The sequence below is a fragment of the Staphylococcus shinii genome (assembly GCF_017583065.1).
Classification (GTDB): domain Bacteria; phylum Bacillota; class Bacilli; order Staphylococcales; family Staphylococcaceae; genus Staphylococcus; species Staphylococcus shinii.
Genome location: NZ_JAGEVL010000003.1, coordinates 230,687 through 586,280 on the forward strand (window position 1 = coordinate 230,687; position 355,594 = coordinate 586,280).

Consider the following 355,594-nt stretch of genomic DNA (forward strand, 5'->3'; position numbering starts at 1 on the left):
TATTCCTATGCGCTGCAGCCGCCAAACTATAACCTTCACCTAAATGCGCTTCATGAGTCATATAAATATTTCCATCTGTGTCGGCATATGTACCTCTTAATAGTGCTATATCAATATCAGGAAAATGATATTGTAAATACTGTTGCTTATTAATTTCTATCAATGATACTAAATCCTCTGTCGTACGAGTATTGACTTTACCGCCTGAATAACGAGGATCAACATTGGTATTTAGGCCAATTTTAGATATTATGCCTGGTGAAGCTTGCGTTTTACTTCTATAGTGTGTTGTAATCACGCCTTGTGGTAAATAATATGCTTCAATGTCATTATTACGCATTGCATTGATGGTTTCTGGTGAACCAGTAATGATGCTTGTAATTAATCGCTTAATCATACCTCTTGTTGTAAAAGAATCTAAATCATAACTATCACCACGATAATCACTAATGTCATTCGCTAGCATAAAGGTAAAATTCTTAAAAGATTGATTTTCATCATTATGTTCGACTAACGTTTTCAGTATCTCAGCTGGTAAATTAGCCGTGGATAAGGCTGCCAGAGCTATAACATCACCTTTTTTAATGATGCTTGTTAAATCTGAAAATGGAATTACTTTCATATAGGTATCTCCTATCTTTATTTAATCCAAACTGTTATACATAATTTCCCTTTTAAAATCTCTCCTTTTCCATAAATGTAAGCCCTTACATGTAATATACCATTATTTTTAAAAATTATGCAAAAATTTCAAATTTTACAAATAAATATCTTCCTTACAACTAAAAATTAGCTTTCTTGCAAACTAACCAGCTCTTTTATACTGTTTCAGTTAAAATACGTAATTTTAGCTGCAGTTAGATATATACGATAATATTTGAAAATGTATACACTTATTAGTTAAAAGTCCCTTTCATTTAGCTAATACAACTCATAAAATCTTTGTATTGTGAAGAAAATCAATACTTTAAGTTAAGGTTTTTTACGCAAAAGTGTTTTCTATATCAAGACACCTATAAATATTAACAATTACACATAAGTAGAGCATCATATAATTAGGTTAACCTAAACATATTGTTTCAGCTCCCAAAATATGTCATAATTGCACACATGCTTTTTAAGTGAGCATGTAGTGAATACGAAATACACTATATAACTGTATTAGCACGCGTCATAATGGGTGAGAAATCTAAAAAATATTATAAAACCTATTTGTATGGGACTAAGCATGAGCTTCAACTAATATTTTTGCGTAGCACTCCGTTTGACGATGAAACAACTAACATTTTCAGAAAATAAAATGATACCGAGTTCACTTAACAAGAAAACCTCTATGATTGGAGATGATAAAATGATAGGAAACAATAATATCCTAGAAAGAAATAACGCGTTATTTAATAAATATGAAGCGTTATTGAAAATGATTCAACAAGGAGAAGATAGCCAATTTGTATATAGTTTTTCTTGTTTACATCCATATGAAAAAAGTGAATTTTTCTTTTTAGTGGATGAAGAAGAAAGATTATATATGTATCACTTTCTAAACTCAGAAGAGATGGCGCAAATTTTAAGTAATGCCGAAAATCTAAGATATGATATTTCAATTGTCTTTAAAGAAATACCTAGTGATTTTTCTAAAGAAGCAATCTTAAAAATGTCAGATGACGATGCAACGTATGTATTAAATCTATTAAATAGTGACCAAAAATCAGAAATTTTTAACGCCTTACCAGAACAGAAAGCGGATGAGCTTAAACATTTAATGAGTTACCATCATGAAACTGCTGGTAGTATCATGACCACCGAATATATATCAATTTCATCTACAATAACAACTGGAGATGCATTAAATCAGATTAAAATGCGTTCAGGAAAAGTACAATCAATTTATGTAGTCTATGTAGTGAATAATGATAATAAACTCATTGGCGTACTTTCTCTTAGAAATATTATTAATTCAGATCCTAATCAACTCATTAGTGATGTAATGAATTCAGATGTCATTAAAATTGAGAGTTTTATAGATCAAGAAGAAATTGCACATGTAATGCGTAAATATGATTTCTTAGCTATTCCGGTAGTTGACGAACGTAATCACCTATTAGGGATGATTACAGTAGATGACATCATTGATGTAATCGATAAAGAAGCAAATGAAGATTATTTAAAAATGGCTGCCTTGGACCGTGTGAGTGATGCAGAAGGCACAATTATTAATAGAGCGACTAAACGCTTACCTTGGTTAATATTGCTTACTTTTTTAGGGATGATCACCGCCACGATACTGAGCTCTTTTGAAGATACTTTAGCAAAAGTGTCGCTACTCGCAGCGTTTATCCCCATTATTAGTGGTATGTCTGGTAATACAGGTACACAATCATTAGCAGTATCAGTAAGAGGTATATCTACAGGAGAAATGAAAAAGAAAAATAAATTTAAACATGCTCTAAAAGAATCAACGAGTGGATTAATTACTGGTAGTGTATGTGGATTCATTCTCTTTTTAGTTATAGTAATTATTTATAGCCAACCTTTATTAGGTTTGATTGTAGCTATCAGTTTAACAATCGCTATGACAGTAGGTACTACAATTGGTTCATTAATACCCTTCTTTATGACTAAGATAGGTATTGACCCAGCTGTGGCTAGTGGACCATTCATCACAACAATCAACGACATTGTAAGTATGTTAGTATACTTTAGTCTTGCTACAACATTTATAAGTTCTCTTACTTAAAATATGCTCTTTATAAAGCGTCACTACTCACTTATTTGAGTAAGTGGCGCTTTTTGGTTAACTTTATTTCATTTAACCTATCCAAATTATGTATTAATTTATATATCATCTAGACATAGCAATATATGGCGTTAAACATGCGCTAAACATTGAAAATAATACATTGTATACGTGATTACGTATATTCAAATAAACATAAAAAACGGTAAGGCTAGACAAGAATCTAATTTTACTAATTAGATATCGCTTGTCTTGACCTCACCGCTTTTTAATTATTGAAGTTTTTACTTTTTACGTAAAGTGTAAATATCCCTCTAGAGCTATTAATTCTCTTTATTTTTTCAATCCGTCTTTAAGCACATCTAAATTATATTCAAGGTATTTTAAATAAGTGTCTGCTTGCTCGCCTTTTTTACCTATTTCATCTGAATAGATTGGCTTTTTATAAATAGGCACGCCAGTTTCGTTAGATACTGTTTTCATTGGACGCGTGTCCACGTTAGATTCTACAAATAAAGTAGCAGGTTTATTACTTTTTATAAATTTAGTTAAATCTTTGATTTGTTTCGGAGTGCCATTTTCATCCGTATCAATTGGCCAAATATAACCTTCTTTTAGATCATAACGGTCAGTCAGATATTGAAAGGCTTGTTCACTAGCTACAAATACACGGTCTTTTTTAGGAATACTACCGAGTTGTTGTTTATAGTTATCCTCGATGTTATTTAATTTCTTTAAATATTCTTTTTCATTAGCTTCATAATAATTTTTATGTTTAGGGTTTCTTTCTGATAATGATCTTGTAATGTTTTTAATCATTTTTTCCCCAACATTTGGGTCGATGAAAGCATGAGGATTTACTTCTTTGTTACCATCTTCGTCTTTAATGTATTTAGGCGAAACCCCTTCTGATGCTTTAATAGCGTTCTTTTTAGAAAAATCAGTAGAACTTAAAGCTTTAGAGAGCCAACCTTGATCTCCACCTTCTAAATTCAATCCGTTATAAAAAACTAAATCGGCTTGAGATAAATGTTTAATGTCGCTTGGTTGCGGCTCGTAATCATGTGGATCTGTACCAGTAGGAACAAGATTCGTTACTTCAACGTGTTTCCCACCTATTTCTTTGGTCATGTCTTCAATCATTGAAAAACTTGTAACGACTTTGACTTTATCTTTATCAACAGCTTCCAACTTACCGTCAGAATCGGCGTCTTTTTGGTTATTGCCACATGCTGATAATATTATCGTTAATAAAGCTGTAGCTAAAATTAATATTATCTTTTTCATTGTGAGACCTCCTGTCTATGATTTAATCATTTTCCATAGCAATCCATTTTTCGGTGCTAAGATGAATGTAATGATGAATATTATTGTAATTACTAACACGATGACTACGCCTGATGGTAAATTGAAGGTCACGCTAAAGAACAGTCCAATCACAGATGACACCATGCCTATCAATGCAGAAGTTAAGATCATCGTTGATAACCTTTTGGTCAATAAATATGCCGTAGATGCTGGCGTAATTAATAATGAAACAACTAAAATTACACCTACTGTTTGTAGTGAAGCTACTGTTACTAGTGTTAATAAAACCATAAGCGTATAATGAATAAACTTAACTGGTAAACCAGACGCAGCTGCCATTGTCGGATCAAAACTGGATAGTAAAAATTCTTTATAAAACACAATAATGACTATCAATACAACCGCTACTACAATAAATGTGATGGTTCTATCTTCTGGTTTCACGGTCAACACGTTACCAAATAAAATTTCAGTCAAATCGATAGCTGACTGTGCTTTAGTAATCAGTAATACACCCAGCGCTAAAAATGAAGAAAACACAATACCTATTGAAGAATCGCTCTTAATCTTACTGTTTTGATTAACAAAACCAATGCCTAATGCCGCTAATACTCCAAATACAACGGCTCCATAAAAGAAATTAATCCCTATCATATAAGAGATCGCCACGCCAGGTAGGACAGCATGTGAAATCGCGTCTCCCATTAAAGCAAGACTTCTAAGTACTATAAAGCACCCTATCACACCACAAATCATACCTATTACAATTGAAGTAATCAGCGCTCGTTGTAGAAAACTAAATTCAAATACATCGTGTATAAACTGACTAACCATGATGCGCCCCACTTTCTGAAGCGATTAAAATATCAGTACCGTAGGCAGCTTTTAAATTACTGCTATTAAATACAGTCGCTACTGAACCAAAGTCAATTAATCGTTTATTTAAAATAATTAAACTATCAAAATATTTCTCCACTTTAGACAAATCATGATGAACAATTAAAATTGTTTTACCTTTTTGAGATAACTCTTTCAACAATTCGACAATAATTTCTTCACTGGTAATATCGATACCTACAAAAGGTTCATCTAATAAAATAAGGTCTGTTTGTTGAACCAGTGTTCGCGCAATAAGTATGCGTTGAAATTGTCCACCTGATAGCTCTCCAATTTGATTATCCTTATACTCAAGCATATTTACTTTTTTAAGTGCCGCTTCAGCCTCTTGCTTTTGTTGTTTACGCGGTAATTGCCATGGTTTTAATACCGGATAAAACCCTAACATCACACAGTCTAAAACTTTCATTGGAAATGTTGAATCAATATTACTTTTTTGTTCGACATACGAAATATTTTTAGGTTGCTTAGCTATTGGCAAATCGTTAAAACGGGCGATGCCTTTATGAGGCATTAAATTAACTATAGACTTAATTAATGTTGTTTTGCCCGCGCCATTAGGGCCGACAATTCCTACAATTTGCCCTTTTATAAGTTGGAAAGAAACATCTTGTAACGCTTCTGTTTTATTTTCGTACGTTACAGATAAATTTTTTATATCTAGCATGAAATTACTCCTTTCCTTCTTTTCTGATATAAAAACAATAATGTTAGGCTAACCTAATTTTAATGTTTAGTCAATAAAATGATTTTATTCAAAAGCATTATTATGCTCTAGCGTATATATTTAACTTTATATTTATTTCCAAATTAAAAATTATTAATAAATCGAGTATAGTTGTACAGCATATAGGTTATTAGAATTAAGAACTTAATGTAGGTAAGAAGGATTGTGAAGTTGGTGCTTGCTAAGAGGGTGCTACTGAATAAAACACTCTTGAAACCTAAGCTTGAAATATGTAGAATAGAAATCTTGCTTTTTTAGTTAAAATAATTAAAGTTCTCTATTTTTAGAAGGAGGGACGAATATGACACAAGGATATAGAATACTATTTATCATATTTATGTTGGGCACTTTTACGATAGGTATGACAGAATATGTTGTTACAGGGCTTTTAACACAAATAGCAAAAGACATGAACACCTCCGTATCGAGCGCTGGTTTATTAATCAGTGTTTATGCTATCAGTGTTGCTGTGTTAGGTCCCATAGTTAGAGCTTTCACTTTAAATGTATCTCCTAAAAAATTATTGCCGATTCTTGCCTTGATTTTTATATTTAGTAATGTGATAGCTATGTTAGCACCGACATTTAATATATTATTATTATCAAGATTTTTATCTGCGAGTATGCACGCACCGTTTTTTGGTGTATGTATGAGTGTAGGTGCTGCCGTTGTTCCTAAAGGAAGAGAAACTGGAGCTATAGCCTTAGTTCAAGCTGGGCTAACAATAGCAGTAATGCTAGGTGTACCTTTCGGCACTTTCATAGGCGGAGTGGCAAGTTGGCGTATCGTATTTGGTATTATTGTTGCTATAGGTGTAATAGTTTTAATTGGACTGCTTAAAGTAATACCTAATGTAAGTTTAAGTTCTGAAATGAATTTAAAACAAGAATTAAAAGTATTTAAAAATCCGTATTTTCTGTTGGTTATTTCAATTGTAATTTTTGGTTACTCTGGTGTTTTTACAACTTATACCTTTATGGAACCAATGATTCAGCAGTTTTCACCATTTAATGTATCTGGTCTAACATTATGCTTATTAGCTTTTGGCACTGGAGCTGTTATTGGGAATATCATATCAGGTAAAGCTTCTCAAGAGAACTTAACCAAATATTTATCTTATGTATTTGTCTTTTTAATAATAACATTAATGTTATTAACATACGCTCTAGGATTCGCTGTAACAGCAATAGTGGTCTGTTTTATGTTTGGTTTTGCAAACTTCGGTTCTGTGCCATTGCTTAATAGTAAAATTATATTAAGCGCAAAAGAAGCGCCGTTACTTTCTAGTACCCTTGCAGCATCAGTATTTAATGTAGCTAATTTCCTAGGAGCAATCATTGGGACATTGCTATTAAATGCAGGTGTAGAATATGTAATAATAACTTTTATTTCTAGTGGTATAATTTTAATTGGCATTATTTTGAACTTATTTGTTAAAAAATTTGAAACTAAAAACTACAATGTTTAGTTAAACGTGTTGAAAAGAGCCTGACTTGCTATGAGATTGAGATTTTTAATTTCAAAAAATTTATATAAGTTGCTTGGTTATAACATTAACGTCAGTGTTTGTACCCTAGAATACATGTGGTGTGTTTATAACTTCATCACTAGACGTATTAGCAATGGAATACGCATCGCTTGTTAACTATATGATACCAATTATTTCAGTTATCTTTCTTTGCCTCATTCTTTAAAACAATTAAATTAAAAGAATCAGATAAAGAAGGCTCAGATAAGCTTGGCTTAAAACTTAACATGATAAACTAAGAGGCTATTATAAATAAATACCATATCATCAATACTATATTATATCTGAGAAAGGTACTTAGTACTTCCTCTCTTTTTGTATGTAAAAATCTTACAAATAAAGCTCTTTTACTGATTATTTATAAGTTTCGTTTGTACTTGTCCTATAAATCGCCTAGAAATCGAATCACTTCTATCCTTAACAAACTTTGTCTAAATAATAAAAAGACACTTCCTTTAAAAAGAAGTGTCTTTATTATTATAAAATTAAATATTATGTTAACTACAATTACTTTATAACTAATTTATTGGAGGACTTATAAACTTCCATTTAAGAACTGGGCTTCTCCTCCAAAAAAGCTCCAATCTTCATCTGTATTTTCAACTAAATTAATCATAATATCTTCTTTACGTACTCCCAATCTTGTATTTAAAGAATTTGCTAAATTTCTATAGAAATTTACTTTCTGTGACTTTGTTCTTGGGCGCGTGATTAAAGTAAAAACAATGATATTTTTAGTTCTTGAAATACCTAGACCTGTATCTAATATCTCCATCTCAAAATTTTCATGTTGAGTAACAATTTGATACTTATCGCCTACTGGCGCTTGAAAAGAGTCTAGCATAACCTCATAAGATATATCGAGAATTTGCTTTATTTCTTCTTCGGTTCTTCCTTTGAAAATATCTATTTTAATTATAGGCATACGACACCTCTTTATTTAATATTTTTAGGAAAAATTTGATTGATTGTATTGATTTCAGAGTTAGTTAATTTAACATCTAGCGTTTTTAAATTTGCTATTACTTGTTCTGGTTTTTTCGCCCCTGGTATAATAACGTCTAGCGAAGGTCTTGTAAGATAAAAAGCTAATACAACATGAGCGACTTCTACATTGTGGTTATCTGCAATACTTCTTAATTTGTTTACTTTTTCTAAATTTTCTTTGAATTTTTCGCCTTGAAAATCTGGGTTTTCAGCACGTAAGTCATCAAACTTAGTATTTTCTGTATATTTACCTGCTAACAAACCAGAGACTAATGGGAAATATGGAATAAAAGTAATATTATTTTCTGAAGTATATTCAAAAATATGTTCGTTTTCACGATTTAATAAATTATATTCTAATTGTACTACATCTACATAACCATCTTTATTTGCTTCTTTTAATTGTTCTAAACTAAAGTTAGAAACACCGATAGCCTTAATTTTACCTTGATCTTTTAATTCTTTTAATGCTGCAACTGCTTCATTTTTAGGTGTCTCGTCATCTGGAAAATGGATATAGTATAAATCAATGTAATCCACTTGCAAGCGCTTTAAACTCTGTTCTACTTGTTCTTTTAGGAATTCTGGCTTATTAGAATACGTTCTTCATTATTTTCATCAAAATAATGAGCGCCTTTTGTAGCAATTTTATATGCGTCTCTTGAAAATTCTTTTATTGTTTCTCCGATTAGTTCTTCAGAACGTCCTAGACCATAAATATAGGCTGTATCCAATAAAGATACTCCACTTTTAATCGCTGTCCTCACAACTTCTTTGCCTTGTTCTTCATCTAAATTATTGTATAAATTATGGCCTCCTACCGCATTTGTTCCGAGGGCAATAGGAAATACATCTATATCAGATTTACCTAATTTTACATTTTTCATTATACATCAACCTCCAGTATAAAAATTTATTCCAATAAAAACTATTTTTGTATGTTTTTTCTTTAATTAATAGTAATTAATACTATTGTCAGGATTTTTCATGGCTATTGGCATTTATACAAGTGTTTGTTTCAATGCATCAATCGACACATTAACGCCATCTTCAGGAGACATTGTTAAATCTTCCATTTCTAAAGAAACGAAATCGTCATACCCTACCATACGGATTACAGAGAAAAATGTTTTCCACCACTGTAAGTCTTGACCAAATCCAACTGCAACATAATTCCATGACCTATTTTTAATGTCTTCGATTTCTTTTGTTTCGATTAATGTACTTAAATCTGCAACTCCCTTTTCAATTCTTACATCTTTTCCGTGAACATGATGAATAGCACCCTCTAAAGCTCTAGCACATTGAATAGGGTCTGCTCCCATCCATAATAAATGACTAGGATCTAAATTCATCCCAATAATCGGATCTACTGCGTTCCTTAACTTTAATAATGTTTCAGGATTATAAACTAACTGTGCACTGAAGTTTTCCAAAGCAATTTTTTCAACGCCATGTTTTTTAGCTATTTCAACCAAGTCTTTCCAATAAGGTATTGCGACATCATTCCATTGATATTCAAGCGCATCCTTCAAATGTGGTGGCCAACTTACCGTAGTAGTAATCCAATTGGGCATTTCATCTTTTGGTGACGCTGGAGGTAAGCCACTCATCATAACAATCTTTTTCACATCTAATTTTTCTGCTAATTGTAATGTTTTTTCTGTTATATCTCTATGTTCTTTTCCTAACTCTCCTGGATCTAGAGGATTTCCAGAACAGTTTAATGCTACAATTTCTACACTATATTTTGATAGTAGTGCTTTTAAATCACTTAATGAAGATTCATTATTTAATAAATCATTTAATTTCACGTGAGGCGCCGGAGACCAACCCCCTGTAGCCAACTCTATATGGTAAATATCCTTCTCCGTAATTTTCTTAAGCACTTCTTCTAATGATAAATGCGCTAAACTATCTGTAACATATGATAACTTCATATTGTTTCTCTCAGTTTTTGATTATAAAGGCCAGGTTTAGGTTCAAATTTAATATCTTTTCTCTCTCCTGTATCTCTAGCCTCAGAACAAGCGCTTGTGGTTACTGAAGCCATATAGCCATCCCATGCAGATGGGCCAGTTATATTATCATTTTTCACACCATCTACCCAAATTTGTAATTCTCGATCATATGCCGCTATAAATCTTTCTTTCCAATCGCTTGGCACTCGTGTAGAATCTTTTCTTTCTGTTTTAATACTATAGTAAGTTGGGTTTGTTAATCCAATTTCTCCTTGTTCACATACAACTTTACAGTTAATATCATAACCAAATTGACAATTAACAAATACTTCTAAATCAATAATTACACCTGATTCTGTTTCTAATAAAATTAATTGTGGATCATGCAATTTAGCATGTGTTTTGGTAGTTTGTTTTTTAGGAAGACGTACTTCAGCTGTGACAAAATCTTCTTCCAGTAGCCATCTTAAAGCGTCAACTTCATGAACAGCCGTATTTTCAACCGCCATTGGAGTGTCATAACCTTCATCAACCATTTCATTCCTATGTGTACAATGTATAAGTAATGTTTCCCCTAGTGTTCCTGTCTGCAATTCATGTTTTATCTCTTCGTATCCTCTATCATAACGACGCATAAAACCAACTTGTACAAATTTCTTATTTTTTTCTGTTTCTGCGTGTACTATGTTTAGACAACCAGACGCCTCGATAGCTAAAGGTTTTTCGCAAAAGACATATTTATTATTTTTAATACATTCTAATACATAGTCTTCGTGCGTTGGGTCCCATGAAGTAACTACTACTGCGTCAATATCTTCTGATGAGATTAAATCTTCTGCATTTTCAAAAAATGTTGCACCAATTTCTTCTGCATAAGCAATTGCAGTATCTTTATTAATATCACTAATAGCTGCAACAACTGCTCCATTCACACGTTCATTAATACGTTCAACATGATCTCTGCCCATAGCGCCGATACCGATTATACCAATTTTTAATTCCATACCTTTTCATCTCCATTTATTAATTTTGAATAAATACTTCGTTTTGATTGTTTGAACCGCACATTTTTATAATTTTTTCTGCTGTTTGTTCAATTGCTTGAATACTTGGTTTTAAAATTTTTTGAGGATTAAATAAATCTTTATCGTCTTCTAACGTATCTCTTAACTTTTTTGTCCAAGACATATTAATTTCTGTATTAAAATTAATTTTCGCATGTCCTAATTTTATAGCACGTTGTAAATCATAGTTCGAAATACCCGAGGCCCCATGAAGCACTAGTGGTACATCTACTTTATTTCTAATTATTTTCATTTCTTCGAAACCTAAATTAGGCTCTCCTTGATACTTTCCGTGTACAGAGCCTAATGCAGGAGCTAATGTATCTAATTGGGTTTCTTTTACTAGCGCAACACATTCATTAATATCTGCATATCTCACTTGTCCAATTAAACCATCTTCTTCTCCACCCACTGCTCCTACTTCACCTTCTACTAGCACACCTTTTTGGTGCCCATATTCTACGACTTTTTTTGTTTGCTTAATATTTTCTTCTATTGATAATTGGGACCCATCAAACATTACAGAATCATATCCCACATCTATAGCACGTTTACAATTTTCTACTGAGAGACCATGGTCTAAGTGAATTAACACAGGGACTGTAATTTCCATAGCTTGAATTTTATTTTTAATCGTATTTAGAATAAATTGGTATCCGCCAAGATATTCAATATTTTTATCTGTAGTCCCTATAATAATTGGAGACTGTTGATTTTCTGCTGCCTTTAATACACCTTCAATCCAAATGAGACCATTTATGTTCATTTGTGGAATAGCAAAACCTGATAATTTTGCAAATTGAATTATATTATTTTCCAAACCATCCCTCCTCTCAAGAAATGTATTCCTTTTCTCTATCTTGCTTAAGTCTATTCAAGTATTTTTTGGCTTTCATCGCGTAGCGAAATGGATTTGCTTTATCAGGGTCTTGTTCAGCTTCGACAATAATCCAACCTTGATACCCAAAGTTCCCAATTGCCTTCATAATTGGAGCAAAGTCTATGTAACCATCTCCTGGAACTGTAAATATCCCCTTTTTTATGCTCATCAGAAAACTATCATTTTCCAATCGCGCTATTTGTGCAGTACTTTGACGAATATCTTTAAAATGAATATGTTTAATTCTATGTTTATATTTTTCAAATATTTCTATAGGGTTCTCACCAGAAAGTGCTAAATGACCAGTATCATATAACAAAGAAACTTTATCTTGATCTGTTTCTTCCATTAGTCTTTGAATTTCTGAATCAGTTTGTATACCAGTACCCATATGTGGGTGATACACGATTTCCATTCCTTTTTCTTTGGCTAATACTCCTAATCTATTTAGTCCTTCAATTAAAAGAGACCATTCTTTTTCGGAAAATTCTGGTTTTTTAGTGAATACGGACTTATTAACGTCTCTTTGAATGCTCTTTCCTTGTTCACAAACCACAATCACTTTAGCTCCTACTTCATATAAAAAATCTCTATGTTTAATAAATAATTCTGCTGTTTTTTCAAAAGGTTCTGTAGTTAAAAATAGACTAATCCAAGCACTAGCGACTCTTAAATTTCTAGGATCTAAATATTCAAGTAATTCTGATGGTTCTTTAGGATACTTATTACCGATTTCAGTTCCTTCATATCCAGCTAACGCCATTTCACTAATGCATTGCTCAAAAGTGTTTTTCTTTCCTAATTCTGGCAAGTCATCATTCGTCCATGCAATAGGTGCGCATCCAAAATATATATTTTCAGTCATAACATCACCTTCCTCTTAAGAAACCGCTTACTCAAACAATCAAATTTTCTGGTTTTCTTGTTCTTCAATAAAGTTCTCTAACATTTCACTCGTAGGCATTGCTTCCGACGAACTATGGCTACTCACAACAATTGCTGCAGAAGCAGCACCATATTTTAAGGCCTCGTCGACTGATTTGCCTTTAATCAGAGCATATAAAAATGCAGCAGCGTAGGAATCACCGGCGCCAAACGTCTTGATTACTTTTGCCTTAAATGCCTTTCCTTCATAATAATCTCCAGCTTTTGTATAAGCTTTAGAACCTTGTATACCATGTTTAATGATGACTAGCTCCGGCTGATAACTAAACAAGGTTTGACTGATTTCTTCATCTGTCTGCTCTGCAAATCGATGAATCATATCATATTCATCTCTTGTACCAATTACTATATCTGCTTGCTGTGCAACTAATTCATAATAGATGGAAGTTTCTTCTCCAGTTTTCCAAGTATATGGGCGATAGTCTATTTCAAAGACAACTTTCACTTCGTTTGCTTTAGCAATAGATAACGCCTTTAGCACAGCTTCTCTTGAAGGTGATTGTGCTAACGCTGTTCCTGAAATCAATAAATATTCACTATCTTTAATATATTCTTCAGATACATGTTCCGGCGCTAAGTATAAATCAGCTACTTCCTCACGATACATTACTATATTAGATTCATTAGGGCTTTTAATTTCTGTAAAAGTAAGACCAATCTTGTGACCATTTTCATCTATATGAACTTCCGATGTATCAACACCTAATTGATTTAAGTAATCTGTAATATAATTTCCATGTTGATCATCTGAAACGTTAGCGATAAGCCCAACATTTAATCCTAATTTAGATGCACCAATGCTAATATTTACAGGAGAACCGCCTACATATTTACGAAAAGTTTCTGTCTCTTCCATCGGTCTATTAATTTCAACTGCGTTTAAATCAATTGCCGCCCTACCAATAGCTACGATATCTTTTTTATTTTCCATGCTTCCTCCTACTTTCTATCTATAATCCACTCATGTTCTTTTTGATTATGAAACTTCCATACCTTTTGTGGTCCAGCCATTACATTTAAATAATAACTATTGTATCCATCTGGTACCGCCACTGGGTGGTAACCTTTAGGCACTATAACGACATCACTATCTTCCACAGCCATTGTCTCGTCTAAAGATTTGTCATCTGTATAAACACGTTGAAAGACAAATCCTTGCGGTGGATTCATTTCGTGGTAATAAATTTCTTCAAGAAATGACTCATTTGGTAAATTATTTACATCATGTTTATGAGGCGGATAACTAGACCAATTTCCTTGATCTGTATAGACTTCAACGACTAGTAACTTTTCACTAGCAGTATGTGAATCCGGTAAAATATTATGCACATGTCGTTTATTTGAATATTTACCTCTATCCTCCACAGAATTTTCATCTGCTGGAATCAGTTGCGTTTCTCTCTCTTTGTCGCATGGGGAATAACAAATGACAACTCGTGCATCTCTTTGCGCCGTAATTTCTATCATATGCGATTTTGATATATAGACACTATCAGTTGGAATTTTTTCAAATACTGAATCTCTGGTACCTACACCTTCATATTTATCATCGCCGTCTGAAACATCAATTTGTCCAGTTAAAGCTACGACACAAGCTTCAAAATCATTTGTTTCTTCGCCATATACTTGTTTAGCTTTAATATCAATCACCTTGATACCGGTATATTCTAAATCTACATCTGACGGTTTGAAATCTTGTATTATTTTCACACCATCATTAAGTGGTTGATGTATTGGTTTTTTTAATAGTTCAGCCATTTCTTATCCGCTCCTTAATATCGAGGTTCTCCGTGACGTGCAGTTACTACTTTTCGATGTGTATAGAAGTCAATGCTATCTTTGCCATTTGCGTGTAATGAACCAAAGAACGATGATTTCCACCCTGAGAATGGGAATACTGCCATCGGTGCTGGTACTCCCAGATTAATACCTAACATTCCAGCATCGATAAATTCTCTAAAGTATCTAATTGATGAAGCACTGTCTGTGAATAAGCAAGCACCATTCGCAAATTCTGATTTATTAGCTAATGCGATACCTTCTTTTAAATCTTTTACTTTACTTAAAGATAATACTGGGGCAAAAATTTCATCTTGCCACAACTTCATATCAGTAGTTACATTTTCAAAAATCGTAGGTTTAACGAAATATCCTTCATCATTATTATCTTCACGGCCATCTAATACAAGAGTTGCACCCTCTTCAACACCTTGATTTACATAATTCAATGTACGTTCCTTATTCTCTTCTCTAATTACCGGCCCCAAGAATACGTTATCTTCTAAGCCATTACCGATAACAATATCTTTAGCTTCTTGAACCAATTTTTCTTTAAATTCATCATATACGCCTTCTTGAACAGCAATCACTGCGGCTGCCATACAACGTTCTCCAGCTGAACCAAATGCAGCGCCGATTACGTCTTTTACAGCAGTATCAATATCAGCATCATTCAGAATAATTGTGTGGTTTTTGGCCCCTGTTAAACATTGTGCTCTTTTTAAATTTTCAGTAGCTTTTTTATAAACGTATTCACCTACAGGTTTAGAACCAACAAATGAAACTGCTTTTATTTTTTCGTTTTCACAAATACCATTTACAATGTCATGTGCACCGTGAACTACATTGAAAACTCCTTTAGGGAATCCAGCTTGTTCAATAAACTCTGCAAGCTTATTAACAAGTAATGGCGTTTTCTCAGAAGGTTTAATAATAAACGTATTACCTAACGCTATAGCCATTGGGAACATCCAACAAGGCACCATCATAGGAAAGTTGAACGGAGTAATACCACCGACAACGCCTACAGGATATTTATAGCTTGTCCCTTCAATATTTGTCGCAATGCTTGATAGAGAGTCCCCCATCATAAGTGATGGCGCTCCAGCCGCAAACTCAACATTTTCAATACCGCGTTGTACTTCTCCTAAAGCTTCACCAACACTTTTACCATTTTCTTTGGTGATAATTTCTGCCAACTCTTGTTTGTTTTCTTGTAAAATTTGTTGTAAGTTGAACAATAAGCGTGCTCTTTTTGGGACTGCAACTTGACTCCATTCTTCAAAAGCATGTTGAGCAATTTCTGCTACTTCGTCTAATTCTGATCTTGTTGAAACAGGAACCTTAGCTATAACTTCTTTAGTTGCCGGATTATAGACATCAATTGTTTCCTTAGTTTCTGATTCAACCCATTCACCATTTATATAATTCTTCAAAATTTTTACCATTATAAATCCTCCTTTTAGTAAACGCTTTCAAAAAACGTGTTTAAACTTTTAAATATTGGTTATATATTGATTACTTGTTGGTAATTTTATATAATTATCAGATTTTTGTCAAATTTTTATCAATTATTAATCAACTATTGAGTAATTTCGAAATATTGTATATGATATAAATATCGGAGGTATAAATATGAAATCAAAGAGAATACATGAAATTGAAAACTATATCAATGAGAAAAAAGCTGCATCTATCGATGAATTAAGTGAATTTTTTAATGTATCCATTAACACTATACGCAGAGACATAACTATTTTAGCCAATATGAACAAAGTTAAAAAAGTATACGGTGGCATTGAAACCATCGAAAATACTATTTCACAAGCAGTTGATTATTCTAAAAGAAACATATCTCATTTTGAAGAAAAAAAACATATCGCTAGCGTTGCTGCAAAACATATCAAAGCAAATGATGTTATTTATATCGATACTGGGACAACAACCGTACACATTTTAGACTATGTTAATACTGAGATACCTTTAACTATTATTTCTAATAGCCTTGATATTATTAATAAAGCTTCTTTATTTAAAAATGTCTCTTTATTTATCATAGGTGAAAAATTCAAATATAGAACACGTTCATTTATTGGTATTGATTCTAATACTTTAATCGAAAAATTTAATATTGATAAAGCTTTTATGGCAGCAACAGGTATAGATATTAAAAATGGATTATCTAACGCTGAATTAGAAGAAAACATAATTAAAAAGTTAATCGTTTCCCGTTCTAAATATACTTGTGCGCTTGTTGATCACACGAAAATTGGCGAATCAACGTTATTAACATTCATGGAATGCGAAGAACTTGATTCATTAATTACTAATAAACTACCAAACCAAGCGTTTATTGATTTTTTCAAAGAACATAATATTAATATAGAAATATAAAAACTTCAGTAGTTTGATACTACTGAAGTTTTATTTTATGCTTTTACAGGAAAAAAGGGGCGTATTTTATCGACCATTGTATTTTTCGATTTTACAATGACATCTTCTGCTTTCATTTTATAATACTCAGGTCGAAATAACTCTATAGAGATAAATTCTCCTTTAAAATCAGCTTCTTTTAAAGTTGATAAAATACCTTCAATATCTATAACCCCATAGCCTGGAAAACATCTATCTTCATCGGTTAAAACGCCTATTGGATAGTCATCTACATCATTAATGTGTAGTAAAAACAAATTATTTATTGTTGATTTTTTTAAATCAGTAATATTTGATCCCATTGCATGAAAATGAAAGAAATCTAAAACTAATCCTATGTTTTTCTCATTAACTTCTTCCACAATCGCATCTGCTTGCTTTAATGTATTAACTGTAGCGTTGGGAGCACCCAAAAATTCCAAAGCAACATTTATATTATATTGAGTTGCTTTATTTGAAAACTCTTTTAATACATGTACACAACTTTCATGAATTTCCTTGTTTAATATTTTTTGATTTGTTACTAAAGGGACTACTACAATATATTGTGCCCCTATATAATCCGCAATACTTAACCATTCTTCAAACGTTTCTAACACTAATTTGTAATCTTTGGGAGTTCTATTATTGAAAAACTGCAAGGCATTCAAACTTAATGGCTTAATGTGATGTTTATCAAAAAAGTCTTTCATTTCCTCAAGGGAATGTGATTTTAAATATTCAGGAAGTTTATCCATTTGAATTTCTATAAAATCATACCCATGTTTTTCACATAATTCCATTTCTTCTTGCAATGTTGCATTTTCTTTTGTCGTCGCTACATTATATCCTATTTTCATAAAACACCTCGTTTATTGTTTGTTACATTAAAATAATTCTTTCTTTAATTTTTCTAACATAAATGCTGCAGACTCATCTGCTTTATCTACCCATGCAAAAACTGAATTTGTAGCGATGCCGTCAAATTTCATTTCTTTCAATTTTCTAAATATCGTCTCAAAATCTACTTCTCCTTCTCCGATATTAAGATGTTGATGAACTGTCACTTCAGCTCCTGGAGGGTTTACAATATAACGTAAACCGTTAGCAGCAGTATGATTAAATGTATCTGAAAACAACACATGTTGCAGCTTATCTCCTGCATCATCAAACATCGTCTCTATGTCTCCTATTCCGTTATCGTGGAAAAAAGTATGAGAAGTTGAATAAACCAAATTTATCCATTCTTTATTTAAACCTCTTATCATTCTTAATGCCTCATCATTTCGCTCAATAAAATCATAAGGATGTGCTTGTAAATTCAATTTAATGCTTTCTTTTTCAAATATTGGCAATAATTCATCCATTGATTTAATAAACTTTTCTTCACATATTTGAGGTTCATATTTATTTCCGTTAAATTCTGTATTCATCACTTGTACGTCTAATTCAGTTGCGATTTCTATAGCTCGTTTCCAGTTTCTAACAGCGCCTTGGCGTCTCTCTTCATCTGGTCCTGACCATGCCATCACAGGTAAAATAGATGATAATTCAACTCCGGCGTCACTACACCATTTTTTTACATTTTTAATCATACTTTTATCAACTTTTGGGTACTTATAAAAAGGTATAAAATCTTCTCTTGGTGAAAGTTCGATATAGTCATAACCTAATCTTGCCGTTTTATCTATTACTTCCTTCATTGATAAGTCTGTATACATTGCTGGATCTAGTGCTAATTTCATAATATTGTCTCCTTTGTCATTAATATTGTTTAGCTTTCTTTAATTTTTTCGTCTTTAAATCAAAAGCATCTTGAATCTTTTTTGAAGATGAGACCTCAGGCACTCCAACGTGCCACCAACTTTCATACCCATCCGTCATTGTTTTAGGCAACACTTTAATTTCAATCAACGTGCTAACTTCTTGCTGTTCTGCGTCTTTGATTGCTTCCTCTAATTCTTCTAGTGAATAAACTTTATATACCTTTGCTCCATACCCTTCAGCAACTTTGGCATAATCTATATTTAATATTTCATTTTCTGAAGTTCTAAACTCTGTATGATAACTATTAACTCCATTTTCCATTTGTAAATTATTAATGCAACCATACCCAGAATTATCAAATAGTAATAAATTAATTTTTTTCTTATATTGTAGTGATGTAATAAATTCAGAATGTAACATTAAAAAACTTCCATCCCCTACAAATGAATATACCTCATTTTCTGGTTCAGCTAATTTGACCCCTAAAGCCCCAGAAATTTCATACCCCATACACGAATAGCCGTATTCTACATGATAAGTATTAGGAACTGTTGCATTCCATAGACGTTGCATATCGCCAGGAAGAGAACCTGCAGACGTTATGACATTACTTTTCGGTGAAATAATTTCATTAATCTTCAATACAACAGTACTTTGTATTAATTCGGTATTTAAAGAATCCGCGTATTCATTTAAGATATTTTGGTTAAATTGATTTTTTATTTCTGGATCAAAATTATCTCTATCATATTGAATAGTTCTTAAACGTTTTCTTTCATTTCTCCACTCTTCTTTTAACTTATTAATATTATTTTCATAATTTGTTCTATAATCTCCTAAGTTATCTAAAAGTTTTTTAAGCGTCACTTTAGCATCGGCGATAACTTGTATGGCATCCATTTTATATGCTTGCATTCTGTTAATATTAATATTTAAAAATGAAGTTTTTTCAAAATTAAATGCTGTTTTTGATGATGTTGCGAAATCTGTATACCTTGTACCAACACCAATAATTAAGTCAGAATCGTAAGCAACTTTATTTGCAGCCAATGTGCCTGTTATGCCCATACCTCCTAAATTATTCTTAAAGTTCGCTTCTACGGTCGATTTACCAGCCTGTGTTTCAACCAGAGGAATGTTATATTTTTCTGAAATTTCAATTAATTCATCGCGTGAATTGGAATATTTTGCTCCTCCACCAACGAGTATAATTGGATTTTTACTATTTTTAATTTTATCAACCATTAAATTAATTTCACGTTCAACAGGTTCCGGTCTATCGATATAATGAACTCTTTTAACAAAAAATGATTCATCAAAATCATAAGCTTCTCCTTGAACGTCTTGAGATATACAAATAGTCGCTGGCCCAGCTTGAGCTGGATTTGTCATAATCTCAAACGCTCTGATTAAACTAGACATTAATTGTTCTGGACGTGTAATTCGATCCCAATACCTTGAAACAGCTTTCAAAGCGTCATTTGTAGTTGTAGTTTGATTCGTTTCGTGTTCAACTTGTTGTAAGACTGGATCTGGTTGTCTTGTCGCAAATGTGTCACTTGGTAAAAATAAAACAGGAATATTATTAGCAAGGGCTGTGCCAGCTGCTGCAGTTAAGTTAGCAGATCCAGGACCAATAGACGTCGTCACTGCATAAATGTTACGTCTTAATCTTTGTTTACTAAATGCTGTAGCCGCATGAGCCATACCTTGTTCATTTTTACCTTGTATAACCTTGAGATTGCCAGGATTTTCTTCAATAGCTTGGCCAATGCCTACAACATTACCATGTCCAAAAATATCAAATATTCCTTCTACGAATTGTATTTCTTCTCCATCAACATATATATATTGTTGTTTTAAAAACTCTATTACAGCTTGCCCTGTAGTCATTTTTAATTTTTTTCCCATAAAATCACCCTTTTCTATAAAATAAAAAACCAAAACTTAATCAACTTATTATCATAATATAATTGTTAACGCTTTCCGTCAACAATTACATTTTTAAATCAAAACTTTTATTGCTCCTTCACTACGTTATTATTCAACCTTTTATTTTCGTCTGCGCTACCTTTAAAATATGATTCTATTTCTTCTAATGATTTACCTTTAGTTTCAGGCAAGAATTTTTTTACAAAAGTAAATGCTATAAGATTTAATACTACAAACAAAACAAATGTCAGTGATAGCCCTATGTGTCCAAGTAAAACAGGGAAAATCAAACTAACTAAAAAATTAGTCATCCAACAAAAAAATACACTAGCCCCCATCCCAATACCTCTAATCTTTAAAGGAAATATCTCAGAAAGCATAAGCCAGGTCACTGGAGCAATACTACCTTGCATGAAGCCTAGAAATGTTACAGTCAATAATAATATAACAAATGGCAAAATAAACGTTCCCTCTAGAATCACGGGCATTATACTTAATAAAATCAATGTGAATATAATACCTAATTGCCCTGTAAGAAGCATAGGACGTCTGCCTACTCTCCCTAATAACCAAATTCCTACAAAAGTAGCTAGTACGGAAATAACACCGTTTGCTATATTACCAATTAATGCTGCTTTTGTAGCAAAACCAGCATTTCTTAAAATTTCTGTACCATAATACATTATTGAATTCACGCCAGTAATTTGCTGAACAATGCCAATACCGATGCCGATAAATAATATTTTGCGAACCCATGGTTTGGAAAATTCATTGCTTGATTCATTTTTTATTAATTTTTCCTTATCTATAATAGTCTTAATTTCTTTTACTTCTTCAGCTGCAGTTTTTTCATCTCTAATCGTTCTTAAAATAGTATAAGCTGGCCAATATTTACTTCTACTTCCGTACCATCTAGGACTTTCTGGCACTTTTAACATGCCAAACCATAATATTATTGCTGGTATTGTTGCTACTAAAAGCATTACTCTCCATACCCCTGGGTTATCCACTAAGTTTCCTAAAACACCATTAATAACATAAGCCATTAATTGTCCTGAAACTATCATTAATTCATTTTGTGTAACCATACGGCCTCTTTTTTCCTTAGAAGACATTTCTGAAAGAAATGTTGGCACAATAACAGAAGCGCCACCAACAGCTAAACCAAGTATTACACGAAAAGTAACCATATAATATATGTTAGGAGAAAGCCCACACCCGAGCGTTGCAATAAAGAAGATAATTGCTAACACTAATATCATTTTACGCCGTCCAAAAGAGTCTGATAATCTTCCACCAGTAATTGCCCCAAATGCTGCTCCAAAAACTAAAGAACTTGATACTAAACCTTCAGTTGCTGGCGTTAAATCCAATTGATTCGCCATTGACATATATGGTAAAGCTCCGTTAATCACACCAGTGTCAAAACCAAATAAGAGCCCACCAAATGTTGCAATAAGAGTGATTTTTTTCATTTTATTATTTTTCTTATCAACTTCTGAAATATCCATACGCACTCTCCTCATTTAAAACCAAAATTAAACCAATACATAACCAATACTTATTAATATACTAATATTGTTAACGCTTTCAGTCAATTGTTTATATATCTTATGAAAAAAACAATGTGCTTTATAAATATTAAAAAAGAAATACAAAACAGCACTTCAAACAATAACGAACCCAGTTATGGAAAGGCATCGCAAAAAAATTGGACATATCAGTGAATATATAATTAATATTTTTCCAAATGACTCAATATTATGGATAAAAAAAATTAAATATTTTAAATAAGACAGAAAAGAGAGTAAGAAGAAATTGATTAATTAATCCATTTTACTAAAGTGAATATATTATATAACCTTATAATACTATTAACATAGATAATCTTAGTTCGATGTAAATGAGGGTTCTGAAACAGCGTCTAAAAACTCATAATATTTGTCTGTTATGAGTTTTTAATAATAACACAAGAAAAGCGTACGAATTCGTACGCTTTTTCTATATAATAATTGTTTCTCTAATGGAGGATATTAAAAAAATCTAAGTAAAATAATACCTATAATGATTAAAACAATGCCTATAGTTTTACGAAAAGTTATTTATATTTTTTGATAAAATAATTAATAGCTTCTACTAACTCATCTAATGCAGGTTGTTCTACAGGATAGTGACCTCCATTTTCTAAATCTACAATTTCGTGTTCTACATTTTTTAATGCGGCTAAAAATGGGATACTTAAATATTTGGGCGTCCAACGGTCTAAGGCTGGTTGTGTTAATAATACAGGACAAGTATCGAATATTTCAGGCTCCATTTCTGGCTTGTAATTACCATATGAGTCTAAGAAAGTCATTGTTGCTAAATTACCGGCTGATGTCTTATCATGTAACATTATTTTTAGTACAGTATCATTATTAGCTAAAGTGTACATTTTAGAAGCTATTTTCATAGGTATTTTTAGAAAACCAAGACCGATTTTACGCATTAACCCTGCTGCTGGGATACCTATTCTACTCATAAAAATATCGTGAGAAGTCTCATCTCGAACCATTTGTTTACGCTGATCTAAAAATGTCATACCAATAATACCCTTAACTTTTTTGTTTTTGGCAGCAACATGGAATGTTTCCATGCCACCAGCACTTAACCCATATAAAAAGATAGGACGTCCATCTTTTTTACTTTCTTCATCTATATAATCAGAAGCTAAATTCACCCAATCATCATAAGTAACAATTTCCCCCTTTTTAACCTGGGTCATGCCATATGTTGGCATATCAATTGCTATGGTCTCATAATTTTTATTTGCTAAAGGCCCTCCTACAATTAATGACAATTGTCTACCATTGGTGCCAACACCATGTAATAATATTATTTTGGCATCTGCGTTTTCGTTTCTAAATGTGTCTAGATGTACACGATGTCCTTTCCAATCCCACCACTCTTCATTCGGCTTATATTCTTCTGTAAAATGAAATTTTTCAGGCAAGTTAGATTCGAGTTTTTTCCATGCTATTTGCTGTTTATAAACCATATTTAATTCCTCGCTTTTTATTATTTTTAGATACAGAGGTCAACGTCTTCTAGTAAATGAGGTTATACCGTTTTTCTTAAAGCTTATCCATAAAGCTCTCCATATATTCAATTTAAGATTAGGTGATTTTCCATGTGCCATTAAATAAAATTGGGCTTCATACCAACTAAGTTCTAACATTGATCCTAACTTTTTATCTATAAATTTGATGTTAGTTGTAAGCTTAGGTAAATCTGACGTTTTATATATCCCGTTATTTATTTGTTTAGGTAAATCAGGATTAATAGCTAAAGGCTTTGCAATACCTACCATATCAATAGAACCGTTATTAATTGCATCCTCCATAGCTTCAGCCGTACGAAAACCACCAGTTACAACAATTGGAGCTTTTACTAATTGCCTTGCTTTATCTGCATAATCTAGGAAGTATGCTTCACGTTTTTTGGTACTTTCACGAATGTTACTTCCTTCAAACATAACAGGATTTTCATAATTACCTCCTGAAATTTCGATTAAATCAATCCCAGCAATATCAACAGCTTCTAGAACTTTCATTGATTCTTCTTCTGTAAAACCACCACGTTGAAAATCCGCGGAGTTTAACTTAACTGCAATAGGAAAATTTTCGCCTATTCGACGTCTTATCTCATGATAAACTTCCATCAAAAAGCGCATTCGATTTTTAAGGCTACCTCCCCATTCATCATTTCGTTGGTTGTGATGTGGCGATAGAAATTGATTAATAAGATAGCCATGTGCTGCATGGATTTGTATACCAGTAAAACCTGCTTTTTTCGCGATATATGCAGTATTTCCGAAACGTTTTATAATATCTAAAATTTCAGTTTGATTTAAAGAACGTGGGGGGCTGAAAGCATTAGCCATTGTCCCACCAATTGGGATGGCACTGGGTGCTAAAGGTTCTTTAGATAAATGTTTAGGTGATTGCTTACCTGGATGATTAATCTGCATCCACAAATGATTATTGTTTTGGGTTCCTGCTTTAGCCCAATGTTCCAATATTGTTATATCTCTTTCATCTTCTATCACAATATTTCCTGGTTCACCTAATGCATTGCGATCAACCATAACATTACCTGTCATCAATATACCAGCACCCCCAGTAGACCAACGGCTATATAAGTTCACTATACCTTTTGTTGGGCTATTATAGCGATCGCCTAATGTTTCACTCATAGATGCTTTGAAAAAACGATTTTTAGAAGTGAAATTTTTCATTACTAATTTTGTTTCTACTTTTTTCGTCATATTAAAACTCTCTTTCCTCTTCTGGAATGTTATATTTCTCAATATAATTATTCATATGGTTAATCATTTTTTGTAAAGCTTTAATACTAGTATTTTCTGGATTAATATAATAAAAATTTTTTGTACCAATTTTTTCTAGAGTCACAATATTAGATTCTTTCAAAATCTTTAAATGATAAGATACTGATGGACGAGATAAGTGGGTCTTCCTAGTAATCTCTCCGACACGCATTCCTTCGTTACATCCTACTTCAATAAGAGCTAGCATAATTGATTGACGTGTTTCATCGCCGATTGCTATCAATATGTTTTGGCATTCTTGAAACTCATTTGCTAATTTTTTTAATTCGTCAGTATTCTTCAATATTTTCCTCCCATCTGTTTAATTAATTAAACGATTGAACGATTACACTGTAACATAATAATATTATTGGTATTCATTGAGAAAGAAAATGTAGATGGTTTTCCACTTTTATTCACAAAGTATTAAAGAAGATTGATTCAACAAATGATAGTGCCTGATCATTTTTTATAATATGTAGTCTTAATAATTTAATTTTGATTATCTTATAAAAAATGTACAGTAATTGAATATGTATATAGGAGGTTTGTATTTTGAAAATAAGTTATGCAAGAGTTTCAACTGGATTACAAATTTGGATTTGCAGGAGCATCGATAAAATGAATATGCCTGTGAAAAGATATTTTATACTGCCCCAGCTGAAAAAAACAAGGTTAAATAGTGAGCTATATAGTATTACTGCAAGTATTAATTTGGGACAAAAATTACGTGTTGAAAATAAGTATGGGTATGAGCATAGCAAACATTAAATTAATTTCTTTAATTATATTAATTTAATTATAATAGATAAGATTGATCGTCTTAAGTACAACATTTAGAACAAGGAAGAGCTATTTATGATGAATGGGATTTATATTATTGGAAAAGAGGAGTAAAACGAACGTACAAAAAGGTACAGCTTCGCTAACAAGAATTAACCTCATTGACGTTATACGTGGTATAGCTATTATAGGTGTTCTATTAATTAATATTCACTTTTTTGAACCCTCTGATACAAAAAGTATAGAGATGAACACATTTGAAAGTAAAGTTATTAATTATATAGAAATGTTCAGTTTAAATAAATTTCATTTTATATTCGCTTTTTTTAGTGTCAGTACTTCTATTTTTATAAATAATTTACAAAAAAAGGTTAACCATTTGGGTGCATATACGTCGAATGGTTCTTTTATTTATTGTTGGCGCATCAAGTTCCTTATTATGGGATGGTGATATTCTTAAACTATATGCAGTCATGGGGGCACTTTTACTACTTTTCCAAAAGATACGAAATAAATTAAAACTAATTTTTGGTGTTTTATTAACTATTTTGGGGAATTTTTTACCTATATTAACGAAATTTTTAGAAATTAAAGGGATTCATATTCCTAATTTGATCAGTTCATTTGTTTTATTAATGGCCATGTTCTCAACATTAGGACATATGTTATTAGGGCAAGCACTTTACTATCTCGGTATTTTCACGAATAAAAGTTTATTGCCTAAATTAAAAAATTATTGGTTCTTTTTTTAATACTTACATTTCCTATTTGGATACTTGCATTATTCATTCAAAATGATGAATTACTGCATAGCTTTAATCAAAACAGTGGTCCTATTATTGGTATGTTTTATATTTTCAATTTTATTACTATATCAAATTAAACCGGTACAAAAATGCCTTTCTATATTGATTTCGTATGGGAAAACGGCATTCACGAATTACCTAGGCCAAACAATCATAGACGTTGTTATTTTAACACCGATTCTTTCAAATTATACCGTCCATACTTATGGCATGCTTTTATTATATGTGGCAGTTATTGCATTTCAGGTTGTTTTTTCATCCATATGGATACATTATTTTTTATTTGGTCCATTGGAATGGTTATGGCCTTGTGGTACATATTTAAAAATTCAACCCATTAGAAAATCAAACAGCTTCTTATAAAACAATTAATCGTTTTAGAGTAAATCCTAAAGAAGATGCCCTATTAGAATCTTTATTTATTCAATTTCCCAGTCAATGTCTGAAACAAAAACTTATAGATGATAGGACTATTTTATTGATGGTACAAAACTGAAAGCTAATACCAATAGATATAAATTTGTGTGGAAAAAGAGTATTCAAAACTATGAATCAAAAATGAATGAAGATTCTAAAGCGTTAGATAATGAATTAGTGAAAGGCAAAATCATACCTAAGATTAAAGAAGTTAATGATTATGAATTAACACAAGAAGAAATAGATTTAATTTGTATTCATTTGGATAAAGAAATTAAAGATTTAAATAATCATATTAAACACGAAAAATGTACTCGGTTAAGAAAGCAAGCACGTCAAAAGCGAACTAAAATCAAAAGATATAAAAGGCATGCCTATCGCCATGATAAATATGTATTTAGGAGAGATTTTAAATTATATGAATGCGATGATTGTTCAGAATGTCCTCTAAAGAACCATTGTATGAAACCAAATTCAAAATCGAATAAAAAATAATGAGAAATGATAACTCGGAATATTTCAAAGCCCATATCAATCAAAAGCTTTTGGAACCAGAAACAAAAGAAATCTACAATCAAAGAAAAATTGATGTAGAACCTGTTTTGGATTTATGAAGGCTATTTTGGGTTTCACTCGAATGTCGGTTAGAGGTATAAATAAAGTCAAAAGAGAACTTGGCTTTGTATTAATGGCACTTAATATAAGAAAAAGGCAATTCCTATATTATTTCAATAGAAATTGCCTTTTTTCACTTGTCCAAGAACTTTATGTCCCTTGATCTTAATCGTTTCGAATTTCAAACCAGTAATAACAAAACTTAATTTGTGAACAATTATCTACGACACTTTGCTTTTTCCTTCTCCACTTTGTTTAAGTCTATTGGTAATTATCACTAAGTTTAAGCAAATGCCGTGCGTTTTTATAATTAATTTTGGCTTGGTCTTCTTCCGATAACCCTAATTCCTCTAAAAATGTACCCAGCCCCTCAGGTTTAATATATGGATAGTCAGCAGCGTAAAGTATTCTATCTATGCCAAATGCATTTTTAACCATTTCAAATTGTGGCTGCGTCAGCATACCGCTCGGTGTAATATAAAAATGATTTTTAAAGTATTCACTTATAGGGTGTAAGAGATGGTCTGAAAGAAGTGCTTCATCCATTCTCTCTAAGAAAAATGGTATAAACTCTCCCCAATGTCCAATAATCATTTGCAAATTAGGATGTTTATCGAAAACACCACCTAAAACAAGGTGGATGGCGTGGATACCGACATCAACGTGCCATCCATAGCCAAAGGAGGCAAATGAAGCGGCAGTAGCGTCTGTATATGCATCGCTTTTGTAATATGCTTGATAAACATCCGCATTCACTGGAGCAGGATGTAAATATATAGGCACGCCCAATGCTTCAGCTTTAGCAAAAATAACATCATATTTCTCTTGCTCTAAAAAGCCATCATGAGGTCGTCCAGGTATTAATACACCTTTAAAACCTAGCTGCGTAACTGCCCTTTCTAATTCTTCAGCCGCTGCTTGAGGTTCATTAATTGGTATACAGGCAAACCCAAGAAAACGTTCTGGATACATTTCAATATAATCATACAATTTATCGTTAGCATACCGACAGAGCTCAATTGCTTTTTCTCCTGTCAGGTTAGATGGCGCCCCATTACCATAAGATAATATTTGGACTGCTACGTTATGTTCTTCCATAAATTTGATTCGTTGTTCGTGATTCTGTATCTCATCATCATCCGTGAACCCTGTTTTACTTTCTAAAGCCTCTAACATAGTCTTTAAAGGCACACCTTCTGGGTCAGGTTGTACAAGTTTTGCCATTTCGTCTTTAACTTCTGGTAATATAAAATGTTCTTCAAGGGTAATACTCTTCATATAAACACAACTTTCTTTTCATATATTTTCCAAGTAAAAATATTATTTTGAACTAAGTGAAATCCTTCCATTCTGATTGTTGGAGCCAAGCATCAAAATTAAGTAGTTGAGGATTTACCTTACGTAATTCAGCTATATTAGCCTCATAGCCTTCATATTCAAACCATTCGAACATTTTCATCATTTGTTGGAACTTTTTACGTGCATCTACTATTTCACAAGATACTTCAAATTTCTCACTTAACTTTTTAGCTATTTCATTTAAAGTAATTTCTTCACCCGCTAATTCCATAGCTTTGCCTATATATTGTTTGGGTTGGCTAAAAGTAATAGCGGTAAAAGTACCGATGTCTTGTACGGCAAGCATCTGTAATGGTATTTCAGAATCCATAAAGCCTTGCATCACTATTTTGTCATCTTGCACTTTCGCAAAACCAGTGAAATTATCCATGAAAAATGTGTGGCGTAAGATTGTATACGGTAAATCTAATGCACGAATATATTCTTCAATTTGCCATTTACTTGCAAAGTTATCAGCTCCACTATACTTTTCAGCGCCAGCTGCTGACCCGTATACAAAGTGAGTAGTACCTACTTGCTTAGCTACATCTGCCACCATTTTTCCTTGTTGTACTTCTTTATCAGGGTCTTTAGGATCAAATGATTGTACGCTGTAAACACCATAAACATTTTCCATTGCTTCGACAAGAGACTGTTTATCATTCATATCTGCTTGTACAATAACAGCTCCATCTTGTTCTAATTCTTTTATCGCAGATTGGTTAGGATTCCGCGTCATAGCATGCACAATCCAACCATTGGATAGTAAACTTTTTGCAACTGCATTGCCTTGGTTTCCGGAAGCACCCATTACTAAAATGTTTTTATTATTTTCCATCGTAATCACCTTTCATCTCATTTTTTAATCAAAATATTATGTCCATATCGATAATATTGTTTCTGAAAATCCTTCAGGCTTCTGAATATATCCTAAATGTCCGCCAGGTATGTCGACGATTTTGATACCCGTTTGTTCAGCGATATAAAAATTGACATCTTGAGGAAACGATCCTTTAGAGTCATTCCCATTTAATAACGTTATGATGTCTTTATATTGTGATAAATCTTCTAATTTAATATCAGAATGTGTGTACTGTCTAATTTCATATTCTGCCCAAAACATCATGCGTTCATATTGTGTTTTTTCATCCTCGGAAACAGGTTGAGCCATGCTTTTTTCATCGATTGCTGAAATATTCAATGTTTCTCCAAAAGTTTTCATACCTACTTGCAAACCTTCAGTTAAGACTTGTTCTACAATTTCATCATTTTTATCTTTCCAGTATTTACTATCTGGTAAAAAAGTATTAATTGGCGGCTCATGAAAAGCAATTTGTTGAATTACTTCTGGGTAATCTTTTAAAACATGCATGGTAACGATAGCGCCAGAACTAGACCCAAGTAGATATACTGGTTCATCGCTTAAGTGTTTCGCCAGTTCTGCAATATCCTTGGCATCACGTTTAACACGATAATCGTCATCAGGTTTTTGCGCCCGTTCAGGAAGAGGTACGGTTAACTCACTATAACCATAGTCACGACGGTCTACAGCTACGACGGTAAAGTTATCTTTCAAGTGCTCTGCTAAAGGTAAAAATATATCACCTGTACCATTGGCTCCTGGCACTAAAATAAGTATAGGACCTTGACCTACTTTATAATAATTTAATGTCGCGCCTTCTAATTCTAATTTATTCATTTTGCTTCCTCCATTTATAAAAATTCGATTTGCACTACTTAATAAGTTACCTATATGATATTTCCCTTTCATATACTTAATACTCTTTTCCCACTGTCTAAAATTGCATTTAACTTTCATAATATAACCGATGTACTGTATATTATTAGCAACCCTGTGAATTAACCCACATTTGAAGCGATAAATAGTACTTAACAACATTGTTAAGTTTTTGCAGTATTTTAACTTTATTTATCAGTATCAAATATAGTTATAAATATTAGTTATTATCTATCACTGGCACGAGTATGTGTGAATCATAGACCCCGCCTGTGTAAATGTTGTGTATACCTTTATTTACTGTTTCATTATGTTCATAACGTGTTTTGAGGCCAGGTGTACTATTGCCTTTAACAACTTCGCTTGCTTTAACAACGACTTGAATACTTTCACCTTGTTTGAATAATGTACCAGATGGTAAAATTTCAACTTCTACAGGTACAATTTCTTCTTTATTAAGTTTATCTTCGCTTTCATGTGTATGCCATGGTTGTAGTGGTTTAGATTTATCTTGATCTAATTCACGGTGAGATACGCGTAACCAACCTGTCGCAACTTGCCCATCTTCAATATGATTAAAATCAGGGAAATTCACTTCTTCGCCTTGGCGATTTAATTTTTTAATACCTACAAATAAATCCATGTCGTCTGCTTCATCTGCTGATACCCATAGTTTCAATTTCATATTACCAGTAAGCTCTGTGTCTTGGTCAAATACTGTGCTAAATCTTACTTCGTCTTTGTCTTCGACTTCACTATCATATGAAACTTTAGCTGTATCTTGAGGTTTTTCAGTATTGAGTGACATTGTTTGACCATCTAAATATAAAGCTGTTGCAGTTGTATTTGGAATTGGGAAATCAGTCGCATATTTTGTATAACCTTGATAAAATTTATCTCTGACTTCGTAGCTCACTTTAGGTGTATCTTGCCAATCGTTGTCGATACCTTTGAGGTAATAATCAAAGAAATCTTTTTGTTGTTCAAGAGATTCGCGTGCATAATATGTTTCCCATTCTTTACGTCCGTGTATTTTAAGCCATTTATCCTTGGAAGAAGCTTGTTTAAATCCTTCAAATGTTCCGCGATTATGCAAGCCTTGTGTTGACCAACTTGCACATACGAACATCGGCACTTTAATAGCTGAAAGGTTTGCTTGTTTGCCTTTCCAATAATCATCGAAAAGAGGATGATTTTTTTGAGCACCTTTTAAATCTTCAATATCTGAATCTGGCCATCTATTGATAAGACCATCGTGCCAAAATCTATAAAATCCTGTATCAGGAATCCCACCATGAAAAGCTACTTCACGATACATATCGTTTAAACCTTCCCAAGGGATAATGGCTTTAAGATGAGTAGGATTTAATGAAGCTACCCACCATTGTGTAACTGCTAAATAAGAAACACCATTTGTACCAACGTTACCGTTACTCCATGGTTGTTGGCCAGCCCATTCAATTACTTCGGCGTAGTCTTTTGCTTCTGAAAGACCCCAAGGGTATAAAGATCCTTTTGATTTAGAGCTACCGCGAAGCGCAACTTTAACAACGACATAGTCATTAGGTACCCAGAAACCAGGGTCTGGAGATTCTTCAGGTGTTAAGCTTGAAGTTGGAATTGCGCCAAGTGTTGGCCAAAGTGGACCCATGTTATTAATATTTGGTTTATTATCTTTACCGTATGTGTCTGCGGACATCACGACTGGGAATGTACCTTCTTTATTTGGACGAATGACGTTAACATATAATTCTGCACCATCTGACATGGGCACAGCAATATCTTTTTCCATAATCATTTCTTGGTTACCGTATTGAATACTATCAACAACGATATGATTTGTCCCTTCTTTAATATCTTCTATTGGAGTCGCAGTTAATTTGGAATTACCTAGCATTTGTTTAGTCATTTAAATCATTCCTTCCGTTTAGAATAATTACTTGTTTTCTAATACACTTTTACCTTATATTCATAACAAGTAATAAACAACAAGCAAGTATATGATAACTGTTTGAAAAACAACAGTCTGGATAATATTGTTGTCTAAAAGAGCATATTAAAGGAGGAACACACTTATGGCTCAAGACCGTAGAATACGTAAGTCTCAACAAACAATTAAAATAAATTTTTTAGAACTGTTAAAAACAGTTTCCTTTGAAAATATCACTGTACAGCAGCTTGCTGATTTGGCAGATATAAATCGTGGTACTTTTTATGCTTATTATGTAGATAAATATGATTTATTAGACACTATGGAAAATGAAAAAATTGATGAGCTTCAAACATTTATAAATCAACAACATAAAGTTATTGGAGAAAACAGTCCAGCTCATATGGTTAAAAGTATTATGACTTATTTGATTGAACACATTGATGCAAATATAGGGTTCTACAAAACAATGTTTAGTATTGGAAAGGCTTCAATGTTGCAAGAGAAGTTACATATGCTTATTCAAAATCATCTCAGCACATATAAAAGTAAAGACAATAAAATAGGAGACATGCCTTTCGACTATTTTATGAGTTATGTTTCTGGAGCAGGAATTGCACTATTGAAACATTGGGTTCAAGATAAGAAAAGAATTAAAAAAGAGGATTTTATTCATCATTTTTATAATATTGTGACGGAGGGAACAATAGGCGTTGTTAAAAAATCAGTTTAAAAGTGTCTATGTTTTAAATTTCTAATATTTTTAATTTATCACTATTACTTTACCAATCGAATAACATTAAAATGGTCACATCCATAGCATAACTATGAATGTGACCATTAAGTTGTTTTAATTATTTAGTTGTCTAGTTGACTGAGGCAGTTTAATATTTCTCTCAGTCTTTTTTATTAACAATTGCCCTTTTAGATGGAATAGGAACAATGAAACTGGAAAAAGGTAATTTACTTATTAAATAAATCGATAATACTGAAACACATAATACAATAATATATGAAACCACAAATGTAGATGGATTATTCACGATATCAACAAATGGAGTTTGTCTGTATACCATGATTATAAAAACGTGAATTAAATAAATTCCCATTGAATAATTACCTATAACCGTTAGAGTTTGAGTTAGCAATGTATGATTTTTAACATGATTATAAAATATGATTAATAAAGCAAGAAAAATTGGTATATATACGACATTAGCAACATTTGTCGAACCATATAAATTTGTAATATCAATTTTAATAATTAAATCGATAAATAGTAGTATTCCAATGATTTTAAAATATATTTTATATTTCAAAACAATATCATTAATTTCCTTATAATACTTAGCATAGCCGATACCGAGGAAAAAGAAGGATATCCAATTTAAGATAAATGCTTTACTATTAACAAACGTATTCAACATCTCACTATGCAAAGTAACTGTGTCACTACCATAGTTTAACCAAAGCACATTAATAAGCGTTCCTATTATATATGCAATAATAAGTGGCGCTCCTTTTTTCAGTTTATGTACAAAAGGAAATAATACATAAAATTGAATCACTACTAAAATAAAGTACAAATGAATTTCTGCCGTCCCTAAAAGATAATACTTAATTATTGGTGTTCCTGCTGGATAATATGTATTTGATAAAACCATTCTCAATATGATATATAAAGTAGTCCAAAGTATATAGGGTATTAAAATTTTTGTGAATCTAGATTTAATAAAATAAGGTAATTCAAACTCACGCTTTAGTGTTGAGCTTGTAAGTAAAAACGCACTAATTACTGCAAAAATAGGCGTCCCTAGTCTTGCTATTTGGTTAAAATAAGATAAAATTGGATCAACGATAACTCCATTGGAATTATATAATTGTGCAGTTAAATGTATACAAAGCACTAACATCGTTGCTATAGCTCTTATGACAGGGATTTCTCCATAGTATTTCATAAATTGCACCTCTAAATTTGTTATAAGCATTTTGTAAATTTAATATAATCACAATTAATTGATGATAACATGTATTATAAATTTAAAATACAACTAATGTATAATTATAATTCAAAATCTATATAATTTGTCTGAAAGTAATCAAGATATGTTTATGTTCATAACATTGTCCATCTATATAAGTAACTCTTTTATAATTTTCAAACTATAGGGTGCACTTTATCTTATTTACTGTTAATATAATTGAATAATTTTAATAACAAGAGGGCGGGATAGAAACCAAAATTTTTAAATCGATTTCTTAACCCGCCCTCATAGTATTGGCTAGATAATTACTATATATTTAATTTTTCGTGATGCATTATGCTTTTATATTTTTGGGAATAATGATTTGCGCTACAATGATGCCTATAATCATCAGAGATATACCTGTAATCATTGACCAAGCCGCTGCTACACTAGCACTATTTGATACTTGTAAAGCTGCGAAAATAGTCGTGTACATCGCTATACCAAAGGCGCCGCCTAAAGTAGCGCTCATTTTATAAAGGCCTGAAGCAAGACCTACCTTTTCATCAGGAATAGTTAATATTGCAACAGTTAAACCAGGTGTCGCACATAAACCATTACCGATTGCGCAAATGACAAAACCAAACGTGACTGCTGCAATATACCATTCAGACGGTAAAGTCGTTAAACTAATGAATATAATACCAATAGCAGGAAAAGCTGGCCCTAATAGTAACATTGGTTTTCCACCATGCTTCATCGAAATTTTCTCACCTAAACGAACCATTAAAATTGCCATAATTACGTAAGGCACCGTTACTAATCCAGACTGGAACGAACTTAACCCTAGTTCAGTTTGGGCGTACATATTAAATACAGTTGTAATACCTACAGCTGAGTTTAAAACAAAATTAACTACAGATGAACCCATTAAACCGCGATTTCGAAATAACTCAAAATCTATAAAAGGTAAGTGTTTACGACGCTCAAAGAAATAAAATATAATTGTTGAAATAACAAAAATACTTAAGCAAATCATTGAAAAAGCACTTGTCCAGCCTTGTTCAAAGCCTTGTGTTGCAAATAAAGTAATACTGCCTATAAGCACCGCAAATATTAACATACCTACATAATCGAAAGGCCGTTTGTCTATAACTTCCTTAGCTTCTTCTTTCGTGCCAAATAATAATACAAATGCAATAATTGCAATAATGATAGACAGTAAAAAGTTAGATTGCCAATTAATATATGTAGCGATCAATCCTCCAACCATGGAGGCCAAACCTATGCCACCCACACTAGCAATCATTAAGTAACTGAACGCTCTACGTAATGCTTTACCATTAAATTGGTCATTGAACACGCCAACCGTTGAAGGTAATAATATAGCCGCAGAGACCCCTTGCAAAATTCTACCAATAAGTAGTAATGCTGTAATATCAGAAATAATAATCAATAGTGACCCTATAATACTTAAAATAATGCCAATATAAGTCATTTTTAAGCGGCCAATTTTATCTGATATATCACCCGCACCTACCATAAAAATACCCGTTGCAAAAGAAGTGATACTCACAGATAAATTTAAAATTCCTGGAGTAGTATGATAAGTCTGTTGAACCGGTGTTGATATATTTATAAACGATTGGGCAAATAGCCAATACGTTAATACACTTAATACAATTGCTAAAATCAATTTATTGCCAGAGCGTGAATGTTCGCTTGTGCTCATGATGTAAATGCCTCCTAATATCAATAATAAAGCTAGAACAACGAAAGTTTCTTAAAAACCTCTCCTCATTCTGCTCCTAACTGATAATATCACATAAACAACGAATTATCGTGAGCATTATAAAGTTTTCAGTTAATTTTTAACAGTATTTTTATATTTTCAATTTATTTAAAGCCTAATAATAAATTAAGTGTTTGCACTACACCATCTTCATCATTATTTTTTGCTATTAAGTTAGCTTCTTCCTTCAATTCTGGATATGCATTGTCCATCGCTACTTTATATTTAGCCGCTTTAAACAAATCAATGTCATTTAAACCATCTCCAAATGCTATTGTTTCTGCAGGACTAATTTGAAGTAACCGTTGTATTCGACGAATTGTTGTACCTTTGTTGACGCCTAAATCTGCAATATCAATCCACTCATCATCAGAAGCTATAATATATACTTCTGATTCATAATGTTTTATTTGGCTAGCAGTAGTCTTACAATTTCCCGTAGCATCATGAACTGAAATTTTCAAGAAATCATCTTCAACTTCAGAGAAATCATTGATATATGTTACGTTTTGAAATGATCCATGCACAATTTTCTTTTCAATTTCTGGAATATGATTTAATACATAAGCGCCCTTTTCAGTACAACCTAATACGGTTTGTGTTTGGTCAATATCTTGTATTGTTTGTATAATTTCTTTCCCTTTTTTATTTTCAATTTTAGCATTATAAATAAAGTCCCCATTATATTTAATCCTCGTTGCACTATCTCCAACAATAAATGTATCTTTGGACAACTCCCCGATAATACTTTCAACACGCTCACATTGTTTTCCAGTACAAAATACAAAGCGAATTTGATGTTCTTCACAATTTTCTTTTAATAATTGAAAAGATTCACTATTAAATTGGCTATCACTATTTAAAAAAGTACCATCCATATCTGCAACAATAAGCTTAATATTCACTCTAACATCCCCCTATGCTTGATATTTATACTAATTGTATCTATTAATTAGCAAAAAAAACAATATTTACATTCTATAAAACAAGCATTCTATTATTAAGTGAAAAAATAGACAACTTTTACCATACTAATAGTTGATATATAATAAATATATAAATTTATTATGAAAAAATCATACAAATAACGCTTTTATTTAAGGGGAGCAAATATTATGGAGCTCAGACATATGAAATACTTCGTGGAAGTGGTTAATTTAAAAAGCATGACTAAGGCAGCGTCAAAACTGTTTATTACGCAGCCCACTATTAGCAATACAATCAAATTATTAGAAGATGAATTAAATGTTACATTATTTCATAGATTTAAAAACCAAATTTACCTAACAGACGCCGGCGAAGCATTTTTCTTTCAATGTAAAGAGATGCTAAAAATGTATGACAATATTCCTAACGATTTAAGTAATTTACTTGAAATGAAATCCGGCCATTTAAAAATAGGTATACCTACTATTATTAATATACGAAAATTAATTAATTTAATTTCTCGCTTTCATGAATCATATCCAAATGTAACTTTTCAACTTTTTGAAAACGGAAGTAAAAAAATTGAAAATGATATTTATTATGGGGATTTGGACATGGGCATCACCGTTTTACCTACTGACACTAAAATTTTTAGTACTTTTTCATTTTTAGAGGAATCTTTAAAACTCGTGGTTCATAAAAACCACAAACTTGCTGATAAGAATTTGATAGATATAGAAGATTTAGTAAACGAAGAGTTTATTTTATTTAATTCTGACTTTTACCTAAACGATAAAATTATTAATATTTGTAGAAATCATGGATTTAATCCAAACGTTATTTTTGAAACAACGCAATGGAGTTTTATTGGAGAAATGCTTTTAAATAATATGGGCATTTGTGTACTGCCAGAAGGAATTTTAGAATTATTAGACTCTGATTTAACAGCTATAAATATCAATGAAGCATCGATGAAATGGGAATTGGCACTTATTTGGAGAAAAGATACTATAGTCGATTCGCTTACTAAAAATTGGATTAAATTTATACAAGAAAACTTTTTATTGAATGATTAAACATTAAGGCATTTGTAGATTTTATACCTTTATAAATTATAGATATTTTATAGTTATAACTGCTCCTCCTATAATTTAATTTGTAATAAATAATAGAAATGGGAGATAAGTTATGGAAAATTATAAGTATCCGAACGACAGTAAAATCATTAGTACTGATCAAGTATTAATTAATGATTTAAATAATTATAATACTTTATTTGGTGGCGTATTAATGAAGAAAATTGATAATAACGCTACTTTATCAGCACGAAGACATGCTCGGGTTAAAGAATGTGTGACGGCATCTACAGATTCTATTGAATTTTTACATCCAATTACTCAATTAGACTCTGTTTGCATTGAATCTTACGTGGCTTACACAGGTGAAAAATCAATGGAAATATTTTGTAAAGTAATTGCAGAAGATATGATAACCGCTGAACGAAAAATAGCTGCAGTCGCCTTTTTAACATTTGTTGCCTTAGATGAACATAAAAAACCAATCAAAGTAGCAAATATCACGCCTCAAACACATGAAGAAAAATTATTGTATATGCATGGAGAAGATAGAGCAAACATGCGAAAGAATAGACGTCAACAAAGTAAACATCTTATTCAGTCACTTAATACAGTTAAGCCGTGGGCATTGGAGGTTGTAAATAAATGATAAGCGAAATGGAAAAACTACAACAAATTAAAACGAATCTGTCTCAATTACAAGTTCATTCACCTGATCTCTACTTAAAATTAGAATATATTGCCAGTTTAACTAGACAACTGAGTATACATTATAAATATTTAGGATTACTTATGTTTTCAGAAGACTCATATGTTATTCAAGAAAATAGACCCACTTTAATTAGGGATTCTGTTTTGAGTTTATATGAACAAGAAGTTGAAAAAGTAAAAAGTAATGAAGCATTTAATGATTTCTATGGTATGATACAAAAATTTCAAGATATAGCTTATTCACAAGTATTTCTTATTATTTTAGGCGCTGAACCTAGCTTCGTATTCCACAATACGATTATTAAATAATTAGAACAAGCTGTTAAAAATGAGGTGTACTTTAATGAGCATATCCGAGTGTAGATATGTATGTGTCAAAAATAATAAATCCTTTATAGCAGGTAAACTATATTGGTTATTTCCAACAGAAGTTGCAACATTAGACGAAAATTATTCTTATGTTTCCAATGATGGTCAACTATTAACAGAATCATATAAAACAAATTACTTTATAAAAGCCAAAAATTTAGTAAGTCATAGTTGTTAGTATAAATCATGGGTAATACAATTATTCTGATAATACAACATCACTTCCTGCCCCGTAAATCATCAATAGTAATTAAAACTCAGAATCAAAACGCTGTATCCCTTATACTAGCATTTTGATTCTTGATTCCAATATGATGAATCATTGGATAATGTAAGAATTGACATAGATTAAAACGGCCGAGACGTAATTTTTAATGTCTCGGCCACAATTATTATATTGTCAGTATTTATTATTACCAGAAATTTTATATATCATTTAAGTTTACTTCTTTATTTTCTTCCTTGTTTTCAATAATATATTTTAATTTTTCGGCCAGTACATTGCCGAAAGACTCCGAATAAGTATTTGTCATATGATCCATATCTCTATAAATGTTAATATTTCCAATTACTGGTGTATATTGATTGTCTACTTTAAAAAATTCAGTAGGGTCAAATTTGTATAGTCTCTCATCATTTTTAGCAAAATCTTTCCAATATGATGTGTCTTTTTGGCTTTCAAAGTCATTCATTTTTTTGATTGTCTTCTCTTCACCAAATTTTTCAAATTCTTCAGGAACACTAAAATCATAAGTTGGAATATCTCTTATAGCAAGAACATCCATACCATACTCATCTTTTACAATATTCAGTTGATTGATCATTTGATTTTGAACCCATTTACTATCACTAGCAGCAGAAGTTGCGTGTGAAACAACTAAATCTATATCTTTATGATGTTGTAAATAGTCGTTAACATTTTTAACCCATTTTCCTTTAGGGCTATTATCTTCATAGCCAGTAGAAAAACGTGTCCCAGAACGTGTAATATTTAGTATTCTATAACCATTTTTATCTGCGGCTTTAATAAATCCACCAAGCCAATGCTCAGAGTGAGAACTTCCAACTAAAGCAATTGTAGCTTTATAATTCTCTGTTTTACCATATTCACCTACTTTTACATCTGTTTTTTTAAGGTTCTGGTTACTATTATCGAGATGAGATTGAGGTAAATCATCAAACACTTTTGCAAAATTTGGCATAGGCGTTTGCTCTTCAATTTCTTCACTTTTGGCCACTGCATCTACACCCGGATAGTCTTTATGACTTATTTTCTTATCAGTGTCACTGTTTTTCACTACACCCATCACAAATAATGACACAATTAAGATTAAATTGGCTGATAATACTTTACCTAATTTTGAAAAAGCTTTTTTATTATTTTGATCATTTCTAATAGGCGTTTCAATAAACCTCGTCATAAAGAAAGATAATCCAATGGATAATAAAATAATTATAACACCAGATATTAGACCCGGTTCTTCTGCAATTTTAAATTTATAGAAAGAAAGTAATACCCAATGCCATAAATAAATACCAAAGGAGATCCCACCAAGTTTAATCATAATAGGTAATGCTAAAAACTTTTTCACACCATATTTTGTGTCCACATTACCTGAAAGAACTATAAGTAATGCGCATGTCATTGGCCATAAAGCAATATAGCCAGGGAATAGTTTAGACACGTCGAATAACGCGCCTGTTAAAATCAATCCTACTAAGCCAACCCATCCAATAATAGCAGCTACTAAACGATTGATTTTGATTCGTCCTAAATTAACACATAATAAACCACCTAAAGCGAATTCCCATACCCTTGTAAACGTAATAAAATATGCAAAAGGTTGATTTACTTGAGTAAGATATATGGAATAAATAAATGACACTATAAATATAATCATTAGTAAAAAGTTAACAAGTTTTTTGCCATTCGATAACGCATATTTTCGCACTAAGTATAAAACAAATGTAAATAATACAAACCAAATAAGATAAAATTGACCTTGGATAGACATCGCCCAAAAATGTTCAAGTGGACTCTTCATTTGATTAGCATCTAAGTAATCTGTACTACTAAAAGCAAGTTGCCAATTTTGATAATAAAATATAGAAGCTATTGCTTCTTTAATTGTTTTCGTTAAAATCGTAAGCGGTAAGAAGAAGAAGCTTAACACCAATGTCACTAAAACTATAAATAGTGCCGATGGTAATAGACGCTTCAACAATTTAGATATGTATGGCCAAAACTTATATTCTCCAGTTTTATTTATGGTTGAAATTATAGATGTTGTAATTAAAAAACCTGATATAACAAAGAAGACGTCCACGCCTCCCGACACTCTTCCAAACCATATATGATAAATAGCGACAAGTAGTGCTGCTACTATTCTTAGTCCCTCAATTTCAGGACGAAATTTCCGTTCAATATCAATTAAATTTTTATTCTGATTCATTTTAATCCCCTTAATAAAATATAACTCATTACTTCTCGCGACTTATTTAATGATAGAAAATACATAAGCGCGTGACAGAAGTTTGACAACAGTGTTCTGTCTCCCCTCTGTCTACGCTTCAATCATATGATATGACACAAATATTTAAATAATGAAGTAGCAAACATTAAAAATCATATAACTTTTTCAATAATAATACGAATATACATAGTTACTTCGCATCATTCATTATATTTAACCTTAAGTGCTAAATTACCATTGATAGTCGGGTAAATAGTAGCTATTGTTGATGAGTTTTCTATTTTCTTAGTAAATCCGTACTTAACATTTAATACTTTATATTTATCATAAATAATAATAATGTTATAAATACCTAAAGCTAATGACTCTAAAAGCTGTTGATTTAACACTATTGTTAAAAAGCCATCTTTTACTATTATGTCTTTGTAAGTTATGTTTTGTTTATAATCCGTTCGACTTTCTAACTGGACGCCTTTTATTCTGTTATCTTTTAAATTATTAACTTCTATTTGAAGGTACATAGCTTTTTCCATTACTTGTAAATTTTTTAGATTTGCAAATGGGATAGTTATTCTAAAATCCAATCCCTCAGTATCTTTAAATTCATAATGGTTATCAGCTTGTTTTTCTAATAATTTGTAACCCCTTTTCAACCATTCAAAATATGCTTCAAATTTATTAAAATCATTGTCATAAATGGCTGTTATAGCTGAATCAAACTTAGCATCAATTTGTGGCACAATGTATTTTTGAATATATACATTTTCAAATGTTGTTTGAATCATCTCAAAAATATTTATCTTAGTCTCTTTTGGTGAATCTAAAAAGACATGTGAATTACAGCTTGTTAATAAATCATATTCCAAATTTCGCAGCAAAAACTTATCTCTACGCTTTTTGTCTTTCATATTCAATACATACTCAAATATAGCTAAATCACTTTCTCTCTTTTTAATAAAACTAGTTCTTCTAACAATCGAAACATTATCTGAGTAGCGATTGATATGTGCTCCAATACATGTTGTAGTTGTCACTTTTTGAGCTTTTTCAAATACTTTTACAAAAAACATTTTATCTTCGCCAAAATGTAAATTTGTTGGGAATTGTATATCATGGTCTTTAATTAATTTACGCTTTATAAACTTTCCACTAGGCCCTAAATAATAATATAAATAGGGAATTTTATAACTTTGCTCATTAACGTGTGTCTTGACTGTCATAAATCTGGCATGAACGGATTGATTTTTCTCTGTATGTTTAATGACTTTTGAAATAATTAAATCGCTCTTATGCCATTTTTTATTTTCTGAAATCGTTTCCAAAATATTTTGTTCTAACCAATCATCACCATCCAAAAAGTATAAATACTCACCGATACTGTGTTTAACCCCAGTATTTCTAGGTATAGATGGCCCGCCACTATTTTGAGCTAATCTATACATTTTAATATTAAAATTATTGTATCGTTGCAATATTTCCCATGTACCATCGTTTGAACAATCATCAACAATAACTATTTCATATAAATCTGCGTCTAAACTTTGTTCCATTACTGAGTCCAAAGTTTTTTCTATTGTATTTTTATTATTAAAAGTAGTAATAACAATAGAAAAAATAATCTTTTTAGTTTTGATTATAATCACCTTTTCATATTTATATTAATACATTATGTTAATTTAAATATTATTATAACAATATATGCGTTATAATTGTTACAACTTATTAAATTTATTGGAGGCCAGTAACTTGCGACATATTAATCAAGAAGGTTCTATGCTCTATATTTCTTTCAATCAACAAAATAATAGTATTGGGAAATTATATGTAAAAAATGAATTTCATTCTATTTCATATAGTCCAGTAGATGAATTTTGTAATTTTGAAATTGATTTAAACGAAATTTTGAAAGCGTTTAAATCTTATAATAGAAGTAAAATTTTTTTAATTATGGAAGAATCCGATGCAATTATTACGACTCAAAAAAATATTAAGGTAACAGATGAGCAATCTTCTGTTTTTAATTTATCAGAGATTTCGGACGGCTCGGATGTTATTCATCCTTATGTCACCAAAAATGGTTTTTTACATCTTTCTATGGAAAGTTATGTTCCACAAAAAGTATTCTTTTCAAGACGTCATATTGATGCCCTCAAATTTAACAATAGTGAAGCTTATATTACAGGAGAATTTTCAACATTAAATGCCGTTGTACAAAAATCAAACCTCGTAATACGCACACGCTTTACAGAACGCGAAAAGGAAATACCTTTGTCAATAACTTTGAAAGGCGAGAATAAACGGGCTCATACTACTAATTTTAAATTTTCAGTAGAGATTTATAATCAATTAATCGACTTTATGAAATATCCTTTTGACACAGAAGATATTATAGACATTTATTTAAAAGTTGATGTACAAGAATCTGCCGAACCGATTCTAACCAAACTTGGTAATCCTAGAATTTTTACAGAACGATTCCTTAAAGGGGAAATTATTACAGATTATAAAGAGGAAATCGTTTCTATTACACCTTATTTCACGATGAAAGGTCGTAACTTATCTTTTCGTATAAATCGCTATAGCATTGAAAGTTACTTGACTTATCTTCAGAGTCTAAAAGTGCCTTCATTAAAAAATCTATCACTAAAATCCAAAAATAAAGTTTGGGTTATTGGTGAAAAATCCTATAAAGCCCAAGATAATGGATATCATTTCTTTAAATATATGAGAACGTATCATCCAGACTTACCTGTTTATTACATTATTGATGAACACTCAAACGAAGCAAAAAATGTACTACCATTTGGCAATGTCATTTATTATCAGTCGCCTGAACATTTTAAAATAATGTTACAAGCAGATTATATTTGTTCAACACATCATCCAGAATTATTATTCCCAACTAATAGTGCAGCCTATACAAGAAAAATCACTGCCACTAGAGTGTTTTTACAACATGGTGTTTTAGGGACTAAAAATTTAACTCAGATTAATGGTAATCAATTAAAAGACTTCAATGTAGATGTCTTTATAACAAGTTCAGATCGTGAAAAAGAAATTGTGGTTAGGGATTTAAATTTTGATGAAACACAAGTTAAGGTTACAGGATTAGCTAGATTTGATGAACTCTTTAATAATGACGTTAAAACAAAAAACCAAATTTTAATTATGCCAACTTGGAGAGATTGGCTAACTAACTATGAACAGTTAGAGTTCTCCGAATACCTAGAAAGAATGAATACTTTAATTAACAGTGACAAATTCATAGATATTGCGGAACAAGGTACAAAAGTCATTTTTTGTTTACACCCTAACATGCAACCATTTATTGATTTATTTGATGTACCACAGCATGTTACAAGTATTAAACAAGGTGATGTGGACGTTCAACAACTCATTCAAGAAAGTAAACTGATGATTACAGATTATTCTAGTGTCGCTTTTGATTTTAGCTTTTTAGGTAAACCTGTGATTTATTACCAATTTGATAAAGATCAATTTTTAGGAAAGGAACCATCTCACATCAATATTGAGGAAGAATTACCTGGATTAATCGTAAATAATCAAAACGATTTAGAGACACAACTCACTAGAATAATAGCAAATAATTATACAATAGATGAAAGCGCTAACATAAAGGCGCAACGTTTCAATAACTTTAATGACCGTCATAATAGCGCACGAATCTACACAGAAGTTAGTAAATTTAAAACAAAAAATCAATTTAAAAGTAAGTTGAAATACGATATTTTATCTCAACATTTATTTAAACGTTTTAGAAGAGACAAGCGTTATTTTAAAGTTATGGATAAGTATAATAGTGCAGTATCTAAAATCGTTCCTGTTAAGAAAGATTTAGTAGTATTCGAAAGTAATGTTGGTAAATCAGTTAGCGATAGCCCAAAAGTGATTTATGATGCTTTGAAACAATACAGCAACCAATACCAAATTGTGTGGGTTAGCAACACACAATACCCATTTAATGATGCGAATGTTAAGTCAATAAAACGTTTATCACCAGAATATTATCACTATTTATCACGAGCGAAGTATTGGATCAACAACCAAAATTTCCCATACTACATTAATAAACCCAAAGATACACTTTATATTCAAACTTGGCATGGGACTCCACTCAAAAAAATGTTGAATGATATAGAAACTTTTGCAGGCCGTGATGATGGTTATAAAAATCGCATTAATCATGCAATAAAATATTGGGATTACCTTGTATCACCAAGTCCTTACGCGACAGAATGCTTTAAATCTGCTTTTGATTTTCATAAAGAGATACTAGAGGTTGGTTACCCAAGAAATGACATATTTTATCAAGACGAAGCTATTTTAGAACAAGAAAGCATACACATTAAGCAAAAATTAGGTATTCATGATGACCGTAAAGTGATTTTATACGCTCCGACATTCCGTGACGACGAACTTACAAAAGCCAAAAAACACATCATTAATCTGCAAATAGATTTATATGAAATGCAAAAACGCTTAAGTGACGATTATATCTTAATTTTACGTCCACATATTATTATCAGTAATGCTTTACAGTTAGACAGTAGTCTAAATGATTTTGTGATTAATGGCAGTAACTATAATGAAATTAGTGATTTATACCTCATTGCTGATATCTGTATTACTGACTATTCGTCAGTTATGTTTGATTACGCTAATACGAAAAAACCATTATTGTTCTTCACTTATGATCTTGAACACTATAAAAACAGTCTTAGAGGATTCTATTTTGATTTTGAAAATCAAGCGCCTGGACCTCTTTTAAAAACAAATGAAGACTTAATTCAATCAATAGAAAACATAAATAAAGTTCAAGAAACTTATAAAGATAAATATGATGCATTTTATAATCGTTTCTGTACTTTTGAAACTGGCACTGCTGCTAAAAGTATAGTTCAACGCTTCTTTTAAAAAACATATAAGGGAGTAGAACAGAAAACGCATTCTATAAACAGTGTTTCTGTCCTACTCCCTCTAATATATTTTATAAAACAGCATGACGGAGGTTTACATATGTATAATCAGCTTACAATCATCTTACCTTTTTATAACAACGAAGCACACCTCAAACAATGCCTAGAAAGTCTTATTAATCAGACAAACCAACACTTTGAATTAATATTAGTTAATGATGGTGCACAAGATTTATCTGAAAAGTATTTATTTGAAAAACTAGAAAATTATTCAAAGCAGCCTAAATATATTAAATTAGATAAAAATCATGGTCATGCCTATGCACGAAATAAAGGAATCGCTCATGTTGAAACACCCTATTTTATGTTTTTAGATGCTGATGATAACATCACGACTTATACCATTGAAGTATACTTAAAGTATCTCAAACAGCAAGATGCAGTTATTTCGAAAATACAAAACTTTTCTTTAAATATACCTAATTCTTATCTTGATGAAGATCTAACTGTTCATTACAAACAGATTGATAAACATCCAGACTTCTTACTAAAACAAGATTCAATCAGTAATATTATATTCAAAACGAGCATTGTACAAAATCATCATATAAAGCTTAATGAAAAGCTAAATATTTACGCTGATTGGTCATTCATTTTAGAATATAACAATTATGCAGAAACATTTGTTTATATTGAAGGCATACCCTTTTACTTTTGTGGAGAGATTTACGATCCTTTTAAAACTGAAAAGTTGAGAGCCCAACCGTTTGAATCTGTATTTCCAGACTATATAAATGCTTTTAAAGATGCTATTCAACGCGTTAATAGGCTCAATAATAAAAAATCATTAAAAAAATTCATAATACAGCACATGGTAGACAAACTGCATTTTTGGTTTGAACCAAATAATCAAAATAATGCTGCTCAATATCAGTTCGCTAGCAAAATGTTAGCTGATATCATACCGATGATCAAACCAGCATTAAAATCAGAATCACCTTTATTTAATTTAGAATTACGATTTATTCAATTTGGCTTTACGCAACTTGCCATCAAACTTAATTATAAAAGGTATCGTTTACGCTTTTATAAAGCAATTTTGCTGAATAAACCGAATAAACATTATGCTAAGTATGTCTTATTTAATAAAGACTCTGATGTGTCACATCGAACTATAGTGTTCGAGTCGTTTGGTGGTAGTAGTTATAATGACAGCCCTAAATATATTTATGAATATATGAAAGCACACTATCCAAACTTTCATTATTATTGGGTGTTTAGAGATATTGAAAACATAGATGTACCAGAGGGGGTTAAGCCTATACAAAAACAAAGTGCTGCATATTATGATATTTATAAAAAGGCACACATTTGGGTTTCTAATGCGCGAATACCGCTATTTATTAAAAAGAAAAGTAACCAGCTTTATATTCAAGTTTGGCATGGTACGCCCTTAAAATTTCTAGCAAATGATATGACAGTAGTTCGCATGCCTAATACAACAACTGCCACATATAAGAAGTATTTTTATGAGTCTACACGCCGTTGGGATTATTTAGTATCACCGAATGCTTATTCTACTACTATATTTCAATCAGCTTTTTGGATGGCACGTAACCAAATTTTGGAAATTGGTTATCCTAGAAACGATTTACTCATCAACCATCAGCGTAATCAAGAACTACATCGTAAAATTAAAGATAATTTGGGAATCCCTTCCGATAAAAAAGTGATTTTATATGCACCAACTTGGAGAGATGATGAATACAGTACAGAAAACAAATATACATCTAATTTAAAAATGGATATCAATCAACTTCAAGACCGCTTAGGCGACAAATATGTAGTTTTATTCCGAATGCATTATCTAATTTCAAATAGGCTAGACCTTAGCCAATATACAAATTTTGCGATTGATGTTTCAAAGTATGACGATATTTCGGAATTATATTTGATTTCCGATTGCTTAATTACAGATTATTCTTCGGTCATGTTTGATTTTGGTATATTAAAGCGTCCTCAGATGTTTTATGCCTATGATATGGAGAAATACAGTACTGATTTGAGAGGTTTTTACTTTGATTATCGGAATGACTTACCTGGTCCTATTTATACAAATACAGAAGATTTAATTGTAGGATTGGAAAACATTGAACAAATTGAACAACAGTATCAGTCGAAAATCAATCAGTTTTATAATCGTTTTTGTTCGATTGAAAACGGTAAAGCGTCGCAATATATCGGAGATTTGATTGCAAATCGAATACAAAATAAAGAGGATTAAATTTTTATTCTTCATAAGAACAGAAATATGCAAAGTAGCATTATTTAATAGATTAGGCAACGCCACTTTACCTTTTAATCCAAAAGCTATTACCTACATAGTTGAAAGTTCCGAGACATCGACAAATGCCTCGGAACTTTATTTTTATTATTGGAATGTCAGTACGTTAATATAAATAGTTAGTCAAACTTCTGTAGCTAACTACTCATCAATGATTTTATGCTTAAGGTTGGCGTCATCCTAAATATGGTTTTCTAACTTTTCAGATTAGCCCTATTCATTGTTGTTGATTTGTGCTTGTAGCGATTGTGAATTAGATTGTGAAATATTAAGTAAATATTTGGACCTTGCCAATGATCGCTTGCTATTATTATAGGAAACTCCAATTCGCTTGGAAAGTAAAACTGTAACAAGTGACCCTAATAACGCTAACACTGTAATTGTAATAAATAATGACACATTCGCAGTTGGATTAACAAAGAAGATAATCACAGCAATAAATATAGATATTATAGCAATACTTATTAATATTAAAGTAGCATACATATATTGTGTTGCTTGTTTCAAATCTTTTTGAAATTGTTCTTTGGAGCGCCTATAGTGAAGATTATTTTTATATAATTTCAAATCTTTGTTAGCATCCATCGTTTGCGCAAACTCTGAAACTTCTTTATTATCATCATTTTTTAGTGCTTCGATGATTGGCTGATAACCAAATGTAAGTGCAATTTTTTTCTCTTTTACTGTGCCCTTTGCCAGCCGGTTCAATTCTTCTAACTTTTGTTGGTTCATTGTTTCCACTCCCGTATTGTTTAATATTAATCCGTGTTACTAAGTTAGCATTCACTTATCCATTGAGTCTGCTATTTGTTAACAATAGGTGCTTCTAAACATTATTATTTATTTTGTGATAATTCTGTTTTTTGTGAATTTTGAACTTTAGTTTGAGTCTCTTTGTTATTATCTTGTTTTTCTTGGCTATTGGCTACATGACTACCAAATAAAGTACCTGAACCTAACACCGCACATAAAAAGAGACCACTTAACCAAGTGAAGAACGTTGGTTTTTTCCTACGTTCATAGCGTTTTGCTTTTTCAGCATCATCATCTAATAAGTTACCTACATCAATATTCTCTGGCCCAGCAACTTTATTAAAATTTGCTTGATTTGAATCATTGTTTGAAAAACTTAGAGCTTGTTGTTTAATTTCCATAGCACGTGCCGAGATACTTAAACTTGTTTGATTACTTTGTTCAAGTTGTTGATTTAAGCGATCTAGATGACTTCTATTATTTTGAAGTTCCATTTCTTTAGAACGGATTGATTCATCTTTATCCGCACTTTCTCTTTTTGATTTTTCTAATTCTACCCTTAACCAATTAATTTCATCTGTCATTTGTGAGTCTTTTAATTCATAATCAGTTACTTTTTGATTCACTGCTAAATCTAAACGTTCATTAAATGTTGCTTCATTATGAATTAAATCTTGCTCTAACTTACTAATTTCACCTCTAAGCTTGTCAACATCCTCACTTCTTTTTTGTACTAATGTCTCCACATCTTTTTCCATAACATCTTGAAGTTCCGACTTTTTAGTAGCTATTGTTTCTTGATGATTTTGAACGATGTCATCGACAATTTTAGTAATATGCAAATCATAATCGTTTTTGACATTGGCATCTAATACTTTAATTTGATTATTATAAGCATTTTTTGCTTTGTCTGATAATGTCTTCTCATATTCACGGATACGATTTGTTAAAATCGGTCTTTCTTCTCTTTCAATTTTTTCTTCCATGTCTCGGCGTGCTTTTTCGCTACGCTCATTTTTACTTGTTTCAAAATCTTTTTCTAATTTTTTAGTTTGTTCTTCAACTTTTTTTGGAATAACTCCTAAATCTTCTTGTAATTTACTTTCAATTTGTGTATATGTTTTATGATATTGAGAATCATTTGATTTATAATTACGCATTTTATCCGCTTCAATACTTTTGCTCCACAAATCATTAACAAGTTGATTAAAGATGCTGTTTATAATATCTTCTCTCTTTTTTTCTAAAACTGCTAATTTATCATTTTTGGCTTTGTTAAAGTCATCTTCAGTTAATTGTTCAAGCTTTCGATAAGTAGGTAATATTTCTTCATTATAACCCTTGTCATCAACAATACTTCTAAACACTAAATTTTCATCATCTAAATACACTTTATCTATAAGTGAATCAAGTGTGTTATATAGGTTGCTTTTTAAAAATTGTATATCTGAAGAATCTTCGTTTTTATTAATAGATATAACTTGTTTTTTCTTATTCTCATTAAACAATTTTTTCTTAGCTCCATTTTTATTTTGAATTTGTTCTATAATCGCGTCTTTCAGTGGGTGTAATGTTTCAAATTTTAAACCTTTACTTAAATCTGAAACATCAAAATTAGCAATATTGATTTCTTTTAAAATGTCATTGTTTATAACTTTTAGTTTGGATTTATTTTCATGAGGTATATAAAGTCTTAAACCAAAATTACAGTCAGGGTGTTTAACCTCTTTTATATTATGTAAGGAAGTTAAATCTGTGATACAGTATTCTCGATCTTCGAATATTTTGAATGGCTCATTTTCATCATTATGGTCTATCGTCACATCAAAAGATTGCACAATTTTAGAAGAACCTAAAATTTGTTTGAAAGAGTCAACAGCATTCCCTTTAGAATCTCCCTTTCTCAATACCGGGGCAACGATTGGAACAATATATATTTCGGTTTCTCCTGCAAGTACATGGTCTATTTCTAAAGAACTAATATCTAAAACGTTATTGCTCATTACATGTCATCCTTCCATTCGAGTTATTGTTTAAAAATGTTTTGAATAATACTTAATCGATAGTAAAGAAATCATAAAATGATTGAATTATTACATTCACAAGATTATATTTAATAATAATTTAGTCAGCTGATAAAATGATATTCCATTCTGAACAACCAAAACATACCAAAAAACGAACTTATATATTTTTTAATATTTTCTCTAATAAATTATTACTAACTATCATATTTAGATGATAACATATTAATTAAAGTTGTAATATTAATATTTTGAATAAAAACATGTATTTTAATTATTGATTTACGATATTTGTAATTATTTTTATACAATACTCGAAACATAAAACGACAAAAGTCCGAGACATTAATTTATGTCCCGGACTTTTGTCGTTTTAACATCAATTTTAACTTACTTTAAAAATTGATATAAAACACAATTCTAATGTGTTCTATTTTAGTTAATCTTTTACTCTATTTCACTTATTTTTTGTTCTGGGTATTTTATAACGCTATCTAATATATTTATAAACTTTTCCAACATCCGTTGGATCGTTGATGAAGAAAATAACTCACTTGCATATTTTAAAGACACTTTGTAAACTTCATCACCTTCGATGGTCATGTGTAAATCAAATTTAACGTTTGTATCGAAAGTTTCTTTACGTTCAATTTCCCAACCATCTATGTGCAATAACTGATTATTTATATTTTGAAATGAAAATGTTACATCATGCAATGTGTTACGAGTTAACTTATATTTTTTAATAATTTCTTCTTTCAATTGTTCCATAGGATAATCTTGATTATCTAAAGCTTTTAAAGATAAATCAGTAATTTCTGTTAGTAATTGATTAAATGATTTATTTTCTTTTGGATAACCGCGTAAAGCAAGCTTATTAAAAAGCGGACCTACTATTTCTTCCGTATCCTTAAATGTACGTCCTGAACAAGGGCTACCGATTACTATATCTTCTTGATTAGTATACTTACTCATCAATATCATTAGCGATGTTAATAATATTGTATAGTCAGTACTACCAGTTGTTTGTGCAAGTTTCTCCATTGCTTTTTTCGTTTCATTAGCCAAGTTTACAGTAATTGTTTTGCCCTCAAAAGTTTGTTGTTTGGGTCTAGGATAGTCTAAGGGTAAATCTAAAACAGGTAATTTATCTTCAAACTGTGATAACCAAAATTTGCGTTGCTCGGTTAAATCATAATTTTTAATCCACTCGCTATAATCCTTATACTGTAACTTCATGTTTCCTAAGTTATGACCTCGGTATAATTTTGAAAATTCATTAATTATATGAGAGATAGTGACTCCATCTGAAATGATATGATGGATATCAAATAATAATATATAACGCTGTTCATCATATTTCACTATTTTAACTCTTAACAACGGCGCCATTTTTAAATTGAATGGTTTTACAAAGTCTTGTAAAAGTCTATCATAATCAATTGTTGATTTTTCTTCATAGTCTACACTAATTTGTGTATTATCTTCAATTATCTGAACAGTTTCTCCATCAATTGTTTCAAAACGTGTTCTTAATACCTCATGTCGATTAACTAAAGTTTGAAAAGCATACTGTATGCGTTTAATATCTAAATTACCTTTTATTTCAAATATTCCAGGCATATTATATGTTGTTGTTTGTTTACCAGCAATTTTATTCAATGTATATATATCCTGTTGTATCGGAGATATAGAATAAAATAGTTTATCTTCAGCTTTTGGTATGTTTCGTATATTCCTGTATGCATTACTTTTGTTTATAATTTTAGCCAATTGTACAACCGTTGGGTTTTCAAAAATTACTGTGACTGGTATACGAACACCGCTTTTATTCTCTATTTCATTTATAATTCTCAAAGCATTAAGTGAATGACCACCAATTTCAAAGAAATTATCATTTGCCCCAACACTTTCAATACTCAATATGTTCTCAAATATTTGGGTAAGCATTACTTCTGTATCATCTTTAGGTGCAACATATACTTTGCTTTCAACCTTAATTTCAGGTAGCTGCCTTTTATTTAATTTACCATTATCTGTGACAGGTATTTTTTCAATTTGAGTTATATATGTTGGGACCATATAATTTGGTAACCTTTCGCTTAAATCTCTTTTAATATTTTCAAAGTTTAGTTGTTCTTCTGAGACTAAGTAAGCACAAAGCGCTATATCCCCATCTCCCATTGATTTGGCAATGACAGCAACATCTGTGTGCTTTTCATTTTTGCGTAAAACACTTTCAATTTCACCAAGTTCAATGCGATAACCACGTATTTTCACTTGATCATCGATACGCCCTAAACATATAATATTTCCATCTTCCTGCCATTTCGCTAAATCACCGGTACGATATAATTTCCCTTTACCAAAGGGGTTATCAATAAACCTTTCTTTTGTTAATTGAGGGCGGTTTAAATAACCCTCAGTCACACCTGTTCCTCCGATACATAGCTCTCCTTGAGTACCAATACCCATGAGGTTATTACCTTCGTCCATAATATATGCTTGTGTATTCGCAATAGGTTTACCAATAGATATAGTTTCATAAATAACGTTATTTTCAAAACTAAAGTTTGTCACATCAATAGTAGTTTCGGTGGGACCATAAACATTGATTAATTGAGTATTATTCACTTTACCAATCCATTTATTAAATTGATTAACTAACTCTGGCTTCACTGCTTCGCCTCCAACTAAGACATACCTTAAGCTAGAAAGTAAGTCCGTTTGTTTAGTTAACTGAATATAATGAATAAACGGGTTAAACATAGAAGGTACAAAGACAACTATCGACACTTTTGATGTCTGAATTAATGATGTAATCACTTCTGAGTCACCTTCTTTACCCGAAGGTAACAATGTGGCTTGTGCACCAACTAAAGCCCATCCAAATAATTCCCAAATTGACGGGTCAAATGTAAATGGCATTTTAAATAATATGTTATCTTTACTATTAATACCAAATCTCTTAATCCTTCTATTGAGATTATTCATAACATTTTTATGTGTTATCTTAACACCCTTGGGTTTACCTGTAGTGCCAGAAGTATAAATAATACACATCACGTCAGATATACTAGTGACATGCGATAAATTCTTTGTGGGTTGTATTGATGTACTATTGTCTTCCTTTAAATTTATAACCGATTGATTAAACTCAATAGAAGTGTCTAAAGCTCTATCTGTTAATAGCGTATTGGGCTTACTGTCACTTAAAATATAATTGATACGCTCACTCGGGTATTCTGGATCAATTGGCACATAAGCGCCACCAGCTTTTAAAACACCATATATCCCAACTATCATTTCCAAATTACGATTCGTCATTACACCTACTAAGCTATTCGGTTTAACGCCATTGCGTCGTAATTGATGCGCGACTTGGTTTGCTTTAGCGTTTAATGTTTGATAAGTAAGGCTTTCACCTTCGTAAGTAACTGCTTTATTATTTGGTGTTTTTTTCACTTGGCTTTCAAAAACGTCCACAAAGGGTTTCGTGTTATCCATACTTACTTGTGTATCATTAAAGTCATGTAAAATGAGTGTTTTTTCTTCATCTGTAATAGTCTCAATTTCACTAATTTTTTGTTGTGGATTCTCTAGAATTACATTTAAAATTTTTATAATATTTGAGTGTAAATTCATGACTGTCTTTTCACTCACCAGATCTAGCTGATAATTATAATCTATTTCGAGGGTGTCTTCTCCATCTCTATTACTTATATTTAGACCTAATGGGACATTTGTTGTGCCAGGGTCTAACCATTTTTCTGAGTACCCCTTTTTAATAAAATCTGGATTATGCTGAGTGTTTTGAAATGATACTACAAAGTCTAATAAACCTTTTGCATTTTTACTATGTTCCACTATATAACTATTGGGATATTTTCTATGTTTCAACACCTTGAACGTTTCATTTTTCATAAACTTTAAAAATTCATTAATAGATAAGTTCTTATTCATTTCCACTATTATGGGTAGCACTCTTGAATAGACTCCTGTCACTTGCTTTTCAAATTGCGTATTTCTATTGTGTAATATTAATCCAATCGAATTCTTATTTACTGAATTTTTTTTATACTTTAAAATCAACATAGCAGCAGAAAACAAATTGCTAATACTTAATTGGTTACTTTTACAAAAGTCCATAATTTTATGTGTGTATATATCTGAAAGACTATAATTTAGCCTGCCCCCTCGAGCACTATTATTTATATTATTTTCAAACAACTCATTATTTTCTAAATTTTCCACTTTTTTAATCCAAAATTGTTTGTCTTTTTCGAATCTAGATGAATTTTTATAATTTATTTCTTCTTCCACGTGGTCTAAATACGTAAATTCAAAACTCTCTTCTTTTTTTCCGTAAATTAATGATTCACATAACGTATTCCCAGCTATGGTCATACTCCACCCATCTGAAATAATATGATGTTGTAATAGTAATATTCCAATATCTCCACTAGGTTGAGTTAAAATTACAAACTTAAATAATTCGCTATTGAAGGCAAATATATTTGATTCTATCTGTGTAGTAATCCATTCATCATAACCCTTTTTATTATTATAAAAATCAATATACTCAAAGTCTTTTCTTTTATATTCATCAATATATTGTTTATATTCAGAATTCAATTTTTTAACTTTAATTCTATAACTCTCATGTTTTTTTATTAAATTGTTTAGTGATTTATCAATTTCTTCTATTCTAACATTATCTTTAATAGTAACCATTGCTGCTATATTATTAATACTAGTATTTTCATAATATTCTTCTAACTGAATAATCTCATGTTGCGCTTCAGATAATATATACTCTCTCACTAATTTTACCTCCATAATTTTAATCAATGTATATAACATGTAATTACATACATTTGCACATTATTTTATGATGATATTCTTTATAATCCTTACTACAATCATATATTCAAATAAGTATAGTTAAATAGAACAAAAGTATTTACATAAGTGGATTTTGCAACATAAATACCTTTCGGTAACTAAAGAACGGCAAGTTTTATTTTACTTTGGGATTACTACATCCCAAACTGTGTTACTTTTTTCTTTTCAGGCCAAGTATTTGTGTAATTTTTTCTTCAAAAATAATGGCGATATTTGATATAATTTTAAAAGATAATGAACAAGTTGAGGCTTGTTTATCTCCTCTTTTTGCTTTTGAATACCTTTTACTATAGTTTTTGCTAATTTATCAGCATTTAATATAAACGTTTTATTCATATTTTTATATAATCCATGCAAATCTGCTTTCTTTAAAAAAGGAGTATCTATTGGCCCTGGATTTACTACAAGAACATGGTACTTTGGTTCCTCCATTCTTAAAGTATTTAATATTTGAGAAAATGCCGCTTTAGAAGCTCCGTAATGACCAGTACCTTTATCTGTTATTACTGAAGCAAAGCTGGAAATCCCTACAATTGTTGGTTCTTCAACAAAAAATTTTCGTAAAACATTCAATAAAATAGAAAAATTAATTGTATTAATTTTATAAATTTCATCCATTTGCTCTATAGAAATGGAAGACATATTTACTATATAACTCAAGCCTGCACAATGAATAAAACCGTCTATATCATGGCTTAATTTACGCTCCAATATTTTTAAATCTTCAATATTTAATAAGTCACATTCTATAGCCTGAACATTCTTGTTATTTTTAAATAATTCAATTTGATTAAATTTATATAAATCTCGCGATAGAATAGTAACTTTACATCCTTTATTAAGCAATGCTTTTACGATAGAGTAACCTAAACCACTGGTTCCCCCAGTAATAATGTAATGCTTATTATCCACACTAACACTCCTTTTAATTATATTTTAAAAACGAAATATCAATGACAATCACGATAATAACATAAAAATCAGTTATAAATCATTTTTTATATATTTACCAATCAATAAAAAATATATTTTTATATACTATTAAAATCATCAAAAACAATAGGAAACTATTCAAAGTGTAATAAAATCAAATTTTGTATATAGTACTATTACAAAGAGAATGTTTATAAAAGAAAATAATAGTCACCAACAAAATATTTAAAGAGCTAACCCACATGAAAATGAATTAGCCCTTTTAAAGAATGAAATTTATAATCAACCTCATATTTACTTATCATAAAAATTTTATTGCTTTGATTTTTTAGGATACTTATTAAATAGGAACTACGACGACATAAACGTTCCAATGAAGTGAATAAAAACAATGCTTACATATTATTAGTATAAATACTTATGGGAAAGATGCGATGTATAAAATATTTTACTATGATCCATACATTCGCGGAACTTGAAATTAACTTATTAAGTGAACGAACTAAAAAAGATAAAATCTGCAAGAACAAGAGGAAGAAAAGGCGGTTGACCTTCATTACACTACCATAATAAAAGGTTAAACTCTTCCAACTATAAATAAGGCAATTTTCTTAGCTAATACTTCCTTCTCTATCATACTATTACTATCAGCTAACTGTAATGCGGCTTCATGAACCATTTGTGCAAAAATAGGCACAAATATTTCTTTTTCATTATCTTCATAAACACCTTTCAAACTTTTTGTTAAAACAATGTTCAACTCGGTTAGTATTTTTTTTCTCATTTGAGGTAATGCTAATCCAGCATAGCTACTTCTGCATTCAATATTAGGTTCTTGATAAAAATCATGAACTGCTAAAATAAGCTGAGCTATATTTTCTTGGTTAAAAACCATATTTTCCGGAACGTAATTATTAATAGAAACTGTAGCAAAACTTTCCATAACATAATCTATTAAGTCATATTTATCTTCAAAGTGCGCATAAAACGTTGCTCTATTTACTTTGGCCCCTTTTGTGATATCTGCTATTGTTATTTTCTCAAAATCTTTTTTATCTACTAAACTAAAAAAGGCGTTAATCAATGATTGTTTCGTATGTGTCACTCTTAAATTTTTTACTTTTTCTGCCATTTGAATCATCTCCTCAACAATTTAAAGTTCTTGTTGCTATAGCAACATTTAAGCATGGTTTGTTGATTGTTATATCACTTTATAAATTGTATATTTTACTTAAAGCAACACTTTGTTGTTTTAATATATCATAGATAAGGAGCTCCTTAAATTGAAAACATTAGTCATTGTAGGCGCAGGTACTGGATTAGGACTATCTCTAGCTAAAAAATTTGGTGCTGAAGGATTTAGAGTAGCAGCTATTTCTAGGAATGCCGAGAAATTAAAAGTTATTCAAGAAGAGCTAAGTAATTTAAACATTGAGGCAAAAACTTTTATAGCAGATATCACAAACTTGGAATCATTAAAACAATCTATCCACAGAATTAAAGGAGAGTTTGGTTCGATTGATGTCATAGAGTTTAGCCCTTACGCAAAAGAAGATAAATTTACAAATATATTAGAAACTACGCCAGAGAGTGTATCAGAAATGTTAAAAACTTATCTATTTCCATCAATTCAGTTAGTTAACGAAGTTTTACCAGATATGATAAATAAAGGAAGAGGGGCAATTCTATTTACTACTGGTGCATCTACAATATTCCCTTTACCTTTTGCTGGAAATGCTGGAATTATAGGCGCTAGCTTGCGTAATTATGCTGAAAATCTCTACACTCAACTGGAAGATAAAGGCATATTTATCAGACATATTGCGATTGGGACAGTAATAGAATCTGGAACAGTAGGCGATCCCAATTTTATTGCGGAAGCTTGGTATAATTTATACAACAAAAAAGGAAAGTTTGAAGAAACATTTCCAAAGAACCTTAAACAATCTGATATTTCCTAATTAGTATATCGCACTTAAATGCTAATACTATACTCTTATATTAATTAAGTACTTTTGCAGTTTACTGTATTAGAATGTTTTAACGCATTTATCAAGGTACTTATATAGATGCACTAACCCCCTCACTACTTTTATAGTAAGGGGGATTTTTATACAAAAAACTGCCATACAAGTCAATAACTTGAAGGCAGTTGAGAGTATACATTTTAGTATTATATTTTAACATTTATATCTAACTATTTTTGTTGTCCATTGGTCTTAATAATATAAAACAGGTAGTATACTATACCGATGACAAACCAAATCAATGTATAGAATTTAGCTTGTCCACTTAATCCCCAAAATACTGCAAATACACAAATAAAGACAAGTATTGGCATAACAGGATACAACGGTAATTTAAATGCTGGTAATGGCAAATCTCTACCTTCTCGTTTACGTAAAGCGAAAATACCCGCCGTTACAAACATAAAGGCTACTAATGTTCCTGCTGTAATTAATTGTGCCAAGAACCCAAATGGGAATACAGATCCAACAATTACTGCAACGATAGATAATACGACTAGAGCGCGATTTGGTAAGTTTTTATTGTTCAATTTACCTAACCAAGACGGAAGGATACCATCTCTACCAAATGAGTAAAGTAAACGTGAACCAGCGAGCATCATACCAATTAATGCAGTAAACATACCAATGACAGAAATGGCTTGTACAATAATTGCAATAGTACCATGACCGCTTGTACGTAATGCCCATCCAACTGGTTCCGCATTGTTTTTATATTCACTGTAATCAAACATACCAACTAGCACTAATGCTACAATGACGAACAATGTCACAGCAATTAGTAATGATCCTAAAATCCCTCTAGGCATTGTCTTTTGTGGATTAATAGCTTCACCAGAATTGGCAGCAATAGAATCAAAACCAATGTAAGCAACAAATATAACAGAGCTACCTGCATAAATACCTTGCCAACCACCAAAAGCACCTGCTGCAGTTTCTTTATATTCAGGAATAAACGGTACATAATGTCCAATATCTATCACAGATAAACCTACTATTATAAATAGGAAAATTGCGAGCACTTTTAACACGACTAATATATTCTGTACGCGTGCTGTTTCTGAAGTACCCCTAGACAATAATAAAGCAGTGATAACAACGACAATTGCTGCTATCAAATCTATTACCCCGCCGTCAGTACCTAATGAATTTGAAAGTGAATTAGGTAGCGAAATATGAAAGGGGTCTAATAGCCCTCTTAAATTAGCAGAAAAACCAGAGGCTACAAAGGATACTGCAATTAAATATTCAGCGATTAACGCCCAACCAACAATCCAACCAAAAAATTCTCCAAATAATATACTAATCCAAGTATATGCAGAGCCTGCAAACGGCATTACAGTTGCCATTTCGGCGTATACAAATGCAACCATCGCAGCTACAATTGCCGCAACTAAAAAGGATAGACTGACGGAAGGTCCCGTATGATCCGCAGCCACAACTCCTGGCAATGTAAAAATAGCAGTTGAAACAATCGTTCCAACACCTAATGCTAAAAAGTCCTTAACGCGAAGTGTACGTTCTAAATGCGCGTCTTTATTTTGATAGCGCGATACATCTTCTTTACGTAGTATTCTATGTAACAAATTCATTTTTATATCTCCTAGCTTTTTTTAAAACAAACATGTTTTTAAGTATAATGATTTTTGAAACTATTGTACATGCCATTTTAAAAAGAATCATTATTTTTAAGTAATTTTACCTAGGTTACTTTAAAGTGCGTACTTACATATTCCTAATAAGAGGTTTAAAATGGCGTTCATAGGTAATATTTTACTAAAATTCATTTAATGAAAAGGAGCATAATGATGCAAAATATAACTTTTAATAATGGCAACACAATGCCACAACTCGGATTAGGCGTCTTTAGAGTAGAAAATGATGACACAGCAAAAAATGCGGTAAAGCATGCAATTATCAACGGATATCGTAGTATTGACGCAGCATTAGTTTATGCTAATGAAGAAATGGTTGGACAAGGCATACAAGAAGGTATAGCAGCGGCAGGTATTCAAAGAGAAGACCTATTTATCACATCTAAATTATGGTTAAATCACTATGGTAAAGATAACGTGCAAGAAGGCTATGAAACGTCATTGAGCAATCTTGGTTTAGATTACTTAGACCTATATCTCATCCACTGGCCCGGTACAAATGAATCACTCATGTTAGAAACTTGGGAAGGTATGGAAGTATTATACAACGAAGGTAAAGTTAAAAATATTGGTGTTAGTAATTTCACGATTGAACAATTAGAATTGTTAGAAGCAAAAACTACTATTAAACCAGTTATTAACCAAGTAGAATTCCATCCATACTTTACACAAGAGTCATTAAGAAACTATTTAGCTTCAGCATCTATTCAAATGGAATCTTGGTCACCTTTAATGAATGCTGAAATTCTTACAGATGAAACGATTAATGCCATAGCTGATGAAACTGGAAAATCACCTGCGCAAATCGTAATCAGATGGAACATTGAACATGGTGTTGTTACAATTCCTAAGTCTGTGACGCCACATAGAATTGAAGAGAATATAAATGTTTTTGATTTTTCATTAACCGAAGCACAAATTAATCGTATTGATGCTTTAAATCAAGATAAAAGAATTGGTCCAAACCCTACAGAGTTTAACGGATAAAGGTTTAACTATATTTATATAGAGTGGAATGACAATCATCTTTACAATATATGATTGCTGTTCCACTCTTTCTTTATTTGTTATTTCATTAAATTATTTTTAAGTTCTTTTCTTTGAAATTCTAATGAATACGGGTCATTGTACCAATAAGTTTCGGCTTTTACATTAATAATATGGTTATTTTTAACAGCCGGAATTTGTTGCCACATATTTGTTTTCTCAAATTCTGGTTGAGCTTTACCTTCACTCATCGTGACAACATAGTCGCCAGCATACTTCGGTAATTGTTCTTGTGATAACTCTTTCCAACCATCTTTTTTAATTACTTTTTCTAACGATCTCGGCATATCCAAATCAAATGCTTGATATAACACTTCTCCACCACGTCCCCATTCCGGGCCAAATGCATAGATGGTTTTGCTAAAATCATCAAAAATTGAAACTGTTGCGTTTTCTCCTATATGTCCTTTGATTTCTTTAGAATCTTTAGCAGTTTGAGCTTTCCATTTTTCCACCCAAGTTTTAGCTTGTTTCTCCTTACCAAGTATCTTTCCTAATTCAATTTGTGTATCTAAATAATCCTTATTGCCGTATTCGATTGGTATAGTTGCCGCAATTTTTTGGTATTTTTTAATATTTTTGTCAGTAGTATCAACAATAATTAAATCCGGTTTAAGTTTTGCAACTTTTTCCACATCATTTTCATTTAATTTTTCAGTATTTTTAAATTTCTCTTTTAAAACATTACTCTTTTCTATGTCTTTAGTAACACCGATAATATTACCGCCTAAATATTTTATGCCACCTGCATATGTATTAGCTACCACCGCAATGCGCTTTGGATTCTTTGGTATATCAACTTTCTTACCACTGTCTAACGTATAACTTTTCGTACTTTCTTCTCCATTTGATTTTGACTCATTACTACATGCTGTGAGTAGCAATACTGCTAAAATAATAAAAGTTACTAATTGCTTCATTAAATCCCTCCTATTGATAATGATTATCACTATTAACTATATTTTATGCTTACCATTAATAATTAGCAATATATTTATTTTGATTTTAAAATTAATAGTGAATTTTAATAGTTTGTGGTTTTATATTTTTTGTTAATCCAACTGTTAAATAGATTGCTTTAAATATACTGAAGTAACAAGCTTATTAACTCATGAACACAAAAAATAAGTGGCTGGGGTGTAACTCCCAACCACTTTTGCGATAAGCTTATTCCATACGTTTTAATATCTCTAATTTAATTACTTTTAATGCTTCGCTATATTCTCTGTTGGTACTTTCTTGGGCGTTAATAATCAATAATTCAACAAGTTCTATATCACTTTTTTCGCTAACTTCATGTTCAAATTGATGTAAGTGTTCTTCAGAGGTTTTAGCATTTTGCTTTTCTATTTGATAATATTGATCAGCGCCTAAGCCACCTTCCTCAATCATGACAGATATCCCACTTGACCGTGTTTCATTCAGTCTTTTCACTTTAATGCATTTGTTTTCACGAATAATCATTTGAATCCCTCCTAATTTAATGCGTATTTAAAAGTATTTTACTGCTCATATAAACATCACATTGCTTCTAGAATTAGATTGACTTCAAATACACTTAGTTGACTTTAATTATTATGTATCGCGTTATATTTACAAATCTCATATAGTTAACTATTAAAATTGGTGTTTACCTTAGTGTATTATTACACTAAGGTAAATACAACATCTTTGCTCACTATACTATACCCATTTACATAAATAATTATGGATTACGAAATAATCTCTTTTTTACTATTTCAGTTTATATATGTCTTATTCAAAAATGTTTAACAAAGTTTTCATAAATACAATATGTTAACGACTTCTATTGCTTCAAATATAAATGTATAATTGATAATGATTATTATTATGAAAGAGTAATGTAGATATTAACGAAAGCTTTTTGCATGCAATCGGTAGCTTCTTTGCCATTTTCATAGCACCATTAGGTTTCGGTACTTGGCAAGCTGGGGCAACTTTAATTCCTGGATTCCTTGCTAAAGAAGTTATTGTCAGTTCAATGGCGATTATTTATGCTTCCGATGAGTCAGGATTAGTCCATATTATTCAAGAACAATTCACACCATTATCTGCATATGCATTTATGATATTTATATTATTGTATATACCCTGTTTATCAACCGTAGCTACTATTCGAAAAGAAACGTATTCACTTAAATGGACTATACTAGCAGTTGCATATCCTCTAATTGCTGCCTATATATTATCGTTCGTTTTCTATCAGATTAGTCATATATTTATTTGAGGAAGTGAGCTTATGACAATTTTAATAAATATTATTGTATTTTCGGCAATATTCAGCTATACCGTATATACACTCACTAGATTTATTAAAAAATCTAAATCTGGAAAGTGTAACTCATGTGATTCAAAAGAAGGCTGCATAACTGACCACAAAATCAACTAAAATAAACGCCGTCCACTCTAAATATTAAAAATTATCTAGTGCGCGGCGTTTTAATAATTTATGCTCATTAACTTTTTGGTATACTCATGCTTTGCCAACGAATACTAAAATGGCCTCTTTGAGGAATTGTGTACCGCCTTCTACATATTTATCATAGTAATCAGTAAAAGCAGCATCGTTAACATACATTTCTGCTAGTCCAGCATGAGCCTCTTTAGAATATTCAGGCCATGTATACATGAGCCAAGCTTTGTGTTTTGCTGCTAATGCTTGTGCAAGTTCGGAAGATGGGTCACCTGTTTGATACGCTTCAGATAGCAAATCGATAATTTCTTTTTCCAAATTTTTCCAAGCATCGTAATCTGCCTGTGTCATATTCTTAAATTTTTTATTACTTTGATCTATGAGGTCATCTCCATATTGCATTCTGATTTCTCTTCCATGTTTTGTTTCATTTTCTTTAATAACTTTTTCTTTGAATCCTTCAAATTTTTCTTTATCTTTCATGATAATTTCTCCTTTATTATTAGCAATCGTTTTTTCAACTGTCTGAATAATTTTATCGAGGCGTTCACGTTGTTGTTTTAAGTTATAATAATGGTTTTCTAAAGCTTTCATCCTATTAAATGTTGGTTGTTGGATAATCTCTTTAATTTCATCTAAACTGACCTCTAACTCACGGTAAAATACGATTAGTTGCAGTATATCGACTTCTTCTTGTTCATATATACGATATCCAGATTCATTAATTCTAGCTGGCTTAAGTAAACCTATTTGATCATAGTAACGTAAAGTCCTATTGCTTACGCCAGATATTTTAGCTAATTGACTGACTGTATATGACATCCTTTACCTCCTTTCAAAATTCACTTTACACCCTTACGTAACGTAAACCTCAATAGGTAATTTTATTTTTATATACTTTACCTGTTATTCATGATATTGATTCAATTTTAGCCTGTTTCTAATATATTTACGTAAACTTATATAGCTAATTATTTCCTAGAAAATAATATTAATTTTTAAAATCTGATTAACATTTACGTGAGTGGGAAAATATTAAAAGAGCACTATTAAGCCTTTTATTTTTATGCCTATACGAACGCAAATACGAATTCAAAATTATAATCGCTACAAAATTTTTCAAAATAAATTCAAAAGTAAAGGGTGAGATAAAATGAAAAAATTATTAACTCTTATTAGTATTATTACATTGATAATCATTGGTTTTATAATATGTAAAAAATACTTTGCTCATATTAATACTCTAGAAGAGCATAACAGACTTCATTTAGACTAATCATCTTATACATTAATAAAGGTAGAGGGGAAAATCAGCACTGATTTTCCCCTCTACCTTTATATTTCTAGTTATGAAGTCATATATCCTCCACCGTTCACGTGAATGACTTGACCAGTGACATAAGAGCTATCTGCTAATGTAGCTAAGAATACATAAGCAGGTGCTAATTCAGCTGGTTGTCCACGTCTGCCCATTGGCGTATCACCACCATGAACTTCTACTTTACTTTTACTGAAAGAAGCGGGTATTAATGGTGTATATATTGGCCCAGGAGCGACGCCATTAACACGAATACCTTTCTCCATTAAAGTTGTAGCTAGAGAACGTGTAAAAGCAACAATCGCCCCCTTAGTTGCGGAATAATCGATTAATTCAGCTGATCCATTATACGCTGTTACGCTTGTTGTATTAATGATCGTGTCTCCCGAAGTTAAATGTGGCAATGCTGCTTGAGAAAGGAATATCATACCAAAGATATTAGTTTCAAATGTTTCTTTAACTTGCTCAGCAGTTATATCTTGAAATTCATCTTTTGGATATTGTACTCCGCCATTATTCACTAAAATATTTAGGCCGTCAAAATCATTAACTACATCTTCAACTAACTTTTTAGAATCCTCAACATTTTTTAAATCATGGCTATAAACTTTAGCAGATCTTCCTAATGATCTTATTATTCCTATAACTTCCTCAGCATCTTTTTCTTCATCATAGTAGCCAATTGCTACATCTGCACCCTCTCTAGCAAATAGAATAGCAACAGAACGCCCTATGCCTGAATCGCCCCCGGTAATCAGTGCTACTTTTCCATTTAATTTACCACCAGCTCTATATTCTTTAAATTCGCTAATCGGTCTGGGATCCATTTGGCTCTCAATGCCCGGTTGTCTATCTTGCGTATAGCCTCTAATTTCATTATGAAATTCAGTTAAATTCATTCGATAAACCTCCACTTTATTTTGACTTGTAACTACTATTTTTAATGTCACCGCCTGAAACAATAACGTCTTTTTCGTCAAAAGCTTTATCATTAAAAAAGTTAGTTAAGATGTTTTTCACACCATTTTCAATACGTTTTTGTGCTTCTAATGTCATACCGGAATAGTGGATTGTCATAGCGTTACGTGGCATAGTTCTCCAAGGGTGGTCTTGAGGTGCAGGCTGCGGGTACCAAACATCTCCAGCATATCCTTGGATATGTTTAGCATTAACCAATTCAACTAAATCTTCTTTATTAACAATCTTACCTCGTGCAGTATTAACTAAATAGCTACCTTTTTTCATTCTACTCAATACATCATAATTAAATAAGTCATCGGTTTCTGTAGTTAATGGAGATAAAATTACTAACGCATCACTTGTAGATACTAATTCGTCAAAGTTCACATACTTCGAATATGCTGTATCTTCTTGACTAGAACGTCTAAAATGCTGTACTTGTACGTCAAAAGGTTGCAAGCGTTGAGCAACCAATTCTCCAATTTGTCCGTAACCAAAAATACCTATTTTCTTATGTTGAATATCATGCGCATGCTCACCCACTTTTGATAAATGCCATTCTCCATCATAAGATTGACGATGTCCCTCCATAAAATTACGCATCAATATTAAAAGATCCATTACCGTATGTTCAGCGACACTTACAGTATTACATCCAGTCACTTCTATTACTGTTAATTCATTTTCACCTGCCGCTTCTAAATCAACGTGATCTGAACCTACGCCAGCAGTTATAGCTAGCTTGAGGTTTTCAGCCTTATTAATTCTTTCTTTATTTATATACGCAGGTAAAAATGGAGAACTAATAACAACGTCCATATCTTCAATATGCTCTTCTATTTCTTCATCACTATTAACAACTACAAATTCGTGTTTTTTATTATCTATAAATGATTTAATACCTAATGCATATTTATCATTTAAAAGTTGATTCTCACTTTCCGCATTAGGATCTGAAGGGAATAAGCCAACTATTTTCATAACTATCTACCTCTTTTTATTTGTCTTTGTATCATGGAAATGTCTCTATTGGCCTACTCAAACTATTTTTAATATATTCACATAGTTCAAGAACGATTCAACAAAACTTATTCAGGTTTTAAAACTACTTTAATATTGTTATCTCTTTTTTCATCGAATATTTCATAAGCTTGAGGTGCGTCATCTAATGACATTGTATGTGTGATGATTTCAGTGGGGTTAAATGTGCCTTCTTGAATCATGTCATATAATTTTGGCATGAGGTGTATAACCGGAGCTTGTCCTGTCTTAATTTGGACATCACGATTGAAGATAAGATCAAGTGGAAAATCATCTACTGGAGTTGCATAAACGCCTGTTAATTGAATTGTACCGAATTTACTTACCGCTTCGGCAGCAGTATGAATTGGACTAATAGTTCCGCGTTGGGAAGAATTTGAACTTAATTTACGTTCAGAAGCTTGGACTTGACCATCCATCCCTACACAATCAATAACTATATCAGCGCCGCCATGTGTAGTTTCACGAAGTAGTTTGCCAATTTCTTTTTCATTATCGAAATTGTAAACTTCTACTTGGTTATATTGTTTAGCATGTTGTAGTCTATGTTCTACATTATCCACGCCGATAACACGCTTTGCGCCTTTAAGCTTGGCAAATTTTTGAGCCATAAGTCCTATAGGACCACAACCAAGAACTACCACAGTGTCACCTGACTTGACGCCAGAATGCTCTACGCTCCAATAAGCAGTAGGTACTACATCAGATAAAAATAATACTTGCTCGTCTTTCATATTACTGTCAGGAACAACAAAAGAAGAAAAATCTGCGTATGGTACCCTTAAATATTCTGCTTGGCCGCCCCAATGGTTACCGTGCATTTGACCAAAGCCAAATAATCCGCCGTTATCCAATTTCCAACTTGCTGGTTCTTTATTTGAATTATCACATTGCGACTCCATTTCATGAGTGCAATAGTAACATTCACCACACCCTATATTAAAAGGAATCACAACACGATCACCTTTTTTAAGTTTTTTTACGTCTTTACCGACTTCTTCGACAATACCCATAGGTTCATGACCAATAACAAAGTCTGAATCCAACATTAAATCACCTTGGTGATATAAATGAAGATCAGAGCCACAAATACCTGAAGCCGTAATTTTAATAATTGCGTCTGTCGTTTCTTCAATTTTAGGATCGTCTACTTGCTTAACTTCCATGGATTTATTGCCTTGAAAAGTTACTGCTTTCATATAAACACTCCTTCATTATTTTCAGAATATTTAAATATTACCCTTTAGGAGAAATAAGTAAACTGACGATTATTTTAAAAAAGTGACAAGCCTCCACTTATATTAAATGAATTATTTTTTATTCTAAATATTTACCATGTTTTGGAAGAGCGATATCATCAAAATTATTAACTAAATAATTTAGGTTCTTTGTAAGTTCTTTACCTTTCATAGGTAAGCCGTGACCTGTTATAGCTATCTTAGGTTGTATGCTTTCTAACTTTTTTATAGAGTCAAAAGCTGACTCCCAATCTGTAGTGAAATATCTGGGTGGTCCATAAATTTTCTTTTGCTGCGTTAACACTTGATACAAATAATCTTGTTTTACAGTTATAAAAGCGTCTCCAGCAATCAGTGCACCGTCCTTTTCTCTAAAAAGAGAAACATGACCTGGAGAATGTCCAGGTGTGTGTATCCATTGAAAATCCGACATATGTGGCACACTATAATCTTCAGGAAGCGCTTTGATACGATTACCTAAATCAATTGCTGTATTCGGCAATATAAATGATGTTTTTGCAAGCAAGCCACCTTCTACAGTGATATCAGGTTTTAAATAATTAACTTTACCAGTTAAAAATGGTATTTCTAAAGGGTGTGCGTATACTACGACATCCCAATAGTTAATCAACTCAATAATTGCACCAACATGGTCAAAATGACCATGTGTTAAAACAATTGCTTGTGGATGACTACCTGGACCAAACCTTTTTTCTACTTCTTCGATAATTGATTGAGCTGAGTTTGGCATTCCTGCATCTATAAGCACGAAATCATTTTTAGAATGACCATACATCACTATATTTACAATTTGCGTTGTATATTGATACAAATCATTAGTAACTTCAATACCTTGCTTATTTTCTATTGAAGTTATTGGAATAAATTTATAATCTTTACCATAGCTCATATTTCCAACCATAATATCACACCTTCTTTATTTAAATGCTATTTCCATATTTGCAGAGAATTTTAAAGTTAGATTAAGAAATTGACCGCTAATTCAATCAATTATATTAATAATTTACCCTTCACAATCAAAATAAATACTTGAATTTATTTATTTTAATCTAAGTATAGAATTATTCTATTTTAATAATAGGTACTTTATCCCCTTACAGCCTTCTGTTTATTCACTTTACAAAAGGTTATATAACTAATATATTTACAAATTCAATTAACTAAACTATTTATATTACCTATATTTTAATTATTAAAAAAGGAGGGAGTAGATTGAAACATATAAAAGTTGGATTAACCGTTGCTCCTAATATGCCAGAAAAATTGACAAATAAATTTATAAATATACTACCAGAACTCTTAGAGAAAAGAATTTCAGGAGTTAGCTTCGAATTTAAAGTAGAGTCAAATACAGTGGTAGGTAGCGCTGAATATGTAGATAGATGCATTGATTACGCATATAAACGTAAAGAAAAAAGTGAATTAGACTATTCTATATGTGTTACTGATTTACCAAGCTTTTCTAATAATAAAAGCGTTATATCAGATGTTAATTTTGAGAAATAAACCGCACTTATTTCTTTACCTGCGTTAGGGATCTATAGATTAAAACGTAAACTACGCTCCACAATTATGGATGTCATAATAGACATGTATATGAATTCTGAACATAAAACTTCTCCTTTAAAAAAATTGTCTTCTTTAAAAGTTAATGAAGTAACTCCTCAAGAGAAAACTACAACTAACCACAGATATGTTTATAGTTCTACCATTCTAGGTGTTTTGAAAATAATTTTAGGTATGACATATGCAAATGAGCCATGGAAAGCAATTATTTCTTTCAAAAAGATAATTGCTCTCGGGGTAGCAACGGGCACTTATATTTCTATATTTTCTACGCCTTGGCAATTAAGCCTAGTCTATGAATGGCAAAGATTTATACTGCTTATGACGCTTTCGCTAATAGGAATGATTGGCTGGTTAGTTTACGCTCACAATTTTTGGGAATTCCCTTCTTCAGCAACAGAAAAAAAATACCGGTATCTTTATAACATTACTACATTGTTAACTATGTTTTGTTTATTCCTTTTAAGTTATATTATTCTTTTTCTGTTATTACTAACTAGCATAATTTTCTTTGTACCTGACGATTTATTTAAAAATTGGGGAAACGCAACAGAAAGTTATTCAGTAAGCAATTATTTACGTTTAAGTTGGTTCATATCCTCTGCTGGTCTTTTAGCAGGTGCATTAGGCTCCGTTATGGAAGGAGAAAATACGATGAAAGAGATTACTTATACAAGCCGACAAAGAGGGCGTAAGCAAAGAATTCAACGCCAATTAGAAAAAGAGGAAACATCATTAAAAACTGAAAAACAAAAAAAAACGCATAAAATCAAAACATAAAATCTGAAGGAGTAATTACAATGAAGAAAAAAGTCGGTATACTGACAGCCCCTGATTTAGCAAAAAAGCTAGCAGATAAGTATTATGAAACGCTTCCTAGTTTGCTCTCTTCACAATTTGATTCATCAATAGAATGGGAAGTAGAAGTGATAAAAGATTCTATAACAGGCGCAGCAAAAAATTTTATTGATTTATATACAAACACTGAAAGTTATGCAAAAGAAAATAACTGGTCATATGTAATCAACTTAACTGATTTACCTATACTTGATGAAAAAAAAGTTATAGCTGCTGATATTAACAAGAAAAGTAAAACAATTTTGCTCTCTGTTTCTGCTTTTGGGTGGGGATCTATACGTAAAAGAGTAGAGCGTGCTATATTATACGCTATGAAAGAAGTTTACTATCTCAGTAATGATAATAATCAACAGGGTAACGAATACAATAACAAATATTATAGTCAAAACGCTTTTCCATCTAAACGACTACAAAGAAAAACTGTCTATATAGAGGACACTGATTCTTATCATATTCGTTATTTAATATTCCCTTCTTTTATCGGTAAATTACAATTAGTTTCTGGCATGGTCTCAGTTAACAAACCTTTAAACATGATGAAAACTCTTACGAGTTCACTTGCTTTATCTTTTACCACAGGTGCTTTTGGCTTAATTTTCACAACACTGTGGCAATTAAGTTATATTTTTTCAGAATTACGTTTATTATCTCTTTCTTTTGCATCTATATTTGCAATGTTGATATGGATTATTTTAGCTCATCAATTATGGGACATCCCTGCTGGAAAAGGAGAAAAACACATTTCTAAACTATATAATTTTACGACGCTAATTACACTTTTCATATCAGTATCGATTTACTATATAACTTTATTTATTTTATTTTTAATAACTTGTTTAACCATTTTGCCTGCTGATTTTGTAGGAAAAACAATAGGAACTTCAGGACCTGCAGATTTTATACAATATATAGAAATTGCTTGGCTTGCTGCTTCTATTGCTACAGTAGCTGGCGCAGTAGGAGTAGGTTTAACAAATGAGAAGTTAGTAAAAGAGAGTACCTTTAGTTACAGACAACAATCTAGATACGAAAATATCGTTAACAAAAAGTCTGAAAAATAAAATCCTATAAAATTAAGCATAAATTCTTACTATTACTTTAATTAACCAATAAGCTAGCTAAAACAATTATATTTTATCGTTAAACTCATTTCTCTGCTTTCTAATATTATTGAAACTTGTGATGCCCAAAAAGTAATGCGCTATCTTGTTTTATACCATTCATAATTTTCTATATTATTAAATTTTGAATATAAATATACTGTAAGTTATTTCACCCTTAACTTTAAATGTTTAATAAAATAATTGTTGGGAATATTAATAAAGTAGTGAAATATTATTTTTTTAAAAACCTCAAAGGAGGGAATTTAAAATGATTAATACTTCTTATAAAACGAGTAATAAAACACCTATATAGCGTATGATAAATTAAACAATTTAATCATTGATATAATTAATAAACAAAATTTTACGTTCTTTATAGTAAAAACTACCTAGAATCCCCTTTTTTCAGCATTGACTGTCCCCATTAAATTTAAGCACACCTACTACCTAGCCTAACGACTAAGTATTTGTAAGAAAATTTCCAGACTATTTTCATACAAATACTTTTTATTTACCTATCTACTTTTAAGATTGGAGTGAAACTATTAATGGTGCAATTAAAAGATTGTTTAACACGTGAAATCGTTACTTCTGACGTAGAGGAAAATTTAACATCTATAGCGGAAAAAATGGCCGAAACAGCAGTCGGTTTTTTACCAATACTTCAACACACTAATTATGTCGGCGTCATAACAGATAGAGATATAGTTGTGAAAGGACTAGCAAACAATCAAACAAAAGCTGGAGACATCATGACGACAAATATTGTAACTGCTAATTCTGAGATGACTATTAAAGAAGCAGTATCATTAATGAAAGAGCATCGTATATACCGTTTACTAGTAGTAGACGATTATAAAATACAAGGCATAGTAACTTTAGGTGACTTAGGTGTAGAAAATGCTACACAATGGATTGGACAAACAGTAAGCGAAATATCTAAGGAACAAGATAATAATTAGCTATTAATTTATTAATCCTTAAGAGTCGCAAACATTTTGTGACTCTTTTTTAAAATTACTTATACTTGCCTACAATCGCGTAATCCAAATAATTTTTGAGAGTTAAACTATTAAATATTTAGAGGTGATTCTATGAAAATAGAAGATTGCATAGAAAATTTTATTCTCAGTATTAACGAAAAAAATTCCCAATTGTTTTGCAATTTATTAGGACCTAAAGAGCTCTCCAAATTAAGAAAAAAATTATATATAAACAGAAATTATATAAGTATTAATAGATATGTAAAAGAAAGATATTTGGAAAAACTGTCTCGTTTAGTTTCTCCACTTTATTCCTATGAGTATTTTAAGAGAGGAAACAAGTATATTGTGAAATATAAATTTGCCAGAAATAAATCTTATTTCATAACTGAATTCAATGTTTCAGAAAGTGAAAATGATTCCTTGATCAGTTTAAATATTACTAAAATACAGGCTAAAATATAAAGCTTTAGCCCCTCTTCAAGTGGTCCCAAAATCACCTACGTTTTTTACAATTTGAATCGAAATGAGGTTAGTGTTATGAGTTTTGAAAATGAAACAAGTTACGATATAAACAACTTACCTAGTATTGGTCAACAAGCGCCCCATTTTAAAGGACTGTCTACTCAAGGAGACATAACTTTAGACGACTATAAAGGGCAATGGATGCTATTATTTGCATACCCTTCTGACTTTTCTCCGGTATCCACTTCTGAGTTTATAACATTACAAGAAAATTATGAGGAACTTAAAGATTTACAAATATCTGTTGTAGGTTTAAGTGTGGATAGTATTGCTTCACATATAGCTTGGTTAACAAGTATAGAATCATCTTTTAATACAAATATAGAGTTTCCACTTATTGCTGACTCAAGTAAACAGATTTCAAAAAATTATGGGATATTATCTAAAGAAGATGACAACCAATCAGCTACTCGTGCAGTATTGATTATTGATGATAATTTAGTTGTACGTTCAATTATGTATTACCCTGCAGCTATAGGACGCAATGTAAAGGAAATCATACGTATGGTAAAAGCAATAAAAACATCCGATGAAAATGATGCAATCACCCCTGAAAATTGGCAACCAGGAGACAAAGTGTTAGCCTTACCTCCTTCTAATGTTAAAGATGCCAAAGGACGTGTGAAGGGCGATAACTATAAATGTAAAACTTGGTATTACTGCGAAAAAGATATTGAACATAAAACCAAAAAAATTTATAATGCTTTTTTACAAGACGAATAGTAGCCTAATACACTGCCCTCACAGAAATTAAATAATAAAATCATACTAAGATTAGCTATGAAAAAATCTCTGACTATGGTATAAACATCAATTTCTATTGAGCTTATATATGAACTGATCCCAATTAGTGAGACTAAAATTAAAACGCCTCCGTATTATACATTTTAAATGAATAATACGGAGGTATTTTTTTATGCGCAGAGTTGCTCATTCAATAGAAATTAAAAGCAAAGCTATCGATTAACTTGAGATTTGAAGTATTTCCAATTATAATTCTTCATTCATTTTTTGTTTGTTTTCGGATAAAATTTCAAGCATTGATTTCCCAATGAACAATTTAAATAATCATTGAAATCATATAACTCAAAATTTCTTTTGAGTCCTTATCTTTTATTTCGCTAAGCATATCTTTTAAAACCTAGTCGTGAACGATTTTGTAACGCGCTGATACCCGGGGGATATTATGAGTGAAAGAATACGAATCGAACCACATCGCAAGCAAGCATGTACGGTCAAAAACATAAGATTTTTATATAAAAAGGACTAATCCATTTTTAATACACATTAGTTTTTATTTTGAAAATGAGGACTTATGTCTTAAGCTTTTCTTTTTATTAAGCATGAATAAAGATAAGTTGTATGAACAGATAAATAGATTATTTTAATTGGGTATCGCTTTTATTTATATGAATACTTTTTCTTCCAGCTTTTAACCGCAATAAATGATAATAGCGTCGTACAAATAATTAATACTATAGTAAATGGCCAAAACCATACAGATACAATACTGTCTTCTACAGCTAAACCAATTTTAGAAAATAGACCAAATGTAAAAACAATACTTCCTAATAAACAAATTGAAACTGGCAACGCGTATTTCCATGGTGTTAAATTAACAACAGCTTTGTCTTGGAAAGTAAAAGGAATCTTTAACGGTCTTATTTTGCCTAAAATCAATAAAAATAGTACTTCTATTAAGAAAAGTAGACCTTGAATATGAATAAAGTTAATAGGTATCATTACATTAAAAATTGTTGGTAAGCCCCACATTAACATATAATAAATCACCACATGCGAGATAATAACGATTTTAGCTCCAACTGCTGGAACAGTTTTTGAAAATATACCCACTAACACAATTACTATAATTGGTATATTAAAAAAGCCTGTAAATTCTCTAATAATCGTCCACAAACCATCTGGAGCATACAGTAATAATGGAGAAATAAAGAAGGTCAATAAAGACAATATAACGCCAAACCATTGGCTCACTCTTATCATTTCTTGGTCATTTGCTTTTTTATTCAGCACAACTTTATAAATATCGTAACAGAACATTGTTGCAGCACTGTTTAACAATGAATTGAAACTAGAAAAAACTGCTCCTAATAATACAGCTAAAAAGAACCCATTTAAAAACGTAGGGAAAACATCATTGATTAGTGCTGGATAAGCTAAATCCATAGTTTTTAACTTAGGGCCATAGAGATGATAGGCTATTATACCAGGAATCATCATTAAAAATGGGACTAGTATTTTTAAAAAACCTGTAAACAAGGCGCCTTTTTGACCTTCAGCAAGACTTTTAGCACCTAACGTTCGTTGAATAACATATTGATTAGTGCCCCAATAAAACAAATTAGCGAATAGCATGCCAGTAAATATCGTTCCAAAAGGTACACCATCTTTGCTAGATCCAATAGAATTTAGTTTTTCTGGATGTTCTGTCACTACTGTTTTTATACCTATAAAAAAATCACCATTTCCTAATGCTATAAAACCTAATATAGGTACAATTAGGCCAACAATCAATAAACCAATGCCATTGATGGTATCTGAAATAGCGACCGCGCGTAAGCCTCCAAATATAGCATAAATAGAACCTATAATGCCTATCGTCCAAACTGACAACCACATAGCTTGCTCAAATGTAATACCTAACATATTAGGTATATCAAACACCTGTAATACGGCTATAGCTCCTGAATATAGAACTGATGGAATCGTAATAAGTCCATAGCCAAGCATAAATAATAACACAACAAGCAATCTTGTCCCTTGATCAAATCTGTCATTTAAAAACTCTGGTAATGTTGTAAACGCGCCTTTTAAATAACGTGGTAAAAGTACAAGCGCTAAAATAATAACAGAAAAACCTGCTGTGACTTCCCAAGCCATATTAGTTAAATTAGCACTATACGCTTGACCATTTAAACCAATTAATTGTTCTGCAGATAAGTTTGTCAATACTAAAGAGCCTGCTATAAAGCTACCTGTTAATCCTCGTCCTGCTAAAAAATATCCCGTTGAGTCATTTACTTTATTTTTAGTTTTATGATAAGCATACCAAGCAACAAACGCCATAAAACCAGCACAAGAAAAAAGCGTAAAAAAAGTTTCTCCCATAATTGTCCCCCCCATATTAGAAAATTTCAGCTATTAAAATTTATTAATTAAATAATTCTTCGAGTAACAAATTCTCTATTTTCCTACGTCTTTTCCCTTTTTAAGTAAATTTAACTTCAAAATATAAAGAAAATTTATTTTTTTGGTATCGAATATAATTAGAATTTAATAAAACAATACGTGATGTTTATTAACATAAAAACAGGGGAGTTGATAATTATTGAAAATAAATAATATTTAGAAAGGCGTGTTAAAATATGAAACAGTTAATTGCTCATCCACAGCGTAACTTATGGTCCGGTATTCTATTTGGCCTAGGCGTTGCAGCTTTTATTGATGAAGTAGTGTTTCATCAGCTTTTAGCTTGGCATCATTTTTATGACAAATCATCTATGGCTATAGGCTTGGTATCAGATGGGTTGTTTCATGCGTTTAGTTGGTTTGCAACGGTTGCCAGTCTATTTTTATTAGCAGATATTAAAAGAAGAAATTCATTTTGGGTAAAAAGATGGGTGAGCGGTATGTTGTTAGGTCTTGGATTCTTCCAATTATATGACGGCCTTATCCAACATAAAATATTTCAAATACATCAGATTCGTTACGAAGTTAATGTACTCCCTTACGATATAGTTTGGAATGCCATTGCTGTTATTATTCTAATTGTTGGGTTTATTGTCTTTATACAAACTCAAAAATATATAAGAAGAAAAAGAGGATAAAATATGCATAATCACCTACAACCAGAAATTATTTATTTTGAAGTGCTTACCGTGTGTTTTTTAGTTTTATTTTTTCTTCTCTATTTCTTTGCTGCAATAATAACTAATAAAAAATTTAGCAAATGGCCATGGCATCGTTATGTCTTTTGGAGTTTAGGTATTTTTTGTATAGGTACTGCTTTGGCAGGACCGTTAGCATCTTATGCTCACATGAGCTTTATTGGTCATATGATTGGACACCTATTACTCGGTATGCTCAGTCCGCTTCTCTTAGCACTTGCTAAGCCTATGACACTGTTACTACGATCACTGAACGTGCCAACTGCCAGAAGCCTTACATCTATATTAAAAAGCCGCTTATTAAAATTTTTAACTCATCCTATTACAGCTACTACACTCAATATTGGTGGGTTATGGTTACTTTATACCACACCGCTTTTTCATTTAATGCATCAATCTATATTTCTCTATGCATTTGTGCACTTGCATGTATTTTTGGCAGGTTATCTATTCACTATTTCTATTATTTATTTAGATATAACGCCTCATCAATATAGTCACTTATATCGTTCTTTGATATTGATTATAGCTCTAGCAGCCCATAAAATTTTATCTAAATATATTTATGCTTTCCCAACATCCGGCGTACCTAGACCAGAAGCAGAAGCGGGAAGCATATGGATGTATTATGGTGGTGATATTGTTGATTTAGTATTAATTATTATTCTTTGTTATCAATGGTATAAAGCAACAACGCCACGTGCTACAACGTCTTGAAAACCTTTTTAATTATGTAATTATATTAAAGAAATGAAATTATTAATTTATAACTTTTACATTTTTAAAACCAATATTATTTTATTACTTATCATTTAAAAATATAGATACTTATTAGTAAAATTATTAAAAATACACCTACAAATAATATAAAGCTATACAAAAATGTGGCTATATTTCTTAGTTTAGTAGTCTTGATTTCATTTGGGTCGTTACCTTTCATAAATGCGACGATACGGTCATAAGTTTGTATATTGTAAGATTTCTTCATAATATCTAATTTAATAGAAGAAAACATACCGATACCTAATAATATAACTTCAATTATAATTCCTATTGATTCCCAATAATAAAGAGCTGGGCCAATTAAAATTGAAGCCATTAGCATTGGCCATATCATTAAATGTGTCCACAAGTTAAACCGGGCTTTTTTCAATTTTTGTTCCATAATCTCTACATCTCCTTTAACTAAAGCATCTAAAGAAACATCGAACAATGAACTAAGCATTAATAAATTATGCACGTCAGGATAACTCTTATCATTTTCCCAGTTTGATATTGTTTGTCGTGAAACATATAATTTATTAGCTAAATCTTCTTGAGAGAGTTGGTCACGGCGACGGAAATATTTGATTTGATAACCTAAGTTCATTGCTTTTGCTCCTTCTATTAGAGATTAAGATAAAACACATTATTAGACTATCAAAGTTCTTTAATATCTGCATAATTTTCTTTGTCTAAATACTTTTACATCCTACTATAACAACTTTTTTAAACCTACCTCTAGACGGAACGACAAAAAAGGACGAGATTGAAACTAGTATAGTTTCATATCTCCGTCCTCATGATAATCATATATTTTCATATTAAGTAATCGTTTAACTTTTAAATTTTGATAACTGCATTCATTAATTTAAAATCCATTCACATCTATACAATTAAATTATTGATATAGCTAACTCAATTAATGTAGTTCTTCTTGACCACGTTTATTCCAAGTAAGTAAGAAACTGAGCATTGCTAATATACTAATCACTGTCAATAATACAAAACCAATATCCCAACCAAAATGTTGCACTACAAAACCTAATACGATATTAGCCATCACAGCTCCAAATAAATAACCAAACAAGCCTGTTAAACCTGCTGCAGTTCCTGCTGCTTTCTTAGGAACATAATCCAAAGCTTGTAAGCCAATTAACATCACAGGTCCATATATAAGGAATCCAATGGCAACAAGTGAGACATTATCTAACCAAGCATTGCCTGGAGGATTTAACCAATATATAAGTACAAATATTGTTACACCTAACATAAAGAAGAACCCTGCTGGGCCACGGCGTCCCTTAAATAATTTATCAGATAAATAACCACATAATAATGTGCCTGGGATACCCGCCCATTCATATAGGAAGTAAGCCCAACCGGACTCACTTAGGTTAAACTGTTTCTCTTCACTTAAATATGTAGGCGCCCAATCTAACACACCATAACGTACAAAATAGACAAATATATTAGCAAAAGCAATTGCCCAAACCCATTTATTATTCAGAACATATTTGAATAAAATTTCTTTCGTAGTTAATTCTGTTTCGAATGTTTGCTTAGATGATGTGGAATAATCATTATTATAATGTTCAATTGGTGGCAAACCTTGTGATTGAGGTGTATCTCTAATTAAACAGTATGAAATAATCGCAATAATGATAGCTAATATTGCTGGATAAATAAATACGCCTTCAAAACCTTTTAAGTAACCAAAATTATATAGTGCTGTCATGGAAATACCCCATGTCGCTATAGGAGCCATTAACCCGCCACCAACATTATGAGCTACATTCCATATTGAAGTCTTACTACCACGTTCACTGACACTATACCAATGGACAAGAACACGACCTGAAGGTGGCCATCCCATACCTTGGAACCATCCATTTAAAAATAGTAATACAAACATAATTGTAATACTAGATGTAAAGAAAGGCACAAAACCAAGTAATAAATTCACAATCGCCGTTAGTATTAAACCTAAAGTTAAAAATATTCGAGCATTACTACGATCACTAATGGTGCCCATTACAAACTTACTAAAACCATAAGCAATCGAAATGGCTGAAAGTGCAATACCAAGTTCACCTTTACTGAAGCCGTCCTCGATTAATGATGGCATTGCTAATGAAAAGTTTTTCCGTAATAAATAATAACCTGCATAGCCTATGAAGATACCTAAAAACACTTGAAAACGTAGTTTCTTATAAGTATTATCAACTTGATTCTTTGGCAATGGTTCTATGTGTTTTGCCGGTTTCAAAAATTGAAGCATTGAATCACTCCTGACTTTATATAATTTTGATATATGAATTATAAAATATCATCATTATATTATATTCAAAAATGAAATATAGCAAGGCGTTTTGCAAATCTTTTATAAAATAGATAATTGTTTATAAATAGTTGGATATTAGAAAAAGCGAGAATGCAAAATTAAAAATTTATATGCTCGCTTTTTCTATAAATAATTATAATGCTTTGGTATTAACTTTTTAATAAAGTGTTAGCTTTATTAAATACATTTTATTGATTTATATTACGTTACTTGTTGTTGTTGATATGGGATAGGATGATCTAATTCAAATTGAGCGCCGGCAGTAATTTTCTTATATTGATAACTAAAGTAAGCAACCCATAATATGGTCAACACTAACGCGATTATATAACTTAAATTAAGGTCTAAACCTAAACCAATTTTCTGACTTAAAATATAGGTGAATATATTCCAAGTCATAAATACAGCTGGTATCGCTGCAACCCAAAAATTCTTTTTCGCTATTAATAAATACATGGCGCCCACCCATAATGCCACTACAGCAGTGGTTTGGTTAGCCCAAGAGAAATATCGCCATAAAACTGTGAAGTCAACTTGTGTTAACCCGAAACTTATAACAAATAATGGTGCAGCAACTATAATTCTTTTTACAATACTGCGCTGTCCATAATTCAAATAATCTGCAATAATCATTCTTGCACTACGGAAAGATGTATCACCACTTGTTATCGGTAATATGATAACACCTAATACAGCAATTGTACCGAAGACAGAACCTAATAATAGATGCGAAGCTTGACTAACTACCAATGCTGCTTCACCACGCGCTAACACATCATTTAAGCCATTATAGCCATTAAATAGACTCATTCCAGCTGCTGCCCATATCATTGCAATAATACCTTCTGCAATCATCATACCGTAAAAAATGAAACGACCATTCTTTTCTTTATTAGTTGTTCTTGAAATAATCGGTGTTTGAGTCGCATGAAAACCAGATAATGCCCCACAAGTAATGGTAAAGAATAATAATGGAAAAATAGATGCGCCATCAGGGTGCATATTCTTTAAACTTAACTCTGGAATAGGAGCACCTGTTTGAATAAGACGGAATCCAATGCCTACTGCGCTTACTAAGAGTAAAGCACCGAATATTGGATATATACGACCAATTATTTTATCTATTGGTAAGATTGTGGATAGTACATAATATATAAAAATAACAAATATAATAATACCTAGAGCAATGCGGCCGTCCAATAAATTATGTAGGAGTAGGGCTGGACTTGTTACAAAAACTGTACCTGTTAACAACAATAATAAAATTGAAAATATATTAACAAAATGTTTCATAACTTGTCCTAAAAATTTACCTGCAAGCTCGGGTAAATGCGCCCCTTTGTTTCTTATAGAAATCATTCCAGTTAAATAATCATGCACAGCGCCTGCAAATATACAACCAAACACAATCCAAATAAATGCTACTGGACCATATAACGCTCCCATAATTGGACCAAATATAGGACCAACTCCTGCAATATTCAATAATTGGATGAGTGAATTAGACGATGTCTTCATAGGTAAATAATCTACGTTATCCCTTTGATGATAAGCTGGCGTAGGTCGTTCTTCTTTTGTTCCGAACATTTTATCGATATATTTCCCATAAGTGAAATACCCAATAATAAGTATAATAATAGAAACTATAAATGTAATCATGTTACCATTCCCCCTTAAGATAACGTGAAAGCGTTTTCTTAATTTAATCATAAATAGTAATTTTCCACAATATTCTGCTGTTTTTTTATTCTAATTTAATTCATAGGAATTGGTAATATTATTATATTAAGTACAATAAACGTTCACTTAATTCCCTCTAATTTTTAGAGCATTCAGCGAAGGTAACAGGGCTTCTAGTTTTTGATTATACTAAAATGCTATTGTTGTTAAATTAAAGCTACTCAATAAATAGTTAAAGGCCGAGACATCCATTGTCTCGGCCTTTTCAACTCTAATATTTATATAATTTAATTTTAATTTCATAGTAATCATCGTGATCTTTAGCTTGATGTTCAAATTTAATACCACTTTTTTCAATGGATTCTAAACTTTGACCAACTGCTTCTCGCGCATCAGTTAAATCTTTTTCGAACTCAAACCTACGAGCTTTCACCTTTTCAGGGCCAAGCTTTTGCTTAACTCGTGTTTCTGTTTGTTTAACATTTAGTTTTTGGCTAATAACTGTTTCAACCAAGTCAACTTGATCTTCTTCTGATAAACTTAACATTGCACGTGCATGACGCTCTGTAATCTTACCTTCACGTAGACGCTCTATTACTTTAGGCGCTAGTTTTAATAGTCTTAATTTATTTGCTATAAAACTTTGGCTTTTACCAACACTTTTAGCTAATTCACTTTGTGTAGTATCACCAATATCTAAAAGCTTTTTATATGCTTCCGCTTCTTCTATGACAGATAGATTTTCACGTTGAATATTTTCAATTAATGCTACTACAGCTGTTTCTTCATCATCTAAATATCTGATAATCACATCGGCATGTGTTTTATTGAGTGTTTGTAGGGCTCTGAATCTACGCTCACCAGCGATAATTTCAAACATATCTTCTTCAATTGGGCGTACTACAATCGGTTGTAGCAAACCATGTTCTTCTATAGATTCTGCAAGTTCTTTAATCTTATTTGGCTCAAATACTTGTCTTGGTTGATAACGGTTTGGCACAATGCGTTCGGTATGAATAGATTCAACGTTATTATGATCCTCTTCAATATAACCAACAATGTCATCTTTGTTCTTTAAACCAAATAATTTAGAAAAAGGTTTCTTCATTTATTATGCGCTCCCTCTAAACTAATTGTATTGAATTGAATTCTTTCTATTTTTCAAGTAACGGTGACTTATTCGGTGTTCCTGGTTTTCTTGGATATTTCTTAGGTGTTTGGCTTCTTTTATCAATGATAATCATCTGTCTTTCACCTGCGTTTTCAGGTAATTCGTATGAAATGGTATCCAAAACTTTACCACCTAGGACACCTATACCAAAACGTGCTTCTTCCAATTCTTCTTCACCTTTAGAAGATTTTAAAGCAATAAATTGCCCACCTTTTTTAACTAATGGAATACACAATTCACTTAATACTGAGAGTCTCGCAACGGCACGAGCAGTCACAATATCATAAGACTCCCTGTAGTCTCCCTTGCCATACGTTTCAGCACGGTCATGTACAAAACTAACATTCTCTAAATCTAAAGCATCTGCCAATTGATTTAAAAAATGTATTCGCTTATTCAATGAATCTACAATCGTAACTTTTAAATTTGGAAAAATAATTTTTAAAGGAATGCTAGGAAAACCAGCACCAGCACCTATGTCACATATTGTTAATTCTTTAGTTAAATCCGTATAAAAACTTGCCGCAATTGAATCATAAAAATGTTTCAAATATACTTCATGTTCCTCTGTAATGCTTGTTAGATTCATTTTTTCGTTCCACTCTACAAGCATTTGATAATACGTTTGAAACTGTTGTTGTTGTTTGTCTGAAAGTTCAATTCCATGTGTACTGAGTTGCTTAGTTAACCATGTTTCACTCATTTTAATTATTCACCCTTTGAATTTTACCTTGTTCAAGAAATACAAGTAAGATTGAAATATCAGCTGGATTCACACCTGAAATACGAGAAGCTTGTGCAATATTTAAAGGCTTAACTTCTGCTAATTTTTCTCTTGCTTCCGTAGCTAAACTATCTACTTTGCTATAATCTAAATCCTCTGGAATTTTCTTCTCTTCCATACGTTTAACTTTTTCAACTTGTTGTAATGACTTATTGATATAACCTTCATATTTTGTTTGAATTTCAACTTGTTCTTCAACATCTGACGGTAATTGATGTGCTTCATCCAAGATTTCAAGGATTAAATCATAAGTCATTTCTGGACGGCGTAGTAATTCTAAAGCTAATATGCCATCTTTTAGACGTGAACCGCCTTGTGCTTCAATAATTGCTTGTACACGTTCATTTGGTTTAACACGAATGCCCTGTAGACGTTCTTGTTCTGCTTTAATCATGTCGCGTTTTTCATTGAAGCGTGCATAACGTTCTTCAGAAACCATACCTAATTCATAACCTAAATCTGTTAAACGTAAATCAGCATTGTCATGTCTTAATAGTAAGCGATATTCTGCACGAGAAGTTAATAAACGATAAGGTTCGTTCGTACCTTTAGTAATAAGATCGTCTATAAGTACACCGATATAAGCATCAGAACGACTTAAGATGACTTCTTCTTTACCTTGGACTCTAGCTGCTGCATTAATACCTGCCATAATACCTTGGCCGGCCGCTTCTTCATAACCAGAAGTCCCATTAATTTGACCAGCTGTATATAAGTTTTTTATTTTTTTAGTTTCAAGTGTTGGCCATAATTGTGTAGGTACTAACGCATCATATTCAATTGCGTAACCAGCACGCATCATGTCCGCTTTTTCTAAGCCAGGAATAGTTTCTAACATTTGACGTTGTACATGTTCTGGTAAACTTGTTGATAAACCTTGAACATAAACTTCATTTGTATTTCTACCTTCTGGTTCTAAGAATAACTGATGACGTGGTTTATCATTGAAACGAACAAACTTATCTTCAATTGAAGGACAGTATCTTGGTCCAGTACCTTTAATCATACCAGAGTACATAGCTGATAAATGTAGGTTGTCATCAATCACTTGATGTGTATCACCATTTGTATATGTTAACCAACATGGTAATTGATCTAAAATATACTCTGTTGTCTCAAAACTAAATGCTCTACCAACATCATCGCCTGGTTGAATTTCTGTTTTAGAGTAATCAATTGTTTTTGCATTAACACGTGGAGGTGTTCCTGTTTTGAATCTAACTACATCAAATCCCAGACCTCTTAAGTTATCAGCAAGTGAAATAGATGGTAATTGGTGGTTTGGACCACTAGAATACTTCATGTTTCCTAGTATAATTTCGCCACGTAAGAACGTACCTGTTGTAATGATTACTGCCTCTGACCAGTATTCTGTTCCAATATTAGTACGTACACCTTTAATCACATCGTCTTCAATAATTAAGTCGTCTACCATGCCTTGCATAATATCAAGGTTGTCTTCATCTTCAATTACTTTCTTCATTTCTTGTTGATATAAGACTTTATCAGCTTGAGCACGTAACGCTCTAACCGCTGGACCTTTACCAGTGTTTAACATACGCATTTGAATGTGTGTTTTATCAATTGTCTTGGCCATTTGACCGCCTAATGCGTCAATTTCACGTACAACAATACCTTTTGCTGGGCCACCAACTGATGGGTTACATGGCATAAACGCGATGTTATCTAGGTTAATTGTTAACATTAACGTTTTAGCACCACGTCTCGCTGAAGCAAGCCCTGCTTCAATACCAGCATGCCCGGCTCCTATTACTATTACATCATATTCTTGAGCCATAATTATTTCCTCCTTATTATTTTCCTAAGCAGAATTGACTAAATAACTGGTCAATCAATTCGTCACTTGCGGATTCTCCGATAATTTCGCCTAAAATTTCCCAAGTTCTCGTTAAGTCTATTTGTATCATATCCATTGGTATACCTGCTTCTGCTGCGTCTATAGCATCTTGAATTGTATTTCTTGCCTGTTTTAGTAACGAGATATGCCTTGAATTCGATACATATGTCATATCTTGATTTTGAACATCGCCACCAAAGAATAAATCTCTGATTTGAATTTCTAATTGATCGATACCTTCTTGTTTTAACATAGACGTTTGTATCAATGGCATATCGCCAATCATTTCTTTAACTTCATCTAAATTCAATTGTTTGTCTAAGTCCATCTTATTTACGATGACAATGGCATCTTCATTTTTAATAACTTCGTATAATTTGCGGTCTTCTTCAGTTAATCGCTCATTATAATTAAGTACAAATAAGATTAAATCTGCTTCACCAAGCGCTTTTCTAGAACGCTCTACACCGATACGCTCTACAATATCTTCTGTCTCACGTATACCTGCTGTATCTACAAGCCTTAATGGTACGCCTCTTACATTAACGTATTCTTCTAATGTATCTCTTGTTGTTCCAGGTACTTCGGTCACTATAGCTTTGTTATCTTGAATAAGATTATTGAGCATAGATGATTTACCGACATTGGGTTTACCAACTATTACTGTAGCTAAGCCCTCTCTCATAATCTTACCTTGGGTACCTGTATCAAGTAATTTATTAATTTCAGTTTTGATTTTATTAGATTTATCTAATAACACTTCAGTTGTCGCATCTTCAACATCATCATATTCAGGATAATCTATGTTAACTTCGACTTGTGCAAGGATTTCGAGAATGGATTGTCGCTGTCGTTTAATCATATCACTTAAACGACCTTCTATTTGATTCATTGCAACTTTAGATGCACGATCGGTCTTAGAACGAATAAAATCCATAACTGCTTCAGCTTGAGATAAATCAATACGACCATTTAAAAATGCGCGTTTCGTATATTCACCAGGTTCTGCCATACGAGCACCATAAGTCATTGTTAATTCTAATATCCTATTTATTGTCAAAATACCACCATGACAATTTATTTCAACAATATCTTCTCTTGTAAAAGTTTTTGGTGCTCTTAATACACTGACCATAACTTCTTCTACTACTTCATTTGATTCAGGATCAATTATATGACCATAATTAATGGTATGAGATGCCACATCTTCAAGCTTTACTTTACCCTTAAATAACTTATCTGCAATTTCTACTGAATCAACACCGGATAAACGCACGATACCTATCGCACCTTCGCCCATTGGCGTGGATATACTCGTTATCGTATCTAAATCCATCATCCATCTCGCCTCCTTTTTGAACTCATTTTTTATCATTATAATATTTTAAAGATTTTCCTATTAAAAAGCGAACATATTGTTTTGAAAATTTAAAAACACACCCAAAGGTAAGGCTTAGGTTTGTCTGAGGTTAGACTAACTTACGTCTTATTTCTAGCCTCCCCTGCCCTACTCAAATGCGTTTATTAAAAACTTTCGCTATTTTCAAAACATGTTCTAGGCTTGCTTGTATTTGTAAAGTATCCATGTGTTTTGCTGGTTGCCTTGCAATTACAATAATTTCCATTGGTATGATATCTTCTTTATGAACTTTAAAATTTTCTCTAATCGCTCGTTTAATTCGATTTCTAACAACCGCATTACCCAATTTTTTAGAAACACTAATACCTAGTCGAAAATGTTCTAAATTTTTATTAGCTTTTGTATATACCACAAACTGCTTATTAGCTACTGATTTCCCTTTTTTATAAATAAATTGAAAATCACTATTCTTTTTAATTCGGTACGCTTTCTCCACCAAACATCACTCACTTATCTATTCATTACATATATTGATAGTTTTATATGTTATATCTATATCCATCATTGTCCTAAAATAGCAATTAAAACTAACATAACCTTTAGCCATTTTGCTAAATTAAAACCAAAAAAAAGACCACTGATGAGTCAGTGATCTTATGCTGATAATACTTTACGGCCTTTACGACGACGACGCGCCAAGACTTTACGACCATTTTTTGTGCTCATGCGTTTTCTGAAACCATGAACTTTACTATGTTTACGTTTATTTGGTTGATAAGTACGTTTTACCATGCAAAAACACCTCCATCTTTATTCGGTTCTATACTATTATAATAGATAAATTAATATACGTTTCTGCCTTAAGTCTTGATTTAACTGTTATTAATTTCTAGTCATAATTCAAGCAACTACTACAATATAACAAAATATATTTTATAAAGCAAGTATCAATTTAAGTCTCTCTTGTAAAATGACCGCAGAGCAATAATACTATTTCTTTAACTATTTATATTGAAGAAACATAATAACTAACACTCTATATTGTCGTTAAATTGTATCATAGCCCTCTTCTGAACATAACCACCTGTACATAATTTCCGTTATACATTTTTCATACATGTTTTATAAATTATTTCCCAAGCCCACAAAGTGCTCAAAATTTGATATACTGTTTATTCCTTAAAGTTATCCACTTATACACAGTATAACATTACATATTTGTGGATAAATTATATGTTATTCACAGGATTCCACATGATTTAGCAACATATTCACACCCATTTGACAGAGGTTAATGTTAAAAAGTATAATTGTGTGGATAAGTCATGTAGATATTGATAGATACAGGGTTTAGTTTATTAAATTATATTGTAAAAGTCTGTGTATAAATCATAGAACTAAATTAGTTATCCACTGATTGTGTGTAACTTGTGGATAATTATCAACAGGCTGTGATTCTTTTTAATTACACTTGTTACTTTTGTGTATAACTTTTAAAATTTACGAAAGTTGGAGTTAGTTATTATGTCGGAAAAAGAAATTTGGGAAAGAGTTCTAACCTTAGCTCAAGAAAAAGTTAGTTATCCTAGCTATCAAACTTTTCTTAAAGATACAAAACTTTATCAACTACAGAACAATGAAGCCATTGTAGTTATAGATGATCCTTTTGTTGCTAATTGGTTAAAATCGAATTACGTTGAAATTGTTCAAAGTGCCTTATACGAGGCAATTGGTCATGAGATCATGCCTGTTTTCTATACAGAAGATGAATTAGAAAATTTAAATCCAAGTAAAAGCCAAGAAACTAATAAGACGGAGCAATTCAAAAAAGAATATACACCTGGCGTAGATGAAGCCGCTATTGGCGGAGAACAGTTCAATACGCATAATACATTTGAAACATTTGTTATTGGTCCTGGAAACAGATTTCCTCACGCAGCAAGTCTTGCAGTTGCTGAAGCACCTGCCCAAGCATACAATCCATTATTTATCTATGGTGGCGTTGGTTTAGGTAAAACTCATTTGATGCATGCAATTGGACATTATGTATTAGCAAATAATCCTGATGCTAAAGTTATTTATACTTCAAGTGAAAAATTTACCAATGAATTTATTAAATCTATTAGAGACAATAAAACTGAACGCTTTAGAGAAAAATACCGTAATATTGATGTACTTCTTATTGATGATATCCAATTTATTCAAAATAAAGAGCAAACACAAGAAGAATTCTTCCATACGTTTAACGAATTACATCAAGCAAATAAACAAATTGTTATTTCTAGTGATAGACCACCTAAAGAAATTGCTAAACTTGAAGATAGATTACGTTCGCGTTTTGAATGGGGCTTAATCGTTGATATCACGCCACCTGATTATGAAACAAGAATGGCAATTTTACAGAAAAAAATCGGTGAAGAAAACTTAGATATCCCGACTGAAGCGCTTACCTATATAGCAAATCAGATTCAGTCAAATATCCGTGAACTTGAAGGCGCATTAACTCGTGTATTAGCATTTTCGAAATTACAAGGACAACCTATTACTACTGAATTAACAGCCGCAGCGTTGAAAGATATTATTCAAGCGCCTAAATCCAAAAAGATCACTATACAAGACATTCAAAAAATTGTCGGTCAATATTATAGTGTAAAAATTGAAGACTTTAGTGCTAAAAAACGTACAAAATCAATTGCCTATCCTAGACAAATTGCAATGTATCTTTCTCGTGAACTAACAGATTTTTCACTTCCTAAAATTGGAGAAGAATTTGGCGGACGTGACCATACTACTGTTATTCATGCACACGAAAAAATTGTAAAAGATATACAAAATGATCCAACTTTTAAACAAGAAGTTGAAAACTTAGAAAAAGAAATAAGAAATCAGTAAAAAAATCTGTACTATAACAGTTTTATTGTAGTTTATTTGAGGAATAACGTGAGGGAACAATTTTTGAGAATTGTGGATAATGTGCAAAAGTAATACACAGTGTGCACAAGTTATCCACAGTCTTTAAACGACGACATTATTACTTAATTTTGAGTTATCCCCTAATCCACAAGCCCTACTACTATTACTACTGTTTTAAAACCTATATAATTTAATATATAAACGACTGGAAGGAGTTTAATATGATGGAATTCACAATTAGAAGAGATTATTTTATTAATCAATTAAATGACACATTAAAAGCCATCTCACCAAGAACAACATTACCAATCTTAACTGGTATAAAAATTGAAGTTAAAAACAATGAAGTAATACTTACTGGATCTGATTCAGAGATATCAATAGAAATCACTATCCCTAAACAAGTTGACGGTGAAACTATAATTGAAATCGCAGAAACTGGCTCAGTGGTACTTCCTGGTCGTTTCTTTGTAGATATTATTAAAAAATTACCAGGTAAAGAAGTTAAATTATCTACCAATGAACAATTCCAAACATTAATTACGTCGGGTCATTCTGAATTTAATTTAAGTGGCTTAGATCCTGATCAATATCCTTTATTACCACAAGTTTCTCGTGATGATGCAATTCAACTATCAGTTAAAGTACTTAAAAACGTGATAGCACAAACGAATTTTGCAGTGTCCACCTCAGAAACACGCCCAGTACTAACTGGTGTTAACTGGCTTATACAAGATAATGAATTAATATGCACAGCTACAGATTCACACCGCTTAGCAGTAAGAAAAGTAGCTTTAGAAGACGACTCTGAAAATAAAAATGTCATCATTCCAGGTAAGGCATTATCTGAATTGAATAAAATTATGTCTGACAATGAAGATGATATCGACATTTTCTTTGCATCTAATCAAGTGCTTTTCAAAGTGGGTAATGTAAACTTTATCTCTCGTTTATTAGAAGGTCATTATCCTGATACATCTCGTTTATTCCCAGAAAATTACGAAATTAAGTTAGGTATTGATAACGGTGAATTCTATCACGCAATTGATCGTGCATCATTATTAGCACGTGAAGGCGGAAATAACGTAATAAAATTAAGTACAGGTAATGAATTAGTAGAACTATCTTCAACATCTCCAGAAATTGGTACTGTGAATGAAGAAGTTAAAGCTAGTAATGTAGACGGCGGTAACTTAAAAATTTCTTTCAACTCTAAATATATGATGGATGCACTCAAAGCCATTGATAACGATGAAGTGGAAATAGAATTTTTCGGTACAATGAAACCATTTATTCTAAAACCGAAAGATGATGACTCAGTTACACAGCTTATTTTACCAATTAGAACATACTAAGATACTGAGTTAGAATAAGTGAAAAATAACAGCTAGATTTATCAGGATAAAATAATATATGCGTAGTATGAGAAAGTTATCTAAGTATATGTTCAACTAATTTTATTAGCTGATTAAGTAGCTTTACAGGAGCGAGACTATGAAATCAATTTGCACATTGGTTTCTGTCCGTTCCTTTTTTTATGGAATTTCAAAATAGCAAAAGTAATTTAAGACATTCAAACGTGTATACAAGTAAGGAAATAACACTGAAAAAGTAAATTGATAAGAGAAGGCGAAATAAATATTAATGACTAGAAGCATTTAAAGAGGCAATATAAGCAAAAATAAACGTTATTGGACCGAAATATCGTAATTTAAAAAAATGCGCTAAAAAAAGCTTAAAATGCAAAATTCAGTTTAAAACTTAAAAGCTATGAATTTTATACCAACGTTTTTAATTTATTTTTAAATAATGATTTGTGAATAGATTGATATTAATTTTCAGTAAATGGATTATTAATCATTAATTTTTGATATAATATTATTAGTAAAGAGCTACTATAAATGACTTTGAAACTAAATGTAGAAAAATAGTTAAAATAAGTTGAAAGAAATCGCTTACTCACTGTATTTTACATGAAATTTTTCGTAAAAAAAGGTATAATATATAAGTGAGCTTAAAAGAAATGGAGTGATTGATTTGGTTGAAGAAGTAATCGTTGATGGGGATATTACTTTAGGACAATTTCTAAAGACAGAAGGTATTATCGAATCTGGCGGACAAGCAAAATGGTTCTTACAAGATTTTGACGTCATGATTAATGACGAACGTGAAACGCGCCGTGGTAAAAAATTAAATCATCGAGATAGTATTGTTATACCAGAAGTCGGTTCATTTTTGATTTTACATCAAGGTGAAGAATGAAATTAAAGAAACTCCAACTAGAGCATTATCGAAATTATGAGTCAATCAGTTTAAATTGTCACCCTGACGTAAATATTTTGATTGGTGAAAATGCTCAAGGGAAGACAAACTTACTTGAATCAATCTATACCTTAGCATTAGCAAAAAGCCATAGAACATCTAATGACAAAGAACTGATACGTTTTAATAGCGATTATGCTAAAATAGAAGGTGAACTTAGCTATAGATATGGCGAAATGCCTTTAACGATGTACATCACCAAAAAAGGCAAGCAAGTTAAAATCAATCACTTAGAGCAAAGTAGACTGACACAATATATAGGTCATTTAAATGTCGTATTGTTTGCGCCTGAAGATTTAAACATTGTCAAAGGATCGCCACAAGTTAGACGAAGATTTATAGACATGGAACTTGGTCAAATATCTGCGGTATATTTAAATGATTTATCACAATATCAGAGGATTTTAAAACAAAAAAATAATTACTTGAAGCAACTGCAATATGGTCAAAAGACGGACAGTACAATGCTAGAAGTCTTAAATCAACAATTTGCAGAGTACGCTCTCAAAATTACACAAAGACGTGAACATTTTATTAAAGAACTTGAATCACTAGCTAAACCTATCCATTCTGGTATTACCAATGAACGTGAAACATTGTCACTAGAGTACTTGCCAAGTATTAAATTGGCAGGTGGGGAACAAAGTGAGACGGAACGCTTAGAGGAAGTCTTAACTTTACTTAATGACAATATGGAACGCGAGAAAGACCGAGGTGTATGTTTATATGGGCCTCACAGAGATGATTTAGGTTTTAATGTAAATGGTATGGATGCTCAAACTTACGGTTCGCAAGGCCAACAACGAACGACTGCACTATCAATAAAACTCGCAGAAATTGAGTTGATGAACATTGAAGTCGGTGAGTACCCAATATTATTGCTAGATGATGTATTAAGTGAATTAGATGATTCGCGTCAATCTCATTTATTGAGCACTATTCAACATAAAGTGCAGACTTTTGTAACGACGACATCCGTAGATGGTATAGAACATGAAATTATGAAAAACGCTAAACTTTATCGCATTAATCAAGGCGAAATTATAAAGTAACAGAAAGTGAAGGTGGAAGCATTGTCAGATGTGAACAACACGGAAGATTATGGTGCTGGACAGATACAAGTATTAGAAGGTCTAGAAGCGGTACGTAAAAGACCTGGTATGTATATAGGGTCAACTTCAGAAAAAGGTTTACACCATCTTGTATGGGAAATTGTCGATAATAGTATTGATGAAGCACTAGCAGGGTATGCTAACCAAATCGAAGTTGTTATTGAAAAAGATAATTGGATTAAAGTAACAGATAATGGGCGTGGTATCCCAGTTGGTATACAAGAAAAAATGGGGCGTCCAGCAGTTGAAGTTATTTTAACAGTACTTCATGCCGGTGGTAAGTTCGGCGGCGGCGGATATAAAGTTTCTGGTGGTCTACATGGTGTTGGTTCTTCTGTGGTTAATGCCTTATCTGAAGACCTGGAAGTTTATGTGTATAAAGATCGTCAAGTTTATCATCAAGCTTACAAAAAGGGTGTTCCGCAATTTGACTTGAAAGTAGTTGAAGAAACAGATGATGATAACACTGGTACAGTGATTCGTTTTAAAGCGGACCCTGAAATTTTTACAGAAACAACTGAATATCATTATGAAACATTACAACAACGTACAAGAGAACTAGCTTTCTTAAATAAAGGTATTTCAATCACTTTAAGAGATGAGCGTGGTGAAGAAGTGAGAGAAGACACTTATCACTACGAAGGCGGTATCAAGTCTTACGTTGAGATGTTAAATGAAAACAAAGAACCATTACATGAAGAGCCTATATATGTCCATCAAACAAAAGATGATATTGAAGTTGAAATTGCATTACAATACAACAAAGGCTTTGCAACTAATTTATTGACTTATGCGAATAACATACACACTTATGAAGGTGGTACACATGAAGAAGGTTTTAAACGAGCACTTTCTCGCGTATTAAATAGCTATGGTATAAGCAGTAAAATTATTAAAGATGATAAAGAGAGACTTTCAGGTGAAGATACACGTGAAGGTTTAACAGCAATCGTCTCAATCAAGCACGGCGATCCACAATTTGAGGGACAAACAAAAACGAAATTAGGTAACTCTGAGGTACGTCAAGTTGTTGATAAATTATTCTCTGAGTTGTTCGAGCGTTTCTTATTAGAAAATCCACAGGTAGGACGCATAGTCGTTGAAAAAGGTATAATGGCTTCTCACGCACGTCTTGCTGCGAAAAAAGCACGTGAAGTGACACGTCGTAAATCTGCTTTAGAAATTTCAAGCTTACCTGGTAAATTAGCAGATTGCTCTAGTAAAGATCCTTCTAGAAGTGAAATCTTTATCGTAGAGGGTGACTCTGCCGGGGGGTCTACAAAATCAGGCAGAGATTCAGAAACGCAAGCAATTTTACCGTTGCGTGGTAAGATATTAAACGTTGAAAAAGCCCGATTAGATAGAATATTAAATAATAATGAAATCCGTTCTATGATTACAGCATTTGGTACAGGTATTGGTGGAGAATTTGATTTAAGTAAAGCACGTTACCATAAAATTGTATTGATGACTGATGCTGACGTCGACGGTGCGCATATTAGAACATTGCTATTAACCTTCTTCTATCGCTTTATGAGACCATTAATAGAAGCAGGCTATGTATATATTGCTCAACCGCCTTTATTTAAACTAACACAAGGTAAACAGAAGTATTATGTGTTTAATGAACGTGAATTGGAAAAACTTAAAGCCGAGTTAGATCCTACACCAAAATGGTCAATCGCACGTTATAAAGGTCTTGGTGAAATGAACGCAGACCAATTATGGGAAACAACAATGAACCCAGAAAATAGAGCTATGTTGCAAGTATCATTAGATGACGCGATAGAGGCAGATCAGGTTTTTGAAATGCTTATGGGAGACGTTGTTGAGAATCGTAGACAGTTTATTGAAGATAACGCAGTCTATGCCAACCTAGATTTCTAATACAATGAACTGAATTTTTGAAGGAGGATATCTTGATGGCTGAATTACCTGAATCAAGAATTAATGAACGAAATATAACGAGTGAGATGCGCGAATCGTTTTTAGATTATGCGATGAGCGTTATTGTATCACGTGCTTTACCAGATGTTAGAGATGGTTTGAAACCAGTACATCGACGTATATTATATGGTTTGCACGAACAAGGTATGACACCAGATAAGTCGTACAAGAAGTCTGCCCGTATTGTTGGGGACGTAATGGGTAAATATCATCCACATGGTGACTCATCTATTTATGAAGCAATGGTTAGAATGGCACAAGACTTCAGCTATCGATATCCTTTAATTGATGGACAAGGTAACTTTGGTTCAATGGATGGCGATGGTGCAGCGGCGATGCGTTATACTGAAGCACGTATGTCTAAGATCACATTAGAAATGCTTAGAGATATAAACAAAGATACGATTGATTTTATAGATAACTACGATGGTAATGAGAGAGAGCCGGCAGTCTTACCTTCAAGGTTCCCAAACTTACTAGTTAACGGTGCTTCAGGGATTGCAGTAGGTATGGCTACCAATATTCCGCCGCACAATTTAACAGAAGTTATTAATGGTGTGTTGAGTTTAAGTTATAATCCTGATATTACTGTTGCAGAATTAATGGAAGATGTTCAAGGTCCTGATTTTCCGACGGCAGGTATTATACTTGGAAAGAGTGGTATTCGTCGTGCGTTTGAAACAGGTCGAGGGTCTATCCAAATGCGTTCACGTGCAGAAATAGAAGAACGTGGTGGCGGACGCCAACGCATTGTCGTTACAGAAGTTCCGTACCAAGTAAATAAAGCACGTATGATTGAAAAAATTGCAGAATTAGCACGTGATAAAAAAATTGATGGTATTACAGATTTACGTGACGAAACAAGTTTACGTACAGGTGTGCGTGTTGTTATTGATATCCGTAAAGATGCAAACGCAAGCGTCGTATTAAATAATTTATATAAACAAACGCCATTACAAACATCATTTGGTGTAAATATGATTGCTTTAGTTAATGGTAGACCTAAATTAATTTCACTTAAAGAAGCTTTAGAAGAGTATTTAGAGCATCAAAAAGTGGTTGTACGTAGACGTACAGAATATAACTTGAAGAAAGCATTAGATCGTGCACATATTTTAGAAGGACTAAGAATTGCATTAGACCATATCGATGAAATTATTCGAGTAATTCGTGAATCAGAAACTGATAAAGTAGCGATGGCTAGCTTACAAGAACAATTTAAATTATCTGAACGTCAAGCTCAAGCTATTTTAGACATGCGTTTAAGACGACTAACAGGTTTAGAACGCGATAAGATTGAAGCTGAATATAATGAATTAATTGCATATATTGAAGAATTAAAAGAGATTCTTGCCGATGAAGAAAAATTATTACAAATTGTCCGTAATGAATTAATTGATATACGTGAACGCTATGGTGATGAACGTAAATCTGAAATTCAACTTGGTGGACTAGACGATATTGAAGATGAAGATTTAATACCTGAAGAACAAATCGTGATTACATTAAGTCACAATAACTATATTAAACGTTTACCAGTTTCTACATATAGAGCACAACATCGTGGTGGACGTGGCGTACAAGGTATGAATACACTTGAAGAAGACTTTGTTAGTCAGCTCGTAACGTTAAGTACGCACGACAACGTATTATTCTTTACTAATAAAGGACGTGTGTACAAACTTAAAGGTTATGAAGTGCCTGAGCTATCACGTCAGTCTAAAGGCATCCCAGTAGTCAATGCTATTGAACTTGATAACGATGAATCAATCAGTACTATGATCGCGGTTAAAGACTTAGAAAGTGAAGATGATTACTTAGTATTTGCAACACGCAAAGGTAGAGTGAAGCGTTCTGCATTGAGTAACTTCTCTCATATCAATAAAAACGGTAAGATTGCCATTAGCTTCAAAAATGATGATGAACTGATTGCTGTTCGTCTCACTGATGGAGAACAAGACATTCTGATTGGCACATCTCATGCATCACTAATACGCTTTAATGAAACAACCTTGCGCCCGCTTGGTCGTACAGCAGCAGGTGTTAAAGGTATTACATTAAGAGAAGACGATAAAGTTGTCGGTTTAGATGTTACTAATGCTGATAGCGATGAAGAGATTCTAGTCGTTACTGAAAATGGGTACGGTAAACGTACGCCAGTTGGTGATTACAGATTATCAAATCGTGGCGGTAAAGGTATAAAAACAGCTACAATTACTGAACGTAACGGTAACATTGTGTGTATTACTTCAGTAACTGGAGAAGAAGATCTGATGGTTGTAACAAACTCAGGCGTCATTATCCGTATTGATGTAGAAGATATTTCGCAAAATGGCCGTGCTGCTCAAGGTGTAAGATTGATTAAATTAGGTGAAAATCAAATTGTATCAACAGTAGCCAAAGTAAACGATGAAGATGACATTAATAAAGATGGGGAATCAACTGAAGCTATAGCATCTGATGTAGACAATAACAATGCATCACAAACTGATTTGCAAGATTCACAAAACAGTGAAGTCATCGTAGAAGGTGATGCCCCTGGAAATGCAATTCACACAGAAGTCGATGAAGAAGATAACACGTCAGGCAATGATGAACGACAAGAAGTAAGACAAGACTTTATGGATCGTGTTAATGAAGATATAGACAACGCAGACCAAACAGCAGATGAAGACAACTAAGAAGAATAACTCGAACTAAAAGACCCACCTCAAATGAGGTGGGTCTTTTTATATTAATTATTTTCCAATGATTTCATAGCAATTGGAATTTCGCTGATAAGTCTGGAAGGTGGAACAACATACATTTTCTCAGCTAATTGTTCTCCAATAAAACTGTGTGTATATGTCGCACTTGTAACAGCTTCTTCGATGTCATTAAATTGGCCTACAAAGCTAGTTATCATACCAGATAAAGTATCACCCATACCACCAGTGGCCATCGCTGGTGTACCAATAGGTAGTTTGTAATCTTTATCTTTAAAGTAGAGTTCTGTACCATGCATCTTCAATACAATTGTTGCCCCGATACGGTCTACCGCTTCACGGTTACGCTCATAAGTTTGTTCTTCTATCGGGATACCACTTAAACGTTCCCACTCTTTTTGATGTGGCGTGAAAATAACTTTGCAAGTTGGAATTTCAGGTTTCAATTTACTGAAAATCGTAATAGCATCACCATCAACTATAAGTGTTTGATGTGGTTGTATATTTTGAAGTAAGAAAGTAATAGCGTTATTACCTTTAAAATCACAGCCTAACCCTGGGCCGATTAAGATACAATCGGTGTTTTCAATCATTTTTGTTAACATTTTTGTATCATTAATATCGATTACCATTGCCTCAGGACAACGTGAATGCAAAGCAGCATGATTTGTTGGATGTGTTGCTACTGTTATTAAACCACTACCACTATATACACATGCGCGTGCTGCAAGCATGATTGCACCACCTAAGTTTGCATTACCGCCAATTAAAAGAATTCTACCATAATCGCCTTTATGTGTTTCATCTTTACGTTTTGGAATGCTTACTGATGATAAAGTTTCCATTTTGAAACCTCCTTCTTAAATTATTGAATGTGTGTAAATTTCTATATTTTAATAAAGAAAATTAACTGACTAACATATTGAAATGATTCTACTTTTAATAGCGATTATAACAAGTGCAGAATTATTTGTATTGCAATTAATTTTCCTTAGTTTTCGTCATAGGAATTATAAATACAATAAGAAATATTATACCTGGTTGTCCTATTAGTCAACAGTTAAAAGAGTTAAGAATTTATTAATTTCAATAAACTTATTTTTATTACAACTTTATCCCATTAAAACAGTAATTTAATACCATGTTACGGATATTGTCTAAGCTATTGTCCAGTAAAAAATGTAAGCGTATACTCAAAATAATCAGAGAAAAATATTAAGCAAGGAGATGGGAAAATGACATTACAACTTAATGGGGAAACATTAACGATTAATGATATTAAACAGTTTTTAAATAAAGAAGAGACGGTAGAAATTACGGAAAATGCATTTGAACGTGTGAAAAAGAGTCGTCAAACGGTCGAAGATATTATAAAGAATAAAGAAACAGTTTACGGAATCACAACTGGTTTTGGTCTGTTTAGTGATGTACGTATAGACGAAGGAGAATACAATCAATTACAAGTCAATTTAATTCGTTCCCATGCATGTGGCATCGGTGAACCATTTTCAGAAGAAGTAGCGTTAGTGATGATGGTATTAAGATTAAACACCTTATTAAAAGGACATTCTGGCGCAACAGTAGATTTAGTAGAGCAACTAGTGTATTACATCAATCAAAGAATTATACCTGTTATCCCGCAACAAGGCTCATTAGGTGCTTCTGGAGATTTAGCGCCGCTATCACACTTGGCTTTAGCGCTAATAGGAGAAGGGAACGTTTTTTATAAAGGAGAAGAAGTAGACAGCCGGTATGTCTTAAACCAGTTAAATCACAAAGCATTGGAGTTACAAGCTAAAGAAGGTTTAGCGTTGATTAATGGTACACAAGCAATGACTGCACAAGGTGTTATCAATTATATAGAAGCGGAAGATTTAGGTTATCAGGCGGAATGGATAGCTTCACTTACACATCAAGCCCTAAATGGTATTACAGATGCATATAATGAAAATGTACATAAAGCTCGTAACTTCCAAGAACAAATAGATGTTGCCGCGAGAATGTTAGACTGGTTGGAAGGTTCAGGATTGACGACAAACCAAGGAGAAGTGCGTGTACAAGACGCTTATACTTTACGTTGTATCCCTCAAATTCATGGTGCTAGCTTCCAAGTATTCAATTATGTGAAGGAAAAATTAGAGTTTGAAATGAATGCTGCAAATGATAACCCACTTATATTTGATGAAGATGATGAAACACTTGTTATCTCAGGAGGAAATTTCCATGGTCAACCTATAGCGTTTGCTTTAGACTTTTTAAAACTTGGTGTAAGTGAATTAGCAAACGTTTCAGAGCGACGTCTAGAACGCTTGGTAAACCCTCAATTGAATAATGGATTACCAGCCTTTTTAAGCCCACAACCAGGGTTACAAAGTGGTGCGATGATTATGCAGTATGCTGCAGCAAGTCTTGTTTCAGAAAATAAAACACTTGCACATCCAGCAAGTGTTGATTCTATACCATCTTCTGCTAACCAAGAAGATCATGTTTCAATGGGAACAATTGCTTCAAGACATGGTTATCAAATGATTGAAAATGCACGTCGTGTATTGGCCATTGAAGCAATCATTGCTCTGCAAGCTGTTGAATATAAAGATATTGATAAGTTGTCACCTAAGACTTATGAAAAATATCAAGAATTACGCCATATTGTGCCATCTATCACAGAAGATAGACAATTTCATAAAGATATTGAAGCAGTATCACAATATTTACGCGATGTTGCTTATATGGATGAAATATAATTGACATAAATACTATCACTCTTGAAAAAAATGATGTTATTTGCTATATTTAATTTAACTTAATAAGTCATTGTTCGTAGGATAAGTAGTATTAATTTTCTGGTTTCAGAGAGCCTGTGTTGAGTGTGAACAGGTAGCCAAGGTTAATGTGAATCTACCTACTATAAGAGAACAATCGGATTTAACCGTTATTTTTGTGAGAGTGCAGTCTAATTTTAGATTGTTAAATAGGGTGGCAACACGTAGACCACGTCCCTTGTAGAGGGATGTGGTCTTTTTTGCGTGTTTATCCCAAATTTTTTAAAAATTGAAAGGATGGATGAAGTTATGTTAGATATTAAGTTATTTCGTAATGACCCTGATTTCGTTAAAGAAAAAGTAGCTAAGCGTGGGATGGAAGCTACTGTAGTAGACGAAGTACTAGAATTAGATGAGCAGCGCCGTCAGTTAATTAGTAAAGCTGAAGAAATGAAAGCCGAACGTAATAAAGTGAGTGGCGAGATTGCTCAAAAGAAACGTAATAAAGAAGACGCAGATGATGCCATCGCAGCAATGCGTAAACTTGGTGATGAAATTAAAACTTTAGATGACACACTAAATCAAGTTGATGTGGACCTTAACGATAAATTATCACGTATTCCAAATATTATTCATGATGATGTGCCTGAAGGTGCCACTGACGAAGACAATGTAGAAGTTAAACGTTGGGGTACACCAAGAACATTTGATTTTGAAGAAAAAGCACATTGGGACTTAGTAGAAGAATTAAAAATGGTCAATTTTGAACGTGCAGCTAAAGTATCTGGCGCTAGATTCATTTTCTTAACAGGTGAAGGTGCACAATTAGAAAGAGCATTGATGAACTATATGATTACGAAACATACAACACAACATGGTTATACAGAAATGATGGTACCGCAATTAGTTAATGCTGATTCAATGTATGGTACAGGTCAATTACCTAAGTTTGAAGAAGACTTATTTAAAGTTGAAAAAGAGGGTCTATACACAATACCAACTGCAGAAGTACCTCTGACAAATTATTACCGTAATGAAATTATCGGGCCGGAGGAATTACCAGCTAAATTCACTGCCCAATCAGCATGTTATCGTAGTGAAGCGGGATCAGCTGGTCGTGATACAAGAGGTCTTATCCGTTTACATCAATTCGATAAAGTTGAAATGGTTCGTTTTGAAAAACCAGAAGATTCTTGGAAGGCACTAGATGAGATGACTGAACACGCAGAAGCGATTTTAGAAGAATTAGGCTTACCATACCGCCGTGTTATTTTATGTACAGGCGATATCGGTTTCGGTTCAAGTAAAACTTATGATTTAGAAGTTTGGTTACCAAGCTATAATGAATATAAAGAAATAAGTTCTTGTTCAAATATTACTGATTTCCAAGCACGTCGTTCAAATATTCGTTTTAAACGCGATAAAAATGCTAAACCAGAATTAGCACATACACTTAATGGTAGTGGCTTAGCAGTAGGACGTACATTTGCTGCAATAGTTGAAAATTATCAAAATGAAGATGGTTCTGTAACAATTCCCGAAGCGTTAGTACCATATATGGGTGGAAAAACAGTCATCAGTCCTATTAAATAAATTATTAAAAGTGTGTAGTTAAAGTATTAGCTACGCACTTTTTTATATGTACTGAGAGGGTAGGGGAGGTGTAAAAGTTGAGTATGAGAAATACATAAAAAAATGTCGCTAAAGTTATTAAATCGATTTAAAAAGTGATGACACAACAGGGCAGTCTAAAATAAAACATAAAATTCTGAATTATTTTCAAAACTTGTAAAACAATGTTATAAGACGATCGTTAGTCTAACCTCACACAAGCGAACGTCTAAAAGTATTGATTGTTTTTATGCTATTGTAATAGAATGAATTTACTGTTTTTAGAGTTGAAGGGAAGAGGGTGGAAAAATGGGGAATGAGGCGCATATGACTTTTAAACAAGGTGTAAAAGCGTGTATTCCTACTTTGTTAGGTTACGCTGGTGTTGGTCTATCTTTTGGAATTGTTGCAGTGGCCTCGGGTTTTAGTATGTTGGAAATTATTTTACTTTGTTTGCTAGTATATGCGGGCGCGGCACAGTTTATTATTTGTGCGCTTGTTATTTCTGGTACCCCTATATCTGCAATTATATTGACGACGTTCATTGTGAACTCAAGAATGTTTTTATTAAGTATGACACTTGCGCCAAGTTATAAAAACTATAGTTTATTAAATAGAATCGGTCTTTCTACATTAGTAACAGATGAAACATTTGGCGTAGCAATTACGCCACACTTAAAAGGTGAGAAAATCAATGACCGTTGGTTACATGGGCTAAATGTCACGGCATATGTGTTTTGGACATTTGCGTGTATTATTGGCGCGGTCTTTGGAAAATACATACATCAACCAGAATCGCTAGGATTAGATTTCGCAATTACGGCTATGTTTATTTTCTTAGCTGTTTCACAATTTGAAGGGATTAGACGTTCAAAAATAAATATATATTTTGTATTGATTATATGCGTGATTGTAATGATGTTTGCCTTAAGTTTATTTATGCCTTCATATTTAGCTATTATATTAGCTTCGACAATTGCAGCGCTAATTGGGGTGGTGATGGAACGTTGACAACGACAATACATATGTTAACAATTATCGTGTTATGCGGCGTGGTAACGTGGATCACGCGTATTATTCCGTTCATTTTGATAACTAAGATAAAGCTATCTGAAGGCGTGATTAAATGGCTTTCATTTATTCCAATTACATTATTCACCGCTTTAATTATCGACGGACTTATCGAGCAACAAGATGGCGTGGTGGGTTATAGTATTAACGTGCCATTCTTAATAACTATGCTACCGACGATTGTCATTGCTGTGATATCACGCAGTTTAACAATTACTATACTTAGTGGCATTGTCATTATGGCAGTATTACGTTGGGTATTTTAAACAATCCTATTGAAGTAAGTTATATTATCCGTTAAACTAAAAATAATTAGAAAATTGAGATATTTCAGATTATACTAATACATTAACTTTATCTGAATTTATAAGCATAGTTTTATACAATTAAAATCAAATCTTATTTCGAGAAGCTGAGGGACTTGGCCCGTGGACGCTTCAGCAACCGGCTTATAAAGTACGGTGCTAATACCAACGATAGACTCGAATGATAAGTATTTTTAACTTCTTACTTATTTTATGAGTGGGGAGTTTTTTTACTAAGTAGGAGGTAAAACATGACGAATTATACGGTTGATACATTAGAATTAGGACCATTCACAACAGAGTCAGGTGAATTCATCTCAAACTTAAAACTGCGTTATGAACATGTAGGATTAAAAGGACAACCACTTGTTGTGGTTTGTCACGCTTTAACAGGCAATCATTTAACGTATGGGACAAATGAAAATCCTGGTTGGTGGAGAGGTATTATTGACGGTGGTTATATGCCTATTAATGATTACCAGTTTTTGACATTTAATGTTATTGGTAGCCCTTATGGTTCAAGTTCTGCGTTAACAGACCCAAACTTCCCTGAAACACTTACGTTAAGAGATATCGTACGTGCGATAGAATTCGGTATTGAAACATTAGGCTTTGAAAAGATTAATATATTAATTGGTGGTTCATTAGGTGGCATGCAAGCAATAGAGTTATTATATAATCGTAAATTTCATGTTGAAAAAGCAGTGATTCTTGCTGCTACAGACAAAACATCATCTTATAGTCGTGCGTTTAATGAGATAGCGAGACAAGCGATTCATTTAGATAATAAAGAAGGTATGAGTATTGCAAGACAGTTAGGATTTTTAACATATCGTTCGTCTAAGAGTTATGATAAGCGCTTTTCACCAGATCAAGTTGTAACTTATCAAAAACATCAAGGTAATAAATTTATGAATCATTTTGATTCTCTATGCTATTTAACACTCCTGGACGTCTTAGACAGCCATGACGTAGATAGAGGACGCAACGATGTAGATGAAGTGTTTAGTAATTTAGATACTAAAGTAATGACGATGGGCTTCACAGATGATTTGTTATATCCAGATGACTTGGTAAGTGCCGTGGGAAAACGTTTTAAATATCATAAACATTTCTTTGTTCCAGATAACGTAGGTCATGATGGCTTTTTACTGAATTTTAATGACTGGGCTCCTAATTTATATCACTTCTTAAAAGTATATAAAATTAAAAGAAAATGATTTAATAACACTAATATATATTCAATTTTAGGATGGGACTGTATGACTACTTTCGATAGGGGAGGGTAGACTAACGTATATAGTACATCCTTTTTTGTGTAAGCATTTAAGATGAGTGACATAAAGTGAAATTTTAATGTAGCAATATTTGGAAGGTAGCATCGTAAAATGTTGGTTAGTCTATTCGTTTAATAAATTCGTAACTATATAAAGTGTAGTATATCGTTATCTTCTGTATTTGGATTGCCAATAATTGTATAAAAGTTTTAAAGAGGTTAAAATAATAGTTATAGTCAAAAATAGTATGGGAGTGGCGAAATTGTTTTCAAAAATATACCCTAAAGTAACTGTGCTTAGTATCTTAACGCTAATCGTAGTAGCTTTAGCTTTACATATATTACCTCCGTTAGGCCTGGTGTTAAGTATCTTTGCTACGATTCCAGGTATTATCTTATGGCATAAGTCTATTGAATCATTCGGTTTAACAGCAGTCATTACAGTAGTGTTAACAACATTATTAGGTAATATATTTGTGTTAAGCACCATGGTCATCATACTCTTAGTGAGTTTTGTGATTGGCCAATTATTGAAAGAACGTACATCTAAAGAACGCATACTCTATATAACAACTACATATATTAGTATGTTCTCGTTAATTGCGTTTATGGGACTACAAACGTTTGATAAAATACCGAGTTCTACAATTTTGGTAAAACCAGTGAAAGATTACATGCATAACGTCGTTTCTGGAATTGCGGGAAGCGCTGAATACAAGCAAATGCTTGAAGAAGGTTTTCGCCAAATGTCAGTTCAATTACCAAGTTATGTAATTATCGCAGTATTTCTACTTATTTTAATCAATTTAATTATTACTTTTCCAATTTTACGTAAGTTCAAAATCGCTACACCAATATTTAAACCATTATACGCTTGGCAAATGAAACGCTCGCTATTATGGATGTATATTATTGTCTTGATTTGTGTTATGTTTGCGAGCCAAGCAGGGACTTTCCAAAGTATCGTTTTAAACTTTGAAATTGTGTTATCATTATGTATGTATATTCAGGGCTTAAGTGTTATTCACTTTTTCGGAAAGGCAAAATCAATGCCAACCGCGCTTTCTGTGTTATTCATGGTTATAGGGACAGCTTTAATGCCATTAACACATATTGTAAGTCTCCTGGGTGTTATAGATTTGTGTATTAACTTAAAAAGTATCATTAAAAAATGATTTGAGGTGGAAAAATGAACCGTCAATCCACTAAAAAAGCGTTAGTTTTACCATTTATTATTATGGCGCTCACAGCAATTGCACTTGTAGTAGTTTGGTTTGTTTTTAACCAGCTCATTGCAGGCATAGCGACAGTTGTATTAGTGATTATTATTGTAGTAACAGCAATAATGGTAAGACAAGCTTTGCAGAAATTAGATAGCTATGTTGATAATCTAAGCGGTCATATCTCCGAAGGCAATAATATCGCAATTAAAAGTTTGCCAATCGGTATGATTATCTTAGATGAAAATGAAAACATAGAGTGGATGAACAAATTTATGTCGGAACGCTTAACGCGTAATGTAATTTCCGATCCAGTTAATGAAGTATATCCTAATATCTTAAAACAATTAGAAAAAACACAAGAAGTTGAGATTTCTGAAAACGAGTACCACTACCGCGTACGTTATTCTGAGAAAGAACATGTATTATATTTCTTCGACATTACTGAAGAAGTACAAACAAATAAGTTATATGAAGATTCTAAACCAATTATTGCTACATTGTTCTTAGACAATTATGACGAGATTACGCAAAATATGAATGACACACAAAAATCAGAGATTAACTCAATGGTTACGCGTGTGATTAGTAGATGGGCTAGCGAGCATAACATTTATTTCAAACGTTATAGCTCTGATCAATTTGTTGCTTATTTAAATCAAGATATATTAAACAACATAGAAGCAACAAACTTTAGTATTTTAAGCCAGTTGCGTGAAAAAAGCGTTGGTTATCGTGCACAATTAACATTGAGCATTGGTGTCGGAGAAGGGTCGGAAGATTTAATAGATTTAGGAGAACTATCGCAATCAGGCTTAGATTTAGCCCTAGGACGCGGTGGTGATCAGGTTGCTATCAAGAATATGAACGGAAATGTACGTTTCTATGGTGGTAAGACTGACCCAATGGAAAAACGTACACGAGTTAGAGCACGCGTTATATCACATGCGCTTAAAGATATTCTGATGGAAGGTGACAAAGTTATTATCATGGGGCATAAACGTCCTGACTTAGATGCAATCGGTGGTGCAATTGGTGTTTCACGTTTTGCAATGATGAATAACTTAGACGCGTATATCGTCTTAAATGATTCTGACATTGATCCAACATTACGACGTGTTATGGACGCAGTAAATGAAAAACCAGAATTAAAAGATCGTTTTATCACATCGGATGAAGCATGGGATATTATGACTTCTAAGACAACGTTAGTCATTGTAGATACGCATAAACCTGAAATGGTCATTGATGAAAATATTTTAAATAAAGCTAACCGTAAAGTGGTCATTGATCATCATAGACGTGGTGAAAGCTTTATTTCAAGTCCATTACTTGTTTATATGGAACCATATGCAAGTTCAACTGCAGAGCTTGTGACAGAGTTACTTGAGTATCAACCGACAGAACAACGTTTAACACGTTTAGAATCAACAGTAATGTTTGCTGGTATTATTGTAGATACACGTAACTTTACGTTACGTACAGGTTCTAGAACCTTTGATGCAGCAAGTTACTTACGTGCGCACGGCGCAGATACAATATTGACACAACATTTCTTGAAAGATGATCTTGATACGTATATCAATCGTACTGAATTGATTCAAACAGTGAAACTACAAGAAAACGGCGTGGCTATTGCACACGGTTCGAACGATAAAATTTATCATCCTGTTACAGTTGCACAAGCTGCCGATGAACTGTTAAGTTTAGATGGTGTAGAGGCTTCGTACGTAATTGCAAGAAGAGAAGAAAATGTAATAGGTATGTCTGCCCGCTCACTTGGTGCTGTCAATGTGCAGTTAACAATGGAAGCGCTTGGTGGTGGTGGCCATTTAACTAATGCAGCCACACAGTTAAAAGACGTAACAGTGGATGAAGCGATAGAAAAATTACAACAAGCTATAACAGAACAAATGAGTAGGAGTGAAAATGCATGAAAGTAATATTCACACAAGATGTAAAAGGTAAAGGTAAAAAAGGCGAAGTTAAAGACGTACCAGTAGGCTATGCAAACAACTTCTTATTAAAGAAAAATTATGCAGTAGAAGCAACACCTGGTAATTTAAAACAATTAGAACAAAAAAATAAAGCTGCAGAAGCAGAGCGTCAACAAGAAATTGAGGATGCTAAGCAATTAAAAGCACAATTAAGTGAAATTGAAGTCGAAGTGTCTGCTAAAACAGGCGAAGGCGGTAAATTATTTGGTTCAGTAAGTACGAAACAAATCACGCAAGCATTACAAGAACAACACAACATTAAAATTGATAAACGTAAAATGGATCTCCCAAACGGTATTCATGCATTAGGTTACACTAACGTACCAGTTAAATTAGATAAAGAAGTTGAAGGTACAATCCGTGTACACACAGTTGAACAATAATAGTGGATTGAGATATGAGGTGTAATCACAATGGATGGAATGTATGAACAAAATCAAATGCCACACAGTAATGAGGCTGAACAGTCTGTCTTAGGTGCCATTATCATAGATCCAGAATTAATCAACACAACTCAGGAAGTATTACTTCCTGAGTCATTTTATAGAGGCGCACATCAACACATCTTTAGAGCAATGATGAACCTCAATGAAGATAACAGAGATATTGATGTGGTAACCATTATGGATCAATTGACACAAGACGGTCGATTGAATGAAGCGGGTGGTCCTCAATATCTTGCAGAATTATCAAGTAATGTGCCGACAACACGTAATATCCAATACTATACCGAGATTGTATTTAAGCACGCAACTAAACGTAAATTAATACAAACTGCAGATAGTATTGCGAATGATGGTTATAATGATGAGCTGGAACTAGATACGATACTTAACGACGCTGAACGTCGTATATTAGAATTATCATCCTCACGTGAAAGTGATGGATTTAAGGATATTCGAGATGTACTTGGTGAAGTATATGAGAATGCGGAATTATTAGATCAAAACAGTGGTCAAACGCCAGGTATTCCAACGGGATATCGAGATTTAGACCAGATGACAGCAGGATTCAACCGCAATGATTTAATCATTTTGGCAGCACGTCCCTCAGTAGGTAAGACTGCCTTCGCGCTTAATATTGCGCAAAAAGTTGCAACACACGAAGATCATTTTTCAGTAGGTATATTCTCACTAGAGATGGGTGCAGATCAACTTGCAACACGTATGATTTGTAGTTCAGGGAATGTAGACTCTAACCGCCTGAGAACAGGTATGATGACTGAAGAGGACTGGAATCGGTTTACTATAGCGGTTGGTAAATTATCACGTACGAAGATATTTATCGATGATACGCCAGGTATCCGTATTACAGATATTCGTTCTAAGTGTCGTCGTTTAAAACAAGAACACGGTTTAGATATGGTCGTTATTGATTACCTACAATTAATTTCTGGTAGTGGTTCGCGCTTTTCAGATAACAGACAACAAGAAGTTTCTGAAATTTCACGTACATTAAAGGCAATTGCCAGAGAGTTAGAATGTCCTGTTATTGCACTAAGTCAGTTATCACGTGGCGTTGAGCAACGTCAGGATAAACGACCGATGATGAGTGATATTCGTGAGTCAGGTTCTATCGAGCAAGATGCCGATATCATCGCTTTCTTATATCGTGATGATTATTATAATCGTGGCGAAGACGAAGAAGACGATGATGATACGAACTTCGAACCTCAAACAAATGATGAAAATGGGGAAATTGAAATTATCATCGCTAAGCAACGTAATGGTCCTACAGGTACAGTAAAGCTACACTTTATGAAACAATACAACAAGTTTACAGATATAGACTATGCACATGCCGAAATGGGATAAAAAATAATAAAAATATTTTCCGTACGATAAATCATTTTTGAGTTTTATCGTACGGTTTTTGTTTCTTTTTGGTTCTTGAATTTCTTAGTAAGTATGTGTCTGGATTTGATGTATTTGTTCGATAAGACATTGGTATCACTAGCTTAAAGGTGCATATGAATTAGCTGATACTTTTTAAAAAAGAGAGTGAATTATAGAAAATCAATGTTCGATTTTTGGTTTGCAATCTATCCACTGTATTGGTAAAATACGTAATGGTTAATCGAGAAAACTTGGAGGTGCTCATATGTCATCAATAGTAGTAGTTGGGACACAATGGGGAGACGAAGGTAAAGGTAAAATTACAGATTTCTTAGCAGAACAAGCAAACGTTATTGCACGTTTTTCAGGCGGTAATAATGCAGGTCATACTATTAAATTTGGTGGAGAAACATATAAATTACACTTAGTACCATCTGGTATTTTTTATAAAGAAAAATTAGCAGTTATTGGTAACGGTGTCGTTGTAGATCCAGTGGCACTATTAAAAGAATTAGATGCTTTAAATGAAAGAGGTATTTCAACAGATAACTTACGTATTTCAAACCGAGCACAAGTTATTTTACCTTATCATATTAAGCAAGATGAATATGAAGAAGAACGTCGTGGAGATAATAAAATTGGCACAACGAAAAAAGGCATTGGCCCTGCTTATGTAGATAAAGCACAACGTATTGGTATTCGTGTAGCAGATTTATTAGATAAAGAAACATTCGAAAGATTATTAACAGATAACATTGAATACAAAGGCGCATATTTCGAAGGCATGTTTGGTAAACCATGTCCATCATTCGACGAAATCTTTGAAACATACTATGCAGCCGGCCAACGTTTAGCTCCATTCGTTACTGACACTGCAAAAGTTTTAGACGATGCATTTGTAGCAGAAGAAAAAGTATTATTCGAAGGCGCACAAGGTGTAATGTTAGATATCGATCATGGTACTTACCCATTTGTTACTTCAAGTAACCCTGTTGCAGGTAATGTTACTGTCGGTGGCGGTGTAGGTCCAACATTCGTGTCTAAAGTTATTGGTGTATGTAAAGCATATACATCACGCGTAGGCGATGGTCCTTTCCCAACTGAACTATTTGATGATGACGGACACCATATTCGTGAAGTAGGCCGTGAATACGGTACAACTACAGGTCGTCCACGTCGTGTAGGTTGGTTCGATTCAGTTGTATTACGTCACTCTCGCCGTGCGAGCGGTATTACAGACTTATCAATCAACTCTATTGATGTGTTAACAGGTCTAAAAGAAGTTAAAATCTGTACTGCCTATGAATTAGACGGTGAGGAAATCACTGAATATCCAGCAAACTTGAAAGACTTACAACGTTGTAAGCCAATCTTTGAAACATTGCCTGGTTGGACAGAAGATGTAACAGGTTGTCGTTCATTAGATGAATTACCTGATAACGCACGTAGATATTTAGAGCGCATCTCTGAATTAAGTGATGTTAAGATTTCTATCTTCTCAGTAGGTCCAGACCGTAATCAAACAAACTTATTAAGTTCTTTATGGTAAGTAATTAGTGCCAGTGAACTTCCATTAAAAGAAAACCTTGTAGTCATTCATTTAAAAAAATGATTTGGCTACAAGGTTTTTTGTATATATTTATTTTTGCATCATGCAATGCGCGTCACGAAACTCTAAAATTTTATTAACAGCTAATTCATAACCGTATTGTTCATTATGCGAAGGGTCTTTAATCATATCTATATTGTTTTGATATGCATCTAAATTATTAAGCATAGATAATACAGTTTGTTTCAATTGTTCTACAGTAAAGGTTTCTGAATTTAACTGCTGTCCGATATTTAAGTTTTCGATTTGTTGTGCTACAACTGGTTGGTCTGCACTTTGTGGAAAAGCTAGCATAGGGACACCCATCATAATTGCTTCATTTGCGCTATTCATACCGGCATGTGTTAAGAATAATGAAGTGTATTGCAGTAATTCAGTTTGGGGCACAAACGTCTTTATAACAAAGTTGGAAGGTAGCTCATCAAAGTCTTCTATACGATTAGTTTCTCCAATAGAAACTACAACTGTGACATCAATATCAGCCAATGCCTTAAAACACTTATTGAAAAATGGTACGTTTTCATTAAAAACAGTACCTAAAGAAATGTAGATAATTGGTTTAGACTGATCAATTTCTGCCATGAAATCTGAAGGCTGTGGCATGATGACAGACGGTCCAGCAAAGAAATAACGATTACTGTCAAATGTATCAGAGTGGATTTGGAAATTTTGCATGACATACGAAATATTTAAGTCACCTGGATTATTCATTACTTCAAATCTTGAAGGAATTGAAATATCATAAGTTTGTTCTAAACGTGACTTTAAAATACTGAATTTTTTGTCCGCATCATCTTTTGCTTCAGCACTCAAATTTGTACTTAATTGATTTGTGAATTGATCAAATGAATCTTTAGTATGTGCAAATGTTGTGACAGAAGAAATAGCAGGGATACCTAATTTTTGTGCCAACATATAGCCGCACCCAAACATAGAATCATAAATTATGTAGTCATAATGTTCATTTTCGATGTCTTTTAAAATTTTTGGTAAGAACAAATCTGTAGTATTTAACAAGCCATTCATGACGTTAAAGAGATTATCACGTCCATAAGTTGAAAAATGTGCCATCATGTCATCTGAATTAAATGTGCGTATTTCTACACCGATATCTTGAAGTCTATCTGTGAATTTATCGGTTGCGTAATATACGATTTCCTCACCTTTTTCTACTAATGTTTTACACACGGCTACTGTTGGATTTACATGTCCGGCAGAACCTGGGTTAATAAATAGTACTTTTGCCAATTAAGTGCCTCCTCATATGTATTATTTAATTATTTTATCAAAATACATAGAAAACATAAAATATTTGAAATTTAATAAATGGTTTTGATATTAAAGTTTAATACATTGTTATTGGTTTTTTAGTAGTAATACTTAAAGTTTAAGTACGATTTTGCCGGGGTTTTACCACGTTTTTATAGTTTTTTGTAAGTATAGGTAAAAAACATAGACATTATACAATTAAGTTAGAAAATTATACTAATTTAATTTAAAAAAGAGCTTGTCATCTTGTTAAAGAGTTGGTATAATTTATTTTGTGCTTAAGAGAGGCTCCTTGGTCAAGCGGTTAAGACACCGCCCTTTCACGGCGGTAACACGGGTTCGAGTCCCGTAGGAGTCACCATTTATTTTAGGTCTCGTAGTGTAGCGGTTAACACGCCTGCCTGTCACGCAGGAGATCGCGGGTTCGATTCCCGTCGAGACCGTATAATGCCCATCCAATAGGATGGGCATTTTTTTGTGTATATATAAAGGGTCGTATTTGAATCCTTTGTCTACATAACTTAATATAATGATACGATAAGATTTATAAAGGTGTATAGTAAATAACAACGTGAATCAAAGGGGATGTAATAACGAAAATGAATAAAGATAGAGAAGAAACAGATTTGATTAATCTTATCAGTGATCGTCACAATGATTTAAGACAAAAAGTAGAATATATGACTTCACAGCAATCACCACAAGTACATTTTAGTAGCTCAGAGTGGTATCTAATTACCATCATAAAATATGATAACCCATCATTAGCTGAACTCACACGTATTGTTAATCTTACAAGACAAGCAATCCATAAAGCAATCAAACAATTAGAACAAAAATCCGTAGTTCAAATTGAATCAGTTCCAAATAATAAGAAAGAAAAACGAGTGAAGTTAACTAGATATGGTATTTCCTGTTATGAGAGATATGCAGAAAATAAACGATTGCTAATTGACCATATTAGTAAAGTGCTAGGTTTTTCAGAAATTGAACATTTACAGTATTTATTAGAACAGAACTGGCAATTAGAAGATCTAAATATAGAATAATTATTTGAGTATTTAACAGGTTTCAACTATGTTGTAATACTCAAGTTTTTTCGCGGTATTTTTAGTAAACTTAGTTGACAATTATTTGGAAATTTTGCTACAGTAAGGTAGTCAATTTCTTGTATTTATTGCGCAATAAAGAGATTAGAATGACGAATTAGTTAAAAATATAATTTTCTATACGTATTAAATGTGAAAATAAAAATAGAATGGAAATATAGAATAAGTCATAATATATGCAGATGAATTAAGTAAAATAAACCTAAAAATATGAATTATTAAATTCATCATTTCTTTAGTATAAAAGCACTTTAATTACTCTACTTTATACTTATACTTCGTTTACCATAAAAAAGGAGTATATCAAATGGCAACACAAGTAAATGTGAAAAATCCTAATATATACGCGCTCGTCTTAATGATTGGTGGTTTTATGGGATTATTTAGTGAGACAGCACTCAATATGGCGTTAACAGATATCATGGCTGATTTTCAAGTTTCAGCAGCAACTGTACAGTGGCTAACAACAGGTTATTTGCTTGTTATGGCGTGTATAGTACCAGCATCTTCCTATTTAATTAAATGGTTTAATACGAAATCACTTATAATGACAGGGATTATATTATCCTTTATCGGCGTCATGGTCGGCGCACTTGCACCTAATTTTATAATGTTGCTAATAGGTCGTATAATACAGGCATTAGGCACAGGTGTATTGTTGCCGATTATGGTCACTGTACTTATGTTAATCTTTCCAATACAAAAACGTGGTGCTGTCATGGGTATTATGGGGCTTGTAATCACAGCTGGACCAGCGCTTGGACCGACGCTGTCCGGTGTTATCATTTCAGCTTCTAGTTGGCATTTTATCTTTTGGATTAGCGCATTGATGTATCTTGTCGTGCTGTTAATGGCTATTTCAAAGACAGAAGATGTAGGAGATATTACAAAACCTAAAATTGACATTTTATCAATTTTATTATCGACAATTACTTTTGCAGGGCTAATTTTTGCGCTAAGTTCAATGGCAGAAGCCTCATTCAGTAATATAATAGTATGGTTGCCATTAATTTTTGGCGTAGTCTCATTATCGATTTTTATCGTACGTCAATTCAAAATTGATTCGCCTATGCTTGATTTAAGGGTTTTTAAATATCCTATGTTCGTTGTTGGAGCTGCAATGGTGTTTATTACGATCTTATGTATCTTATCCACAGGCATCTTATTACCGTTATATTTAAAAGGCGCATTATTATATAGCTCAGTCATTGCAGGTTTAATACTATTACCAGGGAATGCAGTTAATCTAATATTATCGCCAGTAATTGGTTCTTTATTTGACCGTTTTGGAGCAAGATACTTTGGCATCGTGGGATTCTTGTTAATGTTTATCGCAGCGATTACGTTCACATTAACTATTTCAGCATCTACACCAGTTTGGGTGATTATTATAGCATTTATTATTTTCTTTATAGGTATCTCAATGGTTATGATGCCAGCCCAAACAAACGCTTTAAACCAACTCCCACATCATTTATACGCAGATGGGTCAGCGACAATTACGACTTTGATACAAATAGGTGGATCAGCGGGTACAGCAATCGCGATTACAATTTATACAACAGCAATGAAGTCATTCAGTAAAGCTTATCCAAGTGTGGGCGAAGAAGCGGTGCTGTCACATGGAGTACAGTTTACTTTTATCTTTATTACTTTATTAACAATAATTGGTATTATTTTATCTTTATGTGTTAAAAGAACACGGTATAATAAATAAGGTAACTTTAGGATAAATTAAAGAGTAGTTCAGCTTAAAATACAGTAACGCTATCTTATAAAAAGCCTGTAGAAATTTATGCATAAAATAGTTTACTAAGTGCTGCAAGAAATTTTATTTATAGTATTAATTATATAATCAATATGCGGAGAGCGAGCGTAATAAGTCTAAATTGTAATTTTGGACTTATGCTTGCTCTCTTTTAAATTTTTATTAATTAGTGCATTGTGTGATTGCTATTTAAAATTTAAGTATTGATTTATTTATACAATATGAGTATAAATAAGTTTTTAATTCGAAAAATACATTGTGTAAGCAATTAATTCGAACGCAAACGTAATTTTGTTTAGACTGGATATATCTATTCATGACTCGAAAAGTACCCATTTTATAGCAACAATGTTATAATTTTACAATACACAATTTTAATTTTCTATTTAGAAAAATAGAATTGAAGTGCCATAAATGGTAAATTATATTATAGAGATATGCGTAGAATTTAATGTAAATGTACTACAATATAGAAATGAGGTTTATAAAATATGGCTAGAAAAGTTGTTGTAGTCGATGATGAAAAACCAATTGCTGACATTCTAGAATTTAATTTAAAAAAAGAAGGGTACGAAGTATTTTGTGCCTACGATGGAAATGATGCAGTAGATTTAATATATGATGAAGAACCAGACATTGTGTTGTTAGACATCATGTTACCTGGTCGTGATGGCATGGAAGTCTGCCGTGAAGTACGCAAAAAATACGAAATGCCAATCATTATGCTGACTGCAAAAGATTCAGAAATAGATAAAGTATTAGGCCTTGAACTGGGTGCCGATGACTACGTGACGAAACCATTTAGCACACGTGAATTAATCGCACGTGTGAAAGCAAATTTACGTCGTCATTATTCACAACCAGCACAAGAAACTAACGATGAATCTAATGAAATTACTATTAAAGATATCGTTATCTACCCGGATGCTTATTCTATTAAAAAACGTGGCGGTGACATCGAATTAACACACCGTGAATTCGAATTATTCCATTATTTATCTAAACATATGGGACAAGTCATGACACGCGAACATTTATTACAAACCGTTTGGGGCTATGACTATTTTGGTGATGTGCGTACTGTAGACGTTACAATTCGACGCTTACGTGAAAAAATTGAGGATGACCCTTCTCATCCAGAGTATATTGTGACACGTCGTGGTGTTGGATACTTCCTCCAACAACATGATTAGAGGCCCTGTTAAATGAAATGGCTTAAACATTTTCAATCCTTACACACGAAACTTGTTATCGTCTATGTATTGCTGATTATAATCGGTATGCAAATTATCGGTTTATATTTTACGAATAGTCTAGAAAAAGAATTAACACAAACATTTAAAAATAATATTTCGCAATATGCGAAACAAATAGAAATTAATATAGAAAAGGTTTATGACGAAGATAATTCAGTAAATGCTCAAAAAGAGGTTCAAAACTTATTGAATGAGTATGCCAATAGACAAGAAATAGAAGAAATTCGCTTTATTGATAAAGATCAAATAATCATGGCTACTTCAAAGCAGTCTACGCGTAGTCTAATAAATCAAAAAGCCAATGATAATTCTATTCAAAAGGCGCTGTCACTAGGCGAAATCAATAGCCATACCGTATTAAAAGATTACGGAAATGGTAAACAACGTGTTTGGGTATATAACTTACCTGTTAAAACATCTAACGATGGTACGATTGGCGATGTGTACATTGAAGCCGATATCAATGATGTATATAACCAGCTAAGTAATATCAACCAAATCTTTATCGTTGGGACAGGGATTTCATTGTTAATTACGATAATCCTTGGGTTCTTTATTGCACGTACAATTACGAAACCAATTACAGACATGCGGAACCAGACCGTAGAAATGTCTAAAGGTAACTATACGCAACGCGTGAAAATTTATGGTAACGATGAAATTGGCGAGCTCGCACTCGCCTTCAATAACCTATCTAAACGTGTACAAGAAGCGCAGGCAAATACCGAAAGTGAAAAACGGCGTCTCGATTCCGTTATTACACATATGAGTGACGGTATTATCGCTACAGATCGACGCGGCCGCATACGTATTGTTAATGACATGGCGTTAACGATGATGGGTACCATGAAAGAAGATATTATCGGTGACTATATGCTTAACGTATTGAATCTTGAAGAAGATTTCTCATTAGATGAAATTCAAGAGAATAACGATAGCTTCTTATTAGACATCAATGAGACGGAAGGCATTATCGTTCGAGTTAACTTTAGTACGATTGTTCAAGAAACTGGCTTTGTAACAGGTTATATTGCGGTACTACATGATGTAACTGAACAACAACAAGTTGAACGAGAACGTCGTGAATTCGTTGCAAACGTTTCTCACGAATTACGTACACCACTGACTTCAATGAACAGTTATATAGAAGCATTAGAAGGTGGCGCGTGGAAAGATGACGACTTAGCACCACAATTCCTGTCTGTTACACGTGAAGAAACAGAACGTATGATTCGCCTTGTAAACGATTTACTACAATTATCTAAAATGGATAACGAATCTGACCAAATTACTAAAGAAATCGTCGACTTTAATATGTTTATCAATAAAATCATTAATCGTCATGAGATGTCCGCAAAAGATACGACATTTATTCGTGAAATTCCAAAACAAACCATCTTTACTGAAATTGATCCAGACAAGATGACACAAGTATTTGATAACGTTATTACCAATGCGATGAAATATTCACGTGGCGATAAACGCGTTGAGTTTCACGTGAAACAGAATGCGTTATATAATCGTATGACCATTCGTGTGAAAGATAATGGTATTGGTATCCCGATCAATAAAGTAGATAAAATCTTTGACCGCTTCTATCGTGTAGATAAAGCACGTACACGTAAAATGGGTGGTACAGGTCTAGGATTAGCTATCTCTAAAGAAATAGTAGAAGCTCATAATGGTCGTATATGGGCTAACAGTGTAGAAGGACAAGGTACGTCAATCTTTATTACACTTCCATGTGAAGTCTTAGAAGATGGTGATTGGGATGCGGAGTAAAGAGTTAATCAAATCCATAATCCTTATTCTCCTTGTATTAATGAGTGCAGTTTTAACATATATGACATGGAATTTTTCACCTGATTTAGCCAATGTGGATAAGCAAGATAATAATAAAGAAACAGAAGCTAAAACGATAGGTAAACCACTAGATCAAGGAATGGATAAAGTGGTAACACCCTATCAGATAATTCATTCTAAAGGTGAAGATTCCGAAGGTATGGAAGCCACAAAAAGCAATGTAGAAGCAACACTGGAACCACTAAAAAATCATCGTGTATTACGTTCAGAACAAATGCACAGCAATCATAATTTAATTATTCCAGACCTTAGTGATGAATTTTTAGTATTAGATTTTACCTATGATATGCCACTAGCAACTTATTTAGGCCAAGCCTTGAATATTAATGCCAAAGTGCCAAACAATTTTAAATTCGATCGCTTAATCGTCGACAATAATAAAGATGGTACAGTGAAACTCTATGCGATTAGTAAAGATCGTCATAACGTTGTGCGTATGACAACGTCTGCTAAACTAAGCCAATTTGAAAAAGTGATGAAGCAACAACAAAAAAGTATGCAGCCTTATACAGAAATTATTACAAACAAAGATACGATTGATAAAGCTACACACATTTTTGCACCAAAAGCCCCTAAAGGCTTGAAATCATACCACACCATTTACAATCGCATTAGTGTAGATACGATGAATGCAATCTTATTTAATGATTCTGTCGTTGTACGTAGTTCGAAAAGTGGTAACGCAACTTATAATAATAACACGGGCGTTGCCAATTATAGCGATGACAGTGAAAAGTATCGTTATACTAATCTCTCAGAAGATGAAAATCGTTCTACTAATATGCAAGAAAGCATACCAAGTACCTTTGATTATATAAATAATCACGGCGGCTTTACGGATGATTTCAGATTATTCAATGTGGATAACAAGACAGGTGAACTCACATATCAAATGTTCTTAAACGGTCGTCCAACATTTAATAATGATGATCTTAATAACATTAAAGTATCATGGGGCGATAAAGGCGTCTTTAGTTATGCAAGAGCACTATTGAAAGCAAATGTAACAATTGATAGTGGTGAAGATGAGGTTAAATTGCCTGGTGCTGAGACTGTACGCGCAGAATTAGCAAACAACCCAGAGATTAACTTTGAAGAAGTAACAAACATGACTATCGGCTACAATATGGATAACAAATCAGACAATGCGGATATTGAAATCCAACGCAATAGTGAATTCAAACCACAATGGTATGTACAATATGATGGCGAATGGCGTGCATACAGCGATGGGGGGCTAGAATAAATGAACTGGAAACTTACAAAAACTTTATTTATTTTCGTCTTTATTCTAGTGAACATTAGCTTGGTCCTTATCTATATAGATAAGGTGAATAAGTCCCATATCAATGATAGTGAAGCTGAAAATGCTGTCGATTTTAAACAAGAAGAAATTAAAATTCCAGATAATCTCCCAAGTGTTAAAAATTTAAAAATGCAGTTATTAACCGCGCGTTCATTTGATTTTTCATCTTATGCTAAAGCGCATTCTGATATATCAAGTGAAGACTCAGGCGCTATGGCTAAAGGTGATATCAGTAACCCTATCGATGTCAGCAATGATCAATACACCGATTTAAAGTCATACGTTAAAGATAAAGTGTATAAAGGTAAAGATTATGAAATGAGTAACATAGATAACAAAAACGTAACGTTTGAACAAACGTACGATGATTATCCAATTATGAATAACAACAAAGCGAGATTAGAATTTAATATTAATGACGATGGTAAAGCTTCAAGCTATAAACAGACAGCAATGAAGTCCATCACACCCTCAGAAGGTGCTAACAATGAGGAAAAACAAGTAAATACAGCGAGAAGCGCAATAGAAGCCCTTTACTTTAACCGTTATCTTAAACGCAACGATGAAGTCACGAACGCAAGACTTGGTTACTATACGGTTGTGAAAGAACCCAATGTGCAAGTACTCGAAGCCAATTGGGAGATTAAAGTAAAACACGGAGAAAAGATTAAAACTTACTATGTTGAAGCCGTATCTGATAGCCCGAAAGTAATTGAAGAATAATATAACTGATCGAACGCACGTCTCTTAAAGAGATGTGCGTTTTTTATACCTAAAAACAATAAGGAATGGCTTAACTCTTGAAGTAAGACATAAAACATTAATGAGAAAGCGTTTACAAAATCAAAGGGTAATGGTAATATTTCACTTAAGCTAGTTAGTTAATTTAAAAAACAAACCAACTAGCAAAGGGGGAATTCAATGGATAAAATTTCGGGTACGCATGATAGTTCTTATGCTGACGAAAGCCAAGTTAATGGTTCAACTAAGTTACGCACTTCTGAAAAAATTGCATTTGGGGTAGGGGATTTTGGTGCTAATTACAGTTGGACTTTTATTGCATCATTTATCATTATTTATATGACAGACATAGTAGGCATAGCAGGCTCAGTTATTGGGACTATTATACTTTTTTGTCGTTTTGCAGATGGTTTTTCAGACATTTTTATGGGAAGTATTATAGATAATACAAACACTAAAATGAGGAAAGCCAAGCCTTGGGTCTTTTGGACAGCACCTGTATTGGGCGTTTTAACATTTATGTTATTTAATGTGCCAACATCGTTTAGTTATACAGGTCAAATTGCATATATTTTTATCGTATATTTTTTGATTTCAGTTATTTTTTATACAGCAAATAATGTTGCTTATTCATCACTAGTATCATTTATGACTAAAAATGAAAAAGATAGAGTTTCACTAGGAAGTATACGCTTCATATTTTCTAATATCAGTGTGTTATGTATAACAACTTTCACAGTCTATTTTGTAACAAGTTTTGGCGATAATCAGCAAGGTTGGACATATACCTCAGCTATATACGCGTTGTTATGTGCAATCCCATTAATGATTACAGGTTATTTTGTAAAAGAGAGAAATGTGGCCGAAAAGCAATATCATGAAGTTAAAAAAACAAAGCGTATTCCATTTAGTTTAATTATTAAATCTTTAATAACTGAAAAATATTTTTTGATTACAATCGTCTTATATTTATTGTGGTATTTGAGACAGACAGATAATAGTATGAGAATCTACTACGCAACGTACATTTTTAATGACGCCAATGTAATGGCAATTATGAGTATAGCGACACTATTGCCTACCATTTTAGGATTATTAGTAGCACCTCAATTTGCTGAAAAAGTAGGTATCAAAAATAGTATTATCATCGGATTAATTATATCTATTATTTCATATATTATGATGGGCATATTCTCAGAGAACTTAATACTTTTAGTCGTTGGATTAATTATTCATGGAATAGGATTAGTACCTTTTACAGCAGCATTAAGCGGTATTGTCGCAGATGTTGGAGATATTATTTATTGGAAGACGGGCGTACCAGTACAAGGATCAATATTTAGTTTAGCAAGTGCTGGCATGAAGATTGGTTCAGGATTGCAATCTGCAATTGTTGGATGGTCACTGTCCGTAGGTGGCTATGTTGCCGGAGCCTCAGTTCAATCACAAAGTACCATTTTTGCTATAAAATCCATGCAGATTTATTTTCCATTATTAGCAGTCGCTATCGTAACCATATTCGCATTATTTTTGAATTATGAAAAATTTATTAAACACATAAAAGAACAAATTAGAACAAATAACGTAGGTGAAATGAGAGACAAACAAATATATAAATAAAATGAGGGATTACTATGACAAATTGTATTCATGTAGATAAAAAAGGTTCAGATTGTGGATTAGGTAATGTTGAATCACCGTTCTTAACAATAGATAAAGCTGCTTCTGTTGCACAACCTGGGGACAGTATCATTGTGCATGAAGGGATATATCACGAAGAAATAACACATATAAACACAGGATTAAGTGAATCTAGAAGAATTTCATTTGAAGCAGCTAAAGACGAACAGGTAATGATTAAAGGCTCTGAAGAAATAACAGGATGGCAACAAATCGATGGCAGTATATGGAAAGTAGAAATAGATAACACGATATTTAAAGATTTTAACCCATTTGCTACAAAATTATTTGGCGATTGGTTAGCGGTCGATAACGATAAGAGTTTAGGACAAGTATATTTAAACAATCAATCACTTTTTGAAGTAAGTGAATATGAACAATTGGCTGATCCGAAATTGGTTGAAGAAACACTAGATCATTGGACAAATAAACAAGTTACTTATGACTATAAAGACCAATCAATCTATGTCTGGTACGCAAAAGTAGAAAAAGATATAACAACGATATATGTGAATTTTCATGACTATAACCCCAATAATGAAGTAACGGAAATAAATGTTAGAAAAAGCGCATTTCGTCCCTTCAAAATGCATACAAATTATATTACAATTAGAAATTTTGAAATTGCGAATGTGGCAACGCAATGGTCGCCTCCAACTGCAGCACAGACAGGCATGATTGATACACATTGGAGTAAAGGGTGGATTATCGAAAATAACATACTTTATAACGCCGTGTGTAGTGCGATTGCTATAGGTAAAGAAATTTCAACAGGTGACAATTTAAATACTTATAGAAAAGACAAACCAGGTTATCAATATCAAATAGAAACCGTCTTTAAGGCAGCCAATAGTGATTGGAATAAAGAAACCATAGGGTCACATATCATTAGAAATAATGTGATACATGATTGTGGACAAAATGCAGTAGTAGGACATCTAGGAAGTGCCTTTAGTAAAATATATAATAACCATATTTATAATATAGGTAATAAGAGAGAATTTTTTGGTTATGAAATTGCAGGTATCAAGTTGCATGCTGCGATAGATACACAAGTGTACAACAATTATGTTCATAATTGCTCACTAGGTATGTGGTTTGATTGGCAGACACAAGGCACAAGAATAAGTAAGAACATATTTAACAATAATACTAGAGACTTGTTCGTAGAAGTAAGTAACGGTCCGTATATTGTAGATAACAATATACTAACTGCGGATTATGCTTTAGACAACCATGCCCAAGGTGGGGCTTACGTTAATAATATTATTAATGGCGAAATAGTACATAGGTTAATGTTGGATAGAGCCACGCCATACCATGTGCCACACAGTACATTAATAGCAGGATTTGCGCCAGTTTATGGTGGAGATGATAGATTTTATAACAACATATTTATTGGACAAGAAGGTATACCTAATGTCGGAACTGAAATTTATAATGGTTATACCACGTCACTATCAGAATTTAAAGAAGCGGTTGCTAAAGAAGAAGGCGACCATGAGTCATTCCATAAGATAAAACAACCAGTATATATTGAAGATAATGCATATTTTAATAAAGCAAATCAATTTAATAGAGAAAATCGTAATTTTATAAATGAAAGTGTTGACCCTGATTTATCAATAGTTGAAGAAGGTAATGATGTGTATTTAAATATCTCTGTACCAGAATCATTTATTGAATTTAAAGGAAAAGTATATGATACCGAGACATTACCTAAAGTACGTATTGTTGATGCAGACTTTGAAGATGAAAATGGCAATTCATTAACACTCAACACAGATTTAAATGATGATCTGAGAGAACATGAGTCTATGATAGGTCCTCTTCAAACGCTCACTACTGGAAATAATAAAGTGAAAATTTGGACTAAAAACAATACAAAATAATAGCGTTTATTCCAAGAAATAAGAAATTTATATCACTATATAGCATGAAATAAAAGATTTGTTTTCTACATTGCGTAGGAGATGAATCTTTTATTTTTATGAATTGAAAAATGATTAACAAACCTTTCCAATTTTATTCAGATGAAATATCCATAAAGTATGTTAAAATTAAATACTGTTGATGAGCGTTATACAAAAGCAAAAAATAAAGCGCTGTAGTATAATAAAAGCGTAAAATTCGCGAGAAGTTGAAGCGGAAAAGAGAAAATAATTTTATGCGACAGGATTTTTTAAATTCTGTGATTGCAGTCGTATGCATGAGGTTACATTAGCTATGCGCAGTGCTCCTAACAGCACGAGCAATGAAAATTTTAGACAGAGGGTATATTGACGGCACATAAACCGAAGTCTGCCCTATAACAATATATTACTAAACAGTGTTTACAGATTAGAAAGGGTGAATCGCTTGATACGTATGAGTGTATTAGCGAGTGGTAGTACAGGAAACGCCACTTATGTGGAAAATGATAAAGGCAGTATCTTAGTCGACGCAGGATTGACTGGGAAGAAAATGGAAGAACTTTTTGGACAAATTGATAAACAGATTAAAGACTTAAACGGCATCTTAGTTACTCACGAACATTCAGACCATATTAAAGGATTAGGCGTATTAGCACGTAAATACAACCTACCTATTTATGCGAATGAAAAAACATGGTCAGCCATCGAAAAGAAAGACAGTAAAATTCCAATGGATCAAAAATTCATCTTTAATCCATACGAAACGAAATCATTAGCTGGCTTCGATATCGAATCGTTTAACGTTTCACATGACGCTATCGATCCACAATTTTATATATTCCATAACAACTATAAGAAGTTTACGATTTTAACAGATACAGGTTACGTTTCAGATCGTATGAAAGGTATGATTCAAGGCAGTGACGCCTTCGTCTTTGAAAGTAATCACGATGTAGATATGCTACGCATGTGCGGTTATCCATGGAAGACAAAACAACGTATCTTGAGTGACATGGGACACGTTTCCAATGAAGATGCAGCACACGCAATGACAGACGTCATCACAGGTAGCACTAAACGCATTTACCTATCTCACTTATCTCAAGATAACAACATGAAAGATTTAGCTCGCATGAGCGTCGGACAAGTTCTCAATGGACACGACATCGACACAGAAAAAGAAGTATTGTTGTGCGATACTGACAAAGCCAATGCAACTCCAATATATACGTTATAGAAGCCCTTGCCCCTTGATTGAAGGGGTTAGGGCTTCTATATGCATTAGCTAATGTAATACAAAAGAGGAAGCGAGTATAACTGAAAAATTTAGCGGATTGTAAAGCATTGGAAATAAGCCAACGTTAACTTACTTTTATAGCGGCATTAAATTGAAAAATTCAGAGACTTTTCATAAATAAGCCGAGATTTAATATGATGTTTGAGACTGAGCTGAGCGCTTTTTAATGAAGTATTACGTAGGAATGATGCAATCTATAAATAAACTCACAAATTAATTGAGGAAGACTAGCGATTATTGATAAATCATTAGTCTGATTTGTATTGTCATAACCTAACCAATATCACAATTTGAGATATTGGTTTTTATTATGTGTAAGAAGAGTATTGCTAAATTCGTTGGTCATACATCCCTGTGTCTTAATTGAAACCTCATATACAATTAGAGCATAATTATAAGCAGTGGATAACTTGGCTAATAAAAGGTTTTTAAAGGTAAAAATCATGAAGAAAACGTAAAATTTGTGAATAAGTATGTAAGACACCCATCAACTTATCCACTTTTTTATCCATAGATGTGCACAATTAACATGGAAATACCCACATTATACACAGGGTTATCCACAAATTAACATGTTATTAACGTTTTTTTGTTTAGAAAACGTAAACATTATTAAATAATGATATACATTCCTGTTATAATAAGAGGGAATAGTGTGAATAAGTGTACAACTTGTGGATAACTCTAACAACTATTGTTTATTATGAATTTGGAGGACAATTATGAAGATTACGATACTAACAGTAGGTAAATTAAAAGAAAAATACTGGAAACAAGCAATCGCAGAATATGAAAAACGTTTAGGAGCATACTCCAAAATTGAAGTTATAGAAGTGCCTGACGAAAAAGCACCTGAAAATATGAGCGATAAAGAAGTTGAACAGGTTAAAGAAAAAGAAGGTCAACGCTTACTAGCAAAAGTAAAACCTCAGTCAACTGTCATAACGCTTGAAATCAAAGGCAATATGTTGACGTCTGAAGGATTAGCTAAAGAAATAGAAGGACGAATGACTAGAGGACAAAGTGACTTCACCTTTATTATTGGTGGATCCAACGGCTTACATAAAGACGTGCTAAACCGCAGCGATTATGCATTATCATTCAGTAAAATGACCTTCCCACACCAAATGATGCGCGTCATATTGATAGAGCAAATATATCGTGCATTTAAAATTATGCGAGGAGAAGCATATCATAAATGATGCGGTTTTTTCAGCCGCTTCATAAAGGTATTTTAAACGTATCAGAACGTGTGAGGTTTATGAGAATTGCTGTTATGTTTTTGTGAAGCATATCATAAATGATGCGGTTTTTTCAGCCGCTTCATAAAGGGATTTTGAACGTATCGGAACGTATGCGGTTTATGAGAATTGCTGTTATGTTTTTGTGAAGCGTATCATAAATGATGCGGTTTTTATAAGGTTCTTCTTATTGGTGAAATTGTTAAAAAAACAAAATGCAATGAATTGACAAATTAAAATCGCTTTAAGTCGTATTCTCAAAGAATCTATAAATCACTCGTATGTACACAGCCCCTTACTATCAGTTAAAGTGTCACTTTTCGGTTCTAATATTTATTATTCATAAGATATGCAATATATGATACAATTCATTCAAATGTATATTTGAATGAGGTGCTCTATGGTTCAGACTATTATAACTGCGGCAATACTTTATATTGCAACTGCGGTAGATTTATTAGTGATTTTATTAATATTTTTTGCTAGAGCAAAGACTAGAAAAGAATATAGGGATATTTATATAGGTCAATATTTAGGATCGATTATCCTCATATTAGTCAGTTTATTTTTAGCTTTTGTGTTAAATTATGTTCCAGAGAAATGGATATTAGGTTTATTAGGTTTGATCCCCATCTACTTAGGTATAAAAGTTGCTATTTATGATGATTGTGAAGGTGAAAAAAGAGCAAAAAAAGAATTAAACGAAAAAGGTTTGTCCAAATTAGTAGGGACTGTTTCTTTAGTGACAATTGCAAGTTGTGGTGCAGATAATATTGGTTTATTTGTCCCTTATTTTGTAGCATTGGATATTATTGAATTACTGACTACCTTAATTGTATTTTTAGTTTTAATTTTCTTTTTAGTATTCACAGCACAAAAACTAGCTAGAATTCCTGGTGTGGGTGAAATTGTTGAGAAATTCAGTCGTTGGATTATGGCTGTTATTTACATAGCATTGGGCTTATTTATTATTATTGAAAATGAAACCATACAAACGATATTAGGATTTATATTATAAATTAAGGTGTGACTTAATATGAGTAACAATAAAATTTGTGACGTCATTTGTGTTCATGAGGAAAAAGTGAATTATGCTTTAAGATTTTTAAAAGAAGAAAAAACTCAACGGCTTATCAATACATTATTAAAGATAAGTGATGAGAATAAGCTGAAAATTATATTAGCTCTAATTAAAGAGAAAGAATTATGTGTTTGTGACTTATCTATAACATTAGGTTTGAGTATAGCTTCAACATCACATCATTTGAGAGCTCTGTATAAAAGAGACGTGCTGGATTTTTACAAGGATGGGAAAATGGCATACTATTATATCAAAGATATAGAAATGAAATCATTATTAATAAAATGTATGACTTAAATATAAAGAAACGCTCACATTAAACGAGCGTTTCTTTGAATTCTTGTATTCTTTTTCCAATTTCATCTCTAACACGTTGAAATTCTGGCCATTCTTTTCCTGCTGGATCATCAAAGCCCCAGTGTTCTTTTTTAACATTAGGTGGTAATATAGGGCAATTATCGTCTGCATCACTACATAATGTTACGACCAAAGCTGACTGTTCTAAGATATCACTATCAATCAAATCTGATGTATGGTTTGAGATATCAATATCCACTTCTTTCATAGCTTCTATTGCTTTAGGATTAACACCATGTGTTTCAATACCAGCAGAATAGACATTCCAATCTTCACCCAATATTTCTTTTCCCCAACCTTCAGCCATTTGGCTACGACAAGAGTTTCCTGTACATATAAAATAAATTGTTTTCTTATCCATAATTAAAGCCTCTTTTCTTAAAATATGATTAGTGTAAGGTATAAACCTAAGAGTGTTACAAATAGGACCGGAATAGTAATGATAATTCCAGTTTTAAAGTATGTTCCCCACGAAATTTTCACACCTTTTTGTGTTAAGACATGTAGCCACAATAATGTTGCTAAAGAACCAATCGGTGTTATTTTAGGTCCTAAATCAGAACCTATGACATTCGCATAAACCATACCTTCTTTAATTGTTCCAACTACATTCGATTGTCCGATAGCAATTGCATCTATTAAAACTGTAGGCATATTATTCATAATTGATGATAACAAAGCAGATATAAAGCCCATGCCCATAACACTACTGAATAGTCCATAACTTGAAATATTGGATAATGCATCAGCTAAAATTGTGGTGATGCCTACGTTTTTCAAGCCGAATACGACTAAATACATACCAATTGAAAATAGGACAATATTCCATGGTGCACCTTTAATTACTTGTTTCGTATGCACAGCTTCGGAATTGCGAGCTAACAGTACAAAGATAATAGCAATAATACCAGCAATGATTGATACAGGGATTTGAATAAACTCACTAACAAGATAACCCACAAGTAGTATTGCTAATACAATCCATGAAATCTTAAATAATTTAGAATCTTTAATTGCATTTTTAGGATGTGAAAGATTTTCTGTATCGAACGTTTTAGGTATAGATTTTCTGAAATATAACCATAAAACGAGAATACTAGCAATCAGAGAGAATATATTAGGAATAATCATTCGACTAAAATATTCAATAAATCCAATATCGAAGTAATCTGCAGAAACGATATTAACTAAGTTACTTACAATTAAGGGTAGTGATGTAGTATCAGCGATAAAGCCACTGGCAATGATGAATGGGAAAATAACTTTTTTATTAAACCCTAGATTTCTTACCATCGCTAATACAATAGGAGTTAAGATTAAAGCCGCACCATCATTTGCGAAAAATGCTGCTACAATTGCCCCAAGTAACATAATAAAAACAAACATTTTTAAGCCATTACCGTTTGAAGCCTTGACCATATGTATTGCAGACCATTCAAAAAAACCAATTTCATCTAATATTAATGAAATTAGAATAACAGCTACAAAAGTTAAAGTTGCATTCCAAACAATACCGGTTACTTCTAATACATCGGAAAAACTTACGACTCCTGTAAAGATAGCAACAACAGCTCCAATTAAAGCTGTAATACCAATATCTAAACCTTTTGGTTGCCATATCACAAAGATTAAAGTTAACAAGAAGATTATAATTGCTAAAATGGTCATCAACAGTCACCTGATTTCACATTTTTACATACACATCTTTGATTAGATGTATTAATGATGTTTAAGTTTTGAATAATATCATCTAAAATAGCATGATTATGTTGATACCAATGTTTGTTGCCGTCTTTTCGTGTTGTAACTAATTCGTTATCTACTAATGACTTCATATGATGACTTAGTGTAGGTTGTGAGAATTGAAAGTGTTCTAATAAGTCACAAGCGCATAGCTCACCACAAGAAAGTAAATCTAATATTTCTAACCTGCTTGGATCTGATAAAACTTTTAATATTGCTGATAATTCTTTATAAGACATAAATAATACCTCCTTTTCATTACATAGATTAACATCTATATAGTTTTATGTCTATGTAGTTTTTTGACTAATTTTAGTATTAGATTAGAATGCGTCCTAAATAACTAGTTTTATTATCTTGCAAAAGTTGAAATAATAATTTATATTTAATACATCAAAAAAAATTGATGTATCATTTTAGTATTTTATAAAGGAGTTCGATTTTATGAGAATAAATCATGCAAGTACATTATCTGTTGATTATTTTGTTAGCTACTTAAATCTAATTATGATATCAAGAGAAGTTTCTTTAAAAGAAGCTATATCATATATGAAAAATGAATTCTTTAAAGGAGAACCTGACATGTATGGTAAAATAACAGAAACTCATTTTAATCAAGCAATACAAGAACTCAAACAAAAATAGAAATATCTATATATAAGAGAGGTGATTATTTAATGGAAATTATTAAGTCCAGTCCTAATAGAAGTGAGGAAGAAAAATTAGACTTTTATGAACAGATGTTTAATGCGCTAGCTGATAAAATCAGGCTTAAAATTCTACAATCAATACGTCAAAGCGATTCAAAATCTTTATGTGTTTGTGATCTAGAAGAATTATTAGCGTTAAAACAATCTAAACTTTCCTATCATTTAAAAAAATTAGTAGATGCAAATATTCTTATTGCTGAAAAGCATGGCACATGGAATTATTATAAAATTAATGAGCAACAAATACAGGTGGTTTTAAATGAAGATACTTGCTGTAAGATACTTTAAGTATCTTCTTTATAACATAGAATTAATCAAATTTTTTTGATTAATACATCAAGAAAAGTTGATTAAATGAATTCGGAGGCGTTATACTAATGATAGATTCAATTATGGAATTCATAAAAACATTTCTGATGTTATTTTTTGAATTATTATTACTATTTATAGTAGTGAGTTTTATAGTAAGTCTGATTCAACAAGTTGTATCAGAAGAAAAAATTAAAAAGCTTTTGAGCAAACCTAATAAAGCTGTCAATTACATATTAGGTATGGTGTTTGGTGCTGTTACACCATTTTGTTCTTGTTCAACTATTCCAATACTTGCAGGTCTATTAAATTCCAAAGTTCCTTTTGGTCCGGCTATGAGTTTTTTGATTGCTTCACCATTAATGAACCTATTAATGATATTTATGTTATGGGCTTTATTAGGATGGAAAGTAGCCATTGTTTATTTTGTAGTACTAGCAATTTTCAGTATTTTAACAGGTTTAGTATTTTCAAAAATGAATTTAGCTGAAAGTTATAAAGGGGTCAATGTTAAAGGTGATGGCTTTTTTGCTAATAAAACAGGATCTCGTTTTAAACAAGCATTAAACGATGCGTGGGCATTTTTATACCCAATGTTACCTTATCTATTTATTGGTGTATTTATTGGTGCCTTTATATATGGATTCATACCTGAAGAATTTATAACTAAGTATGCAAGTGGTGATGGTTTTATATCGGTGTTTATTGCTTCTGTTATCGGTATCCCTATGTATATCAGACCAGAAACAATGTTACCTATAGCCGAAGCATTAGTATCAAAAGGTATGTCGCTAGGAACAGTAGTTGCATTAATAATTGGTGGTGCTGGCGCAAGTATTCCAGAGGTCGTATTGCTATCTAAGCTATTCAAGAAAAAATTTGTAATATCATTCATTATTGCAATTTTAATTGTAGCCATTGCTACAGGTTTGATTGTGAATATCATTATTTAAAGGAGGTGAAATAATGGGTATTAAAGACGCATTAAAAAAAATAAAACCTCAAGAACAGTCATGTTGTTCGGTAGAAATTGAGGAAAAGAACGAAAAAAAAGAAAAAGATGAAAAAGAGCAAGAAGATAATAACAATTGCTGTAACAAGTAATATAAGGGCCTGGAATTTATATCCAGGCCCTTATATTAATCTATTTTGCTACGCTTTTCTATATTTATTCTACAATAATTAAAAAAGGACATATTTTGAAATCAATGTGTCTTTGAAAATGGTTACCTCTATATTATGCTTTGATTTCTACAGGTTCACTAAAGTGATTTTCTATAATTCTTGTTATTTCTTTACCTAGTGGTCCTTTTATTGTGAAAGTTCTTTTGAAATAAGAACCTAAAATACCTAGACCTGCTGCTGCACCGACACCTTTTCCAATGCCTTTGCCTATCGTTTTTATGATGTTACTCATGATTATCATTCCTTTCATTATAATTAATATTATTTGTAAAACATTGTCTGCTTGGTTTACTTTTGAACTTGTTGTTTTAAATATGTTAATTGTAGTAAAAGTAATTCATCAATCACTTGTTCTCTTAAATCAGGGGGTGAAATGATACGTATATTGGATTGATATATAAAACGGAGTTGAATAGCTTCGACTCTTGTCATCTTGAAAGTGACAATAAGATAATGTGCATCATATTTTTCTATTACATGAATTTGATAAAATCGATGCATTTTTGACCACACATCTTTACCGATTTAAAACGTGATATAGGTTTGTAACTTTGATTTTTCTTGTATATCCACGGATTTTTCAGACAAACTCAGATTCATTTGATTAATATCATCTATATAAATTTCATTCATTGCGCGAACAACTAATGATGCTGGCAAAATACCTGTTTGATTTTTATCAATTTCAAAGCGGTCAAGATATTTTAGTAATGTAGTTCGATGACCTGAATGATGTTTGATGATTAATAATTTAAGATATTGATAAAAGTAATGACTTAATTTGGGTGTCGTCAGGTATAAAGCAGTCAAAATATCATACATAAAATGCATATTTTCATGCTTATCTTGTTCGAGCTTATAACTTTCTGATTTATAATCGTACGTGATTGCTTTAGGTGTACTGATCCACGATTTACTTTCATATAAGAAGTTTCTGGTATCGTCGATATCTCTTTGTATCGTCCTAGGACTCGTATTGAGTTCTAATGTAAGTGATTGTTTGTTGACGGATTTATTCTGTAGTAAACGATGGTATATTGTTAATATTCGAAATGCACGATCCAATATGTCACCTCCTTTAAGTTATACATTACAAAATAGGTTTGTCACAATAAGTCAATCCTCCGTATATTTAATAAAAGTTGTGAAAAATATTTTTTAGATAAATACATTGATATAAAGAGATTTTATAAATATTGATAAGTGAAGAAATAGCGGTAATGACAAAATACGGCTATACCTCTACTTTTAAATTATGTTTTCTAATGGAATAGGCGTTACTATTTGAGAAAATAACATGGTCATAAAATAAAATGCCCATCATTTCACTGATGAGCATTAATCGTTCGGTCACATTGATATCTTCATGAGAGGGTGTTACATCTCCACTTGGATGGTTATGTCCTAGCATAATACTGTTGGCGTTACTGAGCATCGCTGTTTTGAATGTTTCTCTGGGGTGAATCACTGTTTGGTTAATAGAACCTATCGATAGTGTTTGAATATGTGTAGTTTCGTTTTTACTATTCATACATATAAGTATGAGATGTTCTCGATCACTGTTTCCAATGAATGAACGCATAATTTCTGTCGCATCCCCAGGGTTTGAAATACGATTTTTTAGATAATTTAATGTATCTGTTTTTATCATTTGTAGTGAAACAATATTGATTTCTTTCATCGTTTACCTCCATATATGGGTTATGCTTTCAAAGTCCATTTCTGTCTTGCTTTTGGATTAAGGGGGTGCATAATTTCATTGGTTACTGGGTTCATGAGTTGTTTCACTTTCGTCTTATGTGGTTTCAACATCTCTAATACTTCATTGACACGTGCTTCAACAACGGGCTTTTTAGCGTAAGCACCCCAGGCTAATATTACTTCATCCGATTCTTTCACTGCCTTCATAATTTGAATATCGGTATGATTATCATAGGCGTTTTCTAGATGTTTGAGATTGAGGGGTGTTGTAATATTGGAATATAGATTCACAAAATTGATTGAGCCAAATGCATCCATTTCTGAAACTTTGTTCATAATGAGCTGAGTTGTTAAGTCTATACGAAGAAGGCCCATAAAATTTGGATACATTGTAATGATTGTAAGTGTTTGTTTTTCACTGTCCCATGTTTTCTTAAGTAGATAGCGATGTTGTTGGTCATCACTGAATATGGCTTCAGTTTCTAATGTATTTTTTATTGTTTTCATGTAATATTCACTCCTCTAGTATTCTTCTGGTAATAACATGACGTAATAAGAAAGGTCTACATCATCTTCTCGGATAATGTAGACCTTATTGATATCGATAGACTGTTTGACATTTGCCTTATGCGTTTTGACATACTCAGGACGTTCTTGTTTGTGTTTGATATATAGTTGGTTATTTTGCATATTGAATTGGAATATATGAAAATAATCCAATGATTCCTTGCCTTTTGATTGTGTTTGTTCTCGTCGTGCTACAAGTTGCCATAATTGTTTTTGTAAGATGATAGGTAAGCTATTGGCAATACCACGAGTGATATATCTATTCATAAGAGATCTCCTTTCGTTCTGATTCTTTCATCCATGTAATGATTTCGCTTAGGATAGTGATTGCTAATTGTGTTAGTTTGATATATTTATGCATATTATTGTCCTCCTGTTAGTAAGTATCGTTGATCTAAAAGGGGCATGATAGTGTTGTGTAGATATAAGAAATCCATATCATGGTTTTCATCAATATAGCCAATGGCTATGAGCTGTTTCTGATAGTAGAGAATGAAAGGGTAGATATTACTTTCGTGAAGTGTATCAGAGTAGTAGGTGTAGGTTTGAAGTATTTTATTACTGAGTGGCCCAAGCCTTACATATTGGTCAGGTAAGATATGATCAGCGATTTCCTCGATAGATTCACATTCCCACTTTTCATCTTTTGGCAGTTTGAATAAGTTGGTTATATAGTGCTTGAGTTGTTGTTCCAATGTCATTGTTATGACCTCCTAATGTGTTTGATGGATGTATGCATGTGATACATCATTTTGATAATATAAGTTTTAAATACCATTTGTTTCGCCTAGAAATCCCACTGAAATACAGAAAAGATCCCAATAGAAAGTCGTCACAATTGTTGATATAACAAGGAAATCCCGTTATCCCGCTCATTTCTCGGGAAATATAGCTATATATTTATATATCATTTGGATTTGGTGGTGTTATTACGACTTATTTTTCTTTTTATATTATTTATTTATAAATAATAACGGGATTTTGGGATTACGCTTGCGTAATCCTTCTCCTACATGAAGTTAGCCAATCCCGTTACTATCCCACTTATATTTTGTTTTGGGATGTTCTTTCGTCATATCAATATAAGCTTCACATTGAGTTATGACTTGTTAGTATGTTGAAAAGATTCGTTAGATGGGTGTTATTGAATGACGAAAGGACAGTACATAGATATTAAATTTGAAAGTAGAGTGTTTGAGGCAAAAATAAAGACGAAGTGCTGAGGAGCACTTCGTCTAGATTATTATTATTGAAAAGTTGTTTAATAATTTCATTATTAAGTTTTAGTGTAACGTAGAATTGCTTTTTATGATTCTCATCTTTACGAATGTCAATACGGTCAATAACCGTTAGGTACAAAGCTTTGAGCTGTGATTTATCCATGGATTCTATATTTTGAAATATTCGTTGTAATAAAGCAACGATTTGTTTAGTATCATAAGATGGTTTCTCTTGATTTTGTTGCTGCTTGAGTTGATTCATTTGGTTTGTGATATCATTCAGTTGTGTTTCATATTGATGAATGGTTGGTTTGAGTGCAGATGTTAAGTCTGGATTGTCTTCGATGGTTTGAATTAGATTTTTAAGTTTAGTGTTAATTTCATCAAATTGTTGTTGTTTATAAGCAATATCATGGTTAAGTGCAACTACATCGACTTGATTCTCTTGATTGACACGTTCGACAACTTGTTTGAGAACTTTATCACTTTTGACAATTTCAAGTATTTGGTCCATAACATATTTTTCAATGACATCGGCTCTAACACTATTCGCAGAACATACCTTTGAGCCTTTATTTCGAAAATTACTACACGAATAGTAGCGGATGCGTTTCTTTGTCCCATCTTTGAGTGTATTAGTAGTATTACTCGCGGCCATAGGTGCTCCGCATTGGGGACAATGAACGATACCTGTTAATAGATTAGTTCCTTTACCGTGAACTTGGGGTTTTTGACTGACTTGCTTTTTACGTGCTTGCACTTTATCCCATAATGCTTGGCTAATAATAGGGGCGTGCTTACCCTCAGCTATGATCGGTTTATCATTCAGTCCTTTACGACGTTTTTCATTCCAATCTTTGTACTTCGCAAATTGAATTTTACCCATATAGAAAGGATTGGATAGAATATAAGTAATAGAACTTATACTGAAAGGCTTCCCTTTTTTAGTGACATAGCCTTTATGATTTAGTGTATTGGCAATTTTACGATAGCCATGCCCTTTGGCATAAGATTCGAAAATATATTTTACAATATTAGCTTCATGTTGATTAATCATCAATTCGTGTTTACTGTCGGGTATTTTGTCATAGCCTAGCGGTAAATTTCCTTGATAATAGCCTTCTTGGGCACGTCTGGTTTGGCCCATGAATACGTTCTCGACAATGTTATTACGTTCGAATTCTGAGAAACTCGCAAGTATTTGTAACATGAGTTTACCAGAAGAAGTATTGACTTCCATACGTTCAGACAAACTGAAAAATTCGACATTTTGCTTATGCAAATCTTCGACAATTTTGAGTAAGTCTGATGTATTACGTGCCAGTCGGTTTGTTTTGTACACCATGACACAATCGATATGACCTTCATTCGCATCCTTCAACATACGTTGGAGCTCAGGACGGTTCATAGATTTTCCTGAGATACCACGATCAGCGTAAATATCTGTGACTTCAAAATGGTGAAATTGACAGTAGTCTCTAATCTGATTGATTTGGCCATTAATACTATAACCTTCTGTATTTTGGATTTCAGTCGATACACGGACATAGATACCGACACGTTTTTGTTTGAGTTGTTGCATGATTTTTTCATCCTTTCTTGTTAGACATTCAATGATTGCGAGGTTTGGTTCACAATGTTCAATGGTTCATTTTTGAAATAGATCCCAACAAGGGTTTTGTTTTTAGTAATGCGAATTTCATCAATATAGGGATGCAGCATGTTTAACGTGAAATTTTTCTGTATAACCTTTTGTAGTGATGCTTTTATCCGAATATCACTTATTGCTTGTATAGGTTTATGCTGCAGGTTTATCGATTGAGATTGTTCTCTGAATGTTTCTACATCAATTGTTCCTTGTGCTAATTTTTCAATGAGCTTTTCATGAGTTAATGTGTTATTAGTATTATGCATTTTTTGTTTTTTGAGCTGTTTCTCAATAGCATGTTTGATTTTCGAATAGAGCTGTTGGTCTCGAAAGAATTTTTGGCAAGATTCTAAGACCTGTTTTTCTAGGTTTTCAGCGTTTATGCCTTTAAAGTCACATATGAAACGTGATGCATTCATGTTTTTAGGACAGACATAATAACGTAATGAATGATTGGTTTTTTTAATGGTCATGTTGGTAAGGTTTGAACCACAACAAGGACATTTTATTTTTTGTTTCAGCTGATTCTCTGAAGGTATACAGTGAAGTTGCTTCTTAATACGGATTGCTTGAGCATTTTTATACATTGCTTTACTGATAATAGATGGGAACATATTATCAAAAGTACCGTATTTGTTATTCACACGTCCACAGTAATTAGGGTTCATAATAATGTTACGTACTTGATAGGGTTTTCGGTTGATTAGCTTAGTATCTTCTTCTAGGTATTGCGCAATTTTCTTATAACCATAGCCTTGTAGGTAGTAATGGAATATTGCCTTCACCGTTGGTGCTTCATCTTGATTAATTGTGAATGTACCATTGCGATAGGTATAACCAAATGGTGCATGTGTTGTAATCAGTTTACCTTGTTTCGCTTTTTCTTTGATTCCATTTTTGACTTGTTCGCCTATATTATCAGATTCTAGCTCGGCCAAGCTGATGAAAATATTGAGTTTGAGCCGATCGAACGCTTTATCCATATCAAAATAGCCATCATGAACGCTTAAGATATGAACATGGTATTTTTGACACAATTTCATGAGTTTTAATGCATTTTTCAAATTACGATGAAGTCGATTTAGACGATAGCAACATAATACGTCACATTGTCCCTGTTGAATCAGTTCAGTAATTTGTTGATAACCATTCCGCTTATCAGTACGTCCTGATTGTTTATCGCTATAAAAGGTAATGTGTTGAATATTATGTTTTTCGGCTAATGCCTTGATGGTTTGTTTTTGTGCTGCTAAGGATTGTTGCTTTGTAGTGCTCTGTCGTAAGTAACCAATTGCTTGTTTCATCGTGTTTCCTCCTTTCGAAGTGATAATATATATTTATGAACGAATTTATAGATGAGCCCAACACCTGCCTGGTGTTGGGCGTTATTATTAGTCATCAGCATGATTAATTTCTTCAATCACTAAATCAGCGAGTAATGTGATTAATTCGTCCATATGGTTCAACCTCCAAATATCAAATTATATTGAATTGATAACATGTTGCATTGTTATTCGTTCACTCCGTATACTTGGAACAATATGTTCAGTTATCTCTTTTTCATTTATGAATTCAGGGTACAAGTGATAAAATTTTAGTAGCTTCTGTTCCGTTTCAGTTAATACATATTGTTGCATATGGTAGTATCTGTCGATATAATTAACGACAATAGGTTTTTGATGATCATCGACTTCCACTGAAGTAATTGTGTAATTTAATAAGTTGACGTTTGTTTTCATTTTTATGCCTCCGATTAATTTAATGAGCTACAACGCATAGCGCGTTGTAGCGGTATAATATTCAAATTTATAGGTCTAAATCATCATTTGCTTCTTTTTCTTTCGCTTGTTTCATAAAGTTATTAAGCAAATCTGGATTTGTATTACCATCAAATTGCGGTGGTGTGTATGGTTCAGAATTTGAGCTTAAACCGAGAACAGATGCAAACTCACTAGGCAATATAAGATGGTAGAACAAGATCGTTTTTGTTTTGCCTTGAGTATCTTTGACATTACGTTTGATAGCTATCCGATCGGAATCCATCTGGATATATCCTTCTGCTCTTAAACTATCTATTACATTTTTTACATCTTGGTATTGGTTTTCTTCCAACATATGTTTAAAAACATCTTTAAGCATCTTGACTTGAATGTGATCGTCTTTCAGCTCAATAAGGCCATAATTTTCAGTCATTATGGAGAGTTTTTCATTTTCCGCAAACTTACTACGATTGCGTGCCACGAACTGAACTACACTATCAATCGCCTTGGCTCCCAAACTGCGCTCACTTATTGAATCTACATGATAACTAACTAGGTACTCTCTAACTGCGACCAAATCGATAGGGGTTGCAATTACACGTTCTAATATTCGTGCTGATGTCGTTATTGTTGCATAGCGTTTGAACATTCGAATACCTACATTGTTTGTTTCATTGTTAAGCTGTGCTTTGAACCAATCGTGTTCTTTATGAAACCACTTGATTACTTCAGATTCACGATTTAGAAGATATTCAGCTACTAACGGCATTACGTGTCCATAATTTTTTGATGTTCCTTTTTTAATAGCATCTGCATTGTCAGCGCTTGTTGTAAAGACATCAGAAATTTCTATGCATCTTGCTCTCAAACCATCATTTGCACTAGCATCTTTGAATATTGTGTGTTCTGCTGTACTAATCACACTAGATCCAAAGTGGTGAGGATTTTTTACATTTCCTTCTCGATTAGCACGTAGACGACCTTGCCCCTCTGCTAGGGAATAAAGTAAACCATTTGTATCTTTAAAGGTAGCTGCTGATAATTCATCTAAGGCAATAGGAACACCAAAGTTGTTACTTAAATATCCTTCAATTGCATTACGGGTGCCGTTCCAACCTCTGAATAATGTTTGGTCACCTTTAGATGGATTACCTGCTATTGAAACTGCTAATGCCGCTGCAGTCGATTTACCCGTACTAGAGTTCCCCATAAATGAAAATATCGTGCCAAAATATTCGACTTCATGCTTTGTTTTTAAGAACGCAGTCACTAATGAAGAAACACCAAATATCACAGCAAGCTCCAGTAACAAGTTTCCTTTTACTTCATCAAGATACATTTGCCACCAGCCTTCAAATGTACCTTTAGGTTGTAAGTCATACTTTGTTTCACAAATGATTTCATCAGCCTGAGACTGCTCGATGTCTTTTGAAAGATATGGTTCATCTAATGAAATGACAGTACCTTCATCAGTACGTAAGACACCTACACCTGTATACAATGTAGAAATGGGCAGTGATTGACGCATTAATTGTAGTGCATTACCTAGCGATTTAATGTACTTTTCATTGATGCTGAACCCAAACATAACCAGTCTAGGTAACTTTTGTGTCGTTAGAATATCTGACGTTTCAATACGTTCAATATTTTTGCCATCCGTGATAGTCAATTTCTCAACCCCTGTAGTAGGGTCGAGAAATTTGTTTTCTATGATGATTGGACTAGATAAACGAATTATCTTATCTTCGTCATTTTTGTTTTTTGCTCGAATAAGTTCATACCATGCAGTTGAATCTAACCAGTATGGATATTGCTTGAATATGTTGTTAGTCATTAGTTGTTACCGCCTTTCCAGTTACTTTTGTGACGCATTGGATTTGGTCCTGTTTTACGATACACTAAGTTCCCGTTGCTATTCTTACCAATAATGACAAATGGAACACTTGGCGTGTTCTTTACAAAGTATGCAAACCAACGACCAACATCTTGTTGTACGTCAGTTGAACATGTAACGTTGGACGCCAAATTTAAATCGTTAAACGTAAAATCTTTACCAATTGCTAAATTAAAAGCAACACCACAAGCGCGTCTTTTTAACAAAAGAAAGCAATAACTTTTTTTGCTCATATAAAATTCCTCCTAATAATTAAAATCATCAAATTTGATGTAATTACATACTAATCCCTCACAAGTAGGCTTAGTTTCAAATTTTCCAGGGGAATTTTAGGACACTGATATAAAGGGGTTTAAAAGAAAAAATACCTATCGAATACATGTATTCGATAGGCAATTAATTTATTAAAAATAAATATTTCTATGCTTTTTACTGTTTTTAAAACGTGATTCATAAAATTTACTAATAAGTTGAGTCATTAATGTATCACGAAAATCGTTAGGATTAGAGGTCAAACCATATCTATTATAAAATGTGCTTATGTCATAGTCAGCAAGTGTTGAAAGTAGTTCACTTTCAATAGTTGAAGTTAGTTTGCGATTCATTTGAATAGTTTCAGCAATTACCGCTTTTAGATTTGAATTTCTAGCATAGCCATTAATTAAATTTTCTATATGTTGTGATTTTTGATCGTATTTTTCAATCCAACTTTTTAAGTCCTGTTTAAGATTACTTATTATATGTAAAGATACTAGTATGTCTTGCTCTGTTGCTTTTTGCATTATGGTACTCACAGTTTGAACTAGTTCGTCTAATAAATCTGAAATAGCAGTAAATAGGGTGAAATGAAACGTATCTTCAATAGTTGTCTTATAATAGAGTTTATTATAACTGATTAGATGTTCCTTCTTCATGAATTCATCAATTTTTTCTTTTGACTGTATAATGTCATCAACAGTTATTGTTTTTCTGCGCAAGCTTTCATTTGCAATACTGCGAATAAATTTAAAGTAAGGGTCATTTTTATCGTATAGATAAAGCGAAACACCAATAGCAGCTTGTCTGAATTGATCGATATTGTCAGATTGTTCTAAAGAATCATTTTTATGAGTTGACGGTTTAATACTATTTGCAATGTCAAAATATTGGGAGTCACTTTTTCGTTGTTTAATTAAGTTTTTATTAATTAATTTTATAAAGTAATTTGACTTATTTTGACTTAATATGTCTTTTTCCAGATGGGAGTCCTGCTTTTCTTTATATACAAAATATTTAGTTAAGAAATCACTTATTAAAATGTCATTATATGATTCTGCAGTTAAGTCTTGATGGTTCTTTATAATTTCATTTTTAAGTTTGTTGAATTCTGAAGATGAATTTAATTTATCTTTGTTTTTATTCATTTTAAATTGAATATCCCATTTTTTAAGATTTATCTTACCCATTATTTGTCTTTTTACATTTTCTGCAGTTTGTTTAGCAAATTCTGTTTTGTCTGAAATGGCAAGTAAGAATTCATCAAAGTATGATTCTATTGTTTTTAAATCTAAGAATAGGAGAACGGAAGAGCCTTCTTCAACGATTTCTTGTGATATATCATCAATATCGATTTTACTTTGACTATCTATAAAAAATGATAATTTATCATTTTTAAAAATTTCCGATTGATATATATTTGGGACATTGTCAGTAAATATACCGTTTGAATCTGATTTTACTGTATGTTGTTCAATAATTTGATCTGGTTGATTTACGAAGTAACTAATATAAACTGTTTCATTAGGTAATGATTGTCCTTTAATTAAGTTATATTCATTAAATGTGATTCTTTCTGGTACAAATTCATTGCTGATTTTATGTATAAAATAGTTGAATTTCTGAAACCATAATTCTATTTTCCATTTGTTCTTTATCATACTAATCATCCATTTCTATAAAATATTAATATTTTTGGGTGAATTTTGAATGGTATAACTATTATAAGATGGTAAGTGCTGTTTTAATATGTTTAGCCTTTTTTTGCAGTTTTTCTAAATCAGACTCTATGTCTTTTATAGCTTCCTCAATATCATTAATCATTGGTTTATTAGCTTTAAAAAAAGCAATTCCATGCTCATCTTTCTCGGGATGGCTATTTAATCGGTATGGAGTTATGTTATGAGTATATTCATCTCTATACTTTACGGTACGAATAGGACTGTTTTTATTAAGTATATTTCCTAATTTTTTAAAAGTTTCATTGTCAGAAGCCTTTAATTTGCCTACTAATTCTCTTTTAAAACCTAATTCTAATTTAACTTCATAAGAATGGGTTAATTCTCTTATCAAGATATACATTAAATCGTGTATAGTATGTAAAAAATGAAGAGTTATGTTGTGATAATAAAATACCCAATAATAATTTTTCTCTAGGTTATTTGTATATGGTAAATTTTTATGTGCATACTTCAAACATACAAAAGAATTGCAAAAATATTCACAAGTATCATGTATTGAATTGATAGCGGAGGGGACATTCGAACCTATTTGCTCAAATCCACTTACTAAAGTATTAACCTTTGAAAAATCAAATATATTGATCTCAGTAAGTAATTTGTTATATTCAATGTCAAAACAGTTTTCGTCGATAACAAAAGGTTTCATAACATTAGATCCTTTCAAATTAGTGATTAACTTTTGTTAATCTTGTTTTTAGTGCATTTAGTTAAGATTTTACTTATATTTATTATACTATAAGATAAATTTATCTTTAACTTAATTTACTTTATTTAAAAAAAGAGAGTAGAATTGAGATGACAATATATGTCATCTTTACTCAGAACATGATAAATGGGGCTTTTCAAACAAAGAAATTACGTTCTATACACATACAAAACAAATGAAAATAAAAGGGGTTTCTAAAGAAAATCATCTTTTAGTTAGTATACCAAGTGAATTTAGTTATGCTACAAATTTCTATCTATTTGGCTATATTGTTAACCCACCAAAATTACTTGTAAAGATACGAGGTGAGACTCTTTCAGGAAATGAGTTTACCGATGAAATTGAAATCCAACTCCAACTCCAAAGATTTAAACTGAGCTATAACCCTTTCAAAGCGGAGATTACATTATTTGCTTAAAATAAAGAAATATTCATCAAAAAACCGCATCACCAAGCGATAAGCAGAAAGTTATCATAAATAGGTGAGGGGAATTTTGATACCATCATAAACATTAATATTTGTCTGAATATTTTTGAAATATAATAAAATAATGAGTAAAGAAAGGTGAAAAATGAAAATAAGTGATGTTTATATCGAAAATTTTAGAAGTATCAGTGAAGCCAAATTAAATTTATCTAATTATAGTGTAGTATTTGGAAAAAACAATGAAGGTAAATCAAACATTATGAAAGCTATCTATAGAGCGTGGAATATTATTGGAGATTTTTCTACATATTCTTATACTTCCATAAGGTTAAGACACAAGAAAAATGGTTTTAGAATTAAATATAACGGTACTGCTTTTTCAAATACAAATAAAGAAATTGAAGATGATATAACTATAGATTCAAAGAATAAAAGTAAAATTATCACAATTGGTTTATATTTTAATTTAACATCTGAAGAAAAAGTGAAACTTAATAGATTAATGAAGAGTAAGACTAAAATAACTGATAAAATTTACGTGGAAGTAAAGTATGATGAGTCTTTATTTTATAATTGTAAAATAAAATTAAACATAAATGGTAGGTTTTTAATGTCACCTGAAAACATCCATGCTAGTGTTGCATTTATAATAGAAAACTTTGGTATTGATTATATTCCCTCAATTAGAACAGAAGAAACTGCTACTGAAATCGTTCAAAATGCTGTGAAAGAAAGGTTAAAAGACTTGAGGCTTAGAGAGGAATATAATGAAGCAATTAGTTTGGTAAATGAACTACAAGATCAAGAGTTGAAAAAGTTATCTTCACAAATTGAACCAGATTTAAAAAGATATTTAAAAAATATTACTTCTATAGAGGTTGTATCTTTAAGAAATGATAGACCTGTAATAAATTATGGATACTCAAGAGATATTGATATACATATTGATGATGGTAGATTAACGAGCATAAAAAATAAGGGCGATGGAATAAAGAGTTTAATTGCTCTATCTATATTACAAACAAGTGAGTCGAGCAATAGATTATTAATGATAGATGAACCTGAAGCACATTTACATTCAGGAGCAATTAGAGAACTTAAAAGTAAAATTAAGAATGATACTTTGAATCATCAAACATTAATATGCTCTCATCATCAGATTTTTGTGGATCGAAACCAAATTACCAATAACAAAATTTTAAATAAAGGAAGAATACAAGAAAATACTAATATTCGCAAGATTAGAAGTGAGTTAGGTGTGTCTCTTAGTGAAAACTTGCTTAGCTCAGAACTAGTATTATTAGTAGAAGGAGATACGGATAAGTATATAGTAGAGGAATTTATATCAAAAAATAACCCGAAATTAAAATCTTATATTGATGATGGAAGGTTTTTTATAGATTCGATTCAAGGCGTTCGTAATTTATCAACGAGAGTTTCAATTTATGAAGCAGGACTTTGTAAAATAATATGCTTATTAGATAATGATGATGCAACTAAAGACATAAATAAAGAAGAATCAGGTAGTGAGACAGAATATTTCTATATACCTAGACTAGATAAAAAGGAAGCAGAAATAGAAGATATATTTGAAGAAGATTTTATATTTAAAGTAGTAGAAAAGGTATTTGGAATTAAAGAGGCAATTAAAAGAAAAGGAATAATAGGAGATTTTAAATTTACAAAAGGATTAAAAAAATTAATTGATAGTTACCGAGGAAAAACATTAGAAAAAGCTGACGAAAATATGTTTAAATGGGCAGTAGTTAAAGAATTACAAGATCAGGAAACTCTACCTATTAAAAAGGAATATAAAATATTTTTAAAAGATATATTTGAAGAAATAGAAAAACTTATAGAAGGATAGAAAGTGACAATGCAATGTAAAAAAACAGCAATTTTATTTTAGTTACCTAATAATTATTAAAGAGACTGCATCCTTTAAATGGAAATACTATAAACTAGCTGTTTTTCTATATTGCAACTTTTAAGGATTACTAAGAGGGTTAAGATAAGGTGTGTATGTAATAATAAAACCTAATTAATACTCGATAAGCAGAAGCGTATCATAAGTGATGTGGTTTTTGATAAGGTTCCCCTTATTAGTGATATTACTAATAAGCACTCAACGATTTATTCGTTAAGTGCTTTCGAGCATTTCAAATGATATTATTTTTAATGCTCTTCATTTTTTCATTGTTACTTATATATTCAGGGCATTACATCCATATTCATTGATACTTGCGTCAAATCATATACTAATATTACGTTTTCCAACACTTTTTTAAATTTCTCCATAGGCGGCATCTCCTTCAAAAATCTAAATCTTAAAATTGTAGTCAATAATATTATGAATATAAAATACCCGGATTTTAATCCCCTAAATATATAAAATTCTAAAAGTTACTTTTCAACTTTTCATTATTAGTATACCATTTATTGTTGCGATGAGACTAATTGAAGATGATAATCTAATATTGAATACTTCATAAGTTCGTTCTTTTCAAAGTATATAAAATTTACTTCCATCACTTCTTATACTTATAACTAAAATACACTCTCTACTATAATAAACTAATTAAAATCTAACTTTTAATTCTCGCCAATTTACTATGACACATTAAATTAGAAATAAGAGTTACATATTCAACAATATCTGAAAAAATTGCGACTGTACTTCATTTTTTATGATATATTCAAACTATACATAAGTAATCTAACAATACTACCCAGAATTATTTAATTATATTCATCAATATTTATACATATAAAGTCACACATATAGTAGGAGTACAAATGACAAAGGAACTTAAAATTGAAAATCAATTTATACAAATATTAAGTGAAAAAGAAAATCAATGGCGTTATAGAGAAGATATTAAAACAGAATCTGATTTATGGAATAATTTCAAATTACATTTGAATCGTATAAATCTATCTATATTAAAAGATAAACCTATCACAGATAATGAATTTAAAAATATTAAAGTAGAATTTCGTAGATTAACTGCGTCTCCATTTTTAGCTTCACAATGGTTACGTGGTGAAAATGGCACTGCTCAAATTACTTTAGAACGAGACAGTGGTAAAAAAATAACATTAGAAGTTTTTAGAAATAAAGATATTGCTGGCGGAAATTCGTCATATGAAGTAGTTAACCAAATTGTTCCGGATACAGAACGTAAATCACGCGGAGACGTTACACTATTAATTAATGGTCTCCCAGTCATTCACATAGAATTAAAAAGTGAAACAGCTAAAGATGGTTTTATACAAGCTTTTCACCAAATCCAACGATATGACGAAAATGGTTTTTTTAATGGGATTTATGCTGCAATTCAATTATTCGTGGTTTCAAACAAAGTGGATACTCGCTATTTTGCTCGTCCTAGTCACAATACACCTGAAGCTTATAAACGCACAGAAAAGTTCTTGTTTAATTGGCGTACAGAAGATAATGTTCCTGTTCCAAATTTATTTGATTTCACGCGTTTAGTATTGCGTATTCCTAATGCTCACGAACTCATTAGCCAATTTTCTATTTTAGTAGATGACAATAAGAGTCAAAAATTTCTAATGGTGTTACGTCCATATCAAATACATGCAATACGTAAAATTCGCGAAAATGCTGCGAAGCATGAAGGTGGGTTTATTTGGCATGCAACTGGTTCAGGTAAGACTATAACAAGTTTCATTGCGACTAAATTGTTAGCTCAAAATTTAATCGGTGTAGATCGTACTGTTATGATAGTGGACAGAACTGATTTAGATGAACAAACGACAGGAGAATTTACAAAATTCGCTTCTGAATTCCATACGGGTCAAAGCATTGGAGATGCACCTAATAACACGCTTATTGTAGGTATTAAAAATCAAAGACAACTCACGAAAAGTTTACTTTCGAAAAAAAGTAATAATACTATCTTAGTTTCAACAATACAAAAACTATCAGCAGCGATGCGATCAGCTCAAGAAGAAAGTAATTTAAAAGGTATAAATCGTTTTGAAAAATTACGTGGTGAACATATTGTTTTTATCGTTGATGAAGCACATCGTGCGGTGAGTGATGAAGAAATGCGCCGTATTAAAAAGATACTACCTAATTCAACTTGGTTTGGTTTAACAGGTACACCTATTTTTGAAGAAAATCAAAAACAAGAAAATGGGACATACGCACGAACAACAGACCAACAATATGGTCCTTTATTACATGCTTATACCACTAAAAATGCAATAGATGACAAAGCAGTTCTCGGTTTTCAAGTAGAATATCATTCATTACTAACAAATGATGAGCAAGTTGAAATGGTCTCTCGACTTAATAATAAAAATGTCCCTGAAGATTTATTGCAACAGGAAAAATTATTGAAGACGGAAATATATGAAAATGACGACCATATTCGTGCTATGTTACATAAAATCTTCAATCGTCGTAGCATAATCAAAAAATTTAATGTCCAAAATGGTTACCCCACTATGGCAGCTATTTTGACAACCCATTCAATCAAACAGGCAAAGCGCATTTACTATATGTTACAAGAAATGAAAGAAAACGGCACACTCTTTACAGGACGACCATATGATGAACGCCATCAATTAATTGATTCCGGATTCCCGAGAGTAGCTATTACATTTTCTACAAATCCAGATCAACAAGACATCAATACTTCAAATGATGAGCTATCAAAAATTATGGAGGAGTATAGTCAATTATTTAATAGTACTCCCTATAAAGATGAAAAACTCTATAATAAAAATATTAATAAACGATTAGAACGTAAAGAAAGACAATATCAAAAGAATGGAGAGTGGCTTGATTTAGTCATTGTAGTAGATCGATTACTAACAGGCTTTGACTCTCCTACTATTCAAACACTGTATATTGATCGTGAAATGAAATATCAGAAGCTTCTACAAGCTTTTTCTCGTACGAATCGTATTTACCCTGGAAAAGATTACGGTATGATTGTAACATTTCGAAAGCCTACTTTAATGAAAGAAAATGTAGCAAAGACATTTGAGTTATTCTCAAATGAAAAGCAAAGTTTCAAAGATTTAATCCCAAAAGAATATACAGAAGTACGTTCAGAATTTGATGAATTAGTAAACAACTATCAACAAGCAGAGACTGAATTAGAAGAAAACCCTAATGATTTAAAGGCTATGATAAATCAAGTTAGGGCCTTTCAACAATTAGAAAAGAATTTTAAAGCACTCAAAAGTTACGATGATTTTGAAGAAGACGCAGAATCATTAGAACACATAACGGACGAAATACCCACATATAAAGGCAAAGTAGAAAATTTACGTGCAGCTATTAAATCACAAGCTGTTGAAGATGGTAACAAAGAAATAGAACAATTATTAGAAGACATCGAATTTTCATCAAACTTAAATGCAAGTCATGAAGATACTGTAGATAGTTTTTATATCAATCAATTATTGAAAGATATTCAAAACAATAATCCAGATGCGATAGATAAATTTGATAAAGAAATTAAACGTAAAGATCCTCAAGTCCAATCTATGTATTATGATTTAAGAAAAGAACTACTAGAGAAAAGCGACGATATTGACGCTGTTGACCTTAAAATTCGAAAAATACAAAGTAAAATTCATGAATTAACACAAGAAAAGTCTAGTGAATATGGCTTGTCTTATGAGACTTTAATATCTGCTCTAAATGAATATCAAAGTGATAAAAAAGATATTCCTTATTTACCACAACTGTTAGATACAATGGAGATAACTAAAGAAGATTTTGAATATAAAACAGGCGAAAAATATCGCCGTCGTACAAAGGTAATAGAACAATTATTAACTGATTTATTTGATACTATTCAAACATGGAAAGAGGAATTATAATGGCAACAACACTTAAACAACAACTATGGGCATCTGCGGATATTTTACGCGGTAAAATGGATGCTAGTGAATATAAGAACTATTTACTTGGACTGATTTTCTATAAATATCTTTCAGATGCTGAACTTCGTGAAGTATATGAACAAGAAAACGGACAAACAATTACTTATCCAGATCGAGATGAGCAGTATAGGATATTATCTGAATGGTATGAAGAAGATAGAGAAGACATAAAAGAAATCATTCAATTACAAAAAGGATATTTTATTGAACCTGATAAATTATTTTATAATTTACGTAAAAAATCAGACACTTATGAATTTGAATTGAGACATTTACAAGCAGGTTTTACCGCATTAGAACAGCAAGGAGAACTTTTTAAGGGTTTATTTGCGGATATTGACCTTGATTCCACAAAGCTTGGTTCAACAATACAACAACGTAATGTAACCATTACGGAAGTTTTACGTGCCCTAGATGAAATTGATTTATTTGAACATGGTGGCGACGTCATTGGTGATGCTTATGAATACTTGATTGGATTATTTGCGGCTAGTGCAGGTAAGAAAGCTGGAGAATTCTATACACCACAAGCTGTTTCGCATATTATTTCACAAATCACAGCTATTGATCAAGAAGATTGCGTACCCTTCCACATTTACGATCCGACAATGGGGTCGGGTTCATTAATGTTAAATATTCGTCGATTTATAAAAAATCCGAAACAAATAAACTATCACGGTCAAGAATTGAATACGACAACGTATAATCTAGGACGAATGAACTTGATTCTACATGGTGTAGATAAAGACCGTATGCGTCTTAAAAATAGCGATACTTTAGACTCTGATTGGCCAACAGAAGAACCCCATCAATTTGATTCTGTCGTGATGAATCCTCCTTATTCAGCAAAATGGTCAGCATCAGACAAGTTTTTATCAGATGCTCGCTTTGAACGCTTTGGTCGATTAGCACCTAAATCAAAAGCTGATTTCGCCTTTCTTTTACATGGTTTTTACCATTTAAAAGATACAGGCACAATGGGAATTGTTTTACCTCATGGGGTACTTTTCAGAGGTGGTGCTGAAGGCGTTATCCGTCAAACCTTATTAGAATTAGGATCGATAGATGCTGTTATTGGATTACCTGCGAATATATTTTATGGTACACCTATTCCAACAACAATTATTATACTTAAGAAGAACAGAAGTAATCGTGATGTATTATTTATAGATGCATCTCAAGACTTCGAAAAAAGAAAAAATCAAAACTTCTTGTTAGAAGAACATATCGAAAAAATCATATCAACATATAAGCAACGTCAAGCTATTGAAAAATATGCATATATAGCAAGTTTAGAAGAAATTGAAGAAAATGACTATAACCTTAACATTCCAAGGTATGTAGATACATTTGAAGAAGAAGAAGCAATTGATTTAGCACAAGTTCAAATGGACCTGGATCAAATAAATAGTGAAATCGTAGATATTGAAAAAGAAATTAATAGTTACCTAAATGAATTAGGAGTGTTAAAACATGACTAATGAAACTAAGAATGTACCTGAGTTAAGATTCCCAGAGTTTAGTGAGAAATGGAGTATAAATATATTTGGTGATGTTGTAACAAATAAAAGTTCTAAATATACTCCGAAAAAAACTGAAGCTCTTATTGATATAGAATTGGATAGTATTGAATCTAATACAGGTAGATTAATAAAAAATTACACCTCAAACGACTTTAGTAGCCAAAAGAACGTATTTACGCAAAACCAAGTATTATATAGTAAACTTCGACCATATTTAAATAAGTATTATTTTCCTAACTTTGATGGTGTATGCACTTCAGAAATTTGGGTTTTGGATTCTAAATACAGTTCCACATTATCTAACGAATTTTTATATTACTTTATTCAAACCAATAAATTTAAAGAAGTAACTAATAAATCATCTGGTTCTAAAATGCCTAGAGCTGACTGGAATTTAGTTGGAAACATGAGGTTTAATATCACTAGTTTAAAAGAACAACAAAAGATTGGTAACTTCTTCAGCAAACTCGATTGCCAAATCGACTTGGAAGAACAAAAATTAGAGAAGTTAGAGGAACAGAAAAGGGGATATATGCAAAAAATTTTCTCACAAGAATTCCGATTCAAAGATGAAAATGGTAATAATTATTCAGAATGGGAAGGAACTAATTTAGGTAATTTACTGCTGGAAATAAATCAAAAATCAACTTTAAATGACCAATATCTGTTACTGTCTTCAACAAAAAATGGTTTGGTAAATCAATCTGATTATTTTAAGAAGCAAATTGGGAGTAAGGATAATACAGGATATAAAATTTTAAGGTTAAATCAAATGGTTATAAGCCCACAGAATTTATGGCTAGGTAATATAAATTTCAATGATCAATTTGAAATCGGAATTGTCTCGCCATCATATAGAATATATGAATTCAATTCAAAAGTGACTTTCCAGTTTCTAAAATATTTATTAAAGACTTCTAGATATATTTATGAATATGGTCAGGCTTCAGAACAAGGAGCTAGCGTTGTTAGGAGGAATTTGAATTTAGATTTGTTTTATGAAATAAAAGTGAATTTGCCTAAATTAGTTGAACAAGAAAAAATCGGTAACTTTTTTAAAAAAATTGATAAGTCTATTGATAAGCAATTCAATAAAGTTGAATTATTAAAAGAACGTAAGAAAGGATTTTTACAGAAGATGTTTGTGTAGTTCTGATAAAGCCCTATTATGTAAACAAAAATTTAAATATTCAAGTGAACTTTTATAATTTTTGGGATGAACTGTACAGTTAAATTAGCATATACAATGGTGATGAATTTTTAAATTAAGGTGGTTTTTCTTTTGGGAGATGTAAAACTTTTTAATATTGAAGTGAACAATACTTATGAACTTGTAGGGGAGTCTGTTGCGATTGAAAAATCATTACAAAATATTATTGAATGTAATACAGAGCAACTATTAGGCATTAACTTTTTAGCAAGTGAATATTCTACAGGGAAAAACCACTCAGGTAGAATTGATACTTTGGGTATTGATGAAAATTATTCTCCTGTAATTATTGAGTATAAACGCACGACAAACGAGAATGTTATTAATCAAGGTTTGTTTTATTTGGACTGGCTAATGGACCATAAAGCAGAGTTTGAGTTGCTTGTAATGAATCAATTGAGTAAGGAGGTTTCTGATAAAATTGAGTGGGCATCGCCGAGATTGTTATGTATTGCTGGTGGATTTACAAAATATGATGAGCATGCTGTGAAACAAATTAATCGTAATATAGAGTTATATCGATATAAATATTTTGAAAATAAGTTTTTATTATTGGACTTAGTAAATGCAACATTTACAACGAGTCATAAAGAAAAAAATGTCAAAAGTGCTTCTCAAATAATAGATACAGAAAACAGTTCTTATACTTCAAAAAATCTTGAATCGGCTAATGAAAAATTAACAGATTTATACTATGAATTATATGAATATATGATGAGCAAAGGTGATGATGTTCAATTTAAAGAATTGAAACATTATTTCGCGTTCAAAAGAATCAAAAATTTTGCTTGTCTTGAAGTACATCCAAGTCAACAAAGAATTATTGTATTTGTAAAAGTAAACATAGAACAGACGGTTATTGAAAAAGGATTTATGCGTGATATGACAAATATCAATCATTGGGGGACTGGGAACTTATCTCTTTTAATAAGAAATAAAGAAGATGTTGAAAAAGCAAAAGTGTATATTGATGAAAGCTACGAAAAAAATTAAACTATAATATTTTTTATGGCTCTATACTAAACAGGACTGACATAAAAAGTCAGCCCTGTTTTTAATTACTCTTTCTCCGTTTGGATTGAGGCGCTTCTATAGTGCGGTTAACTATTTTTAAATAAAAAGCAATAGCTTTTGGGTTATTGTCAGGCACTTCAGGAATTACGTTTGCTTCTTCTCCCATGATTGGAGGTATTTTAAGTGATACATTGGCTTGTGCAAAACGTGTTTTTTATTAACATACCTTTTACTATTATCTTTTGGAATTATTAATGGTATATACATATTAAGCGTAATGCTTATTACATTGATCAGTGGGATTACTGTAATTTCTAAAAAAGTCAAAGGTGTTAACTCAAAGTGATCATAATTTATTCAGGTTTCTTCATTATTTACTTTGAATAAATATGTTTATCGTTGCAAGTAAATGAATATTCACCTCCATAATATTTAAAATTTTGTAATAACAAGCATAATCAAAGTTATTAAATGACTAATAAGAAAATAAATATAATTTTAATTGAAGAGCGATATTATTATTTTTGAGCTATATATTATGTTTTTCTACCAGATTTAATTTCGACTAATATATAATTGAATTTTAAAGAGTCTAAGAGAAAATATAGAGGGAAGTCATGTATTAAATCTTTAAAATGTGGAGGATAAAATGAAAGAGGATAAAGTAGTGATTGCATCAGTTACCAAAGAAAACCAACTTGAAAAGGTACTGAAATACAAAGATAACTTGAAAGCAGTATTTATTTTAACTGGTAATTTTATAAATATTAAAGAGTATGTGAAGCTATATCAGTCAAATGGAATTGATGTTTATATTCATGTGGAGAAGATTAAAGGATTAAAATTAGATGATTTTGGTTTTAAATATATAAAACAAATGATTCAACCGGAAGGTATCATAACGACAAAAATGAGCCATGTAAAATTAGCGAAAAAGAATGATATTTTCGTAATTCAACGTTTCTTTTTAGCCGATCACGATATGAAAGAAAATATTATAAATACTGCTAAAGTAAGTCAGCCTGATATGTTAGAAATGATGCCAACGATTACTTCATTTTTAATTGAATCTATTCAATCAAAAGTAAAAATACCTATTATTATGGGTGGATTAGTAGATAGTGAAACTTATTTAACTCAAGCGCTTGAAGATGGCGCTTTAGGTGTATCGACTGCAAATAAAGCAATGTGGAAGAGAGAATTTACTGATTTTTTACATGAGCATCAATAAATATTAATATACATTTGTTACATTAAACATAACAAGTGAAGTGATAGGCAATTGGAGAGCCAAATAAGCGTGTATTGACACGTTTATTTGGCTATTTTTTTTGGAGGGATTAAGGCGAATGAAGCAATTTAGTTTTCTCTTGTGTATAACATTACTGTTTTTAGCAGGTTGTAGCGCTGAAGGGAGTAAGGAAGAGACAAAAGATGGCAAAGTGAAAATTGAGTACTGGCATGTCAACGCTGAAACTCAAGGTGGAAAAACAGTAAAAGAACTTGTAAATGATTTTAATAAACAAAGTGATGACGTCTATGTGCAAGCTAAATATAATCCAGATATGTATAAAGGGTTGATACAGAATATGATGTCTGAAGCAGCAGGGGGTAGAACCCCAGATGTTGTACAAATAGGCTGGTCCTTTAAAAATTATTACAAAGACAACTTTGAATATACATCACCCGAAGAGATTATCAATCAATCATTTCCAGAAGATAAAAAGTTTATAAAAGAAAAGTTTGATGACAAGGTTTTAAAAATTGCCCAGGATGAAAACGGAGAGCAACTAGGACTACCATATTCTGTTAGTAGTCCAGTTATGTTTATAAATAAAGATATTTTACGTAAAGCGCATCTTGATGAAAATGGGCCGAAGACTTGGGAAGAAGTTCAAAACTATGCAAAAAAAATTAAAGAAACCACAAATCAATATGGCATCTTTATACAAGAGCCTGCTGATAGTTGGGCGCAACAAGCAATCGTTGATAGTAATGGGGGCAATATCGTAAAAGATGGCAAAGCATCATTTGCAAACCAGGAAGGTGTAGAAGCGTATCAAATGATGCAAGATATGGTGAACAATAAGTCCGCATTACATACTAATGACGAACAAGGTCAACAAAGTTTTATCAATGGTGAAGTCGGTATGCTATTTACAACAAATGCGAAACAAAAACACATTAAAGATAATGCAACATTTGATGTTGAAGCGATTGAAATACCAAGTTGGAAAGGTAAAGAGAAAGCAGTCCCCGCAGGTGGTGCAATGCTAGGCATTACGTCAGATAGTAAAGAAGAGCAAGAAGCATCGTGGAAGTTTATGAAATATCTATACAAAGTTGAAAATGTGGCGAAATGGACGAAAGGGACGGGATACGTGCCGCCACGTAATGATGTTGTAGATAACCCGAAAGGTTTAAAAGCTTATGTTGAAGAAAATAAGATGATGCGACCAGCAATCAATCAAATGAGTGATGTTGTGCCTTGGGCGGCATTTCCTGGTAATAGCGGTTTAGAAGCTGAGCAACAACTTATTGATATGCGAGATAAAATACTCGGGGAAGATGCAGATGTAAAGGAAACCATGGAAGCAACACAAAATAGAATTAATCAGGAATTAGATTAACCAATTAAGGAGGTACAAGTAATGAATAAAAAATGGTTGCCTTATGCATTATTACTACCATCTGTAATCATTATTTTAATTTTTAATATTATACCTTTGATTTATACCGTATATTTAAGCTTTTTTGATTGGAACATGGTTAAAACAAACAAAGAATTTGTAGGTTTAGATAATTATATTGAGCTTTTTACAAACACTAAGTTTTATATGATTATCGGTCAGACATTTGCCTATATTGCCTTACTAGTTGTATTTAATACAGTGATGACTTATATTTTTGCTTTTATTGTAGATTACTTTATTGGCAAAGGAAAACGTATTTATCAAACTGTATTGTTTATACCCTCTGTAATTTCACTTGTTGTAGGTGCGATGGTGTTTCTGTGGATACTTAACCCAGTGTCGGGACCTGTTGCACAAGTGCTAGGGATATTTGGCGTATCGATACCAAATTGGACGACAACGAATGGTTGGGTCATCTTTGTCATTAGTTTGATTGTAGCGTGGAAAGTCTTTGGGTATAATTTCTTGGTTTTATATTCCAGTATTATTGGCATACCAAGAGAGATGATTGAAGCAGCAAAAATAGATAACGTGAAGCCTTCACGTATTTTTATAGATATTATTCTACCTATGAGCTCGGCGACCGGTTTTTACATTTTAATTATGACTATAGTACAAGGTTTGCAGTACGTTTTTACGCCTATCAGTGTAATTACAAAAGGCGGCCCCAATTATCAAAGTAGTAATTTAATTTATCACGCTTATCACGAAGGGTTCACCTTATATAAAACAGGTGTTTCTGCTGCTGTCTCGACAATTACATTGATTATTTTCTTTTCACTATTACTGATTCAGTTTTTAGTGGTTGAGAGGAGAGTAAAGTATGAAAACTAAATCTTCTATCGCACATATCGTACTCATCACATGTATATTATTAGCGATTTATCCAATTATTTTTGCAGTAAGTAATTCGTTCAAAAAACTAAGCCACGCGTATGATTCTATGATTAATTTAATACCATTACCATTTACAATGGAGAATTTCGACAAATTAATTAACGATATTCCATTGTTGCAAATTACAACAAACACGTTCGTAATTGCCAGTGTGATCACGATAGTGAAAGTAATCATTTCATTTTTAGCAGCGTTCGCTATTGTTTTCTATCAATTCAAATTTAAAAAAGTGACTTATATGGTACTCGTAGCAACGATATTTGTTCCATTTACTGTCACGATGGTCCCGAATTATATTATTATGGCGCGTTTAGGTTTTGTAGATTCATGGTGGGGAGTTATTTTACCCCAGCTTGCAGATGCGATTGGCATATTTATGTTAACGCAATCTATGCGTAATATACCAAAAGTATTGTTAGACTCTTTGCAAGTGGATAATATTTCAGTTTGGCATACGATGAAGGACGTGATTGTGCCAATTACTAAGCCTGCACTGACATCAACAAGTATTTGGTTTTTTATCTTGTCATGGAATGAATATATATGGCCAAACTTAATGTTGAAAAGTGAAGCAAATTATACATTACCTTTAGCATTACAATTGTTTGTAAGCTCAGAAGGTGGCACTAATTTTACAGTAGCGATGGCCTTGAGTGTCTTAACGATGGCCATTCCACTCATCGTATACTTATTGTTCCAACGTATGATTATAGACACATTCACTGCAAGTGGGATTAAATAGGAGGTTTACAATGGGTACTTTAGAATTGAAAAATTTATGCAAATCATTTGGTGACACTAAAGTGATTGAGAATTTAACTTTGAAAATAAATGATGGGGAACGCGTAGTGTTTTTAGGCCCCTCTGGTTGCGGGAAGTCTACAATACTTAGAATGATCTCTGGCATAGAAAGTGTTTCAGACGGCCAAATACTATTTGATGATAAGGATGTAACAAATTATGCTCCGGGAGAAAGAGATATTGCAATGGTGTTCCAAAACTACGCGTTATATCCACATATGAGCGTAGAGAAGAATATTACCTATGCATTAAAACGTAATAAAATACCCAAAGAAGATATTGAGCAACGCCTTAATCAAGCACTCTCTATATTGGATTTAAATCACTTAAAAGAACGTAAACCAAGTGAACTTTCAGGTGGTCAACGTCAAAGAGTTGCTTTAGGCAGAGCAGTCGTTAAGAATGCTTCTTATTTCTTATTAGACGAACCTCTGTCTAACCTAGATGCGTTATTGCGTGTATCTGCTAGGAGAGAGTTATTACATTTACATGATATGTATCAGCATACTTTTATTTTTGTGACACATGATCAATTAGAGGCAATGGCATTAGCTGATCGTATTGCATTATTTGATAAGGGTGAAATACAAATGTTCGATACACCGGAAAATGTTTATAATCATCCGAGTAATGTGTTTACAGCACGTTTTATCGGTACGCCACCGATGAATATCCTCGATGCAAAGTATGAGAAAAACCAACTCATATTTGATTCTAAACTATATATAGATGCGAAGACTTTAAATCAACAAAATTTAGAGCTCTATGAAGGTCTTTCGCTACTAGTAGGTATTCGTCCTGAAGCAATTTATATAACGGAAGAACCAACAGGAATAAGATTTGAAATTGAAGATATTGAAAATTTAGGAGAAAGTTACAGTCTTATTGGAAAAATCAATCAACAAATGCTGACTGTAAAAAGTTATAAAAGACCAGAACAAAGTATAGTAAATATTAAGTTTGATATGAGTAAAGTAACATTGTTTGATCCAAATACAGAAATGAATATAGAGGAGAGGTAATTATGGCACTCATTTTAAGTACCAATGCATATATAAGAAGTGGATTAACGCCTATTTATGGTCTCTTAGAGGACAACCCAGATTTAGGAATAGAACTTTTTGCGAATAACCAAGATAAAGCTTATATGAAAGAATTACTTGCTTTAGGTAAAGATACAAATCGATACTTAACCTATCATGAACAAATATTTGATGTAGAACACTCACGACCAAGGGAAGAAGATTTATATAGCTTAGAACAAATTCGATTAGCCATTGAACATTGTGTAGACTTAGGAATAAAAGATATCGTCTATCATGTAAATAACATAGCGATTGACGATAAGCAACAAATGATTGCCCAAACAAAATTTAATTTAGATCATATTACACAAGAAGCTAAAACCAAAGGTGTTAATATTTTAGTGGAAAATGTGGGCGTAGATACCAAGCAAAACAAATTATTAACAGAATCAGAGTTTATCAATTTCTGTAAAGAACGCGCGAACAACGTATTGATTGATATTGGACACGCAAATGCAAATGGGTGGAATTTAGATTATGTGATACAGCAACTTCAAGACAAAATTAAATTCTATCATTTACACAATAATGACGGTAAGCATGACGATCATAATTTATTACACGATGGCACATTAAATATGGAACACTTCTTTGAGACATACCATAAGTATACACCCAATGCCCATCTAACATTGGAATACAATTATGATATCGGAGGACAACCACAGCAAATTCAACATGATATAGACTATGTATTAAGAAAAATGAAAACAGAATAACAAGGATAAAGTTGAAAACTGTCCATCATAGTGAGAAGTCGGATTGTAGTAATTTAAGCTACACTCCGACTTATATTATTATTGCGATACTATATTAATCATTTTAAATGGCTGAAGACATCATTTGTTTAAAAATAGCTAATAATAATTACTAACTTAAGATTTTTTGTAATGATATAAATAGAAATTAATCTTTTTAACATAAACAATACATACCTAATCAATTTGATGATTTTAAATAAAAATATATTTTGTTTTAAAATGTGTTTTTAATTCAATTACAAACAAAGGTTAAAAGTTGAGGAAAATGAAATAATATTAAATAAATGTGTTTTGTCTATGTCCTACAATAAAGTATGTGAATATTAGTTTTGTTGCAAAGTGATAAAAGACATATCCCTGAATGATAAATTATCGGAGGGCGCATATGTATATCATATTTTTATATTCCAAATAGAGCATTATAACTTAATATATAACTAATAGCCGACAGTATAGTAATAACAGCTTTATTAAATTCTATAATCTAAAATGTTTCATGAGAAACGTTTTTTAAGCAATACTATTAACAAGCAGAAGCATATCATAAGTGATGCGGTTTTTAAGTTTACATTGTGCAAGTGATGATGTTAATTAATTGAAAACAATATTTAAAGTAAACAGAATGTGGAATGAAATTACGATAATTTATAGTATAACACTGGACAATCCTATTTAAGTTTATTAAGGTCACTCGTTTTATAATTTTTGTGTAGTATTAAGAGAACAAAATATAAATCAATTAAAATATCATTATATTAAAGGTAGATTATATCTCGTGCTAAGGATATAACATAAATCAATAGCAGTGAGAAGCTTATATTTGGGATTGAAAGAGTTGGTTAATGAAATCGGCCACTAATATTGTGACACAAGTGAAATTATAGAAAGATATATATAGTGAATGTAGCAGAACAACATGAGTGTGGTATATGTATACCAGCTAAATGTAAAGCATATAGATATAAAGTAAAGAGATTGCGAGCACGGTGTTTATACAGGTTGAAGTAACAGAAAAATAAATTGAGAAGTTTGAAATAGAAGTTTTAATAAATGTAATTTTATTATAAACAGAGAAAATGGGTTTATCACAATACAATTTTTGAACTCGCCTTAAAAATACATCAAACTCCTAAAACAGTATATTTGTAACCATCTTTACATTTATATTTATTGTAGTAACTAACTATTTTCTTTTTGAAAATCATAATTTAATGGCGGTATTTTTCACTAAAATGTATAAGTCCTAATTCATCGTATAAACGACAAATTAGACTGATATAATCTTAGACGAACGCGCCCTTTTGTTGAATAGGAACTTGTTTTAATTTATCAATGAATTTATGAGAACATGACATTCTCGCTGTTTGGTCCGAGTGTTTGACCAGTATAAGCATTTCCATCTGGGTCAGCAGCTAAAAATACTGCAGATGCAGCAACTTCTTCTACTTTTGCGAAGTGTGGAAGGGCTAAATCTGCCTTTTTATTATTTTTGAAGTTTCCCGATACTGAATCAAACAGCTCTGCTTCAGTTGGACTAGGGGCAACACAGTTAGCCGTAATACCATATTGTCCGAGTTCAAGCGCTATAGACTTTGCAAACCCAATAACAACTGCTTTGGCTGCGGCATAATGACTCATATTAAGCGTACCTATCTGTGCGGTTTGGTATGTGATATTAATAATTCTTCCTGATTTTCGGGAAATCATATGTGGCGCAACGCTTCTTGTTGTTAAGAAGGCGCTGCTCAAATCAATATTTATCATCTTATTCCACATTTCCGAAGTCATATCTTGGACTGGGCTTTCGCATACCATTCCAGCATTGTTAACTAGAATAACGATTTTGCCAAATGTAGCTATAGTTTTACAATAAGTTCTTTTTCTGTATTTTCATCTGTGGTATCGCCTTTTGTAACAATAACTTTTGTATTATTAATATTTTTAAGTTCATTGATGAGTGAATCAATTTCTTCTGAATCCATTCTATAAATATTAAGAGATAGCTTAGCACCTTCTTTAGCATAAGATTTTGTAATTCCTAATCCAATTCTTTTTAGTTTTACTCTAATTTCCTTGTTATATATTTTGGGTTATTGTAAATAACAGCACATCACTTGACTGTGTAATATCAGTTAAAAACAAAAGCGTTTATACCTAGGCGGGGTATGTGTTATATTATAACCATAATTACTATAATATTTTCGTAAATAGGGGGACTTAATTTGAGAAATAATGGAGAAGAACATAATCTTAATCATGAAAATCACATGAATCATTCTAATCAAATGCATCATGAAGCACATGAACATCATGATCACCATGAAGCGTATAGTCATCATAATGGGCACGAACATCACCATCATGGCAATTTTAAAGTTAAATTTTTTGTCTCACTCATTTTTGCAATACCTATAATTATTTTATCACCAATGATGGGGGTTAAATTACCCTTTCAATTCACATTTCCGGGCTCTGAATGGGTCGTCTTAATACTTGGTACAATTTTATTCTTTTATGGTGGTAAACCATTCTTATCTGGTGGAAAAGATGAAATTGTTGCGAAAAAACCGGGTATGATGACCTTAGTTGCTTTAGGTATTTCGGTAGCTTACATTTATAGCTTGTATGCTTTTTACATGAATAACATTAGTAGTACGCCAGGCCATACAATGGACTTTTTCTGGGAATTAGCTACATTAATTTTAATCATGTTATTAGGTCATTGGATAGAAATGAATGCTGTAGGAAATGCTGGGGATGCTTTGAAGAAAATGGCAGAACTCTTACCTAATAGTGCCATTTAAGTCATGGACAATAACGAACGTGAAGAAGTTAAAATATCAGATATCATGATCGATGATATCGTAGAAGTGAAAGCTGGAGAAAGCATTCCAACAGATGGTATGATTGTTCACGGTCAAACATCAATAGATGAATCATTAGTCACAGGGGAATCTAAAAAAATACAAAAAAATCAAAATGACATCGTCATCGGCGGTTCTATTAATGGGTCCGGAACGATACAAATGAAGGTTACAGCTGTAGGAGAAGACGGCTATCTTTCTCAAGTTATGGGGCTAGTTCATCAAGCGCAAAATGATAAATCTAGAGCTGAATTGTTATCAGATAAAGTAGCGGGTTATTTATTCTACTTTGCCATAAGTGTGGGCGTAATTTCTTTTATCGTATGGATGCTTATTCAAAATGATGTTGACTTTGCACTAGAACGACTCGTAACTGTATTAGTCATTGCTTGTCCACATGCTTTAGGCTTGGCGATACCTTTAGTTACTGCACGTTCTACTTCAATCGGTGCACATAATGGTTTAATTATTAAAAATAGAGAGTCTGTAGAAACAGCTCAATATATTGATTATGTAATGATGGATAAAACAGGCACTTTAACTGAAGGTAATTTTTCAGTTAATTATTATGAAAGCTTTAAAGATGACTTAAGCAATGATACAATATTAAGTCTTTTTGCGTCATTAGAAAGCCAATCTAATCATCCATTAGCCACAGGTATTGTGGATTTTGCGAAAAGTAAAAATATTTCATATGCTAGCCCGCAAGAAGTTAATAACATTTCAGGTATAGGATTAGAAGGTAGCATTGATAGTAAAAAATATAAAATAACCAATATCTCTTATCTAGATAAATATAAATTTGAATATGATAACGACTTGTTTGTTGAATTAGCTCAACAAGGTAATTCAATCAGTTATTTAATTGACGAGCAACAAGTCATTGGCATTATCGCTCAAGGAGACCAAATTAAAGAAAGTTCAAAACAAATGGTAGCTGATTTATTATCAAGAAATATTACACCAGTTATGCTTACTGGTGACAATAATGAAGTAGCGAATGCTGTTGCAAAAGAATTAGGTATTAGTGATGTACATGCACAACTAATGCCAGAAGATAAAGAAAGTATTATACAAGATTATCAAAGTAACGGTAAAAAAGTAATGATGGTTGGTGACGGTATCAACGACGCGCCGAGTCTTATAAGAGCCGACATTGGTATAGCAATTGGTGCAGGCACAGATGTTGCAGTCGATTCAGGTGATATAATTCTTGTTAAAAGTAATCCATCAGATATTATCCATTTCTTGACCCTTTCAAATAATACCATGAGAAAAATGGTTCAAAACTTATGGTGGGGAGCAGGATACAATATTGTTGCTGTACCTTTAGCTGCTGGTGTTTTGGCATTTATCGGCTTGATTTTATCACCTGCAGTAGGTGCCATTTTAATGTCACTAAGTACGATTATCGTTGCAATTAATGCCTTTACACTGAAATTAAAATAAAAGATAGGAGCGTTACTATGATTAAAAAATTAATTTTTATTATATTAGGCTCAATGTTAGCGTTATCTGCATGTTCAAATAGTGATGGAAAAAATGAAGACACTAAAGACCAAAAGAGTGAGAGCCATATGAAACATAATGATGAAAGTAAGGCTCCTGAAGATATGACATCAACTGACCAAGGTAAGTTTAAACCAGGTGATAAAGTGACTATTACAGCTGGGCATATGCCTGGAATGAAGGATGCAGAAGCCACAGTAAAAGACGCTTATAAAACATATGCCTATGTTGTAACTTATAAACCTACAAATGAAGATAAAAAAGTAAACAATCATAAATGGGTTGTAAATGAAGAAATTAAAGATGCCCCAAAAAATGGGTTTAACAAGGATGATACTGTTAAATTAGAAGCAGATCATATGCCTGGCATGAAAGGTGCGACAGCGGATATAGATGATGTGAAAGAGACCCCTGTTTATATGGTTGATTACAAATCTAAAGATAATGGAAAAACTGTCAAAAATCATAAATGGCTGACCGAAAATGAATTGAAAGCACGTTAATAGTTTAATTCTTGAAGGTGAAATGGTTAGAGATAAAATATTAGTAGGGATTACTGTTATTTTAAAACTAACCCAATATTCTTTATATAAAAATTATATATTCTCCTTAATCAATAGTTTAAATAACTTAATATTGTAAAGGAGAATATTTTTTATGAATATTTAAATTATAGGAAGTCTTAACAGAATAACAATTTTATTGAAAAACTGATTATAACTTTAATAGCTTGAGTTACATATCTAGAAAAACCGCAGCATCAACTGATAAGCAGAAGCGTATCATAAATAAAACTAAAGCTAGTGTATATTAGGAGGATTTATGGTAACTAAGAAGTAACATTATCTCCAAAGGTGTTTATTAAAACATTTTTTAGAAAATCAAGGTATAAGGTGAATGTCTATATTCATCAAGCTAACAAACTATTTAAAATGAACTATGAGAATACTTCTGCTGCAAAATACGCATATGAAAACAGAAATACTAATGATAATATTTTAAAACGTAAATTAAAAATTTATGAGTCAAAAGCTTGTTTAATAGTTAATTATATATTAAAAAATACGAATTCTGTCGAACTATTAGCGCTCAATTATTTAAAGCAACAAAAAATAGATGATTTTTTATTGAATTAGATAAGTTGGTTGAGAAACAATTAACTAAATTTAATTGATTAAAAATGCGTAAACAAGGCTTTTTACAAAAAATGTTCATTTAGGTTCTTGTAACAACCTATTATGCTAATCATTAAGTATATCTTTAATTAAAAAATATAAATTTTATAATTTTTAAAAAAATATTATAGGTGATATGCTTGTTTCATACTTTAAAGAAAAGGTGATTTAGATGACAGTTGCTTTAATTACGGGCGCAAGTAGTGGAATTGGTTTTGAAACAGCTAAAATGTTAGCAAAAAAAGACTATCGCGTTTATGCTGTTTCAAGAAATATAAAAAACATGCAAGCTTTATTAGCGTATAATGTTAACATAATTCAATTAGATATAACAGATTATAATGCAATTCATGAAGTTGTTAATCATATCTTAATCCGAGAGGGACATATAGATATTTTAATAAATAATGCTGGGTATGGATCCTATGGTGCTGTTGAAGATGTTTCTATTGAAGAGGCAAAAAGACAATTTGAAGTGAATTTGTTTGGTTTATCAGAATTAACAAGAGCTGTTATACCTTCTATGCGTGAACAAAAAGCAGGAAAAATTATTAATATCTCGTCTATTGGGGGACGTATACCTAACTATTTTGGAACTTGGTATCATGCATCTAAATATGCATTAGAAGGATATAGTGAAAGTTTACGGCTAGAGCTTTCTGATTTCGGTATAGACGTTATTATTATTGAACCAGGTGGTATAAAAACGGAGTGGGGAACGATTGCAGCTCAAAATCTTAAATCAGTTGCAAAAGGGGGCCACTATGAAGAAAAAGCTTTAAAAATGGCACAATCAATGATTAAACAGCAATCTCTCAACATACTCTCACATCCATCTGTAGTAGCAAAAGTTATTATTAAGTCCATTGAAAAGCGTCATGTACAAGCGAAATATGTCACAGGATTCATTGCTAAACCACTTATCATTTTACATGCGATATTACCAATCAAATTATTTAATTGGACTTTAAAAAAACAAATATCTAAATAAATTTAGTGAAAAAAATGATGAAATAAGGTAGCAAAATATATTTGCTACCTTATTTTTTAGAAATTATTTTTAGTGTGGCTAACCATTTTAGTTAATAAGTTTGAGGTTATTGGTCTCCATTGAAAATCTAATTTTTCGAGTATAAAGTTAGTTTTGTAGTCTAGTGTTTCAAAATGTGATTTGTTAAATAATGTATTGTCTAAAATACCTGTGTGTAGTAAAAAAGTGTTGACCTCATCATTTAACATATCTAATTCAATACATTCTATTAAGTAATCCATAAAATCATTCCAATGAACATCTTCAATATAATTACCATTTTCGTTATAAATTGACATTAACTTTTTAAATGGTAAGAAATGTGTATTATAAACATGATAAATTTCATTTTGTAACTGATTATTCAATATCAATTTATTACATGCTTGTGCGGCTTTGTTTACTGGCGTAAAGTCTAAATTATCCAATTTCGGATATTTTTGTAATTTCTTGAATGATTTGATGACATTGTAAAAAGCATTGTTTTCTTCATTCTTCTGGAAAATACCTGTTTCAGAATCGCATTGTAGATTACCTAATCTATAAATATTTGTTTGAATACCTTCATCACGGTAAGCAACGAGCAATTTTTCAGCTTCTATTTTACCATCCATATAAACATTGTTTGGTTTCTGACCAATATCAATATCATCTTCTGAGAAAATAACAAACTTCTTATTTTCGATGTTACCTGAAGCAACACTTTTCGTTGACATATGATGAATTTCTTTAGGCTTATTTTCTTTAGCAAATTTGGCTAAATTATTAATTGCGTTAACGTTTGTTTTATATGATGAATTTTCGGTTGCAAAATGATTTACGTTTGCAGCAGCATTAATAATAATATCTACATTATTCGTTAGGTGTTCATAAGTATCATTGTCAAAACCTAAACGTTCCATTTCAATATTTCCTTCCACAAAATGAATGCGCTTTTCATATTTTGGTTTTAGTGGAGAATCAAAATAATATAACCAATTTTCCTTTAGTTTCATTTCGCCACTTAATTCTTCACTATTTCTTACCATGATATAAATAGTGAAATCTGTACGGGCAAGTAAATCTTTTAATACATGGATACCAAAGTAACCTGTCGCACCTGTTAGTAGCACTTGCTTATCTAATTTAATTGTATTTTTATCGATGTTTTTATAATTTTCAGTACTTTTCTCTTTATAATCGTTGATAGCATTCATAAACTCGCTATGAAAATGAGTTTTTTGTTCCCTATTAATGTGTTTAAGTGTATTCAATTTTTCTATGGTATTCGTATCTCCACGTTCAAGTAATGCTTTACTAATACATCTAACTGTTTTTAATTCAAATATATCTTTAATAGATATATTGTATGATCTTGATAACAATGATGTTAATTTGATGGCTTTAATCGAATCTCCACCAATTTCAAAAAAATTGTCCTGTACACTTACACGATTCATATTTAATATTGATTCAAATGCCTCCGCAACTATGTTTTCCATTTTATTACTTGGCTCAATATAAGTTTTACTTTCAACTTTTATTTCAGGTAATTGCTTTTTATCCAATTTACCATTGGGCGTTACGGGTAATTTGTCTATTTGTGTCATGTAAGACGGAATCATATAGGTCGGTAATTTTTCACTTAACTTCGTTTTGATATCATCAAACGCTATTTTTTCGTCTGAGAGTAAATACGCACAAATAGCTAATTCTTCGCCTCCCATTGGTTTAGCAACAACTGTAACGTCTGAAACTTGGTCAATTCGACGTAAAGTATTTTCAATTTCTCCTAGTTCAATACGATAACCACGGATTTTAACTTGCTCATCTATACGACCTAAGTAGCTAATATTGCCGTCGACATTCCACTTCGCTAAGTCACCTGTACGATATAATTTCCCTTTACCAAAGGGATTATCAATAAACCTTTCTTTTGTTAATTGAGGGCGGTTTAAATAACCATCAGTTACACCTACGCCACCAATACAAAGTTCTCCTGGCACACCAATACCCATGAGATTATTATCTTCGTTCATAATATAAGCTTGCGTATTTGCAATAGGTTGTCCAATTGGCACAGCGTCATAAATAATATTATTTTCAAAATCAAAATTTGTGACATCAATCGTAGTTTCAGTGGGGCCATAGACATTGGTTAATTGTGTGTTGTTTTTTTTACCAATCCATTCATTAAATTGATTCACTAATTTTGGTGTCACTGCTTCACCGCCAACTAAAACGTGATTTAAGCTAGAAAGCAAGTGCGCTTGCTTCGTCGACTTGATGTAATCGATAAAAGGAATAAACATCGAGGGTACAAAGACAGCCATTGTTACCTTAGACATTTGGATTAACGAAGTAATTATTTCTGGGTTGCCTTCTTCACCGGAAGGTAAAAGTGTTGCTTGTGCACCCACTATGGCCCATCCAAATAATTCCCATATTGATGGATCAAATGTAAATGGCATTTTGAATAAAATGTTATCATTACTACTTATATCAAATCGATTAATTCTCCTATTAAGGTTATTCATTACACTTTTATAGGGTATCTTAACACCTTTGGGCTTGCCTGTTGTACCAGAAGTATAAATAATACACATTAAATCAGACATATTTGTAGTATATGATAAATTGTCGGTAGGTTGTATAGATGTATTTATATCCTCTTTTAAATTTATAACCGTTTGATTAAATTCAATGGAAGTATCTAAAACACTATCCGTTAATAATGTATAGGCGTTACTATCCGTTAAAATATAGTTGATACGTTCACTTGGATAATTTGGGTCAATTGGTACATAGGCCCCGCCTGCTTTTAAAATGCCGTAAATACCAATTATCATTTCTAAATGTCGATTTGTCATTATACCTACAAGATGGTTCGCTTTTACGCCTTTATGTCGTAATTGATGCGCGAGTTGGTTCGCTTTAACATTTAACTCACTATAACTGAGACTATCACCTTCGTAAGTAACCGCCGTTTGATTAGGTGTTTGCGCTACTTGATTTTCAAAGCGTTCCACAAAGGTTTGTGTGTTGTTTAAATTCATCTCTGTGTTGTTAAATTCGTTTAATATAGTTCTTTTCTCATCTTCACTAATTATCTCTATGTCTTTAATTTGCTTATTTGGATTTTCTATTGCTGTTTCTATAATTTTCAACATAAAATTATGTAAATCTGCAATTTCTTTCTCATTCACAACAGCAACTTGATAATCATAATCTATAGCTAAAGAGTTATCCCTATTTCTATTACTTATACTTATAGCTAACGAAGTATTGTTTGAGCCATTATCTAGCCATTCGTCTGAATAACCATTTTCTATAATTTTCGAATCATATTGCTTGTTTTGAAAAGAGACCATACAGTCTAATATTCCAGATTTACTCCCGTTATCTTCTATAATCTTTCTATAAGGATATTTTCTATGCTTTAGTAAATTAAAACTTTCGTATTTTGTTTTGGTTAGTAAATCAGAAATAGAATTATTACTAGAAACATCTACTATAATAGGCAAGGTTCTTGAGAAAGCGCCAGTGAGTTCTTTTTCCATTTTTTTATTTCTGTTATGCATTATTGAGCCAACTGAAATTTTTTCTGCTAAAGTCTTTTTATATTTTAAAATAATCATGGCAGTAGTAAATAAGTTGCTAATACTTATATTATTTTTTTCACAAAATGTCAGTAATTTAACTGTATATGCATCAGTTAAATTAAAACTTTGCCTGTCTCCTTGAGCACAGTTTGTTGCGTTTTTTTTAAATAATTCGTTATCTTCTAAATTTTCTAATTTTTCTATCCAAAATTGTTTATCTTTTTTAAATCTTTCCGAATTTTTATATTTTAATTCTTCTCTAACATGATCAAAATATGAAGGTTCCAATGTTTCTGTTTTAGTGCCATCAATTAAGTAGTTACAAATTGTATTCACTGCTATCGTCATACTCCATCCATCTGAGATAACATGATGTTGTAATAATAATATCCCAGTTTTTCCTTCTGGTAACTTTATTATTGTAAATTCAAACAAGTCATTATTTATGGAAAATATGTTTTTGCTCACTTGTTCATCTATCCAATGACGATATTCTACTTGATCATTGGTAAAATCAACAACATTAAAATTTTTATCTTTATGTTCACTAATATATTGTTCATATTCTGAATTTTCTTTTTTAATTTTAATTCTATAACTATCGTGATTTTTTATTAAATTATTTAATGCTTTTTCAATTTCCGATATCGTCACTTTATTTTTAATGTTAACAATTCCCGCTATATTATTGATACTAGTATTTTCGTAATATTCTTGTAACTGAATAATTTCGATTTGTGCATCTGATAAAGGAACTTTTTCCATAATTAAACCTCCAACAATTTATATTCTAAGGTTAACATATTTCCAAAGAAATTTAATGTTTAACATTTTGTTTTGATTAGTAATAAAGAAATAATAAATGAAAATATATAAACATAATAAATTTTTTGCAAAATGGTGGTTAAACAACTCAAAATAAAATTATCTATGTTCGAAATCTCTAAATGATAATATAAGTTAGAAGGTCATCAAAAGGATTAAACCTTTGATAAAACCAGATTATAAGCTCATTTATACAAGCAAAATTGGTTTGAAAAGTGTATGGGTGATTGGTATTAATGCTATTTGCGCAAGATTTCCTTAAGGGATTAATATAGCAAATGAACTTCTTGCTTCTGGGTAAAATAAAAAAGTATTAGTTACAAAAGCAAAAACATTATCAAAACGACTTATTACATTGATGGAAGCATATGTATATTATGCGGGGAGGTTACCAGTACTTTTTAATAGATATAGCGAAGATGAAATGAATTTTATAGTAAGTAGTGTTAGGTTTAGATGCGAATTAAATATTATTCTTTATATTATTGTATATGAAAAACAATAAATGTTTAATTAAAACAAAAAAAATAAAGTTTATATTTTTAAAGAAATATTATGGGTGATATGATAGTCTTATATTTATAATAGGAGGGATATTATTAGGAAAAGCTTAAATAATCTGCACAAGGAAGACACTATGAAGTAAGGGCTTTAAATGATTATCTGTTTTTATTCAATATTACCATTTAAATTATATACTTAGATTTTAAAAAGACTAATATCAAAATAATTTATGATAGGAGCGACATTGAATGTTTACTAAAAACCTAACATCTGCACAAATGAATTATGTAATGGGTGAATTAACTTATCGTAATACAAGCCGTTACAGTCTTTCCTTTTTATTACATGCTGACAATTTTTACTCTTATGATGCTATAAATAATGCGTTAAATAATCTTGTTGAAAATTTTGATGCATATAGAATTCATATAACTACTGAGCAGGAAAGCCCAAAACAATATATAGAAAAATTTGAATTCCAATACTTCCCATTAGTAGAATTTCAAGACGCTAAGCAATTTGAAAATTGGATTAATGGACAAAAAAATAAATGCATATTTGGTTTTAATCAAGATTTATACGAGTTTAAAATCGTGAAAAAACCTGATGGGAACCATTCTATTTTCTTCTTACATCATCACACCATTACGGATGTTTGGAGCATAACTCATACAGTTAATTATATAGCTAAAACACTTATTGGTCAGAATATGGAGGATAATTCATATTCTTATATAAGTGCAGTGGAAAATGAACAACAGTATGTAGCATCGAAACGTTTTGAAATTGATAAAAACTATTGGACTAATAAATTATACAATTATGAAATTGTTAGTTATTTACCGATATTAAAAAGTGCAGGTTATACGTCATTAAGAAATTCATATCATCTCAATGAATATGAATTTAATCTACTTCATAAAATATGTAGTGATTTTTCAATTAGTATTAGTACATTGTTTATGTCTTTAGTACACTTATACATCAGTAAATTATCGAGTAGAAATAAAAACTCAGTAGGTTTAATGTTACATAATAGAAGTAGTGAAATTGAAAAATCAATTTGTGGTTTGTTTACCAACGCTTTACCATTAATTGTTGAAATAAATCCAGAACAATCTGTTGAAACGTTTATAAATTTAGTTAAAAAAGAGAATTTCAGTCTACTAAAGCACAGAAAATTTCCTAGTCATTTATTAGTAGAAGAAATGAAAGATAACAATCCATTAGCCTTAGTTGATTGGATAATTTCGTATCAAAGTGTGAAGTATGATAGTGAAATCACAAAAGCAGGTTTTAATGATGAATGGTTAATAAATAAAGAAACTGTTTTCAATACATTAAATATACATCTTAGTGATAGAAATAATAAAAACACATTGCATATCGATTATGATTTTAACACGCGGTATTTAAGTGCTTCAGCCGTTGAACACATACACCATAGCTTAATGAAAATTTTAAGTCAATTTCATAATAATCACGACGCATGCTTAAAAGACATAGAGGTTGATGTCATTTAAGAAATACATTAAGTAAAATTATATTTAATGGTTAATCATTCTTAAGATTTATTATTTCATTTCTTGAAAACGTATATTGTTGGATGTAATCCTTTAAGACTTAAACTGTATTTTTTCTGCAAAGAAAAATCTAAAGTATTTGCTAATGATACAATATTATTCCATCCTTCTGATAAAATAACTACAGTGCCTTCGTATGATAAAACTCTATATATTTCAGTCAGTATTTCTGAATTTATTTTATTTGTTTCAGAACCAAAGGAGATTTGTCTCCCGAAAGGGATGTTTGTTACAACCTTCGGAATAGATGTATTAGCAAAGGTTAATTTACAAGTATCCCACTGGTTCACTTCTGCAGGGGAATCTATAAGATTATCTTGAGCTACGTCAATAGCTTCCGAATCAATATCTCCTCCACCTATATAAGTAAAGGGATAAGCTAGTCTTTCTGCTAATATTGTTCCAGCCCCACAACATGGGTCGAGAAAGACATTTTCAGCTTGCGGGTCTGAAAGTCATACCATAGCGTGTGCTACTGTTGGTAATAGCGCAGCTTTATTAAAACTTCGCTGCTTTTGTCTGAAACGATAGATTGCATCTGTTAATCTTATTGAAAAAAGCGCATTATCGTCAATTATGTCTAATCTAAACTCTATATCATGATTTTTAGATGTGCCTATCTTTCTATGTGGATACCTTTTCTTTATTCCTTCCATGGTTTTGTTAGCAACCTCAAATCGAGTATAGTTATGTGAACCGGATCGACTAACATTCACATAAAAAGCCCCTTTTCTTAAAAAAGGTTTTAAGTATCAATCATACACATATTTTTGTAAGCGTTGTAGGCTAGATCTTTGTTTACTAACTTTGAAATGTGTAATAACTTGATATAAATTATCAGCTAATTTTAGAGTCTTTAAATAATCTATATTTAAATTAGAACTAAAAAATACTTTCCCTTTCTCTAGCTTTTTTATCTGAGTAGCTGATAGCTTTGTATTTATCTCTTCAAGAAGTACTTATTCTAAACCTGTTAATACAGTTGCAAAATAATTGTTCATATATTTGGAGTTTAACTTGTTAAAATAGTAAGTTAGAAATCCGTCCCTTCTTTTAATGTAAAATTAGCAAAATAGGGGTTAGATTACTCGACAATCTGTATATAATATTTTCTGATATGAAAGTAATAAAAATCGACTATTCCATAGCACCTTTAGCGCAATCTGCAATTCGCCCAACTGCAGAACTTTTTAAAATTATATTATGGTTAAAGTTTGAAAATGCTCCAAACAAATGAAGTGAAATATTGTAAGGCTATAAATCTAAAAAATAGCAAGAAAGTATAAAATTTTAGAACAACAAAGCCACTTACGAGTACTGTAAGTGGCTCAGAACATAAATAAACCTTAGGTGATAGTTCGCCTAAGGTTTATTTATATATAATGGTAGATATTTTACAACCTTCTAAAATTAATAAGTCATAGTGAGTTAGTTAGAAAAATTAAAACAACCAAATAATAAATATTTAATATATTATAACAATTTATTCATATGCTAAGTAAGGAAAAAAGCCTTTTAAAAATTGTTCTGTAGCTGGCATGAAATATGAGCCAAAATGATAATCCGGATCTAGCGTTGTAATAATCCAATGACCATATTGCTCGGAGTTTTGTTCGTACATTACAGCACCGCCATTTTTTGAGGCAATTAATATTTCAGCATCTTCTGGTGGCCAAAACACGCCATGTTGATGCCATGTGCAATCATTTAGCGTAAGGTAACGTGCGAATAATGAATGATTCGGTGCTGATAAAAGCAAACCACTATCAGCATTCTCTTCTAACCACCACCAAAAGTTTGTAGGTCTAAATTCCCAATTTTGATTTGGCAGCCAATCGTTGGGTTGTGGTCCAAATGCGACAACAGTACCTCCAGATTGTGCGAAATCATGAATTTTATCGACACTTTTTAATAATAAAGGCTGGTTTAACTGTGAAGGCACGATTAATATATCTAGCATACTAATGTCTGCTTCTAAAAAATCTGGATGGTAAATTAATTGGTCTATAAATTGATGAAACTTAGGTTCGTGGAATGTACGATAATGTGACTCATTTCCAGAATATATAACCCCTATTTTATTCATTAACTTTGCCTCCTTGTAATGATATGATTTCTTGTTTTAACCAAGTTGTAAATTGATTAGAAATATAATCAGTTGTTTTATTTTGCGCTGTGTATCCTAAAAGTGAACGCCCCGCGTGTATAAAGAGTGTACCTTTTGTTGAAGTTCTATCTACATAGGTCACAACATGTCCGTTACGAAATGTTAAGTGTATTTCATGTTCAGGTTGCGTTTGGTAATGGCCTCTTGCAAAGAAACCAGCTACACCTTTATTAAATGTCATGTCGTTAGTATCGACATTGGCATAGATAGAGGAATCACTGTTTGGATATAGCGAATAATCACTGAAATGATTAATATGTTCCGGCATAAATAAAGCAATTTTCGGCAAAAATGGTCTAAATAAGTGCCCAAAAAAGACAATGACTTTTTTAGCGTTCAAATAGTCATCAATCAAACGCTTATGACAATATAAATATTCTTGATCTACGAAATTTGGAATAATAATTGCATCAAATTTAAAAATATCTAATTTGTGAAATTCATATTGAGGTATATACTCTACAGTTATTTCTTTGTCTATATCATTTTCTTTATTAATACCAAATGCATGCTCAGGGTCGATGTGACCAATTAAATAAGTCATTAAAAACATCCTTTTATAATTAGTTTCTTTTTTGAAATAACATTTTTGATGATGATTAATTTTTTAAATTGAAATTGATAATCATTATCGTTAAAATAGTTTATATATTATAAAATACGCATAAATATAAAATTTAGCAAGGGAAGTAGAAAAATGAATAAAATCGCATATTTAGCAATAGACATCCAATTTTCGAGACTTACAGAATTAGATCGTCTAAGAGGGCTCGTGTTTTTAAATGTATACGACTTGCCAAACACCAATTTAAATATATTTGATGGCGTGATTATTTCAAACCATATCGATGAGCCTTATTTATTGGCACAAGACGACATATTACATGACTATATAAACCAAGGCGGAGTGATTTTCACATTAGTGGAAAAATCTTTACCTTGGTTGAATTGTGTATCGAATTGGAAAAGGTCTTCCATCTCGTTAAAAGATCGAGCTTTAGAAGTGAAAGCAACGGATAATGGGCTTTTTGAGAATATTAAAGTAAAAGATTTGGAATATAGACGAGGCGTGCGGGGTTTCTTTTCAAGAGGTTATTTTGAAACAGTTCCTGAGCAAGCAAAAGTGTTAATAACGGATCAAGAACAACAACCTATTGTTTATGTAGACCGAACACATAAAGGAACGATATATGCAGGTGCTGGCACCGATATGTATCGTATCTATACATACGAAGACAACACTTCAAATCAAGTGGGGCTACAGATGTTAAATGCCATACGTACAGAAGCATCGAGAATTAGGGAGGATTATCAACATTGAATATAGCTTTGATTATTAATGGGACACCATACCAAAATAGATTTTTAGAAGAACAGGAATTTAAGTATTTATATAATGACGTAATACATATTAGAACATTAAGATCACACGATTTAAGTTGCTATGACACAATTTTATTATCGTGTCGGCTAGATATTCAATTACTGAAACAACATAGACAATTATTTTTAAATTTTTTAAAACAAGGTAAGCGGCTAGTGATTTTTGGAGAAGTATTGGATCAATGGTTTCCTCACATACATTGGGAAGATTCTGAAGTGAATTTCAGTTGGTGGGTTCGACCCAACGGCGACCTCCCGTTAAACCCTGATTATCAAACGCATAGTTTATATGAATATTTGAAAGTGGATGATATGAAGTGGCATTATCACGGCACGTTCGCTCCACCAAATGGCGCGAAATCATTATTAAATACACCAGAAGGACGGTCTATTTTTTATATTGATGATGTCAATTTCAATGGCGAGTTAATCGTAACGTCTTTGGATCCAATGTTTCATATTGGACTTGGATTTATTAATCAAGCTAAGCCATTTTTACATGGTTTAGGACAATGGCTAAGAAGAGGAGATAATCAATGAAGAAAAAATATAGTATCCTAACTGGGATTGTATTATCAGCTACATTACTTACAGCATGTAATTCAAATACGACAGCTACGAATTCAGAAGATAAAGAATTAACAAAAGAAGAAAAAATAGTGAAAGACCAAACAAATAGAGAAGTGAAAATTAAAAAAGATCCAGACAGTATTGTAGTAGGAGGTATCTTGCCATACTTTTCTACTTGGTTTGTAGGGACGAACTCTACAAAAGAAATTAAAGGCATACATCCTAATGCGTATAACGCTGCAGAAAATTCTATACTTTCTAAAATATCGCCAGATATAAAAAAAGCGTCTACAGAGTTTGTGAAAAATGGCGATGTGAATATAGAAGAACTGTCTAAAATAAACCCAGATGTCTACTTTGAAAATGCTACGGAACAGAAAACCTTAGATAAAGTTGCGGAGAGTGGCATACCAACAATGGGGTTGCAGACAATCAAGGTAGAAGACGCTGATCCTTTAGCTACGTTTAACAGCTGGTTAAAAGTCACTTCAGATATTAAAGGTGGTAAGACGAGTGATAGAACTGAGAAATTTATGAAAGAGGGAGAAAAATCTCAAAAAATGATTGATGATGGGCTACAAGACACGAAAAAATCAGACAAACCCAAAGTTCTATTCTTACATCAACACACAGACAATTCTATCGTCGTTGGTGGCGGTAATTTCTTTAGTGAAAAATGGATAGAAGCAACTGGTGGTATCGATGTTGTCGGTGATGATGGGGTTGATGGTCAAAAAGAAGTTAATATGGAACAAATTTATAAATGGGATCCAGATAAAATCTATATTACGAATTTCACTGAGACCCAGCCTAACGATTTATTGAAAAACAAAGTGTCTGGTCAAGATTGGAGTCAAGTCAAAGCAGTTAAAGACAAAGCGGTCTATAAGGTGCCTTTAGGTATCTATCGTTGGTTCCCACCAAACGGGGATGCGCCGTTAATGCTTAAATGGATGGCACAACATAATCACCCAGATAAATTCAAATATGATATGAAAGATGAAATAAAATCATATTACCAAGATTTTTACGACTATAAATTATCAGACAGAGATGTTGAGTCTATTTTACATCCTTCTTCTGATGCTGCGAAGTATTAAGGAGTTAACTAATGAAGAAATCAAAAATATTATTATTAATTTTTTTACCACTTGTGGTAGCCATTATTTCACTCGGAGTAGGAAGAGTTTTTATAGACCCTATTACCATTATTAAAATTTTAACATCACAAATTATTCCTATAGAAGAAACATGGGCACCAGTACAAGAAACGGTAGTGATGAATGTTCGTTTTCCAAGAATATTATTAGCTTTATTAATAGGGGGTGGATTGTCTATATCTGGTGCGAGTTTTCAAGGCATGTTTGGTAATCCTTTAGTTTCACCAGACATATTGGGTGTTTCAGCAGGAGCTGGATTTGGAGCATCTCTAGGTATATTGTTTTTTGGTAACACTTTTGGGGCACAAATATTAGCTTTAGCATTTGGATTATTGGCGATACTGTTTACGTTTTTTGTAGCAGGAAATCAAAAAAATTCTCCAATCTTTATGTTTGTGCTCGCAGGTGTCATTACATCAGCATTGTTTAACGCGCTTATTTCATTAATGAAGTTTGTAGCTGATCCAGAAGAGAAATTGCCCGCAATCACATATTGGTTAATGGGAAGTTTAGGGACAGCAACTTATAAAGATTTATATATTGCCGCGCCAATTATTATCGTAGGAGTACTCATACTGTATACACTACGATGGAGGCTAAATTTACTCACGTTACCAGAAGATGAAGCTAAATCTATGGGTATTCCTGTTATAGCTTTAAAATGGGCAATCATTGCAGGTGCAACGATAATCACAGCAGCTACGGTAGCAGTAGCGGGTATCGTAGGATGGGTTGGTTTAATCATCCCACATATTGCACGTATGTTTGTAGGTAACAATAATCAATATGTGTTACCTGTGTCACTTGCTATTGGTAGTACATATCTATTAATTATTGATAACTTAGCTAGAAGTTTAACAGCTACTGAAATTCCATTATCTATATTAACTGCAATTATTGGCGCTCCATTTTTTGCATACTTATTACGCCGTATGGGAGGTTCGTGGTAATGCACTTAGAAGTAAAAAAAGGCAACTTTCATTATAAAAACAAACCTTATTTATATAAAGAAGATGTGAATTTTAAATTGGCTCCTGGCGAGGTCTTATCAATTTTAGGGCCGAATGGTGCAGGAAAAACAACATTGTTAAAATGTGTTATTGGACTGCTAGATTGGACGGATGGCGAGACGTTTATTGATAATGTTCCGTTAAATGACCTGAAGAAAAAAGAATTGTGGAAGAAGATTGGTTATGTACCTCAAGCTCAAAAAATGACTTTTGGTTATACGCTCTTAGAACTTGTGATTATGGGAAGAGCGCCATTTATAAGTGCTTTGGCACAACCTTCGAAAAAAGATGAAACAGCCGCTATAGAAGCACTAGAGACTGTTGGTATTCAACATTTAGCCAATCAATCATGTAACGAAGTTAGCGGTGGAGAATTACAGTTAGCACTTATTGCAAGAACACTTGTATCGAATCCAGAATTATTAATACTAGATGAGCCTGAATCCCATTTGGATATTCAAAAACAGATTACAATTTTACAAACGATACGTAAACTATCCAAAGAACAAGGTATATCATGTATTATTAATACACATTATCCTAACCATGCATTTTATCTTTCAGATAACGTGATTATTACTGGAAAAGAAAAAGGTATTATCTTTGGAAAAACAGCTGATGTCATGACAGAAAAAAGAATGAAACAATTCTTCGATGTCGATTTAAAGAAACTATATTATGAAGATCAAGACGTACGACTTGAGACATTGGCACCTATGGATTTAGGTATCCAGAAACGCGAAATTTAACATGAATAATCATAATAATATTTAATATGTGAAACTGGGTTGTTAACAGTTAAACAAACGGTATTAGAAAGGTATTAAAGTTCTGATTTAGAAAATACGTTACTTTGGCTAAAAGAACTCACAACTTCCTTTAAAAATAATATAAAAACAAAGAAACTGTATAAATTTTTAAGTATATATGTTTATATATTTAAACATATGGGTAGTGTAATAATATTATTCTTTTATAAATTGAAAATTTTTAATATTGAAGGAGAATGTTAATTATGGTCAAAAAAGTAGTTTTGGAACAAGCTGCTCAAGAATTTAGTGAGGCTAATAAACCACATCCTCGTATTTATGAATTAGAGCCTAAAGATGGTAGAGCCTTATTAGAAGAAGTGCAATCATCCCCAGTCGAAAAATACAATGTAGATATTGAAGATACAACATTTAAAACTGAAAAATTTGGCGATGTACCAGTGCGTTTTATACGCCCAGAAGGAAATAAAGATACACTACCCGTTATTTTCTATATACACGGTGCAGGTTGGGTATTCGGTAATGCTAAAACACACGATAAGTTAGTTAGAGAGTTAGCCGTAAGAACGAATTCGGTTGTAGTCTTTCCAGAATATACACTTTCACCTGAGGCAAAGTACCCAACAGCAATTGAACAAAATTACGATGTTTTACAACAATTAAAAGAAGTTGCTGATGAGAAAAAACTTGATATTAATAAACTTACAGTTGCCGGGGACTCAGTGGGCGGTAATATGGCTACGGTTATGACAATTATGACCAAACAACGCAAAGGTCTAACAATCAATCAACAGTTACTATACTATCCAGTAACAAACGCTGAATTTGATACTGAGTCATATAATCAATTTGCAGAAAATTATTATTTAACTAAAGAAGGCATGAAATGGTTTTGGGATCAATATACTACAGATTCTAATGAAAGAGCAGAAATAACAGCTTCTCCTCTTCGAGCGTCAATAGAAGATTTAAAAGGCTTACCAAGTGCCATGATTTTAAATGCTGAAGCTGATGTATTACGTGATGAAGGTGAAGCGTATGCGAACAAACTAAGAGAAGCTGGCGTAGAGGTAACACAAACGAGATTGCAAGGTATTATTCATGATTTTGTTATGGTAAATTCCATGGACCAAATGAATGCAACACGCGCTGCTATGGACTTATCGACAAAATGGATTAATAAAAAGAATAATCAATAATAAAATCGTTAATTTATTATACGTAAATTGATGTTATATAAAGTGAATCAATGAAAGGAATTGGTTCACTTTTTTTAATTTAAAAGGGGATGTCAACATGCAAACGGTGTTAGGAAGTAATGGACAAATTGGACAAGAAATAGCAAAAGAAATTTATAATAACTATACTAAACATATTCGATTGGTTAGCAGAAATCCTAAAAAAATTCATGATACTGATGAATTAGTAGCAGCAGATTTAATGAACTACGAGGATACTTATAAAGCCGTTAAAGGAAGTGAAATTGTATATTTTGCTGTGGGCTTACCTGCTAATTCAGAGTTGTGGGAAAACCGATTCCCAATTATTATGGAAAATGTAGTTAAAGCATGCCAAGAAACAAATACTAAGTTAGCATTTTTTGATAATACATATATGTACGAGAAAAATGATAACGTTCAAGTAGAAACTAGCCCGTTTGTTCCAGTAGGTCGAAAATCACAAGTTCGCGCTAATATTGCTGAAATGTTGTTGTCAGCTATGAAAGATAAATCTATTGATGCAGTTATTGGTCGATCACCAGAATTTTATGGGTCTGGATTGACTCAAAGTATAACGAATTCTTTAGTATTTAATCGAGTGAAGGAAGGTAAACGAGCATTTGTACCTATAAATGATTCTGTATTACGTACGCTTATTTGGACTCCGGATGCAAGTCGCGCTTTAGTACTGTTAGGTAATACGCCTGATGCGTATGGTGAAACTTGGCATTTACCGACCGATGACAGTATCACTTATAAAGAAATAATTAGTAAAGCAGAAAATGTATTAGGTAGAAAAATTAATTATACTATTGTACCGATGTGGCTATTTAAAATAGGTAGTTTATTTAATCAACAAGTTAAAGAACTTATAGAATTATTACCAAGATATAAGTATGACAATGTCTTTAAATCTAACAAGTTCAAGGAAAGTTTTCCTGACTTTAAAGTTACAACATATGAAGAAGGTATTAGAAATATTTTAAAAGGGGAATAAAGTAATGAGAAAAATTATGATAGTTAATACAAGTACAGATTATTTTGAAGGCAGCAGTAAAGCGACAGGACTATGGCTTGGGGAACTTGTTCATTTCTATGATTATTTTAACTCTAAAAATTATCAAATTGATTTATTTAATACTGACGGTGGGAGCACACCAATTGATCCGGTTAGTTTAAAACCCTTAATGTTGGATAATATAACTAAAAAGTATTACAATAATCAATCTTTTATGGATATTTTAAGTAACTCTCAGTCTATAAATGAAGCAAAACCTACTGAATATGATGTGATTTACTTTACTGGTGGGCACGGGGTAATGTTTGATTTTCCTAATAATGAAGCCGTACAACATGCAATAAATGAAGTTTATAATCATGGAGGTATTGTTGCTGCAGTGTGCCATGGTATAGCTGCGTTACTGAATGTAAAAGACGAAAATGGCAGGTACTTTATTGATAATAAAGAAATAACTGGTTTTTCTAATACTGAAGAAATCTTAGCTAATCGTAAAAAAATCGTACCATTTATGTTAGAGAGAGAAATAAAAAAACGTGAAGCGTATTATAGTAAAGCCAAAGTACCATTTATTCCCTATGTTAAAGTCGACAATAGACTGGTTACCGGACAAAATCCCCAATCACCAAAACAAGTTGCACAAGCTGTTGATAATATACTTAATAAAAATTAAGCTGAGCAAATTTTGCTCAGCTTTTTAAAAGCCGTATCTTAACGGTAAATTATTAAACGCAGATCGTGCCTTTGATGAAAGGGACAAAATATATCTACATCGTCAATCTGGCGTTAGAAGTTCTATCGCTGTGGGAATACTAGAATACAGAGGATTTACAAATATTGTTAACATGAGAGAAGGCTATCAAGCATTCTCAGCATTATTTCAATAATCATGACAATAATGGGTTATTTTTAAATTTAGTCATTATTTCTATGTAAATGTATGATGAAATAAAATTGGCCTTACTACTTTTAATGGAGTTGAAGATTACAAAGAATTTTCAGTAACAATAAAATTCATCTAAAATTATGTAATGAGACTTAATTACTTTATTAGTATACAAACTATAAATATTAGCAAGTAGGAGAGAACAGTATAATTTCTGCTCTCTCCTATTAATTTATTATATCTATTATTTATCATCATCAAAGTAATAGATAAAGTAACATAATATAAATGATGTGAAAAATAACTTCCAAAATACAAAAGTTTGTTTATGAAACGAGTAAGAAAATCATTAATTATTAGGATGTTTTTTAGTTTCATTTTTGGATAATTGTCTTTATCTAATTTACTAATAATAGTGGGAACGGTTAATAAAAACTTTTAGAAAGTAATGATAACCTACATTTTAAAGTTAAATTATATATATTTCATTGATTAATTTCTCTTTATCATTTTCATTTAATTCGTTATCGCAGATTAATATATCAAGTTCGTTAAAATCACATATTTTTATAGTAACAGTTTTATTTAATTTACTACTGTCTGCTGTAAGATAATTAATTTTAGACATTTGTAATATTCTGCGACGTGTTTCAACTTCTTCTAAACTATAATCAGTCACTCCATTATTTGATGAAAAACCACTACAACAAATAAATGATTTTTCAATATTTAACCGATCAAAATTAAATAAAAAATCAAAACTTGTAATAGATTGTTCTGATTTACGCACTTTTCCTCCTATGCTAATTACTGTGTGACCTTGATTTAATGTTTGTAACATTACGGGGATAGAATTAGTAATGATAGTTAGGTTCTCATGATAAGTTAAGTTTTTAGCAATTTGTAAAGTAGTAGAGCCACTATCTAAAAAGATACAATCCCCATTTTTAATTTCATTGGTTGCTTTTTTAGCAATCTCTTCTTTTTTAGCTAAGTTTAAAGATAAGCGTTGTTCAATCATTGATTCTCCATTTTGATCTTTTTTGATACGGATGCCTCCATATTCTTTAGTAATCAAATCTTCTTTAGCTAATTTTTGAACATCTCTTCTTAACGTTTCCATAGAAATATCTAAATTTTCTTGTAATGATTTCAATTTCATAAAATCGTTTTCTTCAAGTACTTTAATTATTTTACGTCTTCTCTCAGTAGGTAACATAGTGGAATCCTCCTAAATTATATAGTAATATATTAAACAGTTGGTAATTAAATAGTCAACACTTAATCAATTTTTACATTTGTTTAACATGAGGTTAATAAACAATTTGTATACTTTTAGTATAGCAAATTGGAGGTGCTACATTGTTAGAATTAAAAAATGTTTCGAAAAAATATAAAAATAATGAAGTTCTAAATAATATTAACTTAGCTATCAACAATGGAGAAATCGTTAGTTTACTTGGCCCGAGTGGTTGTGGAAAAACAACATTATTAAATATGATTTTAGGTTTGACAGAAGTAAGTGCGGGAGAAATTATTTATAATAATGAAGTTATCCAAAATAAGCCAATGCACAAACGTGATTTTAATATTGTATTTCAAGATTATTGTTTGTTTCCACATTTAAATGCTTACGAAAATATTATTTACGGTTTAAAAAACTTGAAGAAAAATCCATATGATAAAAAGGTGACTGATTTAATAGAATTGCTCGAGCTTAGACCACATTTGTATAAAAAGATACATGAATTGTCAGGAGGACAAAAGCAACGTGTATCTATTGCAAGAACAATTGCTATGGAACCTAAAATTTTATTGATGGATGAGCCGTTGAGCGCATTAGATGGTGTAATTAAAGAATCTATTAAAGATATGATTCAAAAAATAGCAAAAACACTAAATTTAACGACAATCATTGTAACCCATGACCCAGAGGAAGCCTTAACTATGGCTGATAAGGTGGTTGTAATAGAAAATGGAAAGGTAGCACAATTTGGTACGCCAGATAATATTATTAATGAACCGAAAAATAAATTTGTCGAACAATTTATTTTAGACCAGCTTAAAGTGAAAAGAAATCATATTTATCAATTATTTGGAGCATCCTATGGTGCCTAAAATTTATAGTCAGCGTATATTATTTACACTTATTATTTTATTTTTTCTTATATTTCTTGTTTTACCTATTATTTTCTTATTAGGACGTTCAATTATCAGTGATGGTCAATTTAGCTTACATTATTATGATGATATTTTAAATAATAAAACTATAGTGACTTCATTATTTAATAGTATAAAAATATCGTTGTTAGCGTCTACTGTGACAACTATATTAGCTTTTTTTGCAGCTTATACAATTCATATGACACACGGAGCGAGTTGGATTAAAACCTATAATAAAACAATGGTTTTATTGCCAATGCTTGTACCGACAATTACATATGGTTTTATACTTATGTATCTATTTGGTAACGAGGGGATATTAGCTCGTATATTAGGTGACGCACCATTTACGATTTATGGTAAAAATGGTCTTTTTATTGGCTATGTAATCTACACATTACCAGCAGCCTATTTCATTATCTCAAATGCATTTAATTATGTAGACCATAGATTTTATTACATTTCGCTAATTATGAAAGATAATAGGTGGAGACGTTTCTATCATACATTATTAAGACCATTATTAATTCCGATTGCAAATGCTTTTGTATTGTCATTTATATTAAGTTTTACTGATTTTGGGATTCCAGCATCGATAGGTGCGGATTATAACGTTATAGCAACCTCATTGTATCAAATGATTTTAGGATCTATACCTAAATTTGCAGAAGGTGCAGTAATTGCGGTATTAATGCTTATTCCAGCAGTCTCCGGCTTTATATTCTTGTCAGTGATAGAAAAATGGAATGTGAGACAACAAGGAGATAACCATACGAGTGTCAAAAAACGACCTATTCATGACAATATTATGAATGCTGCGAATTTTATACTGAGCACTGTTATTTTATTAATATTTATAGTTATGTTTATCGTACCGTTTACAGAACGTTATCCGTATCAATTGAACTTTACATTAACGCATGTAATCAAATTATTTCAAGATGATATTTTGATTCATATTTATATTCAAGCATTATTTGTAGCTGTAGCAACAGCAGTCTTTGGGACTATTGTTAGTTTCTGTGGTGCGCTCATTACTGTGCGTACTCAATTATATGGAAAACAAGTGTTGAAAATGATATCGATGGTTACGAATACCGTTCCAGGAATGATTTTAGGTCTTTCATATTTATTGTTTTTCCAAAATAGTAGTATTAAAGGCACATTTCTTATCATTATTTTGAGTATTGTAGTGCATTATTATACGACACCATTCTTAATGGCTAAGTCTGCGTTAGATAAGCTGAATCCCTCGTGGGATACAACAAGTACATTAATGCAAGATACTTGGATGGAGACAATATTCAAAATTATAATTCCTAACATGAAAACAACTATCGTAGAAATGGTTAATTATTATTTTATCAATGCAATGGTAACTATTAGTGGTGTGATCTTTTTAGTGTCGACATCTACACAAATCGTATCTACACAAATTAATCAGTTACAACACTTTAATCGCTTTGTGGATATTTTTATCCTCTCAATTCTAATTTTTCTTACGAATGTCATTGCGCGACTGTTAACGAGTTGGTGGCTAAAGTCACAAAGTAGAAAAGGGGAGAGCTAAATGAAATTGAAACTGTTTGTTGGTGTATTACTATGCCTAATACTGTTATATTTTTCTTATTTTGGTCTTGGCTCATCTACCGATAAAGTCGTCATTGCAACGAATTCTGATGAAGAAGCCATTACTGTTATGGAAAAAACTTTAGATCAACATGGCTTTAAAGGAGAATATATTATTCAACCACATTCTACTGCCGAATTAGGAGGGAAAATGATTGCAGAAGGTAAAAATATTGAAGCAGATGTTGTTACACAATCTACCTATTACTTAGAAAGTGCACAAGATAAAAATAATATGTTTGCGTCAATGGAAGCAGAAAAACAGAAAAAGACAATTGATTCCTTTCCTAATTATATAATTCCATTATTAGGAAACATGGGCTCTTTATTTGTGAATACTAAAGCGTTAGAAAAACAAGGCTTACCTATTCCTAAAACAGTAAAAGATTTGACCCAACCTGAATACAAAAATCAAATTGCAATGCCAAATATTATGGAATCCTCAACCGGGTGGTTAGTCATTCAAAGTATTTTAGGACAATATGGTAATGACGAAGGTAGCAAAATTTTAGAAAAACTAATTGATAATACAGGGCCTCATTTAGAAAGTTCAGGTTCAGGACCACTTAAAAAAGTAGAGTCTGGGGAAGTAGCTGTTGGTATTGGATTAAGAGCCCAAGCCGTTAAATCTGAACAGAATGGAAATCCGATACACTTTATTGACCCTAAAGAAGGTAATTATTCACTAGTGGAAGCTGCAGCTGTAGTGAATAAGGGCGGTAAGAAACAACAGAAAGCACAGAAAATGGTTCAAACAATTCAACAACATGGCCGTGAAGATTTACTGAAAACATATCCAGTGCCTTTATATCAGGGGGAAGAATTAGAGAAAACGCAGGAGCCTAAATATCCTAAAAAATGGGATGAACGCTTAACGGTAGAATTATTAGAAAAACATCAAGATATTTTTAACGATGCTAAAAAACTAGTAGAAAATAACTAAGGAGGCGTTTATTATGTCACAATATAAACTTTTAACACCAGGACCATTGACAACAACGGAAACAGTAAAAGCGCAAATGTTAGAAGATCGATGTACTTGGGACGATGACTATAAAAGTCTAACACAGTCAATACGTCAAAAATTGTTAACAATAGGAATGACAGATCCTAGTAAGTATACGACAGTGTTACAACAAGGGAGCGGCAGTTTCGTAGTAGAGAGCGTACTACAGACAGCATTATCCGATGACGATCATATACTTATTATTAGCAATGGTGCGTATGGTGAAAGAATGGTTAAGATGGCGCAAGTAATGAAAAAAAACGTTACTCCAGTCTATTTAGCATATAATGAAATACCTAATATCAATGAACTGAAGGAAATAATAGATAGTGACACCTCAATTACGCATATCGCATTTGTTCATTGCGAAACAACGACAGGTATCTTAAATCCAATCGAAGAAATATGCGAAATAGCTACTCAAAAAAACTTGCAAGTAATAGTAGATGCTATGAGTAGCTTTGGCGGTGTCCCAATTAATGTAGAAGAATTAAATATTGATTACTTGATTAGTAGTGCTAATAAATGTATTCAAGGTGTGCCAGGATTTGGATTTGTTATCGCCAAACGAACATCATTAGAACAATGTGAAGGGAACGCGTCGAGTGTCTCCTTAGACCTTTATGATCAATGGAAAAATATGGATATAGACGGAAAATGGCGTTTTACTTCACCCACACACGTAGTTGGGGCTTTCAGACAAGCCATTAGCGAATTAGAAGAAGAAGGCGGTGTAGAACAACGATATCAACGATACCAAAGTAATAATACGTATATTATCAATGAAATGAAGAAAATTGGATTTGAGCCTTATGTTAAAAGTACAGTACAATCACCAATTATTACTACATTTTTATATCCTAATGAATCGTTTGAGTTTAAAGCTTTTTATGAATATATGAAACAGAGGGATTTTGTATTATATCCTGGTAAATTAATGGATACACCTTCATTTAGAATTGGTAATATTGGTGATTTACATCGAAGTGACTTTGAATTATTAATTAAAGTAATAAAAGAATATCAAGTTAAGGAAGGGGAATAAATATGACTAAAATCAAAGGAATTATATTCGATTGGGCTGGTACTACAGTTGACTTTGGTTGTTTTGCACCTGTAAATGTATTTATAGATATTTTTAAATCAGCCGAAGTAACAGTGACAATAGACGAAGCTCGTGAACCAATGGGTATGTTAAAAAGAGATCATATTCAAACTATGTTAGAAATGCCAAGAATACAACAATTGTGGCAAAAACAATACGGAAAATCACATAGCGAACAAGACATAGATAATTTATATAATCAATTTGAAAAGCTATTAATGAAGAATCTAAAATCATTTACTGATCCAATAATTAATGTGACTGAAGTCATAGACGATCTTCGAGAAAAAGGATATGTTATTGGTTCTACAACGGGATATACAAGAGAAATGATGAAAATAGTGAGTTCAGCTGCGAAAGAAAAGGGATATGCACCTGACCATATTGTAACAGCTGATGATGTGGGGGGATACGGTAGACCGTATCCATATATGATTTTTGAAAATATGCGCCAACTCGAATTACAATCGGTTCATGAAGTAATAAAAGTAGGAGATACTGTATCCGATATCAAAGAAGCAGTTAATAGTGGTATTACAGCAGTAGGTATTATTAAAGGCAGTTCGATTGTTGGATTAAGAGAAAATGAGTGGAATAATTTGAATAAAGAGGAAAAAAATAAAATTATAGAAGAAACAAAACAAAAATTTATAGCTAATGGGGCAGATTACGTATTACAAGATATAACAGAATTACCGCTAATAATAGAAGAATTAAATAAAAAAGAATAAAACATTAAAGATATTCCTTATTTGCTAAAATGATTTCAAATATAGGATGTAAAATAGAGACACTTTCGTTGAATTCATTTTCAGGAGGAATTTATTCGGAGGTGTTTTTCTATGAAAATTATCGAATTATTGAATTCACTAACATCTGGAGATAAATTTCTCCCTCTCGAAGTATTAAACATTTTTAAACAACCACCAACTAAATGTCCTTGGACCTTACTGTTACCAATTATTGCTTCTTAATCACCTTTATTTAAACATTTTCTTGTATTAAAATGTTTTCCCCTTTCTAATCAAATGACTTATCTCCAATATATTTAAAATTTATTATACTTCTATAAAAATGGTTATTAAACTAAGTATTTTTATGAGTTTAATAACAGCCTTTATTAAAAAATATAATTATGAAAGATTTAAGAGAATTACTTTAATATGTATATTTTTCTATTAATCATCGATTATGTTAATAAAAAGTGACTATTAAATGATTCAAGAATATATGAACTTGTTGTTATGCATAATGTTGTCATTATACGCTCTAGGGTATGTGATGTTTTGATAATTAAAAGTATGAAGATTTGCCAAACCATGAACATCATGATCACTATGGAAACCATGACCATAGCAGTGATTACGAACATCACTATCATGGTGAGTTTAAAGTTAAATTATTTGTCTCATTAATTTTTGCAATACCTATCATTATTTTATCGTCAATGATGGGAGCTGAATTACCATTTCAATTCACATTTTCAGGCTCTGAATGAGTAGGTTAATACTTGCTAAAATTTTATTCTTTTATGGAGGTAAGCCGTTTTTAATTGGCGAAAAAGATGAACTTGGAGTTGAAAAAACAAGCACGATGATATTAGTTGCTTTAGGTATTTCGGTAGCTTATATTTATAGCTTGTATGCTTTTTATATTAATAATATTAGTAGTACGACAGATTATACGATGGCTCTTTTTTGGGGTTAGCTACATTAACTTTAATTATGTTTTTAGGTCATTGGATTGAAATGAAAGTGGCAAGAAATGTTGGAGACGCATTTAGGATGTTATAAAACATTTATCAAGAAACTAACATAGACGCACTAACCCCTCACTATTACTGGTAATGAAGGGGTTTTGTAGATATGACTAATCGTCTATTTTGTTTAATCAATACGTAAATGACGCAATAATATAATCACTGATGAATGGAGTGTCAGGTGAACAAGGGTTTTCAATGTAGATAATGTCCTCCTCTCTGGGTTAAGTTGGCCCCCTGAGAAAAAGGCAACTACAGTATTATACAATTTGTGAATGTTATAAGTATCATACTTTCCTTAAATAAATATATTAAATAGAGTATATAACTTCACTGTTGCATATAGTCATTTCAATTAAATCATCATTCAATATTACTTTATCATTAAGTGGGTTTTGATTTAAAATTACAAAATCAGCTACATTGCCTTCTTGGATAGACCCTTCACAGGCATGAGTATTATTCAACTTAGCAGCATCTATAGTCATTTTTTTATATGCTTCGCTTCGTGTTAAACGTTGGTTTTCACCTAAAACTTTCCCATTTTTTGTGATTCTATTAACTGCAATTTGAATTGATTCTAAAGGAGAAATCGGTGTAACAGGTGCATCTGTATGAATTGTGAATGTCATATGCGCATCTTCAGCCCATCTTAATGGGTCTAAATTTTGTGCTTTATCTTCACCTAAAAATACATCACGATGTAAATCTCCAAAATAATATACATGATTGATAAAGAAAGAACCACCAATGTTGTGTTCAGCCATTTCTTTAATATCATCCTGTGTGACTGTTTGTAGATGTTCAATACGATTTAATAAAGGTGTTTTTTTATAATCAGCTGTAGCTTTATAAGCGTTAATGACTGACTTAGCAGCAAAATCACCATTAGCATGCGTCACGATATTAAATCCTAATTTTTGAAAATGTTTAAATATATCAATTAATTTGTTGTTACTCATTAATGGTGCAGGCGCTTCACTGCCATCCAAGTATTTATTACGAATTGATGCAGTTTGTAATTGTATAGAGCCATCGCTAAAACATTTAACTCCACCTAAATGTCCCATACCATTACTTATATTATTTAACTTTTCTTCAATTTCGTTAGCATGAATATTTTTTAAATTGTGATTTTGCTCTAATAACTCATGACTTAACATCCAACGTGTGCGAATTCTCTGAGGAGACTCCAAAAATTTAAGTACTCCCTCATAATCTATATATCCTCTACTACCAATTAATAAATCAGATGTACTAGTTATACCACTTTTAACATAGTCATCTACAGCTAAATTCATTGTATAGATAGTATCTTCTGGTTTAGCCTCAGGTAAAACACGTTGTAATTTTGCAGTTGCTGGAATTTCAATTAATACACCATTAACTTTGCCATGTTGGTCACGCTCATAGTAGCCACCCTCAGGATCTGGGTCATCCAAACTAACCCCCATATATTCTAAAGCTTTTGTATTAACAGTAGCCATATGCCCTGAATAGTGCATAACGCATATAGCAATATCTTCTGAAATTTTATCTAAATCAAAGCGATTAGGATGTCTTTGTTCTTCTAATGATTTTTCATTATAACCGAAGCCCATAACCCAACCCTTTTTGTATAAATTTTCTTTTTGTACTTTGAATTGCTGAATTAATTCATCTATATTAGAAATTTTATTTGCAGAACAATCTACCATTGTTTTTGTAGTACCATATGCTGTGGGATGACTATGAGTGTCAATAAAACCAGGTGTAATCCATTTTTCTTCTAAATCAAGTGCCTCATTATCTTTTATAATTGAATCTTGGGAGATAATTTGATCAATATACCCATCTTTTAAATACAATGTAGCAAGATAAGGCTTGTTATCTATCATATCTAAAATATTTGCATTAATTATCTTTGAAATTTTCATTTAAAAACCACCTATTTTTTATTAATAGAAACTCATTGAATACCTTATTCTTAAAGTAATAATTTTTCAACAATTTATAATTTACTATTTACACTAATGTGTATAAGTTATGATAAACAAGAATTTATAAAAACAAAAGGAGCTAAAGGAGCAATATTTATGTTTGTCTTTTATGACTTAGTGATTTTAGCTATCTCTTGCCAGGATATAAAGCTATGCCGGGAGATATTAATAAACTCCCAATTGCTATAGTTAATGATGTTAATGGAAATTATGGATATCAAATCTCAAAGCAATTAAACAAAAGTTTACCTTTTGATAATATTAATAAAAATATTACATACGTAGAAGCAAATAAAGAACTAAAACACAATAAGGTGAACGTTTTCCTGTTTCAGAAGGAGCTTTTACTTTTAGTTTTTTAGATTTTGAGCGATATGTAAGTTTCCTTTCTTCTTGGTTTCTAACTTTTGAGTATATTTGTGTAGTCGCGCTAAATGCCATGACTTTTAGTTTATTATTTAAATTTTTAATGCCGAAGATTTTAAATATAGATAAGTTGTATACCATTGGGGATGTGGGGGGATAGGATGTATATATTACTGATATTTTAGTAGCATCTATATTATTAATTATTTTTATGCTCATTACCATTAAAGAAGCTAGTGTTTCAGAATCATTACAATACTATTTTTGTATAGCTATTATTTCAATTATTTTATTATTATTTTTCAGTGCATTCTCTAGTTATAGTTTTTCATTTGAAAGTTTAAAAACATTAACAAAAGAATCTCAAGGTTTGTTTAGTTCTATAATTATGATGGTAGCTGTAGCTCCATGGGCATATATTGGATTTGATAATATACCTCAAACAACAGAAGAGTTCAATTTCCCTCCAAATTAATCGTTTATAGCATACTTGCAACAGCATTAACTTATGTCACTATGCTACTGGTTACGGGATGGATAAGTTTGAATCCCAATCATTTAAATAGTGATTTATGGCTAACAGGGCAGTAATTCAAAATGCATTTGGGAATATAGTTTAGCATTATTAGCAATTGCTATAATTATAGCAATATTTACTGGTTTAAATAGGTTTTTGATGAGTTCAAATCGCTTACTATTTTCAATGGAGCGTTCAGGTATTATGACAGAAATATTTGGTAAATTACATTCTAAATATAAAACACCACATATAGATATCATATTCTGATTTACTATTACTTTAATCGCCCTTGGTTAGGTAGAACAGCATTAAATTGGATTGTAGATATGTCCTTTACAGGAATATCTATTGCCTATTTTATTACTTGCTTATAAGCAACGAAACTATTTAGTTATAAAAAAGCAAGTAATTCATATGCATCTTTTTATAAAACATTTGCTATTTTGAGGGTCAATTGTATATTTCGTTTTTTTTATTATTATTATTAATTCCTGGTCCTCCTGCCTCTTTATCTATACCTGCATATATTGCATTAGGTATATGAACAATTATCGGATTAGTATTCTTTGTAGTAAGGCACCCTAAATTAAAGCTATATTACTAGTAATTATTTAAGGCGTATAGTCTTAAACCGTAGTGAGGAAGAGATTAATAAAAAAGGTTAATAAAATATTGCCTAATAATAATAATAGCCTCTATAGCGATAATAAATATAGGAATGATTTTTTATATTTCAAAATATAAAAAAGAGCTTACAGAAAACAATAATCTGCTGTAAGCTCTTTTCTATTTTACCTAAGGGCTGTTAACATGCAGTGCCAAGACATTCTAGGTAATAAATATTTCTTAAATATATGCATACTTCTACGTTCATTAGCTTGATTAAAAGGCAATGTTTCTTGTGATTTTTTTATTATAACCAAATTCACCGTAAGTAAAGATGATTTAAAGGGATGTAAAATATCTAGAAATCAATTAATACAATTTGCTGGTTTAATGAGGTTAAGAATTATTGATTAAAACAGTGTCAAAAAATTTTTGATCTCAGTGATAAATCAATTGGTGAAGCTAAAAAAGAATCAAAACCTATTTTTTCGCGTATACCATCTATTGTCGCTTCTATTTGCTGATAAGATAATAAGCGCAATCTAATCGATAATAACTGGTACTATGATCTTACTAACAACCTTAAACATAATTACGTTGACAAATTTATTCATGTAGAATAACTAAAAATAAAATCTTATTCTGCAGTTTCCCCGCCATCGACGGGAAGGTTAATGCCTGTAATAAAAGAAGACTGGTCAGAACATAACCAAACCGCAGCGCTTGCTTGTTCATTTGGTATGCCCATACGGCCCATCGGAATACCAGATTCAAAAGCTTTCGCTTGTTCTTCTGCTTCTTGACTCCAATTTTCTACAGCTGCTGTTTTTGTCATACCAGGACAAATTGAGTTAATGCGTATGTTTTGTTTGCCAAATTCTAATGCCGCACTTTTAGTTAACCCATTAACGCCGTGTTTAGCAGAAATATAAGGAGTTAAACCAGGTGTTCCAACTAAACCACCTGTAGATGCTGTATTAACAATTGCGCCTCCACCAGATTCAAGCATAGCTGGTATCTCATATTTCAAACATAAAAATGTACCAGTTAAAGTAATATCTATTACACGCTGCCAACGGTCTGTATCAATCTCTGTTAATGGAGCTGTTGGAGCGCCGATGCCTGCGTTATTATGTGCCCAATCCAATCGACCAAATTGTTTAACAGTTTGGTCAATTAAATTTTTAACGTCTTTTTCTTCGGCTACATTACACTTAATAAATTGTGCTTCTCCACCTTCGTCTTGAATGAGTCTTACAGTTTCATATCCCGCCTTTTCAGAAATATCTGATACGACAACTTTTGCGCCTGCTTTTGCAAAGGCGATAGCACTTGCTCTACCAATGCCATTACCTGCTGCGGTTACAATACCAACTTTATTTTTCATTATTTATCACGCTTTCTTTATATGATTAATATAATTTAATACTACCACCGTCTACCATTACGGTTTGTCCAGTAATATATTGAGCATCTTTACTTCCTAGAAATACAGCGACCGGCCCAATGTCTTTTTCAACGTCTCCAAATTTTTGTAGAGGAATGCCTTGGACAACTTGATTATAATATTCTGGGTTATCTTTTCTCCATTGATCAACACCTTCAGAATAAGCAATAGGCGAAATCACATTAGCATTGATACCAAACGCTCCGAATTCATTTGCGATAACGCGAGTTATACCACGAATAGCCTCTTTAGCCACAACATAAGACCCTTGATTTTTATCTCCCTTAACAGCTGCGCCAGAACCAAAGTTTATAATGTTTCCTTGTGTTTCTTTTAAATAAGGAATTACCATTTGGCATAAATAAAACGTCGCATAAAACCCCGTATTAAATGACAAATTCAAATCATCTTCCGTAATGTTTAAAAAACTATTCATACGAGATGCATGAGCGTTATTAACTAATATGTCAATTTGTCCATAAGTCTGTATAGTACGGTCCACACAAGCTTGTAATGATGCTTTATTACTTAAATCTGTTTTGATAAAGAAAGTATCATAACCTTGGTTGTTTAATTCTTGGCTCAATGCCTGTCCTTTTTCTTCAGCAATGTCAGCAATAACAACTTTCGCATTTTCTTTAACGTAGGCTCTTACAATCCCTGAACCAATGCCTCCTGCGCCACCTGTTACGATAGCAATTTTATTATCTAGTCTAGCCATTTAAATCACCTTTCTTTTTAGAATTCCAATATCCTTCTTTAACAAGTTTTTCTTTATTTTTAAAAGCCAAAATAATCGCAATGATATTAACCACAAATAGTAAAATAATAATAATAAGGCCCGCGGTATAGCTTCCTGAAATATCATATATAAAACCATAAGCTGGTAAAGCGACAATAGATGCAAGGGCTAAGCCAATTGATGAGGTGGAATAAATTTGACTATAGTCTTTACTTCCAAATAATGACGAAGCCATCGCTGGTGCTATTGTTCCAATCGATGAAGTAAACACTCCAAATAAGAATAAAGCGACAGCTACTACCACAATAAAATCAGGCATAGCAATCAATAAAATAGTAGCGATTAGCCCTAGTATCATAGCCAATAAACCCACTTTTTTTGCGCCAATCTTGTCTGTTAGATAACCAAATACGAGTGAACCGACAAAAACACCTACCATCAGTGCAGACATCATTGCGCCAGCAATACTAACTTTTTGTCCATGATTAACAAGATAAGTGGGAACGTGCATTGTAAAGCTTGATATGGCGGTAATAATGAAGAAAAATAGGGCTAATAAGAAAAAAGCTGGTGTTTTTTTGGCCGTAGTATACGAAATACCTTCGATGTTTTGTATTTGTTTATGGGGATCTATATCAGTGCTTGTATCTCCATAAGCTTTTGTATTTTTATCCTTAGGAGAATTACGAATTAATAATAAAATGATAGGTGCAACAATAATAAGCACACCTAATCCTGTAATAAAGTATGCATTTCTCCAACCAAACTGACTAATTAAAGCGCCTATAATAGGTTGCGCAAATACACCCAGTAACCCTCCAATTGCTGATAAAATACCAAGGGCCAGCCCTTTCCCTTTACTAAACCATCTTTCGATTAAAACAGGACCACCTATTACAGTAATGAAAACCCCGCCGATAGCGAGCGGTATAGCTAAGAGGTACCATCCCCAAATTGAATTCATTAAACCAAATAAAGCGAACGCCCCTGCTTGGAAAACAATGGCAAAAAATAATACTAACCGTGCACTATATTTAGATAATAGTTTTCCTCCAAACGGAAGAAACAGCAGGGTAACAATCGAAGAAACACTTAAATAAATCGTTAAACTCCCTACGCCTACATTTAAATCTTGGGACACAGGGGATAAAAATAAACCTGCTGAATTATTTAACGCTGCTTTCCCTAATCCTACAGAAACACAGAGCCCTATTAATATTAACCACGCAAAATGTAACCTTTCTTTATGCATTTAAGCCACCTCTAAAATTTAAAATATTTATCTGCTTTCTGTATTTAGATATTTTACACGTTCAAATAATTTCTTTTGTATGCTTAGTAGTTGCTCAACTTCTTGGGTGTTTAAAACAGAATAAACTTCATTTCTCATGTTTCGCCCTTGCTTTTGAGCTTCTTCTAAAACATCTAATCCTCGATCAGTAATTGTAATTAAAATAACACGTCGGTCATTTTCTTGTTGCTCTCTTACTATATAGTCTTCTTTTATAAGGTTGTTCGTTAATTTAGTAATAGCGCCAGAAGTATAGCCTAAGGAAAGCGCAAGAGACGAGGTTTTTTGTGGCCCCTCCTCTTTTAATTTGGATAAAGCCAAAATCTGTGAAATATTGACGTTCATATTAAATTTTTTCATAAAAAGTGTCATTGTAGCATCATTAAACAGTTCGGCATTATGAATAAGTTCAAAAAAATTGTTGTTTTCCATGTTATCTCCTTCCTAAAAATAAGTTGTAATGTTAATATACCAGTAATTATCTTTCCGGTAAAATATTTAACGGTATAATAAACGCCTGATTTTTATAAATTGAAAATAAGCAAAAAGATAATAATTTTAGGGAGAAGACGAGGAGGAATTATGGGTATTTATATAGAAAGTATTAATTCATTTAATATAAATGAAGTTAAAAATTTAAAAATAGCCAAGAAACAATTTCATTTCATAGAAACAATAACGGATTGTTTAAACGAAGCCGAGAAATCTTCACAGTGGCATCCAGTAGCAATTTATAAAGATAATATTGTCGTTGGCTTTGCGATGTATGGTTGCTTTGGAGAAAACAAAGAAACTTGGATTGATCGAATTCTTATTGATGAACAACATCAACGTAAAGGCTATGGACGAGAAGCTATGAAATTGCTGATAAATTTAGTTTTAAATAATTATGATATAAACACAATCTATTTAAGTATTGTTAGAAACAATGATATTGCAAGAGCGTTATATGAAAAGTTAGGTTTTCGTTATACATCAATAGATGATTTAAATGGTGAATTAATATTTAAGTATGATAAACATTAATTGTCGCTGTAGTGCTTAATAGCTAACGTTAAAAACATAAATTGAACCAAATAAGGAGTGTATAGAAAAATGAAAAGATTAAAAGATAAAGTTGTAATTATTACTGGAGCTGCACAAGGTATGGGCAAAATGCATGCTGAAAAAGCATTAAGTGAAGGTGCAAAAGTTGTGATTACTGATATAAATAAAGATCTAGGGTTACAAACTTCTCAAATACTCGGAGAAAACGCTATATTTATTCAACATGATGTGGCGAATGAAGAACATTGGAGCAATGTAATAAGCACAGTTAATGAGAAGTGGGGGCGTATTGATGTATTAGTTAATAATGCAGGAATTACTTACAGTACACCTTTAGAAGAATTGAGTTTAGCAAGTTATATGAAGATTGTGAATATTAACCAGGTTTCTGTATTTTTAGGTATGAAGACTGTAGCAGAAACTATGAAATCTCAAAATGCCGGTGCAATCATTAACATATCATCTATGAACGGTTTAGTAGGGGGAGCTATTGGATATACTGATACAAAATTTGCTGTTAGAGGTATGACTAAAGCAGCATCTAGAGAATTATCTCCCTTTAATATTCGTGTGAATTCCGTACACCCAGGGGTTATCCAAACCCCTATGTTAGAGCAAGAAGATGTTAAAGAACAAGTAGAACAATTCAAAAAAACGATTCCTATGAGACGTGTAGCACAAGTAGAAGAAGTATCAAATATGGTTATCTTTTTAGCTTCAGATGAAGCTAGTTATTCTACAGGCGCTGAATTTGTTATTGATGGCGGTCTAACAGCATTATAATATAGGAGTTTTAAGAATTTCATACTATGTTGAACTGTTATTTTATAATTTTTTGATAATATTTTTGTTTTGACGCACCAAAATTTTTATGGCTCTATAGTTACTTATCCTTCTTATATTCAATACAATAAGAAAAACAAGTTCTTATTTAACAACGTTATCGAAAAGTAGAAATATATTCTATATAAACAAGGAACATTATTACGTACGTTAATTTGACCAAAGCATCACATAATAAACTTCCCTTTATTATTAGCAAATCAACAATAAAGGGAAGTTTATTATAAATGATGTGTTTTTTATAGAAGCATGGAGATATGGTCTCTATTAAATAATAAATGTCAATTTCTATTTAAATAATATAGAAATTGACATTTGTTTTTATTCAGATATATTTTTGACATAGGTTGTTGCTGTGTTTGTTGAAATTATAGTTATAAAATTTGTGACTTTGCTTTATTAAAATCTTCTAACATCTCATGCCATGATTCTTCAATACTTTCGTTCAATCCAAAGAGGCCGCTCCGTCCCAATATATAAATATCTGGTCCAGCTTTTTGAATTTTTTCAAAAGTATTTTTATTTGAAGATCCATCCATCTCTATAAGATACCCAAAGTTATTGATATCTCTTAAAACACGTAACTCTCGTATTTTTTCTAGTGTATTATCTATAAATTTTTCACCTGCAAAACCAGGGTCAACAGTCATAATAGTTATTTTATCGACTAAATCGATATATGGTGTTATTACATCAATTTTAGTTTCGGGGTTTAAAACAACTCCAAACTTTAAATCTGCATTGTGTACTTGATTGATTAAACGATAAGCAATTCCGTTCATAACTTCTGCGTGTACGCAAATATAGTCACTTCCAATTTTTATTAATTGATCTATCCATTGAGTTGGATTAGTTACCATCAAATGTGTAGAAATTGGTACAGAAGAAATTTTTTTAACTTGTTCAATAAACCAAGGTGACAAAGTAATGTTTGGTACAAAGTGTCCATCCATAATATCTATATGGTACGAATCCACATGTTTATTTAAAAAAGTGATTTGGTCTTTAAACTTATCTAAGTCCATCGTCATAAGTGATGGAGAAAATTTTGCATTCACCATAAATTTTCCTCCTTAAGTAATCTTTAGTTCATTTAAATCTATTTCATCTTCTTCTGTCTCGTCTTTTATGTCGTTTGATTCATCAATTGGCTTTTTTAAAATGGTAAGAACTAGAGCAGTAACAATTACATTAGCTAATACAGCTAGTACAAAAGTAAATGGTTGAGACATGGTAGGTAGTACTAATAAACCTCCAAATGGCACCTGTGCATCTCCACCGAGTACCATAGAAATCGCACCACCAACAGCGCCGCCTATCCCAGTTGCAACAACACTGCGTATGATATCATTTAATGCCAGTGGTAAAACCCCTTCAACAATCTCAATGAGCCCCATTGGAAAAGCAGTTTTTAACGTTTCGACTTCAACTTGTTTATAAATATTTTTTTTGAAAATTTTAGCAACCCAGTATGCTAAAGCAAACCCTAAAGGTGTGGCAGTATTAACAACAATCAATGCAGTTATAGGTTCGTGAATACCTTGTGCTTGTAATGTCAAAACGAAAGCAAATACTGTTTTGTTAATCGGTCCGCCAAAGTCAATACTAGCTAGTACTCCAATCAATAGGCCATAGAATAATTTAGAAGTGCCATTTAACGATTGTAAGTATTCCGTTAACCAATGTGTAAAAGCACCAATAGGAACTCCAATGATATGAACCATAATCAATCCTCCGACGAGTGAAGCGATAAATGGAATAACAAGCATTGGCATAAGACCTTTAGCCCAATTTGGTAATTTTACGAATTGAATAATTAGTAATACAAGGTATCCTGTAAGAAACCCTCCAATGATGCCACCTATAAAATCTGCGCCAACAGCTGATGAGGTTAAACCTATAATTACACCAGGAGCAATACCTGGTTTGTCTGCAATAGAATAAGAAATACCAGTAGCAATTATTACAGGTAATAATTTTAATCCAAGCCCTCCTATTACAGCGAGAACATCCCAAAATGAATAACCTGTTTTAGTTAAATCGGCAGAGCTATCTCCACCGAATGCCATTCCTATAGCTATCATAAACCCAGCACCACAAACCACAGGGATAAGATAGGAAATGGCAGTTAATAAATGTGTTTTAAAATTTAAACTATTAAAAAATGATTTCATAAACCTCATCCCCTTTAAGATGTAAGTATCTGTATGATTTCTTCTTTTCTTTTAGCATCAAGTAATTTAGTGTTTATTTCATCATTACCTAACTTTCTAGCTATTTGCGATAGTAATTTTAAGTGGTCTTTTGAGTTTTCGATGCCTATGGCAATTAAAAATACAATTTGAGCGCCGTCATTATCTAATGACTCCCATTCCACTTTATTATTTAATGTTGCAATTGCGACACCTGGCTTCTGAACACTTTTACTTTTGCCATGTGGAATTGCTAGTAAATTACCAATTCCAGTAACGCCTTCATTTTCTCGGTTATATACATCATTTAAAAAAACATCTATATCATCGATGTAATGTTCTTTTTTAAATGATGCTGCTAAATTCTTTAAAGTTTCATCTTTGTTAGTATAATCTGATTTAGGAAAAATAATATTTTTGTCTAAGATATTTGTAAGTTCCAAATTTTCACCTCTTAACTTTTGCTTGCTGCAATTTCTTCTATTTTTTCAATTAACTTATTTGGTGATTTAATTGCTAAATCTGTAGGTATTTCAACTATTTTTTTTCCATCGAAACGCTCTTTATTTGATATTTTTACGTCGACTGCGAGTAACACAATATCTGCATTGTTTATTGATTCTTCAGTTAACTCATTTTCGGAACCAATAGTTCCTTGCGTTTCAATTTGAATTAAATGCCCTTTCTTTTTAGCTGCTTGTTCCAATTTCTCTGCTGCTATATATGTGTGTGCAATACCTACTGTACACGCGCAAACACTTACGATATTCATATACACATTACTCCTTTGTAATCAATTTTTTTATATAATCTTCATTTGCTAAGTTCTTCATAAAACTTCCTATTAAATTTTTCTCTCTGTCTTCAGCTTTCATAGGCATTAGTATTAAAATAATTAAATCTATTAGTCTGTTTTGCCATATTATAGGTGAGGAATTGTTTTTGACTAAGATAATACGAGTTTTATGAATGTAAGATTCTTTAATATGTGGCAATATTACTTTTGGATATATTTCTAAGTTTCCTTTTGATTCTCTAAAAGCAATGTCCTTTGACATGGTGTTCTTTTTATCAATAATGTCCTCTTCAATAAGTAAGTTTTCAATATCGTCTAAAATTTTGTACTCATTATTTGATTTTGTAGTTATTTCAAATAAAATTTCATTCATAATTAACACCTAACTTTGGAATAAAAGATTTTAATTTTGCTTGGTCATTTTTATTAAACATTGCACTTACAACAACGACAGGCCTAATGTCAAAATTCTTTATTGAAATAGTGGAAATTATTAAATCAATATCATTAATAATTTCACTGTTGATAATATCTGATGATATTACATCTATTACTTCAATCTCGGGAATGTTTTTTTCAATTTTGACCCGTAATAGTTCCGAGGTCCCTATACCAGTTGTACATGTAATAAGTGTTCTGATTTTTCTAGGGTTACGTTCTATTTCACGAGCAAAATATAGCGTTAAGAATCCAATCTCATCTTCTGAAATGGTTGGTAATAGTTTTTTAGAAATATAAGATGTTTGAAAATATATTTCAGAATATTCGAACTTTATTTGCTCTAGTAAAGTATTTTTAATAAGAATATTGTTCTCTAGTCTATTTATCATAGGCTTTATATGTTTCATTAAATCAATACGAAACTTAGCGTTAGAAAAATCACTATTCAATCTTTTTTCCATAGGTGTTATTAAATTGTTAGCAAAATTTTTAATGTCATCTGTAAAGTCACATTCTTTTCCATTGTTTGAAGGTTCATCATGCTCTATTCGATACGATGTTAGGTACTTATACAAATAGTCTTTTTCTATGCCAGGTAGCTTGGAAGATAAGTATGTCTCGAAATTTTTGATAATGATATCACAAATTCTGAAATACCTTGAATCCATAGTGTTTTCATCAGTTTCTATATTTTTATGATTTCTAAAATCACGCTTCCCATGTTTTCTAAAACGTAATATTAAAATATATAGGTGTGAAAATATATTAATATTATATGGATATGGGATGTTAACATTAAGTGTTTTTTCAATAGTGCTTATTTGGTTATAAACAAAATTTTTATCTTTCTCTTCCATGCTTTTCGGAATACTAGATAATTTTTCAACGTTTAAATATAACGTATCCATACTTTGCATTAACGCACTTCTAATATTGGATTCATCCCCTGAAATTACCAGGGTACGATCTTTACGAATGAGTTTTAGATTAAACTGTTCGATAGTTTCTATAATGACTTTTTCATCTACTGATAACATACTTTCACTAATATAAAATTTATTTACGATCTGGTTGACGTTAATTGGTTTTGGGGAGCTTATTAAAAGGTCCTTTATAATTTCGTTTCTTCTTTCAATAGGTGACATTGTTAACTTTACTCTTTTAGAAATAATATCTTGTGTAATTTCCAAACTATTAAAATCGGGATTGATATAAAATCCTTTTCCTTTTGCTGAATAAATTTTTTTACTAGTGGTAGAATTATTAATTTCATTTATTAAACGATAAATACTTTTAGAAGAGATTGATAATAAATCAGCTAATTCAGTTGCCTTGGTGTACCCTGAGGTATTTAGTAAAAAATTTATAACTGTATTCTTTTTTTCCTCCTTATTCAAAATTATTCCCTCCTCATATATTGAGTATATATTAATATTTTGTAAGCGCTTAATTTAAAATTGTCCAATACAGTGGACAATTTATTGTAATCTTATTAAGCAATATATAATTTTCTAGTATAAACCTTTGAAAATATATTTAAATAACGTGTTACATATATAATAGTAAAATAAAATGTTAATTATTGACATTTAAAAAATAATATGATTATATTCTTATGCTTTCACATACATATATGAGTTTCACATATATGAAATTAGGAGGGTTAGTATGGTTAAATCTGCAAAACGTGTGTTTGAGGTTTTAGAGTTATTGAAAGATGCTGTAGTTCCATTGAGTGAAAAAGAAATAGGAGATAAGTTGAATATCCCACCAAGTAGTTTATTTAACTTACTTAAAACAATGTTGGATTCTAAATATATAAGGAGAGATTATCAAAATAAATACTTATTAGGACATAAATTGATTAATTTAGGTAACAGAGCTCGGGAAGATTTAGATTTATATAATGAGAGTTTGACGTACGTTAAGCATTTAAATGAAAAAATTAACGAAACAATTTTTTTAGCTTATCCTCAAAACAATGAAATGATTTATTTAACTAAATTTGATAGTGATAGATCTATCAGGACGGCAGCCCAACCAGGGGTTAACAAACCAATTTATTCTACTGGATTAGGCAAGGCATGCTTATCAATGTATAACGTAAAGACGTTGGAAAATATTTTTGAAAACATTGACTTTGAAAAGATAACACCTAAAACTGTTGATAATTTTACAGAACTTAGAAAGCAATTATTAATATTTAAAGAACAAGGTTACGCTTTAGATGATGAAGAAAATGAAATAGGGTTATATTGCGTCGCAGCACCAATATTGAATGATGAAAAACAAGTTGTTGGTGCAATAAGTTGCGCAGGACCAAAAGAACGAATTATTAAAAATAAAGATATCCCAATTCTTATAAAGAAAAACGCTTATTTTATTTCAAGAGCAATGGGTTTAACGAGAAATGGAGTTGATATAAATTGACTGTAATTTCATACGGAGAAGTCATGGGTGTATTCTCAGTTAATGATGGTAAGTTTATGCATAGAGACAGCGCACAGTTTCATATTGCAGGTGCTGAAGCGAATACTATGATTGGGCTATCTAAATTAGGGGTTGCTTCACAATTTATCTCTGCTATAGGTAATGATGGAGTTGGAGATGCTATTCAATATCAATTAAGAGGAGAAGGGATAGGTACTCAATTTTTAACTAGCTTAAATAATTATTCTACTGGAATCATGACTAAAGAAAGAAGCGTTTCGAATACAATTCGTGTAGATTACTTTAGAAAGTTTAGTGCGATAAATCATTATGAAATCAGTTATTTTTTTAAAACTATTTTTGAAAGCGCAACCATGTTATATATTACTGGTATTACTCCATCTTTAAGTCAACTTACTTATGAAACAACAATATCATTAATAAAAGAGGCTAAAGAAAGAGGAATAACAGTAATATTTGACCCTAATTATCGAAAAAAACTTTGGAACCAAAATGAATTCAAAAAATTTTATAAAAAAATAGCTAAAGACATTGATATTTTATTAACTGGTAGTAGCGAAGCAAACATTTTATTTGGAAGTAAAACAAATGAAGAAATTGTGAAAGAAACAGATGCTAAGTTATTAGTTATTAAAGACGGTTCTAATGGTGCATTTTTTGCAAATCACGAAGAAAGTTTCTTTAAAGAAGCATATAAAGTTAAAGAAATAGATTCAATAGGTGCGGGTGACGCATTTGCGGCAGGTTTAATTTATGGAATTCAAAAATATAATATTGATGATTTATCACAATTGTCTAAATATGCTTTAGCTATGGGAGCTTTAGCTACAACATCTTATGGAGACTTTTATGGATTACCAACGTTAAATGAATTAAACCAATTTTTAAATCATCAACTAAGTGATGTGGAAAGGTAGTATTTTAAATGAACATTGATGCTATTAAGAAATATAAAATCATATCAATAATTAGAGGATATGATACTAAAGATACCTTAGAAATAGTGGAACAGTTATATAAGGCAGGTATTAGATTAGTAGAAGTAACACTTAATTCTCCAAACGCTCTGGAGTCTATAAAGAGTTTAAACGAAATTTACAATGGAGAAATGTTTATTGGAGCAGGCACAGTTCTAAATGCTGATTGTTGTCAGAAAGCTATAAATATAGGTGCGAAATTTATTGTTTCGCCAGATACAAATTTAGAAGTAATATCTTGTACGAAAAAAAACAATATAATTTCAATTCCAGGTGCTCTCACGCCTTCTGAAATTACATACGCTGTTAATGCAGGAGCAGATATAGTAAAAGTATTTCCAATATCTGAAATGGGACCAGCATATATTAAAGATATTCGAGCGCCACTAGATAAAATAGATTTGTTACCAACTGGAGGTATTGATGAAACAAATATTAAGCAATACATCGATATGAATTCAATTGGCGTGGGCGTTAGTAGTGCTATTGTAAAAAGTGGTCTAGAAATTAATGAAGAATCTTTAAATGAAATTAAAGTAAAAGCTGAAAATTTGATAAAAAAGATAAAATAGGAGGATATTAACATGAAAATTACAAGTTATGAATTATATCAAGTGCCGCCTAGATGGTTGTTTTTAAAAATAACAACAGATAGTGGACTTACTGGTTGGGGGGAACCAGTAATTGAAGGAAAAGCAGCCACTGTGAAAGCAGCAGTAGCTGAGTTGATGGATCAAATTATTGGCGAGGATCCATGTAATATTGAGGGTTTATGGAACCAAATGTATCGCTCTTCGTTTTATAGAGGGGGACCAATATTGATGAGCGCTATTGCTGGAATTGACCAAGCACTTTGGGATATTAAAGGAAAACACCTTAATGCTCCCGTTCATCAATTATTAGGTGGGAAAGCGAGAGAAAAAATAAAAGTTTATTCATGGATAGGTGGAGATAGACCGACTGATGTTGCTTTAGAAGCCCAAAAGGTTTCAGATAAAGGCTTTACAGCGATTAAAATGAATGCAACCGAAGAATTACAATATATTGATGACTTTAAAAAAGTTCAGGATGTAGTTGAACGTGTCAGTGCGATTAGAGAAAAAATGGGGGACGGTTTTGGTATAGGTATTGATTTTCATGGTCGAGTACACAAACCTATGGCTAAAATTTTATTTAAAGAATTGGAATCTTTACATCCGTTATTTATTGAAGAACCTGTATTGCCAGAACATAACGGTACTTTAAAGAGTTTATCAAACTTTTCTATTCCTATTGCTACTGGAGAAAGAATGTACTCACGTTATGATTATAAATCAGTGTTAGCTGATGGGTATGTAGACATTATCCAACCTGATTTATCTCATGCTGGCGGAATTACAGAATGTAAAAAAATAATATCCATGGCAGAAGCGTATGATGTAGCAGTAGCACCACATTGTCCTTTAGGCCCTATAGCATTAGCTGCGTGTTTACAAGTAGATGCGACTTGTCACAATGCAATCATACAAGAGCAAAGTTTAGGAATTCATTATAACAAAGATAATGATTTATTAGATTATGTAAAAAATAGAAGTATTTTTGAATATGATAATGGCTTCGTAAAAATACCTGACGCCCCCGGTTTAGGTATTGAAATTGATGAAGATTATGTTAAGGAACGAGCAAAAGAAAGTCATAACTGGAAAAACCCAATTTGGAAACACAAGGATGGTTCTATTGCCGAATGGTAAATAGCATTAAGGGGGATAAATATGAGCTTAGTTGGAGTTATATTTAGTGTCGTTGTTAGCGTGGCGATACTTTTAGTGTTAATAATTGTTTTAAAACTAAATACTTTTATTTCACTAATAATTACATCAGTAATTGCCGGCCTTTTTTTAAACATACCTATGGAAGAAATAATGGGAAGTATTGAAAATGGGATAGGAAGCACGCTTGGCCATATAGCTTTAATATTTGGACTTGGTGCTATGTTAGGTAAACTACTATCTGATGGTGGCGGTGCAAGCAGAATTGCAGAAACATTAATTTCAAAATTTGGTGAAAGATATACACAATGGGCAATTATAATTGCTTCATTTATTATAGGTATCGCTCTATTTTTAGAAGTTGGTTTAGTTTTACTTATACCATTAGTATTTACTATTGCCAAAAAACTTAATGTATCACAATTGAAAATTGGTATTCCAATGATGGCAGCTTTATCAGTAACACATGGGTTCTTGCCGCCACATCCAGGGCCAACAGTTATAGCTAAAGAGCTACATGCTAATATTGGTGAAGTACTTATGTATGGAATAATAATAGCGATACCTGTAGCTGTTATATCTGGACCTTTATTCTTGAAAGTTGCAGAAAAAATTGTGCCTTCTGCATTTAGAAAAGAAGGAGATATTTCAGAGTTAGGAACTCAAAAGCAATTTTCTGAAAGTGAAATGCCGAGCTTTGGATTAAGTGTACTTACGGCATTGTTACCTGTTTTATTAATGTTATTATCTACTGTTTTACAATTAATAACGGGACATGAGGATGGCAAAGGTATAAACTATTTAGAAAACTTTGTATATTTCATAGGCACTGCTGGGACAGCGATGATGATTTCAGTTATGTTCGCTATTTTTTCTATGGGATTATGGAGAGGAAAACGGATTGAAAAAACAATGGCTTCAGTAACTAATTCAATATATCCTATTGGAATGATGTTACTTATAATAGGTGGTGGTGGCGCCTTTAAACAAATCCTTATTGATGGTGGTGTAGGAGATACAATTAAAGAGAGCTTTACGAATACATCAATGTCTCCGTTACTTTTTGCTTGGATTATAGCAGCAGTGTTGAGGATTGCATTAGGGTCTGCGACAGTTGCAGGAATATCTACCACAGCAATTATATTACCAATTGTACAAAATTCAGATACTAATGTGGCGCTAGCAGTTTTAGCGATAGGTGCTGGTAGTTTAATCTTTTCTCATGTAAATGATGCAGCATTTTGGATGTTTAAAGAATATTTTGGACTTACGATTAAAGAAACATTTTTAACATGGTCACTTTTAGAAACTGTCCTTTCAGTTTCAGGTATTATATTCATTTTATTTTTAAGTTTATTTTTATAAATATTAGCAATATAGGATGTCTCGCTGAAATATTTTAGCTATTATTTTAAACCCATTTTTACAATAGTATAGTTTTTATGTAGTACACCACAACTTTCACAATAATCATGCGTATACAAAAATTTTACGTATTCGCATAATAGCACTTAAATCTTTGTTCTTTATATTCAATTTCTTCCTGTTTATTGTCGGAAATAAGATTAGAGACTTCAATTTCAAGTGTTCTTGATATAAAATAATTGATAGGCGCATAATCTCTTCTTAGTTTATTTGGTAGGACATTTAAATTATAGAGATTTTTGTGCTTTTTTGTATCAAAAAACAAGACTGAATAGAAAAAGGACCTTTGACAAAGAGCCTAAAAAATCAGCCTACTTAATCTATAAAGTAAAATTAAGTAGGCAATTTTATTGTTATTAATGTAATTTATAAAAATTAATGTGATTTGTTATCAAAATTTCTGCCTTCTAAACCAGCCAATTCCTCTTTTGATGCAGATGGAGCTTTCATTTCAAAAATTTGGTCGATAACTGTATAGTCATAATATCCTAAACGTGCAATTGGTCTAATAGATTGTATATCAAGTTTCCCATTATCTAGAATAACTTCGTCATCAATATGAACTTGTGCTACACGACCTATTACCATATCTACAGTTGATACTGAATCGCCAGTAGGTATACGTACTGTTTGTACATATTCACATTCAAAATGTACGGGAGATGCTTTTACTCTATGACCAGGCGCTTCAACGCATTTTTCTTTTTCTACACCTGCAAATTCAAATTCATCTTCTTCTGGTGGTAAAGCTTTAGCGGATAAGTTTACTGCTTCTCTTAAATCATAAGTTGCCATGTTCCATACAAACCAGCCTGTTTCTTCTGCATTTTTAACTGTGTCTTTACGCTCGTGATCACCTAAAACAGATTGATTAGCTGCAAACATTACCATAGGTGGATCCCATGTTAAATTTTGGTATTGGCTATAAGGTGCTAAATTATCTTTACCATCCTTTGATATTGTTGAAATCCATCCAATTGGTCTAGGGACAGTACTGCTTTTAAAAGGGTCATGTGGTAAACCATGACTACGTGTGCCTTGTTTTGGTGAATAATTCATAATATCATCACTCCTCAAAAATTTTGAAACCACTCCAAGAATAATTGTAATTAATAAGCACGTCTAATACTAAATTTGAATTGATTTATTAGTTCAAACTATAGAACGCTAAAATGTAAATCAGTATGTTGTTTGTTTATCGTTTGGCAATAATTAATGAAGCAATGAATCCTACGAATACATATAGATAATATAATTACAAACATACTTTGCTGTGGTCTGTTTTATTAAGAGTAGTAATAAAAATTTTGTAGGATTAAAAATACGTTTATTTCAGGTGCTTTTGGAATTGTTATCCTAGAAACTTTAAACCCATTTTTACAATAGTGTAGTTTTTATTTAATACAACACAACTTTCACAACAATTAGGAGTATGTAAAAATTTCGCATAATAACACTTAAACCTTTGTCCTTGATATTCAATTTCTCTCAGTTTATTGTCGAAAATAATATTAGGGTCTTCAATTCTAAGTGTTTTTGATATAAAATAATTCATAAGCGCATAATCTCTCCTTAGTTTATTTGGTAGGACATTTAAATTATAGAGATTTTTGCGCTTTTTTTGTATCAAAAAACAGGACTGATTTTTATACCAGTCCTGTTTACAATAGAGCCAGGGTATCATTTTATAAAGAAAAACAAAAAGATATACTATAAATTAAAGTTTTTCTTTATATAGTCTTATTTTATTTAAATGAATCTGCAAGCTAACTTTATTGTTGTTGAATAAAGTTTTCTGTTGTATAAATATCAGCATATAATAAGTCTAACGCGCTGATAAATGCGTAGTGAGCATCTTCTGCTTTAACCACATGCTCGTTATAAGTTAATTCACGTGAAGCACATGCATCTTCAACGACGGATACTTTATAACCTAAATCAGCTGCAGCTCTTGCAGTAGCATCAATACACATATGTGTCATCATACCAACAATTACAACATGTTCTATATTTTGAGCTTGTAATTTATCATGTAAGTCCGTATTAACGAAACTGTTAGGGAATTGTTTAATAATAAGTGTTTCATCATCTTTTGGTTGTACTACTTCTCGAATTTCTGCACCTTCGGTATCAGGAGCGAAAAATCCTAATGATTCATCAGGCGCAATATGTTGAACATGGAAAATATTTTCACTAAGATTTTCTCTAAACCACGTTAATAATTTTTGAGCATTTTCGGCTGCATTTTCAGGATTACTTAATGGGTATTTACCACCTGGGAAATAATCATTTTGAATATCGACAATAATTAAAGCTGTATTCATATTTATCCATCCTTTACTGAATTTAGTATACAATTATAATGATATATTAAAAACGATTCGTTATCGATAGGTCTATGAAATGAATTAGATGAAAAAACTTGCTTGATGAAAGGAAATCCAACAATGAAAATAGATAGTACTGATATACAAATATTGAAAATACTAGCAAATCATTCACGTACTCAATGGAAAGATATAGGAGAGCAGATACACATGACAGGTCAAGCAGTAGGTAACCGTATTCGTAAAATGGAAGATGAAGGTATTATAAAGTCATATACCATAAATATTAGCGAAGAAACTATCAAAAATGGAATGCTGGGTTTCTTAATAATATATATGGAGACGACACAACATGGTCATTTTATTGATTTCGTAACGACTTGTAATGACATAATAGAAGCACATAGAATTTCAGGGGACGGTTGTTATCATTTGAAGTTTAAAGTATCTTCGAATGAACAGTTGAATACGTTACTACAGAAACTGTTAGAATATGGAAATTATTCTTTATATTTATCAGTAAATCAACTCAAAAAGGATGACCAATTTAACGAGCAATATTACTTAAATTATTTTGAAAAATAATATGGACGCTAACATTTATTACAGTGTTAGCGTCCATTTGTATATGCAAAATTAATCATAATATTAATATTTATTTTGTTCACCCCAACTACACATATTTTCAATAATTGGCCATAGGGATTTGCCTTTTTCAGTTAGGCTGTATTCCACTTTAGGAGGTATTTGGGGGAAAGCTCTTCTGTTTACGAGACCGTCTTGTTCTAATTCTTTTAAAGAGTCACTAAGCGTCTTGTATGTGATTTTGCCTAAATAGCGTTTGAGTTGATTGAAGCGTACCACTTCATACGTAGATAAATAGTAAATAATGGTTAATTTCCATTTTCCGTTGATAATTGAGAGCGTGTAATCAAAATACGTATCGTTCAAATGACTATGATGATTAATGTTTGCTATGCTTACACTTCCTTTTGTGTCGATATTATAAAGGGCGCCTTACAATAGCTTTAAAATTCATTGTTTATGTCACTTAATTATTCAATAGACATAACATAGAATATATAGGCGAATAGGATGGTAGTCCCCAAAGTGATATATAAGATAAGGCATCATCAGTAACCATTTCTCTCTGTAGATATGGCACTGAATGATGCCTTGTTTTTAACATAGCTATCATTGTGAACTGATTAAATTTTTGAATATATTATTTCAATAGAAATTGACTTTTATTTATTAACCAAATATTTTATACCCTGAATCTTGATTAGATTTATTTCAATGATAATGGAAAGTCTTTATAACCTTCGCTAACGTTTACAATATTAGTAAAACCTCTATATTCTAGTATACCGATTGCAATCGAACTTCTAACTCCTGATTGACAATGAACGTATATTTTATCATTTTTATCAAAAGGTATACTCTCATTTAATAATTTTCCGTGAGGGATATTCACCGCTTGTTCTAAATGACCTTGGTTCCATTCTTCATTGTTACGCACATCTAGCACATTGGTTTCTTTGCCGGTCATATCCGCGCTATGAATAGAAGATGTCATGATTGTTGTTTGTGGTAAACGATAACCTGCTACATTTTCAAAACCAATTAACTGTAAAGTATGCACTGCTTCTTCAACCGTAGCTTTATCACCGATTAAGTCTATATCTTTATTATAGTCTAAATACCAACCAATTTGATTAATGAAGTTGTGATTATAAGGAATATTGATAGTTCCTTGCGCATGACCGCCATGGAAAGCTTCTTTACTACGAAGATCAAATGCGATTCTTTCATTGTTTAAGCTAGGGTAAACATTATATGGTTGATACATGTTCATACCAAATTGGTTAATTTGTTTCATTTGGGCAAAATGATGCGGTGGAGCTGGTTGATTTGATGTTAATGTTTCAATAAACGTTGCTTCCTCAGTTACATTAAAGGCCCAGTTGTTTATTTTTTCGTAACCTAACGTAGAAATCGGTACTGCCCCTAAAGCTTTACCGCATGGACTACCTGCACCGTGGCCTGGCCAAATTTGAATATAATCTGGTAAATCTTTAACACTATTTACAGATTGATACATTTGTTTGGCACCGACTTCTGTTGAGCCTTTCATTTGTACTGCTTTTTCTAATAAATCAGGTCTACCTATATCACCAACGAAGATAAAGTCGCCACTAAATAGCCCCATCGGTATATTAGAACCTCCGCCTTCGTCAGTGAGTAAGAAACTGATACTCTCTGGGGTATGACCTGGTGTATGCAAGACTTCTAATTTAATATTTCCTACATAAATAGTGTCTTGATGTCTAACAAAATGGGTTTGTTGTGGCATGTTTTTATAATTCAAGTCATCGTCACCTTCACCAGATACATATATACTTGCGTTTAATTTTTCCGCAACGTCTCTAATACCTGAAGCAAAGTCAGCATGAATATGCGTTTCAGCAGCTTGTGTAATTGTAAAACCTTCTTCATCTGCAACTTCCATATATTTTGTTAAGTCTCGTATTGGATCAATAATCATCGCTTCTCCTGTACGTTGACATCCAATTAAATAAGATGCTTGAGATAAATTATTATCATAGAATTGTTTGAAAAACATAAAAATCTCCCTTTTTAAAAATATAGTTTAGTTTATTAAATAAATAAATTGTGACTGGCTTGTTCTGTTTCACCAATATAAGTCCCTACGCCACCATATTCGACTTCATCTCTAAGTTCTTCTTTTGTAATGCCCATAACGTCCATACTCATAGTACATGCGATTAACTTGATGTTTTGATCAATTGCTTGGTCTATAAGTGACGGTAAGGAATCAACATTTTTCTTTTTCATAACATAACGCATCATGATATTACCTAAACCGAACATGTTCATTTTTGATAATGGCATGCGTACTGGTGTCTTAGGCAACATAAAATCAAACATTTTTGCAATACCTTTCTTCTTAACATGAGTTGCTTGTGTTTTTTTCAATGCATTAAGTCCCCAAAAAGTGAAAAAGATAGTTACATATCTGCCGGCAGCTTTAGCACCGTTTGCAATAATCATTGCTGCCACCGCTTTATCTAATTCACCACTAAATAAAACGATAGTCGTACCTTTATCGGTATGATTTACTTCCAGTTCTTTTGGTTTTTCTTTTTGAATAACGGCGTTAATTTCATTGTTATTTTCATTCAGCTTTACAAGTGAGTGTCCTGTCTGTTTCGACCAGCTTTTAATATCACTAAGAAAACCAGGATCAGTGACGGTCACTTCGATTTGGTCACCAATTTCAATATTTTTAATTTCTTTACTAATATTAACTATTGGGCCCGGGCACTGAAGACCATTAAAATTAAATTGTTTGCGGTTCGGTTTGAGTGATTTATTATTCTCTTCTACCACATCATCATAATCAATATTTTGTTTTTCATAAGCTGTATAACCACCGTCTAAATTCACAACGTCATAACCTTGTTTAGCTAAATATTCGCTTGCTTTAGCGCTTCTGTTACCACTTTTACAGTAGATATAATAAGTTTTATCCTTGTTCTTAGCGAATGTGTCAATATTTTCTACAGAATGTAATATTGCACCATCAATACGGCCTAATTTGTATTCTTCTGGTGTTCTAACATCAATCAATTGTCCTTTTTTCGCCAATTGCTCTAACTCCACTTTACTTAATTCGTTAATATGTTGCTCTTGATATTGTTTCATATTATCCTCCTCTAGATACCTATAGGGGTATAATAACAGTTGAAAACAACTTAAGTCAAATACCCCTCTAGGTATTTGACAATTTACTGTAAATTTATTACTATAAATATATTCAATTTAAAATCGGAGGAAACTAATATGGATTATAATAAACAAATGGTAAATCGCATCAATAGAATACAAGGCCAATTAAATGGTGTTATTAAAATGATGGAAGAAGAAAAAGATTGTAAAGACGTCATTACGCAACTCAGTGCATCAAAGAGCTCAATCCAACGTTTGATGGGCGTTATTATAAGTGAAAATTTAATAGAATGTGTAAAAGCAGCCGATGATAAGGGAGAAAGTTCTCAAGAAATGATTAATGAAGCTGTGAATTTATTAGTAAAAAGTAAATAATGGACATGCTCAATATAATAGCGATGTTGTTGATTGGCGTATTCGGAGGTTTTATATCTGGCTTGGTAGGCATAGGAGGAGCCATTATTATTTATCCAGCTATTTTGTTGTTACCATCATTATTAGGTGCTCCTGTCTATAGCGCATATATTGCTTCGGGTCTCACTTCTAGTCAAGTGTTTTTTAGTACACTCAGCGGTTCATTTAAAGCGAGAAAGAAAGCCGAATTCTCACCTAAACTTGTAATGAATATGGGTGGGGGTATGGTTATTGGAAGCATATTCGGAGCAATGCTAGCTAATTTATTTAACGCTACTTTTATCAACACTATATATATAATCATCGCTTTAGTTGCATTACTATTAATGTTTATTAAAGTTAAATCTGTTTCCCAAGAGGTTAGATTCAAACCTGTTTTACTTATCTTAGTAGGGTTTGTGATTGGTGTAGTGTCAGGCATTGTAGGTGCAGGCGGTGCATTTATTATTATTCCCGTATTATTAGTTTTATTCAAATTGCCAATGAACACAGTAGTGACTAACAGTATCGTCATTGCTTTCATCTCATCGATAGGGGCTTTTATTATTAAATTCATACAAGGCTATATCCCTATCGAAAGTGCAATATTTTTAATAATTGGAAGCATGCTCTTTGCGCCTATAGGACTAAAAGTAGGTTCCAGGGTACCTGACATTGTTCAAAAAAGCATTGTTAGTATCTTGATCGCGATTGCAATTATACAACTTGTATTTTAATTAATTTAAAAAGGGGGCTTTAAAGTGAATCACTGGGATGAAAAATTTGATTCAGAAGAATATATTTATGGCAAAGAAGCGAATTCATTTGTCAAAGATATTTTTAAAAAGCAAACAGACAATAATGAGAAAATTTTATTACTTGCAGAAGGTGAAGGCCGTAACGCGATATATCTAGCAAAACTTGGGTATGATATAACGACTTATGATATGTCGCAAGTGGGGATTAATAAACAATACCAATTAGCGAGCGAAGCACATGTTGTCATAGATGCAAATTATGGAGACATCACAAAACCTAATTTAGCGCCTCAGTCATCATTTGACTATAGTATTAATATCTTTGGTCATGTGCCTAATGAAGGCAAACAAGAGATGTTCAATAACCTCATTCAATCATTAGTCGTAGGGGGTTATAGTTACTTTGAGTTTTATTCAAAAGAACAATTAGCATATGGCACTGGCGGTCCTAAAGACGAATCCATGTTATATACTATTGATGAAATCGAAGCTTATTTAAAACACTTACCTGTTAAAATTCATCAATTAGAACAGCATGAGGTTTATCGTAATGAAGGTATTAAACATACTGGGACAGGTTCTATAATCCAAGGCTATATAGAAAAAATATAATATTTGAGTATAAGATGATAACAGAGTCCATGAAATAAATGACTTTGATTAAAAATAAGCGTCAATTTCTATCGAGTTAGTATAGAAATTGACTTTTTTATATAGTCAAAAGCGCCATGTAATAAATCACTGCAATAAATGATTTGTTACATGGCGCTTTATAATGTTTGAAATCCATCGCTAAAAATAAACAGCTATGTTATGTTTTTGGCAAAAATCATTGATGTCTTTTGGAGGAATTTTATCGGTAAACATTTTGTTAATATCGCTTAAATCGCAATACGTGAGTAAAGTGGATTTCCCCATTTTACTATGGTCGGCTAAGATAAATGTTTCTGTGGCTTTGCTAGTAATATATTGCTTTATTAAATTTTCTTCCATCTCAGAATTAGATAATCCATTTTGAATATCAACACCTGTTGCTGACATAAAAGATTTATTAATATTGAATTTTTCTAGCAACATATTAGAATCAATACCTATAAATGATCATCGTTTCTTACAAAAAAAGGCTATCTAGCTTTTAATTTAACAATAATTTGACTTATTGGAGGTATCTATTTAATCGTCATTAATCTTACATCAAATTAATAGCTTATTAAGGATTGGATTTAGGATTTGAAGAAATGAAATCCATACAAAATGCCATTGATATCCCACTAGTGCTACATGGGGCATCAGGTATTTCAAATGAAGACTTATTAAAAGCAATACACTTAGGTCATGCCAAAATTAATTTTAATTCAGAAATCAATATCGCCTGGAGTAATCAACTAAGACAAACACTTAACCAAGATAAGTCGTTATTTAATCCACAACAAATTCTAAAACCAAGTAAAATAGCGATGGTAGAAACGATTAAATCTATTATTTACAAATGTACGTCTCATAACCGGGTATAACTAAATATATAGGGAGGTCGATTCAAAATGCCATTAATGAAAATTGATTTAATAAAAGGAAGAGAAAGAGAAGAAATAAAGAAAATATTAAATATCTCTTATGAAGTTATGCTAGATACATTTAAGGCACCCAAAGGCGACAGGTATCAAATAGTTAATCAACATGAAGATTATGAAATGCAAATTTTGGATACAGGTTTAGGTGTAGAACGAACAAAGAATGTAATTGTGTTTACAATTATTACAAGACCAAGGACGCAGCAACAAAAACAAAGTTTCTATAGTGAGTTAACAAATAAGCTTCATGACGACATGGGCATACGTAAAGAAGACATCATGTTTAGTTTGATTGAAAATACAGATGAAGATTGGAGTTTCTTTAATGGAGAAGCTCAATTTCTAAATGGTACGCTTTGAGAAAGCAATTATTTAGAATTTTAATAACATTTTCTATCTTCGTCGGAAAACTGAAATTTGAAATGGAAAATTCATAAAAACTACTTACTAGGATACTCGTTTCCCTTAATTCTATCGGGGAGTGAGTATCCTAGTTTATGTTGAATATAAACTGCTGATTAAGGCAATTTTAAATATATGTGTTAAATCAATTATACGATTGGTATCAATTGCCTTTATTTATAGTTGAAAACAACTTAGGTACAAAAGATGTCCTTGTTCAAACTGACAGCGATGATTATACGATTTAAGATGATTATCATATTGACTATTTAAACTCGCATTTTGTGCAAGCGGGGGAGCTGTTAGAGGCGGAGTTGATTATCTGGGCCCTATATATAGTTATTGTCATAATAAATATGATATAATTGACTGAATTTTCAAAAAGAGGTGTGTATATTGACTAAAGTTTTAATTATTGGCGGGGGCGTTAGTGGCCTTCGCTTAGGATCTTTACTTGCAAAAGAAGATATATCTTTTAAAATATTAGAATCGAGAGAAAGAGTAGGTGGGAGAGTTTTAACGCATAATCAAGATAACAATTATTTTGATTTAGGCCCAACTTGGTTTTGGCCCGATACGGAAAAAACGATTACAAACTTAATAACTGAGTTAAATATTCCTACTATCGAGCAATATAATGAAGGATTTAGTTTATTAGAATTATCAAAACATCAAACACCGAAATATGTTGAGGCTAATGAACTTAATAATAAAAGTAGGAGAATTGTTGGGGGTATTAGTGCATTAGTTAATGTATTAAAAGATAGTATATCACCTAGTAATATTGAATTAAATAAGAAAGTGACATCAGTTATTAAAAATAAACACGGCACAATTACAGTGGATACATATGATGAACTTAAAAATAATCGTATAAATTATAATGCAGATATCCTTGTTTTAACACTACCTCCTAGGTTACTTTTAGAAACTATAAATTTTAAACCATCTTTACCTGAAAATATACAAATAGATTTACTTAGTAAACCTACGTGGATGGGGGCTCAAGCTAAAATCGTAGTAACTTTTGATAAGGCATTTTGGAGAGATGAAAATTTATCTGGAAATGTGGTGAGTTGGGCAGGACCACTACGAGAGATATATGATGCCTCTACCGAACGTGATGAAAGTGCATTATTTGGCTTTTTCAGTTTACCTCCATCAATTCGAAATCAATATGATAAGGAATCTATTCATAATAAAGTAATTGACCAACTCGTTAGGTTATTCGGTCCTAAAGCAAAATATTATAATAATATTTTTTACAAAGATTGGTCTCAGGATAAGCACACAGTAACTGAAGGCGATAAACTCAATATTGAAAGCTTCCCGAGTTATGGACAACCTCCAAAATATGCTGAAAATATGATTTTTTCTGGTACTGAATATGATGAACAACATGGAGGTCACTTAGAAGGTGCACTATCATCTTCAGAAAAAGCATACTATAAGATAAAAAAATTAATGTCTTATAAATAGTTACTTACATATAAACATTTCTTATTAATACAAAACGTGATTTTGAAAATGATTTTCTGTTAATAAGTCTTTTGTAATGTATTCTTATGTCAACTTCATAAAGTTATATTTATTATAAATTTAAAACAGTTTATTTTACTAATTAATATAATTAAGAATATACTAAATTTTATTAGTATAAGGAGGTAATATAATGAATAATGTAAAAGACAAAGTAGTAGTTATAACTGGGGCGTCTAGTGGTATCGGTGAAGAAACAGCAAGTCTCCTAGCTGAAAATGGAGCTAAACTTGTTTTAGGTGCAAGACGTATCGATAAATTAGAAGAAATCCAACAGAAAATTGGTAATAATGTAAGTATACAAAAAACAGATGTGACGAATGCCGACGATGTTAATACATTAATTGAAACAGCGTATAATGATTTTGGTCGTGTAGATGTTTTAATCAATAATGCTGGCCTTATGCCACAATCTTTCTTAGACAAAAACAAACAAGATGAATGGAATCAAATGATAGATGTTAATATCAAAGGTGTATTATATGGAATTGGAGCAGCATTACCATACATGAGAAAACAAAATTCAGGTCATATTATTAACTTAGCTTCTGTAGCAGGTCATGCTGTTTTCCCAGGTAGTGCAGTTTATAGCGGTACAAAATATGCAGTAAGAGCTATAACTGAAGGTTTAAGACAAGAAGAATCAACAGTAGGTTCAAATATTAGAACTACCATACTTTCACCAGGAGCTATCGATACTGAATTAACAGATCACATTAGTGATCAAGAAATTAAAAAAGGCGTAGATAAATTATATGAAGATGCAATTAAACCAGATGCTATTGCAAGAGCAATTAACTATGCAATTAATGAACCTGAGGATGCGTCTGTTAACGAATTTATCATTCGTCCAAGTAGTCAAATTCTATAATTCAAAAATAGCACTTTAGTATTGTAATTAAATATATAAACTGCATCCGATTTAAAATTTCGGAATCAGTAAGTAGGCTATTAGATTTCATAGTGAAATTTAATAGCCTATTTTATAGCTATACACTTTTAAAGGGGAACAGTAAAAACGACATTTAAGACATACCGTATAGCAGTCACTCTAAAATGGTCTTCTTATATTAAAAATAATCTTTTAAAAGACTTGCGGAACTTTGCCCATGCATCTTCATCAAGGTAATATTTATCTGCTATTTGGATGATGACCTCTTTTTTCAATAAATTATTGAAGGTTCTTTTGTGCTTAATATTTAAATCGTCATAAGTTTTAGCATTTTCGGGTGAAGTAGCTTCTGATTTAATCATTTGCTTAGCAACTCTATTTTGTTTCCATACAATCGCTTCTGAACCATTAGCCATAGGGCACACTCCTTTTTATATAATTATAACATTATATAAATTAATTATCTTGATGTGTGAAGCGTATTTGGTGTGAATATAAGAATATACATTTCATTAATAATTATTATCAATTATATAACGAAATATACTTTTAATAGGAAGATTATTGTAATCAATAATAAGAAGGAAAATATCTGTTTGATACGTCAGCCACTATTATATTGATATTTCCAGTACCCATATGGCAGAATGTATTTACTACCATAAGGGGTGTTATATGAAGATAAATAAAATCATAAATAACAATGTGATTAGTGTTATGCAAAATAACCAAGAGAGTGTTGTGATGGGAAAAGGCATTGGTTTCCAAAAACAAGAAGGAGATATCGTTGAAGAATCAAAGATTGATAAGGTTTTTGATTTAAATAACCAAGAAATATCCGAACGTTTCAAAACGTTATTAATTGAAGTGCCTATTGAGGTTGTACAAGCAGTTGAGAAGATTATTGAAGTTGCTAAAGTTGAATATCATAAAGATTTGAGTGATACAATTTATGTTGCGCTTACAGATCATATTAATTTTGCAATTGAACGGCAACAAGAAGGTATGACGATAAAGAATGGCTTATTATGGGAAATTAAAAAATTCTATCCTACTGAGTATGAGATTGGGATACGTGCTTTGGACTGGATTGATGAAAGTGCAGAGGTCAAATTACCAGTTGATGAAGCGGCATTCATCGCGATTCATTTACTCAATGCAGAACACAATAACTTAGCAGACTACAATCAAGTAACTGAAATGGTACGAAATATCTTAAGCTTAGTGAAATATCATTTTAGAATAGACTTCGACGAAGAAAGTTTGACTTACTTTAGATTTGTGACACATTTGAAATTTCTAGCCCAACGTATTTATGCTAAAAATTCACTTAATACAAGTGAAATGGAACTTTATGAAATTGTGAAAGAAAAGTACAAAGAGGCTTTTAAATGTGTGAAGAAGATTGAATCATTTTTAATGAAAAAATACCAGTATGAAATGACACATGACGAAGCATTATACTTAACGATTCATATACAAAGATTAATTTCTAGAAATGAAAGCGTTGACAATTAACGATTGTGTGGTAGATTAATATTAAGAAAACAAAATAAACAATTAATTGTTTAGGATTGTAACTGTTCGGCAGGCGAGACCTAAGCCATTAATAGATGACTTCATCTGAGGATAAGTATGTCTATTTATGGTTTAGGTCTCTTTTTTATTGTTCTAAATAAGATAGGAGTGACTAAAATGGGAAATGATTACAGAATGGCTGATGAAATTTTAAGGAATATCGGTGGTAGTGATAATGTAAAAAACTTAACGCATTGCATGACACGTTTAAGGTTTGTACTAAAGGACGAAAGTAAGGCTAATGATGAAGCTATAAAAAATCTTGATGGCGTTATGGGGTTACGCAAACAAGGAGGACAATATCAAGTTATTGTTGGCAATGATGTTTCACAAACATATGCTGATTTAATGAAATTGGGAGTGAGCGGAGGCGCTAAAAGTAATGAACCTGTTGAAAAGAAAAAATTAACGCCTAAACAAATAGGTATTAATATTTTAGATGCCATTATTGGTACAATGTCACCTTTAATACCTGCTATTATCGGTGGTTCAATGATTAAATTGTTAGTAATGATTTTAAATATGACTGGGATATTATCATCTGAAAGTTCAACATTTAATATTCTAAATACCATTGGAGACGCGCCATTCTTCTTCTTACCTATGCTTGTTGCAGTATCAGCAGCTAGGAAATTTAACAGTAATGTATTCTTGGCATTAGCAGTAGCTGGGGTTATGGTTCATCCAGTATTTATGGAAATTATGGAGAAAGCCGCTGAAGGTAAAGCAGCAACGTTTGCATACGTACCAGTAATGTCCGTGAAATATACGTATACAATTATTCCTGCTATTGTTATGACTTGGCTGTTGAAATATATTGAAGATATAATCGATCACATTACGCCAATTGTTATGAAAAACTTTTTAAAACCTATGTTGATTTTGTTAGTTGCAGCGCCAATTGCGATTATTATTGTTGGACCTGCTGGAATTTTAATAGGTACAGGGTTATCGCAATTTGTATTCTTCGTGCATGGCCAATTAGGTTTCTTAGCAGTAGCCATTGTAGGTGCATTATGGCCTTTATTGGTTATGACTGGTATGCATCGTGTGTTCACACCAACAATTGTACAAACTATTGCAGAGACTGGTAAAGAAGGTATGGTTATGCCATCTGAAATTGGTGCGAATTTATCACTTGGCGGGGTCTCACTTGCAGTAGCGTTTAAAACTAAAAATAGAGAATTACGTCAAACTTCATTAGCAGCGGCATCATCAGCAATTATTGCAGGCATAACTGAACCCGCACTATATGGGGTAGCCATTAGATTAAAACGTCCTATGATTGCGTCAATGATTACCGGATTTGTTGCAGGTGGGGTTGCAGGTCTAGCAGGGCTTGCGAGTCGGTCTATGGCAGCGCCTGGTTTATTTACAAGTGTACAATTTATAGATCAAGACAATCCTATGAGTATCGTATGGATTATTGTCGTTATGGTTTTATCTATTGTACTATCATTTATTTTAACGTTGGTACTTGGGTTTGAAGATATACTAGAATCAGAAGATGAGTTATTAGATGCAGAGACAAAAGGCAATATGATTGTTGAAGCACCTGTTGAAGGAAAAGTGAAACCCATAGATAGCGTTGAAGATGATGTATTTAGTAGAGAAGTGATTGGTAAGAGTGTTGCGATTGAACCAACAGGAAATAAAATATATGCGCCAATAACTGGAACAGTGACCTCAGTATTCCCTACCAAGCATGCTGTTGGAATTACAGGTGACGATGGTGTTGAAGTACTAATTCATGTAGGTATTGATACTGTTAAGCTAGAAGGCAAACCGTTTACATCGGCAGTTGAACAAGGTGACCATGTGAATAGTGGGGAGATTATCGGGTCCTTCGATTTAACTGAAATTATTGAAGCAGGTTATGATCCGACAACGATTGTAGTAATTACAAATACAGATGATTATGACTCTATTACGTCTTTCGATACTGTTGACGTTAGTGCTAATACATCAATATTAGGAGTGGTTAAAAAATGACGATAAAAACTTTTCCAGAAAATTTTCTTTGGGGTGGCGCTATTGCAGCAAATCAAACAGAGGGCGCATGGAATATTGGAGGGAGAGGTCTAAGTAATATAGATTTAATCCCACATGGACCAAACAGACAAGATATTAAATTAGGTTATAAAGCATCGCAATTAAGTGATACAGAATACTATCCAAGCCATACAGGTATTGATTTTTATCATCATTATAAAGAAGATATTGCTATGCTTGCTGAAATGGGATTGAAAGTCTTTAGAACATCTATTTCATGGAGTAGAATTTATCCGAATGGAGATGAAGCAACTCCTAACCAAGCCGGTATTGATTATTACACAAACTTATTTAAAACATGTAAAGAACATAATATCTCTTTGCTCGTAACATTGGCGCATTTTGATATTCCTATGGGGATCGTTGAGCAATACAATGGTTGGAAAAATAGAGAAACAATTGATTTATATATTAAATTTGCAGAAACATGTTTTGAAAATTTTGGTTCATATGTTGATTATTGGATTCCATTTAATGAAATTAATGTTGTGTTACACAGCCCATTTTCGGGTGGTGGATTATATTTTGATGAAAATGAGGATAGGGAAACATTGTTATATCAAGCAGCACATTATATGTTAGTTGCAAGTGCTAAAGCTGTGGAAAGATGTCACCGTATCACGCCCGATGCTCATATAGGTTGCATGATTGCAGGCGGTAGTTTTTATCCGTACAGCTGTAACCCGGAAGACGTCTGGCAGTCTATGATTGATGAAAGAACGAATACATTCTTTGTAGATGTCCAGGCTAAAGGGAAATACCCTTACTATATGGAATCATTATTTAAGTCTAAAGGAATCCAAATTGATATTACTGACCATGATAAAGAAGTTTTGAAACAAACCGTAGATTTTGTAGCGTTTAGCTATTATGCGTCTAGAACATCTATTGCTGATATTACAAGAGTAGAGAAAAATGAAGGTAATGTAATAGTATCGGCTAAAAATCCATACTTAAAGATGAGTGATTGGGGATGGGTTGTCGATCCACTTGGTTTAAGGATTACGATGAATCAAATATATGAACGCTTTGAGAAACCACTATTTGTTGTTGAAAATGGGTTAGGAGCAAAAGATGTCATAGAAGCAGACGGCAGTATCCAAGATGACTATCGCATTGATTATATGCAACAGCATATTCAAGCGATGCATGATGGCATTCAAGACGGTGTACCATTGCTTGGTTACATTAGTTGGGGAATTATAGATTTAGTATCAGCATCCACAGGTGAAATGAGTAAACGTTATGGTATGATATTTGTTGATAAAGACGATGCTGGTAATGGCACCTTAGAACGTAAAAAGAAGAAATCATTTGATTGGTATAAAAAAGTCATACAACAAAATGGTATAAAAATTTAAATAGCTAGAGAACCAAGTATTTATATTTGGTTCTTTTTATTTTTCTATGCGTAATTTAGCTATTTTCATTTTAGAAAACAAAGGCATTATGGGTTTTCGATTTCCGAATCATATAAAAAATAACTAAAATCAATTGTTATTTGTATATTTATAAGAATATATAGTTTTAATGTCATATTTACAAATAACATATGTAATTAATATCGGCTTAAAATAGTAATGTTAAAGTAGTGAGGAAAGAGTAATATGAATCGTCAGAGGAGGAGTAATATGAATCAGAAGAAACATCAATCGATTGCTTTCCGTACTGCAGCGAGTTTTGTCTTATTATTTAGTCTTATTGCTACACCAGAAGCAGCACACGCAAGTGGATCAGGGGAAGCTACCGATAATGCCAATCCAACAGCCCAACAAGAGAATAATAACAAAATAAAACTTTTAGATAAAAAGCCTAAAGTTGAAGATATCAAAAAGCAAAATAAACCGAACCGAATTATTACAAATATAAATGGTAATCCACAGTCAGAAATGGGTTTTAGCTGGTATACATCAGATAAATTTGATGATTCTAAAGTATGGGTATCAGAGTCTAAAAACTTTAAGAATGCCAAAACATTTGATGCAAATGCTCAAAAAGTAGATTCAAAGTACCTTGAAAGAGATAAACATGGAAATATTATTTTTAAAGATATTGCTAAAAATGATGAAGGTGAGCCAGTAAAAGGTAAAGATGGTAAAGAAAAAGTGAATGGTTATTATACAGATAAACATGCTGGTGGCCCAGAATGGATGAGTGGTGACAAGCATGGTAAAACAAACTTAATAACTGAAGATGAGTATACATACAAAGCACAAGCAAAAGACTTAAAACCAAATACAAAGTACTACTATAAAGTAGGAAGTGATAATGGTAAGAAGAGCCAAGTTGGACAGTTTAAAACAGCTGGTAAAAAAGGCGATCCATTTAATTTCGTACAATATACAGATACGCAAAATGCTTTTTGGAATGAAAATGTAAGAAATGAAGCTGCATTTGGTGCAGATACGTTGAAAAATGCTATTCAAACGGCTGGAGATCCTAGCTTTGCATTACACACAGGAGACTTTATTGAAACAGCAGAAGTTGAAGATGAATGGAAAGATTTATATAAACAATCGCGTCCATCATTCATGTCATTACCAGTTGTAGCCACAGCAGGAAATCATGATGAATATGCACTAAATGAAGAAGATGAAAAACTATTAACTAAATTTAATGAACATGTGAACGTACCAAAAGAAAATGACGCTGTAAATGGCGGTTCTTACTATTCATTTGATTACAACGGCGCACACATGGTTGTTGCAAATACAAATGACAACAAAAAATCTAAAGACAATCCAGACGAAAAAGCGATAGGCAAAAAACAAATGGAATGGATTAAGAAAGATATCAAAAAAGCACGTGATAATGGTTCGAACTGGGTAGTGTTAAACTTACACAAACCAATGTATTCTAAGTCTTATCATGCTTTATCAGATAAAGATGTGAAGAAAATTAGAGAAGAGTTAACAAAAGAAATCGATGATTTAGATGTAGATTTAGTCTTACAAGGTCATGATCATGTATTATCACGTACACATCCACTAGAATATACTTCGACGAAAAACAGTTTCGTAAATGCTAAAAAAGAAGACACTAAACAATTTGTTGGCCAAGACAATGTAACATATTATGATAATCCAAAAGGTTCTGTATATGTATTGCCAAATACAGGTGGTACAAAAGAATACGACAGTATCTACGACCGTTCTTTAGAACATATTAAAAAAGTGAGACCAGAATTAAGTTGGTTAACTGAAAAAGATTTAGAACACTATAACAGTCTATTTAAATTAGGTAAACAGCCTCAAGAAACAGATGCCTTTAAAGACAGTCACTCAAATAACCGTGACTCTTCTTCACAAAACTTCTCAGTCTATGAAGTTGAGGGCAATACATTGAAAGTTAAAATTTATCAATTAAACGGTGACATTAGTAAAGGTGAACAGCGTAATGTTGAACTAGTTGATGAGTTTGGCATTCAAAAAGACAATAAATAATTAAATCAACGCCTAAGTTAGAGGATAATAATCTAGCTTAGGCCTCTTGATTTCCCAGGAAATTGAGGATTGATAAATAATGAAACAAGTACTAAGATGCCTAACAATAATCTTTTTATCTTGTCTGGTATTATCTGCCTGTAATAATGAAAAAGAAGCAACTCAACAGTCAGGTAAAAATGATAAAGCTACTAAAAGTGCTAACCAAGAAACATCATCCGAAGCATCTATATCAGACCAAGATAAAAAAGAAATTAAAGAAGAGGTTTTGTCGTGGCTTGCTAAACATGAGAAAAGTAATAATAAGGCAGTATCAAATCGCTATTTCGGTAGTGGAAGCATGTCTGATGGAGATTGGTATGCAGGTACTGAGGATGGGGAAATTCAAGTAAGTGATAGGGGGAAACCAGGGCCGAAAGCTTTTGATTTACATACTGTAACGGGTGCGGTAACTTACACATCAAATGAAGGGGTAACTGGTATAGATAAAGCTGCCAAGAACTTATCAAATATTGAAGGGTATAGTGCTGTTGCTGACATTAATAAACCCGTAACTAAATACCTATTTGCAGATAATGGCAAAGTGTATGAATATGCGTTTACTGATTCAAAAGATATTACACTATCATCTGGTTTTGCACCTAAAGATTATAATGGAAAAGATCCAAATTTAAACCCAAATCAAATGTTCAAAGTTAGTGATAATAAAGCACTTAACGATTTTTATAATAAATTATTGAAGAAATATGAGTAAATTATTATAACTTTATTGAAATAGCTTATATCTCTGGCGATAGTAAAAAAGGTATTGAAGTCTAGGCCAAAGATAATAAAAATCATTACTAATACTGGCAAAGAAACAAATACTCCATTATTAATAAACTTATATGCATGAGCCGGGTCTTTGATGCTAGTTAGTCATAATAAAAACAAATAATAACGACTAATAAGTATTATAGTAATAGATTTTATAATTGATAAAAAAGAAATCGCAAAATAAATAAAACTATACTCTTGAAATTGGAAATTATGATACGCCCCCAAATGTTGGACTGAAAATCTAACTTTTAGGGGTGTGTTATTTTGATACTAGCTAAATTAAAGCGAAACATAAAATTTAAGCAACTAAAAGAAGAAGCAAAAGATTAAATCACTACGAATAATTATAAAATTAATGAAAACCCCACTCATAGTATAAAAAATAATTTTAGTCCAAGAAGTTATATAAAAGTTATATTTAAAATAAAAATTGCTTTAATTAAAAACACAAGATAAACTTAAATTTCGTAAACTAATTTATTTTTATAAGGAGATATCGATGTGTTTAATAATAACGAACAATATATTTTAGGTTTTACGATCATCATTTATTTTATTTTCTTATTACTTATGTCTTTTTATATAAAAGGGAAAATCAAAACTTATGATGACTATAATATGGCAAGTAGAACAGTTTCAGTGTTTCCGCTTATACTAACATTCGTTAGCACAGGGGTTGGTGGGGCGACACTTTTAGGATATATGGAAAATGGTTACACGTTAGGTATGGGGCAACAATGGATTCACATTACAATGATGGTTGCTGTAATTATCCTTGCACTATTTTTCTTAAAACGTATTAGATTATTAGGAGAAAAATATAATATGGTAACGATTGGTGATTATACTGCACTTCGCTATGGTGAATCAGCACGTATTCCTACGGTTATCAGTTTTCTTTTTGCTTATTGTGCAATGACAGGCATGCAGTTTGTAGCAATTGCTTCTATTTTAAATTTAACAACTGGTTTAAATATGACAATTGGCATTGTGATAGGATGGATTTTGCTATCGATAAAGACTTATTTTGGTGGTTTGAAAGCGGTCATATGGCAAGATGTTGTACAAGGAGTCATCCTTACAATAGGAGTGATAGTACTATTTTTTGTAGTTATTTATTATTCAGGCGGTTGGAGCGATATTCAAACTAATGCTCAGAATATTAATCAACTTGAAATGCTGAGTTTAATTAATATCACACCGAATGAGATTTTAATTTATCTTTTAACATTAGCTTTTTATCAATTTATCAGGCAAGACGTTTGGCAACGTATTTGGGCAGCAAAAGATTTGAAAACTGCAAGAAATGGTTATTGGATTTCTATGATTATAGCAGTATTATTAGGCGCGATAACAGTATTCATAGGTGTGTTGAGTAGGTTTGGATTGAATATGAATATAACTGAAACACCGCTAGTTTATTATCACGTGATTCAAGAAGTATTCCCGTTTCCAATTGTGGTAGTAATGGTTATTGTCTTATTAGCGGCCGTTATTTCTAGTGCCGATTCCTTTTTTATTGCAGGATCCTCGTCTATTGCTAATGATATTATCAAGCCTAATATTAAAAGTTTTAGCCAAAAGAAAATGCTGTTGTATAGCAAGCTATCTGTATTGATAGTATCTGTAATTTCGTTAATATTAGCAATTATGATTCCAGGATTAGTAGATTTAATGGTGACAGGAACCGCGATGTCTGTTTCTGGTTTGCTAGCGCCTGTAGTTTTTGGGTTGTTTTGGCAAAAACCTTCGAAGCTTGCTGGTAATTTAGCCATGTGGAGTGGATTGATTTCTGCGATAGTTTGGCAAATTCTTGGTCATCCCTTTGGTCTCCATCCAATATTAATTGGCTTACCACTTTCAACTATAATATTATTACTTGTAACATTATTTGGAAAGAAAGATGATGTTCGTGTTTAAGGTACCCTTTATATTATAGATTTGAACGGAAATTCATTATATAAAATCTAAAAATTAAATAGCAAATATGCATTCATATACTTAAAGCGTTCAATATTGTTAGATAGACATAATTGAACGCTTTTTCCTATTCAATTTTAAAAAAGCGAATAACTCAAAATGGGTCTACTATCATTTAAGATAGTAGGTGGCATAAAAGTGCATACTTACATCAAATTATATGAGTAATATAATAAAGGTAGGTTAAGATAATAAATAACGAAATATGAAAAGGGGAGAAAGAACAATGGCTAATAGTACTTTACGTATGTTGATGCCACAGTGGCAAGGTGGAAATAATGAGGCAGGATATGCTTTAGGAGCAGAACTCTTATCGTGGTTAGCACCAAAAAGCGATGACCCTTTAGTAGAGGTTCCTATAGAATCAGACCCTGAATTATTAAAAACTGAGGAAGGTGTAGTTGCACGTCAGGCACTATTAAAACAATTGCAATCAGCAGAACATTTAATAGAGCAACATCAACCAGATAATATTGTAATATTTGGTGGTGACTGTTTAGTTGGACAAGCACCTTATGCTTATCTTAATGAACGTTATGGTGGGGATGTCGGTGTGTTATGGATAGACTCGCATGGGGATATTTCATCCCCGAAAGAAATGGAAAATGCCAATACAATGGTATTAGGTAATTTATTAGGAGAAGGAGATCAAGCATTTGCTGACAAAGTGAAAATGCCATTGAAACCTCAAAATGTTATGTTAGCTGGTATTAAGCCAAAAGATTATGAGGCTGAACGGATTGAAGCATTAGGCATCCAAGTAGCATATCCTGAAGATTTTGAAGGAGATAGTGATATTGTTATAAAATGGATAAATGATAACAGTATTAGACATTTAATCGTTCACTTTGATGTCGATATATTGGATCCAAACCGATTCCGTTCCCAGATTTTTGCCAGTCCAGAACCAATTTCTATCAACTGGGCTGAAGGTGAAATGAATTTGGGGCAAATTGGCAGGCTCATTGATGATGTTTCTAAGCATACCAGTGTCGTTGGTTTAGGTATTACAGAACATATGCCTTGGGATGCTAACGCGTTACGTAATCTATTGAATAAATTACCGTTGTTAAAAAATGAGTAACTAAAGGGGAAGGGATAGAAATCATATTTTTATAAAATGATTTCTTCACTCCAATCCATCAAGTATGTGTAGGAAAAAAGAATACAAAAGCTGAAGTTATTGTATAAATGTCTATTTAAAAGTTGGATCTAAGTATATTTGCATTTTTATTATTTACTGCTAATACGATATTTAAGGTTGAAACATTATTTATGTTTCAACCTTCTTTAGTGTTAAAATGATGTATACGGGTGGTGATTTAATGAGTATGCAAGAATTTCATGGGAAAGTAAAAAATATTGACGATACGCCTTTTGGTTATACAATGTCTATTATCGGTGGTAAATGGAAAATGGTGATTCTCTATTTAATAGCTGAAAATGAAAAGGTTCGATTTAACGCGCTGAAAAGAATGATAGGTACTATAACTTATAAAACATTAAGTACACAGTTAAAAGAATTGGAAGCAAACGACATTATAATTAGAACAGAATACCCACAAATACCACCTAAAGTAGAATATTCACTTTCAGAAAAAGGCAAATCTTTAATCCCAATTTTAGAAACTATATGTGAGTGGGGCCTAGATCATTAAATAGGATAAAAAATGTATTAAAATTTAACTATGTATCGTTTTAATTTATATCAATTTTTTTGACACTTAAATTATAAAAGCCAGAGATAAAAAGAACTAATATATCTCTGGCTTTATATTGTAATTGATTAAATATATAGTTGTTTTACTAATAACGTGAGTTCACTGTCTTTGCCGTATAATATAGCTTATTATCACGAGTTAAAATGTGGTCGGCACACTGAACGCTTTCTGTCGATAACGCTTCATAAAACACGCTTTATTAAACTTATATGACAATAATTGTTACCAATGAAAAATGCCATATTAAAACTGAAATATTTAAAATAATTAATAAATTATTTTAATTCAAAATCTTTAAGCGTTGCGTCAGGGTTTAAAACTTTATCTGGATTGAATTCATTTAAAGATTGATTTGCATGTATTTTTTGAGGTAAAGTATGATTGGCTAAAGCAGCTTTACCAAGCGCAATTAAATCCGCTTCTTTATTTTTGAGCATACTTATCGCCGTTTCAATATCCTCTAAATGCCCATTTGCAATAATGGGAACATCAGTATGACGTTTAGCGAGAGCAGCTAACGAAAGCGTATTATCATTGAAAGCAGGTTGCCAAGCTTTATACTCTGTTGTATGGATATAATCAACGCCGGAGTCAGCTAGATTTTCAAAAATAAATTGAGCATCCTTTTCGCCACCTTCCCATTTGTAGTCAAAGTCATTTACCTTACTTTGAGAAATACGGATACCCACGATAAAATCCGATGAGACTTCTGACTTAATAGCTGTAATTACTTCTAATATAATTCTGATTCTATTTTCTAACGAACCGCCATAATCATCATTTCTTTGATTGGTATACGTAGTTAAAAACTGGTCTAATAAATATCCGTTTGCAGCGTGGATTTCAATACCATCAAATCCTGCATATTGAGCATTTTTAGCAGTTTTCACAAAACTTTGTACAACACTCTTTATACCTTCAATAGATAAAGCTTCAGGCGTTGGATATTTACCTTCGCCATTATACATTGCGCTTTTTTCTCCTTTAGGAACAATTGAAGAAGGTGCGACAGACGTATAACCAAATGCGTTGCCATGTACGAGTGCGCCTGCATGCATAAGTTGAGCAATCATTTTAGAGCTGTTTTCATGCGCTGCATCAACGACACTTTTCCAAGCATCGATTTGATTTTGAGTTACAAGACCAGGTTGATGTTGGTACCCAGGGCTATGTGTTTCATCTATAAAAAGACCTTCAGTAATTATTAAGCCAAAGCCACCTTCAGCAAAAGAACGATAATAATTCAGCATCTCAGATGTAGGGATAGCTTTTAATGTAGCACTAATACGCGTCATAGGTGCGAGAGTTATTCTATTTTTAACATTTAAAGTATCTAATGGTTGAAAAAACATTAGGTTCTTGACCTCCTCTAATAAATTCAGTAAATTCATTTTAACTTTAGTCGCGAGTTTAGTAAAATTGAAATCATTGAATCATCTGTTCAATATTTTTGAAGGAGAGATACAAATGGAATTTCGTCAATTAATTACTTTTAAAAGTATTATAGAACATGGAGGTTTTAAAGAAGCGGCGGATCAGCTAGATTATGCCCAATCTACTATAACCACACATATAAAAAATTTAGAAGAAGAACTTGAACACGAATTATTTAATCGTTTAGGTAATCATGTCACGCTCACTAATTATGGTGAGAAATTATTACCTTATGTGAAACAATTACTACAAATCTACTATCAAATTGAGGATTTAGATGATGAACCCAAAGGCCGACTAACTATAGGTATATCGGAATCTTTAATGATATGTAGAATACCAGAAATTTTAGAAATGTATAAAAAAAATTACCCTAAAGTCCAAATTTCTTTGAAATCCGTAGCACCTAACGATATTAAAGCACATCTTCAAAAAGGTGTTATAGATTTAGCGCTTATATTAGAAAATGAAAATTGGCAAAATAAACTTTTTTATATTGAAAAATTAAATACTGAAGGAATGATTTTAGCTTATAGTAATACCAAGCAAAATTTAAATACAGCGCTATATTCAGACCAATTTTGTAGTTATCAACCAATGCTGAAAGAATACTTTAAAATTAATTCTTGGGAAGTACAAGATAGCTTTGAATTTCAAAGCATTGAAGCAATTAAACAATGTGTAGAACATGGGTTAGGTATTTCAATTTTCCCATATTTTTCAATAAAAAAAGAGTTGGAACGTAAACAATTTACTGGAGAAGAAGTAGATGTAAATAACAAAGGTATTGCGACATTTTTGGTCTATCATCAATCTAAGACATTGTCTTCATCAGAAATAGCAATGATTGAAACAATTAAAGATTGTGCTAAAAGATGGTATTAGTAGTAAAAGTATGAACCAGCGAACAAAAAAGTATCTAAATAAAATATATTTTATGAAATTGTTGTGATCAAACGCACAATTCATCACATAAAAACTAGTAAAATATCTTTGAGGTACAAGAATGTTTTCCTAGTTAATAAGCTGCTTACCTAAGTGTAATACTATTATGAAGGGCAAGAAACGCCATGTGCTTGATAAACTCATTTAACAACTGTTAATGTATTTAACACTTTTGGGAAGCCAACATATGTTAAGAGATTTTTAGATGTTATATACAAAACTCCGACTTCAGTAATGTCAGAGTTAAAAAACGTAAATCTTCAGTGCCAGTAAGTGGATTTGAAGGGCTCTATGATGGAGACTTTATTTTTGCTTATGTTTATATTTTACTTTTTATACCAATCTAAAGCATTTTGATAAAATATTTTATGACAAGCTTCGTCGTCGAATATTTCTGTAACTAGATCAATATCTGCACTAGAAAATCGTTGTGCTGCACGCGTAGAAGGTAAATCTGTGCCAAACATGACCGCGTGAGGATTCGTTTGATAAATTAGTTTTAGTGCATTTTTAATATTTAAATCTACACAACTAAACCCTGTAGCTTTAACGTGAACGCCTTTATCTACTAAATTCAATAAATTAGGAAGACCTTCCTTAGACAGACCAAGGTGATCAATTGAAATAGCAGGAAGTTCTAAAAGTGTTTTTTCAAGTTCAGGTAAATTTTTTGAATCAATATATAATTCGCTGTGCCATCCTACTAAATCATAAACCCGTTTTGCAAAATACTTTAAATGCGCTAAATCTTCTGAACCACCACGTTTAACGTTGAATCTCAACGCTTTTACACCACTATTATTTAAAGATATGATTGTTTCATCAGATACTGTGTAAGGTAACTGGGTAACCCCGTAAAAATCAGGTCCCAAATCATTAAGTGCTTTCAAAATATATTTTTGATCAAAGCCTTGAAAAGATCCAGACACTATAGCCCCGCCTTGAATGTTGATATCTTTAGTTTCACGCTTGTAATCTTCAACCATATAACTTGGTGGCAAATAGCCATTGTTTTCTTTTATATCAAAATTAAAATCAATAATGTGAAAATGTGAGTCAAAAATTTTCATTTTTAAACCCTCCGTTTTTATCAACAATATACTACTTCTGAAAAGGTTGAAATAATATTTATTAATTATCATAAGTCATTTGTATAAATTATAGGAGCTTTTCAGGTTCAATTTTAATTTTTGAAAATTGTAAGTTGACTCTATAAATATAGAATGATTGATCTAAGCCACCAAGTTGTGAGTAGTAAACGTTCAGATGCATTAACGCATGCGGAGGAATTTAACGAAAACAATTGAACAGCCAAAGCTTTTAGAACAAGCAAAATTTGATTTTCTATTTATGTTAGATAGTTTATATCTTGATGAGAAAACTCACCTAGGTATGTTTACATTTTTGAGCCAATTTCTTGAATGTTGATTATTGATAACTATTTGTTATTAATCAGTATTTTTTAAATTTCTAGTAGTTCTTATATGGTTTAGCTTTCATGATTAAGCGTTGAAATCACTGAAACCATATCTTCGTTGATGACTAAATCTGCATTATGATCATAAGGTGTGGCATCTCTATTAATAATAATAAGATTTTGTCCTTTGAAGTTTGAAATTAGACCTGCCGCTGGTTGAACTACGAGTGATGAGCCTAAAACAATTAATGTATCAGCCGTTTCAATTTTATTAATAGCATTAAAAATAGTGTTTTGATTTAACATTTCTCCATAAAGTACGATATCAGGTCTAATGATACTGCCACATGATTCACAATGGCGTAGGTGATGTTGCATGACATAAGATTTAGAATATTTATTAAAGCAATTAACACAATAGAACTGATTTAAAGTACCGTGAAGTTCATCTACATTCGAACTACCCGCATCAGAATGAAGGCCATCGATATTTTGGGTGATAACGCCTAAAGATTGTTGGTCTTTTTCGAGTTGTGCAATCCAATGATGAATGGTATTTGGTTGTTTATCGGCAAGAAGTAAACGTTTATGATAAAAATCGACAAATCCTTCTGGATCATCTTGTAGATAATTAGTACTTAACAAGTATTCAGGTGAGTAACCTTCTTTTGAAATTTCATCGAACAGACCACCCATAGACCGAAAGTCAGGCACACCACTTGCTACAGATACGCCAGCACCTGTAAAAAATGTAATTCTACTGGAATTGTTAATGATATCTTTCAATTGTTCAATATTACGATTCACACTTATCACTCCATTAAAAATATACTCTGTTGTTATGAATATTTTATTATACTTAATATAATTTTAAATATTAGGCACTATTTTAGCAAATATGGAAAAGTATAATTGAGAGCAAATAAGTTTATGGCTATTTTAAGGCATCTAATTCACTAAGAATATTATAACTAACAAACAAAACCTATAAAGTCTCGTCATTTACAGTATTTTTTATGTATTAGTGAATGATTGGGGCTTTATTTTTTATATAAAAATTTAAAAAATTCCCACATGTACTTTTTACAATAAATACCCAATTCAAGTTTTTTTAATAATTATTAATTGAAAAATATTATCATTTGTATTGACAACCATAAAAGACCAATATATGATATAAATCAAATCGTAACTATTACGATTTGATAAGGCTGCGCAATGAGCCAAAGTTTTTTAATCAATGTTAGCAGGCTTATATAAAAATTTTAAATAGAAGGAGAGTCGTATGAATCGAAAGGTTATAGAATTTTCTAAGTATAATCCATCGGGGAATATGACGATACTAGTGCATTCGCAACATTATTCAAGAGATTACGCATCCATAGCTAACCAATTAATGACAACGAGTCATGTTTGTTGTGAGCAAGTTGGGTTTATAGAGTCCACTGATACGGACTTTAATAAAAGTTGTCATTTAGTTATGAGCGGAAATGAATTTTGTGGTAATGCCACAATGTCATACATACATTATTTACAAGAAAGTAATATACTGCAAAAACGGCAATGTGCAGTTAAAGTTTCGGGATGTTCAGGGTTGGTTCAGTGTGAAGTACATAGCAATCAACATTATGAAGTCAGTATGCCCCAAGCACAACGCGTGTCCGCAAAAAAGCTTAATATTGATCAGCAACAACGGCATGCAATAGAAATTATATATGAGTCATATGTACATTTTGTTGTTCCAGTCACTGAAGTGACTACCAAATTGCAACATCAGGTTGAACAATTTGTCCGTCAGCAAACATGGAGTAATAAGTATAAAACGATAGGTATCATGTTATTTGATGAACAACGTCAGTTTCTTAAGCCGCTTATTTTTATACCAGAAATTCAAAGCTTAGTTTGGGAAAATAGCTGTGGTTCTGGTACTGCATCGGTCGGCGTTTTTAAAAATTATAACGCTGAAAGTGCATGCGAGGATTTTATAGTTTATCAGCCAGGTGGCAACATTCTAGTGACATCTAGGAAATGTCCAAAGTCTGGGTTTCAAACTTCCATTAAAGGGCAAGTCTCAACAGTCGCAACAGGAAAAGCATTTATAGAATAGGAGACTAAAATGAATAATTTAGAGAAAGAGATTAGTGCTATATTACATAAATATTTATTAAATTTTGAAACACTATATGAAAATGTCTTAGAAAATAGTGACTACATTGATGCATTAGAAACATTAGTGGATGAGTATAGTCAGTTTATATTAAATCCAGTTTTTAGAAGATTGTATGAAGATTGGGAAGATGAAGCGGTTAAAGAACATCTTACAACGAGACTTCAATTCATATCAGCCCAATGTGTTAAACAAGTAGAAGTTATTCGAGCACAACGTTTATTAGACGGTAAGGCTTCTACTTCAGGATACTTTGATAACATCGAGCACTGTATTAATGAGGAATTTGGGCAATGTCATATAACTGAAAAAGACAAATTATTGTTAGTTGGATCTGGTGCATATCCTATGACACTCATTCAAGTGGCAAAGGAGACTGGTGCTTCTGTTATTGGCATTGATATTGATCCAACGGCAGTTGATTTAGGTCAAAGGATTGTTAAAGTATTAGCACCAAATGAAGATATAGAGATTACAGAGCAGACAGTAGACCAATTAGTAGATATCAAAGAAGTGACACATATTATATTTAGTTCAACAATTCCAATTAAATATGACATATTGGAGCAACTTTATGATTTAACGAATGAAAATGTTGTTGTTGCAATGCGATTTGGTGATGGAATCAAATCATTATTTAACTATCCCTCTGAGAAAACTAGCGTAGATAAATGGCAATGTGTAGATAAACGTATACAATCTGATCAAATTTTTGATATTGCTTTATATCGAAAGGCATCAATAAAGGTTGGTGTAGCGGATGTCTAAAATATTAATTATCGGTACTGGGCCAGTTGCAATTCAATTAGCCCAGCTGTGCCGTCTGACAACAGAGAAGGAAATAGATATGGTAGGCCGTGCCTCTACCTCGTTGAAATCACAAAAGTTATATCAAGCATATCAAAACGATAATTACTTTGAAGTAACAACCCAAAATGATGCTCATAAACACATGGAAGGCCGCTTCCAAATTAGTCATTTGTATAAAGATATAGAAGTTGTTAATGGTCACTATGACACAATTATTATGGCGTGTACGGCAGATGCATATCATAGTACATTATCACAACTATCGACAGTAACATTAGAAAAAGTAAAGCGTATCTTGTTAGTATCGCCTACGTTTGGTTCGCAAATGATTGTCGAGCAGTATGTGACTAACTTCAATAAGGACCTCGAAGTTATATCATTTTCTACATATCTGGGTGACACGCGTTTGTATGATACTGAGCAACCTAACCAGGTTGTAACCACTGGGTTGAAGACGAAATTATACGTAGGTTCTAATCGTGAGCATTCAGCAACAATCAATTATTTAACAAGTGTGTTCAAGCAATTTCACATAAATTTGGTAGATATGCCAACAGCTTTACATGCAGAAACACGCAATAGTTCTTTGTATGTGCACCCACCATTATTTATGAATGATTTTTCATTAAAAATTATTTTTGAAGGGACAGAAGTACCTGTTTATGTGTATAAGTTATTTCCAGAAGGTCCAATTACGATGACACTCATTCATGAAATGCGTTTGATGTGGACAGAGATGATGACGATTTTAGCAGAATTTAGTGTGCCGTCAGTCAACCTTTTGGAATTCATGGTGAAAGAAAACTATCCTGTGCGTCCTGAGACATTAGCGGATGATGATGTCTACAGTTTTGAAAAGTTACCGGCAATTCATCAAGAATATTTACTGTATGTGAGATATACAGCAATATTAATAGATCCGTTTTCAGAGCCTGATCAACACGGCCGCTATTTTGATTTTTCCGCGGTACCGATTAAGCAGCTTTATGAAAATGAACAAGGCGTCGTTCATATACCACGTATGCCAAGTGAGGATTATTACCGTACTTCAATTATTCAACATATTGGCAAACTATTAGGTATTAAGACACCAATGATTGATACATTTATGAAGCGTTATGAACAATATTGTCAGGACTATAAAAAGCATAACCAACAATTATCATCACAATTCAACGTGAACTTATATAAAGATGATAAATCTTTGGTAGAGGTGTACTTAGATACCAAAGGTAAGATTTAGTGACAATGATTTGTAATATAAAAATATTAAATGGTTTTTGATTTTACATAAGTATGATCCACACGATTAAAAATGATATTACAATTTTTAAATGAGAAAGAGGAAAAATAATGAACAAACTTACTAAGATGAGTGCAGTATTAATTGCATCAGGTGTTATTTTAGCGGGATGTGGAAACGGCAAAGGCATAGAAGAGAAGAAAGAGAACAAGCAGTTAACGTATACAACAGTGAAAGATATTGGAGATATGAATCCACATGTTTATGGAGGGTCTATGTCTGCAGAAAGTATGATTTATGAGCCACTTGTACGTAATACTAAAGACGGTATCAAGCCATTATTAGCTAAAAATTGGGATGTATCTGATGATGGTAAAACGTATACTTTCCATTTGCGTGATGATGTTAAATTCCATGATGGTACAGGGTTTGACGCTGAGGCAGTTAAGAAAAATATTGATGCAGTTCAACAAAATAAAAAATTACATTCATGGTTAAAGATTTCAACATTAATTGATAATGTTAGTGTTAAAGACAAATATACCGTCGAACTTCAGTTAACAGAACCATATCAGCCAGCTTTAGCAGAATTAGCAATGCCGCGACCATATGTATTTGTATCACCTAAAGATTTTAAGGATGATGGAACTAAGAATGGCGTGAAATCATTTGATGGCACAGGTCCATTTAAACTGGGTGAACATAAAAAAGACGAGTCAGCAGATTTTAATAAAAATAATGATTATTGGGGCGAAAAAGCTAAGTTAAATAAAATACAAGCAAAAGTAATGCCAGCAGGTGAGACTGCCTTTTTATCAATGAAAAAGGGTGAGACGAACTTTGCTTTTACAGACGATAGAGGCACAGTTAGCTTAGACAAAGACGCTTTAAAGCAATTGAAAGATTCTGGCGATTACCAAGTTAAACGTAGCCAGCCTATGAATACAAAAATGTTAGTCGCAAATTCTGGTAAGAAAGATAGTCCAGTGAGTGATAAAAATGTAAGACAAGCGATTGGTCATATGGTAAATAGAGATAAAATAACTAAAGAGATCTTAGATGGCGAAGAAAAGCCGGCAACACAACTATTCGCGAAGAATGTTACAGATATTAATTTTGACATGCCTACGCGTAAATATGATGTTAAAAAGGCGGAAACGCTGTTAGATGAAACGGGTTGGAAACAAGAAAAAGATAGTAATGTCCGTAACAAAGATGGTAAAGAATTAACAATGACTATGTATTATGACAAAGGATCTTCTAGTCAAAAAGAACAAGCAGAATTTTTACAAGCAGAATTTAAGAAAATGGGTGTTCAATTACAAATTAGTGGTGATACATCAGACAAAGTTGCAGAACGTCGTACATCTGGTGACTATGACTTAATGTTTAATCAAACTTGGGGATTATTATATGACCCACAAAGTACAATAAGCGCATTTAAAGCAAGTAACGGTTATGAAAGTGCGACAGCAGGTATCGCCAACAAAAAAGAGCTATACAACAATATTGATGAATCATTTAAAATCCAAGATGATAAACAGCGTTCTGATGCATATAAACAAATTTTACAACAAATAGATGATGAAGGTATTTTCATTCCTATATCACACGGCAGAATGACAGTGGTTGCACCTAATGATTTAGAGAAATTATCATTTACACAGTCGCAATATGAATTGCCTTTTAATGAAATGCAATTTAAATAAAGGAGTGCATTTATAATGTTCAAATTTATTTTAAAGCGCATGATGATTATGGTTCCACTGATGATTGTAGTGAGCTTTATGATATTTTTACTAACTTATATAACGGATGAAAACCCGGCGGTTACAATTTTGCATGCACAAGGTACACCGGATGTATCGCCGCAACTAATTGAAGAAACAAATGAGAAATACGGTTTAAATGACCCATTATTGATTCAATATAAGAATTGGCTATTTCAAGCATTACAGTTAGACTTCGGTACGAGTTATATTACAGGCGACCCTGTTGCAGAACGTATTGGTCCAGCGTTTTTTAACACATTAAAATTAACTGTCATTTCTAGCATTTTCGTAATGATTACATCAATTATTTTAGGGGTTGTCAGTGCCTTAACAAGAGGGGGATTTGCAGATCGTGCGATACGTTCTGTGGCTTTCTTTCTAACAGGCTTACCATCTTATTGGATTGCTTCGATGTTAATCATTTACATTTCTGTAAATTTAAATTTATTGCCAACTTCTGGACTGACAGGTCCTGAAAGTTACATATTGCCAGTTGTTGTTATCACAATTGCATATGCTGGTATTTACTTTAGAAATATTAGGCGTTCAATTGTTGAGCAGTTGAATGAAGATTATGTACTGTATTTGAAAGCATGTGGTGTGAAGACTACAACTTTAATGTTGCACGTATTGCGTAATGCATTACAAGTTGCCGTCTCAATCTTCTGCATGTCTATACCAATGATTATGGGTGGTTTAGTAGTAATAGAGTATATATTTGCTTGGCCAGGATTAGGGCAATTAAGCTTGAAAGCCATATTAGAACATGATTTTCCTGTCATACAAGCGTATGTATTAATTGTGGCTATACTATTTGTTGTATTTAATACATTAGCAGATATAATCAATGCACTCTTGAATCCAAGATTAAGGGAGGCATCGTGATGATTATTTTAAAACGTTTATTACAAGACAGGGGCGCTGTTATCGCTCTAGCCATTATTGTCATATATGTTGTGTTAGGTTTTGCAGCCCCCTTGGTGACAACACACGACCCTAATCATATTGACACAGCTAACAAATATAGTGGACCAAGTTTACAACATTTCTTAGGAACTGATCATTTAGGACGAGATATTTTAACGAGGTTGATTTATGCGATTAGACCTAGCTTATTATATGTTTTTGTAGCGCTTTTTATTTCTGTTTTGGTTGGTGCCATATTAGGATTTGTTTCTGGTTATTTCCGGGGTTATATTGATGCGTTTATCATGCGTATGTGTGATGTGATGCTAGCATTTCCTAGTTATGTTGTTACACTCGCACTGATTGCGTTATTTGGTATGGGCGCTGAAAATATTATTATGGCATTTATTTTAACGCGCTGGGCGTGGTTTTGTCGTGTGATTCGCACAAGTGTTATGCAATATACTGCTTCAGATCACGTTAAATTTGCCAAGACAATTGGCATGAGTGATTTGAAAATTATTCGCAGACATATTATGCCGTTGACACTTGGTGATATTGCAATAATCTCAAGTAGTTCTATGTGTTCTATGATTTTACAAATATCTGGATTTTCATTTTTAGGGTTAGGTGTTAAAGCGCCGACTGCTGAGTGGGGCATGATGCTCAATGAAGCTAGAAAAGTAATGTTTACTCATCCAGAAATGATGTTTGCTCCAGGTATTGCAATCGTTATTATCGTTATGGCATTTAACTTTTTATCAGATGCATTACAAATTGCGATTGATCCAAGGATATCTTCAAAGGAAAAACTACGTTCTGTGAAGAAAGGGTTGGTGCAATCATGACGTTATTAACAGTACAACATCTGTTTATCAAAGATAGCTGGACAAATCAGACCATTGTTAACGACGTAAATTTTACAGTGTCTAAAGGTGAAGTGTTAGGTATTATTGGTGAAAGTGGTAGTGGTAAGTCAGTTACATGTAAAGCTTTAGTAGGTTTAAATCCTAAGCGTTTAAGTGTTGAAGGAAAAGTGACATTTAATAATGTACAAATGCTTACTTTGTCAGAGATGCAGTTAAAGAAGCATAGAGGTAAAGATATTGCGATGGTTATGCAACAAGGTAGCCGTGCATTCGATCCTTCATCTACTGTGGGCAAGCAATTAATTGAAACTATGAAGGTTCATACACAACTATCTATTCAAGAAATCGAAGTAACATTGACAGAATATATGGATTATATGGGGTTAAACAATCCCAAACAGATATTAAAGTCGTATCCCTATATGTTATCGGGTGGTATGTTACAGCGTTTGATGATTGCTTTAGCTTTGGCATTAAAACCTAGATTAATTATTGCAGATGAACCAACGACAGCTTTAGATACTATTACGCAATATGATGTGTTACAGGCGTTTAAAGATATTAAGCAACATTTCGATTGTGCCATGATTTTTATTTCCCATGACTTAACAGTGATTAATCATATCGCAGATCGAGTAGTTGTGATGAGGAATGGACAACTTATTGAAGAAGGAACTAGAGAAGCGGTGCTATACCAACCACAACAAACGTATACTCAATATTTATTATCTACACGAAAAAAAGTTAATGATTATTTTAAATCTGTGCTAAGGGGGGAATCAAATGCTTAAGATTATGAATGTTGAAAAGTCGTATTCGCGTTCACAAATGTTTCAGCGTAGCATGACCCCTATTGTTAAAGATGTATCTTTTGAATGTCCAGTTGGTAAAGCAATTGCAATTATCGGCGAGAGTGGTAGCGGAAAATCAACATTGAGTAGGATGGTACTAGGTATTGAGAAGCCTAACAAAGGTTCAGTAACGTTGAATGATCAACCCATTTATAAGAAAAAGGTGAGAAATCATCAAATAAGTGCGGTTTTTCAAGATTACACATCTTCATTACATCCTTTCCAATCAGTGAAAGAAATATTATTAGAAGTGATGTGCCAGTGTGACAATCAACCTAAGGCAGTCATGGAGGCACGAGCGATTGAATTATTAGAAGAAGTTGGATTATCGAAAGTATATATGGACAAATATCCAAATATGTTATCCGGCGGTGAAGCGCAACGTGTGGCGATTGCACGCGCCATATGTATGAACCCTAAATATATATTGTTCGATGAAGCAATCAGTTCTTTAGATATGTCGATTCAAACCCAAATTTTAGATTTGTTAGTAAATTTACGCTCGAAAAGGCAGTTAAGTTATATTTTTATTACACATGATATTCAAGCTGCCACCTATTTATGTGAGCAGTTAATTATTTTTAAAAACGGCAAAATTGAAGAACAAATTGCAACCAAAGATCTACATCTAAGTGATAATGCTTATACAAAAGCATTGATTGAAAAACAACTATCATTCTAAGGAGTGAGACAATGAAAGGTGCTATGGCATGGCCTTTTTTGAGATTATATATACTAACATTAATGTTTTTTAGTGCTAACGCTATTTTGAATGTCTTTATACCATTACGAGGACATGATATAGGAGCTACAAATACGGTTATCGGTATTGTAATGGGTGCTTATATGCTAACTGCTATGGTATTTAGACCGTGGGCAGGACAAATTATTGCACGTGTTGGCCCGATTAAAGTATTACGCATCATTTTAATTATTAATGCAATTGCTTTAATTCTATATGGTTTTACTGGATTAGAAGGATATTTCTTGGCACGTGTGATGCAAGGTGTATGTACAGCATTCTTCTCGATGTCATTACAACTAGGAATTATTGATGCTTTACCAGAAGAGCACCGTTCAGAAGGGGTCTCGTTGTATTCGCTATTTTCGACAATCCCCAATTTGATTGGCCCAATTATAGCCATAGGTATTTGGCACGCTGATAATATTTCCATTTTTGCGATTGTTATTATTTTTATTGCGTTATCCACCACGTTCTTTGGTTATCGTGTCACAATTGCTGAACAAGAACCGGATACGTCCCATAAAATTGAAAAAATGTCATTTAATGCAGTTACGGTATTTGCTCAGTTTTTCAAAAACAAAGAGTTGTTCAATAGTGGTTTAATCATGATTGTAGCATCGATTGTATTTGGTGCGGTAAGTACTTTTGTTCCGTTGTACACTGTGAATTATGGCTTTGCGAGTGCGGGCATATTCCTGACTATTCAAGCTGTAGCTGTGGTTGTAGCAAGATTTTATTTAAGGAAATATATCCCATCGGATGGATTATGGCATCCAAAATTTATGGTGACTGTCTTATCGTCACTAATGATTGCATCTTTTGCTGTGGCGTTTGGTCCACAAGTAGGTATCGTGATTTTCTATGCGAGCGCAATCTTAATCGGTATCACACAAGCATTGGTATACCCAACATTAACATCTTATCTAAGTTTTGTCTTACCTAAAGTAGGCCGTAACATGTTATTAGGATTGTTTATTGCATGTGCAGATTTAGGTATTTCTTTGGGAAGTGTCATAATGGGACCGATATCTGATTCACTAGGGTTTAAATGGATGTACATTATTTGTGGTCTGCTTGTGATTTGCGTCATGGTTTTAAGTGTGATAAAACGTCCTATATCCTATAAGTCGAGTTAGCGTAGATTATCAAAAGCTTTAGTACATGATGATTGAAAAGTGAAGTAATTACAATCATGAAAATAGTAGTGTATGTATTATTTTACTTGGCGAGGGTTCTAAAGTGATTTACTGAGTCAGTTTAAAATGATAGAGATATTACATATAAAACATATAATAAACGCTATAAATTGCTTAAGTAAGGCATTTTATAGCGTTTTTTTATTTGGGTATTCAAATAAATAATAAGGAAATACTTGTTAGCTTACTTTATACTTAAAACAAAATGACAGAATAGAGGTTATTGTAGTGAGGAAGTTATGGATTTGGGGCATATGTATCGTCGTTATTGTTACTATTGTGGCATTTATTACTATAAAGGTGTTTACTCAAAACCAATCTACGGTGGAAAAACCTGCACAAGCAAATTTTATGAATAGCTCAACGCCTACACTATTTTTACATGGTTATGGTGGGAGCGCAAATTCAGAAAAATTTATGGTTAAACAAGCCAAACAAAATGGGGTTACTAAAGATGTGATTACAGCGAATGTTTCTAAAGGTGGAGAGGTTGAATTAAAAGGGAAACTTGAAAAAGATACAACTAATCCTATCGTACAAATTGAACTTGCCAATAATAAGCAAGGTGATCTTGATAAAAATGCGAAATGGTTTAAAAATGTATTAACGAAATTGCAAAGTGAATACGACATTAATAAGTTTAATTTTGTAGGTCATTCTATGGGTAATTTATCATTTGCTCAATATATGCTGACGTATGGGAATGACCCGTCGTTACCTCAATTGAATAAACAAGTGAATATTGCTGGGACATATAATGGCGTATTAAATATGAATGAACAAGTGAATGAAATTAGTGTGGATGCTAATGGCAAACCTAGCCGCATGAATCAGCCATATCAAGAATTACAACAACTTAAAGAGATATATAAAGGTAAAAATATCGACGTATTAAATATATTTGGTGATTTGAAAGATGGAACTAGCTCTGATGGACGTATATCTAATAGTTCATCTAAGTCGTTAAAATATTTACTTGGTGATAGTCCGAAAAGCTATAGAGAATCCAAGTATGAGGGTAAATCAGCACAACACAGCCAGTTACATGAAAACAAAGAAGTTGCTAAAGAATTTATAGCATTTTTATGGACGAAATAAGATGACATAGTTTTTTAAATTAGTATAAAAAAGCGAAATGCAAATTAGCATCTCGCTTTTTTATTTTTGATATTTATTCGGGTTCACCGTCTTCATCATATTTCGTTACATTTCCATCTTGGTCAATTATATAAGAACCTGCTAAATCTCCATTTTTATCAGTGAATGAGAATCCCCAGTCTCCATCATCACTTTGCTCGGGCTCTTTATAAGTATATTGAGAAGTGTTTAAACTGTGTCCTTCGTATTCTTCTACTATATCAATTACATTTTTTCGCGTCACACTAGTATCCTTATCGCTATCACTTTCGCTACTATCTTGTGCTTGTGATTCGTTAGATTCAGAGATAACAGGTACCCAATTATCTAGTTCACTTTGTGAGAAGTCTTTTAATTTTACAGTTTTTGGATTATTAAGTATGTTGTTAGATTGGTTTTTTGAATATTCATCCTCATCCCAACGTTTGTCTTGAAAATGGCTAGGCACATCATAGATATTTACTGTCCCATCATTGTTATCTTTGTATATAACTTGCCCAGCAGCAGTAGGTGTGCCGTATAATGCTTGAGTTCCGTTTGGGAATGTGGCTGAAGCGCTCTCGTTATAAGGGTTTAACGCCTTGCCAGACACGTCTGCATGTGTGATTTCAGTATTGGATGGGTCTACATTACCACCATTATTTTCAATGACGGAAATCCATACTTTAGCATAGTGTTCTGGTGAATTTATATTTTCACTATTGCTATTTGAATTATCTGAGGAAGTTTCGTTGTTAGACTTTGTTTGGTCATCATTGCTACTTCGATTGTTATTATGTTGGTCTTGATTGCTTGTGTCTTTGGAATCTTCTCCTGAACCTGTATTAATGTTGATGTCACATGCAGATAGAATCATAGTGGTTATTATAGCCCCAAATGCTAAGTATTTAAATTTCAAAAAAATCCCCCTTTAAAATAAAGAATATTGTTATAATTCATTATACATAATTAGTTGTCAGAAATCTTATTTTTCAATATTTTATTGTTTGCAAAAAAATTCAGTCCATCATTGAGAGTATTTGATGTTTAAAATATGTTTCATACATAAGTAAAAAATGTAGTTTGCTATGTACAACTTTATTTTAGTACACTGTAATTATCAAACTTATAGGGGAGTTTAAATGGACAGTTCACAGAATCAAGTTATCGAAAGTTACAAAGCATTTTGGACACGTTTTATTGATGTTAATGGAAGGTCAACACGTCCTGAATTTTGGCATCCTTTTTGGATTAATTTTTTAATATCTTCGGTTTTGGGTGTTGTATCGAGTGGTTTACTTAGTGGCTTATTTGCGATAGCTATTATTATTCCTACTTTCACTGTGATGGTAAGACGTTTACATGATACAAATCGTACTATGATTCTTGCCATCGTTTCATATATTAGTGGTTTTATTACGTTAATTGCTGCAACTTTATTTATTATAGGTGTTATTGTCGTTGTTGCTAATACAGAAAGCAACGGTTTGCTCGGTGCTACAGTAATGGCTGGCATTTTCGGTACGGTAATCGCAGGATTGGTCACGCTTTATACTTGGTTTGTACTAATTCTTGCAGGTAATAAAGAACCTAATAAGTACGGTACGGGAGGAAGTTGCGACACTGATATCGAAGTATATACACAATAATGAAAATAGAAGTAACCATATAGAGCTGGGAGCATATTCAAATTAATTGCGCCCAGCTTTTTGTTTATTAAAAAGTGTGTAAAATTAACGCTTACTTTAAAGTTTAGTTTTGGAGAACTTAGTTGAATAAATTAGGCAATTACATTTTTCGATAACAAAAAGTTTATTGTTGTAGTTCACAAGAAAACAATCATTAATTAAAAATGTATAAAATATTTTGAAACTTGACTATTTAAGTAATATAAATTTTTGATTATTTATTGAAAATAAAGGTCTAATATAATTCTGATTATGTTAGTATGTTTATATGAAATAAAATAAAATGAATAGGGGACTATGTAAATGAATTTAGACGAAAAATCTTATATTGAACAACAAGTTGCAAATCGTTCAAAATCAACTGGAATAGCTTATCTTTTATGGTTTTTTCTAGGTAGTTTTGGAGGTCATAGGTTTTATTTTGGAAAAACAGGATCTGCTATAGGTTTAATTGCATTAACATTATTAGTTTCTTGGTGGACTTTAGGAATTCCGACTTTTATTTGGATTATTATAGATGCATTTCTTATACCAAGTTGGAAACATAAAGAAGAACAGTCCATAAGAGAGCAAGCCACTGCTGAAGTAAAATTCATGCAAAATAAGTAAGTACAATTTAAAACATTATTAAGCAGTGAAGAATTTATATTCAATAGATTTCTTCACTGCTTTTTTTAATATATTTAATGAAAATAGAAGTAGAGGTATCAATTGTCTAGAATTGGGGAAATAAAGTATTAGTATAATATTTTACAACATTGATGTATTTGAGCTCCTTAATTGATTGATATTTATTGTTAATCAGAAATGTTAGTTAAAGAATTGGATTAAATGCTTTTTGAATTTCTTGACGTTTCAAATGATATAATTTTTTCAATTTAGCGATATTTTAAATAGTTGTTGATAAAGCTTAATGCCAGTTACTTATCATATATTTATAACCAATAAAAATGATACAATCTATTAAATTAAAGATAGGAGGCTTATTAATGAATAATCAAAGAAAATGGGTAATTTTATATTTTATTGCTTTTTTGATCATGATTGCAGTTAATTATTTAAGTGGTAGTAATATAGGAAGTATCGCCAAAAATAAACAAGCAATTATTCAACCTGCTGGTTTCGCATTTGCAATTTGGGGTTTAATCTATGTGCTTATTTTAATATGGCTAATCAAATTGTGGCTAATGCGCTCGCGTGATAAAGAAGTAGTAAGTCGATTAAAATATCTTCCTATTATTAATTTTATATTAAATAGTGTTTGGATTATTGTTTATACACAACAATGGTTCTTAATTTCAGTAATCGTTATTATAGCGTTACTTTATAATATCGCTCAAATGTATGTAATATTATCCAGCTATCGAGGTTTTAATCGTTTCCCAATTTCAATTTATTTCGGTTGGACGACTGTCGCAACTATCGTTAATATTTTCTCGTTAGCGATAAATTATCATGTTAAAACAATATTCGGTTTAACAGAATTAAGTTGGACGATTATAGCGTTAATTTTAGCTACAATGATTGGAGTTTTTATAGCTATCTCTTTTAAAGATTGGCTATATCCATTGGTCTTAATATGGCCTTTTTATGGTATTTATATAGAAAATAGTAATCATTATTTAAGCGTAGATATTATTTTAATCACGACCAGTTTTATATTATTTGTTAATGCGGTCATTATAGTCTGGAAAAATTTCATTAGGGATAGGCTTTAGATTTTCAAAAGCGTGGTTATTAGAATATTAAATCTAACTAAATTTAATTATACAGGCATACATTAATAATATAAGGGTATTATATTATACAAGAGACTTAGAACTCTTATCATAATTAAATTAAATTAATTTAATTGTAATGAGCAAACAGGCTTATTATGCAAAGGATGAGCTGAGGAAGATTTTCCTGCTCATCTTTTTTATTGGAGGCTAAATTTATGAAAAAAATTCTGTTAACTGGCGCTTCGGGTTATATCGGCGGTCATTTAATGAATAGATTAAAAGAAAACTATGAAATTATAGCTGTTTCTAGACATATAGAGAATAAAAAGGACGAACAAAATGTAACTTGGAAATCCGCTGACTTATTTGATTTGAACGAGATAACAGAAGTGATGAAGGATATTGATATCGCTATATATTTAGTGCATTCTATGATGCCTTCAGCTAAATTAACACAAGCAAGTTTTGAAGATATGGATGCATTACTAGCAGACAATTTTGCAAAAGCAGCGAGTTTTAATAAAGTGGATCATATCGTATTTATGAGTGGATTAATACCTAAAACTAATGAATTATCACCACACTTAAGAAGTCGTTTAGAGTGTGAGCGTATTTTAGGGGCTTATGGCGTACCGGTAAGTACTTTAAGGGCTGGTTTGATTATAGGTTCTAAAGGAAGCTCTTACCCAATTCTAAAAAAATTGGTGGAACGTCTACCAGGGTTACTGTTGCCACAATGGGCATATAATACAACGTTGCCAGTAGCTATTGAAGACGTCATTAATGGGCTTTATAAGATCGTAGAACGTAGTCCACATAGTAACGAATCAATTGATATTGGTGGACCAACTCATATGACATATAAAGACTTATTTAAGCAAACTGCTGAAGTGTTAGATAAACGTTTACCTACCTTAGACTTACCAATTATTCCAATTTGGCTAAGTAAATATTGGGTTAAATTGATTTCTGGTGTTCCAAAAGAGATGGTTTATCCATTAATGGATAGTTTGATTCACGATATGGTAAGAAATGAAGAAAATACAGTGGAAGGTATCTCTGTTGGCAAAATAGATTTTAGAGAGAGTGTACGTAAGGCTTTAGCGGAAGAAACTACAAAACAAAAAAAACATAAGAAATCAGGTAAGTCTGCAGTTAAGGATGTTCGCGCAATTTCAAGAGCAATCTTACCTAAAGACATGAATATAAGCCAAGTAACAGAATTGTATGCTGATTTTTTAAATAAGATTACACTAAACGTCGTTAATAGCGATTTTGATGAAGATAACTTTTCAATAACTGTACCATGTTTGAATAAAGATTTACTTTTATTAAAAAAAGATGAAACTGCATCTAATGATGAAAGAATTTTGTACCGTATTGTAGGCGGTGACTTTGCTCTTGATTCAAACGGGGGCAATGCGAGATTAGAGTTTAGAAGATTGCCTAATAGCAATGAATGTATTATAGCGTTACAAGAATATGAACCTACATTACCATGGTGGGTGTATAAGTATACTCAAGCAAAAGTTCATAAAAGTGTAATGAATCTTTTTAAATTGAAGTTGGAAACTACGAAAAGTATTAAAAAAGGAGGCGTAAATATGAAAAAATTTATTTTACCTGTCGTTATTGTAGGCGCAGTGGTTTTAAAATTATATGGATTGAAAAAGTGTTTAGCTAAAAGAAACAATATGTCTAATGCCGAACTATAGTGGTTAGTTGTATAGTTAGTTATAAAGAAGAGGAGATTAACAATGAAAGCAAGCGAGATAATTAAATCAATCATAAAAGTTATAACGCCAGTTATCGGTGGCAAATTTATAGGGAAATTTGCAGTGAAAAATGCTCGAAAAGACTATAAAAAGAATGTTAAACCACCCTTTTCACCGCCTGGATATGTCTTTCCTATCGTGTGGCCAATACTTTATACAACGATGGGTGTCGCTTATGCACTAGTGACTAATAAATCAGAACATAAGACTTTAAGAGGCGTTTACTATACACAATTAGGGCTTAATTACTTATGGTCAGTCTTGTACTTTAAATATAAGTTACGCTTCAGTGCATTAGTAGAGAGCGTTGTATTGCTTGGTGCAGTAATAACTACAACTGTAAAATTTTTCAATGTGAAGAAGATTGCGGGTATCTTGCTAGTCCCATACATGCTTTGGAGTGCATTTGCAACGTATTTAACGGCTGGCAATTGGTTTTTAAATAAAGAGAATCCAAGCTACACAGGAAAAACTGAGAATTAAATTGATGAAAAAAATAATATATAATGCGCTATATTGGTTTATAGTTCAAATGGTCATTGCCCAATTTGGCACGCGTATTAATTATAAATATTTAGAGAAGGATAATATATATTTTAAAAGTTGGAATTTTGAACAAGAAGGTCGATTATGGCAACAATTAGTTAAAGTACAATATTGGAAACATCGTTTACCAGATGGCCAAAATATTAATCCCAATATTGTGAGTAAAACGACATTTGATATATCTAATAATATGTATGAAATACGTCAATTTATATTAGAAACTAGACGTGCTGAACTTGTACATTTATTGTCTATAATCCCTATTATTGTATTTTTTAAATCATCTAAAAGCGTTAAAATCATTAATCTGTTCTATGTCATTATAGCCAATGTGCCTTGTATGGTTGTACAGCGCTATAATCGCCCTAAATTAATACGTATTTATTTAAAATTGCAAAAAAGAAAAGGTGATTAAATGGGAAATAAGAAAGTTGTTGTCATCGGAGGCGGTTTGGGCGGTGTTTCCAGTGCAATTTGTATGGCTCAAGCAGGCTATAAAGTGGATTTATATGAACAAAATAAACATATTGGTGGAAAGGTAAATAGGCTAGAAATAGGTGACTATGGATTTGACCTCGGTCCATCTATTTTGACTATGCCTAAAGTATTCCAACATTTATTCCAAAAATGCGGCAAAAAGCTAGAAGATTACGTTAGTATTCGCAAGTTAGCATTACAGATTAGAAATGTTTATCCGGATGGTCAAATTATAGATTTATATGAATCTATGGAAGATATATTAATAAATAACGAAACATTATCAAATAAAGATATAAAGCAACTTACTGCATTTTTTAATTATGCTCAAAAGATACATGAAGTTGCTAAAAGAAGTTATTTTGATAAAGGATTAGATACGATGTCCGCAATTATCCGTTACCATGGTCCATTTTCAGCCTTAAAACAATTCGACTATTTTCATACAATGCAACAAGCAATTAACAAAAGAGTCGAGAACCCTTATTTGAGAGAAATGCTAGGATATTTTATCAAATATGTAGGATCCTCGTCTTATGATGCTCCAGCTGTATTGAGCTTACTGCCTCAAATGCAACATGTTGAAGGATTGTGGTACGTAGATGGTGGGATCCATAAATTAGCAGAAGCGATGGAACAATTAGCGAGAGAATTAGGGGTGGATATACATTTTAATGCCTCTGTCAAACATATAAATTATAATAACCAAAGCGAAGTGACAGGGATAACGTTAGAAAATAACGAAGAAATATATGCAGATTACATTATATCTAATATGGAAGTAATCCCTGTTTATAAATATTTATTAAATTTTGATGAGCATAAAATAAACAAATTGGAACGTAAATTTGAACCAGCTAGTTCGGGTTATGTCATGCATTTGGGCGTGGATAAAAGTTATCCAGAGCTTAGACATCATAATTTTTTCTTTTCGAATAATTCTAAAGTTAATTATGATGAAGTTTTTCATCAATATGTTTTGCCTGAAGATCCAACAATTTACGTTGTTAATACAAATAAAACAGATGAGCTACAAGCACCAGAAGGACATGAAAATATAAAAATATTGCCACATATACCGTATATTCAAAACAAACCATTTAGTGAAGCGGAATATCATCAATTCCGAGAACGTATATTGGACAAATTGGAGTCTATGGGCTTACAGGATTTAAGACAGCACATAGTATACGAAGATGTATGGACGCCGCATGATATAGAAAATAAATATAATTCTAATAAAGGCGCCATATACGGTGTAGTATCTAGTAAGAAGAAGAATAAAGGTTTTAAATTTCCTAAAAAAAGTCAATATTATAAAAATTTGTATTTTGTAGGTGGGTCCGTAAATCCAGGAGCGGGTATGCCCATGGTAACCTTAAGTGGTATGCAAGTTGCAGAAGCTATTATTATTGGAGAAAGTAGTTGAGGTTGAATGGTACTTTATATGATAGCAATGGTATTAACGATATTATCTTTAATATGTGGAATGTGCATGTATACGCGTCGAGCGGTGATAAGTAACTCCGAAAAAGACAGCGGTCAGACAGCGGTCAGTGTTATTATACCTGCTAGAAATGAAGTTGAGAACTTACCTAAATTACTTAACAGTATAGGTGAAGAGCAAGAAATAGAAGTTATCATTATGGATGATGGTTCAACAGATGACACCCCAGACGTTGCCCGATATCACGGTGCAAGCGTATATACTGTTAAAAATAATGATACATGGCAAGGTAAATCGCATGCTTGTTGGCAAGGTAGTCAATTTGCATCTCATAACTTATTAATGTTTGTTGATGCGGATGTTCAATTTACAAATGGTTACAGTATCCAACGTATAGTCAATCAATATTACTTACAGGGCGCTAAAGGTCTACTTTCTATACAGCCTTATCATAAGATAAAGAAATTATATGAAAATATATCGGCTATTTTTAATTTGATGACAATCGTCGGTATGAATAAATTTTCAATAATTAAATCATCAAATAAAGAACAAAGCGCATTTGGGCCTGTGATTTTGACGAATAAGCGAGATTATGAATTGACACAAGGTCATTTGAAAGCTAAAGACCAAATTATCGAAGGATTTGCCATAAGTAAAGCTTATCATGATTACGATTTGCCAGTTAAATTATATGAAGGTCAAGGGGTAGTCAATTTTAGAATGTATCCCCAAGGATATAAAGCATTATTAGAGGGATGGAGTAAACACTTTGCACTTGGATCTCAAGTAACTAAAAAATCTACACTTACTTTTGTATTTTTATGGCTATTTGGGTCACTTGTAACTATCTTAGCTGTAATCTTTTCTATTAATTTAGACCCATTATATATGATATTAGCCATTATTTTTTATTTTATATATGCTTTACAATTTCACTTGTTTATTAGAAGAACAGGCAATTTTAGTCTTATTACAAGTATTTGTCATCCAGTACTTTTCATATGCTTTGTAGTGATATTTATTAAATCGTGGTTAGATATCAATGTGTTTAAACGTATACATTGGAAAGGCCGTAAAATAGATTTATAATTTAGTTTTTTATAAATGTCGAGTAATTAAAGGCATTTTGAGGAGGGCAACAAATGAATGAGTTAGAGAGAGATTATAACTACTGTCATAATATAATGAAAACACATTCAAAAACGTTTTCTTATGCCTTTGATTTTTTGGATATAAGAAGAAAAAAAGCAGTATGGGCTATTTATGCAGCTTGCAGAATTATTGATGATAGTGTCGATAGATATAAAAACCTTGAGAAATTAGATGAGATAGCGAGTGATTTAGATACTATTTACGGTAATCATATCCGAAGTTATCAAAGTGATGCATCCATTATGAATGCTTTAAATGACACTTTGAATACATATGCAATACCTCAAAACCCATTTAAATCTTTAATTCAATATGTAAAGGGAGATTTAGATTTAAAAGTAATTCAAACAGATTCCGATTTATATGATTATTGCTATGGTGTGGCAGGCACTGTGGGGGAATTGTTAACTCCTATATTAGCTGCATCAAATGAAAATAATTTCGAGCAAGCTAAAGATGCTGCTATTGCTTTAGGTAAAGCAATGCAAATAACTAATATTTTAAGAGATGTTGGTGAAGATTTTCAAAATGGACGGATTTATCTCAGTGAAGAAAAATTAGCTCAATATCAAGTTGAACTACATTCTACATATTATGAAGGAGTTAACTCAGATTATATAGAGCTATGGGAAAGTTATGCTACAGAGGCAGTTGAACTATACAACATTGCACTGAACGGTATTAACTACTTTGATGAAGAGGTACGTTATATCATTGAATTAGCGACAACTACCTATCGTGAAATACTTGAGGAAGTAAGAAAGTCAAACTATACATTGCGTAAAAAAGTATTTGTAAGCAAATTGAAAAAAATAAAAATTCATCGTGATATTAGCGCGAAATATAAAAGGAGTGAAACATTATGAAGCTTGCAGTTATAGGCGGCGGTGTTTCAGGTTTAGCTGCAGCTTCAAGGTTAGCGGCAAATGGACACAAAGTGGATTTATATGAAAAGAATCAACAAATAGGTGGAAGGATGAATCAAATTAAGCAAGATGGGTTTACATTTGATATGGGGCCAACTATTGTAATGATGCCTGAAATTTATCGTGACGTTTTTAATTATGCACATAAAAATATGAATGATTACTTGGAGATTAAACAATTATCACATATTTATGATGTTTATTTTAGTGAAACAGATCAAATTCGTGTACCTACTGACCTTGCACAATTAAGAGATATGCTTGAAGCTATTGAACCTAACTCTACACATGGCTTTATGTCATTTTTAACAGATATATACGAAAGATACGAAATCGCACGCAAACATTTTTTAGAACGTACTTTTAGAAAACCTACAGATTTTTATAACCCTTTTACTTTATACCAAGGAATGAAATTAAAAACGTTTGATAAAGCAGATAACTTAATTGAAAAATATGTAGATAATGAAAAAATTCAAAAAATCTTAGCGTTTCAGACTTTATATATAGGCATTGATCCTAAACGAAGTCCTTCATTATATTCAATTATACCAATGATAGAATTAATGTTTGGTGTTCATTTTATTAAAGGCGGCATGTATAGCTTTGTCAAAGCACTTCAAACATTAAATGAGGAGTTAGGCGTTCAAATTTATACAAATGCAAACGTTGAGGAAATTATCATTGATAGTCGATTTAAGCGTGCAGAAGGTTTGAAAGTAAATGGAAATATAAAAAAGTATGACAAAATAATCTGTACTGCTGATTTTCCATACGCAACCTCGACTCTAATTAAAAATGAACACCACCCCCAAAAATATACGACGCAAAAAATTGATAATATGGACTATTCTTGTTCTGCCTTTTTAATGTATATAGGGGTTGATAAAGATTTATCTGAAGAAATTTTGTTACATAATGTTATATTTTCAAAAGATTTTGATAATAATATTAATGAGATATTTTCCGGAGAAATATCTCGAGATCCTTCAATATATGTATATGCGCCTAGTGTAGAAGATCAGTCGTTAGCGCCAAAAGGTCATACAGGTATTTATATACTCATGCCAGTTTCAGAATTGAAAACAGGCGATGCGGATTGGTCTGATGAAGCAACAATCACAAAGGTAAAGGATATTATTTATAACAAGCTTTCTACAATTAAAGCTTTAGAAAATTTGAAAACACGGGTTGTTACAGAGATTATTTACACACCTAAAGATTTTGAAGGAGATTATAATGCGAAATTTGGAGCTGCTTTTGGTTTAATGCCTACGTTAGCACAAAGTAACTACTATAGACCACCTAATGTTAGCAGAGAATACAAAAATTTGTATTTTGCTGGAGCAAGTGTTCACCCAGGAGCAGGAGTGCCAATTGTATTGACAAGCGCCAAGATTACGGTTGATGCTATGTTAGAAGACATTAATAAGGGTAAATAAAAGAGCGCTTAAATCACTTGTGAATGGGGTGATTTTAAGCGCTTTTTGTATTAATCGAACGTGATGGTTTGGGGTGTATCTAAATTATTATCATTCATAACTTTTATTGAATTTGGAATCACTTTAATTACACATAAGTTCGGATCGTCTTTAGAATCAAAGAAAGTCTTATCTTGTTTTTCCCAAATCCAATCAATAGTTTTCTGATCTTTTAGAATTTCAACATTAGCTTCAATTTCTAAAAAACTACGGTTTGTCGTTTCGTCATAACCTATAAGTACGTGTGCTTTTGGGTTATCTTGAAATTCAGTAATTTTTTTAGACTCAATGCTTGTCTTTGTATAAAGCGTAAGCCCGTCATTATAAAACACCATGTATCTACTGTTAGGTGTATTGTTATGCGCGGTAGATAAGACACCTATTTTTGATGTATTTAATATATTTTCAATTTCATTTTGCAATTGTTCATTATTCATATTTTAATCACCTCTAATAATTCTATACCCTAAAATCCTCTGTAATATGTAAATTTTTAAAAGTGACATTATTTTTTACTGAATTATACATAAGTTATAACGGGTATATGATTGATAAAGTAATTATAAGTTAGAGAATAATTATAAAGTTTAATGTTATCATTTCATTAGTTTATCTAGAGCATTTATCGATTTTATAAAGTTGTATTTTAGGCCAATATGGGAGGCAATAGAATGTATTTAGGAGTCATACTCAACAGAGTTTTTAGAATAAAAGATAATCCACTATTTGATTATGTAGCGGAACATCAAGACGAGATAAATAAAGTGTATTTTATCTTACCTATAGAAGATTTAGCTGATGCAGCAGCAGTAAAGCGTGATTATTACCATAAAGTAGTAAAAGGGTTTGTAAGTGCTTTAGATAAATATAATCTTCACCCTTATATTGTGACGTACGAAAAGTTAGGCGAATTAGTTGATACATTGGCGTTATCTCATGTATTAGTAGCAAAAGATATTATGAGCTACCACAAAGAAACATATGACTATCCTCATGTAAAAAAAGCTTTTGAAAAGCATAATATCACAGTGATTGGACAGCGAGTGAATCATTATTTTCAACCCACAAAGACATTTAATAAACAACAACAGCCTTATAAAGTATTTACTAGTTTTTATAAAGCAAATCGCCAAGATTTAGTACATACCCCTAAGAAAAGTTATCAATATAAGCAGTTGGCTAAAAATGCGGAAAAGGGCTCAAATCAAAGTGACTTAAAACTTAAAAATAATAAAGATATAGAAAAGTTAGCCCGTAAAGCGTGGAATGATTTTTTAAATGATTACATAGCTCATTATAATAAATTGACTGACGATGTAACGCAGGATTTTGTAAGTGGATTAGGAAAATATTTAGCATATGGGCTACTCGATATTCGTGAAATTATAAATGATTTGCTTGAAGGTTACGATAGCGATGAAACAAATTACGAAGGCTTTATTAGAGAAATTATGTTCCGTGAATTTTATTATGTATTAATGTCACAATATCCAGAAACTGCAACTAAATCCTTTTCTAAAAAGTATCGTGATATGCAATGGTCTTATAATAAATTGCATTTTGAAGCTTGGAAAAATGGACAAACTGGCTATCCAATCGTTGATGCTGCAATGAAGAAACTAAACCGTACAGGATATATGCACAATCGCTTAAGAATGGTTGTATCTCAATTTTTAACTAAAAATTTATTCATTGATTGGACATGGGGAGAAGCATATTTCAAACAATATTTGCTAGATTATGATAATGCGTCCAATGTACATGGTTGGCAATGGTCCGCATCAACTGGAACAGATGCAGTGCCTTATTTCAGAATGTTTAATCCTATACGTCAAAGTGAACGTTTCGATGCTCAGGGCTATTTTATTAAGACACAGCTAGAAATTTTCAGTGAGGTTTCTAGCAAAATTATCCACGATCCAACAAAACATAAGACAAAATTTAAAGAAAACTATCATATTGAAATTGGAAAAGATTATCCAGAAGCTATCGTAGATCATAAAAATAGTAGAGACTACGTTATGCATAAATTTAAACAATTTTAATGGATAAATAGATAGGGGAGGCGATGTTCCATATGTTAAAAAATTCAACACATCATATTTACTTAGAACAAAACGATGATAAAGTAATAATAGAAAAATTTAATGAGAAACAGCAATATATCATATTAGAACAAATTAATGATTTACCGCAAAGTGGATTTACAGTTTTTAATCATTTATATGTAAACCCTAGTTTTGAAGAAGACTTTGAGCGCTTGTTTTTAAACAGAAATAGACATTTAAAAAGCTCAGAAGGCTTTGAAAGTTTATTGTTTTTGAAACCTCAAACTAAACATGCGCATTATGTTATTGTAACAGTTTGGACAGACGAAACCGCTTATCAACAGTGGCAAAACTCTAAAGAATATAAAGCATCGCATCACAAAAGAGGGACTGACAGTGGTTCAGACAAAAACATCGTAAATAGAAAGCTATCATTTAATATTAGTCTAGATTTAACTGATAGTTAAGAGCAGTTAAAAAGGTAGAAAAATTTGAAACATAAAGAAACCGATTTATATTAATACATAATAAATGGCTTATATGACCCAGCTTTCAAGCACACTACATCTAGTCACTTACGTATAATACTTAATCTGGAGTTTAGGTAACGGTAAATATAAAGTTTCCCGTGAAACATACAAATAACAGAAAGCTATCGATTAACTATTTTTATGAGACTTTTTAACTCAAGCAAATTGTTATTTATTATTAATTTTATGTTGCTATTATAACGAATATGGGTAATTACAATAAGATACAAAAATAAATTAATGGAGTGGTTGATATATGTTATTGAATGAGTGGAAGCAAGAAAAAGAAACAATGCATTTATTATCACAAATATTAGGAAAATATAAATTAGTAGCAGCTTATCAGCAACCACAATGGGCTCATGTGTCTTTAGATATTACAGTTCAAGGATTCACGACAGGTATGTTGCATGCAGATAATAAAGATTTTTATATTACCGTTAATTTACTTGATGATGAAATTGAGTTGAGAATTGATAACAATAAAGAAATTATAGCGTTGAAAGATGGTCTTACAATCCAATATTATTATCAAGAGATTCAACGTATATTAGCAGAAAACAAAGTGTTCATAGATATCAATACGACACCACAAGAATTCCCAGATACGACGCCATTTGAAGAAGACTTGCACCATCATCACTATGATTCTCAAATTAGTAATAATATGTTGCAGCTAATGAAATTTGCCTATCATGCAGAATCAAAATTCATCGCTCCACTGCGTACTAGAAAATTTACGCCGGGATTATTTTGGGGAACATTTGATATATCATGTGCAATTATCCAAGATATCCATCAACCGTTTGAAAACGATGACATGGTGATTGAACGTGCAGCATTTGATGAGGAAATGATTGAATTTGGATTTTGGTTTGGAGATGATAATTTTAAAGGACCAACATTCTTTGTTTTACCATATCCATTTGCTAATAGAAAATTTGAATGTCATGATGATTTTCCACAAGATAGCTATTTCAGTGAAACTTTAGGAGAGTTTATTATAGAAGTAACAGAATACAGTGAAGAGAGTAAGGAAGAAATCGAAAAATTCTTCTATGAATCTTATAATATTTTAAAAGATTATTTAGAATGGCAAGGATGTATCCATTTTCACTTACCACTTAAAATGGCTAATAATCATTTGACTTAGTCTACCTAAGTTATTCTAAGTTCTTTAGCGTAAAAGGTTAGAGCCATGTAATATGAAAAGATAGGTAAGCTTTGTTTATCAAATCCCGGTCTATATAAAATAAAAACCATTCCTTTTGTTTGTTAAGTACAAGAGAGAATGGTTTTATCATTTTATTCATCAAGTTAGCCTTAGGTTTGTGTGCAGGCATAGTGAAGGTTGTCTAGTGTGAGGTGCGACAGAATAGCCTTTTGCTATTGCTATCTGTACATATAATAAAGTTACGATATGATGGATATAAATAGATGTGGAACCCTTGAAACCAAAGTTTGTTATTTCATTTCAATTTATAGTTTCACTCCATGTCCGTAGCACATCTTACTTCTTATAAGGTAGATTATTAATTTGAAAATAATGTTTTATCTTTAGGTTGATTCTCTAAATAAATTATTTTTCCTTCATTATCTAATCTTGCAATGTCTATACTCTCTTGCGTGTAAACACCTGTTTCAAATCTATTTCCACAAATAGCCCAATGTGTTTTGAAAGTCCCATCTTCTTGTTCTATCCAACCATTATGCATGTGTTTTAAATCTTTATTTGTTTGGTACACACCTTTAACAAATTGTTTCCATGCGTCTTTGCCTTTAAAATTTTTTTGATTCAACACAAATTCAATATCATCGTTAAATAAATCATTTAACTTATCAAAGCTTTCTTCACTATATCTAGCTTCATCGAACAAGATAAAGTATGCATCTAATGTTTTCATTTTATATACCCTCTTTATAAGTTGATTTCTACATAAGCATCCCAATTAACAAGTGTCTTATTAAAATCTTATTTTATATATAATTAAAGGTATCGTATAGATATCTGCTTATGAACAGTCAATTTTATAGTAACCTTTGATAATAAACACTTAGCCATAAATATAGTTGGCAATGATAAACGTGATAGTTGATAATATCATAGATACAATGATGACACCGATTAAAGGCTTAAACGCTCGGTTTTGCAAATCTTTAAATGATACATTTAACCCTAGTGCCACCATTGCCATCAATAAGCAAATTGTTGTTAACGGCTCAATTATTTGCATTATAAACTGAGGTATAGGTACATAAGTATGAAATATTGCCATTAATACAAATCCAATTAAAAAGTATGGCATTTCGATACGTTGGTTTGTATTCCTAGCCTGTGATTTCAAGTTCATCACAAATATAAGTATGATACTTAAAGGTATGAGCAAGAATACGCGACCTAGTTTACCTAATAAGCCAATTCGTAAAGCTGTCTCACCTGAGAAATCTGCAGCAAGAATGACATGAGCAATTTCATGTAGACTCACGCCAGACCATACGCCAAAAACTTTTGGTGGTATTGTGAATAGTGTATAAATTACCGTATAGCCTAGTGAAAAAAGTGTACCAATTAATGCAACGATACCTATACTAATGGCTGTGTCTTTTTCGCGTGCTTTTAAAATTGGAGATACAGCAGCTATCGCGGCAGCCCCACAGACGCCAGTACCAATACCTAGCAATAATGTGATAATTTTATCTCCTTTAATATAGTGATTTAGTAATAACATTAATCCAATACTTACAATGATGACACCACCATCAATAAGTAATAATGCACTACCTTCTCCTATAACATCAAAAATATTAAGCTTTAGACCATACAATATAATGGCGAATTTTAATAGATGTTTAGATGCGAAAGTAATACCTGGACGATAACTTTCAGGATAACCATTAAAATGTCTAAATAGTATTGCGATAACAATTGCAATTGTCAAAGCACCGATCTTATCTAAAAGTGGCAGCTTTGAACTAATTAAACTTATTGCAGCAATAATAAACGTGAATAATATGCCAATGATAAATGGTTTATTGTTAAATTTAGTCATGTAACGTCTCCTCCTTTTATCAAAAGCATAGCACCACAAATTCATAACGTTAAATAAATATTTAGTATATAGGTCATAACAATTTTGGTATGATAAGAATAAACAATGAAAGGTGATAAGACATGGACCCACTGAAAGTGTTAACTGAGGTTGTCAAAGCGCAGAGTTTTACAAAAGCTGCAGAAAATTTGTATACATCACAACCATCAATAAGTAGAGATATAAAGAGACTCGAAATTGACTATGACGTAAAAATATTTGAGTTTAAACATTCGAAAATGGCATTAACAAGTGATGGAGAGAAACTATACCAATATGCGCTGCAAAGAGATCATTTAGAACAAGCACTACGACAAGATCTAAAGAGGCAAACAAATGCAATCGCTGGAGATTTAAAATTGGGTAGCAGTTACACATTTGGCGAATATCGTTTGTCACGACAACTTACTAAATTAGCCCAAATGTATCCAGAATTACATATTCATGTACACTTAGATAATTCAGAAACGATTGCTGAACAAATTAAAAATAACATCGTTGACGTTGGTGTGGTAGAAAAAAAGATACAAAACAATGCGATTATAAGTACGCCAATTGCTCAAGACGAAATAGTATTAATTAAAAAGAAATCTAGCCCGTCTAATTTAGAGACATGTTTTATTCGAGAACAAGGTTCCGGTACGCGTGTATATCAAGAAAACGGTTTGAATCAATTATCATTAAACCCTTATTTAGTAATTATTAATAATACAAGTTTAATTAAAAGTATGGTTCATGCAGGAAACGGTTTTTCGATTGTATCTAAATCAACATTAACACCTGAAGATTTGGAGCAACTTGAAGTTATTAATTTAGATATTGAGAGGTTTTTTTATTTAATTTTACATAAAAATAAATACATTGATGAAAAAATGAAACGAGTTATATCCGTATTAAAGCAAGATCTGGAATGACTTATAAAATGATGTGATTCATATATGGAATATTTTGGTCTAGGAGTAAAGAAGTGGAGTAGAAGTTATTGTCGTTAATTAAAAATTAGTAATAAACAATTAGCAATTAGCATAAGGCAGAAATCAAATGATAGTCATTAATTTCGTGTACCTATGCTATTGAGTGAGTGCTCATTGCTTATTACTAATTGAAAAATGATGCCGATATTCAGAAGCACTGATTTCAAAATGCTTTGTAAAATTTTTAGAAAATAGTAGTGGGTCTTTGTAACCAACGCGTCTTGATATGTCACTTATACGTGTACTCGTATGTATTAATAATTGTGAAGCGTGATACATCCTTATATAGGTTAAATATTCTTTAGGGGAACAACTTAAATTCTTTTTGAATAATTTATATAAATGACTTCGTGTAATATTAACGCTTTTAGCAACATCCTCAACAGTTATATGTTTTTGATAATTTGTGTTTATAAAATCAACGGCATGTTGGATATCTTCATTTACAATATCAACTTGGACAGAAAAATTTTTAGGAAACTTTTCTTGTAAGGTATAAACTAATTGATACAAATATTGCATAATTAGAATATCATTGGAGTTATTTGATTCAATACGCTGAGATAGCTTACAAATGAGTTGAATTATATTTTTAATATCTGTCGTATCTTGTCCTAATATGACATGGCTATCAACAATACTACATCGAGATAAATAATTTAATATTTGTTTACCATTCATACCTACCCAATAATAAGTCCAAGGATTTGAAAATGAAGGCTTATATTCAACTTCCATGCCACGTTCAAGCAAAAAAATATCTCCAGCAGTTAAATGATAAGTTTTACCAGCATAACTAAAAGTACCTTCTCCTTGAGTTACGATATGTAATACAGATTTTTGGAAAACAGTATAATTATAACCAACATTTGGTACGCCGATTTCAATACCACATTCGGCTAAATTTGCATCGATTAGTTTCTTTTGAAATTTCTTCCACAATACTTGCATGTTATCCCTCTTAATTAAAAAACATATTTGAACTTATATTTATATTAGTTGAAAATGAAACATTTTGCCATATATCGTCATCATTATGCTATTCATAACTATAACTTACTACTGATAGAATAAAATCAACATATATGTAAGCGTTTCAATAAGAACTAACTTAGAGGTGAATGTAATGAATAGGCATTTAACAGGAAAACAAAAATTTGCATTTGGCTTCGGTGCCGTCGGTAAGGATGCCATATTTAATATCGTCAGTGTATTTCTAATGTTTTATATTACAGACATAGTAGGGCTATCTCCTGCATTTGTGGGCGTTATGTTATTTGTTGCACGTATATGGGATGCAATTAACGATCCAATTATGGGAATGGTTGTTGATAATACACGAAACAACTTTGGTAAATTTAAGACGTGGCTTGTTATCGGCACATTAATTAATGCTGTAGTAACAGTATTATTATTTACTAATTTTGATTTACCACAAACAGCAATGTACATTTATATTTCTATTATATATATTTCCTGGGGAATGACATATACGATGATGGATATACCTTATTGGTCATGGCTTCCTAACTTAACGCATAACCCAAGAGAACGTGAAGAAGTATCAGTTATTCCAAGATTTTTCGCTAGCTTAGCCGCATTTACTGTCGGCACTTTTGGTTTATTCTTTATACATAAACTTGGTGATATTTTTGGCGGAGGCAGTGATTCTACAGGTATTTTTGTATTCGCAATAATTTGTAGTTTGATTTTTATATTTACCATTGGTGTAACGGTCTTTAAAGTACCGGAAGACCAAGAAATGGAAAAGCAAATAGGTATTAAAGTTAAATTTAAAGATATCGGTCGAATTTTATTTAAAAACAAAGAATTATTAGCAATTATGGGCGTACTCTTAACTTTTAACTTGTGTTTACAAACGTTAAATGGCTCTATTATTTATTATTTTAAATATGTAGTTAATGCAGAACATTTATTTTCAATTTTTAATTCTATGATTTTATGCGAAATGGTTGGTTTACTGTTATTACCACGCTTTATTAAATGGGTTGGCAGAACCGCTGCATTTAATACTTCTATAACATGCATTATCTCTGGATTGTTAATTATTTTGATATCCGGCTACATTGCACCGCAAAGTATGACTTTAGTTATTATAGGAGCGGGAATACTACGAATTGGTTCAGGTTTTATGGTAGGTATCACAACTGTTTCATTAGCAGATGTGATTGATTACGGAGAAGTTAAATTTGGTCAGCGTAATGAAAGTATTATTACATCAACAAATACCTTCTTAACTAAGACTTCTCAAGCGGTGGCGGCTTTAATCGTCGGCGTAGGTTTATCTATTTTAGGTTATACGCCAAACGAAGCACAATCAGTAGTGACAATTAACGGTTTAAGAATCATGATCTTAGTTTCGCCACTTGTTTTCGTTTGCTTAGCTGCATTTTTATACCATAAAGCCTTTAATTTAAAAGGCGACTTTTTAACGGATATTGAAAAGACATTACAGTATAAAAGGCAAAGGGAATTTAGAGAAAGAATCAAATAAAGGGGTTGTTATCCATGTTAGAGCAACAGTTTCATGAAAATTTAGAGATTCAACATGTTAATTTATTACCAAGACGTGCATTTTATATACCATATCAACAAGGGGAAGCGGCTTATCATTTTGGAACAAGATATAATACTCGAAATGTGACATTGTTAAATGGCGAATGGTACTTTCAATACTTTGAGTCAATCGAAGCATATCTAAATCATTCAAATGAACAGGGAATCAAAACACTAACAGTACCATCAGTTTGGAATTTATATGGCTATGATCAAATACAATATTTAAATACTCAGTATCCAATACCTTTTGATCCACCATATGTACCTAAAGATAATCCATGTGGACACTACACGCGAAAATTTACTATCGATGAATATGATCAACAATACGATTATCATTTGAACTTTGAAGGTGTAGATAGTGCATTTTATGTATGGATTAATAATGAATTTATAGGATATAGTCAAATTGCACATGCTATTTCTGAGTTTGATATTTCCAATTTTGTTCAACAAGGTGAGAATCATATCGACGTGCTTGTATTGAAATATTCTGATGGCACTTATTTTGAAGATCAGGACATGTTTCGACACTCGGGCATTTTTAGAGACGTTTATATTTTAAAACGCGCAACTGAACGTGTTGATGATTTTAAAGTGCAAACGAAGCTAAGTGACGATTTAAATTCTGCGAAGATAGATGTAAAAATAGAACGGGCGCACAATCTAAAATCAGTAGAATTTCAATTATATAACCCTGAGGGTGAAGAAATAGCAACCATATTTGGAGCACAGGAATATCAATTTAATGTCTATAAACCTCAATTGTGGTCTACAGAAAGTCCGACTTTATATACATTATACATTGTGACAGATCAAGAAGTGATTGCACAAAAAGTTGGAATTCGTGAAGTGGCTATCCAAAATAATCAATTTTATATTAATGGTCAATCCATCAAACTGCGTGGGACAAATTACCATGATAGTCATCCAGAAACTGGTTATGTAATGACAGAATCCCATTTTAAAAAAGACTTAGAATTGATGAAACAAGGAAACTTTAACGCCATTCGTACGGCACATTACCCAAAATCTCCACTATTTTACGAAATGACGGACCAATATGGTTTTTATGTAATGAGCGAGGCTGATATTGAGACGCATGGTGTCGTTAGGTTATATGGTGAAGACAATAATGAAGATTTTAATATTATAGCTGACGATAGTAAATTTGAAACAGCTATTATAGAGCGTATTGAAGCTTCTATTATGCCACTGAAAAATTACAGCTCTATCGTATCTTGGTCATTAGGAAATGAGTCGGGATTTGGTAAGAATATGGTCAAAGGTGCAGCACGTGCCAAATCACTAGACAATACAAGGCCAATTCATTACGAAGGTACATTATATCGAGATAAGCAACAACACTATGATCTATCTAATATAGATATGATTAGTAGAATGTATCCTTCTCCTGAAGAAATTGAGGAGACTTATTTGAAGAAACCGGATTTGGATAAACCGTTTATCTTATGTGAATATGCACATGCAATGGGCAATTCTCCAGGAGATTTACACGCTTACCAAACTCTAGTTGAGCAATACGATAGCTTTATCGGAGGATTTGTTTGGGAATGGTGCGATCACGCTATTCAGATTGGAATGAAAGAAGGCCAACCTATTTTTAGATATGGTGGCGACTTTGGAGAAAAACTACATGACGGTAATTTCTGTGTCGATGGCATTGTTTTTCCAAATAGGGTGCCCCATGAAGGTTATTATGAATTCAAACAAGAACATAGGCCATTAAAACTTGTGTCACAAGATAATTTTAAAATTGTGCTACGTAACCAATTGGATTTTACGTCTGCAGAGCAATATATGTTTGTAGAGGCTACAGTGACAAATTTGAATGGGGGAAAAACGATCAGTGAAATACCTCTTTCAAATTTCTTGCCACATACTACGCAAACAATTGATTTGAGCGATTATATCAATATAGAACATATCAGTGATGTCATATTACGGTATAAATTAAAAGATGATGATCAATTTCGTCATGAAAATTTTGAATTAGGACATGATCAAATCGTATATCAACGTCGAATAATGAAAGAGCAGGATGAGCAATCTAGTGAAAATGATATTTTAGTAAATGAAACTTATAAATTAATCAAAGTTGCATTAGGTAAAAGTGAAACGTATGTTTTTAATAAAGGTAATGCAAGTCTTGAGTCAGTTCTCAAGCATAATCATATAGTAATTAACCAAAGCACAACAAATAATATTTGGAGAGCTCCCACTGATAATGATACGAATATAAAATGTGATTGGGATTACTCTGGTTATAAAGATATCACTACACGCGTGCACGATTATCAAATTTTAGAAAGCGAGACAGAGGTCAGTCTTATTTTTAATATAGCGATGGTTAATGACGCGGTGCCACCGGTACTATTTGGCACAGTGACTTGGCGTGTTCAACATGATGGAATACTTAATGTAACTTATGAGTTAGAAAGAGATGTGAAAGCGCCTTACTTACCACGATTTGGTTTAGGTTTGACCTTACCTAAAGTATTTGAACAAGTGAAATATTATGGCAAAGGTCCTTTCAGTAGTTATCAAGATAAAGGTGTAGCCAATTATTTAGATGAGTTTGAGACGACTGTTACAGGTAATGGTGAAGTCCATATCAGACCCCAAGAAACGGGAAGTCATAATGAAACTACATTTGTTGAAATTAGTGATGGGTGTAAAAGGGTTATCGTGACAAGTGATAATACATTTAGTTTTAATACAACACATTATTCATTAAAACAGCTGACCGAAATAATCCATAAAGATGCACTAGAACTTGAAGATCAAACCTATTTATATATCGATTATGCACAAAGCGGTATAGGTTCAAATAGTTGTGGACCAGAATTAAATGAAGCATATCGATTAAATGATCGACACATCGAGTTTAGCTTTAATTTGAAATTTGTCTAAGTAAGTTTTCGAATAATATGTAAATAAAAACAACCCTAGTTAACTAATGTTAGTCAATTAGGGCTGTTTTTTATATTGCTGAAATCCAACTTAATGATTAGTGATTTCTATATTAAAATTTTCTCATTATAATTCTTGATTCTTAAATACTTTTAATGAAGTAACATAAGATAGAACAAAAGCTATTATGCCAACTAATGCATATACGCCGACAACCAATATGCTGTTTCCTAAATTTGTAGCGTCTGAACCTGATACTGCAACTTCTGATAAATTCATGCCAAAAAAGACGATGAAAAATAAGAAAAGTACAATGAACGACGTTGAAATTAAAATAACATTAGAATTTTCGGGCCCAAATTTAAATGTTAATGGGAACATCATGGCATAAGTACCTGCGCCTCCAATACCTACTAGTATAGACATGAGTATTACATTGAAATCTTGCGTAATTAATGAAACAGATATGACGCCAAATATAAAACCAATTAAAGTGAGTATCCCATAAAAGCTAAAGTAACTATTAACATAAGCGCTTCTGCCACTTGGGAGTGTTGAGATATAGTACATCCATTTTGAATCTTTTTCATGTTTAATGTTATCCGTAACTGGCGTTATGAGGAACAACATTGGTAAAAAACATGCCATAATTGGATTGATAAATGCAAAAATAACGGCCGCTACTATCGCTACTATGAGATATGTATAAAGAGATTTTTTTGATGAATAATAACTACTTAATATTAAGCCTTTCATTAGCTATCACCTCGCATAATTAATTTTATTGCATCATCAATGGTTTCTAATGGGCGAGCATCTGTAACCGCCGTGCGATCATTGATTAATGAGATTCTAGAACCTTTACGTACTCTGGATGCGATGAGTATATCGTTTGGGATATTGAATTCCTCTTCGCTTTGTTCTAAAATACCGTAATGATTAAATAAATTGTCTTTTTTCTCCTCTAAAATGATTTCTCCATTTTTCATAAATACGAGTTTTGTTGCAAGCTGTTCTATGTCTTCTGAAATATGGGATGAAATTAGAATACCGTTACCTTTAGCAACGTAATCTTCTAAAATTTCAATGACTTCTTCACGACTAGAAACATCCATACCTGCAGTTGCTTCGTCTAAGATAAGAACCTTACTATCGTGACTTAATGCGATTGTTAAAGCAGCTTTCATGCGCATACCTCGAGAAAAAGAAGCTATTTCATTTGTAGTAGGTAATTCAAAATTTTTAATAATAGCGAAGAATTTCTCCGAGTCCCATGTTTTGTAAATTCTAGAAAAGACTTTATCTATATCTTGAATAGTTAATTTGTTTGGAACGCGTAAATCATCAAAGACGACACCAATATGCTCTTTATGTTGGTTATCATTTGCTGCTATAGGTTTATCAAAATAACGTATTTCTCCTGAATCTTTAAAACGGTTACCGACCAAGGTATTAATTAATGTAGATTTACCAGATCCGTTTTTACCAATTATGCCAATCACTTCATTAGGTTCAAGCGTTAATGAGATATCAGAAAGTTGAAAATCTGATTTTTTATATGATTTATTAAGATTCTGAATTTCTAATAAATTTTCCATAATATCCTCGCTTCCAAAATTTATTTTTATTTATAAAATTTACTGACTTTTAACAAATATCCAAAGGCATTGTAGATAAATAAGACAATCAGTATAACCAGGCCAACAAATTGATTGATTCCTGAAACCATAGAAAATATGCCTAAAATAATAGCTCCTATTATAATTAAAGTAAGGTTTACGTGATAAGTTTTGTACATAGAAATTAATGTAATGTGACGTTCACCTTCATCCATTATTTGTAAAGTTTTTTCAGTATATTGTGCTTCGCCTTGTTTAGGATAACGAGAATCATATTCTCTAACAAAGAAGCCAATCATTAGAGAAGGGAATATCGTAATTAAATAAGGAATAATAGCATAAAATGTCACTGTACTATCGGCGTCGACAGATACAATAACAAGCAGTGTAACTAAACTAATTAATACTTGAATATAATAAATAAAGCTAGAACGCATAAATTTTAAATTTGCTTTTTCTTCCAATTCGTCTGTTTGATAACCACCTAAATTTTCTTTCATTTTAGTCTTATATTTAAGCGCATCCTTGTGAATCTTATGAAGAAAAATGGTTAGTATTATATTTAGAATTGAAGCAATAATTGATGTGATAATGGCGATGTTATAACTTGGTAATTCAAAATTTAAGAAGGTTCTTGTACTGTCATATAAACCAATGAAAATACCTATAACACCTCCAACAATACCCCCTAATAAAGTTAATAGTAAATATCGTCCTACTTTCATAAATCCCTCTCCTCTATAATGAAAATATTTTCGACAGGTTCATCAAATATTCTTGCAATTTTAACTGCAGTTAAAATAGATGGCATAAAATCATTTCTCTCAATTAGGGAAATGGTCTGTCGTGAAACGCCTGCCTTTTTAGCAAGTTGTGTTTGATTATAGCCATCACGAGCACGCAATTCTTTAACACGATTTCGCAAATATTATCAACTCCTTGCGTACAATATATAATACTTTGATATATTTGACAACCATATTTGTCAAAATGACGTATATAGATGTCTTTTTCGAACAGTGAAAAAGCTACTAAAAGCACGTAGTATAGCCTTTAGCAGCTTATTAAAAAAATAAATTTAATCTTAGCAAGTTTGCTTATATTTTTCTTTTAATAATATAGTACATATAAATCCAATGATTAATAATCCAGCAGCGAGATAAAAACCAGTTGCCATAGCACCAGTTAAATCCGTTAAATAGCCAGTCACGTATGGAGCAAGTATAGATGCCGTCATCCCTATGAAATTATAAACACTAAAAGATGTACTTAGTGCATTTTTAGGAGCGTTATCTGCAACTACAGCTATTAAGACGGGGTTTGTACTTATCTTCCCAACAATTCCATAGCCAATTAAAGCAATATATAAAATCCATAAATGATCAAACATAACGATGGAAATTGTAAATATAAATGCTAAAGGTATCATTACTAATAATACTGGACGACGACGACCTAATCGATCAGAAAGCCAACTAAAGAATAGTGAGCCAGGTATAGCAGCCCAAGGAACTAATGAGGCTATAAAGGCTACTTGGGCGCCATTGATACCACGTTCGGTTTCTAAGTAATATGGTAACCACGTAATAATCATAAAGAAACCATAAATTGAGCAGAATATAATAATGTACGCCAATATCAAATTTCGATTTTTGAATAAACTAATGAATTTAAAAGGTACTTGTTGCTCAGTATGTGTTTGGATAAACCTAGGGCGTTCTGTAATTACTTTATACATTAACAAAGCTAGCAGAAGTATAGGTATTGCCATGATGAAAAAAGGTATATGCCAATTCATACCATATTCCTGAACGGTATAACTTGAAATAAAATAACCAATTGAAGTACCAAATGCCATACCACTATTGATTAATGCACTACCGAGTGTGATATGTTTTTCAGGAATGGCTTCTGAGGATAATGCGTATTGAGGACCGTAAAACATTCCTTGTGCTAACCCAACAATAAGCCAAGATAGCATAAATAGGAAAAATGTCGGCATTATACCAGTAATAACCATAAATACCCCAAAAACTATCATACTCGGGACAAGCATTTTCTTTCGGCCAATTTTATCTCCTAATATACCTGAAGGGATTTGAGTTAAAGTATAGCCAATAAAGAATACACTCATGATAATACCGAGTTGTGCATTGTTTAAAGAGAAAGTGCTTTTAATATCGCCCATAATTGGGTTCAATATAGTACGTGCAGCATAGATCACTAACCATCCTAATGTAAAGATAGTAACTAATTTAATCCAGTAATGTTTACTAAGTTGTATTGATTCTTGTTGCATATCTCATTACTCCTTCCAAATACATAAATTCACAATTATAATAGCCCGAAATTCAGTAAAATACCTTGTTAAAAATGCCAAAAATAGACAGATGTTTTGATGAAAATGCTGAGACTAAAAAAGTGTGAAAATGATGCTTAACAACTTAGATTATATAGCTTAAATGTATCGGATTTTCCAAAAATGGTGGAGTATCAGTGTTGTTGAAATTAGAATAGTTAATGTGACGATTAGTATTCTGGCAGAAGAATTAATATAGATATAAATTTTAAGTAGATATATTTATAACTATATTGTTTTATTCTTTCTATTTTTTCTTCCTAGAATAAAAAGTGCAAATATAAATTATAAAATATAGATAATGTTTGTTATAATTATAACATGATAAATAAATTTAATAATAAAAAATGTGTAATTATAGTATTTGTCCTTTGAAATAGAATAAATAAGCCATACATGAGCAATTTAAATAAGCATCAAGATCTATTGGATTACATATCGAGAAACGGACAACATCTAATTGCAATTTAGGAGGAATAAAATTGACAACATCTAACAAACTTATATTCAATCGTACATACATGCTCATGTTAGCAGCAGGTATTTTTGCCATGATTGGATTTAGTACAATTTTAACAACGATTACATGGTATGCAGTTAAAGAATTACAATCGTCCATGGCATTAGGTTACATATTAGTATCGGCTACGGTGCCTAGATTACTAATGATGACATTTAGTGGTATGGTAGCTGATAAATTTAAGAAAACAACGATTATGTATTATTCAAATATTGCAGAAGCTGCTGTTTTGGTGATCCTCTATTTTCTTATTATTAATAATCAACTTTCATTAATTCCTTTAATGATTTTAGCTGCTTTTTTCGGTATGTTAGACGCATTTTTTGGTCCTGCATGTACCTCATTGATTCCTAAAGTAGTTAAACAAGCGCAACTCCAAAGAGCTAATTCTCTTTTCCAAGGGGGTACTCAAATATCATTTATACTTGGACCAATTGTTGCAGGTATGATTATGGAAAACTTTTCAATCGCAACAAGTTTTTACGTCGCGCTAATCTTTGTATTTTTATCAGCGATATTCGTTTTCCCGTCCTTTATCAAGGAAACGGAAGTACCAGAACGTTCCAATGAAACGCCGATTAAAGATATTATTGAAGGGTTCCGTTATGTAAAATCATCCCGTTTTTTAATTACAGGAATTATTATTCTTGTTACTGCTAACTTTTTTGGTCTGGGAGCTTTAAGTGTAGGTATACCTATATTAGTAGAAGCTTCGGGAGGTACGCCTATCAATTTAACTTACTTACAATCGAGCTTAGGTGTAGGTATGCTTTCAGGAACAGTATTACTAAGTATCGTCACTTTAACTAAAGTTAGAGGGAAAATAACATTATTTACATTATTAGCTATGCTTTTAATATTCTTAGCATTTACACAAGTAACAGATTTAATTTGGCAAATAGTATTATTATTCTTAATAGGGTTTTCATATACAATTGTTTATATTCCGTTTATTACCATGGCTCAAGAATTTTCAGATGAAAAGGTGACAGGCAGAGTCATGAGTTTAATCTTCCTTGCAATGACTGGTTTCGATCCAATTTCATATGTTGTTATTTCAGGATTAAATACAATGGATATTTCAATTTTTAATGTTTTAGCAATTTCAGCCACAGCCAGTATCGTCGTATGGTTGTTTATTCTAATGAACTCTAAAGTATATAGAACAATTGATTAATAAAGATTTGATTATCATAAAATTTTATATATAAGCGAGAGCCTCTCACTAATTATAATAGTGGGAGGTTTATTTTATGTTAAAAGTATTGTTAAAACAGTTGATTGTTCGAAATAGGTTTATTGAAAATATATGAATGTGTATTTGATAAAGATGATAAAAAATTTTAATTCTTATTAGGTTTCATTTAACAATAATTAATTTATTCGTTATAATACATTTTCGCTTTATTTATGTATAAATTTATACTATATTGAGTATTGTGTGTATTTCGAGGTGTATAAATACACAATAAAATGTGACATAAAACTTCAAAACTTACTGACGAGTACTTTTAAATTTAGAGGAGGAAAAGCAATAAGAACATTGACTTCTTAATTGATGTACTGCGAAAAATTAAAACCAACGACTTAATAATAGAAAAGTAACTATGGCATATATGATTTAAATAGTGAAAATAAAGAGAATAAAGAACAACAGACAAGGAGCTTGATTATGCTTAAATCTACAATTGAAAATGTAGAAAATGAAAAATATAAATTACAACCAATGAACACACATTACTTGAAAAGAATAGAAAAAATAAATCTAGAAGAGGTTTACTTTTGTATTGAGAAAAGTGATGTTGTAACAATAGAAGCTTTAGAAACACATATACAGCAGTCCAAAAAAGCAATCGCATTGATTGGTGAAGACAATGTGAGAACGACACTTCAAGATTGTGGCAACGGTTTATATCAAGCTACAATAATTTACTTTGAAAAATCACTTGATTCGCTCATGGATGCAACGAAACATTTAACGCTTTTAGAAACACAAGAGGCGAACAAATATATACTAGTAGATTAAAATAAAAACACTTTCGCATGATTTCATTTTAAAGATGAAATAAGCGAAAGTGTTTTTATTGTGGTTGGATAGCTACTAACATATGTGATTTTATTTTTTAATTATGCAGAAAATAGCGTTGTGATATGATGAAAAGTCTTTATATATGTAAAGTAATATATGGTGATAGATTCATATAACATAAAAAATAAAAAGCCACTTTTAAGATGACTTAAAGTAATTGTTCTTCTATCGGATCGCTGTAAATTGCATCTTTTCTTTCAACAATACTTTTTAAAAACAAAATATTGTGAATAGCAGAATAGGTTTGAACGTAATTGCAAATAGTTTTAGCATAAGATTAATTTTATTGTACACATCAATTTCATTGTCTTATACTTATCTTAAAATTATTTTGGAAATAAAAAATTCGTCTAACCACTTTAGGAGGTTTTCTAGTGAAAAATGCAACGGAGTTAGCGCAAATATTGAAATCCTTAGATGGACAGAAATATGGTGCTTATAAAAGACTTAAAGGTATATATCAATTCAAACAGTTTCGACTTGCGATAGACCATACCCAAGTGGATCCATACGCGCCTCCATCTAAAATGAGGGTAGTGATGAGTAGAGACACAGCGAATATCCCTAACAACTTATTGGACACCAAAGATAAAGTTATCGCCGTAGCAGACTTTTTAACGCGAACTTTTAATGAAAGTATAAGTTCATTTAAGCGAAACAGCCAAAATGCAAAAGCTGCATCAAACATTGCTATAGATCAATGTGGCCAAGAAATTTTAGAACGCACAGCTGTAGTAATCAATGAACATAATATCGAAGTAAGACTTGAAATTAGTTTGCCAGCGGCAGGAAGAAAAATTTTAGGGAAAGCTGCGGCAAATACATTAGTAGAAATACTGCCCAACATTGTACATGAAGCGTTGCTCTATAAAAATATTGATCATGCGAAATTAGATACACAGGTTACGTTAATGCTAGATCAAGCTTTTATTCGTGAGGAACTTGAACGTCGAGGTCTTGTTGCATTTATTGCGAATGGTTCGATATTACCGCGCAAAAGTGGCGTTTCAGATAAGCATTTAGCTAATGCAGTTGCGTTTACAAGTCCTAAAAATGTGGAAGTACAAATGGCTATGCCAAGTGGAAAGACAGTCACTGGAATGGGGCTACCTAAAGGTATTACATTAATTGTTGGTGGAGGCTTTCATGGCAAATCTACTGTACTTGAAGCGCTCGAGCGTGGTATCTATAACCATATTGATGGAGATGGTAGAGAATATGTTATTACATGTCATGATGCCATGAAGATTCGAGCTGAAGATGGTCGCCATATTGAGAAGGTAAATATTAGTCCATTTATAAATAATTTACCGGGAAATAAAGATACGCATCAGTTTTCCACTGAAAATGCGAGTGGCAGTACATCTCAAGCAACGAATGTTATGGAAGCATTAGAAGCGAGGACCTCACTATTATTGATTGATGAAGATACTTCAGCTACTAACTTTATGATTAGGGATAGCCGTATGCAACGCTTAATTGCGCCCGAAAAAGAACCTATCACACCATTTGCAAGTAAAGTAAAACCGCTGTATGAAGATCATGATGTTTCTACTATTTTAATTGTAGGCGGCTCAGGTGATTATTTTGAGGTTGCTGACCAGGTATTAATGATGGATGAATATGTCTTAAAAGATGTCACTGAAAACGCTAAAGCGATTGCCCAAACAACAGATAATACAACAAAGGCTACAAATAATAGCGAATTTGGCAATCTTCCTGCTAGAGTGCCGTTAAAATCTAGTTTTAATAAAAAAGGAAAAGACAACCGTTTCAAAGTAAAAGGACGTTATTCCATTTTATATGGCAAAGAGCTTATCGATATTTCCGGTTTGGAACAGTTGGTGGATACAAGTCAAACTCAATGTTTAGCAGCAATGATTAATTATTATCAAAGTCACTTGTTAAATGAGCAAGATACGTTATCTCAAGCTGCAGATAAATTATATACAGTTATTCAAGACCAAGGTTTAGATGTAATATCGTCATTTGAAGGGCACCCGGGTAACTTAGCGCTACCAAGAAAACAAGAGTTTTGTGCAGCACTTAATCGTTACCGTGGACTAAAAGTGAAAAATTAATAATTATAAAAAGGGTTGCCATTGTTAAATATTACGATGGCAACCCTTTAAAATTATAATAACTAGAGTAATAAAACGTGCAGCACATAAAAAATATAACTCTAACTATGTATTTTTTATTTAAATTAAAAGGCTCAAAAATTAAGCGTTTTAAAATATTATAATTAAAATAAAAAAGTTATGCTATATTTAAAATGAGTTATATTGATAGTTTTTTACTTAGAGGTGATAGTATAAATAACAAATAATTTTGTGGAATTTGGAGAACCGACAGCAAATGATAACCAATTAAAAATGAAACGGCAGTTATACTTTACAGCGAATAGCAAATAAGGTTTGAAAATTTATTTGAGTCCTAGAGATGTAAAATATGAATTTTCTTATATCTCTGAAGTAATAACTTGATTTTGGAAGTTTGCAATTATGAAAATAAATATTCTTATTATTTTGTTATGCATAATTATTAACTTTTCGTATTCAACATATATTTTTAGGACAAAGAATATTAACATTATTGCCTCAATTGAAGCAGATAGAGTTCCAAAACATAAAGTTAATCGTTTAGTTAAAATTTTTGTTTGTTGCCTGACTTGTGCCACGCTTATTATTATATGCTCAATACTTGTAATTGAGCAAAATTTTATATTATCGATGTTCTTGGTTTTTCTAAGTTTTATAGTACTTAGTTTTATTTATATATATTATTTAATGATTAAAAAGTAATAATGGTTGAAAATAGGAGTATTACTTAACCATTTTACGCATTTTATAAACTTTAGCATTACTATTTCCAGATTGACCGATAATTTTAAAGCCTTGTTTAGCATATAAGTGTTGGGCAGTAATGTTTTCAACTTCAACAGTTAACGAAATTTTTGTATAACCTTTATGTAACGCAAGTTGTTCAGCGTATTCAAGTAAAGCACGTCCCACACCCATACCTCTGAATTGAGGAAGTGTTGCTAACATACTCACATGATACTCATCTGTATTGCCTTCATCTAATCTTATAAGGGAGATTATATCTTTAAATGCATGTAAGAACTGAGGGACTAACTGCAACTTTTGAATTTTTGCAATTTGCCATACAGTAGTAAATGTTTGTTGCTGAAGATCACTGTAAGGCAAGCATGATATAGCTCCTGCCACTTGCCCATCAATCATTGCAAGCATTGTATTCTCATAACTAAAACGGTTCCCAGGTTGTTCCCATAACTGCTGCATCTTTTGAATAAGTATTTTAGTGTCTTGTGTATAAAATAAAACTTTTGCCATATCATCTATGGCTAGTAGGTGAAAATAGCCACCATCTTGTAATTGTGGATAAGCTGGTATAATTTTTGAATTGTTCATTATTTATGCTCCTTAAAATATAATTGTAATAAACTTATACCCATCTAATTAAAAAAATTTAGTGTAATTAATTAAGTTAGTATACTAATTTAAGAAGTGATTCATGTTGAGTTGATGCGAGGTAGTCATCGGGATGTGTGAAGGCACTCTTCTATACCCTGTAAAATAGAGTAGTGTCATTCATATTAGTTGTTTTATTTATTGGCGCTTATTAAATAAAATTAAGTAAGGTATACTGTCATAAAATTTAATTAATAAATATTGTTTTTAAAAAGACGTTTACAATACAAAGTACGTTAGTTAAACTTGGAATGTAGACGAATTAAGTGGCACAATATATATTAATTAAGGAGCTTATGCTAAATGAAGGGTAAATGGATTTTATCAACAGTTTTAACTGGTGCATTGATAATCACGGGTTGTTCCAATAACGATACGAAAAATGAAGACAACGAAGCGAATAAAGAAAATAAGAAGAGCCAATCTGCTAAAAGCAGTAATGATGTGAAATATCCGAAAGATGGAGTGAGAGGGATATATGTAAGTGCCGATGCGACCAATGGTGAAAAATTTAAAGAGCTTACAAAGTTTATTGATGAAAGTGATTTAAATGCAATGGTGATAGATGTTAAAGATGATTCGGGTAACGTTACTATAAACTTTAACACTGGTAATAAAGAAATTGATAAACATACATTAGATATCGTAGATGCGAAGCCGTTACTTAATAAAATGAAAGAAAAAGATATTTATCCTATTGCCAGAATTGTTACTTTTAAAGATAAAAATTTAGCAGAAAGTCATCCTGAGTGGTCATTTAAGCAAACAGATGGTTCAGTATGGGAAAGTGATGGTGGCGATAAATTTGTTAATCCATTCGTGAAAGATGTATGGAAATATAACATTAATGTCTCTAAGGAAGCAGCAAAAGCAGGTTTTAGAGACATTCAATATGACTATGTAAGGTTCCCAGAAGCGTTTGAAAATGTAGAAAGCAACTTGACATATGATAAAGGCGACTATAAAAATAGTGAATTAAGTGATGTTGATCAACGTGTAGATACTATTACACAATTCCTAAAAACTGCTCGTAAAGAATTAAAACCTTATGGTGCTGAGATATCAGCTGACGTATTTGGTTATGCAGCAATGGTTGAAGAAGCACCAGGTATAGGCCAAAGTTTTCCTAAAATAGCCGAAAATACAGATGCTATTTCATCTATGATTTATCCATCACATTGGAGCTCAGGTGATTTTGGTTTAGAAGCGCCAGATAAGGAACCTTATGAAGCAGTTGATCATTATTTAGATAAAGAAACGTCTGTTTTAAATAAATTAGGTGATAAAAAACCGAAGTCTCGCCCGTGGTTACAAGACTTTACAGCACGATATTTAGGTGAAGGTAAATATATAGAATATGACAGTAAAGCTGTTGAAGCACAAATACAAGCGCTTAAAGATCATGGAATTAAAGAGTACCTATTGTGGAATGCGGCCAATGATTATACTCAAGGTGTAGATTATACTCCTGAAGCAAATAAAGAAAAACTAGAACAGAATAAAGAAGAGTTAAAGAAAGAGGACAAAGACGAAGAAAGCAATAAAGATAATAAAGACAATAAAAATGAAAAGTAATTTAGTCAGATAAAAATCTAGCTAGAACAATCATCTCACATTAAATTAAATACACATTAATAAAAAGGCGCAGCACGTTCAAATTTATTTCAACGTGTTACGTCTTTATTTTATACATTTAATTTTTTGTTTTGAATTAAGAAGAAGTACAGTATTCCAGTAATTATTATGATTATACCCATGATAGCATACATATTTCCATAGCCAGTTAAAGGCGTTACATAACCTAATAAGTATGGAGAGAGGCCTAAACCAGCATCAAAAAAGATGAAATAGGTTGATGTGGCAATACTTATACGAGAAATTGGTGCAGATTTAACTGCTAGAACTTGTGTTGCAGATTGTAAGTTACCGAAACCTAATCCCATAATGGCGCTAATTAATAGTAATATAATTCCGCTTGTAACTTGACTTAACATAAAACATACTAATCGCGTAGAAAATGATTGCTGGATATACAACGATGTGGTTTCCTCTATTATCCATGAGTTTACCGGCAGCTGGGCGTGTTAGTAAAACAACAATGGCATAAACAACAAAGAATAAACTTGCTATACTTGTTAAATTTAATTGACTCGCATATAAATTCAGGTAAGTTAATACCCCAGAATATGCAAAACTTAATAATAAAATGATTAAACCAACAGGTATGACTCTTGGCTCAATGATATTTTTAAGAAACGATGTACCTTTTTCTAAATTAACGGAAGCCGTTTTGAATTCAGAACTTTTTGGTGCTTTAATAAAAATGCTCATGATTAAAGCGATACACATTATGATAAAACAAAAGCTGAATAGTATAGAAAATGAAATATAATGAATCATTAATATACCAAGAAAAGGGCCGAATGCAGTTGCTAAAGTCGTACTCATACTATAGTAGCTAATACCTTCAGATTTTCGAGATTCTGGGATGATTTGTGTAGCAATTGAGCTAATGATTGTTAATGCCATTCCATGAGGAATTCCATGTAGTAAACGTATTAAAATCAGGAATTGAACGTTGGTATTAATAAAATAAATACTGATGATAGCTAAGCAGATTATGATGGTGATTAGTAACAAGCGCTTAAGCCCGAACCTATTAATAAAATATCCAGCAAACAGCCGACCAATAACACCACCGATAATAAATATACCGCTGACGAGTCCTGATTGACTTATCGAAGATTGATAATGATTAATTGCAAAAGTTGCAATGGTAACCATAAGTAAGTAAAAGACTAAAGTTAGTAGAAAGTTAATCAACGATACACTGATAAATTGTTTAGTCCAAAGTTTATTGGTTTGCATAATGAATGCCTCGTTTCTATAAGTTTAAATTTAAAATTTATCAAAATTAACACAAAAAAGACACTTTGGTAACCAAAGTGTCTTTATATAATATATTGTTAAAATATACAAATCCAAGCAGGCATTGATAAAGATTTCAATAATAAAAATTGGTCACTGTCTTTGTATATATTGAATTAAAAAATGATAGACTACTCCCGAAACCACAGGTTTTTCATGTCTTAAATAATTTTTTAATCTAATAGGTTTTAAATATACAGTTACCATTGTTAAGTTGTCCTTTTAATAAAAATTTAATAACTAAATGATACATTCCCAAAACTCAAATAACAATACAATATATGATCAATTTAGAGAACTATTACATAAATCTAACTTCCCCCCGTTTGAATATTATTTTTCGAAGCGTCAAAAATTAAATGCAATATAATGTAAATAAAACTACATTACTGTATAAACGTATTGTATAATATAAAATAAGTTAATTTTAATATAAGTAAATATAAATGAGGAGCACGTTATTTTATGATTAGAATTTTAGTTCCGTGTTTTAATGAAGCAAGCGTTATTGAAAAAACATACGCTGAATTAACAGAAATTATGCAACAAGACAGTCGCAACAATAATTATAAATATGAATTGCTTTTTGTAGACGATGGGAGCAAAGATAACACTTTATCTATTATTCGACAATTGGCACAACAAGATTATGCAGTAAAATACATATCATTTTCAAGAAACTTCGGTAAAGAGTCTGCAATGTATGCTGGATTGAAGGCCAGTGTAGAAGCTGAAGCTTTAATTATTTTAGATGGCGATTTACAACATCCACCAACACTAATTCCACAAATGATTAAGTACTTTAGAGAAGGTGAAGATCAAATTGTGGCCAAAAGAGATAGAGCAGGTGAAAATTTAATTCGTAAACGCGTGTCACAATTATATTATACAATCATCAATAAAATGGTTGATGTTACATTAGAAGATGGTGTTGGTGATTTTAGATTATTAAGTCAGCGGGCAGTTAAAGAAATTGTGAATATGGGAGAGTATAATAGGTTTTCTAAAGGCTTATTTGCGTGGATTGGTTTTGAACCGAAAATCATTGAATACCAAAATGTAAATCGCGTAGATGGAGAGTCTAAATGGTCATTTAGCTCATTATTAAATTATGGTATAGATGGTTTGATTTCATTTAATAATAAGCCATTGCGTGCCATTATTTATTTAGGTCTTTTTATTTGTGGGATGAGTTTTCTCTATATTTTATTTAACTTTATTTACACGATAAATTATGGTGTTTCTACACCAGGATATTTTACAACAATTTTCTCTGTATTATTTTTAGGCGGGATACAGTTAACTTCATTAGGAGTGATTGGAGAGTATATCGGAAGAATTTATTATGAAGTGAAACAACGACCACTCTATATTGTTCGTCAAACAAATTTGAATGAACAAGAGGTGGAATAATATGAAACCGATTAAGATAAAAAAATCGTATCTTACAGTAACAGTTCTATTTATATTTTATATTTTTATGGCAATATTTACGCCATTAACACATGACGATTGGGATTGGTATAGTCATTATGGGGTTCAAATGCTTCAAGAACACTTTGCAAATTTGAACGGGCGTTATTTAGGTAACATGTTAGAAATTATTGCTGTTCGGTTTGATTGGTTTAGATGGCTGACTTATGCCATTTTTAGCGCTTCGATTATATGGATAATTGGACGTTTTGTGAATGATAACAAGCGTGTTTATTATTATTTGTATGCATTTATCCTAATGGTTACGATACCAAGTGAAATATATAAACAAACTTATGGTTGGTTCGCCGGATTTTATAATTATGTTCCTGCAACTTTTTGTGTGCTGTTTATTATATGGTATATCTCAACAATTTTATTTAAGCAGAAAAGTTTAGATCCTGTAACTAATATTTTGTTTTATTGTGTCTGTTTTGTTGGACAATTTTTTATGGAAAATACAACATTATTCAATACGATGATTTTATTTTTAGCAATCATATTAAACGTATTACTTTATAGAAAGTTGAACCCTAAATTCCTATTAGGTTTGGCAATTTCATCACTAGGGATGATTTTGATGTTTATAAATCCTAATTACCGCAAAATATTTTTTGAGGGCAGTGATTATCAAAAAGTATCTAGTGACACCGGCATCGTTGATAAAGTGACAAACACAGTAACAACCGTACTGCCAGATTGGGTGGTTTTTAACCAAATAATGATAATCTTAATGATTATTGGTGTTGTTATTACACTATTATTCAGAAGTGGTACGTTATTTACACGCTCTAAATTATTGCAAGTATTTGTTATAACTGGATTATTATTTTTGCCAATATACTACTTCTTTATTTATGAACAATTTGAGTTACAAAATTTTCATATACTTGTTATTGCTAATTTAGTTAATACATTAGTTTGTATATGGTTTTTATGTGCGTTAATTTTAGCAATTCATCTAGTGGTTGAGCTGAAGGAAATAAAATATACATTATATTTATTACTGGCAGCTATTTTGTTAGTATGTGCGCCATTAATTATTGTATCTCCTTTAGGACCAAGAAATTTTTATACAGTTTCTGCATTGTATGTCATTATCTTATTGCTACTATTTTCACAACTAAATATTACTAATCAACTTTGGAAACAGATTGCGGTTGTGTTAGCAGTTGGTTGCGGAACCTTATATCTAGGAACGTTTTTCTATATTTATCAAAAAAATGAAACGCGTATTATACAGTTAAAAGAAGAGATAAAAGCACACCCTAAAAAAGAAGTTTATACGATGGAAAAATTACCTTTCGAACATTATTTGCATCATGCTACGCCTACAAGTGCAAGATACCAAGCATTATTTAACCAATATGAAGGTATACCAAAAGACACCAAAATAAAATATGTGCCTTTTGGTGGTAAACATAAATAGGATACTTAAGCGGAAAAGATATAAATACCAATCATAAATACAAAAAGGGAGTGGGTAGAAATCATATGTTATTGAAATGATTTCGTCATGCCACTCCCTTTTGTATTTCTATAACTTTTTAGTTATCAAAATATAAGTCAGACGAGAAATTTAGCTCGAGACAAAATAGTCATATTTTATAATTCTTTTTCCAATATAATTGCTTTATAGTCACGAATATCTATACGGCCCAAAATTTCACGCTTTAACTTTTTGATATGTTCTAGTTTAGCTATGTTACTCATCATGTTATTAGGTACATGATTTTCCCAACGTTCAAGTTCTATGAATAATTCGTGCAATGATTTCATAAAATTACCACCTTTTATTTTTTTACAAATAAAATAGCCCTTCTTAGATAAGAAGAGCTTCCGCACATCTTCTCATCTGTCAGTTCGTAAATTAAAAACTGTTGGATTTAGCACATCGCTCGTTTGAGCTGTTGCTGGAGTTTCATAGGGCCAAGTCCCTCCACTCACTCTTAATAAGAGAACTATTCTATTTTAAAACATTGTAACGAATGTTCACTCAATTAGCAAATAAATATATCGTAGAAAAAATTTTTATGACGGTATATTTATTTTAAATAGTCAAAAAACGCACTTTTTAATTAATAAAAGATTAAGCCGATCAATAAACCTAAAATTACAATTAACCAAGATGGTGCTTTGCAATATGCCAATAATACAAACAATGTAGCAGCAAATGCAAAGTCCATATTTGATTTTATTGAGGATGTGAATATTGGATCATAAAAAGCTACAATTAAAATACCTACTACGCCAGCACTGACCGCTTTTAACATTGATTTTGCATAGCGGTTTGATTGTACGTGTTCCCAAAAAGGTAAAACGCCAACTAATAATAAAAAGGCAGGTAAGAAAATAGCTATTGTTGCAACTATTCCCCCTAAAACACCAGACATAACAGTTCCAATATATGCAGCAAAAGTAAATAACGGTCCTGGAACTGCTTGTGTTAATGCGTAACCTGATAAAAAGTCATTAGCACTAATCATATCAGTTGCTACAAATGATTGTTCTAACAAAGGTAAGACAACATGTCCGCCACCGAATACAAGTGCGCCAGAACGATAAAAGTTATCAATCATGTTAATCCATGAATTGTTAGTGACAAAATTCAATATAGGTAAGATTACTAAAAGACTAAAAAATAGTATAAGAGAGATGGCACCTACTATTCGTGGAATATTAAATATTTTTATCGATACTTTATCTTCATCTGTTTGTTTGAAAATCGCTAATCCAACTATAGCCACTGCAATCAACGCACCTAATTGCGATAGTGGATGAATAACCGTTATAGCTACTACTAATGTGAACAAGGCTAAAATTTTTGTTTTTAAATCGGGTAATAATTTTTGTCCCATGCCAATAATAGCATTTAGTACAATTGCAACGGCTACTAATTTTAGGCCGTGCGTCCAACCTAAATCATTGCTGTAAGCTAAGAGAAAAGTTGCGCAAAGCATTAGTACAATCACTGAGGGAAGTGTAAATCCAATAAATGAAATTATACCGCCGACCAAACCTGCTTTAGTTATACCAATACCGAATCCAACTTGGCTGCTAGCAGGTCCGGGTAAAAATTGGCATAATGCTACTAAATTGGTGTATTGTTGTTCTGTAAGCCATTGCCTTCGTTTTACGTATTCATCATAGAAGTAACCAAGGTGTGCTGTTGGACCACCAAATGAAGTGCAGCCTAACCTTAGAGCTACGAGAAATACTTCAAGATATTTCATAACAAATCCCCTCCTAGATTAAATTTCTCCGACGATTTCTTTTAATTTCTGATGACTTTTTTCTAACATTTGCTTACCAAATGGAGTGATTTTATAGTTTTTACGTTGCTTACCGGCAACAACAGTTTTTTCACTAACAAGTAATGACTCATCTTCCATTCGGTGTAAGAGAGGATATAGTGTTCCAGCACTTATTGTATAACCATGTGTTATTAACTCTTCCATCATCCAGCTACCATAAATAGGATGTTCATTAGCATGATGCAAAATATGGATATAAATGAAACCAAGAAACATACGTCTTTCTAATTTAGAGTCGATATCAACCAGCCCCTTTAATAATTAATAACATAATCCGATATCGGTTTTCGATATCAAGGACAATATATCATGTATCACGATGCTTTTGGCTAAATTTACATAAATTTTAAAAACTTATAATAATTATCAATTTATATATTTTTATAAGTGAAATTAACAACAATTAAGATGATTTACTAATGATAGATAAGTAAGGTACAATTATGTGTAAACGCTTACTTTAGAAATTTGACGTGTTGGTTTAAATCAGTTTTTAAAAGGAGAATGCACATGAAAGACAAAGTGATAATTGTGACAGGCGGTAGCAGTGGGATGGGAAAAGCAATGGCGACAAGATTTGCGGATGAAGGGGCAAATGTAGTCATTACTGGTCGTTCTTTAGAGCGGTTGGAAGCGGCCAAAGCTGAAATGGAAAAGTTTGAAGGACAAGTGTTATGTATAGATATGGATGTGAGAGACCCTGAAAGGGTTCAATACACAGTAGATAAAACAATAGCAACATTTGGAAAAATCGATGGTTTGGTGAATAATGCGGCAGGTAATTTTCTATGTCCGGCAGAAGATTTATCACTCAATGGTTGGAATTCTGTTATAGATATTGTCCTTAATGGGACTTGGTACTGTACACAAGCTGTAGGTAAAGAATGGATAAAAAATGGCCAACAAGGGCGCATTATCAATATGGTGGCGACCTATGCATGGAGAGCTGGCGTTGGAGTAGTGCACTCAGCAAGTGCTAAAGCTGGTGTATTATCCATGACTAGAACGCTCGCAGTAGAGTGGGGAAGTAAATATGGCATTACAGTCAATGCAATTGCGCCAGGTCCGATTGATAATACAGGTGGATCAGGAAAACTAAGTTTATCAGAAGAAGCTAAGCAACAAACGCTTGATAGTGTTCCGTTAGGTAGAATGGGACAACCAGAAGAAATAGCAGGTTTGGCTAAGTTCCTATTATCAGAGGAAGCCAGCTATATAAATGGTGCCTGTATGGCTATGGATGGCGGCCAATGGCTGAATCAAAACCCATTTTAATTAAGGTATGACAAGAATAACTAATTAATATATACCATAAAACTAATTGTGAATATCGTTCTTACAGTATTTTAGTTAGCACATAGAACTAAAATATAAATTAGTTAACCGATACAATTTTAATTTAACCTCATTCAATTGAAATTACTGACCTTTTCTACTATGATATAGACTTGTGTTAAAAATTAATATAGAGCTTTAATTTACGAAACTTTTTGGTTCAATAACTAGAAAGTTTCTTTTTATATCGTCTAATTTTTTTAGAAAAAATGTAATACTGATAGATGTATGTGTGTTTTTAAATAATTGAGAAAAGAGGTGTTTAAGGGATGTGGTATAAAATCCATTTTAAAAATATATGTTTTTGTATTTTAGGTACGTTTCTTATTAGTATAGGTATCAATGCGTTTGTCATTGCTTCTAATTTAGGGGAAGGGGGGACAGTTGGTATTTCATTAAACTTAAAATATACATTAGGTTTATCGCCGGCACTTACTTCCTTGATTATAAATATGATATTGATTGCGATAGGTTGGAAATATTTAAGTAAAACTACTGCTATTTATACTTTAATCACTGTTATTTCGAGTTCAGCATTTTTAGGATTGACTGAATCATTTAATATGAATCTGGAATCTGATTTTATCAATACAGTATTTTCTGGTGTGTTAATTGGGATTGGAAGCGGACTAGTGATTTCCGCACGAAGTACATTAGGTGGTACTTCTGTCATCGCTAAAATTATTAACAAATATAGCGAGATAAAGACATCACAGGCATTGTTTATTTTAGATTCAATCATTGTATTATCTTTCTTAATTGTACTTCCGGTCCAAAACGTATTGTATACGATTGTAATGCTTTTTATTGTTGAAAAGAGTATGACATTTATTATAGAAGGGTTTAATCCGAAAAAAGCGATTACGATTATTTCAGATTATAATAAAGATATCAGTTTAGATATTAATAATGAAACAGGTAGAGGGTCCACACTATTAAATGGTGTGGGCGGCTATGAACGTAAAGAAACGAATGTACTTTACGTTGTCGTACCGCAAAACCAATTAGCTAGAATTAAAAAAATTGTTAACGCACATGATGAAAATGCATTTCTAGTTATCCATGATGTGCGCGACGTCTTAGGTAATGGATTTATGAAACTACAATAAATTTGGCATTGTAAAGCGTAAATCAACTTTTTATAAAACGATTGCGTTGTTTCAACTAGTTATTTATTGCTTATATGGTTAATATTTAGAAGACCCGTGGTTTATGTCGAAGCCTCGGGTCTTTTAAAGTTAAAAACAGCTGTAAATAAATCTATTGGTATAGATCTCATTACAGCTAAAGTTAATGTATTAATTATGGATGGAAAATCACCTTGTTAAAATGTTTCTTGTTATTTACTATTGCATCAAATATTGCAGGGCCTTGCGCCAAATCTAGATAATCTGAAATCATAGCATGTACTTTGATTTTCCCAGTAGACATATAATGTAGTGATGCATGCCATTCTTGGCCTGGAAATGGCGCAGATAAGCCATTCCAAGAACCAATCACATTGAGCTCATTACGTAATATTTTTTCAAAGTGTTCACGGTTTATTTCAATATCTGAATAAGGTATACCAAGTAGTAAGACTTCACCACCTTTAGATGGTAATGTTAAGACTTGTCCTATAGTAAATGGTGAGCCAGCTGATTCCACAGCTACATCTATGTTATAAGGGAGTGTTTTAATAACGTCATTTAAATTTTCCTCTTTAGAGTTAATTATATAATCAACACCAAGTGTTTTAGCAATTTCTAATTTGTTGGGGTCTATATCTATAGCAATAGTCTTAGCAGCACCAAATATTTTAGCCCATTGTAAGGCCAGTAATCCAATACTTCCGCAACCGATGACAGCCACAGTCGCACCGGGCTTCATTGTTGTTCTATAAAACCCATGTGCTACCACTGCAGACGGTTCAACCATAGCGGCCGTATCAAAATCTACATTATTAGGTAACTTTAAGACGTTATGAGCTGGGAGTTTAACGTATTCTGCAAAACATCCGGGTTCATAAGAACCTATGACATATAAATTTTCACATCTAGAATACGCACCTTTTTCACATTGTTCACACTTGTGGCATACAATCGCAGGGCATCCTGTCACGGCATCACCAATAGATAAATGTTTTACATCATTCCCTACACTATGAACAGTACCTGAGAACTCATGGCCAAATGGTGTACCTGCTCGGTAAGGTCCTAATTTTTTATAACGCGAATTGTCGGAACCGCAAATGCCCGTTGCTACTACTTTGATAATAACATCATTGCTGTTGTCAATTTCAGGTGGTGTTGTTTCTTCATATCTTAAATCTTCAATGCCATATAAGTTTAAAGCTTTCAAATGTTGTCACCTCTTAACTTGTAAATATGAAATGAATTAACCTTGCTCAGAAGTTGTTTTTCTCTTTTTAAAAAATTTAACGACAAAGTAACTGAGAATGACGATGGTATTCGCGTATAGTAAGTTGTTCATATATAAATCTGTAATATTTCTCAAGGGTCCAAGCATGAAATCCAACATTAGTTCTACCATATTTTTACGCTCCTTTTATCGTTTGTATATTAACGATGACTATTTTGAGAATTATTCGATAGGGCGAAGTAATACTTTGATACCTTCACCACTCTTTATATGGTCGTATCCTTCTGTCCATTGTGTAATATCAAGTTCGTTTGTAATAAGAGATTCTGCGTCGACTTCTCCACAGCTTAGTAGTTGTAAAGAAGGCTCCCAATCTGCTGGTTTTTGGCTTCTAGTACCTACAACACGTAATTCTTTTTGAACTATTTGCTCTAAATTGAATGGGATTTCGCTATCTTTAAAGATACCAACTTGAACATATTGTCCTTTTTTACGTAAAATATCTAATCCTTGTTTGGCGGCAGGTATTGCGCCAGAACATTCTAATACGACATTTGCACCATAACCATTAGTGACTTTATTTACATATGATTTCAAATCAGTATTTTGAATATTAACTACATGGTCTAAGTTAAGCTCATTTGCTTTATTTAATCTTGCTTGATCATTATTCAATCCAGTGATTATAACTTTAGCGCCTTTACTTTTAACAACTTGAGCGACTAACAATCCAATAGGACCAGGGCCAATAACAACGACAACATCTTCAGGTTGGATGTCAATTTTAGAGACGGCATGGTGCGCGCAGGCTAAAGGTTCAGTCATCGCAGCAGCTTTGTAAGAAACATTGTCGGGTATGTGATGGGCGCTAGTTGCTGGAGTAATTAAGTATTGCGTGAAACCACCATTTTGTTGAGTACCCAAGCCTTTACGATGATTACATAAGTTATAATCACCGTTTTGGCAATAGTCACATTCCCCACAAATGTAATATGTTGTTTCTGAAGTAACACGGTCTCCGATTTTAAAATTTGTAGTATTTGTACCGACTTCTACAACTTCTCCTGAGAATTCGTGGCCTAGTATAACAGGAAAATTCACTTTATAATGTCCTTCGTATGTGTGAATGTCTGTACCACAAATACCTGCATAATGGACTTTTATTTTTATTTCATCTTCATTCGGGGAAGGCGTTTCTGTATCTAATAATTCTAGGTTTCCAAAACCTTCTTTAGTTTTAACGAGTGCTTTCATGTTTAGTCAGCTCCTATAAGTTAATTAAATAAGCCAAAGAATTTGAATATAATATAGTTTAAGATGTTACCGCCTTGGTCTATACTTGAAATTTGTGATGAACCGGATGGCATTTTCACATTTGTACCTTCTGCCATACTTGTGAATATCGGTGCGACATCAGTTGCGATATATAAGGAAATTGCAATCATGATTGTGCCAACAATAACTGAGTGTATAATGTTTCCTCGAGCAGCACCTACAATAAAAGCGACAACAAACGGAATGGTTGCTAAGTCACCAAAAGGTAGCACTTGGTTACCAGGCAAAATAACAGCTAACAATACGGTGATAGGTACTAGAATTAAAGCGGTTGCGATAACTGCTGGATGGCCTAATGCAACAGCTGCATCTAAGCCAATGTAGATTTCGCGATCACCAAAACGTTTGTTTAGCCATGTACGTGCGGATTCTGAAACAGGCATTAAACCTTCCATCAAAATCTTAACCATGCGAGGCATCAGCACCATAACTGCAGCCATTGACATACCAAGATTTATCACGTCGCCAGCGTTGTAGCCTGCTAATAAGCCAATTGCTAAACCTAGTACTAAACCAACGAATATAGATTCACCAAATGCACCGAATCTTTTTTGAATCGTTTCAGGATCTGCATTTAAGTTTTTAATTACAGGTACTTTTTGCAATCCTTTTACTAAGAAAATACCTGGAGCATATGAAATGGTACTACCTGTTGCAATAGACACGCCAGGTAAGTCATAAAACTTACTCATCATTGGCGCAGTCCAATCAGCCACTTTTAGACAAACAATTTGGAATACTGCAGCGGCTATTAAAGATTGCCAAATACTGCCAGATATTGCATAAACCATGGCACCCATAAAGGTATAGTGCCAGAAATTCCAGATATCTACGTTCATAGTACGTGTTGTTTTTGTTAATAACATTGCGATGTTAACGACAATGCCTAAAGGAATAATAAATGCAGCAATTGTAGAGGCCCATGCAATAGAAGACGTTGCTGGCCAACCTACATCAATGACATTTAAACTAACCCCTAAGTTTTTAACCATGGCTTGAGCAGCAGGGCCAAGGTTGTTAACTAGTAAGTCAATAACTAAGAAAATCCCAACAAATGCAACACCAATTGTCAGACCTGACCTAAATGCTGCGCCCACTTTTTGCCTAAAGAATAATCCTAATAGGAATATAACGATAGGAAGTATAACTGTTGCCCCTAAATCTAAAAAAGCTTGAATAAAATCTACAAATCCACTCATCCCTTACACCATCCTCTTTATATAAAGTACTATTGGTATAAATTAAGATGTCACTTTGTTATAACTATAAAAAAAATTGTTACGGTATTTATCCCAACAGTTCGTATGATTATTTTAATAAATGGTTCATTAGCTTTGTAATGCATCTAAAATTTCTTTTTTAGTGTCTTCAACCCCAATACCAGTTAAAAAGTTACGTGCATTAATAACAGGGAAATCGTATTCTTTTTGCGTCATAGCAGTTGTAACTAATAAGTCTGCTGTATCAACATACGAACCTACCTCAGAAATCTTTATTTGTTTTAAATCTACTTTGATGTTGTGTTCTTTCGCCATTTCTTCAATTGCACTGTTCACTACCGTTGATGTTGCAATACCTGCACCACATGCTACTAATACTTGTTTCATAATAAATTCCTCCTAATTTTTGATCTTAACTTTTTAAATATATCCTTAAAATGTTTCATTTTTTTAAAGGGTACTTATACTTCTTTGATTTCATGTTCAATAATATTTATGATTTCATTGCCATCTGCTGAATTTGCAATGGCTTCAAGTATTTTATTGTTTTGAAAAATTCCCATTAACTTTTGGAGTAATGATAGTTGTGCATCTTCTTTATCCATTGCGAGCATAAAAATTAATTTTACATCTGTTGTTGCTTCAAGTTCCCCCATAATGACAAAAGGTACGGTTTCTTTAAGTACAGCCACGCCGATAGACTTTGAATTAACGTGTTGAATGTCCGTGTGTGGAATTGCTACCGAACAATACACTGTAGGTAAGCCTGTAGCAAAGGATGCTTCTCTTTCAATAACTGCATTTTCATAAGACGCTTTTACGTACCCATTGTTGTACATACGTTTTGCTAGTTGACTTAATGCATCTTCTTTTGTCGCAGCCTCTAATCCAATAATGATGTTAGATGTATCTAATTTTAAACTTTCCATATGGCCCAACCCCTTTGATTTACTCTATAATTGAAAAGTGTTTAATGACTTCGAAAACTTGTGATTTTGAATCAGTTTTTATAATTTTTTGTACCATTTCAGTGTCTTGAGCCAAGTCTCGTAATTGTAATAGAGGTCTTAAATGTTTAAATTTATCTGTTGCTGCAATAATTACAAATATATTTACATTATGTCCTGTTTTTAGTGTTAATGGTTCATCTAATACCAACATACTCATAGAGGTGCGATTCACATTTTGTTCGTTTTCTGCATGTGGTATTGCGATATTTTGATTAATAACCATGTACGTTTCATCGAAATATTGAATCATAGAATCAATGTAATTAGCATCTATATAATGCTGACTATAAAGTGGTTTAGCAGCAACTTGTATGGCTTCCTCTATACTTTCAACGTGCGAGATTAGTTGAATATGATTTATAGGTAACAAATCCTGCAAATTTAAGTGATAATCTAACGATATTGAAGACGATTCGATTGATGTATAAGCATGAATCGAATCGAACTGTTGTTTAATTTCATTCAATAAGCTGTCCTCATTATGAATATCAGCGTGTTCACGTATCATTGCTACCATTTTTTGAGCGTATATATCAGTGTCGAACGTATTATTAAGTTGACCAAATACGTGTTGACGTAGATGATGTTTTTCTTTAGCGGTTAATATCGTTTTAGTAATATATAATCTCTTATTCGTCATGATGTGCATTGGAGAAAAGACTACATCAAAATCGAGAGTATAGTGGTTAAACTCGCGTAGTGATAACGCATCTAAAAATATAAATTCAGGAAATACACTTCGTAGTTCTTGTAACATTAATTGAGAAATTGAGGTTCCTTGTGTACAGACAACAACTGCTTTCACTTTTTTATCAATGTCTTCATCTTGCCTTCTTAAAATGCCCCCGATAATAATGGTTAAGTATGCAATTTCATTATCGGGCAGAGGTTGTCGTAATATTTTTTCCATTGGTTTAGAAGAGAGTTTTACAAGGTGAAACAATTCTTTATAATCATCTTTCAGAGTATTCTGTAAACTTTCGACGTCAGATAATTGATATCTAATTCTGTAAAAAGCTGGCTTCATATGAAACATTAATTGATTAAGTAATGTTTCACGTTCTTTAAAGGTGATAAAAGTGATTTTTTCAAATTGATCAAGCATAGACTGAAGTGCTACTTTTAATTCTGGTAAAAACGTTGAATCATCTAGTTCTGACCATTGCACACTTGTTGATAAAAGTTGTAATGCTATAAACAGTTTTTCTTGTCGAGGTATATCAGAGTAATTTGAAGTAAGTATTTCTGTTGCTCGATATTCCTCAGTGTCAGAGAGATCATCATAGCCAATTGAGAAGGGTGAAACAATTTTATTATGTTGGATTCTTCTAATAATAAAATAGAGTTTATAACGTAACGTTTGTGTACTTTGATCTATAAAATTGCTCTCTAAATACTGTTCGATTTTATTAATTTGTGTATCGATTATTTGAAGTTTGTCTTTGTGTAAGCCTAAAACATCCAAAATATCATCATTTAAAATGTTTAGTGTATATGCTTTATCAATTAAATTAGTTAAAAGTTTTCTTATTTCAAATTCATTACCTTTTAAATGATAGCCCTTTTGTCGTGAGTATTTCAGCGTAATATTATATGGTTCTAGTAGTGACTTTAATTGTTTTAAATCGTTTAATACAGTGTTCTTACTAATTTTTAAATCGATAGAAAAGTGATTTAACGATAACATTTCATCTTCTTTAAACAACATCAGTAAAATGAGGTGCGCGCGCTGCCAAGCAGTATATACTTGCTCATTTTCCTGTGGTAAAGGCTCAATATATACATTAAGAAAATGCTTTATTGCGTCATCAACGATGAAGAAGCCTTGGCTAGTACGCTCTATCGTAGGTAAATTTTGTTCAGTTAACCATGTATTGATTTTTTGGATTCTATAGCCAAGTTGTCTACGAGATATATTGAATATTAATTCGAGATCTTTGCCTTTAAGCCTAGGGTTTTTAATCAATTCTGTAATGACGCTAAAGTTTTCTGTCTGTATATTGAATCCCTCCCTTGTTGTTGATTCTAATTTAGCACATAGCATCAAAGAGTTGTACATTCATCAGACACAAATCCAATTTCATTTTATGTACATCATTGTGATAAACGTTGCAATATTCAATGAACATCATTGGTCTAAGATTTTCATTAGATTGTGAAATTAATAAACATATAAAGAGTTTTTTGTATTTATGAGCAGTGGGAGAGGTGTTTTAATGATTGCAAGGATGACATATTCATCGCCTAGTGTGAAATTACTATAAAATTTTGAATTATTGCGTTTTGAATTGACATATTTTTGACAAAATTTCATAATAGTATATGAATATAAAAAACAAAATATTCACATAAATATGTTTGGAATGATGCATATCGATGAAGTAAGCATAAGATGTAAAGCAAGGACAATGTTGTCAGAGGCAGCAATAAATAAGATTTCAGAGGTATCAGAACAATTACAAATGATTGCCAACTTGAATCAGGCAAACGTTTTTATTGATTGTCCAATAGAAAAGCATGGTGAAGTTATTGTTGTTGCAGAAGCAGTTCCGGTGAATTGTAAAAGCTTGTATCAAGGGTCTGTAGTAGAAGCTAATGTTTATGAAAAGTTTGAGCCAGCTGTATTTGAAGTACTTTCAGGTAGTGAATTTGCACAACATCGCGCTATTTCGCAAGAGGGTAAAGTAGTAGAACAGAGCGCTACGCCAATTAAATTAGCTAATGAAATTATTGGTATTCTAATAATGGAAATAGATGTCAGTAATAAAATTATGGAAGAAAAAAGATTGAAAGCATTAACACAAGCAACCAGTACTTTAAGTGATTTGGTGTCGAATTCAGAGAGTGATCCAATTTTTGTACCAGACATGATTGAGGAAAGCTTGTTTGATTTAGATAATGAGTTGAACATACGTTACTTTAATTTAGCAGGAGAAGCAATGGTAAGTGAACTTTTACATTTGGACTGTGAAGCAGGATTGAATTTCATAGAATTGTTTCCATCTATCGAAAATATGTTAACAGATGGACGAATTATCACAATTGAAGAGCGTGCTCTAAAAGGACATTATTTTCAAATTAAATGTATACAGTTGCTTGAAGATGGTGTGATGACCGGTCATTTAATTTTGTTAAAAGATATTACAGATTTAAAAGAAAAAGAACGTGCATTAATATCTAAATCAGTCGCTATCGGTGAGATACACCATCGTGTGAAAAATAATTTACAGACTGTTGCTAGTTTATTGCGTTTACAGATGAGACGAGGATTACCCAATGGAAGTGAAAAGTATTTCCAAGAAAGCCTTAATAGAATTTTAAGTATCGCATCTGTTTATGAAGTGATACTAGATGAATCATCCACAGACTCTGTAAATATTGATAAATTAATTAAAAAAATTGGAAATATGATAGTTTATAACGAAACTCCTAATAAAAGGATACATATTGATTATAAAACAGATGAAAACATCCACTTAGTTTCAAATATTGCAGTGTCTATCGCATTAATTGCAAATGAACTTATAACGAATTGCTTAACACATGCATTTAATGGACAAACAAAAGGGGTAATCACAGTTTGTCTATCATACAATGCTCAATATGAATTAATTAATTTAAATGTACAAGACACGGGCAAGACTGCGTGTGAATTCAAACAATCATTTGGTTTGAAAATTGTAAACACAATTACGGAAAATGACTTAGACGGGGCATTTATAATTGAACGTAACAGTGTTGGAACGAATGCGAGAGTGGAGTTTCAATACAAAGGGGAGAATTAAAATGACATCTATTATAGTTGTTGAAGACGAGTCAATCGTTAGGATGGATATCGTAGAAATGTTGGCAGCTGCGAATTATAATGTAGTTGCTGAAGTTGGTAATGGAGAAAAAGCATTAGAAGCTACTGATAAGTTTCGGCCAGATTTAATCATTATGGACATTAAAATGCCGAAAATGGATGGTTTAAAAGCAAGCAAAATCATTTCGAAAAAATATAATATTCCAATATTGCTACTGACGGCATATAGTCATTGTGAATATGTAGAAGAGGCGAAACAAGCTAATATAGTAGGCTATATTGTGAAACCTATTTCCGAAGCGCAATTATTACCAGCTGTTGAGATTGCAATGAGGCAAGCTCAAAATATTGCTGAATTAAGATTTGAAGTGGATCATACTAAAAAACAAATGGACGATAGGAAACTTGTTGAAAAAGCAAAAGGCATATTGATGAAGCAATTAAATTTAACAGAAGAAGCAGCTTATCAGAAACTCAGGCGAAAGAGTATGGATAAGCAAGTGGGTATTGAAATTGAAGCTTCTAAAATCATAGAAAAATTGAGATAACAAAACAAGTGAATATAAAAAGCAAAGGTGCTTATTTGAATTAATCAAATAGGTACTTTTTTGTTTTTTTATAGCCTTTAACAATGGGGGAATCATCATGGAGCATATTGGAACGGTAATTATTTATATTATTATGGCATGCGCAGTGTTAGGTGCATTTGGTGCGATTCGTAATGCAGATAAAGGTATAGGTAAAGAGTTTATGGAAGGAATTTATACTATTGGGCCTATTTTTGCTAATTCAGCAGGTATCATGGCATCAATTCCTTTTATTTCAAAATTCATAGAACAAGTTTTTGGACCACTATTTGACAAGATTGGTGCTGATCCAGCAATTGCAGCGACCTCTATACTTGCAACAGATATGGGAGGATATCAACTTGCAGATGTTTTAAAGCAAAGTTATGAAGGATGGATAATGGCGATGATTGTTGGCTTTATGGCAGGGGCAACGATTGTGTTTACAATACCGCTAGGGTTGCCAATGCTAGATAAACGAGATCATAAGTATATGGCGTTAGGAATATTGTCAGGGCTATTGGCTATACCATTTGGTGTTTTTATTTCCACGGTAATAATTCTATTAAGCCATACAAAAATTAGAACAGTTATTGATACAACAAGTGCAGCAACACATATATTTCAAATTAGCATGTCTACGGTATTTATTAATCTGTTACCATTAATTCTATTTGTATTAATCACAGCAATAGGGTTGTATTTCTTTTCTGACATTATGATTAAAATATTTATTGTCTTTGGTAAAGTTCTAGATACATGTATTAAATTAGTATTTGTCTTTTCTGTAGTAGAAATATTTACAGGTTTGTTTACCACTATATTTGGTAGTTGGGGATTTGATCCCATTATGGCTGATAAGCAAGACAATTTTAGAGCATTAGAAAATGCAGGTAATATCGCTATTATGTTATCAGGCGCTTTTCCGATGGTATATTTAATTCGTAAATATTTTTCTAAAGGACTGCACAAAGTTGGAAGTAAAGTAGGGTTAAGTGAGGTAGGAAGCGCAGGTTTTATTGCAACAATTGCGAACATTTTAGCAATGCTAAAACTTGTAAGAGATATGCCACCAAAAGATAAGGTGCTCAATATTGCATTTGGTGTATGCTCGGCATTCTTGTTAGGAGATCATCTTTCTTATACAGCAAATTTTCAACCTACACTGATACCTGCTGTAATGATTGGTAAGTTGAGTGCAGGTATTATTGCGATTATATTTGCATATATATTATGTATTCCAAAAGCTAAAAAACTAGAGGAAATTGATAGACGTGCCGGCATTATTGGTGAAAATGAATACCTAAAAAATAAGTAATAGTAATAGCTCGAGTCTATAAATCCAGAATTTTCATTATTCAGGATGATTGTTTCGAATATAATTCTTACAAAGTTGATAAAAAAATAAGAATGTCACAGTTATTGTATATAAAATTAAAAATCCCGAGACTTATAATGTCTCGGGGTTAATTTATGTCTTATTAAGCAAATTTGATTGAAAATACTTTAAGTTAATAGTTAACTTAAAGTATTAGTGTATGTCTATTTCTAAATGTGTACTAAAAGGCCATGAAGTACATGGTTTTTTACGTAAGCATTCTAAAGTATTTATATCAATGTGTAATTATTTAAAAGTAGTTTGCAGTGATACCACCATCTACGTTAATATTTGCGCCGTTCGTCCAGTCTGATTCATCTGACGCCAAGTATAACGCACAGTTTACAATATCTTCTGGTTTCCCGAAGCGGCCAGTTGGTTGTCTGTTTAATCTAGTGTTTTTAGCTTCTTCATCTGAGACTAACCACTCCATTAGTAATGGTGTTTCGATTGGTCCGGGACTTATTGCGTTAGTTCTAATACCTTTAGGCCTAAATTGTATAGCTAAGGATTTAGTTAAAGAAACAACAGCGCCTTTTGATGCGGTATAAGCATCTTGTGGTACAGAACAACCCATTTCGGCGACAAATGATGCAATATTAATAATAGAACCAGAATTACGTTTCTCCATTTCAGGAATTACATACTTTGTCATAAAGAAAATGCCTTTAACATTGATATTCATGACTAAGTCCCAAACATCTTCACTTGTATTTACTACAGAATTATCTGCTTCAGGCATAACACCTGCATTATTGTATAGTACATCAATTTTTCCATAAGATTGAACAGTGTCTGCAACTGCATTTTTAACATTCTCTTCGTTTGCAATATCTACTTTGAACAATGTAGCTTCGCCACCATTGTCTTTAATTATTTGCACAGTTTCAAGACCAGCTTGCTCATCTCTTTCAAAGACTGCAACTTTAGCACCTTCTTTGGCAAAGGTTTGTGCTGCAATTTTCCCCATACCGCCACCTGCACCGGTAATAATACATACTTTATCTTTTAGTCTCATAAATTGTTCCTCCTTATAATAATAGTTTTGCATGGTATTAGCTCTGTTCAAAATAACGTGAACGTTCCCAAGTAGTGACGTAAGAATCGAAATCATTTTGCTCTGATTGTGCAGCTTCTAAATAGTGATTTGCGACATCTTCACCTAATACTTCTGTGACAACTTCACTATTTTTCCATTGCAAGATAGCTTCATGTAATGATGATGGAATTCGAGTGATACTGTCTTGTTCATAGGCATTACCAAGCAATTCTTCGCTTAAAGGAATCTTGTTATCAATACCATATAGTCCTGCTCCTATAAGTGCGGAATATGCTAAGTAAGGATTCATATCTGCACCTGAAATACGTGATTCAAAGCGTAATGAATTGCCATCACCAACTACACGGTAACCTGCTGAACGATTGTCTCTGCTCCATGCGATGCTAACAGGCGCCCAAGAGTTAGGGGCGAAACGTTTATATGAATTGACGTAAGGTGCAAACATTAAAGCAAAATCTTTAGTATATTTTAAAATGCCAGCTAAGAAATGTTGCATGATTTCAGATTTAGGTTCGTCGGCATCATCACCAGCGTAGAAGGCATTTGTTTTTGTTCCTTTTTCCATCATGCTGAGATGTATATGACCACTCGATCCAGTCCACTCTTCGTAAGGTTTGGCCATAAAGGTTACGGATTTATCATTTTGTATACAAATTTCTTTCATTCCATGTTTGAACATGATGTGTTGATCAGCTGCATTTAAAGCATCAGAATATTTTAAATTGATTTCATGCTGTCCTTTGTATGCTTCACCTTTTGAAGATTCGACAGTGATTCCCATGAGGTGCATTTGGTGTCTTATTTCTTGATAAATAGGCTCGTTTTTACTGCCTTGTAGTAAATTGTAATCTTCATTTAAATGTCCAGCAGCTTCCAAATTGTTGTAACCTTGTTTTGAAATTTCTTCGAAAGAATTATTGAATAAGTAGAATTCTAATTCACTAGCCATATGTGGTGATAAACCATGTGATTCAGCCTTTTGGATTTGATGTTTTAATATATTTCTTGGTGCAATACAAATAGGTTCACTACCATCTACGGAGTAGACATCACAAAAGACCATGGCAGTTTTTTCTAACCATGGCACAACTTTTAACGTATCTAAATCAGGTACTGCTAAATAGTCGCCATAGCCTTTATTCCAATTCATAAATTCAAAGTTTTCATTTGTATCCATTTCGAAATTTGTACCTAGTAAGTAGTTACAAAAGTGTGTGCCATCTGAAATATCATTTTCTAAAATAAAGTCTCCTGTAATTCGCTTACCCATGAGCCTTCCTTGCATATCACAAAATCCCATGATTATAGTGTCAATTTCATCTGATTTGACTAATTCAATTAATTTATCTTTTGTTATATTTCCAGTTACTCTATTTTTGTTTTGCATGTGTGACATCCCCTTAGCTATTTTATTTAAGTAAAGATAGTGAAATATATTTTAATTCTAGGAAGCCATCTAGACCGAAGTGACTACCTTCGCGTCCCATCCCGCTTTCTTTAATACCGCCAAATGGTGCTTGAGGTACACTTAATTGAGTTCCGTTAACGCCAATCATTCCAAATTCTAATTGCTCACTAATTTGATATACTGTATTAATGTTATTAGAGAAAAAGTAAGCTGCTAGTCCATAAGGTGAGGCATTTGCTATTTCTATTGCTTCTTTAGTAGATTCAAAAGTAATAATTGGCGCTACTGGTCCAAAAATTTCTTCTTGAGCGATCGACATATTTGGCGTGACATCGGTTATAACAGTAGGTTGATAAAAAAGTTTAGATCCTGCTATATCAGCTTTGTGGCCACCTGTTTGAATAGTTGCACCATTTTTCTGAGATTCTGCTACTAATTTTTCAACTTTTTCAATAGCCTGTTGGTTAATTAATGGACCAACTTGTGCATCGGATTCATTACCAGGAGCTACTTTTAATTTATTGACTCTACTAATAATTTTTTTGGTCATTTCTGATTTGATATCTCTGTGTACGAGTATGACGTTAATTCCATTACACATTTGACCACTATTTTCAAATTTATTATCGACTATAGCGTCGGCTGCGTTATCTAAATCGGCGTCGGGTAATACGATTGCAGGCGCGTTACCACCAAGTTCTAGAGATATACGTTTTATTTGTTTGGAAGCTTCGCTCATTAAGGTTTTTCCAATTTCGGTAGAACCAGTGAAGGACATTTTTTTAACACGTTTATCGCTAAATAGTTTGTCAGATATTAATGAAGAGCTACCTGTAACAATATTAGCAACGCCCTTATCGATGCCAGTAGCTATTAGTTCTTCAAAAATAGCAATAGCAATTCTAGGTGTTTCACTAGACGGTTTCACAATAACTGTACATCCTGCAGCTAGTGCTGGCGCAACTTTACGTGCCACCATTGCACCTGGGAAGTTCCAAGGTGTAATTAGGCCACAAACACCTACGGGTTGTTTAATTACTGAAATACGTTGGTTTTCAGATGATGGTGGAATAATTTCCCCATATATACGTTTACCTTCTTCGGCAAACCAGCGAATGAATTTAGCACATACACCAATTTCACCAAATGCTTCGTTATATGGTTTGCCTTGTTCTTCACTCATAATAGCTGCAAGTTCTTCCTGTTTGTTAAGCAAGTTCACTGCCCACTTTTCTAAAAATGATTGTCTAGTTTCAGCAGTATAATTAGACCAACTTTCAAAAGCATTAGCAGCGCTATCAATTGCTTTTTGAACGGTTGAACCATCTACACTAGGAACTTCTCCAATAGTTTTACCACTTGCAGGATTGACAACTGATAAAGTTTTTTCAGTTTGAATTTGCTTCCCATTTATCCAATTGTAATTTAAATTTCGTGTCATAAAATCGCCCCTTAACGTGTAAAAAGGCGCTTATATACACAATCAACGAGATTGAGATATAAGCGCCTTTGCTTAATTTATATTTACTTGTGAAAATTCAAAATAATATTACCTGTTACTTTTATATATTGATATAAATAAAGATTACTAAAATTTTTAAATCTTGTCAATATTCAGATAATATATTATACTTTTTCACAATTAAAGGCAGGGGGTATGGTCAATGCAAGATATATTAGATTTACTAGAACATTTGATTCAATTTGATAGCTCTAGTCAACATACTGCAAATGAAACGATAGACTACTGTGCGGAATGGTTACAAAAAGAAGGTTTGGGATCAGAAATAATAATAAATAATGGTTATAAGATGCTTGTTTGTAACGTAGGAGAAGGTAATAAAAAACTTGTTTTAAATGGTCATGTTGATGTTGTTAGTGGTAAAAAGAACCAATTTACACCACAAATTGAAGAGGGCAAGATTTATGGGCGGGGCTCAGCAGATATGAAAGCAGGTGTCGCTTCATTTATGGTAGCGATGCGTGATTTGAAGAATATTGACTTAGGGGATGTCTGTGTTCAGCTTCAATTAGTAACGGATGAAGAAATCGGAGGATATAATTGCGCTTCATATTTAACGGATCAAGGTTATTTAGGTGATTTTGTAATTTGTGCTGAACCAACACAAATAGGGATCGGTTTTCAAGCTAAAGGTATTTTGCAATTTGATATTCAATTTAAAGGGAAATCAGCTCATGGTAGCAGACCTTGGGAAGGGGAAAATGCAATTGCTAAAGCAATGGAAGTTTATTATAAGATACTCGATTTGCCCTTTGCTAAAGAGTCTACTGATATATTTGACGCGCCTTCAATTAACCTCGCAAAAATTAAAGGTGGTGAAGTATATAATAAAGTTCCAGACGAGTGTTTGATTTCATTTGATATACGTTATTTACCGAATCAAGATAAAGAAGATATTTTAGCACAAATTAATGATGTTACTGATGGTGAAATTTTCTTGAACTTGACTGGTTCAAGTGTTAAAAACGAAATAAGCAATCCTTATATTCAAAAACTGATACAACATATAAAAACTGTTGGAGATAAAAATCAAGTTGAGGTGTTTGGCCAACATGGTTTTGCAGACACAAGGTATTATTCAAGGTATGATGTTCCCGCTATTGAATTCGGCCCATCCGGTGGAGAGTGGCATGGAGATGGTGAATATGCAATTATTGAATCATTAGAGACATATAAAGACATTATTATTTCATTTAGTAAGAATTTTGCTCATTAAAAAAAGAATAACTTATTGATTGCGAGGGTAAAGTCTTACTGTAACGAAAATTAATTATAACCTTGGAAATAATATGCAATTCAATTGCAATAATAAATGAGGAGATCTAATGAATAGAATCAATTTAATCACGCTAGGTGTTAAAGATTTGAAGACATCACTTCAGTTTTATAAAAATATTGGTTTTAAAACAACTGCCGAGGTAACAGATGACAATTTAGCAATCGTGTTTTTTAATAATGACGGTACAAAATTAGAAATTTTCCCTATTGAAGAATTAGCAAAAGATATTAATGCAGATAATCCTCCTACAATAACCACGGGTGGCTTTATAGGTATTACTTTAGCTTATAACGCCAAATCTAAAGAGGAAGTCGATTCAATTTTAGAACAAGTCGAGACATTTGGCGCAATAGTTGTTAAAACAGCTCAAGATTTAGATTGGGGCGGTTACGGTGGTTATTTTACAGATATCAATGGTTACTATTGGGAAGTTGCATATGGAGATATGTGGGAATTTGATGAACAAAATATGTTGATTATACCGGATTAAATTTATGAGATTTGGTAATACAACTATTGAGGATAGAATTTATATAGTAGTCATAAGTAGAATCAAAAATAACTAATAATTAGGTGATTTAATATGGATGTAAAATTTCCGATAGGTGAATTAGATGTGCCAGAAAATGTAACGCTAGATGATGTTCAAAAATGGCTAGTAGAAATCGACAATTATACACAACGTTTAAGAGATGTAGTTGGAAATATCACCGAAGAAGAATTAAATAAAACATATCGCGAAGGAAGTTGGAATGTACGACAATTGGTCCACCACATTGCAGACTCACAACTCAATATGTATCAAAGATTGAAATTAGCATTGACGGATAATAATCCAATAGTTCCGCCGTTTGATCAAGAAAAATGGGTGAAGTTGGAAGACAATTCAGTATCCATCGATTATTCTATTCAAATGTTAGAGGGTATTAATGCTCGTATTGTGGTCTTGGGTAAGCATATTGATAAAGATCAATTAGAACGTAAATTCACGCTTAAAGGTAGTGACGAAATCACAGTTGCTACAAAATTAGCTAAATTGTCATGGCATGAAAACCATCATTTAGCGCACATAAAAATTGCATTATCTAAATAACTGCTAATATAGTCATTGGTAAATGAAAGAGACATCAGCTAACTTTATAAATTATCACATTTATCATGAAAAAAGAAGCGCTATGGAATCAATTAAATCAGTTGATTTCATAGCTTTTTTATATGCGCTTATTTAGAAAACGGCTAGACAACTATAAGTTTAATTGCCTAGTAATTTAAATATTTATATTAAAGTCTTAACTGAAACTTTCATTATATTTAAGAAAGAGTTAAGAAAGGTTAATAATCAGTTAATGTTAAATGATTTATATGCTCCGTATTATTAAACTATGAAAAAAATAAATTGAGAGTAGGTATATATTATGAACATAAAAACATTATTTATTTCGGGAACGGTAGCGACATCATTATTACTAGGAGCATGTAATAATATGGACACTAAGAAAGAAGATATGGAAGAAGAAACAAAATCTGAGACAAAAATGGATAATAAAGATATGGGTGAAAGTAAAAGCATGAAAGAAGGTATGTTTAAAGGCGAAAATAAAGAAAAAGTGGAAGGTAAGGCGATGATTCATGATAATAAATTGATGTTAAAAGATTTCCAATCATCTAAAGGCCCAGATTTACATGTATATCTCACTAATGATGGCGATATTAAAAAAGGGAAGAAAATCGACAAAGTTGATTATGATAAATCAGAGCAAACATTTGATTTAAAAGGTATTAATACTGATGAATACAATACCGTAACAATTTATTGCGATAAAGCCCATGTAACCTTTGGCTCAGCAGAACTAAAATAATAATTGATTAGTATGTGGATTGGCTTCTAGACTAGATGACGAGTCAATCCACGTAATATTTTAAAGGAGTGGATTAATGAGATGATATCGAAAATTATATTGCTTATCATTCGATTAGGATCAGGCTTTTATATGCTATTCCAAGGCTATGAAAAATTGACAGGCGGTTTTGCAATAGATGGATTAGTATCAGTAATTAAAGAAAACCAAGATTCTCCGAGGTGGTTTAAATTTTTCTTTGAGGCTGTTGTGGCGAATCATTTAGAAATATTTAAATGGATGGTGCAACTTGGAGAGATTGCTATAGGCCTTAGTCTGATTCTTGGTGTACTTTCATATACAGCAAGCTTTTTTGGTGTTTTTATAATGTTAAATTATATTCTTGCAGATATGATTTTCACATACCCAATTCAATTGTTTTTCTTTATAATTATATTAATGAATAAAGAGATAATAAATTCAATAAGCTTAAATCATTTTATAAAAAGAAAACAATTAAGGAATGATGAAAATGACTCACATACTTATAGCGGATGATGAAAAAGATATTAGAGAAATCTGTAAAACTTATTTTGAATTTGAGGGGTATCAAGTGACGCTTGCAGAAAATGGTAAAGAAGCACTTGAATTCTTAGATGAAGCTATAGACTTATTAGTGTTAGATATTATGATGCCTGAAGCGGATGGCTATGACGTAGTTAAAGAAATGAAAGCTCAACAGCTAGACATTCCATACATTTATTTAACGGCTAAAACAAGCGAGTCAGATACAATTTTTGGGCTAATGTTAGGCGCAGATGATTATGTAAAAAAACCATTTAGTCCACGAGAACTTGTGATACGAGCGAAAAATTTATTGAATAGAGTAACAACTAAACCTACAAGACATGAAGTTATCAATTGTGGAAATCTTAAATTAAATAATATGACTAAAATTGTAGAAATTAATAGTAAAGTTATACCGTTTCGTATTAAAGAGTTTGAGTTACTTTGGTACTTTGTGACGCATGAAGATGAAGCTATTTCAAAAACTTCATTAATTGAAGAAGTTTGGGGTTATGAATTTTACGAAGATGTCAATTCACTTAATGTCCATGTTCATCGTATTAGAGAGAAATTGGAAAGTAATCATTTTAATGAGTATACTATTTCGACAGTTTGGGGACTTGGTTATAAGTTTCAAAGGAGTGTTTAAATGACGATTCGAAAACAATTAATTTATTCATTTATGGGGTCATTATTTATAACGACACTTCTAGTTTTTATATTATACAAATTAATGTGGTTTGACGTTCATCAAACTATATTACTCACACTTTGTTCCTTTGTATCGAGCTTGATGACTATGGCTATCGCGATATTCTTCTCTGTTCCAACGATTCACAAAATTGAAAGATTAAATGATCGTACTGATCAAATTGCCAAAGGAAATTATAAAGTAGAAGATTTAAACATTCAATCACCGAAAGAATTAAAAGAATTAAGTGATGCTTTTAACCAAATGACCATAAGAATCGACAAACAAATGAATCAAATTAAAGCAGAACAAGATGAAAAGTTATGTATGGTTCAGAATTTAGCGCATGATTTAAAAACGCCGTTAGCTAGTATTAAGTCATATTCAGAAGGACTTAATGATGGCATGATTTATACTGAATTAGCTAAGCAAGATGCTTATCAAGTGCTTATTAGACAAGCAGACCGTTTAAATCAAATGTTTGATGACTTAACAGATGTCATGTCTGTAAATAATAAACGTTCCGATACGCGAATAAATATTGATCAATTGTTAATGCCCATTTTAGAATCATATCAACAGTGTTTGAAAAAGAATAAGCGACACATAGAAATTAATATTTCTCCTAATATAAAACCTTTTTATCAAGATAAAATTGCATTAGAACGGATTATTACGAATTTTATAGATAACGCATTGAAATTTTCAGATACTGATAAAGTAGTGACAATTACTGTATTTGAACATGAACGTAATATGCTAGGAATTTCAATAAAAGATGAAGGTATAGGTATAAAGCAAGCACATTTAAAATATATTTTTGATAGAACTTATAGAGTAGATAACTCGAGAAATAAAGAAACTGGTGGTTCGGGATTAGGTCTTTACATTGCGTCGACATTAGCTAAACAAATCGGAGGAGAAATTTCTGTTGATAGTAAGTTTGAAGAAGGTACGACGATGACAGTCTATTTTCCGAAAAATTAAAGCATTTAATTTATATTGTCATTCGACAAAAGGTACGGTGTTTAGATAACTAAAGCAACGTACCTTTTGCTATGTTTATTCAAATATAAATCGATATTCTAGTCTAAAAAAGACCCGAATTTTCGCACTAATTACATTAATATTACAAAGGTATAAATTGGTAGATAAAGTATATGAACTTTCATGACAGTTTTTTAAAAGGATTTTATAATAAAAATAACTTTATTGTATGTAATTAGGATGTAAAAAAGACGTCGTTTATTTTAATTTCATTGTAACCTACAAGAGTTTTATGGATGTTATAGTACTATTTGTGAATTCATTGAAGCAGTAAATTATCTTTGTTTAGATAATTGAAATTCAATAACAATTTTAAAAATAAAAGCGAAAATTATCTTCTGGGAGGATTATTAATAATGAAAAAAACAGTAGTAGCATCAACATTAGCAGTAGGATTAGGTGTAACAGGATTAGCAGCAGGAAATTCAGCAGACGCTTCAGAGCAAGGTGTAGATAAAGCACAATTAGCTCAACAAGCACAAACTAATCCAGAGTCATTAAACGCAGCGCCAGTACAAGAAGGTGCTTATAACATTGACTTTAATCATAATAATTTAAACTATAGCTTCCAATCAGACGGCCAATATTGGACTTGGAGCTATGGACAAGGTAATGCTTCAGCAGAGCAACCAGCACAAGCTGAACAACCAGCACAATCACAACAAACAGAACAAGCTCAACCACAACAAACAGAGCAAGCATCAACTGAGCAACCAGCTCAACAAGCTGCTCCACAAACTGAACAAACTCAACAACCAAAACAAGAAACAACTACACAAGCTTCAACTTCTTCAAATGAGTCAAGCTCAAGTGAAGCTTCAGAAGGTTCATCAGGTGTGAATGCACACTTACAACAAATCGCGCAACGTGAATCAGGTGGCGATATTCATGCTACAAACCCATCATCAGGTGCTTCAGGTAAGTTCCAATTCTTACAAAGTACATGGGATTCAGTAGCACCATCTGAATATCAAGGTCAACCAGCTGCTAATGCACCAGAAGCAGTACAAGACGCTGCAGCACAAAAATTATATGATGAAGTTGGCGCTTCACAATGGGTTACTGCATAATATAATTGAAATTCAAATTTTAACTATATAAATTTTAAGAGGTTAGACATTAATAAATGTTCTAACCTCTTATTTTTTATGTTTAGTTAATGGGTTTATTGAGATAAATTTTATTTAAATATTAATGAATGGTTTAGTTTTTCAATATATAGAAGGAGATTATTTTATGATTTGGTATTTTTAAATATCATAAAAATGTTTTGTGAAAAATTAATGTTTAAATAGTTTTATAGTTAGACAGAATGAAACATTCTATCTATCAGTATATTCTAAAATGATTTATCTTAAATTTGTGAAAAATAAAAGTTATATACGTTTAATTTTCACACTAATTACAAGCATATTACACAACGCAAAAGTGTATTTATACACCTTTGTACCTCCATGAAAGTTTTCCACCGCTAATCTACATATGTTTATCATGCTTTTTAACGTAATGACGATGTAAAAAATCGATTGCTTTTTTAATTTGGCTGTAACCTACGCGCTTTTTATGGGTGTTATAGTAGTAATTACAAATTAGTTGTAAAAAGTAAACAACTTCAATTGTTGAAATTGCGATCTAATTTTTAAATTTAAAATATGGAAATTATCTCTTAGGAGGATTATTAATAATGAAAAAAACAGTAATTGCATCAACATTAGCAGTAGGATTAGGTGTTACAGGATTAGCAGCAGGAAATTCAGCGGATGCATCAGAACAAAATATTAATCAAGCAAATTTAGCGCAACAAGCTCAAAATAATCCAGAACAATTAAATGAATCAGCATTACATGATGGTTCATATAACTATAATTTTAATCAAGACGGATTAAATTACAATTTTAATTCAGATGGTGAAAACTTTACTTGGAGCTATGGTGAAGGATCAGGAGAAGGTTCAACTAGTTCATCAGCACAAAGTGCAGACAATAGTGGACAACAAAACGGACAAGCGTCACAAACTGAACAAGCTTCAAGTGAACAGTCTGCTCAAGCACAACAATCAACTCAACAAAGTGCACCACAACAAGAGTCAACAAAACAACAACAACCACAACAATCACAACAACAAGAAGCAACTACACAATCTTCAGCTAGCTCAAACGAATCAAGCTCAAATGAAGCTTCAGAAGGTTCATCAGGTGTGAATTCACACTTACAACAAATCGCGCAACGTGAATCAGGTGGCGATATTCATGCTACAAACCCATCATCAGGTGCTTCAGGTAAGTTCCAATTCTTACAAAGTACATGGGATTCAGTAGCACCATCTGAATATCAAGGCCAACCAGCTGGTAATGCACCAGAAGCAGTACAAGACGCTGCAGCACAAAAATTATATGATGAAGTTGGCCCTTCACAATGGGTTACTGCATAATATAGATATTCAGTAACAAAAATAGTATGAATTTTAATAATGAAGATAGCGGTTGGGGCATTTAAATGTCTCAGCCGTTATTTTTTATTTTGATAAATTCTTTAAATATCGATAAATCATTGATGTAAATATGGGTATACATAAAATAATAAAGATTGTAGTTTTTAATGAAAATTTCAAGCAACATAAATATTTGGGAATTTAGTTAGGGGCAATTAATATGAGAAAACTTGTTGTGTTTTTACACAGTTCTTTGGATGGATTTGTTGAAGGTTCTCAAGGTGCTATGGATATTGATTGGATTGCTTATAATAACGAATTAGAAAATTTTGCTGATGAAGTGTTGCAAACTGCTGACACAATTGTTTGGGGGCGCAAAACCTATGAAATGATGTATGATTACTGGCCGACAGTTCCATCAGATAAACATGCTTCTGAACATGAACTGAAACACGCTAAATGGATTGAAAATGTTGAAAAAGTCATATTTTCAAAAGCTTTGAATAGTGTCGATTGGCATAATTCACGTTTAGTTAAAAAGAATGTTAAAGATGAAATTATCCAGATGAAGCAACAAGAAGGTAAAGATATTGTAGTATTGGGAAGCCCTCGATTCGCACATTATTTGATGCAATTAGATATAGTGGATGAATATAAAATTACCATTTCGCCTACATTGATTGGTAAAGGATTGCCATTATTTCAAAATATACATGAACGAGTAGAATTGAAATTACTTGATAGTAAAACATTTAAATCGGGTGCTTTAGGCCTTATTTATCAAAAAAATAAAGAATAAACAAAAGGTAGAAGTTGGCTAAGTTGCTGACCTCTATTTTGAAAAATAACTATACAAATATAAATAAACCTTAGGTGAACTATCGCCTAAGGTTTGTTTCAGCTTCAAATAACGATATTAAAAAAGTCGATTAAGTTGAAAACATACTTATAGTTAGTCTGTCAGTTCAATCGATTTTTTAGTACGTGTATGTGCTTAATGAGATTTATTGATTTACTAGTTCTTTAAAATTATCTAAGCGATTCGCTTTTTCTTCGTCACTAATATCATGTTTTTTTACGTAACGATTATTTTCATGAGCTGCACATTCATGAGAGCAAGCACCTAAGTAACGTGCTTCATTTTCTTCTGATACTAGTATTTGTTTATTACATTCAGGATTGCTACAGTTTATATAACGTTCACATGGCGTGCCGTCAAACCATTCTTTACCTACAACTGTTTTATCTACATGGTTTACTTCTACACTGATACGTTCATCGAAAACGTACATTTTACCATCCCAGAATTCACCTTTTGTTTCTGGGTCTTTTCCATAAGTAGCGATACCGCCTTCAAGTTGACTCACATTTTCGAAACCTTCTTTTAATAAATAACCTGAGAATTTTTCGCAACGAATACCACCAGTACAGTAAGTTACAATTTTTTTATCCATAAATTGGTCTTTGTTTTCTTTAATCCAGTCAGGTAAATCTCTAAATCTTGTAATATCAGGACGAACTGCACCACGGAAATGGCCAAGGTCATATTCATAATCATTTCGTGCATCAATGACGATTGTATCGTCGTCTAATAACGCTTCCCTAAATTCTTTTGGAGATAAATAATCACCTGTTAGCTCTCTTGGATTTACGTCATCTTCAAGATCTAAAGCTACAATTTCTTGTCTTGGGCGTACATGCATTTTCTTGAAAGCATGTCCTTCAGCTTCATCGATTTTAAAAGTAATGTCTTTAAATCTTTCGTCAGATTTTAATGCAGCCATATATTTATCGGTAGCTTCAATCGTACCAGAAACTGTACCATTAATGCCTTCTGTCGATACTAAAATACGGCCCTTAAGTTCTAACTCTTTACAAAAATCTAAATGTTCTGTGGCAAAAGTTTCGGGGTCTTCAATAGTTGTATAATTATAATACAATAATACTCTGTAATCCATAATACTATTCTCCTCTAATTGATTTTTTCTCTTATAGTTTTTATATAAAATTATTAGTTTGACGATATTCGTGCGACAGTAGTTCATAATAAATATGGTTAAATTAACATCGATTAATTATTTTTATAAAATGACGAAATTATCCTCACTATATTGTAACAAAAAAAGGACAATATTCAATTTAAAAATTTCGCAAAATCAAATATTTATATAACCGTTTTAAAACTATATTTATGTAACCAATATGAAAAAATGCTCTGTTCAAGCATAGCATCTTCAAAAGATGATAGTTGAAAAGAGCATAAAAATGAATATGAATTATTTATTTTTATTAGTAAATATAAGTGACACGATTAAACTAATTGTACTGACTGCAAAAACGATATTCATAATTGCTAATATCTCTATAATAACAACATCTTTACCTAATCTTTCAAAAGCATTTTCTTGCAGTTCTTTCTCAGAATTAAAGTTACTATCAGTTCGAGAAGGTTTTTCCTCGATATCCTCTAATAATCTTTCTTTAACCTTAGGCATATAATACCTCCTTATCGTCTATTTAATTTTCCCATTTTAAATTAAAATCAATCATCTAAAAATATGAAACATTGAATTGTGTAACTATGGTTACTATACTTTCATTAACTGACGGAAAAAATAAAATTTAAACAGGAGAGATGAGTATGGAAACAGTATATTTAGCAGGTGGATGTCTATGGGGTGTGCAAGCCTTCGTCAAAACACTTCCTGGTGTTGTTAATACTGAGGCGGGTAGAGCTAACGGTATTTCGAATACGTTAGATGGCGAATATGACGGTTATGTTGAAGTTGTTAAGACGGATTTTGACACCGAAAAAGTAACAATAGCAAAGTTAATGGAGTACTTATTTGAAATTATTGATCCATACAGCGTAAATCAACAAGGGGAAGATATTGGTTTAAAATATAGAACGGGATTATACAGTGAAGATGCTAAACATTTAAAGGAAGCGCAAGCTTATATAGACACGATTGAAGACCATCACCTTATTGCAACAGAGGTATTACCACTAACAAATTACGTGAGAAGTGCAGAAGAAAACCAAGATAGATTATCAAGATTCCCAAACGATTATTGTCATTTACCAAAAGAACTTGTTAATAAATACAAATAGTAACAAACGATTTCAATGAATCTTAAATACATTAGGGAGGTGTGCATGCTACACCTCCTTTTTATCTTTTTGAATATTGGTGAATAATTGATACTTAAATAATATCATTAAGGCACTTTAACTATTGTGGATAGGAGGAGAAGCTGTTAAATGAAGTGCCATCTTATTATATAGAATGTTTTATAGTATGATATAAAATAGAAAAGTGAAAATGAAAAGCAATGATTATGAATTTAAATTTAGATATTATAAGTAAATGTTAAAGATAATGAAGCAGGTTATTGATTTAATTCAATGATTTTTGTAGAAGGGAAGATGAATTTGGAAAAGAAAAAAATTTCAGCAGAAGATGTAGCTAGACTTGCTAAAGTATCACAATCTACGGTTTCTAGAGTTTTTTCGCCAGGTAAAAGTGTTTCAGAAAACACAAGAAAAAGAGTAATGAAGGTAGCAGATGAATTGAATTATAAACCGAATGCTTTAGCTAGAGGTTTAATTACAAATAAATCAAAATTGATTGGGATAGCAATGAAAAATAAACAAAATCCGTTTTATCATGAGGTGCTATCATTATTTACACAAAAATTGAAAAACTTTGGTTATTCTGTGCTTTTTGTATATACAGAAAATGAAGAAATTCAGCAGGAAGAAATTAACCAATTTATAGAATATAACGTTGAATCTATTATAATCACTGATGCTGTATTATCTTCAGAATTAGTAAAAAAATTAAAAAGTTCAAATATACCCGTAATTTTATTTAATAGATATGATGAAACTTTGAATTGTAATTCTGTATCAAGTGATAATTACTTTGCTGCAAAATCAATAGCTAAATATTTTTTTGATAAAGGTTATACAAATAATTTATATGTATCTGGACCAAGCAACACTTCTACTAATAGAGATAGGTTATACGGGTTCAAAGAGTATTTTAAAGAAAAAGGCCAAGATATAGACATTATTGAAGGAGATTTCAGTTTTGAAACAGCCTATCAAAAAGCTCTGAGTTATTTTAAGAAAGGCAAGAAGCCGGAAGGTGTGTTTGGAGCAAATGATATAACAGCTTTAGGGATTCTCGAAGCAGCAAAAAAGATGAATTTTGACATACCTAAAGATATGGAAGTAATAGGGTTTGATGATATAAAAATGGCAGCATGGCCCAATAATCAATTAACTACTTGGGCACAACCTTTAGATCAAATGATAAACAAGACGATTAATATTTTAATTAATGGCGATTTTAAAAAAGTAGAACAAATAAAGTTGAAAGGGAAAATAAAGTTTAGAAATACAACAAAGTGATTGACAATTGAAAGCGCTTACTATAAGGTTGAATGAAATATTGCATACGTATGCAGTAGGTTTTTATTACTTTTTGCATACGTATGCAAAAAGTGGAAGGGGACTTTAATATGACTTATATATTAAAAAAAGGTAAAAATCAGGAAGATATAAAACAGTCTGACGAAAAGGTAAGTGAAATTGTAAGTAATACAATAAAAACAATTGAAAATGAAGGTGATAAAGCATTACGTGATTTGTCTATTAAATTTGATAATTGGAACCCGGAATCATTTAAATTAAATGAAGAGCAGATTCAAAAAATTATAAATAACATACCACAACAGGTTAAAGATGATATCGCTTTTGCCCAACAAAACATTGAAAATTTTGCAAAAGCTCAAAAAGAGTCATTGAAAGATTTTGAAATAGAAAATTTACCAGGCGTTATTTTAGGTCAAAAAAATATACCAGTCGAAAGTGTGGGATGTTATATACCAGGGGGGCGATACCCAATGATTGCTTCTTCCCATATGAGTATATTAACAGCTAAGGTTGCTGGAGTTAAACGAGTAATTGCATGTACACCACCTATAAATGGAAAGATTCCAGAAACAACTGTATATGCCATGTATAAAGCTGGTGCTGATGAAATATATATTTTAGGTGGAATTCAAGCAATGGGAGGCATGGCAATAGGTACAGAGAGTATTGAGGCTGTTGATATGATTGTAGGTCCAGGCAACGCTTTTGTTGCAGAAGCAAAACGTCAACTTTTTGGAAGAGTAGGAATTGATTTGTTAGCAGGCCCTACTGAAACTTTAGTAATTGCGGATGAATCTTCTGAACCAGAAATGATTGCAACTGATATTTTAGGACAAGGTGAACATGGTCCTACTTCACCTGGTGCAATTATTTCTACGTCTGAAGAAGTTGCTAAAATTGCTATTGAAGAAATTGATAAACAATTACTAACCTTGCCCACTGCAGATGTAGCTAGAGAATCTTGGGATAACTATGGTCAGGTGATAATTGTAGAAAATGAACAAGAAGCAATAAATGAAGCAAATAAATTAGCATATGAACATGTTGAAGTTTTAACGAAAAACCCAAATTATTTTTTAGATAATTTAACGAATTATGGAGCATTATTCCTTGGGCCAGAAACAAACGTAGCATATGGAGATAAAGTGATAGGCACAAATCATACATTACCAACTAAAAAAGCAGCGCGATATACAGGTGGTTTATGGGTAGGTAAATTCATCAAGACAGTAACTTATCAAAAAGTAACATCTGAAAAGCAAAGCGCTTATATAGGTGAATACGCAGCGCGTTTATGTGAATATGAAAATTTTGCTGGACATGCAGAGCAAGCTTTACTACGAGTGAGAAAGTATGGAGATAAAGGAAATAATTAATTTCCTAAAGGGGGACATACTTATATGTGGGGTATATTAGGATTAATTGGTGGATTAGCTATATTGACTATTTTAGTTATGAGAGGGATGAATTTACTTATTGCAGCGCCTTTGTCTGCGTTAATTGTAGGAGTGTTTAATGGACTTCCTTTATTTTCTCAACTTGCAGTTGGTAAACAGACGGACTTCGTGACAAGTTATATGGATGGATTTTCTGGTTTTGTCACTTCTTGGTATCTTATGTTTCTAACAGGCGCGATATTTGGAAAAGTTATGGAAGATAGTGGCGCAGCAGAAAGTGTTTCTCATTGGATAATAAAAAAAATAGGGATGAAACGAGCAGTTTTAGCTATTGTATTAGCATGTGGCGTATTAACGTATGGTGGCGTTAGTTTATTTGTTGTAGCATTTGCGGTATATCCGATGGCAGTAAATTTGTTTAAAGAATCTGATTTTCCAAGAAGATTTATTCCTGCAACACTAGCGTTGGGGTCAACAACTTTTACGATGACTTCAGCAGGTTCTCCAGAGATACAAAACTGGATTCCTATACCGTATTTACATACTAGCCCCTATGCTGGTTGGGGTGTTAGTTTAGTTACTGCATTATTTATGCTGATTGCTGGTTATTTATGGTTAATGCATATGATAAAAAAAGCTAAAAGAAAAGGCGAGTATTTTATTAGTAGGGAAAATGATGAGGTTGAATCTAGAAAAGGGTTACCTAATCCATTTTTAAGTATTATTCCTTTGTTAATAGTATTGATTGTAGCTTTTGTTTTGCATGATGTACTTGAGCAATCTGCCTTAATAATTGCCCTTACAAGTGGTGTTATTGCTACTTGGATATTAAATAGATCTTATTTCAGAGATTTTTGGAAAGCTGTTGGTAATGGGACTGAAGGAGCATTAATTGCACTTGGTAATACTTCTGCTGTTGTTGGATTTGGTAGTGTTGCTCAAGTAACCCCTGCCTTTAAAAGCGCAATTGATTACGTGACCAGTTTACCTGGCTCCCCTTTAATAACTGGGGCATTTGCAGTAATGGTGATTGCTGGTCTAACAGGGTCATCTTCTGGTGGTCAATCGATAGCGCTTCCTATTTTAGGTCCGCATTATTTAGATATGGGGGTTAATGCAGATGCCTTACACAGAACAGTTTCTATGTCATCTGGAACTTTAGACTCCTTACCACATGGCGGATATGCTGTTACTACTATTAGATCAATTGCGGGCGAATCTCATAAAGATGCCTATCCTGCCTTTGGAGCCATGACTGTTATAATTCCGCTTCTTGCAGTTATTATAGCAGTAACCTTATTTATGATAGGATTTTAAACATTATTAATAAAAAGAAGGGTGCTTATGGAAAATATAACAATTATCGGTAGCGGGACCATGGGACATTCAATCGCGTTATCCACAGCATGGGCTGGTTATAAAACTCAAGTGTATAGTTTGAATAATAGTGATTTGGATTTAGCTAAAAAAGAAATAGAAAATAAATTAGATGACTTGTATAGTAACGAATTAATTACTGAAAAACAATTAAGAGAAATTAAAAAAAATATAATATTTTCTACAAATTTAGAAAAAACCGTAGAATATGCAACATTTGTAATTGAAGCTATTCCTGAAGATTTAGAAATAAAGAAAGAGTTATATACACGTTTGAATGGTTTATTAGATGAAGATATCATATTGGCAAGTAATACCTCTGGATTTACATTAAATCAATTATCACAGTTTTATAATTTTCCAGAAAATTTTATAATAACGCATTTTTGGAATCCCGCACATTTAATACCGCTAGTAGAAATTGTAAAAAATGATGTAACGCGTCAAAGTGTCGTCAACCGTACTACAAACTTAATTGAAACCATCGGTAAAAAACCTATATTAATTCAAAAAGAAATACCAGGTTTTATTGGGAATAGATTACAATACGCACTTTTTAGAGAAGCCCAGTCCTTATTAGATAAAGGCGTTGCATCAAAAGAAGATATTGACGCAGCAGTTACTTATAGTGTTGGAAGAAGATATCCAATAATAGGACCATTAATGACAGCAGATTTAGGTGGATTAGATACTTTTAGTTCGATTTCCAATTATTTATTTGAAGATTTGAACACCGATAAATTTTCTGGAGAAACATTAGCACGACATGTTCAAAGTGGCGAATTGGGTTATAAAACAGGCAAAGGTTTCTACAATTGGGATGGCCCTCTCCCTCAAGAAATAATAAATAAAAGAGATGAAATATTAATGTATTTTTTGAAAAGAGATTTAGAAGAGAAATAAGGTGATTATTTTGTCAAAAAGTTTTATCGATTTAAAAAATAAAAATGTAGTTATTACTGGTGGTAATAAAGGAATCGGCCAAAAGGTTGCAATAGATTTTGCTGAATTAGGAGCAAATGTAATTATAATAGGTAGAGATAATAATGCATTAAATCAAACATTAGATATACTGAATCGTTACGATGGAAATCATAATGCTTTTTCACTTGATATAACAAAACTTAATAAGGTTTCTGAGACTGTTGAGCAAATAATTGCAATTTATAAAAGCATAGATATATTGGTGAACAATGCTGGTATAAATATTAGTAAACCTGCATTTGAAATTGAAGAGGAAGATTGGGATAAAGTATTAGAATTAAATTTAAAATCCTTATTCTTTATTTCTAAATTTTTCGGACGCTATATGGCAGAAGAAGAAGGTGGAAAGATTATTAATGTAGCTTCTCAAGTTGGTTTTGTAGGGTACCATAATAGAGCACCTTATTCTTCAAGTAAAGGGGGAGTAATACAATTAACTAAATCACTAGCTATAGAATGGGCAAAATATAATATAAATGTTAATGCGATCGCTCCAACGTTTGTTGAAACTAAATTGACAGAAGAAATGTTTAAAGATAAAAAATTTAAAGAAGACGTTTTAAATCGCGTATTATTTCATAAGTTGCCTAAATTAGATGATATTACTGGAGCAATATTATACTTAAGTTCTAATTTGTCCAACTTTATTACTGGTGAAACAATAAAAATTGATGGTGGGTGGACTGCAATTTAAAGAAACTAAGTTTTTTAAATTGATAAAGTAAGAGAAATTAATATATAACGAGGGCGTATTACTATATAAACGTTCTCGTTATTTTTGTCAATTTGTATACATTTTATAAGTAGAAGCGATTTTTCAAAAAATTCATAAACAAAGTTGAAATTCAATAAAGGATTATTATAAACTAATTAAGTTATGTAATTAGTTTATATTTTTTAATAGCGTAATTTTAATTATATATTGTTTTGTATAAACTACAGAAAGAGTGCATAAAACCTTGATGACAATGGCGGAGAGGTTTATTAATTCAACATTTTTCATGTTTTTATGCTAGTTCCAGTAAGAAAATATGACGTATGCTATAATATACGTTATTACTAAATATTGGTGCGATTAGGAGATTTTTAATTATGAATAAGCCCAAATATCAAATTGTAGCGAATGAAATAAAGGAAAAAATAATAAATAAAACGTATCAAGTCGGAATGTTGTTACCGACAGAAAAACAATTTCAGGATAGATATAATGTAAGTCGCTATACGATAAGACAGGCGATGGATCTACTTGTTAAAGAAGGATTTATAAGAAAGAAAAAGGGTTCAGGGTCTTATGTAAGCTATAGTTATTTAAATACACGCCAAGCGAATGAAACTAAAAAAATAGGTGTCATCGTGACGTATTTATCGGACTATATTTTTCCGAGTATTATTAGAGGGATAGAAAATGTATTTAGAAAAAATGGCTATTCCTTGATACTAGCAAGTACGAATAATAACCACGAAGAAGAACGTAAATGCTTAGAAATGATGTTGAATCAAGGTGTGACTGGACTAATTGTAGAACCTACTAAAAGTAACGTTTATAATCCAAACCTATCTTATTATTCACTATTTAAACAACGTGATATTCCAATTTTAATGATAAATGCAAAATATGATGAATTGAATTTACCTTATACAGCAATTGATGATGTGAAGTCTGGTTATTTAGCGACTAAATATTTGATAGATCATGGGCATGAGCACATTGCATTGATTACGAAAATTGATGACAATCAAGGTAAACTAAGAATGAAAGGGTATTTTAACGCTTTTGAAAGTAATCATATTTTATTTAAAGGTGAACATATCTATACATTTGATACTGAAAGTAAACCACAGGTAATTGAACAAATTGTGGAACATATTTGCAATAAAAAAATTAACATAACTGGTTTAGTTTGCTATAACGACGCTATCGCATATGAGGTCATGCAGGAATTGAAAAAACGAAATATGCGAATACCGAATGACTTATCTGTTGTAGGACAAGATAATTCAGTGTTAAGTAAATTGAATGAAATGGATTTAACAACAACGTCTCATCCGCAGGAATTGCTAGGTAGTAGAGCAGCTGAATGGATGATTAGTACGATAGATAAAGATAAACAACAAACCTCGCAACTCATAGATACATATATTATAGAACGTAATTCAGTGAAAAAAATTTAAATACTGGCTCAAATCAATAATTACATTGGTTTGAGCCCTTTTTATGCCCTTTAATATGTGCGGACATAATATAATTTTTGTTGACATGTACGGACAAATAATATAAGGTGTATTTGAAAACGGTTTCAAAGGGGCGATAAAACATGGATGATTTGAATCGAAATTTAAAAAGTGAAGATATTTCAATAGGTATTGAATTAGGCTCTACTAGGATTAAAACCGTAGCTATAGATCAGAATTTGAGCACAGTTGCATCTGGCCATTTTGAGTGGGAGAACCAATTCATCGATGGATATTGGACATATTCGATTAATGATATTTGGGTAGGATTGCAGAAGAGTTATAGTGCAATGACGACGGAAATAAAAGAAAAGTATGATTTAACCCTAAGAAAAGTGAAGTCTATTGGGGTGAGTGGTATGATGCACGGTTATCTGGCTTTTGATCAAAACGAAGACTTGCTTGTGCCATTTAGAACTTGGAGGAATGGAAATACAGCTAAAGCGGCAACATTACTTAGCGAAGCATTTCAATTTAATATACCTGAACGCTGGAGTATTGCACATTTGTATCAGGCTATATTAGATAATGAGTCACATATAAATCGAATAACTTATTTAACTACATTAGCTGGATATGTACATTGGTACCTAACTGGTGAAAAAGTTTTAGGTATTGGTGATGCTTCAGGCATGTTTCCGATAAATATTGATACAAAGGACTATAGGATAGACTTGTTAAATGAGACAAATAACATATTTAAAGCAAAGGGGTTTGGACAGTCAGTTGAAAAGTTATTACCTGAGGTTAAATTAGCAGGGGAAAGTGGAGGGCTACTTACAAAAGATGGTGCAACGTTATTAGATCCTTCTGGTAACCTTGAAGCTGGCATTTTGATGTGCCCACCAGAAGGAGACGCTGGTACAGGTATGGTTGCAACAAATACGGTTGCTCAGAATACAGGTAATATATCTGCTGGCACAAGTGCGTTTGCCATGATTGTATTATCAAATACTTTGAAAGATATGTATCCGGAAATTGATGTTGTGACGACTCCTGATGGCAGCGAAGTAGCTATGATTCATACTAATAATTGTACTTCAGATATTAATGATTGGATGAATTTGTTTGGTGAAGTATTAAACGTCATGGGTGTTGATTTTTCATCAGATGAGTTGTACGGACATATTTTCGAGCGTTCATTAAGTAGTGATGATAACATAGGCGGTCTGCTTTCATATAATTATGTATCTGGAGAGAATATTACAAATGTACACACAGGCTATCCATTATTTATCCGCGAACCTAATTATCAGTTCAATTTAGCAAACTTTATGAAAATGCATTTATTTAGTGCATTTAGTACTTTGAAAATTGGCATGGATTTACTTAAGGAAAATGAATATATCAACATAGATAAATTGATTGCTCATGGTGGAATATTTAAAACGAAAGACGTTGCTCAACAGATACTAGCTTCTGCACTTGAACAGCCCATAACGGTTATGGAAACTGCAAGTGAAGGAGGGGCATGGGGCATTAGTGTTTTAGCGTTTTATGCCGCATTAGATACTGAAGTACCGCTAGATGAATTCCTTAATGAATCCGTATTTATAAATACGAGAGCTAGCACATTACACCCAGTAGAACAAGAAGTTATTAATTTTAATAATTATGTAGAAAAAATGAAAAAAGGATTATCGATTGAACAATCCATAACTAAATATTTAGGAGGCGATATGAATGCTCGAAGCGTTAAAAGCTGAAGTATATCAAGCGAATTTAGAATTGCCTAGTAGAGGCCTAATTAAGTATACCTGGGGTAATGTTAGTGCGTTCGATCCAGAATCACAGTTATTTGTTATTAAACCAAGTGGTGTAGATTATGATGAAATGAAGCCTGAGGATATGGTTGTTTGTAACTTAGAATGTGAAGTTATTGAAGGGGATTTGAAGCCATCTTCAGATATGCCAACACATGCAGTGCTGTATAAAAAATTTGATGGCATTGGTAGTGTGGTCCATACACATTCACCTTGGGCTACTACTTGGGCACAATCTGGGCTGCCTGTGCCTGCAATGGGTACTACACATGCGGATACATTTTATGGTGATATTCCTTGCGCAAGATTTTTAACAACAGCAGAAATAAATAAGGATTATGAGTATGAAACAGGTAATGTCATCGTTGAAACATTTGATGAAAAAGGGATAAATCCACATGAAGTACCTGCTGTTTTGTTACATGGACATGCACCATTTATATGGGGAGAGAATTGTGACAAGGCTGTTATGAATGCAGTTGTTTTAGAAGAAGTATGTAAAATGAATATATTTACGCGACAGTTAAATCCTTTTGCAGAAACATTGCCTAAAGCAATACTTGATAAGCATTTTGAAAGGAAACACGGAAAAAACGCCTATTATGGTCAAAATTAAGGGGGAAGTAAAATGACAAATGTTAAAAAATTCTGGTTTGTAGTTGGATCACAAGCACTATATGGTGAAGAGGCTTTAAATCAAGTTAAGCAAAATGCCCAAAATATCGCTGATGGGTTGAATGAAAGTGGGCAATTACCTTTTGAAATTGAATTACAACCGAAATTGGCAGTTTCAGCAGATGTGATAACTGAAATTATGAAAGAAGCTAATTATCGTGACGATATTTTAGGTGTTCTTACTTGGATGCACACATTTTCGCCAGCAAAAATGTGGATAAGAGGTACTAAATTACTACAAAAACCGTTATTACATTTAGCGACACAATATAATGAAGATATTTCCTGGGAAAACATCGACATGGATTATATGAACCTACATCAATCGGCACATGGTGATAGAGAATACGGTTATATTAACCGTCGCTTGAATAAAAATAATGAAGTTATATTTGGGCACTGGAAAGACACAAACGTTCAACAGCAATTAAGAGATTGGATGCTTATAGCCAATGCTTATAGCGAAAGTTTTAATTTAAAAGTCGCTAGATTTGGTGACAATATGCGCAATGTGGCAGTAACAGAAGGAGATAAAATAGAAGCGCAAATTCAATATGGTTGGACTGTTGATTACTACGGTATCGGTGATTTAGTTGAATATATTAATCAAGTTACTGATGAAGATGTAGCTGCATTATTTAAAACATACGAAAACTTATACGAATTTGATTATAGAGATTATAGTAAAGCGGCATTTAACAGTTCTGTAAAAGAACAAATTAAGTACGAAATAGCGATTAAGCAATTCTTAGATGAAGGTGGCTATACTGCTTTCACTTCAAACTTTGAAGATTTACATGGTATGCAGCAATTACCAGGTTTAGCAGTACAAAGGTTAAATGGACAAGGTTATGGATTTGCTGGTGAAGGTGACTGGAAGACAGCAGCTTTAGATCGTTTATTGAAAATTGCTGCAGAAAATGAAGCAACAGGATTTATGGAAGATTATACGTATGATTTAAGAAGCGGCCATTCACATATTCTAGGCTCACATATGTTAGAAGTTGATCCGACACTTGCTGAAACGAAACCTAAACTTGTTGTGAATCCACTTGGTATAGGGGATAAAAATGACCCGGCAAGATTAGTATTTGATGGTAAATCTGGTGAAGGCGTTGTTGTAACGATGCTCGATTTAGGGACACGCTATAAATTTATTATTAATGAAATAGAAGCTAAAAGTCTCGATGAACCAGCTCCTCATTTGCCTGTAGCTAGAGTGCTTTGGGAAGTGAAACCATCATTAGAAAAAGGTGTAAAACGTTGGATAGAAGAAGGCGGCGGACATCATACTATACTTTCTCTAAAATTAACACGTTCAAAAATAGAAATACTATTGAAAATGTTTGATGCCGAATACACACTAATTAACTAATTTTCAAAAAACGTTTGTCGTAAATCTATGCATAGGTGATTAAGTTTTTCATTAAAAAGAGGGTGAATGGGATGAAAGTTAATAGTAAGGTTTCAAATCGTTTTATCTATTTCTTCGGAGCTTTTGGTGGTATATTATTTGGTTATGATATTGGGGTTATGACAGGAGCGCTACCGTTTTTAAGAGAAGACTGGGGTATTGAAAGTGGATTTATTATAGGTTTAATTACATCTTCAGTGATGTTAGGTGCGATATTTGGTGGTATTTTAGCTGGCAAACTGTCGGATAAACTAGGTAGAAGAAAAATGATATTAATTTCAGCGATTATTTTCGTTATTGGTTCAATCTTGTCAGGTATTGCACCACATGATGGTAATTACTTTTTGATTATATCTAGAGTTATACTTGGTTTAGCAGTGGGTGCAGCATCAGCTTTAGTTCCTGCTTATATGTCTGAAATGGCACCAGCAAAATATCGTGGTCAATTATCAGGAATGAATCAAACTATGATTGTATCTGGAATGTTATTATCTTATATTGTTGATTATTATTTAAGAGGATTACCTATGGAAATTGGTTGGAGACTAATGTTGAGTATCGCAGCAATTCCGGCACTGATTTTGTTTTTAGGTGTCTTAAAACTACCAGAATCTCCAAGGTTCTTAATTAAAAATAATAGATTTGAAGAAGCTAAACTTGTATTAAGTAATCTTAGAAATAATTATAAAGTCGATGAAGAATTTGAAGAAATTAAAAAAACAATTCAAAAAGAGAATAATGTGAAAAATAATCAGTCATTAGCCACATTATTTAATGGTAAATATAAATATTTAGTAGTTGCAGGATTAGGTGTAGCAGCATTTCAACAGTTTCAAGGGGCGAATGCAATATTTTATTATATTCCATTAATTGTAGAACAAGCCACTGGAAATTCTGCGAGTGATGCACTTATGTGGCCTATTATTCAAGGTGTCATACTTGTATTAGGATCATTACTCTTTATTTGGATAGCGGATAAATTTAATAGAAGAACATTGCTTATGCTAGGTGGTACCGTAATGGGATTATCGTTTATATTGCCTGCTATTATTCATATATTTTTACCCAATGCGAATCCGATATTGATAGTAATCTTTTTAAGTATTTATGTTGCCTTCTATTCCTTTACATGGGCACCACTTACATGGGTTATTGTCGGTGAAATATTCCCGTTAGCAATTAGAGGTTTTGCTTCGGGTAGCGCATCATCATTAAATTGGATTGGTTCTTTCTTAGTTGGGCTTCTATTCCCAATTATGACAGCTTACTTTTCACAACAAATTGTTTTTGCAATCTTTGGTGTTATCTGTATTCTCGGTGTATTATTTGTGAAAAAATTTGTTCCGGAATCAAGAGGGCGTACGCTTGAAGAGATTGAAGCAATTGGAGAGTCACGCGATTCGAATAAGGTTAATGCGCAAGTGAAAAATATATAATAATTTAAATGGAAAACAATCTGGTAAATAATAAAAGACCTTTTCTATGAAACTCCTCAATTAAGAAGGGGTTTCTAGAAAAGGCCTTTTTTCATGCATATGTTTATTTAAAGAAACCTAAAATGAAGTCTACACCTTTACCTAAAACCTCTGCGATGCTTACGCCCATTGTAGCCCAGTCATGTGCTAAACCTGCATTTACTGCGTTGCCAATTGCTTCTACGATTCCTGCCATGTGAAACACTCCTTTTTTTAGAAATTTAAAATTAAAACATTTGCTTTAATTTGTTAAATACAATATAACTTTTTTTATTAATTAATTGCATAAAAATGCCTAACTAAACGTTTTTTATGCCTAAGTGTAATAATAGTTTTTTTATAGGAATTGTAAGTATAGTATACAAATTTTAATTATTTGTAAAATTTTTAATATTGCGTAGCACTTTTATAGAGACTGTGGCATAATGGTAAGTTATGCAGCTGAGTTTATAGTGAATAAGGTTGAAGTTAATGTAGTGAAGTATAAAAAATAGGAGTAGGGCAATGGAATCATATTTTCAAAAATCGGTTCCGTTACCTCTTTTGTTTTTGTGAAAAGTGGTGGGAGAATTTTTAACATTGTTGTTAGTGAACATATGATTAGTATTAAATGTGCGTGGTTGGAGACGATGATTTTATTAAATAAAGGTCTAGATAGCAATAAGAAAGGAGGGCAGAAAAATTTCAGCCCAACAACGAAGCGGGGATAATCTTATTAATAATAATTGATAGTTCCTCTATAGTTTCTGGTTTTCCGTTATCTACCCAGTCTTGAATAATACCAAAAATCGCATTGCTCAAAAAAATCACAAAATAATGTTGTTCTCTTTCACTTAAATTAATCGTTTTTACTGAAGGTAGAATATTTTTTTCTGCATTTTTTTGCAACATTGATTTTACTTGATTTTGAATTTCCGTAGAGCCATTTTTAGATATGAGCAATAATAAAAGTTCGGCTTCATTATTCCAAAAATTAAGCATGTGATAAAAAAATAAACGACGGTCTGAGTTTAAAAATTCATGAATTTTCTTACTGCCACTTTTTATAATTTCTGTCTGATATTGATGGACTAAATCATATTTATCTTTGTAATGTAAATAAAAAGTTCCTCTACTTACATTAGCTTCATTACAGATATCTTTTACCGAGATATCATCGAATCTTTTAGTTTTTAAGAGCGTTATTAAAGCTTCGCGAGTATTTTTCTTCGTCTTCAATATGCGGGCATCGGTAAATAATTCTTTAGTCATTCGTTTCACTCCTAATATTATTAGACATATTTTTTAAATGTGTTCAGTAACGATAACCTTTTTATTGTTTTTATATTTTATAGGTATATAATCGCATTATGAATGATAATTGACACTTTGTCTAATAAGGGGGCTAAACATGTCTGAAGTTGCAGCTAAACTAATAAGTGCGACAAAATGTTATGGCAAAAAGAAAGTTTTAGACCATATTGATATTGAATTACCATTTGGAAAAATTTTAGGGTTAATAGGCCCAAGTGGTTCGGGTAAAACGACGACGATTAAGTGCCTTATGGGTATGGAGAAATTGGATAAAGGTCATGCTCAAATATTCGATACTAGTATACCTAACCGTAAAATTCTTCATGAAATTGGTTATATGGGGCAAAGTGATGCGCTATATGAATCGTTAACTGCTCGAGAAAATTTAGTGTTCTTCGGTAATTTGATGGGTTTAGGTGGCGCTAAGCTAAAACAAGCAATTGATAAGAATATGAAGCTAGTTAATTTAGAGAATGAATTACATCAAATTGTGAATACATTTTCAGGTGGTATGAAGCGCAGATTGTCTTTAGCGATTACGTTACTGTCAAATCCTAATTTAATTATATTAGATGAGCCAACAGTGGGTATTGATCCGAGCCTTAGAAAAGATATATGGAAACAACTTAACATACTCACAGAGGAAAATAAGTCAGTAATTGTGACAACGCACGTCATGGGAGAAGCGGAACGCTGTGATTACATTGGATTGATTATGGAAGGCCGTTTATTCACTATGGGAACGCCAAAAGAACTGAAAGAAAAATTCGGTGTAAATTCTATAGAAGAAGTGTTTATAAAGGCTGAAGCGGAGATGAAATCATGAGATTTAAAGCCGTTTTTATAAGAGTTGTTAATGAATTGTTAAGAGATAAAAGAACATTGGCTTTAATGTTGTTCGCACCGATTTTAGTATTAACATTGCTGTATTTCGTTTTTGATACAAATTCAGAAACAAATTTGAAAATAGGTGTTACTGACAATGTGCCTAACAAAATTGTAAATGAATTACCTTCAGATAAAGTGGATATAGAGAAGGTTGATTCATTAGATTCTGTAAAAGATACGATGGTAGATTCAGAGCTGGATAGTTATATTACGAAAGATGGGTCTAAAATAGAAGTAACATATGCTAATGAAGACCCTAGTAAAACTGATGCTACGAAACAGTTACTTGCTAGTGCACTTCAGAAAAATAAAATGCAAGGTATGATGAAAATTGTAGAAAAAATTCCAGATAATATGCAACAAGGAAATAATCAAGCCTCAGAGAATGTAGAGTTGGATAATCATTATCTATATGGTGATGCGGATAGTACGTACTTTGATAAAATATTCCCAATTTTAATTGGTTTCTTTGTTTTCCTTTTCGTATTTTTAATATCTGGTATTGGATTACTTAGAGAGCGTACTAAAGGTACACTTGAACGTTTATTAGCAACGCCGATTAAAAGAAGAGATATTGTGTTTGGCTATTTAGCAGGTTATGGTTTGTTTGCTATATTACAAACGTTACTCATCGTGTTTTATGCGATTATTATCTTGAATATAGAACTTGCAGGTAGTATATGGTGGGTATTATTGGTTAATATTTTAATCGCATTGGCCGCATTGGCTATGGGAATATTCGTTTCAACTTTTGCTAATTCTGAGTTTCAAATGATTCAGTTTATACCAATTGTAGCAATCCCTCAAATCTTTTTCTCAGGTATTATTCCTTTAGAAAATATTGCTAATTGGGTAAGTTTCATAGGTTATCTATTTCCTTTAAGATATGCAGGTGATGCATTGACGCACATTATGATAAAAGGACAAGGATTGGAATATATTTGGTTTGATATTTGTATATTATTCGTCTTTATTATTGTGTTTACCATTTTAAATATTATTGGGCTTAAACGTTATAGAAAAGTTTAATTTTATGTTAACTTGAAAAATCAAAAGCTCCTTTCTTAACAGTGTTACTGTTTGGAAAGGAGCTTTTTTTAATGCTTAAAATTTTGGTGACAAGCTTTCAACCAATTGATATTATGTGTTTCTCTTTCAATAGCATAATCTAATACAAGGTAATGCCCGTAATGTTGTTCTTGAGATGCTTCATTGCTAAATAATGCTACACGTCTTTCTTTTAAATGTTCTAACTTTGCTTCATGTAAATGAATTTGCTCGTCGAACATTACTGGTAATATAGGGTCATTTTTGTCATTGATAAAATACAATTTTAAATTGAATTCATTTTTATGAACTGACAACTCAGGTGTTGGGGAAACTAGCCAATCATTTAGTAATTGTCGTCCTGCATCTGTAATAGCATATATCTTTTTTTCTAACTTTTCTCCTGTTATTTCAATCGTTTTATCAATTAAACTACGCCCGTATAATTTTTTTAATTCAGGATAAATTTGACTGTGATTTGCTTGCCAAAATTCACCAATATCACGTTCAAAAGCTTTCTTTATGTCATAACCAGACATGTGCTCATTTTTCAAAAGGCCTAACAGTACATATTGTAATATGTTTTTTTGTGCCATAACATCCTCCTTGACGTTTTATCGAATAAAGTATAGCATTTATATGTAATCAAAAACATGTAATTAATTACATGTTTGAAAGGAGCTTTTTTATGACTAATAATTTTGAAACATTAGAAGATTTTTTAGGTACACATCTTATATATACTTATGATAATGGTTGGGAATACGAGATGTATGTGAAAAATGAAAATACGATTGATTATCGTATACATGGTGGTATGGTAGCTGGTAGATGGGTTAGAGACCAAGAAGCTAATATCGTGAAATTAACTGAGGGTGTCTTTAAAATCACTTGGACTGAACCAACAGGTACAGATGTAGCATTAGATTTTTTACCTAATAAACAGATTATGCACGGTACAATTTTCTTCCCTAAATGGGTTGAAGAACATCCAGAAATTACAGTGACTTACCAAAATGATCACATTGATTTAATGGAAGCATCCCGTGAAAAATACGATACTTATCCTAAATTAGTCGTACCTGAATTTGCGAAGATTTCATATGTTGGTAACGCAGGGCAAAATAATGAAACTGTTGTTAATGTCGCGCCATATGAAGGCATTTTAGAAGATATTAGAAGCGGTAAGTTTTTTGATGAAAATTATCAACATTCAAAATAGTAATTACATTAATTAAATACGAAACATTAAATACTGATTCTGTCTTTTTAAAGAGAAGAATCAGTGTTTTTTATTAAATTCAATCATTATAACGTTATAATGATTGCGCTTACAAACATTATAATGTTATGATGTTTTTCGAGAGGTGAAATACATTGAAAAGCACAGGTATTATTAAAAACATTGAAACTTTAAATAAAAAAAGAATTGATATATTGCTTGAAAAAGGGGTTATTAAAGAAATTTCAGATGGAAATACATTACAAGGAAAAGTAATTTTCAATGGTTCAAATTCTTTTGTTTCAACTGGTTGGATTGATTTACATGTTCATGCTTTCTCTGATTTTAGTCCTTATGGAGATGAAATAGATGAAATAGGCGTTAAACAAGGGGTTACTACAATCGTAGATGCAGGGAGTTGCGGTGCTGATAGAGTTAGTGAGTTACACGAAAGAGCGCAACAAAGTTTAACTAATGTATATTCATTTTTAAATATATCTAAAATAGGACTTGAAAGAATAGATGAATTATCAAATTTGAGTTGGATAAATCAACAAGCGTGTATTAAAGCTGCTCAACAATTTGAAGATATGATTATCGGATTAAAGGCACGTATTAGCAGTAGTGTAGTTAAAGATAATGGTGTAGTGCCTTTGGAGAGAGCTATAAAAATTAGTGAGCAATTAAAATTACCAATTATGACACATATTGGATCCGCACCTCCTAAAATACAAGATGTAATTCCGCTACTTAGAAAAGGCGACATTATTACACATTTTTTAAATGGTAAGTCTAATAATCTATTTGATCAAAATGGAGAGCCTTTAACAGTTTTAAGAGAAGCCATAAGTCGAGGAGTGAAGTTAGATGTTGGTCATGGTAATGCAAGTTTCTCATTTAAAGTAGCACAACAGGCGCAACGCAACCATATTCAATTTAATAGTATAAGTTCAGATATTTATAAAAAAAATAGAATAGAAGGTCCAGTATTCAGCTTATCTAATGTACTTACTAAATTCTTGTACCTCGGTTATACATTAGAAGAAATTATTAAAGGTGTCACAGAAAATCCAGCCCAAATTATAAATAAACCTGATTTAGCAAAACTTAAAGAGGGAATGACAGCTAACTTAACCTTATTTGACGTTATAGATTCGCAGCAAAATATTATAGATTCACATGGACACGAAATTACAATTACAAAAGTAATTAAAGAAAGAGGCGTGGTAACAAATGGAAAATTCATTGAATTATAAATACGACTTAAAACAAGTTATAAATGCAAGTGGGAGAATGAGTATTCTGGGTGTGTCTTCTCCAACAAACTCTGTAATGGATGCTATGAAATTTGGAGGACAAAACTATGTAGAAATTGCAGATTTAGTTGATAAATCTGGCGCTTATATTGCTAATAGAATTAATGCTGAAGATGCTGTAGTCGTAAATTCAGCGTCTAGCGGAATCGCATTATCTATTGCAGGTGTTGTTACTGAAGGAAATGAACGTAAAAGTCAAAAGCTTCACAACGAAAGCATAGATAAAAATGAAATCATATTATTTAAAGGACACAATGTTCAATATGGTGCACCTATTGAGACAATGATTTACTTAGGTGGCGGTCGCGTAGTTGAAGTAGGGTATGCAAACGAAGGCAAAGAAAATCATGTACAAGAAGCAATAAATGAAAATACAGCAGCCATTCTTTATGTGAAATCGCATCATGCGGTGCAAAAAAATATGGCCTCTGTTGAAGAAATATATCAAGTAGCTCAAAACTATAATATCCCGTTAATTGTGGATGCTGCTGCAGAAGAGGAGCTGACGAAATACATCCAGTGTTCAGATTTAGCCATTTATAGCGGTTCAAAAGCAATTCAAGGTCCAACCACTGGTATAGTCGCTGGTAAAAAACAATTGATTGAATCTGTGAAAACTCAATTACATTTTATAGGACGAAGTATGAAAGTAGGAAAAGAATCAACTTTTGGGTTATTACAAGCATTAGATGAATACTTCGATAAAGTTGATAATTCAGAAGCAGAAAAAAGTGAATTAGAGAAATTGTCACCCATTAACAACTATGAAGGTATTCGATTAGAAATTGTTCAAGATGAAGCAGGAAGAGAAATTTATAGAACACGCGTACATGTAGATTCATCTATTTTAAATATGTCTGCAGAAAAATTTGTTGGAAAATTGAAAAATGCTGATGTTGCAATTTATACACGCGATTATGGAGTGAAACAAGGGTTCTTTGATATTGATCCAAGGCCATTAAAACAAGGTGAAATTGAAATTATTTATGAAACAATTGTTCAAATTATACAGGGGGAAATTTAATGAAAATACATGATAGATTTTATAAAGATAGAGTTGCTTTGAATGTCTTAGCTAAAGGGGAAGAGAATATCAAAGCAGTATATCAAGCAGCTGATGAAAATATCGTCATAGGTGTGTTATCGAAAGATTATGATGGTGTAAATAGTGCGGTTACAGCGATGACACAATTTGGAAAGGAGGTTGACGACGCTATTTCGATTGGCTTAGGTGCTGGAGACAACCGACAAGCTAAAGTAGTAGCTGAAATCGCAAGATACTATCAAGCTGCACATATTAACCAAGTATTTACCGATGTAGGACAAACAACTGCCAAAAATAATGAACAATCTTGGGTCAATGCATTAGTCTCTCCCACAGGTAAACCAGGCTTCGTAAATATTTCTACTGGTCCTATTAGTAGTGAAGGAGAAGAGAAAGCAATTATACCTATTGAAGCAGCAATTAATTTAATTAAAGATATGGGGGGCTCTTCAATCAAGTTTTTCCCTATGAAGGGCTTAGAAACAGTTGAAGAATATAAAGCAGTAGCCGAAGCTTGTGGAAGAGCAGAATTTGGGTTAGAGCCAACGGGTGGCATCACTAAAGATAATTTTGAAGATATCGTGAAAATTGCTTTAGATTGTAAAGTTCCGAGAATTATACCGCATGTTTATTCATCTATTATTGATAAAGAAACAGGTCTTACAAATATAAATGATGTAGAATGGCTTACTTCTAAAATTAAGCAATTAGTGGATTTATATGAATAAGCACATTGCAGCTTATGGGGAAATTATGATGCGGTTAGAAGTCCCCGATAATCTGTTATTGAGACAGGCGGAAAATTTAAAATACTCTTTTACTGGAACAGGCGTTAATGTTACGGGATTATTGTCACAATTTGGCTATGACACGAGCCTAATCAGTGCGGTACCAGAAAATTCAATTGGTACAGCTGCTATTGGTGCGATAAGAAGATTAGGTATTCACAGTGATTTTATTATCAAAAACAATGATAACTTGGGTATGTATTTCTTAGAGCAAGGGTTTGGTAATCGTCCTAGTAATGTGACATATACAAATAGACAGCAAAGTAGCTTTAACACAACAGATATCTCAGAATATGATATTGTTCAATCCATGAAAGGCGTTGATGTGTTGCATATTTGTGGTATATCTTTAGCTATGAATAATCTAACTCAGAACAATATTCTTACTATTGTGAAAGTGGCAAAAGAACAAGGTATTAAAATTGTTTTTGATTGTAATTTTAGACCTTCTTTATGGGGTGATAATGGTAATCAGCGTGCAAAACCATACTATGAAACCATTTTAAGTGAAGCGGATATTGTAATTATGAGTGAAAAAGATGCAATTAACACACTCAATTTAACAACTACTAAGGAAAGTAAAGAAGAACAATTAGAAGAATTATTACTTGTTGTAGCTGAAAAATTTAATATAGATATTATTGCTGGTACTATCAGAACAATTCAAGGAAGTAATAAAAACAACATCAAAGGATATTTATTAAAAAATGGAACAATGTATTATTCGGAATCTTTTGAAGTTAATATCTTAGACAGAATTGGTACTGGAGATGCGTATACATGTGGCGTAATCCACGGTGAATTATCAAATATGGATCCTCAAGAAATGGTTACATTTTCAACCGCAGCTTGTGTATTGGCACATACAATTTCCGGAGATACACCATTATTTGATACTGATGATATAATAAAAATCGTAAATGAAGAAAAAAATGATATTGAGAGGTAATTGATTTATGACGAAATTATCATCAGATAAAGGTCCATTATATTTACAAATAAAAGAAATTATTGAAGACCGTATTATTCATGGTATCTATACTATTGGAAACTATATACCAACTGAAATTGAATTTGAAGAAGAGTTTAATGTAAGTAAAGTAACAGTTAGAGCGGCTATTAAAGAATTAGTTACGCTAGGCTACTTGGAGAGAAAAAGCGGTAAAGGTACAACAGTCATTAACCACAAACAAATGAGTAATGAGACCAATAATAAAAATTTCACAGAAAAACTTGTAGAACAAGGAAATAAAATTCATAAACTTATAAAAGACATTGTAGTAGAGACACATGAAAAAAATAGTGAGTTATTTCAAATGTTTGGCGAGAAATCTTATAAAATTACAAGAGTCTATTTATTAAATGATAAACCATACATTCTATTTAATCATTATTTACCACATCCATTAAGTAGTTTGGACGAGTATGGAGAATTAAAGGAGAATAATGATCTTTCTATATATAAAATTTTAGAAGATGAGCAAATAGAAATAAAAGATATTGAGGATAACTTCTCTGTAGGTTTCAATGAACAAGCCACAGCGTACTTGAATCTTCAAACATCAAATCCTTTACTTGTAAGGGAGAGAGTATCGTATTCAGTAAATCATCAAATTGTTGAATACAGTATAGGTTATTACAATAGTGAATTGAAAAAATATAGTATCAGTTTGAAAGGATAAGCAATCTCTTGTTATTTATTGGTAGCGCCAACATAATTGGGGGAAAAAGATGGATTCTAATATATATTTATTAATCATTACGCTACTTTCGATCGTTATTGTCATATTAGGCGTTGCATGGTGGAAATGGCATGCATTTATAAGCTTAACAGTGGCAGGTTTATTTTTAGCTATCATGGCAGGTTTATCTCCTGAAAAGATAGTTACAGCATATGAAACGGGTGTAGGGGATGTTTTAGGCCACTTAGTAGGTATTTTAGCGTTAGGAACAATTTTAGGAAAACTAATGTCTGATTCTGGAGCAGGTATGCAAATATCTGATTATCTTGTCAAAGTCTTAGGTTATAAAAAATTACCATGGGCTATGATGCTATCGGGCTTTATTATCGGAATACCTGTATTTTTTGAAGTGGGGATTGTAATTTTATTACCACTTGTGATTTCAATTCATAAAACGACTAAGACGAATATATTACTTATTGCTATACCACTATTAGCAGGATTATCAATTGTGCATGGTATTGTACCACCACACCCTGGTGCTATGACAGCAATTGGCATATATGAAGCAAATTTAGGTAAAGTATTGTTATACTCGCTGCTTATTGCATTACCTACAGCAATCATTGCAGGACCTGTTTTTGGCAAATTTATAAGTAAAAAGGTAATACCAGAAAAAGAACCAAATATTATTAAAGTAAACAATAAAACAAATGGTTTACCAAGTGTTATTGTTTCGTTTTTAGTAATTATTTTACCAGTATTTTTAATGTTGCTATCTATCTTGACACCTTATTTAGGAGATATTCCTAGCATATTAAAAAATACATTGTTATTTATAGGTAATCCAGTAATAGCATTATTAATATCTTGCTTTGCTGCATTCTATTTATTAGGATTCAAACAAGGTATGACGAAAAACGTAATTAAAGATTTGGTTGAAGAGTGTATCTTACCAATTGGTTCTATTATTTTAATTATAGGTGCTGGCGGGGGCTTTAAACAAATACTTATTGAGACTGGTGTAGGAGATTCAATTGCACAGATGACAGAAAATCTCTCACTATCGCCATTACTATTAGCCTTTTTAGTAGCAGGCTTAATACGTGTCGCTACAGGCTCTGCCACTGTTGCTTTAACCACAGCTGCGGGAATAGTATCACCAATTATCCAACATATGTCTGGTGTGAATTTAGAATTGTTGGTAATAGCTACCGGAGCAGGGTCATTAATGCTCTCTCATGTGAACGATGCCGGATTCTGGATGGTTAAAGAGTATTTAGGTTTAAATGTAAAAGAAACTTTTAAAACGTGGACAGTCATGGAAACTTTATTGTCATTTGTGGCATTTGCAATTGCTTTTGTAATAGATGGTATTATTTAGGTGGAAATCGTTTATAACATCGATATAAAAAGTCAGTCACCAGTAAGAGTGGCTGACTTTTTGATTTACAGTAAAATTAGCACGTTATAAAACTGGGATTCAATTTTTAGCTTGTTGAGTTAGATTGACTTTGAATTTTTTCTGAATTACTTTGAACTTTATCGTCTTGATTTGAAACAGATGTCACGCTTTCCTTTTTCCAAACGTTCTCTAGTTCTTCAAGTGTTTTACCTTTGGTTTCAGGAATGAATTTCCAAACGAATAGTCCTGATAAAATACTCATCAGTGCATAAAAACCATAAGTCATGGCGCCGCTAACATCCATCATAGTTGGATAAGTGGAAGTAATCGTAAAGTTAGCTAACCATTGAACTGCTACGGCTATTGCCATAGCACTACTTCTAATTCTATTAGGGAATATTTCTGATAATAATACCCAAATGATAGGTCCCCAACTCATCATAAATGAAGCAGTATAAAGTACTAAAAATATTAAAGTGATAACACCGAATGCACCGTTTGCAGCTAAGACACTCATACCAATCATGCCGATTGCCATACCAGTTGATCCAATTATTAGTAAAGGTTTCCGTCCAAATTTGTCTACATATAATATAGCAATGATTGTGAAGATTACGTTTACTAAGCCCATGACAACGGTTTGTATCATAGATGTGTTGCTACCTGAACCTAAATTTTCAAAAATACGAGGTGCGTAATATAAAGCAACATTGATTCCAATAAATTGTTGGAAAACTGATAATAAAATACCTACGATAATAACAGTCTTACCAAAACTGAAAAGTGGCGCTTTTACATCTGTTAACTTATTTTTAGTAGCTAAAATGTCATTTAGCACATTTTGAGCATGATTCTTTGAAGAATATATTTTATTAAGAACCGAGAGGGCTTCTGTATTTTTATTACTTAATGATAAGAACCTAGGTGTCTCAGGTACTAAAAATAATAAAAAGAAAAATGCTATTGCAGGAATCGCTTCAGTAATAAACATATAACGCCATCCAATATCTTGAATCCAACTTTGGGATTGTCCGTATGTAATACCGTAATTTACAAAATATACTACTAACATACCGAATATAATGGCAAATTGATTCCATGAAACGAGTTTACCTCTAATTGACGAAGGGGCTATTTCACTAATGTACATAGGAGAAATTGCGGAAGCTAATCCTACGCCGATACCGCCAATAATACGGTACAGATTAAATGCAATGAGTAGGCCAAGGTTAGATCCAGTTGAATCAAAAAATAAAAATTCGGGAAAGCCTGACAGAATTGCAGAAATAATAAATAGGATAGCAGCTACTTGTAATGATTTTTTTCTGCCTAAGCGACTTGAAAAACTTGAAGACAATAGACCACCAATAATACAACCGATTAGCGCACTAGAAACTGTGATGCCGTGAATGAAACTACCATAATCTTGCGTTAAATATTGCTGTAAAGATTGTTCAGCTCCAGAAATAACTGCTGTGTCATAGCCGAATAATAAACCACCGAGCGTTGCGATTAAAGCTATTTTAAAAATAAAATTCTTATTATTATAAGTTGACATATATCCATCCCCTTGATAGATCACTTAAATTTATTAAGTTTTTGAGTTACTGGCTGCGTAGCGTCATAAATTGTTTTATATATATTAAATAAGTCTTGATAAGATTTTGTGTTTTCTTCAATGGGATATACTTTTTGATGGTATGCTATCCATGCTTCGCTCATGTCATTGAAAGTATTAAACCATTGTTCTCCCATAGCGGCTAACATTGCTGCACCATAGGCTGGACCTTGTTCTTCTGTTCGTGTAGAAATAGTTGTATTGAAAATATCTGCTTGAATTTGTAACCATTGATTATTTTTAGCTCCACCACCGATTGATACAATTTCATTAATGTTAATAGCGTTGTTTTTCATAATTTGAATACTTTCATTAATAGAGTAAGTAATACCTTCTAGAACAGCACGTTTCATATCGAGCAGTGTCGTATTTGCATCTAAACCGATGAAACTACCTCGTACTGAAGCGTCATTGTGTGGCGTACGTTCACCTAATAAATAAGGCGTGTATATTAATCCATTAGCACCAACTTCTGAGTGATTAATATCTTTTAAGAAAGTAGTGAAATTTTCATCAGGAGAGATAAGTTGCTTAAACCATTCTAGACTATATCCAGCAGATAAAGTCACGCCCATAATGTATTTTTGGTTTGGCACGCAATGATTAAAGTAGTGTACGCTCCCATCATTTTCATAATCAATACGATTTTCAATAGACAATGCAACTCCCGAAGTTCCGATACTGACAAGTTGCTTTTGTTCGTCGGTAATACCTGAACCTAAAGCACCACAAGCATTATCTGCGCCGCCTTGGTACACATTAATGTTCCAGTCAATACCTAAAATATTTTTTACTTTTTCAGTTAATTGGCCACTTTTTTGATGTGAGGCAATAATTTCTGGACAAATGGATGAATCAATGTTTAAACGATGTAATAATTCTGTGGACCAATTTTCATCTTTTACGCTAAACATAATTGTACCTGCAGCGTCTGAAGGTTCTGTGTAAACATTACCTGTCAATTTATACACGATGTAGTCTTTAGGAAGCATAAACTTAGCGATACGCTTGTAGTTGTTTTGCTCATTATTCTTTAACCACATAAGCTTAGGTAAGGTGAACCCTTCTAACACTGTGTTTTGTGTTAATTCTAATAACGAATTAAGGCTTAGCTTTTGTTTAATATCTTCAACTTCTTGAGATGTTCTTGTATCATTCCATAAAATGGCTGGTCTAATTGGATTGCCTTCTTGATCAATGACTACTAGACCGTGCATTTGCCCAGAAAAACTGATACCAGTAATATCATTTTGAGTATAATGAGTTAATATATGTTTTAGACTCTCCAACGTTGCTTCATACCAAATTTCAGGATCAATTTCGCTGTATCCTGACTTAGGATGCACCGTATTATAAGAGACGCTGTAAGATTCTACAACGTCACCACTTTTATTTACTACCAGCGTTTTTAAAGCACTCGTGCCAATATCTATACCAATTACATAGGCCATTTTTATCAATCCTTATTATTAATATTTAAGATATATTGATTAATTTGTGATTTAATGACTTCTAAATGATCAGAAGCGTTATTAATTGTGTTAATGTTGAAAGCATAATCTTCTAATTCTTTAAATGAAGTCTCTCCTTCAACTATTTTCTTACCTATACCTTCATTAAATGATTTATATTTTTCATCTATAATGTTTTCAAAGAAATTATCTTCAATCATCTTATAAGCAACACGTAGGCCTAATGCGAAAGTATCCATACCTGCAATGTGAGTTAAAATTAAGTCTTCTTGTTTAAATGATGTTCTTCTAGGTTTAGCATCAAAGTTTAATCCGCCTGGAGCCAACCCACCATTTTTAAGTATTTCGTACATTGCTAACGTAGTATCATATACATCAGTTGGAAATTCATCTGTATCCCATCCTAACAGGGGATGTCCTTGGTTAGCATCTACTGAACCCAACATATTATTATCACGTGCATATCTTAATTCGTGTTGGAATGTATGGCCAGCAAGTGTCGCGTGGTTAGCTTCAATATTAAATTTAAAGTCTTTATCTAAATCATATTTTTGTAAGAAAGCGTGTGCTGTTGCAACATCAGTATCATATTGATGTGTGGTAGGTTCTTTAGGTTTTGGTTCTATTAAAAATTGTCCTGTATAGCCGATTTCATCTGCGTAACTTTTTGCCATTTTAAAGAAAGTAGCTAAATTATCTAACTCTAATTTCATATTAGTATTTAATAAACTTTCATAGCCTTCACGACCGCCCCAAAAAACAAAGTTTTCGGAACCAAGTTTTTTAGCAATTTCTAATGATTTTTTAACTTTTGCAGCTGCATATGCAAATACTTCAGCATTTGAAGACGTGGCTGCACCATGAACAAAACGCTCGTGAGTAAAGTTGTTGGTTGTATTCCAAAGTAATTTCTTACCGGTTTGATCCATTTTTTCTTTAATAAGTTCTACGATGACATCTAAATTTTCATTAGATTCTTTTAAAGATGCACCTTCTGGAGCAATGTCTACATCGTGAAAACAAAAGTAATCAATACGTGTTTTTTCCATAAATTCAAAAATTGCTTCTACTCTTGCTTTTGCTTTTTCCATCTCGTTTAATGAATCCCAATCACGTTCCGCAGCACCTACACCGAATGGATCGGAAAGGTCAGCGGTAAATGTGTGCCAATAAGCGACGCTAAATCTTAAAAGTTCTGACATGGAGTGATTACCCAATTTTTCTTCGGGATTGTAATACTTAAAACTAAAAGCGTTATTTGACTTAGGACCTTCGTAATTTACTTTATTGATATCAAAATAAGACATAATATTCCTCCTACATTTTAGTTGGTTAATTTAATAAACAAACTAACTTTAGAGGTAATATAGCATATCGTTTATTTTTTGTAAACGCTTTCTAAAATAAAAAAAGAGTGGGACAGAAATCAATTTAGTTCGAAAGATTTCATTTACCCACTCAAGTAAGGAACAATAAACAGTTCGAGACAACTATTTTATGCCTCGGACTGCTGTAATTATTTAATGTTCATTTGAATGTTATTTATATTTAATATTTTTTGCATTATTGCTAAGGTACCACCCAACAAAGTAGCCTGTTTTACATTAGTGGTTAGATGTATTTGAATTGGACTAGCTTGAGAAAAATAGGAGAATTGCTTTTTAATTTCATCTAAAATAGTTGGTAATTCATTAATTAAAGGACAGTTAATATAAATAGCGTCTGGATTAAATTGTGTGTTCAAATTATGAATCAGAACTGCCATTTTGTTTATAAATTGTTCAATTTCCTGAGCAACAATTGAATCCCCCTCATTATGATATTGAATCAGTTCTGTAAATGTAAGTTTGACGCCTAACCTATTATTTATTTTCTGTATTAAAGCATCTTGAGAGCATATATCTTCGATTTTATAATATTTGTTGCCATTATCATTTATAGATTCCGAAACCAATGTCTTACCTATCTCTCCAGCCTCTCCGTTTGAGCCACGATAAAGTTTTTTATTTATTATAATGCCAGCGCCTATACCTTTGTGAATACTTAAAGTAATCAAATTATTTATGTTTGAATTTATATATAGACTTTTTTCATATAGCGCTGATAAATTTGCTTCATTTTCTATAACGACAGGAACATTTGTGAATGACTTTAATTCTTCAGTAAATGTACTACGTTCATTTTTATGAAAAGGAAGGTTGATAATGCTTTGCTCATCGTCGACGATACCATGTATGGATATAGATATGCCAAGTAACCCATGTAACGTATCATATTTTTCTGACACATTTATATTAGATTCTAAAATTTGTAATATACTGCTTACATTCTTATCTTTTAATTCGTAGGAATCTTGCTTTAATATAGTGGCATCAAAGTAGTTGTACATTAATTCAACAGAATCATATGTTAAATCCATGGAAATATAGTAGCCATATTTTTGGTTGATTTCGAGTAAAATAGGCTTACGTCCACCACTTTTAGTACTATTACCTTCTCCTACTTCATTAACTAAACGCTTATGTTTTAAGTTGTTCAGAATGTTAGAAATAGTAGCTTTATTAAGTTCTAAATTCTTCGATATTTGTGTTCGTGAAATATTACTGTTATTGAATATTTGTTTTAATACACGCTTCTCATTTTCATTTACTATAAAATTATTTTCCATTTATTATTACCTCTTATCTAATTTGGACAGGGGAAGTTCGGTTAATATTACCAAGTGTAACATAGTGTAATGTGAGTACTAGATGTTGGCAAACGATATAGGCAACATTATTCTATAATCAATTATATATTATAAAGTGGAAAATATAAATTTAAGTTATAGACGTAGAATATTGAGTAAGAATAGATTGATTAATATACGTTACACTTTAATAATGAAAATAAGTGAGTTTATAAAATTATAATTTAATTTTAATGACGACAATATAAATGGTTAAGCCTAAGTTCGAATTAATTTACTAATTGATTGTTATATAATAAAAATAAATTCGATATAATATATTTATCAATTTCACAATAATAGAATTTATCTAATTATAATAACTTCGATTGACAACTGATTTTGAAGCGAGTATGATATAAAAATGTATAAGGGGTGTACTGTTTTGAAGATTTATATATCCCCATAAATTTAAATAGTTATAAACGCTCCGAAATAAGCATTTTAGCATTTTTCGGTTTTTAAAATTCTAATAGTACACACGGTGTACAATTATAAAAAGGAAGGTAAGAAAAGATGTTTAATGAATTTAAATTTATTTTTAGAAACAAAATGTTAATTATAGCACTTATAGCAATCGCAGCTATCCCATTGCTATATGTTGCATTGTTTGTAGGTTCTATGTGGAGCCCATATGATAAGACAGACCAATTAAAGCTCTCGATTGTTAACCAAGATGAGACTGCAAAATTAAATGGTGAAAAAGTTACAATCGGTGATGATGTAGTAGATAAATTAAAAGATAATGATAAGTTTGATTTCCAAGAAGTTTCTAAAAAAGAAGCCTATGACCAACTTGAAAGAGGTAAAAGTGTTGGTACAATCATTATTCCTAAAGATGCTTCAAGTAACGCAACTACATTATTAGACGAAAACCCTAAAAAAATAAATTTAGAAACACAAGTGAATCCAGGTTCAAGTTACACTGGTAGTCAATCAGCTCAAAAAGCAATTAATACAGTAACAGACTCAATCAAAGACAACATTCGTTCTAATTATTTAGACCAACTATTTGATAGTGCTAAAAAATCAAAATCTGGCTTCCAAGATACTTCTGAAGCTTTAGGCGAAATGTCAGACGCTGAATCTCAACTTATTGATGGAAATCAACAAGTTACAGATGGTTTGAAACAGTTGGAACCCGCGGTAGGACAGCCTGCGCAACAATTGATTTCTGGAAACCAACAAGTTACAGATGGTTTAACTCAATTACAACAGAATAATAATCAATTAAAAGAAAAAATTGACCAATCAGTTTCTCAACAAGAGGGCGTCGCATTCGAAGGGGATAACGAAAAAGCTCTAAATAATGTGACGAAAGTGAATGAAAATAACGCTACAGAAGCTGATAAATATGGTGAGACAATTGTCCCATATATGGCAAGTGTTAGTTTATTTGTAGGCGCAGTTTCATTTAGTGCAATTTATCCTTTGAGAAAAGTATTAAGTAAAGAGATGACATCAATCAAACAAGCATTTGGCAAACTATTATTGTATCTCGTACAAGGTACAATATCAGCATTACTAATGAGTAGTTGGGCAATCTTTGCACTTAACATGTCTATCGATGACATTGGTAAATTTATCTTAGTAGGACTATTATGGGCTATCGCAGCAATTACCATTACAACGTTCCTAAGTTTATTACTTGATAGAATCGGACTATTTATATCAATGGTCTTACTGATACTACAATTAAGTTCAAGTGAGGGTATGTTCCCAATAGAATTATCTGCACAATTCTTTAGATGGATTCACCCATTCTCACCAATGTCTTACGCAATACAAGGTTATAGAGAGGCAATCTTTACTCATGCTGGACATTTTAATTTTGGTTTTGTTGTAGCCTTACTCATTGGTATTATTGTAGTAATGATGATTTTACAATATATAGTAATATTATGGTTTAACAAAAGACAAAGAGTACCATTCTCAATAGAGTTTAAATAAGTGTTATTCGGAGGTGGCTTATTTGGAAAACGTAGATAAGACAATTGAAGAAGCGATTATTAAATTTCAAATAGTAATGTTGCATTTAAATAAAGAGATTGTAGATATCGTTAAAGAGACTGGGTTAAGTAATTTGCTTTCAAGAGAACAAATTGAGGCAATGAGAATTATAAAAACTGAAGGCAAAGTAACAATTAACGAATTGGCTCGTTTACAAAATATTTTTAAAACGGCTGCATCAAAGCGCATAGCGAAATTAGAAGAAATGGGCTATGTACAACGTGCACATTCAGATAATAAACGTATAAAACTCATTAAATTGAGTGATGAAGGTGAAGTATTTTTGAAGAAAGCAACAGCTGTTATGACAGAAGCAGTGAAAGATCGCCTTGGAAACAAATTTACGGCCGAAGAAGTTCATCATTTCGTAGATCAACTTACACATATTGATAATGCTTTTAGAGAACACAAATAAATTACAAAATAATGGCCCAAGACATACAGAGATGTTTCGGGCCGTTTTTTATATAGCATTCTTAGCGAAAATTAATCAATAAAATTAAATCACTTTAAGCAAGCAGATTTTCTGGATTATTCTCTTAATTTTTTCCTAACAATAGTAAGAATGAAATTTGAATAACTATAATTTTGAAATTGCTAATACTTATAAAATATAGACTTAAATATTCACAATTAGTACAATTAACATTGTAATTAAGTATTTTTTATATTATGTTGGTAAAGATTATTGTTTTAATAAATTTAATTTTATAAATAGGAGGAACATTGTTATGAAAAGAACAACTGAACGCGTACTAACGTGGATTGGTATTGCGCTACAATTAATTGCTGTAGTAATATTGGCTGTTATAATACCGATGTTAGGAAATGGTGAGGCCAAAGATGCATTTATTAATCAAATGAGGCAAGAAGATGCTAGCATTACACATGATGAGGCTAATGCATTTTTTAGTACCTTAAGCGGACTTGTAACTACAGGCTTAGTAATAGGTATTATAATCTTAATTATTGCATTGGTCGCAGCATTTTTAATTGGTAAAAAAGCGAAAATAGCAGGCGTTTTACTAATTATTGCAGGTGTGATTTCTTTATTAGGTAATTGGATTAATGCCGTACTATGGATTGTTGCTGGTATCATGTTATTAGTGAGAAAGCCCAAAGGACCTGTTTACAGTAAAGATAATGATGAGGACATAAATCCATATATTAAAGATGGTTCACAAGTTAACGAACACAATAATTCATTTGTTTTGTCAGAAGAACAAAAAGAAAATGAAAAAGATGCTATAAAAGACGAGTATACAAAATCAGATGAAGAGAACAAATATAAATACTAAAGATTAAGTATATAAATTCAAACACCAAGTCGGTTTAAGTTAAAACTGGCTTGGTGTTTTTTGTATATAAAGTGTACTTTAAATTCAGTCACTTTTTATTAAATCGAGTATCTGCTGTAAGTATTTATACAACTCATGCTGCTCAATTGATTCATTCACTTGGTTAGTAGGAGGTTGATTGATAAATTCTTTGGGCGACATGTGCATTATATTTTTAAAATCGCGTAAATAAGTATTGTAAGAACGAAAACCATATTCTCGCCAAGTAGATTCCCAATTACCATGTAATAAAAGTTCCCTAGACAAATTGTAAATCTTCACCTTTTTAATATATTTTAATAAAGAAATATTCATTTTCTTTGAAAATTCACGTGAAAGATAACTACTGTTAACATAAAATTTCTTTGAAATGTAAGATAAAGTTAAAGGTTCTTTATAATTTTTATTGATATATTCGACTACGCTTTTAATTAATTTGTTTGAATAGGACATATTTACATACAAATTATCTTTTGAATGATTAAGGTAATTAATAAGTTTTATAACTCCAATATCTGCATTAAAAAAATCTCTCTCTAAAATCGCTTTTAATGTCTCAATATAGGTTTCAGTTATCACTTTTGGCGGCGGATAGTTGTCTGAAGTTCCGTCTCTATAAACTAATGAAAAGCGATGATAAGTTATGTTGTTTACAGAAATACAAGCAATTGTGGCTTGCTTACTAATTATTAAATTTTCTTCGAAGTCATAAACTATAAAAAATTCACCTTGTTGGAAAGTATATGTAGCAGTCAATTTTTGAAAGGAAATTTTACCTGCTATGACTAAATATATATTCGCAAAGTTAGGTGTATTTAGATAGTTAAGTTTGTCATGTTGTTTATAAATAATTAGGTTGAAATTCACTATGCTCCCCCTGACATTTTTATAGTGAAATGTAATCCGCAAATTAATTTCAGCGGTAAAAGCATATATTATATTAAAAATATTACATCTAATTTATATTATGGTCAATTATTAAAACCTATTTAAATAAAAAATAACTTAATAATATAAAGCGCTCAACTAAACCCCCGCTTTGACGTACTTTTGAAAAAATTTTTGCTTAGAAATATCATTATTTTACTCTGATTTTTAGATTTGAATCCAAGCATAGAAGCATATGGTATCTTTTGATTAATAAAGAAATAAAAATAAAAAATAAATTTCAAATTGAAGAAGGAGGATTAAATATAAGAATGAAAAAAGCAAATTCTTTATTTAATGAAAAACAAAGATATTCTATCAGAAAGTACCATATAGGTGCAGCGTCAATTATTATTGGATCAGTTATTTTTATGAATACCGGATCAATAAGTTATGCAGCAGAAGTTGATAATAATACTTCGGAACTAATTGAAAATAAAATACATAGTAATAAAGAAAAATTGGATAACAATAATGCAGTAGTACAAGAGAAAGAAAGTAATGTAGTGAATGATTTAGACTACAATCAAAGTAGTAATTCTAAAGACACAAAAGAAATAAATAAAGAGGTACCACTATCATCCGAAACGTCAACAATAGCGCCCGGCTATGAGGAAAATAATTTAAAAAGTACTATAAGTGTGAACAAAGATAACGGAAGAAATCAACAATTAAATAATCAAATGACTAAAGAGGAATCACAAAATCAAATTGAATATAATAGCAAGAAAAATCAAACTACTCAAAGTAACAAAGATAACAATCATATTAACGAACTTGTCGTAAAAGAGAATACAAACCAACAGGGTACTGAGGTAATTAATAAAGAAGATACAAAGCAAGATAATTTAAAAGTGGATTCAATTAGCGATGAAAACAAAATGATAACAAACGAAAATGAAAATCGTCAAAAAGTAAGAAGAAAAAGAAATGTTGCGAATCCAACAAATAACCCTAATATTGCAAATGATATTTATAATAGAACTGCTAATAATGTTAATACAGATGTCTCTACTGATGGAACAATGACATATAAATGGTATCCAGTAATTGGAGGATTATCTAAACAAGAAAGAACATGGATGACTAATGGTGTATATGGCGATAATGAATCCAGAGCGCGCAAAAAAGCTACCATGCTTTGGTTAATTGCTAACTTTAATTTTACTGAAGAACAACGACAAAACTTTAGTATACAAGATTTAGATAGTCCTATTTTCGGAGATGATGTTTATAAATGGCTAGAAGAAGCTAAGAAAGGTAACATTACACCTAAACCAGGAACAATGAACTTAGGTAGAAGACGTGAAATGATTATAAGTGGCAATAATATCATTTTAAGTGATCATAAGGCCTTTGATAGAGGGATTATAAATTTTGGCGATAATAAAAATTTTGTATTTTCTAATGATGACAGCACTTCAATGGTAACTAATTCTAATATTGATTACGGTTTCAAAATAAAACCGCCATTTGAAAAAGTTGGGGTTAATAATACTTGGGCTATAAGTGAAAATGAGAAAGAAGAGATTAGACGTGCGATAAAAAAAGCAAATAGTGATATTAACTTTGTTAGAATTAATGTCGCATATAATGGTAATGTTTTTGCTCAAGCTTTAAATAGTTCAGGAAAGATTGTAGGATCTGCAGACTTAGATGGTAATGAAGTAGTTATTGATAAAATATTCATAGAGAAAAAAGAAAAATTGGATCAATTAATCAGTTTAGTTGAAACTAGCAAATTACTTGATGAAAACCTATATACTCCATCCAGTTTTAATCATTTAAAAAATGAATTGAACTACGCATCCATAGTTATAAAAGATAGTTATGATCCAGAAATGAATAATATACCAGATATAATTTCAGCTACAGATCGTTTAGATCATGGTATTAACTCCTTAGTTAGAAGAGCAAATATGACAGAATTGCAAAATGCCATTAACAACGCAAAAGCACAAGGGCCATTTGATAATAGTAAAGAAGAAGATCAAGCGATTATATCGGCACTTGAAGTTGGTGAAAATACAGTAGGGAATGCGAATACACCGCAAGATGTCGTAGATAGCGCAACAGCAAACATTAATAATGCATTAAGTCGAAAATCGCAAGTTAAGAACTTATTACAAGATGTAGAGAATCTTGTTAGTGAAGCGGAAGAGAAAAATAGAAATGCCTCAAATATGTTATTAACAGCGCTGTTAGATGGGATATTTATTAATGATGAGAAAAATGCATTAATTGAATTAGTAAATAGTGCTAATGATAAAAAAGCTGAAGCTCAAGATAAAGTTAATTTGTTACCTGATGATAAAAAAACACCATTCCAAAACCGATTAGATAAATTACCAATTATTTCTATACCAGAGGTAAATGATGCCGATGGCAATGGTATCGCAGATGACGTAGATCAAGCTAAGTCCCAAGCCGAAAGTAA

Annotated in this window: 313 protein-coding genes, 2 tRNA genes, 10 pseudogenes, 2 riboswitches and 1 other annotated feature (1 of these 328 only partly in view); of the genes and pseudogenes, 187 read left to right on the plus strand and 138 right to left on the minus strand. The window is 32.0% G+C overall.

Features of this window, described 5'->3' with window-relative positions; all coding sequences use genetic code 11:
* On the minus strand, positions 1 to 622 hold the start of the coding sequence (gene fadX / locus J5E45_RS04945) for a fatty acid degradation protein FadX (protein WP_039067182.1). Its footprint begins 953 nt before the window's first position; only the first 622 of its 1,575 coding nucleotides appear in the window; its start codon is at positions 620 to 622; its stop codon lies off the left edge, out of view.
* 729 nt (positions 623 to 1,351) lie between these two features.
* Between fadX and mgtE the strand changes: the two genes are divergently transcribed.
* Entirely contained in the window at positions 1,352 to 2,737 is a 1,386-nt protein-coding gene (mgtE, locus tag J5E45_RS04950) for a magnesium transporter (RefSeq protein ID WP_107548607.1), read from the plus strand.
* A 333-nt stretch (positions 2,738 to 3,070) separates the two neighbouring features.
* Here the strand turns inward: mgtE and J5E45_RS04955 are convergent, their stop codons facing one another.
* The 3 genes from J5E45_RS04955 to J5E45_RS04965 are packed head-to-tail and all read right to left on the minus strand — an operon-like array spanning position 3,071 to position 5,609.
* Positions 3,071 to 4,024, minus strand: a complete 954-nt coding sequence (locus J5E45_RS04955; RefSeq protein ID WP_208181709.1) for a metal ABC transporter substrate-binding protein — start codon at positions 4,022 to 4,024, stop codon at positions 3,071 to 3,073.
* A 15-nt stretch (positions 4,025 to 4,039) separates the two neighbouring features.
* Positions 4,040 to 4,879 carry a metal ABC transporter permease gene (locus tag J5E45_RS04960; protein WP_107548605.1) on the minus strand — a complete coding sequence of 280 codons (840 nt, stop codon included), beginning with the start codon at positions 4,877 to 4,879 and terminating at the stop codon, positions 4,040 to 4,042.
* The gene (locus J5E45_RS04965; RefSeq protein ID WP_107548604.1) at positions 4,872 to 5,609 is read right to left on the minus strand and encodes a metal ABC transporter ATP-binding protein; all 738 of its coding nucleotides are present in this window, start codon (positions 5,607 to 5,609) and stop codon (positions 4,872 to 4,874) included. Before J5E45_RS04965 ends, J5E45_RS04960 begins: the two co-directional genes overlap by 8 nt.
* Before the next feature lie 361 nt (positions 5,610 to 5,970).
* On the opposite strand from J5E45_RS04965, the gene J5E45_RS04970 reads away from it, so the two are divergent.
* Positions 5,971 to 7,137 carry an MFS transporter gene (locus J5E45_RS04970; protein ID WP_101050719.1) on the plus strand — a complete coding sequence of 389 codons (1,167 nt, stop codon included), beginning with the start codon at positions 5,971 to 5,973 and terminating at the stop codon, positions 7,135 to 7,137.
* A 595-nt stretch (positions 7,138 to 7,732) separates the two neighbouring features.
* Here J5E45_RS04970 and J5E45_RS04975 read toward each other — a convergent pair.
* The 9 genes and pseudogenes from J5E45_RS04975 to J5E45_RS05015 form a co-directional block, all read right to left on the minus strand.
* On the minus strand, positions 7,733 to 8,122 hold the full coding sequence (locus J5E45_RS04975) for a tautomerase family protein (protein ID WP_101050718.1): 390 nt from the start codon (positions 8,120 to 8,122) through the stop codon (positions 7,733 to 7,735).
* Between the two features lie 11 nt (positions 8,123 to 8,133).
* Positions 8,134 to 9,071 (minus strand): annotated as a pseudogene (locus tag J5E45_RS04980) (aldo/keto reductase).
* A gap of 114 nt (positions 9,072 to 9,185) precedes the next feature.
* Positions 9,186 to 10,124 (minus strand): sugar phosphate isomerase/epimerase family protein, encoded by a 939-nt coding sequence (locus J5E45_RS04985; RefSeq protein ID WP_208181710.1) that lies wholly within the window; start codon positions 10,122 to 10,124, stop codon positions 9,186 to 9,188.
* Complete coding sequence (locus J5E45_RS04990; protein WP_101050715.1) at positions 10,121 to 11,149, minus strand: Gfo/Idh/MocA family protein; 1,029 nt, start codon at positions 11,147 to 11,149, stop codon at positions 10,121 to 10,123. The genes J5E45_RS04985 and J5E45_RS04990 overlap by 4 nt, the downstream gene beginning before the upstream one ends.
* Positions 11,150 to 11,168: 19 nt before the next feature.
* Entirely contained in the window at positions 11,169 to 12,029 is an 861-nt protein-coding gene (locus J5E45_RS04995; protein ID WP_259338805.1) for a ketose-bisphosphate aldolase, read from the minus strand.
* Between the two features lie 13 nt (positions 12,030 to 12,042).
* The gene (gene iolE, locus J5E45_RS05000) at positions 12,043 to 12,954 is read right to left on the minus strand and encodes a myo-inosose-2 dehydratase (RefSeq protein WP_101050714.1); all 912 of its coding nucleotides are present in this window, start codon (positions 12,952 to 12,954) and stop codon (positions 12,043 to 12,045) included.
* Positions 12,955 to 12,993: 39 nt separating this feature from the next.
* Positions 12,994 to 13,965, minus strand: a complete 972-nt coding sequence (gene iolC / locus J5E45_RS05005; RefSeq protein ID WP_208181712.1) for a 5-dehydro-2-deoxygluconokinase — start codon at positions 13,963 to 13,965, stop codon at positions 12,994 to 12,996.
* 8 nt (positions 13,966 to 13,973) lie between these two features.
* A complete protein-coding gene (gene iolB / locus J5E45_RS05010) occupies positions 13,974 to 14,792 on the minus strand; it encodes a 5-deoxy-glucuronate isomerase (RefSeq protein ID WP_208181714.1) in 819 nt (272 codons plus the stop codon).
* Positions 14,793 to 14,806: 14 nt separating this feature from the next.
* Entirely contained in the window at positions 14,807 to 16,261 is a 1,455-nt protein-coding gene (locus J5E45_RS05015) for a CoA-acylating methylmalonate-semialdehyde dehydrogenase (protein WP_119586181.1), read from the minus strand.
* A 187-nt stretch (positions 16,262 to 16,448) separates the two neighbouring features.
* On the opposite strand from J5E45_RS05015, the gene J5E45_RS05020 reads away from it, so the two are divergent.
* A complete protein-coding gene (locus tag J5E45_RS05020) occupies positions 16,449 to 17,207 on the plus strand; it encodes a DeoR/GlpR family DNA-binding transcription regulator (RefSeq protein WP_101050710.1) in 759 nt (252 codons plus the stop codon).
* 35 nt (positions 17,208 to 17,242) lie between these two features.
* On the opposite strand, the gene J5E45_RS05025 is transcribed toward J5E45_RS05020, so the two are convergent.
* The 7 genes from J5E45_RS05025 to J5E45_RS05055 form a co-directional block, all read right to left on the minus strand.
* Positions 17,243 to 18,085: a sugar phosphate isomerase/epimerase family protein gene (locus tag J5E45_RS05025; RefSeq protein ID WP_119586323.1), complete on the minus strand. Its 843-nt coding sequence runs from the start codon at positions 18,083 to 18,085 to the stop codon at positions 17,243 to 17,245.
* A 27-nt stretch (positions 18,086 to 18,112) separates the two neighbouring features.
* Complete coding sequence (locus J5E45_RS05030) at positions 18,113 to 18,970, minus strand: sugar phosphate isomerase/epimerase family protein (protein WP_101050708.1); 858 nt, start codon at positions 18,968 to 18,970, stop codon at positions 18,113 to 18,115.
* A 19-nt stretch (positions 18,971 to 18,989) separates the two neighbouring features.
* A complete protein-coding gene (gene iolD / locus J5E45_RS05035) occupies positions 18,990 to 20,903 on the minus strand; it encodes a 3D-(3,5/4)-trihydroxycyclohexane-1,2-dione acylhydrolase (decyclizing) (RefSeq protein WP_208181715.1) in 1,914 nt (637 codons plus the stop codon).
* A 107-nt stretch (positions 20,904 to 21,010) separates the two neighbouring features.
* Positions 21,011 to 22,435, minus strand: coding sequence for a sugar porter family MFS transporter (locus J5E45_RS05040; RefSeq protein ID WP_208181717.1), 1,425 nt, complete (start codon positions 22,433 to 22,435; stop codon positions 21,011 to 21,013).
* Between the two features lie 587 nt (positions 22,436 to 23,022).
* Complete coding sequence (locus J5E45_RS05045; protein ID WP_208181718.1) at positions 23,023 to 23,961, minus strand: alpha/beta fold hydrolase; 939 nt, start codon at positions 23,959 to 23,961, stop codon at positions 23,023 to 23,025.
* Between the two features lie 39 nt (positions 23,962 to 24,000).
* Complete coding sequence (locus J5E45_RS05050) at positions 24,001 to 25,230, minus strand: NADH:flavin oxidoreductase/NADH oxidase family protein (RefSeq protein WP_208181720.1); 1,230 nt, start codon at positions 25,228 to 25,230, stop codon at positions 24,001 to 24,003.
* A gap of 1 nt (position 25,231) precedes the next feature.
* A complete protein-coding gene (locus J5E45_RS05055; protein ID WP_208181721.1) occupies positions 25,232 to 25,594 on the minus strand; it encodes an ArsR/SmtB family transcription factor in 363 nt (120 codons plus the stop codon).
* Between the two features lie 331 nt (positions 25,595 to 25,925).
* Here J5E45_RS05055 and J5E45_RS05060 point away from each other — a divergent pair.
* The 4 genes and pseudogenes from J5E45_RS05060 to J5E45_RS05075 form a co-directional block, all read left to right on the plus strand.
* Positions 25,926 to 26,165, plus strand: a pseudogene (locus tag J5E45_RS05060) (AAA family ATPase); the annotation flags it as partial.
* A 306-nt stretch (positions 26,166 to 26,471) separates the two neighbouring features.
* Positions 26,472 to 26,825 carry a hypothetical protein gene (locus J5E45_RS05065; protein WP_208181723.1) on the plus strand — a complete coding sequence of 118 codons (354 nt, stop codon included), beginning with the start codon at positions 26,472 to 26,474 and terminating at the stop codon, positions 26,823 to 26,825.
* A gap of 45 nt (positions 26,826 to 26,870) precedes the next feature.
* Complete coding sequence (locus J5E45_RS14530) at positions 26,871 to 27,242, plus strand: DUF418 domain-containing protein (RefSeq protein WP_420882514.1); 372 nt, start codon at positions 26,871 to 26,873, stop codon at positions 27,240 to 27,242.
* Positions 27,220 to 28,117: pseudogene (locus tag J5E45_RS05075) on the plus strand (transposase); the annotation flags it as partial. The gene J5E45_RS14530 and the pseudogene J5E45_RS05075, both read left to right, overlap by 23 nt.
* Before the next feature lie 55 nt (positions 28,118 to 28,172).
* On the opposite strand, the gene J5E45_RS05080 reads toward J5E45_RS05075, so the two are convergent.
* The 4 genes from J5E45_RS05080 to J5E45_RS05095 form a co-directional block, all read right to left on the minus strand.
* Positions 28,173 to 29,189: an amidohydrolase family protein gene (locus tag J5E45_RS05080; protein WP_208181726.1), complete on the minus strand. Its 1,017-nt coding sequence runs from the start codon at positions 29,187 to 29,189 to the stop codon at positions 28,173 to 28,175.
* 52 nt (positions 29,190 to 29,241) lie between these two features.
* Positions 29,242 to 30,087 (minus strand): NmrA/HSCARG family protein, encoded by an 846-nt coding sequence (locus J5E45_RS05085; RefSeq protein WP_119586232.1) that lies wholly within the window; start codon positions 30,085 to 30,087, stop codon positions 29,242 to 29,244.
* Positions 30,088 to 30,123: 36 nt separating this feature from the next.
* Positions 30,124 to 30,948 carry an alpha/beta hydrolase gene (locus J5E45_RS05090; protein WP_208181727.1) on the minus strand — a complete coding sequence of 275 codons (825 nt, stop codon included), beginning with the start codon at positions 30,946 to 30,948 and terminating at the stop codon, positions 30,124 to 30,126.
* A gap of 259 nt (positions 30,949 to 31,207) precedes the next feature.
* A complete protein-coding gene (locus tag J5E45_RS05095) occupies positions 31,208 to 32,896 on the minus strand; it encodes a CocE/NonD family hydrolase (protein ID WP_208181729.1) in 1,689 nt (562 codons plus the stop codon).
* Between the two features lie 166 nt (positions 32,897 to 33,062).
* Here J5E45_RS05095 and J5E45_RS05100 point away from each other — a divergent pair, with 166 nt between their 5' ends.
* Complete coding sequence (locus J5E45_RS05100) at positions 33,063 to 33,650, plus strand: TetR/AcrR family transcriptional regulator (protein ID WP_107549083.1); 588 nt, start codon at positions 33,063 to 33,065, stop codon at positions 33,648 to 33,650.
* A 163-nt stretch (positions 33,651 to 33,813) separates the two neighbouring features.
* On the opposite strand, the gene J5E45_RS05105 is transcribed toward J5E45_RS05100, so the two are convergent.
* The 3 genes from J5E45_RS05105 to J5E45_RS05115 all read right to left on the minus strand — a co-directional run bounded on the left by J5E45_RS05105 (position 33,814) and on the right by J5E45_RS05115 (position 37,581).
* Positions 33,814 to 34,875 carry an acyltransferase gene (locus tag J5E45_RS05105; protein ID WP_069792656.1) on the minus strand — a complete coding sequence of 354 codons (1,062 nt, stop codon included), beginning with the start codon at positions 34,873 to 34,875 and terminating at the stop codon, positions 33,814 to 33,816.
* Positions 34,876 to 35,236: 361 nt separating this feature from the next.
* The gene (locus tag J5E45_RS05110; RefSeq protein ID WP_208181730.1) at positions 35,237 to 36,616 is read right to left on the minus strand and encodes an MFS transporter; all 1,380 of its coding nucleotides are present in this window, start codon (positions 36,614 to 36,616) and stop codon (positions 35,237 to 35,239) included.
* A 164-nt stretch (positions 36,617 to 36,780) separates the two neighbouring features.
* The gene (locus tag J5E45_RS05115; protein WP_039067199.1) at positions 36,781 to 37,581 is read right to left on the minus strand and encodes a Cof-type HAD-IIB family hydrolase; all 801 of its coding nucleotides are present in this window, start codon (positions 37,579 to 37,581) and stop codon (positions 36,781 to 36,783) included.
* A 210-nt stretch (positions 37,582 to 37,791) separates the two neighbouring features.
* Here J5E45_RS05115 and cidR point away from each other — a divergent pair, with 210 nt between their 5' ends.
* The 4 genes from cidR to J5E45_RS05135 all read left to right on the plus strand — a co-directional run bounded on the left by cidR (position 37,792) and on the right by J5E45_RS05135 (position 39,937).
* The gene (cidR, locus tag J5E45_RS05120) at positions 37,792 to 38,679 is read left to right on the plus strand and encodes a cidABC operon transcriptional activator CidR (protein WP_039067200.1); all 888 of its coding nucleotides are present in this window, start codon (positions 37,792 to 37,794) and stop codon (positions 38,677 to 38,679) included.
* Positions 38,680 to 38,791: 112 nt separating this feature from the next.
* Positions 38,792 to 39,328, plus strand: a complete 537-nt coding sequence (locus J5E45_RS05125) for an acyl-CoA thioesterase (RefSeq protein ID WP_039067201.1) — start codon at positions 38,792 to 38,794, stop codon at positions 39,326 to 39,328.
* Entirely contained in the window at positions 39,325 to 39,699 is a 375-nt protein-coding gene (locus J5E45_RS05130; protein ID WP_039067202.1) for a hypothetical protein, read from the plus strand. Before J5E45_RS05125 ends, J5E45_RS05130 begins: the two co-directional genes overlap by 4 nt.
* 34 nt (positions 39,700 to 39,733) lie before the next feature.
* On the plus strand, positions 39,734 to 39,937 hold the full coding sequence (locus tag J5E45_RS05135; RefSeq protein WP_039067204.1) for a hypothetical protein: 204 nt from the start codon (positions 39,734 to 39,736) through the stop codon (positions 39,935 to 39,937).
* Positions 39,938 to 40,184: 247 nt separating this feature from the next.
* On the opposite strand, the gene J5E45_RS05140 is transcribed toward J5E45_RS05135, so the two are convergent.
* Positions 40,185 to 42,212 carry an acyltransferase family protein gene (locus J5E45_RS05140; protein WP_039067205.1) on the minus strand — a complete coding sequence of 676 codons (2,028 nt, stop codon included), beginning with the start codon at positions 42,210 to 42,212 and terminating at the stop codon, positions 40,185 to 40,187.
* Positions 42,213 to 42,433: 221 nt separating this feature from the next.
* Positions 42,434 to 43,876: a glycosyltransferase family 2 protein gene (locus J5E45_RS05145; RefSeq protein WP_080750258.1), complete on the minus strand. Its 1,443-nt coding sequence runs from the start codon at positions 43,874 to 43,876 to the stop codon at positions 42,434 to 42,436.
* A 103-nt stretch (positions 43,877 to 43,979) separates the two neighbouring features.
* Here J5E45_RS05145 and J5E45_RS05150 point away from each other — a divergent pair, with 103 nt between their 5' ends.
* Complete coding sequence (locus J5E45_RS05150) at positions 43,980 to 47,168, plus strand: CDP-glycerol--glycerophosphate glycerophosphotransferase (protein WP_039067206.1); 3,189 nt, start codon at positions 43,980 to 43,982, stop codon at positions 47,166 to 47,168.
* Positions 47,169 to 47,270: 102 nt separating this feature from the next.
* Positions 47,271 to 49,454: a bifunctional glycosyltransferase family 2 protein/CDP-glycerol:glycerophosphate glycerophosphotransferase gene (locus J5E45_RS05155; RefSeq protein ID WP_107548947.1), complete on the plus strand. Its 2,184-nt coding sequence runs from the start codon at positions 47,271 to 47,273 to the stop codon at positions 49,452 to 49,454.
* Between the two features lie 273 nt (positions 49,455 to 49,727).
* Here the strand turns inward: J5E45_RS05155 and J5E45_RS05160 are convergent, their stop codons facing one another.
* The 4 genes from J5E45_RS05160 to J5E45_RS05175 form a co-directional block, all read right to left on the minus strand.
* The gene (locus J5E45_RS05160; RefSeq protein WP_039067208.1) at positions 49,728 to 50,246 is read right to left on the minus strand and encodes a hypothetical protein; all 519 of its coding nucleotides are present in this window, start codon (positions 50,244 to 50,246) and stop codon (positions 49,728 to 49,730) included.
* A gap of 104 nt (positions 50,247 to 50,350) precedes the next feature.
* Positions 50,351 to 52,270: a coiled-coil domain-containing protein gene (locus J5E45_RS05165; RefSeq protein WP_069793253.1), complete on the minus strand. Its 1,920-nt coding sequence runs from the start codon at positions 52,268 to 52,270 to the stop codon at positions 50,351 to 50,353.
* Positions 52,271 to 52,738: 468 nt separating this feature from the next.
* Complete coding sequence (locus tag J5E45_RS05170) at positions 52,739 to 57,115, minus strand: non-ribosomal peptide synthetase (RefSeq protein ID WP_208181732.1); 4,377 nt, start codon at positions 57,113 to 57,115, stop codon at positions 52,739 to 52,741.
* Positions 57,116 to 57,361: 246 nt separating this feature from the next.
* Entirely contained in the window at positions 57,362 to 58,108 is a 747-nt protein-coding gene (locus J5E45_RS05175; RefSeq protein ID WP_069793255.1) for an SDR family NAD(P)-dependent oxidoreductase, read from the minus strand.
* Positions 58,109 to 58,524: 416 nt separating this feature from the next.
* Here J5E45_RS05175 and J5E45_RS14330 point away from each other — a divergent pair.
* Positions 58,525 to 58,676, plus strand: a pseudogene (locus tag J5E45_RS14330) (recombinase family protein); the annotation flags it as partial.
* A 30-nt stretch (positions 58,677 to 58,706) separates the two neighbouring features.
* Here the strand turns inward: J5E45_RS14330 and J5E45_RS05180 are convergent.
* Positions 58,707 to 59,261 carry a TetR/AcrR family transcriptional regulator gene (locus J5E45_RS05180; protein ID WP_069793256.1) on the minus strand — a complete coding sequence of 185 codons (555 nt, stop codon included), beginning with the start codon at positions 59,259 to 59,261 and terminating at the stop codon, positions 58,707 to 58,709.
* Between the two features lie 151 nt (positions 59,262 to 59,412).
* On the opposite strand from J5E45_RS05180, the gene J5E45_RS05185 reads away from it, so the two are divergent.
* Positions 59,413 to 60,090, plus strand: a complete 678-nt coding sequence (locus J5E45_RS05185; protein ID WP_039067213.1) for an SDR family NAD(P)-dependent oxidoreductase — start codon at positions 59,413 to 59,415, stop codon at positions 60,088 to 60,090.
* A 236-nt stretch (positions 60,091 to 60,326) separates the two neighbouring features.
* Here the strand turns inward: J5E45_RS05185 and J5E45_RS05190 are convergent, their stop codons facing one another.
* On the minus strand, positions 60,327 to 61,748 hold the full coding sequence (locus tag J5E45_RS05190) for an APC family permease (protein WP_039067215.1): 1,422 nt from the start codon (positions 61,746 to 61,748) through the stop codon (positions 60,327 to 60,329).
* Positions 61,749 to 61,964: 216 nt separating this feature from the next.
* On the opposite strand from J5E45_RS05190, the gene J5E45_RS05195 reads away from it, so the two are divergent.
* The gene (locus tag J5E45_RS05195) at positions 61,965 to 62,798 is read left to right on the plus strand and encodes an aldo/keto reductase (protein ID WP_039067216.1); all 834 of its coding nucleotides are present in this window, start codon (positions 61,965 to 61,967) and stop codon (positions 62,796 to 62,798) included.
* Positions 62,799 to 62,878: 80 nt separating this feature from the next.
* Here the strand turns inward: J5E45_RS05195 and J5E45_RS05200 are convergent, their stop codons facing one another.
* Both J5E45_RS05200 and J5E45_RS05205 read right to left on the minus strand, forming a co-directional pair.
* Positions 62,879 to 63,778 carry an ABC transporter substrate-binding protein gene (locus J5E45_RS05200; RefSeq protein ID WP_208181734.1) on the minus strand — a complete coding sequence of 300 codons (900 nt, stop codon included), beginning with the start codon at positions 63,776 to 63,778 and terminating at the stop codon, positions 62,879 to 62,881.
* Positions 63,779 to 64,025: 247 nt separating this feature from the next.
* Positions 64,026 to 64,322: a hypothetical protein gene (locus tag J5E45_RS05205; RefSeq protein WP_017723652.1), complete on the minus strand. Its 297-nt coding sequence runs from the start codon at positions 64,320 to 64,322 to the stop codon at positions 64,026 to 64,028.
* Positions 64,323 to 64,719: 397 nt separating this feature from the next.
* Between J5E45_RS05205 and J5E45_RS05210 the strand changes: the two are divergent.
* Together J5E45_RS05210 and J5E45_RS05215 are read left to right on the plus strand one after the other, a co-directional pair.
* A pseudogene (locus tag J5E45_RS05210) lies at positions 64,720 to 65,106 on the plus strand (nucleoside recognition domain-containing protein); the annotation flags it as partial.
* Positions 65,107 to 65,118: 12 nt separating this feature from the next.
* A complete protein-coding gene (locus J5E45_RS05215; RefSeq protein WP_080750262.1) occupies positions 65,119 to 65,268 on the plus strand; it encodes a FeoB-associated Cys-rich membrane protein in 150 nt (49 codons plus the stop codon).
* Positions 65,269 to 65,352: 84 nt separating this feature from the next.
* Here J5E45_RS05215 and J5E45_RS05220 read toward each other — a convergent pair whose 3' ends face one another.
* From J5E45_RS05220 to J5E45_RS05240, 5 genes are all read right to left on the minus strand, one after another.
* Positions 65,353 to 66,114 carry a MerR family transcriptional regulator gene (locus tag J5E45_RS05220; protein ID WP_039067220.1) on the minus strand — a complete coding sequence of 254 codons (762 nt, stop codon included), beginning with the start codon at positions 66,112 to 66,114 and terminating at the stop codon, positions 65,353 to 65,355.
* 525 nt (positions 66,115 to 66,639) lie between these two features.
* A complete protein-coding gene (locus J5E45_RS05225; RefSeq protein ID WP_069793261.1) occupies positions 66,640 to 67,509 on the minus strand; it encodes an SDR family oxidoreductase in 870 nt (289 codons plus the stop codon).
* 16 nt (positions 67,510 to 67,525) lie between these two features.
* Positions 67,526 to 68,551 (minus strand): NAD-dependent formate dehydrogenase, encoded by a 1,026-nt coding sequence (locus J5E45_RS05230; RefSeq protein ID WP_039067223.1) that lies wholly within the window; start codon positions 68,549 to 68,551, stop codon positions 67,526 to 67,528.
* 107 nt (positions 68,552 to 68,658) lie between these two features.
* Complete coding sequence (locus J5E45_RS05235; RefSeq protein WP_069793263.1) at positions 68,659 to 69,810, minus strand: alcohol dehydrogenase catalytic domain-containing protein; 1,152 nt, start codon at positions 69,808 to 69,810, stop codon at positions 68,659 to 68,661.
* Between the two features lie 118 nt (positions 69,811 to 69,928).
* Positions 69,929 to 70,771 (minus strand): MBL fold metallo-hydrolase, encoded by an 843-nt coding sequence (locus J5E45_RS05240; RefSeq protein WP_069793264.1) that lies wholly within the window; start codon positions 70,769 to 70,771, stop codon positions 69,929 to 69,931.
* A gap of 311 nt (positions 70,772 to 71,082) precedes the next feature.
* On the opposite strand from J5E45_RS05240, the gene J5E45_RS05245 reads away from it, so the two are divergent.
* From J5E45_RS05245 to J5E45_RS05270, 6 genes are all read left to right on the plus strand, one after another.
* On the plus strand, positions 71,083 to 71,376 hold the full coding sequence (locus tag J5E45_RS05245) for a hypothetical protein (protein WP_208181735.1): 294 nt from the start codon (positions 71,083 to 71,085) through the stop codon (positions 71,374 to 71,376).
* A 90-nt stretch (positions 71,377 to 71,466) separates the two neighbouring features.
* A complete protein-coding gene (locus J5E45_RS05250) occupies positions 71,467 to 72,216 on the plus strand; it encodes a hypothetical protein (protein WP_208181737.1) in 750 nt (249 codons plus the stop codon).
* 20 nt (positions 72,217 to 72,236) lie between these two features.
* Positions 72,237 to 73,355 carry a hypothetical protein gene (locus J5E45_RS05255; RefSeq protein WP_052253405.1) on the plus strand — a complete coding sequence of 373 codons (1,119 nt, stop codon included), beginning with the start codon at positions 72,237 to 72,239 and terminating at the stop codon, positions 73,353 to 73,355.
* Positions 73,356 to 73,945: 590 nt separating this feature from the next.
* A complete protein-coding gene (locus J5E45_RS05260) occupies positions 73,946 to 74,359 on the plus strand; it encodes a CBS domain-containing protein (protein WP_052253406.1) in 414 nt (137 codons plus the stop codon).
* 132 nt (positions 74,360 to 74,491) lie between these two features.
* The gene (locus J5E45_RS05265; protein ID WP_039067229.1) at positions 74,492 to 74,845 is read left to right on the plus strand and encodes a hypothetical protein; all 354 of its coding nucleotides are present in this window, start codon (positions 74,492 to 74,494) and stop codon (positions 74,843 to 74,845) included.
* A gap of 75 nt (positions 74,846 to 74,920) precedes the next feature.
* Positions 74,921 to 75,628 (plus strand): peroxiredoxin, encoded by a 708-nt coding sequence (locus J5E45_RS05270; RefSeq protein ID WP_069793265.1) that lies wholly within the window; start codon positions 74,921 to 74,923, stop codon positions 75,626 to 75,628.
* Positions 75,629 to 76,306: 678 nt separating this feature from the next.
* Here J5E45_RS05270 and J5E45_RS05275 read toward each other — a convergent pair.
* Complete coding sequence (locus tag J5E45_RS05275) at positions 76,307 to 78,034, minus strand: solute:sodium symporter family transporter (protein ID WP_069793266.1); 1,728 nt, start codon at positions 78,032 to 78,034, stop codon at positions 76,307 to 76,309.
* Between the two features lie 257 nt (positions 78,035 to 78,291).
* On the opposite strand from J5E45_RS05275, the gene J5E45_RS05280 reads away from it, so the two are divergent.
* Positions 78,292 to 78,753, plus strand: coding sequence for a DUF2243 domain-containing protein (locus J5E45_RS05280; RefSeq protein ID WP_069793267.1), 462 nt, complete (start codon positions 78,292 to 78,294; stop codon positions 78,751 to 78,753).
* Between the two features lie 3 nt (positions 78,754 to 78,756).
* Positions 78,757 to 79,530 carry a cytochrome c oxidase assembly protein gene (locus J5E45_RS05285; protein ID WP_039067235.1) on the plus strand — a complete coding sequence of 258 codons (774 nt, stop codon included), beginning with the start codon at positions 78,757 to 78,759 and terminating at the stop codon, positions 79,528 to 79,530.
* Positions 79,531 to 79,621: 91 nt separating this feature from the next.
* Here J5E45_RS05285 and J5E45_RS05290 read toward each other — a convergent pair whose 3' ends face one another.
* The 9 genes from J5E45_RS05290 to rpmH form a co-directional block, all read right to left on the minus strand.
* Positions 79,622 to 80,182, minus strand: coding sequence for a helix-turn-helix domain-containing protein (locus tag J5E45_RS05290; RefSeq protein ID WP_039067237.1), 561 nt, complete (start codon positions 80,180 to 80,182; stop codon positions 79,622 to 79,624).
* A 312-nt stretch (positions 80,183 to 80,494) separates the two neighbouring features.
* Complete coding sequence (gene glpT, locus J5E45_RS05295; protein ID WP_208181738.1) at positions 80,495 to 81,853, minus strand: glycerol-3-phosphate transporter; 1,359 nt, start codon at positions 81,851 to 81,853, stop codon at positions 80,495 to 80,497.
* A 264-nt stretch (positions 81,854 to 82,117) separates the two neighbouring features.
* Positions 82,118 to 83,575 (minus strand): carbon starvation CstA family protein, encoded by a 1,458-nt coding sequence (locus J5E45_RS05300; protein ID WP_208181740.1) that lies wholly within the window; start codon positions 83,573 to 83,575, stop codon positions 82,118 to 82,120.
* A gap of 292 nt (positions 83,576 to 83,867) precedes the next feature.
* Positions 83,868 to 84,704: a ParB/RepB/Spo0J family partition protein gene (locus tag J5E45_RS05305; RefSeq protein WP_039067241.1), complete on the minus strand. Its 837-nt coding sequence runs from the start codon at positions 84,702 to 84,704 to the stop codon at positions 83,868 to 83,870.
* 46 nt (positions 84,705 to 84,750) lie between these two features.
* Entirely contained in the window at positions 84,751 to 85,470 is a 720-nt protein-coding gene (gene rsmG, locus J5E45_RS05310; RefSeq protein ID WP_069793271.1) for a 16S rRNA (guanine(527)-N(7))-methyltransferase RsmG, read from the minus strand.
* 1 nt (position 85,471) lies between these two features.
* Entirely contained in the window at positions 85,472 to 87,349 is a 1,878-nt protein-coding gene (mnmG, locus tag J5E45_RS05315; protein ID WP_039067244.1) for a tRNA uridine-5-carboxymethylaminomethyl(34) synthesis enzyme MnmG, read from the minus strand.
* A gap of 16 nt (positions 87,350 to 87,365) precedes the next feature.
* Positions 87,366 to 88,745 (minus strand): tRNA uridine-5-carboxymethylaminomethyl(34) synthesis GTPase MnmE, encoded by a 1,380-nt coding sequence (mnmE, locus tag J5E45_RS05320; RefSeq protein WP_101050738.1) that lies wholly within the window; start codon positions 88,743 to 88,745, stop codon positions 87,366 to 87,368.
* Between the two features lie 175 nt (positions 88,746 to 88,920).
* Entirely contained in the window at positions 88,921 to 89,265 is a 345-nt protein-coding gene (gene rnpA / locus J5E45_RS05325) for a ribonuclease P protein component (protein ID WP_039067267.1), read from the minus strand.
* A 158-nt stretch (positions 89,266 to 89,423) separates the two neighbouring features.
* Positions 89,424 to 89,561 carry a 50S ribosomal protein L34 gene (rpmH, locus tag J5E45_RS05330; RefSeq protein WP_000240855.1) on the minus strand — a complete coding sequence of 46 codons (138 nt, stop codon included), beginning with the start codon at positions 89,559 to 89,561 and terminating at the stop codon, positions 89,424 to 89,426.
* Between the two features lie 732 nt (positions 89,562 to 90,293).
* Here rpmH and dnaA point away from each other — a divergent pair.
* From dnaA to gyrA, 6 genes are all read left to right on the plus strand, one after another.
* The gene (gene dnaA / locus J5E45_RS05335; RefSeq protein WP_039067249.1) at positions 90,294 to 91,661 is read left to right on the plus strand and encodes a chromosomal replication initiator protein DnaA; all 1,368 of its coding nucleotides are present in this window, start codon (positions 90,294 to 90,296) and stop codon (positions 91,659 to 91,661) included.
* 242 nt (positions 91,662 to 91,903) lie between these two features.
* The gene (dnaN, locus tag J5E45_RS05340) at positions 91,904 to 93,037 is read left to right on the plus strand and encodes a DNA polymerase III subunit beta (RefSeq protein ID WP_026113537.1); all 1,134 of its coding nucleotides are present in this window, start codon (positions 91,904 to 91,906) and stop codon (positions 93,035 to 93,037) included.
* A 673-nt stretch (positions 93,038 to 93,710) separates the two neighbouring features.
* Complete coding sequence (yaaA, locus tag J5E45_RS05345) at positions 93,711 to 93,944, plus strand: S4 domain-containing protein YaaA (protein ID WP_171914394.1); 234 nt, start codon at positions 93,711 to 93,713, stop codon at positions 93,942 to 93,944.
* Positions 93,941 to 95,056 carry a DNA replication/repair protein RecF gene (gene recF / locus J5E45_RS05350; RefSeq protein ID WP_039067250.1) on the plus strand — a complete coding sequence of 372 codons (1,116 nt, stop codon included), beginning with the start codon at positions 93,941 to 93,943 and terminating at the stop codon, positions 95,054 to 95,056. The genes yaaA and recF overlap by 4 nt, the downstream gene beginning before the upstream one ends.
* A gap of 12 nt (positions 95,057 to 95,068) precedes the next feature.
* Positions 95,069 to 97,003 carry a DNA topoisomerase (ATP-hydrolyzing) subunit B gene (gene gyrB / locus J5E45_RS05355; protein ID WP_172643867.1) on the plus strand — a complete coding sequence of 645 codons (1,935 nt, stop codon included), beginning with the start codon at positions 95,069 to 95,071 and terminating at the stop codon, positions 97,001 to 97,003.
* A 35-nt stretch (positions 97,004 to 97,038) separates the two neighbouring features.
* The gene (gyrA, locus tag J5E45_RS05360; RefSeq protein WP_208181746.1) at positions 97,039 to 99,744 is read left to right on the plus strand and encodes a DNA gyrase subunit A; all 2,706 of its coding nucleotides are present in this window, start codon (positions 97,039 to 97,041) and stop codon (positions 99,742 to 99,744) included.
* A gap of 53 nt (positions 99,745 to 99,797) precedes the next feature.
* Here gyrA and J5E45_RS05365 read toward each other — a convergent pair whose 3' ends face one another.
* Positions 99,798 to 100,613 carry an NAD(P)H-hydrate dehydratase gene (locus tag J5E45_RS05365; RefSeq protein ID WP_069793274.1) on the minus strand — a complete coding sequence of 272 codons (816 nt, stop codon included), beginning with the start codon at positions 100,611 to 100,613 and terminating at the stop codon, positions 99,798 to 99,800.
* Between the two features lie 390 nt (positions 100,614 to 101,003).
* Here J5E45_RS05365 and hutH point away from each other — a divergent pair, with 390 nt between their 5' ends.
* The 10 genes from hutH (at position 101,004) to J5E45_RS05415 (ending at position 113,394) form a co-directional block, all read left to right on the plus strand.
* On the plus strand, positions 101,004 to 102,512 hold the full coding sequence (gene hutH / locus J5E45_RS05370; RefSeq protein ID WP_208181748.1) for a histidine ammonia-lyase: 1,509 nt from the start codon (positions 101,004 to 101,006) through the stop codon (positions 102,510 to 102,512).
* Between the two features lie 69 nt (positions 102,513 to 102,581).
* Positions 102,582 to 102,772: a binding site (T-box leader), on the plus strand.
* Between the two features lie 67 nt (positions 102,773 to 102,839).
* On the plus strand, positions 102,840 to 104,123 hold the full coding sequence (serS, locus tag J5E45_RS05375) for a serine--tRNA ligase (protein WP_208181749.1): 1,284 nt from the start codon (positions 102,840 to 102,842) through the stop codon (positions 104,121 to 104,123).
* Positions 104,124 to 104,450: 327 nt separating this feature from the next.
* Positions 104,451 to 105,152: an AzlC family ABC transporter permease gene (locus J5E45_RS05380; protein WP_069793276.1), complete on the plus strand. Its 702-nt coding sequence runs from the start codon at positions 104,451 to 104,453 to the stop codon at positions 105,150 to 105,152.
* On the plus strand, positions 105,149 to 105,478 hold the full coding sequence (locus J5E45_RS05385) for an AzlD domain-containing protein (RefSeq protein WP_069793277.1): 330 nt from the start codon (positions 105,149 to 105,151) through the stop codon (positions 105,476 to 105,478). Before J5E45_RS05380 ends, J5E45_RS05385 begins: the two co-directional genes overlap by 4 nt.
* A gap of 130 nt (positions 105,479 to 105,608) precedes the next feature.
* Positions 105,609 to 105,708: riboswitch (SAM riboswitch) on the plus strand.
* Between the two features lie 60 nt (positions 105,709 to 105,768).
* A complete protein-coding gene (gene metX, locus J5E45_RS05390) occupies positions 105,769 to 106,737 on the plus strand; it encodes a homoserine O-acetyltransferase MetX (RefSeq protein ID WP_208181751.1) in 969 nt (322 codons plus the stop codon).
* Between the two features lie 304 nt (positions 106,738 to 107,041).
* Positions 107,042 to 107,968, plus strand: a complete 927-nt coding sequence (locus J5E45_RS05395) for a DUF2232 domain-containing protein (RefSeq protein WP_176723098.1) — start codon at positions 107,042 to 107,044, stop codon at positions 107,966 to 107,968.
* A 14-nt stretch (positions 107,969 to 107,982) separates the two neighbouring features.
* Complete coding sequence (locus tag J5E45_RS05400; RefSeq protein WP_039069540.1) at positions 107,983 to 109,950, plus strand: DHH family phosphoesterase; 1,968 nt, start codon at positions 107,983 to 107,985, stop codon at positions 109,948 to 109,950.
* Positions 109,947 to 110,393 (plus strand): 50S ribosomal protein L9, encoded by a 447-nt coding sequence (gene rplI, locus J5E45_RS05405; RefSeq protein WP_039069541.1) that lies wholly within the window; start codon positions 109,947 to 109,949, stop codon positions 110,391 to 110,393. Before J5E45_RS05400 ends, rplI begins: the two co-directional genes overlap by 4 nt.
* Positions 110,394 to 110,423: 30 nt before the next feature.
* Positions 110,424 to 111,824 (plus strand): replicative DNA helicase, encoded by a 1,401-nt coding sequence (gene dnaB / locus J5E45_RS05410; protein WP_039069542.1) that lies wholly within the window; start codon positions 110,424 to 110,426, stop codon positions 111,822 to 111,824.
* Positions 111,825 to 112,110: 286 nt separating this feature from the next.
* Complete coding sequence (locus J5E45_RS05415; RefSeq protein WP_208181752.1) at positions 112,111 to 113,394, plus strand: adenylosuccinate synthase; 1,284 nt, start codon at positions 112,111 to 112,113, stop codon at positions 113,392 to 113,394.
* 90 nt (positions 113,395 to 113,484) lie between these two features.
* On the opposite strand, the gene J5E45_RS05420 is transcribed toward J5E45_RS05415, so the two are convergent.
* A complete protein-coding gene (locus J5E45_RS05420) occupies positions 113,485 to 114,702 on the minus strand; it encodes a macrolide family glycosyltransferase (protein WP_208181754.1) in 1,218 nt (405 codons plus the stop codon).
* Positions 114,703 to 115,009: 307 nt separating this feature from the next.
* On the opposite strand from J5E45_RS05420, the gene J5E45_RS05425 reads away from it, so the two are divergent.
* The 14 genes from J5E45_RS05425 (at position 115,010) to J5E45_RS05490 (ending at position 130,275) form a co-directional block, all read left to right on the plus strand.
* Positions 115,010 to 115,084, plus strand: a tRNA-Glu gene (locus J5E45_RS05425).
* A 9-nt stretch (positions 115,085 to 115,093) separates the two neighbouring features.
* Positions 115,094 to 115,166: transfer RNA gene (locus tag J5E45_RS05430), tRNA-Asp, on the plus strand.
* A gap of 156 nt (positions 115,167 to 115,322) precedes the next feature.
* Positions 115,323 to 115,772, plus strand: a complete 450-nt coding sequence (locus J5E45_RS05435) for a winged helix DNA-binding protein (protein WP_208181756.1) — start codon at positions 115,323 to 115,325, stop codon at positions 115,770 to 115,772.
* Positions 115,773 to 116,139: 367 nt separating this feature from the next.
* A complete protein-coding gene (locus J5E45_RS05440; RefSeq protein WP_069793280.1) occupies positions 116,140 to 117,549 on the plus strand; it encodes a DHA2 family efflux MFS transporter permease subunit in 1,410 nt (469 codons plus the stop codon).
* A gap of 542 nt (positions 117,550 to 118,091) precedes the next feature.
* Positions 118,092 to 118,793 carry a response regulator YycF gene (yycF, locus tag J5E45_RS05445; protein WP_029378693.1) on the plus strand — a complete coding sequence of 234 codons (702 nt, stop codon included), beginning with the start codon at positions 118,092 to 118,094 and terminating at the stop codon, positions 118,791 to 118,793.
* A gap of 12 nt (positions 118,794 to 118,805) precedes the next feature.
* On the plus strand, positions 118,806 to 120,638 hold the full coding sequence (gene walK / locus J5E45_RS05450; RefSeq protein ID WP_039069547.1) for a cell wall metabolism sensor histidine kinase WalK: 1,833 nt from the start codon (positions 118,806 to 118,808) through the stop codon (positions 120,636 to 120,638).
* Positions 120,628 to 121,965 (plus strand): two-component system activity regulator YycH, encoded by a 1,338-nt coding sequence (gene yycH, locus J5E45_RS05455; protein ID WP_069793281.1) that lies wholly within the window; start codon positions 120,628 to 120,630, stop codon positions 121,963 to 121,965. Before walK ends, yycH begins: the two co-directional genes overlap by 11 nt.
* A complete protein-coding gene (locus J5E45_RS05460) occupies positions 121,966 to 122,748 on the plus strand; it encodes a two-component system regulatory protein YycI (RefSeq protein ID WP_208181757.1) in 783 nt (260 codons plus the stop codon).
* A gap of 198 nt (positions 122,749 to 122,946) precedes the next feature.
* On the plus strand, positions 122,947 to 124,386 hold the full coding sequence (locus tag J5E45_RS05465; RefSeq protein WP_237282797.1) for an MFS transporter: 1,440 nt from the start codon (positions 122,947 to 122,949) through the stop codon (positions 124,384 to 124,386).
* A 14-nt stretch (positions 124,387 to 124,400) separates the two neighbouring features.
* Positions 124,401 to 126,338: a right-handed parallel beta-helix repeat-containing protein gene (locus J5E45_RS05470; RefSeq protein WP_202847880.1), complete on the plus strand. Its 1,938-nt coding sequence runs from the start codon at positions 124,401 to 124,403 to the stop codon at positions 126,336 to 126,338.
* A gap of 457 nt (positions 126,339 to 126,795) precedes the next feature.
* The gene (locus J5E45_RS05475; RefSeq protein ID WP_141714648.1) at positions 126,796 to 127,596 is read left to right on the plus strand and encodes an MBL fold metallo-hydrolase; all 801 of its coding nucleotides are present in this window, start codon (positions 126,796 to 126,798) and stop codon (positions 127,594 to 127,596) included.
* Positions 127,597 to 128,378: 782 nt separating this feature from the next.
* Positions 128,379 to 128,858, plus strand: coding sequence for a 23S rRNA (pseudouridine(1915)-N(3))-methyltransferase RlmH (rlmH, locus tag J5E45_RS05480; protein ID WP_069793285.1), 480 nt, complete (start codon positions 128,379 to 128,381; stop codon positions 128,856 to 128,858).
* Between the two features lie 439 nt (positions 128,859 to 129,297).
* On the plus strand, positions 129,298 to 129,915 hold the full coding sequence (locus tag J5E45_RS05485) for a CadD family cadmium resistance transporter (RefSeq protein WP_049426239.1): 618 nt from the start codon (positions 129,298 to 129,300) through the stop codon (positions 129,913 to 129,915).
* A gap of 18 nt (positions 129,916 to 129,933) precedes the next feature.
* A complete protein-coding gene (locus tag J5E45_RS05490; protein ID WP_011274432.1) occupies positions 129,934 to 130,275 on the plus strand; it encodes an ArsR/SmtB family transcription factor in 342 nt (113 codons plus the stop codon).
* 19 nt (positions 130,276 to 130,294) lie between these two features.
* Here J5E45_RS05490 and arsC read toward each other — a convergent pair whose 3' ends face one another.
* Genes arsC through arsR form a run of 3 tightly spaced genes read right to left on the minus strand, consistent with a single transcriptional unit; the run spans position 130,295 to position 132,317 of the window.
* Positions 130,295 to 130,696: an arsenate reductase (thioredoxin) gene (gene arsC, locus J5E45_RS05495; RefSeq protein ID WP_061854114.1), complete on the minus strand. Its 402-nt coding sequence runs from the start codon at positions 130,694 to 130,696 to the stop codon at positions 130,295 to 130,297.
* A gap of 17 nt (positions 130,697 to 130,713) precedes the next feature.
* Entirely contained in the window at positions 130,714 to 132,006 is a 1,293-nt protein-coding gene (gene arsB, locus J5E45_RS05500) for an arsenite efflux transporter membrane subunit ArsB (RefSeq protein WP_181895124.1), read from the minus strand.
* Positions 132,003 to 132,317: an As(III)-sensing metalloregulatory transcriptional repressor ArsR gene (arsR, locus tag J5E45_RS05505; RefSeq protein ID WP_208181759.1), complete on the minus strand. Its 315-nt coding sequence runs from the start codon at positions 132,315 to 132,317 to the stop codon at positions 132,003 to 132,005. Before arsR ends, arsB begins: the two co-directional genes overlap by 4 nt.
* Positions 132,318 to 132,522: 205 nt before the next feature.
* Here arsR and J5E45_RS05510 point away from each other — a divergent pair, with 205 nt between their 5' ends.
* The 4 genes from J5E45_RS05510 to J5E45_RS05525 all read left to right on the plus strand — a co-directional run bounded on the left by J5E45_RS05510 (position 132,523) and on the right by J5E45_RS05525 (position 134,201).
* Positions 132,523 to 132,723 carry a hypothetical protein gene (locus tag J5E45_RS05510; protein WP_107607656.1) on the plus strand — a complete coding sequence of 67 codons (201 nt, stop codon included), beginning with the start codon at positions 132,523 to 132,525 and terminating at the stop codon, positions 132,721 to 132,723.
* 32 nt (positions 132,724 to 132,755) lie between these two features.
* Positions 132,756 to 133,076, plus strand: a complete 321-nt coding sequence (locus J5E45_RS05515) for an ArsR/SmtB family transcription factor (protein ID WP_065865873.1) — start codon at positions 132,756 to 132,758, stop codon at positions 133,074 to 133,076.
* An 89-nt stretch (positions 133,077 to 133,165) separates the two neighbouring features.
* Positions 133,166 to 134,050 carry a permease gene (locus J5E45_RS05520; protein WP_208181760.1) on the plus strand — a complete coding sequence of 295 codons (885 nt, stop codon included), beginning with the start codon at positions 133,166 to 133,168 and terminating at the stop codon, positions 134,048 to 134,050.
* 13 nt (positions 134,051 to 134,063) lie between these two features.
* The gene (locus J5E45_RS05525; RefSeq protein ID WP_107529391.1) at positions 134,064 to 134,201 is read left to right on the plus strand and encodes a hypothetical protein; all 138 of its coding nucleotides are present in this window, start codon (positions 134,064 to 134,066) and stop codon (positions 134,199 to 134,201) included.
* A gap of 133 nt (positions 134,202 to 134,334) precedes the next feature.
* On the opposite strand, the gene J5E45_RS05530 is transcribed toward J5E45_RS05525, so the two are convergent.
* The 14 genes from J5E45_RS05530 to J5E45_RS05590 form a co-directional block, all read right to left on the minus strand.
* Positions 134,335 to 134,514, minus strand: coding sequence for a hypothetical protein (locus J5E45_RS05530; protein ID WP_065865875.1), 180 nt, complete (start codon positions 134,512 to 134,514; stop codon positions 134,335 to 134,337).
* 56 nt (positions 134,515 to 134,570) lie between these two features.
* Entirely contained in the window at positions 134,571 to 134,783 is a 213-nt protein-coding gene (locus J5E45_RS14335) for a hypothetical protein (RefSeq protein WP_229347794.1), read from the minus strand.
* A 24-nt stretch (positions 134,784 to 134,807) separates the two neighbouring features.
* Positions 134,808 to 135,347 carry an HTH domain-containing protein gene (locus J5E45_RS05535; RefSeq protein ID WP_229347799.1) on the minus strand — a complete coding sequence of 180 codons (540 nt, stop codon included), beginning with the start codon at positions 135,345 to 135,347 and terminating at the stop codon, positions 134,808 to 134,810.
* Positions 135,348 to 135,516: 169 nt separating this feature from the next.
* Complete coding sequence (locus J5E45_RS05540) at positions 135,517 to 135,963, minus strand: JAB domain-containing protein (RefSeq protein ID WP_208181762.1); 447 nt, start codon at positions 135,961 to 135,963, stop codon at positions 135,517 to 135,519.
* 20 nt (positions 135,964 to 135,983) lie between these two features.
* Positions 135,984 to 136,490, minus strand: a complete 507-nt coding sequence (locus tag J5E45_RS05545) for a DUF1643 domain-containing protein (protein WP_069995840.1) — start codon at positions 136,488 to 136,490, stop codon at positions 135,984 to 135,986.
* Positions 136,491 to 136,505: 15 nt separating this feature from the next.
* Positions 136,506 to 136,817 (minus strand): DUF960 family protein, encoded by a 312-nt coding sequence (locus J5E45_RS05550; protein ID WP_208181763.1) that lies wholly within the window; start codon positions 136,815 to 136,817, stop codon positions 136,506 to 136,508.
* Positions 136,818 to 136,912: 95 nt separating this feature from the next.
* Positions 136,913 to 137,251, minus strand: a complete 339-nt coding sequence (locus tag J5E45_RS05555; RefSeq protein WP_069995843.1) for an SAUGI family uracil-DNA glycosylase inhibitor — start codon at positions 137,249 to 137,251, stop codon at positions 136,913 to 136,915.
* A 472-nt stretch (positions 137,252 to 137,723) separates the two neighbouring features.
* Positions 137,724 to 139,352: a cassette chromosome recombinase CcrB gene (ccrB, locus tag J5E45_RS05560; RefSeq protein WP_069995848.1), complete on the minus strand. Its 1,629-nt coding sequence runs from the start codon at positions 139,350 to 139,352 to the stop codon at positions 137,724 to 137,726.
* Between the two features lie 20 nt (positions 139,353 to 139,372).
* Positions 139,373 to 140,722 carry a cassette chromosome recombinase CcrA gene (ccrA, locus tag J5E45_RS05565; RefSeq protein WP_208181764.1) on the minus strand — a complete coding sequence of 450 codons (1,350 nt, stop codon included), beginning with the start codon at positions 140,720 to 140,722 and terminating at the stop codon, positions 139,373 to 139,375.
* Positions 140,723 to 140,899: 177 nt separating this feature from the next.
* Complete coding sequence (locus J5E45_RS05570; RefSeq protein WP_208181765.1) at positions 140,900 to 141,157, minus strand: hypothetical protein; 258 nt, start codon at positions 141,155 to 141,157, stop codon at positions 140,900 to 140,902.
* Positions 141,158 to 141,224: 67 nt separating this feature from the next.
* Entirely contained in the window at positions 141,225 to 143,012 is a 1,788-nt protein-coding gene (cch1, locus tag J5E45_RS05575) for a cassette chromosome replicative helicase (protein WP_208181766.1), read from the minus strand.
* Positions 143,012 to 143,305, minus strand: coding sequence for a cassette chromosome ssDNA-binding protein (gene ssb, locus J5E45_RS05580; protein ID WP_037576829.1), 294 nt, complete (start codon positions 143,303 to 143,305; stop codon positions 143,012 to 143,014). The genes cch1 and ssb overlap by 1 nt, the downstream gene beginning before the upstream one ends.
* Before the next feature lie 171 nt (positions 143,306 to 143,476).
* A complete protein-coding gene (locus J5E45_RS05585) occupies positions 143,477 to 144,988 on the minus strand; it encodes a hypothetical protein (RefSeq protein WP_208181767.1) in 1,512 nt (503 codons plus the stop codon).
* A gap of 61 nt (positions 144,989 to 145,049) precedes the next feature.
* The gene (locus tag J5E45_RS05590; protein WP_049371022.1) at positions 145,050 to 145,715 is read right to left on the minus strand and encodes a Cthe_2314 family HEPN domain-containing protein; all 666 of its coding nucleotides are present in this window, start codon (positions 145,713 to 145,715) and stop codon (positions 145,050 to 145,052) included.
* A gap of 632 nt (positions 145,716 to 146,347) precedes the next feature.
* Here J5E45_RS05590 and J5E45_RS05595 point away from each other — a divergent pair.
* The 11 genes from J5E45_RS05595 (at position 146,348) to J5E45_RS05645 (ending at position 162,072) form a co-directional block, all read left to right on the plus strand.
* Positions 146,348 to 148,069 carry an ATP-dependent nuclease gene (locus tag J5E45_RS05595; protein WP_208181768.1) on the plus strand — a complete coding sequence of 574 codons (1,722 nt, stop codon included), beginning with the start codon at positions 146,348 to 146,350 and terminating at the stop codon, positions 148,067 to 148,069.
* A gap of 929 nt (positions 148,070 to 148,998) precedes the next feature.
* Positions 148,999 to 152,067, plus strand: a complete 3,069-nt coding sequence (locus J5E45_RS05600) for a type I restriction endonuclease subunit R (RefSeq protein ID WP_208181769.1) — start codon at positions 148,999 to 149,001, stop codon at positions 152,065 to 152,067.
* A complete protein-coding gene (locus tag J5E45_RS05605) occupies positions 152,067 to 153,611 on the plus strand; it encodes a type I restriction-modification system subunit M (protein WP_208181770.1) in 1,545 nt (514 codons plus the stop codon). The genes J5E45_RS05600 and J5E45_RS05605 overlap by 1 nt, the downstream gene beginning before the upstream one ends.
* Complete coding sequence (locus J5E45_RS05610; protein WP_208181771.1) at positions 153,604 to 154,803, plus strand: restriction endonuclease subunit S; 1,200 nt, start codon at positions 153,604 to 153,606, stop codon at positions 154,801 to 154,803. Before J5E45_RS05605 ends, J5E45_RS05610 begins: the two co-directional genes overlap by 8 nt.
* A gap of 132 nt (positions 154,804 to 154,935) precedes the next feature.
* Positions 154,936 to 155,856 (plus strand): DUF5655 domain-containing protein, encoded by a 921-nt coding sequence (locus tag J5E45_RS05615; RefSeq protein WP_208181773.1) that lies wholly within the window; start codon positions 154,936 to 154,938, stop codon positions 155,854 to 155,856.
* Between the two features lie 670 nt (positions 155,857 to 156,526).
* On the plus strand, positions 156,527 to 157,108 hold the full coding sequence (locus J5E45_RS05620; RefSeq protein ID WP_207606424.1) for a glycerol-3-phosphate responsive antiterminator: 582 nt from the start codon (positions 156,527 to 156,529) through the stop codon (positions 157,106 to 157,108).
* 118 nt (positions 157,109 to 157,226) lie between these two features.
* The gene (locus J5E45_RS05625; protein WP_208181774.1) at positions 157,227 to 158,507 is read left to right on the plus strand and encodes an ABC transporter substrate-binding protein; all 1,281 of its coding nucleotides are present in this window, start codon (positions 157,227 to 157,229) and stop codon (positions 158,505 to 158,507) included.
* A 21-nt stretch (positions 158,508 to 158,528) separates the two neighbouring features.
* Positions 158,529 to 159,404, plus strand: coding sequence for a carbohydrate ABC transporter permease (locus J5E45_RS05630; protein WP_101050653.1), 876 nt, complete (start codon positions 158,529 to 158,531; stop codon positions 159,402 to 159,404).
* Complete coding sequence (locus J5E45_RS05635) at positions 159,394 to 160,209, plus strand: carbohydrate ABC transporter permease (protein ID WP_101094108.1); 816 nt, start codon at positions 159,394 to 159,396, stop codon at positions 160,207 to 160,209. The genes J5E45_RS05630 and J5E45_RS05635 overlap by 11 nt, the downstream gene beginning before the upstream one ends.
* Positions 160,210 to 160,219: 10 nt before the next feature.
* Positions 160,220 to 161,290, plus strand: a complete 1,071-nt coding sequence (locus J5E45_RS05640) for an ABC transporter ATP-binding protein (protein WP_039067887.1) — start codon at positions 160,220 to 160,222, stop codon at positions 161,288 to 161,290.
* Between the two features lie 2 nt (positions 161,291 to 161,292).
* Positions 161,293 to 162,072 (plus strand): sugar phosphate isomerase/epimerase family protein, encoded by a 780-nt coding sequence (locus J5E45_RS05645; RefSeq protein ID WP_208181775.1) that lies wholly within the window; start codon positions 161,293 to 161,295, stop codon positions 162,070 to 162,072.
* Positions 162,073 to 163,452: 1,380 nt separating this feature from the next.
* Here J5E45_RS05645 and J5E45_RS05650 read toward each other — a convergent pair.
* Complete coding sequence (locus J5E45_RS05650; RefSeq protein ID WP_237282798.1) at positions 163,453 to 163,929, minus strand: SDR family NAD(P)-dependent oxidoreductase; 477 nt, start codon at positions 163,927 to 163,929, stop codon at positions 163,453 to 163,455.
* Positions 163,930 to 163,970: 41 nt separating this feature from the next.
* A complete protein-coding gene (locus J5E45_RS14440) occupies positions 163,971 to 164,096 on the minus strand; it encodes a hypothetical protein (RefSeq protein ID WP_272873969.1) in 126 nt (41 codons plus the stop codon).
* Between the two features lie 240 nt (positions 164,097 to 164,336).
* Between J5E45_RS14440 and J5E45_RS05655 the strand changes: the two are divergent.
* The 3 genes and pseudogenes from J5E45_RS05655 to J5E45_RS05665 all read left to right on the plus strand — a co-directional run bounded on the left by J5E45_RS05655 (position 164,337) and on the right by J5E45_RS05665 (position 168,653).
* Positions 164,337 to 166,427 (plus strand): annotated as a pseudogene (locus J5E45_RS05655) (heavy metal translocating P-type ATPase).
* Between the two features lie 17 nt (positions 166,428 to 166,444).
* A complete protein-coding gene (locus J5E45_RS05660) occupies positions 166,445 to 166,990 on the plus strand; it encodes a DUF1541 domain-containing protein (RefSeq protein WP_208181776.1) in 546 nt (181 codons plus the stop codon).
* Positions 166,991 to 167,834: 844 nt separating this feature from the next.
* Positions 167,835 to 168,653 (plus strand): oxidoreductase, encoded by an 819-nt coding sequence (locus J5E45_RS05665; RefSeq protein WP_039067894.1) that lies wholly within the window; start codon positions 167,835 to 167,837, stop codon positions 168,651 to 168,653.
* A gap of 56 nt (positions 168,654 to 168,709) precedes the next feature.
* On the opposite strand, the gene J5E45_RS05670 is transcribed toward J5E45_RS05665, so the two are convergent.
* Positions 168,710 to 173,038 (minus strand): non-ribosomal peptide synthetase, encoded by a 4,329-nt coding sequence (locus J5E45_RS05670; RefSeq protein WP_208181777.1) that lies wholly within the window; start codon positions 173,036 to 173,038, stop codon positions 168,710 to 168,712.
* 812 nt (positions 173,039 to 173,850) lie between these two features.
* Here J5E45_RS05670 and J5E45_RS05675 point away from each other — a divergent pair.
* On the plus strand, positions 173,851 to 175,125 hold the full coding sequence (locus J5E45_RS05675; protein ID WP_208181778.1) for a condensation domain-containing protein: 1,275 nt from the start codon (positions 173,851 to 173,853) through the stop codon (positions 175,123 to 175,125).
* Between the two features lie 56 nt (positions 175,126 to 175,181).
* Here J5E45_RS05675 and J5E45_RS14535 read toward each other — a convergent pair whose 3' ends face one another.
* From J5E45_RS14535 to J5E45_RS05695, 4 genes are all read right to left on the minus strand, one after another.
* Entirely contained in the window at positions 175,182 to 175,583 is a 402-nt protein-coding gene (locus tag J5E45_RS14535; protein WP_346335256.1) for a TRM11 family methyltransferase, read from the minus strand.
* A gap of 57 nt (positions 175,584 to 175,640) precedes the next feature.
* On the minus strand, positions 175,641 to 175,901 hold the full coding sequence (locus J5E45_RS05685; protein ID WP_208181779.1) for a hypothetical protein: 261 nt from the start codon (positions 175,899 to 175,901) through the stop codon (positions 175,641 to 175,643).
* 767 nt (positions 175,902 to 176,668) lie between these two features.
* On the minus strand, positions 176,669 to 177,271 hold the full coding sequence (locus tag J5E45_RS05690) for a hypothetical protein (protein WP_208181780.1): 603 nt from the start codon (positions 177,269 to 177,271) through the stop codon (positions 176,669 to 176,671).
* Complete coding sequence (locus J5E45_RS05695; RefSeq protein ID WP_069793296.1) at positions 177,264 to 177,896, minus strand: hypothetical protein; 633 nt, start codon at positions 177,894 to 177,896, stop codon at positions 177,264 to 177,266. Before J5E45_RS05695 ends, J5E45_RS05690 begins: the two co-directional genes overlap by 8 nt.
* A gap of 153 nt (positions 177,897 to 178,049) precedes the next feature.
* Here J5E45_RS05695 and J5E45_RS05700 point away from each other — a divergent pair, with 153 nt between their 5' ends.
* From J5E45_RS05700 to J5E45_RS14340, 9 genes and pseudogenes are all read left to right on the plus strand, one after another.
* A complete protein-coding gene (locus J5E45_RS05700) occupies positions 178,050 to 178,673 on the plus strand; it encodes a hypothetical protein (protein WP_039067902.1) in 624 nt (207 codons plus the stop codon).
* Positions 178,670 to 179,275 (plus strand): hypothetical protein, encoded by a 606-nt coding sequence (locus tag J5E45_RS05705; RefSeq protein ID WP_208181781.1) that lies wholly within the window; start codon positions 178,670 to 178,672, stop codon positions 179,273 to 179,275. The genes J5E45_RS05700 and J5E45_RS05705 overlap by 4 nt, the downstream gene beginning before the upstream one ends.
* Positions 179,272 to 180,405, plus strand: coding sequence for an ABC transporter substrate-binding protein (locus J5E45_RS05710; RefSeq protein ID WP_039067904.1), 1,134 nt, complete (start codon positions 179,272 to 179,274; stop codon positions 180,403 to 180,405). The genes J5E45_RS05705 and J5E45_RS05710 overlap by 4 nt, the downstream gene beginning before the upstream one ends.
* 11 nt (positions 180,406 to 180,416) lie before the next feature.
* On the plus strand, positions 180,417 to 181,415 hold the full coding sequence (locus tag J5E45_RS05715) for a FecCD family ABC transporter permease (protein WP_039067905.1): 999 nt from the start codon (positions 180,417 to 180,419) through the stop codon (positions 181,413 to 181,415).
* The gene (locus tag J5E45_RS05720; RefSeq protein WP_069793297.1) at positions 181,415 to 182,224 is read left to right on the plus strand and encodes an ABC transporter ATP-binding protein; all 810 of its coding nucleotides are present in this window, start codon (positions 181,415 to 181,417) and stop codon (positions 182,222 to 182,224) included. Before J5E45_RS05715 ends, J5E45_RS05720 begins: the two co-directional genes overlap by 1 nt.
* A 266-nt stretch (positions 182,225 to 182,490) precedes the next feature.
* Positions 182,491 to 183,444 carry an alpha/beta hydrolase gene (locus J5E45_RS05725; RefSeq protein ID WP_208181783.1) on the plus strand — a complete coding sequence of 318 codons (954 nt, stop codon included), beginning with the start codon at positions 182,491 to 182,493 and terminating at the stop codon, positions 183,442 to 183,444.
* Between the two features lie 97 nt (positions 183,445 to 183,541).
* Complete coding sequence (locus J5E45_RS05730) at positions 183,542 to 184,462, plus strand: NAD-dependent epimerase/dehydratase family protein (RefSeq protein ID WP_208181784.1); 921 nt, start codon at positions 183,542 to 183,544, stop codon at positions 184,460 to 184,462.
* Positions 184,463 to 184,466: 4 nt separating this feature from the next.
* Complete coding sequence (locus J5E45_RS05735; RefSeq protein ID WP_208181786.1) at positions 184,467 to 185,156, plus strand: type 1 glutamine amidotransferase domain-containing protein; 690 nt, start codon at positions 184,467 to 184,469, stop codon at positions 185,154 to 185,156.
* 40 nt (positions 185,157 to 185,196) lie between these two features.
* A pseudogene (locus J5E45_RS14340) lies at positions 185,197 to 185,370 on the plus strand (rhodanese-like domain-containing protein); the annotation flags it as partial.
* A gap of 468 nt (positions 185,371 to 185,838) precedes the next feature.
* Here the strand turns inward: J5E45_RS14340 and J5E45_RS05740 are convergent.
* Positions 185,839 to 186,588, minus strand: a complete 750-nt coding sequence (locus J5E45_RS05740) for a DeoR/GlpR family DNA-binding transcription regulator (RefSeq protein WP_039067910.1) — start codon at positions 186,586 to 186,588, stop codon at positions 185,839 to 185,841.
* 143 nt (positions 186,589 to 186,731) lie between these two features.
* Here J5E45_RS05740 and J5E45_RS05745 point away from each other — a divergent pair, with 143 nt between their 5' ends.
* The 5 genes from J5E45_RS05745 to phnX are packed head-to-tail and all read left to right on the plus strand — an operon-like array spanning position 186,732 to position 192,003.
* Positions 186,732 to 187,487: an ABC transporter ATP-binding protein gene (locus tag J5E45_RS05745; RefSeq protein WP_208181788.1), complete on the plus strand. Its 756-nt coding sequence runs from the start codon at positions 186,732 to 186,734 to the stop codon at positions 187,485 to 187,487.
* Positions 187,477 to 189,102, plus strand: a complete 1,626-nt coding sequence (locus tag J5E45_RS05750; RefSeq protein WP_208181790.1) for an ABC transporter permease subunit — start codon at positions 187,477 to 187,479, stop codon at positions 189,100 to 189,102. Before J5E45_RS05745 ends, J5E45_RS05750 begins: the two co-directional genes overlap by 11 nt.
* Positions 189,103 to 190,104 (plus strand): extracellular solute-binding protein, encoded by a 1,002-nt coding sequence (locus J5E45_RS05755; protein WP_208181791.1) that lies wholly within the window; start codon positions 189,103 to 189,105, stop codon positions 190,102 to 190,104.
* A 13-nt stretch (positions 190,105 to 190,117) separates the two neighbouring features.
* Positions 190,118 to 191,212, plus strand: coding sequence for a 2-aminoethylphosphonate--pyruvate transaminase (phnW, locus tag J5E45_RS05760; protein ID WP_107549129.1), 1,095 nt, complete (start codon positions 190,118 to 190,120; stop codon positions 191,210 to 191,212).
* 2 nt (positions 191,213 to 191,214) lie between these two features.
* A complete protein-coding gene (gene phnX / locus J5E45_RS05765; protein ID WP_107549128.1) occupies positions 191,215 to 192,003 on the plus strand; it encodes a phosphonoacetaldehyde hydrolase in 789 nt (262 codons plus the stop codon).
* Positions 192,004 to 192,083: 80 nt separating this feature from the next.
* Here the strand turns inward: phnX and J5E45_RS14540 are convergent, their stop codons facing one another.
* Positions 192,084 to 192,185, minus strand: a complete 102-nt coding sequence (locus J5E45_RS14540) for a hypothetical protein (RefSeq protein ID WP_158262151.1) — start codon at positions 192,183 to 192,185, stop codon at positions 192,084 to 192,086.
* A 534-nt stretch (positions 192,186 to 192,719) separates the two neighbouring features.
* Between J5E45_RS14540 and J5E45_RS05775 the strand changes: the two are divergent.
* Positions 192,720 to 193,062, plus strand: a pseudogene (locus J5E45_RS05775) (heavy metal translocating P-type ATPase); the annotation flags it as partial.
* Between the two features lie 280 nt (positions 193,063 to 193,342).
* Here the strand turns inward: J5E45_RS05775 and J5E45_RS05780 are convergent.
* A complete protein-coding gene (locus tag J5E45_RS05780) occupies positions 193,343 to 194,947 on the minus strand; it encodes an amidohydrolase (protein WP_069793307.1) in 1,605 nt (534 codons plus the stop codon).
* Between the two features lie 379 nt (positions 194,948 to 195,326).
* Between J5E45_RS05780 and J5E45_RS14345 the strand changes: the two are divergent.
* Positions 195,327 to 196,561 (plus strand): annotated as a pseudogene (locus tag J5E45_RS14345) (APC family permease); the annotation flags it as partial.
* 126 nt (positions 196,562 to 196,687) lie between these two features.
* Here J5E45_RS14345 and J5E45_RS14490 read toward each other — a convergent pair.
* The 5 genes and pseudogenes from J5E45_RS14490 to J5E45_RS05805 all read right to left on the minus strand — a co-directional run.
* Positions 196,688 to 196,807 (minus strand): annotated as a pseudogene (locus tag J5E45_RS14490) (hypothetical protein); the annotation flags it as partial.
* Between the two features lie 332 nt (positions 196,808 to 197,139).
* A complete protein-coding gene (locus J5E45_RS05790; protein ID WP_069793308.1) occupies positions 197,140 to 197,889 on the minus strand; it encodes a glucose 1-dehydrogenase in 750 nt (249 codons plus the stop codon).
* Between the two features lie 25 nt (positions 197,890 to 197,914).
* A complete protein-coding gene (locus J5E45_RS05795) occupies positions 197,915 to 198,670 on the minus strand; it encodes an SDR family NAD(P)-dependent oxidoreductase (protein ID WP_069793309.1) in 756 nt (251 codons plus the stop codon).
* Positions 198,663 to 199,943 (minus strand): MFS transporter, encoded by a 1,281-nt coding sequence (locus J5E45_RS05800; RefSeq protein ID WP_069793310.1) that lies wholly within the window; start codon positions 199,941 to 199,943, stop codon positions 198,663 to 198,665. Before J5E45_RS05800 ends, J5E45_RS05795 begins: the two co-directional genes overlap by 8 nt.
* Before the next feature lie 27 nt (positions 199,944 to 199,970).
* Positions 199,971 to 200,414 (minus strand): MarR family winged helix-turn-helix transcriptional regulator, encoded by a 444-nt coding sequence (locus J5E45_RS05805; RefSeq protein ID WP_069793311.1) that lies wholly within the window; start codon positions 200,412 to 200,414, stop codon positions 199,971 to 199,973.
* Positions 200,415 to 200,564: 150 nt separating this feature from the next.
* Between J5E45_RS05805 and J5E45_RS05810 the strand changes: the two genes are divergently transcribed.
* Positions 200,565 to 201,008: a GNAT family N-acetyltransferase gene (locus J5E45_RS05810; RefSeq protein WP_039067925.1), complete on the plus strand. Its 444-nt coding sequence runs from the start codon at positions 200,565 to 200,567 to the stop codon at positions 201,006 to 201,008.
* A gap of 69 nt (positions 201,009 to 201,077) precedes the next feature.
* Positions 201,078 to 201,812: a glucose 1-dehydrogenase gene (locus tag J5E45_RS05815; RefSeq protein WP_039067926.1), complete on the plus strand. Its 735-nt coding sequence runs from the start codon at positions 201,078 to 201,080 to the stop codon at positions 201,810 to 201,812.
* Between the two features lie 434 nt (positions 201,813 to 202,246).
* Here J5E45_RS05815 and alsE read toward each other — a convergent pair whose 3' ends face one another.
* The 6 genes from alsE to J5E45_RS05845 are packed head-to-tail and all read right to left on the minus strand — an operon-like array spanning position 202,247 to position 206,698.
* Positions 202,247 to 202,933, minus strand: a complete 687-nt coding sequence (gene alsE, locus J5E45_RS05820) for a D-allulose 6-phosphate 3-epimerase (RefSeq protein ID WP_039067928.1) — start codon at positions 202,931 to 202,933, stop codon at positions 202,247 to 202,249.
* A gap of 12 nt (positions 202,934 to 202,945) precedes the next feature.
* Positions 202,946 to 204,046 carry a PTS fructose transporter subunit IIC gene (locus tag J5E45_RS05825; RefSeq protein WP_208181793.1) on the minus strand — a complete coding sequence of 367 codons (1,101 nt, stop codon included), beginning with the start codon at positions 204,044 to 204,046 and terminating at the stop codon, positions 202,946 to 202,948.
* 14 nt (positions 204,047 to 204,060) lie between these two features.
* Complete coding sequence (locus J5E45_RS05830) at positions 204,061 to 204,507, minus strand: PTS sugar transporter subunit IIA (RefSeq protein WP_039067930.1); 447 nt, start codon at positions 204,505 to 204,507, stop codon at positions 204,061 to 204,063.
* Between the two features lie 11 nt (positions 204,508 to 204,518).
* On the minus strand, positions 204,519 to 204,836 hold the full coding sequence (locus tag J5E45_RS05835; protein WP_069793314.1) for a PTS fructose transporter subunit IIB: 318 nt from the start codon (positions 204,834 to 204,836) through the stop codon (positions 204,519 to 204,521).
* A 7-nt stretch (positions 204,837 to 204,843) separates the two neighbouring features.
* On the minus strand, positions 204,844 to 205,233 hold the full coding sequence (locus tag J5E45_RS05840; RefSeq protein WP_208181794.1) for a PTS sugar transporter subunit IIA: 390 nt from the start codon (positions 205,231 to 205,233) through the stop codon (positions 204,844 to 204,846).
* Entirely contained in the window at positions 205,226 to 206,698 is a 1,473-nt protein-coding gene (locus J5E45_RS05845) for a BglG family transcription antiterminator (RefSeq protein WP_208181802.1), read from the minus strand. The genes J5E45_RS05840 and J5E45_RS05845 overlap by 8 nt, the downstream gene beginning before the upstream one ends.
* A 271-nt stretch (positions 206,699 to 206,969) precedes the next feature.
* Here J5E45_RS05845 and J5E45_RS05850 point away from each other — a divergent pair, with 271 nt between their 5' ends.
* From J5E45_RS05850 to J5E45_RS05870, 5 genes are read left to right on the plus strand one after another with little or no spacing between them, the layout of a single operon-like run.
* Positions 206,970 to 207,731: an IclR family transcriptional regulator gene (locus J5E45_RS05850; RefSeq protein WP_081325033.1), complete on the plus strand. Its 762-nt coding sequence runs from the start codon at positions 206,970 to 206,972 to the stop codon at positions 207,729 to 207,731.
* Positions 207,728 to 208,669, plus strand: a complete 942-nt coding sequence (locus J5E45_RS05855; protein ID WP_039067934.1) for a sugar kinase — start codon at positions 207,728 to 207,730, stop codon at positions 208,667 to 208,669. Before J5E45_RS05850 ends, J5E45_RS05855 begins: the two co-directional genes overlap by 4 nt.
* An 8-nt stretch (positions 208,670 to 208,677) precedes the next feature.
* Positions 208,678 to 209,301 (plus strand): bifunctional 4-hydroxy-2-oxoglutarate aldolase/2-dehydro-3-deoxy-phosphogluconate aldolase, encoded by a 624-nt coding sequence (locus tag J5E45_RS05860; protein ID WP_039067936.1) that lies wholly within the window; start codon positions 208,678 to 208,680, stop codon positions 209,299 to 209,301.
* A gap of 12 nt (positions 209,302 to 209,313) precedes the next feature.
* Positions 209,314 to 210,459, plus strand: coding sequence for a galactonate dehydratase (gene dgoD / locus J5E45_RS05865; RefSeq protein ID WP_039067937.1), 1,146 nt, complete (start codon positions 209,314 to 209,316; stop codon positions 210,457 to 210,459).
* Positions 210,460 to 210,480: 21 nt separating this feature from the next.
* Entirely contained in the window at positions 210,481 to 211,842 is a 1,362-nt protein-coding gene (locus J5E45_RS05870) for a gluconate:H+ symporter (RefSeq protein WP_208181803.1), read from the plus strand.
* A 435-nt stretch (positions 211,843 to 212,277) separates the two neighbouring features.
* Here J5E45_RS05870 and J5E45_RS05875 read toward each other — a convergent pair whose 3' ends face one another.
* Together J5E45_RS05875 and J5E45_RS05880 are read right to left on the minus strand one after the other, a co-directional pair.
* Positions 212,278 to 212,961 (minus strand): flavin reductase family protein, encoded by a 684-nt coding sequence (locus tag J5E45_RS05875; RefSeq protein ID WP_101050626.1) that lies wholly within the window; start codon positions 212,959 to 212,961, stop codon positions 212,278 to 212,280.
* Between the two features lie 713 nt (positions 212,962 to 213,674).
* Positions 213,675 to 214,226 carry a cysteine hydrolase family protein gene (locus J5E45_RS05880; RefSeq protein ID WP_039067942.1) on the minus strand — a complete coding sequence of 184 codons (552 nt, stop codon included), beginning with the start codon at positions 214,224 to 214,226 and terminating at the stop codon, positions 213,675 to 213,677.
* Positions 214,227 to 214,349: 123 nt separating this feature from the next.
* On the opposite strand from J5E45_RS05880, the gene J5E45_RS05885 reads away from it, so the two are divergent.
* Positions 214,350 to 214,814, plus strand: a complete 465-nt coding sequence (locus J5E45_RS05885; protein ID WP_069793321.1) for an Lrp/AsnC family transcriptional regulator — start codon at positions 214,350 to 214,352, stop codon at positions 214,812 to 214,814.
* Between the two features lie 63 nt (positions 214,815 to 214,877).
* On the opposite strand, the gene J5E45_RS05890 is transcribed toward J5E45_RS05885, so the two are convergent.
* The 3 genes from J5E45_RS05890 to J5E45_RS05900 form a co-directional block, all read right to left on the minus strand.
* Positions 214,878 to 215,207, minus strand: a complete 330-nt coding sequence (locus J5E45_RS05890) for a winged helix-turn-helix transcriptional regulator (protein ID WP_107548751.1) — start codon at positions 215,205 to 215,207, stop codon at positions 214,878 to 214,880.
* A 313-nt stretch (positions 215,208 to 215,520) separates the two neighbouring features.
* A complete protein-coding gene (cstB, locus tag J5E45_RS05895; RefSeq protein ID WP_208181805.1) occupies positions 215,521 to 216,855 on the minus strand; it encodes a persulfide dioxygenase-sulfurtransferase CstB in 1,335 nt (444 codons plus the stop codon).
* Positions 216,856 to 216,890: 35 nt separating this feature from the next.
* The gene (locus J5E45_RS05900; RefSeq protein WP_208181806.1) at positions 216,891 to 217,958 is read right to left on the minus strand and encodes a DsrE/DsrF/DrsH-like family protein; all 1,068 of its coding nucleotides are present in this window, start codon (positions 217,956 to 217,958) and stop codon (positions 216,891 to 216,893) included.
* 138 nt (positions 217,959 to 218,096) lie between these two features.
* On the opposite strand from J5E45_RS05900, the gene cstR reads away from it, so the two are divergent.
* The 3 genes from cstR to J5E45_RS05915 are packed head-to-tail and all read left to right on the plus strand — an operon-like array spanning position 218,097 to position 219,745.
* Positions 218,097 to 218,357 carry a persulfide-sensing transcriptional repressor CstR gene (gene cstR, locus J5E45_RS05905; RefSeq protein ID WP_017722250.1) on the plus strand — a complete coding sequence of 87 codons (261 nt, stop codon included), beginning with the start codon at positions 218,097 to 218,099 and terminating at the stop codon, positions 218,355 to 218,357.
* Complete coding sequence (locus J5E45_RS05910; RefSeq protein ID WP_039067949.1) at positions 218,357 to 219,112, plus strand: sulfite exporter TauE/SafE family protein; 756 nt, start codon at positions 218,357 to 218,359, stop codon at positions 219,110 to 219,112. The genes cstR and J5E45_RS05910 overlap by 1 nt, the downstream gene beginning before the upstream one ends.
* 24 nt (positions 219,113 to 219,136) lie before the next feature.
* Positions 219,137 to 219,745, plus strand: coding sequence for a class I SAM-dependent methyltransferase (locus J5E45_RS05915; RefSeq protein ID WP_101050614.1), 609 nt, complete (start codon positions 219,137 to 219,139; stop codon positions 219,743 to 219,745).
* Positions 219,746 to 219,925: 180 nt separating this feature from the next.
* Here J5E45_RS05915 and J5E45_RS05920 read toward each other — a convergent pair whose 3' ends face one another.
* Positions 219,926 to 220,228 (minus strand): DeoR/GlpR family DNA-binding transcription regulator, encoded by a 303-nt coding sequence (locus J5E45_RS05920; RefSeq protein ID WP_318760568.1) that lies wholly within the window; start codon positions 220,226 to 220,228, stop codon positions 219,926 to 219,928.
* Between the two features lie 122 nt (positions 220,229 to 220,350).
* Here J5E45_RS05920 and J5E45_RS05925 point away from each other — a divergent pair, with 122 nt between their 5' ends.
* The 4 genes from J5E45_RS05925 (at position 220,351) to J5E45_RS05940 (ending at position 223,516) form a co-directional block, all read left to right on the plus strand.
* Complete coding sequence (locus J5E45_RS05925) at positions 220,351 to 220,647, plus strand: class II fructose-bisphosphate aldolase (protein WP_272873970.1); 297 nt, start codon at positions 220,351 to 220,353, stop codon at positions 220,645 to 220,647.
* A 27-nt stretch (positions 220,648 to 220,674) separates the two neighbouring features.
* The gene (locus tag J5E45_RS05930; RefSeq protein ID WP_208181809.1) at positions 220,675 to 221,064 is read left to right on the plus strand and encodes a tautomerase family protein; all 390 of its coding nucleotides are present in this window, start codon (positions 220,675 to 220,677) and stop codon (positions 221,062 to 221,064) included.
* Between the two features lie 438 nt (positions 221,065 to 221,502).
* Positions 221,503 to 222,585, plus strand: coding sequence for a flavin monoamine oxidase family protein (locus tag J5E45_RS05935; protein ID WP_208181811.1), 1,083 nt, complete (start codon positions 221,503 to 221,505; stop codon positions 222,583 to 222,585).
* A 193-nt stretch (positions 222,586 to 222,778) separates the two neighbouring features.
* The gene (locus tag J5E45_RS05940; RefSeq protein ID WP_039067967.1) at positions 222,779 to 223,516 is read left to right on the plus strand and encodes an SDR family oxidoreductase; all 738 of its coding nucleotides are present in this window, start codon (positions 222,779 to 222,781) and stop codon (positions 223,514 to 223,516) included.
* A gap of 194 nt (positions 223,517 to 223,710) precedes the next feature.
* On the opposite strand, the gene J5E45_RS05945 is transcribed toward J5E45_RS05940, so the two are convergent.
* Positions 223,711 to 223,953 carry a hypothetical protein gene (locus J5E45_RS05945; RefSeq protein WP_208181813.1) on the minus strand — a complete coding sequence of 81 codons (243 nt, stop codon included), beginning with the start codon at positions 223,951 to 223,953 and terminating at the stop codon, positions 223,711 to 223,713.
* 259 nt (positions 223,954 to 224,212) lie between these two features.
* Here J5E45_RS05945 and licT point away from each other — a divergent pair, with 259 nt between their 5' ends.
* The 8 genes from licT (at position 224,213) to J5E45_RS05985 (ending at position 235,067) form a co-directional block, all read left to right on the plus strand.
* The gene (gene licT / locus J5E45_RS05950; protein ID WP_208181814.1) at positions 224,213 to 225,055 is read left to right on the plus strand and encodes a BglG family transcription antiterminator LicT; all 843 of its coding nucleotides are present in this window, start codon (positions 224,213 to 224,215) and stop codon (positions 225,053 to 225,055) included.
* Positions 225,056 to 225,232: 177 nt separating this feature from the next.
* Positions 225,233 to 227,107 (plus strand): PTS cellobiose/arbutin/salicin transporter subunit IIBC, encoded by a 1,875-nt coding sequence (gene ascF, locus J5E45_RS05955; protein ID WP_208181816.1) that lies wholly within the window; start codon positions 225,233 to 225,235, stop codon positions 227,105 to 227,107.
* On the plus strand, positions 227,104 to 228,528 hold the full coding sequence (ascB, locus tag J5E45_RS05960; RefSeq protein WP_237282802.1) for a 6-phospho-beta-glucosidase: 1,425 nt from the start codon (positions 227,104 to 227,106) through the stop codon (positions 228,526 to 228,528). Before ascF ends, ascB begins: the two co-directional genes overlap by 4 nt.
* A gap of 270 nt (positions 228,529 to 228,798) precedes the next feature.
* Complete coding sequence (locus J5E45_RS05965) at positions 228,799 to 230,610, plus strand: purple acid phosphatase family protein (protein ID WP_208181817.1); 1,812 nt, start codon at positions 228,799 to 228,801, stop codon at positions 230,608 to 230,610.
* Between the two features lie 79 nt (positions 230,611 to 230,689).
* On the plus strand, positions 230,690 to 231,364 hold the full coding sequence (locus tag J5E45_RS05970; RefSeq protein WP_208181818.1) for a hypothetical protein: 675 nt from the start codon (positions 230,690 to 230,692) through the stop codon (positions 231,362 to 231,364).
* A 566-nt stretch (positions 231,365 to 231,930) separates the two neighbouring features.
* Positions 231,931 to 233,349, plus strand: a complete 1,419-nt coding sequence (locus J5E45_RS05975; RefSeq protein ID WP_208181819.1) for a sodium:solute symporter family transporter — start codon at positions 231,931 to 231,933, stop codon at positions 233,347 to 233,349.
* Between the two features lie 286 nt (positions 233,350 to 233,635).
* Positions 233,636 to 234,493, plus strand: a complete 858-nt coding sequence (locus tag J5E45_RS05980; protein WP_069793346.1) for an arginase family protein — start codon at positions 233,636 to 233,638, stop codon at positions 234,491 to 234,493.
* A gap of 241 nt (positions 234,494 to 234,734) precedes the next feature.
* Positions 234,735 to 235,067, plus strand: coding sequence for a winged helix-turn-helix transcriptional regulator (locus tag J5E45_RS05985; RefSeq protein ID WP_069793347.1), 333 nt, complete (start codon positions 234,735 to 234,737; stop codon positions 235,065 to 235,067).
* 338 nt (positions 235,068 to 235,405) lie between these two features.
* On the opposite strand, the gene J5E45_RS05990 is transcribed toward J5E45_RS05985, so the two are convergent.
* Positions 235,406 to 236,482, minus strand: a complete 1,077-nt coding sequence (locus J5E45_RS05990; protein ID WP_208181820.1) for an oxidoreductase — start codon at positions 236,480 to 236,482, stop codon at positions 235,406 to 235,408.
* Between the two features lie 115 nt (positions 236,483 to 236,597).
* On the opposite strand from J5E45_RS05990, the gene J5E45_RS05995 reads away from it, so the two are divergent.
* Complete coding sequence (locus J5E45_RS05995) at positions 236,598 to 237,449, plus strand: LysR family transcriptional regulator (protein WP_208181821.1); 852 nt, start codon at positions 236,598 to 236,600, stop codon at positions 237,447 to 237,449.
* A 386-nt stretch (positions 237,450 to 237,835) separates the two neighbouring features.
* Here the strand turns inward: J5E45_RS05995 and J5E45_RS06000 are convergent, their stop codons facing one another.
* Positions 237,836 to 238,579 carry an amidohydrolase family protein gene (locus J5E45_RS06000; RefSeq protein ID WP_208181822.1) on the minus strand — a complete coding sequence of 248 codons (744 nt, stop codon included), beginning with the start codon at positions 238,577 to 238,579 and terminating at the stop codon, positions 237,836 to 237,838.
* A 419-nt stretch (positions 238,580 to 238,998) separates the two neighbouring features.
* The gene (locus tag J5E45_RS06005; protein WP_101094146.1) at positions 238,999 to 239,733 is read right to left on the minus strand and encodes an NAD-dependent protein deacylase; all 735 of its coding nucleotides are present in this window, start codon (positions 239,731 to 239,733) and stop codon (positions 238,999 to 239,001) included.
* A 478-nt stretch (positions 239,734 to 240,211) separates the two neighbouring features.
* On the opposite strand from J5E45_RS06005, the gene cntK reads away from it, so the two are divergent.
* The 10 genes from cntK (at position 240,212) to J5E45_RS06055 (ending at position 250,583) form a co-directional block, all read left to right on the plus strand.
* Positions 240,212 to 241,033 carry a histidine racemase CntK gene (cntK, locus tag J5E45_RS06010; RefSeq protein WP_208181823.1) on the plus strand — a complete coding sequence of 274 codons (822 nt, stop codon included), beginning with the start codon at positions 240,212 to 240,214 and terminating at the stop codon, positions 241,031 to 241,033.
* 9 nt (positions 241,034 to 241,042) lie between these two features.
* Positions 241,043 to 241,861, plus strand: a complete 819-nt coding sequence (gene cntL, locus J5E45_RS06015; RefSeq protein WP_107549003.1) for a staphylopine biosynthesis enzyme CntL — start codon at positions 241,043 to 241,045, stop codon at positions 241,859 to 241,861.
* On the plus strand, positions 241,854 to 243,146 hold the full coding sequence (gene cntM / locus J5E45_RS06020; RefSeq protein WP_208181830.1) for a staphylopine biosynthesis dehydrogenase: 1,293 nt from the start codon (positions 241,854 to 241,856) through the stop codon (positions 243,144 to 243,146). The genes cntL and cntM overlap by 8 nt, the downstream gene beginning before the upstream one ends.
* 110 nt (positions 243,147 to 243,256) lie before the next feature.
* The gene (cntA, locus tag J5E45_RS06025; RefSeq protein WP_208181831.1) at positions 243,257 to 244,855 is read left to right on the plus strand and encodes a staphylopine-dependent metal ABC transporter substrate-binding lipoprotein CntA; all 1,599 of its coding nucleotides are present in this window, start codon (positions 243,257 to 243,259) and stop codon (positions 244,853 to 244,855) included.
* A 15-nt stretch (positions 244,856 to 244,870) separates the two neighbouring features.
* A complete protein-coding gene (gene opp1B / locus J5E45_RS06030; protein ID WP_069793356.1) occupies positions 244,871 to 245,803 on the plus strand; it encodes a nickel/cobalt ABC transporter permease in 933 nt (310 codons plus the stop codon).
* Complete coding sequence (gene cntC, locus J5E45_RS06035) at positions 245,803 to 246,672, plus strand: staphylopine uptake ABC transporter permease subunit CntC (RefSeq protein ID WP_069793357.1); 870 nt, start codon at positions 245,803 to 245,805, stop codon at positions 246,670 to 246,672. The genes opp1B and cntC overlap by 1 nt, the downstream gene beginning before the upstream one ends.
* Positions 246,669 to 247,484, plus strand: a complete 816-nt coding sequence (cntD, locus tag J5E45_RS06040; protein WP_107549007.1) for a staphylopine uptake ABC transporter ATP-binding protein CntD — start codon at positions 246,669 to 246,671, stop codon at positions 247,482 to 247,484. The genes cntC and cntD overlap by 4 nt, the downstream gene beginning before the upstream one ends.
* Positions 247,477 to 248,226: an ABC transporter ATP-binding protein gene (locus tag J5E45_RS06045; protein WP_107549008.1), complete on the plus strand. Its 750-nt coding sequence runs from the start codon at positions 247,477 to 247,479 to the stop codon at positions 248,224 to 248,226. Before cntD ends, J5E45_RS06045 begins: the two co-directional genes overlap by 8 nt.
* A gap of 11 nt (positions 248,227 to 248,237) precedes the next feature.
* On the plus strand, positions 248,238 to 249,425 hold the full coding sequence (gene cntE, locus J5E45_RS06050; protein WP_208181833.1) for a staphylopine family metallophore export MFS transporter CntE: 1,188 nt from the start codon (positions 248,238 to 248,240) through the stop codon (positions 249,423 to 249,425).
* Positions 249,426 to 249,728: 303 nt separating this feature from the next.
* Positions 249,729 to 250,583, plus strand: a complete 855-nt coding sequence (locus J5E45_RS06055) for an alpha/beta hydrolase (protein WP_420882515.1) — start codon at positions 249,729 to 249,731, stop codon at positions 250,581 to 250,583.
* Between the two features lie 73 nt (positions 250,584 to 250,656).
* On the opposite strand, the gene J5E45_RS06060 is transcribed toward J5E45_RS06055, so the two are convergent.
* Complete coding sequence (locus J5E45_RS06060) at positions 250,657 to 251,520, minus strand: hypothetical protein (protein WP_237282804.1); 864 nt, start codon at positions 251,518 to 251,520, stop codon at positions 250,657 to 250,659.
* A gap of 223 nt (positions 251,521 to 251,743) precedes the next feature.
* Here J5E45_RS06060 and J5E45_RS06065 point away from each other — a divergent pair, with 223 nt between their 5' ends.
* From J5E45_RS06065 to J5E45_RS06110, 10 genes are all read left to right on the plus strand, one after another.
* Positions 251,744 to 252,250: a DUF805 domain-containing protein gene (locus tag J5E45_RS06065; protein WP_039068218.1), complete on the plus strand. Its 507-nt coding sequence runs from the start codon at positions 251,744 to 251,746 to the stop codon at positions 252,248 to 252,250.
* A 342-nt stretch (positions 252,251 to 252,592) separates the two neighbouring features.
* Entirely contained in the window at positions 252,593 to 252,898 is a 306-nt protein-coding gene (locus J5E45_RS06070) for a TM2 domain-containing protein (protein ID WP_039068217.1), read from the plus strand.
* Between the two features lie 380 nt (positions 252,899 to 253,278).
* Positions 253,279 to 254,007, plus strand: coding sequence for a tryptophan-rich sensory protein (locus J5E45_RS06075; RefSeq protein ID WP_069793362.1), 729 nt, complete (start codon positions 253,279 to 253,281; stop codon positions 254,005 to 254,007).
* Positions 254,008 to 254,225: 218 nt separating this feature from the next.
* Complete coding sequence (locus J5E45_RS06080) at positions 254,226 to 255,725, plus strand: NAD-dependent epimerase/dehydratase family protein (protein WP_107549785.1); 1,500 nt, start codon at positions 254,226 to 254,228, stop codon at positions 255,723 to 255,725.
* Between the two features lie 42 nt (positions 255,726 to 255,767).
* Positions 255,768 to 256,268: a TspO/MBR family protein gene (locus J5E45_RS06085; RefSeq protein WP_101050587.1), complete on the plus strand. Its 501-nt coding sequence runs from the start codon at positions 255,768 to 255,770 to the stop codon at positions 256,266 to 256,268.
* Between the two features lie 4 nt (positions 256,269 to 256,272).
* Positions 256,273 to 256,746, plus strand: a complete 474-nt coding sequence (locus J5E45_RS06090; RefSeq protein ID WP_208181834.1) for a glycosyl-4,4'-diaponeurosporenoate acyltransferase CrtO family protein — start codon at positions 256,273 to 256,275, stop codon at positions 256,744 to 256,746.
* Positions 256,747 to 258,237: a phytoene desaturase family protein gene (locus tag J5E45_RS06095; protein ID WP_208181836.1), complete on the plus strand. Its 1,491-nt coding sequence runs from the start codon at positions 256,747 to 256,749 to the stop codon at positions 258,235 to 258,237. It begins immediately after the preceding gene.
* A 66-nt stretch (positions 258,238 to 258,303) separates the two neighbouring features.
* Positions 258,304 to 259,347, plus strand: coding sequence for a glycosyltransferase family 2 protein (locus J5E45_RS06100; protein ID WP_069793366.1), 1,044 nt, complete (start codon positions 258,304 to 258,306; stop codon positions 259,345 to 259,347).
* A 53-nt stretch (positions 259,348 to 259,400) separates the two neighbouring features.
* Positions 259,401 to 260,276 (plus strand): phytoene/squalene synthase family protein, encoded by an 876-nt coding sequence (locus tag J5E45_RS06105; RefSeq protein WP_069793367.1) that lies wholly within the window; start codon positions 259,401 to 259,403, stop codon positions 260,274 to 260,276.
* Positions 260,273 to 261,778 (plus strand): phytoene desaturase family protein, encoded by a 1,506-nt coding sequence (locus J5E45_RS06110; protein ID WP_208181837.1) that lies wholly within the window; start codon positions 260,273 to 260,275, stop codon positions 261,776 to 261,778. The genes J5E45_RS06105 and J5E45_RS06110 overlap by 4 nt, the downstream gene beginning before the upstream one ends.
* A 50-nt stretch (positions 261,779 to 261,828) precedes the next feature.
* Here J5E45_RS06110 and J5E45_RS06115 read toward each other — a convergent pair whose 3' ends face one another.
* A complete protein-coding gene (locus J5E45_RS06115; protein ID WP_039068208.1) occupies positions 261,829 to 262,254 on the minus strand; it encodes a pyridoxamine 5'-phosphate oxidase family protein in 426 nt (141 codons plus the stop codon).
* A gap of 234 nt (positions 262,255 to 262,488) precedes the next feature.
* Between J5E45_RS06115 and J5E45_RS06120 the strand changes: the two genes are divergently transcribed.
* The 3 genes from J5E45_RS06120 to J5E45_RS06130 all read left to right on the plus strand — a co-directional run bounded on the left by J5E45_RS06120 (position 262,489) and on the right by J5E45_RS06130 (position 265,548).
* Entirely contained in the window at positions 262,489 to 263,862 is a 1,374-nt protein-coding gene (locus J5E45_RS06120; RefSeq protein ID WP_208181839.1) for a cryptochrome/photolyase family protein, read from the plus strand.
* A gap of 32 nt (positions 263,863 to 263,894) precedes the next feature.
* Complete coding sequence (locus J5E45_RS06125) at positions 263,895 to 264,332, plus strand: antibiotic biosynthesis monooxygenase family protein (RefSeq protein ID WP_039068206.1); 438 nt, start codon at positions 263,895 to 263,897, stop codon at positions 264,330 to 264,332.
* A gap of 319 nt (positions 264,333 to 264,651) precedes the next feature.
* Positions 264,652 to 265,548 (plus strand): DUF5996 family protein, encoded by an 897-nt coding sequence (locus tag J5E45_RS06130; RefSeq protein ID WP_107549780.1) that lies wholly within the window; start codon positions 264,652 to 264,654, stop codon positions 265,546 to 265,548.
* Positions 265,549 to 265,927: 379 nt separating this feature from the next.
* Here the strand turns inward: J5E45_RS06130 and J5E45_RS06135 are convergent, their stop codons facing one another.
* Positions 265,928 to 266,299 (minus strand): nuclear transport factor 2 family protein, encoded by a 372-nt coding sequence (locus J5E45_RS06135; RefSeq protein WP_208181840.1) that lies wholly within the window; start codon positions 266,297 to 266,299, stop codon positions 265,928 to 265,930.
* Between the two features lie 150 nt (positions 266,300 to 266,449).
* Positions 266,450 to 267,445, minus strand: a complete 996-nt coding sequence (locus tag J5E45_RS06140; RefSeq protein WP_107549778.1) for a YeiH family protein — start codon at positions 267,443 to 267,445, stop codon at positions 266,450 to 266,452.
* Positions 267,446 to 267,567: 122 nt separating this feature from the next.
* Here J5E45_RS06140 and J5E45_RS06145 point away from each other — a divergent pair, with 122 nt between their 5' ends.
* The gene (locus J5E45_RS06145) at positions 267,568 to 268,398 is read left to right on the plus strand and encodes a LysR family transcriptional regulator (RefSeq protein ID WP_107549777.1); all 831 of its coding nucleotides are present in this window, start codon (positions 267,568 to 267,570) and stop codon (positions 268,396 to 268,398) included.
* A 171-nt stretch (positions 268,399 to 268,569) separates the two neighbouring features.
* On the opposite strand, the gene J5E45_RS06150 is transcribed toward J5E45_RS06145, so the two are convergent.
* Complete coding sequence (locus J5E45_RS06150) at positions 268,570 to 269,409, minus strand: AraC family transcriptional regulator (protein ID WP_101050576.1); 840 nt, start codon at positions 269,407 to 269,409, stop codon at positions 268,570 to 268,572.
* Positions 269,410 to 269,584: 175 nt separating this feature from the next.
* On the opposite strand from J5E45_RS06150, the gene melB reads away from it, so the two are divergent.
* Entirely contained in the window at positions 269,585 to 270,973 is a 1,389-nt protein-coding gene (gene melB, locus J5E45_RS06155; protein ID WP_039068200.1) for a melibiose:sodium transporter MelB, read from the plus strand.
* 14 nt (positions 270,974 to 270,987) lie between these two features.
* Complete coding sequence (locus tag J5E45_RS06160) at positions 270,988 to 273,972, plus strand: glycoside hydrolase family 2 TIM barrel-domain containing protein (RefSeq protein ID WP_208181841.1); 2,985 nt, start codon at positions 270,988 to 270,990, stop codon at positions 273,970 to 273,972.
* Between the two features lie 126 nt (positions 273,973 to 274,098).
* Here the strand turns inward: J5E45_RS06160 and J5E45_RS06165 are convergent, their stop codons facing one another.
* The 5 genes from J5E45_RS06165 to J5E45_RS06185 all read right to left on the minus strand — a co-directional run bounded on the left by J5E45_RS06165 (position 274,099) and on the right by J5E45_RS06185 (position 277,890).
* Positions 274,099 to 274,728, minus strand: coding sequence for an ABC-2 transporter permease (locus tag J5E45_RS06165; protein ID WP_107548553.1), 630 nt, complete (start codon positions 274,726 to 274,728; stop codon positions 274,099 to 274,101).
* Positions 274,728 to 275,570, minus strand: a complete 843-nt coding sequence (locus tag J5E45_RS06170) for an ABC transporter ATP-binding protein (RefSeq protein WP_107548552.1) — start codon at positions 275,568 to 275,570, stop codon at positions 274,728 to 274,730. The genes J5E45_RS06165 and J5E45_RS06170 overlap by 1 nt, the downstream gene beginning before the upstream one ends.
* A 26-nt stretch (positions 275,571 to 275,596) precedes the next feature.
* Positions 275,597 to 276,316 carry a DUF3169 family protein gene (locus J5E45_RS06175; RefSeq protein ID WP_039068196.1) on the minus strand — a complete coding sequence of 240 codons (720 nt, stop codon included), beginning with the start codon at positions 276,314 to 276,316 and terminating at the stop codon, positions 275,597 to 275,599.
* Positions 276,313 to 276,516 (minus strand): helix-turn-helix transcriptional regulator, encoded by a 204-nt coding sequence (locus J5E45_RS06180; protein WP_039068195.1) that lies wholly within the window; start codon positions 276,514 to 276,516, stop codon positions 276,313 to 276,315. The genes J5E45_RS06175 and J5E45_RS06180 overlap by 4 nt, the downstream gene beginning before the upstream one ends.
* A 159-nt stretch (positions 276,517 to 276,675) precedes the next feature.
* On the minus strand, positions 276,676 to 277,890 hold the full coding sequence (locus tag J5E45_RS06185) for an MFS transporter (RefSeq protein WP_101094171.1): 1,215 nt from the start codon (positions 277,888 to 277,890) through the stop codon (positions 276,676 to 276,678).
* Positions 277,891 to 278,432: 542 nt separating this feature from the next.
* Between J5E45_RS06185 and J5E45_RS06190 the strand changes: the two genes are divergently transcribed.
* The 3 genes from J5E45_RS06190 (at position 278,433) to J5E45_RS06200 (ending at position 282,640) form a co-directional block, all read left to right on the plus strand.
* Positions 278,433 to 279,647, plus strand: a complete 1,215-nt coding sequence (locus tag J5E45_RS06190; RefSeq protein WP_039068193.1) for an MFS transporter — start codon at positions 278,433 to 278,435, stop codon at positions 279,645 to 279,647.
* 495 nt (positions 279,648 to 280,142) lie between these two features.
* Positions 280,143 to 280,496: a hypothetical protein gene (locus J5E45_RS06195; protein ID WP_039068192.1), complete on the plus strand. Its 354-nt coding sequence runs from the start codon at positions 280,143 to 280,145 to the stop codon at positions 280,494 to 280,496.
* A 437-nt stretch (positions 280,497 to 280,933) separates the two neighbouring features.
* Complete coding sequence (locus tag J5E45_RS06200; RefSeq protein WP_107548551.1) at positions 280,934 to 282,640, plus strand: ABC-ATPase domain-containing protein; 1,707 nt, start codon at positions 280,934 to 280,936, stop codon at positions 282,638 to 282,640.
* A 744-nt stretch (positions 282,641 to 283,384) separates the two neighbouring features.
* On the opposite strand, the gene J5E45_RS06205 is transcribed toward J5E45_RS06200, so the two are convergent.
* On the minus strand, positions 283,385 to 283,993 hold the full coding sequence (locus tag J5E45_RS06205; RefSeq protein WP_039068190.1) for a GNAT family N-acetyltransferase: 609 nt from the start codon (positions 283,991 to 283,993) through the stop codon (positions 283,385 to 283,387).
* A gap of 363 nt (positions 283,994 to 284,356) precedes the next feature.
* Between J5E45_RS06205 and J5E45_RS06210 the strand changes: the two genes are divergently transcribed.
* The gene (locus J5E45_RS06210; RefSeq protein ID WP_208181843.1) at positions 284,357 to 285,628 is read left to right on the plus strand and encodes a putative glycoside hydrolase; all 1,272 of its coding nucleotides are present in this window, start codon (positions 284,357 to 284,359) and stop codon (positions 285,626 to 285,628) included.
* 110 nt (positions 285,629 to 285,738) lie between these two features.
* Here the strand turns inward: J5E45_RS06210 and J5E45_RS14355 are convergent, their stop codons facing one another.
* Positions 285,739 to 286,047, minus strand: a complete 309-nt coding sequence (locus J5E45_RS14355; protein WP_237282806.1) for an MFS transporter — start codon at positions 286,045 to 286,047, stop codon at positions 285,739 to 285,741.
* Positions 286,004 to 286,921: an MFS transporter gene (locus J5E45_RS06215; protein ID WP_237282807.1), complete on the minus strand. Its 918-nt coding sequence runs from the start codon at positions 286,919 to 286,921 to the stop codon at positions 286,004 to 286,006. Before J5E45_RS06215 ends, J5E45_RS14355 begins: the two co-directional genes overlap by 44 nt.
* Before the next feature lie 525 nt (positions 286,922 to 287,446).
* Here J5E45_RS06215 and J5E45_RS06220 point away from each other — a divergent pair.
* Both J5E45_RS06220 and J5E45_RS06225 read left to right on the plus strand, forming a co-directional pair.
* Positions 287,447 to 288,394: a glycosyltransferase family 2 protein gene (locus J5E45_RS06220; RefSeq protein ID WP_069793377.1), complete on the plus strand. Its 948-nt coding sequence runs from the start codon at positions 287,447 to 287,449 to the stop codon at positions 288,392 to 288,394.
* Position 288,395: 1 nt separating this feature from the next.
* Positions 288,396 to 289,883: a DUF6056 family protein gene (locus tag J5E45_RS06225; protein ID WP_101050564.1), complete on the plus strand. Its 1,488-nt coding sequence runs from the start codon at positions 288,396 to 288,398 to the stop codon at positions 289,881 to 289,883.
* Between the two features lie 176 nt (positions 289,884 to 290,059).
* Here the strand turns inward: J5E45_RS06225 and J5E45_RS06230 are convergent, their stop codons facing one another.
* The 3 genes from J5E45_RS06230 to J5E45_RS06240 form a co-directional block, all read right to left on the minus strand.
* A complete protein-coding gene (locus tag J5E45_RS06230) occupies positions 290,060 to 290,233 on the minus strand; it encodes a hypothetical protein (protein WP_176723101.1) in 174 nt (57 codons plus the stop codon).
* A 69-nt stretch (positions 290,234 to 290,302) separates the two neighbouring features.
* A riboswitch (SAM riboswitch) is annotated at positions 290,303 to 290,413 on the minus strand.
* Positions 290,414 to 290,532: 119 nt separating this feature from the next.
* Complete coding sequence (chrA, locus tag J5E45_RS06235; RefSeq protein WP_208181844.1) at positions 290,533 to 291,687, minus strand: chromate efflux transporter; 1,155 nt, start codon at positions 291,685 to 291,687, stop codon at positions 290,533 to 290,535.
* A gap of 18 nt (positions 291,688 to 291,705) precedes the next feature.
* On the minus strand, positions 291,706 to 292,008 hold the full coding sequence (locus tag J5E45_RS06240) for a PadR family transcriptional regulator (RefSeq protein ID WP_069793380.1): 303 nt from the start codon (positions 292,006 to 292,008) through the stop codon (positions 291,706 to 291,708).
* Between the two features lie 270 nt (positions 292,009 to 292,278).
* Between J5E45_RS06240 and fadH the strand changes: the two genes are divergently transcribed.
* Together fadH and J5E45_RS06250 are read left to right on the plus strand one after the other, a co-directional pair.
* Positions 292,279 to 293,043 (plus strand): 2,4-dienoyl-CoA reductase, encoded by a 765-nt coding sequence (gene fadH / locus J5E45_RS06245; RefSeq protein ID WP_069793381.1) that lies wholly within the window; start codon positions 292,279 to 292,281, stop codon positions 293,041 to 293,043.
* A gap of 329 nt (positions 293,044 to 293,372) precedes the next feature.
* Positions 293,373 to 294,212, plus strand: coding sequence for a YitT family protein (locus J5E45_RS06250; protein ID WP_039068182.1), 840 nt, complete (start codon positions 293,373 to 293,375; stop codon positions 294,210 to 294,212).
* Between the two features lie 193 nt (positions 294,213 to 294,405).
* On the opposite strand, the gene J5E45_RS06255 is transcribed toward J5E45_RS06250, so the two are convergent.
* The 7 genes from J5E45_RS06255 to J5E45_RS06285 form a co-directional block, all read right to left on the minus strand.
* On the minus strand, positions 294,406 to 295,443 hold the full coding sequence (locus J5E45_RS06255; protein WP_208181846.1) for a galactitol-1-phosphate 5-dehydrogenase: 1,038 nt from the start codon (positions 295,441 to 295,443) through the stop codon (positions 294,406 to 294,408).
* Positions 295,444 to 295,479: 36 nt separating this feature from the next.
* Positions 295,480 to 295,635 carry a hypothetical protein gene (locus J5E45_RS06260; RefSeq protein WP_172643878.1) on the minus strand — a complete coding sequence of 52 codons (156 nt, stop codon included), beginning with the start codon at positions 295,633 to 295,635 and terminating at the stop codon, positions 295,480 to 295,482.
* Between the two features lie 51 nt (positions 295,636 to 295,686).
* On the minus strand, positions 295,687 to 296,718 hold the full coding sequence (locus J5E45_RS06265) for a zinc-binding dehydrogenase (protein WP_101050562.1): 1,032 nt from the start codon (positions 296,716 to 296,718) through the stop codon (positions 295,687 to 295,689).
* A 20-nt stretch (positions 296,719 to 296,738) separates the two neighbouring features.
* Complete coding sequence (locus J5E45_RS06270) at positions 296,739 to 297,998, minus strand: PTS galactitol transporter subunit IIC (RefSeq protein ID WP_101050561.1); 1,260 nt, start codon at positions 297,996 to 297,998, stop codon at positions 296,739 to 296,741.
* A gap of 129 nt (positions 297,999 to 298,127) precedes the next feature.
* Positions 298,128 to 298,406 carry a PTS sugar transporter subunit IIB gene (locus J5E45_RS06275; protein WP_017724017.1) on the minus strand — a complete coding sequence of 93 codons (279 nt, stop codon included), beginning with the start codon at positions 298,404 to 298,406 and terminating at the stop codon, positions 298,128 to 298,130.
* Between the two features lie 74 nt (positions 298,407 to 298,480).
* Positions 298,481 to 298,948, minus strand: a complete 468-nt coding sequence (locus J5E45_RS06280) for a PTS sugar transporter subunit IIA (RefSeq protein ID WP_069793384.1) — start codon at positions 298,946 to 298,948, stop codon at positions 298,481 to 298,483.
* Between the two features lie 19 nt (positions 298,949 to 298,967).
* Positions 298,968 to 301,088: a BglG family transcription antiterminator gene (locus tag J5E45_RS06285; RefSeq protein ID WP_208181847.1), complete on the minus strand. Its 2,121-nt coding sequence runs from the start codon at positions 301,086 to 301,088 to the stop codon at positions 298,968 to 298,970.
* A 307-nt stretch (positions 301,089 to 301,395) separates the two neighbouring features.
* On the opposite strand from J5E45_RS06285, the gene J5E45_RS06290 reads away from it, so the two are divergent.
* The 3 genes from J5E45_RS06290 (at position 301,396) to eutH (ending at position 304,718) form a co-directional block, all read left to right on the plus strand.
* Positions 301,396 to 302,814, plus strand: a complete 1,419-nt coding sequence (locus tag J5E45_RS06290) for a sensor histidine kinase (protein WP_256093222.1) — start codon at positions 301,396 to 301,398, stop codon at positions 302,812 to 302,814.
* A gap of 1 nt (position 302,815) precedes the next feature.
* Positions 302,816 to 303,382, plus strand: coding sequence for an ANTAR domain-containing response regulator (locus J5E45_RS06295; RefSeq protein ID WP_039068177.1), 567 nt, complete (start codon positions 302,816 to 302,818; stop codon positions 303,380 to 303,382).
* A 97-nt stretch (positions 303,383 to 303,479) separates the two neighbouring features.
* Positions 303,480 to 304,718: an ethanolamine utilization protein EutH gene (eutH, locus tag J5E45_RS06300; protein ID WP_039068176.1), complete on the plus strand. Its 1,239-nt coding sequence runs from the start codon at positions 303,480 to 303,482 to the stop codon at positions 304,716 to 304,718.
* 310 nt (positions 304,719 to 305,028) lie between these two features.
* On the opposite strand, the gene J5E45_RS06305 is transcribed toward eutH, so the two are convergent.
* Genes J5E45_RS06305 through J5E45_RS06315 form a run of 3 tightly spaced genes read right to left on the minus strand, consistent with a single transcriptional unit; the run spans position 305,029 to position 308,687 of the window.
* The gene (locus J5E45_RS06305; RefSeq protein WP_039068175.1) at positions 305,029 to 305,796 is read right to left on the minus strand and encodes an SDR family NAD(P)-dependent oxidoreductase; all 768 of its coding nucleotides are present in this window, start codon (positions 305,794 to 305,796) and stop codon (positions 305,029 to 305,031) included.
* 37 nt (positions 305,797 to 305,833) lie between these two features.
* Positions 305,834 to 307,225: a glutamine synthetase family protein gene (locus J5E45_RS06310; protein WP_039068174.1), complete on the minus strand. Its 1,392-nt coding sequence runs from the start codon at positions 307,223 to 307,225 to the stop codon at positions 305,834 to 305,836.
* A 22-nt stretch (positions 307,226 to 307,247) separates the two neighbouring features.
* Entirely contained in the window at positions 307,248 to 308,687 is a 1,440-nt protein-coding gene (locus J5E45_RS06315; RefSeq protein WP_208181849.1) for an NAD-dependent succinate-semialdehyde dehydrogenase, read from the minus strand.
* Positions 308,688 to 308,910: 223 nt separating this feature from the next.
* On the opposite strand from J5E45_RS06315, the gene J5E45_RS06320 reads away from it, so the two are divergent.
* The 10 genes from J5E45_RS06320 (at position 308,911) to J5E45_RS06365 (ending at position 317,420) form a co-directional block, all read left to right on the plus strand.
* Positions 308,911 to 309,984, plus strand: a complete 1,074-nt coding sequence (locus J5E45_RS06320; RefSeq protein ID WP_208181850.1) for a M20 family metallopeptidase — start codon at positions 308,911 to 308,913, stop codon at positions 309,982 to 309,984.
* Positions 309,985 to 310,093: 109 nt separating this feature from the next.
* The gene (locus J5E45_RS06325; protein WP_039068171.1) at positions 310,094 to 310,537 is read left to right on the plus strand and encodes a VOC family protein; all 444 of its coding nucleotides are present in this window, start codon (positions 310,094 to 310,096) and stop codon (positions 310,535 to 310,537) included.
* 93 nt (positions 310,538 to 310,630) lie between these two features.
* A complete protein-coding gene (locus J5E45_RS06330) occupies positions 310,631 to 311,140 on the plus strand; it encodes a YfiT family bacillithiol transferase (RefSeq protein WP_208181851.1) in 510 nt (169 codons plus the stop codon).
* A gap of 322 nt (positions 311,141 to 311,462) precedes the next feature.
* Positions 311,463 to 311,906, plus strand: coding sequence for a DM13 domain-containing protein (locus tag J5E45_RS06335; protein WP_069793389.1), 444 nt, complete (start codon positions 311,463 to 311,465; stop codon positions 311,904 to 311,906).
* Between the two features lie 84 nt (positions 311,907 to 311,990).
* Complete coding sequence (locus J5E45_RS06340) at positions 311,991 to 312,443, plus strand: DoxX family protein (RefSeq protein WP_238347245.1); 453 nt, start codon at positions 311,991 to 311,993, stop codon at positions 312,441 to 312,443.
* Entirely contained in the window at positions 312,418 to 313,101 is a 684-nt protein-coding gene (locus tag J5E45_RS06345; RefSeq protein ID WP_039068167.1) for a response regulator transcription factor, read from the plus strand. The genes J5E45_RS06340 and J5E45_RS06345 overlap by 26 nt, the downstream gene beginning before the upstream one ends.
* Positions 313,102 to 314,130 (plus strand): sensor histidine kinase, encoded by a 1,029-nt coding sequence (locus J5E45_RS06350; protein ID WP_101050557.1) that lies wholly within the window; start codon positions 313,102 to 313,104, stop codon positions 314,128 to 314,130.
* A gap of 416 nt (positions 314,131 to 314,546) precedes the next feature.
* Positions 314,547 to 315,260 carry a transglycosylase family protein gene (locus tag J5E45_RS06355; protein ID WP_208181852.1) on the plus strand — a complete coding sequence of 238 codons (714 nt, stop codon included), beginning with the start codon at positions 314,547 to 314,549 and terminating at the stop codon, positions 315,258 to 315,260.
* Positions 315,261 to 315,874: 614 nt separating this feature from the next.
* On the plus strand, positions 315,875 to 316,621 hold the full coding sequence (locus J5E45_RS06360) for a transglycosylase family protein (protein ID WP_101050555.1): 747 nt from the start codon (positions 315,875 to 315,877) through the stop codon (positions 316,619 to 316,621).
* Positions 316,622 to 316,841: 220 nt separating this feature from the next.
* On the plus strand, positions 316,842 to 317,420 hold the full coding sequence (locus tag J5E45_RS06365; protein ID WP_208181853.1) for a dihydrofolate reductase family protein: 579 nt from the start codon (positions 316,842 to 316,844) through the stop codon (positions 317,418 to 317,420).
* Positions 317,421 to 317,625: 205 nt separating this feature from the next.
* On the opposite strand, the gene trhO is transcribed toward J5E45_RS06365, so the two are convergent.
* Both trhO and J5E45_RS06375 read right to left on the minus strand, forming a co-directional pair.
* Positions 317,626 to 318,579, minus strand: a complete 954-nt coding sequence (trhO, locus tag J5E45_RS06370) for an oxygen-dependent tRNA uridine(34) hydroxylase TrhO (protein ID WP_039068162.1) — start codon at positions 318,577 to 318,579, stop codon at positions 317,626 to 317,628.
* Positions 318,580 to 318,897: 318 nt separating this feature from the next.
* The gene (locus J5E45_RS06375) at positions 318,898 to 319,116 is read right to left on the minus strand and encodes a hypothetical protein (RefSeq protein ID WP_039068161.1); all 219 of its coding nucleotides are present in this window, start codon (positions 319,114 to 319,116) and stop codon (positions 318,898 to 318,900) included.
* A gap of 146 nt (positions 319,117 to 319,262) precedes the next feature.
* Here J5E45_RS06375 and J5E45_RS06380 point away from each other — a divergent pair, with 146 nt between their 5' ends.
* The 11 genes from J5E45_RS06380 to J5E45_RS06430 all read left to right on the plus strand — a co-directional run bounded on the left by J5E45_RS06380 (position 319,263) and on the right by J5E45_RS06430 (position 332,340).
* Positions 319,263 to 319,733 (plus strand): peptide-methionine (S)-S-oxide reductase, encoded by a 471-nt coding sequence (locus J5E45_RS06380; protein WP_208181854.1) that lies wholly within the window; start codon positions 319,263 to 319,265, stop codon positions 319,731 to 319,733.
* A 321-nt stretch (positions 319,734 to 320,054) separates the two neighbouring features.
* Entirely contained in the window at positions 320,055 to 321,038 is a 984-nt protein-coding gene (locus J5E45_RS06385) for a LacI family DNA-binding transcriptional regulator (protein ID WP_237282811.1), read from the plus strand.
* A 110-nt stretch (positions 321,039 to 321,148) separates the two neighbouring features.
* Complete coding sequence (gene hisD, locus J5E45_RS06390) at positions 321,149 to 322,438, plus strand: histidinol dehydrogenase (protein WP_119585095.1); 1,290 nt, start codon at positions 321,149 to 321,151, stop codon at positions 322,436 to 322,438.
* A gap of 24 nt (positions 322,439 to 322,462) precedes the next feature.
* Entirely contained in the window at positions 322,463 to 323,776 is a 1,314-nt protein-coding gene (locus tag J5E45_RS06395) for a GntP family permease (protein ID WP_119585097.1), read from the plus strand.
* 27 nt (positions 323,777 to 323,803) lie between these two features.
* Positions 323,804 to 324,739 carry a 3-hydroxyacyl-CoA dehydrogenase family protein gene (locus J5E45_RS06400; protein ID WP_208181856.1) on the plus strand — a complete coding sequence of 312 codons (936 nt, stop codon included), beginning with the start codon at positions 323,804 to 323,806 and terminating at the stop codon, positions 324,737 to 324,739.
* Position 324,740: 1 nt separating this feature from the next.
* Entirely contained in the window at positions 324,741 to 325,514 is a 774-nt protein-coding gene (locus J5E45_RS06405) for an SDR family NAD(P)-dependent oxidoreductase (RefSeq protein ID WP_259339206.1), read from the plus strand.
* Between the two features lie 398 nt (positions 325,515 to 325,912).
* Positions 325,913 to 326,992 (plus strand): GntR family transcriptional regulator, encoded by a 1,080-nt coding sequence (locus J5E45_RS06410; RefSeq protein WP_039068159.1) that lies wholly within the window; start codon positions 325,913 to 325,915, stop codon positions 326,990 to 326,992.
* Between the two features lie 143 nt (positions 326,993 to 327,135).
* On the plus strand, positions 327,136 to 328,758 hold the full coding sequence (locus tag J5E45_RS06415) for a xylulokinase (protein WP_208181857.1): 1,623 nt from the start codon (positions 327,136 to 327,138) through the stop codon (positions 328,756 to 328,758).
* Positions 328,736 to 329,431, plus strand: coding sequence for an L-ribulose-5-phosphate 4-epimerase (locus J5E45_RS06420; protein ID WP_069792674.1), 696 nt, complete (start codon positions 328,736 to 328,738; stop codon positions 329,429 to 329,431). The genes J5E45_RS06415 and J5E45_RS06420 overlap by 23 nt, the downstream gene beginning before the upstream one ends.
* A 12-nt stretch (positions 329,432 to 329,443) precedes the next feature.
* Positions 329,444 to 330,865 carry an L-arabinose isomerase gene (gene araA / locus J5E45_RS06425; protein WP_208181858.1) on the plus strand — a complete coding sequence of 474 codons (1,422 nt, stop codon included), beginning with the start codon at positions 329,444 to 329,446 and terminating at the stop codon, positions 330,863 to 330,865.
* 71 nt (positions 330,866 to 330,936) lie between these two features.
* Positions 330,937 to 332,340 (plus strand): sugar porter family MFS transporter, encoded by a 1,404-nt coding sequence (locus J5E45_RS06430; protein ID WP_039068155.1) that lies wholly within the window; start codon positions 330,937 to 330,939, stop codon positions 332,338 to 332,340.
* A 103-nt stretch (positions 332,341 to 332,443) separates the two neighbouring features.
* On the opposite strand, the gene J5E45_RS06435 is transcribed toward J5E45_RS06430, so the two are convergent.
* Entirely contained in the window at positions 332,444 to 332,575 is a 132-nt protein-coding gene (locus J5E45_RS06435; protein WP_017723991.1) for a beta-class phenol-soluble modulin, read from the minus strand.
* Positions 332,576 to 333,063: 488 nt separating this feature from the next.
* Positions 333,064 to 333,630: a TetR/AcrR family transcriptional regulator gene (locus tag J5E45_RS06440; protein WP_069792672.1), complete on the minus strand. Its 567-nt coding sequence runs from the start codon at positions 333,628 to 333,630 to the stop codon at positions 333,064 to 333,066.
* 139 nt (positions 333,631 to 333,769) lie between these two features.
* On the opposite strand from J5E45_RS06440, the gene J5E45_RS06445 reads away from it, so the two are divergent.
* Together J5E45_RS06445 and J5E45_RS06450 are read left to right on the plus strand one after the other, a co-directional pair.
* Positions 333,770 to 334,498, plus strand: a complete 729-nt coding sequence (locus J5E45_RS06445) for an ABC transporter ATP-binding protein (protein ID WP_101094195.1) — start codon at positions 333,770 to 333,772, stop codon at positions 334,496 to 334,498.
* Positions 334,495 to 335,589: an ABC transporter permease gene (locus J5E45_RS06450; RefSeq protein WP_208181859.1), complete on the plus strand. Its 1,095-nt coding sequence runs from the start codon at positions 334,495 to 334,497 to the stop codon at positions 335,587 to 335,589. The genes J5E45_RS06445 and J5E45_RS06450 overlap by 4 nt, the downstream gene beginning before the upstream one ends.
* 68 nt (positions 335,590 to 335,657) lie before the next feature.
* Here the strand turns inward: J5E45_RS06450 and J5E45_RS06455 are convergent, their stop codons facing one another.
* The gene (locus tag J5E45_RS06455) at positions 335,658 to 336,203 is read right to left on the minus strand and encodes a PadR family transcriptional regulator (RefSeq protein ID WP_101050546.1); all 546 of its coding nucleotides are present in this window, start codon (positions 336,201 to 336,203) and stop codon (positions 335,658 to 335,660) included.
* Positions 336,204 to 336,295: 92 nt separating this feature from the next.
* On the opposite strand from J5E45_RS06455, the gene J5E45_RS06460 reads away from it, so the two are divergent.
* From J5E45_RS06460 to J5E45_RS06490, 7 genes are all read left to right on the plus strand, one after another.
* A complete protein-coding gene (locus tag J5E45_RS06460) occupies positions 336,296 to 336,829 on the plus strand; it encodes a phenolic acid decarboxylase (protein WP_039068150.1) in 534 nt (177 codons plus the stop codon).
* 155 nt (positions 336,830 to 336,984) lie between these two features.
* The gene (locus J5E45_RS06465; protein WP_039068149.1) at positions 336,985 to 338,085 is read left to right on the plus strand and encodes an amidohydrolase/deacetylase family metallohydrolase; all 1,101 of its coding nucleotides are present in this window, start codon (positions 336,985 to 336,987) and stop codon (positions 338,083 to 338,085) included.
* Positions 338,063 to 339,169: a DgaE family pyridoxal phosphate-dependent ammonia lyase gene (locus J5E45_RS06470; protein WP_119585117.1), complete on the plus strand. Its 1,107-nt coding sequence runs from the start codon at positions 338,063 to 338,065 to the stop codon at positions 339,167 to 339,169. Before J5E45_RS06465 ends, J5E45_RS06470 begins: the two co-directional genes overlap by 23 nt.
* Entirely contained in the window at positions 339,169 to 339,918 is a 750-nt protein-coding gene (gene dagF / locus J5E45_RS06475; RefSeq protein WP_119585119.1) for a 2-dehydro-3-deoxy-phosphogluconate aldolase, read from the plus strand. Before J5E45_RS06470 ends, dagF begins: the two co-directional genes overlap by 1 nt.
* Positions 339,911 to 340,927 (plus strand): sugar kinase, encoded by a 1,017-nt coding sequence (locus J5E45_RS06480; RefSeq protein ID WP_039068146.1) that lies wholly within the window; start codon positions 339,911 to 339,913, stop codon positions 340,925 to 340,927. Before dagF ends, J5E45_RS06480 begins: the two co-directional genes overlap by 8 nt.
* A 7-nt stretch (positions 340,928 to 340,934) precedes the next feature.
* Positions 340,935 to 341,660 carry a GntR family transcriptional regulator gene (locus J5E45_RS06485; protein WP_119585123.1) on the plus strand — a complete coding sequence of 242 codons (726 nt, stop codon included), beginning with the start codon at positions 340,935 to 340,937 and terminating at the stop codon, positions 341,658 to 341,660.
* Positions 341,661 to 341,709: 49 nt separating this feature from the next.
* On the plus strand, positions 341,710 to 343,044 hold the full coding sequence (locus tag J5E45_RS06490) for a GntT/GntP/DsdX family permease (RefSeq protein ID WP_119585125.1): 1,335 nt from the start codon (positions 341,710 to 341,712) through the stop codon (positions 343,042 to 343,044).
* A gap of 106 nt (positions 343,045 to 343,150) precedes the next feature.
* Here the strand turns inward: J5E45_RS06490 and xylE are convergent, their stop codons facing one another.
* From xylE to xylR, 4 genes are all read right to left on the minus strand, one after another.
* The gene (gene xylE / locus J5E45_RS06495) at positions 343,151 to 344,623 is read right to left on the minus strand and encodes a D-xylose transporter XylE (protein WP_119605162.1); all 1,473 of its coding nucleotides are present in this window, start codon (positions 344,621 to 344,623) and stop codon (positions 343,151 to 343,153) included.
* 20 nt (positions 344,624 to 344,643) lie between these two features.
* Complete coding sequence (gene xylB / locus J5E45_RS06500) at positions 344,644 to 346,134, minus strand: xylulokinase (protein WP_069792665.1); 1,491 nt, start codon at positions 346,132 to 346,134, stop codon at positions 344,644 to 344,646.
* 5 nt (positions 346,135 to 346,139) lie between these two features.
* Positions 346,140 to 347,462 carry a xylose isomerase gene (xylA, locus tag J5E45_RS06505; RefSeq protein WP_039068142.1) on the minus strand — a complete coding sequence of 441 codons (1,323 nt, stop codon included), beginning with the start codon at positions 347,460 to 347,462 and terminating at the stop codon, positions 346,140 to 346,142.
* 209 nt (positions 347,463 to 347,671) lie between these two features.
* Positions 347,672 to 348,823 (minus strand): transcriptional repressor XylR, encoded by a 1,152-nt coding sequence (gene xylR / locus J5E45_RS06510; RefSeq protein ID WP_107548837.1) that lies wholly within the window; start codon positions 348,821 to 348,823, stop codon positions 347,672 to 347,674.
* A 576-nt stretch (positions 348,824 to 349,399) separates the two neighbouring features.
* Between xylR and J5E45_RS06515 the strand changes: the two genes are divergently transcribed.
* The 3 genes from J5E45_RS06515 to J5E45_RS06525 all read left to right on the plus strand — a co-directional run bounded on the left by J5E45_RS06515 (position 349,400) and on the right by J5E45_RS06525 (position 352,191).
* Entirely contained in the window at positions 349,400 to 350,833 is a 1,434-nt protein-coding gene (locus J5E45_RS06515) for a YhgE/Pip family protein (protein WP_069792664.1), read from the plus strand.
* Positions 350,834 to 350,855: 22 nt separating this feature from the next.
* On the plus strand, positions 350,856 to 351,308 hold the full coding sequence (locus J5E45_RS06520; RefSeq protein WP_039068139.1) for a MarR family winged helix-turn-helix transcriptional regulator: 453 nt from the start codon (positions 350,856 to 350,858) through the stop codon (positions 351,306 to 351,308).
* Positions 351,309 to 351,624: 316 nt separating this feature from the next.
* Complete coding sequence (locus J5E45_RS06525) at positions 351,625 to 352,191, plus strand: DUF4064 domain-containing protein (RefSeq protein WP_107548838.1); 567 nt, start codon at positions 351,625 to 351,627, stop codon at positions 352,189 to 352,191.
* An 84-nt stretch (positions 352,192 to 352,275) separates the two neighbouring features.
* Here J5E45_RS06525 and J5E45_RS06530 read toward each other — a convergent pair whose 3' ends face one another.
* Complete coding sequence (locus tag J5E45_RS06530) at positions 352,276 to 353,097, minus strand: helix-turn-helix transcriptional regulator (protein ID WP_107550193.1); 822 nt, start codon at positions 353,095 to 353,097, stop codon at positions 352,276 to 352,278.
* A gap of 332 nt (positions 353,098 to 353,429) precedes the next feature.
* On the opposite strand from J5E45_RS06530, the gene J5E45_RS06535 reads away from it, so the two are divergent.
* On the plus strand, positions 353,430 to 355,594 hold a 2,165-nt coding region (locus J5E45_RS06535; RefSeq protein WP_208181860.1), incomplete at its 3' end, for a GA-like domain-containing protein.

Coding starts and splice junctions, on each gene's coding strand:
- J5E45_RS06120 (WP_208181839.1), top strand. CDS start 262,489: ATGTATTTAGGAGTCATACTCAACAGAGTTTTTAGAATAAAAGATAAT.
- J5E45_RS05715 (WP_039067905.1), top strand. CDS start 180,417: ATGAAGAAATCAAAAATATTATTATTAATTTTTTTACCACTTGTGGTA.
- J5E45_RS05235 (WP_069793263.1), bottom strand. CDS start 69,810: ATGAAAGCAGTAACTTTTCAAGGCAATAAATCCATGGAAGTTAAGCAA.
- ssb (WP_037576829.1), bottom strand. CDS start 143,305: ATGAGCAAAAAAAGTTATTGCTTTCTTTTGTTAAAAAGACGCGCTTGT.
- J5E45_RS06490 (WP_119585125.1), top strand. CDS start 341,710: ATGGATTCTAATATATATTTATTAATCATTACGCTACTTTCGATCGTT.
- xylB (WP_069792665.1), bottom strand. CDS start 346,134: ATGGCCTATGTAATTGGTATAGATATTGGCACGAGTGCTTTAAAAACG.
- cntM (WP_208181830.1), top strand. CDS start 241,854: ATGTCTAAAATATTAATTATCGGTACTGGGCCAGTTGCAATTCAATTA.
- J5E45_RS05085 (WP_119586232.1), bottom strand. CDS start 30,087: ATGGAAAATAATAAAAACATTTTAGTAATGGGTGCTTCCGGAAACCAA.
- J5E45_RS05140 (WP_039067205.1), bottom strand. CDS start 42,212: ATGAATCAGAATAAAAATTTAATTGATATTGAACGGAAATTTCGTCCT.
- J5E45_RS06185 (WP_101094171.1), bottom strand. CDS start 277,890: ATGCAACAAGAATCAATACAACTTAGTAAACATTACTGGATTAAATTA.
- J5E45_RS05740 (WP_039067910.1), bottom strand. CDS start 186,588: ATGTTACCTACTGAGAGAAGACGTAAAATAATTAAAGTACTTGAAGAA.
- J5E45_RS05160 (WP_039067208.1), bottom strand. CDS start 50,246: ATGAACCAACAAAAGTTAGAAGAATTGAACCGGCTGGCAAAGGGCACA.
- phnX (WP_107549128.1), top strand. CDS start 191,215: ATGACTAAAATCAAAGGAATTATATTCGATTGGGCTGGTACTACAGTT.
- yycH (WP_069793281.1), top strand. CDS start 120,628: ATGCGGAGTAAAGAGTTAATCAAATCCATAATCCTTATTCTCCTTGTA.
- J5E45_RS05965 (WP_208181817.1), top strand. CDS start 228,799: ATGAATCAGAAGAAACATCAATCGATTGCTTTCCGTACTGCAGCGAGT.
- J5E45_RS06410 (WP_039068159.1), top strand. CDS start 325,913: ATGAATAAGCCCAAATATCAAATTGTAGCGAATGAAATAAAGGAAAAA.
- cntL (WP_107549003.1), top strand. CDS start 241,043: ATGAATAATTTAGAGAAAGAGATTAGTGCTATATTACATAAATATTTA.
- J5E45_RS04965 (WP_107548604.1), bottom strand. CDS start 5,609: ATGCTAGATATAAAAAATTTATCTGTAACGTACGAAAATAAAACAGAA.
- J5E45_RS05825 (WP_208181793.1), bottom strand. CDS start 204,046: ATGAAATCATTTTTTAATAGTTTAAATTTTAAAACACATTTATTAACT.
- J5E45_RS06145 (WP_107549777.1), top strand. CDS start 267,568: ATGGACCCACTGAAAGTGTTAACTGAGGTTGTCAAAGCGCAGAGTTTT.
- J5E45_RS06420 (WP_069792674.1), top strand. CDS start 328,736: ATGCTCGAAGCGTTAAAAGCTGAAGTATATCAAGCGAATTTAGAATTG.
- J5E45_RS05025 (WP_119586323.1), bottom strand. CDS start 18,085: ATGAAAATAGGATATAATGTAGCGACGACAAAAGAAAATGCAACATTG.
- cntD (WP_107549007.1), top strand. CDS start 246,669: ATGACGTTATTAACAGTACAACATCTGTTTATCAAAGATAGCTGGACA.
- J5E45_RS05660 (WP_208181776.1), top strand. CDS start 166,445: ATGATTAAAAAATTAATTTTTATTATATTAGGCTCAATGTTAGCGTTA.
- J5E45_RS06280 (WP_069793384.1), bottom strand. CDS start 298,948: ATGGAAAGTTTAAAATTAGATACATCTAACATCATTATTGGATTAGAG.
- J5E45_RS05530 (WP_065865875.1), bottom strand. CDS start 134,514: ATGAGTAACATCATAAAAACGATAGGCAAAGGCATTGGAAAAGGTGTC.
- J5E45_RS05805 (WP_069793311.1), bottom strand. CDS start 200,414: ATGGAAAACAACAATTTTTTTGAACTTATTCATAATGCCGAACTGTTT.
- J5E45_RS05910 (WP_039067949.1), top strand. CDS start 218,357: ATGGACATGCTCAATATAATAGCGATGTTGTTGATTGGCGTATTCGGA.
- eutH (WP_039068176.1), top strand. CDS start 303,480: ATGGAGCATATTGGAACGGTAATTATTTATATTATTATGGCATGCGCA.
- J5E45_RS06315 (WP_208181849.1), bottom strand. CDS start 308,687: ATGACACGAAATTTAAATTACAATTGGATAAATGGGAAGCAAATTCAA.
- J5E45_RS06260 (WP_172643878.1), bottom strand. CDS start 295,635: ATGGTAGAACTAATGTTGGATTTCATGCTTGGACCCTTGAGAAATATT.
- J5E45_RS05750 (WP_208181790.1), top strand. CDS start 187,477: ATGGTGCCTAAAATTTATAGTCAGCGTATATTATTTACACTTATTATT.
- ccrB (WP_069995848.1), bottom strand. CDS start 139,352: ATGCAACAACTCAAACAAAAACGTGTCGGTATCTATGTCCGTGTATCG.
- J5E45_RS05595 (WP_208181768.1), top strand. CDS start 146,348: ATGAAAATAAGTGATGTTTATATCGAAAATTTTAGAAGTATCAGTGAA.
- chrA (WP_208181844.1), bottom strand. CDS start 291,687: ATGAAATATCTTGAAGTATTTCTCGTAGCTCTAAGGTTAGGCTGCACT.
- cntE (WP_208181833.1), top strand. CDS start 248,238: ATGAAAGGTGCTATGGCATGGCCTTTTTTGAGATTATATATACTAACA.
- J5E45_RS05885 (WP_069793321.1), top strand. CDS start 214,350: ATGAAAATAGATAGTACTGATATACAAATATTGAAAATACTAGCAAAT.
- J5E45_RS14530 (WP_420882514.1), top strand. CDS start 26,871: ATGAATTACTGCATAGCTTTAATCAAAACAGTGGTCCTATTATTGGTA.
- J5E45_RS05015 (WP_119586181.1), bottom strand. CDS start 16,261: ATGGTAAAAATTTTGAAGAATTATATAAATGGTGAATGGGTTGAATCA.
- J5E45_RS06150 (WP_101050576.1), bottom strand. CDS start 269,409: ATGCAAGTATTGTGGAAGAAATTTCAAAAGAAACTAATCGATGCAAAT.
- J5E45_RS05800 (WP_069793310.1), bottom strand. CDS start 199,943: ATGCATAAAGAAAGGTTACATTTTGCGTGGTTAATATTAATAGGGCTC.
- J5E45_RS04975 (WP_101050718.1), bottom strand. CDS start 8,122: ATGCCTATAATTAAAATAGATATTTTCAAAGGAAGAACCGAAGAAGAA.
- J5E45_RS05305 (WP_039067241.1), bottom strand. CDS start 84,704: ATGAAGAAACCTTTTTCTAAATTATTTGGTTTAAAGAACAAAGATGAC.
- J5E45_RS05250 (WP_208181737.1), top strand. CDS start 71,467: ATGAATTCTGAACATAAAACTTCTCCTTTAAAAAAATTGTCTTCTTTA.
- J5E45_RS06090 (WP_208181834.1), top strand. CDS start 256,273: ATGAAAAAAATAATATATAATGCGCTATATTGGTTTATAGTTCAAATG.
- J5E45_RS06170 (WP_107548552.1), bottom strand. CDS start 275,570: ATGGAAAATTTATTAGAAATTCAGAATCTTAATAAATCATATAAAAAA.
- cstR (WP_017722250.1), top strand. CDS start 218,097: ATGGATTATAATAAACAAATGGTAAATCGCATCAATAGAATACAAGGC.
- J5E45_RS05555 (WP_069995843.1), bottom strand. CDS start 137,251: ATGACATTGGAACAACAACTCAAGCACTATATAACCAACTTATTCAAA.
- J5E45_RS06435 (WP_017723991.1), bottom strand. CDS start 332,575: ATGGCAGGAATCGTAGAAGCAATTGGCAACGCAGTAAATGCAGGTTTA.
- J5E45_RS06345 (WP_039068167.1), top strand. CDS start 312,418: ATGACTCACATACTTATAGCGGATGATGAAAAAGATATTAGAGAAATC.
- J5E45_RS05630 (WP_101050653.1), top strand. CDS start 158,529: ATGAATAAAAAATGGTTGCCTTATGCATTATTACTACCATCTGTAATC.
- J5E45_RS05850 (WP_081325033.1), top strand. CDS start 206,970: ATGGTTAAATCTGCAAAACGTGTGTTTGAGGTTTTAGAGTTATTGAAA.
- rpmH (WP_000240855.1), bottom strand. CDS start 89,561: ATGGTAAAACGTACTTATCAACCAAATAAACGTAAACATAGTAAAGTT.
- J5E45_RS06215 (WP_237282807.1), bottom strand. CDS start 286,921: ATGCAAACCAATAAACTTTGGACTAAACAATTTATCAGTGTATCGTTG.
- J5E45_RS05040 (WP_208181717.1), bottom strand. CDS start 22,435: ATGGATATTTCAGAAGTTGATAAGAAAAATAATAAAATGAAAAAAATC.
- opp1B (WP_069793356.1), top strand. CDS start 244,871: ATGTTCAAATTTATTTTAAAGCGCATGATGATTATGGTTCCACTGATG.
- iolE (WP_101050714.1), bottom strand. CDS start 12,954: ATGACTGAAAATATATATTTTGGATGCGCACCTATTGCATGGACGAAT.
- J5E45_RS05110 (WP_208181730.1), bottom strand. CDS start 36,616: ATGAGCACAAGCGAACATTCACGCTCTGGCAATAAATTGATTTTAGCA.
- J5E45_RS06095 (WP_208181836.1), top strand. CDS start 256,747: ATGGGAAATAAGAAAGTTGTTGTCATCGGAGGCGGTTTGGGCGGTGTT.
- J5E45_RS05490 (WP_011274432.1), top strand. CDS start 129,934: ATGAGTAACAATAAAATTTGTGACGTCATTTGTGTTCATGAGGAAAAA.
- walK (WP_039069547.1), top strand. CDS start 118,806: ATGAAATGGCTTAAACATTTTCAATCCTTACACACGAAACTTGTTATC.
- J5E45_RS06220 (WP_069793377.1), top strand. CDS start 287,447: ATGATTAGAATTTTAGTTCCGTGTTTTAATGAAGCAAGCGTTATTGAA.
- J5E45_RS06460 (WP_039068150.1), top strand. CDS start 336,296: ATGACTAATAATTTTGAAACATTAGAAGATTTTTTAGGTACACATCTT.
- J5E45_RS05670 (WP_208181777.1), bottom strand. CDS start 173,038: ATGGAAAAAGTTCCTTTATCAGATGCACAAATCGAAATTATTCAGTTA.
- J5E45_RS05285 (WP_039067235.1), top strand. CDS start 78,757: ATGCATAATCACCTACAACCAGAAATTATTTATTTTGAAGTGCTTACC.
- J5E45_RS06380 (WP_208181854.1), top strand. CDS start 319,263: ATGGAAACAGTATATTTAGCAGGTGGATGTCTATGGGGTGTGCAAGCC.
- J5E45_RS06105 (WP_069793367.1), top strand. CDS start 259,401: ATGAATGAGTTAGAGAGAGATTATAACTACTGTCATAATATAATGAAA.
- rlmH (WP_069793285.1), top strand. CDS start 128,379: ATGAAGATTACGATACTAACAGTAGGTAAATTAAAAGAAAAATACTGG.
- J5E45_RS06085 (WP_101050587.1), top strand. CDS start 255,768: ATGAAAGCAAGCGAGATAATTAAATCAATCATAAAAGTTATAACGCCA.
- J5E45_RS06225 (WP_101050564.1), top strand. CDS start 288,396: ATGAAACCGATTAAGATAAAAAAATCGTATCTTACAGTAACAGTTCTA.
- araA (WP_208181858.1), top strand. CDS start 329,444: ATGACAAATGTTAAAAAATTCTGGTTTGTAGTTGGATCACAAGCACTA.
- ccrA (WP_208181764.1), bottom strand. CDS start 140,722: ATGAAACAAGCAATTGGTTACTTACGACAGAGCACTACAAAGCAACAA.
- J5E45_RS06115 (WP_039068208.1), bottom strand. CDS start 262,254: ATGAATAATGAACAATTGCAAAATGAAATTGAAAATATATTAAATACA.
- J5E45_RS05520 (WP_208181760.1), top strand. CDS start 133,166: ATGATAGATTCAATTATGGAATTCATAAAAACATTTCTGATGTTATTT.
- mnmE (WP_101050738.1), bottom strand. CDS start 88,745: ATGGATTTAGATACGATAACGAGTATATCCACGCCAATGGGCGAAGGT.
- cidR (WP_039067200.1), top strand. CDS start 37,792: ATGGAGCTCAGACATATGAAATACTTCGTGGAAGTGGTTAATTTAAAA.
- J5E45_RS06350 (WP_101050557.1), top strand. CDS start 313,102: ATGACGATTCGAAAACAATTAATTTATTCATTTATGGGGTCATTATTT.
- serS (WP_208181749.1), top strand. CDS start 102,840: ATGTTAGATATTAAGTTATTTCGTAATGACCCTGATTTCGTTAAAGAA.
- xylR (WP_107548837.1), bottom strand. CDS start 348,823: ATGGAAAATAATTTTATAGTAAATGAAAATGAGAAGCGTGTATTAAAA.
- J5E45_RS14540 (WP_158262151.1), bottom strand. CDS start 192,185: ATGTTTAATACTTCGAGAGGGAGAAATTTATCTCCAGATGTTAGTGAA.
- J5E45_RS05675 (WP_208181778.1), top strand. CDS start 173,851: ATGTTTACTAAAAACCTAACATCTGCACAAATGAATTATGTAATGGGT.
- J5E45_RS05440 (WP_069793280.1), top strand. CDS start 116,140: ATGGCAACACAAGTAAATGTGAAAAATCCTAATATATACGCGCTCGTC.
- J5E45_RS05400 (WP_039069540.1), top strand. CDS start 107,983: ATGAACCGTCAATCCACTAAAAAAGCGTTAGTTTTACCATTTATTATT.
- iolB (WP_208181714.1), bottom strand. CDS start 14,792: ATGGCTGAACTATTAAAAAAACCAATACATCAACCACTTAATGATGGT.
- J5E45_RS05030 (WP_101050708.1), bottom strand. CDS start 18,970: ATGAAATTAGCACTAGATCCAGCAATGTATACAGACTTATCAATGAAG.
- J5E45_RS05240 (WP_069793264.1), bottom strand. CDS start 70,771: ATGGTTGGAAATATGAGCTATGGTAAAGATTATAAATTTATTCCAATA.
- J5E45_RS05380 (WP_069793276.1), top strand. CDS start 104,451: ATGGGGAATGAGGCGCATATGACTTTTAAACAAGGTGTAAAAGCGTGT.
- trhO (WP_039068162.1), bottom strand. CDS start 318,579: ATGGATTACAGAGTATTATTGTATTATAATTATACAACTATTGAAGAC.
- J5E45_RS06330 (WP_208181851.1), top strand. CDS start 310,631: ATGGATGTAAAATTTCCGATAGGTGAATTAGATGTGCCAGAAAATGTA.
- J5E45_RS05835 (WP_069793314.1), bottom strand. CDS start 204,836: ATGAATATCGTAAGTGTTTGCGCGTGTACAGTAGGTATTGCACACACA.
- J5E45_RS06045 (WP_107549008.1), top strand. CDS start 247,477: ATGCTTAAGATTATGAATGTTGAAAAGTCGTATTCGCGTTCACAAATG.
- J5E45_RS05710 (WP_039067904.1), top strand. CDS start 179,272: ATGAAGAAAAAATATAGTATCCTAACTGGGATTGTATTATCAGCTACA.
- J5E45_RS05605 (WP_208181770.1), top strand. CDS start 152,067: ATGGCAACAACACTTAAACAACAACTATGGGCATCTGCGGATATTTTA.
- J5E45_RS06230 (WP_176723101.1), bottom strand. CDS start 290,233: ATGAAATCATTGCACGAATTATTCATAGAACTTGAACGTTGGGAAAAT.
- J5E45_RS05840 (WP_208181794.1), bottom strand. CDS start 205,233: ATGAATGAAATTTTATTTGAAATAACTACAAAATCAAATAATGAGTAC.
- J5E45_RS06165 (WP_107548553.1), bottom strand. CDS start 274,728: ATGAAAGGCTTAATATTAAGTAGTTATTATTCATCAAAAAAATCTCTT.
- cch1 (WP_208181766.1), bottom strand. CDS start 143,012: ATGACTAACAACATATTCAAGCAATATCCATACTGGTTAGATTCAACT.
- J5E45_RS06070 (WP_039068217.1), top strand. CDS start 252,593: ATGAATTTAGACGAAAAATCTTATATTGAACAACAAGTTGCAAATCGT.
- J5E45_RS05545 (WP_069995840.1), bottom strand. CDS start 136,490: ATGAAAACAATAAAAAATACATTAGAAACTGAAGCCATATTCAGTGAT.
- J5E45_RS04955 (WP_208181709.1), bottom strand. CDS start 4,024: ATGAAAAAGATAATATTAATTTTAGCTACAGCTTTATTAACGATAATA.
- J5E45_RS06295 (WP_039068177.1), top strand. CDS start 302,816: ATGACATCTATTATAGTTGTTGAAGACGAGTCAATCGTTAGGATGGAT.
- J5E45_RS05065 (WP_208181723.1), top strand. CDS start 26,472: ATGGTTCTTTTATTTATTGTTGGCGCATCAAGTTCCTTATTATGGGAT.
- J5E45_RS04985 (WP_208181710.1), bottom strand. CDS start 10,124: ATGAAGTTATCATATGTTACAGATAGTTTAGCGCATTTATCATTAGAA.
- J5E45_RS05790 (WP_069793308.1), bottom strand. CDS start 197,889: ATGAAAAATAAAGTTGGTATTGTAACCGCAGCAGGTAATGGCATTGGT.
- J5E45_RS06000 (WP_208181822.1), bottom strand. CDS start 238,579: ATGAAAATTTTTGACTCACATTTTCACATTATTGATTTTAATTTTGAT.
- cntA (WP_208181831.1), top strand. CDS start 243,257: ATGAACAAACTTACTAAGATGAGTGCAGTATTAATTGCATCAGGTGTT.
- J5E45_RS05105 (WP_069792656.1), bottom strand. CDS start 34,875: ATGAAATACTATGGAGAAATCCCTGTCATAAGAGCTATAGCAACGATG.
- J5E45_RS06365 (WP_208181853.1), top strand. CDS start 316,842: ATGAGAAAACTTGTTGTGTTTTTACACAGTTCTTTGGATGGATTTGTT.
- J5E45_RS05100 (WP_107549083.1), top strand. CDS start 33,063: ATGGCTCAAGACCGTAGAATACGTAAGTCTCAACAAACAATTAAAATA.
- J5E45_RS04990 (WP_101050715.1), bottom strand. CDS start 11,149: ATGGAATTAAAAATTGGTATAATCGGTATCGGCGCTATGGGCAGAGAT.
- xylA (WP_039068142.1), bottom strand. CDS start 347,462: ATGTCTTATTTTGATATCAATAAAGTAAATTACGAAGGTCCTAAGTCA.
- J5E45_RS06470 (WP_119585117.1), top strand. CDS start 338,063: ATGGAAAATTCATTGAATTATAAATACGACTTAAAACAAGTTATAAAT.
- J5E45_RS05460 (WP_208181757.1), top strand. CDS start 121,966: ATGAACTGGAAACTTACAAAAACTTTATTTATTTTCGTCTTTATTCTA.
- J5E45_RS05755 (WP_208181791.1), top strand. CDS start 189,103: ATGAAATTGAAACTGTTTGTTGGTGTATTACTATGCCTAATACTGTTA.
- J5E45_RS06515 (WP_069792664.1), top strand. CDS start 349,400: ATGTTTAATGAATTTAAATTTATTTTTAGAAACAAAATGTTAATTATA.
- J5E45_RS04970 (WP_101050719.1), top strand. CDS start 5,971: ATGACACAAGGATATAGAATACTATTTATCATATTTATGTTGGGCACT.
- J5E45_RS05880 (WP_039067942.1), bottom strand. CDS start 214,226: ATGAATACAGCTTTAATTATTGTCGATATTCAAAATGATTATTTCCCA.
- cntK (WP_208181823.1), top strand. CDS start 240,212: ATGAATCGAAAGGTTATAGAATTTTCTAAGTATAATCCATCGGGGAAT.
- J5E45_RS05255 (WP_052253405.1), top strand. CDS start 72,237: ATGAAGAAAAAAGTCGGTATACTGACAGCCCCTGATTTAGCAAAAAAG.
- J5E45_RS05265 (WP_039067229.1), top strand. CDS start 74,492: ATGAAAATAGAAGATTGCATAGAAAATTTTATTCTCAGTATTAACGAA.
- J5E45_RS05970 (WP_208181818.1), top strand. CDS start 230,690: ATGAAACAAGTACTAAGATGCCTAACAATAATCTTTTTATCTTGTCTG.
- J5E45_RS05215 (WP_080750262.1), top strand. CDS start 65,119: ATGACAATTTTAATAAATATTATTGTATTTTCGGCAATATTCAGCTAT.
- J5E45_RS05795 (WP_069793309.1), bottom strand. CDS start 198,670: ATGGCTAGACTAGATAATAAAATTGCTATCGTAACAGGTGGCGCAGGA.
- J5E45_RS05220 (WP_039067220.1), bottom strand. CDS start 66,114: ATGTCATATACAGTCAGTCAATTAGCTAAAATATCTGGCGTAAGCAAT.
- J5E45_RS05900 (WP_208181806.1), bottom strand. CDS start 217,958: ATGAAACAATATCAAGAGCAACATATTAACGAATTAAGTAAAGTGGAG.
- J5E45_RS05540 (WP_208181762.1), bottom strand. CDS start 135,963: ATGAAAGAAATCAATATTGTTTCACTACAAATGATAAAAACAGATACA.
- J5E45_RS05270 (WP_069793265.1), top strand. CDS start 74,921: ATGAGTTTTGAAAATGAAACAAGTTACGATATAAACAACTTACCTAGT.
- J5E45_RS06320 (WP_208181850.1), top strand. CDS start 308,911: ATGCAAGATATATTAGATTTACTAGAACATTTGATTCAATTTGATAGC.
- J5E45_RS06335 (WP_069793389.1), top strand. CDS start 311,463: ATGAACATAAAAACATTATTTATTTCGGGAACGGTAGCGACATCATTA.
- J5E45_RS06290 (WP_256093222.1), top strand. CDS start 301,396: ATGCATATCGATGAAGTAAGCATAAGATGTAAAGCAAGGACAATGTTG.
- J5E45_RS06175 (WP_039068196.1), bottom strand. CDS start 276,316: ATGAAAGTAGGACGATATTTACTATTAACTTTATTAGGGGGTATTGTT.
- J5E45_RS05190 (WP_039067215.1), bottom strand. CDS start 61,748: ATGAATTTGTTACATAGAATACTACGTAAAGAAGATGTATCGCGCTAT.
- J5E45_RS05225 (WP_069793261.1), bottom strand. CDS start 67,509: ATGAATTTAACTGAATTTCATAATGAAATTAGAGGCTATACGCAAGAT.
- J5E45_RS05600 (WP_208181769.1), top strand. CDS start 148,999: ATGACAAAGGAACTTAAAATTGAAAATCAATTTATACAAATATTAAGT.
- glpT (WP_208181738.1), bottom strand. CDS start 81,853: ATGCTTCAATTTTTGAAACCGGCAAAACACATAGAACCATTGCCAAAG.
- J5E45_RS05990 (WP_208181820.1), bottom strand. CDS start 236,482: ATGTTTTTTCAACCATTAGATACTTTAAATGTTAAAAATAGAATAACT.
- J5E45_RS05980 (WP_069793346.1), top strand. CDS start 233,636: ATGGCTAATAGTACTTTACGTATGTTGATGCCACAGTGGCAAGGTGGA.
- J5E45_RS06440 (WP_069792672.1), bottom strand. CDS start 333,630: ATGACTAAAGAATTATTTACCGATGCCCGCATATTGAAGACGAAGAAA.
- yycF (WP_029378693.1), top strand. CDS start 118,092: ATGGCTAGAAAAGTTGTTGTAGTCGATGATGAAAAACCAATTGCTGAC.
- J5E45_RS05230 (WP_039067223.1), bottom strand. CDS start 68,551: ATGAAAATAGTTGGCTTATTCCCTTCAGATCCTAATGCGGAAAGTGAG.
- J5E45_RS05300 (WP_208181740.1), bottom strand. CDS start 83,575: ATGATTACATTTATAGTTTCTATTATTATACTTATTATTGGGTATTTC.
- J5E45_RS05695 (WP_069793296.1), bottom strand. CDS start 177,896: ATGACTTATTTAATTGGTCACATCGACCCTGAGCATGCATTTGGTATT.
- J5E45_RS14440 (WP_272873969.1), bottom strand. CDS start 164,096: ATGGATTCAGAAGAAATTGATTCACTCATCAATGAACTTAAAAATATT.
- hutH (WP_208181748.1), top strand. CDS start 101,004: ATGACATTACAACTTAATGGGGAAACATTAACGATTAATGATATTAAA.
- cntC (WP_069793357.1), top strand. CDS start 245,803: ATGATTATTTTAAAACGTTTATTACAAGACAGGGGCGCTGTTATCGCT.
- J5E45_RS05635 (WP_101094108.1), top strand. CDS start 159,394: ATGAAAACTAAATCTTCTATCGCACATATCGTACTCATCACATGTATA.
- J5E45_RS05625 (WP_208181774.1), top strand. CDS start 157,227: ATGAAGCAATTTAGTTTTCTCTTGTGTATAACATTACTGTTTTTAGCA.
- J5E45_RS05180 (WP_069793256.1), bottom strand. CDS start 59,261: ATGGCAGAAAAAGTAAAAAATTTAAGAGTGACACATACGAAACAATCA.
- J5E45_RS05290 (WP_039067237.1), bottom strand. CDS start 80,182: ATGAACTTAGGTTATCAAATCAAATATTTCCGTCGCCGTGACCAACTC.
- fadH (WP_069793381.1), top strand. CDS start 292,279: ATGAAAGACAAAGTGATAATTGTGACAGGCGGTAGCAGTGGGATGGGA.
- J5E45_RS05590 (WP_049371022.1), bottom strand. CDS start 145,715: ATGAAACCTTTTGTTATCGACGAAAACTGTTTTGACATTGAATATAAC.
- J5E45_RS06400 (WP_208181856.1), top strand. CDS start 323,804: ATGGAAAATATAACAATTATCGGTAGCGGGACCATGGGACATTCAATC.
- J5E45_RS06100 (WP_069793366.1), top strand. CDS start 258,304: ATGTATACGCGTCGAGCGGTGATAAGTAACTCCGAAAAAGACAGCGGT.
- arsR (WP_208181759.1), bottom strand. CDS start 132,317: ATGTCTTATAAAGAATTATCAGCAATATTAAAAGTTTTATCAGATCCA.
- J5E45_RS05860 (WP_039067936.1), top strand. CDS start 208,678: ATGAACATTGATGCTATTAAGAAATATAAAATCATATCAATAATTAGA.
- J5E45_RS05700 (WP_039067902.1), top strand. CDS start 178,050: ATGAATAAAATCGCATATTTAGCAATAGACATCCAATTTTCGAGACTT.
- J5E45_RS06285 (WP_208181847.1), bottom strand. CDS start 301,088: ATGTACAACTCTTTGATGCTATGTGCTAAATTAGAATCAACAACAAGG.
- J5E45_RS05995 (WP_208181821.1), top strand. CDS start 236,598: ATGGAATTTCGTCAATTAATTACTTTTAAAAGTATTATAGAACATGGA.
- J5E45_RS06485 (WP_119585123.1), top strand. CDS start 340,935: ATGACGAAATTATCATCAGATAAAGGTCCATTATATTTACAAATAAAA.
- J5E45_RS06415 (WP_208181857.1), top strand. CDS start 327,136: ATGGATGATTTGAATCGAAATTTAAAAAGTGAAGATATTTCAATAGGT.
- J5E45_RS05645 (WP_208181775.1), top strand. CDS start 161,293: ATGGCACTCATTTTAAGTACCAATGCATATATAAGAAGTGGATTAACG.
- J5E45_RS06310 (WP_039068174.1), bottom strand. CDS start 307,225: ATGCAAAACAAAAATAGAGTAACTGGAAATATAACAAAAGATAAATTA.
- J5E45_RS05415 (WP_208181752.1), top strand. CDS start 112,111: ATGTCATCAATAGTAGTAGTTGGGACACAATGGGGAGACGAAGGTAAA.
- J5E45_RS05640 (WP_039067887.1), top strand. CDS start 160,220: ATGGGTACTTTAGAATTGAAAAATTTATGCAAATCATTTGGTGACACT.
- J5E45_RS06455 (WP_101050546.1), bottom strand. CDS start 336,203: ATGGCACAAAAAAACATATTACAATATGTACTGTTAGGCCTTTTGAAA.
- J5E45_RS06110 (WP_208181837.1), top strand. CDS start 260,273: ATGAAGCTTGCAGTTATAGGCGGCGGTGTTTCAGGTTTAGCTGCAGCT.
- J5E45_RS06125 (WP_039068206.1), top strand. CDS start 263,895: ATGTTAAAAAATTCAACACATCATATTTACTTAGAACAAAACGATGAT.
- J5E45_RS05260 (WP_052253406.1), top strand. CDS start 73,946: ATGGTGCAATTAAAAGATTGTTTAACACGTGAAATCGTTACTTCTGAC.
- J5E45_RS05470 (WP_202847880.1), top strand. CDS start 124,401: ATGACAAATTGTATTCATGTAGATAAAAAAGGTTCAGATTGTGGATTA.
- iolD (WP_208181715.1), bottom strand. CDS start 20,903: ATGGGAAAAAAATTAAAAATGACTACAGGGCAAGCTGTAATAGAGTTT.
- J5E45_RS05205 (WP_017723652.1), bottom strand. CDS start 64,322: ATGATTATTCGTGAAAACAAATGCATTAAAGTGAAAAGACTGAATGAA.
- J5E45_RS05435 (WP_208181756.1), top strand. CDS start 115,323: ATGAATAAAGATAGAGAAGAAACAGATTTGATTAATCTTATCAGTGAT.
- J5E45_RS05720 (WP_069793297.1), top strand. CDS start 181,415: ATGCACTTAGAAGTAAAAAAAGGCAACTTTCATTATAAAAACAAACCT.
- J5E45_RS05045 (WP_208181718.1), bottom strand. CDS start 23,961: ATGGTTTATAAACAGCAAATAGCATGGAAAAAACTCGAATCTAACTTG.
- J5E45_RS06445 (WP_101094195.1), top strand. CDS start 333,770: ATGTCTGAAGTTGCAGCTAAACTAATAAGTGCGACAAAATGTTATGGC.
- J5E45_RS05930 (WP_208181809.1), top strand. CDS start 220,675: ATGCCATTAATGAAAATTGATTTAATAAAAGGAAGAGAAAGAGAAGAA.
- mnmG (WP_039067244.1), bottom strand. CDS start 87,349: ATGGCTCAAGAATATGATGTAATAGTAATAGGAGCCGGGCATGCTGGT.
- J5E45_RS05125 (WP_039067201.1), top strand. CDS start 38,792: ATGGAAAATTATAAGTATCCGAACGACAGTAAAATCATTAGTACTGAT.
- J5E45_RS06135 (WP_208181840.1), bottom strand. CDS start 266,299: ATGAAAACATTAGATGCATACTTTATCTTGTTCGATGAAGCTAGATAT.
- J5E45_RS06130 (WP_107549780.1), top strand. CDS start 264,652: ATGTTATTGAATGAGTGGAAGCAAGAAAAAGAAACAATGCATTTATTA.
- J5E45_RS06355 (WP_208181852.1), top strand. CDS start 314,547: ATGAAAAAAACAGTAGTAGCATCAACATTAGCAGTAGGATTAGGTGTA.
- J5E45_RS06450 (WP_208181859.1), top strand. CDS start 334,495: ATGAGATTTAAAGCCGTTTTTATAAGAGTTGTTAATGAATTGTTAAGA.
- J5E45_RS05485 (WP_049426239.1), top strand. CDS start 129,298: ATGGTTCAGACTATTATAACTGCGGCAATACTTTATATTGCAACTGCG.
- J5E45_RS14335 (WP_229347794.1), bottom strand. CDS start 134,783: ATGCATCGATTTTATCAAATTCATGTAATAGAAAAATATGATGCACAT.
- dnaN (WP_026113537.1), top strand. CDS start 91,904: ATGATGGAATTCACAATTAGAAGAGATTATTTTATTAATCAATTAAAT.
- dagF (WP_119585119.1), top strand. CDS start 339,169: ATGAAAATACATGATAGATTTTATAAAGATAGAGTTGCTTTGAATGTC.
- J5E45_RS06270 (WP_101050561.1), bottom strand. CDS start 297,998: ATGAGTGGATTTGTAGATTTTATTCAAGCTTTTTTAGATTTAGGGGCA.
- J5E45_RS05465 (WP_237282797.1), top strand. CDS start 122,947: ATGGATAAAATTTCGGGTACGCATGATAGTTCTTATGCTGACGAAAGC.
- xylE (WP_119605162.1), bottom strand. CDS start 344,623: ATGTCAACTTATAATAATAAGAATTTTATTTTTAAAATAGCTTTAATC.
- J5E45_RS06075 (WP_069793362.1), top strand. CDS start 253,279: ATGAATAATCAAAGAAAATGGGTAATTTTATATTTTATTGCTTTTTTG.
- J5E45_RS05515 (WP_065865873.1), top strand. CDS start 132,756: ATGGAAATTATTAAGTCCAGTCCTAATAGAAGTGAGGAAGAAAAATTA.
- J5E45_RS05730 (WP_208181784.1), top strand. CDS start 183,542: ATGCAAACGGTGTTAGGAAGTAATGGACAAATTGGACAAGAAATAGCA.
- J5E45_RS05610 (WP_208181771.1), top strand. CDS start 153,604: ATGACTAATGAAACTAAGAATGTACCTGAGTTAAGATTCCCAGAGTTT.
- J5E45_RS06210 (WP_208181843.1), top strand. CDS start 284,357: ATGAAGGGTAAATGGATTTTATCAACAGTTTTAACTGGTGCATTGATA.
- mgtE (WP_107548607.1), top strand. CDS start 1,352: ATGATAGGAAACAATAATATCCTAGAAAGAAATAACGCGTTATTTAAT.
- alsE (WP_039067928.1), bottom strand. CDS start 202,933: ATGGTGAATGCAAAATTTTCTCCATCACTTATGACGATGGACTTAGAT.
- rsmG (WP_069793271.1), bottom strand. CDS start 85,470: ATGAGTGAAACATGGTTAACTAAGCAACTCAGTACACATGGAATTGAA.
- metX (WP_208181751.1), top strand. CDS start 105,769: ATGACGAATTATACGGTTGATACATTAGAATTAGGACCATTCACAACA.
- J5E45_RS05080 (WP_208181726.1), bottom strand. CDS start 29,189: ATGAAGAGTATTACCCTTGAAGAACATTTTATATTACCAGAAGTTAAA.
- J5E45_RS06525 (WP_107548838.1), top strand. CDS start 351,625: ATGAAAAGAACAACTGAACGCGTACTAACGTGGATTGGTATTGCGCTA.
- J5E45_RS05130 (WP_039067202.1), top strand. CDS start 39,325: ATGATAAGCGAAATGGAAAAACTACAACAAATTAAAACGAATCTGTCT.
- J5E45_RS06395 (WP_119585097.1), top strand. CDS start 322,463: ATGTGGGGTATATTAGGATTAATTGGTGGATTAGCTATATTGACTATT.
- J5E45_RS05020 (WP_101050710.1), top strand. CDS start 16,449: ATGAAATCAAAGAGAATACATGAAATTGAAAACTATATCAATGAGAAA.
- J5E45_RS06275 (WP_017724017.1), bottom strand. CDS start 298,406: ATGAAACAAGTATTAGTAGCATGTGGTGCAGGTATTGCAACATCAACG.
- arsC (WP_061854114.1), bottom strand. CDS start 130,696: ATGGATAAGAAAACAATTTATTTTATATGTACAGGAAACTCTTGTCGT.
- J5E45_RS05395 (WP_176723098.1), top strand. CDS start 107,042: ATGGGAGTGGCGAAATTGTTTTCAAAAATATACCCTAAAGTAACTGTG.
- iolC (WP_208181712.1), bottom strand. CDS start 13,965: ATGGAAAATAAAAAAGATATCGTAGCTATTGGTAGGGCGGCAATTGAT.
- licT (WP_208181814.1), top strand. CDS start 224,213: ATGAAGATAAATAAAATCATAAATAACAATGTGATTAGTGTTATGCAA.
- J5E45_RS05165 (WP_069793253.1), bottom strand. CDS start 52,270: ATGAGCAATAACGTTTTAGATATTAGTTCTTTAGAAATAGACCATGTA.
- dnaB (WP_039069542.1), top strand. CDS start 110,424: ATGGATGGAATGTATGAACAAAATCAAATGCCACACAGTAATGAGGCT.
- J5E45_RS05665 (WP_039067894.1), top strand. CDS start 167,835: ATGACAGTTGCTTTAATTACGGGCGCAAGTAGTGGAATTGGTTTTGAA.
- J5E45_RS05550 (WP_208181763.1), bottom strand. CDS start 136,817: ATGAATAGATATATCACTCGTGGTATTGCCAATAGCTTACCTATCATC.
- J5E45_RS05650 (WP_237282798.1), bottom strand. CDS start 163,929: ATGGTATGCGAAAGCCCAGTCCAAGATATGACTTCGGAAATGTGGAAT.
- J5E45_RS05940 (WP_039067967.1), top strand. CDS start 222,779: ATGAATAATGTAAAAGACAAAGTAGTAGTTATAACTGGGGCGTCTAGT.
- J5E45_RS06250 (WP_039068182.1), top strand. CDS start 293,373: ATGTGGTATAAAATCCATTTTAAAAATATATGTTTTTGTATTTTAGGT.
- ascB (WP_237282802.1), top strand. CDS start 227,104: ATGACGATAAAAACTTTTCCAGAAAATTTTCTTTGGGGTGGCGCTATT.
- J5E45_RS05735 (WP_208181786.1), top strand. CDS start 184,467: ATGAGAAAAATTATGATAGTTAATACAAGTACAGATTATTTTGAAGGC.
- cstB (WP_208181805.1), bottom strand. CDS start 216,855: ATGTTTTTCAAACAATTCTATGATAATAATTTATCTCAAGCATCTTAT.
- J5E45_RS05585 (WP_208181767.1), bottom strand. CDS start 144,988: ATGATAAAGAACAAATGGAAAATAGAATTATGGTTTCAGAAATTCAAC.
- J5E45_RS05525 (WP_107529391.1), top strand. CDS start 134,064: ATGGGTATTAAAGACGCATTAAAAAAAATAAAACCTCAAGAACAGTCA.
- J5E45_RS05275 (WP_069793266.1), bottom strand. CDS start 78,034: ATGGGAGAAACTTTTTTTACGCTTTTTTCTTGTGCTGGTTTTATGGCG.
- J5E45_RS06360 (WP_101050555.1), top strand. CDS start 315,875: ATGAAAAAAACAGTAATTGCATCAACATTAGCAGTAGGATTAGGTGTT.
- gyrA (WP_208181746.1), top strand. CDS start 97,039: ATGGCTGAATTACCTGAATCAAGAATTAATGAACGAAATATAACGAGT.
- J5E45_RS06430 (WP_039068155.1), top strand. CDS start 330,937: ATGAAAGTTAATAGTAAGGTTTCAAATCGTTTTATCTATTTCTTCGGA.
- J5E45_RS05570 (WP_208181765.1), bottom strand. CDS start 141,157: ATGAAAACAAACGTCAACTTATTAAATTACACAATTACTTCAGTGGAA.
- J5E45_RS05090 (WP_208181727.1), bottom strand. CDS start 30,948: ATGAATAAATTAGAATTAGAAGGCGCGACATTAAATTATTATAAAGTA.
- J5E45_RS05135 (WP_039067204.1), top strand. CDS start 39,734: ATGAGCATATCCGAGTGTAGATATGTATGTGTCAAAAATAATAAATCC.
- J5E45_RS05620 (WP_207606424.1), top strand. CDS start 156,527: ATGAAAGAGGATAAAGTAGTGATTGCATCAGTTACCAAAGAAAACCAA.
- J5E45_RS05945 (WP_208181813.1), bottom strand. CDS start 223,953: ATGGCTAATGGTTCAGAAGCGATTGTATGGAAACAAAATAGAGTTGCT.
- J5E45_RS05050 (WP_208181720.1), bottom strand. CDS start 25,230: ATGACGAAAAAAGTAGAAACAAAATTAGTAATGAAAAATTTCACTTCT.
- J5E45_RS06305 (WP_039068175.1), bottom strand. CDS start 305,796: ATGAGACTAAAAGATAAAGTATGTATTATTACCGGTGCAGGTGGCGGT.
- J5E45_RS06480 (WP_039068146.1), top strand. CDS start 339,911: ATGAATAAGCACATTGCAGCTTATGGGGAAATTATGATGCGGTTAGAA.
- J5E45_RS05195 (WP_039067216.1), top strand. CDS start 61,965: ATGCAAAATATAACTTTTAATAATGGCAACACAATGCCACAACTCGGA.
- J5E45_RS05365 (WP_069793274.1), bottom strand. CDS start 100,613: ATGGAAACTTTATCATCAGTAAGCATTCCAAAACGTAAAGATGAAACA.
- phnW (WP_107549129.1), top strand. CDS start 190,118: ATGTCACAATATAAACTTTTAACACCAGGACCATTGACAACAACGGAA.
- J5E45_RS05510 (WP_107607656.1), top strand. CDS start 132,523: ATGAGAATAAATCATGCAAGTACATTATCTGTTGATTATTTTGTTAGC.
- J5E45_RS05725 (WP_208181783.1), top strand. CDS start 182,491: ATGGTCAAAAAAGTAGTTTTGGAACAAGCTGCTCAAGAATTTAGTGAG.
- J5E45_RS05985 (WP_069793347.1), top strand. CDS start 234,735: ATGAGTATGCAAGAATTTCATGGGAAAGTAAAAAATATTGACGATACG.
- J5E45_RS14355 (WP_237282806.1), bottom strand. CDS start 286,047: ATGTTAAGTCAAGTTACAAGCGGAATTATATTACTATTAATTAGCGCC.
- J5E45_RS05870 (WP_208181803.1), top strand. CDS start 210,481: ATGAGCTTAGTTGGAGTTATATTTAGTGTCGTTGTTAGCGTGGCGATA.
- hisD (WP_119585095.1), top strand. CDS start 321,149: ATGACTTATATATTAAAAAAAGGTAAAAATCAGGAAGATATAAAACAG.
- J5E45_RS05095 (WP_208181729.1), bottom strand. CDS start 32,896: ATGACTAAACAAATGCTAGGTAATTCCAAATTAACTGCGACTCCAATA.
- ascF (WP_208181816.1), top strand. CDS start 225,233: ATGGGAAATGATTACAGAATGGCTGATGAAATTTTAAGGAATATCGGT.
- J5E45_RS05810 (WP_039067925.1), top strand. CDS start 200,565: ATGGGTATTTATATAGAAAGTATTAATTCATTTAATATAAATGAAGTT.
- melB (WP_039068200.1), top strand. CDS start 269,585: ATGAATAGGCATTTAACAGGAAAACAAAAATTTGCATTTGGCTTCGGT.
- rplI (WP_039069541.1), top strand. CDS start 109,947: ATGAAAGTAATATTCACACAAGATGTAAAAGGTAAAGGTAAAAAAGGC.
- J5E45_RS06065 (WP_039068218.1), top strand. CDS start 251,744: ATGGACAGTTCACAGAATCAAGTTATCGAAAGTTACAAAGCATTTTGG.
- recF (WP_039067250.1), top strand. CDS start 93,941: ATGAAATTAAAGAAACTCCAACTAGAGCATTATCGAAATTATGAGTCA.
- J5E45_RS06375 (WP_039068161.1), bottom strand. CDS start 319,116: ATGCCTAAGGTTAAAGAAAGATTATTAGAGGATATCGAGGAAAAACCT.
- J5E45_RS06140 (WP_107549778.1), bottom strand. CDS start 267,445: ATGACTAAATTTAACAATAAACCATTTATCATTGGCATATTATTCACG.
- J5E45_RS06160 (WP_208181841.1), top strand. CDS start 270,988: ATGTTAGAGCAACAGTTTCATGAAAATTTAGAGATTCAACATGTTAAT.
- J5E45_RS04960 (WP_107548605.1), bottom strand. CDS start 4,879: ATGGTTAGTCAGTTTATACACGATGTATTTGAATTTAGTTTTCTACAA.
- J5E45_RS05280 (WP_069793267.1), top strand. CDS start 78,292: ATGAAACAGTTAATTGCTCATCCACAGCGTAACTTATGGTCCGGTATT.
- J5E45_RS06325 (WP_039068171.1), top strand. CDS start 310,094: ATGAATAGAATCAATTTAATCACGCTAGGTGTTAAAGATTTGAAGACA.
- J5E45_RS05780 (WP_069793307.1), bottom strand. CDS start 194,947: ATGAAAATTTCAAAGATAATTAATGCAAATATTTTAGATATGATAGAT.
- dnaA (WP_039067249.1), top strand. CDS start 90,294: ATGTCGGAAAAAGAAATTTGGGAAAGAGTTCTAACCTTAGCTCAAGAA.
- J5E45_RS05875 (WP_101050626.1), bottom strand. CDS start 212,961: ATGAATTATTCACCAAAACAAGGCACACGTAGTCATGGTTTACCACAT.
- J5E45_RS05815 (WP_039067926.1), top strand. CDS start 201,078: ATGAAAAGATTAAAAGATAAAGTTGTAATTATTACTGGAGCTGCACAA.
- J5E45_RS06265 (WP_101050562.1), bottom strand. CDS start 296,718: ATGAAAGCACTCGTTAAAACTAAAGAAGGTTTTGGAAACCTAGAATTA.
- J5E45_RS05155 (WP_107548947.1), top strand. CDS start 47,271: ATGTATAATCAGCTTACAATCATCTTACCTTTTTATAACAACGAAGCA.
- dgoD (WP_039067937.1), top strand. CDS start 209,314: ATGAAAATTACAAGTTATGAATTATATCAAGTGCCGCCTAGATGGTTG.
- J5E45_RS05690 (WP_208181780.1), bottom strand. CDS start 177,271: ATGAATAAAATAGGGGTTATATATTCTGGAAATGAGTCACATTATCGT.
- J5E45_RS06080 (WP_107549785.1), top strand. CDS start 254,226: ATGAAAAAAATTCTGTTAACTGGCGCTTCGGGTTATATCGGCGGTCAT.
- J5E45_RS06195 (WP_039068192.1), top strand. CDS start 280,143: ATGCTTAAATCTACAATTGAAAATGTAGAAAATGAAAAATATAAATTA.
- J5E45_RS06205 (WP_039068190.1), bottom strand. CDS start 283,993: ATGAACAATTCAAAAATTATACCAGCTTATCCACAATTACAAGATGGT.
- J5E45_RS05200 (WP_208181734.1), bottom strand. CDS start 63,778: ATGAAGCAATTAGTAACTTTTATTATTTTAGCAGTATTGCTACTCACA.